We start from the raw sequence: 461,373 nt of genomic DNA on the forward strand, positions 1-461,373 counted from the left end.
ATCCTGTATTTGGCCTATCGCAACCGCGATTAGCGCCGTATTGAGTTCGGCTGGTCAAAGCCTGTGGGGAAAACCACCGGGGCAGCCGCAGGCCGGGCGGTTTTGTCGTACCTTCGCGCCGCGTTTTTTTAGATAACGCCGCGAATTTTTTGATTGTATGGAGAGAGAAGTACGGGTGCGTTTTGCCCCCAGCCCTACCGGTCCGCTGCACATCGGCGGCGTGCGTACTGCGCTGTATAACTACCTGCTGGCCCGCAAGCTGGGCGGCAAAATGCTGTTGCGCATTGAAGATACCGACCAGAACCGCTTTGTGCCCGGCGCCGAAGACTACATTCGGGAGTCGTTGGCGTGGTGCGGCATCGAACTCGACGAAAGCCCTTGGCATGGCGGCCCGCACGCTCCCTATCGCCAGAGCGAGCGCAAGCCCATGTACATGCAGTACGCGATGCAGCTCATCGAGAGCGGCCACGCCTATTATGCCTTCGACACACCCGAGGAACTCGACGCGATGCGCGCGCGCCTTACGGCGGCCAAAGTGCCTAATCCGCAGTACAACTCCATCACGCGCAGCCAGATGCGCAACTCCATCACGCTGCCCGAAGACGAGGTAAAGCAGATGCTCGACAGCGGCGCACCTTACGTGATCCGCCTGAAAGTACCTCGCAAAGAGGAAGTTAGGTTCAACGACCTGATTCGTGGCTGGGTGGTGGTGCATTCCTCGTCTATCGACGACAAGGTGCTGATGAAGTCCGATGGCATGCCGACCTACCATTTGGCCAACATCGTAGACGACCATCTGATGGAGATCACGCACGTCATTCGGGGCGAAGAGTGGTTGCCTTCGGCGCCGCTGCACGTGTTGCTGTACCGCTATTTTGGCTGGGAAAGCACCATGCCGCAGTTTGCGCATTTGCCCCTGCTGCTCAAGCCCGACGGCACTGGCAAGCTCTCGAAGCGCGACGGCGACCGCCTTGGCTTCCCGGTGTTTCCACTCGAATGGCACGGCACCGACGCTGAAACCGGCCAACCAACCGTCAGCAGCGGCTACCGCGAAAGTGGCTATTTGCCCGAGGCGTTCATCAACTTCTTGGCCTTTTTGGGCTGGAACCCCGGCACGCAGCAAGAGATTTTCTCCATGGATGAGCTGATCGAAGCCTTTAGCATCGATCGCGTAAGCAAGTCGCCGGCCCGCTTCGACCAGAACAAGGTTCGGTGGTACAACGAGCAATACCTGCGGGCCAAACCCGATTCGGAACTGGCTCAGTATCTGTTAGATGCCTTGAAAGAGCACAACATCGAATGCTCCGAGGAAAAAGCCGTGCAGATTGCCAGCGTGATGAAAGAGCGCGTAACGTTCCCGAACGATTTCTGGCGTGAGGCACAGTATTTCTTCCAGGCCCCTGAATCGTACGATGAGCAGGTAGCGACGAAAAAGTGGAATGCGAGCACTGCTGCCGCGCTCGCCGCGTTTGCGCAGGAATTGCCAGCCCACCCCGACTCGTCGCCGGACGGCATCCGGGCCTTGCTTACCGCCGTGCTGGAGCGCCAGGGAATCAAGATCGGTCAGGTTTTGCAAGCCTTGCGCATGGTGGTGACGGGTGTCGCGGCCGGCCCTGACTTAATGGCGATTATGAGCATTATTGGCACGCAAGAAACCGCTCAGCGGATTCAAGTAGCCGTTGAGCGCTTGGCACAGTACGCTCAATAAGCCCTTCGGCTTTCGTTATTTTAGGCATCCATCGCCGGGGCCGCTCCGTACTGCTAGGCACGGAGCGGCCTTTGCGTTTGGGGCGGGTCGCGGCCGGCCCTAACCGCAAAACGGACGACGTCATGGCCAAGAAACCTGTTAATAAGAAGAAAAAGAACGATCCAGAGAAGAAAGCCCGCGTGCACAAGGAGCTGGAAGGCTTCGAGATAAAAGTGAATCCGCTGGGTGAAATCACTTCCAATTATTCCATCGAAGAGATTAATAAGTTTTTGGGCCGCCACGTGCGCGACAAGAAACTGGTGAACCGCGATGGGCAGTTCGGCGAGAAACTCGAGGACGACGAGGATTTCCCGATTGAAGAAGGGGCGCAGGAACCAGAAGAGTCGGATGAGGAATTTATGCGCCGTACCAGCAAGGAAGCTAAAAAAACCGGCCGCAAAGGCGAACCCAACGCGGCTTCCGAAGCCGATGAAACACGCGCTGAATTACCCGCCGACGAGTAGCGAACGCTTTTGATCGATTGTGCGGATGAGCACCCCAGCCGCGGTCATGTATTTGGCTTGTGCCATAACAGCTGTGTTAGCAGCGTAGAAAAATTGTTGAATTAGAGACTTTAACGCTGCCACTAGGGCACCGGTGAGGCAAGTACATGCGGGTGATAGCAGGCGTTTTGCTATACTTGAATATCGTTTTTCTCTAATTCTATTTTTCTTTGCTATGAACTCGCACGACGTCGATTACCGCATTTTAGGCAATGATATCCAAGTGCTGGAAGTGGAGCTTGACCCCAACGAAACCGTCATTGCCGAGGCCGGGGCGATGGTGTACATGGAGGAAAGCATCGCCTTCGAAACCAAAATGGGCGATGGTTCGGAGCCCGATCAGGGCCTGATGGGCAAGTTGTTTTCCGCCGGTACGCGGCTGATAACGGGTGAGTCGTTGTTCATGACGCATTTCACGCACCGAGGCGGCTATGGCAAAAGCCGAGTAGCCTTTTCAGCGCCGTATCCGGGCACGATTATCCCCGTCAACCTAGGGGATATGCCTAATGGATTGATTGTGCAAAAAGACGGCTTCTTGGCGGCGGCACGCGGCACTAAGATCAGCATCCACTTCAACCAGCGCCTAGGCGCAGGCTTTTTCGCCGGCGAAGGTTTCATTCTGCAAAAGCTAACCGGCGATGGCAAAGCATTCATCCACGCGGGCGGCACCATCATCGAGAAACGGCTCAACAACGAACTGCTGCGCGTCGATACGGGCTGCGTTGTAGCCTTCGAGCCGGGCATCGACTTCAGCATAGCCCGTGCCGGTGGCCTCAAATCCATGATTTTCGGAGGCGAAGGCTTGCTGCTGGCAACGCTACGGGGAACCGGACGTGTATGGTTGCAATCAATGCCGGTCAAGAAGCTGATACAGGCGCTGGCCCCTTCAGGCGGCAATGCGAGCAAAGAAAGCGGCAGCGTTTTGGGCAAACTAGTCGGCGGGATACTGGACGAATAGCCAGTTTCTATAAACCGCTCACCGTCAGCTAGTTAGCACATGCACTAACTAGCTGGCGGTGAGGCCAAAAGCGATAACTCCCAAACTAATTATTAGTGCCATCACCAAAAGGCCCAAAAGGCCTAGTATAGATCTTTTGCCGAGCAATGGGGTGGGCTCAGACAGGCGGCGACGTTTGCGGCGCGAAACATACGGCCGTTGAGAGGAAACAGTAGCAGTAGGCACAGGCGGGAGAGAAAATGCAGGCACCAATTTATATATTTTTTTATATAAACTAAAAATTTTTACAAGCTTATGGTGAGCCGTGCATTTTCCATTAAATTGTTTCTATAAGTACTTGTTTAGTAACTATTTCTGCCGATTATTCAAACAGCAGGTTGAGTTGCAGAGGCCGCGAATATAGCAAACGCCCTACTTCGTAAGTTTCTACTTTCGCAGCCTTACCGTCGGCGGCATATACCATCCAGTTGCCAAACCAGTAGAAACGCAGACCATCAGACTCGTTGACGTAACGCGCCCGCCCACGACGCGCAATTTGTCCATTGGGATGGTAGTAGGTGATCGTGACAAAGCCAGGCCTTAGTTTGTGGAAACGCTCCACTTGCTCCAGCCCCGCGCCGGGTGTGAAGTAGCGCCAGCGGCCTACCATGCGGCCGTGCTTAAAGCGCCCTTTCGAGGTTAATAGCTGGTTGTTAGTATCGTAATAGCTGTACCACGGCCCATGGCGCTCGCCTGCTCGGTCGTGCCGGTTGCGCGACCAGGAACCGATTTTGCCATGCGTCGCGGAACAGGCTGTAAGCATCCCTAGCATCACGGTCAACAAGATTGTTTTTGGACCCATTATCACTCTTATAAAAGCCAAAAAGCCGCCCCCAATTCATTTGGGAGCGGCTTTTAAGATGTAACTAAGTTTTTAGTTATACTACTGCTTTCTCTACCTCCTGCAGGACTTCTTCAACAATTTCGCGTGAGTTGCTCAAGCGCGGCACTTTGTGCTGGCCTCCCAATTTGCCTTTGCCAGCCAGCCAGCGCTCAAATGTTCCGGGGGCCGCGACCGTGACTACGGGCGGAGCCAAGGCAATGTCGCGGTGGCGCTTGGCATCGTAATCGGAGTTGAGTCGGCGCAGCGTTTGATCCAACACTTCGGCGAAGCGTGTTTGGTCAGTGGGGGCTTTGGTGAACTCGATAATCCATTGATGGCCCCCGCGTGAGGCATCGGAATTGTCGAAATAGATGGGGGCTGCGGTGAAGTCGCGGACGGTCGTGCTGGTGGCGCTACAAGCGGCTGCAATAGCAGCATCGGCGTTTTCGATGACCACTTCTTCGCCGAAAGCATTCAAAAAATGCTTGGTGCGGCCGCTGATACGAATGCGGTACGGTGCCAAACTGGTAAACCGCACTGTATCGCCGATTTTATAGCGCCACAACCCGGCATTAGTACTCAGCACCAGCGCGTAGTTTTTGCCCAGCTCGACTTCTTCCAGCTGCAACGTCTGCGGCTGTTCGGCGTCGAACTGGTCGGCCGGGATGAACTCGTAGTAGATGCCGTGGTTGAGCAGCAGCAGCAAGTCTTCGCTATTGGGCTGGTCCTGCACGGCCAAGTAGCCTTCGGAAGCATTGTAAATCTCGAGGTACTGCATGTGCTCGCTCGGAACGAGCTGCCGGAACAGGTCGCGGTATGGCCCGAAAGCTACGGCGCCGTGCAGAAACAGGCGCAGGTTCGGCCATACCTCTGTAATATTCTCAGCACCAACCAGTTCTGTAACGCGCCGCAGCAGCACGATCATCCAGGTGGGTACGCCGGCCAGCACGGCAACATCTATGTGCTGCACATGGCGGGCGATCCGTTCGATTTTCTCTTCCCACTCGTCGAGCAAAGCCAACTCCAGCGGCGGCGTGCGCAGGTATTCGGCCCAGGCGGGCAGATTTTGCATAATCAGGGCCGACACGTCGCCGACCCGCGACTCGGCGTCGTCGAGGCGGAACGGGTTAGGCGCGTGCGTACCGCCCAGCGAAAGCGTTTTGCCGGACAGGATGCGCGCTTCCGGATACAACGACGTGGCCAGAGCCGTCATGTCGCGGCCGGCGCGGTAGTGGCAGTCATGCAATGATTCGCGCGTAACCGGAATGAATTTGCTGCGCGCATTGGTGGTGCCGCTGGACTTGGCAAACCACGTCACGCGGCCGGGCCACAGTACGTCTTGCTCACCGCGCAGCACCCGCTCAAATTCTGGGTACAGCTCTTCGTAGCTGCTCACCGGCACCCGCTGCGCAAATTCCCGCGCGCTGAACCCGTCGCCAAACCCGTAGCGCACGCCCCAATCTGTGCCGCGCGCCGTGCTTAGCAGCCCCTGCAACACTTGCTGCTGCACCTCGTGGGGGTGATTGCGGAAGTGCTCGATGCTGGTTAAGCGCCGCTGAACGGCCCAGGTTAGTATTTCATTTATCATGTACCGAGTACCAAGTAACCCCTCTGCTGTGGCTAAATACGGGAAAACGACGGTCGCGTATGGTTTTTGCGCTTTATTTTGCCGGCCCCGTGCTTACATATAAGTGCTTGACAATCAATTGATTATATTTTACGCTTATATTCAAAGTGTTTCCCTAAGTACACGCGGCGCACCGTTTCGTCGGCGGCTAGCTCCTCGGCGGTGCCGGCCTTCAGCAGTTTACCTTCAAAAAGCAAGTAAGCACGATCCACGATCGAGAGCGTTTCGTTCACGTTGTGGTCGGTGATAAGGATGCCGATGTTCTTGTGCTTGAGCTTGGCTACAATGCCCTGAATTTCTTCTACCGCAATGGGGTCGACGCCGGCAAAGGGCTCATCAAGCAGCACAAATTTCGGATCGACGGCCAGGGCACGGGCGATTTCGGTGCGTCGCCGCTCGCCGCCGCTGAGCACGCGGCCCAAGTTTTTTCGCACGTGGGTGAGGCTGAACTCGTGTAGCAGTTCCTCAACCTTATCGCGCTGGGCCTGCCTAGGCAAGTTGGTCATTTCCAGCACCGACAGAATGTTTTCCTCTACCGTCAGGTCGCGAAATACGGATGCTTCCTGCGCCAGATAGCCCACGCCGCGCTGCGCTCGCTGAAACATAGGCAAGCCGGTAATGTCTTCTTGGTCGAGAAAAATATGGCCTTCGTTAGGCTTTACCATGCCCACGATCATGTAAAAGCAGGTGGTTTTGCCCGCGCCGTTGGGCCCCAGCAACCCCACGATTTCCCCTTGCTCCACGGTCACCGACATGTCGTTGACGACGGTACGGGCCTTGTATTTTTTGATTAAATGCTCAGCTTTCAGAATCATCGCGGGCAAAGGTAATGGGTTATAAGAAGTGCGTCATCCCGGCGCGGAAGCGGTCTCTACGGGCGCTACTTACGCACCGCAGAGTCTGTTCCGGCGCCGGGATGACGCAACTTGATTTTTGAGTTGTTAGGCAAGCGGCTTCAGCACCTGATCGTGCAGGGCTTGCTGAGCAGGCGTAGGTGTGGGCGCGGTTTCCACCACGTTTTTCAGCTCTACCTCAAACTCCTGGGGCGTGGCCTGCCGCTCTTGGGGCACGGCTTTGGCACCGGATTGAAACCGGAGCTTCACCGCGGCCCGCGTCGTGGGCTCGACCAGCGGCCGGAGCAGCTTTTCGGCGTTGGCCATGCTCAGGCTGGTGCCGTTCACGGCTAATACGGCATCGCCTTCTTTCAGGCCGAAAGCATTTTGCTCGGGAGTCGTTTCCAGCACTTTAAACTGTTGCTTTTCAGCGTCGTACCCAAAGCCCAAACGCCCAAACGCCAGTATTTTGTCAGGCGCAACGGCGGCGTAATTCCATCCAATTTTGCTTAAATACTCGGCGTATGGAAGTGGTTGATTACCAATTACATACTGATCGAAGAATTGTTGAATCGCCGGGTTGGTCAAGGCTACAATCTCCGGGATGAGCTCGCTGTCTTCAAAGGAACGGTTGGGACCGTACTTCTCGCGCAGGGCCAAGAGCACGTCGCGCAGGCTCTGACGGCCCTGGCTAAGTTCCTGAATGCGAATGTCGAGCAGCAGGCCGATGAGCGCACCTTTTTCGTACACGTTCTGGTACATGTCTTTGTAGGGGGGCACCAGAATGTTGCGGCTCATCTCGGTGAAAGACACGGTCTTGTACTTCTCCGAATTGTCGATTTTGTCCTTCATCCGCTTCCGGAATTCTTCGGGCGTAATCAGGCCGCCGCGCACTTGCACCAGCTGGGCGATGTACTCCGTGACGCCTTCGTAGAGCCATAAATGCTGCGACATTTTGGGGTTGCGGAAGTCAAACTCCCCTATTTCGCGGCTGTGGATGTTGAGCGGCGCCAGCATGTGCAGAAACTCGTGCGAGGCCACTTCCTGCACCATGCTTTGCAAGCGGTCGGCATCGGGCATTTCGGGCAGGAAATACACCGACGAATACGAGTGTTCCATGGCACCGTAACCGCCGTTTTTGCTTGCCAACGGCGAACCGATGCCCGGGAAATACATGATGAAATGATATTCGGGCACGGGCATTTTGCCGAAAAACTTGGTCAGCGCTTCCGCCATCGGCCGCATTACCTCTTTGATCTGCGCGGCCTTCACCAGTCCGTTTTCCGACATCACCGATACCGAAATACGGGCGCCGCCCGTCGCGAAGCTTGCCGTGTCGGGGCGGCTGTAGAGGATGGGCGCATCGGCTAGCGTTACGTAGCTCGACGCGGTGAATACATCCTGCGTAGGCGACTTACGTTCGGTCGCCAGCGAGGTAGCGCCGTAGAGTTCCGCGGGTTTGGCCACGGTCACTTGGTAGGGCTGCATTTTGTAGCCTTCGAGGTAACCGTAGAAGCCGTAGTGATTGAGCATGAAGCTCTTACCCGAGTCGATGTTGGTGCCGCCAGGTTGGAAAATAAACTCATCGTCTTGCTTGGCATCCCAGGTATCGTCGACGAGGTATTCGATGCGGGCCAGTTTATCGGCTTTGTCAATCACGAACAGGTCCGGGCCGTCTTGCTTGACTTTCAGGGATTTGCCCTTTTTATCCAGTGCTTTAAAATTGGTCACGAAGCGGCCGTAATCTTTCTTGGAGTACGATCCCGGCACGACGGATGGCATCACGTAGATGGCTTGTGCTTCCTTAATCGGCGGCGTGTCGATGGTGACGCGCACCTGATCGTTGGTAACGTGCTGTAAATCAAGAGTAATTTGATAACCCGCAGCCGGTGATTGAGCGTGTGCAGAACCAGCGGCGGCTAGTCCCAGCCCAAGGGCCAGATAAAGCGTTTTCATCATGAAAAAAGGATAGGAAGAGAGCTTTAAAACGAATGACCAAGGTACACATTGCCCGCAAGCTTACCCTAACACGCAGGTGGGGCCGGCTGGTTCTGTTACCTTGTTGCTTTGCATATTCTGACTGGTCCGATGGCGCGTTTGAAATCCTTGGGTTTGTATGTATTGGCGATAGTGTTTGTGGGCGCGGGCTTGTTGCATTTTCTGATGCCCGAGCCATACCTACGTATCATGCCGCCGTATCTGCCCGCCCATTTGCTGTTGGTATACGCAAGTGGCGCTGCCGAAATTGGGTTAGGGTTTCTGCTGTTGCCTAAGCGCACGCGCCGTTGGGGCGCCTGGGGGTTGGTAGCGCTGCTAATTGCCGTATTTCCCGCCAACCTGTACATGGCCCAGCATAATGAGGCGCTGTTTCAGCTGCCTGCGTGGGCCGTTTGGGGACGTTTGCCGTTACAAGGCGTCCTGATTTGGTGGGCGTGGCAGTATACCCGCTTGTAGGCAATGGGCTGTTTGGTTTTATAGGCGTGCGCTCTATATTCGCCGCTATTTTAACCTCAACAGTAATGCTTATTCGGTTTATTTCAACGGCTGCTTTTCTGCTGACTGCTTCGCTCACAGCCCAGGCACAACTGGCCAGCGATCCAGCGCGCTTTGCGCAAGGCTACGCCGCTCTTCAGCACGATGCCGCCGCTGTCCGTAATCACATCGACTCGCTCTCTACCGCCTTCACAGCCAGCCCTAAGCTGAGCAAGCGCAGCACCAATAAGTTGCGCAGCTATGTGCTCAACGGTGCCAGCCAAAAAGTCCGCGCCAAAGAATACTTCAGCAAGATTTTTCGGCGGGGTGGCGAAGTAACTCTCGTTCGGTATTATGACCCCGTTGGCCGCTTGGTGTTAGCCGAGCGCTACAACAACGGCCAACTGATTCGATTGGAGCTAAACGAATACAACAGATGGGCTCTGAGGCCAAACAAACCTTACCGCACCAGCCTCTTTGTGCGCGGCGACTATATTTCGCGAGTAATCAAACAGGCGCCTCCAGCAGGTAACGCGACCGAAACCCAGCCCGTCAAACAATATTTTTACAAGAATATCTACCAGCAATAGCGCCCTGGCGTCACTCTAAATAAAGAATAGCTATATCATAAGCTATTGATTATCAATATATTATGATATAGCTATTCTTCCCAACGAATATCTTTTACCCGCAGCTGCAGTGATTTCACACCGCGGTATTCGTTGATTTCGATGGTGTAGCACACGTTGAAGGGCAGGCCTTTGGCAATGCGCTCGTGGTATTCGGCTAGGCCAAACCCGATGGCGTCGACGGTATGGTGGCCGTCTTGCGTCAGGGTGAGCTTCAGGTGGGAGTTGCCCACGATTCGGGCCGAATCCGGCGAGGCGTACACGCACTCCGACTCGAAGACCGGGTTAGCGTTGCCAGGCCCAAAAGGCTCCATCTGACGAAGTAGCTTGTAGAAACTGTCGGTGATCTCGTTGAGCCGCAGCAAGCTATCGATTTCGACAGGCGGAATGAGCTGCTCGGGGCGAATCCGGCCGGCCACAATGCGCTCAAATTTTTCGCGGAAAGCCGGCACATTTTCTACGGGCAGCGTCAGGCCGGCGGCGTACATGTGTCCGCCATACTGGTCCAGCAGATCGGCGCATTCGCTGATGGCTTCGTGCACGTCGAAGCCCACCACGGAGCGGGCCGAGCCAGTGGCTTTACCGTTGCTTTCGGTCAGGATGATGGTAGGGCGGTAATACTTATCCAAGCAACGCGAGGCCACAATGCCAACCACTCCCTTGTGCCAGGTTTCTTTGTAGAGCACCGTGGTACTGGCGTTGCGCAGCAGCAGATCGTCCTCGATCATTTGCAGCGCCTCCTTGGTGATGCTGGTATCGAAGCCGCGGCGCTCCTGGTTGGTTTTGTCGACGACGCTGGCTTTGTCGAAAGCTTCTTCCTTGGTTTGGGCCAGCAGCATCGCTACCGAACGCTTAGCATCGCCCATACGGCCGGCCGCGTTGATGCGAGGCGAAAAGCCAAACACTAAGCTACTGATGTTCAATTCGCTGTGTAGGCCCGCCAGGTCGCGCAGGGCGTCGAGACCGGGGCGCTGCGGACGAGCCGGATCGTTGAGCAGGCGCAGTCCGTGATAGGCCAGCGTGCGGTTTTCGCCCGTAATAGGTACAATATCGGCGGCAATGCTAACTACCACTAAGTCAAGTAGTTCGTAAAGCGGCGCATCATCCAGACCCAGATGCTGACTGAACGCCTGCATCAGCTTGAAGCCCACGCCGCACCCCGAAAGCTCCTTGAACGGATACTCGCAATCGGCGCGCTTGGGGTCGAGCACAGCCACCGCTTGTGGCAATGTCGAACCCGGCAAGTGGTGATCGCAAATGATAAAATCGACATTGCGCTCATTGGCGTACGCAATCATCTCAACGGCTTTCACGCCGCAGTCGAGCGCGATGATGAGCGCGTAGCCTTGCTCGGCAGCATAGTCAATGCCGGCCACCGAAATGCCGTAGCCTTCCTTGTAGCGATCCGGAATGTAGTAGTCGATGCGCTCAGGGCCGAAGAAGCGCAACAGGTACGAATACACCACCGCCACCGAAGTAGTACCATCGACGTCGTAGTCGCCATAGACCAGCACCCGCTCGCCTTCGTGCAGGGCATGTTGCAGACGATCTACGGCGCGATCCATGTCACGCATGCGCAGCGGATCGGGTAACTCGCTGAGTACGGGGCGGAAGTAAGCGCGGGCTTCTTCGAAGTCACACACGTTGCGTTGGCAGAGCAAAGAAATAATAGTCTCGTTGACGCGCAGGGCGTCGGCCAGATGCCGGACTTTGACTGCGTCAGGCGCGGGCTTGCGAATCCATCTTTTTTCCATACTCGGCGGGTACCCGTAGCGGGCGATACCTTCAAAAGTAAGAAGAAAACCGCGCCTGACCCACTCCGGTCCCATCGAAGCGCTCGCAAAAACGTATTTTTACCGGCTCTTTCAGCCTTTCGGTGTCATGAAGAAACTCCGCGCTTTTTACGACAAATACAAGCAATACATCCTTACGGATGCGCTTATGTATTTGGCTTTTATCCTGGCGTTGGCGCTGATGTTTCTCTTTTTCGGATAGAAATAAAAGCTGAACGGTACCATTCCGTTCTATAGCGAGTTAGTTGAGCACATCGCCGCGCAGCTTGCGGAAGCGCTTGCGGGCTTCGGCTACGTAAATGCTACCAGGATATTTTACTAACAGATTGTTATACAATTCTTTAGCTTTCTCACGATCCTGTAGGTTTTCTTCCAGAATGCTGGCCGTGAGAAACAGGGCGTCGTCGCTGAGTACGTCGTACTTGGGGTTGCTGGTAATGCGCGCCAACGTGGTGATGGCACCGTTGTAGTCGCCAGTGCGGCGCTGTAGCTGGCCTTTCAGGTACCAAGCTTCGTCGGTGAGGGCGTGGCCGGGGTACTTTTGCAGCAGATTATCCAAACCCTTTATCGCCTCCGGTAGCTTGTTTTGAAAGACCAATAGCTCAACGGCAGCGTAGTCGCGCAGGGCCACGCCGGCCGTATCCATGGCCGTATTGTCGGAGATGAGCAGGCTAAGCTGCATGGCATCGTTGGCGATTTCGCGGCTGGTGGCTTGCTTCAGAATATCGAGGTGACTCTGAGCCAGCTTAAAATCGCCGGCAAAGTAGCTGAGGCGCGCGTTGCGAAGCTTGGCCTCGTATCCTACCGGCGAGTCCTTGTGCGACTTCTCTACTTGCGAATACAGCAGCGTAGCTTCCCAAGGCTCGCCGCGCAGCAGGTAGATATCCGCGAGGTTGATCTTGGCATCGTCGACCACATCGAGGCTGGCCCGGGGCATGTCGATTACTTCTTGTAGCAGCGCCATCGCTTTGTCTTTCTCATCGAGTTGAAAAGCATAAAGCGCGGCCATATTGCGCAGTACTGACGCCGTTTCGGGCTTTTTCCCTAGCTCCGTCAGTACCTGCTGGTACTCCCCAATCAGGCCCCGGATTTTGGCCGGGTCGACGGGATATGTGTTGCGCACCTGCTCTTCGCGGGTCTGGACCAGCCGCTGCCGCGCCAACCCGTAAAACGGCCCCGTTCGGTATTCCCGAATGACATACTCGTAGCCCGCGATGGCACTTTCATAATCATTGTTCTGCTGCGCGATGGCGGCCAAATCCATTACCCGGCTGCCTTGGGCGCGCGCACGGCGGTCGAGGGCTTTGGCTTGCACCAATGCGCCCGTGAAATCGTGGCGTTGTAACTGTAGCCACAGCAGCAACTCGCTATAGACCTCCTGCTCCGGATACTTCTGTACGTTGCTGAGCAGTTGTTTTTCCAGCGCGTCGAAGTCCTTTTCTTCGTGCAGGCTGTTTTGGAGCATGTTGCGCACGAAAGGAAGTTGCTGGTTGTCGGTTTGCACGAGGCGCAGCGTTTCGGCCATTAGGTTTTCGTTCTGGCCCGTGCGGGTATAGAGTTGAATGAGTTGCGGAGAAAATTCGGTGTCGTTCTTGGCCAGCTCGCGGCCTTTCAGAAACACTTTTTCCGCCAACTCAGGCTGGTTGCGCTTCATAAACTCGGTAGCCACTGGCACCACTTGCGCCGGTTTCAACTGGCTAATCACCCGCTCATATTGCTTGGTCATGGCCGCTTGGTCGCCGGCCGCAGCATACACGCCCCCGAGTGCTACGCCGTACGAGGCTTCTTCCGGAAACTGCCGCATCCCTTTCTTGACCAGCTTCTCAGCGTCCTTGAATTGCTTCAAGCCCAACAGCGAACTCAGGTAATCAGGCAAAATATTGGGCGCCAGTTGTTCGTCGGGGCGTAAGCGACTGAAGAGGAAAGCGGCTTTTTCGTTTTCGCCTTTGCGAGCATATTCCTTGGCCAGCGCAATGTCGCCGCCTTCGTTTTGGGCCTGAAGCGGACAGCTCGCACCCAGCCATAAACTAAACAGCAGGAATAAGAACACACAACGATTGCGCGGGGAGGGCTTGAGTAACGGACGCATAGCAAAGAGAATCCGGTGAGGGTAGCTTTCGATAAACCGGCGGCGGAGCAGTTTCATTTCATCTTACACGAAAAACCTTGGCTCCTCTTCTGCTTCTACAGACGGGTAAAAAGCAAAAGGGCCGCACCCTAAGGTACGGCCCTTTTGCAAGGATCAGGACGGGGCGGTTAGAAGAACTTCGTGCGCTCGTCTTTGATGTTGGCTTTGTCTTTCACGGCCTCGTAAATGGCACCATCGAGGCGCGCGCTACGCTGGGTGGTGAGTTGCTTGCGCACAGCGGCAACGTCGGTTTTGGCAGCAGACTTCTGCACGCTTACCGGCTCGACGATCAGCACGCCTTGCTCGCCCTGGAACGGCGCAGATTTCTGCCCTGGCTTCAGGCCGAACGCTTTGCCTACTGCCACTGGCTCGGCACCTAAGCCCTGAATTACGCCAGAGCCAAGTGTTACGTTCTCAGCTGTTTTCACTTGAGCAGTAGGACCGTAAGCAGCAGCGATTTGCTCCAGCGTGCCCTTCTTGCTCTGCAGCTTATCAATTATCTGCTTGGCTTTCAGCTCGTTACGAACCAATGCTGTGAGTTCCGGCTTAATGCTGGCTACATCGGCAAAGCCCTTCTCGCGCTGGCCGGTAAGCACGGCAATTACGTATTGGTCGCCAATTTCGAATACTTCCGATACGTCGCCCACTTCGGTTTTCTTACCGCCTTGACCAGCTCCGTAAGTCCAACGCACCAATTCGCGAGCGTTTTGTAGGTTGTTTACAGCGCGGTCGCCGCGGCCGAGGCCTTTGGCTTCTTGCTTCTGCAAAGACTTGTCCTTCGCAACGGCCTTGCGGAATGAATCGAGATCTGTGGCTTCGCCTTTCAGCTCCTGCGCCTTCTGGTAAGCGGCTTCGCGGGTAGCATCCGTGGGCGTAATCTTCTTCTGCACGGCAGCTATCTGATACGTCTGGGTGGTTTTAGGAGCCGTTACCTTGATGATGTGGTAGCCAAACGAAGTCTCAACGGGGTTGGGCAACAAGCCAGCCGAAGTGGCGGCGAATACCGCCTTCTCAAACTCCGGCACCATGCGGCCTTGCGTAAACCAGCCCAAGTCGCCGCCGGTGGCGGTGGTGCCGTCGGTACCGTATTGGCGTGCCATAGCAGCAAAATCAGCCCCGCCTTTGATCTTCGCCAGAATATCTTTGGCTTTGGCCAGGGCCGCGGCTTTCGCTTCGGGCGTAGTGCCTTCCGGCTTGATGAGGATATGGCTGGCCCGAGCAGCAGGCTGCGTACCGGCCTTCTGACCTGTTACTTTGAAGATGGAATACACGCCGTTTTCGGCATAAGGGCCATACACTTTGCCTACTTGCAGTGGCAATTGCTGGCGGAGCTTCTCCGGCATGTCGGCCGGCGAGAGGTAAGCCGGGTTGTAAGGAAAATCCGGATCGGAGTTCAGCTTGGCAAACAGCGAATCGTTGGGAGCCGTGCTGAATTGGGTAGTCAGTACATCGATGTCTTTGCGAACCGCAGCGCTATCGCTGTTGGAAGCCGTTACCGGAACAACCACGTACTCTATGTTGCGGCCTTCTTCTACTTTATAACGGCTTTTGTGCGCGTCGAGGTAGGCTTGCAACTGCTCGTCGGTCACTTTCACGGCCGAGTCCGAAACAGAGAAGTACGGCACGATCAGGTAGCGCAGGTTCGCTTGCGAAGTCTGCGCTTCGTCGTAGCGCTTGGCTTCCGCTGTCGTCACGTAGGTCGACAGCTTGATGAGGTTGTTGTACTTGTTCGACAAGCGCTCTGGTCCGAGGTTGTTCTCGAAGTTCATGAACGCGTCACGAGCTTGTGGCGGCAGCTTGTCGAGGTTTTGCAGATAGCTCAGCAGCTTGTTACGGTCTAGCTGACCCGTTTTTGGATCGCTGAACGCCTGGCGGATGCTGGGGTTGATGTTTTTGCCCTGCACCATATCCGTTAGCTCGTCGTCGGTTACTTTCAGGCCTAGCTTATCGAATTCTTTTTTGAAGGCGATGCGATAAATGCTCAGGTTCCAGGCTTGGTCGCGCAGGTACCCCATCGTGGCCTCGTCGGGCTGACGGCCTTGCTGGGCGATGAAAGCCTGCTTAGTTTGCTCCAGCGTATTCTGGAAATCATTGTAGTCCACCTTCTCGCCGGCGACTTCGCCTACCGAGTTATCATTGCGGTTGAACAGGCGGTTTTTGCCCCCGATCAGATCGCCGCCTACCATGAAGAGCAGCAGTCCGATTACGATGGCGCCGACGGCCCAGCCCGATTTTTCCCGAATCGTGTTGATTAATGCCATTTACTTGAAAAAAAGCGCAGTAAGAAAAGTGGAAAGAGGCGCAAAATAACCAGAATCCGCCGGACATTCAAAGTTGCCCGCAGATTCACTGGCTTTGACGGATATTGCTGATTGGCAGAAGGTAGGACAAGTTTGCCCGATACTCACGCAGGGCGGCTCCGGGCTCTAGCGTTGTTTGTTGCGAGGCACAGCCTTACCCGGTTTGGTAGTAGCTGTGCGCTTGCCGGAAGCGGCTGGTTTGGGTTTGACAACTGGCAGCGGTGCTTTATCCTCGTCGCGACCGAGGTAACGGAACACCATCATGCAGACGAACGAGATCATGAACAGCCAATAGTTGTCCATTACCGCGTTCTTATCGCCTTGCAACACAGTTTGGTACACACCGATAACCAGCGCCACCACCGCCAGCGAAAACAAAATAGTGCGCCACAAGGCTCTATCGAAACGCATTGATAATCAATTACTTATTTTTTAGCAGCTCGGGCCGAATCTGAAGCTGGCTGTTGTACTGTAAACACGCCCGTCGGGTGGAAAATTCGGTAGTTAGAAAAATCCTGATTGGCCCGTAACCCGTTGCCCGTCAGCGTTTCGGTCGGCGTTTCGACGCGTACTGCTGTGGTGCTGTCGGTGTAGATGATGGCTTTCTGCTGATCAAAAAAGACTTCTTCCGTGAACATCTTCTGATCTTTCTCTAGGTTGTGCACCCGCACGTCGCCCCGCACGATGTACAGGTTCTTGAGCTTGTCGTACTTGCCATAGTTTCCGCGTAACGTATTGACTACCTTACGGTTACCAGCAGCACTGTCGCCTTGTCCATAAAAGGTAACCATCACGTTTTTCGGCCAGATCTGGTCACCGCTTTCAAACTGTTGCTGCACGGGCGCCGTCAGCTTAATCTGGAGCTTGGCCGAGTCGCTCACGAGCATCACTACGTTGCTCGTTTCGATGGTCGGGCCTGTATACACGATTTTTTTCTTGACCTCGGTGGCTTTGTCTTTACAACCAAGCCCGAGGCTGGCGGCGACAAAAGTGGCGGCCAGCAGCCACGACCAACTTGTTGGTTTCGTGTCTTTCACGTTGGTAGCTTATTCAATTCGGCGCTTGATAAACCAGCGGTTGTTCAGCGTTACGCCCAGTTGCATACGCACGTAATCCTCCTTAACATTGCCGTTGGGGCTTTCAGCCGTACGTTTGGTATTGCCACGCTGCCCGTAGGTGAAGGCCAGGTTGATGGTCGTGTTGTCTAAGACCGTAGCTGTAGGCAGCGGGAACGCAAAGCCCCAGCTCACCGAACGGTCGTAGAGGCGCTCGCCAGCGGGGCGATAAGGCAGCTCAGCTACCGAAATGCCCGCCCGGTACGTAACCCGCTTGAAGTAGCTGCTCACCGACGAAGGATCAGGGGCAAATTCGCCGCCCAAGCCTGCCCGAAACGTGTTACTAAGCGGAATGCCAACGGTACCGCCTTGCAAGCCAAAAGCCCGGAACTTCGACCATTCCTGGCGCGACAAGTCGAAGTTGATGCTCCAGTTTTTGTTGTTGTCGAAGCCAATGCCAAACTGCTCCATTGCCGGCACCGTTGCTTCGCCTTTCTGGTTGGTGAGCAACGTGGTATTTTCCGTTTGCAGGCCAGCCGCATCTTCGCGCTCAAGCGACGTATCGCGCTTGCCGTTCAGGTTGGACTGAAAGCTGTACACACCGGCCAGATTGTAGTTGAGCTTGCTGTTGACTTTGCCGCGGTAGTGGGCACCCGTCCGAAAGGTGAAATCCGAATAACGCACGCGCTCTCGGATGATGACTTTGCTAAGACCCGCCGCTGAGGTAGCGTCGGCCGGTGCTACGCTGGTTCCGGTTGTCAGGTCAATATTGCCAAACACATACGAAGCCGTAACCCCCAGGCTCAAGCCTTTGGCAACCTGGAACGCCTGCACTATGTAGGCTTCCGACAAACCGCCTTCGCCTTTGTACTCTTTATAGGACAAGCCACCGTTGGGGTCGTTGGGCACTGGTTCCCGCACGGTGCTGAGGTAATTGACAGAGCTGTACGGCTTCAAACCAGCGGCACCAGCCCAACGCTTCGAGATCGGAACGGAGAAAGCCAAGTAACTTAATGAGCCGTTGCCGTCGCGCTGCGAATTGACCTGATTGCGGATCGTCTTGAACTCGCCATTAACGCCGACTTCATAGGTCGTGCGTGAGGTATAGTACACCAACGCCGGGTTGAGCTCATTCACGTTGATGCCGTTAGGAGCAGCCAAACCGACGCCTCCCATCCCCTGCTGACGAACGCCGCCCGTATTAGGGTTGAAATCGCCTAACCCCAAGCGCGAATACGGCGAGTTGCCGAGGCCTTGGCCTTGGCTATATGGTGCGGCCATCAGGCCAAGTAGCGTCAACCCAAACAGGCTGGCAAATTTAGATTTCAACATTATGCACCAGTATGCGGTAAAGCCCGATCAGAACGAGTTCAGGAACAACAAAGATAGGGCCTTTAAGCCGTGGTTGAAAAAAGCCAGCATCGCCTCCGGCCAACAGGGTGCCCAAGTTGGGGCTTTGCTGCCGGTAGCTGTCAATCAGGCCGTTAACCTCCGCCACAGCGCCGTTGAGTACGCCGCTCCGAATCGCCGATGACGTATCGGTACCGGTCAGGGGAATATCGACGGGGGCAGCGACGGGTAATTCTACCAACGGCAGACGGCCGGTAAACATGTGCAAGGCTTGGAAACGCATTCGCAGGCCTGGCGCTATACTTCCGCCCCGGAAGGTATGTCCACCTTCGAGCCAGTCGCATTTAAGGGCAGTGCCGGCATCCACAATTAGCGTATCCTGACCCGGACGCAGCCAGGCAGCCCCGACGGCAGCGGCCAAGCGGTCGGCGCCCAACGTAGTCGGCGTAGCATAAGCATTGGTGATCGGCAAGGGTGTGGTAGCAGAAGCAAACTCCAATACCTTTCCGCCAACCTCCCGGCGCAAAGCTTCCGCCCAGATAGCCGTTGGCTCCACCACCGAAGAAACTACCGCATGCTCCGGTAACAAACGTTGCACAAGTTCTAGCAACGCATTGTCAAGCAGCACTTTACCTGCTTCGCGCAGCTCGTTGTTTTCGAAATAGCCATACTTGGCTGCTGTATTGCCAACATCGAAAACCAAAGCACGCATATACAAGTAATTGATTATAAGATATTTACAATTCCACGTAAGAAGTAGTCAGCCAAATGAAGGCCACTTCTTGCGTGGAATTGTAAAGCTTATTTTCTAACAGGAGCCTTTGAAGAGGCTGCGGGTTGCTTCCTACAAGAAATACTTCAAGCGAATCACCTCGCGCTCAGTCAGGAAGCGCCACTTGCCGCGCGGAAGGTCCTTTTTCGTCAGGCCGGCGTACTGTACGCGGTCAAGCGCCACAACCTCGTAGCCCAAATGCTCGAAAATGCGGCGGACGATGCGATTACGACCGATGTGCAACTCAATGCCCACGAAATGCGGGTTGCCCGCTACTACGGCTACATCATCAATCTCGGCCTTGCCATCTTCCAGTTCCAGCCCTTCGCTGATCTGGCGCAGGTGGTCTTCGGAAAGCGGCTGGCTGAGTTCGGCCTGGTATATTTTCTTGTTTTTATGCGATGGGTGCGAAAGCTTTTGGGCCACTTCGCCATCGTTGGTGAACAGCAGCAAACCCGTAGTATTGCGGTCGAGACGACCTACTGGGAAGATGCGTTCTTTTGAAGCGGTAGCCACCAAGTCCATCACCGTTTTGCGACCCTCTGGGTCTTCGGTGGTAGTGATAAAATCTTTGGGCTTGTTGAGCAGCACGTACACCAGCTTTTCCCGCTTCAGGTTGGTCTTGCCATACTGCACGGTATCGGTTGGCTGCACTTGGTAACCCATCTCCGTTACCACTTCGCCGTTGACTTTAATTTCACCAGCCGCAATCAGTGCATCGGCTTCCCGACGCGAGCAGATGCCGGCGTTAGCGATGTAGCGGTTCAAACGAACTTCGTCGTTGCCTTCTTCCTCGTTCCGACGGCGTTTGTTGCCCCGGGTTTTGTCCTGATCGTAGAATTGCAAATTGCTATATGCCGGCGCTTCACCAGGTATTTCACCACGTTTGGGCTTATCAGCGCGATTCGAAAGCGGATCGCGGGTCGGGCGCTTGTCGGCTCCGGCGCGCGGCTCCCGCTTATCGCCAAAACGCGATTCGCGCTTGTCACCAAAATCACGTGGCCCGCTGTTGCGGTTACCCGACGCGCCACGCTCACCAGCCCCTGGGCGGTTGCCAAAGCTAGGCCGCTCGCCGAAACTGCGGTTCCCGAAACCACTCTCCCGGCGCTCACCGCGTTCCGGGCGTTCGGGCGCGTTGCGTTGCTCATCCCGGCCATAGCCGCTGGGCGCACTACGGTAGTCAAAGGGACGCGCAGGCCGGATTTCCCGGTCTGGACCGGCTTCTTCTCGCCGCTCATCGTGCCGTGGAGCTTCTTCTCGCGGTGCTGGCGTACGGTCCGTCGGGGTGTCTTGTTCGAAAGGGCTTACCTTTTTAAACTTTCGGTTACGCTCTCCTGCCGTACCGCGTGGCACCGCTGGTTTGCCTTCCTGCCGGTAAGGCTGGCCGGGCCAGTTGGCTTTGGGCTCATACGGCCGAGCAGGTCTCTCGTCTCGGCGGTCACTGTCATAGCCGGAGGAAGCACGACGGTCATCGTTGCGGTTGTCGAAGCGCCGAGGGGCATCCCGATCAAATGAACGGCTAGGGCGGTTGTCGTTGTCGCGATTCATCGGCCGACGATCGGCATTATCGCGATTGAACGGGCGACGATCGCCAGCATCCTGCCGCGGGGCAAAGTTTCGTTGGGAGCCAAAGCTGTTGGAGCCTTCGCCGCGACCAAAACGCTTGTCGCCGCCAAAGCTGCCTCCCGATGATGGACGGCCGCCACCTGGGCGACCAAAAGTAGGGCGCGAGGGAAAATCACGGCCTCTGCCGGCTTCATCGCCCGAACGGTTGCTTGAACCGCCTTCGTTTGGGCGCGCAGAGAATTTGCGGAAGCCGCTGCTCCCACCAGCATTGCCAGTGGAGCGATCGTTGGAGCGTCCACGCCGGCCTGGCGTGTCGTCGTTGTGTTTTTTGCCCATGAGTGTAGGGTGCTTACCGTATCGCTACGGGATGGTAAAATACAAGGTTGGGAGACTGAACCCCAGGAACAGACTCTCTTAGAAAACAGTGCCCGGACTAGCAGCACGGCGCCATAAAAGCAGCCAGCCGAAAGCCCGGGCACGTAGTTGAAGACGACGGTCGCGGTTAATCACGACGCGCCATTTTGGCTTCAATAGAATGTTGGGTGTGTGGTACTGCGCGCAAACGCTCTTTCGGAATCAGTTTACCAGTGCCAATGCAGACACCGTATGTACCGTTTTTGATGCGGGTGTACGCATTTTCCAGCTGCTGGATAAACTTCATCTGGCGTGAAGCCAACTGATTCAGGCTTTCCTTTTCAGCTGTGTCGGCACCGTCTTCCAGTACTTTCGACGACGAGGCTGTGTTGTCGGTACCCGAATCGTTACGACGGCTCAGAGTTTCTTTGATGAACGTTACTTCTTTGCGGGCTGCTACAAGTTTCTCCTGGATGATTTGTTCGAACTCAGCCAGTTCTTCCCTTGAATAGCGCAGGGGTGCTTCACTCATGTCGGTTCAGGAAAAATAATGTATTGAAAATGAGACCGTTATCCGGTGATTTCTAGAGATAAATTGCGATAGTACGTTGCTTTAACAACAGCTTTTCCAAATAAGTTTATTACAGACCAACTGGCCAAAGTCATACTTACCGCTATCGGTTTCCTATCTAACCCGGTTATTTGGCCGCAAAGTTAATGTTTTGCCTGACAATTATCCATTACTAACCAAAGACTCAGTAAGTAAGCTCCACTAGTCTTAATCTCTAGAATCCTAGCATATGGATAGCGGCTACCGCAGCTTCTACTCCTTTGTTGCCGTGCTTGCCTCCTGCCCGATCCCAAGCTTGTTCAAGTGTGTTGGTCGTGACCAACCCAAATATCACGGGCTTATTGAATTTCAGGCCGACGTTCGTAATGCCGTGGGCCACGGCATGGCAGATGTAATCATCGTGTTTGGTCTCGCCCTGAATTACTACTCCCAAACAGATCACGGCATCGATTTCTTCGTGCTGGGCCAGCAATTGGGCTCCTAATGTCAGTTCGAAGCTCCCCGGCACTGTATTGCGGAAGATGTTTTCTTCTTTAGCCCCGTGCTTCAGCAATGTTTCGTAGGCTCCTGTGCTCAACACGTCTGTAATCTCCCGATTCCATTCTGCCACCACCAAGCCAAAACGCTTGTTCGTGATGTCAACAAAATTATCGGAAGTGTATTCGCTCAGATTTTTCAAGGAGGTAGCCATAGGATTTGGGTCTAGATGCTGCTTTGGGTTGAAGTAAGCGCTGTTATAAAAACAAAACTGCGCTTCTCCTTTCGGAAAAGCGCAGTTGTCAGTTGCTGACTGATTTCTTATTTGCCTGCCAAACCTTCAACGCGTGCCTTATACTGGCGGGCCTCGTTGACTTCTGGCGCATTCTGGTAGTCGTTGATGATTTTGTCGTACGCCTTGATGGCACCGTCATAATCTTTAGCCAGTTCTCTTGCTGTTGCCTCCTTCATAAGATAGCCAGGTGAGAAATACTCGTTGGCATTATGAGTAGCTGCTTTTTCGTACAGGTCGGCAGCTTCTTTGCTTTTGCCAAGCTCTAAGTTAGCATCGCCTAGCAGAGCGTAAGCCCGCGCTTGCACCAACAAATCATCCGAACTAAATCCTTCCAGATAATCGATGGCGGCTTGATAACGGCCTTCCTTCAAGGCACCTACGCCAGCGTAGAAGTTAGCCAAGTTGCCAGCCGGTGTATTTCCGTATTCCGAAGCAACGGATTCCAAACCGTCGTATTGACCGTCGCCTTTCATTGCTTTTTTCAATGAATCGGCTTCCCAATAGTTAACTGCCTGATACATAGCCACTTGACCTTTCTCGTCCTGGGAATTGCGCCATGTATACCAGCCGAAAGCTCCAACTACTGCCAGCACTACCAGTGCCAGCACACTCAGTAGAATAGTCTTGTTACGACGCAGAAAATCTTCTGAATGGGCCAAGCGAGCCGCTAGTTCATCCGGATCTTCCAGCAATGGATGTTCAGGGTGCAGTGCGCCTACTGGCTGATTAGGATCGGCCGGCACTTGAGTCTGCTTCTGTTGAGCCAGCGGACTGTTGCGCGTATAAGGAATCTTTGACATTCGTAATTCAGAAATTCGGCTGTGAAGCCGGGTCAGAATCCGCTGAGTTAGTCGCGGATGTAAGGATAGTCTTGCTGCACGTACACATCGTGGTACAGCTCTTCGGCGGCAGGATACGGAGACGTTTCTGCGAACTCTACTGACTCCGCAACTTGGGCCTTGATCTTTTCGTCGATGGCGGCCAGTTCCTCTTCGGTCGCCATACTGTGGGTCAGAATCGTGTGGCGAACCGATTCGATAGAATCGCGCGAACGATAATCTTCTACTTCTTCCTTCGTCCGATACTTAGCAGGGTCACTCATAGAGTGGCCTTTGTAGCGATACGTTTTGAACTCCAAGAATGTAGGGCCTTCACCAGCACGTGCCCGTTCGGCTGCTTTGGCAACTGCGTTGTGAATGTCCTCTACATTCATACCGTTTACGGGCTCGGAGGGCATATCATATGCTTCTCCTAGTGTGTAGAGTTCCGTAACATTGGAGGTCCGTTGAACAGAAGTACCCATGGCATAGCCATTGTTCTCCACAACGAAGATCACGGGCAGCTTCCACAACATAGCCATGTTGAAAGCTTCGTGCAAAGCTCCTTGCCGCACTGCGCCGTCACCCATGTAGCAAATGCATAGGTTGCCAGTTTTGTTATACTTCTCGGCAAACGCGATCCCGGCACCGAGTGGAACTTGCCCACCAACAATGCCATGCCCCCCGATGAAGTTCACGTTCTTATCGAACATGTGCATCGAGCCGCCTTTGCCTTTTGAACATCCTGTCACTTTCGCAAACAGTTCAGCCATGATGGCGTTGGGCGACGTACCAAGAGCCAGCGGATGAGCATGGTCACGATAGGCCGTTATCCATTTATCATCTTTGGTCAACGCGCTGACTGCACCCGCTACACAGGCTTCTTGGCCAATGTAGAGGTGACAGAAACCTTTGATCTTCTGCTGGCCGTATAGCTGTCCTGCTTTCTCCTCGAACTTACGCATGAGCTGCATCTGCTCATACCACTGCAAATAAGTTTCTTTCGGAAAAACAGGCTCGCTGGGTGTCGTTGCCCGCGGCTCATCCGTAGAAGATTTTACTTTCTCGTTTGTAGGTGGCATCATCTGATCCGGCGGCGTAACTGTATCGACAGCTGCGGTCGGGTTAGTTTCTTTCTTAGTTTCCGCCGACGATTTTTTCGCCGAATTGGAAGCTTTTGGGGTAGCCTTTACTTTCGTCTCCGCCATCGTGCTTTCAGTTATTCGCGTTTGGGATGCGAAAGTACGTAAAAGGATTGCAATTCCGAACTGAATGACTCTTGAAACATTACACCTCTTGTTCTTTAAAAACTACGATGAAGCTACGCTGCAGCTATCGCCTCACATCAATTGTTTTATAGGCGACAATGGGAGTGGCAAGACCAATCTATTGGATGCAATTCATTATTTGTCTTTGACCAAAAGCGCATTTACTACTTCTGATATTCAAAGCATTAAACAAGGCGAAGAGTTCTTTTCTATTCGGGGAAAGTTTTCTACTCCCGAAGCCGAAGACACTGTTCAATGTAGTTTTCGCCTTGGCCAAAAAAAGCTTGTCACACGCAACAAGCATCCGTATGAACGGCTTTCTGATCACATTGGCCGTTACCCTGTTGTCTTGATATCGCCCTATGATACCGATTTGATCCGCCAGGGTAGCGAAGAACGTCGCAAGTATTTTGATAGTCTTATTTCTCAGCTCGATCACGAATATCTCGAGTTGCTCATCTCTTACGCTTATCTACTTCGGCAACGCAATTCGCTGCTTAAGCTAGCAGCTGACCGGCAGAGTTATGATCGTGATTACCTTTTGGTCTTAGACGAACAATTAGCCCCACTAGGCAAACGGATTGCTCAGATTAGACAAGTGTTTTTGGCTGACTTCGTTCCTGTTTTCCAGCGCCACTATTACCAACTCGCAAATGACCGGGAAGCAGTCAATATTGACTATAAGAGCCAGCTACCCGACGCCGACTTCGCTCAACTTCTTCGCACACACGAGCGAAAAGACCTGGCCCTTCAGCGCACTACTGTTGGCCCTCATAAAGATGACTTTCTATTTCTGATGAATGAATTACCCGTCAAGGGATATGGATCGCAAGGCCAGCAGAAATCATTTGTTATCGCAGTGAAGCTAGCCCATTTCGAAATTGCTGCAAGCCGGAAGAAACATAAGCCTCTTCTCCTTCTAGACGACATTTTCGATAGGCTCGACGAAACGCGCATAACTCGTTTGATGCAGCTTGTCGCAAACCAGACTTTTGGCCAAGTATTTCTAACAGACACTCACCTCGACCGCACGGATCGAATTCTATCTAATTTATCCGAACAGATCTTGCGCTTTAGAATCGAAAGCGGCAAAGTAATTCCCCTTTAAATTTTAATGGGGCGTACCTTTATGCTTATGGCCTTCCCTCTTTTATAAAGGCTTTCGCGCGCGTTAATAAACGTCTCAATTGTGAAAAAGCATAAGCTTTCCGAAAATTCTAGACAAGCCGATACCCTGCCTTTAAAGGATGGTATAAAGGCGTTGTTGAAAGCTTACCGCCTTCAAGGGAAGCTTAACGAAGTGTTTGTTGTTTCTAGCTGGGAGCGTATAATGGGTCGGTCAGTTGCTCTCAAAACCCAGGAGATATATATCAGCCATGGCAAGCTGTTTGTCCGCCTTTCTTCTGCGCCATTGAAGCACGAATTAGTCATGGCCAAAACTCAGGTTATGGAAATGATTAATTCTGAAGTCGGTGAACCTGTTATCCAAGAGGTAGTTTTCCTCTAGCAGTATCATGAGCAAACTTATTTATGCTAATAGGCATTGCTGGTTTCTCTCTGGTCTTAGTTCTGAGGTTTTGTTGACTCTGTTGGGTAGGGCGAAAAGTGGTTACCTCCCGAACGAGCTTTTGTGTTGTTTCGTCTTAAGGCAAGACCACTATAAGGCATGGTGCTTTAACAGCACGCCTGTTACTGGACTATATTTTCTTCTATAGGGTAACCTGATCCTGGCCCCATATTCTAAAGACAACGGCATCCTTTTATTAAAGCGCTGGATTAAAACACCTGCTGTCTTTGCTCGTCAGGTGTTATACAGCATAGATGAATACGCTGTACGTTCCTGCCTCTGACTCTACCTTCTGCATTAGCGGTCCTTTTCTAGTGACTGAGTCCGAGCTTAACGGATTCACCTTCTATAAAAGTATATCGTTGGCTTGACGTTATGCTGCTTGCACTCGGTCGAGTTGTGCTTGCTTATGATCGCAGTATGATACCGGCTGAGCTTTTAAGTTCTATTATCTAAGCTCACATCACGGCATCTAGTGCTGATGTTGCTGCTGTTAAAGAGCGCTTATCCTATACCATTATTACTCACTCTACTCTTACTTAAGAGGCATGATAAGACGCATATATATTGGCTGCAATAGCAAGCACTTCCTCTCTGCCAGAGCAGCATTTTCACTTTATTACTTTGGGACTTTGGCGAAGCTTTAAAAATATCAACAGCCAGAATACTCGGTGCATCCTCAATCACTTTCATGCTATTTTGGAGCAAAGCTTTACTCGCTTCAATTTCTCGTTTGATCCTACCCAAGAAGCCAGTAGGGCTCGGCTAGAACCTGCACTTTATGATGTGAGATTTTATCTTCCCGACCGGATCACCGACACACTTAATTTTTAAACTTAGGCGACAAACAGTACCTTCTTACTTCATTCGTTTAGGTGACTGACCGTTGAATGGCATTACACTAGAAACGGCCCTAAATGACAAAAATGTTTCACGTGGAACATTTTTGTCATTTAGGGCCGTACACTTTCAACAGAAGCTCATTATAGGCTTCCAGAAGGGCTATATACTTAGTTTGTAGAGCAAGTAGCTGCTTAACTGGATCGTTATCTACCGGTTGTAACAAGTCGGGCTTAGGCGTAACACCCGAGGAAACAAACCTTGTTACATTATTTGATACAAATGGCAACGAGGATTGTTGTGGTTGTGTAATCTCAGAAGAGAAGTCATGTCCGATTATATCACCTATTCGCTTTACAAATCCGTAATCAAGTGTCTCTTCTTTAAATTTACGATATATAGTAGGACGTGTAATACCTAGTTCATCAACTATACGCGTAATAGAAATACCGCTGTTTTTGATAGCATCTTGAAGGATTTCGCCTTGGTGTGGCATGCTTGGGTAGGGTGGAATAGTTAAAGTGTAAAGATGACAAATCTGTATCAAAATACAAGAACCAATATGTAATAAACATAAAATGTTACATGTGTAACAGAAACATGCCTTTGTATACTGTAACATTAAATTTGTTACACGTTACAAATAATACACGATACACATGTAACACAAACACATATTACACCACTGTAATAAAAGCATAAACCCCTTCCTGTTGGCCAAAAGGAAGGGGTTTATGCTTTACAACCCGACTAAGACAATGGAGGAGACGCAGAACTATTCAGTCTTTATGGGTACCGCTCGTTTAACAACTGGACAGCCTTATCTGGATAATCAGTTGTAATGCCATCAACCTCTAAGGTGATGAGGTGGAGCATATCGAAAACATCGTTTACAGTCCAGGGAACAACAGCGATAGCGTGCTCATGCAGGTAGTCAATATCCTGCTCTGACAGTAGGGTAAACTCAGGGCCATAAACCGTGGGCATGAAACCTAGTTCGAGTAAATGGCTCTCTGTGTCATGCTCATCCTCTACTAACAAAGACAGTGAAAATCTCTTATCAAGCTGGTGGAAGTGCTGAAGGATTCGCTTGTCGAAGGAGAGAAAAGTAGTACGATTCAGAACGCCACAAGCGCGCACAACCTGTAATACTAGCGTTGCAAAAGCAGCAGGCTCAGGATGAAAAATTCCGTCACCTGCAGGGCTGGATTTTATCTCAATACTGTAGAGCACTTGTCTCCTGCCTAAGTGAAGACAATGCCTCTCGATAGCTTGAATTGCTTCCTGTAAAAGCGGCTTATAAACAGCCAAGACCTGCTGATTGGGGAAGCGCTCGGGTTGAGATAATCCGCAGTTATACGCTCGAATAATACTGTAGGGAAGTTGAAATAAGTTGAGTGATTTCTCTTGCGATGGATCGATGTGATTGCCTTTGGGATCAAGGCACAGAGCGGCTGACATCCAAGGTTCGTGCGATACCACTACTTGACCATCCTGAGAGATCACGACGTCGAGCTCAATAGCATCTACGCCAATCTCTAGAGCGAGCAAAAAGGCAGGAATAGTATTCTCGGGAAGCAGGCCCCTACACCCTCTATGGCCGTGAATCTGGGTCCTGTGATGGTGAGCAGAAGTGGATTGAGTAGGCATACGTTCTATACGATGCTTGCTGTAAACCCGATAACGCTAGCTATTGCGCAGGCACCTCGTCCATTCACATCATAGACTTACAGTACTCTAACACGCTAAAGAGGTATGCGCTTATGAACGAAAAGCAGAAATCTTCGCGTTAGGAGCATATTTGCCCATTCCTTTGCTTACTACATGAAAAAACTGCTGTTAATATTTCTTTTTCTGACGCTAATCGGAGGTGGATATTGGTTGTACGACCGGCTGACAGTGGGTCCCGAGCGGTCGTTGTACCAAGCATTTCAGGCTACGCAACAACACGATATGATAGCCTTCGAACGCTATGTTGATGTCGAGAGTGTTACTAGTGATCTTGTTGATCAGGTGGCCGCACAAGGAGATGTGCTGGGTCCGCTCAAAATAAGTGGACTAGGGCTGCAACAAGCCGTGCAACTGCTGAAGCCTCAGCTCGTGGCAGCCGCGCGTGAGGAGGCCCAAGAATATGTACAAACCGGTTCTCTGAAAGCTACCCAGACTGCGCCGCGCGGAGGGTTGGGCAATCTCTCCGTATTGGGATTTGCGGGCAAAATTGTGAGGGCAGACAGCAAGCTCAAAGGGGTGAAATACGTGAAGCGCCAAGGCAAAGAAGCGTTGGTAGGCATTGAGTTTACACAGCCTCACTTTGACACGACGATGGTACTGGAGCTTAAAATGCTTGACCAAGGGGACCATTGGCAGGTCAAGCAGATCACCAACACAGGGCAGTTGCTAAAGCAAGTTATGCAGCGAGAAAAGCAGGCCGTGATAGCAGAATAGAAAGCTGACCAAACACGATTTGCGAAATCAAAGCCAACAAAAAAGCCCGACACGTTTAGTGCCGGGCTTTTTGTTAAAGCTGATATGTGTTAGAACCTACAGGTTGGATTTGCCCCGGCCTGAGATCAGGTAATAGAGAATTAACCCCAGGAAAGGCATGAACCATATGATGGCAAGCCAAAGGATTTTTTTGCCTGTCGTCCACGGTTGACGAAAGACATCGATGAGTGCCAGCACATCGAGAACCAACAGGATGATTCCCCACAGAGACAAGCTACCGCTGTCGCTGAAACGGCTACAACCAGTGGCTACAAGGGTGAGAAGTAAGAACGAAGCAGCAACCGACAACCGGGTTGCAATAGGAGCAAATCTGTTCATGAGACCGAGGATTGAGTTGGAGAGAGCGGTTTTGGCAGTTTCTACGCACACTCTTCAGATAAGATATATACGAACCTACAGATTTATGTATAAGTAATTGATAGTCAAGCACTTATAAAAAGTATTGTTGAATTTTATCCACGAAATACGGTCCGACCTGCGGAATTAAGGCCAGCGTGAGAAGCAGGCCGTAGAGTGCGCCGTAAAAGTGGGCGTCGTGGTTGATGTGGTCGCCCATGCGTCGGCCTTGGTAGTAAGAGTAAGCCAAGTATAGCAAGCCCCAAATAAAACCCGGAATCGGGATGGGCAACGGAAACATAATGATGCCCGCCGTTGGCTGAAAAAGAACACCGGCAAAAATGATGGCTGCCACCCCACCCGAGGCACCTAGGCTCCGGTAATCGGGGTCGTTGCGGTGCTTGAAATAGGTTGGGATATCAGAGATGATAATACCCCCCAAGTAGAGTAGCAGAAAGCGAAGCACCCCGCCGCCTGGGCCAAATTGCTGCACAAACACTGATTGCACAACCTGCCCAAAAGAATAGAAGGCGAGCATGTTGAAGATGAGGTGCATCCAGTCGGCGTGCAGAAAACCCGAAGTCAGCAGGCGATACCACTGGTTTTGCCGGGCCACGATGAAGGGCGAAAAGATCCAGCTCTGCATAAAGCCCGGATTTGACCAAGCATACATGGAAATGCCGGCAGTCAAAACCAGCAGAATTATAGAAGCATCCAGCGTAAGCATGAGATGAAAAGTAAAAAGATGATAATACTGCCCTCAAATCGCTCAAAAGGTTTTGATCGAGCGCTTCACAGATCAAAAGCTGTGCGTCGCCTGAGGGGCAAGAAAAGAGCGTAAAACGGCAGCTTAGCTTTCTCGGTCCATGAGTTGCAGTGCTAGGTGGCGCAGCAACTCCTTGCGCTCACCGGGTGCCTGCACCCGATCGAGGTGCTGGAGCGCGTCGAGGAAGAAGTCGTTAATGCGGGCTTCCGTTTGGGCACGCACATTAAGCTGATCGTAAATAGCCGTGATAGCCTCAACCTTTTCCGGCGCGTCAAGCACTGGTTGGCCGATGTACTGCGCTAGTTTGGCTTGTTGAGGTTCGTTGGCCTGGGCAAGCGCAGTGAGCAGCAAAAAGGTCTTCTTATCAGAAACGATATCGCCGCCTACGCGTTTGCCGAAAGTGGCGGCGTCGCCGTACACATCCAACAAGTCGTCGCGGAGCTGAAAGGCGATGCCGATGTCGGTGCCGAATTGCCGCAGGTGATTCGCATCGTCGGTGGAAGCGCCCCCAAGTAGGGCACCAAGCTCAAGACTGAAGCCTAGCAACACAGCCGTCTTTAGCCGAATCATGTCGAGGTATTGCTCCAATGACACGCGTTCGAGCGTCTCAAAATTCATGTCCCACTGCTGGCCTTCGCACACCGCGGCGGCCGTCTGGCTAAACTTGCGCAGCACGTCCGGCAGCAAAGTAGGGTTCACATCCAAGAACAGCTCGTACGCCCGCACCAGCATCACGTCGCCGCTCAGAATGGCGACATTCGGATTCCATTTTTCGTGTACCGTAGGCTTGCCCCGACGCAGCGGAGCCTGGTCCATGATGTCGTCGTGGAGCAACGTAAAGTTGTGAAACACCTCGGTAGCCAGCGCCGGCTTCAGCACCGGCTCGAGGTCATCGGTAAAGAGGTGCGCGCCAAGCAGCGTGAGCAACGGCCGAATGCGTTTCCCACCCAAGGCCATGATGTAGCGAATGGGCTCATAAAGCGCTTCTGGTTCGTTGCCGTAGCGCAGCTGGGCCAAGCCAGCGGTTATTTTGTCCGAGAAAAAAGAGAGGTCCACAGGGGCAAATAAGGGTTGCAGGAAGAAAGGTACGGACTAAACCGCTGGACAGTCGGTTTGTGAAGACGAGGCTTAAAGTCACTTGCCTTACCACAAGGATAGCCCTTCAACGCGGCAAGCCCTTTTCACCCGCACTTATTGGGCAGGTGAAAAGGGCTTGTTACCTCTTGCAGTGAAAGAGCTGCGGGCTACCGTCGGCGGCTACCGCCTTTTCCGCTGCGCTCTCGCTCAGGGCGGTTGCTGCCGCCGCTACGGCGACTGCCGCCCCGGCTACTCCGCTCGTCCTGTTCGCGGCGCTTCACAAAGTCCGGCCGATTATCGACCAGTTCGAAATCAATGGTTCGGTCGAGCAGGTTGGCAGCTTTCACGGTCACCAGCATCTCGTCGCCGAACTGAATGATGCGCTTGGTCCGCTGGCCCACGACGCGGTAGTTGTCTTTGTCGAGCTCAAAAAAGTCGCCGGGAATCTCACTGAGTCGAATCATGCCTTCGCACTTGTTCTCTTCAATCTCGACGTACATCCCCCATTCGGTAAGGCCCGATACGACGCCTTTGAACTGCTCGCCGATGACTTCCGACATGAATTCCACCTGCTTGTATTTGATGCTGGCGCGCTCGGCGCTGGCCGCAATTTTCTCGCGCTCCGACGAGTGTTTGCACTCTTCCTCTACGGGTTCTACCTCCACGTTTTTGCCGCCTTCCAGGTAATGCTGAAGCAGGCGGTGAGCCATCATGTCGGGGTAGCGACGGATGGGCGACGTGAAGTGCGAATAGTGATCGAAGGCCAGGCCAAAGTGGCCCAGTGGCTCGGTAGTGTATTTGGCTTTCGACATGGTACGGACGGCTAGCGTCTGGATGACGTTTTGCTCGGGGCGGCCCATCACTTCGTTCGACAGATCGTTTAGCTCGTTGCTGAGCTTCTTAGGGTTCGTCAGGTCGAGATCGTGCCCAAACTTCTTCGCGAAGAGCGCAAAGTTTTGCAAACGGTCTGGATCGGGAGCATCGTGCGTACGGTACACCATCGTCATCCGCGGCTTACGGTTCTTGAGCTTAAACACAAACTCGGCCACCTTGCGGTTGGCGAGCAGCATAAACTCCTCGATCATTTTGTGCGCGTCCTTCCGCTCCTTCACGTACACGCCCTGCGGCTTGCCGTTTTCGTCGAGACGGAACTTCACTTCCTGCGTTTCGAAGCTGATGGCGCCTTGTTTGAAGCGTGCCGCACAGATCTTCTTGGCCATGTCGTTGAGGACGTTAATTTCCTCCGCGTAGTCGCCTTCCTTACTTTCAATACGCTCCTGCGCCTCTTCGTAGGAGAAGCGACGGTCGGAGTGAATGATGGTTTTGCCAAACCACGAATCGTAGAGCTTGCCGGTTGAATCGAGTTCAAACACAGCCGAGAAGGTCAGCTTATCTTCCTCAGGGCGCAGCGAGCACAACCCGTTCGACAAACGCTCGGGTAGCATTGGAATAACCCGGTCGACGAGGTAAACCGAAGTAGCCCGGTGCTTAGCTTCGCGCTCCAATTCAGAAGTGGCTTTCACATAATGCGTTACATCAGCGATGTGCACACCCACTTCCCAATGGCCGTTTTCGAGTTTGCGCAATGACAAGGCATCGTCAAAATCCTTGGCATCGGCCGGGTCGATGGTGAAGGTGGTGATGTCGCGAAAGTCGCGGCGCCGCGCGATTTCGGCCACCGGAATTATGTCGGGAATTGCTTCCGATTCGGCCTCTACCTCGATAGGGAACTCAAAGGGCAGCCCAAACTCCGCCATGATCGCGTTGATCTCGGCTTCATTTTGCCCCGCCGGTCCGAAGCTCCGTACCACCTCACCCATCGGCGAGCGGCCAAAGTCATTCTCCGGAAACTCCGTGATGCGCACCAGCACTTTTTCGCCGTTGCGGGCATCGTGCAGGTTTTCGAAAGGCACAAACACGTCGAAGTACATCTTGCGATTATCGGGCTTCACAAACCCGATGCCGCCTTGCACCTGCAAGCGCCCCACTACCTCGGGACGCACCCGCTTAAGCACTTCCACCACGTCGCCCACCGGACGGCCGTCGCGGGAGCCCCGCAACCGTACCCGAACCGTATCGCCGTGCATGGCAAACTTTAAGCGATCGGTGAAAACCCGCACGTCGGACTCGCTTTCCTCGCTGATGACAAATGCATACTTGTCGGTGGCCAAGGCTACGGTGCCGGTAATCGTATCGGTGGTTTCTTCTCGCTCGGGACGCCGGCGCCGTTCGGGGCGCTCGGTATCCGGAAAGTCGAAGCCGGCTTCGCGGCGGCGGTGCACCACCGGATCCTGGCCAAACTCGGTTTCTACATCCAGCGGTTGGCTGTTTGCTACCGGCACGATCGGCTCGGCGCTGCGGCGGTTTCGGCGGCTGCTAGCGGGCTCCGTAGCGGCTTGCTGCGCAGCGGGGTCGGTTAAGCGATAGTCGTCGTTTTGGATTAGGGTAAGCTGCCCTGCCGAGCGCAACGCTTTGAGGTGCGCAAAAATCTGTTCCCGCTCCTCTTTGGTCGTAACGCCAAGGCGGCGGGAGATCTGCCGGTAAGAGATGACTTTCCCAGGATTGTCAGCAAAAATTCGGTAGACCAGTTGTTTGGATACCGCGAGGGGTGCGTCTTTGGGGGCGCGAGCGGCTTTCGCGGAAGCGCGGGGAGCCGCTGATTCGTCTTTTCTTTTCATTAGAAAAAGGGTGCCGCCAGTTATTGCGTTTTCTCAGGCGGCCCAAGGAATTGATAGGTGAAAGCAGCTTCTGATAGGTGCTTTCGGTAATACGTAAGAACAGCAAAACTGCTTCAGACAGCAGTTTGGTCGCGCAAGGGCAGACGGCTACTCTAGCTGAGCAGCGAATGAATATAGCTTCTACGCAATTATTAAACTAATAACTGATTTACCGGCAGCAAAGCGCGTTATCAAACGGTTACTGCAAGGTCTATGGCACCAATTTATCATTGGCAGAGTCTTGCCGGCTGTGGTAGCAAATCAGTCAACAAGCGCGAGCGGCAGAACGTTCTATTCGGCCGTTACCTGACGGCGGGCTACGGCAGCGCGGATATCCGCTGGCTCATCCTTCGGAATGGCATTCAGCAGGGTGCGCGTGTAGTCGTGCTGCGGATGGGCATACACTTCGGCAGCCGGTCCGCTTTCCACAATCTTGCCTTGGTTCATGACCAGCAACCGATCCGACATAAAGCGCGCCACCGACAGGTCGTGGGTAATGAACAGGTAGGTAATGCCAAAGTCGCGTTTCAACTGGTTGAGCAGGTTGAGCACTTGCGCCTGCACCGATACGTCGAGCGCCGACACCGACTCGTCGCACACGATGCACTTGGGCCGCAAAGCCAGTGCTCGGGCAATGCAGATGCGCTGCCGCTGCCCGCCCGAAAACTCGTGTGGGTAGCGCAAATAATGCTCCTCACGCAACCCAACGGTACGCAGCAGCTCTAACACCCGCTCCTTCTGTTGTTGGCGCGTGCCGCCCACTTTGTGCACCTGCATGGGCTCCTGAATGGCTTCGCCTACGGTCATTATGGGGTTGAGAGCCGCGTACGGATCCTGAAAGACCATTTGGAACTCCCGCCGCCGCCGCCGTAGCTCCCCGGTAGGCAACGTGGCCAAGTCGGTGCCTTCAAACAAGATGCTGCCCGACGTGGGCTCTACCAAGCGCAGCAGCGTACGGCCCAAGGTAGTTTTGCCGCAGCCCGACTCCCCCACGAGCCCAATGGTTTCGCCGGGATAAATATCGAAGCTTACACCATCCACGGCGCGCACTACTTCCTTGGTGCGGTTGAAGAAGCCTTTGCGAATGGGAAAATGCACGTTCAGGTCGCGAACCTGAAGCAACGGCTGCGCGGCTAACTTCGGGGTTGCTGGTTCTGCGGTACGAGCTTCTAGCGATGGCGAAGGTTCATCACTAGCAATGAAAGCGCCGGTTTCTGCCCCGGCCGCCACGTCCGAAACGACTCCTGCATCGGGAATAATCTGACCACTTTCCAGGAACGGAGCCGTTTCGAAACCGGTGAAAGTATCCGTTGAAACCGGCGCAGAATGTTCCACGGGGAACGTTTTGGTGGTTTCACCTGAATTCCGTAACTGTTGGGCAGCAATCTCAGGAACGCCTCCAGAAACACTTAACTGGCCATGATCTGAAAGTGCAATTAATTGTCCATCAGCCTCTTCTCGCATGAAGTCAGCTACTACGGGCAGCCGCGTTTTACCCACCGACAACTTAGGCCGACAAGCCAGCAAACCCTTGGTGTAAGGGTGCTGAGGGTTGGTAAAGAGGTCTAATACCCCACCTTGTTCCACAACTCGGCCACGGTACATCACCAAAATGCGGTCGGCGATTTCGGCCACCACGCCTAGGTCGTGGGTGATGAAAAGCACGGCCGTGTTGTGCTCGCGCCGCAGGTCGTCGATGAGTTGGAGCATGCGTGCCTGCACCGTTACGTCGAGGGCCGTGGTGGGCTCGTCGGCAATCAGGATGGCAGGGTTACAGGCCATCGCCATCGCAATCATGACACGTTGCTTTTGGCCGCCGCTGATCTCGTGCGGATAGGCGCGCAGAATTTTTTCGGGGCGCGGCAGCTGGGCCATGGCAAACAACTCTATTGTACGCGCTTCGGCCTCTTTTTCAGAAAGCCGAGTGTGTAGCCGCAACGCTTCCACTACCTGACTCCCGCACGTATACACCGGGTTTAGGGAAGTCATGGGCTCCTGAAAGATCATTGAGATTTCGTTGCCGCGCACTTGGCGTAGCTGCTCGTCGGGGAGCGTAAGCAAATCAACCTCCCCAAACTGCGACGACTGAAAAGTGGTCTTCCCTCCTGCTATCTGGCCGGGCGGCATCGGAATCAAGCCCATCAAGGCCAGCGAAGTCACCGATTTGCCCGATCCCGATTCGCCTACGATTGCTACCGTTTCGCCGCGGTGCAACTGAAACGATACTTCATTCACCGCCCGCACATCGCCGCGGTGCGACTTAAAATCGATGGTCAAGTTGGAGACTTCCAGCAGCGGGGTTTGGGGCATTTTCAGCAAAACAGAGGAGAATTCAAGATCTAAATTTACCGCAAATGTTCCAGAGTAAGTTGGCAGCTTGAAACGTTGTTCGCGAACAATAAGATTGTAAAAGGCGGTCATGCAGAGCGTAAGCGAAGCATCTCTCCCGCAGTACTTACTCTAGTAGAAACAACGAAACAGTAGAGATGCTTCGCTTACGCTCTGCATGACGTTCTGTGGTAATAGGTGAAGTTTTCAAGCAACGTATTTCGGCTTTCTGACACAGACAAAAAGCAGCGGTGCGCCTCCACTGCCGCAAGTTAGGACTAGCAAAGACGCACCGCTTATTTTCTGTAACTATCTTATAATCAATCAATTATGCTTGTTGAACCGATTCGATGGAAGGCGCCTCATTGTTGTGCTCAGTCAGGTGGGCATCGTTGGCGTGCTCGTGGTTAAAAAACCGGTTCTGGTTGAGCAGAATCAGCACCACGCCGACGAAAATGGCCGAGTCGGCGATGTTGAAAATGGGCCAGAGCGACAGGTGCGTCCCGCCGATCAGGGGCCAATTGGCTGGCAAAAAGCCCTCGTAGATATCGGCATACAGCATGTCGATCACTTGGCCGTGAAACCACGGCGTAGGCGCTCCAAACGGGGCATTGTTGTAGATGATCCCGTAGAAAATGCTGTCAATTAGATTGCCGATGGCGCCGCCCAAAATGAGTGCAACACACCAAATCAGGCCGTTAGAGGCTTTGCGTTGCCACAGCTTGAAGATGTAGTAGCTGATCCCGAACATCGCCAGCAAACGGAAGCCCGTCAGCAGGATTTTGCCGTACGGCGGCGGTAGTTCCACGCCGAAAGCCATGCCCGGATTGAGCGTGTAATGCAGCTTGAACCAGTTGCCGAAAACCGGAATTTCGCCGGGCATGCCGGGCAGCATGTAGGTGTGCACAGCCCACTTGGACACCTGATCGATGACAATGACCAGCAACGCCAGCAGATAATATTTCCAGTACTTCATTCTTGTGCTAATGGTACAAGCTTTGGCGGGCGTTTTGTGCCCTTTTGAGCCTGATTTGCGGGATTTTGAACGGTTATGAACGCTCCGAAAAGTGGTTTGTGCGCTGTTGTGCTTACGGCTTTTCGGAGCTGTTCTTAATCAACTATCAATCAGTTAGTTACAACTTCCAGCCGAACCGGCACGCTGTAGTCGTCAAACTCCAGCACGGCGCCGTCTTTCAGGTCGCCGGCAAGAGTCAGGGCAAGGGCCTGGGTTTCGGTGCGGATATAGTCGCCGAACGACTGCACGGCGGCCACCAGCTCCGGCTGATCGGCGCCGAGCGTGACCCGGATTTTGTCCTGCACTTCGAGGCCGCTGTCTTTGCGTAGGTTCTGCAAGCGATTTACCAGCTCCCGCGCCACGCCTTCCTGACGCAGCTCGTCGGTAAGCGTCACGTCGAGGGCCACTGTGAGCGGACCGTCCGAAGCCACGAGCCAACCCGGAATGTCTTCCGAGCGGATTTCCACGTCGTCCAGAGCCAGTGTAACCGGCTGACCTTCAACTTCTACGGCCAGCGAACCAGCTTTTTCGAGTTGGTTGATCTCGTCGGGCGTCATCTGCTGGATGCGAGCCGCTACCGTTTTCAGGCGCGCGCCGTATTGCTGGCCGAGGCGCTTGAAGTTGGGCTTCACTGATTTCACCAGCACGCCGCTCGTATCGTCCAAGAATTCAACGTGTTTCACGTTTACCTCGGCGCAGATCAGGTCTTCGACCTTTCCTACTTGCTCGCGGGTGTTTTCCGTGAGTACCGGCACTAAGATGCGCTGCAATGGCTGCCGCACTTTCAGCACCGACTTCTTGCGAAGCGAGTGCGTAAGTGAGCTGATGCGCTGGGCCAATTCCATGCGCTCTTCCAGGGCTTTGTCAATGCGCTGTGTATCAGCCTCTACCAAAATCGTCAGGTGCACCGATTCGGGAGCCAGCGGCGTGTTTTTGGCCACGGCTTCGGCACGCATGCCGTCCGTCATGTTGCGGTAGAGCCACTCGGCGAAGAAAGGCGCGATGGGCGCCATCAGCTGCGAAACGACCACAAGGCACTCTTGCAATGTTTCGAAAGCCGCACGCTTATCGGTCGTCAGCTCGCCTTTCCAGAAACGGCGGCGCGACAGGCGCACGTACCAGTTGGAGAGCTGATCGGTAACGAAATCCTGGATGGCGCGAGCCGCTTTCGTGGGGTCGTAGTTGTCCAAATGACCCCGTACTTCCAGGATCAGCGACTGTAGTTTCGACAGAATCCAACGATCCAGCTCGCTCAACTCCGAGAGCGGCACGCGGTCGAATTCGCTGGTCTGAAACTCATCCAAGTTCGCGTAAAGCGCATAGAAGGAGTACGTATTGAACAGCGTACCGAAGAAGCGGCGCTGCACTTCTGTCACGCCGGCCGGGTCGAACTTGAGGTTGTCCCACGGTGGCGCGTTCACGATCATGTACCAGCGCGTTGCGTCGGGCCCGAACTGGCCAATGGTGGCAAACGGGTCTACGGCGTTGCCGAGGCGCTTGCTCATTTTGTTGCCATTCTTGTCCAGCACTAACCCGTTGGCAATCACATTCTTAAAGGCCACCGAATCTTCCAGCATCACGCCCAAGGCATGCAGCGTAAAGAACCAGCCGCGGGTTTGATCGACGCCTTCGGCGATGAAATCAGCGGGGAAATTTTTGTGGAATTTCTCGGCGTTTTCCAGCGGGTAATGCCACTGCGCATACGGCATCGCGCCCGAATCAAACCACACGTCAATGAGATCCGTCTCGCGGTACATGGGTTGGCCGCTGGGCGACACCAGGAAAATATCGTCCACGTAGGGCCGGTGCAGGTCGATTTTCTCGCCTTCCGCCAGCGGGTTGTGGGTCATGATTTCGGCGGCTACGGCCTTGTCAATCTCCGCCCGCAGCTGCGCAATGGAGCCAATGCAGATTTCCTCCGAGCCATCTTGGGTACGCCAGATGGGCAGCGGCGTACCCCAGTAGCGCGAGCGCGACAGGTTCCAGTCGACCAGGTTTTCGAGCCAGTTACCGAAGCGGCCGGTGCCAGTGCTTTCGGGCTTCCAGTTGATGGTTTTATTAAGCTCGATGAGCCGATCTTTTACCGCTGTCGTCTTGATAAACCACGAATCCAAAGGATAATAGAGCACGGGCTTATCGGTGCGCCAGCAGTGCGGGTAGGTGTGTTCATAGCGCTCCACTTTGAAGGCTGTACCGTCGCCTTTCATCTTGATGGCAATGCTCTCGTCCAGGGTTTTATAGTCGGCGCCGGAGTCGTCATGGCCGTCGTAGTTCTTCACCCAACGGCCGCCAAACTCGCCCATTTGCGGCACATAACGGCCCGTCCGGTCCACGATGGGGCCGAGCTTGCCTTCTGCATCGGGCACGAGCAGCGCTGGGATGTCATTTTGCTGCGCCACGCGAAAGTCATCGGCACCGAACGTGGGCGAGATGTGCACAATACCGGTGCCGTCTTCGGTGGTTACGAAGTCGCCGGGGATGACGCGAAAAGCTCGTTCTTCACCTTCAAACGGCGTAAAATCAAACAGCCGCTCGTAACGGATACCAACGAGATCAGCGCCTGAAAATTCATTTATAATCTTCCAATTCTGGAGTTTACCCTTGTTAGTGTTGCCTCTGTCAGCACCATTACTAACTAGCTGTCTAGTGCCTATTTCAAAGGTGGTTTTCGAATCTAATTCGTTTGAGAAATATTTATTAAAAAGCTCCTTCGCCAATACAACCCGTATCTCTTTATGAGTGTATTGATTGAAGGTTTGTACCAGAAGGTATTTAATACCGCGACCTACAGCTAATGCAGTGTTTGCGGGCAACGTCCAAGGCGTCGTAGTCCAAGCGAGAATGAAGGTCTCAATTGGTGCGTTTTCTGCACCACTTTGGTGCTCGGCAACAGGGGAGTGTGCATCGATTAAGCGCAGTGATTCCGCACCCGCAAACAGCTTCTCAGAAACTGCATCTCGCTTCACTTTAAACTGCGCCACCACCGTCGTATCCTTCACGTCGCGGTAGGTGCCGGGCTGGTTCAGCTCGTGCGACGACAGGCCCGTACCGGCCGCTGGCGAATACGGTTGGATAGTGTAACCTTTGTACAGCAACCCCTTGTCGTACAGCTTCTTAAGTAGTGCCCAGCAGCTTTCGATGTATTCCGGCTCGAAGGTGATGTACGGGTCGTTGAGGTCAACCCAATAGCCCATTTTCTCGGTCAAGTCGTCCCACTGCGCCTTGAAGCGCATCACCGTTTCGCGGCAGCGTTGGTTGTAGTCTTCGATCGAGATCTTCTTGCCGATGTCCTCTTTGGTGATGCCCAGCTCCTTTTCCACCTGCAACTCGATGGGCAGGCCGTGGGTATCCCAGCCGCCTTTGCGCGAAACTTGCTTGCCCAGTAGCGTTTGGTAACGGCAGAAAATGTCCTTCACCGTGCGGGCCATCACGTGGTGGATGCCGGGCGCACCGTTGGCCGAAGGCGGACCTTCGTAAAACACATAGGTCGGCTGGCCCTCGCGGGTGCTGACGCTCTTCTCAAAAATGCCGTTTTCTTTCCACCATTGCAGGATGTCGGTGCCTACCTGGGCGTAATTGAGCGGCTGTTTGTACTCAGGATATTTCATGTTCGGGGCGTAACTATATCAAAATCAGAACGTCATCCTGAGCACAGCGAAGGATCTCTACACGGAGGGTATTCCGCACGGTAGAGATTCCTCGTGCCTCGGAATGACACGATATTGGGCTTCTTATGATTCCAAACGGCGCTGCACAGTCATGCGGTCGAGGTTGAGTTCGGTGTCGTCGTCTTCTTCGTGGTACGAGTCGTCGTAATGCTGAAGCATGGATTTGTCGATGGTTTCGTCTTTGCCGTGTTCAAACGTAACGAGCAAAGAAGGCAGCAGAATCAGGTTGGAAAAGTTGGTAATCAGCAGCGAAGCCGACATCAGCAAACCCAGCGCTTTGGTACCGCCGAACTCGCTGAAGGCGAAGACGCTAAAGCCCAAAAACAAGGTAATGCTTGTGTAAATCATACTAGTTCCCGCCTCGCTCAGCGTGGTAGTTATAGCAGCTTTCACGCGGCGACCGTTTACGGCCAGTTCCTGCCGGAATTTGGCCAGCAAATGGATCGAGTTGTCACCGTCAATGCCGAGCGCAATGCTGAAAATAAGCGCCGTGCTGGGCTTCAACGGGATGCCGAAATAGCCCATCAGGCCGCCCGTCAGAATGAGGGTAACCAGGTTAGGTATCAGCGTGAAAAACACCGACTTCACCGACCGAAACAGCAACAACACCACCAAACCCACCAAGGCGAAGGCAATTATCAGGCTCTCTTTCAGGGAGTTAATCAGATATTCGTTGCCCTTGGTAAACAGGATCGTGGTGCCCGTGAGCTTTACGTCCATGCCTGTGCCGTTGAAGATCTCCCGGATTTGGGGCTGAATCTGGCGGGAGAGCAACGTATCGAGGTTGCGGGAGCCGATGTCCGCGATTTTCAATGAGATACGCGCCCGCTGGCCCGTCGAGTCGACGAAGGAGCGCAGCAGCTTGTCGTTGCCGCTACCCTTCGACTGGGCCTTGGTTAAGTAGCTGAGTACAAAGTTCTTCTCCGAATTATCGGGCAGGCGATAGTACTCGGGGCTGTCGTTATAAAATGCTTGGGTTGAAGCTTTTAGGAATGTAACGATGCTGACTGGCGTGGTCAGGACGGGCTGGGTGCGCAGAAACTTCTCGAAACGGTCGATGCGCTCCAGGTTTTTGAGCTTGAAAATGCCGCGTTTCTTGCCCGTGTCAATCACGATTTCCAGCGGCATCACGCCGTTGAAGTGCTGCTCAAAGAACTTCAGATCGCTGTTCACGGAGCTTTCCTTCGGCAAATCATCGACCATGTACGACACCGATCGTACCCGCGAAATACCCAGCAAGGAGATCGCTACCATCACCGCTGCCAAAGCGTACACCGTGCCACGCCGATCGAGTACCAAATGCTCGAAAAATTCGAGCAGCTTAGTAAGTGGCTTAGCATCAAGGTGTTCTAGCTGCTTCGGGGTAGGCGGCGGCAGGTACGTGAATACGGCCGGAATCAGGATAAACGAGATGATGAACGCCACGAAAATGTTGATCGTGGCCACCAACCCGAACTGGTAGAGAATGGCAATGTTGGTGAAGCAAAACACCACAAACCCGATGGCCGTGGTGGTGTTGTTCATGAGCGTCACGAGGCCGATTTTGCGAATCACGCGCGTCATGGCCAGCACTTGATTGCCCGATTTGCGGTAATCGTAGTGATAGCGCGACAGCAGATAGGTGCAGTTCGGAATTCCGATTACGATCAAGATACTGGGAATCAGGCCCGTAAGCAGGTTGATTTTGTAGCCCAGCAGCACCATCGAGCCCACGCACCAGATCACGACAACCAGCACCACCAGTATCGGGAAGACGACCGCGGCCCAGGTGCGGAAGAACATGAACAGCGTGACGGCCATCACAAGCACTGTCAGCATCACGAAGAATTTCATCTCGCCGGCCACTTTGCTGGTCATCGTGGAGCGCACGTACGGCAGGCCCGCGTAGTGCAGTCGGATGCCGGTTTTCTTTGTGAACCGCTCGGCGTGGCCCAAAATGTCATTCATCACCGCCTGGCGCCGCGACGAATTAAGGTATTTCGGGTCCATGGTCAGGGCCAGTAGCGTGGCGCCGGTGGTGGGACTGATAAGCTGGCCTTTGTAAAACTCCACCTGGTTGACCACCCGCATCAAACTATCGAGCTGACGCTGGTTTTCGGGAAACTTCTCGAAGATCGGCTTCACGGTAAACTGCTGATTAGCAGTGTCTTTGCGAAGCGCAATGAGCTTCGTTACCGATAGCACACCACTGACGCCTTCGACGCGCGAGAGCGTATCGGTAAGGGCACGCAGCTCGCTAAAGTTGCCGATGCGGTAGATGCTGCTGTCCTGAAGGCCCAGCACGAGCACGTTGCCATCCTCGCCAAAGGTCTTCTTAAACTGCTGGAAATAAACCATTTCCGGATCGTCCGGACTTACCACTTGGGCAAAGTCGTAGGTCATCTCCACGTCCTTGGCTTTCCAGGCCATGAACACAGTGATGACAGCCAGCAGCAGGATGAGCAGGCGCCGGTTCTTGATAACGAAAAGAGCGAGTTTACTCCACATAGACCGCTAAAATGGAGCAAAGGTACGCAATGCGCCGCAGCTAGCCGGTGAAGCGCCGGCAAGTATATCGAGTTGGATTAAACCTACTTACGAAACGGTTTGTTAAGCTAGCAAAATAATGTCTGGAATATAGGCAACTTCCTATGCCGCTATTCCCGTAAAGGCAGCCATACCAAGCAGTTGCATTGTCGGTTTTTTGGACTTAGCAACGAATCGATTTTCCGTTTTTTCACTAATGACTTTGTATCAAACGCCGGAAGCGGTGCTCACCTATCTTCCTGGCACTGAAACACTTTGGCTGAGCTATAGCGCCACGAACGTGTCGGCGGCTTTCCAACTGGCCTTCGAGCAGACGGTAGCAGTAATGCGCAGCCAGAAGGTGGGCAAGCTGGTGTTGGACCTGAAGGATAGTGCTTCGCTGCCCTCCGACGACGAGCAAAACGTGCTGGATCCCATCGTCCGGAAGCTGCCTATCGAGTTTGACCAACCCACGTTTATTGCGGCGGTGCTTTCCGTGCAGCAATACCAGTCGCAAGTAGGCAGCTACTCGCCGGCTTCCGCGCAGCTGGTGCCGCTGGGTCCGGTCGAGTTCAACTACTTTACTTCCCGCCGCGACGCCATCGCTTGGCTCAGTGATAATTAACCGTTTACTACGCCCCACCCAATTCTATTCACCCACCCAAACAGAAAGGCCCCGGAAGCATCTTCCGGGGCTTTTTTTCTTGTACACATAAGTATTTTATAATCAAATACTTATAGGTTTTCTAAAATTCGCTTGAAGCTCACGGCATCGCCGATGTAGCGGCCCAGCTCCGAGATCGGCATGCGGGTTTGCTCGCGCGAGTCGCGGTGCCGCACCGTGACGGTGTCGTCTTCCAGCGTCTGGTGATCGACGGCGATGCAGAAGGGCGTCCCGATCAGGTCCTGGCGGGTGTAGCGCTTGCCGATGGCGTCGCGGTCTTCGTACACGAGGCGGAAATCATGGCGCAGGTCGTTGAAGATGGCCTCTGCTTTTTCGGGCAAGCCATCCTTGCGCACCAGCGGGAAAATAGCCGCTTTGATGGGCGCCAGCGCCGGATGTAGCTTCAGGAAGGTGCGGGTTTTGGTTTGCTCTTTCTCCCCTTCGCCTTCCGTGATGGTTTCTTCGGTATAAGCCTGACACAACGCTGCCAGGAACAGCCGGTCGGCGCCCACGGAGGTTTCCACCACGTAGGGCACGTAGTTGCCGTAGGGTTTGCCGGTGGCCTCGTCGAGGTCGTTGTCGAAGTACTGCTGCTTTTTGCGGCTCAGGGCTTGGTGCTGCGACAGGTCGAAGTCGGTGCGCGAGTGAATGCCTTCGATTTCCTTGAAGCCAAACGGGAATTCGTACTCGATGTCCACGGCCGCGTTGGCGTAGTGGGCCAGCTTGTCGTGGTCGTGAAAGCGCAGCTTATCGGCGGGCAAGCCGAGGGCTTCGTGCCAGCGGCGGCGCGTTTCCTTCCACTTGTTGTACCACTCCATCTCGGTGCCAGGCCGAATGAAGAATTGCATCTCCATCTGCTCAAACTCCCGCATTCGGAAGATGAACTGCCGGGCCACAATCTCGTTGCGGAAGGCCTTGCCGATCTGAGCGATGCCAAACGGCACCTTCATGCGCGCCGATTTCTGCACGTTCAGGAAGTTGACGAAAATGCCCTGCGCCGTTTCGGGCCGCAGGTAAATCAACGTCGAATCGCCTTCCACCGAGCCCACCTGCGTCGAAAACATCAGGTTGAACTGGCGCACTTCGGTCCAGTTGGCGGTGCCCGATACGGGGCATTTAATCTTCTCATCCACAATGAGTTGCCGAACCCCAGCTAAGTCGTTATCTGTCAATAGCTTACCCATTTCAGCCAATAAGGCGTCGGCGCGGGGCTTGTCGCCGGCGTTTTCGTACTCGGCGGCTTTGTCTTCGAGCAGCACGTCGGCGCGGTAGCGCTTCTTGCTGTCGAGGTTATCGATCATGGGATCGGAGAAGCCATCGACGTGGCCCGACGCTTTCCAGGTGAGCGGGTGCATAAAAATCGCCGCGTCGATGCCCACCACGTTGGGGTTGAGCTGCGTCATGGCGCGCCACCAGAGTTGCTTGAGGTTGTTCTTCAGCTCGACGCCGTTGGGGCCGTAGTCGTACACCGCCTGCAAGCCGTCGTAGATTTCGGACGAGGGGAATACGAAGCCGTATTCCTTGGCGTGGGCCACAATGTCCTTGAGTTGGGTATTTTCTAAAGTAGGTTTCGGATTTGGGTTGCTCATGGGGCAAAGATAGTAGCGCGAAGGTCAGTCGGCGGCGCCTGCTCCGCTGTAGAAGGCAGGCGTCGTAGCGGTTGTAAAGAAAACAGTCTGCGCGGAGCAGGCCGCAACCCCACCCCTACTTATTGAACTTTCTCCACGATTTTCGGTACAATGCCTATTCAATTTTTCGGAATTTCGTCGCAGCCGTAACAATTTCATAATCTTGCCCCGCCCAAAGGCCCTCCTACCTTTGGTTGCCCGTATCGTTTTTTCACCAATTCCCCCCCTATGTTTGGCTTAGAGCCTCATGTGTTGCTGCTGCTGCTTGCGTGCCTTGTTGCAGCCTGCGCCTTCGAATTTGTTAACGGTTTTCACGACACGGCTAACGCCGTTGCCACGGTCATCTACACCAATACGCTACGCCCCTGGGTAGCCGTGGTGTGGTCGGCCTTCTGGAATTTCATCGGCGTATTTGCCGGTGGCATTGGCGTGGCCATGGGCATTGTGTACCTGCTGCCCGTCGAAAGCCTGGTCGATCAGAACGTTTATCATGGCATTGCCATGGTGGGCGCACTCATTCTTTCGGCCATCATCTGGAACGTCGGAACGTGGTATTACGGCCTGCCTTCGTCGAGCTCTCACGCGCTGATCGGCTCGATTCTGGGCGTCGGTATTGCCTTCACCTTCCTGCCCGACACGGCCAGCGCGGCCGTCAACTGGGCCAAGGCCGGCGAAACCATGCTGGCCCTGATCATCAGCCCGATCTTCGGCTTTTCGCTGACCATCATCATGATGTTTCTGCTCAAGCGCTTTGTCCGCAGCAAGGCCATCTTTAAGGAGCCTCACAAGCGCAAGCCACCGCCCCTCTGGATTCGCCTGATCCTGATCACGACCTGTACGCTGGTGAGCTTCTTCCACGGCTCCAACGACGGCCAGAAAGGTGTAGGACTTATCATGCTGATACTCATTGGCATAGTTCCGACCTTCTTCGCGCTGAACCAAGACCTGAACCCGCTGGACATGCGCGATTCGCTGGTGAAGATTGAGCAAGTATTGCAGAAAGTAAATCCGCAGGATCTGGATGCCGACGACCGACAGCTGCTCGCCGAAGCGCGAACCCAAACCAATGATCTAGACCGGATTTTTGCCAGCAAGACGTCTGTTGATCAGTTGCCGCGCAACACGCGTTTCGAGATTCGCCGCGATATTCTATTGCTGAACAACCGCGCGGCCAAGCTCATGGGCAGCAAGCGCATCAGCATCAGTACCGCCGATCGCACGATGTACGAAGGGGCCATCAAAGAGATGAAATCCTTCACCGACTACGCGCCTTCGTGGGTGCTGCTGATCGTGTCGCTGTCGTTGGGGCTAGGCACCATGATTGGCTGGCAGCGCATCGTAAAGACCATCGGCGAACGCATTGGCAAAGAGCACCTTACGTATGCCCAAGGTGCTTCATCAGAATTAGTTGCGGCCCTCATGATTGGCGTCAGTACCAACTATGGCTTGCCTACCAGCACCACGCACGTTCTGTCGTCGGCCATTGCCGGCTCGATGGTAGCCAACCGCGGCGTCAAGAACCTGAACCCCCAGATGGTGCGCAACATTGCCCTGGCCTGGGTACTCACGCTGCCTGTCACGATGTTTTTGGCGGGCGGTTTATTCTTGCTCTTCCGCGCTGTTTTATAGCGAAACTGCTATTCTTTGAAACACACAAAAAAGCCGCTCCAATTAGGAGCGGCTTTTTTGTTGAGTTACCAGCCAGTAAACATTGAGTTTTCCACAGGCTAGTCAGACGAACCGGAATCAAAAAGCACCTAACTACCTAAGCTATTAGGCACTTATCCACTTTTCCACACCTAAAATTGGTGTTTTTGTGGATAACTACTTGCCTAAGAGGGCCATTGCACTTCGAGATCGTCGTTTATAAACACCCCGAAGTTGACGAACTGAAGCTGATCTTCATCAAAGTAAAGGTCAATCATTTCCTTCTCGTAGGAGAGACGGGTTTCGCCAGTATCCATCTTCTCGACCTCGGGCGTTTCGAGGCCGTTGCGGCTCATCAGCTCCTGTACTTCCTGCACGCTTTTGCCATGCACAGACTCGCCGAAAAGGCGCATGCCCGGATGGTCGGTTTCGATGCAGCTGAGGCGGTAATCGTCTTCGCGATCGAAGTAAAGCGAATAGCCTTCTTCGAGGTAGTTCCAAGCCTGGTGTTCAAACTCGTCGTCGTCTTCGGCTTCTTCGATTTCTTCGGGCTCTCCCATCAGGGTGCGCACTTCGTCCATGGAAGCGCCGAATTTCAGCGGCCCCATGCCCGTGCCGAGGATGATTTCGTGTTCTTCTGTGCTGGAGGATTGTGGTGATTGGGGAGTGTTCATAGCGGTGGCCTCTGGTGAAAATTGGGGTTAAAGGTAGAAGTTCTTATTTGCCGTAGCGCTGCTCAAAGTCGAGGCGCTGGCGTATGTAGTCGGGGTGCTGCCGCGCCTGATCCCATTTTTCTTTGAAAATAGAGGCCGCCACGGCCTTGTCGGCGTCTTCGGGTGAGCGGGGTAGCTCTGCACGGCCGTGCGCTCCGCTCTGCCCCTTTTTGTCGGCGGGCACCGGACCGGCGTATTTCTTGCCGCCGCGGTGGTTGGCGTAGCGGCGGGCGCGGGTGTAGCCCATCTGCAAAAACTTGCGGGCCATGTCGGCACCCACAAAATCCTGGGCTTTGAGGTAGTCGAGAAACAAGGCGTAAATCTGCTCCGACGATTCGCGGGCGATTTCTGGGGTGCGAAAGCGCCAATGCGGCAGGATTTCGCCCTTGTAAGGCTCCACCAACAATACCCCCTGCTCGCCTTTGCCGACGCGGTAAAGCTCTGGGTGCCGCCGAAAATCGGTTTGGTGAAAATCGAGGGTGTAGTCGAAGGGCATACGGCAGGTGCAAGCGGTTTTGGTGCGGGTATACGCAAAACCAGCGCCCAGTAGCCGAACTATCCACTTTTCCACACGGCATACCGTGGAAAAGTGGATAGTCGCCGATTTTTCGCGCCCGGTGGCTTTTGTTTCCGGGCCGCATTGCTTTTCCCTGTGCTCCCGGCCGACTGGCCCGGGCTCAACTTTTCAAACCGAGCCGGCCCACGAGCTTTTCCACATGGTTAATAACTTTTGAAATAAATTTTTTAAAAAATATCTCTTTGTCCCCAGTCGTTAGGGCTGTGCATAAGTGGATAAGCGAAAAAGGTTATTAACAGGGCTGATAACTTGTGTACAAGTCCTCGTTTATGCACCGGCTATCAACAGGGTATGTTGATTATAAATGATTGATTATAAGATGTTTTATATCAATTATTCACAATCCACAGCGTTATCCACGAATCCACAATTCACACCTTTTCCCCATTGTGAATTGTGGAGTTTTCGGTGCAAAGTTATCCACCCTTATCCACGCCTCTGTTGGCCTGTAGCGGGAGTGAGATGTGCAAAAAACGTTATCCGCTTTTTGTCCACCGCTTATCCCCATGTTTCCCCAGTGTTATCCACAGATTTCCCCATTGTGATGGCGCTACGTGGATAAACCTGTGGAATGCGTGTGGAAAAAGGGCGAAAAAGCCCCTCAGTAACTTGAATCGCAGGTCAGGGGTGTGGATACTTCAGCTTGGGAGCCAAAAAACAGGTCAAATACCGTTCTTCCGGCCCCGCAGCAGGCGGCCAAAAAACAGTAACTAAAGGACGAAAAGAGGCGAAAACCAGCCCATAACTGCGAGCATGGCGGCGGCGAACAGCCTAAAAGGTTAGCTTGATGGCCTCTTCTTCCCAGCCAGCGCGTACTTGCTTGGTCTGGGGATAGATATAAACGGGCTCAGCGGGGAGCAGCAGTTTGGGATCGCCGCCGCGCCAGGAGCCGTTGGCGTCGGCATCGATGAGCACCCGAATGCGGTAAGTGCCCGGTGTCAGGAAGTCGAACCGAAACGTATTGCGCGGGCTATCCAGCGACTGCACCAGTTGATACGTGTTGTCGAGCAGTTGCAGCGTGTAGCGCTTGTACTTGGTTTGGATGGTGCCGCTGAGCGTTCCGAACGGAGATTGCTCGGTGAGGCGCAACGGAATCGGACGAAAACCCAGCCGTGACCCCGTCACCGAAGTGATCGCGGTGCTGTCGAGCACCAAGGAGATCTTGTTTTTAGCTTTTGTATTCAGATTGATAATCAACTGGTTGCGCTCGGGATTGAGCGAGCCATCCTGAGGGGCGCGCAACGGCCGACGCGAGGTAGAGTCTTCGACCAGCGTACCAAAAGGCTTATTCGCTGCCAGGCGAACCGGTTCGTTGAACTGAATGCGCAGCTGGCCCTGCCGATATACTTCCCGGCCGCCGCCCTCAAGGGAATAGGCCGGGCCGCGACGGGCGGGAGCAGTACCCTGAAAGCGCACGTTGAGGGTATCGCGGCCGGTGTTGCCCACGCTGTCGGTAGTAGCCAGAATATAGCGGCCTTCGGGGAGGACAGGCGTTTTGTAGAGAATGACCGACCGGCCTTTTTCTGCCATTTGCACCGCTTCGGTGAGCTCGGGCGTCGTGGCCGAAGCGTTCAGCGGTGTGAGCGAGGCTTGCTGGATACCTTCGTTCAGGCCGATTTTGTAGTTGTTGAACCCAGGCTGCTGGGAAGTAATCAGCGCTTTGCGAGCATCCGGGCGCACCAGCTCGAAGCGCAGGCTATCGACGCCGGGCCGAACTGTGAGCAAATCGGGTAGGTAAGCAATCTTCTCCCCTTCTTCGTAGCGACCGCTCTGGTTTTTGTCGGCCAAAGCATACATGCGGTACTTGCCTTCTTTGAGGTTGCGCAAGGCAAAATTTCCGGTCTTATCAGTACGCGCCAAGTAATACGGCTTGCCGCGGCGCACACCCAAAGTATCGGCTTCCGGATACAGAATTACCGAGGCTTCGTTGGCCGGTTGGCCTGTAAGCAGGTCGTGTACAACGCCTCGCACCGAGCCCGAATCCAGCTGAGGGCCGGTGCTGAAGCTGAATAGTACATCTTTGGCCGGCGTGCTTTCGGTGATATCCGAAACGGCATCGCCAAAGTTGAAGGAGTACGTGGTATTCGCGTCAAAAGGCTTCTCAAACGTGAGGCTGATGGCGTTGCGCTCCTCCCGCACTTTGTAGTGGTTGGCGTCCGGAATGACGGGTGCCACAATCAACTTCTTCTGCAAGTCCTTTACCTGCACCGACTCCGAAAACACCAGCCGCACCGTTTGTTCCTTCACGTTGCGCGCCCCATTGGCGGGCGTCGTACTCACCAGCTTGGGCGCCACCGTGTCGCGGGGGCCACCTTCGGGAGAACTGACGGCCGCGCAGCCACCGAGCAAAGAACTAACAGACAGAAGAAGCAGCAGATCAGCGCGAACGAACATCGGCGGGCGAAGGCAGTGGAAAAGTAGAAAATCAGCGTTTGCTAGCTACGTAAATCAGGCTAGAATATTGCCCGTTGTGTTGCGCGGCGTATTTATTGGACTGAAAACCAGTCTTTAGCACCGTAAGCAAACCACCGCCGCGCTCGGCCCGGTGCTTTTCACTGAGCATGCTCACATAGTAAGCATCCAGCTCCATCGGCAGCGTTTCGCGCACGATCATCTTGTGCTTTTTGAGCAGTTGCGTCATCGTTTTGGGCGCGAAATGGTACAAGTGCCGGGGCACATCGTACGCCGCCCAATCTTGGCGATAGTGCTGAGCATCAAGGCTATCGACGTTGGGTACAGCAATGATCAGCACGCCGTCGGGCTTGAGCAGGCCGATGAGCTGACGCAGGGTTTCGTTGAGCGTGTGTACGTGTTCGAGCACGTGCCAGAGCGTAACGGCATCGAAAGTGCCGGCCTCCAACGAATCGAGACTGCCGGAGCCGATGGGCTGGCCCACGCGTCGTGCCGCTTCTTCGCGTGCCCGCGCATTGGGCTCAATACCCACTATTTGCCAATGGCTCGCTTTGCAGGCGGCTAAAAAATGGCCCGTGCCGCATCCGTAATCCAATATTTTGCCTTTGCGCGGCGCGTGCTTGTTCAGTAAGCTCACCTTGCGGCGCATCGTGAAAAAGCGTGCGATGCGGTAGGCTTGGTTGATGACGCCCGCCGCGGCACTGTTGTGCGACACGTAGTCGTCGGACTCGTAATAGCGCCCGATCTGGTCCGCGTTGGGCCGCGGATTGGTAAACTGAAAACTGCACGCCTCGCACTGCACAATGGCGAAGCTTTCCTTACTCACCGACTTGTCTTCGACTACCAGCTTGTTGCGAAAGTCGCTTTTCCCACACACCGGGCATTTATCCAAACGTTCGTAGGACACGGATTGAAATTATGGAGGCAAAACTCTGAGTGCGGAAGCCCATCAGGAGAACCAATACGGTACCCCAATTTGCCTCCGCACTCAAAATTCAACATTACTTACCCAAGTACACCATCAGGACCGAAATATCGGCTGGCGACACTCCGCTGATGCGCGAGGCTTGACCAATGGTTTCGGGTTGTACGCGCAGGAGCTTTTCGCGGGCTTCGTGCGAAAGGGCAGGCATTTGCTTGTAATCCAAGCGGCCCTGAATCACGAAGTTTTCCAGCTCCAAGAAGCGTGCAGCCTGCTGGTATTCCTTCTCGATGTACGTTTCGTACTTGATATTGATAATGGCTTGCTCTAAGCTATATTCTTGATATACAGATAGTTGTAAAGCAAGCGCCGGAAGCACGCTGATCAAGTGAGCCAGCTCCACGTTCGGCCGACGCAGCAAGTTGATCGCGCGCGTCTTTTCCGTGATGGGCGCCGAGCCAATCGATTCCAGCAACCCATTGACTTCGGCGGCCTCCACGGGCATATTCTTCAGCAGCTCAAGCACTTCCGTGGTCTGGCGAAGCTTTTCTTCCACGCGCCGCATGCGTTCTTCCGATGCTAAGCCAAGCTTGTGGCCAAGCGGCGTGAGGCGGATATCGGCATTGTCTTGGCGGAGCAAGATGCGGTGTTCGGCCCGCGACGTAAACATGCGGTAGGGCTCGTCGGTGCCTTTGTTTACCAAGTCGTCGATGAGGACGCCGATGTAGGCTTCGCTCCTTTTCAGGATGAAAGGCTCTTTGCCGTGCACGCGATTATGGGCGTTGATACCGGCCATAAGGCCTTGGCAAGCAGCCTCTTCGTAGCCCGTAGTACCGTTGATCTGGCCGGCGAAGTAGAGGTTTTTGATGCGCTTGGTTTCCAGCGTCAGGTTGAGCTGGGTCGGCGGGAAGAAATCGTACTCGATGGCATAACCCGGCCGGAACATCTTGGCGTTCTCGAAGCCCACAATCTTGCGCAAGGCGCGGTATTGCACGTCTTCCGGCAACGACGAGCTAAAGCCATTCACGTACACTTCCACCGTGCTCCAGCCTTCGGGCTCCACAAAAATCTGGTGGCGGTCCTTGTCGGCGAAGCGGTTGATTTTGTCCTCCACCGACGGGCAATAGCGCGGTCCTAAGCCCTTGATGCGACCCTGAAACATGGGCGACTTCTCGAAGCCCTCGCGCAGAATGTTGTGCACCTCAGAATTGGTGTAGGTGATGTAGCACGGGCGCTGGGTGGTCAGGCGAGGCGTGTCGAGGTAGGAGAATTTACTCGGCTCCTCGTCGCCGGGCTGCACTTCCATTTTGCTGTAGTCCAGCGAGCGGCCATCGACGCGGGGTGGCGTACCGGTTTTCATGCGGCCGGCTTCGAAACCCAGCTCTTTCAGCTGCTCCGTAATGCCCGTGCTACCGCGTTCGGCGGCGCGTCCGCCGCCAAAATTTTTCTCCCCAATGTGGATCAGGCCGTTGAGAAACGTACCGTTGGTCAGCACCACGCTTTTTGCCCGAAACTCAATGCCAAGCTGGGTGCGCACGCCGACCACCGTATCATTTTCGACCACCAAGCCCATTACAGCTTCCTGCCAAAAATCTACGTTGGGCGTTTGCTCGAGGGTCATGCGCCACTCTTCGGCAAAACGCATGCGGTCGCTTTGCGCGCGCGGGCTCCACATGGCGGGGCCTTTCGAGCGGTTTAGCATCCGGAACTGGATCATGGTTTTGTCGGTCACAATGCCCGATTGCCCGCCCAGCGCGTCAATTTCCCGCACGATCTGGCCTTTGGCCACGCCGCCCATCGCGGGGTTGCACGACATCTGCGCAATCGTGTTCATGTTCATGGTCACGAGCAGCACCTTCGAGCCGAGGTTGGCTGCCGCGGCCGCCGCTTCGCAGCCGGCATGGCCCGCTCCTACTACAATGACATCGTATTCCTGCTCAGTGAACATAATCGGGGGTGTTATTTGGGAACTGCTGGGGAGAACAGCGGAGAAGTAAGTTTTGTGCCAGATCTAAAAACTAGTTCCTGTTTCTGGTTCAGGAAGAGTCAGTTGTCCGGTAGCATGCCCTAGAAAACCAAAAACCGCCCCCGTTTCGGTCGAAACGGTTGGCGGTTTTGAGGTGGTTACCAGAAAGTACCTAACGCAACGCGCTCAGAACGTGCGCAAAGATAGGCAGTCGTCTTCTTTTTTGCGCATCGCCGTCTGGCTCAGCAAGTCTTTGTCGGCGTAGCCAAGCAGGTGCAACACTCCATGAATCATGACGCGGTGCAGCTCATCGCGAAACGCGACGCCGAGTTGCTGGGCATTGTCCCGCACCCGTTCTACGCTGATGAACACGTCGCCTTCGATGATGTCGGCGTCGTCGGCGTTGTCGAAGGTGATCACGTCCGTGTAGGTATCGTGTTCGAGGTATTCGACATTGACTTGGTGCAGGTACTCATCGGAGCAGAAAATGTAGGTCAGGTGCACGATTTCGTGTTCGTGTACTTCGGCTACGCGTTCTATCCAAGAGGTAAGTTCCTCAGCATCAGTTAGTTCGAAATCAACATCTTCTACCAAGAACTCAATGCCATGAACCTCATACGGTTCATCCATCGGCTCTTCGTCGTGGTCGGGGGGCAACGAGGTCATGCCGCAGTCTGGTCGGAAGAAGTGGTAGCAGCCGATTCGTCGGCCGTGTCGGGGCTGAGCATAAAAGTGAGCTGCACGTTGCGGCCGTCCTTGTTAAACTCCACTTCGTCGGCCAAATGGCGAATCAGGAAGATGCCGCGACCGCCGGGGTTTTCGAGATTTTCGGGAGCCGTAGGGTCGATCAGGTTGGTGTAATCAAACCCGTTGCCTTCGTCTTCCACTTCAAACTTCACCCGGTCTTTATCGACGTACAGCGACAAATAGACGTTTTTGTCCTTGTCGAACTTGTTGCCGTGGCGAATTGCGTTGTTTACCGCCTCCGTGACGGCCACCATGATATTGCCGTAAATATCGTCTTCAATGTGGAAGGTATCTTTCGAGTTATCGATGAAACTTTCTACCACGCGGATGTTCTCAACGAGCGAAGGAATCTGAATTTTGACCTGCTTCATAAGGGAGGGTAAGGGGGCAGCGGCGGTAAAAATAGCGAGGTGCTACTTCATTTTCTGAAAATATTCACTCACCTCGCGCTGGTAGTACGGCGTGAGGGCTGGTGGCACGGTGCGGAGCAACTCGGTTTGCCGGTCTTTCTGGCGTTTGTATTTGTCAAAAGCAGGCGGAAAAACAGGTGGTCGATTTTGGGCCGTCTGCGCTTCGCGCTTGTCATCCTGGTCCCGCTCGCGGGCCGATTTCTCGGCTTCCAGCAAACGAGTCAGGATTTGGCGCTGGCGCATAATGGTCTGCTCCGTCAGCCGCTTATTTACGAGGTCGGTCTCGGTTTGTTCCATCATTTTTTTGATGTCGCCGGTTCCGCCCGCACCCTCCTGGCCTTTGCCATCTTTTGCATTTGGGCCACCGGGCTTGCCCTGCTGCTGCATTTTTTCCAGGTCGCCCATGGCCTGCCGCAGCATTTGCTGTTGAGCTGCGAGCTTGGCTAATTCCTCCGACATAGCCCGACCCGATTTGCCGCTTTGCTGAAGCTGCTGAATCTGCTGGTTGAGTTGTTGCTGCATGCGCCCCATCTGGCCTTCGCCGGCGGCACTGCCCTTCTTTTTTTTGCGGCCCGATTTGCCGCCGCCTTGCTGCTGTTGCTGCTGTCCTTGGCGCTGTTCTTCCTGCATTTGCTGCAAAGCCGCGTCCAGCATAAGCGCCAGGTTGTTCATCGACGTCATGGCCAATTGCTGGCTGCTGGTAGCGCGGCTTACGTTACGCTGCCGAATCTGGTCGAGCGATTCGTCCATGCGGCCGTTCATCTCCCCTACTTCGCGGGTTACAAATGACTGAATCTGAGCCGCCTTTTTGGCCAGTGCGTACAGCGAATCCTGAATCACGGCTGCGTCGTCTTTGAGCTTGCGCTGCTGCTGGCTCAGCTGCACAAAGCGCGGGTCGGTCTGGTCGACTTGCCGAAACTCCTTCATCACGCCTTCCTGGTCAAATGAGAGCTTGAGCAGGTTTTCCAAGATGTCGCGCAGGTCGTCGATGTTTTCCTGCTGCTGATCGCTTTCTTCCTCGCTCTGCTGGTCCTTCATTTTCTGAGCCATCTGCTGCATTTTCTGCGCGGCGTCTTTTTGGCTCTGGCTGGCTTTCTGGTTCTGGTTTTTGCCTAGCTCCTGCTGGCTTTCTTCCATTTCCTGCTCCACCTGCTGCTGCTCCTGTTTCATCTCGTCGGCGCCGTTCTCATTTTCGAGCTGCTCGTCGATTTTCTTCAGGTCCTGCAGGTCTTTCTTGACGTCTTCAAATTGCTGCTGCATCTGGGCTTGCTGCTGCTTTAGCTCCTGCTGCTTTTGTTGCTGCTGTTGCTTGTCGCCTTGCTGGTTAGCTTTGTCGTTTTTCTGGGTTTCGTCGGCCAGCTTCTGCTGCTCTTTGGCTAGCTCATCGAGCTTGTTGGTCGCCGATTCCATCTTCTGCTCGTATTGCAGCTGCTTGAACATCTCCAGAGCCCGCTCCAACTCTTTCTGCAACGTATTCTCCTTGTTTTCAAGCTGTTGCAAAAGCTTCTGCATTTCGGGCTGTACCATGTCCTGCTGCTGTTCCAAAAGCTTTTGCAGCTGCTCGTAAAGCTTCTTGGTTTCGGGGTCGAGCAGGGTTTCCATGAGCTTCTTCAGTTCTTCGGCCTTCTCTTTTAGCTGCTCGCTTTTGGGGTCAAACTGGTCCTGCTTCTGGTTCATCTCCTCGAACATCTTCTTGACCTCGGCCATCTGCTGGTCCATCTGCTGCTTCTGGTTCAGCATCTCTTCCAGCTGCTTGCGGTCCTGAAAGTTGAGGTCGCGCTTGGTCTTGAGCTTGTCACCGGCCTTGGCCAGTTCGCGCTCCAGCTTCTTCGACTGCTGCGCGCTCTGGCTTAGCTGGTTTTGCATGGACTGGGCCTGCTCGTTCAGCTGTTTTTGCAACTCGGCGCGGGCCGGCAGCTTGAACTCAGCTTGGCGCGTCCGGGCGCTTTTGGGGCCGTGCACGCCGTCGTTGTCCCATACCTGCACGAAGTATTCGAGGCGGTCGCCGGGCTTCATGTTGAGCGGCTGCAAATCCCATTGGTAAGCATACGTCTGAGCCGAGCCGCTTTGCAACGGCAGCGCCCGCGCTTTGTAGCCCGTATTTGGGTTCTGAGCCGACGTAACGCGGTAATGTAACTGCAAACGCGTCAGGCCATAATCGTCTCGCACTGAGCCACCTAGGGCCAAGTAGCGCAGCGAGGTCGTGTCGGCGAAGCTCTCTACCGTCACCTCCGGCACTTGATCCTGAATGGCCGTAATCTGATACTGAATGGGGTCGCGGTTGAGGCTGATGGCATTTTGCAAGCGCACCGCGTACTCCTGCGAGCGCATCACCCGATGCGTGACAACAAATTGATTATCAGCCTCTTCTGCAATTACCGTTTCGTCCGGATTTTTGAATTGCAATTGCAGCTTATCGGTGGCGGCGGTAGCAAATTCCCAGCGCACGGTGCTGCCTTCGGGCACGGTCAGGTTGCCGCTGTTGCGGATGGTTTCGGCCGGCTTGCCGATGTAGGCCGGGTAGGTTACCTGCATGGAGAAGTCGCGGAGGTTGGGCCGCTCACGCACCAGCAGGTTGTAGTCATCGGAAGTGAAGCCCGCGGCGGCTAGCTGAAACGCCACGTCTTTTTGCAACTGCTTGAATTCGAAGCTGTAGTGGTTGCCTTGCTCTTTGGTCAGACGCCGTTCGCGGCCGCCGTACACGATGTTGATTTCGTTGGGCAGTACTTCGCCTTCTATGCGCACGTTCAGCTTATAATCTTCGTTGCGAAAGGCCCGTAAGTCCTTGTTTTCCAGAACAAACTGAAACGGTGCAGGTGGCGAATACGCTTGACGGTAGTGCAAAATGCGCTCCGTACCCTGCACAAACAGGCTTGGGTACACCAGCAGCACCAGCACAATGATGCCCGCCGGAATGGCCACGTATTTCCATAGCGGCCGCGTCTGCGTTTGGATGTTGATGCCATCGGCAAATTCCAGACCTGTAAACTGCGCCGCCCGCTGCTCTAGGCTCGCCGCGATAAGGGCGTTTTCCTGAGCTTTGCCTTGTAACTGCAAGGCATTCAATAGCTTATCCTGTACTTGCGGAAACAGGTCGCCGACGCGTTGAGCGGCTTGCTCATCGGTGAGCAGGCGGCGCAAATTGGTAAGGGCCGCCAGCGGCTGCCAGATCCAGTGCACAAACGCGTACACCACCAACCCCAAAAAGCCAAACAGCAGCCCGCCCCGTACCCACGTGGGCAGGTAGAGGAAGTATTCGAGCAGGTTGAAAACGACAAACAGCGTTAGCAACAGGCCGCCGGCCACCAGCGCACCGCGCACCAGCAGGCTTAGGTAAAACTTGCGCTTAAAAGCATCCAGTTGCGTGAGCACCTGTTGCAGAGCCGGCAAGTGGGCAGTTGAAGGGAGCGTAGCTTTTTCCACGGACATAAACACAGACCAAATCGGGCTCAGACAAGATACAGCTTAAACGGCAGCTCCGACCAGAAAAGTGCCGCGCAAGCAAGCCTCGCCCTTATAACTCCACAAACGCCGGGCAGTGATCCGAGTGCACCACATCGGGCAAAAGACCAGCGTTTTGGATGCGCGGTTGCAACTGCTCATCGACCAGCACATGGTCTAAGCGCCAGCCCACGTTGCGGGCCCGGGCGCCGGCTCGGTACGTCCACCAGGAGTAGTGGCCCACCGCATCGCCGTGGTGGTGACGAAACGAGTCGGTGAAGCCGTCGGCGAGGAAATCGGCGAACCACGCCCGCTCCTCTGGCGTGAAACCAGGGCTGTTTTGGTTGGCCTTGGGGCTGTGCAGATCGATGTCGCGCTGGCAGCAATTGAAGTCGCCAACAATGACGAGCGGCGGCACCGTGGCCCGCAACTCATGCACGTACTTGCGGAAAAAATGCAGCCACTCAACTTTGAACGCCTGCCGCTCCGGTCCGCTTGTGCCCGAAGGCATGTAGGTATTGATCACCGAAAACCCATCGAAGTCTAGGCGCAGCACGCGGCCCTCGCTGTCGTAACAATCAGTACCACAACCGATTACAACATTGTTGGGTTTTTGCTTCGAAAAGGTAGCTACGCCGCTGTAACCCGGCTTTTCTGCCGGATGCAAACAAGCGTGATACCCAAGGGCCTCAAGACCAGAGATATCCAGTGCCTCACGGCCTGCTTTAATTTCCTGCAAGCACAGGACGTCTGGCGCCGCGTTTTCAACCCAGCTCAGCAGGCCTTTGCTCAACGCCGAGCGCAACCCGTTGACGTTATATGTGATGATTTTCAAAAGGAAAACTTCGGTGATAAATAGTTGAAAACCCAAATCAACCGTCCTCCCAAGCGAAAGCAAAGGACCTCTTCCGCACTAGTTTTTACTACTTGTGCAGAGGCCCTTTGCTTTCGCTTGGGAGGACTGGCAGGTGGGAAAACGCCAACCAGAAACAGTTGGAAAGCTTTGGTTATTCCTCGTCTTCCTGTTGCTGAAAATACTCGAGCATATGCCATTTGAGCATACGCTCTTGCTCTTTGAGGCTGGCAAAAGGCACTGGCCGCAACAGTTTGTAATGCGGCCAGCCATCTTCATCGATGCGCTCTAGCTCGTAGTACCCGCTGATGCTGAAGAGCTTACACGTAGCAATGTGCATCAGGTCCTGTTTTTGTTCTTTGGTAAACGGACCTGCGCCCTGCCCAAGCTCCTGCACGCCGATAAGCAGCAGCAGAGCATTGAGGTCTGGTTTTTTGCCGAAGCGCTCGCGCATTTGGTTCATCAGCTCCCACCAGCGCTGCTCAAACTGCGCTTCGGTTTCTTCCGGATTCAGCATGATTAGGCGCTGTGTTCGGCGTGCGGCGGAGCCGGCACGGCCCCCTCCTCTTTCAGGACTTCCCAGTACTCCACGGCGCGGCGGAAATGCGGAATCACGATGCTGCCGCCGATGATGTTGGCAATCGCAAATACCTCGTACAGTTGCTCTTGCGTGACGCCTTCCTCGTAGCATTTGCCGACGTGGTACTTGATGCAATCGTCGCAGCGTAGCACCATGGAACAGGCCAGCCCCAGCATTTCCTTGGTTTTTACATCCAACGCGCCTTCCTGATAGGTATTGGTGTCGAGGTTGAAAAAGCGCTTAATGACCTTGTTATCAGCCGCCATGATCTTTTCGTTCATGCGCTGGCGGTAGTCGTTGAATTCGGTGACGAGGCTCATAAATGGGAAGTAAGAATGATAAGCTAGTGGCTAGCGCTGAAGCGTTCTTGCGCTTGCGAAGCGATGGCCCCCAACGGAGATGGAAATTTAGAACACGAAAGTAGGCACAAATGATCCAGCGGTTTGGGCAAACCGCCGTCCGGCGCTACCTTCAAGCTGCGGTTTTTTCGCTTCCCGATACCTACGCCCAACCCAACCGTTTTGTGAACATACAAACCGCCTTTGCCGATTTTGTATCGCTCATTTTTCCGCGGGTATGCCTGGCGTGTGAAGAGGCCTTGCGCCGTGGCGAGCAGCATATTTGCACCAACTGCCGCGTCGAGCTGCCCTACACCGGTTACCATACGCTTGCGCCGGCTCAGAACCCGTTGGCACGTCGGTTCTGGGGCAAAGTGCCGTTGCGCTACACGCTGAGCTACCTGAAGTTTCTGCGCCGCGGCCGGGTGCAGCATCTGTTGCACCAGTTGAAGTACAAGGGGCAGCAGGAAGTTGGCCAAGTGTTGGGTCAGTGGTACGGGGCCGAGCTAGCTGCTCAGGGCTTCGCCGCCGAATTTGACCTTATTGTACCCGTGCCTCTGCACCCCCGCAAGCTAGCCCAGCGCGGCTACAACCAAGCCGACAGCTTCGCCGAAGGATTGGCCTCTGCCCTATCGGCGCCTTGGAGTGCGCATGCATTGCGCCGCACAGCTCACACTAAGTCGCAGACCCAGAAAAACAGAGTAGAGCGCTGGCAAAACGTAGCGAACGTTTTTGAAGTAACCGAATCCTCAGCCATTGCAGGAAAGCGCATTCTGGTAGTGGACGACGTGCTTACCACCGGTGCTACCCTGGAAGCTTGTGCTGCTGTGCTGTTGGCGGCCGGTGCGCAGGAGGTGAGCATTGCGACCATTGCCAGCGCAGAACTAGCTTGACCTGAATAACAAGGAGTATTTTACAGGTTATTGATTGTCAAAGAGTTATAAGTTGGTATAAGCAAACAAAAAGCCCTTGCAAACTGCAAGGGCTTTTTGTTTGATAGGTTAAAAAGTAAGCTTACTTGTTCGAGCCAGCGTTGATCATAGCGCAACGGAAACCGATGGTAGCGGTAGCCGAATCTTCAGCCATGAAGCGACGTGTGCCAGGCGAGAGCCAGTAAGCTACGTCGCGCCACGAACCGCCTTTGTACACGCGCACGTGGTCGTCGATGAGCGACTGGTAGCCTTTCTTGTCGTACTTCTCAGCAGGGTCGAGGAAGCCGTTCCGACGGAAGGGGTTCAGGTCTTCTACGTCTTCGAACGACAGCGGACGGTAAATGTCCTGTACCCATTCATTTACGTTGCCAGCCATGTTGTAGAGGCCGTAATCGTTCGGAGGGTAGTTGTAGATGTACTCCGTGATCATGGCGCCGTCGTTCAGGCTACCGGCGATACCAGCGTAGTCACCACGGCCACGCTTGAAGTTGGCCAGGAAGCTACCCATGTTCTTGCCGTATGGGTTACGAACCTGACGACCATCCCAAGGATAGATGCGCTTGTTTTCTTGGTTTTCGTTGCCGGTTTCCTGCGTTCCGATCAAAGCTTGCGCGGCGTATTCCCATTCAGCCTCAGTAGGCAGGCGGTAATTAGGCAGCGTGTTGCCGTTCTCAATCGAAATTTTGGGTTTGCCGTCGCCGGTGTCAGCGCCTTCGGCTGCATCAGCAGTTGCCTTCTTTTTGCGCTTAAACAAGCCGCCGCCACCGCCGCTTGAGCCGCTACCTTCGTCAACACCAGCAAGGTGCTCGTTGACTTTGGCTGTGCGCCACGTGCAGTAGTCGTTAGCCTGCAACCAGCTTACGCCCACCACTGGGAAGTAGCGGAAGCCGGGGTAACGCAGGTAGTAATCCACATAAGGGTCGTTGAACGACAACTCGCGCGCCCACACTGCCGTGTCGGGCAGCGCCGACTGATAGAATTCCTCCGACGAGTCTTTGCGTACGAAGTGCAGGTATTCGAGCCAGTGAATGTTGGCTACCTCGGCTTCGTCCATATAGAACGAGGCGATGGTCACGGTGCGCTCCACGTTGTCGCGCGTCATGGCCACATCTTCCTCGGCTGAACCCAGCACGGTACGACCGCCTTCAATAAATACCAATCCGGGTCCTTCAGGGATGCCCTTATAATCGGCCACCTTCATGCCCTCTTCGGTGTTGTACTCGATGCCCGTTGTCGAGCTGTACTTACCGGGTTTCGTAGCGGTAGGCGGACCACCCTTACAAGAAGCCAGTGCACAGGCTCCAACAATGGTGTAACGCAGGTACTTGGAGAAATTCATGATTGAGTTGAAACTACCTGTGATTAAAGGTTTTAGAGAAGGCAATTTGGATGCAATAATACAAAAAGTTAGAAGGCCGGACAAGGAATCGCCGGGTAATTCCGACGTTTTAATCGGCGCCATGCTGCTTCCAGTGCATCGAACTGCCGGATGGATAGTGAAAGTTCATGCGCTCCTCCCAAATCTGCACTGAATTGACTCAGACTCACATCATAACTGTATCCCAAGCGAAAAGCCCCTACGTTGACCCCGGCAATTGCCGTCAGAATTTGCTGCGGATGCAGCGACCCTGGTAGGGGTACTCCCCGGTACACGGCCCCCAAGGTAATGGGGGTCACAGTACCGTATAATCCAACTTCTGCCCGCTGCGAACCACCCTGATAAGTATAATTGATGGTAGGTGTAAGGCTGATTTCGCGAAGCTCTTTGTTAACGGTGGTCTGCGCGAAATAGTATTTGTAACCCGCATTAATATTCAGACGCAGAGGTAGTTTGCTCTGCGTCATGAAGCCTAAGTCGGGTTGATTGAGATGATGCGCGGCCACCCCCAACCACGCCTGCTTGGTATACAGGATAACGCCTGTACCAATGCTGAAATAGTTAACGGGCTTATAATCAAGTGGTTCTGCAGAAGGCCCGGTGATCGTTCCGTCGTCGGAAAGCTGGTCGCCGAACACAAGATTGCCGTAGCTGATGCGTTGGTGTCCGTAGCTGGCTTTCACGCCGCCGCTTAGGCTTAGGTCTTCCGTCAGGCGGGTGTGGTAAGCGTAGACGCCACCGATTTCGTAGCGCGTGTAGCCAATGGAGCCCGTGCGGTCGAGGTTCATCAGCAGGCCTACCGCGCTGCGCTGGTCGCGAAACCGATAATCGGCGGCCAGCTGGCTCGTCTGGAATGTGCCCGCCAACGTTGGGAACTGGTTGCGGTAGCTAAAGGTGATGCTGTAATCATCAAGCAAGCCCGCAAACGCCGGGTTGGTGTGCAGCCGTGTAGCGTAGGGCTGCGCATAATAAAGGTCTTGGGCGTGCACAGCTCCCGGTTGAAAACCCGCCATAGCAACGGCAAACCCAATACCAAACAGCTTTTGACGTTTCTGTGACCTGAAAGTAGACGAAACCAATCGGAACAATCCTGATATGCGCATATGCAACCCCTCTAGCGTTTGTCGGCTCCTACTTTGACGCGCCGTAGCACAAACGTGGGAACTAAAATGCCAATTTCCTTCATCTTTACCAGTAGTGCCGAGGCAATTAGTGGCGTTCGAAATTTGCTATGTCCCTAATGTAAGTGCAAAAGTAGCTACAACGCGGCCTTACTTTTGCCAACTCAGAGTGTGTAGTACACTTTTTGGCGGCCTCCACTCCTGCTGTTCTTATCTCGCTGATCTTCCCTAAGTTTTCCTGCATATGCGCAAGTTGTTTTTAGGAATATTGATTTTTCTGGTGGTGTTGGTGGCTGCTGTCGCCTTGGCCCCTGTCCTGTTTAAAGACAAGCTCAAACAGGCCCTCGACAAGCAGTTGGCCCAACGTGTACGGGCCAAAGTTGAGTACGACCCCGACAAAGTCAGCTTAAGCTTGTTCCGCACGTTTCCGGATCTGGCCCTGAGCATCGACGGCTTGCGCGTGATCGGCCAGGATTCTTTTGCCCGCGATACGCTGGCTTACCTGCCCACGTTCCGGGCCGGCCTGGATTTGATGAGCGTAGTGCGTGGCGATCAAATCAAGATCAAAACCATCGAGTTCGATCAGCCCAATATCAACCTGAAAGTATTGAAGAGCGGGCGCGCCAACTGGGACGTATTTATTTCCGATTCGGCCGCGGCCAAAGCCGGACAGGATACGACGCAGGTAAACGTAGCCATTAAAGGGTGGGAGATCAACAACGGCAAGCTGCGCTACGAAGACCGCAGCATTCCGTTCGCGATGAGCGCCACCAACGTGAACCACACCGGCTCCGGCGACTTCGAGCGCAACGTGTTCGATATGGTATCAAAAACGACAGCCGACAACTTCACCATGAACTACGCCGGCGTCGATTACCTGTCGAAAGCCAAGCTCGATGCCGACGTGACGATGGCCATGGACTTGGGCAAGATGCTGTTTACGTTTAAGGATAACAACGTCAAGGTCAACAACTTCCCGGCGAGCTTTGCCGGGACTATTGCCATGCCAGCCAAGGACATGGACTTCGATCTGAAGTTTAAGGCGCTGGAAACCGACTTTAAAAACATACTGAGCGTGGTACCGGGCATGTTTACGGAGCAGTTCAAAAACATCCAGACGGAAGGCCGGATGGCATTCGATGGTTACCTGAAAGGCACTTATAACGATCTGAAAATGCCTGGCTACGGCGTGAACCTGCAAGTGAAAAACGGCATGTTTAAGTACCCCGATCTGCCGCAAGCCGCCCGCAACATCAACGTGGATATGGCCGTGGATAACCCGTCGGGCTTCACCAACAACGTGAAAGTCAACGTGAAGCAATTCCATCTGGACCTCGGCAAGAACCCCGTCGATGGCAACGTAATCGTGGACGGACTGGAGCCGATGAAAGTCGACGGGCGCGTGAAAGCCAACGTCGATCTGGCCGAAATGATGAAGGTGTACCCGGTGCAGGACCTGATTTTGCGCGGACAGCTTTTCGTGGATGGCACGGCGAAGGGCGTTTACTCTAAAACGCAAATGCCAGTGGTACAAGCCGTTATGCGTATGACCAACGGCTACGTGAAATCGAAGCAGTTTCCGGCGCCAATCGAGAATCTGGCGTTTAACGGTACTGTCGTCAACACCACCGGGCAGCCCAACGACACGCGCATCAACATTCCGCAATTTCGGATGCTGCTCGACGGCGAACCACTGGAAGGCCGCGTGGCGGCGCAAAACATCGACAAGCCCATTTTCGATGCCGACGTGAAAGGCGTAGTCGACCTGACCAAGCTTACCAAAATCTTCCCGCTGGAAGGCATGACCGTAACGGGTCGCCTCAACGGCAACGTGGCTGCTAAAGGCAAAATGGCTGATATTGAGGCTGGTAGATACCAGAGCGTGGTGGCTTCGGGCACTGTAAATGCGCAAAACATCACCTACAAAAGCACCGATCTGCCGCAGGGTATGCGCGTGACGCGGGCCACAGCCACGTTCAACAACGACCAGATTGTGCTCAAAGACATGACTGGTTTTGTGGGCTCGTCGGATATTGCCGCCAACGGTGTGATTTCCAATTACATGGGCTATCTGTTTACGCCGGGTCAGCCGCTGCGTGGCAACCTGACCGTGAATAGCAACCGCTTCAACGTGAACGAGTGGATGGTGGACGAGGTGAGCTCAACGCCTACCGCTGGGGCCAAAGCTGCCACCAAAGCGCCCGCCACCGCTACTAAAGCCGATGGCGTACTGCAAATTCCGAAGTACTTCGACCTGACGCTGAACAGCAACGCGGACCAGGTAGTGTACGACAACCTCAAGCTCTCCGACGTGAAAGGTACCGTGGTGGTGCGCGACGAAACAGTTAAGCTTAACGGGCTGACATTTAACACGTTGGGCGGGTCGTTTGCTACAACAGGTAGCTACAGTAGCAAGGATCTGCAACACCCCAAGTTCGACTTTGGCCTGAACGTCAAGAACTTGAATTTCCAGAATGCTTTTAACGCATTTAATTCCATCAAGACGTTGGTGCCGCTGGCCTCGCAGGTGGAAGGTATCTTCTCGACTAACTTCAACGTGAGCGGCGAAATGGGGCCCGACATGATGCCCAACTACAGCACGCTTACGGGCAAAGGAGTATTTGATATTGTACGGGCCGCAGTGCTTAACTCGCCCGTAATGAACAAGATAAGCTCGCTGACGCAGTTTGACGAACTGAAGAAATTTGCGGTGGAAAACAAGGACGTGGCCGCTGAGATCCTCAACGGCAACTTCATCGTGAAGCCGTTTGACGTGAACATTGGTCAAATCAAAATGACGGTGGGCGGCTCTAATAACGTGAACGGCAACCTCGAATATGTGACGGCCCTGAATGTGCCCACCGGCAAGCTTGGCAACCAACTCAACAACCAACTCACGCGCCTGACAGGCGTGCAAAACCTGCAAGGCACCGACCGCGTGACGCTGGGCCTGAACATCGGCGGAACCGTTTCCAACCCGCAGGTGAAGCTCACGACCGGCAGCGTAAAGTCGCAGGCTAAGGACTTGGTTACCAACATTGTGCAATCGAAAGTCAACGATGCTAAGTCGCAGCTTCAGGCCCGCGCCAAAGTAGCCCAAGACAGTTTGCAGAACGATTTGCAGCGCAAGCAGCAGGAACTAGCCTCGAAAGCCCAGCAGGAAATTGAGAAGCGGCGCCTGGAAACCGAAGCCAAGCTGAAGCAGAAGGCAACGCAGGGCCTAAACAACATTCTGTTTGGCAAACCTAAGAAAGCTCCGGCCCAAACGGCACCGGTTGAGGAAACGCCAACAGCAGATAGTACGAAAACCAGATAATAGAATTATTTTTTGTTCGTTCGGGCAGCAGTTGGCTAACTTGTTGCAGGCAACGGAGCAGGTCGTGCCGTATTAGCGGACGATCTGCTCCGTTTTTTTCATCCCTTCCCACCGTTCATTTCTTATGAAATCAGTACGCTTTATCAGTTCAATAGCCGCAGTTGGCTTGTTGGCGCTCATTGGATGCAGCAAAGACAACGAATCGTCCGGTAGCATGTCGAAAATGGAGGTGCGCCTCATCGATGGTCCCGGCGATTACAAGGCCGTTAACCTCGATGTGCAGAGCGTGCAGGTGCACGTAAAAGATGGCGACGACGAGAAAGGCTGGGAAAACTTCGCCCTGATTAATCCGCGTTCTTATAACGTGATGGAGTACGTAAACGGCAACTCCGCCCTGCTGGCCAGCGCTGATTTTCCGGCCGGTCGCATCTCCCAGATTCGCTTGGTATTAGGGCCAAACAACACCGTTACGCTCAAAAATGGCCAAGTAAAACCTCTGACCACGCCCAGCGGCCAAACCTCGGGCTTGAAGCTGAAAATCGACGCCGACATCACGCGCGATGTGACTTACCAACTGGTGCTCGACTTCGACGTGGCAAAGTCCATTGTGGCGCGCGGCAACGGCGAATACAACCTGAAACCCGTAATCCGAACCTTTACCACGGCCATTGCGGGGGGCATCAAGGGCAAAGTCTCGCCCGTGTCGCAGCCTCAGATTCTGGTGATTCGCAACGCGGCGCCCATCGACACGTTCAGCACGTCGCCCAACGCGGAAGGTGGCTTCCTGGTGCGGGGTTTGGCAGCCGGTTCGTACCGGGTAGAGTTCTGGAACAACAATGCTCTTTATTCCAACTCCACGAAGCAAGCCACGGTCACAAACGAACAAATCGCGGACCTGGGAACTGTTGAATTAAAATAAGTACTTGATAATCATTATCTTATAAAAAGTAGAACTAGCCTGCTATTTTCATAGCCCCCGACTTGGGTTGGCTATGCTTAGGTTAACTTCTGCACAAGCTGCAACAGCTCCTGCTGGGTCGAGCGGGTTTTGTCTTTGCCATACCAGCCGTGGATTTTTTCGGCGTATTCTTCATGGGTAGCGCCTTCGGCTTTCAGGCTTAGAAACAGTGCCTGTGCTACCGCCGGTCGAGGGCCCCAATGAGTAATTTCGGCAAGGGTATCAGCTTGTAAAACAACGAGTTTGGGGATGGAGCGACTGCCGTTGGTGAGATACTGGTCCATGAGGTCCAGGTTTTCGTCGCGCAGCAAGTAGCGGGAAGTCAGCTTGCCTGCCGAAGCCTGCACCACGGCCTCCAACACAGGTACAATTTGGGCCGCATCGCCGCACCAGCCTTCTGTGATTACTAGCCAGACGTAACGACCGGCCAAGTTGGCCACCGCTTCGCGCAGCTCCGGCAACAGCACGAGCGTTTTGTCGATGCGGCTCATGCGCTGCACGTTAAGCTGGGTGTAGTTCGTCAGCGCTTCCGACTGGTTAGGGCCGGTAGTGCGCTGTTGCTCCAGCAACTCGTCGATGAGCTGGCGGTAGGAAGTGTAGGAATAGCCCGCAGCCAAGCGTTCGGGAGTCAGGACGGGAGCCAGAGAAATATCCATGTGAGAATGAATCAGTTAGATAGATCCTTATAACAAATAAAAGCCCTCCTGTTTTAGAAGCAGAAGGGCTTTTTTCGAAATCAAGCGCCGAGTTTACAGGCTCACCGTTTCCTTGCCGGCGGCCGTCAGCTCGCGGCAATACGTGATAAAGTCTGTGTTGATGGGTTCCAGGTCGTGTTCGCGCAGGCGCGTAGCCACTTGGCCGCGGTGGTAGTTGGCGTGCACGTGCACATGCGTCAGAATATCAGACACTTGGCTTACATACGAATCGCCAACCGAATTGCTGTACGAAATGGTCCGGTGCAGCTCGGCATCGTCGGCGGCCTGCGCCATCTGATGCAGGCGCTCAGAGGTTTGCTCGTGCAGTTGGTGCAGTACCTCCAGCGTGTGCTCCTGCCACACTTTCACGGGGCTTTGTGTGCCGGTGAGGCGGGCAATCCAGATGTGTTGGGCGTTGAGTACGTGGCTGAACAAGCGCAGGCACACGGCCGGAATTTCCTGGCCCGAACGGGCTATTTCATCGAGGCGGCCGAGCAGCGTATTGTTGGCCCACACGTTGTAAGCCGCCAATTTTTCAATGGTATTGATCATGGGAAAAGAAAAAGAGAAGGAACACTACTGCCTTGGATCTTGCCAAACCAGCTTTTCTTCGGTTTTGTTCTTGTTAAAGTTGGGGCAGTTGCCATCGCCCTTGCCCGTGATGCCGCCGTCGGGTTGGCACATCACTTGGCCTTTGGCGTTGTAAAGCGTCGAAAACTGGTCGCAGCAGGCAGCGCTTTCGTAGTAAACTACTTGATTATCATAGCGATAACGAAATATCTGTGTGGGTGGGTTTTGCTTTTTCTGCGCCATTAGCTTTTGAATGCGGGCGTTGAGCCACGCGGGCCGGGCCGTGGTATCGAATGCCGCTTCGGGGCCGCGGTTCAGGTCGACGGTGTTGGTGCTGGTAGGCGCCGGGGTGGTGTTGCCGTTCACGTTGCCCGAAGTGGGGGCGTCGGTAGGCGTCGTGACGTTGACGTTGCGCTGGCAGGCGGCGGTCAGCAACACAGAGGCAAAAAGTAAAGACAGGCGCATAACAAAAGGGCTTGAAGGGGCGCGAAAGTACACACTGTGGCCAGTGGTGCAGGTGGGCAGCTTACAAAAAGCAACTCCAGAGGATCAGCGATTTCTTACGCCGAGCTTCCGTAATAGTTTATCTTTCAGAACATATGGGCCAGGCGTGGGCCAAATATGAGCGCGCCCACTACTACAGCCCCCAATGCCGCTACCAGTACGGCGCCGGCTGCCACGTCTTTGGCCTTGCCGGCCAACGGGTGATACTCCGGTGATACCAAGTCAGTTAGGGCTTCGATGGCCGTGTTGGCCAGCTCGGCACTCCAAACGGTGCCCACGGCCAGCGCGACCAAGGCCCACTCGGTGCTGCTGATCGTAAAATAAAATCCCAGCCCGATTACCACCACGGTGGCGGCGGCATGAAACTGCAAATGCACTTCCGAGCGCAGCGCGGCCGTCACCCCGCGAAACGCGTGGCCAAAGCTAGCGGCACGGCGACGGAGCAGGCTTGGCCGGGCCGGGTTGGGAGTTGGGTTATCCACGGGCGTCAAATTCACGAAATACCGTTTGCCGCAGGTTTTCCCATTCGGGGCGTAAAATGCTGAAATACACCGAGTCGCGGCGTACGCCGCCCTGCGTAAACATATGGCTGCGCAACGTGCCTTCTTCCGTTGCGCCCATCCGGCGCATGGCCTCCCGCGACTGCCAGTTGCGGGCATCCGTTTTGAGTTCGACACGCTCGCAGCCGAGTTCGCCAAAGGCGTATTTGAGCAGTAAGTGCTTGGCTGCCCGGTTGATACCCGTGCGCTGAAACTCCTTGCCCACCCACGTCCAGCCAATTTCGAGGCGCTTTTCTGGGATCGCGAAACTCCCGTAGCTGGTGCTACCCGCCAACCGGCCCGTCTCTAAATCAATGATGGCGAAGGGATACCGAATGTTTCGGGCCCGGTCACGCAGGGCCTGCGACAAATACGTCACTAATCCTACCGCATCCTTGGGGTTTGGCGTGGTGGTATAGCGCCAGATTTCGTCGTCGAAAATGATGTGCTTAAGCGCTTCAAAATCACCCACTTCGAGTGGTCGAAGGCGGACGCGGGAATTTTCAAGGGTGATACAGCGGGAGCAATCCATGGGGGCGGGAGTTGGGCAGGCAAAGATGCCCCGAAAAAATAAAAGCTGCCACCTTAACCATCACGCATCAAAGCCCAAGCCGCGCAGCAGCAGCTGGTATTCGGCGGCGGGCAAATGCCCCCCGCTGGCCTGCGGATGGCCGTGCGCAAAATTGGCGGGTGGCGTAGCGCCAATGCGAGCGAAGGCCTCGCGTAAAATATTGGGAATGTGTAGGTTACTGCTAGCGGCTCGGCCCGCCACGGCCACTGCCCCGTCGGGCAGGTAGCCCAGGTTGGCACAGAGCACCACCCGGTCGGGCAGGCGCTGAATCCACTGCTGGGCAATGAGGGGGTGAATTTGGCAGGGCGAATTAATGGTGATCACCGCCACGGGCGAAGCATCGGGGCCTTTTGGTGGAAATTTGGGCGGTAGCTTCCGGGCGACGTTGAGGGCAGCGCTCACTTCGGCGCGGTAGCCGGCAAGCTTTGGGTCTTGGGCAAGGCCCCGCGGATTGTCGTCGTGGAGCAGGTAGTGAAGGGGCAGTGCCAAGTCAAACTCACCGGCGCGGCGGGCGGCGTTGCACATGGCCACGGCTTCTTTCAACCACTTGGCCGTGTACTGCTTTTTGACTTCGGGAAGCAACGCCCAACGCGCTTGATCGCCCAAGTCGGAAATAACGCCAATGGCCGCAATCCATTGTAAATCAATTGCATTTGTTTCAGTGGCTATCAGCTCGTACGCCAGCCACGCCGAACAAGGCACTGGGTCGAGGCCGTAGCCGGTGAGCACCGTGCTGCCCGCCGGCGGATAGCCTTCCGGAATGTGGTGATCGACGTAGAGCACGGGAATGCCATCGGCTTCGAGCGTGCCGCTTTTGTGGACGCCTAAGTCGGTAACGATCAGTGCGTCAGGCTGAAATGCGAGCAGCTTTTCCCGCACACCAGGCGTGAGAAACGCATTCTCGCCTTTGCCCGACGGCACCACTACGACTTCCCAATCGGGCCCGATCTTTTGCATTCCGCGCCCAAATACGGCTCCGGCGCCCAAGCCATCGGCATCGAAATGGCAGTACACCACCACGCGCCCACGGGCCGGAATTTGGTTGAGAAACTGACGAAAAGGCGCGACGAACTGCGGGAAGGCTGGAGCCATACACAAAAGGGCAGCCGGCCTAAGCGCCAACTGCCCTTTTGTTCGTAAAGCACAACGAGAAGGTTGTACCGAAAAGCTACTTGATCTCGCCGACCATGTCCTCCGGCTTCAGCCATTCGTTGAACTGCTCCTCGGTTAGGTAGCCGAGTTTCAGTGCGGTTTCTTTCAGTGTACTGCCCTCACGGTGAGCCGTTTGGGCAATTTCGGCAGCTTTGTAGTAGCCAATGTGCGGGTTGAGCGCCGTGACCAGCATCAGCGACGAGTTAACGTGCTTGTCGATGTTGGCTTTGATGGGCTCGATTCCTTCCGCACAGCGGTCGTTGAACGACACGCATACGTCGCCTATCAGGCGGGCCGAATGCAGGAAGTTATAGATCATCAGGGGCTTGAACACGTTCAGCTCGAAGTGACCGGTGGCGCCGCCAATGTTGATAGCTACGTCATTACCAAGTACTTGTGCCGCCACCATCGTCATGGCTTCGCTCTGCGTGGGGTTTACTTTGCCGGGCATGATCGAAGAGCCGGGCTCGTTGTCGGGAATGTGGATTTCGCCGATGCCCGCCCGCGGACCCGACGACAGCATCCGGATGTCGTTGCCGATTTTCATCAGGCTGACCGCTACCGTTTTCAAAGCGCCGTGGGCTTCCACAATGGCGTCGTGAGCAGCTAGTGCTTCAAACTTGTTTTCGGCAGTTACGAAAGGCAAGCCCGTCAGGTCCGCGATGTGCTTGGCTACGTTTTCCGAGTAGTTCGGCGGCGTGTTAATACCCGTGCCGACGGCCGTTCCGCCCAGCGCCAGCTCCGAAAGGTGAGCCAAGGTGTTCTTGATCGCACGCAGGCCATGGTCGAGCTGCGACACATAGCCTGAGAACTCCTGGCCCAGCGTGAGCGGCGTGGCGTCCATGAAGTGCGTGCGGCCGATCTTAACGATGTGCATGAATTCCTGCGACTTACGCTTCAGCGTATCGCGCAGCTTCTCGATGCCGGGGATGGTCACTTCCACCAGAATCTTGTAGGCGGCAATGTGCATGGCCGTCGGGAAGGTGTCGTTCGACGATTGCGATTTGTTCACGTCGTCGTTGGGGGCCAACACTTTCTTTTCGTCGGTGAGCTGGCCGCCTTGCAGCACGTGACCGCGGTAAGCTACCACCTCGTTCACGTTCATGTTCGACTGCGTGCCAGAGCCCGTTTGCCACACCACCAGCGGAAACGCTTGGTCGAGCTTGCCTTCCAGAATCTCGTCGCATACCCGACCGATGAGCTCGGCTTTTTCGGCTGGCAACACGCCCGCATCGCGGTTGGTGAGGGCCGCCGCCTTCTTCAGATAGGCGAATGCCCGGATGATCTCCTTGGGCATCTTGTTGATATCCTGCGCGATCTGAAAGTTCTCGATCGAGCGTTGGGTTTGGGCGCCCCAGTAGGCGTCGGCGGGCACCTGTACGGGGCCCATGGTGTCTTTCTCGGTGCGGAATGGCATGTAGCTGATTGAGCTAGGGTGATGAATCCGGTGTTGGTAGCGGTAAAAGTACGGAACCCGTAGCGGGGGGCAAAGTTGGCAAAAGTCGTGGGCTGGCAGCCATTCACGGCCGGGCTGCGTACAAACTTGCCCGGCCCAACAAGTCGTGATTCCGCCTCTTTTCCACTTCCAAACCCCTTTCTACGTTATGAGTACGATCAAAAAAGTAATCGAGGTGTTAGCCTCCTCCGATAAAAGCTTTGAAGATGCTCTGCAACGGGCTCTTACCGAGGCCAGTACGACCGTAAAGGGCATTAAGTCGATTTACATCAAGGACCAAAGCTGCCGCGTGCGCGACAACAGAATTGTGGAGTACCGTATCACGGCCAAAATCAGCTTCGAGGTGATGCACAAATGGGACCCCAGCGGCATCAACACCGCTCCCGAAGAGCTACAGCAGCCCACCGCCGACGACGCCCCCGCCAGAAGCATCGACGGTGGCGGCACGCCCGATTACAGCCACGTCGAAGTCAAAACCGAACCTGATTTGCCCCGCGAAGTACAGCCCGGCGGCAGCGCCACCGAACCTGAAAGCGGCGGCGGTTACAGCGGCTAGAAGTTCGTTGGTTGAACATAAGTTACTGACAGTTAATGCGTTGTGAATACATCGTTTTCTGTCACCCCTATCTGTCATCCTGAGCAATGCGAAGGACCTTGTCACGTTTGCAGACGCCTGTAGTTCTGGCGTGATAAGGTCCTTCGCGTTGCTCAGGATGACATATTTTTTATAACTACTTACAGACCAAAGCGTTAGTCGATCCTAAATGACACGGTTACTTTCACCGTGCGGGCGGCCCGGCGGCCGTTGGCGGTGCCGGGGAGCCAGGTAGGGCCTTCCTGCACCAGTCGAATGGCTTCTTGGTCGCATTCGGGGCTGAGGCTGTCGAGCACTTTCACGTCTTCGATGGTGCCGGCAGCCGTAACCGTAAACTTCAGCTTGACGCTGCCTTCCAGATGCTGCTCCAAGGCTTTGTCGGGATATTTTAGCTCGCGCTTCAGGTACTCGTGGTAGGCCGTGAAGCCGCCTACCGGCGCGGGCGCAACAGGTGGCGGCGCGGGCATCCGGCTATTGGGTACCGCTGTTACTACTACTTCGTTAAGCGCCTTATTGTCAGCAGATAACGCCAATGCGAAAGTGCTGTCGCGATTAAGTTTGTGCTCTTGGGTTTCGTAGCCGATGGAGCTAACCGTGAGCTTGTCCTCCCCTTTTGGCACAGCAATGGAAAAGGAACCGTCGGCCGCCGTACTGGCCCCGATGGAAGTGCCTTTCACCTGTATTGTGGCACCGGGCAAGCCCGCTCCGTTTTGCTTGTCGATAATGCGGCCGCTAATGCGACGCGTATTACCCGTAAAGCCCTGAGAATTAGCAGTTGGGTTGCTCATCTGAGTCCGGAAAGCCGCGCTGGATTTTGCTTTCATAGGCGCCGCCGCAAGGCCCCCGATGGCAGCTGAGTCGGGGGCAGCGACCGCAACAGGTGCCTCTTTGGCCTCCATAGAGGCGCTGGCCACGGCATCGGCTAACCCCGTGGCTTCTCCGGTTGGAGTAGCTGCATCGGCCGCGTTTTTGCGCCGGCTCAAAGGCCGCGGTGCGCGTATGGGCGAGGACTGAGTAGAGCTTAGTGCTTCAAGATCAGCTTCTTGCGTTGGCGGTGCTGCGGCATATTCCGGCGCTGCTTTTTTGGTTGCCAACGGTGCGCTGGCCTTCGGCACCGCCCGGGGCCGTACGACCGCCGCCGTTTCCGCAGAACGGGAATTCATCGGCTGACGAAGGCCCAGCCACAGCAACGCGCCCGCTACTACCAGTAACGCTACCACTGCTGCCAGGCGTTGCCAAGCCCCTGCGGTGCGTTGGGGCGCTTCCTGCGCCAAACGAGCTTTCAGGCGCGTATGTAGCTGACTGATTGCGTGTTCCGTGGTTTCGGCGTCACTTACCGAAAGTCCTTCCAACACGTCGGCACAGCGTTCGCAGTCGAGGGTGTGTGCTTCTACGCGGTGCTGCTCGGTGGGAGGCAGCGTGCCCGCCACATACTGCCGCAGCAGCGCCAGCGGCAGGTGGCCGCCGGGCTCAGCCGGGAAGGAGGAAGGGGGTTGCTGATTAGCGGGCCGCATCGGGAGAAGGATCGAGAGAGCGTTTGAGGTTGCGTTTGCCGTTTTGCAGATGGCTTTTTACCAGCCCAAGATCATAGCCGGTGGCGTCGGCGATCTCGCGGTAGCATTTCTTTTCGAGGTAAAACAATTCGAGGCAGCGGCGTTGCGGCTCCGGCAGTCCGGCCAGTGCAAGTTCCAAGGCTTGCAGGCGCTCCTCGTTGGCCACTTCGTCGTCGGGGTTATCTCCTAACAGATGCGCGACCCCCGCAGATTCCACATCGGCGGCATCCGGAAAATGAATCACTACCGGTCCGCTTTCCGGGCCGGCGCGCTGGCGTGCCCGCAGCTGCATCAGGCAATGGTTGCGGGCTGTGGTATGCAGCCACGCCGGAAAATTGCTGACCTCGTGCTGCCGTAAGCTGACAACGAGTTTTTCAAATAGCTGCATGACAGCATCTTGCGCGTCTTCATCGGGCCGCAGGTAGCGCCTGCAAATGGCAAACACCGTCGGCATGTGCCGCTCATACAGCACTCCCAAGTCGGCTACCTCGCCTGTGCGGCGGTAGCGCGAAAGCAGCTCCTCATCGGAGAGCTCGGTGGGCGGTTGTGGGCGACGCTTGAAAAACATGCAGCCGCAGATTATGCAGATTTTCTCAAAACGACATTATGAAGCTAGTAATCCAGTTCCCTTCCTTTTTCAAATTCCGCGCATCAAGCGGCGAGGGGGTGCCCGCAGGACGGGGTGGTAACGGCGTTGTTTACAGGGGCAACTAAACAACCTCCGCACGCGGGCCAACTACCCCAGCGGCAGCTTCGCTGCCGCGTCCCCTCCTCAGCTGAGGAGGGGAGTGGAAAATTTCTGTGCTTGCTATATGGAATTCGGTAGAGTGGTGCATCAGGTTAGTGAACCTTCACCTCTAATGCCTGATGCCATGAAAATCCTACTCTTTCTGCTGACTATTTGCCTCGGTAGCATCATAATGCAACCGTCTGTCGCACAGACAGTTGTAAACAAGCCCTCAGCGGCCACAGCTGACACCGTTACGGTACGGGGCCGGGTTACCGATGCCCAAACTAAACAAGGTCTTCCGGGCGTAACGGTGCTAGTAAAGGGCACTGCTCTTGGTGTTTCCACTGATACTAATGGCTTCTATAAGTTAGTGGTGCCAAGTATTCGGGCCGTTTTGACGTTCAACTCAGTGGGCTACGCTACGGTCGAACGAAAACTGGATGCAAAAGCGACTGGTGCGCGTGTTGTCAATGTGGCCCTACACCCAGATACCAAGGCGCTACAAGAAGTGGTAGTAACGGGCGGTTCTCCCTCGCAAGCGTTGATGGGCAGTGTGAGCGGAGTACAGAGCCAAGCGGCCCACGACCGGAAGCAGAAGCGCGGGGGTGTTTCGGTTCAAATTCAGGGCATAAGCTCGATGCCGCGTGCGCCGTGGTATGGCCGCAGCGAGAGCTACGCCACTATTCAGGAAAACAGCTTCCATACAGCTCGGAAAGAGCCGCTTAGCACCTTTTCCATCGACGTAGATGCGGCCAGCTATTCGAATGTGCGCCGCTTCCTCAACGACGGCCAGCGCCCGCCCCGCGACGCGGTGCGCATCGAGGAAATGATCAACTACTTCACCTACGACTACCCACAACCGGCTGCTAATGAGCCCTTTTCGGTGACAACCGAACTGGCTACCTGCCCTTGGAACCCCAAGCACCAGTTGTTGCAAGTAGGCCTGCAAGGCAAAAAGGTAGAAACTAGCAACTTGCCAGCCGCCAACTTGGTGTTTCTGGTCGATGTGTCGGGCTCGATGAGCGGGCCTGACCGGCTGCCGCTGGTGCAATCGGCGTTGCGGCTGCTGGTGAAAGTTTTGCGGCCTCAAGATCGGGTGTCGCTGGTGGTGTATGCCGGGGCGGCCGGGGTGGTGCTGGAGCCCACGCCCGGCACCCGTCGCGCCGACATTCTCGACGCCATCGACCGCCTGCAAGCCGGTGGCTCCACGGCGGGCGGCGAGGGCTTGCGCCTGGCTTACAGTACAGCCCGCAAGTACTTCAATAAAGAAGGCAACAACCGCGTAATCTTGGCCACCGATGGCGATTTCAACGTGGGCGAGCAAAGCGATGCCGCTATGGAACGCCTCATCACCGAGGAGCGCGAATCGGGCGTCTTCCTGACGGTGCTGGGCGTAGGCGAAGGCAATCTGCAGGACAAAAAAATGGAGTTGCTGGCCGACAAAGGCAACGGCAACTACGCCTACCTCGACAACCTCGACGAAGCCCGTCGGGTACTGGTGCGGCAGTTTGGCGGTACGCTGTTTACCATCGCCAAGGACGTGAAGCTGCAACTCGAATTCAACCCGGCCCGCGTGCAGCAATACCGCCTCATCGGCTACGAAAACCGCGCCCTGGCCGACGAAGATTTCAACAACGACCGCAAGGATGCCGGCGAGCTTGGGGCGGGCCACACCGTCACGGCGCTCTACGAAATTGTGCCCGTTGGGGCGCCGCCCGTCGTCGATCCGCTTAAGTACCAGGCCAACCCAGCGGTAGCGCCCGCGTCCGCCACGGCCGATGTGATGACCGTGAAGCTGCGTTACAAGGAGCCCCAGGGCAGCACAAGTCGCCTGCTGGAACGGGCGCTGCGGGGTACAGCAACGCCCATTGTGCAAGCGTCTGAAAATCTGAGGTTTGCGGCGGCTGTTGCCCAATTCGGTATGCTGCTCCGTCAGTCCGACTACCGCGGGTCGGCAACTTTCGAAACCACCGCTAAGCTTGCCGAAGGTGCCCGCGGCAAAGACGCCGAAGGCTATCGGGCCGAGTTTGTGCGCTTGGTAAAAACAGCCGAAGCCGCCCGGCGGCCCACGGAAGACCCCGAGAGCTACGGCGTCCGCTAAAACAGAAAGGTCCTGCAACGTAAAGCTGCAGGACCTTCTTGGGTGAACGGTGGAGAGAAAGGGCTTAGGACGTAGACAGTAAGCAAAAAGAGTGCCCTACTGAGTATAAGTATGTGAGCGGCGTCAAAACTTTTTTCGTTGCGGCCGCCGGCCTCTAGAACGAGAAGTTCAACGAGGCTTTGACCACGCGGTTTTTGGCGTCGAAGTTGTTGTTTTTGTCGAGCGAGGTAAGGCCGTAATCGTAACCGGCGCTCAGGCCGAAGCCGCTTTCGAACTGATAGCCAATGCCGCCGGTCGCGGAAAAGTCGACGGGGCGGAACTGGTTTTTCACGTCGAAATCCTGCTTGAAGGCCGAAAAGCCGAGGGCGCTGGCGTTTACACGCACCTTGTTGCTGACCAAAAACGAAGCCTGCGGACCAGCATAGATGTACAGGCCGGGCGTGAGGTACGCTTTCGCTACCAACGGCACGTCAATGTAGGTCATGCGCGAGGTTGCCGTAACCTTAGCATTCAGGAAATCAAACTGTTGGAGCGGAATACGGCCCGAAAGCTCGGTGCCTTTCTCCGAGTACAGCACGCCGGGCTCAATGGCAAAATGCGGCCCCAGGGGCAACGTAGCGTACACGCCGGCATGAAAACCGGGTTTGGTCTGCTTCGTGACGGCGCCGTTGGTGTATTCGGTTACGTTCATCACGCTCTGCACGGCGTCGCCCGACCAGTCGGCCACGTTCACGCCGGCCCGAATGCCGAATTGCACGCCGTTAGCAGTGCCTATAGAAGACTGACTAACAGGCCGTTGGTACGTAGCCCGCGATTCGTACTGCGGGCCGTTGTAAGCGGGTACGCGGTGTTTCTGAACTTGAGCCTGCGCGGCGGTAATCGAAACAAAAGACAATAGGGTAGCGGCGGCCAAGCGGCCGAATTTTGAAATCGTGTTCATGGCTATTAGTAAGGGAGGTCGGGAAAGACAGACTTCGCGGGTCGCCGCATTGCGCGTTTGCGGCTGTGACCTAGCTTCGGAAGGGTATATCAAAAAACCGTGCCAAACCTTGATTAAGCCAAGCGAGTAGTATGGTAACTAATTCATAGTCAATAAATTATAACAATAACTTTCCGGCTGTTCTATTTCTTCAATCGCAGAAAAACTCTGAATAATCTTGCTTTAGTGCCGAGCTGCATTCACGGTTTATCGAAGAAAAATAGTCCCCGGAGGGTATTTTCGGTAGTCCGTCTTCGGGGGTAGAACCAGCCAGATATCCACTCTCGTTTTGGGCATTTCAGGAGAGGAATGCACAATATGAACTTGCCCTACGGCTGCTGGAGCAATTCGAAGAACTGCTGCTGTTTGTTGGTCGAGCACATGTCCGTTAAGCGCAAAGGCGAGTGGCCCATGCAGGCCGAGCTGGCGACCCAATTGACGGAACGACTTGCTACGAATATGCTTGGATGTGGTAATATCGATTACCCCAATGCCCAGGTTTTGCAACTGAGGCGCTGCCTCCTGAGCAGCAGGAGCATCTGAGCCTTTGTACACCGTGACTTTCTTAATCTCTTGGGGATCAAAGTCTGATAAGACCCCATTGATGATAACGGTAGAATTGAGCACGTATACTGGATCCGGAATGGCTATCTGAGGCCGGCTGTAGGAAGCCGTTTCTTGGGCGTAACTCCCGACGGGATAACTGCACACCCCTAGTAGGCATAGCATGCGAAGCCAGCAATAACGCATAGAGTAGGTTTGGGGAGGACGGGTAGTAAAGTGCAAAGGCTAAAACTAGGCACCTGTAGCTGATTTATCCTCACAATTGCTAGATTCCTGCTGAATGCTAAGTTTCACAAACTGCTAACTATGAAGCGCTTCTGCAAAATACCTTTTGTCAGGTCGCTTGCTTTCTGAGAAACAGAGATTGAAGTAATCTCTGTTTCTCAGAAAGCAAGCCAATTTGAGAACGCCGTAAGGACCTGAGGCGGGGTGCACATCCTCCCGCCTAACCCTACTCTCTTATTTAGGAATTAAGGTTAGGTTAGCGATCTTATTACCCAGCTCTTTGGACATTTCTACGGAAACGGCCTGAGTAGTCGGGTAGTGCAAGCCCGCGTAGACCCTGGAATATGAGGCCTCTTCCCGCATGGCCGTAATGGAAGCATAGTGCCGCGGAGCTAACCCTCTCCAGGAGTACGCGTTGTCGGTTACCGGGATGTCGCCGCATTCTCTTATTAACACCTGCATAATGGGACCGACTATCCCGACAAGGCCGGAAGGATACTCAGGGTAAGCTGGCGTAGGCAAATACGGCAGCCAGGCCGGATCAATCTTCCGTTGGATATAAGTCACTGGGCGAATAAGGTTATATTGATATTTGGCTCTGAACGTAACAACAGGACCGTCCTTCATCGCAATGCCGGTTTTGGCGTACAATTGCGTCGCCTCTCCTAGCTTAGCCTGCTTGTTTTCCAGGATCCCGGTTATGATCGAAAGCATATGGTAAGGAGCCGGAACCCCTACGCCCGCCCCGCCCGCATCTGCCCACCAATCGGCGATTGCTTTTTGCTCCGGGGTTAGTGCTTTGCCTATGTCATATACTGCTTTTGCTTCTTTTATAGAATTGTGATGCCGGATCTTCTGAATACGGAACGGGCAACGGAGGCGCTGTAGCTGTTAGGTTTGAGGACAGAAAAGGCCTTGAATCCTTTAAAAAAGGTCCTACCGGGGCAGCAAAAGCTGGTGGGGTAAGCACCCATGACCCTGGAAACACAGGCGGCACATATCCTTGGCTGCCTAGGTTGAAATTATCGGTTGTGGACCAGTTGTAAATAGCCGCCGCAACGGCTCGCCCATAGGCTTGCGAACGGGTAATAGCTTCCTGAGAGGCGCTTGCTTTAAACCGGATGTTGTAGGCATTTTCCAGTGAGTCAATACGAGCTTTGTCCGCGTCCGTCAGCCCAACTAAAAACTGCTTGAACAAGCTGGCCAGAGCAGCATTGGCACTGGCGCCCCACAGATACTCCCGGCCTTGTTCCGGGGCTGGCATAGTAGGCATTTGATATAGCTGGGAAGCCAAACTCACCGCGCCTTTTGTGCTGGGACGCACGGCTTCATAAAGGCCCACCCCGATGTACCCAAAGTTTCGGTAGTTGGAGATAATAACCGGTTGCGGACTAGTGCGCAGCTGCGTTTTTGCAATGAGCTTGTACCAGTCGTACACGACGGTGGCGCTTTCCTGTTGGGGTTTGGGCGGCTGGTGAAATAGTTGCTCAACGAAGTCGTCGCAGCTGTAGAAGAGCAAACCGGAAAGGAACAGCATAACCAGAGGAACCACTTTCCGACGGTTGGGCAGAGATAGGTGCTTCATAGTAAAAGAAGGGATTGGTGAAAGAATCGAGAATGAGGGAACAGGTGCAGCCCTCAGGGCAAGCTTCCTGCTGAGGAGCAGCGGCTCCGTCCAAACCAACAAAGCGGTGAAAGGCCGTCAGCTGGCAAGGGCCAGCACAGCAGGAGGCATCCAATAAGAGTTGGAAAAAGAATTGGGATGCCTCGGATGGCAGAAGAGTTACTCTTCGCCGGATCGAAAAAGCTTAACGCTTACACCAGAACCGTCGCCAAGACGGTGCCCATGAACCAACGAACCCCTACCGGGAAGCTCGTTACCGGATCCACTCCACTAGGATAAATATGCTATGTAATATATATAAATTAACTAGTATATCCCGGTCTCACGACCAGATTGCCTAACCCCGGTTTTCAAGTCCCCGATCCATTGTGCACGCCGCAATTAGGTAAGCATCAGTGGCTAATCTCAAGCCGGCGATCCGTGTAAGCGCGCGAAAAGATTTTGCTTTTGTAAAATCCTTTTCTGACTTTTAGCCCGTCAGCACCGCAAACTCATGCTACCTCAACAGGCCCGCTTCTTTTTTAGCTATTACTTCTACTACGCTCAGGCGTAGCAGCGAGGCCTTTTTGTAGCTAACCCATACAAAAACTTAAAAGCCTCCTGCACCCCAGGGGGCTTTTTTAATGACCCGCCTTTTCAACATATGAACCCCACGGCTCCTTTTTTTTACGGCTATTATTACTTCTTCTTCTGGAAGAAGCGGGGCCTCGTTTGCACATCCTAACCAAGGAGAACCAAAGGGCCCCGCACAGCGGAGGCCCTTTTTTATTTCGTCAGCAGCATACGCTTTATGAACCATACCATCGCCATTCAAGGCTTCGAAGGCAGCTTCCACCAGATTGCCGCCCAGCACTATTTCGGCCCCGCCCTCACGCTGGCGCCGTGCGCCACGTTCACGGAAGTGGTGCGGCAGGTAACGTGCGGCGAAGCGCATCGGGGTGTAATGGCCATCGAAAATTCCATTGCGGGCAGTATCTTGCCGAATTATAACTTATTGCAACAGAACGAGTTGCAAATAAGTGGCGAAGTGTACCTCACCATTGGACAACACCTGATGGCGTTGCCCGGCCAGTCCTTGGCCGATATTCGGGAGGTGCATTCGCACCCGATGGCTCTCCTGCAATGCGCCGATTTTCTGAGCCAGTATCCGCACCTGCGGCTGGTCGAAACCGAAGATACTGCCCTGAGTGCCAAGCGCATCCGCGACAACCAGCTGGCAGGTGTGGCGGCCGTAGCAGGCCGGCTGGCCGCCGACTTGTTCGAGATGGACATCCTGGCCGCCGACATTCAGTCGGCCAAGGAAAACTACACGCGCTTTCTGGTAGTCGAGCGGCCGGAAGACGCCCAATCGCCTGCGAGCCCTAATAAAGCGTCGCTGTATTTCCACACCGTCAACACACCAGGCAGCCTCGTGAAAGTGCTGAGCTGCATTGCCGACCACAATATCAACCTCTCCAAGCTGCAATCCATTCCGCATCCGGGCCGCATCTGGGAGTACTTCATTCTGGCCGATCTGGAATTTGATCGCCCCGAGCAGTTTCAGGCCGCCCTGCATGCCGTGGAACAAGTCGCCGAAGGCCTGCGGGTACTGGGCGTGTATCAAAAAGGAATAACGTATTGATTTTATATAATTAATTGATTATCAGATAATTATTTCTGATCACGTACTTCACTTCTCGCCTCTCATGCCTCTTCACATAAGCACCGCCCAGCGCCTGGCCCACACCGGGGAGTACTACTTCTCCCGGAAGCTCCGCGAAATCGACGCCCTGAACAAAGCCGGCGCCAACGTCATCAACTTAGGCATTGGCAGCCCCGACATGCCGCCGCATCCCTCGGTGATTGCCGAGCTAAACCAACAGGCCCAACTGCCCAACACCCACGCCTACCAGAATTACAAAGGCATTCCGGCGCTCCGCAGCGCCATGGCCGACTGGTACGCCCGCTTCTACGGCGTTTCCCTCGACTCAGAAGGGGAAGTGATGCCGCTGCTGGGCTCGAAGGAAGGCATTATGCACATCTGCATGACCTTTTTGCAAGAAGGCGACGAAGCCCTAATCCCGAACCCCGGGTACCCGACTTACCGCGCCGCCGTACAGCTCAGCAGCGCCACGCCCGTCGACTACGACCTCACGGCCGACAACCACTGGCTGCCCGACCTGAAGGCGCTCGCCCAACAGGATTTGAGCCGGGCAAAGCTGATGTTTGTCAATTACCCGCACATGCCCACCGGCGCCCGCGCCGACGCGGCTTTTTTCGCGGAGCTGGTGGCCTTTGCCCAAGCGCACAACATTCTGCTGGTGCACGACAATCCGTATAGCTTTATCCTCAACGATCAGCCTGCCAGCTTATTAGCCACGCCGGGCGCGCGGGAAGTAGCCTTGGAGCTAAACTCCCTGAGCAAGTCGCACAACATGGCCGGTTGGCGCGTGGGCATGCTGGTTGGCCGAGCCGATCTGTTGCAGGAAGTGCTGCGCTTCAAGAGCAACATGGATTCGGGCATGTTTCTGCCCGTGCAGCGCGCCGCCGTAGTGGCGCTGGGGCTGGGCGAGGAATGGTACGCCGAGCTCAACGCCCATTACCGCGCCCGACGCGAGCTGGTGTTCGATTTGTTGCGTGCCATTGGTTGTACTTTCGATGCGCAGCAGACCGGCCTGTTTGTGTGGGCCGCCATTCCGGCTGGCTTCGCCGACGGTTACGCGCTGAGCGACAGAATACTGGATGCGGCACGGGTGTTTATCACGCCGGGCGGCATTTTTGGCACCAACGGCGACCAGTTCATCCGGGTGAGCCTGTGCCAGCCCGAAGCCGTGCTACGCGCCTCATTGGATCGAATTGTAAGTGCCCTGCACACTAGCCCGGCCAACGCCTAAGAACATGGTTGTCACGATAATAGGAGTGGGGTTGATTGGCGGCTCGCTGGCCTTAAGCCTGAAAGCGCACGGCGTGGCCGGCAGCGTGATCGGGGTCGATCAGAGTGCCGAAAACCTGCGCAAAGCCTTGGAGTTGAACCTCATTGATGAAGGCACCACCGACTTGGCCGCGGCCGTACGCCGCTCGAGCTTGGTGGTGGTGGCCGTGCCCATGGACGCCATGCTGACGGTGCTGCCGCAGGTATTGGATGTGGTTGATCAGCAAGTAGTTATTGACGTCGGCTCGACGAAAGAAAAGCTGCTGACCGCCGTTGCCGACCACCCGCACCGCGACCGTTTTGTGGCGGTGCACCCCATGGCCGGTACCGAATATTCAGGGCCGGAAGCGGCGGTGCCTCACCTGTTTGAAGACAAAACGCTCGTAATCTGCGATGCCGAGCATAGTCATCCGGCTGCCGTGGCACTGGTAGAAAAGGTGTTTCAGCAGCTGCAAATGCGCCTCGTGTACCTCGATGCAGCCTCCCACGACGTGCACACGGCCTACGTGTCGCACATTTCCCACATTACTTCTTTCGCGCTGGCGCTCACGGTGTTAGAGAAAGAGAAAGAAGAACAGCGCATCTTTGAGCTGGCCAGCGGCGGCTTCGAATCGACGGTGCGCTTGGCCAAAAGCTCCTCGGCGATGTGGGTGCCCATTTTCCGCCAAAACCGCCTGAATGTGCTCGACGTGCTCGACGAGCACCTGCGCCAGCTTCAGCACATGCGCGATATTTTGCAACAAGAAGACTATCAGGCGTTTACCAACCTGATTGAACAAGCCAACGTCATTCGTAAAATCTTAAAATAATGGATCAGTCATCTCCCCTGGCCGCCCTCGGCAAGCCTTCCATTCACAAAAAGCCGCTCATCATCTCGGGCCCGTGCAGCGCCGAAACCGAGCAGCAGACCATCGAAACCTGCACGCGTCTCGCGGCTACCGGCAAAGTCGATATGCTGCGCGCCGGCATCTGGAAGCCGCGCACCAAGCCCGGCCTGTTCGAAGGCATCGGCACGAAAGGCTTGCCGTGGATGAAAAAGGCCAAAGACCTTACAGGCCTGCCGATTACGGTGGAAGTAGCCACGGCCAAGCACGTGGAGGACTGCCTCGCCTTCGATGTGGACGTGCTCTGGATCGGTGCCCGCACGACCGTAAACCCCTTTTCGGTGCAGGAAGTGGCCGATGCCCTGCGCGGCGTGAACATTCCGGTGCTGATCAAAAACCCAATCAACCCCGACATCGAGCTGTGGACGGGCGCCGTGGAGCGCATTGCCAAAGCCGGTATTAAAGATATTGGTCTGATTCACAGAGGATTCTCTAGCTACGGCAACACCGATTTTCGCAATGCCCCGATGTGGCACCTGCCCATCGAGATGAAGCTGCGCCTGCCCGAATTGCCGCTTATCTGCGACCCAAGCCACATTGGTGGTCGCCGCGATGTGCTGCAAAGCATCGCCCAAAAGGCCATCGACCTCGACTACGACGGCCTGATGATCGAATCGCACATCGACCCCGACAATGCCTGGAGCGACGCCAAGCAGCAAGTGACGCCGGAGCGCCTGGGCGAGCTGATTGATAGCCTCATCTGGCGCGCCGAAACCACTGACAAACAAGAGTTTCTGACCGCGTTGGAGCGCCTGCGTCAGCAGATTAACCACATCGACGACGAGATCATGCAGCTCATCAGCAACCGCATGGCCATTGCCGAGCAAATCGGGGTGTACAAAAAGGAGAATAACATCACCATTCTGCAGCCCAGCCGCTGGGGCGAAATTTTGGAGCGCGGCGTAAAGAAAGGCGCCAAGCTAGGCCTAACGGAAGACTTCATTCATAAGTACCTGGATGCCATCCACATCGAGTCTATCAACCGCCAGAACAACGTGATGAATAAGTAGGAGCGAAGCATTTTCATTTCTCCTAATGCTAAACCCCGCCTGTCATCCTTTGCTTAGGATGGCAGGCGGGGTTTTTGTTGGCCAATGGCGTACAACTTATTGATAATTAATAAGTTGTGTAGAGAGTTAATTCGGCTTAGCTTCGGCTGGCTTAGCTTCGGCTGGCTTGGCATCGGCGGGCGTTGCTTCGGCAGATTTTGCCTCAGCAGCCTTCGTTTCTGCGGGTTTCGGCTCCGGCGTCGCGGTGTTCTTGGCGGGCGTCGCTTTAGCGGTTGCGGGCTTTTTTGTTTTGGAGGTCTTCTTGCCAGTCTTTTTTGCGGCCAGCAGCTCCTTTTGGGTTTTGATTCGCTCCTCGATCTTGCTAAGCAGGAAGCTGGCGTCGGACTTGTGGGCCTCGTCAGGAAACTGATCTACAGCCAGTTGCGCTTCGGTGCGGGCTTTCTCGTACTGCTTCAGCTCCAGGTACACAAAGGCAAGGTTGAGGTGGGCCGTGGGGAAGTCCTTTTTCAGTTCGATGGAGTGCAGAAAGTACGGCACGCTCTGCTTAAACTGGCCGAGGCGCTGCTTGGCGTAGCCTACTACAAAATACGATTTGTAGTCGCCGTAAGCGTGTTTGTGGGCTTCCTCATAATGCTTGATCATGAGCGGAAACAGCTCATCCTCAGTCTTTTTCTTCTCAGCGCAGTCGCATTGCTGCACGGCGTAGTAGTAGTCGCCGAGGCCGCGGTCGAGCTTGTAGTTGTCGGGGTACTTTTGCTTGAGGGAGTCCAGCACGGCCCTCACCCGGAAGCGGTAGCGCGTACCCGGGGCTTCGTGCTCTTGGTTTTCCTCCAACGACTCCAGTGTGCTTAAGTCCTTGAAAGTGAAGCTTCTATAGTTGCTGCTGGCGATACTGTAGTTCAGCACGATCTCCTCTTTTTTGAGGGCCACGGCGGGCTGGGCATTTTTGGGGTCGTAGTCGTTGAGGAGCTTAAAGGCCGACTCGTACTTTTTCTCCGCCACCAGGTCATCGGCTTTCCGCAGAACTGCCATGTTGGTTTGGCCCCATACCGTGTTGGCCATCAACAACAAACCCGCACTTAGACTTACAAAACAACGCATACTTGTTGGGCACTAAAAAATAGGTGCGACGGACTTTTTATGGGTCGCGGGTCAAACATACAGCCACTCGCGCGGCCTAAGAACGACGACGCAGCGGCCAGCGTACGCCGCTTCCAGCAGGTACTTAAGATAAGCAAAGCCAGGAAGCTAAAGATTCTCAGCTTCAGCCTTTTCGCTGTGGCGCTGCGGGGCAAAGGATCTCAGGTCAGGCTGAACTAGCCGAAAGATACTGGTTCGGCGGTAGTTGGCAGCAAACCCACGGCCGGCGCGGCGTGCTGCTTTGGCCGTTTGCAAAGTTCGAGCGTACTTGGTGGCATGCTCTTTTATACCGTTATGAAGCCCTTGGTGCAGGTGGCGCTGCGGGTATTTTTTCGCCGGCTCGAAATCCGGCACCCCGAGCGACTACAGGAGCCTGGTCCGTTGTTAATCGTTGGTAATCACCCCAATACGCTTATGGACCCGCTGGTGGTAGCCGTCAACCGCCGCGACCCGATTGCGTTTCTAGCCAAGAGCACCTTCTTTCAAAACCCCATTCTGCGCCGGATCATGGAGTCGGGTAATTCTATCCCGATTTATCGGCGGCAGGATGCTGAAACCGGCGTGGGGGGGGCTTCGCCCGAAGAACTGGCGGCCCGCAACGAAGCCGCCTTCAGCCGCTGCTACGACTACCTCGATCGGCGCGGCACCATCATGATCTTTCCGGAGGGCACCAGCATTTCGGAGCGCCGCCTGCGGCCCCTCAAAACGGGCGCGGCCCGCATTGCGCTGGGAGCCGAAGCGCGCCACAACTTCCAACTGGGGCTGCGGGTGTTGCCCTTGGGTATCAATTACTTCGATCCCACGCGGTTTCGGTCGGATGTGTTTGTCAACGTTGGCCAGCCTATCCGGGTAGCCGACTATGCCGACCGCTACCGCCAAGACCCCGAGGGCGCTGCCGATGCGCTCACCGAAGAAATCAGGGTGCGGCTGGAGGGCCGCCTCGTGATTACCCGCGACGCTGCCGACGACGAGTTGGTGATGCAGGTGGAACGCACGTTTACCGATCATTTTATCGACGACAAAGAAACCCTCTACGACAACTACCTCCTGAGCCGCAACCTGTTAGAAGGCATTGCTTACTTCGAAAAGCACGATCCGGTGCGGCTCAACGAAGTGCGCGAACGCCTGAAAACGTACCTGCAAGACCTGCGTCGGGTGCACCTCACCGACGAGTCGCTGGAATCGTCGCGGGGGCAAGGCAAGCGCTGGAGCCGAGGGGCAGTGGCCGGCGTGAAACTGCTGCTGGGGTTTCCGGTGTACCTGTATGGGGTTGTCAATAATTACGTGCCCTACATTCTGCCCTCGGTGGTGGCACGCCGGGCAACCAAAGACGTAGAGTTTGTGGCCCCCATAATGCTGGTTGTGGGCATGCTCACCTTTACGGTCTGTTATATTTCACAAATTGCTCTGATAGAGCACTTTGTACAGGATTGGCGCCTCACGACTGCCTACGCCCTGAGCCTGCCACTGACGGGTTTTTATGCCCTGAGCTATTGGAATAGCTTGGCGGCCCGCCTGCGCCGTTTGCGGGCGGTGCGGCTGTTTCGGCAACACCGCCCGGTTATCGAAGGCTTGTTGCGGCAACGTGCCGGTATTTTGCGCCTGCTCAGCGAAGCGCGGGAAGCCTACTTGGCCGGATCAGGATTCCGTTGAATAGCTCAGTTGCTGCTACACTACAGGCAAAAGGGCCCGCTTCGGCGGGCCCTTTTGTTTATTGCCAGGTTCATAATAGGCTGCTTACTAAGAGGTTATACATTGCATTTTTTATTTTAGCTCCTCCATAATAGTTCGCATAAAAACCATCGGAGTGCTTTAAGAAGGAAGCTTCTTTTGTAATGTAAAGAGTAATTTATAGAAGTTTTTTGTTCGAATCTTGCTTAAGTCTAACAATCTCAAAAAAACGTAAATATAGATTTTAAAAATATTTTATTGTATAATTATCACATCTATTCACCGAAAAGTATTCCAATTAATTCCACCCATGAAACACCTCAAACTACTAACAGCGTCTGCGGTTCTTTCATTTTCCTTGCTGACCAGCTGTCAAAAGGAGAATGATGCATTGGTAAGTGCTCCCTCCACTACCAGCTCAAGCCAGCTTGCCACATTGCCAGCCGGCTCGGAAGATCTTAAAGCAAATTCGGGGCTACTGGCCAAAGCCGACCCGCAGTACCGGGATATGGTACGCCGCGCGACGGCCATTCAGCCGACGCCCTGCGATAGCAATACCCCCTTGAACCTGTGGCTGGATCAGCAGCTAAAAGACTGGACCAGCCTGTCTTTTGCGAAGGTGAACAGCACGGCCATGCTGGACTTGCCAACGTACGATGCCCTGCTTTTTGAGAACAGCTCGGCAAACCAATACTTTGGCCAGAAGGGCGAATACACGCAGCGCTTAACCAAGACGTTCAAGGACTTGCAGCGTTTCTGGAATATTCAGTCGCAGGACATTGTGCTGGCCGCCATGCACGGCAACATGCTGCAAGACCGCACCAAACTGATCCGGACCTACAAAGCCGCCTTCGGCTTGTCCGATGCCAGCGCCGCATTCTATGCTGACCGGGTATTAACCTTTTTGAAGGCCTCGCCGGAGATGAGAAATGGTACCCACCCCATCTTCACGTTCAACGCGTTTGCTCAGGAAGGCTTCGACTTTCCTCCGTATGGCACCATCCCCTCTAAGATCATTATGGGCGACGGCATCATGGAAGCGTACACTGCCCTCGGCTACGATGATGTAGCGCCGCAAGCCATTCTGGCTCACGAGTTTGGCCACCAAGTACAGTTCCAACTGGGCTTGTTCACGAATGAGAATACGCCAGAAGCTACTCGCCGTACTGAGTTGATGGCCGACGCCTATTCGGCTTACTATCTCTCGCACGCCCGCGGCGCTTCGATGCAGTGGAAACGCGTAAGACAGTTCTTGCAGGTGTTTTTCAACATCGGCGACTGCCAATTCTCTAGCACGGGCCACCACGGTACGCCCACCCAACGCATTGCCGCTGCCGAATTTGGCTACAATACGGCAAACGATGCCCAAAAGCAAGGCCATATCCTGACTGCTCAGGAGTTTACCAAGCTATTTGAAGCGCAACTGCCTGCTATTGTTAAGTTGTAGACAACGCATTCGATAAGGAAAAAGGGGAGCAGCAATGTTCCCCTTTTTTTATGGCTACGCTTCTCGTTTAGGCCTTACCAACCGTTTTTCACCCCCAACCCTAAGGTCAGGATTTCGGGAATGCGGAGCGTTTTGTTGGTCAGGGCGCTTACCAGGTGCAAGTCGTTGGTACTCAGTTCGGAGTAAAATGAAGTGCGGCGGGGCCAACCGTGCAGATTGGGCTCGGTGGAATGATGCGTGAGGCGCAGCCCGGCAAAAGCCCCAAGGCGCACCGCCGACGACCACCAGTAGTACCCTTTGGGGTAGCGACCAGCCGAGTCGTTAGTCAGGAAGAATTGTTTGCCGGTGGTGTAGTTCAGGAAGCCGCCCACCGATACGGGGTTGAGGCGCCAGTCGCCGCGCCCACCGAGTTTGGGCTCGAAAGGCGTGTACGTCGTTTTGAAAGTGAAAACGGCCATGCGGCTGCCGCCAATGGAGCGCGGCACGTAGCCCACGAGCACCTCCGGCTCCAGCCGCCGGTCGGCCAGCCAGTAGCCACCGCCCACCGCCACCACGCCCTGCCCGCCCGCTAACTGCACCGTCAGGAAGAACGGCCCTGACCGGCGTACATCGGCCTCGGCTTGCGCGTGCGCGAAGCAGGGGATAAAGCTAAGTATCAGTATAGCAAGTAGTTGTATTTCAGTTCTGCGACGCATACTGAACGGTTTCAAGGCGAAACTGGCGCCGCCCCCATACCGACACAATATGGTAGCGGCCCTTCTCGAAGTTGTACGTGGTCAGGTAGGTGATGCCGTCGCGGAAGGGCTGGCCGGCCGTGTAACGGTGGATGTGCCCGGCCAAGTGCAACACCAGCTGCGGATTGCTGCGCACGGTGCGGGCATACGGCTGCACCAGCTGCGGATCGAAGTCGGCGTCGGTGGGCGGCACGTGGCACACCACAACGGCGCGTTGCGTGCCGGCCGTGTCGGCGAGCTGCTGCGTGAGCCAACTTACGTCGGGCACCTGGCCCTGGAAGCCGTATTCACGGCCGTTGGTATCGACGCAGATAAACTTCGTGCCGCCGCGCACAAACGAGTAATTCAGAGGCCCGAACACCGTTTGGTAGGCGTTGCGGCCGTTGCCCACCTGGTCGTGGTTGCCGATGACGGTGAGGTAAGGCACGCGCAGACGTTGCAGGCGGCGGTGCATCCAGCGCATTTCCCGCACCAGGCCAAAGTCGGAAATGTCGCCCGCAAGCATCACGAAATCAATGTCTTGTTGCTCATTGACGCTAGCCACAAAGTCGTCGGCCTCGTCGTAAAATCGCTGCGAGTCGCCGATAAACACGAAGCGCAGCGTGTCGGTGGGCGAAAGCGGCTGTTGTTGGAGCCGGCGCAGATTCTGAGCCGTAAGGTGGCGTTCGGCGGCGGGTACGTAAGCCTGATTGGGGCTGTATTCCAATAAGTTACAGCCACTCGCCGCTAGCACCACTGCCATAGAAAGCAAAAATAGGCGTGTAGAGAAAAGACGCATAAAAACACTGGCATAAACCGGAGAATAGTTCTCCTTAATGGTGTAGTAACAGGCTGATAACTAGATAGTTGTTGTAAGTATCAAAAACAAAATGTTGGCTTCAGCCGCCGGCGGCGCTTATAGCCCGCTACAGGCTAGAACAACACATAAGCAGGCCTTTGAGTTATTGCCGAATTGTCGAAATGAGGGAGCGGTCCGAATGCGCACTTCTATGGGCGGCGGGCGCTGTTAGGGCATTTTACTTCTATATTAACGGCTTGTCAGAAGAAGTTGGTTTTCTTGGGAAAATGCTGGCTTTCAGGCAACACTAGCGTCCTTGTTATATGCTTATGAATAAAGTATTTACCACGTTTGCGGCCCTGGTTTTTCTACTGTGCACAGGCGCCGCTAAGGGGCAAATAGCTGAGCCCGTAGAGTTGGTAAACCCACTGATGGGTACCGACTCGAAGCCTAGTCTTTCGAACGGAAATACCTATCCGGCCATCGCGTTGCCGTGGGGCATGAACTTCTGGATGCCGCAAACCGGCAAAATGGGCAGCGGCTGGGCCTACCAATACAGCGCCGACAAGATCCGCGGGTTCAAACAAACGCACCAGCCTTCGCCCTGGATGAACGATTACGGGCAGTTTGCCCTGATGCCCATCACGGGCAGGCTGCGCTTCGAGGAAGACGACCGCGCCAGTTGGTTTTCGCACAAAGCCGAAGTCGCCAAGCCGTATTATTATCAAGTGTATCTGGCTGACCACGATGTGGTTACGGAAATTGCGCCCACCGAGCGTGCGGCGAGTTTCCGGTTCACCTTTCCCCGCACCGACAGCGCCTACGTCGTGCTCGATGCCCTCGACAAAGGCTCGTACGTGAAGCTGCTGCCGCAGGAAAACAAGATTGTGGGCTACACCACCCGCAACAGCGGCGGCGTGCCTGAGAACTTCAGGAATTACTTCGTGCTGCAATTCGATAAGCCGTTTGCCAGCACGAACATATATAAGGATAAAGAACTAGTTACTAACGTATTAGAGTTTCAAGGAAATCACGCGGGTGCGGTCGTGGGCTTCAAGACGCGCAAGGACGAGCAGGTGAACGTGCGGGTGGCCTCGTCGTTCATTAGCCCGGAGCAGGCTGAATTGAATCTGAAAGAGATCGGCAACGACGACTTCGAGGCGGTGAAGCAAAAGGCCAAAACGGCCTGGAACAAAGAACTCAGCCGCATTCAAATTGAGGGCGGCACCCCCGATCAGCAGCGGACGTTTTACTCGTGTCTGTACCGCTCGCTGCTGTTTCCGCGCAAGTTTTATGAGCTGGATGCCGCCGGCAACGTGGTGCATTACAGTCCCTACAACGGCCAAGTGCTGTCCGGCTACCTCTACACCGACACGGGGTTCTGGGACACGTTTCGCTCGCTGTTTCCCTTCCTGAATTTGATGTACCCGAGCGTTAATGCCCAAATGCAGGCGGGGTTGGTAAATGCTTATAAGGAAGGCGGTTGGCTACCGGAATGGGCCAGCCCCGGCTACCGCAACGTGATGGTGGGCAACAACTCGGCCTCCGTGGTGGCCGATGCCTACCTGAAGGGTGGGCGCGGCTACGACATCAATACCCTTTACGAAGCACTAGTGCACGGGGCCAACAACGCTGGCCCGTTGGAAGCCGTGGGCCGCGCGGGCGTGCAGTATTACAACAAGCTGGGCTACGTGCCCTACGACGTAAAGCTCAACGAGAACGCCGCCCGCACCCTCGAATACGCCTACGATGACTTTGCTATCTATCAGTTAGGCAAAGCGTTACACAAGCCCGCCAAGGAGGTGAATCTCTACGCCAAGCGCAGCCAGAACTACCGCAACCTCTTCGACAAACAAACCGGCCTGATGCGCGGCAAAAACCAGGACGGCAAGTTTCAGGCGCCCTTCAACCCCTTTAAGTGGGGCGATGCCTTCACCGAAGGCAACAGTTGGCACTACACGTGGTCGGTGTTTCACGACGTGCAGGGCCTGATGAACCTGATGGGCGGGCCCAAGCCGTTTGTGGCGGCACTGGACACCGTATTTACCCTCGCGCCGGTGTTCGACGCTTCGTATTACGGCTCCGTGATCCACGAGATCCGGGAGATGCAGATTGCCCACACGGGCAACTATGCCCACGGCAACCAGCCCATTCAGCACATGATTTACCTCTACAACTACGCTGGCCAGCCGTGGAAAACGCAGTATTGGGTGCGCGAAACGATGAACCGCCTCTACCTGCCCACCCCCGACGGCTATTGCGGCGACGAAGACAACGGCCAGACCTCGGCGTGGTACGTGTTTTCGGCCCTGGGCTTCTACCCCGTCTGCCCCGCCACCGACCAGTTGTTGGGTGCGCCGCTGTTCAAGAAAGCCACGCTGCGGCTGGAAAACGGCAAAGAGGTCGTACTCAACGCCCCGGCTAATAGCGAGGCCAATCGCTATATCCGTAGCGTAATAGTCAACGGCCAGTCGTACGCGCATAACTGGCTTAGCAACAATGAATTGCAAAAAGGTGCAACGGTAGATTTTGATATGGCTGCCACGCCCAATACGAGCCGCGGCACGAAGGCAGAAGATGCGCCGTACTCGTTTTCGAAGGCGAAAAAGTGAGCCATACCACAACCTAGAGGTATTGCAAAGCCTTGTCTAGGAGACTTCTGTGCTTAGTAGGGCAATGCCAAAACACATTCTTAGTATACTACCTTGCCAGCTTCAACCTCCTTCCTGAAGCTGATGAAACTCCTGCCTTTTGCCACGCTGCTCTTTGCGTCTTTGCCGGCCTTCGCCCAGAAGCCGAAACCCACCGAAAATCTCGTGCAGTATGCCCACCCCATCGTGGGTACGCAGAAGATGGGGCACACCTTTCCGGGCGCGACGGTGCCTTTCGGGATGGTGCAGCTCTCGCCCGATACCGACACGCTGAGCTACGAGCAGAACGGGAAGTACAACCCCGACGTGTACAAGTATTGTGCTGGCTATCAATACGATGATAAAACCATCGTGGGCTTCAGCCACACGCATTTCAGCGGCACCGGTCATTCCGATCTGGGTGATTTCCTGGTGATGCCCACCACCGGCCCGCTGCAGCTCAACCCCGGCACCGCCGACAAACCCCAGAGCGGTTACCGCTCGGCGTATTCCCACCAAAACGAAGTAGCCGAGCCCGCTTACTACCGGGTAAAGCTCGACGACCACAACATCCTGGCCGAGCTGACCGCCACCAACCGCGTCGGGTTTCACCAGTACACGTTCCCGAAAGCCGACGACGCGCACATCATTCTGGATTTGATGGCGGGCATTTACAACTATCCTGATAAGAACGTCTGGACGTTTGTACGGGTCGAAAACGACTCATTGGTAACCGGTTACCGGCATACCAACGGCTGGGGCCGCACCCGCACAGTGTACTTTGCCATGCAGTTTTCGAAGCCGTTCCGGGGATACGGCAGCCGCAACTACTCCAAAAAGGAGGTGTACCGCGGCTTCTGGGGGCGCTTCAACCAAACGAAAAACTTCCCCGACCTAGCTGGCCAGCAGTTGCGCTTGTACTTCGACTTTAAGACCGCCGCCAACGAGAAGATTAAGCTCAAGTTTGCGCTCTCGCCGGTGAGCACAGCGGGGGCACTCCAGAATCTGCGGACCGAAGCGCCGGGCTGGGATTTCGACCAGATCAAGCGCCAAGGCCAGCAGCAGTGGCAGCAGGAACTGAGCAAAGTGGTGATTCAGGCAGCTAAGCGCGAGGACAAGGACAACTTCTACACGGCTATGTACCACGCCTTCCTCAGCCCGACTACCTATATGGACGCCGATGGACAGTACAAGGGCCTCGACCAAAATGTGCACCGCGCCGATGGGTTTACCAATTACACAACGTTCTCATTATGGGATACTTATCGCGCTCTGCATCCGCTCTTTAACCTGCTCCAGCCCAAGCGCAACGCCGACATGGTGCAGTCGATGCTGGCGCACTACAGCCAGAGCGTGGAGCACATGTTGCCGGTGTGGTCGCACTACGCCAATGAAAACTGGTGCATGATCGGCTACCACAGCGTGCCCGTCATTGCCGACGCCATTGTAAAAGGCAACGCGCCCTTCGACGCCAACAAAGCCCTGGATGCCTGCGTGATCACGGCCCGCCAGCAGTGGTACGACGGCATCGGGCTATACCTGCAACTGGGCTACGTGCCAGAAGACAAAAGTGGCTCGTCGGTGTCCAAAACGCTCGAATACGCCTACGACGACTGGTGCATCGCGCAGGCCGCCCAAAAGCTCGGCCGCCAGGATATTTACCAGGAGTTCAGCAAGCGCGCCGGCAACTGGCAGAACGTATATGATGCCCGCATCGGCTTCATGCGGCCCAAGCTCAGCGACGGAACGTTCCGCAAAGAGTTTGATGTGTTAAGTACCAATAATCAAGGGTTTATTGAGGGAAATGCCTGGAACTACAGCCTCTATGTGCCCCAAGACCCTGCCGCGCTCATCAAGCTGATGGGCGGCAACCAGCGCTTCGTGCCGCACCTCGATTCGCTGTTCACGATGCACCTGCCCGACAAGTTCTTCGCCGAAACCGAGGACATCACCCGCGACGGCATCATCGGCAACTATGTGCACGGCAACGAGCCCGCCCACCACGCCGCCTACCTCTACAACTGGACCAACCAACCCTACAAAACCCAGGAGCGCGTGCGCATGATCCTCAAGCGCATGTACCACCCTACGCCCGGTGGCCTCGGCGGCAACGACGACTGCGGCCAGATGAGCGCTTGGTACATCTTCAGTGCCTTAAGCTTCTACCCCGTCGCGCCCGGCTCTAATGAATACGCCCTGGGTAGCCCCGCCGTAAATGGCGCTACGTTGCACCTTGAAAACGGTAAGACCTTCACTATCAACGTGAAAAACCAGAGCGATAAGAACGTGTATGTAAAAGAAGCGCGGCTAAATGGCCAAAAGCTGACGCGTCCGTTTCTGGCGCATCAGGATATTATGAACGGCGGCGAGCTGACGTTTTTGATGGCAGCGCGACCGTGAAGCCAGCTTCCGGTGTATTTTGAAAAGCTGTACGAATCTTCAATAATCAACAATGCTGGATTCAATAGATGATATTGATTTTGTATTAAGACTTCATTCTGAAGGATGGAGTACCTGTATTATTTATATTGAAAATAAGTCTTATGAATTAATTATTACCCATGTTTTTGGTGACCCTTATTACAACTTTATGCATTCTCTTATGGGTTTAATAAATGGGCTGCAGAGTGCAAATTTCTTTTGGTACAACGAACCGGGAGGGGCGAGGATAGAAATAACAAAACTAAAGGCTGGTAAAGATATAGTTCTAGTGAACATTCAAAGTTTTAAAGAAGCGTTTGGAAACGAAATAAAAGTATACGAAGAAAACATTTGTTTTGAGATTAAGCTCAAGTCACTATTGATATTATCGTACATGCAACTGAAGAAAATATTTTTGTTGTTAAAAGAAAGAGATTTTGCGCAGCATAGAAGCGATGGTTTCCCGTTTCGAAAATTTGTTGAATTTGAAAAGGCTGTTAAAGATTTTGTTAGAATCTAGCCTTTTTGATAGCGTTAGTTCCGCCCCGTACCTCCTGCTCACCGATCTCTGACCCGCATGTTATACACACGAGACAGAGCCCCACGCTATCTGACAGGCATTTTATAATGTGTTCATTATCAAATGCCTGTATAAAAACTCGTAACGCATTCCAACCCGGCAATCACCCACAAAAAAGCCCCACCCCAAGCTGTAAAAGTCTAGAGGTGGGGCTTTTGCGCGCCGGGCGGGTAGCCTAGCGGTTAGGATCGAAGGTGGGGGCGCTGGCGTTTCTGTTTTTGGAGCGGTTGTACAGGTAAGCAGCGCCGGCAGCTAGCAAGGCTCCGCTTACCAGTTTGCGGCCTATGCCACTTGAGTTTCTGGTGGCGCTATCTACGCTGCCGGAGGCAACGTTGCCAGCAGACCTACCCCCAAACAGGCCCGAAAGCAGGCCTCCCATTGTACCGCTATGGCGGTCAGAACCAAATATGCTCATGATTGACAAGGGAAATGGTGTGGCTAATCTAACGTATGCAAGGCCTGATTGGTTGACCTAAGCTATCCCCTAAACTGCCGCGAGTTTAGCGCGACGTAACTCGCGCTGGCTAAAGCTTAAATATTCAATCCCTTGTTAATTAAGTAGTTACTCATCCAAATATTGGTGCACGAACTTAATGGCCATAGAGCCTTCGCCCACGGCAGAAGCCACGCGCGCCATCGCACCCGCACGGCTATCGCCGGCGGCGAAAATGCCGGGCACGCAGGTTTCGAGTAGGTAGGGCTCACGCTCGCGTTTCCACAGGGAGCCGTAGCGCGGATCGGTGACGAGATCGCGGCCGGTGAGCAGGAAGCCTTTGCTGTCGCAAGCTACTGTCTCACAGACCCATTCGGTGCTGGGTTTGGCCCCGATGAACACGAATAACGCTTGGGCGGGCCGCTCTTCCAACTGGCCGTTATTGTTGAGCACGACTTGTTCGAGGTGATCGTCGCCGCGCACTTCCACGACCTGTGCAAAAGGCAAAATCTGAATGTTGGGCGTGCGGCCGATCTGCTCGATCAGGTACGCCGACATAGACGCGGCAAGCGATTCGCCCCGAATTACGATGTGCACTTTGCGGGCGTACGTGGCCAAATACATGGCCGCTTGCCCCGCCGAGTTGCCGCCGCCCACGATGTAGACGTCGCGTTGGTCGCAGGAGCGAGCCTCGGTGCGGGCCGCGCCGTAATACACACCGGCACCGGTAAGTTTGTCAATGCCAGGTACTTCCAAGGTGCGGTAGCTGACGCCGGTAGTCAGGACAACGGCCCGCGTACTGATCTCGCTGCCGTCGCTCAGGGTCAAGACTTTGTAGCCGTCCTGCACGCACAGGCCGGTAACCTCCTGGGCCAGAAACTCGGCTCCTAGCCGCACCGCCTGCGACCATGCCCGGTGCGCCAGCTCGGCGCCGCTCAGGCCGGTCGGGAAGCCCAGGTAATTTTCGATGCGGGAGCTGGTGCCCGCCTGCCCGCCCGGCGACTGGCGCTCCACGATCAGCGTCTTCAAGCCTTCCGACGCTCCGTAAACGGCTGCTGCTAAGCCCGATGGCCCGGCCCCGATCACGACCACATCGTATAGCTGCGACGATGCTTTTAGCGCCAACCCGATTTTGCTGGCAATGGCTGTGCGGTCGGGGCGCGATTCGGCAGTGCCGTCTTCGAATACGACGACGGGCAAATCGGCGGCGGTGAGGCCAGTGGTGTCGAGCAGTTCCTTGGCTTCCGGATTGGTTTCAAAATCCAGCCATTGGAAGGCCACCATGTAGCCGGCCAGAAAATCCTTGAGTTCGTGCGAGAGCGGCGACCACTGAAACCCGATCAAGCGAAGTCCCTGAAAACGAGGCTTGTACTTGGCCTGCCACGCCGTAAGCAGATCGTGCAGGGTGGGATACAGGAGCTCCTGGGGCGGATTCCAGGGCTTCATCAAATAGTAGTCGAGGTGGGCGTTGTTGATGGCCCGGATGGCTGCTTCCGTGTCGGCGTAGGCCGTAAGCAGCACGCGCTTGGCATCGGGAAACAGCACGCGGGTTTTCTCCAGCAATTCCACACCTTCCATCTGGGGCATGCGCTGGTCGGCCAGCACGAGGGCCAGCGGCTCGGCGCGGGCTTTGAGTTCCTGCAACGTAGTGAGGGCCTCCTCGCCGGAGGCAGCGCGCAGAATGCGGTAGTCTTTGCGGAATTCGCTGCGCAAGTCCCGGTCTATGGCATTCAACACCTGCGGATCATCGTCCACGGCCAATACGATCGGTTTTTTCATGACAAGGCGTTGTTTGGTAATGTATTGATTATCAAATATTTACATAAATCCTGTCAGCCTGAGCGCCAGCGAAGGACAAAGAAATAGCGGGCATGTGCCAGCGAAATACCTTACTCCACCGGCAGCCACGCGCAAAACTCAGTGTGGCCAGGCTTTGACTGCACTTCCAGCCGTCCACCGTGGTTGCGAATGATGCGCTGGGCGATATCGAGGCCCAGGCCTGTGCCTTCGCCCGCTTGTTTGGTGGTGTAAAAGGGCTCGAAGATGTGCGGCAGCACGTCAGGCGCAATGCCGGGGCCGTTGTCGATGATGAACACGCGAACGAAGTCGCCGCCAAAGGTGGTGCGCAGGGTGATTTGGCCCCCCGGCGGCAAGGCATCGATTGCGTTGTCGAGCAGGTTGGTCCAGACTTGGTTGAGGCTGCTGACCTGGCCGCGCACGGCAGGCAAGCCGTGGGCGTAGTCGCGAATGACGCGGATGTTTTTCTGCCGCAGCGGGTAACCCAGGATATTGAGAGTGCTTTCGAGGCCGGCCTGCACATCGAGAGGGGCGTAGTCGGCCGAGCGATCCATGTGCGAATACGTTTTCACGTTGTTCACCAAGGTGCTGATGCGCGCGCTGGCCTCCTGCAAGTCCCGGATCAGGCGGAGGGTCGTCAACTGGCCTTCCAGCCACGTAAACGCCGCTGCCCGCGCTGTTTCCGGCAATTTTTCCGAAACCGGAGCCAGCTCCTCTACGCCAATGCCTGCTTCCAGCAACCCCGACGCCAGGCGATAGCCATCGGACACGCCTTGCTCTTCCAGCCAGTCGGAGACTTCATCCTCGCGGTCAGCGCATTCGAGAGCCGTGAACTTCGGCACCTCCGTCACGTCTTTGGTGGCCAAAGCCGTAAGGGCCGCAAGCGCTTCGGGGGTGGGGCAGGAGGCGACAAGTGCTCGCAGCTGAGATGGCTTGGCCGCCACGAGCTGCGTCAGGGCTTCTGCGGCGCGGGCGATGGCCGCGGCTGGGTTGTTGAGCTCGTGCGCCAGGCCCGCCGACAGTTTGCCTAAGGCCCGCAGCTTCTCGTCGCGCTCTTGTCCGCGCGCTTCTTCGCGGGCGCGGTCGCTCATCAGGGCCACAAGTCGCTGCACCAGCTCCGGGCTGGCTTGCTCCAGCTCCGGAAACTTGTCGCGGTGCAGCGCATAAATGACGGTCGGCCCGACCGCCAGGGCCAAGCCTTTAAAAGTCCGCAGTCGCGAATACGGCAATACCCCGCTTACCTGGCCAGCCTCAATGCGGAAGATTGGCTCCCGGTTGCCGTTGTTGACAGCGAAGAATTGCAGGCCGCCGGAAAGAATCGCGGTCATGAATTCGGCCGCTTCACCGGGCTGTACTATGGTATCGCCGCTGGCGTATTCGCGGCGTTCGCCGTGCTCCACCAGCCACGTAAGCGTTTCGGGTGGTAAGTCGGCGAAGGTCGGCACAACAGTCAACTCAGCCGGAGTCAGGGCAGTAGGCATTGGCGACAAAATTAGGGAGAGTGAATATACTTAATATAAAACCTGCTAGAGTAGGCCCGAGTTTGACCCAGCCCAAAACTCAGCGCTAAGCAGGGCCAAACCAGCCGGAAAAGCCGTTCTTGCCAAACTTTTTCGGGCTGGTAAGCATTATATCTTTTTCCCTACGACCATCAAATGGCCAAACTTAAGACTCTCTATTTCTGTCAAAACTGCGGGGCACAATCGGCCAAATGGATCGGCCGCTGCCCTTCCTGCGGCGAGTGGAATACCTACGTGGAGGAAGTAGTACAGAAGGAAAATACGCAGGCCACGGGCTCCTGGAAGCCGCCTACCTCTTCGCCCGGCACCAAAACAGTGGCCAAGCCCCGGGCCATCGGCGAAATCCATTTTGAAGAAGAAGCCCGCATCAATACCCAGGATGCCGAGCTCAACCGCGTGTTGGGCGGGGGCTTAGTGCTTGGCTCTCTGGTGCTTATCGGTGGCGAACCCGGCATAGGCAAAAGCACGCTAATGCTCCAGATTGCCATGAACCTGCGCCAACTGAAGGTGCTATATGTATCGGGTGAGGAAAGCGAGCAGCAGATCAAGATGCGCGCCGAACGCCTGGGTCCGCAACACCCTGATTGTTATATACTTACCGAAACTAATACCCAGAACATTTTCAAGCAGATCGATCAGCTTCAGCCCAACGTAGTCGTGATCGACTCGATCCAGACGCTGCATTCGGGGTTGGTGGAGTCGGGGGCGGGCTCGGTGTCGCAGGTGCGCGAATGCACCGCTGAGTTGCTTAAGTATGCCAAGGAAACGGGCGTGCCGGTGCTCATCATCGGTCACATCACGAAGGACGGCTCCATTGCCGGCCCCAAAATCCTGGAGCACATGGTCGATACGGTGTTGCAGTTCGAGGGCGACCGCCACTTGAGCTACCGCATCCTGCGTACCACCAAAAACCGCTTTGGCTCGACCTCCGAACTGGGCATCTACGAAATGCAAGGCACGGGCCTGCGGCAAGTATCCAATCCCTCGGAAATCCTGCTCTCGCAACGCACTGATAATCTGAGTGGTATGGCGATCGGCGCTACGCTCGAAGGCAACCGCCCGCTGCTTGTGGAAGTACAGGCCCTCGTGACGCCCGCCACCTATGGCACGCCCCAGCGCAGCAGTACGGGCTTCGACGCCAAACGCCTGAACATGCTGCTGGCGGTGCTCGAAAAGCGCTCGGGGTTGCGCTTGGGTCAGCACGACGTGTTCCTGAACATTGCCGGCGGCCTGCGCCTCGACGACCCGGCGCTCGACGTAGCCGTGTGCGCTGCGGTGGTATCGTCGCTTAATGATATCCCGATTCCGGGCGAAGTCTGTCTGGCTTCCGAAGTCGGGTTGAGCGGAGAAATTCGGGCGGTGAGCCGCCTGGACCAGCGGTTGTCGGAAGCCGAAAAACTGGGGTTTCAAGAGATGTACATTTCCCAGTTCAACGCCAAAGGATTGGACTTAGGCCGGTACGGCATTCGGGTACACCCAGTGGGACGATTAGACGAAGTTTTGAGCGGCTTATTTGGCTAAAACCAACAAAACTTTGGCGTTAGGCGAACGTTACGAAAAAAGTAACGTTAGGGATTGGACTTTGTTAATTGTAATGCACTATCTTCGGGTAATAAATTGTCTTTTACCGTGAAAATACTGTTTGTGTAGTTATTCTGAGTGTTATGGACAATAGACATTTTCAAGCTTAGGGACCGAACATTTTTCTGATGGCATTTTCTATCCGACTTTTCGCTGGGCTCTTGTTCGCTTCGCTTTGCACCGCTTCTATTACCTCGGTGCACGCCCAAGGAACAGTGGTCATAACGGGTAAGGTCAATGGTAAAACAGCGGACACGGTAGCCGTATCGGTGCGTGAAAATCCGCTGGATCCGAAAGAGCAGATTACCTACGCTCGCCTCGACGACAAAGGCGAGTTTCGCATGGCGATCAAGATCTCCGGCCCGTCGCGTGCCGATCTGGTATATGCCGACGACGTCACGGACCTCTTTCTAGAGCCGGGCAACGCCCTGGAAGTCCGCTTCAAAGGCAATAGCTTGTCGACATCGGTGCGCTACAAGGGCAAAGGCGCCGAGGCCAATACCTACTTAGCTGAGGTAGACGAGCATTTTGTGGAAAACGATGGCTTTCAGGTACTTCCGGAAAACATCATGCTCTACGAACCGGGCTTTTTGTCGTTTCTGGATTACCGCCGCAAGGAGGAACGCAAGTTTTTCGAAAACTACGCCCAGGACAATCAGCTTTCGCCTGCTTTCAAGCAGTACGCGCAGGCCGAAATCGACTATAGCTACGCCAACGACCGCCTCACGTTCCAGGATTTGCGCGAGCAGGTAGTAGCCACCGAAGGCCGTCTGAAGATGACGCCCACGTACTACGACTTCCTCAACGACAAGAGCCTGTTCAGCAACGCCACGGCCGTGCAGAGCGAGATGTACCAAGAGTTCCTGCTCAACTACATCCACTACCTCGCCACCAACGACAAGCACCTGCGCTCCGACCCCGATTTTTACCAGGTGTGCTACGAGCTGGCCAAGAGCCAATTGTCGGGCGACGTGCGGCCCATCATCATGGGGCGGGTGTTGCAGGAGTCGTTTCGGTTTGGCCACGTAAAGCAATCGGAAACGATGCTCGCCGATTTCCGGAGCTCCGACCCCAAGAACATGTATTATCCGCTGTTGCAGAGCGACTTCGAAACGCACAAAGCGTTTGCTATCGGCTCGCCGGCCCCTAATTTCCGGTTGATTTCGGTGAAGGGCGACACGGTATCGCTGAGCAGCTTTGCCGGCAAGGTAGTGTACCTCAACTTTTGGCGCACGACCAGCGGCCTGGCGCTGCGCGATTTGCCTTACGCACAGGACTTAGCGCGCAAGTTTGAAGGCAAAAACATCGTGTTCGTCAACATTGCCCTCGATGAAAACGAGCCGGCCTGGAAACAGCTGGTAACCAGCAAGAAGCTTCCGGGCGTACAGCTCCGTGCTGCGGGCGGCATGCGTTCGGGAGTGGCCCGCGCCTACGCGTTGCAAGACGTGCCCGCTTACTTCCTGCTGGCCGAAGACGGTACCTTCCTCAATACCAAGCCCAAGCGCCTGAGTAGCCGCGCCGCCGTCGACGAGATCAAGGAAGCATTTGGTAAAGCCTCAACCTATACCAGTGCCTTGCCTATCACTCCTAAGTAACTGATTGCACATCAATTGGTTGTGTAAAAGGCCGTCTGTGAGTAACAGGCGGCCTTTTGTTTTTGAGTTCGGCAAGCACCATTTGCGCAGGGAGCTTTAACTTGGCGGCGAAAACAATCTTTGTGCGCCCGGTGGGCAATTTTTCGTTGGCCCGTTTCTGATGCTATCCTCCTCCGCAGCCCTTCCGCGCTGGCTCCACCGGGCTGGGTTACTCTTGTTGCTGGCTGCGATCCTCTTTCCCCTGGTGTTCGACGTCTTCCGGGCCCCCATTCAGACGTGGGACGAGTCGCGGCTGGCCGCGAACGCCATCGAGATTTATTGGTCGCACAACTGGCTGGTAACCACTTACCAGCACCAGCCCGACCTGTGGAATACCAAGCCGCCGCTCTTGATTTGGCTACAGGTACTGCTGCTGGGTTTGGGGCTGCGTGGGGAGGTTGCCATGCGGCTGCCTACAGTGCTGGCCTGCGTAGCGACGGTGCTGGCGCTCTACCGCTTTGCGTCTCGCACACTACGCAACGCGGGTGCAGGTCTGCTGGCGGGTTTCATCCTGGTAACGAGCCCTGGCTACGTGCGCGAGCACGTCAGCCGGACCGGCGACTACGATGCACTGCTCATCCTGTGGATTACGCTGGAGTTGCTGGCCTTTTACCTCTATCTCGAAACCAACCGCCGTCGGTATCTGGTGCTTTGGGCTATCGCCTTGAGTGCGAGCATACTGACGAAAGGCGTGGCGGGACTGCTGGGCAGTCCGGCATTGGTTCTGTACGCCCTGAGCCAGCGTAAACTCCTGCCTTTGTTACGTCAGCCGGCTGTATGGCTGGCACTGATTAGCGCCTTTGCCGTGCCGGCGCTGTATTATCTGGCACGCGAACGGGCGCTGCCAGGCTATTGGCACGCGGTGCAACTCAATGAGCTAGGCGGCCGCTTCCAAAATGCACTCGAAAGCCACGATGGGCCCTGGTATTACTACTTTCGCAACGCGGCAACGCGCTTTTTTGTGAGCTGGCTGCCGTTGTTGCCCCCCTCCCTATTGATTTTGGCCTTCGAGCGCGACGCGGCTACGCGCCGCTTGATTTGGCTGCTGGCCTTGTTTGTTGGCTGTTGGCTGCTGGTCATCAGCGCTGCCGCAACAAAGCTGGAGTGGTACGAAGCGCCGCTCTACCCAATCCTGGCCCTGCTGATCGCTTTGGCCCTGACAACGCTATTTCAGCGGTGGCAGCAAAGCTCGTCAATGAGCCCACGTTGGCAAGTGATAACGGGCACACTCGCGCTGCTGGCGCTGGTGTGGCTGCCCTACAAACAGATTATTGATCTGATCATCACCAATCGCCAAAACGACATAACCTGGGGCCCGGAAGTGCGCTACGGTTACTATCTAGGCCGCTATGTGCGCCAACATCCTGAAGACAAGACCATTGACGTATACCACCCCGGCACGCTTTACGGAAGCAGCTTCTGGTTTTACCGGCAGGCCTTGGCCCGCGAAAGTGTAAAAGTGCAGCCTCATTCGAGTCGGGAACCGCTGAACTTGGTAACGGGTGCGCATGTAATCGTCTGTACGCCTGAGGAGCAGCAAGTCCTCGCCGATCGCTACCAAGTGACCAAGCTTGAGGAGGAAGGGCCTTGTGCCACTTTTGAAGTGTGGGCTAAGAAATAATATAACTAATTGATTAGTAATCATTTGTAATTTGTTGTGTTAAGCTGTTTGTTATCGGATAATTGAATCACCTTTTCCAGTGCTTTGTATGTTTTGGCTTCTTGTTGTAGTAATCATTTTGGTGGGCGGCGTGCTTTACTTTCTGCGGCAGCCGCCTTTCGGGGCGGCTCCGAGTGGCGCACGGCTGGCGCGCATTGCCCAGTCGCCCAACTACCGAAATGGTAAGTTTCAGAATCTCTCCCCCACCCCCGACCTAGCCGAAGGGGTAAGTTACGCGAGGGTGATGCGGCAGTTTTTCTTCGAAAAAAGCGCTCGCAGCGCCCCCGCCGCCTTGTTGCCTTCGCGCAAAACCGATTTGCGTCAGCTTTCTTCCGCGGAAAACGTGATTGTGTGGCTGGGGCATTCTTCCTATTTCCTACAGCTCGACGGCAAGCGCATCCTCGTCGATCCGGTGCTGAGCGGCAGTGCTTCCCCGCTGCCCTTTGGCACCCGCAGCTTCGCGGGCAGCGATGTGTACACCGTCGCCGACCTGCCCCCAATCGACTACCTCTTCATCTCTCACGATCATTGGGATCACCTGGATTACGCGACTGTCAAGCAGCTGCAACCGTCTGTCAAGCAGGCGATTACGGGGCTGGGTACGGGTGCGCACCTAGAGCGCTGGGGCTATAACCCGAAGCAGGTAGTGGAGTTGGACTGGTACGAAACCCATGTGCTCGCCGCCGGCTTTGTGGTGCGCGCCACCCCGGCCCGCCACTTTTCCGGCCGTAGCCTGAGTCGCAACCGGGCGCTCTGGATTTCTTTTGTGCTGCAAACCCCAAGCCAGCGAATCTACTTGGGTGGCGACTCTGGCTATGATACTCATTTTAAGGCTATTGGCGACGCATACGGCCCGTTCGATCTGGCCATTCTGGAGTGTGGGCAATACAACCAAAGCTGGAAATACATCCATATGATGCCCGAAGAAGTGGTGCAGGCCGCCTTCGACCTCCGAGCCCGCGTCCTGTTGCCGGTGCACTGGGCCAAGTTTACGCTCGCCCTGCACGCCTGGGACGAGCCCATCCAGCGCGTGACCGCCGAAGCCACCCGCCTCCACCTCCCCGTGCTGCACCCGCTGATTGGTGAAGCAGTAAAGCTGCAAGAAGCAGCACCACCCGTCGCATGGTGGAATGGGCTGTAAATGCTTGTACATTAAGAAATTATAGGAGCGTTGCTAGGGCTAAAAACTAGCTCCCCTCCTTTTTTAAGGAGGGGTTGGGGGTGGTAAACCACGTTGAACAACAACTAGCTCTAATTTCTAACTCTAGCCGAACCACCCCCAGCCCCTCCTTAAAAAAAGGAGGGGAGCTAGCTGTTTAGCTCTAAGTTCTCGCCTTAGATTTTTCCAAAACTTCTCGGGGCTGGATGGTTTGTAGGTACGCTTCAACGCGTATTCCCGACCTTTACTCTTACATGGCATCACTTCTCACCGACGGCTTAAACTTCATTTCCAAGCTCACGCCGCGCCGGGCGCTTAATGCGGCGCAGGTGGTCGGGAGCTACGCCCTGAGCAAAGCCACCGGCAAAGCGCGGCATTGGGGCTTGCCGCTGGCCTTGTCCTTTGAGCCGACTACGAGCTGCAATCTGCGGTGCCCAGAATGCCCCAGCGGCCTGCGCTCCTTCACGCGCCCGACGGGAATGCTGCCCGATGAGCTGTTCAAAAAGACCATCGACGAAGTGCATAAACGGCTGTGGTACTTGATCTTCTACTTCCAGGGTGAGCCTTACCTGCACCCCAATTTTCTGGACTTGGTGAAGTATGCCGCCGACAAAGGCATTTATACCGCCACCAGCACCAACGCCCATTACCTCAACGACAAAAACGCCCGGCGGACCGTCGAATCCGGCCTCGATCGGCTTATTATTTCCCTCGACGGCACTACGCAGGAGGTGTATCAGCAGTACCGTGTGGGTGGCAAGCTCGACAAGGTGCTGGAAGGCACGCGCAACATCATTCGGTGGCGTAAAGAGTTGAAATCCAGTACGCCTCGGGTGGTGTTTCAGTTTTTGGTGGTGCGGCCCAACGAGCACCAGATCGAAGACGCCAAGCGCATGGCCAAGGACATGGGCGTGGACGATGTGTGGTTCAAAACCGCCCAGATCTACGATTACCAGCACGGCTCACCCCTCATCCCGACCATCGACTATTACTCGCGCTACGAGAACAACAACGGTACGTGGAGCATCAAAAATCGCCTGCTCAACCACTGCTGGAAGATGTGGCACTCTTGCGTCATCACCTGGGATGGCCTCGTGGTACCCTGCTGTTTCGACAAAGACGCCGAATATCGCCTCGGCGACTTACAGCAACAGAGCTTTCGTGCGTTGTGGCAAGGGACTAAGTACCAGAAGTTTAGAGAATCCTTGTTGAGAGGTCGCGACCAGATCGAAATGTGTCGCAACTGCACCGAAGGCACCAAAGTCTGGGGGTAAGCAAAGCCGCTATTTCCCCGGCTAGCTGCTGGCGCAGTAAGAACGACCAACTCCCCTCCTCGGCTGAGGAGGGGAGTTGCGGCAATAGCTCCCGTTCCTTAAAACTCTTCGCTGCCGATGGGTGGGCCGGCGGGCATGGGCAAGGCCGGCGCGGGCTGAAACTTGTCAGGGTTGGCCTCAAACTGCTTGATCGTGTTCAGGCCAGCCAGCAACGTGCCTTTCTGCTCGTCGCGCTTGGCCGATTTTGCCTGTTTGCTCATCCAGTCTTTCAGTTCCTCAATCTTCAGGGTAGCAAGGGCTTTCACGTTGGCCGGAGACTGCGAAGAGGCAGCTAAGCCAAGCAAGCTATTCAGGGTCAAGGTCTTGACCCGATTCTGGATTTCGCCGCGGTAGCCATCTTCCGGCTTGCTTTTCCAGGTTTGGTCGAGCAGCTTATCGATTATTTGCCCCAAGCCGGGCTGTTGGTTGTCGCGGGCATGGTACTCGACCAAGCGGGCAGCCCGCTGCGGATTGAGCAGAAAATCGAGGGTGGTAGCCGCCGCCGATTCGGCCGCGCCGGTAGGGTCGAAGGTAAGGCCCGTGCGCGAGGTAAACGTCTCGCGGCTAGACGGATAGCCGACCGGGCGCGGCGGAATTTTCTGCAACAACTGCTCTGACAAAGCCAGTTCGGCGGGCGAAATGGTGCGCATCAACGCCGCAAACGCCTTCCATTGGTCTTCGGGGGCCACAAATTTCGTGGTGGTCTGGCCGTCGCCTTTTACGGCGTATGTGTAGTACAGCCCGCCAATGGCCTTAGAAGCCGCCTCTACTTGGTAGCGCTGCAACAGATAAATCGGGACTAAAGCTTCTTCTATCGTGGCCATGGGCCGGCCGTCGGCGATGGCTTTTTCCGAAAAATTGGCCAGGATTTTCTGCCGGACGTCCATGAGGCGGTTGAGCTCGTCGGCGGCGTTCTGGCCGTCGTCCCAGAGATGTGCATAAGGGTGCGCGCTGCCGACTGGCCGCGAGTCTTCATCGGCAATGAAAACGTACCCGTCTTTAAGGGTCTGATTGATAATATTTTGTAGCTCTTGTTCTTCCTGTTTGCCTTTCGGAAAATCTTGGTAGCCATATAGAATGGCCCGCTTGTCCCAGCCGCCAATGCCGACGGCGTAGGCTTGGCTAAGGTCGACGGTGCCATCGGGGCGGAGCAGAATGCGCGGCATCGGGTAGTCCATCACCGAGGAGCGGTCGAGGGTACTGGCCGCGTAATTGTGGTACAGTCCCAGGGTATGGCCCACTTCGTGTGCGGCCAACTGTCGGAGCCGCGACACGGCCATTTTCATCATTTCCGGGTTGGTCGGTTTGCCGGTTTCATGAGGCTGCAACAAGCCCTCCGCAATCAGATAGTCTTGGCGCACGCGCAACGAACCCAGCGACACCTGCCCTTTGATGATCTCGCCGGTGCGCGGATCGGTGATGGAAGCACCGTAGGACCAACCGCGCGTAGAACGGTGTATCCACTGAATGAGGTTGTAGCGAACGTCCATGGGATCAGCCCCTTCCGGCAGCAACTGCACCTGAAAAGCGTTCTTGTAGCCCGCTGCCTCAAACGCCTGGTTCCACCACGAAGCGCCCTCAAGCAAGGCCGAGCGAACCGGTTCGGGCGCCCCGCGATCGAGGTAATACACGATGGGCTCAACGGCCTCGCTCACTGCCGCCGTAGGGTCTTTCTTTTGCAGCCGGTGCCGATTGATCAGGCGCTTGACAATTGGCTGATCGATGGGCGTGGCGTAATCCATGTAATCGGTGCCGAAGAAGCCCGCCCGCGGATCGAACCGACGGGGCTGGTAATTGGCATCGGGCAGCTCGATGAACGAGTGATGCATGTGCACCGTCAGCGCGTCCGGGTCGGGCGTTACCGATCTGATTTCCTGGCCTTTGGCATCGCCGGTGAGCGTAATGATGGCCTCAAACTCCGAGTTCTTCGGAAAATTGCGCGTGTTAGGCAGAAACATCGCCGAGCGGCTTTCGTCGGCCTTGTACGCGCCTTGGTTCATGGCCGCCAGCCGCTTGGCCAGCTGGTGGCTATCGCGCAGCAAAAAAGGCGTGAGGTCGAGCAGCACGCGGCTACCTTCTTGGGCTTCTACCTTGAAACCCCAGATCACGGACTGCGCAAACGCCTGCTCCACCGACTTGCGTTCGTCGGCGTTGTCGCTGACGGCGCGGAAGTCGTAGTTGGGCTGGAGCAGCAGCACTTTGGGGCCGCTCCGGATAAATTTTACAATGCGGGTTTGCCCAATCTGGCCGCGGTCGAAGCCCAAGTCGTTGGAGCCCACGCCGTTTGGCAACGAGCTGACGTACAGCACTTCCTGATCGAGCCGCGAAACCTCCAGCAAAACGGTGCCGGTTTTTTCGTCCCAATAAAACGGAAAGAACCCATCAAATTTTTGATAGCCTTTGGTGCGGGCCGCGATGGTTTTGGCGCTCTCGGCGGCGGGTGCTGGCTTGCTGGTTTTGGCGGTCGCAGGGCCCTGCGCATGGGCCGCGAGCTGACCCGACAACACGAAGCCAAGCGCAAGGTAGAGGTAAGTGTTTCTCATGCAGGAAAGGGTTTGCTGGGCATAATGTACGCCCGCATTCCGTTCCGGCCCGATATTGCTCAGTAATAATTTGGGTTTTCTCTTTCGCTATCTCAGCTTGTGCACGTTTACTTTTCTGCTAGTGCTCCTAATAGTGTTTTAGGTAAATAATTGATAATTAATTAGTTATACCAAAACGCTATTCCGTCCATGGGTACAAGTCCGGGGGCATGTGTTCGTCGGCGTGGGTAGGCAAGGGATGAAGCGCGCGAGTTTTGTCGATGAACATAAACGCATCGTAACGCTCGAGCATGACAGACGGCACGTAACTGCCAAAGCGCTCAAATTCAGGCCGGTATACTACCCCGATGGCCCGATGACCTACTGGTTGCTGCAAATCGGGGTGTTGGCGCAACTCGTTGGAAAACAGCAGACCATTTTCGCCCTGAAGCTGGCTATGCAGCATCTCTTCCCAAGTGCCGCGCGGTGCCTGCGGCACGGGCATTACTTCGTAAGGAGCGCCCCATTTCTTTCCGGCAATCACGGAGCCCTCGTACGAGCCAAAGCCGACGGCGAACACGTTGTCGGGGCCATACGCCTCGCGGGCCAGCTGCCCGACATTTACCAGGCCTTCGCGGGCCATATTGGTGTAGCGCGCGTCGCCGATGTGGGTGTTGTGCTCCCACACAAGGGCCTTACTGTCAGGGCCATGCAAATCAAGAAGGCGCGTGAGGGTTTCCATCATGTGGCGGTCGCGCACGTTCCAAGAGGCCGAGCCACCCCGGATCATGGCGCGGTAATAGCGCTCGGCGTTCACGGCTACCAAGGCGTTTTGCTCCGCTGTGAACTCAGCTTCTCGGCTCAGCAGGCCGTCGGCGTGGCTGCTTGCTACTTGTTGCCGCAAGGCGCGCAGCATATCGGTTACTTCATCCTCGCAATCCTTTGATACAAAGGCTACTGCCTCGGCGTATTCCTGTGGGTCGTTGCCGTACGGCTCGAAGCAGCGAAAGGCACGGTGCGCGGCCTTCACGGCACCATCGCCCTGCTTTTCTACATAGTGCAGAATTTCCTGCAACGACTCCCAGAGGCTGTACACGTCCAGCCCATAAAAGCCAGCGCGGTGCTCGGGCGCCTGCTGGCGGTTGTGCAGATGCAGCCATTCTATTAGGGCCGCAATTTCCCAATTGCCCCACATCCAAGTGGGCCAGCGGTTGAACGTCTGGAGCAGGCGCGAAGGGGAGTCGTAGTTTTTGTGGTCCTGCTTGATGGCGGCATTTACCTCAAAGCAATCGGGCCAGTCGCCTTCCACAGCGATAAACTGGAAGCCCTTTTCCTGAATCAACCGCCGGGACAAGGCCGTGCGCCAAGTGTAGTACTCGGAAGTGCCGTGCGAAGCCTCGCCCAGCAGCACCACCCGGGCGTCGCCGATGGCAGCCAGTACCGGATCGAGGTCGGCGGCCGTGCGCAGCGGATGGGTAGGAAGCAGCATGGTCACGGTTGAGTTAGGGTGGTGCCCAAACAGAGAAGTGCGTCGCAACTAGGTCGCAACGCACTTCCAATCAAGGTAGTAAAGCCTATTTGTGGCCTTTTACCAGATTTTTGCCGAGGTCTTCTACTTTCTTCAGAAACTCGTCGGTTTCTGTATCAGCATATACGCCGTAAGCGGTTGATATAGTGCCTTTTACGCCGTCCGATGCTTCAATGGCGTACAGAATAGACATGTCATCGGGATCGCTTTCGCCTTCGAAGCGGTAAAAATCGACAATGGTCACGTCTTCGGGGCCGTAGGTTGTGGTGTTGGCGTCGTCGCCAATAGTGTGCAAACGACCGTCTACGACGTTGAAATCTGCGGTAAAGCCGTCTTTCGTGAGCTTATTTTCGACGTTCACGAGGGAGCGTTCTTCTTCTTTGTCTTGCATCGTAGTAGGGTTTTGTCGGTTGGTGAGAAGGGGCGGAAGGGCGCAAAAAAACAAGCCCCCGCCCAGCTATACGCAGCCGGGACGGGGGTAGGTTGTCTGAATTCAAAAGCCGCGACGCGGCCGGTTATTTTGCGTTGGCCTGAACAGCCGCCTTTTCAATGGTGCGTTGCAGCCGATCGACGTCGATGGCCCCGCAGGCGCCGCCACAGCCTTTTGGACAGGCGCCCTCGCTCTTGCCAAAAAACGACCGCCAGAAGATGCGGCCGACGTAAAACGCCGCGGCCGTAAATAGCACAGCGATAATGAAATACTGAATTTCGGCGGAGGTGAGGGTCAGGAGCATGACAAAAGCAAAACTACGGCGAGCCGGGAAAAGTTTAAGCCTACCAGTACTTCCGAATCGTGTCCTGCAACTGATTGTGTAGCAGGGTGTTACTAGCCACTACTTCGCGGCCGAAAATTGGGTCGCCGTCCTCGGTAAACTGCGTAACGCGGCCCCCAGCTTCCAGCACCAGCAGTATGCCGGCGGCCACGTCGTAGGAGTTGATGTTGAACTCGAAATAGGCGTCGAAGCGGCCTGCGGCCACATAGGCCAGGTCGAGCGCGGCCGAACCCACCCGGCGAATGCCTTGCGTGTTCTGCATGAAAGAACTCAGAATCTGTAGGTAGCCGTCGAGCTTATCGAATTTGTAGTACGGGAAACCCGTGGCAATCAGTGAGTCATGCAAATCGTCGGTGGCCGAAACCCGGATGGGCTTCTCGTTGCAGAACGCACCCGCGCCGCGCGCCGCGCGGAAGCATTCGTCTTGGTTGATTTCGTACACCACCCCGATCACCAGCTCCTGCCGTTGCATCAGCGCCACGCTCACGCAGTATGCCGGCTGGCCGTGGATGAAATTGGTGGTGCCGTCGAGTGGGTCAATGATCCAGTTGAGGTCTTCGGCGCGCACGGCGCCTTCGGTGCCTTCTTCGGTGATGAAGCCTGCTTCGGGCAGCAACTGCCGCAGCGCATCGACCAGCATTTTCTCGCTTTGCTTGTCGACGTACGAAACCATGTCGTGCAAGCCTTTCGACTGCACGCGGCTGAGGTCAAAATTGGCCGCCTCCTGGCGAATAAACTGACCCGCCTGGCGGGCAATATCAGCTACCTGAAAACTGAGGTGGTTGAAATCCATGAAGTTATGTTAGAGTTCGCGTCCTTCGGCTGGGCTTAGCAGCACAGGCTTGAATTAAGTTTGTGTGTTTTAGGCAACCTTAACAAACCGGCGCACGAGCGTAAACGCCAGCAGCAACACGGCCAGCACTTGCATTGCGGGGCCGATCAGCTCGCCGTGGCGGGCGTAAAAGGTGAGTTCGGTGTTGAGGTGTACCGGGTAGCGGCGGGCCGTCTGAATCCACCAGCCAGTCTGGGTGATGATGTGGCCGGTTTGATCGATGAAGCCCGAAATGCCGGTGTTGGCCGAGCGGGCAATGTCGCGGCGGGTTTCGATGGCGCGCAAGGTGGCGTATTGCAAGTGCTGCAAGTGCCCCGGCGAATCGCTCCACCAGCCGTCGTTGGTGATGATGCCGATAAGCGTGGCACCGTTGCGCACGTATTCGGCCACAAAATCAGAATACACTGACTCATAGCAGATTACGGGTGCCACGCGCAAGTCCGGAGTCTTGGTATTAAACACCGTCCGTTCCGCTTGGCTGCCGTAGCTGCCAACTGTGCCGCCCAGGTCGATGTTGGCGATGAGCTTGGTCAGGGCCACCGGTACTTTTTCGACGCCTGGTACCAGCCGCGATTTGTGGTAGAAAACCGGCGGTCCTACCGGGCCCGGCAAGAAGGCCGCCGTATTGAACACGTCATAATACCCCAAGTCGTCGCGGAAGCGAGCCGTGGGCGACGCGGTTTCTTTGCTAGGATAGCTCTGCAAACTCGTAACCCCAGTAATAAGCTCTAAGCCAGCGTGTTGCTGCAAGAAATTGCGAACGCGCTGCACCTTGGGGTTGCTGTCGAAGATGTTCTCCCAATAAGGTTCGTCGAGAGCCGTTTCGGGCCACATGACGAGCTTGGTCTGGGGCGTGAGGTTTTTCTCAGTGATCTGAATCAGACGCGAAAGCTGCTCGTCGTAGGGAATGAAGTTGGCTTTGCCCTCAAACTTCTCTTGGTACGGGTCGATATTCGGCTGAATGACAAGCACTTCAGCCGTTTTGCCTTTCTCCTGATAGTTTGCCCCGATGCTTTTGGAAAGCATAACAGGCAACAGAATCGCCAAGAAGGGCAGCCACCTCAGGCGCATTATCTGCACCCGGCTTAGCTCTGGCGCGGAAGGCTGCTTGGTGGCTAAGTATTTTGTCAAAGAATTGAAAACCAGCAAATTAACTACCCATATCCAGAGCGAGCCGCCCAGAAAGCCGGTGTATTCGTACCACTGCACCCATTGGTTGGCTTGGGCAAAACCGTTGCCGAGCGTGAGCCAGGGCCAGGTCAGGTCCCAGTGCAGGTGAAGCTGCTCAAACGCGATCCAGTACACCGGCAACGACAGGTAGCCGATCGTGGGCCCGGCCAGGCGTTTGGTGTGGTAGAAGGCCATTATGGGCAGGCACATCAGCAGGGCGTTGAGCACCACGGCGGCGATGCCGCCGCCTACCGTGCTGTAGCTTACCCACCACGTCGTGAAGGCATTCCAGAGCACGAGCATGAGGTAGGTGTAGCGAAACACCTTCCAGCCACTAGCACCGCGACTGACAAGTAGCTGTTCCATACGCAGATACGGAACGAAAGCAACCAGCAGGAGCAAGGCAAATAAGGCCGAGTGTACGGGCCAGCCCAGCCAGAGCAACCCCGCGCTCAGTAGCGCGAGCAGGCTGGGCGTCCAGTAGGCGAGGCGGGAAGCGGGGGCGATGGGGGGCGCGTCGACAACGACGGCGCTACTCCTGGTTTCCTTGAACGACGACAACGATTTCTCCTTTAATAGACGTACGGGCCGCAAACTGCGCCGCCAACTCGGCCAGCGTGCCGTTCACGGTTTCTTCGAATAGTTTGGTTAGCTCCCGGCTCACCGATGCCAACCGGTCGGGGCCCAGGGCCTCGGCCAGCTGCTCCAGCGTCTTGACGATGCGGTGCGGGGATTCGTAAAAAATCAACGTGCGGGTTTCGGTTGCGAGTTCGCGCAAGCGGGTTTGGCGGCCTTTTTTTACGGGCAGAAAACCCTCAAACACAAACCGTTCGGCCCCGAACCCCGACTTTAGCAAGGCCGGCACAAAAGCCGTCGCGCCCGGCAGACATTCTACGCCCAAGCCGCGGCCGAGGCACTCGCGCACCAGCAAAAAGCCCGGATCGGAAATGCCCGGCGTGCCCGCGTCCGATACCAGCGCCATGCGTTCGCCTTTTTCGAGGCGGTCGAGGACGCGGGCTACGGTTTGGTGCTCATTGTGAAGGTGATAGCTCAGCATCGGCTTCTTGAGGCCGAGGTGTTGCATCAGCCGGCCGCTGGTGCGGGTGTCCTCGGCCAGCACCGTATCGACCTCGCCCAGAATGCGAATGGCCCGTAAGGTGATATCTTCCAGGTTGCCGATGGGCGTAGGCACGAGGTACAGTACAGTATCAGGCATAGAGCAAAGGTAGCGGGCGCCGCCCGGACTTACAGCCGCTATCCAACGTGGTGCAGGGCTGCTACCCGGTCGATGGCTTCGGCGAGGCGATGATCGCGCTTGGTTACGGTATTGCCGGCATCATGGGTGCGCAGGCGGAACTCGACAAAGCCGTATTCGTTGGCCCACCACGGATGATGATCGAGGCGCTCGGCCTCCGCGGCCACGTCGGTCATGAAGGCAAAAGCCGTTTTGAAATCCGGAAAGCGGAAGCTGCGGGTAAGTGCATTGTCTTGCTGGGTCCACATGATGATTTGGTAATCAAATTGTTATGAAAGTTAGAATAAAATGCAGACGTTGAGATCGCCTCGCGGCGCTCTTAGTGAGGAGTATAGGGCGAGGTTGCTGCGGTAGAACAACCCAAATCCCCAAACCACAGTACACTTCTATACGACCCACCTAACTCCTTCTAAACGAGTCTTTCTAATGGCTATCGATCCTAATAACCGCCCTGTTCGCGTCATCAACGACGATACGACGAGCGAAGAATTTCAAGCCGGACACATCATTCCCGGCGCTAGTCCGCCCACTAACGAAGACGCCCGCGGCGGCTTCGGCAACCGCGACGGCAAGCAAGGCTACGGCACCGACAGCAGCGACGGCATCTCGGCCGTATCGGTGAACGAAGACGCCGACAAATCCGAACACCCGGCCGACAACATGCGCACCGCCGACGAAGGTGCCGACCAGCGCCCCAATCAGGACTTGCCCGCCGACGATGACATCGACGCCCGCCGCGTCGCGCCTATTATCGACGAACTGGAAGCCGATGACTTGCGGCCAACCGACGAAATGTCGGACCCCGATTCGCGGGTAGGTATGGGTCAGATGGAACAGCCGCAACCCAACGCTATCGACGTGGGTGCCACCCCCGAAACCAATGCCGATCTGCTGGACCGCAACGCGCAGGAATCCGGCATTGAGGTGTAAGTGATTAATTGTCAATTAGTTGTATTTTAACTTTAATTGCCACAGCCATGCCCTACAAGAGCAATAACACCAACCAGCAATCAAAGGAAAATCACGGCAGCCCCTCGCAGTCGGAGCAACCGAAAGGCGCCGGCAACCTGCCCGTCAACGATTTGGACGAACAAACCGAAGACCGGCTCGAACAGGAAGCCGCCGACGCACCGCAGCGGCACCCCAATCGCAATCTCGACAAGCCCGATATCGACAAGCCTACCTACTCTTAAGTAGCTGGCGCTGATCGTCAAAAAGCACCTGCCTTCAAATGCAGGTGCTTTTTGGTTTATAACGATTTTGCTTGCTGCCTGCTTTTTCGCTCCGCCCTGAATTTGGGTACTGCACGACGCAGTACGCTGCCCGCCCGCCGCTTTTCCACACCTTCCTTGCCATGGCCCGCTACGTCACTACCGATTTGCATGGGTGCTTGCTTTCCTTTCAGTGCGTGCTGGAAGAAGTACTTGCGCTAAAGCCCTCCGATGAGCTATATGTGCTCGGCGACTACGTCAACAAAGGGCCCGACAGCCGCGGCGTGCTCGACTACCTAATGCAACTGCCCGGCCGCGGCTTTCGGGTGCAGTGCCTGCGGGGCAACCACGATCAGGAGCTGCTGGACGCGGCTCGCGGGCGAGACAAGCTTACCTGGGCTTCGGCCGCCGATCGAAGGCTGACATTGCAGAGCTTCGGGGTGGAAGACGCCATTCAAATTCCGGAGCGCTACCTGCACTGGCTCGATGCGCTACCCTACCAGCTTGACTTACCGGATTTTGTGCTGGTGCACGCCGGCTTCAACTTTCGGCTGCCACCCGATAAGATGCGCACGGATTATCATACCATGCTCAACATCAAGGAGTTCGTGTTTGATGCTTCGCGTCTGCAAGGCAAGCGGCTTCTGCACGGACACGTACCGACGCCCACCGCCGAGGTGCAGCGCAGCGTGCGCACGAAGCAAGGTGCCATCAGCCTCGATACGGGCTGCGTATACCGCCACAACCCCGAGCTATCGCACCTGGCGATTCTCGAACTGGATGAATTTGCGTTGACATTGCAGCCCAACATCGAGCCACCTTACGAAATCGCAAGGCGTTGATCAATAAGGTGTTGTGGTGTTAATCGGCGTGGAATATCGGATCTTTCAGCAGGTGCTGCGCCGCCCGCCGATACGGATTGACGGAGTCGGAGGCCACGTTGCGGAGCATGCGCGAGGCTTCTTCTACCCGTTCTTCCTTCCAGGAGGCCATGCCCAAGTGGTAGCGAGCCCGCCCCGCCAACGGCGACTCGGACTGTTGGCTGACGCGCCGTAAAAATGGACGAGCCGCCGCCGCCTGGTTTTCGCGCAACAGAAAAATACCGTTGTAATACAGCAGCGTGTCCTGGCCAATGTTGTCGGTGGGGACGCGGCGCAGCGTGCCCAGCGCCGTAGAAAAATGTCCTTCGCGGTATTGGCGCATGGCTTCGGCCAGCAGCGGCCGCCGGTCGCCCTGCACAGTTACCTCGGGTAGGCCGGGGTCGGGCACGTAGTAGCGCGTCCAGGGGTCGTTGCCGCGGATGCCGGGGCGCGTCATCAGCCACACGCCCGCGATCAGCAACAAGGCACCGGCGGCAAGGATGCCCCAACGCTTCTGGGTGCTGCGTTTTCGGCGGCGCATTCGGGTTACGGCGCTTTGGCGCTGGTCGAGGCGTTGGTCGAGGGCCAGTAAGCGCTGCCGGAGTGTGGCGTGGCCTGCTACCCAACGCAGATCGGCGGTGAGTTGCTCGTAGATTTCGTAGGCGTGGCGCAGGTCAGCATCGTGACTCAGGCGTTCTTCGAAAGCCGCCTGCTCATCGTTCGACATCTGACCGTCGGCAAAGCGCTCTAGTTCTTCTATATAAGGGCGCAAATCAGCAGGCGGTATCATACGCGAAGGCCTAAGCACGGGGTAAAAACTTACCTGGTTACTCGTTCGGCGGTGAGGAGGGTGGCAAATTACGCAGAAACCACGGGTCGCTCACACCGAAGCCACTGCATCGGAGCGTGACAGCAGTTCGTAGAGCTTGCGCAGACAGTTGTTTTTCTGGATTCGCGCCACGTTGGCATTGGCATAACCCATTTTTCCCGCCATGGTTACAAAATTGTAGCCTCGGTAATAAAAAAACAGAAGCACTTGCTGCGAGTCGGCGCTGAGCTGCATAAAGGCTTGGAGCAGTTTCTGCCGCCGTTGCGCTTCGGCCTTGGGCAACACTTGCGCCTGCTGGATCACAAACGTCGTCGAGACCTGCTGGCGGGCCATGCCGTAGATGTAGGCGCGCAAATCAAGCGGCAACCGCGTGATCCGGCCATCCACTACCTGATCGTAGAAGTCGAGCAGCACTTCGCGAAGCAACTCGTGGGCGGCCGGCGACTGCAGGTTGTGGTGCTGACGGGCCCACCGCGCAAAGTGGTTGCGGTGCTGCTGGTAAAAGGTCAGGAGCAGCGATTGATCGCCCACTCGTAACTGGGTAAGGCTCTCGGCAAGTGGCTGATTCATAATTACTTAGCAATTAGCAATAAGCTGTGGCTGGCGAGGATGCGGACCGGAATAAAGAGCAATGTATTAAGAAGCACAAAGTAAATGGCAAAGGCTCAGGCAACCTACGAGCAAAAGGTAGGAAGGGGATGCAGCTTCTTAAGTTCATAAATGTTAATTGAACTACCTTTGGGATATGGAAACGAGCACCGCAACTCTCACGCAGGACACCGTCCTGTTCGATCTTATTCGCCAGGAAAACGAGCGTCAGACCCACGGCATCGAGCTGATTGCTTCCGAGAACTACGTCTCGGAGCAAGTCATGCGTGCCCAGGGTTCGGTGCTCACCAACAAATACGCCGAGGGGCTTCCGGGCAAGCGCTATTACGGGGGCTGCGAGATTGTAGACCAAGTCGAACAACTCGCCATCAACCGTGCCAAAGAACTCTTCGGGGTGGAATGGGTAAATGTGCAGCCGCACTCCGGTGCCCAGGCCAACGCAGCCGTGATGCTGGCCATTTTGCAGCCCGGCGACAAGATTTTGGGCTTTGACCTCTCGCATGGCGGCCACCTGACGCACGGCTCGCCGGTCAACTTTTCGGGCAAGCTCTACAAGCCTTCGTTTTATGGCGTGGAGCCCGAAACCGGCCTGATCGACTGGCAAAAAGTAAAAGAAACCGCCCGTCGTGAGCAGCCCAAGCTCATCATCTGCGGCGCCTCGGCCTACTCCCGCGACTGGGATTACAAAGCCCTACGCGAAGCCGCCGACGAAGTAGGGGCTTTGCTTCTGGCCGATATTTCGCACCCTGCAGGTCTGATTGCCAAAGGATTGCTGAACGATCCGTTTGCACACTGCCACATCGTGACGACCACTACCCACAAGACCCTGCGCGGACCGCGCGGCGGCCTGATCATGCTGGGCAAAGACTTCGACAATCCCTTCGGCCTCAAAACTCCGAAAGGCGAGCTACGCCCCATGTCGGCCCTGCTCGACTCGGGCGTGTTTCCGGGTACGCAGGGCGGCCCCCTGGAGCATGTGATTGCGGCAAAAGCGGTTGCGTTTGGCGAAGCCCTCAGCGACACGTACGCCGAGTACACGCAGCAAATCATCCGCAATGCGCAGGCGCTGGCCAAAGGCTTCACCGACCGCGGCTACCAGATTATTTCGGGCGGCACCGATAACCATTTGATGCTCATTGACTTGCGCAGCAAGGGCCTAACGGGCAAATTGGCTGAGAACACGCTGATCAAAGCCGACATCACCATCAACAAGAATATGGTGCCCTTCGACGATAAGTCGCCGTTCGTGACCTCGGGCATGCGCATCGGGTCGGCAGCCGTTACGACCCGCGGCCTGCGCGAAGCCGACATGGAGCGCATCGTCAGCTTCATCGACGACGTACTGATGCACCACGACGACGAAACTCACATCGGGCAGGTACGCCGGCAAGTGAACGAATGGATGCAGCAATATCCGTTGTTTAAAGGAGCCGAATAGTCAGGCACGGGGCAGGGCCACAACGCACCCTAGCGCACACACCGGCAACATCCGGGGATCGCTGGTTTACGTTTGTTCTCTAACTCCCTTCGACGCGGCTATCTGGCTCGTTACCTATTACTCAAGTAAACCTCTGTGGATCAGGCTCATATAGAACCCGAGCAGGCGCTCGGTGAAGCGCATGAAATGACGTTCATCGACCATCTGGAGGCCTTGCGGTGGCACATCATCCGCGCGGCCGTCTCGATTGTCGTGTTCACAACCGGGGCATTTTTTGCCAAGGACTTTCTTTTTCACGACCTCATTCTGGGGCCGTCGCGGCCCGATTTCTGGACTTATCGTATGTTCTGCAAGTTCGGTAACTGGATTGGCGCGCCCGACCTGTGCATGGATAAGATCGGGTTCGTGATCCAGAACCGCGAGATGAGCGGCCAGCTGACCATGCACATCAGCACGTCGTTTATGGTGGGCATCGTGCTGGCGTTTCCGTACACGTTCTGGGAACTCTGGCGCTTTGTGAAACCGGGCCTGTACCCGCACGAGCGGCAAAACTCGCAAGGGGCCGTGTTCTTTGTGTCGGTGCTGTTTATCCTGGGTTTGCTGTTTGGGTATTACATCGCGGCACCGCTGAGTATCAACTTCTTAGCCTCCTACACCGTCGATCCGACCATCGAGAACCAGATCGACATGCAGAGCTACATCAGCACGCTCACCACCATGTCGCTTTCGTGCGCTTTCGTGTTTGAGTTGCCCATGATCGTGTTCTTCCTGGCCAAAGCCGGCCTGATTACGCCCGAAATCATGCGCCTCTACCGCAAGCATGCCATCGTGGTTATTCTGGTGCTAGCTGCCATCATTACGCCGCCTGACGTTTCGGCCCAGATCATCGTGACCATCCCGATTCTGCTGCTTTACGAGTTGAGTATCAACATTGCTCGCATCGTAACGCGCAACAATCTGCAACGCCTCAACGCCGAGTTGGCGGCCAATAAAGGGCGTGCGTAGGGCACTCACTCCGATAACTAACGCATAAACCAAGCGGCCCTCCGGTGATTGATACGGCAGGGTCGCTTATTTTTGAGCCTAAACCTGACCATGATGAGCAACTCCCTCGCTATCGGTTCCGACCACGCCGGTTTCAAATACAAGGAAATGCTAGCCCAGTGGCTACGCGACAACGGCTACGAAGTGCAGGACTTTGGCACGTATTCCGCTGATTCTGTGGACTATCCTGATTTTGTACATCCGCTGGCCAACTCCATTACCGGGGGGCAGTTTGAGCGCGGTATTTTGGTTTGCGGTTCGGCCAATGGCGTGTGCATCACCGCCAACAAGCACAAGGGCATTCGGGCGGCTATCGCGTGGGCGCCCGAGTTGGCCACGCTGGCCCGCCAGCACAACGACGCCAACATCGTCTGTATTCCCGAGCGCTTCGTGAGCGAAGAAGCCGCCCGCGCCATCGTCAGCCAGTTTCTGAATACGCCCTTCGAAGGCGGCCGCCATCAAACCAGAGTCAGCAAGATTGATGGTTGATTAAATATATAATATGTTGATTGTCAAGAGATTATCTATTTAATCAACTGATAGACTTTTTCGTTGGCTGTCGGCTTATAGCGCCCGAAGATGCTGGGCACTTTGTACTGAAGTTCCGGCAGCAGACCCGCTTCGTCGATGAGGTAGTCGGGCGGATTGGGCGCGAAGTTGTAGGCCAGCCGAAATACCGCGGCATACTCATTCAGGTGCCCAAAATCCTTCTGGGCCAGCTGCCAGTCGAGGTATGGCGACGCCAGCCGGTTCTGCACGTAAGGCCGCCGGTCGGGCCCCAGCACAAGCAGCCGTTGTCCTTGCAGGGTAGCATAAATCGGGTTGGGCTGAATGGCGTAGTTGCGCTCGGAGGGCAGCTGCAACACCCCGTCGAGGTGCAGCACGTCGCGGTATCGGATCATGACCACAGTGCCCACCAGCACCAGCAACATTACCTCGGGTACCCATGCCCGCCGGGCTTTTTGCCAGAGAAATAGGCTGAAATATGTAAGCGGCGGCAGAAACAGCACGAGAGTGCCGGGGGCTGCTCCGCGGCCAGCCGCCGCCATCGCGAAGGCCACCAGCAGCCATACTAGCATGAGTTGCAAGAACTTAACCTGGAAAACCAGCCCCAGCGACGTAGTAAACGTGCGTCCCAACGCGAGCAAGAGCACCACGCCTGGCACGATCAGGAGCCGCAGCTGCAAGAACAGCGGCAAGCCATCGGCCCCCGCCACCACACCGCGCAGCACAGGCTGCAAGTGAAACTGCACAAAGCTGGGCAAGGCCTCGGCGTAAAGAAACAGCGTGGCCGCCACAGCGTACGGAAACAAAAAACCACATACCAGCAGCAAAAAGCTTCGGAAAGAATTGGCTGCGAAGATGATAACGGCAAACAATCCCACCAGCAGAAACAGCGCCAACGGCAAATAACAAAGCGCCGCCACCCCAATCAGAAAGCCCGCCCGAAACAGGCGCCGGTTGTCGTAGCCTTCGCGGGTGGTGGGCAGTAAAGCACTGAGCGACAAAATGATAAACGTATGGCCAATCAGGAGCGGCGACAAGATATCGAGGTCGAAGGTGAGGCTGGCCAGCAACAAGTAAGTGAGCGCGCCCACGAAGCCGCGCTCAGGATGCACGTCGGCGCGGTTGAGTACCACGTTTAGGCGCAGGGCTTGCAGAGCCAGAATGCCCAGCGCCAGCAGGCGATACAGCAGTAGCGGTCGGCTGGCAATCACATCGAGGGCACCAAACAGCACCGAGGCCAGCGGGGCGGTGCTGTCGTAGAGGTCGCGGTAGGGCAGGGCGCCTTCGTGCAGCCGCTCGCCCACGAGCAATGCGTGTAGCTCGGCGGGCATCAGGGGCACGCCCAACCACAGCAGCGGCAACCGCAGGGCCAGCAGCAGCAATACCAGCAAAATAAGGCGGGAAGGAAGCGGGCTTTTGAAAAAACGAAGCAAAGCGGGAAGGCTTAGGAACGTAACAAGTCGGGAGACTGGCTTCGGCGGATGAAGTCGCGCGAGCAGCAAAGGTAGCAGCCTGTTACTGGAGCCAATACGTCTCGACCTGATGCCGCAGGCTGGTCGACTGATATTGTTGCAGCAGTGTAGGGGAAGGGTAGCATGGCGGCTCAATGACCTTCTGCTGGCGCCTCAGCACCACTCGCATGCCTGCGGCGTCGGGTCGGAAACCGTCAGTCTTGCGCCCAAGCTGCACGAAGTCGGTAAGTTCCCAAGTCCCTAAGCCCCCAACTGCTATCTTTGCCAATTCATATGGAAAGCAAACGACAGCAAAAAGTTGCCAGCCTCCTGCAGCAGGAACTGGCCGCCGTCTTTCAACGCGACTTGCCCCACCTGTTTCCGGGGCTGGCGCCCGGCATCAGCACGGTACGGGTGTCGCCGGATTTGGGCGTGGCCCGCGTGTACCTGAGCCTGCTCATTGCCGGCAATGCCGAAGGCATGCTGGCCGAGGTGCGCGACAACGCCAAAACCATTCGACTCGCCTTGGCCAAGCGGGTGCGGCAGCAGCTGCGCATTGTGCCGGACTTGGCCTTCTACCTCGACGACAGTGCGGCTTATGCCGCCCGCATGGATCAGGTGTTCAGCGGCTTAAACATCCCACCGTCGCAGCCGGAAGACCCCGACAAGGACCAGCCTGACTCGAAGCGCCCCAAACTTTTTGCCGACGAAGATGAGGAATAAGTGAATTGCCTTTTCGTGTGCAAATAATTGATTATCAATGTTTTACACACAGGGTCAATTCGCGATTCGTCCTTCATAACTCAACGTTTCCCTTTGTATTACGATCCGATTAAAAAGTCGCTGGGTGAGGTGTTTAACCGCACGCCGTGGCTGCGCCGCACGTTTTACGTGTTGCTCGATTTGTTGCTGTTGCGTACCTGGCACGTACACCGTGAGCTGCGGCAATGGGCCGCGGGGCGTACCAACGAGGCGCTCAACATCCTGGACGCCGGTTCTGGCTACGGCCAGTACACATACTGGCTGTCGGGGCTGAGCAAGAAATGGAACATCTTGGCCGTGGACGTGAAGGACGAGCAGATTGCCGACTCCAACCGCTTCTTCCGCCAGATCGGCCGCACCAACGTGCAGTTTGCCGTGCAGGACTTGGTGCTGTACCAAGAGCCCAACTCTTTCGACCTAGCCCTGTCGGTGGACGTGATGGAACATATTCTGGAAGACGTAGAGGTGTTTCGCAACATCCATGCTTCGCTGAAAGACGGCGGTATGTTGCTGATTTCCACCCCTTCCGACCAAGGTGGCTCCGATGTGCACGCCGACGGCGAAACCTCATTTATCGAAGAGCATGTGCGCGACGGCTACAACATCCACGAGATTCAGCAGAAGCTGCGCACGGCCGGTTTCGAGCGCATCGAAGCCCGCTATAGCTACGGCGAGCCCGGCCAGATTTCGTGGCGCCTAAGCATGAAATACCCGATTCTGATGCTGGGAGCCTCGAAGTGGTTTTTCGTGCTGCTGCCGTTTTATTACCTCGTGACGTTTCCGTTCTGCTTGATTCTGAACACATTGGATGCGCGCATGAAGCACGATTCCGGTACGGGCCTGATTGTAAAAGCCTGGAAATAGACCTTTCACGCTTAGCGGCGTATCTTGCTCTTGTGCTTCATTGGTGCATTCCCACAGTTTTTACTATGGTTGATTCAACACTTAAAATAGAAGTTCGAGGGCGAAAGGTGCTCATTCCGGTTGCGCAGGAAGCGCGCCTGACCGGCTTTCCTATTTACGCGTAATCTGACATAAGTATATGATTGTCAGATATTTACCTAATAAGTTGCTCTTTATCCTCGCGCGTTGAACGTCCCTCTGCTCATTGCCCGGCGTTACTTTTCGTCGAAGAAGAAGCGCAACATCATCAGCATCATCTCCAACATCTCCATGATCGGGGTGGCGGTGGGCACGATGTCGCTGATTATCGTGCTGTCGGTCTTTAACGGGCTGGAAGATCTGGTGCGCTCGCTCTACGGCAAGTCGGACCCCGACCTGCTTATTTCGGCTGTCCAGGGCAAGGCGTTTCCCGTGTCGCCGGCGCTGCTAACTCGGCTCAGCGCCACGCCCGGTGTGGGCCTCGTGACGGAAGTAATCGAAGACAATGCCCTGCTGCAATACCACGACCGCCAGATGGTGGTCAAGATGAAGGGCGTCAGCAATAACTACTTCGCCCAGAGCAACATAGATTCGGCTATTGTGGAAGGTGACCACCGCCTCAATCGCAACGGCGAACACTACGCGCTGCTCGGTGCCGGCGTGCAGCACGAACTCAGTATTGCCCTCGACAACCGCTTTTCGCCCTTGCGCTTGCTCTACCCGCGTAACAGCGGCAAGAAATCCTTTTCCATAACTGACCTCGACAACGCTTTTACCCAGCAGAATATCTTGGCTGGGGGCGTATTCCTGATCGAGCAACACATCGACGATAGCTACATTTTTGTGCCGCTCGATTTTGCCCAAAGCCTATTGCAGTACGGCAACAAGCGCACGGCGCTGGAAGTAAAAGTAAAAAACGACGAACCCGTCGACGACGTGAAGGCGCGGCTGCGGAAGGTGCTCGGCAAACAGTTTAAAGTGCTGGACTCCGATGAGCAGCACGTAAGTCTGCTGAAAGCCATTAAGGTGGAGAAGATGTTTGTGTTCATCACATTCGCCTTCATCCTGCTGATTGCTTCGCTCAACATCTTCTTTTCGCTGTCGATGCTCGTGATCGACAAACGCAAGGACGTCGCCATCCTAATGGCCATGGGCGCGACTTCGCACATTGTGCGCAACATCTTCCTGCTCGAAGGCGCCATTGTGGCCATGGTCGGAGCCCTAACGGGACTCATCCTGGGCGTCACGATTTGCTGGGCACAGCAAACCTTTAAGATCGTATCGATGGGCATGGCTACCAGCGTGGTAGATGCCTACCCGGTGAAGATGCAGCTGGTCGATATCGTGCTCACCGGCTTGGCGATTGTGGTGATCACCATTACGGTATCAATCCGCCCGGCCCTGGCCGCTTCGCGCCTCGACGTGCGAGAAAACCTTTAGCAAATTCCTGTACAAAAGGGTAATTCGTCTACTGAGGAGTACGCTTCAGTGGTAAGAAAACCATTTTCTGCCTTGTCAATGTAACTATTTATAGATTTAATTTTACTTTTTAATAGAAATTACGCTATTTAGCATTTGTTACTACTTTCGATGTTGCATATCTGTCGTTGATTATGAAGGTTTCAACTTCACAGCCGTTTCAAATTGTTTATTCTTTGCTTGAACACGAGTACTTAGGGTACTTGTTCGAGTCATATGTAGTACAACGCAATTCGAGAGGGCAACTCACGCTTCAACATCAAACGGTTTCGGCCAAGAACGCCTCCGAATTTGCTGATGGACTGGATGCTACGGATTTCGAGCTCGTAGCCCTGACCGACCAGATTCAGCAGGATGCCGTCATCAAAGAATTCTGGTCGAAAAAGACCACTCCGGCCGATTTCTTCCTCAAAATTTACGATCCGGAGAAAGGCGACAAAGGTTTGCAGGACGCCATCTGCCGCTACGTGCAGGAGCGCATGGGGCAGATACTAGAACGTTTGAAGGGGAAGTGCGTCTTCATCATGGGCAAGGACGGTGAGCCAACCTGGCGCGAAATCCAGGTAGCGCCCGAACCGGCATCGGTGCTGTTTCATTTCCGCCGCAACGACGACAGCACGCATTACTTCCCAACCATTCAGTACAAAGGCCAAAAGCTTGATTTTCAGTTTAAAGGTGCCGTTATCGTGGCCGCTCAGCCCGCCTGGATGCTTGTGGACGACACGCTGCACAACTTTCAGAATGACGTCGACGGCAAGAAGCTGCAGCCGTTCCTGAATAAGAAATTCATCGTTATTCCGCGCCAGGTCGAGGATAGTTATTTCCACCGGTTCGTGGCGCCGCTGGTTGAGTCATTCGACGTGCATGCCCGTGGGTTCGATATTCGCTCGGAGCGCTACGTGGCCCGGCCCCAGCTTACCTTCACCGATTCGCCTAGCGCAACGGTGGTGCAGGACGAACGCAGCCGCACCAGCGGCCGTCGCACGGCGGAAGTGGTAACTAATTCTGTAGCAGATACTTCCGAGCAGATTCATTTTGATCTGTCGTTCCGCTACGGCGATCATACCGTGCACAACGGCTACGACAAGCGGGTGTGCGTGAAGCTGGAAAAAAACGAGGGTTCATATATATTCCACCGCCTCATTCGCAACCTCGACCGCGAGCACGAAATCATTCGCGAGCTGAAAGACCGTGCCTTGGAGGTGCGCAACGGGCGGGCAGTGCTCGAAAAAGCCACGGCCTTCCGGTGGCTGCACAGCAACGCCGAAGAGTTGGCACGGCTAGGCTTTACGGTGCAGCAGGCCGCCACGTCGGGCAAAGACTACTTTATCGGGGCTGTGACGGTTCAGGTAGGCATCACCGAAACCAACGACTGGTTTGATGTGCACGGCACCGTGCGCTTCGGAGAGTTTGAAATTCCGTTCGTCAAGCTGCGGCCCTACATTCTCAACAAGCGTCACGAATACCGGCTGCCCAACGGTCAGATCGCTATCATCCCCGAGGAGTGGTTTACGCAGTACTTGGAGCTGTTTGCGTTTTCTGAAGAGCACCACCACAGCCTCACGCTGCGCAAACACCACTTGGCCTTAGTGGCTGATTTACAGAACGGTAACCTCGCCAACGTGGTAATGAGCCGCAAGCTGGAAAAGCTGCGCGAGTTCGAAGCCGTGGAAGACAAAGCATTGCCCGCTGGCTTTAAGGGAACGCTCCGGCCGTACCAAAAGGCGGGTTATAACTGGCTGCATTTTGTAAAAGACTATCGCTTTGGCGGTTGCCTGGCCGATGACATGGGTTTGGGTAAGACGGTGCAAACGTTAGCGCTGCTGTTGGATCGCAAGGAAAGCGGCGAATCGGACGGGGCAGCATCGCTACTAGTAATGCCTACTTCTCTGGTATACAACTGGTTAAGCGAAGCGCAAAAGTTCACGCCGGGTCTGCGCATCCTGACCTACACGGGCACTTACCGCGACAAAAACGTGGAGCAGTTTCAGGACTACGACGTGGTGCTGACCAGCTACGGCATCGTGCGCCTTGATACGGAACTGCTGAAAAGCTACGCCTTCGATTACGTGATCTTAGACGAGTCGCAGGCCATCAAAAACCCCAGCTCGACCACTTCGCAGGCCGTGCGCGGGTTGCGCTCGCGCCACCGCCTCATCCTGACGGGTACGCCGGTGGAAAACAGCACGATGGACCTGTGGTCGCAGATGTCGTTTATCAATCCGGGGTTGCTGGGTTCGCAGGCGTTTTTCCGCAAGGAGTTTCTGAAGCCCATCGAGAAAGGCAAAGACGAAGTGCAAACGCGCCGGTTACACGCCCTTATCAAGCCGTTTATCCTGCGTCGTCATAAAGCCCAGGTAGCCACTGAGTTACCCGATAAAATTGAGCATCTGAGCTATTGCCCCATGACTGAGGAGCAGGCGCACTGCTACGAGGAAACCAAGAGCTACTACCGCAACAAGATTCTCAAAAACATCGAGGAGCACGGCACGGCCAGCACGCAGTTTATGCTGTTGCAAGGCCTGACGAAGCTGCGCCAGATTGCCAACCACCCGCGCATGGCCGACGAAGGCTACGAAGACGAATCGGGCAAGCTGCGTGAGGTGATCCGGATGATCAAGAGCATCGTTTCGGAAGGTCATAAGGTGTTGGTATTCAGTCAGTTCGTAAAGCACTTGGACATTGTGCGGGCGTCGCTCGACGAGCGGCAGATCGAATATGCTTACCTCGACGGCAACACCCGCGAGCGGCACAAAGAGGTGAATCGCTTCCAGGAAACCGAGGAGTTGCGCGTGTTCCTGATCTCGCTGAAGGCCGGTGGCGTAGGGCTCAACCTCACCGCCGCCGACTACGTGTTCATCCTCGACCCGTGGTGGAACCCGGCCGTAGAAGCGCAAGCCGTGGACCGCGCCCACCGCATCGGCCAGCTCAAGACCGTGTTTACCTATAAGTTCATCACCAAGAACACGGTGGAAGAGAAGATTCTGGCGTTGCAGAACAAGAAAATCCAGCTGGTAACCGACCTGATTACGACGGACGAAGCCATTATCAAGTCCTTGACCAAAGAGGATATTGAGGAATTGCTAGGGTAAGCCTTCGGTAATTCTCAACGAAAACGGGGTTCGGAGCTAGGCTTCGCGCCCCGTTTTCGTTGAGTCAAGAAGTGGTTGACGCAAACTCCGTCACGAGTTCTGCGACTCGCGCCACATCGGCCGACGTATGCAAGGCGCTGAGCACTATGCGCGTGATGCAGGGGTCGGTAGGCGACGGATACGGAAAGCTGGAAATCCAGACGCCGCGCTTTAACATAAAATTATATATCTGATTATCAGATATATACGAAACAGGAAACCTGTTGAAAGATTGGAGCATGCCGGTCGGCTGCACGGCTTCGGCTAGTTGCTGCACGTTGGCCGCCAGTTGCGCGCGAGCTTCGCGGTAGATTTCGCCAGCGCGCACAAAAGCGTGTAAATAAGCGGGAACGACCGGCGAGCTGGCGGCAAAAAACGCACTTTGCCGCAACTGCCCGATAAATGCTTGCGAGCCTAGCACTACGCCGCCCGGAATGCCGCAGGCCTTTCCTAATGAGCTGACCACCACCACGTTTATTCCTTCGGGGACGCGCAACTCCGAGATAATACCAGCGCCCGCAACCCCCGTGACGCCAAAGCCGTGCGAATCGTCGATAAGTAAGGTAATAGGGCGATCGCGGGGCAACTGGCTGACCCAACTGAAATCGTAGCGCTGCACCCGCAACGGATCGAGGGAGTTACTGATAATCACCACTGGCTCAGCCGGTTCGGCGGCAAGCCGTGTGAGAAGCGCCGAGGCCCAGTCAGGGTAGGATAAGGCAGGCGCCGCGGGCAGATCGGTCGTTAGCCACGCGGCTGGGTGCGTACCGGGCGCGTACTCGAAGCGGCCGGCGTGGGCTAGTGCCTTCACGGCCATCTGCCCGGCCAGGTAGCCCGAAGAAACGGTGAGCGCAGCTTCGGCGCCGGTATAGCGGGCGAGGTGGTGCTCGGCTTCGTCGTAGATGCGCAACTGCAAATTGGAGATGCGCGAGCTCGAATAATTGGTCCCGTAATGCTGCATTCCTTCGAGCAGCAGCGCCTGAAACTGTGCATTGCGCGCCATACCCAAATAGCTGGTGCCGCTGCAAAAGAGGTATTCCCGGCCATCAGCAAGGATGGTGCGGCCGGGGAGCTGATCTATCTGTAACACAGGCAGTACGAAAACAGGATGGAGAGCGCCGGAAAGATAGAACCTTGAGCTGCTCAGTGGCGCCGCCCACAAACAAAATCTGCCGGGAAGGCGTTTGTGCACTAATGCACCTTCAGCTCCGCACGCCCGTTTACCAACAGCCTTTGCAAGTTTTCATGGGGTTTACGCGCGATTTATTTCTGCGCCTCGCCCCGCCTTTCCCGACGATGCGGCTGTTGCGCTTTGATGGCTGCACGCCCGGCGACCGCGTGGAAATAGAGCTTCTGGTTGGTCCTGCACGCTTCCGCTGGACCAGCCTGATTACCGAAGCCGGGCAGCTGCCCGATGGCTCTATGTATTTTATCGACGAAGGGCAGGAGCTGCCGCGCCCGTTGCGGTATTGGCGACACCGGCATCTTATTGAGAATGATTCAGTTAAGAGCGGCAGTGTCATCGTCGACGACATTACCTATCGCACTTCTTCGCGGTTGCTCGACCTGCTGATTTACCCGTTGATGTGGGCACAATTTGCGTATCGCAAGCCCATTTACCGCCGCACTTTCGCGCGTTTATAAGTCCAACACCATCCGGATGTCGGCGCGCTGGTATTCGGAGGCCGGCAACGGCGCTTCTACGAACCCTAGCTTCCGATACAGGGCCAGCGCCGGGCTCAGGCGGCGGTTCGACAACAACTCCAGCTGCCGGATGCCCAAGGCTCGCGCTTTCGCAATGGCTGCTTCGCCTAACAGCCGCCCGATGCCAAGTCCTTGTGCACTAGGCGTAACGGCCATTTTGGCCAACTCAAATACCGCATCGGTTTCGCGCAGCAGTGCGCACGTCCCGACGAGCTGCCCTTGGTACGAAGCCATAAAAATATGGCCGCCTTGGTCCAGAATATAGCCTTGCGGATCGTCGAGCATGCGGTTGTCGGGTTCTTCGAGCTGAAAATAACGGGTTATCCACTCGTGGTTGAGGGCCCGGAAAGCAGGCTGATGCTCAGGGCGATAGAGAATAATTTTGGGCAAAGACTCAGCCATAAGATCAGGGGAATAGGCATACAAAGGCGCAAGCGGCGTCGCTGCGCGACGGGTGCAAAATTACCGGTTGGCTGCGGTAGTTGCGCCTGCGGGCTTTGGCGTACTTTTGTGTTTCTCTTTTGCTTTTCATTGCCTCACTTCGCTGCCATGCCCGCTACCATCACCCTCAAACCCGGTAAAGACCATTCGCTTCGTCGCTTTCACCCTTGGGTGTTTTCGGGCGCTATTGCCCGCATGCAGGGCGAAGCCGTTGAGGGTGAAGTAGTTACCGTGCAGGCTTCCAACGGTGAATTGCTGGGCATGGGCCATTACGCCCCCGGCTCTATCGCCGTACGCATGCTGGCATTTGGAGCCGACGCGCCGCAGCCCGATGCAGCTTTTTGGGAAGACCGGCTTCGCAATGCCTACGAGCTTCGGCAGCGCCTGGGCCTGACGGGCACAGGGAACACCAACGTGTTTCGCCTCGTGCACGCCGAAGGCGACGGCTTGCCCGGCCTCATTATTGATGTGTATGGCGATGTGGCTGTGATACAAGCACATAGCGCGGGCATGTACCGCACGCGCCCACAGATTGCCGCGGCGTTGCAGGCGGTGTTGGGCACACATCTCAGGGCCATCTACGACAAGAGCGCCGAAACCGTGCCGGCCAAAGCGGCCCCCGAGGCGAAGAATAATTATCTGCTCGGCGAAAGCACTGGTAACGAGCATATTGTCGAGGAAAACGGGCATCGGTTTGCTGTTGATTGGGAGACGGGCCAGAAAACCGGCTTCTTCATCGACCAGCGTGACAACCGGGCGTTGCTGGCTCGCTACGCGCCCGGCCGGCGCGTCCTGAACACCTTTTGCTACACCGGCGGATTTTCGGTGTACGCGTTGGAAGCGGGAGCCGAGTTGGTGCATTCTGTCGACAGCTCCAAGCGTGCCATCGAGCTTACTGATCGCAATGCGGCCCTCACCGCCCACGCCGACCGCCACGAAGCCTACGCTCAGGATGTGTTTAGCTTCTTGAAAGAGCGCCACAACCAATACGACCTCATCGTGCTCGATCCGCCGGCGTTTGCCAAGCATTTGTCGGCGCGCCACAATGCGCTCATGGGCTATAAGCGCCTGAATGTAGCCGGCATCAAGCAGATTGCTCCCGGTGGCATCTTGTTCACGTTCAGCTGCTCACAGGTCGTCAGCATGGAACTGTTTGAAGGCGCCATCATGGCGGCCGCCATCGAAGCCGGTCGGCCCGCCCGCATTCTGCACCGCCTCACGCAGCCTGCCGACCATCCGGTAAGCCTGTTTCACCCCGAAGGCGAATATCTGAAGGGTTTGGTGCTGGCCGTGGAGTAAACAATTGCCATCGGTTGGTTGTGTAGCAATGTGCTGCCGCGCAAGTTGGTTGTGATACGGCACGCAGTTGACAACCAACCCAAACCCCACACTTGGCGCGAACGAGGAATACCCGGTAGCGCGTTTCTGCCCTTCCGTAGTTATGGCTGTCCGCTCCAGATCTTCCTCCAAGCCTCCCGTTGCCATCATCGGAGCCGGCATTGCCGGCATTGCTGCTGCCGTGCGGCTGGCCGCGCGCGGGCACGCCGTAACGGTATTTGAGGCGGCCGCTTCGTTTGGAGGCAAGATGCACCAGTTTGAGCTGCCCGGCGGCTACCGGTTTGATGCCGGTCCGTCGTTGTTTACGCTGCCGGAACTGGTGGACGAGCTGTTTCGGCTGTGCGGCCGCGATCCGCAGGAGTATTTTCGCTACCAGCGCCTCGACCCGATTACGCAGTATTTCTTTGCCGACGGCACGCGCCTCACCGCCTGGGCCGATGAAGAAAAGTTTGCGGCCGAAATCGAAGCGAAGCTGCAAGTGCCCGCCGTAACGGTGCAGCGTTTCTTGCGGCGCAGTGCCAAAGCATACGGGGCTACAGCTAATACTTTCTTACACAAGTCGTTACACAAAGCCAAAACCTACCTTGCGCCCGAGGTGCTGCATGCGGTCGCGGCGCTGCCCCAACTGGGCCTGACGGCCACCATGCACCAGCGCCACGCCAAGACTTTCGCTGACCCGCGCCTTGTGCAGCTCTTCGACCGCTTCGCCACTTACAACGGTTCCGATCCGTACCAAGCGCCGGCCACGCTCAGCATGATTCCGCATTTGGAGCACGGCATTGGCGCGTTTTACCCCGAAGGCGGCATTTACAGCATTGCCCAGAGCTTGGTGTCATTGGCCGAAGAGTTGGGTGCTACGTTCCGTTACAACGAGCCGGTAGAAGAAATTCTGACGGCCGATGGCCTCGTGACCGGCGTGCGCACGCCGCAAGACGTCTATGATTTTGGGCTGGTAATCAGCAACATGGACGTTGTGCCTACCTACCGGCGCTTGCTACCGCATGCTCCGGCGCCCGAGCGCACACTGCGGCAGCCGCGGTCGTCGTCGGCCCTGATTTTTTACTGGGGCATCGAGCACGAGTTTCCGGAACTGGGGCTGCACAATATCTTCTTTTCGCAAGATTACAAGCGCGAATTCGACGCCATCTTTCAGGATAAAACGGTGGCCGCCGACCCCACGGTGTACGTCAACATCACGTCCAAATGCTCGCCTGCCGATGCGCCCGCCGGCCACGAGAACTGGTTTGTAATGGTGAATGTGCCCCACGACGAAGGCCAGGACTGGGCAGCGCTTACCGCGCATACGCGCCAAGCCGTGCTGAAACGGGTAGGTAAGGCGCTGGGCCGCGACATCGAACCGCTCATCCGAAGCGAGCGCGTCTGGACGCCGCCGGGCATTGCCGCGGATACCTCGTCGTTTGGCGGTGCCCTGTACGGCAGCAGTTCCAATAATATGCTGGCGGCATTTCTCCGCCATCCCAATTTTTCGCGTAAACTAGAAGGTCTCTACTTTTGCGGCGGCTCCGTGCATCCGGGCGGCGGCATTCCGCTGTGCCTGCTCTCCGCCAAAATTGTCGCGGGCCTAATCTCTACCCGATAAAGGTGGAGTGAAAAACGCGACATAACAACGTATTTTCATAAATGATTGATTATCAATTATTTATGAAAATACGTTCAATATTCAGAACTCAACATTCAAAATTTCAACCAAGCGTGCCCTTTACGGACCCAACTCAACAGCCGCCTGCCGCTACTGCCGTAGCTCTCGAAGCGCGTCAGCGCCGCCTGCGCATGGCGCAGGGGGTACTTCTTCTTTTTCACGTAACGGGCTTTCTGGGCCTGGGCTTTTCCAAAGATCCGAGCTTCTACCTGCAATTCGTGCCGCTCAACCTGCTGCTGACGGCGGTGTTGCTGCTGGCTTTTCAGCCCGACCGGAGCGCCACGTTTGCCTGGTTTTGCTTCACCGTAATGGCGGTGGGCTTTTTTGTGGAAGTGGCCGGCATCCGCACCGGAATCATTTTTGGCCATTACCAATACGGCGACGTGCTGGGTTTGAAATGGCTGAACGTGCCGCTGCTCATTGGGCTTAACTGGCTGATGCTAACCTACATGACGGGCGTGTTGGCGCGTTACCTGCCGGGGCCCGGCTTCGTGCGGGCTGTGGTAGCTACTCTGCTTATGGTGGGTATGGACGTGTGCATCGAGCCAGTGGCCGTGCGCTACGGCTTCTGGACCTGGGATTTCAACGTGATCCCGCTTCAGAATTTCAAGGCGTGGTTTTGCGTAGCGCTTATCTTGCAGGTGTATTTCAACCGCAACAATTTCGTCAAGCGCAACGCGCTGGTGCCCTTCGTCTACTTGTTGCAGCTCCTGTTCTTTTTCGGGTTGGGATTGGTAGGCTAAGGGAATTGCAATTTTTGTAGGAGAGCCTGCTTTTTTTTTGCTTTTTGAGTGCCGCTTTCCACCCCTCTATGCAACCAAATTTAAAGTCAACGCTACTGGACGAGGTTCAGCAGCTATTTCATCGGCATGGTGTGCGTGCGCTCTCCGAAGACCAGATCATCACTTCATTGAGCATCTCGCCGGCCACGTTCTACGAGATGTTTCAGGACAAAAACGACCTCGTAGACCAAGCGGCCCGGCACGATCTGGAGCGGCAGAAGCGGGAGCATGCGGCCATGTTTGCCAAGGCGGGCAGTCCCGTCGAGCGCATTTTGCTACTGCTGCAACACGGCATCAAAGAGCTACGGAACATTCCCGGCACCTTGTATTCCGAAATCCAGCAAGATCACCCCCAGACGTGGGCGATGATGCTGGACCATTTGGCCACGTATTCGTATCCGCAGATTCATAACCTGTTGAATGACGGGATCTTGCAGAAGCAATTTCGCAGCGACATCAACATCGAGCTGGTCACCAAAATCATTCTGGAGCAAGTAAATCTGCTGCTCAACGCCGATATATTTCCGCCCTCGCGCTACAATTTATCGGAGGTATTTCGCAGCATCTACCTCTATTACATTCGCGGCATCTGCACCGATGAAGGCTTTAAGCTCGTGGCTGCGCACTTCTCCAAGGCGTAATTACTTGAACTTCGTGACCAAAAATGGCCGCTGCAACTTAGGTTACAGCGGCCATTTGGCTTTTGGGCAAGGCCGGTTTAGTTGAGCGAAACGCGCACCTTTTTGGTGAACTCGCGCATGGCATCCTTAAACTCGGAGCCATTGTCCTGCATGTGGTTCAGGATGAAGATGGCGGCAAACACGTGCGTGAGCTTTTCGCCTTCGTCTTCGCCTTCTACTTCAAAAGAGGGTTCGCGCTCCTCGAGCAGCGCTTCTTCGGCGGCTACCAGCACGGGCAGCGGTTGCGTCTCGACGAGGCGCTTGATGGCGGGCATTTTCATAACCTCTTGATTTAGTTGAGGTTAGAAATAAGGCTTACAACGGCCTCTTCCTTGCTGGCCGAAACGGTTTCTACCAGCTCGCCTTGTTTGAAGATGGCAAAGAAGGGCAGCGTCGTGACGCTGGCCAGCTTGCGGGCCTCGGGGCTCGTTTCGGCGTTCACGTCGAGGAAGGCGATGTTCTGAAACTGCTCGGTTTCGGAGAGACGCTTGAATTTGGGCGAGAATAGGCGGCAGTTGCCGCACCAATCGGCGTAGTATTTCACAACTACTTTCTCGTTGTCGGCGAGAAGCTGGCGGAAGTCTGCGTCGGTTGCTTTTGTAACAGGCATAAAACTTTGAAAACGTGAAGAAGCTGGTAAAAGGGCAGGCAGATGAGAATAGTTCTTACCTGGCGACAAAGCTAAAGCCTTTTCGGGTGAAAAAGGTTGTGAAAAATACCAAGTAAGCTGTGCGTCCAACTTCCCCTGCGGCCTCACGTTTGTAGCAACTACCGGTTCCGGGCGGCTTTTCTACAGGGCAGATGAGGGCGTTGCGACCTCGCCGTCAGTGCTGTAAATAAGCTGTGTGCCTGGGTTAACTGGCTCTATAAATTGCTCATATGCAGAATATTATCTTTTTTGGCGACAGCCTTACGGCCGGATATGGCTTGCCTGCCAGCGCGGCTTTCCCAACGTTGCTCCAGCAGCGCATCGACTCCCTAGAGCTTCCGTACAAAGCCATCAACTACGGCGTGAGTGGAGAAACCACAGCCGGCGGCCGGCAGCGCATTGCCAGTGTGTTGCAGCGCCAGCCCGTCGATGTGTTTGTACTGGAGCTGGGTGCCAACGACGGCTTGCGGGGCATCCCAGTCCGCGAAACCATCCAAAATCTGCAGGCCATCCTCGATCAGGTGCAGCTAAAATATCCGGCCGCGCAGATTGTGCTGGTTGGGTTGGAGTTCCCGTTCGACCTCAGCGCTTTCGGCAGCCATCAATATGGCCGGTATGCTGCCGAATTCAAGGCGCTTTTTCGCACGCTCGCCGAAAAGAATCAAGTGGCGTTTGTGCCTTTTCTGCTGCAAAGCGTACTCGGCCGCCGCGACCTAAACCTTCCCGACGGCGTGCATCCCAACGCCGAAGGCTATAAGATCGTGGCCAACAACGTGTGGGCGGTGCTGGAGCCTCTCTTACAAGCCAGTAGCTCGTTTTCTGGGTAGCAAAGCCAAAGGTGCCGCATGCGCATAGCCCTCAAGCGCTTTTCTATCACTTGGGGATATGTGCTTCTTAATGAATGGATTGCGAATCCTGCTCGGTTACCTCGTGCGGCAAGGCCTGTAACACTTGCTCGATGTGCGCAATGAGGCTTAGCACGATAGCGCGCAACTGTTCGGCTTCGGCCGGGTTAGGGTTACTGGCCTGCCGCAAGCGCTCTAGCTGCTGAAGCGGCTCTTCCGCGCCGGCTATTCCCAACGACAGCAGGTTGGGCTTGATGTGATGCAGCAGCTCCGCCGCTTTGGGCCACAAGCCGGCTTCTGCTGCCACGCGCAATTCTTCGAGGCTCACCGGAATATTGGTGAGAAACGAGCGGATAATCTTGGCCACAAACGCCTCCCGCCCGCGCGACAACTCGCGCAAATGCGTTAGGTCGTATAGCGGGGCGGGCGGCGGGGTATTTAGTAGGGCCTCTAGCTTTTGGAACAGGTCTTCTTCCTCGAAAGGTTTGGCCAGGCAATCGTTCATGCCGGCCGCTAGATATTGCTCATTATCAGACCGAAAGGCATTGGCGGTAAGAGCCAGAATGGGCGTGGCGGCCCGGCGCGGGTCGGGGTGGCGGCGTAGGTGGGCCGTGGTTTCCAACCCATTCATGCCGGGCATCTGAATGTCCATGAGCACCACGTCGTAGGTATAATGCTTGAACAACGCCACGGCCAAGTTGCCATCGGCCGCCTCGTCTACCTGAACGCCCCAGTCTTCCAGAAATAAGCGGGCCACATCGCGGTTAATTTCGTTGTCTTCCACCAGCAACACGCGCTTGCCCGCCAACCGAGTGGTATCGGTGTTTTTCGGGCGTTCTACGGGCACCGACAGCGGTGCGCGCGGCAGGCTAAGTGTAAACGCAAACGTGCTGCCCTTGCCTAGTTCGCTTTCCAGATGCAGCGTGCCGCCCATTTGGGCCACCAGCGCCCGGCTGATGCTCAGTCCTAGGCCCGTGCCGCCGTAGTTGCGGGTGGTATCGGTGTAGGCTTGGGTGAAATCTTCGAAAATGTGAGCTTTTTTGTCTTCCGGGATGCCGATGCCGGTATCGGCCACGCTAAACTGTACGGTCAGCTGCGAATCGGTCTCGGCCAGCAACAGTCCTTTCACGGTGATGCTGCCCTGTTTCGTGAACTTGACTGCGTTCGCGACCAAGTTTATAAGTATCTGATTGATACGGTATTGGTCGCCGACCACCCACGGCAGCGGGCAGCTTAGGCGTAGTGGCGTTGCGTAGAAGGCCAAGCCTTTTTCGGCAGCTTGTAGCGCCAGCGGCTGCACGGCTTGTCCCATCGAATCGCAGAGGTTGAAGGCCGTTTGATCCAATTCCAGCTTGCCCGACGTGATCTTGGCCATGTCGAGCACATCGTTGAGCACGGCCAGCAAGTGCTGCCCCGACGAGCGAATAACGTTTAGCTGCTGTTGCTGTATTGGGCTTAACTGACTCTTGGCTAGCAAGTTGGCATAGCCCAAAATGCCGTTCATAGGCGTCCGGATTTCGTGGCTCATGTTGGCCAGAAAGTTTTCGCGGGCGCGGGCGGTGGCTTCGGCTTCGTAGCGGGCGCGCTTCATTTCTTTCTCGGCCAAAATGCGCTCCGTGATGTCGTGGGCGTGGGAAAGGACGTACGGCGCGTGATTGGTTTCCTGAACGAGGTAGTTGCGATAGTGCACGTACCGAAGTTCAGTGCTGCCATCGGGCAGGATGCGCTGGAGTCCGGTAACCTCTTGGTTAGTAATGATTTGCTGTAGATATTCCGCGAAGCCGTCTTGGTCTTCTGCGGGCATGGTGGCCGCCAAGCTACGCCCGACAATTGCCTCGGCCGGCCGGTTGAGCAACGTAGCCAACGCCGGATTGACGGAGAGCACGTTGCCGTTGAGATCGTGCGTACAGATCAGGGCCTGCGCGTAGTGCATCAGGTCGCGGTACTGCTTTTCGCTGCGTTGCAGGGTTTCCTGAATCCGCTTCAGAGCGGTGATATTCGTGCTCACCGCCAACACTTCCACCGACCCGTCCGGGCGCTCGATGGGACGTCTAACGGTTTGAAAATAAAGCACTTCGCCCGAGGGCAGCGTGAACGGATCTTCCGATACAATTTCTTCGCGCGTGTCGCGTACGTACGACTCGGCCGCGGCATAAATCTGTCGTTCCTGCGCCTGTATCGATGCTTGCGGGTAGCTCTGGTCGTAATCCTCCAGCCGCTCGCCCAGTGCGCGCAGCTGCTTCATGCCGCGGTTCTGGAAGGTGAAGCGGCCCGTGGCGTCCCGCACGTAGATCATGCTGGGATTGGTATCCAGTACCTGATTTGCAAACTCTTGCTGTTCAAGTAGTTGCAGCTCGCTTTGACGGAGCTTTTCTTCGGCTAAATAGCGCTCTGTTACGTCGAGGCCGTAGCCCAGCATCATCCGGAGCGAGCCATCGGCGTGAAGGATTACCTTGAAGTTGCGCTGGTGGTAGCGGGCGCCATCCTCGGAAGGGGTTTCTTCAATCCAGGAAATAGACTGCTGATTGCCCAGAGCCTGCGTAAATTTTGCCTGTCGCTGCTCGGCGTATGCAAGTGGGTGTCCGTACTGTGTGCAGTAGTCGGTGAGGGTGTGGCCGAGTAACCATTGCCGGGCAGCCGGGTCGGCTACGGCGTGCGGATTGGCGTAGAGGTAGCGCTGCGCCTCGTCGAGAACGACTATCTCGACGGGCAGTTCGGCCAGAATAGTTTCGTAGAAGCTGCGCTGCTCCGCCAGCTGGGCATCGGTGCCAGCCGACGCGCTTGTCTGTGCTGCCGGGGCTTGTGCCAGCGCCGATTCCAGCTGTTGAATGCGGTTCTCAGCCTGAATTAAAGCGGCAAGAAGGTCCTCCTTAGAGGCCGAAAGAGAGAGGGAAGCGGACATAAAATAAAGGCAAGCGGATACGTAAGATAGTTTGGCCACCGCTATGTGCTGCTGTCGGTCTGTCTGAACACCGCCAAATTCTGTGCGAACGGTGCGCGATTGTGGCCGAACGAAACGAGGCTGCCGCTTAACTCGCTGAGTCGATACGAAGCCCAGGTCAAGAAGGGTGCTTTTGCATTCGTTTTGCTCAAAAGCACACAAGCCGGAAACCTGCTGTGTAGCTAGTTTCCGGCTTGTGAAATTAAAACTCGGCTTTATTACATAAATACTTTATTGTCAAGTATTTATGTAATAAAGCCGAGCGCTATTATTTAAGCGTTGTACATTCTTTCGTAGTATTCCGTCGCCATGCGGTGCGACTCGAATTCGGGCTCGACTTCGAGCATGCCGGTTTTGGCAATTTCCAGGAAATCCTGGGGCTGGCTGTAGTAAAGTGGCAGAATTTCCTGCTCTAGCACGTCGAGTACACCGGTGGCTTCGATGTCATCTTTCACTGGTTCGGGCTCGTTCACGTTGGCTAATGGGATCAGAAAGCCGTTTTCACCGTGGCGCACAAACTCCGGTACCCAACCATCGGCGATGCTCAGGCTGACGCAGCCGTTCATGGCGGCCGTCATGCCACTGGTGCCGGACGCTTCGCGCGGGAAGCGTGGCGTGTTCAGCCAGATGTCCGCCCCCTTCTTCATGGCCGCCGACAACCCCAACTCGTAGCCCGTGAGCACGGCGCAGTTCTTAAACGGCTTGGTTTTGCGGATGATGTCGTTGAAGAGAGCAATGGCGCCGTAGTCCTTGGGGTACGGTTTGCCAGCCCAGATGACCTGCACCGGCCGGTCGGCGTTGTTGATGAGTTCTTGAAAACGCTGGAAGTGTCTCAGAATCAGATCAGCGCGCTTGTAGCCAGCAAAGCGCCGCGCCCAAACTACGGTCAGCACTTCCGGATCGAACAAGTTGCCGGTCTGGTCGGCCACGATCTTGAACAGCTCCTGCTTGAGCTCGCGCTTGCGGGCTTTCAGGGCGGTGTCGTCGTTGGCGGCTAGGGCTTCGTGCAGCTTTCGGTCGCGCCAGTAAGTGCCGTTTTGCGAGTTGGTGATGGCGATGATGGGGCAAATGCCGTTGTAGTGGCCCCACATTTCGTTGGCCACTTCGCCGTGCACTTTCGATACGCCGTTGGAGATGTGCGAGAAGCGTAGCGCCGTGAGCGTGTAGTTGAGCGTGTTGTTCTCGACCTGGGCCACCCGACGGATTTCTTCTTCCGGAACAGGGCCGAAAAACGACATGTCCGTCAGGAGCTTCATCGGATGTTCTTCATTACCAGCAAGTTCGGGGGTGTGGGTCGTGAATACCAACCGCTTCTTTACTTCCTCCAGGTTCCGGCCGTGCTTGTCGTAGAGGAAGAACGCCAGCGGCAGGCCGTGGCCTTCGTTGAGGTGGTAGACATCCACCTTGCGCTCCAGCAGATCGAGCAGCTTGCCGCCGCCTACGCCCAGCAGAATGGACTGTGCCACGCGCGCTGCGGTATCCGGGTCGTAGAGGTGGTGGGAAATGGTGCGGGAGATGTAGTCGTTTTCCGGAATGTCGGTGGTCAGGAAAAACATCGGGGCCGTGCCGAACGTGTCGGGGGCCAGGTACATCGCCTTCACCAGCACCGGCGCATCATGGATGATGATGGGGAACGTCAGGCCGGTATCCTGCAGGAAGGAGTACGATTTGAGGCGAAAATCGGCCCGCATCGTCTGGTCTTCGTTGCGGCCCTGGTCGTAATAGCCATACGACCACAGAATGCCGATGCCCACCAGGTTCTGCTTTAGCTCGTAAGCCGACCGCATGTGCGAGCCGGCCAGAAAGCCCAGGCCGCCGGAGTAGGTCTTAAGCGCCTGATCCAGCGCAAATTCCATTGAAAAATAAGCCGCCGAGGTCTTGAATTTCTCGGCAACAGGGTACATGTTCAGGTCAAATGCCATGTAGGGGATAAAAGTCGAAGTTGAAAAATCAGGCTGTAGCAGAGTCCGCTACGGCTCGTCAATGTCCGCACATTCTGAGCGAAAAAAAAGCGGAGGTCAAACCTAAGGTTCAGCCTCCGCTTCAAGGACGAGAACTGGCCTTTTTTGTTACGCGCCGCTCTTCATTGCTTTTAACTTGCTGTAGGTCTGCTGCGAAATCTGGTATTGGCGCTCCACAGCTTGGCGGGCCGGGCCCGTCAGATCCGAGTCGGCGAGCGCTTCCTGGTAAGCTTTCAGGGCCCATTCTTCGCCGTAGATATTGGATTCGAGCACGGCCACTTCGTCGCGGCCCGTCACGAGGGCCTTGGCACCCATCCAGCCCCGGTACAGCTTGCCTTTGGTCGTGGTGCCGGTCTGGCCGTCGCTGCCGGCACTGCGGGCAAAGCCGTTTAGCTCGTTGGCAAATTGCTGGCTTTGGTTGGCTAGTTCTTGGTAATAGGCTTTGTGCTGCGGATCAGTGCTTTCGGTAGCCGCGTGCTTGTAGCCTTCGATGCGGTCGTTTACGAAAAGGGTAAGCTCGTTGAGCGTGTCCGCAGTTTTGGAATCAGTAGCCATAACAGGCAGAAAGTGAAGTGAATACAGAAATAATATTCCTGACAAACGGCCCGCGTAGGCAAAGGGTTAGGCTAAAACATAAGAGTCAGATTTACAGATAAATAGCCAAAATCTTGTAGCGTACTAAATGCGGCTGATTTGGTAATAAAATGATAAAATTGGACTGTGCAAAGGCGCAGTCGTCACCCGTTACTTTTGCTTGCGTACACTGAACTCCATTCCTTCCTCACCAACCAAACCAATTTATGCGTACTTCTTTTCGCTGGCTAGCGGCCTCGTTGCTAAGCCTTTCCGTGTTGTCCTGCGCCAAGCAGGAAATGGTTTCGCCCACCCCGACGGCCGTGTCGGCCTCCGCCGATGTAAGCGCTACCGGCTTCCCCGAAACGTTTGAGTCGGGCACCAAAACGGCGTACACCGCGGGCAGCGTGACGCTCGGCTCCGGCTCCTGGACCCTCGACGACGCCCTGCTCGGTAATACCACTGCCGACCACAAAACGGGTACGCAATCGGCCCGCGTCCGCAACCTCGGCACGCTGACCATGAACTTTAACACCACGGCCGGCGTGGGCGTCGTGACGGTGCAACACGCCGTGTACGGCACCGACGGGAGCAGCCAATGGGAACTGTGGGCTTCCACCAACAGCGGCAGCTCTTACGCCAAAGTTGGCTCCACCATTACCAGCTCCAGCACTACGCTCCAGACGGCTTCCTTTACCGTGAACTTGGCCGGCAGCGTGCGGCTGCAAATTCGCAAAACGTCGGGGGGCACCAACCGCATCAACCTCGACAACATCACCGTCGAGCAGTACGGCGGTACCACGCCGCCACCTACCGGCACGGGCAAGAAATTTTTGTTTGACGCCACCCACGCCGAAACCGCCGGCAATGCCGATTGGGTGCTCGACGTAGACAACGGCGTGGTACCACGCTACCCCACGCCGGCTGCTTCGGGCATCACCAGCACCACCCCCGAAACCTACTGGACGGGCGCGCTGTCCTCGTGGGGCGTGGCGTTGGTAAAGCAAGGGCATCAGGTTGAGAATCTGCCGGTTGGCACGGCCATTACGTATGGCAATACTTCTAATCCGCAGGATTTGGCCAACTACAATGTGTTCGTGATCGACGAGCCCAATACCTTGTTTACGTCGGCTGAAAAAACAGCCATCCTGAGTTTTGTGCGCAACGGCGGCGGCTTGTTTATGATCTCGGACCACGACGTTTCGGACCGCAACAACGACGGCTACGATTCGCCCGCCATCTGGAACGACCTAATGAACTCCAACTCGGTACAAGCCAATCCTTTCGGTTTCAGCATTGATAAGAACAACATCGTCGAGACGTCCAGCAACGTGCGCACCGGCACCAACGCCATCCTGAATGGTTCGCAAGGCACCGTGACGCAGATCAAATACAGCAACGGCGCTACCATCACCGTCAATTCCACGGTGGCCACGCCGCTGATCTGGCGCTCGACTTCCACGCAGGGCAATGCCAACGTGCTATGTGCCAGCAGCACCTTCGGTACCGGCCGCGTGGTGGTAGTCGGCGATAGCTCCCCCGCTGACGACGGCACCGGCAGCCCCGGCAACACCGTTTACCCCGGCTGGACGGAAATCGCTAGCCACGCCAAGCTGCACATGAATGCTTCGTTGTGGTTGGCGAAGTTGCAGTAGGTCAAGTATTTGAAACTATATTATAAAAAGCCCGCTTCCCTAACAGGAAGCGGGCTTTTTGTGTTTTCTGCGTTAAGGCTAGTGCTAAGCCCCCCTCCTTTTTTAAGGAGGGGTTGGGGGTGGTAAAAGCCGTTGAACGGCAACTAGCTCTAGTTTTTACTTCTAGTCTTTACCACCCCCAACCCCTCCTTAAAAAAGGAGGGGAGCTAGTTTTTAGCTCTTGGGCTTCTCCAGCCCTTTTTGCATGTCCTTGCCAACAGCCCTACCTTTCCTCCTTGTTTTCACGCTCTGATTTCTGATCATGAAGTTCTTCCCCGCCTTCGCCTTGGGGCTGTCGTCGTTGCTGGCGGCGGCTCACGCCGAACCGGTTGCCGCCCAAATAACCCAAGTGGCCGGCCTCGCAGCCAACGCTGCCCGCGTGGCTGCCGCAAACAAAGCCGCCGGCATCAGCCGCATCGACCCGACATTTTGGTGGGTCGGCATGAAAAACCCCAAGCTACAACTCTTGGTACACGGCCCCGGCATTGGCGCCAGTCAGGTAAGCCTCAACTATGCCGGCGTAACCTTAGAAGGTACCCAGAAGCTGGACAATCCCAACTATCTGGTTATCAACTTAAATGTTAGCGCCGCCACTAAGCCCGGCAAGCTCGCGCTGACCTTCAGCGGGCCCAAAAAGACGACTTACCAATACGAATTGCGTGCCCGCAGTACCGACAAAAACCGGGTGCAGGGCATCAATAGCAGCGACTTCATCTACTTCCTGATGCCGGACCGCTTCTCCAATGGTGACCCGAAGAACGACGTAGTAAAAGGCACCCGCGTCAACCACATTGCCCGCGACTCGATGTATGCCCGCCATGGCGGCGACCTGAAGGGCATTGAGAATCACTTCGATTACCTGAAATCGATGGGCGTAACGGCCATCTGGCCCACGCCGGTGGTCGAGAACGATATGCCCAAGGCTAGCTACCACGGCTACGCCCTCACCGACTACTACGCCGTTGACCCACGCTACGGCTCCAACGAAGAGTATGTGCAATTTGTGCAACATGCTCACCAACAAGGACTTAAAGTAATCCATGATGTGGTGCTCAACCACATGGGTAGCTATAACTACCTACAACTCGACCCACCGACCAAAGACTGGGTGCACCAGTGGCCCACCTTCACGCGCAGCAACTACAACTCGCAGGCCCTCAACGATCCTTACCGCGCGCAATACGACAGCAAGCTCTACAATGACGGCTGGTTTGACACCACCATGCCCGACCTTAACCAGTCGAATCCGCTGGTGGCCAACTACATCATCCAGAACTTCATCTGGTGGATAGAATACACGGGCCTCGACGGCTACCGCATCGATACGTACCCGTACTCCGACACGAAGTTTCTGATGGACTGGAACACGGCACTGCTCAATGAGTATCCGCAGTTGCATATGTTTGGCGAAGCTTGGGTTGGGAGCACGGCCCAGCAAGCCTTCTTTGCCCGCAACATTTTCCAGCCGGTCAATGGTTACAAGTCCAACCTGCCGGGCGTGCTCGATTTTCAGTCTAACGCCGCCATTCAAGATGCACTCCGGAAAGAAAACCCGAATGTGAGCAGGCTTTATGACGCCTTGCAGGGCGACTGGATGTACGAGGACGCCACGCGCAACGTGGTATTTATGGATAATCACGACATGAGCCGCATTTATTCGGTGATTGGCGAAGACCTGGACCGCCTGAAGATGGGCTTTGCCTGGCTGCTGACCACTCGCGGCATCCCGCAGCTTTACTACGGCACCGAGATTCTGATGAAAAATTTCTCAAACCCCGACGGCCTGGTGCGCGCCGACTTCCCCGGCGGCTTCTCCGGCGACAAGAGCAACAAGTTCACGGCTGCCGGCCGCAACGCCCAAGAAAATGAGGCATTTACCTACGTCAGCAAGCTCGGCACCTACCGCAAGTCGCACCCGGTGCTGCAAACCGGCAAACTCATGCAGTTCATCCCTAACGACGGGGTGTACACCTATTTCCGCTACAACGACCAGGGCCAAACCGTGATGGTAATGATGAACTCCAACAAGCAGGAAAAGACCATCGATGGTGCCCGGTTTGCCGAGCGCACCAACGGGTTCACTTCGGCGCAAGAGGTCGTGACCGGCGCAACGGTTTCCAGCCTGAAGTCCTTTAAGATTCCGGGTCAGACGGCTTGGGTATTGGAATTGCATAAGTAGCTATTTGTAAGTAACTTGTAAAAAAACGGCCGTTGCTAAGTATTCAAGCTTAGCAACGGCCGTTTTGGCGAATAGTCTGTTTTGTGTCGTTGTCGAAGCTGAGAAAATGCTGCGGATAAATACGGGAATTTGAGTCCTTAAAACCCATCAGTTGCGTATTTTAGGGAAACGACTCCTTGCCATGACAGACATCACCGATCAAGTTGCCATCGTTACCGGGGCGAGCCGCGGCATTGGGCGGGCTACGGCATTGTTGCTGGCCATGCAAGGCGCCAAAGTGGTGTGCGTAGCCCGCTCCGCCGACGAGCTGGAAGAAGTAGCCCACAAAACCCACGGCTTGGCCGTGCCCGCCGACGTAGCCGACGAAGTCGATGCCCAAAACGTAGTCGATGAAGCGCTACTTCACTTCGGTCGCCTCGATATTCTGGTGTGCAACGCGGGGGTGGGCAGCTTCGACACGCTGGAAAACGTGCTGGCCACCGAATGGGACCGTATTTTCGACGTGAACGTGAAGGGCACTTTTCTGATGTGCAAAGCCGTAGTGCCGCACCTGAAATTGCAAGGCAGCGGCCATATTATAGGCATCACGTCGGATGTGGCCCGGCGTACTTTCGCTCATGGCTCGGTGTATGGTTCGAGCAAATATGCGCAGGACGCCCTGCTGAGCGCCCTGCGCAAGGAAGTGCGGTCGTTCGGCGTGAAAGTTAGCAGCATCTATCCGGGTCTGGTCGATACGCATTTCAATGATGCTCAGCCCGGTAGCCCCGAGGCCGAAAAAACCCATCTCAAACCCTCCGACATTGCCCAGGCCGTCCGCTATGTACTCGAAGCGCCCCCGCACGTAGTGATCGACGAGCTGATGATTCACCCGCTGACGCAGGACTATTGAGGCCCGAAACGGGAAGAAACGCCGCTGCCCAGTTTCGGATTCACTGCGCCAATCATCGCAAATAGGCTCCTTGCAATCGGTAACCTGTTATCTTACCGGTCGATATGAAGAAAGTCCTACTGCCGTTGGCTGCCTTGGCGCTTGCTTTGGCTGCATTTAGAATTCCTTTTTCTTCCCCCAATTCCGCGCCTGTGGCCGAGCCAATTTCCCTTGCGGACCCTAATACGACCGAGGAAGTGCCTCAAGATAATAAGCTGATTATCTATCAGTTAATGACGCGCCTGTTTGGCAACAAAGCCACTACCAACAAGCACTACGGCACCCTCGCCGAAAACGGTGTAGGCAAGTTTAACGACATCACCGATACGGCCTTGCTCGCGATCAAGAAGCTGGGCGCGTCGCATGTGTGGTTTACGGGCGTCATCGAGCACGCCACCATGACCGACTATACCAAGCACGGCATTGCCCTCGACGACGCCGATGTGGTGAAAGGCCGCGCCGGGTCGCCCTACGCCATCAAGGATTATTACGACGTGGCCCCCGACTTGGCCGTGAACGTGCCCAACCGCATGGCCGAGTTTGAGGCCTTGGTCAAGCGCACCCACAGCCACGGCCTGAAGGTCATTATCGACTTCATTCCCAACCACGTAGCCCGCACCTATAAATCGGATGCCAAGCCCGCGGGCGTGGTAGACTTGGGCGAGAAAGACGACAAAACCAAGGCCTTCGCGCCCAACAACAACTTCTACTACCTGCCCGGCCAAGCCTTCGTGGTGCCCAAGGAGTACAACCCCCTCGGGCTGGGCGCAGGGCCACGGGAAGACCATAAGTTCCAGGAGATGCCTGCCAAGGCAACCGGCAACGACGTGTTTTCGGCGGCTCCTTCGGTCGACGACTGGTTCGAGACCATCAAGCTCAACTATGGTGTCGACTACCAGAACAACAGGCAATTGCACCTCACGCCCGTGCCCGATACGTGGAAGAAGATGCGCGACATTCTGGTGTTTTGGGCCAACAAAAACGTCGATGGGTTCCGTTGCGACATGGCCGAGATGGTGCCCGTCGAGTTCTGGACCTGGGTAATTCCGGAGGTGAAAAAGGTGAAGCCCGACCTCATTTTCCTGGGCGAAGCCTACAACCCCAAGGAGTACAAGCGCTACCTCACCGAGGGCAAATTTGATTTTCTCTACGACAAAGTCGGCCTCTACGACGGCCTGCGTCGCCTCATGCACGGCGAAGGCAACACCGACGACATCACAAAAGTCTGGAGCCAGGAAAGCCGCGGGTTTGGCTCGCGGATGCTGCGCTTTCTGGAAAACCACGACGAGCAACGCATTGCCTCTAAGGACTTTGCGGGCGACCCGCGGGCGGCCATTCCGGCCATGACGGTGTCGGCTACCCTGGGCTCAGGGCCGGTGATGCTGTACTTTGGGCAGGAAGTGGGCGAGCCGGCGCACGGCAGCGAAGGCTTCAGCAGCGAAGACGGCCGCACCACCATTTTCGATTATTGGGGCGTGCCCGAACACCAGAAATGGATGAACGGTGGCAAATTCGACGGCGGCCGCCTGAGCGCCGAGCAAAAGCAGCTGCGCGACTTCTACAGCCGCCTACTCAACCTCACGGCTACCAGCGACGCCATCCGGCGCGGCCGTTTCTACGAGCTTCAGGATGCCAATAACCTCGGCCAGCAATACGATCAACGGCACGTATACAGCTACCTGCGCTTCACCGACAAGCAGAAACTGCTGATCGTAGCCAATTTCAGCCGCGACAAAACGTCAAAACCCACCTTGGTCATTTCCAAGGAAGCGATGCAGGCCGCCGGGCTCAACCCCGATAAAGTGTACACCTACACCGATCTGCTCAACAATGCCCCCGCCACCCAGGGCCTCACCCTGACCTTGGCCCCGCAGAGCGCCTACGTCTTCGAGATCAATCTGAAGCAGTAACTTTTCTTATCTTTAAGTGTCTTCCGGCTACTGATAATTAGTGCTCATAACTATTTGATAATCAATTAGTTATTTTGGTAATTTGTCCGTATTCGGTGGCTCTTTCGTCCTGTTCTTTACCCCAAAATTCCCCCGATGGCAACCAGTGTAGCGGCTCCTACTGATACCCGCCCCAAACCCCGCCTGAGTTTCTGGCAAATCTGGAACATGAGCTTCGGCTTCCTGGGCATCCAGTTCGGCTTTGCCCTGCAAAATGCCAACGTGAGCCGCATCTTCGAAACGTTGGGCGCCAAGCCCGATGAACTGGCGTTCTTTTGGCTCGCGGCTCCGCTCACGGGTTTGCTGGTACAACCTATCATTGGCTACCTTTCTGACCGCACCTGGAGCCCGCGGTTCGGACGGCGGCGTCCCTTCTTTACGGTTGGTGCCATTCTGGCTTCCCTGGCGCTGCTGTTGATGCCCAACGCCTCCGCCCTCTGGATGGCCGTGGGTACGCTGTGGCTCATGGATTCCAGCATCAACATTTCGATGGAGCCTTTTCGAGCTTTGGTCGGTGACCTTTTGCCCGATGAGCAGCGCACGATGGGTTTCGCTGCCCAGACCTTTTTTATTGGCGTCGGTGCCGTGGTGGCCTCCATGCTGCCCTACATTTTCACCAATTACCTGAACGTGCCCAACACGGCCGGGCCGGGCGAAATTCCTCCGTCGGTGCGCTACGCGTTCTATATGGGCGGTGCGGCTTTTTTCGGGGCTGTGCTCTGGACGGTACTGCGCACCCGAGAATATCCGCCCGAAGACCTAGCCGCTTTTGAAGAGGAAAAACGCCGGACTGCCGGCTTTGTCAACGGGCTGCGCGAGTCGTTTATGGGAATCTTCCAGATGCCCCAAACGATGCGCCAACTGGCTGTGGTGCAGTTCTTTTCGTGGCTGGCGCTGTTCTCGCTCTGGATATACACTACGCAGGCCGTTACGGCGCACGTGTACCATACTTCCGACACGACTTCCAAGCTCTACAACGAAGGCGCCGACTGGGTGGGCGTTTGCTTCGCTGTATATAATGGCGTTTCGGCGGTGTTTGCGCTGTTGCTGCCCTTCATTGCTCGGGCCACCAGCCGCCGGTTCACGCACATGCTTTGCCTGATAGCCGGTGGGTTGGGCCTGATTTCCATCTATCTTATTCAGAATCCCAATTTCCTGTTGCTATCGATGGTGGGAGTGGGCATTGCTTGGGCCAGCATTCTTTCGGTGCCTTATGCTATGCTGGCTGGGTCGCTGCCCGCCAACAAGATGGGCTATTACATGGGTGTGTTCAACTTCTTCATCGTAATTCCGCAGGTGGTCGCCGGTCTGATTTTGGGCTGGGTTACCAAGCACCTATTCCACGATCAATCAGTGTACACGCTCGTGTTTGGGGGCTGCTCAATGATCTTATCGGGGCTGCTCACTCTGCGCGTTTCCGACGAAGGTGATGCGCGCCTGCCCATCGGTCCGCCGCCCTTGCCCGAACCCGGCTACGACGCACCTCTGCAAACGGACCCACGTCTGTAAATCGTCTTGGCTTACTGCCAAAAAGCCCAACTGCGCTCTGCGGTTGGGCTTTTTTGTGGTCGTTTGTAATTAATTGATAATTAATCACTTATGATAGTTAGTGTTTTTGGCGCCCGGCCGCTCTACGTATCCTTACTGATATTTCGCATTTATACGCAGGCGCAATTGCTTGTAAATCAGCATTTAACCCGGTAGCTCGAGCGGTCTTTCCTGCGTATGCCTTGGGAACATTGGCGCCTTCGTTGCAGCAACGCGGCGCCTAGTTATCCACGGGTGCCTATGCTAGTAGCTTTTATCTTTTTCGGGTTCTTTTTTAGTGTTTGCGCGCTGATGCTGTGGTGGTTAGTTCGCGCGAAGCCGGTCATCGTCGCATCGTCAGATTGCCCGCGGGTGAGCATTCTGGTGGCGGCCCGCAACGAAGAAGCCGTAATCGAGCGGTGCCTGGCATCGTTGACGCAGCTGCGCTATCCCACTGATAAACTGGAGATACTCATCGCCGACGATGCCTCTACCGATAACACCGCCGGCGTCGTGCGGCGCTTCATTGCCGATAAGCCGCAGTTTCGGTTGCTCACGGTCAGGCACCGGCTGGGCACGGCTCGCGGCAAAAGCAACGCCCTAGCCCACCTGTGTCGCGCCGCCACAGCCGATTATTTCTTCATCACCGACGCCGACATGGCCCTGCCGCCCGACTGGATTCAGACCATGCTGGGCGCGGCTCCCGATGGCGTAGGCGTAGTAACCGGCGTCACGACCTGCAACACTACGTTGTTTGGACGCTTGCAAGGGCTGGACTGGCTGTTTGGCCTGAGCGTGATTCGCCTGCTCACCGACCACGGCTTGCCCGTAACGGCTGTCGGCAATAACATGCTCGTAACGCGCGCCGCTTACGAATCCATCGGCGGCTACGAGGCCATGGCCTTCACCGTCACAGAAGATTTGCAGCTGTTTTCGCTGATTGTCGCGCAGGGGTGGGGCTACCGCAACCTCCTCGATCCGCGGGTGCTGGGCGTATCGGTGCCGCAGCCTACGGTGCGGTGCCTGTTGCAGCAGCGCAAGCGCTGGATGAAGGGGGCCGTGCGGCTGCCGTGGCAACTGTCGGCGCTGTTTGGCCTGTACGCGCTGTTTTACGTGGCCGTGTTCTGGCCGGGCTTGTTATCGCTCGGCAGCATCGCCGTGCTGTTCAGTGCTAAAGTGCTGTGTCAGATGGTGTTTTTGAAAATCACGCTGCGGCAGGCCGGGCGCCGCGAATCGTGGGCGGTGCTGCTAGGCTATGAGCTTTACCTGTGCCTGATGTCGGGGGCGGTGCTGGTGTATACCGTGGTGCCGGGTCCTATTCAGTGGAAAGAGCGCCGCTATCGGTGGGCGGAGGGGTAAGCGCGCCGGCAGAAACGTTCTGCAAGACCGGATCGCTCAACCACTGCTGAGCGCTCTGCTCGCCCGTAAAGGTCTTAAAATGAACCTGTTGTAATTGGGATTGTTCCGGAGCGGCTTCTGCTTTTTGCAGCCGTTCGTTGAGCAGCTCCAGGTGGTACGGCGCCACCAGATAGGCGATGCGCGCAGGCCGTCCGCCCAAACTCGCCAACAGATCAGCCCGAAACGTGGTGAGCACCCACTCAAAATCTTCGGCCGAGGCCAGGCCGCGGCTGCGCAAATCAATTTGCCAGCGCATGACCCCGGTGGTCTTGGCCAACTCCAGGGCTGCGTGGTAGCCTGCCCGGTGCTCTTCGGAACCAACCGGCTGCGTCCAGCGCACAAATAATACCTCCAAATCGGGACGGTAGTTGAGGCGGACGTAGGTAAGGTCAATCGAATGCATAGGGGCGAACAACGTACAGAGGTAGGCAACGGCTGACCGGTTATTTAAGTTTAAACACGACTGTAATCTTATTAAACCGGCCCGACTAGCTTCAAGCTAATGTGTTCATACACTGAAAGATAGCTCAGGCAGATGAAAGTTGTATGAGCCCAAAAACAAATAAAAACCGCGCTTGCAGCCAGCAAGCGCGGTTTTAGTTCATCACAAGACTAGCAACTGCTCAGACGCCGCCCAAGCTTTTCTCCCGAATGGCTTTAAACTCCGAGCCAGTTTTCCACTTCGGAAAGGTAGTTTCGCCGGCCAGGCGCTGCCCCACCCGAAACAACAGGCGGGCATCTTGTTCCACGCCGCCCAAATCCCATTTCGGATCGTATTCGTCGGCGGGCTGGTGATAGCGGTGTGCTTCGTAGTCTTCGCTGCGCTCTTTGGTGAAGGCGCGGCCGTTGGCGCGGCTCTCAAACCGCCCGTTGGCGTCCAGGGCGGGCACGCCTACGTGGGCAAAGCTGAAGTGGTCGGAGCGGAAGAAGCTGCCTTTCTCCGGCGTTTGATCGGGCAGAATGTAGCGGCCTTGCTCTTTGGCCGCGGCGCGGGCGTAGTCGTCCAGCTCCGACTGGCCGTAGCCGATCACCGTCAGGTCTTTCATGGGGCCGTTTACCGAAAGCGCATCCATGTTCAGGTCGGCCACGGTTTTGGCCAGCGGGTAGAGCGGATGCGCTGCGTAATAAGCCGAGCCCAGCAAACCCTGCTCTTCGCCGGTCACGGCCAGAAACACAATGGTGCGGCCGGGTTTCGTCTTGGCCTGCGTGAAGGCTTTGGCGATGTCGAGCAGAGCCGCGCAACCGCTGGCGTTATCAACGGCGCCGTTATAAATCGAGTCGCCGTTTACGGCTGGCCCGATGCCCAAGTGGTCCCAGTGTGCGGTATACACAATGTATTCGTCGGCGCGGGTAGTACCCGGCAACACTGCCACCACGTTTTTAGAAGCCGTCCGCCGGATTTTGTTACGTATTGACGTACTGACCGTTAGGTTTAAAGGCCGCGGCTTAAAGCCCTTCTTATTGGCGGCGGCGTAGGCTTCCTCGTAGTTCTGGCCGGCGGCGGCAAACAGGCGCTTAGCCGCGTCCAGCGTGACCCAGCCTTCCAGGGCACACTTGCTGGCGCCTTTATCCGGCGTTTGGGGGTAGAGCTTCGCGCCCGACCAGCTGCTTTGCACTACCGACCAAGGATAGGCCGCGGGCTTGGTGTCGTGGACGATGAGCAGGCCGGCGGCGCCGTGGCGGGCGGCCTCCTCGTACTTGTAGGTCCAGCGGCCGTAGTAGGTCATGGCCTGGCCTTTGAACACGGTCGAGTCCGCGCCCGCGTTGCCCGGGTCGTTGACCAGCACGACCACGGTTTTGCCCCGCACGTCCCGCCCGGCGTAGTCGTCCCAGCCGTACTCGGGCGCCACCACCCCGTAGCCGGCAAACACCAGGGGCGAATTTTGCACCGCCACCACCGGCTTCTCTTGCTCGGTGAAGGCCACGTAATCCGTTTTGTAGTTCAGCGTTAGGCTTTTGCCCTGCCCGGCGACGGTCATGGTCGGGGCGGGCATACCCGTGATTTCTACCAGCGGTACATCCTGAAAGTAGCTGCCGTTGGGGCCGGGCTTCAGGCCAAGCTTTTTGAATTCATCAGCCAGATACGCCGTGGTTTTCGCCTCGCCCGGCGTAAAGGGTTTGCGGCCCTGGAACTCATTGGACGACAATACTTTGATGTGCTCGGCAATGCTGGCGGCGGTAATGCCATCCGGGGGCGCAGCAATCGCGATTGAATCGGTGGCCGCGTCAGTGTCGTCGGTGGTGGTCGCGGTAGAGGACGATTTGCTTTGGCATCCCGCTAATAGGCTCAACAGCAAAGCGTTACCAAATAGCAAAGAATAGGGTAGTCTCATGGGCGGCAGAACGAGAGTGAGAAAGAGAAAGGCAGTGAGCGAGCAAAAAGCTGATCAACAGCTCAAGGTGTGGAAAATGCGGCACACTGAAAATTCCGGTAAATGAATATCTTAGGGGCCGCGAACAGATATAGTATCTTCAGGAGAAAAAATATAACGTTGCCGTAACCATAGTCGCCTCAACTATTACCGAATTTTGCCGTTCCATCCCAAACTCTCACCTATATAACTCTTCCGTTATGATCAAATTCTCCCCAACGGCAGTCGCAAGTTGCCTGTTCGCTACCGCAGCCTTGCTGGCCGGCTGCAAAAAGGATGGTCCGGTTATGCATGGCCCCGACAAGATGCCCACGCACGTTTCGTCGTTGCGGTTCATCGGCGAAAAGATTGTGCCTTTCAAGCAGGACTACAACAATACCACGATAGGTGGGCTTTCGAGCATCGACTACCGCCCCGATAAGGACAAATACTACATCATGTGCGATGATGCAAGTGCTTTCCAACCAGTGCGTTACTACACTGCTGACATAGATTTTGACCAGACGCAGTTTACGAACGTGAATTTTACGGGCGTCACCACCTTCAAGCGGCCCGACGGCAGCCTTTACCCCAATACAGCCGCTGATCGCTACAGCGCTATCGACCCCGAGGGCCTTGCCTACGACCCCGCTACGTCGCACCTCATCTGGTCGAGCGAAGGCATTCGTAATGTGACGGTTACGCCGGCAGTGCTCACCGATCCTTTTCTGTACGAGGCCAACCTCGACGGCACCTTTGTCGCCTCCTTTGCACTGCCTTCTCTGTTTAAAATACAGTCTACCGAAAACGGCACGCGTTCCAACGGCTCGTTTGAAGGTGTCTCAGTCGTGCCCAATAGCCGCTATGTCTTTACGGCCAATGAAGAGCCTGTGTATGAGGACGGGCCGCGCGCCGATTTCGGCGTGGCCGGTTCGCCCATCCGCCTGATCAAGTACGACAAAATGACGCATCAGCCGGTAGCGCAGTATGCCTACAAGCTGGATGCCGTGCACGCGGCCCCCATTCCCGCCGATCAGTTCCGGCTGAACGGAGTGGTAGAAATGGTAGCCATGTCGGAAACGAAAATGCTGGTCATGGAGCGTTCTTTCGCCGTGGGAGCGACGCCGGATTACGTGGTTAAAATCTACGAAGTTGATCTGGACGGGGCCACCGATATATCGCGTGTAAACAGCTTAAAAACAGCTATTTACACGCCAGTAAGCAAGCGCCTCGTGCTGGACGTGGCCTCCACCGGCATCAAGCGCGTCGACAACCTCGAAGGCATGACTTTCGGCCCGAAATTGGGCAACGGCCACTACTCGCTGGTGCTGGTTTCCGACGACAATTTCGGCAGCTCCCAGATTACGCAATTCCTGGCGTTTGAAGTAATTCCATAACCAACCGGTTACTAAATTTTTAAAAGTGCAACTGCCTTATTATTAGGTGGTTGCACTTTTTTATTTTCCGCTATCTCCAGAAGCAAATTGCAGAAAGCAAAAAAATAACGGGCGGCGTGCGTCCGTAGGGGAATGCATCCGTCTATTGGCGATGTTGTGCGGTACGTTACGACCGAATCACATCTTCATCTTTTGCTTTTCGTGTATTTATGACGCAAAAACGACTCTGGCTGTTGGGCCTGGGCCTCTCGCTCTCGCTGCACCCAATGCTGGCGCAGCAAAAAACCACTGCTGCCAAGACCAAACCCAAAACCGTAATCGTACCCGCCAAAGCTACCGCCGGCGGTGCGCGCTTAGTGGAAAAAGTAACCCGCAAGGGTTCGGAGCTGGTTATTCCGTACGAAAAATACGTGTTGCCCAACGGCCTGACGGTCGTTGTAACCGAAGACCACAGCGACCCGCTGGTGCACGTCGACGTGACCTACCACGTGGGCTCGGCGCGGGAGCAAATCGGTAAGTCGGGTTTCGCTCACTTCTTCGAGCACATGATGTTCCAGGGCTCCGACCACGTAGCCGATGAGCAGCATTTCAAGCTGGTTACGGCCGCCGGCGGCACTTTGAACGGCTCGACCAACCGCGACCGCACCAACTACTACGAAACCGTACCGGCCAACCAGCTCGAAACAGCCTTGTGGCTGGAAGCCGACCGCATGGGCTTTCTGCTCGATGCCGTTACCCAGCAAAAATTTGAAGTTCAGCGCTCTACCGTCAAAAACGAGCGCGGCCAGAACTACGACAACCGTCCCTACGGCCTGGCCGGCGAGAACGTATCGAAAGCGTTGTATCCGTACGGCCACCCGTATTCGTGGATGACCATCGGCTATCTGGAAGATTTGGACCGCTCGAACGTGGACGATCTGAAGAACTTCTTCCTGCGCTGGTATGGCCCCAACAACGCCACCCTGACCGTCGGCGGCGACGTGAAACCGGCTGATGTAGTACGCCTAGCAGAGAAATACTTCGGCCCGATCAATCGGGGCCCGGCCGTGCAGAACATGAAGCTGCCCGCGCCCAAGCTGGCCTCGGATCGTTATGTGAGCTACCAAGACAACATCCGCTTCCCGATGTTGCAACTGGTGTTCCCGTCGGTGCCGCAAAACCACCCCGATGAAGTAGCCCTCGACGCGTTGGCCGAAATTATTGGCTCGGGACGTAACTCATTGCTATACAAGAACTTAGTAAAGAACCAGAAAGCCGTTCTGGCGCAGGCCTACAACCAGACTACCGAGTTGGCTGGCCAGTTTACCATCACAGCCCGCAGCTTCCCCGGCAAAGGCCTCGACAGCACCGAAGTGCTCGTGCGCAAATCGCTGGCGGAGTTTGAGCGTACCGGCGTTTCCGACGATGCCTTGGCGCGCTTCAAAGCCAGCCGCGAAGCCGACTTGGTCAACAGCCTGTCGAGCGTGAGTGGCAAGGTTTCGCAATTGGCTGCTAATCAGACGTTCACTGGTAATCCTAATCGCTTGCCTATCGACGTGCAGCAGTTGGGTTCGCTGACCAAAGCCGATGTGCAACGTGTTTACAATCAATATATTAAAGGCAAGCACGCCGTGATCCTGAGCGTGGTGCCCAAAAATGCTCCCACGCTGGTTGCCCACGCCGACAACTACCAAGTGTCGAAGGATGGCTACCAGGCACCGAAAGACGAGTACGCCGGCCTGACTTATGTGAAGGCCAAGGACACGTTCGACCGCGGCACGCAGCCCAAAGCCGGTACCAACCCAGTGGTGCAGGTGCCCGCTGTGTGGCAGGACCAGTTTGAGAACAAGCTGCGCATTATGGGCACGCGCAACGCGGAAATCCCGACGGTTACCATGCTGCTGACCATTCGTGGTGGCCACCGCCTCGAGCAAAACGACCGCGACAAGGCGGGCATCGCTGCGCTCACGGCGGCCATGCTCAACGAAGGCTCGCAGAAATACACCAGCGAACAATTTAGCGCCGCCCTCGACAAGCTGGGCAGTGCCATTCAGGTGAGCGCCGGCAACGAAAACACAACGGTGTACGTGCAAACGCTGACCAAAAACCTGCCGGCTACGATGGCGTTGTTGCAGGAGCGCTTGCTGCACCCACGCTTCGACCAGGCTGATTTTGACCGCCTTAAGAAGCAAACCTTGGAAGGCATTGCCAACCAGGTGACGCAGCCGGTAGTCATTGCCGACAATACGTATTCGCGTTTGCTCTACGGCGGCCTCGACATCATGAGCACGCCGGTAAGCGGCACCAGCGCCAGCGTGCGCAGCATCACGCTCGACGACGTGAAGAAGTTTTATCAGCAGAACTACGCCCCCAACGTGAGCTACCTGACGGTGGTCGGTGACGTCGATCAGAAGACGGCGGAAGCGCAGATGGGCTTCCTGAAAGGCTGGCTGCAACAAGGCGTAAACCTGCCCGCCAGCCCCAAAACCCAGCAGCCGGACAAAACGCGGATCTACTTCGTGAACAAGGACGGGGCGGCGCAGTCGGAAATCCGCGTCGGCTACCTGGCCCTGCCTTATGACGCGACTGGAGATTATTACCGCGCTTACCTCGCCAACTATATCCTGGGCGGTGCTTTCAACTCGCGCATCAACCTCAACCTGCGCGAAGACAAAGGCTATACCTACGGCGCTCGCTCGGGCTATTCGGGCTCGCGTTTTGTGGGGCCTTTCACGGCCTCGGCCGGCGTGCGCGCCGATGCTACGGCGGCTTCGGTAAAGGAGTTCATGAAGGAGATCGAGAACTACCGCAACGGCATCACTGACGAAGAACTACAATTCCTGCAAGCCTCTGTGGGTCAGAGTGATGCGTTGCGTTACGAAACGGGCCAGCAGAAAGCTGCCTTCCTGGCGCGCCTGCTCGAGTACGACCTCGACAAGAACTACGTGCAACAGCAGAGCACCATCTTGAAAAACCTGACGAAGGAAGATGTCAAAACGTCGGCGCAGAAATACCTGCCCGCCGACCATATGTACATTGTAGTGGTTGGCGACAAAAAGTATTTGCCTGAAGTGCAACAGCTTGGCTACGAAGTAGTTGAGTTGGATGCTGACGGCAACCGCCTGACGCCTGCCGTAGCCGCTGCTCCGGCCGCCGCTGCCGAACCTGCGCCTGCGCCCGTCGAAACCAAAAAGTCGAAGCGCAAAGCCAAGACAGAAGACGGTAAGAAAATCAAGGTGAAGGAAAAGGCTGGCGAAGCCAAATAGCGGTCTGCTACTTCCTCATTGCAAAGGCCCGTCTCCAGTTGGAGGCGGGCCTTTTTGTTTATAACTACTTGTATATGAGTTATTTGTGTGGCTTGAGTTGGTGGGTATAAATTGTCTTTTGCCCTCTGAAGTAAATAGTATCTAAATAATATACTACTCGCACAAAGCACGTGTGTTTGTATCCTGTACCTTAACGTAGGAATTAGACACAACTACCCTTTTTATGATCTGCAAGCCCTTTATTTTGCTCGGACTTGGCTCGGCTTTGGCCTTGTCGCCAGCCGCCCAAGCCCAGCAAAAAGCCCCGGCCAAACCGGCCATGGCCACCACCAATTCTACCGGCGGCACTCGTCTGGTGGAAAAAGTAACCCGCAAAGGTTCGGAGCTGGTGATCCCGTACGAGAAGTACGTGCTGCCCAACGGCCTGACGCTGCTCGTGGCCGAAGACCACAGCGACCCGTTGGTGCACGTCGACGTGACCTACCACGTTGGCTCGGCGCGCGAAACAATTGGCAAATCCGGTTTTGCCCACTTTTTTGAGCACATGATGTTTCAGGGCTCGGATCACGTGAAAAGTGGTGAACACCCCAAGATTATCAGCGCCGCGGGTGGTAGCATGAACGGTTCGACGAACCGCGACCGCACCAACTATTTTGAAACCCTGCCCAGCAACCAGCTCGAAACTGCCTTGTGGCTGGAAGCCGACCGCATGGGCTTCTTGCTCGACGCCGTTACCCAGCAAAAATTTGAGATTCAGCGCGCTACGGTAAAGAACGAACGCGGCCAGAGCGTGGACAACCGCCCGTATGGCTTGGCCGACGAACTCAAGGATCGGGCGCTGTACCCGTATGCGCATCCGTACTCGTGGTCGGTGATTGGCTCGTTGGAAGACCTGGATCGCTCGAACGTGGACGATCTGAAGAACTTCTTCCTGCGCTGGTACGGCCCCAACAACGCCACCTTGACCGTCGGCGGCGACGTGAAGCCGGCCGAGGTGGTGAAACTGGTGGAGAAGTACTTCGGCTCCATCAAGCGCGGTCCGGCTGTAGCGGACATGAAAGTAGCGGAGCCCAAGCTGGCTTCGGACCGTTACGTGAGCTACCAAGACAACATCCGCTTCCCGATGCTGCAACTGGTGTTCCCGACCGTGCCACAGTACCACCCCGACGAAGTCGCTCTGGATGCGTTGGCTGACATCATTGGGCGCGGCAAAACGTCGTTGTTGTATAAGAACCTGATTAAGAACCAAAAAGCCGTGCAGGCTTCGGCCAGCCACCCGACCTCGGAACTGGGCGGCGAATTCACAATTTCGACTTTCAACGTACCCGGTCAGCAGCTTGATAGCACCGAAGCCGTAATTCGGAAGACGTTCGTAGAGCTGGAAAAACGCGGCATCACCGACGACGATGTACAGCGCTTCAAAGCCAGCCGCGAGGCCAGTATGATTAACCGGCTGGCCAGTGTAAGCGGTAAAGCTTCGCAACTGGCAGAATTTCAAGCGTTTACGGGCAACCCCAACCGTCTGCCGGAAGAGATGCGCAAGTTACAAGCCCTGACCAAGGCCGATGTGCAACGCGTTTATAATCAATATATTAAAGGCAAGCATGCGGTAATCGTAAGCGTGGTGCCTAAGGCCGGTACGCCCGTTGCCGCGGCGCATCCCAACAACTTTGAGGTATCGAAAGCAGGCTTTAAAGCGCCTGCCGACGAGTACAAAGGCCTAACCTATGTGAAGGCCAAGGACAACTTCGACCGTACCCAGCGGCCTAAGTCGGGTGCTAATCCGGTGGTGAAAGTGCCAGCTTACTGGCAAGAGGAACTGCCTAACGGTCTGAAGGTTATCGGGGCCCGCAACAGCGAAATCCCATCCGTAACCCTGTTGCTGAGCATGGGCGGCGGGCATCGGCTGGAGCAGCAAAACCCTGCAAAAGTCGGCGTCGCGGCCCTTGCGGCTTCTATGCTCAACGAGAGCTCACAGAAATACACGGGCGAGGAGTTTACGGCCGCGCTTAACAAGCTGGGCAGCACCATTCAGGTGAGCTTGGGCAACGATAACACGACGGTGTATGTGCAGTCGTTGACCAAAAATCTCGACAAGACCATGGCGCTGCTGCAGGAGCGCCTGTTGCATCCGCGCTTCGACGAGGCTGATTTTGCTCGCCTCAAAAAGCAAACGCTGGAAGGCATTGCGGCGCAAAACACTCAGCCAGTGACGGTTGCCAATAAAACTTACGCCCGCTTGCTCTACGGCGCCAACGACATCATGAGCGTGCCCACGAGCGGCACTGCAGCGTCGGTGCAAAGCATCACGCTTGACGACGTAAAGCAATTTTACCAGCAGAATTACGCGCCCAACGTGTCGTATCTGGTGGTAGTGGGCGACGTCGAGCAGAAGGACGTAATGCCCAAGCTGACCTTCCTGAAAAGCTGGGAGAAAAAATCGGTGGCACTGCCCACAGTGAATCCGGCCGTTCAGCCAGACAAAACGCGGATCTACTTCGTGAACAAGGATGGAGCCGCGCAGTCGGAAATCCGCGTCGGCTACCTAGCCCTGCCTTATGACGCGACCGGCGAATACTACCGTGCGTATTTGGCGAACTACATGCTGGGCGGCGACTTTAACAGCCACATCAACCTCAACCTGCGCGAGCAAAAAGGCTATTCGTACGGCGCCTACTCATACTTCGGTGGTACGCGCTACGTGGGACCCTTCACGGCGCAAGCCGGCGTGCGCGCCGATGCTACGGCACCCGCGGTAAAGGAGTTCATGACCGAAATTCAGAACTACCCGAATGGGGTTACGGACGAAGAGGTTGCTTTTCTGAAAACCGCTGTGGGTCAGAGCGATGCCTTGAAATACGAGACCGGCCAACAGAAGGCGAACTTCTTGGGTCGCATCGTAGAATACAACCTGCCCCGGGATTTTGTGCAACAGCAGCAAACCATCCTGCAAAACCTGACGAAGGAAGATGTCAAAACGTCGGCGCAGAAGTACTTGCCTGCCAACAGCATGTACATCGTCGTGGTCGGCGACCGGGCGAAAGCTTTCCCCGGCCTCGGCGAGTTGGGCTATGAGGTAGTCGAAATGGATGCCGATGGAAATCGGGTGGCTGCTCCAGCCCCAGCGGCCGCTGCTACTCCTGCCGCTCCCGCTGCCGCCGCTGCGGATGCTGCCGAATTGGGCGACAAAAAGATGAAGCGCAAGGCCAAAGACGAGGATGGCAAAAAGATTAAGATCAAGCACAAAGAAGGCAGCGACGCGAAATAATCGCGCTCAGCCGAATAGTAAAAAAGCCAGCCTTCGTATCGAGGGCTGGCTTTTATGTTTAAGATCTGTTGCGGCTAACGCAGTGGCTTATGTTGCCCTCACTAAACACGACGATCATGCAGAAATTAAGCAGCGCAGTCGCCTTGCATTTCCCAGCCTCACTCAGCATGGGCACGGGGGCGAAGTGTATCAGAAGCAGGTTTGGCCACCTAACCAGCAAGGAGCATTTCCGCCACTTCGCGCCCGGTGGCTAAGGCTGCGTTTTGCGAAGGATAAGCCGTGTGATCGCCACAGCGGTAGAGAGTATCGGTGAGGCGAAGCGGCTGACGCACGGGCTGTCCTGCCGAATATACAGGCAGGGCATAAGGAAGATGGTACGTACGAAGATGTTGCCACTGAGTTGCTTGCGGCCCAAACCAGTCCGTAAGCTCTTGCTGCAAACGTGCCGTCAGGGTTCGCTCGTCGAGGCCATGCTCGCCGTGGGTGCTAACGGAAACAAGCGTGCGGCCCGCAGGCGCGTAGGCCGGTGCCACATCGCTGGGAAAGCTCACATTGTGCGCCAGCGCATTGGGCTTCGCATTCAGGCGCAGCAACCGATCGCCCTGACCTGGCGAGCTTTCGGCAGCAAAATATGTGCAGGTGGTGCGCCGCCACGCCAGCGCTTCGGCGTGGGCTAAGGGTGGCAAAAGCTGACGGGCAGCTTCCCCATCGACAGCAACTACCACGGCGGAGGCTTCCAGGGTTTCGCCAGTTGCTAGCTGCACTGTGTTGGCTTCAATGGCCTCGGCTGCCGTATTCAGCCGCACCGAGCCGGCAGGTAATCGCTGGGCCAATTGCTCCGGAATCTGCTGCATACCCAGCGCCGGAATCACAGCTTCGCCTTGCAGAAATTGCTGAAAGACAAACTCGAAGAAATTGCTAGCCGTACCCAACGACCGATCCAGAAACACTCCGCCAAAAAAGGGCCGGAAGAACGAATCAATGATCTGCTCGCTCCAGCCGTAGCGCCGCAAAAAGGTGAGCGTGTCGGTCGCCTCGCGGTTGAGCAATTGTTCGGGCGTGTACTTGCTTACGTGCTGTACTAGGCTGAGAATCCGCAACTTATCAGCGAGCGTACCAATGCGCGAGGCGAGCGCCGTAAACGCGGCCGTGGGCCGTTGCAGTGGGTTTTGCAGGGTGGTTTGCTGCCCATCGGCCAATTGAATGACCGCCCCGGAGCGAAAAGCCCGCAGGTCGGCGGCGCCATAATCGAGCAGGCGCTGCACCTCCGGGTAGCGCGTCAGCAGCACCTGAAAGCCGCGGTCAAGGCGAAAGCCCTCCGGTGTAACGTCGGTGCGAACGCGTCCGCCTACTGCGTCGGCCGCATCCAAAACGAGCACCGGCCGGCCGGCGCGGTGTAGGTAGGTGGCGCAGGCCAAGCCCGCCAAACCAGCACCAATGATCACAACGGGAGCAGAAGAAACAAGAGTATCACTCATGTGATGCCAAACCGATAATGCCGCTCCAAGGTTACGGGTTAATGGGTCTTGGTTGTAAAGCGCTTATAATAAGGTGCTTATGCGAGGATGCTCGTCCTGCATACTGTCTTCCGCGCTTACCCTCAAAACAGCTTATGCGGCTTGGGTACTTTGCGCGTTTTCATGGTGTAAAACTCCGCCACACCGTTGCGGGCAAAGCGCACTTGCCACGCACCCATCACCGCACCTCGCTGATAGCCAATGGCTTGGTCGGCCGGATAGGCTTTCTTGATGAGCGCGTAATCGGCATCGGCAATGTCTTTGCCAACCTCACCGTGGCAGCGCAGGCAAAGTGCATCGTCCAGCACAATGGGCCGCTGGTAGGTGAATACCTCAGCCGATGGACGAGCAATATTGCGCATGGTATCATTTTGACTAGCAACAAGTTGCGTTGCCGGCTGGTGTTGCGGATTGCGCGGTTTGTTGCTAACGCGCTGGGCAGTAGCCTTCAGAACATGCGCCAGCGAATCGGTGGACGCGTACGTTTCGGGGCGGCAGTAGGGTAGAGCAGCCGCTACGCCGCCGTGCGCAAGCCGCTCGGCAAGCAGTCGGTGCAGTTCGCGGTCGGCCGAAAGGGTCAGGGAGTCGCCGGCCCAGCGGGTGGCGTGCAGCAAATCGGCGGGCATAATGCGTTTGACCACCCAGTTTTCGGCCTCAATGCCAATGCGTTTGCTGTCTTTCAGATGCTGAATCTGATCAGGACGACAGGCCGGCAACGCGGCTAAGAAAAAGGCCGCGACCCCGGCGGCACAAACAAGACGACGCATACAAACTGAAGGGTTACGACCGAATCCGGTTGCCTAACAACGCTCGAAGGTATACGGTTACGGCGGGACGCGCTGCGAGTACTTTGTGCCTCTGGCTATCTGCTTACTAGATAGTCTTTTAACGTAGTATAGTCGGCTTGCATTACATGGCTTTTCTTGGGCTTGGGCAGGAGTTCAGCCACGGCCGGAGGCAACGGTATTTTGCCTTGGATAAGGGGCTCTACCACGTCGTAAAACTTCACCGGATGAGCCGTTTCCAAGAAAATCCCCCGCTCGTTGGGGTGTTGCGCTAGGTACTGCTGCAAGGCCTGATAGGCCACCGCCCCGTGCGGGTCAAGCAGGTAACCGTGCCCGGCGTGTACCTGCCGGATGGTATCGGCAGTGGTGTCGTCGCTGATGGTATAGCCCGTGATGCTACTCTTAACGTGCTCATAATCACGTTGGAACAACTCCAGAATGCGCGTGAAATTACTGGGATTGCCCACGTCCATGGCATTGGAAATGGTGGCGATTGCGGCTTTGGGGGCAAACGTGCCGCTCAACAGATAAGCGGGCACCGCATCGTTGGCATTGCAGGCGGCCACAAAATGGCGGATCGGCAAGCCCGACACGTACGCCAGCAACCCCGCGCAGAGGTTGCCGAAGTTGCCGCTTGGTACCGCCACCACCGGCGGCTCGGCGTGCGACCATTGCTGCAAGGCGTAGCCGTAATAAAACTGCTGCGGCAGCCACCGCGCCACGTTGATGGAGTTGGCTGAGGTAAGAAATAGCCGGCTGGTAAGTTCTTGATCAGCAAAGGCTTGCTTAACCATGCGTTGGCAGTCGTCGAAGGTGCCCTGCACTTCCAGCGCCGTGATGTTCTGGCCCAGCGTCGTTAGTTGCAGCTCCTGCACTGAGCTGACTTTGCCCGACGGATACAGGATCACAACATCCACGCCTTCGACTCCCAAAAACCCGTTGGCGACCGCTCCGCCGGTATCGCCGGAAGTGGCGACCAGCACCGTAACGTGGCGGCTGCCGTGCCGCGAAAAGTAGCCCAGGCAGCGGCTCATAAAGCGGGCGCCCACGTCCTTAAACGCCAGCGTCGGGCCGTGAAACAGCTCCAGCACCGTACTGCGCTCACCGACGGGCACCAGCGGAAAGTCGAAGTTTACCGCTTCCGTGCAGATGGCGTGCAAGGCTTCCTCCGGAATGGCGGCCCCAACATAAGGCCGGATCATGTCAAAAGCCAAGGTGGCTTTGTCCTTCTCTTTCAGGGTGTTAAGAAACGAAGCCGAGAATTTCGGAATGGCTTCCGGGAAATACAGACCACCATCGGGCGCCTGCCCGGCAATCGTAGCTTCCCGAAAATCGACGACCGGCGCTTGGTGATTAAGACTGTAATAAAGCATGGAAAGGCAAAAGAAGAGAAGTGAAATTAAGATAGTTGTGATTTATAATATATTGATTATCAAGTAATTATGTAGGGATGTTAATTTCTGTTTCCACGGGCATTACGCGCACCCCTTCGAGGTTGATGGTGCTCACGTACGTATGAAAATCAATGCCGAGCCCGTGGTAAACGCTTTGCATGACGGCTTCTACTTGGCGGGCGGTGGTTTCGTGCTGGCTGAGCATGAAAATGGAAGGACCCGAACCCGAAATGCCGCCGCCAAGCGCGCCGGCTTCCTGACTAGCCCGTTTTACTTCGGCAAAGCCCGGAATGAGAATGCTGCGCACCGGCTCGATGATCACGTCTTCCAACGATCGCCCGATAAGCGCGTAATCGCCTTTCATCAGACCCGCAATCAGGCCCCCTACGTTGCCCCACTGCCGGATGGCATCCTTGAGCGGCACTTGCTTTTTCAGAATTTCGCGAGCATCGGACGTTTTTACTTCGATTTGGGGGTGCACCACGGTCACGTACAACGGCGGGGCGGGAATGGGAATAATGTCGAGCGGCTCCGTGGAGCGAATCAGGGTAACGCCGCCGTAAATGCAAGGCGCAATGTTGTCGGCGTGCCGCACGCCCGAGGCTACCTCTTCGCCGTACGTGGCAAACTCTACCAGCTCGGCTTGGGTGAACCGATTGTCCAGCAAGGCATTAGCGCCTACTACGGCGCCGGCCGCACTCGCCGCGCTCGACCCGATGCCGCTGCCGGGTTTGATGGCTTTCGCGATTTCAACCTCAAACCCAATGGGCTCGGACACCGCCCGCAACAACGCCAACAGCGCCGCCCCGGCCACGTTGCGCCGGGGTTCGGTGGGCAGGTTGTAGTCGTCTTTGTTGATGATGACGACGCCCGGTTGCGAGGTAAGGCGCAGGGTCATGGTGTCGTAGGGCGCGCCCAGCGCAAAGCCCAGCACATCGAAGCCGCACACTACGTTGGCAACGGTAGCAGGCGCAAGAACGGTTACTGAATTCATATATGCTTGATGTAGAATCAGTTATGGATTGCAGGCGGACTTGGTAATTACACCCGCGCCGCCCGAATCATATCGGCAAATACCCCCGACGCCGTAACGTCGGCCCCGGCGCCGGCCCCTTTCACCACCAGCGGCTGCTCAACGTAGCGGTTGGTGTAGAAAAGCACCACGTTGTCTTTGCCCTGCAAGGTGAAAAAGTCGTGCTCCGGCCCCACCTGCTGCAAGCCCACGGCCGCTTTGTCGTTTTCGTAGCGAGCCACAAACTTGAGCTTTTTGCCCGCCGCCGCTGCCTGCTCGTAGAGTTGGCGGAAGTGCGCTTCGTGCACGGCCAGCTGCTCGTAAAAGGCCGCTACGTCGCCTTCCATGCACGACGCGGGCAGAAAAGAATCGTTCGTGATGTCGTCCATCTCCATCACTACGCCCGCTTCACGGGCCAGAATCAGAATTTTTCGCATCACATCGGTGCCGCTCAGGTCGAGGCGCGGATCGGGTTCGGTATAGCCTTCATCCTGAGCCCGTTGCACCACGGAAGCAAAGGAGCTGGTGCCGTCGTAATGGTTGAATACGTAGTTGAGCGTCCCCGACAGCACCGCCTGAATGCGGTTCACTACGTCGCCGCTGCGTAGCAAGTCGTTGAGCGTTCCGATGATGGGCAAACCCGCGCCCACGTTGGTCTCGAAGAGGAAATTAGCGTTGAATTCGCGCGCTAACGACTTGAGATTCGCATAGTTGGCGTACGCCGACGAACAGGCTACCTTGTTGCATGCCACTACCGAAATACTCTTTTCCAGCAAAGCCGCGTAGCACTCGGCCACTTGGGCGCTGGCCGTAATGTCCACAAACACAGCATTGCGAAGGTTGCGGGCCTGGATGTTGGCCACAAGCTGCGTCAGCTCCATGGGTTCGCCTTCCTGCAATTCTTCTTGCCAAGTATTGAGGTCGAGGCCTTCGTCGTTGATGACGTACTTTTTGCTGTTGGCAACGGCGATCACCCGCAGCTGCAAGCGCAGTTTTTCCAAGAGATAGTCTTGCTGCTGAGCTAGTTGGCCTAATAGCTTGCTGCCCACGTTGCCCGCGCCCACGATAAAGAGGTTGACCTGCTTGTACTCGGTTTGGAAGAAGGCCTCGTGCAGTACGTTGATGGCTTTGCGAACGTCGTGCGACTGGATAACTGTGGAAATGTTCTTCTCCGATGATCCCTGGGCTATTGCTCTGATATTCACGCCGTTATGACCGAGCGCGCCAAACATCCGCCCGCTGACGCCGGGATGGTCCTTCATGTTCTCGCCTACAAGCGCGACAATGGCTAGGCCGGTTTCCAGTCGAAGCGGCTCGACTTTATTGCTCGCAATCTCATAGGCAAACTCCTCATCCACAGCGGTTTTGGCGCGTGGCGCGTCGGTGCTGCTGACGGCCACCGAAATGGAATGTTCCGACGAGCTTTGGGTGATCAGAATCACGTTGATGCGCTCCTGCGCCAGCGCGCCAAACAGCCGCTTCGAAAAACCCGGAATGCCCACCATGCCGCTGCCCTCGAGGTTGAGTAGGGCGATGCTGCCAATGCTCGAAATGCCGCGCACAATGGTATGGTTGGGCGGTGAGTCTACCTCGATCAGGGTGCCGTGGTCGGCGGGGGCGAAGGTATTCTTGATCCACAATGGAATGCCCAGCTGCATAACCGGCTGAATAGTAGGCGGATATAAGACCTTTGCCCCGAAGTGCGACAGCTCCATCGCTTCTTTGTAGGAGATGTGCGGGATGGCTTTGGCGCTGGTTACCAGGCGCGGATCGGCCGTCATCATGCCGCTCACATCCGTCCAGATTTCCAGCACGTCGGCATGCACGGCCCCGGCGAAAATGGCGGCACTGTAGTCGGAGCCGCCGCGGCCTAGGGTAGTAGTGGCACCTTGCGCGTCGGCCGCAATAAAGCCCGGTACCAAGTACACCTGCTGCTCTGACTCCGTGATTAAGTTCTTGATTTGCTGGTTGGTAACGGCAAAGTCGACTTCCGCCGCCCCAAATCTTGAGTTGGTGCGGATCAGCTCGCGGGAATCTAGCCACTGGCAGCGCAACGAAGCTGCCTGCACGCGGGCGGCCACCATCTGCGACGACATCAGCTCGCCAAAGCTCATCACGCGATCTTGGGTGCGCGGCGAGAGTTCGCCCAAGGCAAATACGCTGTCGCAGATAGCATCCAGCTCGTTGCAGCGCCGTTTTATGGCACTCAGCACCGCACTTTGGTTGGCCACCGGAACGAGGGCCTTCACCGTGTCGAGGTGGCGTTGTTCAATGGCTTGCAGGTGTTCTCGGTAAGTTTCGTCGCCGGCCGCGGCCCGTTGGCTGGCCTCAATCAGAGCATCGGTGACGCCGCCTAGCGCCGAGACGATTACAATGGTCGGCCCACGCTGGGCAGCGGTTGCGATGATGTCGATTGCTTTGTTGATGTTCTCTGCGTTGGCTACCGAGGTGCCGCCGAATTTCAAAACCTGCATACAAGTGAAGTGAGTAGAACACATAAAGGCCCGCTCGCTCAGTAAAAATCCAGTATCGGATTTTACCGGTGAGGGGCTGCAAACTCTGGGGTTGAAAAAGGAGAAGGTGGAGTGGGCAGCCCTGTTACCGGGTAATGACCATCCATGTGACTGTTGTAATGACAGTCAGAGCGCGGGTGAAATAGCGAATAGCAAGCTGCTGAGGCATATACGCGCGGGCTAGATGCTGCAAAGTAGTAAAACTTTCGAGGCATCCTAGCAGCCAAGTCAAATAAGCTGCCCTGCAAACGAGGCAATCGGGAACGCAGAGCCTTCTCGGACGTGTTTGTTTTCAGTACCTTTGCACCAGCAAATACAATTTCCCACAGGCAAGATGCTAGACAAACTGGAGGCCATTAGCCAGCGCTACGAGGACGTGAGTCAACAACTCATGCAGCCCGAAGCTATGAGCGATATGAAACGCTACAAGGCCCTCAACAAAGAATATAAGGACCTCGGCAAAATCGTGACGGAGTACCGCAACTATCAGCAGGTGCTCTCCAACATTGAGAACGCTCGGGAAGTCATCTCAACGGAGAAAGACGAAGATTTCCGCGAAATGGCGAAGGCGGAGCTCGATGAGCTTCTGCCCGAGCAAGATCGCTTGGAAAGCGTGATCAAAGACTTGCTCATCCCGAAAGATCCGAATGACTCGAAGGACGTGATCATGGAAATCCGGGCGGGCGCTGGCGGCGACGAGGCGGCGATTTTTGCTGGCGACTTGCAGCGTATGTACATGCGCTACGCCGAAAAGCAGGGCCTGCGCATGGACCTGATCGACGCCACGGAAGGCACCTCGGGTGGCTACAAAGAAATCGTGCTCTCGCTGAAAGGCGAAGACGTGTACGGCAAGCTCAAATTCGAATCGGGTGTGCACCGTGTGCAGCGCGTACCGGCTACCGAAACGCAGGGCCGCATTCACACTTCGGTGGCTTCTATTGTGGTAATGCCAGAGGCAGAAGAACTCGACATCGAGCTGGATATGAACGACATCCGAAAGGACCTATTCATGTCATCGGGCCCTGGTGGTCAGTCCGTTAACACGACGTATTCGGCCGTGCGCCTTACCCACATCCCAACCGGCCTCGTTGCTCAGTGCCAGGACCAGAAATCGCAGCTCAAAAACTTCGACAAGGCCCTGCAGGTACTGCGCTCGCGCATTTACGAGATTGAGTTGGCCAAGAAAAACGAAGCCGAAGGCGCTGCTCGCAAGAGCATGATCGGCGGCGGCGACCGTTCTGATAAGATCCGTACGTACAACTACCCCCAAGGCCGCGTAACGGACCACCGCATCGGCCTGACCGTCTACAACTTATCCAGCGTAATGGACGGCAACATCGACGAGTTTGTTGAGCAGCTCCGCATCGCCGAAAGCGCCGAAAAGCTGAAAGAAGGCGTTGTGTAAGTATTTGAAAGTTAATAGGTTATAGAAACCTGTCTCATGCGTCTGTCATCCTTCCTTCATTAGGATGACAGACGTTTTTTATGAATCCTATGCGCTTGCTGCTGCCCGTTCTGTCTATTTTTCTGTGCATCAGCTCGTTGTTAGTGGGCTGCGAGCCGAAGGAAGATGTCATCACGACGAGCGCATCGGCCAAGCTGGAGTTTTCCTCCGACACCGTGAAGTTCGATACGGTGTTTGTGCAAAAGGGCACGGTCACGAAACGGTTGTGGGTGTATAACCGCAATGCCCGCGCCGTGAAGGTGGAGCAGATTTCGCTGGGCACGCCGGCCAATTCGCCTTATACTTTGACCCTCAACGGTGAAGCCGGAGTTGGAGCCAGCAACGTTGAGATCCGGGGCAAGGACAGCGTATTGGTATTGGTGCGGGCCGCTATCGATCCTACTGCCGGCGACGGCAAGCCTTTTCTGATCGAAGATCAGGTACGGTTTCGCACGAACGGTAACGAGCAGAGTGTCAGGTTGATAGCTTATGGGCAGAACGCATATTTTCACGACGGTGAGACTTTGCCTTGCGATGCCGTATGGCGCAACGACAAGCCCCACGTCATTTACAACAGTGTGCTGGTCGGCCCCAATTGTACGCTGACCATTGAGCCGGGCACCCGCGTTTATTCGCACGCCAACTCCGCGATTGTGGTGCAGGGACGGTTGCTGGTAAATGCCAATTTCAACCCCGGTACAGCTACGGTGAAGGCGACCGACCGGAACATCGTGCGCTTCGCAGCCGACCGTCTAGAGCCATTTTACAACGAGATTCCGGGTCAATGGCGCGGAATCCAGTTCGACGCCAGCAGCCACGACAACGTGGTGCGGTATGCCGAAATCAAAAATGCGTCTTTCGGACTCTTGGTATACAACCCCCAAAACCTGCAACCGCGGCCCCGCGTGACGGTCGAAAATACGGTCATTAAAAACATATCGGGGGCAGCGCTTACGTTTGCCAGCGGCGGCCAGAACTTCACGGGCGGCGGCATCCTGAGCTTTTCCGGCGACTTTAGCTTAACTAATTGTCTAATAACGAATTGTGGGGAGTACGCGGTACTCAGTATTGGCAGTGGCTTGTTTGGTATGAATTTCTGCACCGTAGCCAATTTCACGCCCTCGTTTAAGCGCGACTCGCCTTCCATGGCCTTCACCGATGATTTTGCCACGCCGCAAGCGGCTAGGCAGCCCACTGTCGTGGACATTCGCAACTCTATTGTCTGGGGCAATACGTTTGCGAACGGCTTGCTCCTGAAGGACGAACTTTTATTTAAATTTAAACCAGGAAATATTCAACGAAATCTTGTTAATAATCTAATTAGGACGGATCTTTATAAAGAATATCAACTGCCCAATCAGTCCAATAACGAAAGCAACTATCCGAAATTTAAACGCCCGGCCGGTGTAGGTTACTCAGATAAATTTGATTATCAGTTAGATACCCTTTCACCTGCCAGCAATAAGAGATACGCTACTCCTTTTGTGTCGCGCGACCTGCTCAATGTAGCGCGCGATCCTTCTTCTCCCGACCTCGGCGCTTACGAGCGACTGAACCCCTAATTGCGAACCATGATCTGGGTTCAACGACGTTTGCGCTTACCGGCTGTGCGCCGCGGCTTTCACTTGGTTACTGATCTGTTAACGGCTGAGCTGCCCGAGCTAGAGCAAGTAAAAGTGGGTACTGTCCACTTTTTCATTCAGCATACGTCGGCCAGCTTGAGCATCAACGAAAACGCCGATCCTACTGTACGTCACGACTTTGAAAAATACTTTAACCGCGTAGCTCCCGAAAACGCTCCGTACTTTCGTCATACCCAAGAAGGCCCCGATGACATGCCCGCACATCTGAAAGCGGCATTGCTGGGGACTTCCGTCACCATTCCGGTGAGCAATGGGCAGTTGGCACTGGGGACTTGGCAGGGAATTTATTTGGGAGAGCACCGCAATCATGCCTCGCGCCGCTGGGTGATGGCCACGCTGATGGGCCAATCGTGAATCACTGCTTAACTACCTCCGGACATTGAAAAAATTATACTTGCGGAGGTGGCGAAATGAAAAATTTACCGTAAGAGGCAGAAAATACTCTCGTTGAGAGTCTCCCTATGTTAGCCTTTGTTCTCTTTTCGTCTTCCAAGTTGACCACGGCGGCTGCATTGTGTGCAGGGTTGATGGCCGCGGTGAGTTCCGACGAAAAGCCGGCTCACAGTACAAAACCAAGCCCGAGGCCAATCCAGCATCACTTGGCACCCGCCGTGCCGGTGCCGCTGGCCAACCGAAGCATCTGTGTGATTACCGACGACTCGTTGGCCGGACAGCCTTTCGGCGCCGAGCCGACGATTGACGAGTTGCTGCAAGCGGGCGCTATCATTGTGGTGCGCAAGCCGTTTGCCAACGTGCACGAGCGGGGCCAGGTCGACACCATTATTGTGCTGCGGCACCAAGGCAACCGGTTCGAGTATTACCGAGCCCCCGACAAGGACCTGTTACGCCACGCCTTTATTACCAATTTTCAGCCGACCTACGGCCGGCACTTGCAGAGCGGGATTACAGTAGTATCGCGCAGGAAGTCAACGAGTTGCCAGAACCTGCGCATCGGCGACACCGAACGCACCAACTACATCTCCGTGACCTACAGCGGCAGCAAAATCAGCACGGTAAAGGTGGAGCCTTACGTAGACTAGGCTCTAAAAGGTGCTGGTCCATCAGAAATATAAGATCATCAAGTAACTATTTGACAATCAAATAGTTACTTGATGATGTGCATCGCAGCTGAGTAGCGGAGCGTATCGAACATTACCAGCTTTTGCAAGCCTTCGACGCGGTAGTCGCTGAGGACGCCATTGGTGGTGTGCAAATACAGCTTCTTCTCCGAATAGAACAGCGGGTTGTTTTGAACAAGCCGCGCTGTGAGCTCGCGTACTTGATCGCCATCGGCGGTAACTGTCAGATTTTCAACGGTATTCTCAATCCCCGGCTTGCGGACGTAAGCGCGTTGGCCATTCGTGGGGGCTGATTCGATGGCGTACGCACCGCGCAGAGCCGGCTTGTTGATGTCGGCCTGGTAGAAGATTTGCAACTCCTTAGTCCAGTCTACGTGGGGCACGCGAGTGGTTTCCAGCTTTCCGTCGCGTAGATTTACCTTCTTCTCCACAGCCGGATTTTGCCGGTTCAGCAGCTGCGCTTGGGCATCAAGAAAGCCTTTGACGTCGAAATATTGCGTGCTGTGCGCCGCGGTTTGCTGAGGTTGCGCTTGCTCATCGGAACCGCACGCGGTGATTAGCAGCCCCCAGCCTGCTACCAGCCAAAAGCTACGCATTCGCAACGGGACTCGGAACAGCTTGCTCGGTGGGCTGCAACAGCGAATTTCCCGTCATATCGGCCGGTTGCGGAATGCCCATGAGCGCCAACACGGTCGGGGCAATGTCGCCCAGCTTTCCATCCGACAACGTGCCGTGGTAGTTGTTGTCAGCTAAAATGCAGGGAACCAAGTTAGTAGTGTGTGCTGTGTTGGGCGTGCCATCCGGGTTGATCATCATGTCGGCGTTGCCGTGGTCGGCGATGACGATGCAGGCATAATCGCTGGCTAGGGCGGCCTCTACTACATCTTTGGCGCAAGCGTCCACGGTTTCCACGGCCTTTACTACAGCCTCGAATACACCGGTATGGCCTACCATATCCGGGTTGGCAAAGTTGAGCACGACGAAGTCGGCCGACTTGGCTTGCAACTCCGGCACAAGCGCGTCGCGGAGGTCTTTCGCGCTCATTTCGGGCTGCAAATCGTAAGTTGCCACCTTAGGCGAAGGCCGCATGATGCGGGTTTCACCGTCAAATTCCACTTCACGGCCACCGGAGAAGAAGAACGTAACGTGTGGGTACTTCTCGGTTTCGGCGATGCGGATCTGCTTTTTGTGGTTGGCCTCCAGTATCTGCCCCAGCGTGTTATCGAGGTTATCCTTGTCGAAAATCGGGGTGACGCCCGTAAAAGTGGCGTCGTAATTGGTCATGGTGAGGTAATGCAGGTTCAGCCGGTGCATGTTGAAGGCGTGAAAATCCTGCTGCGTGAGGGCCTGCGTGATTTCGCGGCCGCGGTCGGTGCGGAAGTTAAAGCAGATCACCACGTCGCCCTCCTGAATAGTCGCCAAAGGCTGTCCGTCGGCACCCACTTTCACGATGGGCTTCAGGAATTCGTCCGTTACACCCTCCTTGTACGAGTCGAGCATCGACTGAATCAGGTTTTGCGAGGGCGTGCCTTTGCCATTCACCAGCAGGTCGTAGGCGATTTTCACCCGTTCCCAGCGGTTGTCGCGGTCCATGGCGTAATAACGGCCCACAATGGAAGCGATTTTGCCCCCAGCGCGCTCCAGGTGCTGCTCCAAGTCGTTGACGTAGTTGACACCGGCCTTGGGATCGGTATCGCGACCGTCGGTGAAGGCATGAATAAACACCTTGTGCACGTCGGCATCGTGCGCCAAGGTGCACAGGGCTTTCAGGTGTTCGATGTGCGAATGCACGCCGCCATCCGATAGTAGCCCTATGAAATGCAGGTTTTTAGCGTTTGTGCGGGCGTATTCGAAGGCATTGGCCAAGGCGGGAATGCCGCCTAGTTTGCGCTCGCGAATGGCTTTGTTGATGCGCACCAAATCCTGGTACACCACGCGGCCGGCCCCAATGTTCATGTGGCCAACCTCAGAATTGCCCATCTGGCCTTCCGGCAACCCCACGGCTTCGCCCGAAGCTTGCAACTTGCTGTGCGGGAAGCGCTGAAACAGCGAGTTAACGAAGGGGGTTTGGGCTTTGTCAATGGCGGAGACCTCTTTGTTCTGCGCCAAGCCCCATCCGTCCAGAATCACTAACAATACCTGTTTATTCATACCACAAAGATAAGGGCAGGGCGCGTAACGTGTCTATTTTCTTATCTTGGTCTGATCAGGGCCAACGCAGGAGATATTTTATACGTAGTGCCCTGTTGGCATAGTTTTAGCGTATTGCATGATGCATTCTTTACTCTAGTATGAAACGCAACTTATATCGGGCCTTGGTCATTACCTGTCTGGCGCTGCTCTCCATCGCTGGCTACGCGCAGGGTGAGGCCTTCGGACCCGTTCGCGACGCTATTCGCACCGGCTCTTCGCATGAGCTGGCCCAATTCTTCAGCGCCACCGTGGAGCTGGGCTTTGATGGTGACAAGCAAAGCTACAGTCCTACGCAGGCCGAGTTCGTGATGAAGGATTTCTTCGCCAAGAACGCTCCCAACGGGTTTGAATACATCCACCAAGGGGCCAGCAACGGGGGCATCCCCTACGCCATCGGAAAGTATAACGGCAAGAGCGGTTCTTACCGCGTGTTCGTCAAGATGAAATCGGAAAGCGGCACCTTCAAGATCGACAACATCGAGTTTACCAAGGAGTGACCCGCCACTTCGTTAGCGAATACTAAAAAGGCCCCGGCGCATGTCGGGGCCTTTTTCTATTTTTGTACCGTGCAAAACGCCCCTTACCTCACTCCGGAAGCTCTTTCAACGTTTATCCGCACGGCGCTGACCGAAGATGTGGGCGACGGCGACCATTCTTCGCTGGCTGCCATCCCGGCCAACGCCCGAAATCGCGCCAAATTATTGGTCAAAGGCGAGGGTATTCTGGCCGGTGTGCAGTTGGCTCGCCTCATCTTTCGGGAAGTGGATCCGGCGTTGCGTATGGAGCTGCTGCTGACCGATGGTGCTCCCGTCAAACACGGCGACGTAGCCTTCATTGTGGAAGGACCTGCCCGCAGCATTCTGACGGCCGAGCGCTTGGTACTCAACTGCATGCAACGGATGAGCGGCATTGCCACTTACACTGCCTATCTGACAACTTTGCTGGCCGGTACCAAAGCCAAACTGCTCGACACCCGCAAAACGACGCCCAATTTTCGGTTGTGCGAAAAGTGGGCCGTGGTGATCGGCGGCGGCGTCAACCATCGCTACGGGCTCTTTGACATGATCATGCTCAAAGACAATCATGTGGATTATGCCGGCGGCATTCGGCAGGCCATTGAAGCCACGCATGCGTACCTGAAGCGCACCGGCCGCGATCTGCCCATTGAGGTAGAAACCCGCTCGCTGGCCGAAGTGCAGCAAGTGCTGGAAACCGGCGGCGTGTACCGCATCATGCTCGACAACATGCGGCCCGCGCAAATGCGGGAAGCCGTCAGGCTCATTGGTGGTCGCTACCAAACCGAGGCTTCCGGCGGAATTACGGAGCAGACCATCGCCGAAGTAGCCGCTACCGGCGTAGACTTCATTTCCGTAGGCGCCCTCACGCACTCCGCCACTATTCTAGACATCAGCCTTAAAGCATATTAACTCGTTGAATGCGAATGCAATTCGTTGATTATTAGATAGTTGAAAAACTGCTGATAGATTAGCTACTTCGTCATTTGAGCATTTGACACTACCGCAACATGAATCAACCCAATCAACGTGGTTTCCGTCAGGCGCAAGGGGCTTCGCCACTTGCCATCCGGACCAAAAAAAGCCAGCTCGACACCAACACCTACACCAAGTTGGCCATGGCCCAGGTGTGGCGCAAGGAATGGTGGTACGCTCTGATTCCGTTTGCCATCGGGCTGTTGCCCGCCGTAATTTGGCATTCGTGGTGGTGGCTGGCCTTAGCGGCCCTGCTGACGCTGCTTTACGTGCTGTTGCGCTCGGCCCAGATCACGGGCGTGACGCAGATGGAGCAAAGCAAGGCGCTGTTTGAACGCTTTAGCTATGAGATTGATGCTAAGCAAATTGTGATGCGCCTCAACGAGCGCGAAGGCCGTGCCCTGCCCTGGAACATGATCGGTAAAGCCAAGCGCGACGCCGAAGGCTACCTGCTGTGGTTGCAAGCCCCCGAAATGCCGGCCGAGCTCAAAGGCTGGCGTTTGTGGGTGGCGCGTACCTTTGAGACGCCGATGTTTTTGCAGCTGCCCCTCAAGATCTTCAACTCGCCTAACGACATCAAGCTGTTCGACTCCATGCTGCGGCGCAAAAACCTGCTGCCCGCCGCGACCGGGCTCGGCAACGGCCCCGCTTCGGCGTAACCCTTGGTCGGCCGAACCGGTATTCATTTACTCCTGCTTCTTTTTTCTTCGCTTTATATGAATAAAAATCTTTTGTTCTCTGCGCTGGCGGTAGCCGCTCTTGCGCTGAATGCATGCAGCGCTGAACCTTCGGATTGGCGTCCGGAAAACAAAGTATCCGTAGATCAGGTAGCGCCGGGTACGCGTTCGAGCGACAACTTCGACCAGCACACCGAAGCCGCGCCGAATCAAGCCAAGGGCGGTGCCATTGCCGAGCCCATCAGCTCCCACGCAACCCTCGAAAAGCAAGCCTTACCCACGGCCGATCAGGCCCGTACTGCTAACGAGCAGGAGGCCAGCAAGAACGCTAAGCCAAGCCAGGAGGACACCACCGCCAGCGGCCACGAAGTTCAGCGTTAAGCACCTCGCGCAGCCGTGATGTTGGCAAACTGTAAACCGGCCGTCGCGGGCGTATTGCTGGCGGCGGCTACTGCTTTGGCGGGGTGCAACAACCAACCGCTTGCCGAGAAGACCAGCGTTTCGTCTGCTGCCAAGCAGGAGGCGAGCCAGCCCGTCGCGAAGCCCGTGTTGGCTTACGTGTGCCCCATGGGGTGCGAGGGCAGCGAAAGCAACAAGCCCGGCAAGTGCCCTGTCTGTGAGATGGAACTCGTACGCAACCCTGCTTACAAGCCAAGTACCTCCTCCGACTCGCTCTGAAGGTGGCGAGAAGGTAACCGTAAAGTCGCAGGTAACGCTTTGACTATCAAGGTTTAACAGCAAAGGGCGCTCACAGCGCCCTTTGCTGTTAGCAGAAGTATGTTACTTATAATCAATTATTTACAAGTGAGGTGCCTGCCCGCTTAAGATATACAACTCCTATGTGGCTTTCTGTGCTGATGCTGTTTTCCACGGTGCTGGGTGCGGGCTGGCTGACCCGGCTTGTGCCCACAGCGCGCACCACCTGGATGAAGCCGCTGCTTGCGTTTAGCGGAGCGTATCTTTTCACGCTGACCATCACGCATTTGCTGCCCGAAGCCCTTACCCTGACGCCACACAACACGCATCGGGTAGGCTATTTTGTGTTGGCGGGCTTTTTCGGGCAGCTGCTGCTGGAGGTGTTCTCCCAAGGAGTTGAGCACGGCCACATTCACCACCAAACCCATCACGCTGGCCGCGTGCCCTACCTGCTGCTGTCGGCGCTCGTGATTCACTCTTTTTTTGAGGGCAGCATCTTGGTGCGCAACCCCGAAACGGAAGGCGTCGGGCAGAATTTCTACGCCATCACGGCCGGTATAGCGCTGCACCACATCCCGGCCGCTTTTGCGCTTATGGCCGCGTTGCTGATGCGGCTCAACAGCTTCTGGCGGGCCTTGCCGTATTTGGTGCTGTTTGCGCTGGCGGCGCCCGCCGGCATCATCGTGAGCAACTACGTAGTACTGGACGAGCTGCTCAGCAACGGTTGGTACGCGGCGTTGCTGGGTTTGGTAGCCGGCAACTTCCTGCACGTTTCCACCACCATTCTCTTCGAAACCAGCCCCGACCACCACCTCAACGTGCGCAAGCTAGTGGCCACTCTCATCGGTGCCCTGCTGGCCCTGGCTGTAGATTGGGTGTAATGTTCAATAAATCAACTAGTTGCTAAATCCAGTCGTCGGCATCGAAGATTGGCCCCATGCCTCGGAGCACACGCTCCAGTTGTAGCGCACGGGCGCGTTGCCGCATCAATTCTTCCTGCAAGTCCAGTAGGCGCTGGCGCATCGACAGAATCACGTCAATGCCTTCTTTATTAATGCTTAGGTCCTGATGCAAGCGTACCAGCCGGGCTAGGTGTTCAGGCTCAACTTGCAGTGTATCAGGCGCTTCGGCTTGGTGTAGCAATCCGAGCTCTACAAACTCGCGCAAGTCGTGCTCACTCAGGCCGTAGGTGGCGGCGCAATCGCGGAAGGAAATGGTGAGGATGTGCGTTTCCATAGCGGTAGGAAAATAACAGCAGATACAAAAGCAGTCAGTTTTATATAACTATTTAAGATTCAAGTGTTTCGCCACGGAGCTTGGCTAGTTGCCGAAACAGCTCTTTCTCCTGGTCGGTGAGGTGTTGCGGCAGCGTCGGAACCAGGCGCAGGTATAGATCGCCAAACTGCCCCGCCTGCCGATACAGCGGAAACCCTTTGCCGCGCAGCCGCAGCCGGGTGCCGTTTTGGGTTTCGGGCTTGATCTTGATTTTGACCGACCCCGACAGCGTTTCCACCACCTGTTCGCCGCCCAAAAGGGCTTTGTAAATGCTGATGGGCACTTCCATGGTCAGGTCGTTGCCGGTGCGGGTGTAGCGCGGATCGGGCAGCACCCGAAACGTAAGGTACAACGACCCATTGGGGCCACCGTTGCGGCCCGGTGCGCCCTGGTCGCGCAGCCGAATGACCTGTCCGTCTTCTACGCCGGGCTGAATGGTGATGCGCAGGCTCTTGCCGTTGACGTTGATCGTGCGCGGCCCGCCGCGGTAGGCGTCTTCCAGCGAAAGCTCCATCTCGGCTTGGTAGTCGTGGCCCGCGCCGGGCCGCGGGCTGCCCCCTTGCCGGCCGCCCATGCCGCCAAAAATAGAGCTGAAAAAGTCGGAGAAATCGGCGCCGCCAAACGGGTCTTCGGGTCCACTGCCGCCTCCAAATCCGCCAAAACTACCGCCTTGCCCTTGGGTATACTGCGACCAATCGAAGCCACCGCCACCGCTGCCACGGCCCGCACCCGCCTGCTGATAGCGCTGCCAATCGGCGCCGAGCTGGTCGTACTTGCGGCGTTTTTCTTCGTCGCTTAGCACTTCGTTGGCCTCGTTCAGCTCCTTGAACTTGCGCTCGGCTTCGGGGTCGTTTGGGTTTACGTCGGGGTGGTGCTGCCGCGCCAGCTTGCGGTATGCCTTTTTAATCTGGTCGGTAGTCGCGTTTTTCTCAACGCCCAGGATCTTATAATAATCTTTGTAGTCCACGGCTAGTCAGGAATGAAGAATTGGGAACGAAAAATGAGAAATAAAGCACGAGAAAAGCAGGTCCTGCTTCTTTCTTCATTCCTCGTCTTTTATTCCTTCTTATTTTTCAGGGGATCGTGGCCCCAGTTCATGAGCGAGTAGCGCCACCGCGAATTCTCGATATCTTCTTGATGGTGAGGGCCTTGCTTGAGGTGGCGGCTGATGTACGAATGTACTTTGTGCATGTGCGCCTCGTCGGCGGCGGTAAGCTCCGCTTTCTTTTTGCGCAAAATCTCGATGATGTGCTCGCCGGACTTATGCCCAATGCTTTCGCCGTCGCCGCTGTCTTGGCCCACCGATTTCGACTCGTCGGTCTTTAGCCATTTCTCTATTTCGCCGGCCGTCATATTGACCTGCTGTTTAAAATCGGTGTAGATGTCTTCGGAATCCTTCGAATCGCGCATGGTGAATGGGTGGTTGGGGTGAAACAAAAGCGTTCGGTTAGGGGGGCGTGGCCGCCTTTTCCAAACGCACCGGCTCCGGCGCGGGTTGCCTGCTCGACGCTAAGATTTTGGCCGGTAATTTGTATTTTAGGAGTTCTCGTTACTTCTACATCTTTCACTTACTTCTCATCCCACCCATGAAGATTCGTGTTTTCCTGCCCATTGCTTTGCTGGTGAGCCTGAGTGCTTTAGCAGCGCAAGCCCAAACCAAGTTACCACCCCGCAAGCCCGTTGCACCCCGCGGCCGTGTCGCGCCGACGGGCATTACACTAAAGGACGGCGCCATGATGAAAGAAGGCAAAGTCATGATGACGCAGAACGGCCACACCGACCCGCTGAGCCAAGACGTAACCCTGGTCAACGGTACCAAGATTGCGGTCAATGGGACTGTCACGGCGCCCGATGGCACCACAACCATGCTCAAGGAAGGCGACTACGTTTCGCTGACCGGCCGCGTCACGTCCGCGTCGATGAAAGCCCAACAAGACAGCCTCATGATGGCGGCCAAAGACGGGGGCAAGGACAAAACCAAAATGAAGCGCAAAAACAAGTAGCTTATAGTCAGGTTATTATCTTGCAATTAAAAGCGAAGCGGGCCGACTGGAAGTACTTCCAGTCGGCCCGCTTCTGTCTGGGTAAAGGCGAGTCGCATTCGCCCGAACTACGCTTGGGTGTAGTCCTGAAAAATAAGGGCTGCTTCGGCTTCGTCCTTCGCGCTCACGATCTCGTCCATCACGTACTGAATTTCCGCCTCGGTCCAGCCTTGGGCTTCTGCTGCCTTCACGAAAGCTCCCAGCGCCACAAACCGATCGGCCTTGGCTGCGATATCCCATTTGACTTTCTTGCGAATATTCATTCGAAAAATGGCGTAAGTATCTGGTTGGTAGGCTGATTTAGCGGGCGGCGTGCACCACTTTGAGCTTCACCGGCGCGACGCCCTGGCCCATGATGCCGATTTTGCGGGCCGCCTTCCGCGACAAGTCGATGATGCGGCCTTTGGCGTGCGGCCCGCGGTCCGTGACGGTCACTTTCACCGAGCGATTATTGCGCGGGTTGGTCACCCGCACGACCGTGCCGAAGGGCAAGGTGTTGTGTGCGGCCGTCAGGCGGCCAGGGCGGTACACGGTGCCGCTGGCCGTTTCGCGGCCGTTGAACTTATCGGCGTAGTACGACGCCTGGCCGCTTTGGGTGAAGGTACTGCTGCTCGCGCAGGCACCCAAGAACCAGGGCAGCACTAAAAGCAGCAGCGAAGCAAAACGAAGGCGAAAGTCAGGCATTGGCAAAAACAGAAAGTGAAGCCGGCAAGTAAGCGTTACGAAACAGGCGATGCTTGTGTTGAATATGAATATAGTATGTTGATTATTAATCGGTTGATTTTGATAATGAATCGTTGGCTTCTTTAGATGGCGTCGGAATACGCAGCGAAAGCAGGCTGTTGAAGCTGCCTTGGTATACGTTGAAATCGACGGTGCCCCGGATGCCGGGCACGTACGCTTCGTCGGAATGTTGCCAGATAATCCACTTTTCGCGGGGCAGCGACGGGCTATCCACTTCGTAGTGCGCCAGCCACAGCGGGTACTTGTCGAAGTGGCCGGCAAGGTGGCGTTTGTAGAAGCTGTAGTTGGAATACAGAATGGGACGGACGCCGTAATGGCGCTCTACCAAACGCAACCAAGTATCTATGTTTCTGCGCATTATAGAAACATCGTGAAACTCGGGGGCTTCCACGTCCAGCACCGGCGGCAGGTCGCCGGGCGCGAGCGGCACAGTGCGCACGAAGAGATTGGCCTGCCGGGCGCCGTCGTAGTTGGGCTGGAAAAAATGGTAGGCCCCACGATAGATGCCGGCCGCCCGGGCGCCCCGCCAGTTACCCGCAAAACGCGGGTCGCGCAGCGTCACGCCTTCCGTGGCTTTGATGAACGCAAACCGCACATCGTGGCTCGCGACCAGCTTCCAATCGATGCGGCCCTGATACGCCGAAACGTCGATGCCATGCACCGAATAGCCTGATAGTAAGGGGGTTCGCTCCAGCCCCGTCAGATTTTTACTGATAAACGTAGCATAGGTGCGGCGGGCGTAGCGATTGATTGGTCGCCGGTAATGCACGTAAAAAGCCAGCAGCCCGACCAGCAGTGCCAGAGCGGCCCAGCCCAAGTACCGGCGCGACGCAGCGGCGCGGGAAGAAGCAGGTCGTCGGGGTCGATTCATTAGCGTTGCCATCTCAAAGGTAACGTATCAGGATATAGGGCTGGTACCCGGCCCGCGCAAAAATGCCGATACCGGCGTAGATTTGCGTACAAGCCAGCGGTGCTGGCTCTATCGCCTACTTTCGCTAGCAGAAGAACAACGCAATGGCCACTTCCGATTTCTCCGACGCCCGCGACGAAGCCGGTCACCTCATCCGGGAGTTGCACGGCGTGACGCTGGCCCAGATTCTGGAGTATCTGGTGGCGCGCTACGGTTGGCCCGAGCTCGACCGCCGCATTCGCATCAATTGCTTCGCCGTCAATCCGAGCATCAAGTCCAGCCTTACGTTTTTGCGCCGCACGCCTTGGGCCCGGGCTAAGGTCGAGGAACTCTACATCCGAACCCGCTCAGAAGAAATTCTGAAGTCTAAAGGATAAAAGCCGAACTTATTTACATAAGTTATTGATTGTAAATAACTTATATCGAGATTCAATATTCAGTATCTGAAATTCAACATTCCCTCATGGCCGATGTTTCCCAAAAATCTGGTCCGCTGGCGCTGCTGGGAGGCTTCGTGTGCTTTGTCGGGTTTGAAGCGCTCGCGTATTATGCCTTGCGCTTTGCCACCTCCGGTCTGGGCATGAGCAACCAGATGCAGCCCGAAAACACGATCGTGAGCAATTGGGTGAAAACGGTGGTGTTTCTGCTGCTGCACCTGGCCTTGGTGGTAGTGGCCGTGCTGCTGCTCAGCAACCGGCTGCCGCGCCGCTACCGCGGGCAGGTGATGGGCTGGTTTTACCTGTCGCTGTTCACCGGCTTCCTGCTGCTGATTCCGTTGTTTGCGTAAAAGAATAACTGCTTCGCCGGCATCGTCAGGGTTAAAAATAGGGCTCAGCCGGCCCGCGAGATAAAGCCAAACAGGGCCGCCAACTTTGGCGGCCCTGTTTGCTTAAGTATGTGATATAGAATTGCTTACAGATGCCCAATTGGGTCGGCTTTGCCGTCGGGATCTCCCTTTACGTAGCCGCTGATCGTGAATGACTTGCCCTTCACAAGCAGCACGCCCGCCATGTGCGGCGTGGCCATGGAAGTACCGCTGATTGTGTTGTAGCCGCCGTTCAGCCACGTCGATTTGATGCTCACGCCGGGCATGCAATAGTCCACGGGCGGGTTGCCGAAGTTGGAGAAATACGCCCACGTGTCGGTGTTGTCCATGGCCGAAACCGTGTAGATGTTCGGGCCATTGACGCGGGCCGGCGAGTGGTTGGTTGCGCTGTCGGATTCGTTGCCGGCGGCCAGTGCAAACAGTACGCCGCCCGCAGAGGCGTTCAGCACCGCATTGTCGAGGGTCGTAGATACGCTGCCGCCTAGGCTCATATTGGCCACATCACCAGCTTTGCCCTTCGAACCCACATAATCGACTCCTGCTATGACGCCGGAAGTGGAGCCGCTGCCGCGGGCGTCGAGCACACGTACCGCGACTACCGTCGCCCCCGACGCTACTCCCACCACGCCAATGGAGTTGTCGATAGCTGCGATGGTACCCGATACGTGGGTGCCGTGGCCGTTGCCATCGTCGGGCGAGGCGTAGTTGGCGCCGCTAGTCAGAAACGACTTGCTGCGCGCGACGTCAACATGCAGATCGGGGTGATCGAGGTCGATGCCGGTATCAATGATCCAGGCCGTTTTGCCGGTTACGGTGGTATGGCCCACACGTGCAATGCCGTAGGGTATCGTTTGAGCCGGTTGGGTGGTACCACCGCCGGAGGTAGGCTTGCCCAACGTGATCACCCTGTCTTGCTCAATGTAAGCCACGCGGTCGTCTTGTCGGAGTTGCGCCACCTCGCCGGGCGTCAGGCTGGCTGAGAACCCCTTGAGTACGTGGCCATACGCATGACCAACTGCTTCTGCCCGCAGACCTTTGCCTTTCAAAAGTCCTTGCGCTGAGGCTTTTACCTTCGCCACTTTCTCCTCATAAGGGGCCGAAGGGCTTACGTCGACAGAACCGTCTTTGAACACGACGATGTACTGCCCGGGAATGAGGTCGCCTGCATTCTGGCCGTTATTCCCTTGCGCATCGTTGCTGGTAGCTGCCGCAGTTGGGTCGGTAGGCTCCACGCCCCCGTCCGAACACCCCACAAAGGTGGCCGTTGCCGCAAGTAAGGAAGCACCCAATAACCAAGGCGTAAACCGGATATTTAGTTGTTGTTTCTGCATGCTGTTGGCAAGTGAAGGGTGGAACAAAAAGGCCTCAGCGGGCAGCTTAGCGCCGTGCTTAGGCAGCGCGGGTACCTATCGCCACGTGCGGAAGCCAAATGTATATTAAGCTCTTAGGCGCTCATTAGCAAGTGCTTGAGTTGCTATCTGCTTCGCTAAACTCGTGCTGCAACGGCTAGTGAGGCTAAAAAAGCTGTTTACAGACTAATGAAGCTGATTTTGCTCGGAAAGCAAAAAATTATGATATTATAAATAATGAATATTATTTTATTAAGTCTGCTGAAGTAGCAAGCTGTTATAAGATCTGTGATATAAGTTACTTATAGTCAAATCCTTGTGAAAAATACTGCAAAATAAAAAAGCCACTGCGGAAGCAGTGGCTCAACAATGGAACAAATGCCGGTCGGTCCCGACGTTATAAAAGGAGCAGCAAGAGCAGATCTTAGCGCTGCTTGATTTCGATTTCGCGTTGGCGGGCTGCTGGGTCCTGGAACGGAATGCGAACGCGCAACTCGTTCTCTTCGTGCACCGCATCGATGCGGCTCAGGTCGAGGTTGGCGGGCAGGTCCAGGGTTTGGGCAAACAGCGGAGCGGCAAGCTTATCGTCGGGCTGGTGGCGGTATTCGCAGTACACCGTAAGCTTGTTGTTGTTGAGTAATACGTGGAAGTTTTCGGGGCTTACCGTAGGGGCCGCCACCCGAATCACCACGCCTTTGTCGCGCTTATCTACGCGCATCACGGCTTGCGCAGTGCCGCCGCCCAACGTATTGAGCAGGTCCAGTTGCGGAGCGATGTTGCGGATAAATTCTTTGCTGATCAGGTTCATGGTTTGGTTTTCCTCTCTTAGTACGAGCTCCTTAAATCAAATCTTGTACCAGCAACTAGGAAGGGCTTCTGTCACGCTTTCTGCGTCATCTTGGCGGGCTGAAAGGACTCGCTATTAGCTGTTTGTGGTCATAATGGCAGGGCAAGGGACACCGATTTATCTGCAAAACAACCAGAAATAGTGGCTCATCCCGCCTCGAAGCCCAGCTTGCGTATATAGGGGTAAAGCGTCCTCACGATACTCAGCACCTTGCTTATGCAGCCTGCTACTTTTGCCACCACGCGCACCGCCCGCTATTATAGCCTCGGCCCGGCCGGCCCCGATGTGCGCCATATTTGGTTTTGCCTGCACGGCGAAGGCCAGCCCGTTGCCGAACAAGCTGCGCAGCTGGAGAAACTCGACACGCCCGAACGCCTGCTGATTTTGCCCGAGGCCCTGTCGCGCTACGCCCTGCCACCCGACGAAGACGGCCAGCGCCGCGTGGGGGCTGCGTGGTTTGCGGCCGGCGATCTGCTCCCCGACTTCACCGACCTCACCACGTACCTCGATGCCTTGGCCGACGAAGTGCTGGCTACGTGTCCGCCCGATACGCCCGTAACGGTGCTTGGCTATGGTCACGGGGCCGCCGCCGCGTGCCGCTGGCTGGCCGGCAACCGCCTCGCCTACGAGCGCCTGATTCTGTACGCAGCTGTGTTTCCGCCCGAAATTGATCGGCGTGCGACCCTCGTTGGCCTGCCCGAACGCCCGGTGACGGTGGTAGCCACTACAGCCGATGCGTATACGCCCGAAGCGGCAGGCGAGGGGCTGGTGCAGGATTTGTTGGAAGCGGGCCTCAGCGCGCAGCTCCTCATCGTTGATGAAGGCCCCCTGACGTTGGCTGCGCTGGGCGCGGGCGGCGAAACCGTGGTAGAACCGGCTCCCGATCCAAATCCCACCGAATAAAAAAAGGTGCCTCTTGCGAGGTACCTTTTTGATTTGTATTGGTACTGTCTGATTATCAAGAGCCTACGCCCCGGCGGTCCAGGTCGTTGTTGGCTCCTTGTCCGTTGCCGACTTCCTGGCCTTGTTTGCTGCTTGAGGCACTGCTCTTGTCTTTAGAGGAACGGCCTTTGGACTGGTCGCCCGACTCACTGCTTTGCACCGGAATATCGGTGGCTTGCTGGCCCATGCGCTCCGACATCTGGCCGCTGCCCGAAGCGCTCTGGCCGCCCTTGACTTGGATCTGATGGCGCATGGTTTTCTGTTCGTCTTTGGGCACGTGCACCCGCAGCACGCCGTCTTCAAACGAGGCTTCTATCTGGCCAGGGTTCACGGTATCAGGGAGTTGGAAGGAACGTTGGAACGACCCGTAAGAGCTTTCCACAATGTGGTAGCGGCGGTCGTTCTGCTCGTTCTTAAACTGCCGCTCGCCCGAGATCGTGAGCCGGCCCTGATGAAAGTCGACTTTAATGTCTTCGCGCTTCAGGCCGGGCAGCGAAGCTTCGATTTCGTAGCCCTTCTCGGTTTCAAAAGCGTCTACCTGCGGCGAGAAGTTGGAAACACGTCCGCGCGAGGCCATCGAGTCGTTGAAGAAGCGGTCGAGCATGGACGAAAAGTTCGTCGGCATCATGTCCGAAAATGAGTCTTGATACTTCTGAATAGCCATGGTAGTAAGTCTTTAAAGAGTGAATTACTAATCTTGACGACGCGTATTTTACGTAGGCTAATTTCGGCTAGGTTTCACCAAATGGCAGAAAATTTTCGCTGTTTTTATCGTGTTGAGGCTGGTTTTTGGTTTTTAACAGGGTATTGCCATCTACGGCCCAGCTCCCGAACTGGCCGCTCCACAAAACGCCACGAAAAGGCAGCTACTGCCACCAAAATTGCCAGCATCGGGAGCACCTGCCACCCCGACTTTCCCCAGTCCATGAGGGCCTGGTAATACGCCCCACCGGCGAGGCTCGTGCCCACGCGGTGCAATACTCGGTACAGCAGCACAGGCAACATAAGGTGATAGAGATACACCCCGTAGCTGATGCGCCCCAAAAACACAAAAGCCGGCCATGTAAGCAGCCGGCGTGCCCTCGGGGCCGTGGTGCTGAGTGCGGCCGCCAGTAGCCCCGCCGCTGCCCCGGCTTGCAGTGTTGGCCCCAAGATAAGCCGTCCCGCGCCACCCAGTTTTTCCAGAAAAAGATAGGCCACCAGCAACGCCACGCCCACGCCCGTCCACCGCACCGCCGGCCAGCTAACTTGCTCAAGCACAAGGCCCAGCAGCCCGCCTATAGCAAACAAATCGAGGCAGGCCGGAGGCAGAATCAGGGCGAAAGAGGTGCCTGTAGCGTACAGCAACGCCCAGCGTACCAGCGGCCCCAGCACGGCCAACAGCCCCAACAACGTACGAAAATGCGGCACCGGTACCAGCAATACCAGCAAGGGCCAGACAAGGTAGAACTGTTCCTCTACGGCCAGCGACCACAGATGGCCCGTACCTTCACCCCAAGACAACTGCCTGAAAAACAGAAGGTTAGCGCCGTGCAGCGCAAACCACGGCAGATGCTCGCGAACAAAACTCAGCCGCAATACCCACGAAATCCCGACGACTAAGTAATAAGCCGGCAAAATGCGCAACGCCCGGCGCACATAGAAGGGACTTAGCACTTGCCAGCGCCCCGCGCCCGCAGCGGACCGCGCCCGGCGCAGAATTCCGGTAATGAGTAGGCCGCTCAGCACGAAAAAGCCCGTAACCCCCAGTCCACCCGTATCGAAGGGCACCCAACTGCTTGGCAGCCAATGCTCCCAGATGACCAGCAATACTGCCGCCGCCCGAAACGTATCGAGTTCGGGCCGGTGAGTAGCAGTAGAAGTTACAGGGCGCGCAGGCAAAGCCAAGGACATGCAAAGAAGCCCGGCCGACGGCCGGGCAAAAGTTGGGAGCCCGAAGTAAACGGTTTTGCGCCGACCGACGGCTTACGAACTGTGAATCTCTTCGGTATGCACGTCTGGGGCTTTTTCGGCGCCCAAGGCCCAGTCAATTGCTTCCTCCTTGTGCTCCAGCGGAAAATGCCGGATCTCGGCCGAGCTGACCAATGTACCGAGCGCGGCAGCGGCTTTGAGCAGGTTGCTGTCGTCGCTGGTGATGGCTACGCGATGAAAGTCGTTCCAATGCTTGACGTCCTGTTTGATGTCTTCCCAAAGGGCGCTGGCCGTGATATAATCGAAGCTCCGCACATCCAGGTACAGATTGAGCTTGCCCCACTGTTCTATTTTCTGATCAATCAGGGGTACAAAACTATCGTAGTCTGCTTTGCTGAGTGTGCCCGAAATGGTCAGGGCCAGTAGGTTGCGGTTGGGGTAATCGACGACGTCAAACATAACGGGAGCAGTAGGCAACAGGTAAGAATGTTGCTCCTTAATACGACGCCTAGCCAAGAGGGTTAAGCCGCCCCTCTGAAAAGAAGCCAAGCAACAGCGAAGCAATTTTATTGTTGCATAAAAAATTGACTATCAATATGTTGTACAGATTTGCGCTCATCTCCGATCGGTGCTTCATGCACAGCACAGGTCCCCGTGGCAATTTGTGGCGGACCATGAATATGGCTGTCTTACAGCACCTTATGGGGGCCAGCCGCGTTATTCTTTCTTCCGGCGCGTCCACTTTTCGTCAGCGGCGTTTAAGTAGGTAGCCAGCAATACGCAGGAAATGCCATAGCCCTGAGCTATGTGTTTGATAATGAAACGTTTATAATTTAAATAAGTCGTTCGGCAAAAATGATTGTACCTGATTCCAGAATCCCCATTGCTACTTCCTTAGTGCCTGCTTTGGAAGCCGAAAACATCCATCCCAAACGCGTTCGCGACAAGCAGCGCTTGCTTCGAATATCGGCGTTGGCCGTCGCGATTGCCTTCGTGATCAGCTTTGTCGCCAAGGGATTGGTGTATTTAATCAACTGGGTCTCGAATCTGGCGTTTTACGGCGAGTCGTCGGTGCAATACCACAGCCCGGCCGGCAATCATTTGGGCGCTTTCGTGATTGTGTTGCCCGCTATCGGGGGCATCATTGTGGGCCTGATGGCGCTGTATGGGTCCAAGGCGATTCGGGGGCACGGCATCCCGGAGGCAATGGAGCAAGTCCTGACCAATAAGAGCCGCATCAAGCCTATCGTGATGTTTCTGAAGCCGTTATCAGCGGCCATTTCTATCGGCACGGGTGGCCCGTTTGGTGCCGAAGGACCCATTATTGCCACGGGCGGCGCCTTTGGCTCATCCATTGGGCAAGCGCTGAAAATTACGCACACCGAACGCAAAATTCTGCTGGCGGCGGGCGCTACGGCGGGCATGTCGGCCATTTTCGGGACGCCCATCGCCGCGATTTTCCTGGCCATTGAGCTGCTGCTGTTTGAGTTTTCGCCCCGGTCTATTTTGCCGGTGGCGCTGGCCTGTATAACCGGCGCGGCGGGCCATCACCTGCTGTTTGAGTCCGGCCCGGCATTCGGGATGCCCTTGCTCGACACCCCGAGTAATATTGCTTTGGCTACTTACAGCTTTATTGGCTTAGTCGTCGGCTTGGCTTCGGTAGCGGTTACCAAGTTGGTGTATTTCATTGAGGATCAGTTCGAACACCTGCCTATCCATTGGATGTGGTGGCCGGCATTGGGCGGCTTGGCCGTGGGAGTGGTCGGCTATTTTGCCCCCCGCACCTTGGGCGTGGGCTACGAAAACATCACCGACCTGCTCTCCGGCAACCTCACGCTGCAAGTGGTGCTGTCGTTGTGTTTCCTGAAGTTTGTGTCGTGGGCCATTTCCTTGGGCAGCGGCACGTCGGGTGGTACGCTGGCGCCGCTGCTGACCATTGGCGGCGCTACCGGTGCCTTGCTGGGCGGCGTGATTCTGCGTTTTTTCCCCGGCTCCGAAATTGTGGTGCCGATGGCCGCGCTGGTGGGCATGGCCGCCATGTTTGCGGGGGCCTCGCGGGCTTTGCTTACGTCGATCGTGTTTGCCGTGGAAGCTACTGGCCAGTCGCACGCGCTGCTGCCGCTGCTGGGCGCTTGCACGGGCTCATATTTCGTGTCGTTTTTCCTGATGGACAATACCATCATGACTGAAAAAATTGCTCGCCGCGGCGTCAAAACGCCCGATTCGTATGAGCCCGACATGCTCGAAAAAATCCGGGTAGGGCAAGTGTTGCGCGAAGGCAGCCTGACAATTAGCGCCGACAATACAATAGAGGAAGTGTGCCAGTGGCTCGAGCAAGAACCAACCCGCGCCGACAATTACTTTGTGATCGTCGACAACGAAGGCGAGTTCAAAGGCATTGTCAGTTTCGCCGATCTCTACGGAAAAGTGCAGGACCGGCAAGCACCCATCCACACGCTGATTAGCCACAAGCCGACTTCGGTGCTCGACACTGATTCGCTGCGGACGGCCGTGGCCACCATGGCCCGCGCCAACGTGGATGTGCTGCCGGTGGTAGTGGCCGAAAACCGGAAAAAGGTAGCTGGCGTGCTGTCCTACAAAGACATCATTGCCTCCTACAAATACCGCCTCGACGAAGACGAGTTGGCGCAGGCCGATATTTCTGTTAAGCGCCGCAGTATCAAGATTTTACTGCGCGGCCAGAAATTACTGAAAGTAACGAAAGGGCGCAGCTAACAGGCTGTGGCACAGATGCCTTAGCGACGTATCTTGCCAAAGACTTAAGCCTTCTGCGTATGCGTTTGCATAAAACATTGGTGGTAAGCACCTTAGCTTTGGCTGGGTGCTTATCAGCGTCGCGCCTTGGTACGCCTGCTACTCACGTCGGAAAAGCTGTGCTACCGGGCCCAGTGGCCGGCACTGCGCAAACGCTGCTGCCCAACGGCTGGAAGCTTTCGCCGGCCGGCACCCAAACGCCGCTCGGCGACTTGCCACTCAACCTGGTTGTGGCGCCCAGCGGCAAACTGGCCGCCGTCACCAACAACGGCTACGGTCCCAACTCTATTCAGCTGCTGGAAACGCCGTCGGGGAAAGTGCTCGATCAGAAGGTCGTCCCTGCTGCCTGGTTGGGCTTGGCCTTTGGGCCGCAGGAAAAGACCTTATACGCCTCAGGCGGCGAGCAGAACCTGATTCACTGCTTTCGGATTGAAAACAACAGGTTGCTTCCCGACAGCGCCATCGTACTCGGGCCTCCGTGGCGAGACCGGCCGCAGCCCGGCAAGCCCAACATCGGCATTACGGGCCTCGCCGTCGATGCGCGCCGGCAATTGCTCTACGCCGTCACCCGCGAGGATAGTGCCCTCTACACCATCGACTTGCGCACCCGCGCTGTGGCCGGGCGCACCAAGCTGGGCAGCGAGGCCTACACGGTAGTGCTCGCGCCGCGCGGCGATGAACTGTACATCTCGCAATGGGGCGGCAGCAGCGTTACAGTGTATAGTGCTGAACAAAAGCGCATTACAGCTACTATCCCGGTGGAAAGTCACCCCAATGATATGGTGCTGAGCCGTGATGGACGGCGGCTGTTTGTGGCCAATGCCAACAGCAACTCCGTGTCGGTAATCGATACGCGTACCCAGCGCGTAACCGAAACCCTTTCGGCGGCACTTTTCCCCAACGCCCCCACCGGCAGCACCACCAACAGCGTGGCGCTTTCGGCCGACGAAGAGCGGCTGTTCATTGCCAACGCGGATAACAACTGCGTGGCCGTATTCGACGTGGAAACGCTCGGCGCGAGCCGGTCTCTGGGCTTCATCCCGACAGGCTGGTACCCCACGGCCGTGCGAACCGTCGGCAAAACGCTGCTCGTCACCAACGGCAAAGGCACGGCTTCCCTGCCCAATAATCAAGACGGCCCTGATCCCATGCACCAGATTGGCGAAGGCAAGGCCCCGCAATATATTGGCGGCTTGCTAAAAGGCTCATTATCAGCAATCCCCATTCCTGATGAAGCAGCTCTGACGCGCTATTCGGCGCAGGTGTACGCCAACACGCCCTACACCAAAGCCCGCGAACAGCAGCCCGATGTACCCGCCGGCAACCCGGTGCCGCGCCGGGTGGGAGAGCCTTCGCCGATCAAGTACGTGTTCTACATCATCAAGGAAAACCGTACCTACGACCAAGTGCTCGGCGATATGCCCGAGGGCAACGGCGACAAGCGGCTGTGCCTGTTTGGCGAAGATGTGACGCCCAACCACCACGCGTTGGCCCGCGAGTTTGTGCTGCTCGATAACTTCTACGCCGACGCCGAAGTGAGCGCCGACGGCCACAACTGGAGCATGGCCGCCTACGCCACCGACTACGTGGAAAAAACCTGGCCCAGCAACTACAGCGACCGCGGCGGCAACTACGATTACGAGGGTGGCCGTGGGGCGGTGGCTGAACCCAAAGACGGGTTTTTGTGGAATTACTGCGAGCGGGCCGGCGTGAGCTTCCGTAGCTACGGCGAGTTTGTGTTTGGCGGCAAAGCCAGCAAGTCGCTGCGCGGGCGCTATGCACCTGAGTATCCGGGGTTTGATATGAAAATCCGGGATGTGGATCGGGAGAAGGTGTGGGAGCGGGAGTTCGACCAGTTTGTGGCGGCCGGTACGGTGCCGCGCCTCCAGATTCTGCGTCTGCCCAGCGACCATACCGCCGGGGCCAAGCAGGGCGCCTGGACGCCCCTTGCTTACGCCGCCGACAATGATTTGGCCTTGGGCCGTATCATCGAGCACTTGGCGAAGAGCCCGATCTGGAAAGAATCGGTGGTGATGGTGCTGGAAGACGACGCCCAAAATGGCCCCGACCACGTCGATGCCCACCGCTCGACTGCTTATCTGGCCGGGCCTTTGGTGAAGCGCAACGCCGTGATTCACACCATGTTCTCGACCTCGGGGATGTTGCGCACGCTAGAACTGATTTTGGGGCTGCCGCCCATGAGTCAGTATGATGCAGCCGCTACGCCTCTATGGGAATGCTTTACGGATACTCCCGACGCCCGCCCTTACGTGCTCAAGCCCGCCCGCATCGATCTCGACGCCCGCAACACTGCCTTCAACAAAAGCTCGCGCGAGGCACAGAAATACGACTTCTCCCGGGAAGACGCTGTCCCGGATGTGCCCTTCAACGAAAACATCTGGCACGCCGTGCGCGGCGAGGACAGCCCCATGCCAGTGCCGCGCCACAGCGCTTTCGTGCGCTGCAAGCCCGAAAAGGACGATAAGTAGCAAAGCCCGCGCCGCCGTGCAGGGCAATTGCAACTTTTTAAGTCAAAACCCCTCCAAAATCGGTTCGGCACGTATATAACAAACGCAACAGGAAGGTAGAAATACTTCCAAAAAATCTGTCATTTGTTATAGAATACTACTCGCCGCTAATGTCGTTGACATCCGAAGCAAGCTTTATGCCCCGCAAGCTGTACGCGACTTGGGCAAAGGTGCTACAGGCGCTTAAACGCGCTTATGGAGGGGCTAATGTGTACGATGAAGCTGCGTTGGCCAACTGCACCGTAAATCCCGTATTCAACAATGCCGTGTTGTACAAAAAGCCAGACGTGCTCTGCAAAGTGCTGGCGGCTGCTAGTAGCGGAACTGATAATCACATACTTGTGCAGGTGCACAGGCTGACAGGCGCAATAAGGATTTTGCTTGTCAGCCTGCGCACCTGTCCTACATTCCTTTTGCCTATGAATAGATGAACCTGCAAACGTTTCCGGCCCAACCCCAATTCCTGCCTGTCGCTCGGCATAATGCCTCTTTTCCGGTGCAGTTGGCACGCAAACGGAATCTTACCGCTGTAGTGAATGCTCACTAAAAATCCCCTAATCCGTATGACCTCGTTTCTACAACACCCACGTTTCTTGCTGTGCCTCAGACGACTAGCGTTGTTGCAGGTGCTGTGCCTTGCCCTCTTTACGGGCGTGGCCGCCGCACATCCTTCCCATCCCAATCAGCGCGTGCTGGAGCTGCACATTACGCTGCAAGCCAAGGAAGAGAAAGTGAAAGCCGTTCTCGAAAGAATTGAGAGCCAAGCCAATATCCATTTTCAATACAGCCCCCAGCTAATTAGCGCCAGCCGCCGGGTTTCGGTGAATGCCGTGGCCCAACCGCTGGCCGTGGTGCTGCGCGACATGCTCACGCCGCTGCAAATCAACTACGAGCTGTTCAACGACGGCATCATCCTTAAGCCAGCCGATGCAACTGCCGACGCAACGGTGACCGGCCGCGTGGTTGATGAAAAAGGCGCGGGCCTGCCCGGCGTAAACGTGGTGGTGAAAGGCACTTCCAACGGCGCTCAAACCGACCCTGATGGCAAATACACACTCACGGTGCCCGAAGGCGCCACCCTGGTATTTTCCTTCATTGGGTATACTACCCAGGAGGTACCCGTGGGCGGTCGCACTACCATAGATGTCGCGCTAGCTCCTGATACTAAGACCCTTAACGAAGTGGTGGTTGTTGGCTACGGTACGCAGGCCAAGCGCGACCTGACCGGCGCCGTGGCCCGCGTAGAGGGCTCCGAAATCGTGAATCAGCCCGTGCAGACGCCCACCCAAGCCCTGCAAGGCAAAATCGCTGGCGTGCAGATCACCAACAACGGCTCGCCCAACTCGCAGCCCGTGGTGCGGATTCGGGGTACGGGTACGCTGCTGGCCGGCGCTAACCCGCTGTACGTGGTAGATGGGGTGCAAACTACCGACATCCGCAACCTGAGCAACGCCGACATTGCCTCCATTGACGTACTCAAAGATGCCTCAGCAGCAGCCATTTACGGGGTGCGCGGCGCCAACGGCGTAATCATTATCACCACGAAGCAAGGCAAGCTGGGCAAGCCGGTGCTGAGCTACAGCGGAACCGGCGGCTTCAAGCAGGCGGCCCACCTCGTAGACATGGCCAGCGCTGACCAGTATGCCAGCTACATCAAAGACACCTCGCCTTCGACCGTGCTCCCAACGTATAAGGGCACGACCAACTGGTACAAAGAGATCCTGCGCCGCAGCACGTATCAGAACCACAACCTGGCAGTGTCGGGAGCGAGTGAGAACGTAAAGTATTATTTCTCAGGCAATTTGCTCCAAGACGATGGCATTGTCATCAACAATAAGTTCTCGCGGCTGACGGTGCGTTCCAACACGGCCTTTACGCTGTCCGACAAGGTTACCATCAACTCGCAGGCATCCTTTAGCCACGCCGACGCCCGCGAGGTAAACATCGGGTCGGCCTACGGCAATGCTTACCGCGCGGCGCCCATCATCCCCTCGAAGGTGGACGGACGCTATGGCAACACCTCGGCTTTCGGCAACGTGGGCAACCCGATTCTGGATATCGAAAAAAACAATAACAAGCTGCTGGAGAATCGTTTACAGGGCAACGTCGGCATCGACGTAAAGCCGGTAACTTGGCTCACGCTGCGCTCGGCCATTAACGTGGACCTGATCGCGAGCAACCGCCGCGTTTACGATTATCAGTATATCAACGATGAAGCGACGTTCCTGACCGCCGGCGGCAACCAGCGCAACCCGCTCAGTAACCTGGCCATCACCAAGACCGATTCGTACCGCTACCTCTGGGAAAACACGGCTACCTTCCAGAAGACCTTCAACGACCAGCATAACCTGACGGTGCTGTTTGGTACGGTGACGGAAGAAGGGCAAACGACGCCGTTTTCGGCTTCCCGCAAGAGCGTGCCCGCCGACCCCAACCAGTGGTACCTGAACACGGGCGACCCGAACACGTCGGTAAACAACTTCGTCGATGCGACCAACCCCGATCCGTATTTGCCTTCCAAAGACCGGCGCATTTCGTTTCTGGGTCGTATCAACTACGCCTTCAAGGACCGCTACCTGTTCACGACCAACCTGCGCCACGACGCCACCTCGAAGTTTGCCAGCAATCGCCGCAACGGCTTCTTCCCTTCGCTGGGCCTGGGCTGGGTAGTGTCGGATGAGGACTTCCTGAAGGACAACAGCATGGTCAACTTCCTGAAGCTGCGCGCCAGCTACGGCCAGCTCGGCAACGACCAGATTCCGGCCAACTCCTACATTCTGACGGCCAATTCCAACATTCCGTACGTCTTTAATGGCACGCCTACGCTGGGCGCCACCATTACCCAGCTCAAAGACAACAGCGTACGTTGGGAAACCACCACCGAGTACGACGCCGCTGTGGAGTTTGGTCTGATGGACAACCGCCTGACCGGTGAGGTAACCTACTACAGCAAGCGCACCACCGACGCCCTGATCCCAATCAATATTCCGGGTATTTTGGGAGACCCTGATAATCAGCTGATTACAAACGCTGCTGATATCACCAACAAAGGCGTAGAAGCGGGCCTGAACTGGCGCGCCAACATCGGCGACGGCAACGACTTCAGCTACAACTTCGGGGTGAACGCTACCTTCAACAAAAACCGCATCGCCAACCTCAACGGTGGCCAGGCGTTGTTTGGGGGCACCAACCTCGTGACGCGTTCCGACAACGGCGTCGCGGCCGGTAGCTTCTACCTGCTCAAGGCCATTGGGGTGTACCAGACGGCCGACGAAATTGCCAGCTCCCCCAAATCTACTTTCGGCACGCCCCAAATCGGGGATCTGAAGTACGCCGACACCAACGGCGACGGCACCATCGACCTGAAGGACCGCTCGTACTTTGGCTCGTACCAGCCGCCGATCTACTACGGCATCAACGGCGGGCTGAACGTGCGGAACGTGGACTTCTCCTTTGTGTTTTCGGGCAACCTGAAGAACAAGGTGTACAACGCCAAAAAGCAGCTTCGCACCACCAACACGGACAACGTAGAAGCCAGCTTCGCCAGCGACCGCTGGACGCCTAGCAACCCCTCAAACTCCCAGCCGCGCGCCCTGATGAGCAGCATGCCCAACTCGACGTACTTCCTGGAGAAAGGCGATTTCCTGCGGCTGACCAACGTGGTGCTCGGCTACACAGTTCCGGGTACGTCGCTGGAGCGCTTGCATCTGGCTTCCGTGCGCGTGTTTGCGGCGGCCCAGAACGTGTTTACGATTACGAAGTACAGCGGCTTTACGCCCGAGCTGTCGGGTGGCCCGCTGGATTCGGGCATCGAAGCCAGCACTTATCCCATTAGCCGCACCCTCACGCTGGGGCTGAACGTCAACTTTAAATAAGCTACGCCGATGTCTCCTATCATCCCCTCTACCTTACTGCGCCGCACCGGCACGGCCGCTCTTGCCCTGACCCTGGCCCTGACCAGCGGTTGCAAAGATTTTCTGGAAGTCGCGCCGCAGGGCCAGCTCAGCGAAGACGCCATTCGCACCGACCCCACGGCCGCCCAAAAGCTCGTTGATGGCGTGTACAACGTCATGTACCTGGGTGGGTTTGGCCCCGATGTGCATGGCCTTCAGTATATTATCCTGACGGACATTGCTTCCGACGACGCCGACAAAGGCAGTACGCCCACCGACTATGCCGACGCCATTGGCGTGGACAACTTCACGCTGACCTCGACCAACGGCACCATCAACAATAGCTGGAACGGCTACTTCCAAGCCATATCGCGTGCCAACCAGGCCCTCGACAAAATCCCGCTGAGCCCGGCCCCGGAGGCAACCAAAAACCGACTGCTCGGGGAAGTGCGCTTCTTGCGGGGTTACTTCTACTTCAATTTGGTGCGCTTGTTCGGCGGCGTTCCGAAGCTCGACCGGGTACCGGCTACCTCGGAAATCAATAGCCCCGAGTTTCAGAAACGCGCTACCGCTGCTGATATCTATCAGTTCATTGTCAGTGACTTACAATTTGCTGTTGACAACCTGCCGCTGAAAGGGGCCACTCAAACCGGCCGGGTTACGAAAGCGGCTGCGCAGGGAATGCTGGCCAAGGTATACCTCTATCAGAAGAACTACCAGAAAGCCTACGAGCTGACCAACGAAATCATTACGGGTAAGTCGGGGGCATATGCTTTGTACCCAAACTACGCCGACATCTGGCGGACGCCGGGGGCCAACAGTTCCGAGTCGGTGTTTGAAGTCCAAACGGGCGTCAATGCTTCCTGCAACAACTCGGCTGTGGAGCTATACGTGGTCTGCCAAGGACCGCGCTCGGGCGGCAAAGGTGGTTGGGCCGACTTAGGGTTTGGCTTCAACACGCCGACTACAGCCCTGGTGAATGCCTACGAGCCCAACGACCTGCGCAAAGCTGGCTCCATCATTTTCATCAACCCAACGGCCCCGGCCGGGCAGCGCTCGACGGGCACGGTGCTTTGGGACGGCTTCCGCGTGCCAAGCCAAGATTCCGTGCAAGGCTCGCGGTACAGCTACAAAGCCTACCACAGCCGCACCAAAGAGCCTAACTGCGGCAATAATGACTACCTACCCAAGAACATCCGGGTGTTGCGCTACGCCGAGGTGCTGCTCATCAACGCCGAGGCCGCGCTGCAAATCGGCAACGCCAGCACGGCCGCTACCAACCTGAATCTGGTGCGTGCCCGCGCCGGCTTGGCGCCCATTGCGGCCCCTACGCTCCAGCAAATCTGGCAGGAGCGCCGCGTAGAATTGGCTCTGGAGCACGATCGCTTCTTTGACTTGGTGCGCCAGGAAAGCGTACAGCCCGGTCGCATCGTCCCGATTTTCGCGGCCCAGGGCAAAACGTTCACAAAGGGTAAGAACGAACTCTTCCCCATCCCGCAAGCGCAAATTGACCTCAGCGGCGGTCAGCTGACGCAAAACCCTGGTTATTAAGAAGATAGCAAATAGCCAAAACTAGATTAGAAAGTTCCCCTCCTTTTTTCAAGGAGGGGTGGCTAGAGGCCGGGGTGGTTAGCTGAAGTTAGAAAGCTAGAACTAGTCTTCGTTCAAAGACTTTACCACCCCGCCCTTCGGGCACCCCTCCTTGAAAAAAGCAGGGGAATTGCTAGCTCTAGCCTTAGTTTTTAGTCCTGCTCATGCAGTCGCCTGCACCCGTGTATGAAAGCAAAAATCTTAGTCCTCTTGTGTCTGCTGCTGCCGGGGTTTGGGCATAGCCAGCAAAAGCCCGCTTCTTCAAAAGCGCCTGTCGCCGCTAAGTTTGATGCCACCAAACGGCCCCGTAACCTCACCGACGAGCAGTTGCTGGACCTCGTGCAGCGCCAGACGTTTCGGTATTTCTGGGACTTTGGCCACCCGGTCAGCGGTATGGCCCGCGAGCGCAGCAACGTTGCCTATGATTATGGTAATGAAGTAGTTACCACAGGTGGTACGGGCTTCGGCATCATGGCCATTATAGTGGCGGCTGACCGCAAATGGATCACCCGTGAACAGGCCGCGCAGCGTATCTATAAGATTGTCAGGTTCTTAGAAAAAGCCGATTCGTTTCACGGGGTGTTTCCGCACTGGTATAATGGCGCCACGGGCAAAGTAATCCGCTTTGGGCAGAAAGACGACGGCGCCGACATCGTGGAAACGTCCTTTCTGTTTGAAGGGCTGATCTGTGCCCGTCAGTACTTTACGGGCGAAAGCACCCTCGAAAAAGACTTGCGCAACCACATTCTGTGGATGTGGGAAAACGTCGAGTGGAACTGGCACACGCAAGGCGGGCAGAACGTGCTGTATTGGCACTGGAGCCCCAACAACGGCTGGAGCATGAACCACCAGATTCACGGTTGGAACGAGTGCCTCATTACCTACGTGCTGGCGGCCTCGTCGCCCAAATACGCCATCGATAAGAAAGTGTATGACCAGGGCTGGGCCACCGGCAACGAGTTTCGCAACGGCAAAGAGTACTACAACATTAAGCTGCCGCTCGGACCGGACTTTGGCGGGCCGCTGTTTTTTACGCACTACTCGTTTTTGGGCCTGAACCCGCACGGCCTGAAAGACCAGTATGCCGACTACTGGCAGCAGAACCAGAACCACACGCTCATCAACTACACCTACTGCGTCGAGAACCCCAAGAAATACAAGGGCTACGGCAAAAACAGCTGGGGCCTGACCGCCTCCGACAGCTACCAGGGCTACGCCGCCCACAATCCTAAAGAGGACTTAGGCGTGATTTCGCCCACGGCAGCGCTTTCGGCCATGCCCTACGCACCGGAGCAGTCGATGCTGGCCCTCAAGCACTTCTACAACGACTTGGGCGACAAGATCTGGAGTGAATACGGCTTCGTGGACGGCTTTAGCGAGCAACACAACTGGTACGCCAAGTCGCATCTGGCCATCGACCAGGGCCCGATTGTGGGCATGATCGAGAACTACCGGACAGGCCTGCTGTGGAAGCTGTTTATGAGCTCGCCGGATGTGCAGCGCGGCCTGAAAACCCTGGGTTTTGAAAGCCCACAGATCAGTAAGTAGGTTCACATATGGCTGCTAAACTTCACCTCTCACTTACAAATCTGTCATCCTGAGCTTGCGAAGGACCTTATCCCGTTTGCAAACCCGCTTTGTTTTAGCGTGATAAGGTCCTTCGCAAGCTCAAGATGACAGGCGATGTGGTAACGCTTGTCTATGAAACGACTTTGTTGTTTTCTGCTGCTTATCATCTGTTTGCAAATAATTGATTATCAATTATTTGCACAGGGTATGTTGAATAAGAAGCAGTTGACGTATTGCAACCCGCTCAACCTGGACTACGGCTACACGCCCATCCCCAACTTCGCCGAAGCCGGCAGGCACCGCGCCACTGCCGACCCGGTAATTACCTTATACAAAGGCGATTACTACCTGTTCTCAACCAATCAATGGGGCTACTGGTGGAGCCACGATCTGTACAACTGGAAGTTCGTGTCGAAGTCGTTTTTGGAGCCGCAGCACAAAGTATACGACGACTTGTGCGCGCCCGCGGTGTTTGTGCTTGGCGATACGCTGCTGGTCTACGGTTCGACGCAGGAGAAGAACTTCCCGATTTGGATGAGCACCAACCCGAAGGCCAACGAGTGGAAGAAAGCCGTCGACCCGTTTCAGATTGGTGCCTGGGACCCGGACTTTTTCCTCGATACCGACGGCAAGCTCTACCTCTACTGGGGAAGCTCCAATGTGTATCCGCTTTACGGTCAGCAGATTAGCCGCAAAACCTTCGCGCCCATCGGCGAGCGCCGCGAAATGTTTAAGCTCAACGACGCGCAGTTTGGCTGGCAACGCTTCGGCGAATACCTCGACAATACCTTTCTCGACCCGTTTATGGAAGGGGCTTGGATGACCAAGTACAACGGCAAGTATTACCTCCAATACGGCGCGCCCGGCACCGAATTCAGCGGCTATGCCGACGGCGTGCAAGTCAGCGACAAACCGCTGGGGCCGTTCCGGCCGCAGCCTCACAACCCCTTTGCGTACAAGCCGGGTGGTTTTGCCCGCGGGGCAGGCCACGGCAATACGTTTCAGGATGTGTGGGGCAATTGGTGGCACCTGTCCACGATGGTGATTGCGGTGAAGAACAACTTCGAGCGCCGCCTCGGCCTCTGGCCCGCCGGCTTTGATAAAGACGGCACGCTCTACAGCAACACGACCTTCGGCGACTATCCGCATTATTTGCCCACTGGCCCCCAAGACCACTTGAAGAGCCGCTTTACCGGCTGGATGCTGCTCAACTACAACAAGCCGGTGCAGGTCTCGTCGACGCTCGGCGGCTACCTGCCCAATTACGCCGTCGACGAGAGCATCAAAACGTACTGGAGCGCGGCCACCGGCAACAAAGGTGAGTACCTCCAAACCGACCTCGGCAGCGTCAGCACGGTGCACGCCATCCAAATCAATTATGCCGATCAGGATGCCGAATTCCTTGGCAAACAGCAAGGTACGTATCACCAATACAAGCTCTACTACTCGCAGGATGGCAAAAAGTGGACGGTGCTGGTTGACAAAAGCCAGAACAAAACCGACGTGCCACACGACTACATCGAGCTGCCCGAGCCCGTCCGGACGCGCTATTTAAAATTGGAAAACCTGCACATGCCCACCGGCAAGTTTGCGATCAGCGGGTTGCGCGTATTTGGGCAAGGTGCTGGTACTAAGCCCGATATGGTAAAAGGCCTGGTAGTGTTGCGCACCGAAAAAGACAAACGCAGCGCCTGGCTAAAATGGACGCCCTCCGACAAAGCTTATGCTTACAACATCTACACCGGTATCGCGCCAGACAAGCTTTATACTTGCATTATGGTACACGGTCAGAACGACTACTATTTCAAAGGCATGGACAAAGACTTGCCCTATTATTTTTCCATGGAAGCCGTCAACGAAAATGGGGTGTCGCAACGTACGCCCGTGATGGAATCGAAATGACCGGTCCCAACGGAACCCCGTTCTGTCGGTAACCTACGCCGTGCTCTGCACGGCCTTACAAGTGCCCCTAGCCCTACTTTTTATAATTCCCACTTTACCCCATGAAACGAATTTTCCGTACTGCCCTGCTGCTGTCGCTGGGGCTGGTGAGCCCGCAAGTGCAGGCGCAGAAACCAGGTGCAAGCGCCACGGCCAGCGATCAGAAAATGAATCAGTTCGTTGCTGATCTGATGAAGAAGATGACGCTGGAAGAAAAGATCGGTCAACTCAACCTCGTGTCCGTTGGGTTCGACGTCACCGGACCCGTCGTCAGCAAGGATGTAGACGCAAACATTCGCAAGGGCTTGGTCGGGGCTGTGCTCAACACCTACACGCCCGTGGCGGCGCGCAAGCTCCAGCAAATGGCCGTGAAGGAGTCGCGCCTGCACATTCCGCTGATCTTTGGCTACGACGTCATCCACGGGCACCGCACCATTTTCCCGATTCCCTTGGGGCTTTCGGCTAGCTGGGACCTGCAAGCCATCGAGCGCAGCGCCCGCATTGCAGCCGAGGAAGCCTCAGCCGACGGCCTGAACTGGGTGTATTCGCCCATGGTGGATATTGCCCGCGACCCGCGTTGGGGCCGCATTGCCGAGGGCGGCGGCGAAGACCCGTACCTGGGCTCCCTGATCGCGCGCGCCATGGTGCACGGCTACCAAGGCGACGACTTGAGCAAGAACAACACCGTGATGGCCTGCCTCAAGCACTTTGCCCTCTACGGTGCCGCCGAAGCCGGCCGCGACTACAACACCACCGACATGAGCTTGCAGCGCATGTACAACGAGTACCTGCCGCCCTACAAAGCCGCCATCGACGCGGGCGTAGGCTCGGTGATGAGTTCGTTTAACGACGTCAACGGCATTCCGGCTACGGGCAATAAATGGCTGCTAAACACCTTGTTACGCGATGAGTGGGGCTTCAAAGGCTTCGTGGCCACCGACTACACGGCCATCAATGAGATGATGGCGCACGGCATGGGCGACGAAAAGCAGGTATCGGCGCTGGCCCTGAATGCGGGCGTAGACCAAGATATGGTGGGAGAGGTGTTTCTGAAGAATCTGGCCCAAAACCTGAAGGAAGGTACCGTCAAGCAGGAGCAGATTGACGTGGCCTGTCAGCGCATTCTGGAAGCCAAGTACAAGCTCGGCCTGTTTCAGGATCCGTACCGCTACGCCAACGACAAGCGCGCCGCTAAAACCCTGATGAGCAAAGAGTTCGTTGAGGCATCGCGCGACATTGCGCGCAAGTGCATGGTGCTGCTCAAAAACGACAAGAACGCCTTGCCGCTGAAGAAGTCGGGCACCATTGCCTTGATTGGCCCCTTGGCCAACCGGCAGCGCGACATGATTGGCAACTGGAGCGGCGCCGGCGACTGGAAGCAGGCGGTTTCGGTGGAGCAAGGCATCAAAAACGTAGCCGGCAACGCCGTAAAAGTCGTGTATGCCCAAGGCGCCAACATCGCCGACGACCAGCAGATGATCGACCGCCTGAATGCCCACGGCGGCGAGCTCAACATCGACAAGCGCGCCCCCGAAGCCATGATTCAGGAGGCCGTGCAAGTGGCGCAGGGAGCCGATGTGGTCGTGGCCGTGGTAGGCGAGTCGCAAGGCATGACCGGCGAAGCCGCCAGCCGCGCCGACATTGGCTTGCCGGGCCAGCAGCTGGAGCTACTGAAAGCGCTAAAGAAAACCGGTAAGCCGCTGGTAATCGTGCTGATGAGCGGCCGCCCGCTCACGTTGCCATGGGAAGATAAGAATGCCGACGCCATCCTCGAAACGTGGTTTGCAGGTACCCAGGCCGGCAACGCCATTGCCGACGTGCTGTTTGGCAGCTACAACCCCTCGGGCAAAATCACGGCTACCTTCCCGCAGACGGTCGGGCAGATTCCGTTGTACTACAACCACAAAAACACGGGCCGCCCCTTTGCCGGCGTGGCGCTGGATAAGTATAAGTCTCGTTATCTGGACGTTACGAACGATCCCTTGTATCCCTTTGGCTATGGCCTGAGCTACACTACGTTCACTTACTCCAAGCCGGAGCTTAGCAAAGCCACGATAAAGCCTTCGGAAGCCCTGGAAGTCAAAGTCAACCTGAAGAACACCGGCAACTACGACGGCGAGGAAGTGGCCCAGCTCTACATCCGCGACATGGTAGGCTCCAGCAGCCGCCCCGTGAAAGAGCTGAAAGGCTTTCAGAAGGTTTTCCTGAAAAAGGGCGAGAGCAAAACCCTCACCTTTCGCCTAACGGCCGAAGACCTGAAGTTTTACAACAACGATCTGAAGTTTGTCGCCGAACCTGGTGATTTTCAGGTATTTGTAGGTGGCAACTCCCGCGATGTGCAGGAGGCTAGCTTTAAGCTGGAGCAATAAAGAACATCAACTGCATCACGGCTGGCATTACACGCAGGCTGTGGCGCGGACAGGCAATCAGGGTCGGGAGGCGGCTACGTCTTCCGGCCCTGATGGCTTATTTCAGAGGTATACTTGCCTTTCACTATCATTCATTCCATTGACTTTTACTTCCATTCCCCGTCATTATTTTTCTAACGCTTTAGGGACAATTGCTTATGTGCCTGATGCTTACGTATGCTTGCGCTGGTCTGGGCAACCCTTGAACAGTTCCGAACTCCGTGCCCTTTACATTCACACTCGCAACCTGATGGAGCACCAGCATCTATGCTGCCTGCTGGCGGACCATCGGGCCATGCTAGCTGCCCTGGACTCGGCAGACCAAGAATGGCTGCTGACCCAATGGGTGCCCGAAACGGTGTCGCGCACCTGCTATACTCACTACGCTGTGTTGCCGGCACTCGAGCCGGCCCATCGGCTGCACACGGATCCGGTGGTGCACGATTTGCGTCGTCGCCTTTCCGTTGCCCTCTTCGAGAATCCTGATCAAGCCGTTCGCTGGCTCCAGACCGCCTAATTATGAAAAGCCGCGCATGAACTTCACGCTCTTGCCTTGGCTGCGTCAGCGCTTCGACCTGGCCCACGACATGGCCGAGCCGGCCGACATTGTTGCGGATGTGGACGAGGGCATGCGTTTCCGGGGTACCAACCTCTGGGTACTAATCTTTGCTATCCTAGTTGCGTCGGTTGGGCTCAACGTCAATTCTACGGCGGTCATTATTGGCGCCATGCTCATCTCGCCGCTTATGGGCCCGATTGTGGGCATTGGCTTTGGGGCGGCTACCCTGGAGCTCGGTTTAATTCAGCGCGGACTTAAGAACCTGTTTATTGCGGCTGGCCTGAGTCTGTTGGTATCGGCGCTGTACTTTCGCCTCACGCCCCTCACCGACGCTGGCTCCGAGCTACTAGCCCGCACCACACCTACCACTTGGGACGTCCTCATTGCCCTATTTGGCGGGGCGGCAGGAGCAGTGGGGCTCACCCGCCGCGAGCGGGGCAACGTCGTGCCGGGGGTGGCCATTGCTACGGCTCTCATGCCGCCGCTGTGCACGGCGGGCTATGGGCTGGCTACGGCACACTGGGCGTTTTTGCTGGGCGCGCTGTATCTTTTCTCCATCAATTGTGTGTTTATCAGCTTGGCTACCTTTCTGGTAACCCGGCTACTGCCTTTGCCACGTCATGCCTTCGTCAGCCGCCAGCGGGCCCGGCGGGTGCAGTTCGGCATATGGGCCGCGGCATTGCTTACAGGGGTGCCGAGTGTGTACTTGGCCTCGGGAATTGTGCAACGAACGGTTTTTTCGCACAACGCGCAGCGATTCGTGGACGAACAGCTTAACCTGCCAGGTACGTACGTGGTCACGCGTCGCATTGCGGCGGATACGCGCTCCATCAACGTACTGTTGGCTGGCAAGCGCCTTTCATCGGACCAACTGCAAACGGCCCGGCTGGCGTTGCGCCGCTACCGCCTCCCGAGTGCCCAGCTCACCGTGCGCCAAGGCTTGGCGAAGCTTGATTCGGCCGATGCGCAGACCATGCGCAATAGCTTGCTCGAAGATCTGCGCAGCCGTAACGAACAAACCTTGGCCGGCTACGAAGCCCGTTTGGCGCAGCTGCAGCAAGTGCTCACCCAAACCGATGCCTCTGCGGTAACGGGGCTTCCTGCGGCTCCGGCGTTGCTACGCGAAGTGCAGGTCGAGCATCCTGCCGTACGCCAGCTTGGCCTGAGCCGCCTTGTGCAGCCCGCCACCGATTCGCTCCATGCCGATACGACTGTCGTGGTAGCCGTAGGGGTAAAGCGCCCGCTGCCGACTGCCGAGCAACAGCGCCTGCGCCAGTGGCTGACTTTGCGTGCGGGTGGCAAGTACACAGTGGAGGTATTGATAAAAACCGGTGTTGCTAAGTAGCTTGTGGTGAAGCATTTGTAAGGCATCCGTGCTGTTGTACTGGCTAGGCGGCAATGCTTCTTGATGCGGTCGCGATTTACTTCTCTGCTGGCTGGGCAGAGGGGCGCAGGGCCGGGGACGGCGCCGGTTGCGCCAATGTTTCGCGCAGAAAACCGGTTTTTAAGTGTTCATACAGGGAGTGTGGATCGACTAGAGAGGCTACGGCCTGCGCCATCATGCCGCTGAGCAACAACTGAAAAATGGCCGAGTGGCGGTCTGTCATTTCCAATACCAAAATGGCCGCCGTAAACGGAGAGCGCACCACTCCCGTCAAAAAACTCACCATGCTCACCAAGATCAGCAGGTTGCGGTCTTCTAGCGGCACTCCACCTACCCGACTCAATAAGTCGCCTAGCACCGCCCCGGCACTCAGAGAGGTGGCAAAGATGCCGCCCGCTCCGCCCCCGCAATAACTTAGGGCCATGCCGGTAAAGCGCACCAGAAACAGATACCAGGGGGTGTGGCTGTCGTTTTCAAACAAGAGCCGGTTGATGATGGGCTTGCCCGTACCTACCCCTTCTGCGCCTACCAAGTACGCCAGCACTGCTAGCAACAGGCCGCAGCCTACTACCCACCCTACCTGCTGAGCAGTGGTTGCGAAGCGGCGGCGGTAATTGCCGAGCCATAGCAGGGTTTTGGCAAACAGTGCGCCCGCCAGCCCGCAGAGCACGGCTACCAAGGTTACCGTAATCAAAAACCAACCGGCATGCGCTGTGACTTTTGGAAAACCCAAGTACAGATAAGGGCCCTGCAGGGCTTGTGCCGTGAGGCCAGCCACGATCACTGCCGAAAATACGGCCATGCGGAAGCGGGCCATGTGCATCTGGGTGAGTTCTTCTACTACAAACACAATGCCTCCTAACGGCGTGTTGAATGCCGCCGCCAGCCCCGCGGCACCGCCTGTTACGAGCGCAATCTGCCGGGAAAGTTGGGGCCAGCCTGCGGGTTGTAGTCGGTTGATGGCCCGGAAAATCGCGGCGGCTATCTGAATGGTGGGGCCTTCACGTCCGATAACGCCGCCGCCCAGCAGCAGCGCCACGCTGCTCAGTATTTTAACGAAGGCCACGCGCAAGCTTAGCAGGTACCCTATGCGGGTGTGGTGGGCCGGCGTTGACAGTTCTATGCCTGCCATAACCTGCGGAATGCCACTGCCACGGGCCCCCGGAGCCCACCGTTGCACTACCGCCCACGACACGAGAAAGGCGACTGGCGTCAAAATAAAAGCCAATAAAGGTTCGTGGCGTAGCCAAGCGAAGCTCGTTTGCTCAGCCCACACGAATAGCTTCTCATAGCCGACGGCCACTATCCCTGTTACAACGGAGGCAAACCAAAAGGGAAAGCTTTGCAGAATCAACCGGCGCACGCGGTCGGTGTAGAGCCGGCGCAGCAGGTGTTGATCCAACCAAGCCAGCACGCGTGCGTAGCGGGTCAGAGAAGTAGGCATGAGGCGAAAAAAGGGGGTGTCGCCCCTTAATACTCCACAACGGATTATTTCGATATCTAAAGAATAAGTATAATTTTCTTCTTAATTGTAAAATACTGATTGCTAATTACTTATATAGAATATAAAATGTTTTCTTCAGACCAAACTAAGGATTTGAGCTGTGCTATGATTGTGAACTGGGATGCTATTGCTAAAACCCAAAACGGAGCTCGCCTATTGCGCGTACCTCACCAGAAAACCGCTCCGCCATATGAAAACTCCCGCTGCCTACAACCTGCTCAAGGTTTCGTCCCGTGCCCCGCATAATGTTCACAAAGAAGAAGTTGAGCGGGAGCTCCGGCGCATTCGCCAAGACTTAGTGGAGTTGCAGGAGCGGCTATACGCCGAAAACCGCCGTAGTGTGCTCGTGGTGCTGCAAGGCATGGATGCCAGCGGCAAAGACGGTCTGATTCGGCGCGTGTTCAGCGGCATCAACCCGCAGGGTGTGCGCGTAGATGCCTTCAAAGAACCCACGGACGAAGAGCTGTCCCACGATTTTCTGTGGCGCATTCACCGCAAAACGCCCGGCCACGGCATGATTCAGGTGTTCAACCGCTCGCATTACGAAGACGTGCTCGTGACCCGGGTTGATAATATCATCGATGACGAGGAAGCCCAGCGTCGTTTTGAGGCCATCAACGCTTTCGAAACCCTGTTGCAGCAAGCCGGCACGACCATTCTGAAGTTCTACCTGCACGTTTCGGAAAAGGAGCAACGCGAGCGTCTCGACGAACGCATCAACGATCCGTCCAAGCAGTGGAAATACGATGCCAGTGACCAGGGCAAAGCTTCGCAATGGCCACAGTACCGCGCCATGTATGAAGATGTGTTTGCGCACTGCAACCCGCCCACTTGCCCTTGGATTCTGGTTCCTTCCGACCAAAACTGGTACAAAGCCTACGTGGTGGCCAGCACGCTACGCCATGCCCTGCTGGAAATGAATCCGCAGTATCCCAAAGCTAAAACAGAAAGACCTAAATAATTGATGATCAATTATTTAGGTCTTTCTGTTTTGATTCGATGCTCATTTGCTACTCTATCGTGCCGATGCCCTCCGGCGCTGGCTGCACTGGCTGCGCCTGCCGCGGCAAGTGCAACGACGATTCGCGGATCAGCAGTTCGGGCTTCAGAATAATATGCGGCGGGGTGTACTCCGGGCCGCGCTTGAGCAACTGGAGCAACAAGCGCACGGCCGTTTCGCCCATCTGCTCGGCTCGCTGATCGACGGCGGTGAGGCGGGGGCGGGTCATGTTGGTGAAGGGGTCGTTGCTGAAGCACGCTATTGCCACATCCTGCGGCACCCGGAGCGACTTTTCTTCCAGTACTTCCAAAGCCCCAATGGTCGGGATGGCATAGGCCGCAAACACGCCGTCGGGCCGCGTGGGCAGGCGCAGCAGCTGCTCCATGCCTGCCCGTCCCGATTCGTTGTTCAGGGCCGGCAGTGAATACACAAGTTCTTCTTCCACAGGCATTCCGTGCGCCTGCAACGCCTCGGCGTAGCCTCGATATCGGTTACGGCTAGTGTTAAGGTGTTGAGGGCCAGCTAGATGGGCAATGCGCGTGCAGCCTTGCTCGATCAAATGTGTAACGGCGCGGTACGCCCCCTGAAAGTCATCCAGGATGACGGCTGTGCTGTTGGGCCAATCGGGTACGCGGTCGAAGAACACAAGGGGCGTACCGGAGTGACGTGCCTGCTCGAAGTGTTGAAGCTGGTCCTCGGTGGTGGCCGAAAGCGACACCAAAATGCCTTCGACCTGCGCGGCCAGCAGTGTTTCGATGTTGCGCTGTTCGCGTTGCAGGTCTTCGTTAGACTGGCACAACACCACGTTGAAACCCGCTTGGCTGGCTACTTTCTCAATGCCGTTCATCACGGCCGGGAAGAAATAGCCTTTGATGTGCGGTACGATTACGCCCAAGGTCTTGCTATGGCCTTTGCGCAGCGCCGCCGCCATGTGATTAGGCAAATAATTGAGTTCCTGCGCCAATTGCCGGACGCGCACTTTGGTGGCTTCGCTGATGTCTTTGTGGCCAGCCAATGCCCGCGAAACCGTAGACACGGATAAGCCCAACTGCCGGGCAATGTCAACTATGGATACACGCTTCTGTGGATTAGCCATACGGGAAGTCGGTAAGGTAAAAGAGGTAAAAGCAATGCAACGAACACGCTACCTGTAAAGAAGAAAAGCCTACGTGCAAGCTGTGTATATGCGTATGGTTATTTTAAAAAACTGGGGTATTTACAACAAAAGACCCCCAATCGATATGGCAATATCGGAATTATTGACCTTTTTGTTGCAAGCTCCCCTTAAATCCATTGGTTAAGGAAGCTACTTATTCTTTCTTACTACAGTTGCGCAAACAACATCGAAAAACCAGGGCCATAGTAGCCTTGGCTTACTGCTTAACGCTTACCGCCCGAAGGTTTGGTATGGATGGGGAAAGATGTAAAATTCAGTGAATGTTAAAATAATTATACTGTGGTTTCACACCGCGTCTTTTGTAATCTGAGTGGTATTGCTATCCTGCACTTGGGTTTAGAATATATTTTTCTTTGATATTTGTATTATTCTTGTGGATATCTACATTTATGCCAAGATCATAGCTATTGTTTCGGCTACTTAAAATCTCAAGTGCTATTTAAACTAATTGTGTCTTATTTATAAGTTATTGACTCGTAGTATGTCGAAATACAAAAACAGCTGTAGCTGTACTACAGCCCAACCTCCACGGGTTGCAAAAGAAGGCTTGCTTCTGAGGCTGTGCACGCATGGGTGTGGCTGCTTGATTCTGCTCCTATTGCTCTCCACAGCCGCGCTTGCCCAAAGCGAAAAGCGGGCACCCATCAAAGAAGGCGTCAAGTCAAAGCTCGCCGACCAAGCCCCAGTGAAAGAGAAGGAAGCGGCGCCGCTTCCGCCGAAAAAGCTGGAAGAAGCGTTGCGGCTGCTGCTGTCTGTCGCCTCCAAAGATTCGGCCCAAAATGCCCAGCGCCGTTTTCGGCCGACCGAAATTGAGGGATTAGTTATTGATCAGACTGTCAGTAAGATAGGCCACGATTTTTACGATGTGTTTTTTGGCCAGTGGGACCCGCCTAGCGACTTAGGCGACTTTACGGTGGTGGTGCGCGAAAAGCCCGGCCGCGGCAATAACACCTTGGTTTCGGTCGAAGTAAACGAGAGCGAACTGCTGGAATTGCCCTTGCCACCGCGCTATGAAGACATCGAAGCGGCCGCCCTCTACAGCATGAGTGTCGCCGTGGATTTTTTGGTCAACTCACGCAACATCAGCCAGCAGCTCGAGCAGACTGCCGATAATCCCGGCACTGAAGTTTTTTAACTGACGGCCGCCTTTCTTCTCTCAACCTTCCTGTTTCTATTATTAATGAAAGCAAATCTACTTCATGGGGCGTTGGTAATGAGTGTGTTAGCGATAAGCGCGCATAGCGCCGCCGCTCAGGACTTCACGTACAAAGCCAAAAATCCGGCTTTTGGCGGTGATACGTTCAACTACCAATGGCTGCAAAGCTCGGCCCAAGCCCAGAACTCCACAAAAGACCCGGCGGCGGCCAGCGCCACCGCGGGCTTTCAGCAGGACCCACTGAAGCAGTTTCAGGACAACCTGAACCAGCAACTGCTGGGACAATTGGCGCAAAAGCTGGTCGGTAATCAGTTTGGCGCAGGCAACGAGCCCCTCAAGGCTGGCAATTACAACGTGGGCAGCTATCAGATCGGCGTCACGCCCAATGGCGGCGGCTTTTCGATCCGGATAACGGACACTAGCACAGGCAACCAGACAACTATCACAATACCAGCTATATAACTTTTATACTGCCTCGTTTGCGCATCATGCTCCGCCCCACCCACCGTTACTTATTGCTGCCGTTATTGCTTTTGCTGAGCGTCGGTGGCTGCGCTCCTTATCTGCACCAGCGCCTCACCGAAAGCCGGGCCCGGATTGGAGCCGAGATCGAATCTAGCGCGGTGCTGCGGCAATTGCCCGAGCCCAGCGAGCGAATCGTAGTGGCTGTATACAAATTCCGCGACCAGACGGGCCAGTACAAGCCGACCGAAAACGGTGCCAGCTTTTCGACTGCCGTCACGCAGGGTGCGACCAGCATTTTGCTGCGCGCCTTAGAAGACTCGCGTTGGTTTAACCCCATCGAGCGTGAAAACCTAGGTAACCTGCTCAACGAGCGTAAAATCATTCGTTCCAGCCGCGCCGAATATTCGCAGATGACTGGCAAGCCGGAACCCGCTCTGCCTTCGCTGCTGTTTGCGGGCGTCATTCTAGAAGGGGGTATTATCTCATACGACGCCAACATCATGACCGGCGGGGCGGGCCTGCGTTATTTTGGTGCCGGAGCTTCGGGCCAGTATCGCCAAGACCGAGTGACGGTGTATCTGAGGGCCATCAGCACCAGTACCGGCGAGATCCTCAAGACGGTTTACACGACCAAAACCATTCTGTCGCAGCAAGTTGACGCGAGCTTGTTTCGGTTTGTAAAGTTTCAGCGCCTGCTGGAAGCCGAAACCGGCTTTACCTACAACGAGCCCACCGAAATGGCTGTGAAAGATGCCATTGAGAAATCGGTGCAGGCACTTGTGTTCGAGGGGATTCAGGAAAAGCTATGGGCGCCGCGCACGCCCGGCGATGCCACACAAAATGCTCTGAATCAATATTTTAAGGAAAAGAACGAAAACCAGCAGATTGATGCGCTGGGCCGCACGCAGCACGACCGACGGGGCCGCTTCGGGGTGGGCATCAGCGGCGCCACCGTCCGGTACACCGGTGATCTGAGCGCGCCCCGGTTTCGGGCCGGAGCCGAGCTTTCCCTGCACTACCTGGGTGCGCCCGGCAGCCCTTGGTCGGCCAGCGTGACTCTAGGCCGGTTTCAGTTGGGAGCCGGTGACTTTTACCGCGAAACCTTTAACTACGCCGAACTGACCGGGCAATACCGTTTGTACCCGCGCGATCGGGTTACGCCATACTTGCTGGCCGGCGCTGGCGCTACGGCACGTACCCAAGCCAGCACGAGTTCCCGAGTACTGCCGCATGTCGTAGCCGGGGCCGGCCTTGAAGTGCTGGCTACCGACCGGCTGGCTTTCGGACTGGGCATTGATAATCACTATTATCTATCCGACAAGCTGGATCGCGTGAAGCGGGGCAAGTACAATGATTTTTACTGGAGTGGCCGCGCCAGCCTTACCTTTTACTTAGGGCGCCCAGCGGTCAAAAAGCCGCTTAAATAAGGCCGGCCTGTGAAAAAGCACCTGTTTCGCGGAAGTTAAAAATAGGGTAAGTAGCTGATTGTTATAGGATTAACATCTATATAATTTATTTTATAAAAAATTTAACAATTTTATACATTAACGGCTTTGTATTTAAATATTCACATATATATTTGCATCATTCCTCCGGAGGGAATAACTATTTATTAGTTAAGTGCCACAAGATGCAGGTGCATCTGAAGGTTAGTGCCTTCTTCAAAACCCCTTTATTATCCCACCACACGTTCCATGAAAAAAGTTACATTCTTCGCCGCTGCATTATTTGTGACCGGCGCCTCTTATGCACAGAGCAACACCCAAAGCTCGTCGTCTTATGGTAATAACAACCGCGTGACCGTCAGCCAGGTAGGCAGCGGCAACACGGCTACGGCCCGGCAAAACGGCTTCGCCGCCCCCGGCAGTGCTACCGGTGACTACAACCAAGTTGACCAGACTCAGTCGGGCACCAATGGGTCGGTATCGGTAGAGCAGCAAAACGGCAGCCAGACTTCGGTGCAGATGCAAAGCGGCAACCGAAACACCGCTTCCATCCGGCAGGGCGACAATATCTCGGCCAACGACGCTACTACCAACAACTACAACAAGGCTTACCAGTACCAGACGGGCGGTGAGCGCAACAGCGCCTCCTCGCGCCAGCTGAGCGGTAGCAACACGTCCACCCAAACCCAAACCGGCGGCGAGCGCAACGTGGCCGACGTAGAGCAAAGCTGGGATCAGGGCAACAAGGCCACCCAAACCCAAGTTGGGGGCGGCGGCAGCGTATTCGGCTCTAGCCTAGGCAACGAAGCCCGCATTTTGCAGAACGGCGCGCGCAACACGGCCACGCAAACCCAAAACCAAGGCCTGCTCAACAAAGCCAGCATTACGCAGGATGGTCTTGCCCATGACAATACTGCCACCCAGACGCAGAATGGAAGCATCAGCAATACTGCTACCATCAAGCAACTGGCCAACTCTTACAGCAACACGGCTACGCAAACGCAAGGCGGACTTGGTGGTAATACTGCTTTGATTACGCAAGAAGCTGGTGCTCACAACAATACGGCTACGCAAACGCAGAACGGTAGCAATAGCTCTGTGACGATCACCCAGGCAGCCGGCGTATCGGGCAACAAAGCCACGCAAACCCAGGAGTCGTTCTTCTCGTCCGCTACCATCAACCAGCGCAGCAACAACAACACTGCTACGCAGACCCAGTCTGGGATTAGTGTTGGTTCTAAGGCCATCATCAACCAAGAAGCAGGCTCGGGCTATGGCCAAGCTACGCAGACCCAAGGTGGTCTGGGCGGCGGCAACTCGGCTTACATCGTGCAGCAGAGCACGGGCAGCAGCGCTTCCAATTACAACATGGCCAGCCAAGCGCAAACTGGTTCGCTCAACCTAGCTGAGACCGCACAATTCCTAACCGGCAACTCCAGCACGGTGCTGCAATCGGGTGTTGGCAACACAACTACCGTACGCCAAAACGCGCCGGCTGGCTTTGTGTTCCCTTCAGGCCACTAGTAGAGCGTTTAGCCGCTAACGGCTTAAAATAGATAGCACCTCACACATCGCCGGATTTGTGGGGTGCTATTGCCGTTAGGGAGAATAAAATACCTGTGATGGCACATATTTGCGTAAAAAATGCCTTATTTTTAGACGTAAATAGTAATAATCCGATACGGGTACTAGCAGTATTACACTCATCAGGCTTTATTCTGCCGATATGAAAACACGATTGTATGGGTTACTTACGATAGCCGGATTAGCGGTGGGTCTGCATCAAGCACATGCCCAAGCCTCCCCAGAGCGGGAGGGCATCAGCGCCGGCCAGCAACTCGTCGAAAAGATAGGGAATACGGCCCCGCTCCTGACGCCCAGCGTTACAGTGCCCACCAACCCGCTCAACCAAGCCCTGCTGCTGCAGCAAGGCACCGGAAATACGGGTTCTATCTCGCAGACGGGTAACAACTTGCGCACCACCATCACGCAGATTGGGGCTGGCAATGTCGCCGTGAGCAACGTTACGGGCCGCGGCACTACTTCGGAGATCGTTCAGAATGGTTATAATAACTCTGTAGAACAGCAACTGGCTGTGGATCAGCGCAATTACTCGGTTCAGCAGCTCGGCAACAACAACCAGCTGAAGCAGGTGGAAACGGGCACCAACACGAGCTTCCCAACCGGCTACGGCGTCAAAATGGAAGGCAACGGCATCAAGATGAATATTCAACAAGGCAATATTTATCGTCAGCCGTAACCCGTTTTTGTGAGATACTTAAGGCTTCGGGTAGGAAACTGCTGCCCGGAGCCTTATTTCAAGTTAGTTGTATGTAATTGATAATAAGATACTTATGAAACATCTATTGTTCTCAATAATTCCTTTCTTGGCCGCTTTTGCGCAGAAGGCAGAAGGCCCCGCCAGTTGCAAGGCCCAACTGGAAACTCACCTAACCGGCGACAACCTAACCATCGTAGGGCACTGCCAGAACCAATCGGCGCAAACCGTAACTCTGCGCTACGAGCTGCTCACCGATAAGCGCGGGCAATCTGGCACGTCGCATAATACGCAGTCGGGGGCGGTGGCGGTGGCTTCTCAGCAAAGCGCTGTGCTCTCCCAAACCACAATCAACGTGGCCCCCACCGATTTTTACAAAGTAAAGCTGCGGCTGCTCGACGCTCAAGGGACGGTAGTGGCTGAAGATTCTTTGGTGCATCACCCTGTAGCTTCCCGGCCTTAAATACACTTTCCGCATGCCGCCCCAGCGGTTTGTTTTCCTTCCTACCCCGTCCCTGTTCCCTCCCCACCGTAGTATGTTTATTTTATTTCGCACCCTTGCCCGCCTGTGCGTGCTGGTGCTGGTATGCCTCGCTATAACCTCCTGCGAAGACAATACAATTGAACCCTCCCGTTACGGCGCCCTGGAAGGCGTAGTGCTCGACAGCCGCACCAACGCACCCTTGGCCAGCGTGGTCATTACGACCAGCCCGGCTACTTCTTCGTTCACCACCGATGCGCAAGGCAAATTCTCGCTGCCTAACCTCGCCACCGGCAAATACACTGTAACGGCCCGCAAAACCGACTACACCGCCGAAAACGCCAACGTAACGGTGGAAGAAGGCACGCCTACTTCGGTGACTATTGTGCTGGACAAAGCTTCTGGCTCCAACCGTCGTCCTAATAACCCTTTTAGCCCTACGCCGGCCGACAAAAGCACCGGGCAGGTAGCCGCTAATCTACAGTTGAAATGGCGCGTTTCGGACCCCGATGGGAAAAGCGACTCGTTGCGCAATGACGTGATTCTCTACGAAAGCAACTCGACTGATCGGCGCTTGGTGCTGTCCAACTCGCGCGATACGACCGTCGCCGTGACCGATCTGAAGTATAACACTACCTACTACTGGCAAGTAACGGTGCGCGACAAAGCCGGCGAAGTAGTACGCGGCGACATCTGGAGCTTCCAGACCAGCGCTTTACCTGACAATCGCTTCCTGTATGTGCGGGAAGTCAACGGCAACACCGACATCTATTCTTCCGATAATGCGGGTGGGGCGTTGCAGCGCCTTACCTCCTCGGCCTTCATCGAAACGGCCCCGCAACTGAGCCCCAATCGCGACCGCATTGCGTATACTTCCAACGTGACAGGCCAGTTTCAGCTCTACACCATGAACCGCGACGGGTCGGATGCGCGCCGGGTTTCGGTGCTGTCCGTGGATGGCTACAACAATGCTGGCTTGGGCTACCACTGGTCGCCCGATGGCTCGCAGCTTATTTACGCGCATTACAACGAGCTCTACCGCATCAACCGCGACGGCACAGGCCTAACCCTACTGGCCACCGCGCCGGAAGGGCGTCACTTCCGCGAGTGCGACTGGACGGCCCAAGGCAACCGCATCGTGGTTCAGACGGTGGGCACCAACATCTATGATTCGGAGCTGTACCTGATGAACGCCGACGGCTCCAACCGCACCTTGGTGCAGGGCAATGCGCCCGGCCGCCTCGATTCGCCTACCTTCAGCATTGATGGTCGCCAGCTCCTGTACACCCGCGACGTGGCCGGCTTTGATAACGCCACCGGCCGCCAGCTCAACGCGCATGTCTTCCTCCAAAACCTCGACGGCTCCGGCCTGACCGACTTATCCGCTGCCAGCACCAGCAATGCGTCTACGACCTCGGGCAAACCGGCCGGCACCAATGACTTATTTGCTCGCTTTTCGCCGGATGGCAGCAAAGTTATTTTCGTCAACTCAATTAACGACAACCTCAGCGCGCCCGAAGTCTGGACCATGGACCTGGACGGCCGCAACCGCACGCGCCTGTTCCAGAACGCCACACTCCCTGATTGGCGGTAGGTTTATAAGTATTTGATTTTTAAGTAGTTGATAGGGATTATTTCCGTCCTTCTGCTGGGTTGCAGCACTGCTAGCCCGCAGAAATAACCCAAACGCCCCCGCCACTTTCCGAAAGTGCGGGGGCGTTTGGGTTAGCAGAAACAGGGTTTAAAATCCGGTTGCCTAGCGGTTCTGCCGGACCACGTTAACGTTGTCTTTTCCCTGTTGAATAACAGCGCTGGCGTTACCTGTAGCCCCTTGGTAGGTTTGAACATTGTTCATCGAACCCGTCTGAAATTGGTGCGCGTAATTAGCATCCCCAATCTGACTGATGTATCCTATATTATCGTATCCAATGCCAGACTGCTGGAAGGCGGTATTATTACTGCCAAACTGCTCAACAGTGGCGTAATCGCTACCTACCTGTTCTTGAGTGCTACTGTTATAATTACCCGTTTGAGTGGCGCTGGCTTCGCGCCCGCTTATTTGAGCTTGTGTTGCTCTATTGTAGCTGCCCATTTGAATAACGGTAGCACGAACTGACGAACCGGAGTTCTGTGTTTGCATGCTAGTGTTGTAGCTGCCAGCTTGCAGCGCATAAGCGCTTCCTCCCAAGCCAAAGTCCTTAGTTTGAATTTGCGTGTTAGCATTATGGTCGCCAGTTTGGGAAAGAAAAACTGAAGAGTAATTGCCTTCTTGTGTCTGCGTGTTGATATTGTGGTTTCCCGTTTGGTTAGTTGAAGCCACATTTGTCGAGCTAATTTGCGACTGAATGCTGGCGTTGTAGTTTCCTGCTTGGTCCAAGAAGGCTCGGTCACGGAAGCCTATTTGGGTCTGAATAGCTATGTTGTAATCCCCACTTTGAGAAGCGTTTACGCCGGTAAAATTGCCTGATTCGACCTGCGCGATTTTATTGCTCGCGCCCTTTTGAGTAGCTTTAGCTTCAGCATACCCTGAATTGCTTTGGGTTTGGGTGATTTGATTGAGTGTTCCATTTTGCGTTGCAAAAGCACTACCGTTTCTTCCTGCAAAGCCACCAGTGCTAATGCTGTTCGTTAGTGTGTTTTGTATTTGCGTGATTTCGTTTAGCGATCCCACTTGCGTAGCTCCGGCCGAAGCTTCTCCAGCCTGCATAACGGTCACTTTGTTAGCCGTACCGATCGAGGAAGAATGTTGCTCGTTATTTTGGGCGTACGTTGCCGTAGCTACCAAAGAGGCAGCTAATAAAATGGATAGGTGTTTCATGAAAATTTAATGGGCTTGAATTTTAACTATAAATTTTGTTCTCTTTTATAGAGGTAAACAATATATAGTAGAATGATTATAAGTCAATAAACTTCAAGAATAAGATAACCCAGCTAGTCAAAATCTTTTAAAGACGCTGGGGGTGCGAGTAGCGGCTGAACTTGGTAAGTACACGGTGTATTATTGCCGTCAAAGGCAGTGTAGCTGCGTAAGCAGGACTGGCTTGGCCCTTTATTTCCTTTCTATTTTGTTTCTTGCCATGCTTATTGTTCGTCGCGCTTCCACCTCCGATCTGCCGGCTATTCTCGACATCATTCGAAGGGTAGTGCCGCTAATGCAGGCCGTGGGTAATTTTCAGTGGGAAAGCAGCTATCCCAACGAGACGGTTTTTCGGCAAGATATTGAGCAGCAACAGCTTTGGGTAGCCGAGCTAGATGAAAAAGTTGTGGGCGTCGCGGCCCTTACCACCGACCAAGACGCAGAATACGCGCAAGCCGATTGGGATGCCACGGCGCCGGCAGTCGTTACGCACCGGCTGGCCGTTGCGCCCGATGCTCATGGGCGCGGCGTAGCAGCTGCCTTGCTTGCACAGGCCGAAAAGCTGGCCGTGGAGTGGGACTTGCACCGGCTGCGCGTCGATACCAATTCCGAAAACCAAGCTACCCAGCGTTTATTCCCGAAGTTGGGCTATCGTTTTGCGGGTGAAATTTCCCTGGGCTTCCGACCTGGTTTACGGTTTTTTTGCTACGAAAAACAGCTTGCTAAATAGCTCATCAATAAGCTATTATACTTACATGATTTGGAGTGCTTCTGTGAGTGGTTTACTGCCTTCTGGAAAACGTTGAGCGGCGTCATAACAGATAGGAGGTAGGCATCGTACCTTTCGGGCTTGACCACTTTTCCTATGAACAAATCGCTGCCCGGATTTCTGCAAATAACCTATCGCGACGATTTGGACGTGATGGTGGTGCGCTGGCTGCGGCAGGCCGAAGTGCCGGAGCTACGCCAAGGCTACCTAGCCATCTTGGAGGCTGCTACTGCAGTGGGCTGTCGGTATTGGCTGCTGGATGCCCGCCGTCGCCGCAACACCGACCAAGTGGCGCAGCGCTGGATGCTAGAGGAGTTTCTGCCGGCCAGCACGGCCCAACTCCATGGCCGCCTCTACATCTGCTACCTACTGGCTCCCGTATCGTTGCGCGATGCGGAAGCGGACGGCGCCTTTCCGCCCGCTATCTTTTTCGCCGATAAACCCTACATGGGCGAGCGCTTCATCGATGAAGGCGAAGCCATCGGCTGGCTGCGTCAGTGCCAGCAACAAGAGTTGTTAGTAAAATAAGTAAGTGATTATTAATCACTTATACGCCAGTAAATTTCCGCAGAATTTCGCGTAAGCGAGTCAGGTAGTGCGTAGGGGGTGGGGCAACGCTGGTTTCGAGCACAGGCTCAGCCGGGCGCGGGGCTGCTGGCGCGGGCTTGTGCACTGGGGTTTTGGAGGAGAACCGGGTAGCAACAGTTTTTCGGATGCTGGTGCGGGCTGGTTTGGCGGCTACTACCTTCGGCACGGCGAGGCGCAACGAAAGCGTCGGGTTGCCGTCGAGGCTATAAACAGGCTGATTATCAGTTGATTCGTTCTGATAATACTCAATTACGCGGGCGTAGTACGTCTTGCCCGGGGTAAGATGGCTAACGGTAGTCGAAGCGCCAGCGGCATCGGCCACCACAAAGTTGCCCCGGCCGAGTGTGTCGCCACTACTAAAGCTGCCTTTGGCCGTGTAGGCCACGCCGTCGAGCGGAAAAGCATCTACGGGGCTGCCTTCTTTCATCACAACCAAGCGGCGGGTGCCGCTGCCGCTGGCCCAGGTGAGCGTTACTGCCTGTGGCCCTGCGGGCACTGCGGCAAGGCGCGTGGCGTTTAGCTCGGGAGCAAACAAATCGTGCGTCGGCCAGGCGTTGGAGCCGTTGATGCAATCCCAGCCAAGGTCTTCGAGGTCGTTCCAGAAGCGGTTGGAAGGCCCGCGGCCGTTCAGCAGAATGGCCCATGTGTAGCCCGCCGACGTGCGCACCACGCAGCTAGCTGTGCCGTCGAGGCTGCCGGTGTGCCACCACGTGTTGTTTTTGTTGACCATCCAGCCCTTCGCATAATGTCGTTGGGCGGCGGAGGCTTGCGTCATGGTGTCGATGGTACCCGGGCCCAGCAAATCGGGGCGCGTAGGCGAGCCATCGACGGCCAGTACAAAACGCACCAGATCGCGGGCCGAAAACACCCAGCCGCCGTGCGCATTCATGGCCTCCAGGTTGCAGCCGCCGTAGGGCGTCTGCACGTCTTTGCGGGTGCCGTAGCAAGAGCGGCTACGCGTTTCGCTGAAGTATTCGCTTTCGCGCTCTAGCTTGTCCGCCAGTAAGTTATGGCCCAAGTGAGCTTCCTGCACGCCGCTGGGTGTCAGTAAGTTACTGCGTACCCAGGCTTCGTAGTGCTGGCCCGTTACGGACTCTATAATCTTGCCCAGCACGAGGTAGCCAATGTTGGAGTAAGCAAACCGCGCCCCCGGCGTGAAGTTGAGGCCCTTGGCCAGCAGAAAGCGCACGAGCGTCGAGTCGCCTACGGGGTTTGGGACGTGCAGCACTTTGGCCACGTGCAACGGAAAATCGATGGGGTCGGAGCTGCCGTAGCCATCGCAGGCCACTTCGCGGTTCCAGCCGGCGGAATGCTCCAGCAGATTCCGCACCGTAATATTATAAATGCGCTTGTCGGTGATGACGCTGCTGTAATACGGGCTGTTGAGGTAGCCATTGGGCCCGAACGCTTTGTGATCGAGGCTGATCTGGCCACTTTCCACCAGCTTCATGATGGCTACCGCCGTGACGGGCTTCGAGATGCTGGCTACCCGCAAAAGGTTATAGGGCTGCATCGGCACGGTGCGCTGGAGGTCGGCGTAACCGAAAGAGCGGGCATACACCAGCTTGCCTTGCCGGGCAATGGCAACCGATGCCCCCGGAATTTTCCAGCGTTGCATGAAGGCTTGAACGGTAGCATCGCAATTGGCTAATTGCGGGACGGGTATCCCTGTTTGCGCAACTGCCTTGACAGTTAGCAGGCCCAGGAATAAGGCCAATATCTTCTTCACAATGCTTACCTGGCAAAGAGTTCTAACACAATGCTTTCTGCCCCCGAATAGCTACCGGCGGCACAGCAAGTTTATTATATTATTTCTATAGTTTGGTAATGAAATTGCAACAATAAATATGAATTATTGATGAATTTTTCTCTTTCTAAAAGACGCTTTGCTACCTATCTTCAACATAGTGACTGCTAGAAGATTAGATGTGGATATTTTGGCTGGAAAACGTAACCAAAAAACTACTGATAAAAAGAGGGCGGCTTTATATCAAATATGATTTATCTAATGTAAGGCTGCCTTTGGGGCACATGCACTTATTCACCTCCGTCGCGGTAGCAAAAAGCGGTCATACGAAGCGAGGACTGCTATAACTCTTTGAATTTCAGGTCTAAGCAAATCGCTTGGATGGCTTCTGCGCCGGTAGCTGCAATCAGGTATAGGAAGTCTTCGAAGCCACCGTACATAGCGCCGGTTTCGTCCATAAACAACAAGAGTTGGTTGTTGTAGGCCTGCCCCACCACGCAAAGCTGGTGCTGAGGAAGCCGGGGCGCATACTTTTCGGGCACCCAAAATGCGTCGTCGGAACCCAGGGCCCGCAGGGCGTGGAAATGCGCCGAGGTCAGGCTGCCGTCGTGGCGTACGAAATGAAGCAGCAGGCCGCCAAACTCACTCAAGAAGCCGTGCACTGCCCGATTCCACGGAAGTCCTTCTCTTTCAATTACTTCCTGATACTGAGAAATGTCGGTGCTTCGGCCCTGATACCAACCCGCTTCTTGCAGCGCCTGCTCCACATCTTCAGCAAAAGCAATCATGCTCGTCTCGGTTTGAGGACTTTTGTCTAAAAGGTAAGCCCTTGCTTACAGTGCAAGTGTACAGGGTAATACAGACAAAGCTCAACTGTTGCCGAAAAAATGCACAATCTGTTTCGGACCTACACCGCGCTGGGTTATGGAGGCGTATCGGTAAGACAGGTGTGCTGATTTCAAAAGAATATTGGATGTAATGAATTGGTAATGAGATTTTTATGAATTAGCGCGTAGCAGGCAGCTCAGGTGTTGACCAACAAAAAAAGAGCGGAATCCGGGCCGCGCTGTGGCCTGAATCCCGCTCTTTTTCGGATGAAAGCACGCTGCCGCCAAGGCCGCTAGCCCTGCCACTGGCCAAATTTCCCGGCTCGGTATTCCTGGTAAGCCTGCTCGATTTCAGCTTCCGTGTTCATTACAAAAGGACCGTAGGCCACGATGGGCTCCCGGAAAGGGTGGGCGTGACCAAGCAGCAGCACGGCATCTTCCAGCGCCTCGATGTGCAGGTCGTCGCCGTCGTAGTTGAACTCGGTCAGGCGACGCGCTTCGGTTTCCTGGCCGTTGACGCGCAGCTTGCCCCGAATGGTGTAAAAGAAGATCGTATGGTCGGGCGGAATGGTCAGGTCGAGTTTGCCGCCTGCCCGGAAGTCGATGGTTGCCAAGCTCATATCGGTGAGCGGCTGTACAGCACCCGCGGTGCCTTCCCAATTGCCCGATACGGCATGAATGGTTACGCGGCCGTCGTCGAGCGTGGTACTCGGAATCTCTGGCTGCTGCAACCCGATGTAGCGCGGTGCTACCAGCTTGTCTTTGGCGGGCAGGTTTACCCAGAGCTGCAAAATCTCCAGCGGGCCGCCCGTCTGCTTAAACGCCGGTGACGATATTTCGGCATGAATCAGGCCGCTGCCTGCCGTCATCCACTGAATGCCGCCCGCCCGGATAATGCTTTCGTGCCCGCCCGTATCTTGGTGCATGATGTCGCCTTCCAAGATGAAGGTCACGGTCTCGAAACCACGGTGCGGATGCGGTCCAAATGGAAGTCCTTGGTTATTAGGGCGATATGTTTGGGGCCCGTGATGATTCAGAAACAGAAACGGATCGAGGTGCTCCACCGACTGTGTGGGCAAAGCACGGTAGGTAACCAGATCGGCGATGGGGGCGCTCACGGCGCGGTGTTGTTGTTTGATGGTGCGCATACACTTGGATGTAACGAGTTGGGGCAACTCGGGTAAATACGCTTGCCGTCCCGACAAGTCGCGGCGGACCTGCATTTTTCCGTCGGCGGCGAGCGTGTCCGCTGCTAACAAGCAAAGCAGGCATTGGTTGGCCCTCGCGCTGCCGGTTGAGCGCTTCTGTCTTCTATTAAATAGAAAAGCAAAACGCGCCGCTCGTAAAGCACGAGCGGCGCGTTAGGTTGCCGATGACTTTTTATGGGCGCGGGTCAGCCGAGGCTAGCTGCGGTCGCGACTGCCAAAGTCGCGGTGGTTATCGGTGCGGCGCGAGCCCTGACCTGGGCGGCTCATTTGGCGCATGCGATCCTGGCGTTTGGCCTCAAACTGAGCGTATTGCTTTTTCGAGAGCACATCCTTGAGCTTTTTGTCGGTGCTTTCGTGGATGCGCTTGGCTTCGGCCATCGTCTGGCTGCGGTCGCGGCCCGAGCGGCTGTGCAAGGCCTGCATCTGCTGGTGTTGGTCCTGGAAGATCTTCTCCAGCTTGCTCTTTTGCTTGTTGCTGAGGTCGAGTTCCTTAGCGAGTTTGTCAGAGCGCTCTTTGCTCCGGTCCTGGTTTTTGTCGTGGTCCCGGTGCTGCTCTTGGCCAGCAAGAGGACGCAGCTCAGCGGCAAATGAGTTGCCAGCAAACGACGTAGAAAGGCTTAGGAGCAGGGCGAGGCCAAAAAGTTGCTTTTTCATGATAGCGTGTGAAGTTGAGTGGGGAATCAGTGGTTATCAGAACGTTGTGTTCTGCCAGACTTTATTCAAACCCAGTGCCCAAACGCCTCCTGCCTACCCTGCATTCTCCCAATTGCCCGCAAACGCCGACGAGTTGGCGCTTTTACTCGGCTGAAAGTGCAGGCAGAACCAGCGCCGTATCAGGCCCGCAGCAACTGCCGCTCATAAAGCCAGTCAAAAATCACCTGATCGACGGCCGACACGGCAGGGCGGTCGCGGTAGGTTAGCCATACTACCTCCTCGATTTCGGCGGCGGGCTGCAACGTGCCCTCGTAGCGGGCACTGTAGCAGGTCATCATTACCAAGATGCCCTCGGCGTGGCCGTGGGCTTGGGCCCGAAAAGTACCCTCGTAGCAAAGGCTGCCCGTGGTGAGCTCGACCGTGAGCTCCTCCCGAATTTCCCGTCGCAACGTCTGCTCGTCCGATTCGCCAGCTTCGCGCTTGCCACCCGGAATGTAGTACCGATCCTTGCCGCGGCTGCGGGTGCTCAGGAGCTTGCCGTCGTGCAGATGCAACCACGCTATTTTATCAATTATCTGCATATGTATTTGATAATCAATATATTATAAAAATAGTTATTCCAGCCGGAAAGTGATGGGCATGGTAAAGGCCACATTTACGGGAATGTGGTTTTGGTAGCCCGGAATAAAGCGTGGCAATAGATGCAGCACGCGCTCGGTTTCTTCGTCGGTGCCGCTGCCCAGGCCTTTCACAATGCGGATGTCGCGCACCCAACCCGCCTTATCAACCACAAACGACACAAATACTTTGCCCTGCACGCCCTGGTGCAGCGCCTGAGGTGGGTACTCAATCTGGGCGTTGATGTACTTGAGCAACCCCCGCGTACCCCCCGGAAAACGGGGCATCACCTCGGCGGCGGTGTAGGTATTGTTGGGGAGGGTAGTATCGGCGGGCAGGGCCGGCTCTAGCTGGTACGAGATGGCCTCGTACGGTTCCTGCATCAGCTGCTCGGTAAGGGGCGTACGCAGCAGCAGAAAGCCTGCCACCAGCAACACAATGCCAATGGCTATATAACTGATTATCTGAATCTTGTGGCTTTTGGCCAATTGCTTGTTCGCGTGCTGAAGCTTGTGCGTGGTATGCCGCAGTTGCTTTTCCAATTCGCTGAGGCGGGCGCGTAGGGCCTGTTCGGCATTCCGGTCAATCAGCGCCGACGGAATGGCACCGGGGCGCAGGGAAATGTCGTGGCTACGGCGCCGTATCGGGTCGGTGAGCACCTCATAAGCCTCCTGCACTTCCCGAAACCGCTCGGTGAAGAAAGGTGTATTATGATGGCGATCTGGATGTAAGTGCTTGGCGTAGAGACGATAAGCTTGCTTTATCTGCTCCGCGCTTGCTGACGTCGGCACGCCAAGTACCTGATAATAATTAGGCATCAATAATTCAGCACTAGTGAATAGAACCGCAAACGTAAATATAAATAAAACAAGGAAGGCGAAAGACCCGTGCTCCAAAATTAGGGGCACGGGCCTTTCGCCTTCGCGGAAGTAAGGAGTACGATTACCGGCTAATCGGCACTGGAAAACAGCACGTTAGGAACCGTGGCAGGCGCCGAAGCAAGCGTAGCCACCGCGGAGCCGATAACCAGATAATCGCCGGCCACGACCGTTTTGTCGGTGATGAAGCCCTCCTTGGGGGCGGCTACATACACAAAGCCCAACTGCGGCGTAAGTTGTTGGAGGCGCTGCTTTACCTCTTGCAGGCGAAGCTGAACGGAATCGAGGCGGGCTTTCGAGGCGGAGCTTGGGTGCTGCAAATGGCTGGCACTTAGGCTATTGTATTGCTGTTGGCGTTGCTGATAAAGGGCCTGTAGGTGTTGGCGGGCGGGGTTGGGCAAGGGCACGGCCAGCTTCAGCAGTACCTGATCTTTCTGAACGTGGTCGCCGCTGGCAAAGAATACTTCCCACACCCGACCCGCAACTTTCGAGCGCACGGCTTCGTCGGCAGCCAGAATAGGGGCTTTTGAGGTTGAGACCAGTGTCGGTATGGACGAAGCCACCGTAGCAGCCGCGTTTTCTGTAGGCTTGTCGGTACAGCCGACGAGCAGCGCTCCGCTACTTACCGCAAAAAGCGAGGGCAGGAGCAGGGTAATAAGTTTTTTCATGGAAAATAAAGTAACTGAGTCAGTTACATTTAAAGGCAAATAAAAAGCGGTTAGCGCACCGCATCGGAGCCGCCACAATCTTTGGGCAGGCGCTCCCGGAGTTGGCCAATGACTTGCTGGAGCGATACGGCGGCCAGCGCGTTGCGCATGGCTTGTTCGGCGCTGCCAAACAGATCTTCAAGGGTTTGCTGCATCACGCGGCCCAAGTTGCAGCGTTCGTTGGGTTTGGTATTATTGACAGAAAACAAATCGGGCTCGGGTTCCTGCATGGCTTCAAACACATCCAGCAGCGATACGTCCGCCACCGGCCGGGCCAACAGCGCGCCGCCGCCCGCGCCCAGCTGCGTACGCACCAATCCAGCCGCCCGCAATGCTCCAATCAGGCGCCGCACCACCACCGGGTGCGTTCCGACGCTGCCCGCAATCACCTCCGACGACACTGGCTGCCCATCGGCATGGGCCAGATACGCCAAAATATGTGTGGCAACAGCAAACCGAGTATTCATGTTGAATTAATGTAACTTATGTGGTTACAAATATACGATCTTATTTTCTAATGCCCACACGCTTGTCTTTTTACGACCACTGACCGGGCGAATATCTGTAGTGAAAAGCAACCCAGTCTCCAACGTTTTGTCTGGCAAAAGCTTCTCACGAGGATATAGGTGGCTTTTCACTATAGATGAGCTCCAGAAAAGTGCTCCTTATAAGATCGCGCGCTTCGCCTATCTTTCGGCAAAGAATCCTAACTGCCTCGTTTATGAGCGACCCAATCGCCGTTGTTTCTTCTTACTTCAAACTAATCCAAGGCCTCGACAACGACGCATCAGCTTTCGCCGCAGTGTTGCACCCGGAGGTAGAGCAAACGGAATATCCCAATCTGCTTTCCCGAAACCTCGTCCGTCGTTCTTACGAGGAAATTTTGTCTACCCTCCGCAACGGGCGTGAAGTGCTGGTTGATTCACGGTTTGAGATGGATCGCATCCATAGCTGCACCGATGGCAGTGTGGTTGCAGAAGGCCAGTGGCGTGCCCAAGCCATCATCGATTTGGGGCCGGTAGTGCGCGGGCAGCTTTTGGTTGCCCAACTCTGCATGGTCTTCGAATTCAAGGATGGCAAGATTTACCGCCAGCGCAGCTTTCACAACTTCGAGACGGTGTAATACTTGGCTGTAAGTGTCTGGTTTTTAAGTAATTATAGTTGAAGGCGCTTTTTATTAACGAGGCTTGACAGGATACTTTGCGAAGAGGGCCTGCATGGCCTCGTCAATTCTTTTTCCCATCCGCTCCTGATCTTTAGTCAGGATGCCGACGGCCGCCCCGGTCCAGATGCGCTCGTTGCGGGCCGCGTCCACCAGCTCGACGGTAGCGGTGCCTTGTTTGTAGGTATTCACCACTACTTCCTCGCTCTGCCAGTGGTAGTTACGCTGCCCAATGTAGCGAGGCGCGTCACGGATGTTGGTTTCGCGGGTCTGAACCTGATCTTCGACCACTACGCCAATGTTGACCCACAGATCGGGCCGGTCGGCTGGCTGGTAACCGCGCCGCGCTAGTTCGGCGGCAATGGCGCGCTTCAGTTCCTGCACCCCAATGCCCATACCCAGGGCCTCGGAGCTGGCCTCGTTGCGCGCCGATACGTCCATAAAATTGTAGGTTTTGTAGGCCGTAAAGTCCACGCCCGGCTTCTGAGAGGTGGAGGCAATGCGCACGGGCGCGCAGGCTGAAAAAGCCAGGAGGAGCAAAATCAACAGGTTTTTCATAGCAATAGGACGGGTATACGGTAGCGCATCACAGCGGATAAACTGCGTAGTCTAACGAATTGGCTGGCGCTTGGGGTGCGGTTGAGGTTGCCCGCAGCCGCAGGAACCGCTACTCTTTTTTGACCTTCACCGTGCCGTCGTCGGCATCCTGCTTCGTGACGTTGCCCTGTGCATCTTTGACTTTGATGTCGCCATCGGCTTGCTTCTTGATCTTGCTGCCATCGGCGCCTTTCACGGTGGTGCCAGCGGGCAGCTCGTTTGCCTTTTCCATCGACGATTTGTTTTCGGAGCACGAAGCCAGCAAAGCGGCGCAGGACAGAACGAGAGCTATTTTTTTCATTATCAGGGAGTAATTCGCAAATCGATGAGAACAAGCGTTTTACGCACGGAGAAGCTTGTTGTTGTATGATCCGCTTGTCAGCACCCGAAACGACGCCAAGCTGAGGCAAGTAAAGTCCACATACGTAGCAAAGTTTTGTCCATCAAAAGGTTATAATATGATATTTCTAATAATTATTGAATATTTCTGAGATAATAGCGTAGTTTAGCAGGGTGTTGCGAGAGGCGGGCACGAACCTTGTCTGGATATTTGACCGAGCATACTTTCTTTAAACTTCTTATGTACAAATTACTACTGTTGTTCTTCTGTGTCTTCCTGCTGTTGCTGGAGGCCCAACCAGCGCAAGCGGCAGCAAGCGAAGGAGCCAGCATTGAGGCAGAAAGCCTGCTCCGGCCGCGCGTCCCGCGCCCCAACTACAAAAGATATCGCGGCAACAGCCGTAGCAAACACCGCCACCTGGGGCTGTTCCGCCGCTGGCGCGCCCGCCGCAAGGCCCAGCGCAAGGCCAAGGCTCCGAAAGGCGTAATTAAGGTAGACGCCCCAACGGGCACTATGCCGCCCCGGCCCTAAGCGCCCCAAGGTTTAAGCAGGTGAATCAGCCGCATTTTCCGCCCGGAGAATGCGGCTGATTCATTTTCGGGTCATCAGTTTTTGCCGAATTCGCGTACGAAGGGTCTGCCTGTTTTTCGTTTCGGCTGTTAACAGAGCGTAAGATTTTCGGCCTTTTCTCATGATCCCTTCCAGTACCCTCAGCCCGGACGCGAAGCCTACGCTGTGGACTCCATTTACCTTCTCCGTTTTCCGGGCCATCTGGATTGCTTCCGTCGTGTCCAATATTGGCACCTGGATGCAGAATGTGGCCGGTGTGTGGTTGGTTACTACCCTCACTACCAGTGCGTTGCTGGTGGCCTTGATGCAAACGGCCACCAGCCTCCCCGCTTTCCTGCTGAGCATGCCGGCCGGCGCCATGGGCGACCTAATTGATCGGCGGAAGCTGCTGCTGCTCACGCAGGGCTTCATGGCCGTGGTGGCGGTGCTGCTGGGCGCCCTGACGCTGCTAGGAGAAGTTTCGGCGCTGGGCGTGCTGGGATTTACTTTCCTGCTGGGCATTGGCGCCGCCCTTAACGCGCCGATCTGGCAAACCGTTACCGTCGAGCTGGTACCGCGGTCGGTATTGCCGTTTGCCATCACCCTCAACGGCGTCAGCAACAACATTGCGCGGGCAGTGGGGCCAGCCATTGGGGGCGTCATCATTGCGTATTACTCGCCGGGCTGGGTGTTTCTGCTAAACGGGGTTTCTTTCGTGGGCACTTGGTTTGTGGTGTACAATTGGAAGCGTACCGTCGAAGCTGCTACCGGCCCTGCCGAGAACTTTATGGGCGCATTGCGGGCCGGCATGCGCTACGTGCAATATTCGCCGGCCATTTATGCAGTGCTGGTGCGCACGTTCGCGTTTTCGTTTGGGGCCAGCGCAATGTGGGCCTTGCTGTCGGTGGTGGTGGCGCGGCGCCTGCACCTAAACTCGGGCAGTTACGGCGTGTTGCTTTCGTGGCTAGGGGCGGGTGCCGTCACGGGTGCTTTCCTGATGGGCCGCGCGGGCCAGCGGCTCAACTACAACCAGCGCGTGCTGCTGGGAACGCTGGTTTTTGTCGGCACCAACCTGTGCTTGGCGCTGGTGCCGTCGGTATATTGGCTATACCCCGTGATGTTTTTGTCGGGCATCGCCTGGCTCATGACCATGACCAGCTTTAGTACTACCGTGCAGCTGCACGTACCCAAATGGGTGCAGGCGCGCGTCGTGAGCATGTATATGCTGGTGTTTCAGGCGGGCTTGTCGCTGGGCAGCGTGGCGTGGGGTGAGCTGGCCGACCGCGTAAGCCTGGAGCTGGCCTTGATAGCGGCCGCGGGTTGGATGCTGGTGGGCATGGCCTTGGCCTTGCCATTTCCGATGCGCCAGGCCGAAGGGCTGAACCTGGAACCCGCCGAGCATTGGCCCGACCCCATCGTGGAAGGCGGCGACATCGACCCCGACGACGGCCCGGTAGTGGTAATGATTGAGTATCAAGTAGATCCTGCGGACTGGGCGGCTTTCCGTCAAGCCGCTTCGCAACTTACCCGGCTGCGGCTGCGCGACGGCGCGTTGCGGGCCGGGGTGTTTTCGGACGTGGCTAATCCGCAGAAAATCACGGAGTTCTTTTACGTGGCTACCTGGGGCGAGCACGAGCGCCAGCACCACCGTTTCACCAAGGAAGACTTGGCCGTGGAAACCCGCGTACAGCAGTTTCACATGGGGCCGGAGCCGCCGCGGGTGACGCATTTTCTTTCGTTCCCACGCACGACCAACGTAGAAGTAGCCGCCCCTTACGAAACCCTGGAGGGCCAGCGGTAGAAGAATATTTGCCTTTGAGGGCAGGGCGCTGCAGGAGACCTAAGTTCGTTTGGCGCAATACCTTACAGCTCTCTACCTTCACGACCACTTCCACCGACATTCCTTATGAAGCATCACGTGCTGACGCCGCTGGTTTTACTGCTAGGGGCTTTACTACTTTTTTCCTGTTCGAAAACCATGACGCCAACTACCGCAACTACCGACTGGACTCCGCAAAGCGCCCAAAAATGGGTGAAAGGCGGCACCTGGAAAAAAGGCCTCAAGCTGGACGTGTACCCCGACGTTGACGCGGTGGAGTTCGCCAAACAATACCACGCCAACCAAGCTATTTGGGACAAGGCCTTTGCCTACATGCGCGAAAACGACTTGGCCGCGCTGCCCAACGGCTCGTCGAAACTTGACGGCGACCTGCTGACGCTCTCGGTGACCGAGCCCACCTCGAAAGAGTTCGACAAAACCCAGTGGGAGTCGCACCGCAAGTACATTGACCTCCAATACATTGTGCGCGGTAAGGAGAAAATGGGCGTGCAGCCGTTGTCCAATCTCACCGTAACCGAACCCTACAACGAGGCCAAAGACGTAGCACACTACAGCGGCGACGGTGGCAAATACTACGACGCCGACCCCAGCACCATCTACCTGTTCTTCCCACAAGATGGGCACCGGCCCTCCATCAAGGTTGAGGGCTACGACGTGGTGAAAAAGGTAGTCTTCAAAATCCGGGTAGCGGGCATGTAGTCAGCTCATTATTACCAAAACAAAAAGGCCGAGCACCCTATGCTCGGCCTTTTTGTTGTTTTATAACATATTGATTGGCAACGTATTACCAAGAGCCGCTGTTGTCGCTATTGTCGTCGAAGCCACCGCCTCCTGTGTCATCCGAAGACAGGTCATCGTAGGAAGAGTTGTCGTCTGAGGAGAAATAATCCGCGTTGCCGTCGGTGCCGGCGTCATCCGAGGAGAAGTAATCGGGCGGCGTGTTGTCGACTGCGTCGTTGCCTTCGAGGGCCGGAAAGCCGCCCGACGAAGTACCGCCGACGTTGGCCGAATTAGGATCGAGCGAGTGCGGGGTGTCGTTGCCGAGCCCTGCGCCTGCTAGGCTGCTGCCTGAGGTGTCGTGGCCCGAGGCCATGCGGTTGCCGAGGTAAGCACCAGCCGCCGCGGCTGCACCGGTGGCCAACATCCCGCCGATGCCGCTGCCACCGCCTCCGCCCATGCCCGAGCGATTGGAGTAGAAATCAGGCGCTTGCCCTTGCGGACCTACCGGACCGCGGTTGTAATTCCCATTGCCAGGATTGCCGCCCGCTGGGCTGTTGGGCCGGTTTGAGTAAAAGTCGGGGGCGTTGCCCGGCGCTCCAGCAGCGGGCGTCCGGCGGCGGAACATCCGCACCAAAAACCAGATTACGCCACCCACCGCAAGCGCCCCGATCACAAGCGTGCCCATGCCGGGCCCGGAAGGTGCGGGCTCGGGCGTGGTCGCAGCGGAAGGCGAAAACGGTGCCGAAGCCGGCTCCGTAGCCGCGGCCGAAGTGTTTAAGTCGTTGGTATTCAGGTCGGAAGCCGCTGATCCAGCTGCGGGGCTCGTGGCTGTGGCCGGAGAAGTTGTAGGCTGCGGCTGATTTTTGCGCGGATCCGAGTCGGGGTTGGCGGCCAGCATCAGGGAGTTCAGCCCCGTGCGTAAGCCAGAAAAATAACGGCCTTGCTTGAAGCTAGGCGTCATGTCTTGGTTGATGACGCGCGCCGTGAGTTCGGGCGTGATCTGCGCCCGCAGCCCCGAGCCGGCCTGAATCGTGACTTTGTGCTCTTGTCCTGCCAGCAACAGCACAATGCCGTTGTTTTTGTCGCGCTGCCCAATACCCCACGACTCGCCCAAGGCCCGGCCGTAGTCGGCTACGTCGCGTCCGCCCAGCGTGGGCACCGTCACGACTACAATCTGGGTGCCGGTGTTGTCGGCGTAGCGGCGCAGGCCGCTTTCCAGCTTCTTGGCGTCCGCCGGGCTCAGCAGAGAAGCTTGGTCGTTCACAAAGCGGAAGGGCGAGGGGCGCGGCGGCAGGCCTTCGGCGGAGCCCTGCGCTCCTGCGGTCGGCGCACCTAAGCCGGCCGACACCAAAAACAGTATGAGAAACAAAAAGCGATGCATGGCGCAGAAAATGAAGTGAGAGGTAAAACCAGTTTCGCCTCCCTTCTACGGGGCTCTCCGTCAAGTGGCTACGCGTTGACGGTCAATGAGCTGCAACAGCCGCGCCTTCGCCTCCGACCGTGGTGAGTGCATGTTAAAATTCGTCCGTGGTTTCTGCTGCGTCACTTCAAACAAGCAGCACCATTGTAAAGAAGGCTCTGCATGATTTAATTCATTGATATTCAATAAGTTGAAATTAAAGATGCGTCTTGATAAGTCAGGTGGCTAATAGCATTTACAGTGTTCTTTATAACTATTCGGGGTATCACTGGAATTTTTTGAATATTTTTTGCAGCTTAATCCATCCGACAGCACTACTCCAAACGTAAGTAGGGCTCCGTGAGCAGAGTCTAGAACGCGGGTGCCGCGGCATTATAGGTAGGCAGCAGATTGCTGCCATATTAGGTAGTAAGAGACTAGGGAACAGAAGATTACAGTGCTTCTGGGGATGGTAGTGAAGCAAGAAAAGTAGTTGATACGGGTTACACGTTGCTTACCAGATGGTTGGCTTTTTACAAGCGATCGCTCGTTGCCACAGCTATCATTCGCGCTCGCCCTGACGCGAACGCTTGCTGCCCTGCCATGCCCGGTGCAAAGCATGGCTCAGCCAGGATAGACCTTATTGGGTCGCTAGTTATTTCATAAAATATTGTAAATAAACCATTTATGTTTAAAAAACTAACTGTTGCAATCCTGCTGACCACTACGGCGCTGGCCTTTACTGCCTGCGACGATCTGCTGGAGCAACTGCACATCAAGCCAACGACGCCGGCGCCTAGCACCAAAGTAGTGCTGACGGCCACCCTCAATGCCTCCCAAGAAGTACCCCCAACGGCTTCCACCGCCACGGGTACCTTTGATGGCGTGTACGATAAAGCTACCCACGTCCTGACGTATACCGTTACGTACCAAGGGCTTACGCCCGTGGCGGGCCACTTGCACCGGGGCGCTCCGGGCACCAACGGACCGGTAGTGTATCCTTTCTCCAGCCTGACTTCGCCCGTTACAGGCACGGCGACCTTCACGCAGGCTGACGAAGATTTGTTGTTGGGCGGCGCGTTCTACGCGAACTTCCACTCGACGCAGTATCCGGGCGGCGAGATCCGCGGCAACATTGTGAAAAAGTAGCGCATACCCATTCACCGAAAACCGGGTCGGGCTTGGAAAGTGCTCTGTACAAAGAGCTGTTTTCTGTGCCCGATCCGGTTTTGATTTCGTTTCTGGTGAACGGAGAAGGCCAGCGGCGCCGATGTGCCGACGGCTCGTCGCCGGCAGTGTTTGATCCGATGTGAATATATTTGCCTGATACTATGCCAGTTACTGGCTCCAGCTAATGCTACTTAAGCTATTGTTTACCTCCGCGGTCCTTGAGGCGCATTACGACGAAGACACTGCGTGGCTGTATTTGGATTGGAAAGGCCGTCAGGATTTGGCGCAGGTGCAGGCTGTGGGTTCGCGGATATTGGCCGTCATTGAGCAAACCGGTGTGCGCAAAGTGCTCAACGACAACACCCACATTACGCATACCAGCTGGGAGCTGGTCGAATGGGTTTCCAAGGAGTATTTGCCGCAGGTGGGTCGCGCCGGCATCGAGTATGTGGCGTGGGTGCAAAGCCCGTTGCTGGCCAGCCGCAGCAACATCGACCGCATGGCTCGCTCCGTCGAGCAGAAGCCGCTGGTGGCCATTTTTGGCGATGTGGCTTCGGCCTACACGTGGCTGAGCAGCGTTACCGTACCGGTCGGTTGATCTTGTAGGCGCTTACGGCAGCCCAAACAAGGCGTCAGGAGGCGGGCGCTTTCGGTTCTAGGCGCACCCGGATGTACTGCTGCAGCCACATCGGGTACAGGTTGTAGCCTACATTCAGGAGGGTCAGCAACAGCGCCCACCGCCAATAGCCCTGCGCGACGGCATAAAAGCTGGTCAGCAAGAAAAACACAAACAGCACCAAGTGAAACCGCTCCTGGTGGTAGGTCGTGCGCACCAGCGCGGCCACCGCTGAGCGTGCCCGCAGGCGCCGGTACTGCGGGTATGTGCGCCGAATCAGCCAGTTGACCAAGCCGCCGTGCTGGGTAAAGCGGTTGATAGCCACTACTCCTAACTTGCGGTAAATTAAGGGGTTACGGCTGATTTGCAAATGCTTGAACCGTGAAGCCGGAAGCGCATATAACAGCAAGCTGACGAACAATAGCCCGTACAGCCACCGGCGCTCGATGTGTTGGTAGCAGAAGATGCTGAGAGGCGTCAGGCTCAGTGCTGACCAGAAGACGTTGGGCACGGCATTGTACCAGGCCAGCAAAGCCGAGGAGGGAGCAGCGGGTCGGTTTCCGGTCGAGGGCATGGACAGGGAAAGGGAGGACTGCGATAGCCCTCTCGTTTAAAGTACAAAAAGCCAGGGGCTTGTGTGATGCTTAGTGAGTAAATTTACTTGTATGTGTCTGATTATAAGATAGTTGTAAGTATATATAGTAATTGCAAAGTCAATTCTAAACAGAATAATTGCTTTCACGGTTATAGGGCCGCATTTCCGAACAGCAGCAGTAGCAAATCCGCAGCCTCTTGCTGTATCTTGCGAGTCTGAACCGACCTGATTACCCTCTTGCAGCTATGGACAAACACCTCGACGTTCTGAATACCTATTACCGTCTTGTTGAAGCCTTTAACAGTGACCCCACTGCCTATCGGGAGGTGCTGCATCCGGAGGTCGAGCAGATCGAATACCCTAATCTGATTCACAAAACCATTCAGCACCGCTCGTTTGACGACATCCTCGACAACCTCCGGGCCGGGCGGGAGCTGTTGCGCGATCCCGAATTCATTGTGCACAGCACACACGTCGTCGCCGACGGTACGATTATCGTGGAGGGGCGTTGGCAAGGCACCGTCACCACCGACATTCACGGGTGGGTTCGGGGGCAGGTCATGTCGTCGGAGCTGTGCCTGGTTTTTGAGTTCAAGGACGGCAAGATTTACCGGCAGCGTCGCTACCCCTGCTACAACCAAGTATAGCAACGCAGCAGAGGGTGGCGTTGCAGTGCCTTCCTCCTAAATAGGGCCGAATAGAAACAGCATTTAGGTGCTGCATGAAGCAAACAACAGCGCTTACCCTTTATTTTGAAAACTCTGCGGGGCAGCTATTGGAGCATCCTGCGGGGTTTTTGCGCGCCACGTGGTCGGAGCGGCCGCGCCAACTCGCCGACACGCGGGCGCTGTTCACGCATATGCTCCGGGCCTTGCTCCAGCGCGGCTGGAGCCGCATTCTGATTGATCAGAGGGTAATGCTGCCTTTCTCAAGCGAAGAACAAACCTGGATCGCGCAGGAATGGCTGCCGCGGGCAGTGCAGGAAGGCGGTTACCGCGCCGGGGCCGTGGTCGTGTCCGCCGACGTTATGACGCGCCTCGCCACGGCCTTCGTCACGACGCAAATCCAGAACCGGGCGCTGGTGTATCGCTCCTTCGAAACCGAAGCCGAAGCAACGGAGTGGCTTCTCCAACAGCCCGCTTCTCCGCGAGGCGAATAAGTGTTTTTGTATCCATTTGACAGTCAAATAGATATGAAGGGATGTCCTTCTGGCTTCTTAGCGGGCTTTCGCTTCGTAGCGCAGCCACAGAATCCCCTCAGAGCGCTGCTCGACGCTGAGTAGCGCAAACGGCTGAGCGGGTCCTGGCGACGAGCCTTGCTCGAAAAGGGTAGGGGAAGTTGCGGCGCCATCTACTACGGGGTAATGCAGCAGGCTCAGTTCTTCGACTAATCCGGCCCGGAGCAGGGAGCCATTCAGGTGGCCGCCGCCTTCCAGCAGCAGCGTCCGAATGGGGAATAAGTCGCCCAGCTTGTCTAGCACCAAGGCAAAATCCAGCGCTGCAGCTCCGCCGAACAAGTAAGACACGCCTTTCTCCCGCAAGTAAGCCAGGTACTCGTCGCTCACTTGCTCGGTAAGCACGGCAATGATGTGGTCCTCATCAATAAAGGCCGACTCCCAGCCCAGCTTGCCGTGGGCATCTACGGCCACGGCAAATGACTCGGCGTGGTGCTCGGCCACGAAATCGGCGCGGTCGAGGGGCGTGCCGACGGGCTTTAGGTCAGGCTCTAGGCCTTTGGTGAAGTCCTTTTCCATGGTCACGCGCCCGCACATCCAGGCTTCGGCTTTGAAGGTTGCGGCCGTGGTTTCGTATTCCTTGGTGTTGGGCGCGTCGCCCCAGCGTTTGGTGATGATGCGCCCGTCTAGGGAGCTCATCATATGGCAGATTACTCGGGGTTTCATAGGAAGAGATCGGGTGAGGTTAGCAGCGCGATATCCGCACCGAGTACCTATACGACTGTAGGGCGTAGCTCGGCCCCAGATTTTAGGAAGAACGGAAGGGCAGAGCCACAGCAGCTTCTGCAACTAGGATATTTCCTCTATTTTGGCGCCATATTTGCCTCTGTCATTGCACTGAAATAGGTTCGCTGGTTTTGATGCTTGCATTTTCTTCCCAACTCTCCCATATGATGCTTAAATCTTTTCTCGCGGCGGCTAGCCTCACGGTGGCTGCTTTAGCGCTGAGCCCCACCTCGGCGCACGCTCAGGTCACCATCAACATTGGCCGGCCCGCTCCACAGTACGTGGTAGTGCGCGAAGCCCATCCCGTGAAGAAATACAAATACAAGGCGCCTAAGCATGGGTACTACCGCCCCGCTGGCCCGGTGATGCTCTTGCCGGCCCGCCCCGTGTACTATGCTCCCTCCGGACATGGACATGGCCACGGTAAAGGAAAAGGGCGCCACTAAGTAGCAGCTGTTTCAAGCACAAAAAAGGCTTCCACGGGTTGTGGAAGCCTTTTTTGTGTGGTTGCGAGTGGCCTAGCGGGCCGGCTATTGTACCGGCCTCACAGGTACATTGGTGAAGGTGCCCGTAACCGTAATGTCGCAGCGGCGCTTGGGGAAGGTGCTGTAGGCCACGTGGGGGTCACTGGCGCCGGTTAGGGTGGCGGTGTAGGTGCCGCTCAGCAGCTGCCGCTTGGCATCGTAGCTACTGATGGTGAAGCTGCCCGTTACGTGCTGCATGCTGCTGGGGTAGATGACGGTGCCGCCGCCCAGGCTTTCGGGCAGGTCGTAGTAGTAGCTCACGTCCGCATCAAGGGTACGGTCGCGGAGGGTTTTGAGGGTGTAGGTGCCGGTGAGCGTGGCAGAAAGTTTCGTGCGGTCCAGCTCGAAGCCGATGCCCTCGGTGTTGGTGGTCGGCTCTACCCCTACGGCTAAGCGCTCAGCAGTCTGCGTGACAAACCCCTTTAGTTGCGGCGCCTGAAAGGTAGTATCCCGGTGCTGGCCGTTGTCCTGATACACAATGGAGCGGCTATAGGTAACGGCGGGCTCCGGCAGTGGCTCGGGCGTTTCCTGGTCATCTTTATTACAGCCAGCGGTAAAGGCCAGCGTCAGGCCCAGTAATAGCGAGAGAGTAGTGTTCTGCCTCATAACGGATAGAATAGTGTAAAAAATCTATATAGATAATTGTGCCAAGTGGGTGGGAAGCTGCCTAACGTGGCACGGAAATGTTCACTGGCATGGCAGAGGCAAAAGGGCGCCGCGAAGTTAACAGCCGTTTTAAATAAAGAAGGCTTCCACAAACCGTGAAAGCCTCCTTCATACTTAAATGCGGTGTAGATGGCCTACAGCCTTCAAAGCTTTTAAACTTTCGCAATGGTTTCAACCGAGGGTTAAACTAAAACTTGTTCAATAAGTGACTATATGAATAAGTCTACTGAGTGAGGCACGTTCATGCTTTTCTCTATGGAGTAATCCTCTAAAGCCAAAGTTTCTAAAATAGAATCTTGGTAAGAGAAAAAATCATCCATGCTTATCATGTTTTTAAGCAAAGGTTTTGGTTTGCAGTCTGAGAAAAAATCAACACACTTGCTTAAGACAAATGTTAAGTAATACCTTAGGTTAATGTATATGTTGTCTATATTATATGAAGTCCTTGCATCATGTACAATCTCATTCCTTATTCTGTACATTCTTGTTAGATGTCTTTCTAAATTTTTTTTATGCTTATTAATATATTTTTTCTTTTGGCCTACATCATTAAAAATCATGCTCTTTAAATATCTTCCACGGAATGCAATTAATGGGAATTTATCTTCTAAGCCTATTATCTGATCGTATGTTTCTTTGGATTTTAAATAGCATAAATCAGTTTCGTTATAGTGGGATATTTGTTTTCTAATTGGGCTTTTGGTAAGCATTTTGTGAAAACTGTGTAAATTTCTTTTTGTATAACTTACCAAATGAGCATTTACTAAATTTGTCTTTATTCTCCTGAAAGTACTTGAATCTATGTTATAGTTAGCAAATATGTTTTCAAGACCTATCCAGCAATTGAGAAACTTTTGTTCAGGGCTATTAGATTCATTAGCTAAACGTAGATGTTTTATACATGAATAAAGTTTGTCTGAAACTTCGTCAATAACACAGGGGTTGTCTTTTATTGCAACAAGTTTGTTTATTAATTCAATGTAATTTTCTGGTTCACTTTGAGATGAATCATTTCTTGATTGCAACTTGTTTGTGTAAACGTCTTTAGTATTTTTAGTATTTAATACAAGAACTGTGCTGCTAATTGTTTGGCTTTCAGAATATTTAATCAAATGAAAGACGTCTAAAATAATTTCAACGTCTTTTCGTGCATTCGATATAGCTTGATATCTATCAAGGGCCAAAGTTTCTATAAGAATGAGTTTCTCTCTCTCATTAACTTGTAGAAAGCCTAATGCTCTTTCATTATCTATATTGTATTTTGTGATTATTTCGCTCGATTCTGTATAAATATTTTTAATATTTTCTTTTAAAGCAATGCCTGTATTTGATGATAACTTAAAAACAACTGCAAAAGTTATTTTAGTCTCATAAGAAAAAGTCGTCTTGAATTCATGAAATCTCTTAGTGAAATTACTTGGATTTGTCTTCCAAAAATTCGAGTCAAAATATTGTCTTATAAATGCCCTGGAAAATCCATTGTTGATCAGGTCTGATATTAGATAACTGCAGGTTTTATGTAATACATACTGTGTTTTTACAAACTCATTCTCGTCCTCATATGTTGAGGTAATTATTTCTTGAATTTTATTGATTAAATTTATGTGATAGTGTTCATTTATTATTAATAAATAATACAAGTTATATTCTATTTTTTGAATTAAATCGTTAATTATTAATTTATCTATTTCTACTGGTTTAGTGTTATCATTAGACTTTGCTGATTTATTTAAGTCATTTAATTTATTCAAAAGCGAAATGATAAACTTTTTTGATGTCTTTCCATACACTATATAATCATCAGTTTCTAGTAGTTCTAATACTTCGTTTTTTAGTTCAATAACTGTATCTGCTGTCTTAATTTTCTTGTCCTTCCAATCTTGTAAAACTTGATATAGCTCTGCAAGAATAGACTTAGGACTCGCCGATTTAGCTCGATAGCTATCAAGCGTTGCATTGCTACATAGTTCTTGGAAAAATTCAATAAATAATCGTTCAAGGACAAAGTTTTTGTTGAAATTTATTTGCATATCGAATCTTCGCGTGTACTTTTGCGTTTACTATCACGGAGCCGAAAGAGCTTCGAACATCTGAAAGTCCGCTGGGGATGAGCTGTGCCGGTTTGTTGACATGTGTCACACGGCATCTGTAACCATTCCCAACTTATAAAAGAGTGTGAAGGAAACTTCACACTCTTTTTTTATTAAAAACAAAAAGGGAGCTGCTTATGAAGCAGCTCCCTTTTTGTTTACGAACCGCAAGCCTCGCAAGCGTCCGGGTTATCCAGCGAACACGCCATATCGGACTGATTCTGCGCCGCTACATTCAGCGGCTCCAGCGTCTCGGCGGCTTGCTTCTGCACCGTGAACTTGATGGCATCGGCGGCGGCTTTGGTGCGCAGGTAGTACATGCCGGTTTTCAGGCCCTTTTTCCACGAGTGGAAGTGCATGCTGGTGAGCTTGCCGAAGTTCACGTTCAGCACGTGCAGGTTCAGGCTCTGGCTCTGGCAGATGTACGCGCCCCGGTCGGCCGACATGTCGATGATGCGGCGCTGCGAGATCTCCCACACCGTCTTATACAAGTCCTTGATATGCTGCGGGATAGCCGCAATGCCCTGCACCGAGCCGTTGGCGGCGATGATTTCGTTTTTCATCTGCTCGTTCCACAGGCCCAGCTTCACTAGGTCTTTGAGCAGGTGCTTGTTCACCACCATAAACTCGCCGCTCAGCACGCGCCGCACGTAGATGTTGGAGGTGTAAGGCTCAAACGACTCGTTGTTACCCAAGATCTGGGCGGTGCTGGCGGTCGGCATAGGAGCTACCAGCAGCGAGTTGCGCACACCGTGCTCTACTACTTCTGCGCGCAGCGTTTCCCAATCCCAGCGGCCCGACTCTGGCGTTACGCCCCACAAATCGAACTGGAACTGGCCCTTGCTGAGCGGCGAGCCGGGGAAGGTCTCGTAGGCGCCGTCCTTGATGGCGAGGTCCTTAGAGGCCGTCATGGCCGCGAAATAGATGGTCTCGAAGATGTCCTTGTTCAGGCCCGTGGCTTCGTCGCTCTCAAATGGCATGCGCAGCGCAATGAACGTGTCGGCCAAACCTTGCACGCCCAGCCCGATGGGGCGGTGGCGGCGGTTCGACTTCTCGGCTTCGGGCACCGGGTAGTAGTTGATGTCGATCACCTTGTTCAAGTTCAAGGTGGCGTGGTAGGTCACCTCGTACAGCTTCTGGTGGTCGAAGATGAGGCCGTTCGGTCCTTCCTTCACGAAGCGCGGCAGCGCCAGTGAAGCCAAGTTGCACACCGCAACTTCATCACGGTCAGTGTATTCCATGATCTCGGTGCACAAGTTCGACGACTTGATGGTACCGAGGTTTTGCTGGTTGCTCTTGCGGTTGGCGGCGTCTTTGAACAGCATGTAGGGCGTGCCGGTCTCGGTCTGGCTTTCCAGAATGGCAAACCACAGCTCCTGCGCCTTGATGGTTTTGCGGCCGCGACCTTCGCGCTCGTACTTCATGTAGAGGCGCTCAAACTCCTCGCCCCAGGTTTCGCCTAGGCCGGGGCATTCGTTGGGGCACATCAGTGTCCAGTCGCCGTTGGCTTCCACGCGCTTCATAAACAAGTCGGGCGTCCAGAGGGCGTAGAACAAGTCGCGGGCGCGGTTCTCTTCTTTGCCGTGGTTTTTCTTCAGATCCAAGAAGTCGAAGATATCGGCGTGCCAGGGCTCGATGTAAATCGCGAAGGCACCTTTGCGCTTGCCGCCGCCCTGGTCTACGTAGCGAGCCGTGTCGTTGAATACCTTCAGCATCGGGATGATGCCGTTGGAGGTGCCGTTGGTGCCCTTGATGTAAGAGCCCGTAGCGCGCACGTTGTGAATGCTCAAACCAATACCGCCGGCCGACTGCGAAATCTGGGCGCAGCTGCGGAGCGTGTCGTAGATGCCCGTAATGGAGTCGTCCTTCATCGTGAGCAGGAAGCACGAGGAAAGCTGCGGCTTCGGCGAGCCCGCGTTGAAGAGGGTAGGCGTTGCGTGCGTAAACCACCGCTCCGACATCAGGTTGTAAGTCTCGATGGCCGCCTCGATGTCGTGCTTATGAATGCCCACCGCCACGCGCATGATCATGTGCTGGGGCCGCTCCACCACTTTGCCATCCAAGCGCAGCAAGTACGAGCGCTCCAGCGTCTTGAAGCCAAAGTAGTCGTAGGAGTAGTCGCGGTCGTAGATGATGGCCGAGTCCAGCGTATTGGCGTGATTATGAATCACTTCCCATACGTCCTTGGCAAGGAGCGACGCGTTTTCGCCTGTCTTCGGGTCCTCGTAGGTATACAACCGCTTCATCGTCGAGGAGAACGACTTGGAAGTCACCTTGTGCAGGTTGCTCACCGCAATCCGCGCCGCCAGGATGGCGTAGTCGGGGTGCTTAGTGGTGAGCGACGCGGCGGTTTCGGCCGCCAGGTTGTCGAGCTCAATGGTCGTCACGCCGTCGTAAATCCCGTCGATGACCTTCTTGGCCACCTCAATGGGCGAGACGTAAATCATGTTGAGCCCGTAACAGAGCTTTTCGATGCGCGCCGTGACTTTATCAAATTTCACGGATTCGCGCCGGCCGTCGCGTTTAATTACCAACATAAGCGTTGCGGTTGTGTAGTTATGATATGGGTTCACCTGCCCCACACACGGAGCCGATGGTATTAGCAGGGATTTGGGTGAGTTGCTAGCGAAGCCACTCATTGATACCGGAAGATATTCCTATCTGTCGGGTACGACAAAAGATAAGGCAGGAAGTTTTCCACATCCTGCAAAAGCGCAGTGTATGAGCCGCTTTTATATGGTAGCGGGGTATAGGGATCCTGTAATTTTCGCGACCGAAATAAGGTTGCGCCGATGGCCAAAAATTGGTATTCAAGAAGCGTCGAAGGCAGTTGTAGGCTGCTTTACTTGCTACACAGGTTAGCTAAAATCGGGAGCGGAGGGGCAGTGCAGTTAGGGGCTGCTTTCCTGCCTTAGTTGGTGCGGGAAACCGGTTGCAAATCGTAAGCCTAAGAAAACAAAAATCCCGGAATATATTCCGGGATTTTTATATAAAATATTGATTGCCAATAAATTAAAAATCCTCGTCGAGTGAGAATGCATTTTCGGTGCGCTCACTCATGACGCCTGCTTTCTGGTACTCAGCCACGCGCTTCTCGAAGAAGTTGGTTTTGCCTTGCAGCGAGATCATCTCCATGAAGTCGAAAGGGTTGGAGGCGTTGTAGATCTTGTTGTAGCCCAGCGACACCAGCAAGCGGTCGGCCACAAACTCGATGTACTCCGACATCGACTTGGCGTTCATCCCGATCAGATTTACGGGCAAGGCGTCGGTCACAAATTCCTGTTCGATGGTCACCGCGTCGCGGATGATGCTGTGCACGCGCTCCTCGGTGAGCTTATTTTGGAGGTAGCTGTAGAGCAGGCAAGCGAAGTCGCAATGCAAGCCTTCATCTCTAGAGATCAGCTCATTAGAGAAAGTCAGGCCGGGCATCAAGCCGCGCTTCTTCAGCCAGAAGATCGAGCAGAACGAACCCGAGAAGAAGATGCCTTCCACAGCCGCAAAAGCAATAATGCGCTCGGCGAAGTCTTCGGAGTTAATCCACTTCAAAGCCCACTCACCTTTCTTCTTCACGCACGGTACCGTTTCCAGGGCGTTGAAGAGCCGATCTTTTTCCTGCGGGTTTTTGATGTAGGTGTCGATCAGCAGGGAGTACGTTTCCGAGTGGATGTTCTCCATCATGATCTGGAAACCATAGAAGCACCGAGCCTCGGGCATCTGCACTTCCTGCATAAAGTTGACGGCCAGGTTTTCGTTCACGATGCCATCGGAGGCCGCGAAGAAGGCCAGCACGTGCGAAATGAAGTGCTTCTCGTTGTCGTTGAGGTTTTCCCAGTCTTTCTGGTCTTGCGACAGGTCGATTTCCTCGGCAGTCCAGAAGGAAGCTTCCGCCTTCTTGTACATCTGCCAGACATCGTTGTTCTGGATGGGGAAAAGGACAAAGCGATTGGGGTTCTCGACAAGCAGAGGTTCCATAGCAGGGCAAATTTGAAGGACTGACTACAAACTGAACACACGAAAGTGTGGTTTCCCAACCCTAGAGTAGCACCGAATGTTTGGGCTATCCGACAGCAGATTTCAGCGGGTAGGTGCACCAAATATAACCCCGACCTCCGGGAACAGCAGGGTCGAAAATCATTTTTTGTGTGTTAATTTTTGCGTATGACCCCTATCCAAAGGCAGCAACAGCCGTCTTCGATAATGCAATAAATTCTTGTAAAAAGCCCGTTTTTCGCAAGGTTATCCACATTGTTGCTGTGGACAATTGTAGTTATCCACAAAAATTGCTATTCGCGTGCTCTGTGCACGTGCTTTAGAGTAAAATACAGCTGGTCTCGAAGTCATCGGTAACCCACACATTTACCACCCGACTAGATGATGATTAGTAAGTTAGGTTTGGTTTTGTCGAATGGTACTCGTACTTTTGCCTTCCATTTTTCAGAAACCGCGAGAAGCCCGATGTACGCAATCGTCAACATAGCTGGCAAGCAGACCAAGGTCGAAGCCAATAAATTCGTCTACGCTCACAAACTGGCTGGCAATGTCGGCGACTCAGTAGAACTGGGCAACGCATTGCTGACCGACGACAACGGCACGATTAACATCGGCTCGCCGGCGTTGGACGTGAAGGTAACCGGCACCATCCTGGCTCACGTAAAAGGTGACAAGGTATTGGTGTTCAAGAAGAAGCGTCGGAAGGGCTACAAGAAGCTCAACGGCCACCGTCAGCAGTTTACCAAAGTAATGATCAACAGCATTGGATAGAAGTGTTTAGGCGTTGAACGGGAGCGAGGCTCCCACATTCGACCCTTGACATTTAAGCTCCAAAATTTCTAAATAACATGGCACACAAGAAAGGCGTAGGCTCTTCCAACAACGGCCGCGAGTCGCATTCTAAGCGTCTGGGCGTGAAAATCTTCGGTGGTCAAGGCATCATCGCTGGCAACATCATCGTGCGTCAGCGCGGCACCAAGCACCACCCCGGTCAGAACGTAGGTATTGGCAAAGACCACACCCTGTTCGCAATGATCGACGGCACCGTGCAATTCCGTAAAGGCCGTAAAGACCGTTCGTTTGTATCGGTTGTTCCGGTGGGCGTAGAAGCCAGCGAAGTAAGCGCTCCGGCTACCGCCGAGTAAGTTAAGTTTCGGCTCTCACGGGCCGTTGCGCAAGTATAGAGGGACAGCTCGCAAGGGCTGTCCCTTGTTGCATTATGAGCAGGGGTATATGTTTCAGACCAGCTTATACAACACCGGCTTGCTCGGACTAGCATCGAGTTCCAGACTAGTTACCTGGAGGTTGAGCAAGTATATTCCGTCCTCGATCTCATCGGGTACGAAGATCAGTTCGGTGATGGTAGCCGTCTGGCGTATGTGCTCGGGGTACTGCCAAAAGGCGTGATGAGCCAACAAAGCACCGGCATCTTCCTCTCTATCAACGCTGGGAAGGTCAAGCAGCAAATGTTCTATGTGATTGTCCGCCAAATACTTAGCTAGTTCAGGCTCCAGGTACGTCGGATTAGTACCTGAGTATTGGCGGGTCCGCTTGGCTTTGTGGTTGGGCAAAGTGCGCAGAACAATAGCTTCCGGCAGCACCCCGGAGTCGGGCCAAAGTGGCCTTAGCTCCCGCTCCATATCCGCTAGCATCACTACTTGATCCCTGTTAGTCTGTTGACGAGGCTCGACGGAGATGAGCTTAGCCACAAACAAAAAGCGACGCAGACATCGGTTGAGGGTAGCTTCGGGATCCGGGGAAATATGGCCGTAGCATTCGGTGTGGGTGCCGTTGCCGTGGGGGGTGACATGCACTCGCTTGTAGTTGGTGCTGCCCCCCTCGGCTACGCTGCCCACGAAGTTGCCGACCCTGATTACGTCAAACTCCACGGGCTCTGCCCAGAAGCAGTTCACCTGGTTTTTGCCGGGGCCCAGTGGCAGCGAAATGTCCAGCGGCGCGGCTGGGTCGAAAGAGAATGTGTGGCCGTGGTACGGGTAAGTTGCGAGCATGCTGAGTCGGATAAGCAAACTGGACCAAAGGATTTTAATCCCAATGCACGTTGGGTACGGCCTTCGGATCGCGAGCTAGTTCATTGATAATCTGGCTGATCTCTTCAGCATGACTTAAAACCATGAAGTGCCCGCCGCCTTGAATTAGGTAATCGACTGGAGCCGGGCCGGGTGGAAAGACGCGGTCTTCGGTGCCCAAAATCTGGAGGCACCGCCCCACGCCTTCGCTGTCCCAGTGCAGCAGCCGATCAATAGCCCAGCGAGTGTACACCGGCTCCATATCCCGAAGGATTTCCTTGAACACCTGGTATTCTCTGCCATTCTTCACGCCGAAATACCATTGCCCGGCTCGCGGAAACAGCTTGAGCAGAGGTGGCGGTACAAGCTTATAGATATTGGTAGTGCGAATAAGGCGCAAGAGCAGTGGCAACGAGTCAGCGTCGGGGATGCTCGAAATTAGTATGGCTCGCGCTTGCGGGCGCGTCCGACAGATTTCTAAGGCAATGGTGCCGCCAAACGAAACGCCCACTACCCAACATTCCTGATCTAGCGGAATGCGCGCCGCCATACGCTGTGCGTAGTGGTCAATCGATTCGTCGTGCTCAGGGGTAAGCCACTGTAAAACAATGGTTTGTCCTAAAAGACGCGGTTGCAGGTTCTGGAAGACGCGCTCGTCGGCGCCCAAGCCCGGAATGAGATAGAAAATAGGAGTAGGCACGGTGGCGGGCAAAGGTTAAGGCTCGATACGCAAGTACACTCCTTCAAGGTAGAAGATGTTATGCGGCACCGCATCTTCGTCATCTTCATCTGTATCAGCCGGATAGGTGCAGGAGAGCTTTAGCGATACGCCATCGAGTGGCACCGGAGGCTCTTCTTCACTGGTGTATTCAAGCAGGCAGGGCCACTCGGTTACGGTAGCTAGCGCCTCGGCGACCTCCTCCTGCAGCGCCTCTGCCCGCGAGCCGGCTAGGCGCAGCAGCAGGTCGAGGTATTGAAACTGCAAGCCGAGGTGAAAAAAATGTAGTTCTTCGTCGAAATAGGTCGTGGCCCATACCGTTACATCGTTCGTGTTGTCGAACACAATAGCGGTGATCTGGACGTGCTCAACGAAAAAATCGGCATCGTCCGCAAGGGCATCAATTAAGCGTTTCATTGCCTGAACATACGCAAAAGCGCCACGCCAAAGGCAGATTTACGCCAGCCTTTATTGCTCCAAAAACAGTTCCAGCGTAATGTGATCGGCCAGGAGCTTGCCGCGATCGGTGAGGGCGAGGGTTTCGTTCTGCACGGTAGCCCAACCGTTGTTTTGCAGATGCTGCAAATACTCAGCGCGTTGGGTGCGCAAGTCGACCCCGAGGCCTTGGTGCAGGTAGGCGAGGTCGCAGCCGCGTGCAGTGCGCAGGCTGGTCATCAGGTATTCGTTGGCGCGGTCGGTCGGCGTGAGCTGTTCGTAGGTTGCTGGCACTTCGTTGTGCTCAAGTATGGCCGTTACATACTGCGGGTTGTTGGCGACGGTATATTGGCGGCTGGCACCGTCGTAGGAGTGCGCGCTGGGGCCAAGGCCGAGATACGGCACACCGCGCCAGTAATTGGAGTTGTGGCGTGACTCGCGGCCGGGCCGGCAGAAATTCGATATCTCGTATTGCTCGTAGCCGTGCGCCCGCATTTGGGAGAGCAACATTTCAAACTGCGCCGCAACAAAATCATCGGGCGGGGCTTTGAAGGTGCCTTTTTTCAATTGACGCCCGAACACGGTATCCGGCTCAATAGTAAGGGCATAGCAGGATAGGTGCGGCACCTGCAAAGCAAAAGCTTCCTCCATGTCGCGTTTCCAGATGCGGTGGTCAGGAGCTGGCACGCCATAGATCAAATCCACGGAAATGTTCTCAAAACCAGCGGCTTGTGCCATGTGCACGCACTGCCGCGACTCCTGCGCCGAGTGGGCCCGGTTCATCAGGCGCAGGTGCGGTTCGTAAAAGCTTTGCAGGCCGATGCTCAGCCGGTTGACGGGCGAGGCCGCCAGCGAACGCAGTTTGGTCGCCGTTAGGTCGTCGGGGTTGGCTTCGAGTGTAATTTCGGCCTGTGGCGAAACCGCAAAGTGCTGGTGAATAGCTTCAAAGATTATATCTAGCTCATTATCAGTAAGTAACGAAGGGGTGCCGCCGCCGAAATAAATGGTTTGCAGCGTGGTATCGTCACCTAGGTAGCGGGCCCGCAACTCCAGTTCGCGCACCAAAGCTTCCACAAAACGACTTTTCAAGGCCATGGACGTGCTGAAGTGAAAGTCGCAGTAGTGGCAGGCTTGCTTGCAGAAGGGAATGTGGAGGTAAAGACCGGGCATAAAACAAGGGCGCGCCGGACGCGCCCGACGTAGAAAAGTAAGCGTAGGATGGTTAGTAACAGGCTATTGGGCCGTAATCGTTCAGCGCCGGGCCCAGGCAACGCGCCCCTCCGTACTTTCGGGAAATTAAAAGCGCCGTTTTGCGTTTCTGTTCCCAAATGTACGCTCGCGCCTTCTTTCTTCTGATGATGCTACTGGTGCTGATCGCTTGGTCCGCGAGCGCATGGGCGCAGATCCCGCCACCGCTGCCCAACCAGCCGTCGTTGCAGTCGCCACCGGTTCCGCCTGCTGCGCCGCGCCCCGACTCGACGGCACGGGCGGTGAAGCGCCTAAGCCGACCCAAAGTGTTGCAGCTAGAACTGGAAGACGCCGATCAGGCGGTAGTGCAGCGCTATCGGTACCGGACCCTACTGCCCGATTCGCTGGCGGCCCTGCGTGAAGTGCGCGATTTGGTATTGTCCTTACAGACAGATGCTTACCTCACGGCTTCAGCCGATGCCATGAGCTGGAGCCGCGATTCGCTGCACGTGCGCCTGTACGTAGGCGAACAGTTTCGGTGGGCGCATCTGCGCAACGGCAACCTCGGCGACGCCTTGCTGATTCGGGCGGGGTACCGCGAGAAATTTTACGCCAACAAACCCTTTTTGCCCGCCGACTGGACGCGCCTACAGCAACGCATCATTGCCGAAGCCGAAAACCAAGGCTTCCCATTTGCCTCGGTCCGCATGGATTCGGTGCAGCTGCGCGGGGCGGCTATCGAAGGGCGGGTAGTGCTAGACCGTGGCCCTGCCATCGTGTTCGATTCCTTGCAAATTGTAGGCAATACTAAAACGCGTAAGCAGTTCTTAACCAAATACTTGCAAATACTTCCTAACCAGCCTTACAGCCAGCAACGGGTGGAGGCAGCGGCTCGTCTGCTGCGGCAGCTTCCTTACTTGCAACTCAAGGCCGAGCCGGAAGTACGCTTTTCAAAAGGGCGGGCGCGGGTGTATCTGCTCCTCGACGACCGCTCGGCCAACCAGTTCGATGCCATCGTGGGCGTGTTGCCCAATCCCAATCCCGGCATCGGGCAGAAGCGCGTGCAACTTACTGGCGACGTGACGCTTAACTTGCGCAACCTGCGCGGTGGCGGCAAGCAGATTGGGTTGCAGTGGCGCAAGGTAGACGTGGCCTCGCAGCAACTCGACGCGCAGTACGTGCACCCTAGTTTCTTCGGCACCCCGCTGGAGGTGGCGGGCACATTCAATCTCTACAAGCAGTCCAGCGCGTTCGTCACGCTGCGGCCGCGGTTGCAGGTGACTTACCCCACGGCCCGGGCCGGGCGCATTACGTTTTTCACTGAGCGGCGCAGCTCCCGCCTGCTCACCGACCCAACTTTCAAGACGCGTACTACCCTGCCCGATACCATCGATTCCGAGTTCAATTCCTACGGCCTCGAGTACAGCTGGAATGCCCTTGACGACATGTATTTCCCGCGGCGTGGCCTGCTGGCTTCGCTTCAGGCGTCGGTGGGCAATAAGCGTATCTTCAAAAACGCCGATCTGAACGCCGCACTTTACAACAGCGTGCCCTTGCGCTCGACGCAGGAAGCACTGGGCGTGCGGGTTGAGTATTATTATAATGTCGGGCGTAACGGGGTATTGCTGACGCGCTTACGTGGCGAGGCGCTAATTAATAAGCGGCTGTTTCTGAACGACTTATTCCGTTTGGGCGGGCTAGCTACGCTGCGTGGCTTCAACGAATTTGCCTTCTACGCCAGCCAGTATGCCGTGAGTACCGTCGAGTTTCGGCAGTTTACGGGGGCGGATGCGTACGTATTTCTGTTCGCCGACCAAGGAATTCTGCAGCGCGGTTTGGTCAACGACAAAGCCTGGGATGCGCCTACCGGACTCGGCGCTGGCCTCAGCTTTCGCACGCCCGCCGGCATGTTTCAGTTCGTGTATTCCATTGGTCGCTCTAACAATCAGAAGTTCAGCTTCAATTCCTCCAAAATCCACTTCGGCATTACCAGTCGCTTCTAAACAAAAAGCCCGCTTCCAGTTAGGAAGCGGGCTTTTATAAACAATTAATAATCAATTACTTGTTTAAAGCGGCTTTTAGGTCACTGGCGGCGAGGTCTTCGGCCTCGCGGGCTTGCGGCACTACTGCCCCCATCCCAAAGAATTCGTGGGTAACGTTGTCGTAGAGCTTGTAGTTGACGGGAACCCCGGCGGCTTGCAACTTGTCGGCGTAAGTTTTGCCTTCGCTCATGAGCGGGTCAATACCGGCACCAATTACCGTAGCGGGGGCCAAGCCTTTCAGATTAGGCGCATGTACTAAGTCAATCAGCGGGTTTTTGCCATCGGCTGGAGTGCGCAGGTAGTGCTGAAAGAACCACGCCATAAATGGCTTGTTCAACGGTTTCGACTTGGTATGCGCTAGGTAAGAAGGCGTGTTTAGGTTGTAGCCGGCAATAGGATACACAAGCAACTGGTATTTAGGCTGCATCACGCCCTTGTCGCGCGCCATCATGCACACGGCCGCTGCCAAGTTACCACCTGCGCTTTCCCCGGCCACGGCCACGCGCTTAGGGTCGCCTTTGATGGAAGCGGCATTTTTGAGCACCCATTGATACGCCGCAAACGAATCATTATGAGCCGTTGGGAACTTGTGCTCCGGACCCTGCCGATACGCCACCGAAACGAAAATGGCGTTGGTTTTTTCGGCCAGCGCCCGCACCGACGGATCGTACGTGTCGAGATTGGCAATGACCCAGCCTCCGCCGTGGTAATACACAACTACGGGCAAAGGGCCTTGGGCACCACGCGGCGTATAAATGCGTGCCTTCACCCCCGGTGCTACTTCTTTGCTCATCGTGTCGAGGGGCGAAGGAGGGGAGGGGATGCCAAAGTCCTTCATCACCGCCATTGTAGCATCGGTTGGGGAAGGGGCTTTCCGAACCTGGGCGGGCGTCTGCTCTTCAGGTGGTGTGGGGCCGCTCAAGCTGGTCAGCTTTTCGATCACAGTTTGCATTTCAGGGGCCATGTTTGGGGCCCAAGCCGGCGCAGCGCCGGCTGGCTTCACAGGCTTGCTGCCGGTAGAGGCAGTACTTGTATCGGCCGCAGCGGTAGCAGTTGAATCTTGGGTTGAAGTAGCAGTTTGCTCCGTTGAGGTTTTGTTTTCGCCACAAGAAGAGAATAGCAAACTCGTAGTAAGCGCTGGAGCAATAAGCCAGATAGCACGATTAATAAAAGGGCGGAACGGACGTTCTGATTTCATTTAGGTTGGTTTTGATGCATTAAGAAGGGACTAGGCTCACGTATAATTTGGATAGCTCGACCATATCATGCGTAATGGTCTGAAACGTTCTTTTTCAGCAGAAGGTTAATGGTAAAAGATAAAAAATAGGCCTGATACTCAGCGCGAAAGGTGCTTGCAGTATGTTTTTGCAACCTTTTAGTACTGATATCCGAAAAAGCCTCTTACATTTGCATCACCAAACAGTGCGGGGTGGAGCAGTTGGTAGCTCGTTGGGCTCATAACCCAAAGGTCACAGGTTCGAGTCCTGTCCCCGCTACCTAAAAGGGCGTTTCCAATATGGAAACGCCCTTTTTGTTTATCCGTAGGACGGTATTTAGGACAAATTCTGTGTATTACTCAAGTTATAACAGGTGTATTGCAGCTTATTTGAATTTGTCGTTTTCTTCACTGATAGGTTTATAGCAACTGCGTAAACGCATTTTGCTGATAAGGCTACCTCATATTCTAGGTTCAGGTAGTTAATTGCGTAACCGAGCACGCCAACTACTTAATTATTTGAAAAATGTCCCAAGCTATAAACCCATTTACTGACGAACCCATAGACAACCAAAGTATTGTAAGTCACATAAAACCTCGGGAAGATCTTACGGATACCACTGTTGCAGTAAGGATATCCCAGCATAACAACCCAGATGATGGTTCTGGAGTTAAATTTATCGAGTGGGATTTTCTTCATAATAACGCGCAGGATAGTGAATACCAAGCAATCAAGCCATTGATTCAGGGGCTTTGGCAAAATGGCTATCCTTTAGTAGACCGGCGAGAGGTAATCAGTTTACAATTGCTTCAAGCCAAATTAGCTAGTGCCTCTTTCCCCCGTACCCCTAAGGAGAAGTTGGACAACCTACTCTTATTTATTGTAAGTCAACAATCAGAAGATGGCTCCTCAGTGTCGTTTTCTCCAACTTCATTATACAAGAGGTTGTATTTTAAAAGCGTTGCTGAGTTGGCATTTTATGCTACAGCGTTGCGGGATGATGGTCTAGTAAACTTTAATCCCAACAATTACGACTATTACTATCTATCGCTTACCCATAAAGGGCTTTTGTATGCTGCTTCCCTTGAGCAAGCAACAGCCAAATCTGTCTTATGCTTCGTTGCGATGTCTTTCGACAAAGCAGTAAACTACCTCTATACCGATGCCATAAAACCCGCATTAGAAGCTACAGGGTTCAATGCTTTTCGTGTAGATGAACACCATCCTGACGCTGAGCAGACGATTAACGATGCCATTATTGCCGGTATCAAGCGTAGTCGCTTTTGTATTGCTGACTTTACCCAGCACAAAAAAGGAGTATATTTCGAGGCTGGCTATGCCTTAGGGCGCGGGATGAAAGTGATTTATACCTGCCATAGCGATGAGTTTAAAGATTCACACTTCGACACAAACCACTATCCCCATATAATTTACGATACGTCTGAAGAATTACGTACGCGTTTAATTGCCAAAATTGAGGCGTGGATAAAGAAATGAACGGTCTCAACTGCACGCACTTTGTCATAGCGAGCTATAGCCAGCCTTCGTTCTAAAATTGAGTCATCACTCACACTTTTAGCTATTCTACTTATCTTCACAACATCCTTTCGGTATGTAGTTGCCAGCTCTACCTATGGCAAAAGCCCCGCGTTCCTCACTCGAGGGCGCGGGGCTTTTCTTTTGTTTCATTTTTGCGTTATTGCCTTTGTTTTTTATCTGCTTAAAAAACAAAGGCAGCAGATTCTGATATCATGGCAAAATTCATTGAATATTCCTGCCCTAACTGTAAAGCGAGCCTTTCGAATGGTTACCGCAGAACTGTTCTCAAAGCAGGAATGGGCATTCCCTTTACAAAATGCTTAAATTGCTTATATCTAATTCGCACAGGGTGGAAGCCTTTTTCTCAGCTTAGTTTAGCGAGTAAGATATTATACTGGCTTGGCGCTTTATTCACGTCGTTAATATATGGTACTATGATAGGTTTTATTTTGACATCCCTTTTATATTTAGCTATTGACCGTTGGATATTCAAGATTAACGATGAAAACACATTGTGGTGGCTCTTTTTGCCATTGCCTATACTGTTCGTTGCTTGGCAATTATATACTTTTTATGCTAACATCGGCATTGTAGAAGACCACTACAATAGGGAAGATTGGTCACTTGAAATGTAAGGCAAAGCGGGTCATTCAATGAGAAAGCTCCGCGTTCCTCAAACGAGGGCGCGGAGCTTTTCACAGTGCGCGGGAGCTATTCGTTGTTTGCGTTCCTGTTCAAGCTAGCCCGAGCTGCTGCATCATAGGAACTAGATTAAGCCTGCCTCTCGCTTTTGCTTATAAAACTCGCTGCTAAAGCTTCAAGCTAACTGCGGCGGCTAACTCACTCTGAGTCCAGCAGGGCGAGAAACCAGAAACAAGAACAATTAGGAACCGGGGTACTCGATCGATCCTACCCGGTTCTTGGGGTTCGGTTTTGGAAAACGTGCTTAGGGGGTAAGGCTAATGCTGTGTGGTAGCTCAGTGTAGCCTGCACGTTTCGTAGCCTTTTATGGGAACAGGAACCCATTAGTAGCACGGCATACAATAGTCACCCAATCGTCTACTATCCGTTTGCCTTTCGTGGTGAGGCAGAGCATGTGTACACGGAAAGGGCCGCGCTTTCGCGTTAGACAGCTCGATTGGCTCAAGGTACGCAGTTGGGCACGTAGTCTTGTTTGGGCCAATAGTTTAGTGGCGTACAGTTCCCGCACAGTAATAGAGTTGGCGTACTTACCCATCAGGGCGGAGACAGCCAGCAAAACGCGGATTTCAGTTGCCGTAAGCCCGTATTTCTCGCCCGTTATACGCTGGGCTGCTGGCGCGGTGAGTGCGGTGCCAATCAGACGTGAAGCATTCTCTCTCAGCATTTTATATAGGGTCATGCCTCATATAGTGGCGGTAACGGCAAAGCAAGAAGGAGCAGAAATGCCTATTGCTTGTGTGTAGCTGACTTGCTGTATCTTTCGCCGGCTCCATTTTGCGCTGACGGCATAGAGCGAGTATTCCAGCGGCGGGCGGCTTCGGTCAGTGTAGCACAAGGGCCGACGAAAGCTAGGCTTACTGGGCATGTTACAGCCTCATTGGCGCAGTTGATGAAATACTCGGAGGGCACCTTCGGGAAGGTCAGCGCGTGCTGGTTGGTTTCCACGGCGGCTGGGCCACCGCACCACGGGCAGGGTAACAAACGGACGGTTTCCATCTTCAGGCGGCTACGGCTAACGATTGACCCTCTGAGCTAGATGGGATGAAGTCGTAACCCTCAGCCCGCTTCTTACCGCCCTTGCACCAACGCTGAATCCTTTTCTCGTAAGTGCCCATTGCCTCAGCGGCGGCCCTAGTGGATGGGAATGTTCCGGCTGGCACCTGATACCAACCACTGAACTTAGGGTGCTTCTCGCCCATCTTCTGGGCTGACATCTTGGCTCTAGTTTCTTCCCCAACATTGTGGCTCTTACCGTAGAGATGATGCTCAGGGCCTCTCTTAACATTCATTAACCCAGTAGCAAAGGCATGGCGGGTATTCTCGCTTTTAGTCACCCACTCAAGATTTTCTATACTGTTGTTGGCCTTGTTGCCGTCGATATGGTTGACGTCGGGCTTATTATCCGGGTTGGCAATAAAGCGTAAAGCCACCAATCGGTGCATGCTACAAAGCTTCCTTCTTTTAACACCCTCGAAAAGGATTGCCACTCTTATATATCCTATTCGGCAGGGTTTAGCGGAAAGTAGCCGGTCTGCTATGGAAGAGTACACGCGACCACATGAGCTGACATAGGCAGTCGGTGCATTCTCTATCTGGTGGAAGGTGCGGCCCTCATGGGTGATGGTGGGAACATTGGGAATTACGTACATAAAAGGCATGGTTGAGCCAGGGTGCCCGTTTTGGGCTCCGGCAAGTGGGACAATAAATCAGGGGGTGAGCTGAAGCGTGTAGGCTATAGCGTGGACTACACAACGTCAGCAGTGTCAGCAAGCCTCGACGCTGCGCTATGCGCCAATCCTCGCTACGTTCCGGTTGGCAGACACACTTTTGAGGGTTGTTACACGGACACTAGATGGGCTTCAGGAAAGAGGGTGATTCTAACAGATACCTAAGTGGGGAAGACCCCTCACATTTGGGCATTGGTTACCCGCCCGATGCTACCATTAGGGCAAGGGCAAACTGCTCGTCGTACTCATCGGTGAAGCTTTGCTTTTTGAGTAGGCGTAAAGCTTTCGTTCTGTTTCGCTCGCAGGTGCTACGAGGTTGGGTCGCCTTCATGCGCCGCCAGAACTCCTGGTCTTGGGCAGTATGCAGTAATGCTGCATCGGCCATACACAGTTTTGTGTAATCCATCGGGCGTTTGCGTTGTATCTGGTGCCAATGCTCTTGAAGATGGGATGCTAAGGCTAACAGTACAGGCCGCTGGGCTAAATCAGCTAGCGTCACACTTGATAAGCCTGTGACGCGGCTTAGGTTTCTGGGCTTGGTTATAGCTATTTCGTACCTGAGTAGGTTCGGAGTGGGTATAGGAAGTGGCCCATTGCCTCGGGAGCGGGCGTAGGCACCTTTGTTGTAAACCTTCACCTTGTACCCATCGTGGCTCGCCGTGAACTCATGTGGGTGTGTTTGCTTCCCATCGGGCTGTATAGCAAGGAAAGGGCGGCGTCCGTGAGAAATAAGGCTGTGCAGAAAAGGCTGGGGTGAATCGCTCATTGGTAGATTCACGCCCACCTCCAGCTTCTTAACCGTCAACCAATCGGGAGGTAGGTTCATCCAAGCTGCTAAGTCATCCACCGTTCCCGGTACTTCCGCAGTCGTAAATAGCCCTAGGTTGTGGCCCTTTGCAAAGGTGTGCAAGGAGCCCATCATCGCTCCTACCCCATCGTCCGGTCGAACCCATACGCGTACTCCCCGCTGCCCATTACTGCACAAGAATCCATAGGCGTTTATATCTCCAGTGGCTCCTTCAAAAGCGGGCGAGTAGGCCAATCTTTTCAGCGCCTCAGGGTGCGTGAAGGCTAGTTTGCTACCGTCCAACATGGCTGGGAGCTTGTGCAGACTTTCGAGCGGGCTTCTCTGTGCGCTGGTGGGCTTTCAGCGCGTTCAATAAATCAGCGCGCTTTAGATAAGTACGACCGCCCATCTTGTGGTACGGTAATACACCCCGCCGCTTCCAGTCGTGTACTGTCTGCTGGCATACGTCCAGCAGTTTGGCGGCCTCACGTATCGTTAGCAATGTCTCCGTGTCGGCCGTAGAGGCTGGAGCTTCTGCGCGCTTATTAAGCTCAAAAAGGATTCTAGGCCATAGTTTGTCCAGTACTACGGCTTCCAGTTGATCTGGCGTTGTGACAATTACCATTTGCATTATCACTCTGGGGAAAGGCTATCCGGTCCATCCGGTAAGCGTGTCCAGTAATGACGACGCAATTAGGCTTTACCCAATGGGTCAAAACGGGCGGCCTAAAAAGACCCGGCTCGACCTGCTTGCCTATCCGTTGATGACGTTTGAACGGATTGCATTGTTGGCTCTCCCAATAAGTCATATATGCGCGCTACGGCTGATCCATGTGTTGCTATACTATTTATTTGGTCGACGTCTTCACGGCCTATATCTGTGATTCTCGTCTTGCTCACGCACGCGCCAAACGTACTTTTAAGCAGCTTTGCTCCCTTCTCAGCTGATAAGCCCCTAGGCAACAAACCACGAAGTTTTAACGCCCAATACAGGCTAGCCCAATCACCCGGTTGTGCAGCCGGCATAAGCTCTTTTTTTACAGAGTCATACATAGCTAGATATTGATTACTCAGTAGCAGATTTAACTGCTCGAAATTAAGTTTTCCTTCAACAGCCTCATAAAAGCTCGAGTAACTAGGCTTTTCGCTAGGCTTAGGCTGAGCAACAGTAGGTGAGGGCAGGGCTTCAGGGACATATTGGGATTTAGTTATTGTCGTCTCATCCCTTCTGCTTAGCCAACTACGGATAGTTGCTAAACCCTGCCTCAGCCTCACAGAATCAAATAGAGGCGATCCATTGATGCCTTTATTTTGTGCTTCCATATTCACTAAAACCCACTTTTGTCTATCTGTGAACTTTGCAGTGTGATTAAAGAAGTCGTACACAAATACATTTATTTTTCCATACCCATCGACAAACTGAAGCGCTTTTGGATTTTCTGCAATTGTGTGTTCAACGTCAGAAATAAGGCCGGATACGTAATCTGAGTCTACTTCGTCCGTCTTATCAAATAGAGCCTCAAGAGTGGGTATGAGATCAATAGCCCTTCCATTAAGTATCTCGCAGAAACGATACAAGAACTTTGGGCTGAAGGGTAAGGGTTTAGGAGATTTTAGAGATTTGTAGGGCACCCCCTCGATCCTATCAATAAGGTCCAAAGGGTTATATAGTAGGGCTGTGCTATGCTCTATGTTTGGATCGGGGGTAGCTGGGTTCGCTAGAAAATTAGAGTATTCCCTTATTGCTAATGATTCCCATGTTGTACAATCATATGCTATCTCACCATATCTATTATACATAGCATTGTCAAAAATCTCGGCGCTATTCTGCCGCCTTGATAATCTTTCTGAATATGTACTCATCAGTTAATCTTTACGGGTATAGGCATATCATGAAACTTAGCAAATTCCTCTGCCACTCGCTGGGGTGTAAGGTTCACATACCTCTGGAATGATTTGTACGAAGTATGGCCGGTGAGCTTCATCACAAACTCGGCGCTCATACCCTTGCCTAAATTCAGGGTTACGAACGTGCGGCGGGCCGTGTGTACCGTCAGCTTCTCATACTTGGGGCACGTTGTCACATCAGCTACCCCTCCCCGGTAGCGGATAACTTCTACCGGCGAATCAATTCCGGCCAGTTGGCCTAGCTCTTTCAAAAAGCGGTTTAATACCGGGTTGGTGATGGGCTGACTTTTCAGGGTATCTAATTCGCCCGCCAGCAGTCGGTTTACGATTGTCAGGGCGGCGGCACTTAGGGGCACATTCACCACGGCGCGGGTTTTCTTTGCAGTCAAGCGCAAGTGGGCCGGTAGCTTCTCAGTAGCAGGCCGTAAGTGCTGGGGCCGGATGCTCACTAAGTCGGAGTAGCGTAGGCCGGTATAGCAGGCCAGTAGGAACCAAGCGCGGCCCTTTTCCAGTCGGGAGCCAACGGGCAGCGGCAAGGTTTCCAAAGCAGCCAGCTCGGCTGCACTCAGGGCCATTACGTCCGGCTCCCTACGCGCCCAGCTTACCCGGTCAAGCGCGGTACTTTCGGTATAGCCCCGCTTCCCAGCCCACTTCATAAAGGCTTTGAGCCGCCCCAAGTGCTTGTTGATAGTGTTATCCGTCAGGCGGGCTACGTTCAGCAGGTAGGCGGCCCAACGGTCACCCATTGTCGGGGTGAGGGTATCAAAGTCGATAGCGAACCCATTAGCCTCGGCAAACTCCCGAAGGTGGCGGCCCGCCGTGGCGTGCGCTTGTGCCGTGCGCACGGTGCCAGCGGCGCGGGTGTAGTTCACCCACTCGTCGTACTGCTGCCAGAACTTCTGTGCTGTATTGGCTACCAGCGCGGGTTCCTCTGCTTCCTCCGTTTCGGCAAGTGCCCGCAACTCTGCTGCCGTGGGCACGGTGCCAGCGGCGGCGTGGGCATCGTAGCAGGTAGTAAGCCGATTGGTCAGTAATTCAAGCCAATCATTTATTGCCCCGTTGCGTGGATAGCCCCGAGTCAGGGCGCGGCGTTCCTTCGCGTCCCATTGCTTCGGGTGGATAGAGCGGTTGGCGTACACCTTCACCCGTCGCCCGTTGAAGCTGAGGAAACAGAAGATGGGTGTAGGCTTTTCAGCACCAGGAGCAGAGAGTAGGAACGATATTTTAGCCATATTGAAGCGGCTTTATTGCCACTCCTAATGTATGGAAAGTTGTCCCATGTAGGACAGTATCTAGGACAATAATTCCGATTAAATCAGATTTTGTCCTACGTAACCCGATTGCTTAAACTCTTAAAACAGTCTTTATGGCTACTCACGGGTATTTTTTGTCTGTTTATATGTGGCCCCGAATTGTAGGTTGCAATCCTGTCCCCGCTACCTAAAAAAGGCCGGTTTCCATTATGGAAACCGGCCTTTTTGTTTTGTCTGTGGTGGTGTGGCTGCTCTATGGAGTCACGCCCGTTTGTAGCTGTGCTGTTGCACCCTTTAGGCCTTTGCCTGTGGCTTTCAATTGTATAGTGCCCGCTTTGTCGGAAGCTTGCACGATGGCTACTAACTTGCCGCTAAACGCCTTCATCTGAGGTAAGTGAAACATTTCCAGGCTAGTAGGGTCGCCGTTGCCGACGGCGCGGAACTGTCCTTGCCCGCTCACGGCGAAATGGAGTTCATTGGTGGCCTCAGGGCAAAGGTTGCCTTGGGCGTCTTCAACGCGAGCCGTTACGAAGGCTAAGTCGTTGCCGTCGGCGGCGAGGTGGGTGCGATCGGCGATCAGGGCGATGTGGTGGGGTTTGCCGGCGGTTTTTACTTCTTCTTCCGCGACGGCTTTGCCCTGCTGATCGTAGGCGACGACCTTGATGCTGCCCGGCTCGTACTTCACGTCGTTCCACATCAGACGGTAACGCGACTGGTTGCTGGCGTTGCTTTTGGTCTGGCGGCCTTGGCTTTTGCCGTTTACAAACAGCTCCGCCGACGGATAATTGGTGTAGCAGAACACGGGCGTCGTCTGGCCTTCGCGGCCGGGCCAGGTCCAGTGCGGCAGCAAATGCAGGGTGGGCTGCGATGGGTTCCAGCGGGCGCGGTAAAGGTAGAAACGGTCTTTTGGGATGCCCGCCAAGTCCAGAATGCCGAACATGGAACTGTGCGAAGGCCATTTTTCATCGTAGGGCGTGGGCTCGCCGAGGTAGTCAAAACCCGTCCAGACAAACTCGCCGATCACATAGGGCAGGTCGTCCTGCTTCGCAAACTCTTCGTCGGGCGTCTGCGACCAGTTGCACACTTCCAGATCATAAGACGACGACTGGTTGTCGGGGTACTTCTGGTCTTTGGCCATTACCACCGGAAACTTGTACACGCCGCGCGAACTGACCGTAGAGGCGGTTTCGGAGCCCAGCAAAAAGCCCTGCGGCAGTTTGCCGTAGGCTTCCGCATAGCGGTGGGGCTTGTAGTTGAACCCCGGAATGTCGAGTATCGAGGCAAAGTTGTTCTGGATGTCGGCGTCGAAGCGGTCCATGCCCGATGCGACGGGGCGGGTAGGGTCTTCGCGGTGGCAGATGTCCTGGAGGCGCTTGGCGATCTTGTTGCCACCAGGTGTGCTCTGGTCAGGCACCTCGTTGCCGATGCTCCACATGATCACCGACGGATTGTTGCGGTCGCGACGCACCATATTGACGATGTCTTTTTCCGACCATTCGTCGAAATATTGGCTGTAGCCGTTCTTCACTTTCGGCGATTTCCATTCGTCGAAGGCCTCCACCATCAGCATAAAGCCCATTTCATCGCAGAGGCTGACCAGCTCGGGGGTGGGCATATTGTGCGAAGTACGGATGGCGTCGCAGCCCATCTCTTTGAGCAACGTCAGTTGCCGGCGCAGAGCCGCTGTGTTAACGGCCGTGCCCAAAGGCCCCAAGTCGTGGTGGTTGCACACGCCCTTGAACTTGCGAACCTTGCCGTTGAGCGAGAAGCCTTTGTCGGCTTCAAACGTGAAAGAGCGAATGCCAAACCGCGTGCTGTACTCGTCTTTCAGGACGTCGCCGGCGTAGAGCTTGGAAACGGCGGTATAGAGCGTCGGGCTTTCCGGCGACCACAAGCGCGGGGCTTTTATAATCAGGTTTTGAGTAAATTCTTGATTATCACTTTGTTCTAAAGTAGCGGTAGAAGTACTCACGACCTGGCCCGCCGCGTCGCGGATTTCGGTTTGCAGGCGTAGCGGCTGAAAAGTCCCACCGGCCGTCTCGACTTTGGTCCGGAGCTTGACCTTGGCCAGTTCCGGCGTGATTTCGGGGGTGGTGAGGTAAGTGCCCCACACCGGAATGTGCACGTCGTCGGTGACGATGAGGTGGACGTTGCGGTAAAGCCCCGCGCCCGGATACCAGCGCGACGACTCCGGAAAGTTTTGCAGCCGCACGGCCAAGGTGTTTTCCCCGTTAGCTTGCAGGAAAGGCGTTACGTCCACCGAAAACGAGTTGTAGCCATAGGGCCAGAACGCGGCTTCCTTGCCGTTGACATACACGCGGGCGTTGCTCATGGCCCCGTCGAAGAGCAGCACGGCGCGCTTGCCCGGCCCGAACTGTGGCACCACCAACCGCCGCCGGTACCAGCCCGTCCCGACAAACGGCAAGCCGCCGGTGCGACCCGCCTTGAGGGTGGCTTTCTGCTCGTTGTTCTGCTCGATTTTTACCTCCTGCAAATCATTGTTGCCGCTGAAAGGCCCGTAGATGGCCCAGTCGTGCGGAATCCGCACGGTCTGCCATTTGGCGTCTTTGAAGTCGGGGCGCGCGGCTTCTGGTACGTCGCCTTTCGCGAATTTCCAGTCGGTTTGCAGCAGGTATTCTTTCCGTGACTGCGCAGTGGCCGGCAGCGTAGCGGCCAGCAGCAACAGCGCAGCAAAGCATCGGGAGAGGCGCATAGCGTAGGTAGTAGGCTGGTTAGGATATTAGGGTAATCAAGGCGAAGTTAAGAGACGAAGCGAGCTTGTCTCCCTGTTTTCTCGCCCCTGGCGGAATTAGGGGCCATTTGGCGGCGGGGTGCGCCCTATTCGCTGACTGCTCCGCACGTATTCAGAGCGCGATCGAAAAAATATTTCGGGCCGGCTGTAACCTCGCCCAACTCGCGCAGTTTCCACGCTCACAATCACCATCCAACCTCACTCTAGCTGCTTGAACTCCCTGACGGACAATGCGCTCATGCTCCAGGTAAAGGCCGGTCAAGTAGACAAGATGGGTCTGCTGTTCGAACGGTACCATCGGCCACTCTACGGGTTTTTCTATCGCCTGCAAGGCCAGCCGGCGACCTGCGAAGACCTGGTGCAGAACGTGTTTCTGCGCCTGCTCAAGTACCGCCACACCTTCACCGGTGAGGGCGAGTTTCGGACCTGGATGTACCACGTGGCCCGCAACGTGCTGGCCGATGCGGCGAAGAAAAATAAAGCTTCGGCGCACCACTACGACGTGGCAGACTGGTCGGAGAAAATCGGGGGCGGCGTTGCTGCCGACGAAGACTTGCAGAAGGCGCAGGAGGTAGCCCAACTCCATCGGGCCCTGAACAAGCTGAGTGCCGAAAGCCGCGAGGTGCTGGTGCTGAGCCGCTTTCAGGAGTTGAAGTACGAACAGATTGCGCAAGTACTCCAGACCACGGAAGGAGCCATAAAGGTGCGCGTGCACCGGGCGCTTAACCAACTGAAGGAGATTTTTTAAAAATGGAAAACGGAAACAAAGTACATGGACTGTGAAGGCGCAAAAGATCGATTACTGGACCTGCTCAGCGATGAGCTGCCTGCGGCCGAACGGTCGGCGGTAGAAATGCACCTGGCCCAGTGCCCGGCGTGCCAGCAAGAGTTGGCCGCCACCCGGCAGCTTTGGCAGACTTTGGGCAAGGTATCCGTGCCCGAGCCCAGCGAACACCTGCGGCCCCGCTTCTACGCAGCTTTGGCCGAATACCAAGCTGCCGAGCAGGCTAAGCAACAAGGCGTATGGAGTGGTATCATTCAGTGGTTCAAAGAGTTACAGGATGCTGCTCTGGGTCTGCGGTTAGCGTATAGCGTAGTATTGGTAGCATTGGGCTTGGCCGTAGGGTACGGAATAAGCCTAACTGGCCGCAGCTCATCGGCCCCCGCCGACCAGCAGCAAGTGGCCGCGCTTTCGTCGCAGGTCGCCGAAATGCGGCAGGCGCTGATGCTCTCGCTGCTCGAAAACCCCTCGGCCACCGAGCGGCTGCGGGCCGTGAGCTACACCAAAGACATTCCGCAGGCCAACAACGACCGCGTGGTAGAAGCCTTGCTAAGCACGCTTAACAACGACCCCAACGTGAACGTGCGCCTCGCCACTCTGGAGGCACTGGCGGGGATGGGCACCGACCCAGCCGTGCGGCAGGGCTTGGTACGTTCGCTTCCCAAGCAGGAATCGCCGCTGGTGCAGTCGGCCATGGCCGACGTGATGGTGCAGCTGCAAGTGCGCCGCTCGGTAAAGCCGCTGCGCCAGCTGCTCCGGCAAGACAACCTGAACGAGGCAGTGAAAAGCAAAATCGAACACAGCATTGAGTTTTTGTCCAACGGCCGGCCCTCCGGTCATTCCTCCCCCAAACCCTACGATGAAACCCGTCACCAGCCTCTGCCTGATTCTATTGCTTTTGTGGTTGCCTAGCTGCCAGGCCTGGGCTCAGGTGCCCGTTCATAAAGAGCAGATTACCAAAGAGTTCACGCTGACGTCCGATGCTGGCCACAGCACCTTGGTGCTATACAACATCTTCGGCAACGTGACCGTGCAAGGCTATTCGGGCAATAAAGTAGTGGTGGAAGTGACCAAGACCATCACGGCCAAAGACGCCGCTACGCTGGAGCAAGGCAAGAAGGAAGCGCAAATCGGTTTCGAGCAGCGCAACGATACGGTCGTGGTGTATAACCAAGGCCCGCACGACTCGCGACCCAACCGCGGCCGCCGCAACAACGACTGGGACAACCGCCGCATCGAGTACGAGTACACCTTTGACTTTACGGTGAAAGTGCCGACTCAGATGAAGGTGCACGTCTCCACCGTCAACAACGGCAAAGTGGTGATTCAGGACGTGACGGGCGCGCTGCAAGCCTACAACGTCAACGGCGCCATTGCCATCAAAAACGCCAAGGGCGCTACCACGGCCCGCACCGTCAACGGCAACGTGGATGCTTCTTACCTGAGCAGCCCCGCGGGCAATTCTTCCTACAACACCATCAACGGCCAGATTACGGTGGTGTGCCCCAAAGATCTCTCCGCTGATTTGCACTTCAAAAGCTTTCACGGCGAGCTCTTTACTGACTTTCCCAAAGCGGAAATCCTGCCGGCGCAGGTTACTCAGAACAAGCAGCAGGAAGGCGCCGGCACCAAATACAAACTCACCAAAGACACGGCGGTCCGGCTGGGCAAAGGCGGCACCAACTTGCGCTTTGAAACCCTCAACGGCGACGTGACCGTCAAACAACAACCGTAATGAAAACCACTTTTTTGTCGACCCTTACTCGCCCGGCCGCTTGCGCCGGCCTCCTATTGCTCGCGCTCGGAACGGCCCAACCGCTTCAAGCCCAAACTCCCGGCAAGGAGCAACTGGTAGTGGCGCTCAGCGCCCCCAACAAGCCCGGCACCTTGCATGTGAAACTAGTCGGCGGCGCCATCCATGTGATTGGCTATGCTGGCAAGGATGTCCTCATCGACGCCGCGCCACGCGCTTCCAAAGCCCGGGCCAGCAACTCCTCGGACGGGGCCAACTCGCAGGGCATGAAACGGATTTCGCGCGCCGAGGGCCTGGACCTTACGGCCCGCGAAGAAAACAACCGCGTGACCATCTCCACCGAATCGTGGCGCACGCCTATTGACCTGACCATCAAGGTGCCACAACAGTTTTCGCTGCAAATTGGCACAGTGCAGAGCGGCGACATCGTGGTGGAAAACGTGACCGGCGAATTGGAAGTCAGCAACGTAAACGGCGGCATTCAGCTTACGCAAGTGGGCGGTTCGGCCGTGGCCAATACGGTCAATGGGCCAGTCACGGCCACCTTCAAATCGGTGACGCCGAACGCGCCCATGGCGTTTTCCAGCGTCAACGGCCGCATCGACGTGACGTTTCCGAGCAACGTGAAAACGAACGTGAAGCTGAAGTCGGACCAAGGCGAAATTTACAGCGACTTCGACTTGGCCGTCGACAAAACCACCCCCAAAGTAAACCGCACCAGCCAAGGCAACATGCAGCGCGTGAGCGTGGATGAATGGACCTTCGGCAAGCTCAACGGCGGCGGCGCCGAGGTGATGATGAAAACCCTGAACGGCAACATTTATATCCGCAAAGCCAAATAACCTGCGGCTTTGCCAACTCAAGCCCTCAAATAAAAGCCTGAGTATACAGAAATCTCCTAATCATAACTAATTGTATGTCAATTAGTTATGATTAGGAGATTTCTGATTTTACTTGACGGGAATGGTCAGGGTGAGGGTGGTGCTGCGGCCGGGGGCGGTGCACAGTTCCAGCTGGCCGCCCAGGGCCCGGGCCCGGGCCCGCATGTTGGCCAGCCCGTGGCCCCCGCCCTGGGCCGGGGCCTGCGGGTCGAAGCCCACCCCGTCGTCCTGCACGGTCAAGACCAGGCGGTGGGCGGCGGGCCGGGCCAGCGTGACGGTGGCCTGCCGGCAGCGGGCGTACTTGGCCAGGTTGTGGACGGCTTCTTTGAACAAAAGAAAAAACTCGCGCCGCGCCGGCATGGCCAGGGCCAGGCCCCGCACCTCGGGGGCCACGCGGAAGGCCAGGGCGATGCCGCGCGCCTCCAGGGCCTCGGAGGCGAAGGCCCGCATGCGGGCCGTGACGTCCTCCACCGCGTCGTGGGCCGGGTTGATGGCCCAGACGATGTCGTCCATGGCGTCGAGCATGCGCCGCGAGCTCTCCCCGATCTGCTCCAAGACGGCCGCCGCCTGCGCCGGGCGCTGCTGCTGCTGGTGGGTGCGCGCCACCTGGCTCAAAATGGAGATGCTGCTCAAGGTCGAGCCCATGTCGTCGTGCAGGTCGCGGGCGATGCCGTGGCGCACCTGCTCCAGGGCCAGCAGCTGGCGCACGCGCAGGCGGTAGAGGCCGAACAAGAGGGCGAAGGCCGCCCAGCTGGCGGCCAGGCGCAGCCACCAGGTCTGGTACCAGGCCGGGGCCACGACCACCGTCAGGGCCGCCCCGCGCCGGTTCCACAGGCCGTCGTTGTTGGCCGCCCGCACCCGCAGCGTGTAGGTGCCCGGCGGCAGGTTCGTGTACGTGGCCTCGTGCCGGCCCCCCGCCTGCACCCACGACGGATCAAAACCGGATAACTTAAATGCATAGCGGTTTTTGTCGGGTTGGCGGAAATTCAACGCCGCGAATTCAACGGTAAAATAGTAGTCCTCGGGCGCCAGCCGGAGGACGCGGCGCTCGGTGATGCTCGTGTCCAGCTCCACGGCTTGGTTGAACTTGCGCAAATTCGTGAACACCACCGGCGGCGGCACTTGGTTGGTGCGCACCGCCGCCGACCGAAACATTACCACGCCGTTGGCACCGCCGAAGTACAGCTGCCCGCTGCGCCCGTGGTGGTAAGCGCCCACGTTGAATTCGTTTTGCGGCAGCCCGTCGCGGCTGTCGAAGGTGTGCATTTCGCCGGTGGCCGGCGTAAAGCGCACTAGCCCTTTGTTGGAAGAAAGCCACAATTGGTGCTGTTCGTCTTCCAGAATGCCAAAAACAACATCTTCGGGCAGCCCCTGTGCCTCCCGATACACGGTAAACACCCCGCGAGGCACATTGTCGAGCCGGCACAGGCCGCCGCCCTCCGTCCCGACCCACAACTGGCCGGCGTGGTCTTCGGCAATCGTGCGCACAAAGTCGGCGCTGATGGAGCGGGGCACCCGTTCGTTGGCCCGGTACGCCCGAAAGCGCTCCGTAACCGGGTCAAACAAGCACAGCCCGCCGCCGCCGGTGCCCAACCACATCCGGCCCAAGTGATCCTGGAAAATCTTGTGCACGAAGTTGTTGCTCAGGCTGGACGGATTAGCAGGATCGTGTTGGTATGCGGTAAAGAGCCCCGTTTTGAAATCGTAGCGGTTGAGGCCGCCCTCGGTACCTATCCACAAGTGCCCTTCCGTGTCTTCGCAGATGGACCGTATCGCATTGTCGCTGATGGTGTTGCGCTTGGTAGGGTCGTGGCGATAGTGCACAAAGCGCGTAGCGCCCGGCAGCAAGCAGTCGAGCCCTTGGCTTTGCGTGCCCACCCAAATACAGTCCTTGCGATCGACGTACACCACCCGGACGTAATCGGCGCTAAGGCTGCCGGCGTCGTTGTCATCGTGGCGAAACTGGCGGCGCTGCCCGGTTTTGGGGTCGTAGCAGATCAGGCCTTCGTCGCCGGTGCCCACCCAGGCCCGCCCCGCCGCGTCTTCGCCCACGGCCCACACGGGGGTTGCGCCCTTGGTGCTCACGGGCAACGTGGTAAAGCTGCTGGGCTGCGCCTCGAAGCTGCTGACGCCGTTTTCGGTGCACACCCACAGCAAGCCGGTGCGGTCTTGGCCCAGGGCGTGCACATTGTTGTTGGGTAAGCTATGCATCTGCCCCGGTTGGTGGCGGTAGCTGGTGAAAGTACCCGTGGCGCGCTCGTAATAGCCCAGGCCGTTGGTGGTACCCACCCACAGGTTTTGTTTCTGATCGAGGAGCAGCGCCCGCACTTTGTCGTCGGGCAGGCTGCCGGGACGGTCGCTTTCGCGAAATACCCGCACCGACTCGGTACCGGGGCCTAAGTAGCGCAGGCCATCGGCTTCGGTGCCCACCCAAAAGCCGCCGCGCCGGTCGGCGCACAGTGCCGTAATGGCGCTGGTGGGTTGCCAGCGGGCTTCGGGCTCCAGCAGGCCTGCGTGCTCGTTGAGCCAGCACAGGCGCCCTTCGCCGGTACCCACCCAGAGGGCGCCGGCGGGCGTTTGGGCGATGGTGCGCACGGCGTTGCGGCGGGCGTTGGCGGGCAAGGCGGAAGCCTGTCGGAAGAGGCGAAACCGGTTGGTGGAAGGCTCGTACAGGCTCAGCCCTTCTTCCGTGCCCACCCAAATGCGGCCCGCACGGTCGCAGAAAACCACCTGAATGAAGTTGCTTACCAAGCTGCCCACCGTCGGGCTCGCCTGAAACCGCTGAAACTGATTCGTTAGGGGATTGTAGCGGCAAAGGCCCTTGCTGCCCGTGGCCACCCACAGCTGGCCCGAGTGGTCTTCGGCCAGCGAGATCACAAAGTTGCGGCTGAGCGAAGTCGGTCGTTTGGGGTCGTTGCGAAAGACCCACACATTGCTGCCGTCGTAGCGGTTGAGGCCATCGCGCGAACCCAGCCACAGAAAGCCGCGGCGGTCCTGCAACACGGTATACACGCTGTTCTCGGCCAAGCCGTCGGTGGTGGTCAGCGTGCGGAAGGTCAGGGTCGGGGTAGGCTGCGCCAGGGCCGCCGGACTACTCCAGCCCGCCAGTAATGTACCAAGCCACAACAGCCTGAGCAAGAGGGTAAACGAATGGTTAATAGCGTCGGAAATAAGGGTGGAACGGTCAGATCGGCGGGCACTAAATCTGTATGAAGAGCGGGCGCGGCAAGCAGCCTAGTGCCGTGGTTACTTTCCGCCGTTGGCGAACTGAAAGCGCTGCTGTGCTCGAAAGCAGATCAGTCCAGCCACTGCGTGATCATAGTTATAACGCTTTGATTGTCAGTGGTTTGCATGGGGTGTATTTTCCTCACGCGCAGCGAGCTGATTTCGTCGTTGTAGCCAACCCCAAACAGGGCCAGGTTGGCCACATCGTGACGCGACTGGTAGCTTGGGGCCGTGATTAGGGGCTTGCCCAAAAAGTTGCTGTCCCTGAAGAACTCAACCTGGTAGCCGTCTTTAATATGGAAGGAACTGAGCTTGTCGTTGAAGTCTACGAAATTACCGTAGATGTCCTGCACGTGTTCCAGTTCGTTCAGGCCCCCGGCATCCCGAATGGCTACCACAATACCAGTCGTATCGGCCGCGACGGGACCGTGGTTATAGCGCTCGTGCTCATACAGAACCACAGCATATTGATCCAGCGCAGCGGTCGTCGCACGGGCCCCGGCGGCCGAGTTAGCCTTTTCGGCCTCGCCCGCCGGGGCCCGTGCCGCGCCGCCCAAGGCGGCTGCTTGCTCGCCCGAGTTGGCGACGCAAGCACTCACGCCGAAGCAAGCCACGGCATAAGTCAAAACTAAAAATGATCTCATAGCTGAAAGGCACAAGTACAATTGGGCATAATTCGACCAAAGTGAAATCAAATTGGTTTTATTATAAAAACCCTGATAATCAGCTACATAATAGTTTTTTTCTCTCCCAAAAGCAAGCTGGTCGCCAACTAGCGGCCGCGTTCGCTGTCGACGGCGTGGGTCGGGATCGAGAGGGTTTGAAGCAGTTCGCCCGTTGAGGAAATCCGGGCGCCCGTCAGGGTGCGGCCGTACACCGCGGCCGTATCAATATTGAGCGCGTTAGCTTCCGGGTCAAACAGGGGTTCACCGTCGAGGGTGGGAGTGTGGCCGATTACTTGCAGCTTACCGACGTTGCGCAACGGGCCGCGCCGCCAGAGCACGCCGTCGGCATTGGCTTCGCTCAGGGGGTTGGGCGTGTCGGCAAAGCCCGCGTGGCTGACCACCACATGGTCGTTTTGCCAGACAAGCGGGCGCTCCTGGATCCAGGCCAGATGCGGACCGAGCAGCTCAGGCTGTTTTTCGTACTGCTGCACAGTCAGGTTGCCGCCCCAGTTGAGCCACGTCGTCGGCCCGCCGATTTTGGTGTAGTGGCGAAGCATGCCCAGCTCGTGGTTGCCCTTCAGAAACACCGCTTGCTCCGGATGGTCGGCCGCCAGTTGCATGGCCAGCGCCACCGTTTCGGGCGAAAAGTTGCCCCGATCCATCAGGTCGCCGAGCTGGATCAGGAGTTCTTGCTGCGGCTGCCAGTGCTGCAACAGTTCCTGAAACGTGTGGTAACAGCCGTGTACATCCCCGATTACGAACAGATTCATGGCAGCAAGTGAAGTCAGCTCAAATGAAAAGGAATACTATTAATTAATTGATATTCAAATGGATACAATAATACTCTTTAGATGGTCAGCGTAAACTGCGAGCCTTTGCCTTTCAACGAAGATTGCCGAATCACTAGATCGCCTGAGATTACGAACGTTCGCGGCTGGAAATCTTCCTTCATGCGCACCTGCTCCAGAAACAAGCGCGCGGCCTGCTGCCCGATGCGGTAGGGGTGGAGGTTGACGGTCGTAAGCCCCGGCTCGATCATGCCGGCCAGAAATTCATCGCCGAAACCCACCACCGCAATTTCGTCGGGGATGCGGATGTGGCGCTGCTTCAGGGCCTGAATCAGGTCGAAGGCGTTGGTGTAGTTGATGGCGAAAATCGCGTCGGGCGGCTCGGGCAACGACAGCCACGTATCGAGTGCTGCCACCGCCGACTCGGTGCGGAAGTTGATGTGGATGCGCCACTCGTCCCGAATCGGCAGGCCGTATTTCTGGAGGGCGCTGCGGTAGCCCGCAATGCGCTGACGGCTGATTAGCAGCGATTCGGGACCAGCCAGCACGGCAATGCGGCGGCAGCCTTCCTGAATCAGGTGCTCGGTCACGGCAAAGGCCCCGTCCCAGTCGTCGAGTATCACTTTGGCGCTGTTGAGCTCGTTGCAAACTCGGTCGAAGTGCACCACCGGAATACCTCGGCACGCCTCGGGCCGCACGTGGTCGAAGTTTTCGGTTTCGCGCGAGTGGCAGATCAGCAGCCCATCGACGCGGCTGGCCACCAACGCCTGCACGTTGCTGACCTCCATCTGATACGATTCCTTTGACTGACAGATCATTACGCGGTACCCCGATTCGGCGGCCACCTGCTGAATGCCGCTTACTGCCGTCGCGAAAAAGGGCCGCTCAATGTCGGGGATGAGTACACCAATGGTGTACGTTTCGCTGCTCTTGAGGCTCTGGGCCAACAAGTTAGGCTGGTAATCAAGCTGCCGGGCCACGTCCAGAATAACCTGCCGCGTGTTGGGGCTGATGTCGGAGTGCCCGTTCAGCGCCCGCGACACCGTCGACGAGGCCACGCCCACCGCCTTGGCCACATCACCGATGGTGGTTTGGTGACGTTTGCGCTCGGTGGTACGCTCGGTTTTTTCTTCCGTGAAATGATAATCACAGGCTTTGCAGAAGAAGCGTTGCCGACCCCGAATGAAGCCCGCCCGCATCACATCATCGGCCAAGCCACACTTTACACACTTGATCATAATAAAATAGTATTTTTTGTCCAAAAAGCGTTTCCGGCCTGTAAATGCCCCCTTTAGCTTCATTACATTATTCGAAGATAATGTACTAAAAATTTTTTATGGGTTGCCAAAGCAAATTTACCTATCGGGAACGATTCCGGAAACGTTTCCGATCTTTTTGTTTCGAAAACAGCCTATTTACCCACTTTGCAAATAGTTTTTGATCGATTTAGTTGTTTTATATTCGAGAGTAAGTCAGCCGAACGCCCTGCTTTTTGATTTCGAGGCGCGTGAAGCACCCCACCCTCTTAGACTTGCAAAAAATTGTACTTTTTCGTTGCGTAGATATGTTGTACACGATGCGCTGGTTCGGCCCCCACGACCCGGTTTCACTCTTCGACATTCGCCAAGCCGGCTGCTCCGGCGTTGTTACGGCCTTGCACCAGCTTCCGGTCGGGGCGGTGTGGTCGGTAGACGAGATTAAGACTCGCCAGCAACTCATCGAAGCCGACAACGAAAAGTACGCGCCTTTGCACTGGGCCGTGGTCGAGAGCCTGCCCGTGCACGAAGACATTAAGAAAGGCCTGCCCGCGCGCGCTACTTATATAGAGAACTACAAGCAGTCGCTGCGCAACCTGGCCGCCTGCGGCATCCAGACGGTGTGCTACAATTTCATGCCCGTGCTCGACTGGTCGCGTACTAACCTTAGCTACGAGATGCCCGACGGTTCGCGGGCGTTGCGGTTTGTGTGGCAGGACTTTGCGCTGTTTGACCTGTTCATTCTGAAGCGCCCCAATGCCGCTGCCGACTACGAAGCAGACGTGATTGAGGCCGCCCGGCAGCAGTTCGCCGCCATGACCGCCGAGCAAGTGGCCCAGCTTACCAACACCGTATTACTTGGCTTGCCGGGCTCGGAAGAGGCTTTTGAACTGTCTGGCTTTCAAGGACTTCTGGATCAGTACGCAGCCATCGATAGCCAAGAACTACGACAGAATCTGTATCACTTTATGCGGGAAGTAGGGCCGGTGGCTCAGGAAGTAGGCGTGAATCTGTGCATTCACCCCGACGATCCGCCCTATCCGCTGCTCGGGCTGCCCCGTGTGGTGAGCACCGAAGCCGACTTAGTAGAATTAATGGAGACCTACGATGCGCCGGCCAACGGGATTACGTTTTGCACCGGATCGTTGGGGGTACGATCCGACAATGACTTGCCGGGCATGGTCCGGCGCCTGGGCCAGCGCATCCACTTCATCCACTTGCGGGCTACCAAGCGCGAAGCCAACCCCCGCAACTTCCACGAAGCCGACCACCTCGCCGGCGACGTAGACATGTATGCCGTGGTGCGCGAAATCGTGCAGGAAGAGCAACGCCGAGCCCAAGCGGGCTCCGGTGTAAGCCAACTACCAATGCGGCCCGATCACGGCCACCAGATGCTCGACGACCTCCACAAGAAAACCTATCCGGGTTATTCGGCCATCGGCCGGTTGCGCGGCTTAGCCGAATTGCGCGGGCTGGAATATGGCATCCGTGGTGCCTTGGCTGATGCTCGGCAACGCCTTGATAATCAAGCAGTTGTAAATAAAGAATCATTGACCTCGTGAATTCAACTTTCCGCATAAAACCGCTTCGGTATGTACTGGTGATGCTGCTTCTGCTGGTGGCGGCACACCACAGCATGGCCGACGACGGCTACCGGTTGTGGCTGAAGTACGACCTGATTCAGGACGCTGCCCAGCGCAAAGCCTACCTAAACGCCGCGAAATTCATCGCCGTGTCGGGCAATGGCCCCGTGCTGCAATCGGCGGCGCGCGAGTTGCAGCAGGGCCTCAAGGGGTTGCTGGGGCAAGCCGTACCGATGGCCAGCGCTCAGGGAAAAAGCGGCGGAATTATTCTAAGCGTTGAACCTACCGCAAACGATAGCGGTGGAGCTTTGGGTAAGGAAGGTTACCGGATCTCGACGGACAAGAACAACATCAAAATCACGGGCAAAACCGAGGCAGGCGTCTTGTATGGCGCGTTTGCTCTGCTGCGCCAGCTCCAGACTCGCCAGCCGCTCGAGAAGATTGCGCTGGCGAGCACGCCCAAGATTGAGTATCGCATGCTCAACCACTGGGATAATCCCGATGGCACCGTCGAAAGAGGGTATGCCGGTTCGTCGATCTGGAAGTGGTACGAGCTGCCCGAACGCGTTGATCCGCGCTACCGTGACTACGCCCGTGCCAACGCCTCCATTGGTATTAACGGTGTGGTAATCAACAATGTAAACGCCAGCGCCCGCTACCTCACGGCCGAGTATTTGCAAAAAGTAGCTGCCGTCGCCAACGTCATGCGGCCTTATGGCATTCGGGTGTACATGTCGGTGCTGTGGGCGGCGCCCAAAACCATCGGCGGCCTGACCACTTCCGACCCGCTCGACCCCAAAGTGCGCCAGTGGTGGACCGACCGTACCAACGACATCTACAAAGCCATTCCGGATTTTGGCGGCTTCCTGGTGAAGGCCAACTCCGAAGGCGAACCCGGCCCGCAAGATTACGGCCGCAACCACGCCGACGGCGCCAACATGCTGGCCGAAGCCCTCGGCTCGCACGACGGCATCGTGATGTGGCGCGCCTTCGTATACAAGGCCAATTCCAACGGCGACCGTTTCAAGGAGGCCTACGAAGAGTTCAAGCCACTGGACGGCAAGTTTGCCCCGAAGGTGCTGGTGCAGGTCAAGAACGGCCCGATTGATTTTCAGTCGCGCGAGCCGTTTCACCCGCTGTTTGGGGCCATGCCCAAGACGCCGTTGGTGCTCGAAGTACAAATCACGCAGGAGTACCTGGGCTTTGCCACTCACCTCGTATACGAAGCCCCGCTTTTCAAAGAGTGCTTAGATTCAGATACTTACTCCAAGGGAAAAGGCTCAACTGTTGCCAAAGTTGTCGATGGTACCGTCGATCAGCACCGCATCAGCGGCATTGCGGGCGTGGCCAACATTGGCTCCGACCGCAACTGGACGGGCCACCCCATGGGCCAGGCCAACTGGTACGCCTTCGGGCGCTTGGCTTGGGATCACGAGCTATCGTCGCAGGCCATCGCTGAGGAGTGGACCCGGATGACCATCACGACGGAGCCCAAATCGGTGCGCACCATCGCCGACCTGATGGTGAAGTCGCGCGACATTTATGTGCGCTACACCACGCCGCTGGGCCTGCACCACATCATGGGCGAAAGCGTGCATTACGGACCACAGCCGTGGCTGGCCAAAGCCGGTCGCCCCGACTGGACGGCCGTCTATTACCACAAAGCCGATGCGCAAGGCCTTGGCTTCGACCGGACCGCAACCGGCAGCAACGCCCTCAGCTTATACGCCCCGGAAGTGCAGAAGCAATGGGGCAATCCGCAAACGTGTGCACTTGACTACCTGCTGTGGTTTCATCACGTGGGCTGGAAACAGCCGCTGAGCACGGGCCGCACCCTCTGGGACGAGCTGTGCTACCGCTACTACACCGGCACCGACTCGGTGACGTGGATGCAAAAACAATGGGCGCAGGTGAAGCCCAACGTCGATCCGGAGCTCTTCGCCAACGTGGAGGGCCGCTTGCAAAAGCAATACAAAGAAGCCGTGTGGTGGCGCGATGCCTGCGTGCTGTACTTCCAGACGCTGGCCCAGCAGCCCATCCCCAAGCCTTTCAGCCCGCCCACGCGCTCGCTGGACGAGGTGAAAAGTTTGGTAGAAATCTATCAGTTGCGTAAGTAATTGATAATCAAGTAATTATATAATACCCAAAAGTCATGAAGCACTTGCATACCCTCAAGAGCCATACCGATACCCTGGCCCAGAACGTGTTTTCGCTGGAAGGTCGGTTGGCGCTGATTACCGGCGGCGGGAGCGGCATTGGGCTGGAAATTGCCCGCTGCATGGCGCAGGCCGGCGCCCGCGTCATCATCACGGGCCGCCGCGAAGCCGTGCTGCAGGAAGCCGTAGCCGGGCTGGGCGAGTCGGTCGATTACGTGGTGAACGACATCACTGACTTGGCCTCCACCGATGACTTGGTGGAGCAGATCGAGCTGGCTCACGGCCCGCTGGACATCGTGGTGAACAACGCCGGCATCAACATGAAGAAGCCCGCCTTGGAGGTCACCGACGAAGAGTTTAACCGCATCATTCACACCAACCTCAACTCGGTGTTTTCGCTGACGCGGGCCTGCGCCAAGCGCATGGTTAAGCGCCAGCACGGCGTGATCTTGATGATCTCGTCGATGGCGGCCTACTACGGCATCGACCGCGTGGTGGCCTACGCCGCCTCGAAGTCGGCGGTGGAAGGCATGGTTAAGGTGCTGGCCTCGGAGTTTTCGGCCGACGGTGTGCGGGTGAATGCCATTGCACCCGGCTTCATCGAAACCGAGATGAGCCGTACGGCCATGAACAACGACCCCGAACGCCGCGACCGGGCCATGCGCCGCACGCCCATGGGCAAGTTCGGCCAGCCCGAAGACATCGGCCACGCCGCGGTATTTCTTGCTTCCGACGCTGCCCGCTACATCACGGGCGCTTCGCTGCCGGTCGACGGCGGCAACTCAATTGGTTTTTAAGTATTAACACACCCAAATCCCCCACCAATTATCATGAAAATACCTTTATGTGCTGCCATGCTGCGCCTAGGGCGACCAATGGCTCAAGGCGCAGTCGTTCTCTCGCTGCTTGGCCTCACGCCAAGCATTGTGCTCGCCCAAACGGGGCGCACCGTAACAGGCACCGTTACCGCTGATAATGGCGAAGGCCTGCCCGGCGTAACCGTAGTAATCAAAGGCACTACCGTTGGCACCGGCACCGACGCCAACGGTAAGTTCAGCCTGAGCGTGCCCAGCGACAATACCGTTCTGGTTATCAGCTCGATTGGCTACGCGCGGCAGGAAGTGACCGTGGGCAACCGCGCGACGCTCAACGTGAAGCTGGCCACCGAAACCACCGCCCTCAACGAGGTGCAGGTAGTAGGTTACGGTGTCCAGAAGAAAAGCCAGGTAACGGGCGCTATTTCGTCCGTGACCGAAGAGCAGCTGCGCGACGTGCCGGTGGCCAACGTAGGCCAGGCACTGCAAGGCCGTGCGCCGGGCGTTACCATCTCCAGCACCAGCACAACACCCGGTCAGAGCCCGGTTATCCGTATCCGGGGCAACCGCTCCATCTCGGGCAGCAACGATCCGTTGCTGGTCGTTGACGGCATCCCGTTCGACGGCAGCCTCAACGACCTGAATCCCGACGACATCACCTCGCTGGAAGTGCTGAAAGACGCTTCTTCGACGGCCATCTACGGTGCTCGGGGCGCCAACGGCGTTATCCTGATTACCACGCGCCGTGGTAAGTCGGGTGCTCCGCGGGCTACCTACAGCGGCTACTACGGCTCGAAAAACCCTTATGGGTACTACGACTTGCAGAACGGGCAGGAGTACTACAACTACCGCCTCGAAGCCTATCGTGCCCAGAACCCAAACTACGACCCAAACACGGCTAGCACGTTCCTGACGAATGACGAACGGGCCAACTACGCCGCTGGTAAAACGACCGACTACCAGAAGCTGCTGTTCCAGAACGGCCACATCCAAAACCACGTCTTGGGCGTGTCGGGTGGTACGGACCAAACGCAGTATTCGACTTCGCTGGGCTTCTACGATGAAACGGGTATTATCCCCGTGCAGCGTTTTCAGCGCTATTCGCTGCGGGGTACGCTCGACCAGCAAATTGGCAAACGGGTAAAAGTTGGGGTGAATACGTTGAACACGTACAACACCTCGAGTGACGCGAACATCAACATCCTGAACCAGATTCTGACCACGAGCCCGCTCGCTTCGGCCTACGACCCCAACGGCCTGCCTGTGCTCTATCCGAACAACGACACTGCTGGTTCTAACCCGCTGACCTTGTACACGACCGATGCGCACAAAGACCAGAACCGCCGGGTACGCACTTTCAACAGCCTGTACGGGCAGGTAAACATCCTGAAAGGGCTGGATTATCGCTTGAACCTAGGCCTGGATGTACGCTCCGAGAACAACGGCACCTTCTTCGCTTCGATCACGCCCCAGAACGGCGGCGGCCAGAGCACGGCTTCGCGTTCGGCTAGCTTCGCGTTCAACCTGCTGACCGAAAACATCCTGACTTACAACCGGAGCTTCGGGAAGCACGATTTGAATTTCACAGGCTTATACAGCTGGCAGGGCTTTCGCTTCGACAACTCCAGCGTTGGCGCCCGCAACCTTTTGGCTAACTATCAGGGATACAACAACTTAGGCGCTGGTACGCCTAGTTCGGCCAGCAGCAGTCAGCAGCGGTGGGACATTATTTCCTACATGGGCCGCGTCAACTATGCTTACGACAACCGCTACTCGGCTACCCTAACCATGCGGGTTGATGGCTCGTCGCGCTTGGCTCCGGGCAACAAGTACAAAGCTTTCCCCTCAGCGGCCGTGGCGTGGAACATCGCCAACGAGTCGTTCCTGCAAGATCAAACGTGGGTTAGCAACCTGAAGCTCCGCGCCAGCCTGGGCCGCGTGGGTAGCACCGCCGTCAATCCTTACCAGACGCTGGGATCGCTGGGTTCCGGCATCGGCAACGGCTACTACAACTATGGTGCAACCGGGGCAGTAGGCGTGGTGCCCAACAGCATTCCGAACGCCAACCTGGGTTGGGAATATACCACGACCGCCAACTTCGGGGTGGATTATGGCTTCTTCAACAACCGTGTTACGGGTTCGGTAGAAGTGTATCAGCAGCGTACCAGCGACCTCTTGCTGCCCGACGCGCTACCCGCAGCTAGTGGTTATACTTCTTACGTTCGCAACGTGGGTCAGACCCAGAACCGCGGCGTCGAGGTAGCGCTCTCCACGGTAAACGTGCGCACGGGCGGTGGCTTTGAATGGTCAACCGACTGGAACTTCACCGTGAACCGGGAGAAGGTACTGGACTTGGGCTTGAGCGATGCTAACGGCAACAAAACCAGCGACATCGGTAACCAGCGCTTCGTCAACCAGCCGTTGTATGTGTTCTATGACTACAAGAACCTAGGCATCTGGCAGACTTCGGAGGCGGACGCCGCCAAGAAATACAACTCGAAGCCTGGCCAGATCAAGGTGGCCGACGTGAACAACGACGGCGTGATCAACTCCAGCGACCGGGTGATTGTGGGAAGTCGCCAGCCGAAGTTTGAGGCCGGCCTGACCAACCGCTTCAAGTACAAAGGCTTTGACCTGACGCTCGTTGCGCTTACCCGCGTAGGTGCTACCGTGGTAGATCCAACATTGTTCGGCCCAAACTACTTCACAACTAACACCGGTCGTCGCAACCAGGTTAACCTCGACTACTGGACGCCTACGAATCCGTCGAACAAGTACCCACAGCCGGACCAGTCCTCGCGTTCAACGGAATGGCCGACCTACGGGCAGACGCTTGCTTACCTGAATGGCACCTTCATCAAAGTGCGCAGCATTGATTTAGGCTATGCGCTTCCAACTGCTTGGGCGACGAAGGCGAAGATGAGCACAGCGCGCATTTATGTGCAAGTGCAAAACCCGCTTATCTGGGCGAAGGAGCAATACTTCCGCGATAATAAGGCCATCGACCCCGATGCTTTGTCTTATTCGACTCGCCTCGACGCAAGCCAGCCCGGCGGCATCGCATTTACGGGCGGTAACCCCAACAACACGACCGGTGGTACGTCCGGCGGTAACGGGGTAAACTACCCTGTTACGCGCGCCTTCATTGTAGGCGTCAACCTAGGTTTCTAAAAGTGACGAAGTGGCTGAGTAGCCACATAGTATAATTTGTACATTCGGTATTTGGCTACCCCGCCGCTTCGTACTCCCATCACTTAGTCAACGATTTAACCTTGCTTTTCAGCGCGCCGCGCTACTTGTATATGAAAAAGATAGTATTAGCTGCGTTAGGAACCTCCTTGCTCTTCGCCACTGCGGGTTGCAAAAAGGACATCCTGGACGAAAAACCACAATCAGTAACAACCCCCGACTTTTTGGGTACGCCGCAGGGGATTGAAGCCGGCGTAACGGGCGTGTACTCGGGCCTGCGCCTGCTCCACGGCAACGACGCGGCCTTCTTCTCCACGGAAGCCGGAACGGACCTTTGGACAAACGGCATTTCGTCGAGTAGCGGCCTGAACGACTACAACCCGAATGACCTTACTGCCGCCAACGCGAGTTCTACTTCCTTCATCTGGAGCGCATCCTACCAGATGATCAACGACGCCAACGGCGTGTTGAAGTACTCGGCTACGGTGCAGGGCATGGACCCGGCCCGTCTCAAGCAACTAATAGCAGAAACGAAGCTGCTGCGGGCGCACTACTACTTCGTGCTGGTGCGCCACTTCGGCGACGTACCGCTGATGCAGACCTTCATCGACGCGCCCACCAAGGACATCAGCCGTGTGCCTCAGGCCCAGGTGTACAATGCCATCATTGCGGACCTCACGGACGCCATGAACAACATCGCCGACAAGCCTGCCCAGCCGGGCCGCGCAACGCGCGCCACGGCCCTGCACATGCTGGCGAAGGTATATCTGGAACGGGCTACCTCGACGGCCAAGCAAAGCGACGACTATGCTAACGCCGCCAAGTACGCCAAGGAACTCATCGACAACCAAAGCCGCTACGGCTTGGGCCTGGAAGCCGACCCAGCTACCGTGTTTGCGGAAGGCAACGAAAACGGGAAGGAAGTACTCTTCAACGCGCAGTTCAACGGCGACGCTAGCTTCTCCCGCATCGACGGCTTCACCTTTGGTGGGGAAAACGTAGCTGGCTTCAACTTCCGCAGCCGCTACGACCTGATTCCTAACATGACCCGCGACACGAACTATGGCCGTCCTTTTGCGCGCCATAGCACGACTCACTTCTTGGAGGATTCTTATATCCTGCGCGATGCCAGTGGCAATGCCCTGGAAACAGGCGCCCAGTTGCGTTCGACGGACTCTCGCTACAGCAAGTGGTTCACCACGGTTTATAGGGTTAATTCGCCCGGCTCCAATGGTGGCAGCGCCAGTGCTGTAGTCGGTGACACATCGCTTTGGTATCCGGGTCGTGAGTTGCCGGCTGCCGTACTAGCGCGCATCGCGGCCCGCAAGCCAGTTGCTTACCGGGTTATTCAGCCCAGCCAGTATACCACGGAATACTTCCCGACCCTCAACAAGTTTGATTCGCGGAACCGCACGTCGTTCCAGGGTTTCTCGACTCGGCCGAACATCATCTACCGCTTGGCCGAAACGTATCTGATTGCGGCCGAAGCCAATTTTTACCTGGGCAACACGTCGCAGGCCCGCGATTACATCAACGTAGTGCGTCGGCGGGCAGCTGCAACGGGTAAGACTACCCAAATGGAAATTGCTGCCAGCCAGGTGAATATCGACTTCATCCTCGATGAGCGCGCCCGCGAGCTTTGCGGCGAGATGCTGCGTTGGTACGACCTGAAGCGCACCGGTAAGTTGCTGGAGCGGGTGAAGCTATACAACCCACCCATCACGCGCCTCGCGACGGGTATCTACGGGTCTAACGCTGCCCTCAACATCAAGGATTACCATGTGTTGCGGCCTATTCCGCAGACCGAAATCGATCGTACCGGTGGTAAGATCACCCAGAACCCTGGGTACTAAGTCAAGCATATTTCTTAAGGAACGGCCAGTTATGCTGGCCGTTCCGCTTTTGCTACTCTACGGCCGTAGCGCACTCGTTCTTCCAAATTTTGCCGTGATTTGTTTTCATAAGTCATTGTATATCAATGAAATACAAATATATGTTGGTGTGGCTGTTTTGTGTGAGCCTAGTTACGGCGAAAGCACAATCGAATGCCACTAACGGCATGCCCCGCCTTGTCAAAACCGGGCAAAGCACCCAACTGCTGGTCGACAACAAGCCCTTCTTTGTGTTGGGTGGGGAGCTTGGCAACTCCACGGCTTCCAACACGGCCTACATGCAGCTCTTCTGGCCCAAGCTGAAGGCCATGAACCTGAACACGGTCATTGCGCCGGTGTATTGGGAGCTGATGGAGCCCACGGAAGGCAAGTTTGACTTTACACTGGTGGACGACCTGCTGCGCGACGCCCGCAAAAACCAGATGAAGCTGGTGCTGCTGTGGTTCGGGGCCTGGAAAAACAGCATGTCGTGCTACGCCCCGGCCTGGGTGAAAACCGATCTGAAGCGCTTTCCGCGGGTGGAAGACGACAAGGGCGTGCCCCAGGAAATCATGACGCCCTTCGAGCCGCGCAACCTCGAAGCCGACCGCAAGGCCTTCGTGCAGCTTATGCAGCATTTGAAAGAGGTGGACGGCAAGCAGCATACCGTCGTGACGGTGCAGGTGGAAAACGAGATCGGCATGTTGCCCACAGCCCGCAGCTACGACGCCCGCGCCAATGCTGCCTTCAAGCAGCCGGTGCCCGCCCAATTGCTCACCTATTTGCAGCGCGAGCGCAAGACCCTGAAGCCGGAATTTGCGGCTATCTGGCAGCGCCAGGGCGCCAAAACCAAAGGCACCTGGGAAGAAGTATTCGGCAAAAGCCTGGCGACCGACGAGATGTTCATGGCCTGGTACTTCGCCACCTATACCAATGCGGTGGCCGCTGCCGGCAAAGCCGCTTACCCGTTGCCGATGTACGTGAACGCCGCCCTGAACCGACCAGGCGTAGTGCCGGGCAAATACCCCAGCGCCGGCCCATTGCCGCACCTAATGGACATCTGGCTAGCCGGCGCCCCCGATATCGACATCCTGGCCCCCGACTTCTACAATCCCAACTTTGAGCACTGGTGCGACCTGTACACGCGCGGCGGCAACCCGCTGTTCATCCCCGAGCATCGCTTCGAGGACGGCGTGGCGGCCAAAGCTTTCTTCGCCTTCGGCAACTACAACTGCCTCTCGTTTTCGCCTTTCGCCATTGAAGGCAGCGACACGCTGAAAGGCGCGCCCATCAGCAAAGCCTACGAGCTGTTGCAGCAAGTGAGCTTTCTGCTGGGCAAGCACCAGCCGCAAAACCAGGTGCGCGGCTTTCTGGTGGAAAAGGACTCAGCCGCCCGCACCGCCACGCTCGGCGACTACCGCTTCACGGCCAAGCACGAGTACACGCTGGGCTGGTCGTTGGGCGCGAAAAAGGCCGAGTGGACGCCGGGTGGTGGCCTGATCATCGCCGTAGCACCCGACGAATTTTACGTGGTCGGGACGGGCATCGTCCTTACCTGCGAGCCAACGGCCAAAGGCAAGCGCGCGGGCTATGTCAGCGTCGACGAAGGCCATTTTGAAGGAGAAAAATGGATAGACGGCCGCCGCATGAACGGCGACCAGGACCACCAGGGGCGCCACGTGCGGGTGCCAGGCGACGAATACAGCATTCAGCGGGTTAAACTCTATACCTATTAACGCGCTAACACAGAGTTATTTATGGATTACAAAGGCACCAAAGAGCCAACCACTACGGGCTACTTCTTACGGCATACGGGCTTGCTCTTGCTCGCCACAACTTGTAGCCTGTTGCTGCCCTCGCCGCAGGCCGCAGCGCAAATACGCTTGCCTAAGTTGATCAGCGACGGCATGATTTTGCAGCGCGACGCCAAAGTGAACATCTGGGGTTGGGCGGCGGCCGGCGAGGCCGTTACCGTGAAGTTCAGCGGCCAAACCTACCGCGCCACCACCGGCCACGACGGCAAATGGACCATTGCCTTGCCCGCCCTGAAAGCAGGCGGCCCGTACGAAATGAACCTTGATGCCAGTAATCATTTGATTATCAAAGATATACTGGTGGGTAATGTGTGGGTGTGCTCGGGTCAATCGAACATGGAAACGCCCATGTCGAGGGTGCGCGACCGGTACCCCGATGCCGTTGCCCAGGCGAACAACCCCATGATTCGGCAGTTCAATGTGGATCTGCGCTATGCCTTCAACGGCCCGAAAGCCGACCTGGCCGGCGGCCGGTGGGTAACGACCACGCCCCAGAATGTGCTGGCCTTCAGCGCCGTGGGCTATTTCTTCGCCAAAACGTTGTTCGAGAAATACCACGTTCCCATCGGCATCATCAAATCGGCGGTGGGTGGCTCACCGGCCGAAGCCTGGTTGAGCGCCGATGCTCTGAAGGCGTTCCCAGCTTACCAGCAGGCGGCCGAAAAAGTAAAAGACAGCACCTACGTAGCCCGCACGATTGCGCAGGATCAGGCCGCTTCCCGCATGTGGTACACCAACTTGCGGCAACAGGATCAAGGTGAGGGGAAGGGCACAACGCCCTGGTACGCAACATCTTACAACGCCGCAGACTGGAAAACGATGAAGATTCCCGGTTACTGGGCCGACCAAGGCTTAGGGCCCGTGAACGGCGTGGTGTGGTTTCGCAAAGAAGTAGAGGTGCCGGCCAGCATGGTGGGCAAGCCCGCCCGCCTGGAGCTGGGCACCATCGTGGACAGCGATTCGGTGTACATCAACGGGCAGTTTGCCGGCACCACCGGCTACCAGTACCCGCCGCGCAAGTACGACCTGCCGGCCACCTTGCTCAAGCCCGGCCGCAACCTGATTGTGGTGCGCGTCATCAACAACTCGGGCAAAGGCGGCTTTACGCTCGACAAACAATACCGCCTCACGGCCGACGGCCAGACCCTGGATCTACGCGGCGATTGGCAGTATAAGCTCGGCGCGACGGCCCAACCCGCACCGGGCTCCACCACTTTTCAGTACCAGCCCGGCGGCCTGTTCAATGGCATGATTGCGCCGTTGCTGCCTTACTCGATTAAAGGCATATTGTGGTACCAGGGCGAATCCAACACCAGCAAGCCCGAAGAATACCAGCAGTTGCTCACGGCTCTTATTGCCGACTGGCGCACGCACTGGAAGCAACCCAAACTGCCGTTTATCTATGCGCAACTCCCCAATTTTATGGCCGTCAAAGAGCAGCCCAGCGAAAGCGAATGGGCCCGACTGCGCGAGTCGCAGCGCCGCACGTTGGCCGTGCCGAACACCGCCATGTCGGTCAACATCGACTTGGGGGAATGGAATGATATTCACCCCCTTGCCAAAGAAGACGTGGCCAAGCGGCTGGCTTTGGCCGCCGAGAAAGTAGCCTACGGCGAGAGCAAAATTGTGTCTTCGGGTCCGTTGTACCAGAGCATGCAGGTGGCCGGCAATAAGGCTACGCTCACGTTCACGAACACCGGCAGCGGGCTGGTGGCCAAAGGCGGCGGACCGCTAAAGCGATTTGCCGTAGCCGGCGCCGACAACAAATTTGTGTGGGCCAACGCCCGCATCGAAGGCAACAAGGTGGTCGTCTGGAGCGAGCAAGTTGCTACGCCGGTGACCGTGCGCTACGCTTGGGCCGACAACCCGGAAGGAGCCAACCTCTATAACAAAGAGGGCCTGCCAGCTTCTCCTTTTACGACTGCAAAGTAGGTTTCATAACGATTTGTAAATCTGATGATTATGCAAGGAGGAAGGAAAATCAAGAGCAGCCTGCTTCTCTCAGTGGCGGTAGCGGCGCTGGGCATGCAGCAGCTACAGGCCCAACAGAAAGCAGTATATCTCGATCCGGCGCAGCCGCTGAATGCCCGCGTCAACGATCTGATTTCCAAGCTCACGCTGGAGGAAAAAGTGGCCCAAATGCTGGACCAGAGCGCGCCCGTGCAACGGCTGAACATTCCGGCCTACAGCTGGTGGAACGAGGCTCTACACGGCGTCGGCCGTTCTGGGCCGGCCACGGTGTTTCCGCAAGCTATTGGCCTGGCCGCCACCTTCGACGACGACTTGGCGCAGCGCGAGGCCACCGCAATTTCCGACGAAGCCCGCGCCATGTACAACGCGGCCATCGCCCAAAATCACTACGTCAAGTACGGAGGTCTCACGTTCTGGACGCCCAACATCAACATCTTCCGCGACCCGCGCTGGGGCCGCGGCCAGGAAACCTACGGCGAAGACCCCTACCTGACTTCGCGCATGGGCGTGGCCTTCGTGAAAGGCTTGCAGGGTAACGACCCCAAGTATCTGAAAGTGGCCGCCTGCGCCAAGCACTACGCCGTGCACAGCGGCCCCGAGAAGCTGCGCCACGAGTTTAACGCCGAAGCTAGCCCCCAGGACCTGCGCGAAACCTACCTGCCCGCCTTTCACGCGCTGGTGAATGCGAAAGTGGAGGCCGTGATGTGCGCCTACAACAGTACCAACGGCGAGCCCTGCTGCGGCAATACCTTCCTGCTTCAGGATGTGCTGCGCAAAGAGTGGGGCTTCCGCGGCCACGTCGTCTCGGATTGCGGCGCGCTGGATGATCTGTACCAGGGCCACAAAGTGGTGAAAACCAAGACCGAAGCCGCGGTGCTGGCCTTGCAGCGGGGCGTCAACCTCAACTGCGGCGACACCTACACCGAGTTGACGGGAGCCGTGAAGCAGGGCATGTTGAAGGAAGCGCAGCTCGACAGCTCGCTGGCCGTGCTGCTGCGCACCCGCTTCAAGCTGGGGCTGTTTGACCCCAAAGGCATGACGCCTTACGACCAGATTCCGACGTCCGTTATCAACAGCGCCGAACACCGGCAACTAGCTAAGGAAGTGGCACTTAAGTCGGTGGTGTTGCTCAAAAACAACGGCGTGCTGCCGCTACGCAATGATTTGGGTAAGTACTTCGTGACCGGCCCCAACGCCACCAGCGTTGATGCCTTGTTGGGTAATTATTACGGCGTCAATGGCCAGATGACCACGATTCTGGAAGGCTTGGTGGCCGGCGTGCGACCGGGCAGCCAAATCGAATACAAGCAAGGTATGCTGCTGGACCGGCCCAACGTAAATCCCATCGACTGGACCACCGGCGAAGCCAAGCTTACCGATGCTACCATCGTGGTGATGGGCATCACGGGCTTGCTGGAAGGCGAGGAGGGAGAGTCGATTGCCTCGTCGCATGCCGGCGACCGCCTCGACTACAACCTGCCCCAAAACCAGATCGACTTTCTGAAAAAGCTCCGCAAAGACAACAAGCACCCCCTCATCGCCGTCGTGACGGGAGGCAGCCCCATGAACCTGGCCGAAGTACACGAACTCTGCGACGCGGTGCTGCTGACGTGGTACCCCGGCGAAGAAGGGGGCAGTGCCGTTGCAGATATCATCTTCGGGAAAGCCTCGCCTTCGGGCAAACTACCCGTGACCTTCCCGAAATCCTTGGATCAGTTGCCGGCCTACGAAAGCTACGGCATGAAAGGCCGCACCTACCGCTACATGGACGCCGAGCCACTCTACCCGTTTGGCTACGGGCTGAGCTACGCCAAATTTGAATACGGTGGCATAAAGCTGTCCAGCAAGAAACTCGCTAAGGGTAAGCCAGTTGAGGTAGAGGCCACTGTAAAAAACACCGGCACGATGGCGGGTGAAGAAGTGGTGCAGCTCTACCTGACTCATACGGCCCGCAAAGGCAGCCAGACGCCTTTGTACTCGCTGAAAAGCTTCAAGCGTGTGAGTCTCCAGCCTGGCGCCAGCACTACCGTCCGGTTTACGCTCACTCCCGATATGCTGGCTCTGATCAATGAAAAAGGCTTGGCGGTGGCACCTACTGGCCCGGTAAAAGTCTGGGTAGCAGGCTCCTTGCCCTCACAGCGCAGTCAGGAGCTTGGCGCTGCCAAAGCCGCTATGGCCACCTTGGCGGCCAAGTAAGATCTTTCCATAATGCATAAGATTCACTACCCACTGTAGAAGGAAATGAAGTCCATTGGCTGGCCTTTTCTGCGAATTGAATTATTCGCGGGGATACTTAGCTGAACCGTTAGCTTTACTGCAGCTCGCCATTTGATTATTTGAAGATATTCTGGGAAAATATTTTCATTCCTGATCCTGTAAAAACTACCTATCGAAACCGTTTCCGGAATCGGTTTCGATCTTTTTGTTTGCAAATTAGCCTTCTAGAGGCCCTTCGGTGTTGACGCCGATCGTTTTTGTTGTAGTATATTCGATGGCAAGTTGGTCGTAAATCTCGGCTATTGCTTTGTCAACTCATAAGGCAAACGGGCGGCACCAAAGAACATAAAATTGTACTTTCCCGTTTTAGAAACGATTGCGGGATTCCGTTATTTATCCATTTTTGTCAGCGCTTTTCTGAATCAGTAACAACATGAAATACCTCTTAGGGTACGACATTGGGAGTTCATCGGTAAAAGCTTCCTTGCTCCGCATCGACACGGGCAAGTGCGTGGCCGCGGCTACCTCGCCCAAGCAAGAAATGGAGATTACCGCCGTCACTGCCGGTTGGGCCGAACAGCGCCCCGAGCGGTGGTGGCAGGAAATCATCAACGCGACGCACAAGCTCAAGGAATCGTACGGCTTCGATGCTTCGCTGGTGGCTGGCATTGGCATTACTTACCAAATGCACGGCCTCGTGCTCATCGACCGCGAGGGGAAAGTATTGCGCGACGCCATCATTTGGTGCGACAGCCGCGCCGTGGACATTGGCAATCAGGCTTTTGCGGATTTGGGCGAAGGGTTTTGCCTGAGTAATTTTCTCAACTCACCCGGCAACTTCACGGCTTCCAAACTGAAGTGGGTGAAGGACAACGAGCCCGAAGTCTTCGAGCAGATTCACAAAATCCAGCTTCCCGGCGACTACATCGCTTTTCAACTAACCGGCAACCTCCAAACCACGGTTTCGGGCTTGTCGGAAGGTGTGTTCTGGAATTTCAAGGAGCAGCGCATCGCGGAGGAACTGCTTGACTACTACGGTATTAGTCAAGATTTGCTGCCGGAAATAGTCGATACGTTCTCGGTGCAGGGCCAGCTTACGCAGGCCGCGGCCACGGAGTTGGGGCTGCACGCGGGCACGCCCATCAGCTACCGCGCCGGCGATCAGCCCAATAACGCCTTCTCACTCAATGTGTTACAAGCGGGCGAGATTGCTGCCACGGCGGGCACGTCGGGTGTGGTCTACGGCATCAACGAAACGATGACCGCCGATTCTAAGTCGCGGGTTAACACGTTTGTGCACGTCAACAACACCGCCACTAAGCCTAAAAATGGGGTTTTGCTGTGCGTCAACGGTACGGGCATCCTGAACAGTTGGCTGCGCAAGCTGGTAGGCGAAATGCCTTACGACCAAATGAATCAGCTGGCCGCGCAAGCCTCGATTGGCTCCGAAGGCTTGGTGTTTCTGCCGTTTGGCAACGGCGCCGAGCGCATCCTTGAAAACCGCCCCACCGACGCTCAGCTTTCGGGCTTGAGCTTTAATATTCATGCACAGGCCCATGTGCTGCGGGCGGCGCAGGAAGGAATCGTGTTTGCCCTCAACTACGGCATGGACATCATGCGCGAGTCGGGGGTGCAGGTGCGCAAAGTGCGGGCCGGCAACGCCAATATGTTTCTAAGTCCGGTGTTTCGGGATGCCTTTGTAAACAGCGGCAACGTAGAACTAGAACTCTACAACACCGACGCCTCGCAGGGCGCGGCGCGCGGGGCTGGCGTGGGCGTGGGCATCTACCACTCCCCCGACGAAGCCTTCGTTGGACTGGAAAAAATACTGACCGTGGAGCCCACTGCTGCGGCGCAACAGCAATACCAAGCAGCCTACGCCCGCTGGCTGAACACGCTGCACCAAAAGCTGGAGCTGGAAGAGCGCAAAACGCCCCTTTTCAACTAAAGCAGGCGTGTTTTTGCAAGTAATTGATTGTCAAAGATTTACATATTAACCCACAACCGTATGTCAACCCTCACCCTAAGCAGAACGGAGTTTTTTAAAGGCATCGACAAAGTCCGGTTTGAAGGCCGCGAGTCGGATAACCCGCTGGCGTTCAAATGGTACGACGAAAACAAACTGATCGCCGGCAAAACGATGAAGGAGCACCTGCGCTTCGCCATCTCGTACTGGCACACCTTCACCGGCACTGGCGGCGACCCCTTCGGCCCCGGCACCAAGCACTTTCCGTGGGATGCCCAGGGCGAAATCATTGGGCGCGCCAAAGACAAAATGGACGCCGCCTTTGAGTTTTTCACCAAGATCGGGGCGCCGTATTACTGCTTCCACGACATCGACTTGGTCGACGAAGGCGCGTCGCTGCAAGAGTACGAGCGCAACCTAGCCACCATCGTCGATTACGCCAAGGAGCACCAGGCCGAAAGCGGCATCAAGCTGCTGTGGGGCACGGCCAACGTGTTTTCGAACCCGCGCTACATGAACGGCGCCAGCACCAACCCCGAGTTTGCGGCCTTGGCCTTCGCCGGCACGCAGGTTAAAAATGCGCTGGACGCAACCATTGCTCTGAACGGCGAAAACTACGTGTTCTGGGGTGGCCGCGAAGGCTACATGACGCTGCTCAACACCAACATGAAGCGCGAGCAGGAGCACATGGGCCGCTTCCTGACCATGGCCCGCGACTACGCCCGCAAGCAGGGGTTCACCGGCAAGTTCTTCATCGAGCCCAAGCCAGCCGAGCCGACCAAGCACCAGTACGACTTCGACGCGGCGACCGTGATCGGCTTCCTTAAGGAGCACGGCCTGGACAACGACTTCATGCTGAACCTGGAAGTAAACCACGCCACGTTGGCCGGCCATACCTTCCAGCACGAGCTGCAAGTAGCGGCCGACGCCAACATGCTCGGCTCGATGGACGCCAACCGCGGCGACTACCAAAACGGCTGGGACACCGACCAGTTTCCCAACAACATCAACGAGCTGACCGAGTCGATGCTCATCATCTTGGAGCACGGCGGCATCTCGCCCGGCGGCATCAACTTCGACGCCAAAACGCGCCGCAACTCGACGGATTTGGAGGACATTTTCATCGCCCACATCGCGGGCATGGACACGTTTGCCCGCGCTTTGGTGGTAGCCGACAACATTTTGCAAAAATCGCCTTACAAGAAGTTCCGCCAAGAGCGCTACGCTTCGTTTGACTCCGGCCAGGGCGCGGCTTTCGAGAAGGGCCAGCTCACATTGGAAGACTTGCGCACGTTCGCACTCGGCCACGGCGAGCCCGAGCAAAAGAGTGGAAAACAGGAGTGGCTGGAAAGCATTATCAACCAGTACATCTAAGCTCCGTACTTGTGGGTTGGTACCCGCGCGACTGCAAATCTGAAGCAATTACATATCTTATTGGCTATCAAATAGATAGAAAATAAGCATTTGACTGCCTTCTGATAATTGCCGCGCGTGGGTGCCGCCCACCATGTATTTTTTCACCCCCTTCTGTTTCTGAGCTATGACTGACAAGCAAGTGTCTTTGGACGAACTAAGCGTAAACACGATCCGGCTGCTGTCGGTGGACATGGTGCAGGCTGCCAACTCCGGCCATCCTGGCTTGCCGCTGGGGGCTGCCCCCATGGCCTATGTGTTGTGGTCGCGCATTCTGCGCTTCAACCCGCAAGACCCAAAGTGGCCCAACCGCGACCGCTTTGTTCTTTCGGCCGGACACGGCTCGGCGCTGCTCTACAGCTTGTTGCACCTCTACGGCTACGACCTGTCGCTAGACGACGTGAAAGCATTTCGGCAGCTCCACTCCAAAACGCCCGGCCACCCGGAGTCGAACCTGACGCCGGGCATTGAGGTAACTACCGGTCCGCTGGGACAAGGCTTCGCCAACGGCGTGGGCATGGCCATGGCCGAAGCTCACTTGGCGGCGGTGTATAACAAACCCGGCCACGAAGTTGTCGACCACTACACCTACGCCATCGTCAGCGACGGCGACCTGATGGAAGGCATCGCGTCGGAAGCCGCCTCGCTGGCCGGTCACCTGCGTTTGGGCAAGCTCATTTATCTCTACGACGACAACGACATCTCGCTCGACGGGCCCACCCGGTTGGCCTATACCGAAGATGCTTTGGCCCGCTTCGAAGCCTACGGCTGGCACACCCAGCGCGTGCAGGACGGCAACGACCTCGACGGCATCGAGCAGGCCATCAAAGCAGCGCAGGCCGAAACCGGCCGTCCTTCGATTATTTCCGTCAAAACCATCATCGGCTACGGCAGCCCGGGCGAAGGCACAAGCAAAGTGCACGGCTCGCCGCTGGGCGTAGAAAATCTGAAAAGAGCCAAAGCCTTCTTCGGATTCGATCCCGAGCAAAGCTTTGTAGTGCCCGACGAAGTGCGCACGCACTTGGCCGAAGCCGGCCAGCAGGGCGCCCGCCTTCAGGATGAATGGAACCAGAAATTTGAAGCCTACAGCCAGGAGTTCGCGGCCGAAGGCGAACTGTTCCGCGTTTCCTTCGCCGGCGATCTGCCCAACAACTGGGACGCCGACTTACCCGTGTTTACGCCCGCCGACGGCGATATGGCTACCCGCCAAGCCTCGGGGAAAGCGCTGACTGCCTTGAAGAAAAGCGTACCGTTTCTGTTCGGCGGCTCGGCCGACTTGGCCAGCTCCAACGAAATGCCCACCAGCGGCGACATCAGCTTCCAGCCGGGGCACTATGACAACCCCAATATCTGGTTTGGCGTCCGTGAGCACGCCATGGGCGGCGCCATGAACGGGATGGCCCACCACGGCGGCGTGCGCCCCTACGGCGGCACGTTCCTTACCTTCTCCGACTACATGCGCGGCGCCATCCGCCTAACGGCGCTGGCCGAATCGTCGGCGACGTTCGTGTTTACCCACGACAGCATTGGCTTGGGCGAAGACGGCCCGACTCACCAACCTGTCGAGCAGGTAGTTGCGCTGCGCACCATCCCAAACATCATCGTACTGCGCCCCGCCGACGCCAACGAAACCGTGGAGTCGTGGCGCCTCGCCTTGACCAAGCCCAAGTCGCCGGTTGTGCTGATTTTGTCGCGGCAAAAGCTCCCTACGCTCGACCAGTCGAAATACGGTTCGGCGCGCGAAGGCGTCGCCAAAGGCGCGTACATCCTGAGCGACTCGGCCGAAACCCCACAGCTGATTCTGATCGCGACGGGCTCGGAAGTTTCGCTGGCCATGAAAGCCCAAGCCGAACTGACGAAAGAAGGTACGCAGGTGCGCGTGGTAAGCATGCCGTCGTGGGAACTGTTTGAGCAGCAAGACGAAGCGTATCGCCACCAAGTGCTGCCGCCCTCGGTGCGCAAGCGCATTTCCATCGAGGCGGGCTCCCCGATCGGGTGGCACAAATACGTCACCGACGAAGGCACCGTGATTGGCATGAACAGCTTCGGCGCGTCGGGTCCGGGCGAGGAAGTAATGGAGTTTTTCGGCTTTACGGTCGAAAACGTGCTGCAAAAGGCAAAAGCTTTGTTGCAAGATAAAGCCGTGGGTATCGAGCCCAAAGAGGTACTTTCCTAACTTTCGGCTTCGACATCAACCGCACTCCTATGAACCCACTAGTTGAAATCCGCCAGTTCGACCAAAGCATTTGGCTGGACTTTATCCGTCGTAAAATCCTCATTAACGGCGAGTTACAGAAGCTCATCCGCGAAGACTCGTTGCGGGGGGTAACTTCTAACCCCGCCATTTTTGAGAAAGCCATTGGCGGTAGCGACGACTACGACGCTGCGATTCGCTCGCTGGCCCTGCAAAACAAGACGACCGAAGAGATTTACACCTCCTTGGCCATCGCCGACGTGCAGCAGGCCTGCGATCTGTTTCGCCCGCTCTACGACAGCACCGACAACTCCGGCGACGGCTACGTGAGCCTCGAGGTAGGCCCCGGCCTGATCAACGACACGGAAGGCACCATCGAAGAAGGCATGCGCTTCTGGAAAGCCGTCGACCGTCCGAACGTGATGATTAAGGTGCCGGCCACGTTGGAAGGCCTGCCGGCCATCCGGCGCCTCATCTCGGAAGGCATCAACGTAAACGTAACGCTGATTTTTGGTCTGGAACGCTATAAGCTTGTCGCTGAGGCGTTTATCGCCGGCATGGAAGACCGCGTAAAGGCCGGCCAGCCGATCGATAAAATCGCTTCCGTCGCTAGCTTCTTCCTCAGCCGCATCGACGTGCTGATTGATCCGAAGATAGAAAAGATCATTGCCGAAGGCGGCGAGAAAGCCGAAACGGCCAAATCGGTGCTGGGCGAAGTGGCCATTGCCAGTGCCAAGAAAGCCTATCAGATTTACAAAGAGATCTTTACGGGTCCGCGTTGGGAAGCGCTGAAAGCCAAAGGCGCCAACACGCAGCGTTTGCTGTGGGCCAGCACGGGCAACAAAAACCCTAAGTACGACGACCTGAAATACGTGGAGTCGCTGATCGGGCCGCATACGGTAAATACCATTCCGGTGGAAACGCTGGATATTTTCCGGGCCAAAGGCAAGCCTGCCGTGCGCCTCGAAGACGACCTCGAAAAGTCGGAGGAAGTGCTGCGTCGCCTGCCAGAACTCGGGTTAGACTTAGATGCGCTAACCAACCAACTCGAACTGGAAGGGGCCCAGAAATTCTCGGAGCCTTTCGCCAAGCTGATGGACTCGTTGGAGAAAAAGCGCCAGATCGCGTTTGGCGAAACAGTGATTCCGGCAGCAATGCAACTTGGTCAATATCAGGAAGATATAGAAGCTAAGCTGCAAGAGCTGAACCACAAGAACTTCACCCAGGGCTTCTGGCAAAAAGACGCCCCGTTGTGGACGCAAGATGCCGAAGCGCAACAAAGCATTCGCAGCTTTATGGGCTGGCTGCGCGTGGCCGAAACCATGGTGGAAGCCGTGCCTGCACTCGAGCAATTTGCCAACGACATCAAGGCCGCCGGCTTTAAGCATGTGGTAGTGATGGGCATGGGCGGCAGTACCATGGCCCCGATTGTGTTCGACAAGTCGTTCCAGCAAGGCGAAAACGGTCTGCCCATGTCCATTCTGGACACGACCGACCCCGGTACCGTACGCCAGATCGAAGAGTCGGTGCCGCTGGCCGACACGCTGTTCATTGTGGCCAGCAAATCGGGCACGACGGCCGAGCCGCTGGCGTTCGGCGACTATTTCTACGCCAAACTCAAGGAGTTGAAAGGCGATAAAGCCGGCGAGAACTTCGTGGCTATCACCGATCCGGGCTCCAAATTCGTGACTTCGGCCACGGAGCAAGGCTACCGACACATTTTCCTCAACTTCCCCGAAGTGGGCGGTCGTTTCTCGGCCCTGACGTACTTCGGCCTTGTGCCGGCCGCCCTGCTGGGCATCAACGTAGGCGAACTCCTGGAGCGCGCCATCCGGATGATGCGCGCCTGCGGTGCGTACGGTCCTGTTGACCAAAACCCCGGCGTAGAGCTAGGCGTAGCGCTTGGCGTGTTAGCCACGAAGGGCCGCGATAAGCTGACCTTCGTGGTGCCAGATTCGCTGAAAGACCTAGGCCTCTGGATGGAGCAGCTTTTGGCCGAAAGCACAGGCAAAGAAGGCAAAGGCATTCTGCCCGTAGCCGGCGAGCCGCTGGCCGATCTGAGCCTGTACGGCGACGACCGCGTGTTTGCGTACATCGGGTATAAGAACGAGCCTGATACGCCTAACTTGGAAAAGCTGAAGGTTTTGGCCGATGCGGGGCACCCGGTCATCACCATTTTGATGGACGAGCCGCTGGACTTAGGCGCCGAGTTTTTCCGTTGGGAAGTAGCTACGGCGGTGGTAGGCGCGGTGCTTGGCATCAATCCTTTCGACCAGCCCAACGTGCAGGCCGCCAAAACGGCGACTGACCGCCTGATGAAAACGGTAGAACAGGAAGGCAAGCTGCCCCAGCCGCAAGCGGCGCTTTCCGAAAACGGGGTTGATTTCTATACGACTTCCACCGGCGACACAGCCGCCGGCCTGCTCGACGCTTTCTTCGCCCAGGCCAAGCCCGGCGATTACGTGTCTATTCAGGCTTATCTGACGGAAACGCCGGAGCTCAACGAGGCCATCGATCAGCTGCGGGCGGTGCTGCAACGTCGTCTGCACGTGGCTACTACGTTTGGGTACGGCCCGCGCTTCCTGCACTCGACTGGCCAGTACCACAAGGGCGGTCCCAACACGGGCTTGTTCCTGCAATTCACCGACGATAACGTAACCGACCTGCCACTGCCCGGCCGTTCCTACACCTTCGGGACCTTCCAAAACGCTCAGGCTCAGGGTGATCTGGAAGCGCTCCAGAGCAACGACCGCCGCACTTTGCACGTGCATTTGGGCCATGACGTCAAGAAGGGACTCAAAACGATCTTGTCAGCCTTGCAGGCGCCCCAGATGGCGTAGATTTTAAGTAGAAACTAGTGTTCTTCCGGCCCTTTGGGACGATGTTTTCCGAGGGCCGGAAGAACCTGTTTTCGCCGCGATAAGCGGTGGCAACTTGCCGTGCGAGCATAATCGAAAGCATACGAAGCCTCTTGGTATGTGCTCGTACCTGTCTTTTATATAAAACATAAGTAATTGATAATCAAATATTTATGTTTTAGATGAGATGAAAACTTAAGGTTGCAATGCTCCGAATACCGTTCTGAATTTGTTGAGTACGACGCGATTTCACCCGCCCCTTTTTCCACAACCCAACACCCCAATATCCCGACTAAACCTACCCAAAATGAATTCTAGGAAATCCTTGATCGGTGCCTGCATGGCCGCTTTGAGTCTAGGCTTTGTGCAGAAGTCCGAGCCTGCGCTGAAGGATGTGTTTAAAGGCGATTTCTACGTGGGCGCGGCGCTGAACAACGCCCAGATCAGTGGCCGCGATCCGCAGGCTACCGCCCTGATTAAGAAGCAGTTCAATACCATTAGCCCCGAAAACCTGCTCAAGTGGGAGGCAGTGCACCCGGGTCCTACGACCTACAACTTCAAGCCTGCCGACGATTACGTAGCATTCGGGCAGCAGAACAAGATGTTCATCGTGGGCCACACGCTGATGTGGCACCAACAGACGCCCAAGTGGGTGTTTGAAGACGAAACCGGCAAGCCCGCCAGCCGCGAAGTGCTGCTCAAGCGCCTCGAAGAGCACATCAACACGGTTGTGGGTCGCTACAAAGGCAAAATCAACGGCTGGGACGTAGTCAACGAGGCCATCGACGACCAGCAGGGTGGCCTGCGCAAAACCAAATGGCTGGAGATTCTGGGCGAAGATTTCGCGGCCAAAGCCTTCGAGTTTGCCCACAAAGCCGACCCGAAAGCCGAGCTCTATTACAACGACTACAGCCTCTATCGCCCCGAAAAGCGCGAAGGCGTAATCAAGCTGGTTAAAAGCTTGCAGGCCAAAGGCGTGAAGGTCACGGCCATCGGCATGCAGGGCCATTACGGCCTGACGCGCCCCACCATCGAGCAAGTGGAGGCCAGTATCGTGGCGTTTGCGAAGCTGGGCGTGCACGTAAACTTCACGGAGCTGGACATCGACGTGCTGCCCAACCCCAGCAAACGACAGGGTGCCGATATCGCCGACACCTTCGCCGCCGACGAGAAATACAACGTCTACACCACCGGCCTGCCCGATTCGGTGCAGCAAAAGCTGACGCAGCGCTACGCCGACCTGTTTGCCCTGTTCCACAAGCACCGCGATGTCATCGACCGCATCACGCTCTGGGGCGTCACCGACGCCAACTCCTGGCTGAACGATTGGCCCATCACAGGCCGGACAAGCTATCCGCTGCTCTTCGACCGCAGCTACCAGCCAAAGCCTGCTTTCGAGGCGGTGATTAGGGCTGCGAAAAAGGATAAAATCTAAACTCTGAACCCCACCCACATGGTTTTGCTACGCGTCCGCCGGCTGTTGCACCGGTCATATCTTCTGCCTTTTCTTTTTGTTATGTGCTTGACTGTGAGCTCATTGCAGTCGGCTTGGGCAGTTGATGGCACTTCATACGTCTCGACAAAGCAGCAGAAAGGCAGCTTTGCCTTGGCGGCTGCGGGCAAGGTGGCGCCGCTCTACGCCAGCGCCGCCGATTGGCCGGGCGTGTTGCGGGCCGCGAAGGATTTGCAAGCCGATGTGAATCGCGTAACCAAACTCACGCCCACCTTCTCGACCGACAAAGCGCCGACGGGCAAGGAAGTGGTGCTGATCGGAACCATCGGCAAAAGCCCACTGATCGACCAGTTGATCCGCACCAAAAAGCTTGACGTATCGGGCGTGACGGGTAAGTGGGAAGTATTTGTAAATCAGGTAGTTGAAAAACCGCTGCCCGGTGTAGAGCGGGCGTTGGTAATTGCCGGTAGCGACAAGCGCGGCACCATCTATGGCATTTATGACCTGTCGCAGCAGATGGGCGTTTCGCCGTGGTATTGGTGGGCCGATGTGCCGGTGCCGCCACAAAAGTCGCTGTACGTGACCGCGGGGCGACACACACAGGGCGAACCGGCGGTAAAGTACCGCGGCATCTTCATCAACGACGAAGCACCGGCGCTCTCGGGCTGGTCCAAGGAGAAATTCGGTGGCGTCAATTCGAAGATGTACGTGCACATGTTCGAGCTGATTTTGCGCCTCAAAGGCAATTACTTGTGGCCGGCCATGTGGGGCAATGCTTTCAGCGACGACGACCCGCAAAACCCGGCGCTGGCCGATGAGTATGGCATCGTGATGGGCACCTCGCACCACGAGCCACTCACGCGGGCCCACGACGAGTGGCGCCGCTACGGCAAAGGGGGCGCCTGGAACTACCAGACCAACGCCGCTGCCTTGCAGGAATTTTGGCGCGGGGGCATGCAGCGCATGGGCACCCGGGAGAACGTGGTGAGCATCGGCATGCGCGGCGACGGTGACGAGCCCATGAGCCAAGAAAGCAACATTGCGCTACTGGAAAAAATCGTAGCCGATCAGCGCCAGATCATTGCCGAGACTACCGGCAAGCCCGCCGACCAAACGCCCCAAATGTGGGCGCTCTACAAAGAGGTGCAGGACTACTACGACAAGGGCATGCGCGTGCCCGACGACGTGACGCTGCTGCTCTGCGACGACAACTGGGGCAATATCCGCAAGCTGCCCAAGCTCGGCGACAAACCCCGGAGCGGCGGCTACGGCATTTATTACCACTTCGACTACGTGGGTGGGCCGCGTAACTACAAATGGCTCAATACCAATCCGTTGCCGCGCATCTGGGAGCAAATGCACTTGGCCTATGAATATGGCGTCAAGCAAATTTGGGTGGTGAACGTGGGCGACCTGAAGCCCATGGAATTACCGATCAGCTTCTTCCTCGACTACGCCTGGGATCCCAACAAAATCGGGGCGGATCAGGTGGCTGCCTACACCCGGCAATGGGCCGCCCAGCAGTTTGGCGAAAAGCACGCCGCCGCTATTGCCGATATTCTGGCCAAGTACGCCAAGTACAACGCCCGCCGCAAGCCCGAATTGCTCGACGCCGATACGTACAGCTTGGCTACTGGCGAGTGGGCCACCGTTGTAGGCGAGTACCAACAGTTGCTCGCGCGCGCCGAAGCCATCAACCAGCAGCTACCCGCCGCCAGCCGGGATGCCTATTTCGAGCTGGTGCTGCACCCGGTGCGGGCTTGTGCCAACCTGAACGAGTTGTACTACACCGTCGCCCGCAATCGCGAGGCCGCTAAAGCCGGATCTTCTACGGCCAATGGGTTTGCCGATAAAGCCAAGGCATTGTTTGAAAAGGACGCGGACATCTCGCGCCAATACAACACACTGCTTGGCGGCAAATGGAACCACATGATGGACCAGATGCACATCGGGTACACCACTTGGCACGACGAGCCCGCCAACAAAATGCCGGCTGTGGTGACCCTGTCACCAGACAAAATCACGGCCGCTAGGGAGCCCTCTACTTCGGCGCCAACCGCCAATAATCGGTTCGTTTCCATTGAGGCAGAGCACTATACCCAAGCGGTGAACACCAGTGCCATCACTTGGCAGCGCCTGCCCGACTTGGGCCGCACGGCGGGCGCCGTCACGACGTTCCCGGTCACGGCGGCCCCAACGGCGGCCCCAAGCGGCACGAGTCCGCACCTCGAATACCGTCTTAAGCTTGCACAAGCTGGGCCCGTAACCGTGCAGGCTTATCTGGCCCCGACGCTAGACTTCACCAACGGCCAAGGGTTGCGGTATGCCGTATCGTTTGATGACGAAGCGCCGCAAATTATCAACCTGCATACTGGTATGGTAGCCGACAACGGCAACCGACCGTGGGAAAAGGCGGTCGCGGACAACATCATCCTGCGCACCTCGCAGCACACGTTGGCCAAATCCGGCGAACACGTGCTGAAGTTCTGGCGCGTGGATGCCGGCGTGGTGCTGGAGAAACTTGTAGTCGACCAAGGTGGCGTGAAACCAAGCTATCTAGGCCCGCCCGAAAATTTTCCCAAAGCGGCCGGTACCAAGGCTTCCACAACCGAGCCGAAGGGCAGCGTTGGAAAGCGGTAACTTGTAATAGCTTGAATTACAATGTGATGTAAAGGCCGGAAAAAAGTAGAAAGCCGGTATTTCGGAGTGTGGAACGAGCCGAACTACCCGGCTTTTTTCTCCGGCACAACCGCAAGGTGCTGTCGCGGTAACGATAAAAGACGCTGCGAAGGGCAACTACCGCTGCGAGGTGTACCAAACAGGCTACGGCTCAAACAATGCCTATACGGCACATTTGCGCCTGCACCGACCGGCTTATTTGTTGCCTAAGCAAGTGCCTGATTTAGAAATACTTACCAAAGACAAGCCAGTTATTAGCAAAACGGTGGCCATCGGTCCGGCGGTTTTAGCGAAAAATTCAACGTTCGTGAGAACGATGTGTTTTTGGTAAAGCTCAAAAAGATAACTTGAGCACTTCAAACGTTTGCGCTGGCTCCCTGCCTTAGGCAGACGCCCGTGATTCGATTCTGAAAATGGCAAACCACCGCGCCTCCATCACTGACATTGCCAAGGTTCTGGGCCTTTCGGTTTCCACCATTTCGCGGGCCTTGGCCGATCACCGCGACGTCAGCGAGGATACGAAGGCGCGGGTACGGCAGGTAGCTAAAGACCTGAATTACAGACCCAATCATTTGGCTGCCGCCTTGCGCAAAGGGCGTAGCAATACGCTGGGCGTGCTGGTGCCCTACATCACCGGCAACTTTTTTTCGGTAGTCGTCAACGGCATTGAAACGGCCGCTACCAAGGCGGGCCTGAACGTGATGATCTGCCAGTCGAATGAGAACGTGCTGCACGAGAAGCGCAATCTTGAAACCTTGCTCAACGCGCAAGTTGATGGTTTTCTGGTGTCGCTGGCCCGGACTACGCACAACCTCGACCATTTTGCCGGCATTCAGGAGTTGAATATCCCGCTGGTGTTTTTCGATCGTATTCTGGAAGGTTCTGACGTGAGTGCCATCGTAGTCGATGACCGCTTGGGGGCGTATCAGGTAGTCAGGCATTTGATTGAACAAGGGAGCCGCCGAATCGCGCATTTTGCTGGTCCACAGCATCTTAACGTCTGGAAAAATCGCTTTCAAGGTTACTTAGATGCCCTCCGGGATTTTGGACTGCCCTTCGACGATAGTTTGGTTTACCATTGCGACATGACCGAGCAGTCGGGGGTAGCAGGCACAAGAAAGTTCTTGCAAATGAGTCCTTTACCCGATGCCATCTTCGCCGCCGTCGATATAGTAGCCGTCGAAGCGATGCAAGTGTTGAAAGAGCACCGTATTCGCATTCCGGAGGAGATTGCGTTGGCCGGCTTTAGCAACGAAGCGTTCACGATGTTTACCGAGCCCCGCCTGACTTCCGTCGATCAGTGCGGTGAACAGATGGGCCAGCAGGCCGTACAGATGATGCAGGAGATGCTGGCTAGCCACAGCGGCCACTTCATACCGCGCCGGGTAGTGCTGAGTCCTAAGCTCAAAATCCGGGATTCTACCCTGCGGCACTCGTCGTTGTTAATTGATTGAGTGTACAAGAGTTAGCTTTACTAAGCGGCAAAGTTCAATCAGTGCTTGTTGCCTAGAGTTGAACCCGACACAAGTGCTTACTGTTGTCAAGCACAACAATAGATAAAGGCGCTGCGTTGGCATTGTTCAATTTAGAGCCTTGCCTACATAGGGCAGAAGCGAGTATAAAATGCGTTGGCTATTAATAATATTTTAATAAAATAATATAAAATAAGCATTTGATATATAGATAATTATGTGTATTAATAATGGTACTTTACTAGTATTGTCTTTTTAGTCAGGCTATTGATATTATGCCAAGAAATTACAATCATCTATATTAGCTGCGTTCTATTGCCCTGCCACCGTCCTATTGCCTCTGCTCTACATCTTCTCACCAATGCAACTGCATGCCCTTATTGAAACAAACGGGATTTCCATCGCATATGACCAAGTTAACGATTGGATATACGCCGACTGGAAGGGGGAACACGACCAAGAATCTTCGCAAATCGCCTGTGAGCTGATGCTGCAGTGCCTTCGCACGAAGCCTTGTTCGAAAATCCTCAACGATAATTCGAGCATCACTATTACGCACGCTCACACCACGCCTTGGGGGCCCGACTGGCTGGATGCCATGCTAAAGTCGGGCTTAGAGTTTCTGGCGTGGGTGTACCCGCTCGAATATGGTGCTCGTGAAGAAACGGAGCTAGCCCTGCGCTTTGTCACGCGTCCCACCATTGCCACATTCGATGACATTGCCTCAGCATGCATCTGGCTGGAAAAACGCAAGCCATTTGTGCCGGAACAGCATTTCGTCGACCACGACTTTATGCCGCCCGTCGTCCGTAAAGGACCCGCCCTGCGAAATAAGTTTACGCATCGGGGTTCGGATCAGTCCTGATTATGCAGTTGCTTATTAATGGCTAGTCGAAACGGGTTTCTTAAATTATTGTCCGGCAAATGCTTTGCCTACCCCGCCGTGTTGCGCAAAGAAATTGAGTACATGTAGCTGCAACTGCTGAAAGTCGTTGGTAGCCAGTTCCACGACAATTTCTTCCTGAAAACGAATGTTTTGGGTTGTGGTCAGCATGTAGCCTGATTCTTCCAGCCAGGCATACACGTACAAAGGCGTACCGTCGGCGGCGGTGCAGGAATGGCGGTAGCGCACATCTTCACTGGGTACATAAGCCCAGCGTTGTGGAAAAGCGAGTGCGTCCAATGGTTTTGTGGGCTGCACAGGGCTGAACCCCAAGGATTTGAGGTAACTATCTTTTAAGGCCGGGAAAAGAGCATAAGCCCTTCTCGGCGCCGCAACGGGGGCTGACGGGGTGGCAACCATATAGGGGACTGTCAAGAGTGGACGGGGCCTTCCGCTTCTATTGCCCTGTCAGGTCATAGCGCGTTGGGTAAAGCAATACTATTCATTATCTAAGCTGCCAACAAGGTGTAAGTCGTTGATTGTGTGACTGCTTATCAATGGATTGGGTTTATGGGAATATATTTATAAATGATTGATATACAGTAAATTGTCAATATAAATTTACTTCTGGGAAATGTGTTTCTGTGACTTGTTGTGCCTTCTGTTTTTAGCATTGTAAAGGCGAAAAATTATAAAAATCCCGGCCTCAAACGTGATGAATTTTTCTTTCGACCTTTGGTGGCCTGCCCCTAGTCACGAGCTACCTAAACAGAAGTGTCTCAAGCGAGAAAGGAGAATGCATTAAGGGCATAAAAGGCCACTTTTATGCCCTTAACACCACTTTTTATGCAATGTATTTGCTTGTAGCTGTGTTGTAGCTTAACCAACATGGAAGCCCGAATCACTAGACGGATCCCTTTGGCTTGGCCGCCGTACGGGCAGGATATTCTGCGCAGGTACGCACCCTCTTTATTTCGATTTCCCTTTACTTTTTAACTCTTCTCCCGCCATGTTAGAAATGATGGTGACCAAGAAAATTGGTCGTAAAAGTTATCACATCAATGCCACCGGTACGGACTTGCATGAACTCCTGACGGAACACGAAAAATTGAGCTTTCAGGACGTGCTGGCCTGTGGCCTATGTGGTTCCGACAACCTCACGCTGACCAGTCGCACGGCCCAGAACAAGTTTAAATACTGCGACGTGAAGTGCCTCGATTGCCGGGGCTCGGTTACGTTCGGCAAGCGCCAGGACGATGACAAAACCTACTTCCTGCGCAAAAAGGAGGGCGGCAAACCAGGGGAGTTGGATTGGCAAGCCTTCAATCCGAACGCGACCCAAGAATAGATTACCGTCATTTAACGTACCGCCCGGCTTTAAGTCGGGTGGTTTTCGTTAGCGGTTTCGCTGCTTAAAAAGCTGCCGCAGATTCGGGGCAATAAAGCGCAGCGTCCAGCAAGGAGGGCACTATGGGCGGGCTGAATCCCGAGCCGTTTTCTTGCATATATTGGCGCACTGCTTCGTTGGCATGGCACAGCACCATCGTAATATTCAGCTCCTGAAACGTATCGAAGTACGTCAGCAGCACTTCGCAGACCTCGTCGGGCAGCATCTCAACTAGGCTGCAATCCACCCAAACGCACTTCTTCCCGCTCAGGCTGGCGCCGTGCAGAGCGCGCCTTATTTCTTCAGCGTGGTTGGCTCGCTTGTCGGGTACGAGCACCAACAAATAGCTGTCGGGAAGAACGTCGTGGCAGACGGAAAACATGAAGTTGCAACAAATGATAGAGAGGTCGGGGCAAAATCAATTGCTTGATTTTAGCTAGGAGCGTTTCATAACGCTGGAAAGCAAAATGTACGAGGCCGGAGCTAGCCCCTCATCTACGTAGTAGGGAGCAAAGCGGACTTCCGGTTTTGCTTTTTATTGAAAAAACCATAAGGCCTTGTAAATTAGCAATTTACAAGGCCTTATGGTTTTGGGAATCTGTAAAACGCCGGAGAGCTAGGCCAAACGGAAAGTCGTGACTTTCTGCTGGGCCATGCGTTGGTCAATCAAGTCGTTGCTGGCTAAGTAGATAGTGGCGTATCCTTGGGGTACTTCGGCGTAGCGCATGGTTACCTGCTTGCCGTGCCACCATTCATTTTTGGTTTGCTTGGGCTGTTTGCCAGGGCCGTATTGGCTGGTAAGCAAATCATGGATGGCTTTGCAATTTTCGTCGCCCATCGCCCGTAACTGAATGTAGCACAGCTTGTTCTTGTAGAAACCGTAGCTGATCCCTGTGAGTTTGAGGTTGCCGATGCGCAGGTTATCGGTAGTGCGGCTGTAATACTGCGTTTCGCTTTCGGCATCGGCACTTTCGGGCCGCAGGTTGCGAAACGTGCTGATGTCGGCGCCAAAAGTTGCATCTCCGAAGCCGTTTTTGCGGTCGAGGGCCTGCACCGAAGCCGTAGCGCCTTGCGCGGGATGGGGGCCACTTCCTATTTTCGCTTGGCTCGCCTGCATCGACAAAGCAAGCAGTGCAAGAAGTGCAACTAGATTTTTCATCGGAATAGAATAGTGTGGAAAACTACTCATAGTTGCTGAAAAAACCTGATGTAAAGTCGGTTTTGTTCACAGCAGGATCGACATTATGTAAACGCTAAAAGCTTGGTTTAGTATGTAGTTAGCGCTTTTTAATGTGGCCGCTGTTTATCGGATGTTTTTCCTGTGCTATTTACTGGCAACGGCCTCCATCGTCCCAACGCCATAGACGATGGTTGTTTGGTACGTTTCGAGCTTTAGGCCAAGCTGCTCCTGATAAGCAGCCGTCATTTTTTCCACAAACTGATCCACCTGATCCACGGCGACCAAATTGATGGTGCAGCCGCCAAAACCGCCGCCCATCATGCGTGCTCCGTACACGCCGGGCAAGCTGCGGGCAGCTTCTACCAATATGTCCAACTCGCGGCAGCTAACTTGGTACTGATCACGCAAGCCGGCATGGGAGGCGTACATCTGCTGGCCAAAGTTAGCCAAATCACCAGCAAGCAGAGCCCGACAGGCAACGTCTACGCGCTCGTTTTCCTGTACCACGTACAAGCAGCGCTGGTACACGACATCACCCATTTCAGCTTGGTGGGCCTGTAGCTGTGCGGGCGTGGCATCGCGTAGGCTTTGCACCTGCGGATAATGCTTTTGCAGCACCGCCACGCCGTGTTCGCACTCTTGGCGGCGCGTGTTGTATTCGGAGCTGGCCAGCGAGTGCTTTACGCCCGAGTTGCACAACACAATGCGCGTGGTGGAAGTGTCGAAAGGGAAATACTCGTACTCCAAGGAGCGGCAGTCGAGGCGCACAACTTGCCCGGCGCGGCCAAACAAACTAGCGAACTGGTCCATTAGGCCCGACTTTACGCCCGCGTATTCGTGTTCGGCCTTTTGCCCCATGTGGGCCAGTGTCATGCGATCCAAGTTGGTGTGCATCAGATGGTTCAGTGCGAAAGCCAAGCCGCATTCTACCGCTGCCGACGATGACATGCCTGCCCCAATGGGTACCGTGCCGCCAAACACGCAGTCGAAACCCGGTACTGTAAGGCCGCGCTGCTGAAACTGCGCCACGACCCCCAGCAAGTAATTGGCCCACTGCGTATCCGTGCGGTGCACATCCGCAGCGGGCAACGACAGGGCCTCCTGTAAATCGCTGGAATACAAATTGATATCGGTGGTGTTGTTGAGGGCCACCGCAAAATAGATCTCTTTATCGACCGCCGCTGGCAGCACAAAACCTTGATTATAGTCGGTGTGCTCGCCGATTAAGTTAACCCGGCCGGGTGCGCGCACCACCAAAGGAGTTGAGCCAAAGTGTTGGCGGAAAGTAGCGGCAACGGCTTGGGATAACATGCTGATTATGTGGTATTTGTGAAAAAAGCAAGAAAGCCAATAGTAAATCGCCTTGGGCAGCGACCGACAAATATGGCTTTTTACTCATCGGTTTCTAGCGTTTTGCCCGCATTTTCACTTGCCAATCCTACACAGTTGAGCTACAGCCTAAGGCCTATAGAAAAGCACGACACAGAAAATGTAAAGAATGCAACGCTCCCTCTTTTATAAAATTTATAAGAGAAGTACTACAAAGTAGGCTAACAGCTTTCCCGCAAGTCTGGCATGATCTTGGCGCAAAACTACATACGAGGAAAGAAGAGGCTGTACATATAAAGTTCGCATAACCTGTGGGTTAGCAAAGGTGTGGTACTTTGTAAGTATATATTCTTACTTTTCTTAGGATCGCTTGCAAGGGCTTGTAAACGTGATTTGCAAGCGTTTACCTTTGTAAAAAAGTTATACTTCGCAACGGATCATTTGTGCGGCGAAGTAGTAGATTTAAACAATAAGACTAGGAAGCTTACCCGCCCCGCCTCTGTTTCGCCTTTTGTTTTTCACTCTACCTTAAGTCAGGGATTCTGCTTCTCACTTAAGTTGATTGCTTCCATCACGTTATCGGCTTGCCAAGCTGCCCTTACGGCTTTGGTTGGCTGATTTGAGGGAATGAAGCTGGCCAGTTCGGCCGCTTACTCGCTCGGCTCGTTTCGGAATTCCCTCCTCGCATTCGCCCATTCCCACCCGTATTCAACTGCTGTGTCCTTCGACTTAGAACCCGGAGCCTTTTCGGCTTTCAGCACGGATTTACTGGCTGATTGCCAAGGCCAAACACCCAGCGATACCGCTGCGGTTGCTAACATCGCCCCACCTGTGTCGGCGCAACCGGTCACGACGTACGCCAACATTGTGCTGCCCGGCGACTTTCCCGACCCGACCGTTACCAAAATCGGGGATACGTATTGGGCCAGCGCCACTTCGGCGGAGTGGGGCTCGATTTTCCCTCTGTTCAAATCAACTAACCTCGTTACGTGGGAGTTAGTAGGCCACGTTTTCCCGGATAGCATGCCGGGGTGGGCCGAAGCCAGCTTCTGGGCTCCCGAAATCAGCCACGAAAACGGCAAAACCTACATCTGCTACACGGCCCGCCAAAAAAATGGCCCGCTGTGCGTAGCTATCGCCAGCGCCGACGATCCGGCCGGGCCTTACACCGACCACGGCCCGCTGATTGGCCAATGCAACGGCTCCATCGACGGGTTTCCGGTGCGCGACGAACACGGCGAGCTGTACATGGTCTGGAAAGAAGACGGTAATGCCTACGGCGAGCCTACGCCCATCTGGGCCCAGCGCCTGAACGAAGAGCGCACGGCTTTGCTGGGTGAGCAAGTAGAACTGTTTCGCAACGACGCCAGGTGGGAAGGCAACCTGGTAGAGGGATCGGCCATTGTGCGCCACGAGGGCTATTTCTACATGTTCTACGCGGGCAATGGCTGCTGCGGCAGCGGCTGCACGTATGCTACCGGCGTGGCCCGCTCGCGTAGCCTGCTCGGCCCGTGGGAGAAAAATGAGCAGAACCCGATCCTGACCAAAAACAAAACCTGGAACTGTCCTGGGCACGGCACCGTAGCCGAATACAACGGCCGGTGGTTTTTGCTGCACCACGCGTATCATGCTAGTAGTCATGAGTTTGTGGGGCGGCAGGGGATTCTGAGCGAATTTACCTGGAATGAGCAGGGCTGGCCCGAATTTGAAGGAATCAGCCCGCAGGCCGCGCCGCTGCAAAACGTGGGCGTGTTGAATGTGACCGACAACTTCACCGGCAACAAACTAGCTGGTACGTGGCAATGGCCCATCTGCAAGCAGCCGGTAGCCAGCGTAAGCGACGGTCAACTACTGCTGAATGCTTGCCCCGAAAATCTGGGCGCCATGGTAGCGCAGCGGACGTACGCTGCAACGTACAAAACCACGGCTACCCTCGATTTTGGTACCTTGCCGGCCCGTACCTTTGCCGGTCTCGCCGCCGTCGGCGATCCTCAAAATGCCTTGGCTCTGATGGCCGGCGACGGCATGCTACAGCTGTGGTCGGTAAAAGCAGGCCAAACCCAATGCTTAATCAAGGTATCGGTGGAAGAGTGCGAAAGCCTGGGTTTGCGGTTTGAGGCTTGGGGCGGACAGCGCTACCGGTTTTCGTACTGCACCAACGGCGTCACGTGGCAAGCCATGCCCATGAACAGCTTCGCCCTCAACGGCACTTACCTACCGCCCTGGGATCGGGGCATTCGGGTCGGCTTGTTGGCCCAAGGTCCGGAAACGGCTACGGTGGCCTTCAATGATTTTACGATTCGCAACCAACGCTAGCTTAGTTTACCGCCTTCAGCCACAAGCCCCCGGCAACTTCCTGTTTGCCGGGAGCTTGTAGTTTTTGCTTCGGGCTGCCTTGGCCATTGGGAGGCACAGCCGAGTTTGGGCCAGTAACGTATGAGGAGTTTCCCGCCGCCCATGAAGACCCTACCCACCCTCGTATTTTCTCTCGGGCTGTTTCTGCAACAGCCAAGTTCCTTGTCCGCTGCACCAGTTCGCGCTGCATTTGCCTGGCAAACCAGCGCCGCCGAAACAGCCTACACCCAACTCGGCAATGACGCGGCCGCGGTAGTGCAGCGCGCCTTGGGCCAGACCAATGACGCAGCCGCCATCGCCATACTGATAGGCGAGGGCGCCAAGCTACAGCAACGCGCCCAGCAATTGAAGCCCTCATACACTCAGTGGATTAGTACCCTCAAACCTTCTCAAGCCGAAGGTGTACGGCGACGGGTGCTGAGTGCTGGTTTCACTCGGTATTTCGGAACGCTGGACACGGACCCGCAGCTTAACAACCGCATTAAGCAAAACCCCGACCTAAACAAGGCCATTCAGAACGTGATGAATACCCTGGGGATGGCGATGTAGTTTTAGGTAAGTAATTGATAATAAGATATTTGCGTTTTTTGATGCACCGTCCATGCTGGCGCCTACGCGTATCCAAAGCAGCCTCGACTCAGCGCGAGAAGTGCTTGCCGGTTGTCGAGGCTGGACCTTTCGAAGAACTTATAGTTTGAACTGCAAACTTAGCTTAACTCCAAAATTGCGGGCGCCAGGCACGTTGCGGTAAGTCAGCCGGTGCAGGAAGTCGATGCGCACCACCTTGAAAATGTTCTCAATACCGTACCCCGCTTCGGCATAGGGTGTGCGGCCCAATGACTGGAATGTCGGTAGCGGCGTGCCCGTGGCATCGAAAGGCGGATTGATGGCCCGATTGGCGTCGCTCACGCTGCCGTAAAGGACATTACCACTGGCGATCAGGCGCCAGTTCAGCCGCTTGATTGCCGGCACACTGTTGAGCAGGAAGCCCTCGAAGTGATTTTCAAAACGGAAAGAAACGTAGCGGTCACTGACGTATTCGAAGTAACGCATCAGGTTGAACGCGGCCCCGTTGTAAAACGGCGACTCATTGCCCAAGTGCGTCTTGAGTACCGGGTACGGGACGGTGCTCGGAATATAGCCGCCATCGAGGACGTAATCGGTGCGACCAAGCTGGCCGATCTTCACGCTTTGTGTGACTAACAGGTTGAATTTGTGATACTTAAAATCGCTGCCCAGCACGTTGTCAAAACCGGCGGTGTAGCGGAAGGTCAGCACAGGCCACTTCATCAGGCCGATGGCGTAGCGGCGGTTCTGGTTCTGGATCAGGACTTCATCGCGGGCGTAGCGTGATTCCAGCACCAGTTCGGTGAGGGCATAATCGTCCTTGGTGGGCGCCCCGGGCTGGCGCACATCCGTATTGTAATAAGCAAAGTTGTAAAGTGGATTGAACCGCTGGTAGCGCAGGCTGACCTTCTGGGTAAAGCCCCGAAACAGATCGGTTTGGAGCGTCAGGGTGTTGAGGTCGCGCATGAGCGGCCGGCCGTTGGAGATGTTGCCCATGCGCGCCGACATTTCATAGAGTGGGTTTTCGAGGGCGTAATCGTTGTCGAGCAGCGCTACTTGGTCGATGTCGTGGCGGCGCTCCACGGTGGCCACCGTCCAGGTGCGGCGGTTGAGGATGCGGCTCACGCGCACGCCGTATTTGAAGCGGCCGTCGCGGGTACCATAAGCGAGGTAAGCCCGCGTCAGCCAGTCGGCGCTGATTTCCGGCGTGGTGCGGAAGCCCACCCGAAAGCGGTTTCCCTCGATGCTGTTGAAGGAATACGTATTGATCACCGGACCTAAATCCCAGTTGCCCACGCGTTTGTAGCCGTTCACGACGATGTCGGCCAGTTCCAGCGTCGAGTGCACGGAAGGGAGCTTCCGTACCGAGTCCAGCACCGCAAACGTGCGCTGCTCATCGAGCGACAGCGAGTCGGGCCGGTTTTTCTCCCAGTAGTCAGCCGTCAGCGGAGCGTACGCATCCGGCATGGTTTCTACGGGTAATGCATAGAAAACCAGAGGCTTAGGGTGATTGACGTCGAAATTGGAATTGATGGTGGTAAAATCAGCCAGAAAGCCCGTGCTGCCTTTGGTCGGCTTCAACCCGATCACGACATGGGTTCGTTTGGGCAGCCACTGACTGGCCGCCTCGGAAGGCACCAATTCCTGCTGCACCTTAACCTGGTCAACGAAGTTGAGGTTAGCTTTGGGCGCTACCGTCAAATCGACGCGGCGCAGGGCGTAACTGTCGGCCGTGATCCAGATGGTGCCCGTGAAAGCCAAGTCACCGGCCCGCCGCGGCGCCACGCCCAATTGGTAGCACCAGTCCTTGCCCACGTACACCGAATCCTGTAGGTCGTATTCGTAGGTAAACTTCCAGCCGTCGGCAATGGGCGAGATAAAGTCCTTACCCAGAAGCTGTTGCCAATTGGGGTAAAAATCCCAGTCCTGAAACGACGACCCCAGAATCTGCGAGAGCACCGAGCCGTCGCGCGGAGCTACCCCGCGCATCTGGGTGCGCCGGATCTCTTCCCGCTTGCGCAACGGATCGTGGCGAACATACAACCGCGATAGTACTTCCGAAGCAAAAATGGGCAGTAGGGGCTTGCCATCGGGGCCAAGCGGCTGGCCCTTGCTGTCGGCCACGGCCATCATGTCCTTGAAGACGCTGCGGTTGCTAATCTTGGCCGGCAGGTTGGAAATGGAAACGGCGACGCGGTTGTAGCTGTCGAATTCGAAGGCTTGCAACTCGCGCTTGTTGTTTTGCGGCTTGTGGGCCTGCACCTGGCGCATAATTGCGTACGCCGGGTTTTCGTGGGGGCGCACGGTTACCTCGCCCAGCGTCACGGCGCCGCCCCTGAGGGTAAAGTTGATGGTCTGGGTAGCGTCGGTAGTAAGATGCTTTTTCTGGGGCGCAAAGCCCAGCGCCGAAGCGGCAATCGTATCAGCGGGTTGCGGGAGCGTGAGCTGGTAGCGGCCTTGCTCGTCGGCGGTAGTGCCGTTGCTGGTACCTGGTACAAATACCGAGGCAAACGGCACCGGATGTCCGTTGCCGGCCTCCGTAATCTGCCCCGAGCACAAAATGCGTTGCGCCGTCGCGGGCGCAACACCCGCCAGCAGCAATAGCCAAAATAGCAGCAGCGCAGCGTTCTTCATAGAGTATTTCGGGGCAAACTAGGCTTCCTTCTACTAAGGCCAACCCCGTCAAGTTACGCAAACGCACCAAGCAAAAGCAGGAAATTTAAAAGGCCACCTCAGAACGGGGTGGCCTTTTGAAAGATTCATTAAGTGGTTGTTGCCCTGAAGCTTTAATCCATCATATCGGCCGAGCGGGGCGGCTCGTGCACAAAATCCGGGTTCCAGCTCATCGGGTATTTCTCGTCGAGGTACTGCAACGCCACGTCGGTGAGGTAAAGCGGCCGGAACGTGTCCACCATCACGGCCAGCTCGCGGGTTTCGGTTTTGCCGATGCTCGCTTCCACAGTGCCCGGGTGTGGCCCGTGCGGAATGCCGCTGGGATGCACCGTGAAGGAGGCCAGGTCAATGCCCTTGCGCGACATAAAATTTCCCGCCACATAATACAGCACCTCGTCGGAGTCGACGTTGGAGTGGTTGTAAGGTGCCGGAATGCTAAGAGGGTGATAATCAAAGAGTCGCGGCACAAACGAGCAGATCACAAAGTTGTGCGCCTCAAATGTCTGGTGCACGGGCGGCGGCTGGTGAATGCGGCCCGTAATGGGCTCAAAGTCATGAATGCTAAAGGCATACGGGTAGAAATAGCCATCCCAACCCACCACGTCAAACGGCGAGTGCGCGTAAGTAAGCTGATGCAGAAAACCTTCTTTCTTGATCTGGACGAGGTACTCGCCGGGTTCCGTCTGGATAATCAGTTCGTGAGGCGGTCGCATGTCGCGCTCACAATAGGGCGCGTGCTCCAGCAGCTGCCCGAAATGATTGCGGTAGCGCCGGCACGTTTCGATGGGGCTAAACGACTCGATGATAAACAGCCGAACCGGACCTTCCTCAAAGTGGAGCTGATGAATGATGGTGCGCGGAACTACCACATAATCACCGGGTTCGAAAGCTACCTTGCCCAGTTGGCTCCACAATTCGCCGCGGCCTTCGTGCACAAAGATTACTTCATCGGCTAGCGCGTTTTTGTAGTAATACTGCATCCGGCGCTCGGTCGGGTTGCAGATGCTGAGCGTCACGTCGGCGTTGCCAAGCAGCGTTTGACGCGCCTGCAAGTAGTCGCCGCCGGTGGTAGTCTGCGCTAGGGTGCGTAAGTGACTGGGCTGTAATGGTCTTTCCTTTAGGTATTTAGCGCCGTAGGGTACAGGCGCACCTACTTCTTTAATTTGGGTGGGTGGGTGAATGTGGTAGAGCAACGACGAAACACCATGAAACCCAAGCGTGCCTACCAACTGCTCGGAATAAAGTGAGCCATCGGGTTGTCGGAATTGGGTGTGGCGCTTGTGCGGGATCTGGCCAACGCGGTGATAATAAGCCATGTGGGTGGGGGTGGAGGGTGAGCGGGAAAGCCTTCCTAAAGATACGCAGCCCAGGGCTTTCTGATGACGAAGGGCAGGCAGTGCCCACTACGCGCTGGCAGCGCTTTTAATAAATAACTTATTGTTAATCAAGACAATGTAGTGAGTCAAGTCGGAAGTCTTAAATGCTTTGTTGTTTTATAAAATGTTGATTATTAATGTGTTATGGTAGAATTGGATGCGCGGTAAAGAGTCTTATATAGGCGCTACCTTTGCAGTAAGGTTATCGAAGCCAAAAAATACGCGGGCGCCCCCAACCCTTGCGCTCCGAAGTGAGTTGTCAAGGTGCTGTTGGTTGCTTGTTCGCTACTCTAAGTTCTGTCTGTGAAAATCCTTTCTACCTCCCTACGCCGCGTACGCACGTGGAGCGTCGCGCTGCTGCTAACTACTTCCGGTGCGCTGGCGGTCACGGCTTACGCACCCAAAAGCACTTCGGCTACGGCGTTGCGGAGCCGCGCTTTCCGCTTTGAATACCAGGCTACGGTGCGCGATATCCCGACGGGGGCCAAGCAAGTCGATCTGTGGCTGCCGGTTCCGCACTCCGATAAGTCGCAGAATATCAATGATTTGCAAGTTGATTCGCCGTATCCTTACGAAGTGGTGACGTCGCAATACGGCAATCACATCCTGCATCTGAATCTGCTGAACCCGAAAGAAATTGCTTTCACGGTGACGATGCATTTTGATGCGTTGCGCCGGGAGCACATCAACCCAACTCTCGTGCCCACCGCCAGCCGCAAAGCCCCCACCGAGCCTGCCGATCCCGACATGCAGCGTTGGCTTCAGCCCGATAAACTGGTGCCCCTCGACAACCAGATCAAAACCTGGGCTACGGAAGTCGTGGCGAAAGCCAACGCCAAAACGGATTTGGAAAAAGCCCGCGCTATTTACGAGCACGTCGTCTCGACAGTGAAGTACGACAAGTCGGGGCAGGGCTGGGGCCGCGGCGACATTTATTACGCCTGTGATGCCCGGCGCGGCAATTGCACCGACTTCCACGCAGTGTTTATTGGCTACTGCCGGGCCGTCGGCATTCCGGCGCGTTTCAGCATCGGCTTCCCGCTTCCTGCCGATCGTGGCGAAGGCCAAGTGCAAGGCTACCATTGCTGGGCCGAGTTCTACACCAAGGAAACAGGCTGGGTGCCCGTCGATGCCTCCGAAGCGGCCAAAGACCCATCACGCCGCACATATTTCTTCGGTGCCCACGACGAAAATCGCGTCGAGTTTACCCGGGGCCGCGATCTGGCGCTGGCTCCGCCGCAGCACAACGGGCCGCTCAATTTCTTCATCTACCCCTATGCGGAAGTAGACGGCAAACCTTTCACCAGCATCGATAAGAAGTTCTCTTACCACGATGCCGCACCAGCCCCTGCTTCTAAATAGTAGTAGCTGGGGTAAGGTATATATAATTGATTAGTAAAGGTTTATCCGCTAGCTTTCGGGTTAAGTTAAGCTCGTTGTACCATTACTGTAGCCACATCCCGGACGTATTCGCTGGGGTCGTTGAGCAGGGGCTTGATGACTTCTACCGGCAGGTTTTGCCGGGCCGCCTGCAACGCCAGCACGCTCGACAGCCGAATGTATTCGTCCTCATCCGCCAGACGCTCTAAGGCGTAGGGTACGGCTTGCGCCGGATGCAAATCGGATAGGGAATTGAGAGCATACCGGATGACCAATTTGTGGTCGTCGTGGCAAATCAAAAACTCTAGCAGCGCGCTGCGGTCCGGCACGTTGTATTGCGCCACGTGCTCGGCCATGAGATAACGCGTGTGGTGCAGCGGCGAAAGCATGCCCCGCGTCATGAGCAGCGTGCGGCAGTTTACGCGCAAGTGCTCCAGGCAATCGTACAGCACTTCTTCGTGCAGATAATCGGCCGTAATGGCTTCCAGCAGCAGGTCAATGCCTGCTACGTCGCCTTTGCCCCAATTTTGCAACTCGATTTCGTGGGCTACCGCTTGCAGCAGGTTGTTGCGCAGTGCGCGGCGCTCGGGCGTATCCTGGTCGTCGTCCCAAAAATCAACTTTTACTTCTTCCACCGAGGTAGCCCCCTGATGGTGTGCTACATACTTCCAAAACAGATCCAGCGCATTTCGCAGATTTGTATTCACGTCGCTCATCCGTTCTTCAGTTAAAAATTACGGGTTGTTCCACTGCACTCATACAAGCGTTACTTTAAAGGGAGTTTACTTCAAACTATTGATAATCAATATTTTGTAATTTTGGGCTGGGGAGGAAGGTACTAGGTTGGGAAAGGGATGTGGTCGAAAGCCAGAAGTGCTGGGCAGGGGCTATTTCATCGTCAGGCCTTGGGCCAGTAGGGTTACTCCGTCGCCTACAGCGTGTAAAGCTTGCTGCATCTCAGGGTCACGGTCGTGCAGCACTTGGAAGTAAGCCGTTTTGCCATAGGCGCTGCGGGCGATGTAGGCCTTCAGCTGGTTGCGCAACAGGGGCGAGCAGCGGCGCAGACAAGTTGCATTCGTTGCAATGCCTTCGTTCGCTGCCCGAGCTGCTAGGCTTTGTAATTGAGTATCAGAGATTTGGAAAGTGCTTTTGAACTGCTCGAAACGCATACCTTCCAGCTCCGTCTTGTGATCTTGGTAGAAATTGAGCGCAAACTCCCGCAGCATATTGCGGCCCTGCAAGCGCGTGAAGTACGACGAAGCCGCCATCGTGTCGCGGGGCACAAACAAATCGGGCATGATGCCGCCGCCGCCATACACTGTCCGCCCGTGGTCGGTGCGGAAGCGCAGCGAATCGGCAAAGTGGATGCTGTCGGCGTGGAAATACTCGCCGTGACGCGCCCGCTCCGTCAAATCCTTTTCGTAGGCGGCCAACCCGTTGCGGTACGACTTCTGAATCGAGCGACCAGATGGCGTGTAGTAACGGGCAATGGTGAGGCGCAATTCCGAACCATCGGCTAGGGTAATGGGCTGCTGGACAAGGCCTTTGCCAAACGTGCGGCGGCCCACAATCAGAGCACGGTCATGGTCCTGCAAGGCACCGGCGACTACTTCGGCCGCCGAAGCGCTGCCTTCGTCAACGAGCACTACCAACGGGCCTTCCTCAAACTCGCCCAGTACGCGCGAGTAGGTTTGGGTGTCGTACTGATCGCCTTTGCCATCGGTGTAGACCAGCTTGCGAGTACCGCTGATAAACTCGTCGGCTAGTTTGGTGGCGCGATCGAGGTACCCACCTGGGTTGCCGCGCAAATCCAGCACCAACCGGCTCAGTCCTTGGCGCTTTAGGTCGCCAAGAGCTTGTTTGAAATCATCGTAAGTGCCCGATGCAAAGCGCGTTATCTTGATGTAGCCAGTCTGGTTATCGACCATGTACGCAACTTCCACCGAGCTATTGGGAATGCGGCTCCGCGTTACGGATACAGTCATTGGCCGGCTTTGGTGGCGGCGCAGTACTTGTAGCTGCACATTGCTGCCGCGCGGACCGCGCAGCAGGCCAAACATCTGATCCATAGTTACATGGGTGCCCGTGACGCGCGTGCCGTTGACGGCCAAAATCCGGTCGCCGGGCTGGAGGCCGGCTTGCTCCGCCGGGCCACCGTTTAGGGGGGCAATCACGGTGGCTGTATCGCGGAACAGGTTGAATTCCACGCCTACGCCATCAAAGTCGTTTTGCAGGAAAGCAGACACCTTTTGTTCCTCCTGAGCCGGGATGTACACCGAGTGCGGATCGAGGCGCTCCAGCATCCGGCTGATGGCATAGTCCGAAAGCTGTTCGGCATCTACCGTATCGACGTAATCGCGGTCGACGTAGCTCAGAATCTCCTTGAACTTCAGGTAGCCGCGCGACGTGGCGTCGGGGTTTTGGCTGGATGGCCGAAACGGGTTGGCTCCTAGCAACACTCCGCACGCCAACGCCACGGCCAACAGCAGCGGCTGCCGCATTGGCCGCCTCGAAGTGCGAGGCTTGGGGTCCGGCGTAGTTCCCGACTTAGGCGTCGGCTCCGCGTTCGGCTCGGCGTTCATAAACGACAGAGAATGTAGAGGTTGGAGCGATAAAAAAGTGCTATAAATCAGAGGCAAGGATTCAAATCTATTGAAACTTTTCCTAGAAAATCAAGGTCAGTAGCAGTCACTCTGAAATTTCCAATAACAGTGCAATTTTTTATATTATAAGAACTATATAGGCTTAAAATAGAGCAATATGCAGGTACAAAATGGACTGACTAGGTTCTTGTGTTAGTTGTCTGAAGTGTTTAAATAATATAACTATTTTAATTTAAAGCGGATTGACTTTTTCAAAGCTCAGCAGATGGAGTTATCCAGCATTTGCCATTTGGAGTTGCGGATAACTTACCGACGCTTCGTTTGCCTGTCGTATCTTTGTGCTGCTGTCGGTCGTTGCTGCTGCTTTTCCTTTTCCACCTCATTCTCAACTCGTCATGGGCCGCATTCTTGCTATCGACTACGGCAACAAACGTGTGGGATTGGCGGTAACCGACCCGCTCCAGATTATCGCTACGCCCCTGGAAACCATACACAGCCAAGACCTTTTGGCCTACCTCAAAGCGTACCACCAACGAGAGCCGCTGGAGGCGCTAGTCGTGGGCATGCCCCGCACCCTGCTCAACGAACCAACGGACGTAACGAGTGCCGTAATTGGGCTAGTGCGTCGGTTGCGGCGCGATATGCCAGAAGTGCCTGTGTATGAGGTAGATGAACGGTTTACCTCGCGTATGGCGCATCAAGCGATGCTGGCCGGCGGACTATCCAAGAAAGACCGGCGCGACAAAGCCACCGTCGACCGCGTGAGCGCCACCCTGATTTTGCAATCTTTTTTAGCTTCCCGATGATTTACCCTATTGTTGCCTTTGGCGATCCGGTACTGAAAGCCCGTGCCAAAGACATCCCCGCTGAGTTCGAAGCCGCTGAGCTTAAGCAGCTTATCGCTGATATGTTTGATACCATGTACCACGCTCACGGCGTAGGCTTGGCTGCCCCGCAGATCGGCAAGAGTATCCGCCTGTTCGTGATTGACTCGACCCCGATGGTGGAAGAGGAAGACGAGGACGGCCAGCCCGTTGAACCTTCCGAACCCCCCGTGAAGCGGGCGTTTATTAACCCCACAATGGTTAGCGAAACCGGCGACGAATGGGGTTTTGAAGAAGGCTGCCTGAGCATTCCTGGCGTGCGCGAGATGGTGTATCGACACGAAACCATCGTGATTCGCTACCATGACGAGAACCTGGTGCAGCACGAAGACACGTTTTCCGGCATGACGGCCCGCGTCATTCAGCACGAATACGACCACTTGGAAGGCGTCCTGTTTACGGACAAGATTTCGGGCTTTAAAAAGCAGCTTATTAAGGGCAAACTCACCCGCATCAGCAAAGGCGATGTAAAAGCCGACTACCGGATGCGCTTTGCAGGGGCTGGGCGCAAGTAATTAGCTATAAGAGAGTTATGTAAAACGCGGCATGCTAAGAGAAGTCGAAGCATGCTGCGTTTGGGATTTGGTATAACTATTTGATATACTGATAGTTACGTAATATCTATTTTTATCCATTGTGAAAAAGCAATTGTCGCTACTGCTATTGGCTGTGCTTTGCCTGATTCCGCGGCAGCCGCAGGCCTGGGGCTTCTTTGGGCATCGGTTGATTAACCGCTTGGCAGTCTTTACGTTACCGCGTGAGATGATTGGTTTTTACAAAGCCAACATCGAGTACATGACCACGTATGCCACCCGCCCCGATCAGCGCCGGATGGTAGTTCCCGGTGAGGCCGCTCGGCATTTCCTCGACGTGGATGCCTACGGCGACAGCGCCATTTTTAAGCTGCCCCGCAGTTACGCCGACGCCGTGGCCCGTTACGGCGAAGACTCGCTATTGCGGCACGGAATTGTGCCGTGGCACATCGGGGCCATGAAAGCGCAACTGACCGAAGCCTTTCGCACGCACGACACCGACCGAATCCTGCGGCTGTCCGCCGATATGGGCCATTACGTTGCCGATGCCTGCGTGCCCCTGCACACCACCCGCAACTACAACGGCCAGCGTACCAACCAGCGCGGCATTCATAGCCTGTGGGAAAGCCGGCTACCGGAAGTGCTCAGCGGCAATTACGATTTCTTTGTAGGGCCGGCTCCTTACCTCGACAATCCCTCCAAGGCGATCTGGGCGGCGGTTGGGCGAGCGCACACGGCCGTCGATTCGGTGCTGCGCATGGAGCAGGAACTCACCGCCCGTTTTCCGGCCGATCGTAAGTACGGCTACGAAGCCCGTGGTACCCAGACGCAACGCGTGTATTCTCAAGACTTTACCCGCGCTTACCATGCCTCGCTGCACGGGCAGGTAGAACGGCAGATGCGCCAAGCCGTGCAGCTTGTAGGCGCGCTGTGGTACACAAGTTGGGTCGATGCCGGCCAACCCGATTTGAGCAAATTGCCCAAAACCCCATCCGAAAAAGAGCAGCAACAGCTGGCTCAGGAAGCGGCGCTTGCGCCCGTACTGCCAGCCGGCGCCGGCCACGAAGACTGAGGTGCTTCGGGCACCACAACGACCGCTTTGGAAAGGTCGGTTTAGCTCATTTCAAGATTCTTAACTCTCTGAAATCAGTGTAGGAGCCTCGTCCGTACAAGGCTTCACGCTAAGCTTATTGCCCATGAAAAGCCTGTACACCGTTCTGCTCCTAACCATTTCCAACCTGTTCATGACCTTCGCCTGGTACGGCCATCTGCAATTCAAGAAATATGCGTGGTTCAGTACTTTGGGCATTGTAGGTATCATATTGATTAGCTGGGGATTAGCTTTCTTTGAATACGTGTTTCAAGTGCCTGCCAACCGCATCGGTTTTGACGAAAACGGCGGCCCGTTCAACCTGTTTCAGCTGAAAGTAATCCAGGAAGTAGTGTCGCTGACGGTATTCACGCTGTGCGCGGTGTACGTGTTCAAAACCGATAAGCTCGGCTGGAACCACTTGGTAGGATTTGCGCTGTTGGTGGCGGCAGTTTACTTCATTTTTAAGAAGTAAGGCGCTTGGGGCGTCGCCTTTGAGGTTCAGGTTGGATTCCCTATTTTTCCGGCTTATACCTCACCTACTTATTTACATGGAACAAAATTACCCTTCGCCTACGGGCATGCCACCAGTTGGAGGTCCGCCGCCCAAAAACTGGTTGGTCGAGTCTATTCTAGTGACGATTTTTTGCTGTTTGCCGTTTGGCATCGCCGGTATTGTAAACGCGGCCAACGTCAATTCGCGGTACAGTCTGGGCGACTACGCCGGCGCGGTGCGGGCCTCGGAGCAGGCAGCCAAATGGACCAAAATCGGGTTTTTCATTTGGCTGGCAGGCACCGTCATCTGGATTGTTATGATGATGCTGGGCTTCGGCGGAGCCATGTTAAGCGGGTTCGGTGACGGATTCAACAACCGGTAAGGGCCGCTGGGCCTTCACGCTTCCCCAACGGGCGGCTGGCGTCGTTGCTCTGGGCCTGCTGGCCGGGCTCGCGCTGGCCGCCCTTTATTTTCGGCTGGATCCGGCGCGCTATCCTTTTCCGCGTTGCCCATTTTACCTGCTCACCGGATTGTATTGCCCCGGGTGCGGCACGCAGCGGGCCCTGCATGCCCTGTTGCACGGAAGGCTATGCCAAGCAGCCAGCCTAAATTTGCTGGCTGTACTCTACGCACCGGTGCTGGTATTTGGCGCCGCCGACGGGGTGCGGGCGCTGGCCACGGGGCAAGTGCGCCGCACTTCCTTTTTGTATCATCCGGGGTTTGGCTGGCTAATCGTTATTACAACCGTTTTGTTTGCGGTGTTGCGCAACCTGCCGAGCGCATTAGGCACGTGGCTTGCGCCCTGATGCAGGGGTTCGGGATGAGCTAAGAGCTAGATAATGAGGATATTATGCTGATACGGCAAAGTCGTGGCAGCAGCCGCGTGTTACCTGAGTGGCACAGAAAACAGGGTTTCAGGCGCGCCCTATACTCTCACTGCTTAGTCTGGTGCTTCTTAAGCTCAACGGTGAGGCTTGCTACTATTTGTCTATATTCAAGACAACTACTGCCATGTGACTGCGTAGGGAAAGCCGCTGCCTGTCAGGCAGTTTTCATTGTTTGAGAAATGCGAAAATTGTACCGCTGGCTTCCGTTGTTTTTGCTGGTCTTACTGGTTCAGGGTCCGGTTCGGGCTCAGCGTGTGGGAGTAGTGCTGAGCGGAGGCGGGGCAAAAGGCTTGGCGCACGTAGGTGTGCTTAAAGTGCTGGAAAAGAACCACATACCCATCGACTATATCATCGGTACCAGCATGGGCTCGGTGGTAGGAGCGATGTATGCGGCGGGGTATTCGCCCACCGAAATTGAGAAAATCGTGGCCGACCCGCAGTTTCAGTATTGGGTGTCGGGCAAGCAGTTGGAAGATAAGGCGTTCAACTACCTCAGCGCCGATCCGTCGCCGGGGTCGTTGCACGTTGGGGTGGCCATCGATTCGGCCTTCCGAACACGCGTTACGCCTAACTTGGTAAACGACGTAAATCTTAACTTCGTGCTAGCCAAGTTGTTAGCTCCGTCGGCCGCTGTGGCCGACTACAACTTCGATCAACTGTTTGTGCCCTTTCGGTGTTTGGCAGCGGAGGTGTTTACGCGCAAGCAGGTGATTCAGCGCGAGGGTTCGCTCGCCGATGCGGTGCGCAACTCCATGGCGGTGCCGTTGGTATTTCGCCCCATTCGCAACCCCGACGGCCGCTATCTGTTCGACGGTGGCATCTACAACAACTTCCCCACCGATGTGATGCGCGCCGAGTTCAAGCCCGACATCATCATTGGGGTGAACGTGGGCGACGTGGCCTATAAGCAATACCCATTTAAGAAGGACGACGAGCTGCTGGCCAGTACGCTGGTTTTTCTGGGCGCCAACGTAGCCGATACTACGGCCGTCGGCCCCAATGGCATCTTCATTCAGCCTGATTTAGAAGGCTTTGGCGCAACGGACTTCGACAAAGTGCGGGAGTTGATCGAGCGCGGTACCAAATCGGCGCAGGACAAGCTGCCGCTGATGCTCAGCCGCATTCAGCGCCGTTCCGACACGGTGGAACTGGCTCAGCGCCGCTCCGAATTTCAGAATCGGGCGCCCAAGCCGGTGTTCAAAAGCGTGACGGTGCAGGGTCTGAAGGCCAACCAGAATGCCTACGTTCGGCGCTTTTTTCAGCGGGAAGGCCGGAGCTACACCATCGACGACATCGAGGAAGGGTATTACCGCCTGGCCGCCGACGATTTTTTCCGCAACATCTATCCGCGCATTCGCTACGACAAGGCCCAGGAAGGCTACAATTTCAGCCTAGATGCACGCCAGAACAACAATCTGTCGGCCGAAATCGGTTTCCTGCTTAGCACGCGCCCCATCGACAACATTTACGTCGGGCTGGAATATCGCTTCCTGAAAAGCCTGCTGTACTCGACGGCGGTTAACGTGAGCTTAGGGCGTTTTTACAATGCCGGACAGGGCCGTTTTCGGATGAGCGTGCCCGCCAAGCTGCCCTACTACATCGAGCCCAGCATCACCTACAACAACTGGAGCTACCAGCGTACCGGCGGCCTGCTGGGCCGCGACGTGCAGAACACGCTCATCGAGCAAAGCGACTTGTCGGCGGGCGTGCAGCTTGGCATTAGCCCCAACTTCCGGAGCCGCGTGACGCTGGAAGGCGCCTACTTCGGCAATCAGGATAATTACGCTAACCGCAAGGAAGTCTCGTCGAGCGATATTCTGGACCGCACCAGCTTTCGAGGCGTAACTTCTTCGCTGCGCTTTACCCGCAACTCCCTGAATCGTAAGCAATACCCCACGGCCGGCCGCCGCGCCCTCATCAGCGTGCGTGGGGTGCGCGGCACGGAAAGCTACCGCCCGGGCTCAACTTCGGTGCTCACCGATAAGCGCACGCAGGACCACCAATGGCTGCAATTTTCGGGCACCTACGAAAACTATTACCCCCTGAAAGACAAGAAAAGCAACTGGGGCTATTTCGGCGAAATCATGGTCAGCACGCAAGGACGGTTCGTGAATTACCGCTCGTCGCTGACGACTTCGCCCTCGTTTACGCCGCTCGTTGATTCGCGCACGCTGTTTCTGGACAACTACCGCTCGGCGCGGTACGTGGCGGCGGGCTTGCGGTATTCGCGCAGCATCCTGGGCAAAATCGAATGGCGTACCGAAGCGTTTACGCACCTGCGCTACCAGCCCGTGGAGGCCAGCGACGATCCGCTCAACCAGCGCGGCATTCTCAAGCACGGCTTCGATCGCCCGCGTCTGACGACCAGTACAGGCTTTATCTACCAGCTCAACCCCATCGGCCCGTTGGCCGTGCACCTCATTCACTACGACGATTCGTCGCGACGCTGGGCTGTGTTTGCCCACATTGGCTATTTGCTATTCCATGCCAAGTCTTTGGAGTAATGCATAAATAATTGATTATCAATTGGTTGCCTATTATCCTTTCCCGCTGGCATCCGGGTAGTGCGGCGGCTCGGCCGTGGCAGGGCCTGCGTCAGCGTACAACGGCGTGTTGGCGGCAGCCTCGCAGCCCGCCAGCACGGCGCAGGCCAGCGAAGTTCGTCCGTAAACCATCTGGAAAGTGCTGGTGGCGAGCCACATTGCCAGAACTGGGGCGGCCCAGTAGATCCAGAGGCCAGTGTAGCTGTTGGCGGCTACGGCCGCGCCCAAAGTACGGGCCGGATTGAGGCTCATGCCGGAAAAAGGCGTTTCGAAAAGGATAAACAAAGCCAGCAGCAGCCCTACCAGCCAGCCCGTCCATTTCTTAAGTTGGCGCGAATGCAATGCCACCAACATGCTCATCATCAGGATAAAGCTGATGATGAATTCGCCCAAAAACGCTTGCCCCGAGCCACCCGGTTTGGGTTGGGTAGTAACGTAGTGCACAGCCGGATGCGCGTAGAAACTGCCCAGCACGAGCTTCATCAGTTGGCCAGCCCCGATGGCTCCTGCCACCTGCGCCACGATGTACCAGGCCGCGTCTGCCGTCCGGATTTTGCCTAAATGCCAGAAAGCCACCGTCACGGCCGGGTTGATGTGGGCCCCGGATCGTTTGCCCCACGGGCTGTACACAATCAGCACGATAACCAGCGCCATGGCCACCGCCATCAGCGCGGTACGGAAGGTTGGGTGCTGACTTAGCGCTTGGTAGCCCGGCGAGGCCGGGTGCTCCAGAAGCACCGTGAGCAAGCTGGCCGAACTCAGAAAGAAAGCAATGCCGGCTGCTTCGGCTACGTAATGCTGCCAATGCCGCTGCCAAGCCGAACGCAACTTCGAAACAAACGCCATTTGCCGGGTTCCCAGCGCTTCGGGGGAGAGCGCCGAAGCGTGTGGGTACAAACGGGCGGACTATGATCAGAGTTATGGTTGGGCTACGGTTGAACCAGCAACAGAGCCGTGGTAGCGGGCATAATCAACGGATGGCCTTCGGCTTGGCTGAGTTTCTCAAGGCCCTGCGGATTGATCTGAGCGCCGCGCAACACCACGGAATACGTGCCGGCGGGTATGCTCACGGCCGTAGCCGTGCGGTTGCCGTTGAACAGCACCACAATGGTATTCCAGCGGTCGCCGCCAGCGTGGTCGTGGAGGCGATAGCCGATGGTGCCTGCCGGCATTGTCGGTAGAAATTCTAAGTGCTTCTGTATCAGTTCGGTAGTGGCGAGGCGAAACGCCGGATGTGCGCGTCGCAGCTCGATCAGTTGGCGGTAAAACTCGTGTACGCTGACGTACTGGGCTTTGCGGGCCCAGTCGAGTTGGTTGACGTTGTCGGGCAGGTTGTAAGAGTTGTTAGAGCCGCCTTTGGTCCGCAAAAAGTCATCGCCGACGGCCAGAAACGGGACGCCCTGCGAGGTAAAAACGATGGTGCCGCACAGCAAATCCATCCGGATCAGCTCGGCTTCCGAAACGCCGGGGTTGGCCACCACTAGCTTGTCCCAGAGGGTGCGGTCGTCGTGGCAGGCCACATAGTTGATGCTCTGCGAAGGAGAACCAGCCCACGGCACTTTCGAATAATTAACCTTCTGATAATCAAGCTGTGGGTGCTCGGTAGCGGCCACAATGCCGAACTTCACGCTTTCCTCCAGCCCCGGTTGGCCGCTGGCAAAGCCGGGCTCGGTCTGGCGCGATACGTGGCCTTTTACCCCGTCGCGCAGCTCGTCGCCGAAGGCCGCGATGCGGTCGAGGCGCTGCATATTGGCTTTCACGGCCCGCTGGCTTTCCGGCACCGGACTAGCCCCCGCCGTCCAGCCTTCGCCGTAAATGAAAATGGAGTGATCGATCTGATCGAGGGCTACCCGCACGGCGCGCATGGTTTCTAGGTCCAGCACGCCCATCAGGTCAAAGCGGAAGCCATCGACGTGGTATTCGCGGGCCCAATACGCCACCGATTCTACGATGAGCTTGCGCACCATCGGGCGCTCCGAGGCTATTTCGTTGCCACAGGCCGTGGCGTTGGAGTAGTTGCCGTCGGCCGTCTGGCGGTAGTAGTAGCCCGGCACCAGCTGGTCGAAGCTGCCGCGGTTGGCTTGCAAGGTATGGTTGTAGACTACATCAAGCACCAAACGTAAATCGTTGTCATGCAATGACTTAACCATTTGCTTGAATTCTCGGATTCGCACGGCCGGATCGACGGCATCGGTAGCGTAAGAGCCTTCGGGCACTGTAAAGTGCTGGGGTTCGTAGCCCCAGTTATAGCGGTTTTCTTCCGGCTTGCTTTCGTCGATGGAGGCAAAATCGTTGGTGGGCAGCAGGTGTACGTGCGTGATGCCGAGGTCTTTCAGATGGTCGAGGCCCGTGCTGACGTCGCCGGGGCCACGCGTGCCGGTTTCCGTGAGGCCCAGGTATTTGCCTTTGTGCTGAATCCCCGACTGTGGGTGCATCGACAGATCACGAAGGTGCAGCTCCCCCAAGATGACGTTGCCGGGCCGCGCTAGTCGGGGGCGTAAGTCGTCTTGCCAGCCGGTAGGGTTTGCCGTAGCGGGGTCGAGCAACGCTCCGCGCTGCCCGTTCAGGCCTACTGCATGTACATAAGGATCAGGTACTTCGGCCATCTGTCGGCTGCCGATGGTTGCCTGCACTACATAAAACAGCCCGGCGGGTTGCGGCGGCAACGTATAAAGCCAGGTGCCTCCCTCCGCTTTTTGCATGGCATACTCCACGACCGGCGTCCCACCATTGCCCGTAGCGTAGAGCTTCAGGCGTAGCGCCTCGGCAGTCGGAGCCCATACGCGCAGCTTGGCCCGGCCACCCGTGAACGTAAGGCCCAGATCTGGGCCGGTATAGGTTGGGTATTTGGTGTAATCGGGGTCGACGAGCTTTGCCGCCGGGCGCAAACAAGAAGCAACAGTAAGCAATAGAAGCAGGAAACGGGCGATTCGCATGTTGGAAATCAGAGCAAACTTGCTCCAGAAAATTCGGGTCGTGGCGGGCATTGTTTCTTCACTTCCTCGCCATAACAGCATTACTTGTGTTTTATATAAATAATTGATAATTAAACCTTTGTAATAAATGATCGGATTAGTTCCGCAACTTCTGCGGGCGCTTCCAAGGGCAGCAAGTGCCCGGCGCCCGGAATAATTTCCAGGTGCGTATTCGGAGCCAGATAGGGCAGCGTTTCCAAGCCTTGTACCGAAGGCGAAAGCACCGGATCGGAGTCGCCGGTGAGGATGATGGCTGGCACCTGCACGAGGCTCATCAAGGCGGAGATGTTTTCGCGACTGCCGTGCAACATCCATTCGTCCCAGGCACGGCGCGAAGTCCGCAGGTTGTCCGCGATTACCTGCTGGCGAGTGGCCGGGCTTAGCGGACGAGCCGTGATGTGGTCGAATGTGCTGGCCGCCGCCACGTCAATGCCATAGGCGCGCAGGTTGGCTAGGCGGCCTTCGTCGGTCATGGGTTCGGGGGTGGGCGGGGAGGGCGTCACCAACACCAAGCCGCGCAGGCCTGAAGGCTGCTGAGTTGCCAGATACATGGCAAATTTCCCGCCCATCGAGTGGCCCACCAGCACGTAGTTGGTAAGGTGGCGTTCGGCAATCAGGGCTGCCACATCGGCTGCGTAATCGGCTACGGCATAGCCTGTTTCGGGCGCGGGCGCGGCGCCAAACCCGCGCAAGTCGGGGGCCAGGCAGTGATAGGCAGGAGCCAGCAACTCCATCACCGGCTGCCACTCCAGGCCGGAGCCCGCCCAGTAGTGTAAAAACACGAGCGAAACCGGGCCTTGGCCGAGTTCTAGCACCGGAAGAACAACGGGCGTTGCAGGCATGTGTAGCAGAGAAAATGAGGAAATCTGCATACGCAAACTCCGCTCTGGGGTGCCGTTATTTCCACCGAATCTTCTGCCCCGACTGGCCCGCATGCAGCCGCTCGGGCACGTGTCGAAGCAGCAATTCGCGCAGACTGTCCAGCAGACCCGTGCGCACAAAGCCGTGGTGCGTCACTAGGCTTACTTCGCGCACCGGTTCGGGCGCGTCGAAGCGCTTGATCATGAGGTTGTTATCCATCTCGTTGAGCACCGATAGCTCCGGCACCAGCGTAAAGCCCTGGTTGCGGCGCACCATTTCCTTGAGCGTTTCGATGGAGCCACTTTCGTACACGAAACGCCGTGGCTGGTTGAGATTGGCGGGCGCACAAATGTTAAGTACCTGATGGCGAAAGCAATGCCCTTGCTGCAACAGCCATAAATCCGGAAAGCTCAGGTCGGAAGGCTTCACGGTGGCTTGCCCGTACAGCGCATGCCCTTCCGATACGTACGCCAGAAACGGTTCTTCCAGTACGGGCACTTCGCGCAGGCTGCGGTCGTCGAGGGGCGTGACGAGCAGGCCGATGTCCAGTTGGTTTTCTTTGAGGCGCTGCACGATTTGGTCGGTGGGCATTTCCTCCACCTGCACGCGCAGCCGCGGGTATTTCTCCACCAGTTCCAGCAGAAAAAGCGGCACCAGATACGGCGCCAGCGTCGGGATGATGCCGATGCGTAGGGCGCCCACCATTTCGCCTTTTTCCTGTTGCACCACGTCGCGGAGTTGGTAGGCTTCGCGCAGCACCAACCGAGCCTGTTGCACCACTTTCGCCCCGACCGCCGTGGGTTCTACTTTCTTCTTTTTACGATCGAACAGTAGCACGCCCAATTCTTCCTCCAGCTTCTGAATTTGCATGCTGAGAGTAGGTTGGGTCACAAAGCACTTCTCCGCCGCCAGCACAAACTGCCGGTGCGTATCGAGCGCTACTACATATTCAAGCTGCTGAATCGTCATCCAGCGAAGGTATAGTTTTTGTCTATGAGTTCTAAAATGAAATTAATATTATCGATAGATAAGGCGCTGTGTTATACAGGTTTCTTGAGAAAAGCAGTAGTAATTAAGAACATACTGACAAATGAATAAACCTTTATAATTTAAAAATTACAATAAGTATTCATTGCGCTAAATTATGACTTCGCCAAGACTGCGATTATAACTTACATTTCGTTAAGCGACTTTTTTGAGGATTCTCACTGCTTCACCCGCCTTCTACACACTCGAAAAATTCTACTTAACTAGCACCGCTCTGGTTGGGCTCAAAATTTCTGGCCCGTGCTTGTGTGTTTATTCGACCCCTACTCCGCATGAAGATTCGACGCCCTTCGCGTCTTGTGCTCGTTGTCGCCGCCGTCTGCTTCATCGCGCTGTGGAACGTAGCCGCGCACTTCTACGTGCAGCGGTTTCACCAGCGCGTCCACGCCCGCCCACGCCGGTATTGTTACGAAACCTTTTTGGGGCCGCTCAACCCGGTCATGATCATCACGGATGAGGCCTACAAAGCCGAACTCGTGTCCTACTACACGCGCATGCTGCAAGGCGAGGAGAGTCCAGTCTTTCGCTTTCCGCTCCGCAGCGTGCTATTTATCAAGCCGGTGTACGTGCTGGAGCAAGATTCGCAGGTGGCCAAAATCCTGTACTACTATACCGCGCAAGAGCAGGGCAACTACCTGGAAGGCTACGTGGACCGGCGGACCTTACACACCCTCCCGCCAGCGGACAGTTTGGTGCAAGCCAAGGAAAAAGTAGACTACAGCCAATAAAACCTGTACTAGCAGGACAGCCCAACCGAACGAAACAAGCCGTAGCAAGGCAGTGTCAAGGGCTTTTGCCCGAGCAGTTGAGAGGCGCTATGAGGCGTGGAGAATTGACGGCTGTCAGTCGTATAAGTCCGATTATGTAAAGTAACGAAAGTGCTACTGCATGACAGCTTCTTGAACCGCTGCGTCAATCAAAGCTATTGGCTCAGCGCATTAATGTAAGTGCGCGGGAGTAGTAAGGGCACCCAAAATGAAAAGAGCCTGATAATTGTATCAGGCTCTTTGTCAAGTATATACAAAGTGAGTGTTACAGTGCCTTCTTCCGGCTTTGCTGGAATTTCTTGAGCTGCGGATCAATCACTTTTTTGTCGCCCACGGCGATGATGGTCAGCTAGATAACGTGGGGTTTTGCCCCGCGTCCTCAAAAGCTGCTTTCTGGAGGATGGAACCAATATAATCAGGTAAGCGTAATTACATTGTACGTACATTTGCTTCATGAACACGCGCATAATACGAGTAGGCAATTCGCAAGGAATTGTGCTGCCCAAGAAGCTACTGCAACAGTATCACCTCGTCGGCGAGGTCGACTTACAGCCCACGGTTGAAGGCCTGCTCATCAAGCCAGTGGCAAAGCCCCGCCGCGAAGGGTGGGACGAGCGCTTTCAACACGCGATTGCCCAGGGCCAGACCCCAGAGGGCGAACTGCTGGAGGGCTTTTCTGATGACGCCTTTGAGGAAACCGAATGGCAGTGGTAGCGGTGCAACGCTTCGAGGTGTGGCTCGTCAACCTCGACCCCACCCAAGGCAGCGAAATCAACAAGACCCGTCCGTGCGTAGTGCTTTCGCCCGACGAGATGAACCGCTACCTGCGCACGGTCACCATTGCGGCGCTGACCAGCACCCGGCGCGATTATCCCTCCCGCATCGATTGCACCTTCCAGGGCAAGGAAGGGCAGGTAGCCCTAGATCATATTCGGTCGGTTGATAAAACCCGCTTGGTGCGTCGTTTGGGCATGCTGCCCAAAGCCACTGCACAAGAGATATGCGACCGGTTGCAAGAGATCTTTCAATATTAACGGCCGCTCCTAGCGCACCTCAGATCGTGCAGGGATTTGCCCTATGTACCGCCATCAAGTCACGGTATGCGGTCCCAGACTTGACCGTTGATGCTTTCCAAGCGCACCAAGCCCGCTTGTTGATCGTAGTAGAGCTTGCGGAGCGTCGCCTTCGTTCTGAGGCCGTAGGTAGGACACGCTCCACCCGTAACCGGCGTGGCTAAGACCACCACATGCGGGTATACCTGCCCGCCGACGGTCAGCGCCTGCCCCGGCGACATTGCTACATCGACCGGCAAGTTGAGCGTATAGCATATGGCCCCGCCTTGGGACGCCGGCGGACCCAAGTATTCGTTCCACATGCCCGCGACCACAAACGCGCCGCCGACGGTAGTACCGCTACCCGCCTGCGGGGTCGTGTGCCGAAACGAAAAGTAGCCGGCTTCATAGACCGAATCGACGCGATCCACGATGACTACCCTGCACCCTACGCGGTCACTTTCAACCAGAAGCGTTGAACGTTCTTCGGTTGGCTCGGTATTGCGCGAAGTGTTTCAGTGTAGCTGATTGAGCCAGTCTTGAAACCACTCTTTGGGCAACCTGACTTGATTCAAGTCTATGGCCTGTAGTTCTTCAATTTTATATGTATTCACCAAGTACAAATCCCATTGCGCATCCACATCATTTAACACTTCATAAGTGGCCTCGTCGATTCCGGCCGCTTCTAATTCCAAGTCATTTACCACGATATTCCCGAAGTGTTTGCTGCACCAATTCGCGAAGTCTTGATGACTGTAGGTTGCGTTGCCCTCTACCAGATTCGCTAACAGACTTATGAGATTCTCTTTCGAAAGCGGCAAGGAAATATCTTTTGCCCCCGTTTCTTCTAGAGCACCTCCTTTCTTGAACCGGTATGGCATGGGAGTTCTTTGTGTAGGGTAAAGTTTGTGCTGACGGCCAGCACGCACACTTCGTTTATGCTTAATAAAGAGCCTGGTACAACAATCAGGCTCTTTGTTAAGCATATACAAAGTGTGCGTTACAGTGCCTTCTTCCGGCTTTGCTGGAATTTCTTGAGCTGCGGATCGATCACTTTTTTGTCGCCCACGGCGATGATGGTCATTTCTTCGGGGCGGATGTATTTCTTCGTCGTTTCGGTGACTTGCTGCGGCGTGATCTGGTAGATGTTCTTTACCTGGTTGGTGAGGTAGCTGTCGGGTAGGCCGTGGAGGTCAAGCTGGTAGAGCTGCCCGATGATGCCTTCCGGCGTAGAGTTGCGCAGCACAAACAAGCCCGCTTCGTAATTCTGAATGCCTTTCAGCTCATCAGCCGACGGCGGCTCCTGGCGCAGGCGGTCTACTTCGTTCATGATCTCCTTCAGCGAATTGCCTGTCTCACTGGTGGTTACGTCGGCAGTTTCGGCCCAGTCGGCGGCGCGGTAATGGGTGCTTACAGAGCTATACGGCGAATACGTGTAGCCCTTGTCCTCGCGGATGTTGCGGGTGATGCGCGAGCCAAACGATCCGCCCAGCAGCGAATTAGCAATGCGCAGGCGCAGGTAGTCAGGGTTAGACGGATCGACTACGGGCAGGCCAATAACCAACGTCGATTGCGGCGCGCCGGGGCGGTCCTGCACCATCAGGTCGCCTTTGGTAGTGGGCTTGGCAATGTCGATGTGGCGCTCTGGGCCTTTGGTCCAGTCGCTGAGCGAAGCGGTAATGGCCTTTTGCAGGGCCGCTGCGTCGAACTTGCCGGCCGCGTACAGGTTGGTGCGCTGGGCGCCGTATTGCTTCTGGTAAAACGCATTGACCTGCTCCAACGTGAAACCGTCGATCATGGCGTCAGTGGGTAAGCCGCGGCCGTAGGGGTGACCTTTATAGAGCGCCGACGAAAACTTGATGCGCGCCTGGGTACCGGGCCGCGAACGGGCCAGGTTCATTTCGCGCTTGAAGTCGTTTTTGATGCGCGTCAGCTCCGAAGCCGGGAACGACGGGTGCTGCACCAAATCGGCCATTAGGGCCACGAGGTCGGAGCCGTATTCCGAGAGCACCGAGCCCGAAATCGTGGTCTGGTCGGCGCCCACCGACACGTCGATCGAGCCGCCCATGCGCGCGACTTTCTCCGATATCTGGTTGGCCGACAGCGTGGTGGTGCCTTCGCGCATCAGCCGGCCCACGATGTCGGCGAGGCCGTTTTCGTTTTCCGCTTCGTGCACGTTGCCGGCCTGCACAATCAGGCTCACCGATACTTTCGGGATTTCGCCGAAGGGCACCAGCGTCGCCTGCAAGCCGTTGGGCAACGTGAATTCCTGCTTGGCGGGCAACGAAAAGTCGCGGGGTGTGCCGCCGGGCGGGGGTGTTTGTTTTTGGGCCAACACGGCCGAAGAGCTAAAAGCCAGCGCCGCGCTGCACAAGCCGAGGAAGAGGAGGTTTTTCATGCGTCGGTTTAACTTTTAGCCAATGGATTGATAATCAATACGGTACGATTGGTGGGCCGCAGATACTCTTTGATGGTTTTCTGCATCACGGCGGGCGTCACTTTCCGAAACTCCTTTTCGAGGTTGTTGATGCGGCCGGGGTCGTTGTCGAACAGGGCAAACGTGGCCAGCAAATCGGCCTTGCCGAAGCCGTAGAGGCTGCTGAGCTGGTCGTAGAGACTGGAGCGCATCTTTACCATCGCCAAATCGAGCGTGGCCTGATCGACGCCGTTTTTGTCGAGCTTCTCGATTTCCTGGGTGAGCACCGCCACCACCGAGTCGGCTGATACGGTGGGATCGTAGGTCAGGCTGCCGCCCCAGTGCATCGGGCCGTTGTAGTCGAACATGTTGCCCAAATCGTTGATGCCACCGCTGACCGAGCCCGCGTAGCCGCGCTTCTGCACCAGCGCCTGATAGAGCCGGCTGTCGTTGCCCTGCAACAAAATCTGGTCGAGCAGGCCCATGGCGTAGTATTCAGGCGTGTTCTTGTCGGGCATGTGGTAGGCAAACGCCAGCGCCGGCTTGGTGGCCAGCTTGTCGTCTTTGGTGAAGCGCTGCTCCTTTTCCTGCCGGGGCTCCGTGAGGTCTACCTTAGGCGGCTGCGGCGCCGACGGAATGCCGCCAAAATATTGCTGCACCCACTTTTTGGCCTCCGCCGTGTCGAAATCCCCGACTACTACCAGCGAGGCATTGTTGGGCGCGTAGTACGTCTTGAAAAACGACTGCACATCCGTCAGGTTCGCCGCGTCAAGGTCTTTCAGATCGCCGTAGAAGTTGTGGGCGTTGTGCCAGTTCTTATTGGCGTACTGTGGCATGTCGAGCCACGGAAACCCGCCGTAGGGCTGGTTGAGCACGTTTACGCGCACCTCGTTTTTCACCACGCCTTGCTGGTTGGTGAGGTTGCTCTGGTTGATGGCCAAGCCGCGCATGCGGTCGGCTTCGGCCCACAGCATGGTTTCGAGCTTGTGCGCCGGCACGATCTCGAAGTAATTGGTGAAATCAAAGCGCGTGGAGCCGTTCAGAATGCCCCCGTTTTTCTGGATCAGCGAGATAAATTCGGCCTTGCCCAAGTTCTGCGAGCCCTGAAACATCATGTGCTCAAACAAGTGCGCAAAACCGGTGCGGTCGCGCGGCTCGATGCGGAAGCCGATGTTGTAATAAACGGCAATGGTGGTAATGGGCGCCGTTTTGTCGGGCGAGAGCACCACCTTCAGGCCGTTGTCGAGGGTAAAATACTCCACGGGCACCTGGTACGACGCAACAGCGGCTTCTTCAGCCTTCGGGGCGGGGGCGGTGGTGGTCACGCCCGTACTTGTTTTCTGACTACACGAACCCAAGAGCAGCAGTCCGCTCAGGCCCAGAGTCAGGAGTGGAAATCCGATTTTGTCTAGACGCTTCATGTGCATACAAGCTTAAAACATGGTTTTATCGGCAAAATAGTTAAATATTCCATGGTACATAGGCGAAATTATATCTAATTATTTTCGCCCAAAATCAGGGAGGCCAAACCGGCTTTTGTGTGCGCTACTTTCTTGTTTGTGCTCGAAAGACAGCACGTAAAACCGCAAGGATGCACCTTGTATGTTATTATCAGACAGTGGTTTATGTGATTTTTGTACTTTGCCCCCAAGCCGCCTGTCATCCGGAGCTTTGCAAAAGACCTCTATTGCCTCGCCAACCCTCGCGTCTGTCATCCAGAGCGCAGCGAAGGATCTTTACACGAGTAGTAATTTATATAGCATGGCAACGAAGCAGTAAAGATCCTTCGCTGCGCTCTGGATGACAGACGCTTAAGAACAACGTTGCATTCACAATCTAAAAGGCCTTCAGGCCTTAAATCTCTACTTTGAGGGTAGCCGGCTGCTTGGTCACTTCAAACAGCTCGCCGTGGGGCACGATGGTAATCTGGCCGTACTCCTGCAACAGCATGCGATACGCTTCGGCCACGGGGCGGGGCTTGCGGTCGAGGTCGTAGAGGCCGCAGGGGTTGACCTTGCCGACTTTCTGGGCCAGCGCAATGTCCCAATCGATCTGATCGATAAGCGAATACCACGTAAAGCCGAGCACCGGTACGCCTTCCTTGCGCATGCGCAGAATATTGACCCACTGCTTCCAGAGCCACGTCGGGGCTTCGTGGGCGTCGAACACGTTGGTTTCGGTGTGCATCACGGGCTTGAGGTAGCGCTGGTAGTACTCGTGCGTGATGTTATACCATCCCAGCACGTCCATGCTGGTGCAGATCTCGCCGTTGGGCAGCACAATGCGTTCGTTGCGGCCGTAGTAGTCGTTGCCCATGATCTGGTAGCCGGGCGGCTCGCCGGCCATAAACCAGTCGTATTCCTTGCGCGTCAGACCGTTGTCGAGCAAATAAGTAAGTACTTCAGCATCAGGATGATGTGCGTACAATAAATCTAGCGACAAAAACCGCAATTTGTTCTCGATCTGAATAGAAGGTGTGCGTACCGCGCGCAGCTCGTGGGTAAATTCCGCCGATTCGCTTTGCACGATGATGCAGTCGGGACGCACTTTGGCAATCTGCTGGGTGGCCATGATGCTGGCGGCCGTCAGGTGTTTCAGGGCCGTAATAAAGCCTTTGTCGGTGCGGAGCTGCTCGTTCCAGACGCCGTCTTTAGCGCTGATGCGGGCCGACACATAAATCTCGTTGACGGGCGTGTAGTACCGCACCCACGGATAGCGCCGGGCCACGGCCGCGGCGTATTCGGCAAAATGCACCGGCAGCTCGGGGTTCTGGAAATTACCGATCCAGTCGGGCACGCCGAAGTGCAGCAAATCCAGAATCGGCGTGATGCCCAAGCGCTGCATCTCGGCCATCACCTGGTCGGCAAATTCCCAGTCGTAATGGCCCGGCGCGCGGTGAATAGTGTAATACGGTAGTCCGTAGCGTAATACCTTCAACCCCAGGTCTTTCACCAGCTGCAAATCTTCCTGCCAACGGTCGTAGTGCCCACACTCAGCCAGCAAATCGCGGCGCGTGCGGCCGTGATCGATGGTGGGGTAGGAGCACTCGATGCCCGTCGCAAACATAAAGTTGCCCGCCGCACCCGACGGCAGTCCGCTGCCATCGCGCCCACCCGCGCCGCCAAATTCGTCGCCCTCGTAGTGGCCATCGCCGAATTTCTCTTTTATGTGGGTCAGAAAGCCTTTGGGCATGAGCGTTGGAAATGAATAGGTTAGAATTTATAGAGCTAGAAAGCTAAGCTCCCCTCCTTTTTCAAGCAGGGGAGCTTAGCTTTCTAGCTCTAGTTCAGGCGTCGCGCCGTCTTTCTTTTTCCAGAAATTTATCGGCGGTGCGTAGGCTTAAGGCCATAATGGTAAGAGCCGGATTGACACTCAAAGCACTGGGAAATAACGAGTTATCACAGATATACAAGTTCGGAACGTCGAAGGCGCGGCCGTTGGCGTCCACCACGGCATCGTCGCCGCTGAGGCCCATGCGGGCCGTGCCAATGACGTGCGCATTGCGCGGAAAGGCCCACACGTCGCGGGCCCCAGCGGCCTCCCAAATGCGGCGCATCACTTGCTCGGCGTGGCGCGTCATGCGGGTTTCGTTTTCCTGGTTAGTGAAGTGGATTCGGGGCTTGGCGATGCCGCGGGCGTCTTTTTCGTCGGCTAGTTCCAGATAGTTATCGGCGTGCGGCAGGCAATCGCCCAGGATGTTGATGCCAGCGATGTGGTTGTATTGCTGCATATAGTTGCGCAGCGCCGGACCCCACAGCTTGCGCGCCCGCACCACTTGGCCCGCAAACGTAACGGGCATAACGCCAATGCTTTGCAATAAGTAGCCGCCCGCAAAGTCGGCGTCCTGGGGGCGGTGGGTATCTTCAGAAATCAGCGAGCCGGGAATGCCTTTATAGGGCCGAATATCCTCGTCGAAGGTGCCCCACACCTGTATGCCGGTATGGGCCATGAAGTTGCGGCCTACTTGCCCGCTGGTGAGTGCCAACTCGTTGAGCAGCAAGATTCTTGGTGTTTCGATGGCCCCCGCACACAGAAACACGTTGCGACACGCCTGCCGGTGTGGCTGGCCGTTTTGGAGGTACACTACGGCGGTAATGTGGCCTTTTGTATCGCGCTCAATTTCAGTTACATAGCTATTGGGGCGAATGTCGGCGCCGTGGGCTACGGCCAGCGGAATAAACGTGACGTCCATGCTGGCTTTGGCGCCGGTGCTACAACCGGCCTGGCAGAAGCCGCGGTTGGTGCAGGCCTCGCGCCAGCCCACGCCCTCTTGGTAGTAGCGTGCCGATAGCGCCGCGTTGGCGGCCGGCGAAGTCCGTAAGCCAAGCTGTTCGCAGCCACGCTGCATAAGTTGCGCAGCCCCGTTGAGCGGCAACGGCGCCAACGGATATCCCCGCTTGCGGGCTGGTCCCCACGGGTAGGGCGTCGGCCCCGAAATACCCAGAAAGTGCTCAAGCTCATCGTAATACGGTGCAAGCTCGTCGTAGCCGAAAGGCCAGTCGACGCCCACGCCGAAATCGCGGTTTAGGTGCAGATCGTCGGGCTGGGCGCGGGGGGTGTAAGCAGTGTAGTGTAGCGTAGAGCCGCCCACGCCGGTGCCGGAGTTGTTCTTGCCAAAAGCCACGGGGTCTTGGCCCGCCGACAGCCGCTCGTCGTTCCAAAACAGGAAATTCTGTGCGTGCTCGTCGGTGGCAAAATCGCGCTGGGGGTTGTGCCACGGCCCGGCTTCGAGCGCCACCACTTTCAAGCCCGCCATAGCCAGTCGAGCCAGTAGGGGCGCGCCGCCCGCTCCGGTGCCAATCACCACACAATCAACCTCTTCTGTGGGAAGCTCCAGCTCAAGTGGTTCGGGCGCGGGCTCCAAAACGGTTTTTTCCTGCATCAGCTGTTTCAGCAACGGATCCTGAATTTCGGGCTGCACAGGGTTCAGCACGCCTTCTTCGGCTACTTCTTCGTCGGGCATAAAGAAAAGGTAAGAATATAATAAGTTATATAAGGATTTGATTGTCAAATACTTATATAATATTTAAGTTGGCTCTATCGGTTGATTTCGGCATTCTTTTCCGGCTCGCGGGGCTCCAGCTCGCCAAGCTCGATGCGCGACCAGCCGGGCACATCGGCCATGCCGACGTAGCCAATTTCTTCCTGAGCCAGCGGATGCGCGTAGTAGAGTTCGGTCATTTCGGCCAGCATTTCCTCGAAGAACCTTCCGGCTGGCAGCGTCTCCCAAATGGCGCCCGGCGCCCGCGCCTCCTGTATTGCCTGGATTACAGCATCTTTCTGCTGGTCAGAGAGTTGCGTGAAGTCCTGCTGATACATTGCTTGAGCGCTTTCCTGAATGCCACCCAGCCCGAGGCGGTACGTCTCGCGGTCGGGCGGGAGAGCGTCGTAGCGCCAACCGTCGCTGCGGCCTTCCAGCAGGCGTTTGTCAATGGCAATGGCCAACTCGATGGGTTCCTCGCGGTCGGGCTGCGGGAAGATGCGGGCGCACACGGTCCGTAGCAGCTCGTAGGTAGCGGCATCGAAATACGCTGGCTCGTGCACCACCGGCTCCAGGCGGGCAAGCAGGGCCGCACGGGTAGCCTCAGTCACGAGTTCCGTGGCCAGCAGGGCACGCACAGTGCCTTCGGGATAGGGCGAAGCAGACATAAACAGGTAGATTCAGGCAGCAGCAGTGGGCCACTGTCGAGGTGTAAACTGCTTACGGACAAAATCTTCCCGCGGCGAACCGATAAATTTTTAGAGCCTGCCTGCTTTGGTCACGCTTTACTTGAGCCGCATGATCGCCGCCATGGTTTCGAGGCCGTCCCAGAGGTTGCCGAGGCGCAGGTTCTCGTTCTCGGCGTGTTGATTATTGTCGTAATTGGCCACGGGCACCGTGATGGTAGTCGCGTTGAGCTGTTCTTTAAACGCGTACAACGGCAAGCTGCCGCCGGAAGTCGGCAGCGCCACAACCGGCTGATTCGTAGTGGATTGTACGGCCGCCACAATGCTGCGCGCAATGGGCAGATCCATGGGGGTGCGCTGGGCGTTGTAGCCGGCTTTGGGCACCAAGCGCACAATGCGCGGGTAGCGCAGGCGTTCGGCGTCGGTGGGCTCGTTGGCAGTCACGAAGAAGCCCTGCCGCTGCATGTGGCGCACCACTTTCTGAATTTGCTTTTGGTAATCATTGCCCAGCACGAGGCGCAGATCCAGCACCGCCGTGGCGGTGGTCGGGATGACGTTAGCGGCCTGCGCGCCCACGTTGGCGCTCTGCAACCCGTTGATATTCAGCGAGGGCTGGTTGATTAGCTCGTTCAATGTCTGGCCGCCCCCGTCGGGCCGGACGAAGCCCAGCTCTTCCCGAATGGTCGTGTCGAGGTTGGGCACGTTGCGCACGGCCTGCTGCTCGGCGGCCGTTAGCGGCACCACGTCGTCGTAGAAACCCGCCACGGTGACGCGGCCGGTGCTGTCTTTCATGGAGGCCAAGAGCTGAGCAAGTGTCATGGCTGGGTTGGGCGCCCAGTTGCCGTAGTGGCCGCTATGCAACGGGCGTTTGGGGCCGTACACGGTCAGCTCCACGTTCACGTCGCCGCGGGCGCCAAACACCACCTGCTTGCGGCCCGACTGGTGCACCGGCCCGTCGCAAATCACCCACAGATCGGACTGAAGCAGGCTTTTGTTGTTGCCCAGAATTTCGCTTAGGTGCGGCGAACCGGCTTCTTCTTCGCCCTCAAAAAAGAACTTAAGGTTGACCGTGGGCTTGAGCTTACTGGCTTGCAAAGCCTGATATGCCGACAAAATCGACATCACGCCGGCTTTGTCGTCGGAGCTGCCGCGGGCGTAGAGGCGCCACTCGGGGTTGAGGGCGGTACCGGGCTGAGGCGCGGGCAACAGCTGGCCGCCTTTGGCAAGCGAGGCGCTGGCCAGCGTCGGCTGAAAAGGGCTCAGACCCGCAGCCCACTGCTTCGGGTTAACGGGCTGGCCGTCGTAGTGGGCATAGAAAATCAGGGTGCGCTTGGCGCCGGGCGTACGCACTTCGCCGTACACGGCGGGCGCAACGCCCGCAGTAGGCGCGCGCAACAACTGCACGCCGCTAATGCCGCGCCGGCGCATCATGTCGGCGATGAAGTTGGCGGTTTGGCGCAGATTGGCTGTGTCCACCGCAACGTTCGGGATGACCAGCAGCTGCATGTACTCGGCAAGTAGCTGATTTTCATGCGATTGCCGGAACTGCCGTACTTTCTGCAAAGCCGAATCAGGCGCGGCAAAACCAGCCAAGAGCAATAGGCTGCCGAGCAGCCCCATACCGTATGCTTTTCTCATGCGGTGAAGTAAAGGCTTCACCCTCAGAAAGCAAGCCGCCGATGCACTTCCGTTACTGGTCGCTGCTGAGTTTGCCGCCCGTTACGTGCACCAGGCTTCCCGTCATAAACGAGCCGTCCTGCGAAGCCAGCAGCACGTAAGCTGGGGCCAATTCTTCGGGTTGGCCGGGCCGCTTGAGCGCCACCTCGTACCCAAACTTGGCGATTTCTTCGGCCGGCATTGTACCCGGAATGTTGGGCGTCCAGACGGGGCCGGGTACTACGCAATTCACGCGTATGTTCTTCTCTCCCAAGTAGGTAGCCAGCGATTTGGTCAGGGCATGAATCGCCGATTTGGTGCAGGTATAATCAATCAGTATTGGGTTGCCGGTGAGCCCCACAATGCTGCCCGTATTGATGATGCAGTCGCCGGCCTGCAGGTGCGGAATGGCTGCCTGTGCCATCCAGATATAGCCCAGAATGTTGGTGTCGAAGGTGCGGCGAATCTGCTCTTCCGGGATTTCCTCAAATTTTTCCTGCGCCATCTGAAAAGCGGCGTTGTTGACCAGTATGTTCAGGCCGCCGTAGTGGGCCAAGGTCTGGCGCACGGCTTGCTTGCATTGCTCGGGGTCGCGCACGTCGAGCTTGAGCAACAGGCACTTGCGTTTGCGTTTTTCTACCTGGCGCTTGGTTTCGTTGGCATCTACGTCGTTTTCGTTGTAGAGCACAGCCACGTCGGCGCCTTCCAAGGCAAAGGCTATGGCCACGGCCCGCCCAATGCCCGAGTCGGCCCCGGTGATGAGCGCAATTTTCCCCTGTAACTTATTGGCTGCCTTGTAATTAACAAAGTCCGTGTCGGGCTGCTGCTTCATGTCGGCTTGTTTGGCCGGATAGGGCTGCTTTTCGGCCTTCATGTCCTTGGCCATCAGGCGTTTCTCGGGTTTGGCAGGCGCCGCTTTCGGGGCAGTCGGAGTCTTTTTGGCAGCCATTGCTAAGGGAGGGATTGGTGAAGTACTTGCGCTTACGCAAAATCAAGTTCGGCAGTCGATGTACGCACCGGATTAGACGCTCCGTAGACAATAGCAGCAACGAGTACCAACAAAAAAACTCCTGCCCGGCATACGCCGAGCAGGAGTTTTGATAAAATATAACTAACTGACTATGAACTAGTTATTGTAGTGGCCGTTGGCTTCCTCCGTTTGGGGCTGCTCTTCCAGCGAAGGATAATCAATGAAACCCTTGTCGCCGGGCACGTAGAACGTGCTGAAATCAGGCGAGTTGAGGGCGGCCCCAACGCGGAAGCGCTCGGGCAGATCGGGGTTGGCGATGAAGGGTACACCGAAGGCAATCACATCAGCCTCGTTGTTGGCAATGGCCTGATCTGCAGTTTCTTGCGTGTAGCCCCCGTTCAGGATGAAAGTACCGTTGAAGATCTGACGCAGGTGCGCGGCTACGACCGGTACGCCTGCCGCGGCCGCCATCGGATGGCCTGGGCGCGCCTCGATTACGTGCAGGTAAGCGAGGTTAAACTTATTGAGTTGCTCGGTTATGTAGCTAAACGTTTTCACGCGGTCAGAGTCCTGGATGCTGGCGCTGCCTTGGGGTGAGAAACGAATGCCCACGCGGTCGGCGCCCAACTCATCTGCCACTGCTTCAACCACTTCCAATACAAAGCGCGCCCGGTTTTCGAGGCTGCCGCCGTACTCGTCGGTGCGCTGGTTGGAGCCATCTTGCAGAAACTGGTCGAGCAAATAACCGTTGGCCCCGTGGATTTCGGCGCCGTCGAAACCGGCAAGCTTGGCGTTGCGGGCCGCCAAGCGGAATTGCTCTACCACGCCCGGAATCTCGCTGAGTTCGAGCGCACGCGGCGTCGGAACTTCTTCAAATCCTTGGCCCGTAAAGGCTTTCACGCCTTCCGGCTTGATGGCCGACGGAGCTACGGGCAACTCGCCATTGTGGAAAAACGGGTGCGAAACGCGACCCACGTGCCACAGCTGAATAAAAATACGACCGCCCGCGGCGTGCACAGCGTCCGTAACTTTCTTCCAGCCAGCTACTTGCTCATCTGAGTAAATGCCGGGCGTGTTTATGTAGCCCACACCCTGTAGCGAAACCTGCGAACCTTCCGTGATGATCAGGCCGGCCGAAGCGCGCTGCACGTAATATTCGATGATGGAATCAGTCGGGACGTTGCCTGGGTTGGTGGCCCGGCTGCGCGTCATGGGCGCCATTGCCAGGCGATTAGGGAGCGTAAGGGCGCCCACTTGAATGGGCGTAAATAGATTTGGAACTTGGCTCATGATCGTAGAATGAAGGGGAGCAGGTGCTCAAAAATTGGTTTTGTTCGATTTGATTTTATGCAACTGATAAGGTGTGCAAAAGGTTTTGGCGAGCCTTCCCCGTAGTTTGTTACCACGGCAACGGCTGGCCTTTGTGAAAAAAGCCGCCCGTAGGACCATCGCTGGGCAGCGTCGCCAGCTCAACGGCCGTGCGTGCACCTTCTTCGATGCTGAGTGGCGCGCCTTCGCCGCCAAGCTCCGTTTTTACCCAGCCGGGATGCGCCGAATTTACTTTGACGGTGGTGTCTTTTAACTCTCTGGCTGTAAGCACCGTGAGCATGTTCAGCGCCGCTTTCGACGACATGTAGGCCGGCATCAAAAAAGGGCTGTTGCTCATGGCCGTAAGCGAACCCAGGCGACTGCTGTGGTTGACGATGCGGCCCGCCGGACTTTGCTTAAGCAGCGGCAGCAGTGCCTCCGTCACGGCAAAAACCGCGAACACATTGATCTCGAACGTGCTCCGAAACAGCGCCACCGTAGCGTTGCCAGTAGGGTCTTCCTGCACCCCGGCGTTGTTGACAAGAATATCAAGCCGGCCAAAACGTTGCTGAAAGAAAGCGGGCAGCGCGGCCACCTCCTCGGCGTTGGTTACGTCGAGCTGCACGGCGTGCGCATCGAGGCCTTCCTGACACAATTGGTTGGCGGCTGCGTTGCCGCGAGCCTCGTCGCGAGCGCCAATCACTACCGTAATGCCTTGCTGGCCTAGTTGACGGGCTATTTCCAAGCCAATGCCTTTGTTGCCGCCCGTAACCAGGGCTACTCTCTTTGCCGGTTCGCTCATGTGTTGCCGCGCTAATCAGTTGCGGCGTATAGAAGCGCTGGCGTGGGCAAAAGGTTACAGCAACTACTTGCTACTCCGGATAATGATTAAAATTAATATTTAGTAATTAATTGATTATCAATACATTGCATTAAAGCCTGTCGGCAAGCTTCCGGCAGTGCCGCATCATTGTAACTGCCTACTGCACAACCACTTCTACCCGACGGTTGCGCGGCCGTTGTTTGGGGTCTTGGTTGTCGGCGACGGGGCGCATGCCGCCGTAGCCGCGGGCCGTAAGCCGCACCGAATCAATGCCTTGCTGCACCAGATACTGCCGCACCACACGGGCGCGCTGCTCCGAAAGCCGGAGATTTAGCGCGGCTTCGCCTACATTGTCGGTGTGGCCGGCTATTTCCATGCGCAGTGCGGGCTGCTCGCGTAGAGTGCGAGCCAAGGCATTGAGCACAGGGCGCGAAGTCGGCAGCAGGGTGGCAGTGCTTTGGGTAAAATACAGGTTGGGCAGCGTCACGACGTCGCCTTTGCCCAATGCCGACATATCGGGCAAGGATGCCGCTTCGTCGGTGACAGGCTCGGGCGCAGACGCTACCTTGGGCTGTGCTGCAATTGCCCGCGGCCGACGGCCTGTTGGTAACGCCGCTTTTAAAGGCGTAAGTATTGATTTTCTGGGAGGTGTTGTCGGGGCGGCGGCTACTACAGGTGTATTGTTTGCTGTCGTTGAGCGGGCTGCAACGGCGGGCTGAGGCCGAGCTGATTTAGGCAGAATAGGTACGGCAGAGGTTGGCATAGCCGAATACAGATTGGTAGTCGGGATGGGCTGGGGCGCTTCGGTGGAGTTGGGTAGCTGCCAAGCCAGCAGCGCCCGCGTGTCCTTTTCAACCTGATAATAGTCTACCTGCAGCGAGTAGTACCGGCCTGCCGTTAGCCGTTGGTGGGCCGTATAAACGGCGGCAGCCTGGTTTTGCCAAGAGTTTAAGATTTTCCGGCCGCCTACCCGTACGCGCATGCCGTCATCGGTCGTGATTTGAAAAGTGTAAACCCCTGTTACTGGGGCATATAGGTACCCCGTCCAGTGCACCGAAAACTGCTCGCCGGGTACGTTCGGCCCGGGCGATATCCACCGGCCTTCCCCTCGGGGGCCGATGGTCCAGTTAAAATCGATCGTTTTGTCGATGCGGGTTAAGGCCAGCTTCTCGAAATTCTTGCCGTCGAAATAGTCGCCTTTCAAACCGTCGCCGGCGGCAACCTGCGCCATGCTCACCTGCGCTACACCGAGCAGCATCAACGACAGCAACCGCACCAATGCTTTCATGCGCAACCTCTGCTAAGTAAATGATCCACACCGTTGTTGGGCTAACGCGGCAGCTTTTCTTGTTAGTATATAGAAAATAAAATATTTGCGAATGCGCATCCGGAGAACAGATAATCGGGCGGTAAACCAAGCCCGCGGCAAGTCCGTTTATTTTTCGGTGTTTAGGATGTACCTTTGTTGTGATACTTATCCAGAAAGACCGAGGGATTGGGCCCTACGACGTCTTGGCAACCTGACCGCGAAGCAAGGTGCCAACTCCCATTTCGCCCTCTTGGAGGAAACGAAAGAAGATAAGTACGGAACCTGCACCCGCAGTTTTCTCTTTCTGGATAGGTTTTTTGTACCTGCCGTTTTGAAAGAGAATCTATGAAGACGCACTGTTCCGACTCGCCCCTCTACTCCATCCTGCAACAACGCATCCTGGTGCTCGACGGCGCCATGGGCACGATGATTCAGCGCTACACGCTGGACGAGGAGGATTTTCGGGGGCCGCGCTTTGCCAATCATCCCAAGCCCTTGCGCGGCAACAACGACCTGCTCTCGCTCACGCGCCCCGATATTATTCGCAACATCCACGCGGAATATTTCGCTGCCGGGGCCGACATGGTGGAGACCAATACCTTCAGCGGTACCTCTATCGCGCAGGCCGACTACGGATTGGAACACGTTGTGTATGAGCTCAATTACGAATCGGCGCGGCTGGCCCGCGAAGTAGCCGATGAGTTTACGGCCCAAGACCCCAGCAAGCCGCGCTTTGTAGCCGGTGCCATTGGGCCAACCAACCGCACGGCCTCGCTTTCGCCCGACGTAAACCGCCCCGGCTACCGTGCTACCACGTTCGACGAGTTGGCCACGGCTTACCACGAGCAGGTGCGCGGCCTCATCGACGGCGGCTCCGACGCGCTGCTGATCGAAACCATTTTTGACACGCTCAACGCCAAAGCGGCGCTCTATGCCGTGCAGCGCTTCTTCGACGAAGGTGGCAAAGTTGTGCCGATCATGATTTCGGGCACGATCACCGACGCTTCCGGCCGCACGTTGTCGGGGCAGACGGTGGAAGCCTTTTGGAACTCGATTCATCACTTGCCACTCTTGAGCGTGGGCCTGAATTGTGCCCTGGGCGCTAAGCAGCTCAAGCAGTACATTCAGGAACTGAGTCGCATTGCCAACGTGCACATTTCGGCGTACCCGAATGCGGGCTTGCCCAACGCGTTCGGCGGCTACGACGAGTCGGCGCAGGAGTTTGCCGAAGTGGTGGAAGATTACCTCCGCGATGGCCTGCTGAACGTGGTCGGTGGCTGCTGCGGCACCACGCCCCAGCACATCGGCGAGCTAGCCAAGTTGGCACCCCAATTTGCGCCACGCCCCTTGCCTACGGTGCCGCAGGCGACGCGCCTCAGCGGCCTCGAACCCTTTGGTATTTACGAAGATAGCCTCTTTGTCAACGTTGGAGAGCGCTGCAACGTGACGGGTTCGCGGGCGTTTGCGCGCCTCGTCCGGACCGGGGCGTACGAGCAGGCGTTGGCTGTGGCGCGCGAGCAGGTAGAAGGCGGCGCGCAGGTGCTCGACATCAACATGGACGAAGGCATGCTTGACTCGGAGCAAGCCATGACCACGTTTCTCAACCTCATTGCCTCCGAGCCCGACATTGCCCGCCTGCCCATCATGATCGACTCGTCGAAGTGGAGCGTGTTGGAAGCCGGTCTCAAGTGCGTGCAGGGCAAAAGCATCGTCAACTCCATCTCGCTAAAAGAAGGCGAGGAGGTTTTCAAGCAGCGCGCCCGCACCGTGCGCCAGTACGGTGCCGCTGTCATCGTGATGGCCTTCGACGAAGACGGCCAAGCCGACTCGTTGGAGCGCCGCAAAGAGATTTGCCAGCGCTCCTACGACATTCTGGTCAACGAGCTGGATTTTCCGGCCGAGGACATCATCTTCGACCCCAATATCCTGACCGTGGGCACCGGCATGGAGGAGCACCGCAACTACGCCCTCGACTTCATTGAGGCCGTGCGGTGGATCAAGCAGAACCTGCCCGGCGCCCGCACCAGCGGCGGCGTGAGCAACATCTCATTCTCGTACCGCGGCAACGACGTGGTGCGCGAGGCCATGAACTCGGCTTTCCTCTACCACGCCATTCGGGCAGGGTTGGATATGGGCATCGTAAACCCCAGTCAATTAGCGGTTTACGACGAAATTCCGCCGGACTTGCTGGAGATGGTGGAAGACGTGCTGCTCAACCGTCGCCCCGATGCTACCGAGCGACTCGTCGATTTTGCCGAGACCGTCAAGCAAAAAGACAAGGTGGAAGTGGTGGCCGACGCGTGGCGCAGCCTGCCCGTCGCCGAGCGCCTGCAACACGCCCTGGTGCGCGGCATCACCGATTTCATTGAGCAGGATACCGAGGAAGTGCGGCAGCAAGTTGGTCGGCCGTTGGAAGTGATCGAAGGCCCCCTGATGGCCGGCATGAACGTCGTGGGCGACCTGTTTGGTGCCGGCAAAATGTTCCTGCCGCAAGTCGTAAAATCGGCGCGCGTAATGAAGAAAGCGGTGGCTTATCTGGAGCCCTACCTGCTGGCCGACAAGCGCGGACAGGAGCGCCAAACCGCGGGCAAGATTCTGCTGGCCACGGTGAAGGGCGACGTGCACGACATCGGCAAGAACATCGTGGGCGTGGTGCTGGCCTGCAACAACTTCGACATCGTGGACTTGGGCGTCATGGTGCCGCTAGAGAAGATTTTAGAAGAGGCTGTTAATCAACAAGTTGACATTGTGGGCCTGAGCGGCTTGATTACGCCTTCGCTAGACGAAATGACGTACGTGGCCGCCGAGATGGAAAAGCGCGGTATGAAAATTCCGTTGCTCATCGGCGGGGCTACTACCTCGCGCCTGCACACAGCTGTCAAGATTGCGCCGGCATATTCCGGCCCCGTGGTGCATGTGCACGATGCCTCGCGCTCGGTGGGCGTGGCGGCGGGCCTGCTCGGCTCCAGCGAAGCGGCTTATGCGCAGACGGTTGCCGATGATTACCGCCAGCTACGCGAAGACCACGCCGGCCGGCAGCGCGACAAGCACTACCTGAGCATTGAAGCGGCACGCCAAAATCAGTTTAAAGCCGATTGGCAAACGACGCCTATCACCAAGCCTACCTTCCTCGGTACCAAGGTGTTAGAAGATTACCCGCTGGCGGAACTGGCTGAGTACATCGACTGGACGCCGTTCTTTCATACTTGGGAGCTGAAAGGCCGCTACCCGCGCATTCTGGAAGACGAAACGCTGGGCGAAGCAGCCCGCAAGCTGTTTGCCGACGCGCAGACGATGTTGCAGGAACTAATTGATAATAAATCAATTACGGCTAGTGCGGTGCTGGGCTTCTGGCCTGCCAATACTGTTGGCTACGATACCATCGAAGTGTACGCCGACGATACGCGCGAGCAAGTCACCACGGAGTTTTTCACGTTGCGGCAGCAAGGCGAGAAGGGGCCGAAAATCCCGAACCTGGCTTTCTCCGACTTTGTGGCGCCCAAGGAAACGGGCCGACAGGACTACATCGGTGGGTTTGCCGTGACGGCGGGCATTGGCATCGAAAAGCTGATCGAGAAATACGAAGCCGACCACGACGACTACTCCAGCATCATGGTGAAAGCCTTGGCCGACCGCCTCGCCGAAGCCTTTGCCGAGCGCCTGCACCAGCGCGTGCGCGAAGAATTCTGGGGCTATTCGGCCGACGAGAAGCTGACGAAGGAGGAGCTGATTCAGGAGAAATACCGCGGCGTGCGGCCCGCGCCCGGCTACCCCGGCTGCCCCGACCATACCGAGAAAATTACCCTGTTCAAGCTGCTCGACGCGGAGCAAAAAACAGGCATCACCCTCACTGAAAACCTAGCCATGTACCCGGCCTCGTCGGTGAGCGGCTTGTACTACGCGCACCCTGATTCCCGCTACTTCGGCTTGGGCCGCATCGGCCGCGACCAGGTGGAGGACATCGCCCAGCGCAAAAACATGCCGGTCGAGGAACTGCAACGTTGGCTCGCCCCCAACCTCAACTACGACCCGACCAGCATTCCCGTGACGGCGCTATAACGGCACGATTCCCCTACTTTTTCAAGGAGGGGTGCCCGAAGGGCGGGGTGGTAAAGTCGTTGCTTGGTTGAACGCAAAACTCCTGTAAACAACGCCCTTTACCACCCCCAACTCGCGCCGCTTGATGCGCGGAATTTAAAAAGGAAGCTTAGCTTATCATTACAACGACTCTCCAATTGAAAATTGGAGCTGCCCTATGAAAGTAACCGAACATTTAGAGCGCGCCAACGGCAAAACGCTATTCTCCTTTGAAGTGCTGCCGCCGCGTAAGGGTGAGAATATCAAGAACTTATTCTCGAATATCGAGCCTTTGATGGAATTTAAGCCGCCGTTTATCGACGTCACCTATCACCGTGAAGAATACGCGTATCGCAAGCGGCCCGGCGGGCTGCTGGAGAAGGTGACCGTGCGCAAACGGCCCGGGACGGTCGGCATTTGCGCGGCCATCAAAAACCGTTTCGACGTGGACACCGTGCCGCACCTGATTTGCGGGGGCTTTTCTAAGGAGGAAACCGAGAACGCGCTGATTGACTTGCACTTCCTGGGCATCGACAACGTGCTAGCCCTGCGTGGCGACCCCATCAAAACGGAATCTCATTTCGTGCCCGACCCCAACGGCCATGCTTACGCTTCGGACCTGATTGCGCAGGTAGCCTGCATGAACAAGGGCCACTACCTCGACGAAGAGCAGGAAGACTCGTTTGCGACCGACTTCTGCATCGGCACGGCCGGCTACCCCGAAAAGCACTTCGAGGCGCCCAACTATGGCGCCGACATGCGCTACCTGAAGCAGAAGGTGGAGCGCGGTGCCAATTACATCGTGACGCAGATGTTCTTCGACAACGAGCAGTTTTTTGCCTTCGAAAAGAAGTGTCGGGCGGCGGGCATCAACGTGCCCATTATTCCGGGCCTGAAGCCCATGACCACCAAAAGCCAGCTGACCATGCTGCCGCGCACGTTTTACCTCAACATTCCGGAGGCGTTGGCCGAAGCCGTGCACGACGCTCCCGACAACGCGGCGGCCCGCGACATCGGTATCGAGTGGTGCATCAACCAATCGAAGGAGCTGATGGCGCACGGTGTGCCCTGTCTGCACTATTACTCTATGGGCAAGGCCGAATCCATTCGTCGGGTGGCGGCGGCCTTGTTTTAACTGTCATGTTATGAGATACTTATAAAAGCGTCTCTGAAATATATTATCACTGGAAAGACCGCTCGATGTAGCGGTCTTTCTTTATTTGGCGTATATCTGTCCGACGTAAGGGCAAATCGTTTCTTCGCAATCCGCATCCCCATGGACCGTCAGCAGCAACTCGACGACTTATTTGCGCAACTGCGCAACGCTGCCGCGCCCGCTGAGATGGAAGCGTTGCAAAACGGCATCTGGCAGCTGTGGCTCGATACCGGCGATCAGCTCCTGAACAAGAAGCTTGAAACCGGTATGCGGCTGCTGGCAGCCGGCGACTACACCACGGCCATTGCCAGTTTCACAACGCTGATCGAGCAGAAACCCGATTGGGCCGAAGGCTGGAACAAGCGGGCAACGGCGCACTACCTGCGCGGCGAGTACCGGGCCTCCTTGCTCGACGTGGCCGAAACGCTGCGGCGCGAACCCCGTCATTTTGGGGCGCTGGCCGGATGGGCTACCATGTTGCGCATGCTCGGCGACGACCGCGGCGCCCTGCATGTGTTGCAGCGCCTCTCGAAAATATGCCCTCAGCTGCCGGGACTACAAGACCAGATTCATGATCTGCGCGACCGTCTCGACGATGCTCATGGTTAGCTAAGTTACTATTGCACAACTAAAAGGATACTTGTATATTTCCGGTGTGAAGGTATTGGGGTTTGGCCCCACCCAAGACTCAATACAGGCTTAAAGTTCTCAAAAAGCCACTTCATTGGACCTTTTATTTATTTCCCACCCGCCCGTCGTTTGGCTGTAATAGAACGAAACTAAGAATGAATTAGTCTGGTTGAGCGCCTTTTTGAGGTGGCTGGCAGCGCGTTTCTTCTGGTTTAGCATTTCTACGCACCCTTATGAAAAAACACGTACTCATTTTTTTACTGTTTCTGTTGCCCGCCTTGTGCTGGGCCCAACGCGTCCGCAAAACCGAATGGGAAAGTGGCACCCTTGAAAAAGGCGACAAAGTAGGCGTCTGGGAATACTATGGCTACACCCGCGACGGCAGCCAGGTTATTTTGCAGAAGTACGACCACACCACCAAAAAGCTCCTGTTCTTCCGGCCCATCGAAGACATTTTCTACGACGTAGAATTGCAACCCGGCCAATGGACCAAAAGCCGCGTCGATCAGCCGCCGATGTTCATTGGCAGTGATCCGGCCCTGGCCACTTACACGGCCAAACTTAATTACCCCTTGGCTGCCCAGGATCGGAAGCTGCAAGGCAAAGTCATTGTGTCGTTTGCCATCGACACCCTGGGTCAGATATCGAACCACAAAGTGGTGGCCGGCGTGGGCGGCGGTTGCGACGAAGAGGCCCTGCGCGTGAGCCGCACCATTCCGAACCAATGGATTCCGGCCCGCAAAAACGGGCGTGCAGTCCCCGTTGTTTACGAGATGCCGTTTGTGTTCCGGCTCAAGTAGCATCCTGGGGGCGGGCCTTTGCGTATGAAACGCCCATGAACTCCCTCACGCCCCGCTTTTCGCTTTTTGCCACCGGCTTACTAGTCGGAAGTGCCACCTTTTTGCTCACCGCCTGCGACTCAACGCCCCGCGAGCGGCAGGAGGTCGTGCGCAATGAAGCCCGCAAACTGGATACTCTCGCCGACCGCGCAGGCGACAAGCTCAAAACTGCTGGCCGGCGGGCGGCGCGCTACGACTCAGCGGCTCGGGTGCGCGCGCGCCAGCCACTCGACGCAGCAGCTTCGGCTACTTTCACGCAGGAATTGCTGGGCACGTATTCCAATATCGATGGCCTGACCGCCGAAACCATCGATCCGGCCTACACCCAGTTCATGCGCCAAGTTCGGGAGCGCCGCCACCAATGGACGCAACGTGACTGGGACTATGCTACGGCGGTGTACAGACGCCTGAATGCCCGCCTCCGCGACGTGCGCCTCGACGTGCGCGCCCGCAATGAAGTGCACATCCGCGCCTTGCAAACCGAATTCCTAGGTTTGGAAAATGGGCGCGATGTAAAGGACTTGAGAGAAGCAATGAAAGATAAATAATTGATAATCAATTATTTATATATGAACTAGATCAGAGCTAAACAGCTAGCTCCCCTCCTTTTTTAAGGAGGGGTTGGGGGTGGTAAAAAGCGTTGAACGGCAACTAGCTCTAGTTTTCTAATTCTAACCAACCACCCCCAACCCCTCCTTGAAAAAAGGAGGGGAGCTTTAGCTTCTAGGCTTAGTTATAAAAGTCTGATATAAAGCATTTTAAATCACCGAAATTGCGCCACTTTCTTCTTTGGTTTGTACTGGTGGCGATAGGCATGGAGGTCCATGCTCAAACCCCGCTGATCGAAAGTGCCGAAACGGTGCCGGCGGCCAGCCAGTGGCTACAGCCCGGCGATCGGTTGCAGGTGCGACTCAAAGGGCAGCCCGGCAGCAAAGTTACGTTTTTGGGTAATCAGCCCATGACGGAGCTGGATGCCGCGCTGACGAAGGGCCAGCGTGGTATTTACCAAGGCACGTACGTAGTGCAACCCGGCGACACGCTGCACAATCGCCTGATTATCTTTCAGTTACTAACACCTGATAGCCTGCAAGCTACGGCACAGAGTAAGGCGCAAATCCGGTTTCTGAACCCCAACGAACTGCAACTTGCCGTTACCAAAGGCGCGCTGCCGTACCTGAATTACGGTTTGGGGGAAGACCGACTGGGCGGCGCCAAAATTGGCTACCTCGATTCGTTGGTGCAGCTGCACATCACGGGCCGTGTGGGCAACCTATATCGGGTGCAACTGGCTGAAAACCAAACGGCTTGGGTGCCGCAGGAAGTTGTGCGCCTGCTGCCGCCCGGCGGCTTTGTACCGACCTCGCTGACCGGATCGTGGAGCGTATACGGCGATTCGCTCTACGACTACGTGCAGGTGCCGCTTGAGGCCCGCCTACCGTACCGCTCTCAGCTTCTGACCGAACCCACACGCCTGGTGGTGGATGTATTTGGAGCCACTTCCAATACCAATTGGATCACGCAGCGCGACGGTCTGCAAGAGCTAGGCGACGTTCATTACGAGCAGCCCCAGCCTAATGTGTTCCGCTTGGTGCTTAACCTAAAGCATATCCAGAGTTGGGGCTATTCTATTGGTTATCGCAATAATACCTTGGTAATCAAGGTGAAACGTCCGCCGCAAAAATTGCAGCTGCGCGGCCTCACCGTCGCGGTAGATGCCGGGCACGGCGGCACCAACGTGGGCGCTACCGGGGCCAGCGGCGCCCGCGAAAAAGACCTGACGCTATCCATTGCCCAAAAACTACGGCACGAGCTGGAACAAGCCGGCGCCCGCGTCATCATGACGCGCGAAGCCGACGTTACCGTCGAAAACGTCGATCGGGTATTGTTGCTGCGCAAGGCCAACCCGGATTTGCTGGTCAGCGTGCACGTCAATTCGGCGGGGGGCGGGGCGAGCCAAGGCACCAGCACCTATTATCGCTACGTGGCGTTCCAGCCGTTGTCGGTGGCACTCTACGACGAGATGCGCAAAACCGGCCTGCAGGGTGCCGGCAACGTCGGGAGCTTCAACTTTGGCCTCAACGGACCCACCGACTACCCCAATGCGCTGGTGGAAACGGCCTTCATTTCGAACCCCGAAGATGAGAAGCGCTTGATTGACCCGGCGTTTCAACAGCAGATGGCTGAGCACATGGTGGCAGGGCTAAAAAACTTTCTGCGCAACACGCGGGCAAAAGGGCTGCGGGGCTGGTTGCAACACGAGCCCGCCGAGCAGTAAGCGGGGCTTTTTGGACGTGCTACAACCCGCAACTGCCAGCTATAGTTTTTTAGCAAAAAATATCCATTGCTTCTCGCAGATCGGTTTGGAAAGATTCTACCTTGTTGAAATTCAACACGTATAGTAACCGCCTGCTGGTCGGGCCGAGGAGCTATCGGTATCTATTTTCCCCACCAAATCCCATCATCTCATGGCAACCGCTTCCATTCTGGACCGCAGCCGCACCATTGCGGGCCCAGGCTTCAACCGCTGGCTGATTCCGCCGGCGGCGTTGGCCATTCACCTTGCTATTGGGCAGGCCTATGCCTTCAGCGTGTTCAAAAATCCGCTGGGCTCGCTCATCAGCCACGACGTCGCCAAGCCCGCCCCGGAAGACTGGACGGCCGGCCAGATTGGTTGGATCTTCTCGATCGCTATTGTGCTGCTGGGGCTTTCGGCCGCGGTTTTTGGCAAATGGCTGGAACGCGTCGGGCCCCGCAAAGCCATGCTGGCGTCGGCGCTGTGCTTTGCGGGCGGCTTTTTTATTGGGTCGCTGGGCGTACACCTGCACTCGCTGCCGCTGCTGTATTTCGGTTACGGCTTCGTGGGCGGCATCGGGCTGGGCATCGGCTACATTTCGCCGGTCAGCACCCTGATTAAGTGGTTTCCCGACCGGCCGGGCGTGGCTACAGGCATGGCCATCATGGGTTTTGGCGGCGGCGCCATGATCGCTTCGCCGCTGTCGGTAGCGCTCATGGACCGTTTCAAATCGCCAACCGACAACGGCGTAGCCGCAACCTTTATCGTGCTTGGGCTTATCTATTTGGTATTCATGCAGTTAGGCGTCTGGACCATTCGGGTGCCCGCCGATGACTGGAAGCCCGAAGGCTACGTGCCCAACGCCCAGCACAGCGCCCTCATCACCACCGGCAACGTACTGGCCGACGAGGCCATCAAAACGCCCCAATTCTGGATGCTGTGGATTGTGTTGTGCATGAACGTGACGGCCGGCATCGGCATCTTGGAAACCGCCTCGCCGATGATTCAGGAGATTTTTTCTGACAAATTTATGGGCACCGGCAAAGGGGTGACGGCTGCCGCGGCGGCGGGTTTCGTGGGCTTGCTGAGCTTGTTCAACCTGCTCGGCCGCTTCTTCTGGTCGTCGGCCTCCGACAAATTCGGCCGCAAAACCAACTACATGATCTATTTCGGCTTAGGCATTGTGCTGTATGCGCTACTGCCGACGCTGGGGCGTAATGTTTCGCTAACGTTCTTTGTGATAGCCTGTTGCGTAATTCTGAGTATGTATGGCGGCGGGTTTGCTACGCTCCCTGCGTACCTGAGCGACTTGTTCGGGAAAAAGCAGGTGGGTGCCATCCACGGCCGTGTGCTCACGGCGTGGTCAACGGCAGGTATCTTGGGGCCAACGCTGGTTAACTACCTGCACGACAATGCGAAAGCCAAAGGCCTGACCGGTGCCGCTTCGTTTCAGTCGTTGTTTTACACCATGGCGGGCCTGCTTGTGATTGGCTTTCTGGCCAACTTGGCCATAACGGCCGTCAACGAAAAGTATTTTGTGCATGAAGAAGCCGCCCGCAAAGTCCCTGCTTAATTTTCTTCTCTTTGTAACTGACTGACAATCATATGGAACCGAAAGTAGATCCCGTTGTGTCGGAGGAGCCAACCTCAGGGCTGGCGCTGGCCATTTCGTGGCTGTTTGTGGGCGTGCCGTTGCTGTGGGGCGTGTCGCAAACGTTTATAAAAGCCTTGGCGCTGTTCCAATAGAGCACGAGCTTTTACCTGCAAAAAGCCCTCAATGTAGCATTGAGGGCTTTTTTATGCATTGCAAGTCAGTGATTTAAGCCCGAAAGCGCCACACCGGAAAGACACTGCCCGCGGTGAATAGCTCCGGTTCGGGTGGCAACTCCAAAAATCCATCGCATTGCAGCAAGCCGGCCAAATCACCGGAGCCGCCGGCCCGTTGCGGATGAGCCATTAGGCGGCCATCCGGTGCGGCTTCGAGGCGCACATTGAGAAAATGGGTAATGTGCGGCTTGAACGTGAAGTCGGCAGCCAAAACAGCATACGATAAAGCAGTAGGTTGTAAATCAGGGCGTTGGCTACACTGTAGCCACGGCTGCACGTAGCGGTAGTAATTGACGAAGGTTGAAACCGGATTGCCGGGCAAGGCGAATACCACGGCGCCCCCGGCCTGCTGCCCAAACCAGAACGGCTTGCCCGGCCGCTGCTGCACCTCGTGGAAAATCTGTTCGACGCCCAATTCGCGCAGCGTAGCCGGCAGAAAGTCGGCCTGCCCTTTCGAGACGCCGCCGCTCAGAATTACGGCATCAAAACCGCGCAACAGCCCCGGTAGGCCCTGGCGCAGCGCTGCTGGGTCGTCGTTGAAATGAAAAGCCTCAGCCGTGGCACCCGTCGCCGACAAAGCGGCCTGTAGCATGTAGGTGTTCGAGCGCCTAATCTGGTGAGCAAGAGGTGTTTCGGTGATGTCTACTAGCTCATCGCCAGTGCTGACCACCGCCAAACGCGGCAGACGCGTGACCGGCAAAGTAGCCGCGCCAACCGTGGCCGCCACCGCTATTTCGGCCGGCCCAAGACGCGTACCCGCGGGCACCAATACATCGCCCTGACGGCGGTCGGCAGCACGGGCATGCACGTTGTGGCCCGCATGCGGCGGGGCCACGACGACGGTGGCAATTCGCTGGCCGTTGGGGGCGGTGTCGATGGTAAGGTCTTCGTATCGGACCACCGTATCAGTGCCGGGCGGCAGCACAGCGCCCGTCATGATCTCGACGGCAGCTTGCGGGCTTTGCAGGGGCTTGGGAGCCTGTCCGGCAAACTGGGTGTGTTCAATTGGAAACTCAAGAACGTTGTTTTGTATTGCGCTGAAATTCAAAGCGATACCATCCATTGCAACGCGGTCGAAGGGCGGGAAATCACGATCGGCGCGCAGGTCGGTGCGCAAGGTGCGGCCCGTGGCCTCGGCAAGCATGACAGTTTCGGCAGGCAAAAGCCGAGCAGTGGTGAGCACGCGGCGGGTGGCTTCTTCGACGGAGAGCATAGAAAGAAATTTAGCGTCAGCTTTGTGGGGGTGGTTGCGTAACGTCTGTACGAAATTGTTGTTTAGGTGAGTAGCGCAACGCCCTGCTGCAAGGCGCTTTCGTACAACGATTGTGCAAGCTCTCAAGCCCACTCAAAGCCCACAAAGCTGACGCTAAATTTCATGTCTGATACTTCTCCTAATTCTAAGCTTACCCATCTCAATGCCGCCGGTCAGCCCAGCATGGTCGATGTCGGTCAGAAAGCCGTAACGCGCCGCGTGGCCAAAGCCCGCAGCCGCGTTGTGCTAGGCGCCGAAATCCTGAAGTTGGTGCAGGCCGGCGACCTGCCTTCGCACAAAGGGCCGGTGTTCCAGACTGCGATTCTGGCCGGCGTGATGGCAGCCAAGAAAACGGCCGACCTCATCCCGTTGTGTCACCCGCTCGGCCTCGACGACTGCCAAGTGCGCATCGAAGTGACTTCCCACGACACCATTACCATCGAATGCACGGCCACAGTAACGGGCAAAACTGGGGTCGAAATGGAAGCCTTAACGGGGGCCTCGGTAGCTGCACTTACCGTATACGATATGTGTAAGGCCTTGTCGCACAATATTTTAATTCAGGAAACCCGCCTCATCGAAAAAACGGGCGGCAAACGCGATTTTCATCATGTCGACGAATAATTCCGGCCCCGCCGGTCATGCCAAGCACGCGGTACTGGTGCGTCCCGAAATAGGCGAGTTCAACCGGCACGAACTAGCGATTTTGGGCGCGCCGTGTGGCAAAATCAAGGAGTTGGTGGCGCGTCTGTTGCCGCACCTTACGCCTGCGTTGCAGGTCGCATACGTGGACGCCGACCACGCTGCGGGCGGCTCCGGCTTGCAATACGGGGCAGGCGGTGCCAGCGCCGTATTGCAAGCCGGAGCCGCCGCCGAGCTGACCGACAAAATTCATTTTCGGCGCCTCGACGTACGCAGGGAGCTGGACAAGTTTTCGCAGCAAGAATGGCTGGGCGCGCAGAGCTTGGTGCTGGTCAACGGCAATCACTTCCGGGCCAAGCAACAAATCATCATCATTGACCCCGCCAAGCCCCTCGACCGCAAGCTCGACCGCCTGACCGCTGTGCAACTCGTGCTTCTGAGCGAAGGCGTAACGGAAGTGCCAGCCTATCTGCAAGGGCATATGGTTGATAATCAGCCTGTCATGCGATTGGCTGATACAGAAAATATTGCAGCTTATATCCGCGAGTGGTGGCAGCAAAGCTTACCGCCTTTGCGCGGCTTGGTATTGGCTGGTGGCAAAAGTCAGCGCATGCAAACCGATAAAGGTCGTCTGCGCTACCACGAGCTAGAGCAGCGCGAATACGCCGCCCAATTGCTTGCGGCCGTGTGCCAAGACGTGCACGTTTCCTGCCGCCCCGATCAGCTTGTCGATCTGCTGCCCGGGCTTACGCCGCTGCCGGATCGCTTCCTGGATCTGGGGCCGATGAGTGGGCTACTCAGCGCCATGCAACTCGACCCAAATGCCGCGTGGCTAGTTGTGGCCTGCGACCTGCCGTTCCTCTCTGAGGCGACGTTGCGGCACCTCGTCGGGCACCGCAACGCGGGCAAAGTGGCCACCGCCTTCCGAAGTCCGGACAATGAGTTTCCGGAGCCACTGATCACGATTTGGGAGCCGCGGAGTTACGCCGTGTTGCTGCGGTTTTTGGGCTTGGGGTATTCGTGCCCGCGCAAAGTGCTAATCAACAGCGACATAGAATTGCTTGCTGCGCCTGCGCCCCAAGAGTTGCGCAACGTAAACACACCCGAAGAGCGCAAGGCTGCGCAGCAGGAACTAAGTGGTAAGAGCATGTAGACCGGCGAAAACCGGCGCTTACGGGTGCGCCGCCACCCAAACCTGCCCGTCTTCGTAAAACTCTTTCTTCCAGATGGTTACTACCTGCTTAATCGTGTCGATGATGTACTGGCAGGCGGCAAACGACTCGGCACGGTGCGGCGTAGAAACGGCCACGATCACGGCCACGTCGCCGATGTAAAGCGTGCCTTTGCGATGAATCACGGCTATTTGTTGCAGCATCGGCCAGCGTTCCTGGGCTTGTTCGGCTACTTTGCGCATCTGGTGCACGGCCATGCTGTCGTAGGCTTCGTACTCGAGCCGCACCACGGACCGGCCGGTCGATTGGTTGCGCACCGTGCCGATAAAGGCATTGACGGCGCCCGCGCCATCGGCCTGCACAGCGGCCAAGGCCGCGGCGACATCAATCGGCTGATCGGTTAATTCAATAAGCATACAAACCTTCTTGAGCTCAGAATCTCTACTTGCTTATCTTTGCAAGTAATTGTTAATTAAATGGTTACGAATACTGCCCTTATCCGCCGCTGACCGGCGGAATCAGCGCAATTTCGTCGCGTTCGTGCAGGCGGTAGTCGGTGGCAGCGTACTCGTTGTTCACGGCCACGGCAAAGCTGGTGAGCTGGCGCAGGCCGGGGTAGGTACTTTGCAGCTGTTGCATGAGTTGCTCAACCGACTGGCCTTCGGGTGCGGTAAGCTCTAGCTGCGATTGGCCCACAATTTCTTTTGTGATGCCGAACAAGGCAATTCGTAAGTTCATTGGTTATACAACAATATTGGGTCACCTTACGTGTGAAAGGGCTGAACCGAAAAGCCGCTCAAACGTTTTTTGTTCGATTGGCGTTTTCATCTCATTGCTTCTACTTGCTTTATGGCCGTTGCCTCGCCTGTGCTATACGATAACCACGGCCGTCCGCTCGAATACGTGCGGCTGGCCGTTACCGACCGCTGCAATCTGCGCTGTTTTTATTGCATGCCGGCCGAAGGTATTCAGTATCTGCCAAAACGCGAGTTGCTGACCTACGAAGAAATGGAGCGCGTAGTCGCCATTTTGGCCGGCTTGGGCGTGCGCAAAGTGCGCCTGACCGGCGGCGAACCTTTCGTGCGCCGCGACTTGGTGCCGTTTATCGAGCGCCTCAGTCAGATCGAGGGCATTCATGATATCAGCCTGACTACCAATGGGGTACTCACGGCACCCCACATTCCGGAACTGATGCGCTTGGGGATTCGCACCGTTAACCTGAGCCTCGATACGCTCGATCGTACCCGCTTTGCGCGCATTACCCGCCGCGATGAGCTGCCCGCCGTGATGGATACGTTTTTTGCGCTCTTGTCGGCTGGTATTCGGGTGAAAATCAACGCCGTCGTGATGGATGGCCAAAACACTGAAGACTTAGTGCCATTGGCCGAGCTTACCCGCGAACTTCCTGTGGATGTGCGCTTTATCGAGGAAATGCCCTTCAACGGCGGCAGCCACGATGCTGTACTGCTGCCCTGGAATCATGTGCGCATCCGCGAACACCTGAGCCAGCATTTTCCGGGCTTGCACGCCATCCCAACGGACGCGAGCGCCACAGCCACCGAATATGCCATTCCGGGTCACATGGGTACGGTGGGCATCATTGCGGCGTATTCGCGTACGTTTTGCGGCACCTGCAACCGCATCCGCCTGACGGCCGAAGGTGGCCTGAAAACGTGTCTCTACGACCAAGGCGTGCTCGACGTGCGGGCTTTATTGCGCAATGGCTCAACGGATTCCGAGATTCGGGAGGCGCTTGTTTCTGCGTTCCAGCACCGCGCTGCCAACGGCTTCGAGGCCGAGCAGCGCCGCCCGTTGCACCAGCTCAGCTTCGAGTCCATGTCCACGATCGGGGGATAGTTTTACGACTTAGCTATAGGTTTTTTATTGCCAAAACACCCGGGATAAATTATTGATAATCAATAATTTATCCCGGGTGTTTTGGTGTTCCGCGATCCGAATGCTGCTTGCCTTACTTGTATTGCAGTGGCGTAGCCGACGGTTGAGCCGCAACGCCGAGGGCGGGCTCCGACGCGTCCTGAGGAAGCGCGAGGGTAACGGGTGCAGTGGCCGGCGTGGATGCCGCCGGGGCCGTCGACGAACGACCTTTCAGCCGCAGGAAGGGCTGCTCAAACAGACGGTAGCTCAGCCACGCGACCGCACCACTCACCGGCAGCGACAGGCCCGAATACAGCAACACAAAGCTGACGTTAACGGGCCCGGTCCAGTAATGCCGTACCACCAGCAGCACGGCCTGAATGCAGATAAAGTGGAGGCAGTAAAAGCCGTAAGTATAAGTACCCCAATAGCTTAGAAAACGATTGTTGCTAATTTTCCAGAGGGATCGGGTGGTGTAGCTCTGCTCCAGAATCACGAATACAAAGAAAAACGCCAGCAGCACCCGCTGCACCACAACAAAGGGCGTGATGGTCCATTCCTGCGGAATCACGATCAGCACCAAGCCAATGCCGTAGCCGATGGCCACGCTCTTGCGCGACCAGTTTTGCACCCAGTTACGGAACCCCTCGTAGTTGAAGCACAACCACGCCGTGGCTCCGCCCATCACCAAGTCCGACATGACGGAGAACGTATGCTGGTAGAGTATCAAGAACTCATGGGCGTGCACGTAGCGAAATGCCATCGACGCCGCAATCAGTAACAGAAAGACAGCCAAGCGGTTGCGCCGAAAGATGAGCAGGAGTAGCGGCCACACCAGATAAAATTGCTCCTCGATGGCCACCGACCACAGCACGTTCAGGTTCACCGCCGATGCTTCTGCATTGTTGAAGATGGCGTCGAAGTTGGCCAGGAACGTGACGAACAGCATAGGATCGGCTGGCTCATGCCAAGGCTGGCCCGAATGCGTTTTGGCCCACCGCATTACCACAAAGCCAAAAAACACGCATGCGTAATACAGCGGCCAGATGCGAAAGATGCGTCGCCGGTAGAACGCCCCGATGGCGTAGCGCCCGTTCTGGCGCTCCTCTTCGAGCAGCAGATACGTGATCAGGAAGCCCGAAAGCACGAAAAAGAAGTTAACGCCTAAGTTGCCGTTTTTAAAAACGTTTAGGCCGTAGCGGTACACCCACGATTCTAAGACGCCCTCTCTGGTAACGGCAAAAAAGCTGTGGCAGCAGAACACTGCTAAGCACGCTATAGTACGCAAACCGTCCAGGTTGGGAAAGTAAGTACGAGTAGACAAAGCGGTACTGGTTAAAATTTGTTCATAAAAATATGCTAATAAGCTGAGAGCCAATCCTTCAGCGAATCAACCGTTTTCAAGAGCGTCATAAATTGTGCCCTAATAACGTAAGGTCTTAAAATAAAGTTAAAATTTCACTTTTCTGTGCTATAATAGTGTAATTTACAGTTGAGCTTGCATATGAGTTCTGTTATAAAAATCTCACCAGCCCACATAGACAGTTAAATATTGAGTGCAACCAATTGATATACTGATGGTTGCGGGTATTTATTGATTTTCTATAAACTCTTCTAAGCCGTTATCCTTGAAAGAAAATGATTTTGCTAGGTTTGCTATCTGCGGTTTCAGTCCAAGAAATTCCTGATTAAGCTTTTCCTAAGCCAGTGGCACGAATGCCTGTTTATGAAGTTTGCTGAAATGCCTCGTTCGTTGCCTGTGGTGGGCAGCCGTCTGCCGGTATTGTTTGCCGTGGTAAAGTTTGCGACGGGCTTTCTGTCGATCAACCCGGCGTACGAGCTGCACCGCGACGAATACCTGTACCTCAACTACGGCCGCCATCTGGCCTGGGGGTATCTGGAAGTGCCGCCGCTGCTGGCTGCTCAAAGCTGGGTTACGCTCGCGCTGGGCGGTGGCTACTTTTGGGTGAAATTCTGGCCTTTGCTGTGGGGTAGCCTGACAGTGTACGTGGTCGTGCGGCTTGCCCAACGGCTGGGTGGCAATACCTGGGCGCAACTGCTGGCTGGGTGCTGCTTCTTGTTCTCGGCCTTTAGCCGTTTGCACCTGCTGTATCAGCCCAATGCCTTCGAGGTATTTGGCTTTACCTTAACTACTTACCTGCTCGTGCGTCTGGTGCAGCCCGATGCTCGGCCGCGCCACCTGTACGCGCTGGGCATCACGCTGGGGCTGGCAGTGCTGAACAAATACACTACGTTTTTCTTTGTGGCGGCTTTGCTGCCTGCACTGTTCCTGACGCCGCTGCGCCGCTTGCTCACAACGCGGTCCTTCTGGCTGGCGGCAGGGCTGGGGCTACTGGTTTGCGGTCCCAACCTGTGGTGGCAGGTAAGCCACGGACTGCCGTTTCGGCACCACATGGCGCTGTTGCGTGAAAGCCAGCTGGTGCACGTTTCGCTCGCCGATTTCTGGAAAGATCAGCTCCTGATGTGCTTTCCGGCCCTTATTGTGTGGGTGCCCGGCTTGTGGGCGGCGCTGCGGGGCCGGCCGGCGCCGGAAGCACGCTGCGTGGGCATTCTCTACGTAGCAGGGCTGCTGATCCTGAGCGTGTTACACGGCAAAAGCTATTACGCGCTGGGTTACTATCCGGCCTTATTTTCGGTGGGTGCCGTATGGTGGCAGGCCACGCTGGCCCGACGGCCGCGCCTGGAATGGATGCTGCGGCCCGTACTGCTGGCGATCCCTTTTCTGCTATTGCTGCCGGGGTTCCCGTACTTCTTGCCCGCGTTTTCTCCTAGCGAAATGGAGCGGCTCGGGCACGTGCCGTTTTACCAGAAATCGGGGGCAACGCGCTGGGAAGACGGCCAACTGCACCCCCTGCCGCAAGACTACGCCGACATGCTGGGCTGGCAGGAACTAGCCGATAAGGCGTGGCTGGCCTACCAAGCCCTACCCGATTCGACGCGCGCAGCAACTCTAATCAAATGTGATAACTACGGCCAGGCAGGAGCCATTAACTACTACAACCGCCATCGGGCGATGCCAGCGGCCACCAGCTTCAACGGCAGCTACGCTACTTGGTTTCCGGACCCGCCCGCCCGGCCTTACCGGCACTTGTTGCTGGTTGGCGAAGGCTACCCCCATGACTTAATCCCTTATTTTCAGTCCTTTCGGAAAGTAGGCGAAATCACCAATCCGTACGCCCGCGAGAAGGGCACGACCATCTACTTAGGCACCAGCCCTTCGGCGGCCTTGCTGGACCGCGTTCAAAGAGAGCGTCAGCAAGCGTTGGCCGCTTGGCAAGGTGGGTTTGGTAAGTAATTGATAATAAGATAGTTGAAAAGGGTTACTTTCCGATGCCTACCCAGCCGCGGCGCATGGCGTAGTAAATAGTGGTACCCACTACCAAGCCTACCAAGTAGCCATACGGCAAGCCGGCGCACAGCAGGCCCACGAGCAGCGCCACCAGCAAATCGGCGCGGGTGCCGGCGATGTCGCGCAGCAGAGCTGCCAGCGTCAGGGCTTCGAACAACAGCAGTACCCCCAACACCGGCAGCGGAAATATCTGGACGACCTGCGCGAAGCCTTGGCTGAAAAACAGGCCCAGCACCAAAAACAAGCCGCCGTACAACACCACCGAGCCGCCCGTGCGGGCCCCAAACGCGTAGTGCCCCGCCAAGCCTCCCGACCCATGGCACACCGGAAACCCGCCCAGGAAGGGATTCACCAAATTCATGAGGGCGTAGGTGAAGCTGATCTGCCGCACCGTAATGTGGCGCTCCGGAAAGTGGTCGTGCAGTACCTGTTTGGTGGCCAAAATGGAGTTGCCCAACGACAGCGGAATCTGGGGTAAGGCCAGCAGCACGGCCCCCGTCAGGATGTCGGCGCGGGAAGGCGTATGCCAGCTGGGCCCATGAAACGCAAAGGCTTTCTGGGCGGTGGCCAAGTCCAGCTTAAAGATCAGTGCGTAGATAACTCCCAGAGCAATAACAACTAACGCGGCCGGCCAACGCCGATTGCCCAGCAGCGCAACCGTCGCGGTGAAAGCCGCCGCGGCCAGCGCATAGCCTCCTAGTCCGTCGGCGGGCACGTAGTCTTTTAGAGCCAGCGTAGCGAGCTGTAAGGCCAGGCCAAACTGAATCCCACGAATTACCGGCTTTGGTACTAGGCGCGCCAGTGCATCAATAAGACCCGTAGCGGCCAGCACCAACATGCTGACGCCAATGGCCAAGCCGCCGCCATAGATGACGCGTCCCGGAATTTTTTGGGCGATTACCAGCGCCGCAAACGCCTTGAGCGGCTGCACCGGCATGGGCAAGCCGTACCACAGCCCCGAAAACACCTGCATCAACCCAAACATGACCAAGACGCTGGCGCTGTCCATGCCCGAGGCCGCGATCACGCCGATAATCAACGGCAAGTCCGTGCCCAGGTCGCCGAAAGCCCCGGCCAGCTCGTTGCGGTCGAAGCGAATGAGGCGGCGTAATGGGGGAGAAGCAGTAAGCGGCATGCTGTATTAGGTGTGCTTGTAACTGATTAGTAGATAGGTAATTATGATTCAGATGTCTCAGGCTTCGCTCAATCCGAATTTTCTCAATACTGCGGCATCGTTGGGTCTACTTCAGTAGCCCAGGCATGAATACCGCCCGTAAGGTTGGTTAGGTTATTGAAGCCTAACGTGCTGTGTAGTAACTGAATAGCTTTGGCGCTGCGGCCGCCGTGATGGCAGTACACGACCACCGGATGATGGCGCGGCAGTCGGGCGGCCATTTCCGCGAGCTTTTGCAAAGGTACCAACGTGGCGCCGGCCAAATGCACCAGCGCATACTCATCGGCCTCGCGCACGTCGAGCAGAAACGGCGGCGTGGCCGAGGCCAACTGCGCTTGCAGCTCCCGCGCCGTGATGGCGGCGAATACCGGCTGACACAGCTCGGCGTAATCAGCTTGGTCGGCCGTATCGAGGTTGACGAGCGCGCGCTCGGGGTGGCGCGGAAAACGCAATGCCCGCGTCTGAAAGGTCAGCGCATCGAACACCCAAAGCCTGCCGCTGAGGACTTCGCCCAGGTTTAGGATAACCTTCAGGGTTTCAGTGGCTTGGGCGCAGCCAATGATGCCCGGTAACACGCCCAGCACACCGGTCGCGTCGCAGTTGGGCGCTTCGGCGGCCGAAGGCGGCTGCGGAAACAGGCATCGGTATGTGGGGCCGCCCTGGTAATTAAACACCGAAACCTGGCCTTCGAATTTGTAAATGGCGCCCGAGATCAGCGGCTTGCCCAGGCTGACGCAGGCGTCGTTGAGCAGGTAGCGGGTCGGGAAGTTGTCGGTGCCGTCGACTACCACGTCGTACTTGGCTACCAGCTCGCGCACCGTTGCCCGATCGACGCGGTACGGGTAGGCTTCATGGCGCACCAGCGGATTGAGGCGATGAACTACTTCGGCCGCCGCTTCGGCTTTGGAGCGGCCCACGTCGGCGGCGCCGTACAGGATCTGGCGCTGTAAGTTGCTGATTTCCACGTGGTCGGCGTCGGCAATGCCGAGCGTGCCCACGCCGGCCGCGGCCAGGTATTGCAGCACCGGGCAGCCCAAGCCGCCCGCGCCCACCACCAGCACCCGCGCGGCTTGCAGGGCCAGTTGCCCGGTCTCCCCGATTTCGGGAAGCTGCAAATGGCGGCGGTAGCGTTGCTGTTCGAGGGAAGTAAGCACCATCAGGCTAGTTAAAGAGAGAGAAGTAGGCGGCGTTTATCTGAATATATAAATAATTGATAGTCAAAACCTTGCAAAACTATAGCAAAAAAACGCCGTTGATAGGAAAAAGCAGCTGCAAGGTCGGTTGCTGCTACAAACTTCTAACGCGCCAGAAGGTTAGAGAGGCAGCGGCTTGCAAACGCTCCTCGGCTGCTCCTTCAACGCTTAAAACGTCCTACCCGTGCTGCCTGTTTTCCTACCTGCCACCAGTTACGAATACGCTACCGTGCAAAAAGTAGCGGGCGATCACTTCGTAACGGAATCGGATGTGGTGGCGGCCGAAGAACCTTTGGAAATTCGGGTGGGCTTTGGGCCGACGGGTGCGCGGGAGCACCGCACGCTGGCCATCACGATGCGCACACCCGGCCACGACTTCGAGCTGACGGCGGGCTTTCTGCTCACCGAAGGCCTCATCCAGAGCCGCCACGATCTGACCGGCGTGATCTATTGCCCGGATGTGGAAAAAGAAGAGGAGCGCGAAAACGTGGTGCGCGCCGAGCTCGCGCCGCACGTTGTGGCCGATATGCCGCGCCTCGAACGCCACTTCTACACGTCGTCGAGCTGCGGCGTCTGCGGCAAAACCAGCATCGACGCGGTGCATGCGTCTTCCTGCCCCGTGCTGCCTACGGCGGGTCCGTACGTGGCGGCCCGCGTTATTCATGAATTGCCAGCCCGCCAACGCGAAGCCCAGGCGCTGTTTGAACAAACCGGTGGCCTGCACGCAGCAGCGCTGTTTTCGGCTACGGGCGAACTGCTGTTGCTGCGCGAAGACGTAGGCCGGCACAACGCCCTGGATAAGGTGATTGGAGCTGCTTTGCTTAATGAGCAACTGCCTCTGCATGAGCACATTGTGCTGGTGAGTGGGCGGGCCAGCTTTGAGCTGGTGCAGAAAGCAGCCGTGGCGGGCATTCCGGTGCTGGCCGCTGTGGGCGCGCCGAGCAGCCTGGCGGTGCAAGCCGCCGCCGACTTCGGCATGACCTTGTTGGGCTTTGTGCGGCAGCAGCGCTATAACATTTATACCGGTGCGTGGCGTATTCAGGCGGAAACCCCCGCCGATCCTTCCACTCATCACGCCACCCATTCTGCATGAAGCTCCGCATCGAAGACAACTCTGTGCGCCTGCGCCTGTCCGACGACGAGGTGCAGCACTTCGGCCGTACCGGCCGCGTCTCGTCCAGCGTCCGGCTTGGTCCGCACCCCGACGATCAGCTGGAATACTCGCTAGAACGTCTGCCCGAAGGCGACCCCAGCGACACCGTTCGCATACTCTACGCTAGCGGTTCGATGGCCGTGCGCGTGCCCGCCGCCCTGGCCCAACAATGGGTTACGGGCTCCGACATTGGCTTTTCAGAGAAGCTGCATGTGACTGAAACCCAGGAATTACGTATTCTAGTTGAGAAGGACCTCGATTGTCGGCACTGATCTGGTTTTCCGGATTTTATAGCTGATTCCACCCCGAAATTACCTCGCAGCCCCCATGGAAAAATCACCCGCCGAAGACCCCAGCAAAGCCGGCAAAACCGAAGAGCAGCACGCCGAAACCAACGTTCCGAAGAGTGGCGAGCGCCCCGACCAAGGCGCTGCCCCTACCAACGATCATTACCGGCCCGACCCCCAAGGAGATCGTGATGAGAGCCGCATTCCGGCCCCGGAAGTAGCATTTGCCAAGTACGTTCATCCGGTGTTGGCGCAGCCCGTGGACAAGCTGACGGGCCTCAAGCTGGAAGCCCGCGCGAAGGTGGCCGCCGGCATTACGGCCGTGGTGAAGTCGATGGAGTTTAGCTGGACGGAAGGCGGCCTTACCCGCGGCACCAAGGGGCTGCTCAACATGAACCAAAAGGACGGCTTCGACTGCTCGAGCTGCGCCTGGCCCGACCCCGACGATCATCGCTCTATCGCTGAGTTTTGCGAAAACGGCGCCAAAGCCACCGCTTCCGATGCCGACGACAAAGCCGCGGGTCCGGAGTTTTTTGCCCGGCACAGCCTGGCTGAGCTTTCGCGCATGAGCGACCGCGACCAAAACAACGCGGGTCGCCTGACGCATCCTATGGTGAAGCGCCCCGGCGACAACCATTACTCGCCCATTGCCTGGTCGGATGCTTTCCAACTCGTCGCCGACAACCTGAACGCGCTGGATTCGCCCCACGAGGCCGTGTTTTATACCTCGGGCAAAGTACCCAACGAGCCGGCATTCCTGTTTCAGTTGTTTGCTAAGATGTTCGGGACCAATAACTTACCCGATTGCTCCAACATGTGCCATGAGAGCAGCGGCGCGGCCCTCAGCCCTACGCTGGGCTTGGGCAAAGGGTCGGTTACGCTCAACGACATTTACGATGCCGAGGTCATTCTCATCATCGGGCAGAACCCCGGCACCAACCATCCGCGCATGCTCACGGCTTTGCAGAAGGCCAAGCGCAACGGTGCTAAAATCATCAGCGTCAATCCGTTGCTGGAGGCAGGACTCAACCACTTCCGCAATCCGCAGGATTTCATGAATCCGCTGCGGGCGCTGGGCGCTCTGATGGGCGACGGCACGCCGATCACCGATGTGTTTTTGCAAGTGCGCGTAGACGGCGACATGGCCCTGCTACGCGGCATCATGAAGCACCTCTTCGAAGCCGAAGACCTGAACCCCGGCCACGTAATCGATCAGGTGTTTATCAAAGAGTTCACGACGGGCTTTGAGTCGTTTGAGCAGAACATCCGCAATACGTCTTGGGAAGACATTGAAGAGCTCAGCGGCATTACGCGGGCGCAGTTGCTGGAAGCTGCTAACCTGATCGCGACCAAGCAAAAGATCATTACCTGCTGGGCCATGGGCGTGACCCAGCAGCGCCAAGGCGTACAGACGATCCAAGAGATTGTGAATCTGCACCTTATGAAGGGCGCCATCGGCAAGCCCGGTGCGGGTACCTGCCCCGTGCGCGGTCACTCCAACGTGCAGGGCGACCGCACGATGGGCGTGTGGGAGCAGCCTACCAAAGAATTTCAGGATGCCTTGGCCAAGGAGTTTCACTTCACGCCGCCCTACGAGCACGGCCTGGATACAGTCGAGGCCATCAAGGCCATGTACAAGGGCAAAACCAAGGTCTTCTTTAGCCTCGGTGGCAACCTGCTGGCCGCCGGCCCCGATACCGAAGTCATTGCCGAAGGCATGCGCAAGCAGAAGCTGACCGTGTTTGTGGGCACCAAGCTTAACCGCGGCCACCTCACCACGGGCGAAACCAGTCTGCTCTTGCCCTGCTTTACGCACGCCGACATCGACATGCAAAAGTCAGGACACCAGATGACGTCCTGCGAGAACTCGATGGGCGTCGTGAGCCAGAACAAAGGCGTGCTGGTGCCGTTGGCCGGCCAGATGATGAGCGAAGTGGCCATCATCAGCGGCGTGGCCATTGCTACGTTGGGCGAACGGACGAATATCGCCGACTGGGTAGCCATGACGGAAAACTACGACGTCATCCGCGACCACATCAGCCGCGTGATTCCGGGCTTCGACAACTTCAACGAGAAGCTGCGCAAGCCCGGCGGCTTCTACCTGCCCAACGGTCCGCGCGAACGCAAGTTCACCACCAAAAACGGTATGGCAAACTTCACCACCACCGAGCTAGAAAAGTACAAGCTTGAGCCCGATCAGCTCGTGCTGATGACCGTCCGCAGCCACGACCAGTTCAACACGACCATTTACGAGTACAACGACCGCTACCGCGGCATCCACGGCGAGCGCCGCGTGCTGTTCATGAATGAGCAGGACATGGCTGCGCGCGGCATCAAGAGCCGGGACCTGATCGACATCACCAGCCACTTCGAAGGCGATCAGCGCACCGTGCTCAAGTTTGTGGCCGTACCCTACGACATCCCGAAGGGCAACGTGGCAGCCTACTTCCCCGAGGCCAACCCGCTCGTGCCCGTGGCCAGCGTGGCCAAAACCAGCAACACGCCCACCTCGAAGTATGTGGTCGTGACGGTGGTGCCCACGCGAGCCGCTACCGCCGAAGCCGAAGCCAAACGCCGAGGCTTGGCTGTTGAAGCATAAGTGCTTGACAATAAATAATTTACGTAAAAGCCCGTCTGTGTACAACAGACGGGCTTTTACGTGCTTGCGTGTTAAGGAGTGCAGACTAGCGTTTGACGTTTAAGAGGCTTACAGCCAACGTCTTGTGGTGTGTTTGTAATCCCGGTACTGTTGGCCGAACGCTTGTTCCAAGTAATGCTCCTCGTGTTTGATAACGAACTCCTGCACGATGAGGATTAGGAGGGGCAACAAAATCAAGTGCCACCACCCACCCACCAGGCAGGCCAGGCCTGCATACAGCAGCAGCAGGGCGAGATACATCGGGTTGCGCGTCAGATGATACACGCCGGTAGTCTGAAGGGAGTTGGCGCGGTGTACGGTTACGACTGTGTTATGGGTTCGCTGGAACTGCGTAACAGCCGAGACGAGTAGCGCAAAGGCAGCAATACAAAAGGCCCCGCCCAGCACCTTCACCGACATGTGCTGCCACAGGGCATCATCGAGCGGCAGCAGCCAGCGCTGGAGCAGAAAGGCCGCCAAAAAGATCAGGACGTACAGGAAGGGCGGCGGCACCACTACTCCCGGACTGTCCTTGTGGATGAAACTGGATTTCATGGGTGAAGTGTTTAGGAGTGACCGGAAACGTACAGGATGTTTGTTGGTGTAATGTGTTGATTATAATATAGTTAAATACAACTCCAGATGCAAGCCTGAGCCGGATTTTGGCGCTGGAATAGTCTGTCTGTCTCAGGATAATGGGGTAAAGCAAAGCTGGTCTGCAAGCGCCAGAAGTGGGTTCCCACGGAGTTGGATTTCGTCGGTGGGTGGCAACCGGAGCAAAAAGAAGAATTAGGAAGTAGTTTTCTCCGTCATTACCTTACCTATGCGGAAAGTAACGTGCTATCCGTCAGTACTCTACCTAACCCTCCCTTTCCACTGTCTCATGAAAAAAACTCTGCTTTTCCTGCTGACCAGCGCCTTGCTGGCCACTTCGGCTACGGCCCAGAAAAAGCCCATGGTAAAATCCGTTGGCGCTATTGACGCCCGCTCCCAGGCGGCCACCTACAAGCTTCAGCCTCAGCTAAGCACGCTGGGCTGGGTGGGCAAAAAGGTAACCGGCCAGCACACCGGCACCATGCAGTTCAAGGAGGGCAGTGTGCTGGTAAAAGGCAATCAGGTGACGGGCGGCACGTTTGTGGTGGATATGACCACGGTGAAAGACGAAGACCTCACCGACGCCGGCATGAATGCCAAACTGGTGGGCCACCTCAAGTCCGACGATTTCTTCAGCGTGGAAAAGAATCCGACCTCTACATTCAAAATCACCAGCATCGCCCCGATTGCAGGAGCCGCGGCCGACGCCAACAACATGACCGTGACCGGCGATCTGACCATCAAAGGCATTACCAATAGCATCACGTTTCCGGCGAAGGTGGGCGTGAAAAACGGCATTGCGGCTGCCAGCGGCACCGCCACTGTCGATCGCACCAAATACGACATCAAGTTCCGCTCCACATCGTTCTTCGAAAGCCTCGGCGACAAGGCCATCGACAATGATTTTACGCTGAATTTCAACGTGATTGCTAAGCAGGACGCAGTAGCAAAGCAATAGCCGATCGGCCCAAAATCAGGATAAACGAAAGCCCCGGCACTTACCAGTGTCGGGGCTTTTGCTTGGTGGCGCGGGGCGTAGCAGCCTAGAAGGGATACCCGATCGCGATGTTGAGCTTAATGACTTTGTAGCCCGTCTTGTTGGCCGAGTAGATGATCGACGGGTCGCCGGGATTGGTGCCGGGGACTTCCAGTGACTCGTTGCTGTACGGATACACCAGCGGGTAGGCCGCGTCGAGGCGAATGACGAAGAACTGCACGTCGATGCGGATGCCCGCGCCGGCCCCGATGGCCAACTGTTTCAGGAACGTATTGAATCGGAACTGGCCATCCTGAAAATCGCGGACGGGCTGGCCGTTTTCGCCTTTCACGTAGGTAGCCCGGCTGGGGTCGGCGTTGACCAGCCAGATGTTGCCCGCGTCCACAAACAAGGCGCCCTTCACGTACGGAAACAGGTCTTGGCGGTATTCGGCGTTGGCCTCCAACCGGATGTCGCCTACTTGGTCGTAGAAGCCGTTTTGCTGGCTATCGGGCGTGCGGTAGGTGCCGGGGCCAATGCCGCGGGCGTTGAAGGCCCGCACACTGTTGGGTCCGCCGATGCCGTACTGTTTCAGGTAGGGCAGCACGTTGGAGTTCTGGTAGGGCAAGCCCACGCCCACCAGCAGGCGCGTGGCGATCTTGTTGCCGCTGGTTGGGTTGACCGAAGTGCGGTAATAGTTGCGGAACTCCAGATCGAACTTCGTGTACTGCGAGTACTCCTGCCCAAAGAGCGCGTAGGCTCCGGTATCGGTCTTTTTGGCGCCGCTCAGGCTTTGCAAGGCGTGGGCCACGTTGCCCGACAACGACACGCCGCCGCTGAAGTACATCTGGTTGCGGCGCTGCTCCAGCACTTGCTGGTTGTAGGTGTAGGTATAGCTGCTGCCCAGAATGAACTGCTGTCGGAAGCTGTTGGCTAGAAACGGCCGCGCCGCCAACAAATCCTTAAATACCTTTTCCTGGTTGCTTAGTCTAAGATATTGTAAGTCAATGGGTTGCAATTGCTGCTCATTGGTGAGCTTGGTCTTCCAGCTGTAGCCGTAGCCCAGGTTGAAGATGTCTTCCTGAAAGTATTTGGTGCGCAGCACGTACTTGTAGCCCGCATTGAAAAACGTCCGCGGCTGGAAGTCGGAGTTAACCAGCCGGATGTCGAAAGGCGGAGTAATGAGCCGCGGTACAAGCAATTGACCGTCAATGCCATACTGCGTCGAGGTAACGCCCGATAGCGCGCCTTTGCCGGTTTCCAGCGAAGCGTTGGCGTTGATCAGCAACTGCTCGGCTCCGCGCAGCGCCGAGCGGTTGCGAAATTGCACCACAAAGGCCGGCCCCGTGAAGATGTTGGACGTATTCATCTGCAACTCGGCCCGCAGCGACTTCTTGGGCACCTGCGTCATGCGCACGGTGGCGTTGAGGTGCCCGTAACCCGCCGAGTCGGGGAGATTGCGGGCCGGGCGGAAGCGGGTGTCCACAAACTTGAACGTGCCCAGGCTCATCAGACGGCTCAGCGTCTGGTCGGCGCGGCGGCGGCGGTAGAGGCTGTCGGGGTAGATGAAAACGGCGTTGGTAATGGCCCGCGCCCGAAACACCTGCTCGTCAGGCACATAGCGATAGCCCCGAAACATAACCGGACGAGTTGTTTCGGTGGTGTCCGAGAGCGAATATTGCGTGTTGAGCGTCACGCGGTTGAGCACGTAAGGCTTCGCCGCCCGCGGCGGAATGGTTTCTTTTACCTTCAGATACACATTGGCTTCGTTGTCGAGCGTGCTATCTACTTGAAACAGAAGGTAATCGGGCGAGAAATAATAATAGCCTTGGTTTTTGAGTGCCGCATCGATGCGAACGCGCTCATTTACAAAGGTTTGCAGATTATAGGGGTCGCCCACCTTCAGCAACGAGCCCGACTCGGTGGCCTTGATGGCCCGCGCCAGCAAGCCCGTCGAATCCGGAAAATGGATTTCCTTGATGGTGTAGGGCTTATGTACTGTAGCCGTGTAGTCGACGGACGCGGTGTTAGCCTTCACTTTTACCTCGCTGCTAACTTTCGGATGGAAGTACCCGCTGTTGTTCAGCCGGTTAGCCATCAAATCCTGAACTTTCGCCGTGTCTACTTTGCTGAGCAACACTGGCGCTTCGCCGTATTTATCGGCCAGCAAGTGGCCCAACCCTTTGGTTTTGCCCTCGCCCATGTGCCAGAAATACAGCTTCGGCCGCATCCCCAAAATCGAGCTGTTGGGCTTGGGCGTAATTACCGCTTCCAGGGTAGCCGTCAGCACCGACTCGTTCGGGATCGAGCTCTGCGACTTGACTTTTACGGCGCCGCCGGTGTAGAGCTTATCGCCTTCCGGAATAAACTTGGTACCGCTGCAACTTCCTGCTAATAAAGCGATTGTGAGGCCAACTCCGCGAAGCAGCCAAGCGGAGCTATACAACGACTTGCCCCAGAGCATCTCGCTCCTCGGGGCCTCGCGGCGCGGAGCGAGAGGGGTGAGGTCCAGGCGTCGGAATCGTAACATATTAGGTAACTAAGTGGTTGTCAATTATTTATCTAAAGCCTGCGTATTTGCTCTTAGCGCCCCGAAGTGGTGGGGCGGCGTGCTACGCGGGTCGAGTCGCGGCGGGGCGCTTCGGTCACGGTTTTGACGGAATCTTGGGCGGCTTGCTTGTCCTGCTTGTCGCGCTGCTTGCCCTCTTTGCGCTCGGTTTTCAGGTTTTTGTCGATGCCCTTAAACAAGTCGGCTAGGTTCTGGTAATCGCGCTGGAAAATGAGCGATGCCCCGTTGCGTACGTACTGCCCGTCGATGTCGCCGTAAGCGTTGTTGCGGTAGGCGCGCAGGCGCAGGCGGCCGTTGGCCAGAATGTCGTATTCCACGCTCACGTCGCCGGCAAAGCTGCTGATGCTTTGCTGCCCGCTGGAGGCTTGGTTGCCGCCGGCCAGCGGTACGTCGGTGCCCAGGCGCACGGTGACGCGGTCGTTGAACAGCTGCCGCCGCACGGCCACATTCAGGTCGGTCCGCGTTTTTTCGGAGCCAGAGGAGAAGTCAGCCTGCGAATTCACGCCCAGTTCCACGCCCAGGTTGGAAAGGTAACTGCCCGTGAGCTTATTAAGCTGACTGGTAAGCACTTGGCTAGCGCTGCCGCGAAGCTGCTCGTTTACAATGCTGCCGCCGCTCGACTCGAATGGGTTTTCAGCCAGGAATCGGTTCAGCACCAGCAGCGAGAACACTTGCTTGTTGAGGGCATCGACTTGGCTGGGCTCGCGTAGCTGCGCCAGGCGGGCCTCGATCTGGTTGCGCACGTTAGAACGGGCTTCTTCCGGCAACCGGATGTCGAAGCTAATCAGGGGTTTGAGCAGATCACCATCCACGTTCAGGTACACCTGGAAAGGCAGCGTATTGCGCACCGTGGGGTCGTCGATGGTAGTGCCCTGGCCCGACAGCAGCTCAGCCGGCGCCGCGCGCACCTTGTAAATAGCCGATACGTCGACCTGGGCATTGTAGGGGTCGCCGGACCACGTAATGGTGCTACCCTTGGCAATGTCGAAATCACGCTCAGTCAGGTCGTAGAGTGACATGTGGTAGTGGCCCTGCTCCACGGCAAGGCGGCCGCTGAGCGTAATAGAGCCCGCCTGATCGATGCTGGTGCTCAGCGTGCCGTTGGCCTGCACCTTCAGGTTATCGCCCGACGTCTGATCGACAATGATGGTGAACGGCGTCGCGTCCGTGACCGTTATGGTCGCGCTTACATTATAGCCGCTGGCCGCCTGGGCAGTCAGCTTGGTTTTGCGCGCCAACATGGTATCGAGCGGCGCGCTCATATCCACAAACTCCACGATACCGGTGCTTTCCACGCGGCCCACATCGTCGTTGGGTACTACCACCGTCAGGTCTGAAGGCTTCACCACGGTGGCCGTCGTGCGGATCACGGGCAAGTTGAGCGTACCCGAAATGCGGGTATCGGAATCGACCACCAACTTGCCGTAGTACAAGGGGTTATCGCGCGCGGTGCTCTGCACGGCAATGAAATCTTTGGTAATGGCCCGCAGCTGGAAGCGGTAGTCGTCGATGTAGTTTTTGGTGTAGACGTAGCCATTTACAATAGCCTTGTTTTGCAGCGAATCCAGAATCGTAAAGTCCCGGAACGCAATGCCTTGCTCGTCAAACGTCAGGCTTTCGTTGGGTAGGGTAAAGGGCGCGCCGAGCTGCGTGAGCGTGAAGCCCGCGTCGTTGGTTTGTATGCTGCCCCGGATCTGGGGAGCCGCAGTCGTGCCGCGCACCGTAAGCGCACCGCTTAGGTAACCCTTGGTTTGCTGAAGCTGGCCGGCCGAGAAGGGTTCGGCCGTGCTCAGGTTAAAGCGGTTCAGATTCACGACCATGTCGAGGGCGCCGCTAGCCAAATACGAGCCGGTCGCCCGCACATCGTTGTTGTTGGGGCCGCCAGTCAGGCGTGCATCCACGAGGTAGCGGTCGGCAGAAGGGTTGGTGGCTTTGAGCGCTACATCGCCGATGACCGATTTGTTGTAGGCTAAGTTGCTCAGCATCAGATCGGAAGTAAAGGCCATGCGCGGCTGCCCGATGGCCCGCACCACGGCCTGCCCGTTGAGCGTACCGCCATACAAGGAATCTTGCTGACCCGCGGCGGTGGCCAGCATGTTGAGGTCGAGGTTGCCGAGGCGGGCTTGCAAGGGGTAATCGGCGCCGGGCAAGGTTTGCAGTTCGATAAACTGACTGCCTTGGCTCAAGCGCACGTTCTGCGCCCGAATCGCTCCGGTTGGCAGGGTGTAGGCGATCTGGTTGCCGGGCGCTACCGTCCAGTTCATGTTGTTGACTACCAGCTTCGGATCGAAGCTGAACGCATATGTATTGCCCTGATTCAGAACCTGTAACACGCCCGCCAGGTCAAGCTTCGTGGCGCTGTCCGACTCGGCAATGCGCAGGTGCGTGCCCACGCGGTTATTCTGAATATTGCCCGTCAGACTTGGGTTGGGCAGGCGTAGCGTCGTGTCCTGCGAAGCTTGCCGCAGCCGCACAGCATACTCCAGCTTCTGCGGATCGGAGTCGACGTTGAGGCGCAGCGAATCGAGGCGGTAGCCGGTGTACACAATCAGCGGCACCCGCGATTGCACCGTAAGGTTGGCCGCGCGGCTGTCGAAGCTGCCATTCAGGACGAAAGGCGAAAGCTCCGTGAGGCCCGGAACGAGTTTTGTAATAGTTTGTGTATTAAGTACTTGCGCGTCGAAGGTAAAGTTGCGCGCGGGCCCACCCGGTTGGTAGCGCACGCCGGGCAGGTCGAAGTAGCGATCGATGTGTTGTTGCAATACGGTGGCCACGTCGCCCAGCGGCGTATTGCCGGCAAGGTTGGCTTTCACCAGATTGGAGTTGAACACCAGTTCCGTACGGCCCGGTCGCTGCACAATGCTGCCCTGCACCGAGTCGATGGCAATGGGCTGGTTATCACGCACAATCACGAGCTTATTGCCCGAAAAAGTACCGTTTATAGAGTTGGCGTCGGCCCCGCTCAGGTCGGCTACGAGGTTACCCTGTACCCGCAAGTCGCCGCCGGTATAGAAGCCCAGCTTGGTTAGGTTAGCGCCCTGCAAATTCACGTTGAACGCGTACGCCGGTACATTGGCATTGCGCAGATTCACGGTGCCATCGAGGTTGAAGGCTAGGTTCGGATCGTTCTGGCTGCGCGCTACGATGTCGTATTTGTTGCGGTCGATGTCAACCGTCGCGTTGATATCCTGATAGGTATATCCTTGGTAGCGAGCGCTTTGCACAGTAGCCACCAGGCGCCCCTGCATTGTGGCTGGGTCGAGACCGCGGGCATTGAGCGTGCCGCTGGTCGTGATGCGGCCGATGGTGGGGTCGCGCAACACCTTGCCCACATCGAAACCCTGCACGTTGAAGCGGGCCGTAACGGGCTCCCGACCGGCCGGACCGGGCTGCATGTTCACCACAGCCGTAGCGTTGCCGAAGCTGGTATTCACCTTCAGGTTGGTGTCAAACACCATCGCCGTTGGCCGGCCACGGAACGTGCCGGAAGCCGCGATGCGGGGCGGTAGGCTGTAACCCGCCGGAATCGTGCCCTTCGGCACCAAGCTGCGAATGTCGGCTTCGGAAGTCGTGAACTGAGCGATGTTCAGGTCGGTGTATAAGCGGCGATCCACTTCGGGCAAGCCCTGAATGCGACCGCTGGCGCGCAATGTAGTATTGCGAAAGCCCACAAAATCAAGGTTTTGCACTCGGAGGTCACCCACGCGGCCGTTCACCCGCCCGCTTACCAGCACCGATTGGTTAGGCCCCGTAGTAAAGGGTGGGGTAGAGGCCAAATCGGGTGCTAAGTACAGAATGTCGCGGAAGCCCAGGCGCACGTCGCGCAGGTCGCCTTCGATGCGCAGATTAGGCAGCTTTTTCACGTCGGCCAAGGCATCGAGGCTTTCGTAGCCCATGGCCAGCGTGCGGCGGATGCGCGTGTGCGGCGTAATCAGGTCGAGGTTGTCGAGGCGGGTTTGCACCGAATCGAACACGACATCCGCCTCGGTGTGGTCAATTTGAAAGCCGCTCTGCTCCTTGCCGGCCAGCTCGTTGATGCGGCCGGTAGTGCGATTTTCGGAGTAAAATAGATTATCAGTGTTGAGTTTTAAATCACTAAAATTTAAGTGATTATAGTCCATGCCGGGCACGCGGGTGCGCTGCTTGGGCTCGTTGAAGTTGTCGAAAACAACGCCCAGCCCGCTCACGTCGGATTTCTTCAGCGTCACGACCCAACTCGTGGGCTGGCCCGTAGCTTTTTCTACCGATTCATTCAGATTGCGTACCGCTTCGGCCGGGTTGACCACGCGCTGCTCGGTGGGCACGTTCTCGTTTTGGGCGTAGGCAAGGCTGCTGTTGCGCAAACGCAACGTATTAAGGTCAATGCGCGAACGGATCAGGTCGATGTTGTCGGCGGTAGCTTCCGCTTGCCCGATGCGGGCGTTGATGTACTGCGCCGACGGGTTGTTGCGGTAAGTCAGGCTCACGGTATCAAGCGTAGCCTTGTTCAGGCCAAACGTGAGCGTAAGCGGCTCAGAGGGCGTGTCCGGCGGCACTTTGGTCTGCGTAATGTTGAAGCCCGAGCGGCGCAGTAACGCATTGTCTATCTTATAGATAGACTTATCCACGTTCACTTCGTCCATGGTCACGGCCAGCTCACCGACGCGGCTTCGCACGTTCATGCCATCGACTTGGTCATTGTAGGTGAGGAAAATATTGGTCAGGCGCAGATCGCCAATGTCGTATTTGAAACCGCCGGTTGTGTCGGCGGGCGTAGAGGTCGTGGTGGCGCCGGCCGTGAAGGCGTTAATGATGTAATCGAAGTTGTAAACGCTGTCGGGCTCGGTGCGCTTGATGTGCACGGTGCCTTCGTTGAGTTCGAGCGAGCTGACGTTGATCTGCGATTTGGTCAGGGCCCATAGGTCGATGTTGACGCCTAAATGACCCACCGACAACAACGTATCGCGCTGCTGGTCTTCGATATAAACGCCATCCAGAGAAATGGCATGCCGGAAGTCGGAACGAAATTTTCCGATGCGAACCTCCGTCCCTATTTTTTTCTGCAAGTATTCTGCTGCTTTGCGAGCGGCAAAATCCTGCGTGGCCGGAAACTGCAAAGCCACTACCACCCCAATGACGAGGAGGAGCACAAAGGCCAGCAAGCCCAGCACGATATAAAGAGTGCGGCGAACGTACGTAGGCAAGGGTATGGGATAAATGGGTTAGCGGGTTCTCTGGAAACCAACGGAAAAACGCGACCTGGGGTTGGATTTGCTGGCAGGGTATTGATAATCAGATGCATAGCAAACGCCTTGATACAGGCGGTATTGCGGCCCCGCGGAAATAGGCGGTAAACTCTGCCGGAAGCTGTGCGTAGGGTGCAGAGGATTGTGGTGCGGTTATTCAGGCAGCAGCGGCTTTGCGGGCGCTGCAAAACGGATTGAGCCGTAGCCGGCTGGCCGGGCTTTCTGCTATCTTTCGTCTCCAATCCGATTGCATTCCCATGATTCTTCGTTTTTCCCTTCCCTTCCGCACCACCTGGGGGCAGCGCCTCGTGGTGTGCGGTTCAGCGGCCAGTTTGGGCTCCTGGAACCTCGACCACGCGCTCAGTCTGCACTACGATTCCGACACGGGCGTCTGGAGTCAGGAAATTACCCTGCCCGACGACGCGCCTGGCACCGTGGACTATAAGTACGTGCTGCTCAACGAGCAAACCGGCAACCAAGACTGGGAGTGGGGCCCCAACCGCACCATCGCCTACGACAGCCGACAGTTTTCGCGGCTGCTGACGGAAGACTTCTGGCGTGCCCCGGCCCAACCCGACAACGAACTTCACACTGCCGCTTTCACGCAGGCCCTGATGGCGCGCCCCACCACGGAAACATCCGTCGCGGCCGTTTCCGACCGTCCGGCGGCGCGCCTGGCCGACTCGGTGGTGCGCTTTCAGCTGGTTGCGCCGCGCGTCGATACCAATCACCAGATTTGCGTGCTCGGCTCCGACCCCGCCTTGGGCGCCTGGGATGCTCGCAAAGCCGTTTTGCTATCCGACAACAACTACCCCACCTGGCAGGCAGACGTGGCGCTGGAGCAGCCCGAGCAATACGTGCAATACAAATACGGTCTCTGGGATCCGCAGGAAAAGCAGATTGTGCAGCTGGAAGGCGGCGACGACCGTTTTATTGCCCCTTCGCAGGAGCCGCACACGCTGCGCATCAAAGCCGACGAAGGCTTCCGCTACACCACCGGCAACTGGCGCGGCGCCGGCGTAGCCTTGCCCGTGTTTTCGCTGCGGAGCCAGCGCGGCCTGGGTGTAGGCGAGTTTCCGGACCTTAAGTTACTGGTTGACTGGGCCGTAAGCACAGGGCTTAAAATGGTGCAAATTCTGCCCATCAACGACACGACCGCCACGCATACCTGGGTCGATTCGTACCCGTACGCGGCCATTTCGGTGTTTGCCCTGCATCCGCTGTACCTCAACCTCGACGCCGTAGCTCAGTTGGCCGAGCCCACCGATCAGGCGGAACTCGAACGGCTGCGCCAGGAGCTCAACGACCGCGACTTCGTGGACTACGAGCCGGTAATGAATGCTAAGTGGTTGTTTATTAAGAAGTTATATAAACAAGAAAAACAAGCGTTTCTGGCCGATCCGGAGTTTAAGCAGTTTCTTAATGAGCAGGGACAGTGGCTGGTGCCGTACGCCGCCTTCTCGGCGTTGCGCGACCGCTTCGGGACGGCCGACTTTCAGCAGTGGCCGCTGGAGTTTCGGGCACCGCGTGGTTTGGAGCAACTCACGGCGCAGGATGGTCCTGATTTTGATGAATTTGGCATCCACTTTTTCACCCAGTTTCACCTCGACAAGCAGCTGCGCGAAGCCGTGGACTACGGCCGGCGCCGGGGCGTAGTGATGAAAGGAGACTTGCCCATCGGCATCTACCGGCACTCCGTCGATGCCTGGACGCAGCCCGAACTTTACCACATGGACCGCCAGGCCGGCGCGCCACCGGATGATTTTTCGACCACCGGCCAGAACTGGCGCTTCCCGACCTACAACTGGGAGCGCATGGCCCAAGACAACTACCAGTGGTGGCGCAACCGCCTGAGCCACTTGGCCCGCTACTTCGACGCCCTGCGCATCGACCATATCCTAGGTTTCTTCCGGATTTGGGAAATCAACGGCGACTCGGTAGAAGGCTTGCTGGCGCACTTCGCGCCCGACCTGCCGCTACACCGCCACGAGATCGAGCAGCGCATCGGCTGGTTCGACTACGACCGCCTGTGCGAGCCCTACATCCGCTGGCATTTGCTGCACGATATTTTTCAGGGCCAAGCCTCGGCCGTGCGCGACGAGTTTCTGGAAGAGCATGACCACGGCGTACTGCGCCTGAAGGACTACGTGCGCTCGCAGCGGCAAATTGAGGAAGTGATAGAACAGAAAATTGCCGCCGATCCCAGCAACGCCGACCATTTTCGGTGGCTGCGGACGGGCTTGTTTAAGCTGGTCAACGAGGTGCTGTTTTTGCCCGCCGGCAACGATTTCTACCATCCGCGCATCACCCTCGACAAGACCTATTCTTTCCGCGAACTCGACGACTCCACGCGGCACCGCCTCCACGAGCTTTACATTGATTTCTTCTACCGCCGCCACGAGGAATTCTGGCGCGAGCAAGGCATGATCAAGCTGCCGGCCATTCGCTACGCCACCAACATGCTCATCTGCGGCGAAGATTTGGGCATGGTGCCCGAATCGGTGCCGGGCGTAATGAAAGCCCTTGGTATTCTGGGGCTTAACATTCAGCGCATGCCCTCCGACCCAAAGGTAGAATTCGGCAACCCGGCCACGGCGCCGTATCTGTCGGTGGTGAGCCCCGGCAGCCACGACATGAGCACGGTGCGCGGCTGGTGGGAAGAAGACCGCGTAAAAACCCAGCGCTACTTCGAGCATCTGCTGGGCCACTGGGGCGAAACCGCACCTTATTACTGCGAGCCGTGGGTGGCCCGCGAAATCACGGCGCAACACCTGTACTCGCCGGCCATGTGGGCCATTTTCCCGCTCCAAGATTTGCTGGCGATGGACGAAACCTTGCGGCGCCCCAACCCGCAGGACGAGCAAATCAACGTGCCGGCCAACCCGCAGCACTTCTGGAAATACCGATTCCACCTGAACCTGGAAGCGCTGATCGGCGAGGCCGGCTTCGGCGGTCAGTTGCGGCAACTCGTCGATAGCAGCGGCCGCAACAAAACGTACTAATTCAACCCTACATAAATGCTTGCGGAATAAGCTCCACCTGGTAGCTTGTTCATACTTAAATCTCAGAAAACGCTCCGGCCCTTTGGTCGGAGCGTTTTTGTTTCAGTGAGTAGGAGAAAGATCGGGCTGGATGAAATCTGACCTTTACTACCGCAAGGTCATTAAGTCGCGGCGATACGATTAGCTGGCGTATCTGCTTGTTCTTTGAAATGTATACTGAACGCTTTGATAGTCGTTACCCGCCCCGCAAGCGGATGGCGGACCTTTGTCTTGTCATTAGCTAGCTGGTGGCGCCAGCGCCAACGGCTTACTGAGGTTATTATTAACTATCGTCGTATAACTAATTGATTAATAATTAGTTATAATCTAATGCCGAATGTTGGGTAAGCACTTCTTATGCTAACTACCGTATCTCTTTCTTATGAGCAACTCTACCAACATCCCCCAGACCCCGGCCAGTACGAAGCGCGCCGCGGCGGAAAACTTCATCGGCACGGCCTGGGTCACGATGCTGGCCGGCGCAAACCTCACTGACTGCACCGTCGGCGACGTGACGTTTGAGCCGGGCGCGCGCAACAACTGGCATTCGCACCCGGCCGGCCAGATTTTGGTCGTGACGGCAGGCGTGGGCTACTACCAAGAGAAAGGCCAGCCGGCCCAGCGGTTGCGCGTCGGCGACGCAGTGACCATCGCGCCCGGCGTGGTACACTGGCATGGTGCGGCCTCCGACAGCCTCTTTACCCACTTGGCCATCAACCCCAACGTCAGCCAAGGGGTAGCCAACTGGCTGGAACCCGTCACGGACGAAGAATACCAAGCCGCGCACGGCTAACAGACGCTCACCTCTGCTGCTGGTCATCTTTTGTGCTTACTCACCTTGGCTTTATGAGGCGTACCCTTCTTCGGGCAGTAGCTTTCACCGCCGTCGAGCCGATGCTATAGGGGCATATAGGCATGGGCCTGCACATCAGGCTGACGGAGGCGCAGCTTCGGCAGATCGTGGCGCTGGACGAGGCAGGCGTCGGGAAGAAGGAGGCGGACGCAGCCTGCGCCGTGCTGGCGAAGGCACCGGATACAGGAAGAAAGTAGTCGTAAATATTTGTGTATGAACAACTTGTGTTATGATTCCTGGCGCTCGCGTATAGGTTTCAATAAGAAGCGGACTGGCCTCGCCATAGTCCGCAGCATCCGCGGTGGCATAGTACTGCTGATTGGCGCAGTTGTGTTAACCCTTTTAGCGCCCGCACCCGCGGCGGCCCAGACCAATGGCCAAGTTGTGCGGCTGGCAAAACTCGACATCTATCCGGCGCAGCTCGAACGCTACAAAGCCGCTTTGCGGGAAGGCATCACCACGGCGTTGCGCGTCGAGCCGGGCGTATTGACACTGTATGCGGTGGTTGAGAAAGACCATCCTACCCGCATCACAATTCTGGAAATATACGCGAGCGAAGAGGCGTACCGAGCGCATGTGCAAACGCCCCACTTTCTCAAGTATAAAACCAGCACCCAGAGCATGATCAAATCCCTGGAGCTCATCGATACCGTTCCCTTGATGCCGGGCGTGAAGGTAAAGTAGCGCTGCTTCCGCTGTCTGCCCGCAATGTACTGTGCCACCAAGCATGCGGTGCGCGTCATCTCCGGAGACCTGCGCCAGCATGAGGGCGTGGACTTCAACGAAATCCTGTGCTGCCCTACCGGTCAGGTCCTGTAAAGCGACCCTTCTACAATTCAGTAAAAGTATTCATGGAGCCTCAACCCAGAACCATATTTGAGCGGGAATTGGCCGGCGAAGTCATTTCACTCGACGACCCGGACTACCCGCAGATTTACGCCATCATCCGCAAGGCTATTCGCATCACTTCGGAGCTGAACGCCATGCGGGTGGACGACAACGAGCAGGTGAACCGCGTGTTCAGCGAGCTGATCAACAAGCCCGTCGACGACACGTTTTTCATGATTCCGCCCTTTTACACCGACTTCGGCCACAACATCCACATCGGCAAGAACGTGTTCGTGAACCACGCTTGCACCTTTATGGATCGGGGTGGTATCGTATTGGAAGACAATGTGTTAGTGGGGCCAAAGGTGAATCTCATCACGTCCAATCACCCTACTGAGCCCGGGCAGCGCCGCAGCACCATCTCTAAGCCCATCATCGTGAAGCGGGGCGCGTGGCTGGGGGCCAACGCAACGGTGATGCCCGGGGTCACCATTGGGGAAAATGCCATCGTGGGAGCTGGCGCGGTCGTGACCAAAGACGTACCCGCCAACAGCATTGTGGCGGGCGTACCGGCGCGGGTAGTGAAACACCTATAGTTCTGGGCAAGTCTCCTTATGAGAGTGTAATTGCTTAACTTTCAAATACTTGTCATGACGCGCTTCGCTCTGCTTACCGCTACGCTAGCCGTTGGAGTTGGCTTGCCCAGCTTTGCCCAAACTATTCCGACAGCATCGCCTGTTGCTAAAACAACTCCGGCGCCAGGCGTCGTCTTTCCGAAGGGTGACCGGGCCCCGGCCCAGAATTTTACCGGCGAGGTGTACGTCTACTTGTTGGTGAAGGACGATCCGGCCTTCAACTGCGTGAGTGGCAACGTGACGTTTGCACCGGGGGCGCGCTCAAACTGGCATACCCACGCAGCCGGCCAGATCCTGATGGTGACGGAGGGCCTGGGCTATTACCAAGAAAAAGGCCAACCCATCCGGCTGCTGCGCAAGGGCGATGTGGTGAAAGCGTTGCCCGGCGTGGAGCATTGGCACGGTGCCTCGCCCAAGCAAGGCATGACGCACATCTCGCTCAACGTCAACACTGAGAAGGGCATTGTGACCTGGGGCCGGCCCGTGACCGACCAAGAATACAACAGTTATAAGTGACTGCCTGCCCCCAACAAACGACCGATGGAAGCAGCGAAACCTTACACAGTCCATTCGCCTCTATGTCTGCAACAAAACTCCGGCTCCCCGCGTCTGTTATAGGCTTACGGCAGCGCCGCCTCTTGGCCAAAGCGCTGAGCAACCCGATGACTAACTCACGTGCTTTTTCCCAGCCGGCCACGGACTTTCCCAGCGGAGACGTCGAAGTGATGACCATGCTGGAAGCCCGGTGCGGCATGGGCAACTTCGACCGCCGCGACCTGTTCAAGGTGGTGCTGGTAGTGGAAGGGGCCAATGAGTTGCACTACACCACCCGCAGCTACGCCGTCAACCAGCCCGCGTTGGTGTTCACCAACCGCCTGATTCCTTACGCGTGGGAAGTAGTTGAGGGCTCCGGCGAACAGCAAGGGTACCTGTGCTGCTTTTCCGAGTCGTTTCTGCACTCGGCTATGCGGGGCGTCAGCCTGAAAGATACGGTGCTCTACAAGGTAGAAGGCAACCCCGTGTACTTCCTTGACCCGGAGCAGGTCCGCTACTTCACCGACGCCTTCACCCGGATGCGGCGGGATTTGGAGTCGGATTACGCCCACAAGGACGATTTGCTGCGCAACCAGCTTTCCATCATCATCCACGAAGCCGCCCGCCTGCAGCCGGCTTCGGCCCAACACGCGCCCGCTAACGCGGCCGAGCGCATCACGTCGTTGTTTCTGAACTTGCTGGAGGTGCAGTTTCCCGTCACGGCGCAGCTACGGGAGCCCGTGCTGAAATCGGCGAGCGACTACGCCGACCGCATGGCTATCCATGTCAACCACCTGAATGCCATGGTGAAAGAAATAACCGGCAAGTCTACCACGGCCCACATCAACGAGCGACTGGTGACGGAAGCCAAGCTGCTGCTAGCTCACACCGACTGGAGTGTAGGCGAAGTGGCCTACAGCTTGGGGTTTGAGTATCCCACGTATTTCAACAACTTCTTCAAGAAGCACACCGGCACTACGCCGCTAACCTTCCGCCGCGCGCATGTAGCGGTCGCATAGCGAGTTAGGAGGAAGGTAACGGTGAGCATAACGGCTGCTTAGCAAGCAGGCCAGCAACTGTCGTCGTCATGGTCAAGCCCGTAAGCAGACCAAACCACACTTGATGGATAATCTCCTTTGCCAAAAGCGCTACCCAAGTGAGTAGCGCTTTTTATTTTAAAGGAAGTTGAACAAAAGCAAGCTTGATAAGGAGAGCTTTATATATCTCATATTATCACTTTGTTAACATAGATTATTCGTATAATCGCTATCACCATTGCCGAAAATCTCATAGCATTCAGTGTAGCGAGGGCTTTTGTCGTTTGGCAGAAGCTGTCGTTCGGCTAGTAATAATTATAGTTTAGACAGAACCTGGAAACCGGGTTTTCTTCGTGCGGTAAGTTTGAAGCATAGTTGAGCTAGGGTATAGTTCAAACTATCCTTTTCAGCACATACTTCACGACACACTTAGTACATGAGAACACGCTTACGATTAGCAAGCTTCTTGCTGGTTTGGTTGGCAGTCGGAACGGCGACTGTGCACGCCGCAACGGCCCCAGCGATTATTACGCCTACTATTACCAACCCCAACCTGCCCGGCAATAACGGCATCACGTTGCTGGTTTCGTCCGTCACGGCTACGCTGTTTAACGATGCCGATGGCAACACAAGCCTATCATCTTATCGTTTTACCACTTTGCCTACGGCAGGGATATTGTATGCTTACAACATCTCAAGTGGCGAAAAGGTAGCCGTTACGTCTACTGCTCAGACGTTCAGCCCTTTTCAGTATCCCAGCATCGCCTACGACCCAGCGACAGTAGCCGCCACTACGACCTATTCCTTTCAGTATCAGGCAACTGACGAAACGGGGCTGACCTCGGCCACGGGCACGTACAACATTCCGGTAACTACCGCGGCACGCGTCAACCAGGTGCCCGCAACCCGCGAGGTGACCAACCAAGTGGTAGCCAAAGGCTTCGGCGCCAGCACTTTGGCGCCGGGCCTGTCTGGCGTGGATACAGACGGCAGCGTTGATACCTACCTGATCACTGCAGTGCCGAATGCTGCCACCGTTGGCGTGCTTCGCATTGGTGCCACCGGAACGCAGCTTGCGGCCAACGCAACGGTTACCGCTGCCGAAGCGGCCCAGCTTACTTTCGATCCGGTGGCTTCGTTCTTTGGTACGGCTATCATTCAATACAAAGCAGTCGACAACAACGGGATCGCGGATGCTACTGCGGCTAACTATGCTATTCCGGTATCCAACGTAGGAAGTACCTTCGGCTCCGTGCTGGATTTCACTACCCGGCCGATAATGGAAGACTGGAGCAGTACTTTGCAGTCGCTCGTGGTCAATGGCACCACCGTTTCGATCAGCAACTACACAGGCAGCGGCCCCGAAACTAACCTGCACATCGAAGACAACCCGACCATGCCCGGCCGGGCGCTCACTTGGACCGCTGACTACATCAACGGCAAAGCTGCAGCGGCGCAAACGGCTAGCGTTACTTTCTCTTTCAGCAAAGCCGTCAGTGGGTTCAGCGCCAGTTTCGGCGATATCGACTTGAGCGCCGGCGCCTGGACCGACCAGCTCATCGTGACCGGGAAGCGGGCCGACGGAACAACCGTGGCTCTTACCGCTGCCAACTTCGCCTTGGGTACGGTGGTTACGTTCAGTGGCAACAATACCCTGACCGGCAATGCGGGCTCTTCGACGGCCGATGACAACACTGTGGTTACGTTTCCCGAGCCAATTGTCAGCGTAACCTTTGCATATGCCAACATTGCGGGAGCGGCCAATCCGGCTCAGCAGCTGATGACTTTTGAGTCATTTGCCTGGTATACGCCAGACGTAGTAACGACGCTTACGGGTCCCGCGCGCGTAAATCCTAACACCGCAGTAACGTACGTTGCCAGCGTCAACAACAACGGCCCTTACACCGCCACCAGCGTCGCCCCAACGGTCCAGCTTATCGCGGGACTGACCAACGTGACCGTCAACGGTGCGGCCGCAGGCGCAAGTTATAGCTCGGCCAGTGGCCTCCTGACGCTGCCTGTCTCGGCTAATATTGCCAGTGGTGCCACCGTCACCTACAACGTAGGTTTCACGATCGGCACGAGTACCGTAACCGGTATTGCCCGTAGCACAGCGACCTCCTCGGACGAAGTGCCAAGCAATAACAACGGCACGCAAAGCGACGCGCAAGTAACCACGGTGGTCAATCAAGTGCCCGTAGCGCAGAATGTTACGGCCCCCACGATGAGCAATACCAATAATGCTACTGCTATTCCGGCGCTGGTTGCTTCTGACCCCGACGGCGACAACACGATTGCCAGCTTTCTGCTGACCAACCTGCCCGCGACCACCCAAGGTGTAGTCACCTACACGCGGGCTGGCGCCACCATAACGCTCGCTGCCGGCAACACTTCCTCCGTTACCAACCGGACGCTGACGCCCGCGGAAATGGCGACTCTGCAATTTGACCCGGCTGCCACCGCCGTAGCAGGCAGCACCCCGTCATTCAACTACGCTGCTACGGATGATCTGGGCTTGTCCTCTGCGGCTGCTACCTACAAGCTTCCGATTGCGGCTACGGGTCTTACGGCTACAGATCTATTTGTTACACAGCAAGTTAACTTAGGACCCTACCAGGTTGGCGATCAAGTGACCTTCACCGTTACGGTCGGCAACACGGGCGTCGCGGCTACGGGGGTGCAAGTAACTGATGCGTTGCCCGCCGGCCTGACCTTCGTGAGCGCTACCCCGTCCACGGGCACCTACGATAACACCACCGGCATCTGGACGATTGTGTCGGGCGTCAACACCTTTGCTAGCGGCAGCAGTGCTACGCTTAGCATTACGGCCACGATCGTGAAGGAAGGCACGTTTACCAACGTTTCGACCATCACGGCAAGCAACCCCGACTCCAACCCTCTTAACAACGAGGCAAGCCAGAAGGTAAACCCCGGCACGGCTGCTTATGCACAGGACTTTGAAGGCCGCACCGCCACGGATTATTGCGAAATCTATACGGGCATGAGCCTGTCGAACACCAGCGTCCTGAGTGACAATAACTCCTTGATCACCAACGCGGTACTTAGCACAACGGCCGCTGGTTACGCCACGCCCCTCCTGCGGATGAGCGGTTCGACTACGGTGACTTTTCTGGCCCGCGTAACTGCTACCACCAACACTGCACGCTACCGCCTCGCGCTGCTAGATGCGGCGGGTACCCGCACGGTACTCACGGCTTTTACCGCTTTTGGCAACACAGCTGCTACGAGCATCACGGCTACCATCAGCCAAGTAGGCGTGTACCGGGTAGAAATTTCTTTTGATGCTCAAACCAACGGCGGAAGCAACGGCACGGCCATTTTAGACGATGTGGCTGTCAGCAATGCTACGGTAGCCACGCAGTCGAAAAACGGCTCGGACTGCACCGCCAACACGTTGCCCGTCGCAAATGATGTGACGTTTCGCATCGCCAACGGCGCCGCTGCCACCACCATCCCTTCACTTGCCGGCACGGATACTGCCCCCGGCGTAATCGACTCATACGTATTCGAGTCGGTACTGGACCCCAACACGCAAGGCTCGCTGACGCTGAATGGTGTGCTGGTGAAAATTGGCCAGATCGTAACGGTTGCCGAAGCAGCTGCGCTAAAGTTTGATCCGGTAGCTGGCTATGTGGGTTCGGCTGCCTTCCAGTTCAGCGCCCTCGACAACAGCAACGAACAGAGCGCCGCTCCGGCCACCTACACCATTTCGGTGGAAAACAGCACAACTATTGCCGGACGCGTGTATGATGACGTAAACTATGGCGGCGGCGCAGGGCGTGATTACGCTACCGCCAATGCCGCGGCTACCGGCTCTGGCTTTACGGCCAACGCCATCAGCCGGAGTGGAGCAGTGCTCGAACTCTATGACCTTGACTCGGGTAAGCTCATCAACACCGTGGCTACCGGCACCGACGGGACCTATACTTTCCCACTTGTAGTAAGCGGCAATTACGACGTTCGTGTCGTCAACTCTACGGTAACTTCTGTGCGCAGCGCCACTGCTGCTGGAGTAGTGCCGGTGCAGACGTATGTAAACGGCGACGTCAACCGGATTGGCGGGGAAAATCCTTTGCTAATCGATGCAGCCCAGAACACCGGAACGCAACTGCTGCCCGCTCTGACCTTGGGCAATCGCACGCCTCAATCGCTTGCCGGTGTTACCATATCCTCGGCGCTCGTTGCCGCCACCAACGTTGATTTCGGCTTTAACTTCGATGCAGTGGTCAATACCAACGACGCGGGCCAGGGATCTCTGCGACAGTTTATTGTCAACGCTAACGCATTGCCTAACAATAACTTAAACCAAGTGGCTTTCAACGGCACCGCGGCGAGTGGCACCACGGCCATCGACCCGGCCGCCGGCGTAGAAACGGCGATCTTCATGCTAAACGATAACCGCACCACGGGCGTCCCAGCAGGCTTGCGCACCGGCGTCACTGCCGCGGGCTATAGCGCCACCACGAAACAGTTTACCATCACCCTGGCTTCGGCTTTGCCAACCCTGATCGATGCCAGTACGGCCATTGACGGCAAGGAGCAAACGGTCGTGACCGGCAACAACGTAGCCGCTGGCGCGGAAACTACTACCGGTCCGGAAGTAGTTATTGACTTCAATTCTTTCAAAGGCCTGGAGATCACGGGCGCTTCTACTCGCATTGCGTCGCTGGGTTTGACAAATGCCAAAGGTGACGGCAGTGTCACGCAAGGTGCGGCCGTGTACGTAAACGGCGCCGCCACGTCGGTAATCACCGACGTGACGGCCACGGGCAACGACACCGGAGGCATTCGCCTGAATGCGGCTACCACTGCTTCGGTGACCAACAATGTCATCTTGGGTACCACCACGCAGAACGTTAGCGCCGACGGCATTCAAGTGTTGGGCGGCACAACTGGGGCCTCCATCACCGGCAATACCCTGAGCAGCAACCGCGGCTACGGCCTCGAATTTATTAGCGGTGCCAACACCAGCAACACGGTGAGCGGCAACATTATCCGAAGCAACGGCGCGGGCATTGCCATCGCAGCAGGCAACGGTAATACGTTCAGCACTAACACGATAGCCGGAAATGCCGGCGACGGCATCGTGGCCCTGAACGGAACTTCCAACAACGTTTTCTCGCAAAATGCGATCAGCACCAACGGGGACTTGGGCATTGACTTATCCGCCACAACCACCGCAACCGGCGACGGCGTGAGCAAGAATGCCGACAGCAAAACGACGACCAGCGGCGCCAACAGCCTGCTCAACTTCCCGATAGTTACGCAAGCCGTAACGAACGCTACCAATCTGGAAATCGCGGGGTATGCCCCGGCCGGCTCGACCATCGAGCTTTTCGTTGCCTCTGCGGATGCTTCTAACTTTGGGGAAGGCTTCACATTTATTACGTCTCAAATCGAGGGCAGCACCAGCGACGGCGCTAAGAACGCCCGCTCGTACAGCGGCCTGATCAACGGCATCGACCAAGGTTCGGAAACCAACGCCAGCGCGTTCTATTTCGTCATTCCCCTGAGCACTCTCTCGGCAGCCCAGCGCGCCGCCCTAACCACAGGCAGCCCCAAAGTGACGGCCACGGCCACGAAATCCGGCACGGGTACTTCCGAATTCTCGGGGCTGACTACCGTCGGCGTAAACAAGCCTCTGCCCGTGGAACTGGCTCTGTTTGAGGTGAAAGCCGCTCGTTTCGACGCCCAGCTAAAGTGGCAAACCGCCACCGAGAAGAACAACGACCACTTCGAGGTAGAGCGCTCTTTCGACGGCATTATGTTTGAAAAAGTAGCCAACGTACGCGGCAACGGTACCACTTCGGAGGTCAGCACCTACGCCTTCACCGATGCCAACGTGGCCCAGAAGCACTTGGGCACGGTGTACTACCGCCTCAAGCAGGTAGAGGCCAGCGGTAGCGCGCAATACAGCCTCGTGCGTACAACCGCCTTCACGCAGCAGCCAGCAGCTTCGGCCGAATTATACCCTAACCCGGCTACTACCACCTCCACGCTTGACTTGGCCTTTTTGCCTGCCGGTACTTACCAGGTAGTGCTCGTCGACATGACTGGCCGCACCGTTAGCAGCAACTCAACGACTGCGGGCCTGCCTTATATCCTCAACGTGCAAGCGTTGCCCAAAGGCACGTACATGGTTATCATCCGCGGCGGGGCCATCAACCTCACCAAACGTCTGGTTAAAGAATAATACCGGATGCGCTTGCTCAAAAAGCCTCTTTCTGACGAAAGAGGCTTTTTGCGTTTAGTAGCAAACTGCCTTTTTATAACACGTTTATAATCAAATGATTGTAAAGTGATGGTCTTTTGATCTATTAAGAGCATGTGCTTGTAGTAAAGCTCACCAGTAACCCATCACGAGCCTAGTTGGGGGCGAGGCCTCCAGATTTAATTCAACCAGCTACGGCTTTTGGCGTTATAGAGAGGCTTACGCTGATTTACTTGCTTGCATGGCTTCTTCTACTTCCCGCCACCGTCCTCAAGACCAACCACTTACCGATTACGATGTGCTGATTGTGGGCGCCGGCAGCGCCGGCCTGAGCGCCGCGCTTACGTTGGGCCGTTGCCTGCGCCGGGTGCTGGTCTGCGACGGCGGCGACCCGCGCAATGCTCCTTCGCCCGCCGTGCACGGCTTCCTGAGCCGCGATGGCATCAAGCCGGCCGAACTGCTGCGCCTCGGCCGCGAGCAATTAGCGCCCTATCCTAGTGTGGAGCTGCGCACGGCGCGCGTGCTGGAAATCAAGCCGTTGGCTTACGGGTTTGAGATAACGGCCGAAACCGAAAACAGTCGCTCCTTTACCATTACTGCCCGTAAAGTGCTGCTGAGCACGGGCGTAGAAGACGAGTTGCCGCCCCTCGATGGCATGCGCGAACTGTGGGGCGTAGGCGTGTTGCATTGCCCGTACTGCCACGGCTGGGAAGTGCGCGACCAGCCGCTGGCCGTGTACGGTCGGGGCAAGGGCGTAACCGGACTGGCCTTGCTCGTCAGTCGGTGGTCGCCGGATGTGGTGGTGTGCACCGACGGCCCCGGTGGCCTCACCGACCACGCCCGGCAACGCTTGGCCCGGCAAAAAATCCAGGTGCGGGAAGAGGTGGTCAAGTGCTTGGAAGGCACCAAAAAGGGTGAGCTTCGGCACATTGTCTTTGAAACAGGCGAGCCGCTGGCCCGCCACGCCTTGTTTGTGCATCCGCACCAACACCAGCGCACGCAGTTTGCCGAGCATCTGGGCTGCCGCATCACGGGCAAGGGTGCCATCTGGATCGATAAGAAGCAGCAAACCAGCCTGCCCGGTCTGTATGCCGCCGGCGATAATACTTCGGGGCTGCAACAAGCACTTTTGGCCGCCGCCGAAGGCTCCAAAGCCGCCATCAACATCAACGAAACCCTCACCCGCGAGGAGTGCCCTAAGTAGTACCAAGAAGATAAAGGGCTACTGCTGGCGAAGTTGCGGGAAGTATTAATCTGGTTTGGATGGGAGTTCGTATTTTGCAGTAAAATTCAACCCCATGAAAAAAATCCTGTTTTTAGCCTCGCTGCTGGCTCTGTTCTGCACCGTTGCGTGCGACAAAATCGACAAGCTGCTAACCTTTTACCTCGAAGACAGCCAAAGCATTAAAGTCGGGGCCAACTTCCCGGTCGGGCAGATGCCGGCTTTCCTCATCGACGTGCCCACGCGCTCCGACGAAACCTTCAGCAACAACCACACCCGCGCCGACTTGGTGAAGAACGTGACGCTGAATAAGTTAACGATCGACATCGCGGACCCGAAAGAAGAGAACTTCGATTTTCTCAAGTCCATTGAGATCTACATCAGCACCAACTCCAATGATCAGGTACTGTTGGCGGCCCTCGACAACGTGCCAACCGGCGTCAGCAGCATCGAGCTGAAACCCAGTGGCCAACAGCTGGACAGCTATATCAAAGCGGAAAAATACACGCTCACCACGAAAGCCGTCATCCGCAAAGTCATCTCCCGCGACATCACCATGACGGCCAAGTCCCGTTTCAAAGTAACCGCCGACCCTTTGTAGTAACTAATTGGCTGTTAAAGAATTACAAAAAGCCCGCGTTCGAGATCGAACGCGGGCTTTTTTGTTTGTTGCTAATCTACAAATGATGAAAAAAGGCGGTCATGCAGAGCGGAAGCGAAGCATCTCTCCCGCTTCAATGAATTACTAACCAGTAGAGATGCTTCGCTTCCGCTCTGCATGACGGGAGGACACATTTCAGCTATTGCAACATCTCGTGCAGCACTGTTTGCATCGAAAACACACGGTTGCCGGCTTCCTGCACCACCAGCGAGTTAGGCGAATCGAGCACGGCATCTGCTACTTCCACGTTGCGACGCACCGGCAGGCAATGGATGAATTTGCCGTTGTTGGTCAGGGCCATGTGCTGCGTATCCACCATCCAGCTAGGGTCTTGCGTGATTACCTGGCCGTAGTCGCGGTAGCTGCTCCAGTTTTTGGCGTACACAAAGTCAGCCCCTTCTAGGGCTTTCTTCTGTTCGTACTCGATGCGGGCGCCTTTGGTAAACCGCTCGGCCAGTTCGTAGCCCTCGGGGTGCGTAATGACAAAATCCACCCAATCGATTTCCGAGAACCAGTCGGCAAAGGAGTTGGGCACGCACTGCGGCAAGGCGCGTACGTGTGGTGCCCACGTCAGCACCACTTTTACGCGCTCGGTTTGCTTGGTCTCGGCCACCGTAATCAGGTCGGCGAAGGACTGCAACGGGTGCAGCGTCGCACTTTCCAGGCTAATAACCGGCACGGTAGCGTACTTCAAGATCTTATTGAATACCACCTCGTTGTAATCCTCATCGCGGTCTTTCAGGCCGGGAAAGGTACGTACGCCCAGCACATCGCAGTACTGGCTCATCACGGCAATGGCCTCCTTGATGTGCTCCTGCGTCGAGCCGTTCATCACGGCGCCGTCGTTCATTTCCAGCGTCCACGAGTCAGCACCGGCATTCAGCACCCAGGCCTGTGCGCCGAGGTTGTAGGCCGCCTTAATGGAACTCAGGCGGGTACGTAGGCTAGGGTTGAAGAAAATCAGCCCGACGGTCTTGTTCTTGCCTAGGTGCTGGTAGCCAAACGGATTGGCTTTGATCTCTAAAGCCTTGTTAAGCAGTACTTTGTAATCAGGTACGTCGGCGAAAGAGGTGAATTTGTTCATGTTTGGATTCTTCTGAGTTTCAGAACGTCATACCTAGTGAAGCGGGAGAGAGGCTTCGACTTCGCTCAGCATGATGTTCTTTCGACCACCAGTTTATTGCGCCTTGTACTCGTTCCAGCTTTTAATCTTCAAGTCCTTCATTTCCAGCGTGCAGAACGCATGAATGAATGCCTTGGCCAGACGCGCGTTCGTGATCAGCGGAATGTTGAAATCGACGGCAGTGCGGCGGATCTTGTAGTCGTTGTCCAGCTCGCCTTTGGTCAGGTTTTTCGGGATGTTGATGACCAAATCGATTTTTTTCTCGCGTAAGTAAGTCAGGGCGTTAGGCTCTTGGTGGTCGTCGGGCCAGAAGAGCAGGGAGCTGGGCACGTTGTTTTCGGCGAAGAAACGGTGCGTGCCCTGCGTAGCGTAGATGGTGTAGCCCTTCAGTACCAGCTGGCGCGCTGCGTCCAGCAACGTCACTTTGGACGTAATCGGCCCACCCGAAATCAATATCGTTTTTTGTGGTATTCTATAACCAACTGATAATAAAGACTTTAGTAAGGCCTCTTCGGACGTGTCACCCAGACAGCCTACTTCGCCGGTCGAGGTCATATCGACGCGCAGCACGGGGTCGGCCCCTTGTAGGCGGGTGAAGGAAAACTGCGAAGCCTTCACGCCCACGAAGGTTGAGTCGTACACCAGTTCGCTTGCATCACGCTCTACGTGCAGGCCAAGCAGCACTTTCGTGGCCTTCTTGATCAGATTATGGCCCGATACTTTCGACACAAACGGGAAGCTACGCGAAGCCCGCAGGTTGCACTCGATCACGCGGATTTCGCGGTTCTTTTCCAGAAACTGAATGTTGAACGGCCCGCTGATCTCGAAGCGTTTGGCAATCTTCTCGGCAATCACTTTAAGCTTGCGCACGGTGCCCACGTACACCCGCTGGGGCGGATAGTACATGGTAGCGTCGCCGGAGTGCACGCCAGCAAATTCTACGTGCTCCGAAATGGCGTACGACACGATTTCGCCCTTGTCGGCTACCGCATCCAGCTCAATTTCCTTGGCTTCCTGAATAAACTCCGACACTACCACTGGGTATTCGGCGCTCACTTCCGAAGCCAGTTTCAGGTACTCCTCCAGTTCCTCGTGGTTGGAGACCACATTCATTGCGGCGCCGGAGAGTACATAAGAAGGCCGAATCAAGACCGGGAACCCAACTTCCTGCACAAATTCCAGGATGGCATTCATGGTCGTGAGCTCGTTCCAGCGCGGTTGCGCAATGCCCAGCTCGTCCATGATGCTGGAGAACTTGTGGCGGTTTTCGGCCTCGTCGATGCGGGCCGCGGCAGTACCCAAAATGGGCGCCTGGGCCTCGGCCAAACGGGTAGCAAGGTTGTTCGGAATCTGGCCGCCAGTGGACAAGATCACACCATCGGGCTGCTCAAAATCCAGAATGTCCATCACCCGCTCGTACGACAGCTCCTCGAAATACAGCCGGTCGCTGACGTCGTAGTCGGTCGAGACGGTTTCGGGGTTGTAGTTGATAATGATGGACTTATAACCTTCTTCGGCCACGGTTTGCACCGCGTTCACGCCGCACCAGTCAAACTCAACGGAGCTACCGATGCGATACACACCCGAGCCCAGCACCACAATGGATTTGTCGGTTTCGGGGGCTAGGTCGTTTTCGGTGCCGTGGTAAGTGGTGTAGAGGTAGTTGGTTTTGGCCGGAAATTCGGCGGCCAACGTGTCGATCTGCTTCACTACGGGCAGCACACCCAAGGCCTTGCGGCGGGCACGGATGAGTAGCTCATCGGCTTTCACATCGCCTTCGCCCAGCAGCTTTACGGCCAGTTGTTGGTCGGAAAAGCCGGCTTTTTTGGCGTCGCGCAGCAGCTCGGTTTCCAGGGCATCGACGCCGGCACCGCGACGCTCGGCGATCTTGTTGCTCAGCTCATAAATGCTGTAGAGGCGCTGCAAAAACCACCGGTCGATCTTGGTTAGGTCGTGCACCCGCTCGATGTCGTAGCCAGACTCGAAGGCTAGGTTGATGGCGAAGATGCGCTCCTCGTTGGGTTCGCTCAGAAGTTTGTCAAGTGTTTGATTGTCAAAATGTTCTGGGGTGTTGGCCACGAAGCCGCGCTTGCCGGTATCCAGCATGCGCAGACCTTTCTGAATGGCTTCCTCGAATGATTTGCCAATGCTCATCACCTCGCCTACGCTCTTCATGGCGCTGCCAATCTGCCGCTGTACGCCCGAAAATTTGCCCAAGTCCCAGCGCGGAAGCTTGCACACCACGTAATCCAGGGCCGGCTCAAAGAAGGCCGAAGTCGTCTGCGTTACGCTGTTTTTCAGCTCCGACAGCGAATAGCCCAAGCTCAGCTTGGCCGCCACAAACGCCAGCGGGTAGCCCGTAGCCTTAGAAGCCAGCGCCGAGGAACGTGACAAACGCGCATTCACCTCAATGACGCGGTAGTCCTCCGAAACGGGATCGAGGGCATACTGAATGTTGCACTCGCCCACGATGCCCAAGTGGCGAATGGTTTTGATGCCAATGCTGCGCAGCTTGTGGTACTCGCGGTTGCTCAAGGTCTGCGAAGGCGCCACCACGATGCTCTCCCCGGTGTGGATGCCGATGGGGTCGAAGTTCTCCATGTTGCAGACTGTGATGCAGTTATCGTACTGGTCGCGCACCACTTCGTACTCCACTTCCTTCCAGCCCTTCAGCGACTCCTCCACCAAGATTTGGTCGGAAGTTGTAAAGGCTTTCTGGGCCAAGGCTCGCAGCTCGTCCATGTTGTTGGCGAAACCGCTGCCCAAACCACCCAGCGCAAACGCTGCCCGCACGATAATCGGGAACCCAATTCTCTCCGCGGCTTTCAGGGCCTCCTCGATGCTGGTCACGGCCTCGCTGCGGGCCGAGAGCACGCCAATCTGGTCGAGCTTCTCCTTGAAAATATCGCGGTCCTCGGTGTCGATAATGGATTGCACCGGCGTTCCCAGCACCTTAACGTTGTACTTCTCGAACACGCCGCCGCGGAACAAAGCCACGGCGCAGTTCAAAGCCGTTTGGCCGCCAAACGCCACCAGAATGCCATCGGGCTGCTCTTTCTTAATGACTTCCTCCACGAAAAAGGGCGTCACGGGCAGGAAATACACATCGTCGGCAATGTTGTCCGACGTCTGCACGGTGGCAATGTTGGGGTTGATGAGGATGGTGCGGATGCCTTCCTCTTTCAGCGCCTTAAGGGCCTGCGAGCCGGAGTAATCGAACTCACCGGCCTCCCCAATTTTGAGCGCGCCGGAACCAAGGATGAGAACTTTGTTGGGTTTTTCCATTCTAAGGGTTGAGGTAACAGGCCGCTAGTGCGGTCATGTTAAAAGGCAGTCGTACAAAGCTGGCCACAGCCGATTGCTTACGTGGGCAGGGTAGTTTTTTACTTGGAGTAGAGGGTGTCGCTTTTCACTATCTGCCATTCGCCCGACGGCCGCCGGGCCATTCGGAGGTGGATAGTTGCGTCAGCACGTTCGCCATCCAAGAAGAATCGAAAAGTGAGAGAATCTTTCTTCGCGTTAAGTCTCTCTACCTTAAAGTTTTTGGCGGATATCCTTCCCGTTCTACGGGTTATTCTGGGAGACACTCTGGCCGAACCCATGGCTTTCGCAATCAGATCGGCCGGTGCACCTAGCACTGCTTTCATGATCGTTCGTTGGCCCATGTTCTTGATGAAATAGAACCCGGCGAAAGCTAGAGCGCCCAATAACACATATCCCCAATTCGGAAAACCTCTACTTTTTTCTTGCATGAGAGTAGTGCGTGACAGGAGGTGATGGATGTCTTAGCGGTAGAGATGCTTCGGCAAGCTCAGCATGACGGGCGAGGGCATTTACCATTCAGTGACTTTATAGGAGGTAACGACAGAATCTGTCCCTAATGTCAGGTCGAGCGTTTTGCCATGTTCCGGGTCAATATCTGATCCAAAGCCCTCAAAGATTAGGTACCGAATTGTGCCGTCGGGCTCACCGTAGTTTGATGGCTCACCAAGCGAATCAAGAAGTTGCGTGTAAGTAAGCCCCTTTAGTTGATGATGCTTGGCCAAGTCACCAAGCATTTGCTCACGATATGGGAAACTTCCTAAGTCACCTACAACAGCCCATTGATGCCTGTCAAATTTCGTTTCCTGCTTACTACAACCATTGACTACGCTCCAAAGAAAAAGGAGCAACATGAATGATAGTAAGCGAAACTTCCGACTCATAGCTACTTGGCGGCTTTGTACTCGGCCACCACCTTCAAAAAATCATCAAACAGAAACTCCGTATCCTGCGGGCCGCCGGCAGCTTCGGGGTGGAACTGGGTGGAGAAGAAAGGCTTGGTCTTGTGCTTGATGCCTTCGCAGGTGCCGTCGTTCAGGTTCTCGAACAACATGGTCCACTCGGCGGGCAGCGTGTCGGTGTCTACCGCGAAGCCGTGGTTTTGGCTGGTGATGTAGCTGCGCTGGGTACCCGTGAGCTTTACCGGCTGGTTGTGGCTGCGGTGGCCGTACTTCAGCTTGAACGTGTCGCCGCCCGCGGCCAGGCCCATAAGCTGGCTGCCCAGACAAATGCCGAAAATAGGCTTGTCTTGCTGCAACGCCGTTTGGAGGTGACCGATAGTTGCGGTGCACATCTTTGGGTCGCCGGGGCCGTTGCTCAGGAACAGGCCGTCGTAGTCGAGTGTGGTGAAGTCATAGTCCCAAGGCACCCGGATGAGCTCAACATCGCGCTCCAAGAAGCAGCGGATAATGTTGGTTTTGGTGCCGCAGTCGACGAGCACGATTCTGTGCTGACCCGTGCCGTAGTGCTGCACGCCGGGCTGGCTAACCTGGGCTACTAGGTTGTCCAGGTTGGGGTCGTGGAGGGGCACATCTTCTTCGGCCACGATTTTGCCCAGCATGGCGCCTTTTTCCCGCAGCTTTTTAGTTAGCATGCGCGTATCCACGTCGAAGATGCCGGGGATGTTGTACTCCGAAAGCCAGTCGCCGAGGCTTTTGGTCGCATTCCAGTGGCTATGCTCCTCCGAATAGTAGTTGACCACCAAGCCGGCAATGTGAATCTTGTCCGACTCGAAAATCTGGGAAATCGACTCGTATAGCTCCTCGCCGGGCACACCGTAGTTGCCCACCATCGGGTAGGTGAGCACCAGAATCTGGCCGGCGAAAGAGGGGTCGGTGAGGTTCTCGGGGTAGCCGGTCATGGCCGTGCTGAACACTACTTCGCCCGCAGCAGAAGTAAACGCCCCGAAGGACTTGCCCACGATTTCGGTGCCGTCTTCCAGCACCAGTTTTACTTGCTTCAATTCACTCATTTCTCGACGAGGCTATCCTTCGTGATGGTATAAAGCGCCTGTAAAAACTGATCGACTTCTTCCTGCTTGATGCTCAGGGGCGGCAGCAAGCGCAGCACGGTTGGGTCGGAGGCGTTGCCCACAAAAATATGATGTTCCATGAGCAACTGGTCGCGAATGTCTTTGATGGGGAAATCGTATTTCACCCCAATCATCAGGCCGCGACCCCGTATTTCCTGCGCGCCAGCGTTGGCCAGCAAAGCAGTCCGGAGGTAATCGCCCATTTGGTGGGCATGTTCTATAAGTGCTTCCTGCTCAATTACTTCCAAAACGGCCAATGCCGCAGCGCAAGCCAAGTGGTTGCCGCCGAAGGTGGTGCCCAGCAACCCATAAGAAGCCTGAAACTCCGGCGAAATCAGGATGCCGCCAATGGGGAAGCCGTTGCCCATGCCCTTGGCCACCGAAATAACACCCGGCCGAATGCCCGCGTGCTGGTGGGCGAAAAACTTGCCGCTGCGTCCATAGCCGCTCTGCACTTCGTCGGCTATCAGCACCACGCCGTGCGCGCGGCACAATTCGTCCAACCCTTGCAGGAATTCGTCGGAGGGCATAATGATGCCGCCCACGCCCTGAATCGGTTCGATAATGACCGCGCAAGTCGGTTTTTCCTGCAACACGCGCTCCACTTCCGCCAAATCGTAAGGCAGAAAGGAGATGGAGTGATTAGCGTTAAACGGCGCTACGATCTTCGCATTGTCGGTAGCGGCAACTGCGCCGGACGTGCGGCCGTGAAATGCACCTTTAAACGCAATGACGTGGTTTTTGCCGGTGTGAAACGACGCCAGCTTTAGCGCGTTTTCGTTGGCCTCGGCACCCGAGTTGCACAGAAACAGCGTGTAGTCGGGATAGCCCGACACGTCGCCCAGTTTCTGCGCCAACTCGCGCTGAATCGGGATGTGCACCGAGTTAGAATAGAAACCAATTTTCTGCACCTGCTCCGTGATGCGCTGCACGTAACGCGGGTGGCTGTGGCCAATGGAAATCACGGCGTGGCCGCCGTAAAAGTCCAGATACTGCTGGCCGTTTTCGTCCCACAGCTGCGCGCCCAAGGCCCGAACCGGCGTGATGTCGTTGAGCGGATAAACGTTGAAAAGCTCCATTACCAAAGCACAGATTTAAGGTTCAGCCCTTCCTGCTCGGGCCGCCCGAACAGCAGGTTCATGTTTTGGATCGCTTGTCCCGAAGCGCCTTTTACCAGGTTATCAATGGCCGATGTTATAAGCAGTTGATTATCAAGCTTTTGCACATGCAGGAGGCATTTGTTGGTATTCACCACCTGCTTCAAGTGGATCTCCTTGTCCGATACCGTGGTGAACGGCGCGGCGGCATAGAACTCCCGAAAGAGTTGCCGGGCTTCGTCCTGCGTCAGATCCGACTTGGTGTAGACGCTGGCGAAGATACCGCGGGCAAAATTTCCGCGGTACGGGATGAAGTTAATGTCGCTGCTGAACCCTGCTTGCAACTGCTTTAAGCTCTCTCCGATTTCGCCTAAGTGCTGGTGTTTGAAGGGCTTGTAGATGGAAAGGTTGCCGGTGCGCCACGTAAAACCGGTCGTTTCCGTCAGCTCGCGGCCCGCGCCGGTCGAGCCGGTAACAGCCGACACGTGCACGTCGTTGGTGAGCCTTCCCGCAGCGGCTAGCGGCAAGAGCGCCAACTGAATGGCGGTGGCAAAACAGCCGGGATTCGCTACGTTTTGCGCCTGCTGGATTGCGGCTTTGTTCAGTTCGGGCAGGCCGTACACGAAGGCGCGGCCGTCGAGCTGCTTGTCGGCGGTGAGGCGAAAATCATTGCTTAAGTCAATGATTTTGACCGAAGTAGGCAAATCGGTTTTCTCCAGAAATGCCTTCGAGTTGCCGTGGCCCAAACACAGGAATACTACGTCTTCCGTGCCGCTCAACGCCGTGCTGAACGCCAGATCGGTGTCGCCCACCAAATCATCGTGCACCTGATACACCGGGTTGCCGGCGTTTGAGGAACTGACAACGGACGTGAGTTCGGCGCTCGGATGGTGCAGCAAAATGCGAATCAGCTCGCCGGCCGTGTAGCCCGCGCCGCCGACGATGCCGACTTTAATTTTGTCCATCGAAGCTGCTGTGAATCCGAAGCTGGTTGCTGAAGATCTTGATGAAGCCCTTGGCATCGCGCGAATCCCAAGCGTTGTTCTCCTCACCGTACGTTGCGACTTTCGACTGCATCATATCGTATTGAGATTCAATGCCTTGTAACTCAAACTGGTAGGGCTTCAGGGTCACGTACACGGTGCCCGACACGCGCTCCTGCGACGACTTCAGGAAGGCTTCCATGTCGCGCATCACCGGGTCGAGGTACTGGGCTTCGTGCAGCAAGGTGCCGTACCAGTTGGCGATGTAGTCTTTGTGCAGCAGCTGCCAGCGCGAAGACGTGTGCTTCTCGAGCAAGTGATGGCCTTTGATCAGAATCAGCGGCGCGGGCGCTTCGAAACCCACGCGGCCTTTAATGCCCAAAATCGTGTCGCCGACGTGTGTATCGCGGCCGATGGCGTATTTGCCGGCAATCTCGTTGAGCGTCTGAATCAGGTGCACAGGCGCCATTTTCTCGCCGTTTAAAGCCACTGGCTCACCCTTTTCGAAGGTGATAGAAATGTCGCGTGGCTCGGTTTCCTGAAGTTGCGTAGGCCAAGCCGTTTCCGGCAGGCCTTGGCGCGAAGTCAGTGTTTCGACGCCACCTACGCTGGTGCCCCAAATGCCCTTGTTAATCGAGTATTTGGCTTTTTCCCAGCTCATTTCCACGCCGTTCTGTTGGAGGTATTCAATCTCGGCCTGGCGCGAAAGGCTTAGGTCGCGAATGGGCGTAATGATCTCTGTATTAGGGGAAATCACCGAGAAAGCCACATCAAATCGCACTTGGTCGTTGCCAGCGCCGGTACTGCCGTGGGCAATGTAGTCGGCTTGGTTTTCGCGCGCATATTCGGCCAGAGCCAGCGACTGAAACATGCGCTCCGCGCTGACGCTCAGCGGGTAAGTGTCGTTTTTCAGAATGTTGCCGGCCAGCAGGTAGCGTAAGCACTCCTGGTAGAATCGCTCCGTCACGTCGATGACTTCGTGGCGCGTGGAGCCCAGCTCGTAGGCGCGCTTTTCGATGGAAGCAAGCTCTTCTGGCGAAAAGCCGCCCGAATTGACGATGACCGTATGGACTTCCAGGCCCAGTTCTTTCGTCAGATACACGACGCAGTAGGACGTATCCAAGCCGCCGCTATAGGCGAGAACTACCTTTTTCATTAGTGCTTTTGGGGTTCTTCGATGAAGTTGATGGTTTCTTGGGGATGCTGCTGGCTGTACTGATCGTTGAGCGTGTCGTACACCATGCCGGTGCACAGGCACATCTTGCGCTGATTTTCCATCAGGATGCCATAGTTTTTGCAGCTGCTACAGCCTTTCCAGAAGTCGTCGCTGCTGGTTAACTCCGTGAAGGTCACGGGTTTGTAGCCGAGCTCCGTGTTGATCTTCATGACCGCCAAACTGGTGGTAATGCCAAAGATCTTGGCCTCGGGGTATTTGGTGCGCGACAGCTTAAACACCTCGTGCTTGATGGCGCGGCCCAGGCCTTCCTTGCGCAGCTCGGTGTTGACGATCAGGCCGGAGTTGACGACAAACTTGTTGTCTTCAAAGGTTTCGATGTAGCAGAAACCGGCCAACTGATCGTCGACGAAAGCGATGATGGAATCGCCCCGTTCCATCTTCTTTTTCAGATAGTTGGGGTCGCGCTTGGCAATGCCGACGCCACGGGTTTTGGCGGATTCGGCGTACCATTGACAAAGGGTTTCCACATACTGCACATCGGCAGCATTGGCGACTCGTAAAATCATGGTCAAAGCTCGGTTGGTTGCCCTGTATACGGCAACAGACTCGGGAAGACGAATGGAAGCAAGAGAATCGTAGTCTGCGAATGAGGCTACGCAAGTACCGGGGTGGGAGCCGGAAGCCGGAAGAAAACCAGGAAGAAAGGCTTTTGCCGGGCGGGTTGCCAAACGTGGGTAGTTCGGCAATAGGTACACTAGGGCTTACACTCGTGTCAGTCAGTTATTCGTAAAATTTCTCTTCAGGCGGGGCTTTTCAGGAAGTCCCTTTGCCGGTTTTCAGCGCGCTAAAAACGCAGGCAGATATTGCAGCCAGCTTTTAAGCTGGCATTGTTCGCAGGGCCGACGCGGGCCGCTGTACAAGTGCAATGGAAGAGAAAAGAATCATGACTACTACCGCCAAGCGGAATGAGGTTTCTGCGGTTTAAATCATTTAGACCGCTAAATCGTTGCAAAACTAGATGTTTTTTTTTGGAAACTTTGACGGCCCGTCCGTAAAAATCCGCCGGGCCCGACTGGCTTCCGGCTGCTGAGCGCCAGGCCAACCACAGATTCCGGCCTTTTCTGAACTAGAGCGCCGCATTTTTACTTCGTACCCGAATGAGCGACGTACTGAAAATTTTTAAGATTGGGGGCGGCATCATCGACGATGCAAGCCAGCTGGGCTTGTTCCTGACCGAGCTAGCCCGCGTGGCGGGCCCAAAAATCTTGGTGCACGGCGGTGGCAAAGGCGCCAGTCAGATGTTGCAGGACTTGGGTATTGAGCCCAACATGGTGCAGGGCCGCCGCATCACCGACGCCGCCACCCTGGACATCGTGACCATGTTTTACGCCGGCAAAACCAACAAGCAGATCGTGGCTTTGCTCCAGCAGCGCGGCGTAAACGCGCTGGGCCTGAGCGGCGCCGACGGCAACGTCATCCGGGCCACCAAGCGTCCGGTGAAAGACATTGACTACGGCTTTGTAGGAGACCTTAATGCGGAAAGTGTTAATAGTGAATTAGTTGTGCAATTGCTGCGCGCGAACGTAACGCCTGTGTTTTGCGCCATCACGCACGACGGCCAGGGCCAGTTGCTCAATACCAACGCCGATACCATCGCCAGTGTCTTAGCTTGCGCCTTGACCAGCGCCTACCGCGTAGAACTGCACTTTTGCTTCGAAAAAGACGGAGTTCTTTCAGATATCTCTGACGATCAATCGGTTATAAAAAACATCGTGCCAAAGCAATATCAGCAGCTGAAAGCTGCCGGAGTCATTGCCGCCGGCATGGTGCCCAAGCTCGACAACGCCTTTGCAGCTCTGGCCGCCGGGGTCGATAAAGTGGTGATTGAGAACGCGTTGAAGATCAACGAGCCCGTTAAAACGGTATTATGCCGGAGCTAATCGAACGCCTCACCGCGGCGGCCATTGACTTGCTGATAGCGCTGATCAAAACGCCTTCGTTTTCGCGGGAAGAAGACCGTACCGCCACCCTGATTTTTGATTTTCTAGCGGCCCACGGCGCCCAGCCGCAGCGCGCGCAAAACAACGTGTGGGCCGTCGGCAGGCATTACGACGCACAAAAGCCCACCATCCTGCTCAACTCGCACCACGACACCGTAAAGGCCGGCAGCACCTGGACGCACGATCCGTTTGGCGCGGTGCTGGAAGGCGATAAGCTCATCGGCTTGGGCAGCAACGACGCAGGCGCTTCGGCGGTGAGCTTGCTGGCAACGTTTCTATATTTCCATGAATCGGAGCTGCCCTATAACCTCATTTGCGCCATCACAGCCGAGGAAGAAATTTCGGGCGCCAACGGCATACGCAGCATTCTGCCGGAGCTAGGCCGCCTCGACCTCGGCATCGTCGGCGAACCGACTCAGATGGACATGGCCATCGCCGAAAAAGGCCTTGTGGTGCTCGACTGCGTGGCGCACGGCAAAACCGGCCATGCCGCCCGCGACGAAGGCGAAAATGCTCTGTATAAAGCAGTTGCCGATATTCAGTGGTTCCAGAACTACCGCTTCCCCGACGTGTCGCCGCTGCTCGGGCCAGTAAAGATGACCGTGACGCAGGTGCAGGCCGGCTCGCAGCACAACGTGGTGCCCGACCGCTGCCATTTTGTGGTGGATGTACGCACCAACGAGCTTTACTCCAACCAAGAGGTGGTACAAGTGGTACAGCAACACGTTGGGGCAGAGGTAACTGCGCGTTCGGTTTACCTCAATTCTTCTCGCATCGAGTTGCAGCATCCTTTTGTGCAGCGAGGGCTGTCGTTGGGGCGCAAAGCGTTCGGTTCCGCTACCCTTTCCGATCAGGCCGTTATGAACTTTAACACGGTAAAAATCGGTCCCGGTGACTCGGCCCGTTCTCACACTCCCGACGAATTCATCTACTTGAGCGAGATTCGGGCTGGCATCAACACTTACATCCAACTACTGGAAGGCTTTCGCTTTGACTAAGATTAGAACTAGAAATCTAGCTCCCCTTCTTTTTTAAGGAGGGGTTGGGGGTGGTAAAAGCCGTTGAACAACTAGTTCTAGCTTTCTAATTCTAGCCGAACCACCCCGGCCTTTGGCCACCCCTCCTTGAAAAAAAGGAGGGGAGCTACCTTTCCAGTTCTAGCAACCATTCGCAACGACGACGACACAACAACATGAAAATCTGGGAGAAAGGCATTGCAGTTGATCAAAAGATCGAACGGTTTACCGTCGGAAAAGATCGGGAACTGGATCTGTATCTGGCTCATTTTGACGTGCTTGCCTCCAAAGCGCAGGCCAACATGCTGGCCAAGGTGGGCCTGCTGACCGAAGCTGAGAATCAGCAATTGCAACAAGGCCTCTCGGAACTAGCGGCCGCCATCGAAGCCGGCGACTTCACCATTGAAGAAGAGTTCGAGGACGTGCACTCCAAGATCGAGTATTACCTCACCAACAAGTTTGGCGATGCCGGCAAGAAAATCCATACGGCTCGCTCGCGCAACGACCAGGTACTCACGGCGATACAGTTATTCCTAAAGGATTACACAGAAAGAGCAGCGGCCAAAACCATGGAACTCGTGCAGGTACTACTGCAAAAAGCTCAGGCCCACCAAGCCGATCTGATGCCGGGCTACACGCATTTTCAGGCGGCCATGCCGAGCAGTTTTGGGCTGTGGTTTTCGGCGTATGCCGAGCATCTGCTGCTCGATTTGGCCTTGTTTGAAGCTGCTCACACCGTTGCCGACCAAAACCCGCTGGGCTCAGGCGCGGGGTTTGGCAGTAGCTTCCCGGTAGATAGGGTGCAGACTACCAACGAGTTAGGTTTTGGCGCGTTGGCTGTTAGTTCGGTAGGAGCCCAAATGCTGCGCGGCAAAACTGAGAAAACGGTGGCTTTCGCACTGGCCGGCATGGCCGCCACGCTCGCCAAGATGGCCTACGATCTGGTGCTGTACAACAGCCAAGATCTGGCTTTTGTGGAACTCCCGGCGGCCTTCACCACGGGGTCGAGCATCATGCCGCACAAAAAGAACCCCGATGTGTTTGAATTGATTCGCGCGCGCTGCAATGCCCTGCAAGCCTTGCCCAATACAATCATCTTGACCATCAGTAACTTGCCCAGCGGCTACCACCGCGATTTTCAGATACTGAAAGAGTTGCTGTTCGAGCCGATGACGCAGTTTATGGACATCTTGGACATTGTGCTGTTTGCGCTGCCCCAACTGAAAATCAAGCCCAATCTATTGGCCCAAGACAAATACGACGGCGTATTTTCGGTCGAAAACATCAACCAACTCATCCAAACGGGCACGCCGTTTCGTGAGGCCTATCAGCAGGTTGGGCGCGCGGTAAACGAAGGTAATTATGTGCCTCACAAGCAGTTCCAGACTACGCACTTGGGGAGCGTGCACAACCTGGGGCTGGAAGAAATAGCAGCGAAAGTGGCACGTATGCAATCTGAAAGCCGGGTGCTGGGCAAGAAAAAGTAGCGCTTTGGCTAGCGGCTGGCCTGGGCGGGTTTGGTAATCGGCACTATCAACCGCACATCCACAGGATCGCCGTGCTGTATACCAGGCTGAAAATCACCAATCTGCTCAAAAACACGCGTGAGCTTTTGTTCGAAGCTGGTGGGCACGGTTACGCTTTCTGAAAAAAATTCCGGGTTTCGGGCCTTGCCATACTTGTCGACCACAAACGACACTGCCAGCGAAGTGCTGCCCGCTAGCGGCAAATCCTGAAAATTCTTGTTCAGAAAAGCCCGTAAGCCAGCCCTTCCACCGTTTTTGTACACGGGCATTCGCTCCACATACGTATACAGAGCCCGACCGTCGATGGCTTGGCTGAGCGGTTTTTTAGGGCGAACGGCCGCCTGGTTTTCATCCGTAAGCGCTGCGATTGACTTCTGTGCCTGTACGGGCATAAGGCACAGCGTCAATCTACCGATGAGTATAAGCAGTAGGTAGAGCGGTTTCATAGGTAATGGGTGTATAGCGCTGATTGTTAGATAATTATAAGATAACAAAAAACGGGCTGTTATCCTGCTCATTTGCAAGACAACAGCCCGTTTTCGAGTGTTTGCGTTTTCTACCGGTTGCGGCCGTATTGCTCGTGGCTGCTCACCCAGTCGGAGGAGGAGATGGCCGAGGCTAGGCTTAATTCGCCGGCCAGCACCACGCCCGCCACGATTTCGGCGAACTTGTTCACGGTGCCGCGCCCAACGCAGCCCAGCATGCGCAGGCATTCGTTTTGGGTGGCAAGGCCCGTGCCGCCGCCATGGGTTGCCACAATCAGCGACGGGATGGTCATGCTCAGATACAGATCACGCTCGGCGGTTACTTCCGAATAAATCACGCCCGCCGACGATTCCGACACGTTGGCCACGTCCTGACCAGTGGCAATGAACATGGCCGTGATGCCGTTGGCTGAGTGCGCACCGTTGTTGTTAGCGCCTGACAGAAAGGCACCTACGTTGCTCACCTGTCCATGATAGGCAAGCTGTTCGGGCGTCACGCGCATGCGTTGCTGCAATACGTCGCGCTTAATCACGGCCTCGGCTACCACGCGCTTGCCGCGGGTGCGCATCACGTTAATCTGAGAGGCTTTTTTATCGGTAGCGAAGTTCGATTCGAGGTAGAAATGCCGAACCGGCGCGCCTTTGTAATTCTCTAATATCCAAGAACATGCGGCAAAAGTAGCCCGGCCTACCATGTTCTGGCCCGCCGCGTCGCCGGTGCTGTAGTTGAAGCGCAGATACGCAAATTTGTTGGCCAGATACGTGTCGATGTATTGCAGCTTGGCAATGCGCGAAGTGCTCTCGGCCTCTGCCCCAATGGCGGCTTTCTCGGCTTCCACCCACTTGGCAAAATCGCGGGCGCCGCGGGCATCGTCAAACACAAACACAGGTGCCCGTTGCATGGCATCGCCGATTACGGTGCATTTGACGCCGCCACACAGGTTAAGTGCTTGAATTCCACGGTTATAGCTTGCTACTAAAGTACCTTCGGTAGTCGCCAGCGGGATCAGGAAGTCGCCCTGCGCGTGCTCGCCATTGACGCGCAACGGGCCGGCCAAGCCAATCGGGATTTGGGCCACGCCGGTAAAATGCTCGCAGTTGCCTTGCAGAGTGTGTGCGTCGAAGGAGTATTGCTTTAAGTGCTTGAATTCCTGGCCGGTAAACTGTTCGGCGAAGCGCTGCCGCGCTTGAATAGCAGCCTCGGAATAATCGTCCTGGTCTTGGCGCGGAATCCGGGGCCGGTCGTCGGGCAAGTTGACGATGGAGTCTTCCACTTCCACGCTCAACTCGCCGAAGGGTTCGGCGGCAAACTGCACCTGCACGGCGTGAATCCCCTCGGGCAGCGCTGGGGTCGTGAGGTGAAACATGATGCTGTGGCCCACCGGAAACTCCAGCCCATCGGGGGCGCTGCCCAGCACTTCCGGCGCCGGCCGCACCTCGCCGTTGCCAAAATCGAGGCCAATGTGCTCAGGCGTAATGCGTTGCTCCCCAATCTGCACAAAGTCGAGGCGCGTAATTCGCACTGTATCAAGTCGGTTCTTGAGGCTGAAAGCAACGCCGGTGGGCGTATTGTGCAGGCTGCCGCGCGTATAGAGCAGCTTCAGCAGCATGGGGCTGGGCGTGAAGATCATAGTGGGAAGGGCAGGAGCGGTTGAGATTTGTACTTAATGTGCGAATTTTTCGGCAAGAAGCCCCCTGAGAGGCCGGGCATTCTTAAGGCTATTTACCAGTAAAAGTGACTGGAACCATAAATTCCATATCCACGGGGGCGGACGCGATGATGGGCAATAAGCAGGCTTCTGAGCCAGTGCTTCCCAAGCAGCACACTAGTAGCACTAAGGCTTTGGAGTACATTCCTGATTTACAGATACTTACTTAGCGCTTTTGTCAAACGCCACAGGCACCGTCAAGGCAACATCAACTGACCGGCCGTTTTGTCTGCCCGGGGTGAAATCGGCCAGACTGCTTACTACACGGGCGGCTTCGGCATCTAGCAGTGGCTCGAGGCCTTTCTGGATCTTCACATTTCCAACCTTGCCCAAGCTATTGACGATGAAGCTTACATATACTTTCCCCGATTGGGTGGCACCTTCGGGATAATGCGTGTTTTGCTGGAGGTCATTCAGCAACTTGTTCATGCTGCCTTCTTTGGGAACGGGCATTTGCTCAACGTAGGTGTAAATAGGGCTTTGCTTTGTTGGAGAACCGGTTTTGTTCGGCGTTTGAGCCAGCGCCGCTTGCTTTGCCACTCCGAACCCGCACACTACAACCAAGGCTACGAAGAACCGAAGCAGTTGTGAGCGCAACTGCCGTTGCGCAGCGAGCAGCGCTTGGCAGTGGCGGCCTTGCGCCTGAGGCGTCATCAGCCGCCAGTTTTCCTGGAAAGGTTGTAGGCGAACGTTGAGAACTGGAATGTAGATCATAATTTATTGTATATGAGTTAATTATGAATCGAGGCAAATTCGTTAAGGCGTAAGTGTAATTGCCTGAATATAGAAAAATTGCGCTAGTAGACGCGTCACGAGCCGTGGCTTGCGAAAGCTACTGGGCCGGCTGATTAGTCCTCAAAAAACTCCGTGCCGTGGGCGTCGATGTAGCCGACCTTACCGGCCAGCGTTACGACGCGGGCCGCATTGCCGACGAACGGCTCGGCCGCGCGATATTGCGGCTCGACCAGCAGACCACCTTTCTCGTCGAGGTAGCCAAAGAGGCCGTCGCGCGCCACGACGGGCAGCAGAAAGCCGGTTTTTTCATCGGCCCGGATGGCGTCGAACGTGAGGGGCTGCACCACCTTGCCTTTGCTGTTAATAACGCCCCACTTCGCGCCTTGCCGCACGAAGAGCAGGCCGCTGTAATTTTCTCTGATCTCGTCGTATTCAGCTGGTATAGAGGCCGTTCCGACGGTAAAGCGAAAGCCGACTTTGCCGTTGCGGCGTACCACATCGCCTTGCGACAGGTAATCTTCGTCGGGGGCAGCGGGCGCGGGCTCAGTGAGGCGCACGCCGCTGGTCGAGATGTCGAATGTTTCGCTGTTGAGCGTGACGGTTGCGCGTTCGCCCTGAAAAGTAGAGGCTTGCGTGTACTGCACCGGCGTGAGGGCATGGCCGCTGCCGTCGATGTAGCCGTAGCGGTCGCCTTGACGCACCCAGGCTACCTCGCCTACAAACGGGCCGGCCTCGTCGTATTGGAGCGGCAACACCAAGTGCCGGCTCCGGTCGGCGTACCCCCATTTGTCGCCGCGCCGAAACGGAATCAGCCGCGAGGCTGCCGTTTGGGCATACGATAACTCGCTGATTAGCAGCAATACGCTAAGCAAAAAAGCAGTTACTTGGCCAAACGGAAAGGCGAATCGGAACCCAGGCATTGAGGCCAAGTTACGCAACTCTCAAAACACGCAGCACGGTCTGGCGGTTGATTCACGCGTTCTTCACCAGGTGGCAGCAAAACTTGCTTTTTGCAAGGCCAATCGGATCGATTTGTGCAGGGATAGTATCCGGTGGGGTAGCTTGCTTATCTTTGCCCGCCGCTTGGATAGGCGTTTACGAGAGTTCTATCATGTCATCACTCCAGCAATATCCGCGCTTTACGTTAGGCAATAGCTTGACTCCCGAGCAATTGGCCTTCTTTAATCAATACGGTTTTCTACACTTCCGGGCTTTTATCTCCCCCGAAACGGTGCAGCAACTGCTGCGCGCCTCCCAGGAAGTGCAACAGCAGTGGTTGGCACAAGGTGTAGTGAAAGTCAACGGCGTGCCCATCAAATACGGAAAAGATGTCGATGGCGCGCGCATCGTACAGCGCTTCGCTTTTGCCTCGCACTACAGCCCCGTGCTGCACGAATTTTTGCAAGACCCGCGCTTCCAATCGTTGTTTCCGCTGCTCGAAGCCCCCGGCGGTCGGGTAGGTGAAAACGAAAAAGACGGCCTCGTCATCAATCACTACGTGAACGTAACGGGCAGCGAGTTTTCACAGATGGGCTGGCACACCGATTCGCTGCGCGACGTGTTTTACGGCAAGCGCATCGGGCCGATGCTCAACGTAGGCGTGCACCTCGACGGCACTCCGGCCACCAACGGCGGCTTGCGCCTGCTGGCCGGCACGCACCACCAAAGCCTGCGCGACCTGCTCTTCCGCAAGAAGTATTACAAAGACGTGGGTTCCGACCCCAACGAAGTTGCCGTCGAAACCGAGCCCGGCGACCTGACCGTGCACGACGGCCGGATGTGGCACCGCGTGGCCCGGTCGCCGCTAGTAGGCGAAGCGTCGCGCCGCCGCGTGATGTACGTGCCCATCATCGCGGGCAAGTACGAGCCCAAAACCCAGGACAGCCCCACGCCTTTTTACCTGCGCTTTCTGCACTTAGTGAAATAAGGTGGCCTAGCTACAATCTTGAATGCTTGATTATCAATTATTATAAATAATTGATAATCAAGCATTTGTATTAATATCTTTTCAAGCATTCAACGTTCAAATCTCGACATGGCATATGCTCTTGTAACCGGTGCTTCTCGCGGAATTGGGCAGGCCATTGCTACCGAGCTGGCGCGGCGCGGCTACAACCTGTTGCTCACAGCCCGCTCCGAAGATGCCCTGGAGAAAGTAGCGGCCCAGCTGCGCCAACAGCACGGCGTGCAAGCGCACGTACTAGCCCTGGACCTCGCTGCGCCGGACGTTGCTGCGCGCCTTGCCGCTTGGGCTAGCTCGCAAGCCCAGGATCTGGCGGTGTTGGTGAACAATGCCGGGTATGGCTTGTGGGGCCGTTTTGAGGAGCTGTCGTTGGAAGAGCAGCAGAACATGCTGCAAATCAACATGATGGTGCCCGTAGCCCTGACGCATGCTTTGTTGCCGAGCCTGCGCCGTCAGCCTAAGGCATATGTCTTGAACGTGGCCAGCACGGCCGCCTACCAAGCCGTGCCCACCCTAACGCTGTATGCGGCCAGCAAGGCATTTCTGTTGTCCTTCACCCGCGGGCTGCGCTACGAGCTGCGCGATTCGCCGGTGTCGGTTACGTGCCTGAGCCCCGGCGCTACCACCACCGATTTTGCCAACCGGGCCGGCATGAGCGCTAGCTTGCAGGAAGTCTCAAACAAAGTATCCATGACGCCGGAGCAAGTGGCCAAAGCCGCTGTAACGGCCCTGTTTGCCGGCGAAGCGGAGCTGATACCGGGGGCTTTGAACAAGATATCGGCCACGCTCACCGGCTTCGTCCCGAAAGCCGTTACCGAGAAAATTGCGGCCGGCATTTACGAGAAGCACCTGAAGTAGATGTTTTTGAGCATCAACTGGTAAGCTTTCCGGCCAGCCAAAAGCTGAACCAAGTAAACGGCACCGCCGCCAGCACATCGTAGGTGTAATGCACGTGCTGCACCAAGATCAAAAAGCCCACGGCCACCGTGGCAAGCAGCAGCCAGCGTTGCAACGACCGCTGCCGCACGCCTAGGGTCAGCAGCACTGCGGTGGCCGTGTGACCCGAGAAAAACAAATCTTTGGTAATCGGCGCGGGCGAGGAATAAAAAAAGTAATCTACCAACGGATCGTGGAGCAGCACCAGGCCTGTAGGTGGGTCGAGGGGAAGCAGCCAGAGCATGCCGATGCGGATCAAGTGCAGCAGCAGGTAAGCCCACATCACCCGTAGCAAAGCCTGCGGGCGCGTAATCAGATGGGCAAGGCCGGCCGTGATGCTCAAGTAAATCACGGCAAAGGTCACTTCCGATACATCGTGGGCAGGCAGCCGGGCCAGCACCGGATCGGGGAGCACTACGCCCGGCCGTGCTTGGATCAAAGCAAAGAAATAGGGGATGGTAACGGCCAGCACCACCAGCAGCACGGAAACCACAAGGAAACGAACCCGAAAGTCAGGCCGGGCCCAAGCCTGGGTCCAGGCCGCCGAAGAAGAAACCGATTGAGTGGAAGTGGGCATGTAGTGGTAATCCGGGCCGAAAAGTAAGCCGCCCTGCAAAAGTAGGACGCTAATTTCGGGTTGTGGTCAAATGCGTCCGTCATTGTACCTTGCCCGTTGCCTCAACGCTCTCCAGACCTTATGAAACCATTCTCTATTGCTGTGGCCACCACTTTGCTGGCCAGCACGTTAGCACCCCAGGCGCACGCCCAAAATGCCGCCCTCGACGCCCGTATTGCCAAGCTGGCTACGCAGGAAGAAGCCAAAGTAATCGGGTGGCGCCGCGATATTCACGAGCATCCGGAGCTGGGTAACCAGGAAACTCGCACGGCCGGCATCATTGCGGCCCACCTCAAAAGCCTAGGCTTCGAAGTGCAAACCGGCGTGGCACGCACGGGGGTGATCGGCATTCTGAAGGGCGGCAAGCCCGGCCCCGTGGTGGCCCTGCGCGCCGACATGGACGGCCTGCCGGTCAAAGAAAGCGCCGCGCTGCCGTTCGCCTCCAAGGTGATGACCACTTACAACGGGCAGCAAGTAGGCGTGATGCACGCCTGCGGCCATGACACGCACGTAGCCATGCTCATGGGCGCGGCCGAAGTGCTCAACCAAGTGAAGAAGGATTTGCCGGGCACGGTTAAGTTTATTTTTCAGCCGGCCGAAGAAGGCTCGCTGCCCGGAGTAGAAGGCGGCGCCCGCCTGATGACCAAGGAAGGTGCGCTGGACAACCCCAAAGTTGACGCCATTTTTGGGGTGCACATCAACGCTCAAACGGAGGTCGGGACGCTGAAATATCGGTCCGGAGGCGAAATGGCCAGCTCCGATGTCTTTAACATTACGGTGAAAGGCAAATCGGCTCACGGCGCGTACCCCTGGCTGAGCGTGGACCCTGTGGTAACTGCAGCCCAGATCATCATGGGCCTGCAAACCATCGTCAGCCGCCAGACCGAACTTACGCAGGATGCGGCCGTCATCACGGTGGGCATGGTGCACGGCGGTGTGCGCAACAACATCATTCCGGAGCAGGTGGAGCTGACTGGCACCATCCGAACGCTGAGCAAGGATATGCAGCAGAAAATCTGGGCCAACATCCGCCGCACGGCCACCAACATTGCCGAAAGTGCCGGTGCCACGGCCGAAGTCAGCATTGAAAACTACGCCCCCGTTACCTACAACGATCCGCGCCTGATGGAGCGCATGCTGCCTACGCTGCGCACCGTGGCCGGCGCCGAACACGTAGTGGAGCAGAAAGCCGTCACCGGCGCCGAGGACTTTGCCTTCTTTCAGGAGAAAGTACCGGGCTTGTTTGTGTTTGTAGGCGGCATGACCAAAGGAAAAAATCCGACGGAAACAGCGCCACACCACACCGCCGGTTTCTTCATTGACGAAAGCGGCCTGACGCTGGGCGTCAAAACGCTGGCAACTATGGCGGCTGATTATTTGGCGCTCAAAAAATAACCCTTATGCAACTATCTGCAGATCTGATGTTTATGAAAATTTCGATAAGCATCAGATACACAGATAGTTAGTCATTGCATTTTCAACTCAGTTGCCAACCGTGAACTTCGCTTTAGTTACCTACGAACCCATAACGCTTTACACCGCTGCCCACGTCGAGGACGAAGACGCGCTGCTGGCCGATTTTCTGCGGGCCAAAGGCCACGCGGTAACCTTTGAGATCTGGACGGACGCGGCCGTTGACTGGCGCCGCTACGACGCGGTGGTGCTCAAGTCGCCGTGGGATTATTTCGATCGGGTGCAGGAATTTTACGCCTGGCTCGATAAGTTGCGGCACTTGGGCGTGCAGTTGCTCAACCCCGTAGAGGTCGTGCGCTGGAATTCCGACAAGAAGTATCTGCTTGATTTAGAACGCGCTGGCGTCCGCATTGTGCCTACGCGTTGGCTGGAGCGAGGTACTTCCTTCGAGCCCGATACCTTGTTCAACACCTTCCAAACCGAGCAGCTGATCGTAAAGCCTGCCGTGAGCGGCGGCTCCAAAAACACGTTCGCCTTCAACCCCGAAGAAGCCGCCGATCAAGCCGCGCACATCACGGCGCTGCTGGCCGCCGAGGACTTTTTGGCGCAGCCGTTTCTGCCCGAAATTCAGAGCGAAGGCGAATGGTCGTTTATTTATTTGGGCGGCCGGTATAGCCATTGTGTACTCAAAACGCCCAAATCCGGCGATTTTCGAGTGCAGCACTATTTGGGCGGTGGCATTGAGCCGCAGGAGGCGCCGGAATCCTTGCGCCGCGTGGCCGACGACATTGTGGCGCGTTTCGCTCTAGGCTGCCTCTACGCCCGCGTCGATGGCGTACAAGCCGGTGGAGAGTTTTTCCTGATGGAGCTGGAGCTTATCGAACCTTTCCTCTACCTCGATTCTGCCAAAGGTGCCTTGGAGCGATACGAAGCTGGATTGTTAGAGCTTGTGAGTTAATTTGTTGATAATCAAAGTATTATAAAAACCGCTGCGTCATCACTTCTGGTAAAGGAGTGATGCCGCAGCGGTTTTTCTTGCATAGAGGCAGATCAGAACGGGCCGGGGTGAAACCCGTTGACCGTAAAGCCGCCGTCGATGCTCAGGTTTTGGCCGGTGATGTAGCTGGCAGCGGGCAGGCACAAAAATGCCACGGCGGCGGCTACTTCTTCGGGTTCGCCTACGCGGTTGAGCGGGGTACGATCGAGTACGCTTTGTAGAAATTCGGGGTTTTTCAGCACGCTTTCGGCCAGCGGCGTACGGATGTACCAAGGAGCAATCGTGTTGACGCGAATGCCATCCGGAGCCCATTCCACGGCTAGGTTGCGGGTGAGCTGCAACATGGCAGCTTTGGTCATGCCATAAATAGCGCCGGTGCGCACGTGCTGCAACCCAGCCACCGAGGCAATATTGACAATGCTGCTGCTGCCAGCGGCCTTCAGCAACGAATGCGCGTCTTGGCACAGCGCGAAAGCCGATTCCAGGTTAGTGGCCATTAGCATCCGGTATTCGTCGGGGCTGTAATCGGTGGTGCGCTTGCGGACGTTGGTGCCCACGTTGTTGATGAGTATATGCAAGTGCGGCCAGCGGCTGCGCACAAATGCCATCAACTCCCTACGAGCTTCTGCTTGGCTTACGTCGGCTGCAAACGAATGAGCATCAAGGCCTTGTGCTTGCCATTGAGCTACTTGCGTATTCAGAGCTTCCGGCGTGCGAGCGACGGCCACCACCGTGGCCCCGAAATGCAGTAATTCCTCGGCAACGGCCGCCCCAATGCCCTTAGAAGCGCCAGTTACAAGAGCCACTTGGCCTTGCAAGCTCCAGCGTTTGTTCAAAAATTCAGAAAATGCCATGTATGGGACGTTCTAAGTATTGTATAAAATTTTGTCCGTTTTTTACTGCTGTATGTACAGCGTTTATTGAAGGAAACGCAGAATAAGTAGATATATGCGTTGATAATGAGCAATATATAATAACATATTTTCTATATATAATTTTCGGTATTCACAGTTATCAGGACTTTATATTGAAAAATTTGCAATCGAAAAGCTTTGCAGATTAAAAAATTATTAATTTGGTCACCCCCGGAGCGATCTGGGTTCCGTACCATCCCTTTCCAAAACCAAACCAATCCGTATGACAAAAAAGTACTCTGCCGTAGCTTTATTGATGCTCGGTGGTCTGGCCCAATTTGGGGCACAGGCACAAAACGCCAAACACGCGGCCCAACGCGAGCTGGCCGAAGATGGATCGCTCGTATTGGTGCAGTATCGCGGCGACACGAATCCCTATAAGCAAAGTGAAGGTAAAAAAGCCCTGACCGACGAGCTGGAACTCTCCGCGGACGACCAGATGCTGCAAGCCAAAACGGAAACCGACGATCTGGGTTTCGTTCATGAGAAATACAACCAATATTATCGGGGCATCAAGGTCGAACACGCGGCCTACTCGGTACATGCCCGCAAAGGAACTGTAGAAGGGCTGAGCGGCAAGTACGAGCGCATCAAAAAGCTCGACACTACGCCTTCGCTCGATCAGGCCGCGGCGCTCCAACGGGCGCTGAGCTTTGTAGGCGCGAAAAAGTATATGTGGCAGGATGCCGCCGAAGAAGCCGGCCTGAAAGAGCAGGAAAACAACCCTTCCGCGACCTACAAGCCCCAGGGTGAACTAGTGATTGTGCGCAGCCAAGCCGCCAAAAACGGCAAGGACAAAGGCGAGGCAGTGCTGGCCTGGAAATTTAACATCTACGCACAGCAGCCCGTGAGCCGCGCCTACATTTACGTAGATGCCCACACCGGCGAAGTAGTGATGCAAGATGATATCATCAAGCATACCGCCGCAACCGCCACATTTGCAACGGCTTACAGCGGCACTCGTTCGCTGGCCAACGAAACTACCACCGGGGGCTACCGCTTGCGCGAATACACCCGTGGCCTGGGCGTAGAAACCTACAACTGCAAGAAGGGCAGCAGCTACACTTCCGCAACCGACTTCATCGACGCCGACAACAGTTGGACTGAATACAACAACGCCAACTACGACAACGTGGCCGGCGACGCGCACTTTGGTGCCCAAGCAACCTATGATTATTGGAAGGACGTATTTGCCCGCAACAGCTACGACAACGCCGGCGCTAAAATCAAGAGCTATGTGCACTTCGACGACACGCCCGGCGACGGTAAAGGCTACGAAAACGCGTACTGGAACGGCTCGGTAATGACCTACGGCGACGGAGCTGCTACCTTCAAGCCGCTGACAGCATTGGACGTGTGCGGTCACGAAATCGGCCACGCGGTGTGCGAAAAAACAGCTAACCTGACCTATGCCAACGAGTCGGGGGCGCTGAACGAAGGCTTCTCGGATATCTGGGGTGCCTGCGTCGAGCAGTACAATGCCGCTCGCTACGGCCTTACCAAGAGCACTTGGCTCATCGGCGAAGACATCATGAAAGCCGGTGGCGCGTTGCGCTCCATGAGCGATCCGAAGTCGGAAGGACAACCAGCTTACTACAAAGGGCAGTACTGGGCACCGCTGGCGACTACGCCATCCAACGCCAACGACCAGGGGGGCGTGCACACCAACAGCGGCGTACTCAATCACTGGTTCTACATTCTGGCGGTAGGTAAAAGCGGTACCAACGAAGGCGGCGGCACCTACAGCGTAACCGGCCAAGGCATCACCGATGCCGCTAAAATCGCGTTCCGCGCTGAAAGTGTATACCTCACAGCATCAAGCAATTATGCTTCGGCTCGCACGTATACCATTCAGGCCGCTACCGACTTGTTTGGTGCAGGCTCGGCGCAAGTAATCGCTACTACCAATGCCTGGTATGCCGTTGGGGTAGGGGCTGCTTACAGCAGTGGCGGCACCACACCTCCGCCTACTGTTACGTATTGCACCTCGAAAGGCAACAGCACGGCCTACGAATGGATCGACTATGTGAAGCTGGGTACCATTGCCCGCACCTCGGGGGCTGATGCCGGCTACTACAACGGCACGGCCACCAGCACTTCGGTAGCCGCTGGCTCTTCGCAGACCATCAACTTCAGCGCTGGCTTTGCTTCTACGGCCTACACCGAATACTGGAAAGTGTACATCGACTACAACCAAAACGGCCTCTTCACCGACTCGGGTGAACTGGTGGTGTCGGGTTCATCGTCGAGCAGCGGTACATTGTCGGCAACCTTCACCGTTCCTACCACGGCCAAAACCGGCAATACCCGCATGCGCATCATCATGAGCGATGCCTCGGCTACTGCGAGCTGCAACGCCTACAGCTACGGCGAAACGGAAGACTACACGCTCGCCATCACGGGCGGTGCAGCTCTTGCTGGCAACGTGGCTGCCGTGCGCGTTACGAGCGACGCGCAATTGAGCAACGAAATCGCCAAATCGCTGGAAGTGTATCCGAACCCCGCCACCGACCAACTGTACCTGACGCTGCCCAACAACGGCGCGGCCGTATCGGTGCAGGTAACCGACGTGCGCGGTGCCAAAGCCGCCGGCTTCAGCTACGATGGCAAAGGCAGCCTGAACATCTCGGGTCTGGCAAAAGGCTTGTACACGCTCACCGTCAGCGACGGACAGAAGGTGTTCCACCAGCGCTTCGTAAAACAATAACACCCACCCTTCCTCCCTTCCACCCACGAAAAAGGCCCGTCGTATGACGGGCCTTTTTTATTATAGATAAGTATTTAATAATCAAAAACTTATGAAAGCAGAGTGCTTTTGCTGCTTAGCTTAATGCCAGGGCGCGTATTCCAGCTTCACCTGCAAGAGGCCATAGCCGTCCTTGTGCTTGGAATAGCCTTCCGTTTTTGAGCTAACGTCGTCGAGGAAGTCCGTTGAGGTAAAGTAGTAAGTGGCTTCTGGCGTGATGTTTATCTTGGGCGAAACCCGGAACGCGATGCCAAAGCCCACGGGCACAACCCAGGCCGTGGCCGGATAATCGTTGCGCTCCGGCGAGCGGAAGTTGGTGTTTGCGTCGGCTCGCTTCGGCCCGATGTACGACTTAGGGTCGTAAAAGATGAAGCCGCCGCCGGCCGTTACGTACGGTTTTATGAGCGAAATAGGAGAGCGCGGCGAAGCGTACTCACCCTCGTCGCGGAACAGCTCGTAGCGCAGGAAGCCCACGGCTGAGCCGTTCTTGCTTGTAAAAGCCAAGTTGCGCTCCGTTGCTTTATCCTTGGAGCCAAGCTTGAAATAAGAAAATTCGCCGCCTACTGCCAGTTGCGGACGAATCAGGTACAAGCCGCCCAACGAAACGGCCGGGCCGGGGAAGCTATAGCTCGGGCCGCCTAAATCGCCGTTGTACAGCCCCACGCCACCCCCGAGGGTGATGCGGAACGGACCACGGTGGTAGGGCCGACCAGAGTTGCTGAAATAGCGCTTGCGGCGCTCAGGACTAGTTTGGGCAGAGGCAGAATAAGAAACCAGCAGACTCACAAAGAGCAAAGCCGGAAGGAGATGACGTCTGATCACAGGTAGAAGCATTAGGTGGAAGCCTAAGAATACGCCTGTTAAGGCGCAGCTGTTACCAAACGTTCACTTCGCGATTTTTATTTGAAAGTGCCCTGCGGATCGGGTTGCTTGGCCAGCAACTCCCCGATAAACGCAAAATCGATGCTGCTCATGCTCAGGTTCTGGCCTTTGTGCACGGCTTCCCAGGCCTTGGCATAATCCTCTTGCAAGTAGTAGCCCCGCGCCAATTGTTGCCAGCTCAGGGCGTTGGATGGGTCGGCAGCCAACGACTTTTGCAGAAATTCCACTCCAGTAGTCAGGTCCTTTTTCTTCTTGGTTTGTTCAAAGCGAATGAGGTAGCTGGCGCCCAAATCGCCGAGCAAAGCCGCATCGTTGGGAGCCAGCGCCAGCCCCTGGGTCAGCAGGGCAATGGACTGGTCGGGCGTGGTGCCACGGCTCGCCACAATGCCCAAGCCGCGGTACGCCGCCGCGTTTTTCTGATCGAGCAGCCACGCGAGGTTAAAACGATACGCCGCCGTATCTATCTTTCCCTCAGCGAGATACTCAAAGCCTTTGTCGGCAAAGAACTTGCTGGCTTCGGGGCGGGAAGCAAAGCTGCGCTCGATGTCGGCCAAGAAAGCCGTCCCGACGAGTTGTTCGGCCTGCGCTACGGTGGCCCCGCCAAACAAGGGTTGCAGGCGGCTGGCCGCCTCCAGAGTGGCGCCCGACTTGACTTTTACTTTGCTTTTGCGTTGGGCGTGAGCCGGAGGTGCCAGCAGCAGTAGGCAAGCCAGAAAGGGGAGCAGCAACAGTTTTTTCATGGAGCAATAAGCGGAAGAGAGACCAATAAAAGAGGGCTGAGCAAACAAGAGAAAGCGTCCTAAGCAAAGATAGGGCGTGCAAGGCAACTCCGGCGAACCCCACCCGTTCTGGGCAAACGTTGTGGCAAGGAGCAACGCAATCCGTTTGCCCATTCTGCCAGTATATCCCATGTCGTTCGCTTCGGGCGCTGCCTTTTACACAAGTTGCTAATGTTTTCTTTCCGCTTTTTGGTTCTGTCGGTGGCTTCGGTGCTCGGGGTATTTCTGCTGCTTGCCTCTGGTGAATATGCCACTGCGCGGCCTAGCCGCCGCACCCGCGACATCGCGTACCTCGCCACCACTGCATCCGAGTTCGATGCCGAGCGCCACCGGCTCGATGTGTACGCTCCGCGCAAGTCGGCGGCGCCCCGTCCGGTGGTCGTGTTTATTCACGGCGGCAGCTGGAACAGCGGCGACAAAAACACGTATTCTTTCATTGGACGACGCTTAGCCAAGCAAGGCGTGGTAGCAGTGATCATCAATTATCGGCTGGCCCCAACTGTTGAAGTGCCGGCTATGGCCGCCGACTGCGCCCACGCGGTGCAATGGACGCGGCAGCACATCGGCGAATACGGCGGCGACCCAAGCCGCTTGTTTGTGATGGGCCATTCGGCGGGTGCCGGCTTGGCGGCATTGCTGGCTACTGACAATGAGCTATTTGCCAAGCTAGGGCTGGCAACAAACCCCGTCCGCGGCGCCATTCTCGACGACCCAGCGGGCCTGAACATGTACACGTATCTTCAGAAAATGGAATACCCCGGCGACGCGCAATACCTCGTCCCCTTCGGCCACAACCAGCAGGTATGGCGCTCGGTATCACCGTATTATCATCTGACTGCCAGTAGCCCACCGTTTCTGATGTTCGTGGGCGGCGACACGTATCCGTCTATTAAAAACAGCAGCGCCGAGTTCCGCAAACGCCTACAGGAGTTGGGGTTTCAACCGGGCTTTACGGTGCTGCCCGGCAAAAAGCACATTCCGATGGTGTTGCAGTTGTATTGGCAGAACAATGTGATCTACAAGCAATTACTGCCTTTTGTCGGGGCTGCCAGCCAGTAGAGATCAGAACAACTGGCCCTGTATCGGCGGGTTTTCCAGATCGAGCAGCCAGCGCTTGCGCGCCAAGCCACCGGCATACCCCGTAAGCTGGCCGTTGGCGCCTACCACCCGATGGCAAGGCAGTACAATCGCCAGCGGATTCTGGCCGTTGGCCGCCCCCACCGCGCGCACAGCCGCCGGATTGCCCAGCAGTTTGGCCACGTCCAGATAAGATGCCGTGTGCCCATACCCAATGCCTGGCAGCGCAGCCCACACGCGGCGCTGAAAATCAGTACCTTGTAGGAGGTCGTAAGTCAGTTGGAAGTCGCGCAGTTCACGTCCGAAGTAGGCCTGCAACTGGCGGGCCACCTCCCGCAAGCACGTGGGTAAGTCACGGTCGGGCGTGACAGCAGCATGGCCTTCCTCCCGAAACAGCACCGCCGACAAGCCTGCTTCGGAGCCCCGCAGTTCCAGCAGCCCAACCGGCGAAGACAGAAATGCAGTAGCGAGCGAAGTCATAGTGAAGCTATTTAGTAATTCGCTAGGACGTCCTGAGTAACTTTTGAGTTTATGAATTAGATATAACATAAGTGATTGATTATTAGATAATTATATTATATCTGATTCGTTGCTGCCTTCATAATCGGCCATGCTTTCCCACAGGCGGGCAAATTCGCTGGCGTAGCGTTGCACAATGGCAGAGTCATCGGTGATGAGCATGTTTTCCTGGTTGACGGCCGCCGCCGAGCGCGTCCAGTTGTAGCTGCCCGTCAGGATAGAGCGGTTGTCGGCTACTGCAAATTTGTGGTGCATGTGATTGTCAGTCCGGTCGATGCGCACCGTAATCCCGGCCGCCTGTAATTGCTGCACATCGGAGCCGCGGTCGTGCAGCTTATCATTGTCGGTGAGCAGGCGCAGGGCCACACCGCGCCGGTGTGCGCTGCGCAGTGCGTCGGTGATGCGGTCGTCGGAAATGGTAAACACGCACACATCTAGCCGGTGCGCCGCCTGTTCAATAAACCGTTGAATAGCTTCCACGCACGCCGTGCCGGGACTGAAATAGACTTCAGAATGAGCAGGTTGCGGTGGGCTCGAAGGCAAAAGCAGCGCACTGGCTGCCTCCAACCATTCAATCACGGCTTTGTCCTGAAACGTATTGAAGCGGTCGCGGGCCAACCGGAATACTTGGTGCCGCAGCTCCGCCGGATCGGTGCCTTGCTGGCCGTGCGCTGCCAACCGCTGCCGAAGATCTTGGGCTTCGGCAGCGGTTAGGGTGCTATCGGCAAAAGCCTGCTGAAACCGACGAAGAAGATCGTCGGCAAGGGAAACGGCCGGAAGCTTGCTCATGCGACCTAAGATACGGAAAGCGGACGCTTCGACGGCCGGTCGCGGCGAGTGGCCGCCTCCAATGCCGCCGCCATTTGCTGTTGCCCCAGCAGCAAGGCCTCGGCGTAGGGCTGATGCAGCACGCGGTGGGGCGGTCCGTCGGGCCGCAACTCAGCGTCCCACAGGCCCGAACGATGCCAGTTATCCAGAAAATCCCAGTCGGGGCGGTCGATGATGGGGTAGAGGCACACGCCTTGCAACGGCACGCCTTGCTGCACCGCCGCCGCGCATTCTTGCACCACGTAATTGAGCCACTTGGGCCGGTCGACGCCGGGGTGGCTGGTCTCCGACAACACAATGGGGCTGCTGTAGCGCTGGTGCGCCATCAGGAGCAGTTGGCGCAAGGGCTTCCATTGTGGGTGAGCAGGCTGATCGGCCCACCCGATTCGCTCGTAGGGGTCGAGCATCCACTGGTTGTCGTAATAGAAGTTAAAGCCCAGAATATCAATGTATTCCAACTTGCCGCCTAATTCAGGGCAAAGCCGTCCGGCCAAGATATCGATCGACTGAAACTGGTGGTCGGTGTACTCGGCCATGCGCTGCCGGGTAGTGCGGCTGGCACCGGGCCGGGCCGCGATGTGGATGAGCGGCTCGGTGGTCATGATGCGAATGCTGGGATCGGCTTCGCGCAACGCGGCCACCCCTTCGATGTAGGCGCGCATCAGGCCGTACTTCACTTCCCAGCCTTGGCCCACGCAGTACGGCGAGGTGCCGCGCACGTCACCGCCAAGCCATGACATAAAGCTGACTTCGTTGATGGGCGTCACAATGAGCACATCGTCAGGCCGTTGCGAGCGGTAAAAATCGACGAAAGCCCGGCACAATGCGCCAAAGCGACGGGCAAACATGGGGTGCAGCGGCGTCAGGTCGTCGGGGTAGCCAAAATGGCACAGGTCCCAAACTTGCTGAACGCCAAGGGCTTGCCCGGCGTCAAGTAGGGTTTGTACGGTACTCCAGTCGTACTGATACGGCTGCTTTTCTACTTGGCTCCAGCGAATGCCTTCGCGTACCGTACGGATGTGAAACTGGTTGAGGCGCTGGTAGTCTTCGTGCAACAGTTGCAGGTGGCCGGTAAGCGTCAGAAAATCAACGCGATTGCCAAAAGCATTTAGTTGGTCGGTGCATTCAAAACCGGCCATCCAGAACGAATGAAAAGGGCTTTGATGCGTAGTCAGATTTGCCATAGGGAAATAACATTTGGGAGGCCCAACAACTACCCCACGGTTGTAGCTCCGGCGCGCTCCTTTTGTGATAAGGCCTTGGCCTCTATGAAGATACGTTTAAACTCGGGGTAACGGGCCCGGATGGCATCCTGTAAGTCGTCGACGGCTTTTTCCACCTCCTGCGCCGAAAGGTTGCGGCGGAACTGCACATCGAGGGCGAGCACGACGTCTTTCGGGCCCAAATAGGAAGTAAGCGGGGGGCGAACTTGCTCTACAGCGGGCTGCGCATGCGCAATCGCCTGCAGGGCCTTGAGCGTTTCTTCGTCCACACCTTCCCCAATCAACAAGGCTTTTGTCTTGTAAATCAGAAAGATAGCTACTGCTACCAACAATACGCCGATGCAGATGGAAGCGCCACCGTCGAAGTAAGGGTTGTTGAGCAAGTGCCCAAAAAACACGCCGGCCAGCGCAATGACCAAGCCCAGGAGAGCGGCCAGATCTTCCATCAGGATGGCAAATACCGAAGGGTCTTTGCTGCGGCCCAAGGTTTCCCAGAAGCCCGCGTCGCCGCGGTCTTGATTGAAGGCCTTGAACGCCAGAAAACACGAAATGCCTTCAAACACCATTGACAGGCCCAGTACTACGTAATTCCAGGTGGGATCGGTGATGGGAGCGGGGTGACGTAAGTGTTCGATGCCTTCGTAAAAGGACATGCCGCCGCCCACCGAAAACACCAGGATGGCCACTATCAACGACCAGAAATACAACTCTTTGCTGCGGCCGAAGGGGTGGCGCGTGTCGGCGGGTTTTTCGCTTTGGTTGACACCCAACAGGATCAGCAAGCCGTTTCCGCTGTCGACCAACGAGTGAATGCCTTCGGAAAGCATTGCCGAACTGCCCGTAATGAACGCTGCCACAAATTTGGAAATTGCGATTGCCACATTGGCTCCGATGGCCCCGTAAATGGCAAGTTTTGATGAGTGTTCTCCAGCCATAACTTCTTTGATCCAACGTTTCCGTACGCAGCCACGCGGCCAGGGGTTGGAACTGCCGAGCTTTTGCCGTCCTTTCGCTGGGTTTCTCGATCGAACAATTGCGGGGCAGGCGCGCTTTAAGCACCTCAGCCCGACTAGGTCGGGAGTTTTGTTCTTTTGCCTTTCTGCTGCGTTACCTTTCATCGCCTATGACCGACCTCAACGCCTCGTCACCCCCAACCTTACGCCGCAACCTGGGCCTGGTGCAGGCCACGGCCCTCAACATGATCGATATGGTGGGCATTGGGCCCTTCGTGACCCTGCCGTTGGTGATGGGATTTATGGGACCTTATTTTCTGCTGGCGTGGCTGGTAGGCGCCGGCCTTTCCATCGTCGACGGCCTGATCTGGTCGGAGTTGGGGGCGGCATATCCCGAAGCCGGTGGCAGCTACCGCTTTCTGAAGCTGGCCTACGGTGAGCATAAATGGGGCCGGCTGATGTCGTTTCTGTATGTGTGGCAAACGCTGGTGCAGGCACCGCTGGTGGTGGCCTCCGGGGCCATTGGCTTTGCCCAATACTTCGGCTACCTCGTGCCGCTTACCCAATGGTGGCAGCCCAAGCTGGTTTCGGGGGGGGTGGTGCTGTCGCTGATTGCGCTGCTCTACCGCCGCATCGAGGCCATCGGGCGCCTTGGGGTGATGCTGTGGCTGGGGGTGCTGGGCCTGATGGGCTGGCTGATCGTGGGCGGCGTCACCTATGCAACGCATCCGGTGGCGTGGCTGCCGGCGGGCGGCTTTTCGGCGCTACCCGGCGTGTTGCTCTCCGCTGCGATGGGGCAAGCGGCAGTCAAAACCATCTACAGTTATCTGGGCTACTACAATGTGTGTCACTTGGGTGCAGAAGTGCGTGATCCTCAGAGACTTATTCCGCGCAGTATTTTGCTGAGCATCCTGGGGATAATGACCTTGTATCTGTTGCTCAATTGGAGCGTGGGCAGCGTTATTCCGTGGCAGGAAGCCATGCACTCAAAGTTTATCGTCAGCACGTTTGTAGAGCGGCTTTATGGCGCTACCGCGGCCAAAGTGGCCACCGGCTTAGTACTGTGGGTGGCATTTGCCTCCTTGTTTGCGGTGTTGCTGGGATATTCGCGCATCCCGTATGCCGCGGCCGCCGACGGCGAGTTTCTGCCGATTTTTGCTAAAGTGCACCCCACCAAGCAGTTTCCGCACGTGTCGTTGCTGATTTTGGGCGGCATTGGCTTTGTCTTCAGCCTGCTGTTCAAGCTCTCGGAAGTGATCAGCGCCATCTTGGCTATGCGCATCTTAGTCCAGTTTGTGGGCCAAGCAGTTGGGCTGCTGTTGCTACGCCGCCGACTAGGAGCGGCCCAATTACCCTTCCGAATGCCGCTCTACCCGGCGCCGGTGCTCATTGCCATTACCGTCTGGCTGCTGATTTTCTGGAGCACGGGATTGCAATTTATGGCATCGGGGCTCGTGGTGATTGCCTTCGGGGTGCTGGCTTTTCTTTTGTGGAGCCGTAGCCGGCGCCAGTGGCCGTTTTAGGGCTCTTGGTATTAATAATTATAAAATTCCAAGTGTTATTTTGTTCTTTTGCCAGACTATGCCGTGGTTTTACCCTGTACCGCGCACCTGCAATTGTAACGTGAATGATTAACGCTTTTGATCGCGAGATCTTACTCTTTCTTAACCGCTTTGTAGAACCCCTCGGAGAATTTAACAAAACCCTAGACTTTATCATGTATTGCAAACCTCTGAAGGGCGGGGTGCTGATGGTGTTGGTCTGGTGGTTGTGGTTTCGCCGGAATGAAGTGAGCAAGGTGCGGGTGCGCCAGGTATTGCTGGCCACGTTGGTGGGCAGCCTGCTGGCCATGTTCTCTACGCGCGTACTTGTCAACGTAATGCCCGAGCGCCAGCGGCCTATCTACAATACGGAGTTGAATATGAAAATTCATCCGTCTTTGTATAATCCTGGCTTTAAAGATGTTACCTCTTTCCCCAGCGATCATGCCACCCTTTTTCTGGCCTTGAGCACTGGGTTTTTCTTCTTATCGCGACGGCTGGGGTTTGCCGTGCTCGCTTACGTACTGATTGTAATTTGCCTGCCGCGCATGTATTTCGGGCTGCACTATCCCAGCGATATTGTAGTGGGCGGGCTCATTGGGGCCTCTGCCGTTACGATTGCAAATCTGGCGTGGGTGCGGCGCCACCTTTTTCAGCCCTTGTTGCAGTGGAGCGAGCCCCGCCCCGAGTTTCTCTACTCAGTCTTATTCCTTCTGACTTACCAGGTTACGGATATGTTCGAAAGTACTCGCTCTATCCTGAGCTTCTTGTTTCATCGGCACTGAGCACATCCTGCTGCCCGGCCCTCCTTTTAGCAGCCGATTTTCGCCATTTAAATGGACGAAGATCGGCTGTTTTGCATTGAGCGTCAAGGTTATAGAACTCTGATCAAGAAGTAGTTAGTTTGGAGCGCTGCACATTAGTTTTATGCAAAAGGATAGAGACTTCCGTAATCATATCGAGTATTAAATTAATGTTAATTGCTTGTGTAAAAATGTGAATATAATTGTATAGATTTGGTCTTTTACAATACAACATGCGCTTATCTCCATGGTTAATGCCTTTGACCGCGAAATCATTCTGGGGGTGAACCGGCTGGTAAATCAGTCGAAGCACCTTGATGAATTTATAAATTTCCTTAGCTACTCCGATTTGGTCAAGGGCGGTGTGCTTATGGCCTTGGTGTGGTGGGTGTGGTTCCAGTGCAAAGACGCTGCTGCGGGCTGCGCGCCTGCGCAGCGCGTACTATTAGCTACCTTGACGGGATGCCTGCTGGGTATGGCCGTCACGCGTACCATCACACACGTAGCGCCTTACCGCGACCGGCCCTTGCACGTGGCCGAACTCCACCTGAAAACGGTACGCGGTGAGATTCCTGCCGATTCCAACGACACCAATTCCTTTCCCAGCGACCATGCCACGCTGTTTTGGGCGCTGGCAACGGGTTTTTTCTTTATTTCCCGTCGCTTGGGCTGGGCAGTCGCGGCGTATGTGCTACTGTTCATTAGCTTCCCTCGCCTGTACCTAGGCGTGCACTTTCCCTCTGATTTGCTGGTGGGCGGCCTAATTGGGGTGGTGGCTGTGTGGATCACCAACCGTCCTTGGCTGCACGAACACGTATTTGCGCGCGTGCTGGTATGGGGCGAGCGTTACCCGAGCCCGTTTTACATGGGTTTGTTCCTGTTTACCTACCAAGTGGGGGCCATGTTTAACGACGTGCGCGTGCTGCTACATGCTGTGTTCGGTACCCATTAGTTTTTCTTTTACGATCCGCGACGCACTTGCCTATGCTACCACTTTTTACGTTTGATAGAGTTATTCTGGAATCGGTTAACACATTGGTTCACAAATCATTAAAGTTTGATTCTTTTGTAGCCTTTCTGAGCGGCAGTCATCTGCTGAAGGGAGGCGTGCTAGCTTTCTTTATGTGGTGGCTATGGTTTCGGCCTCAGCCGGATGTTGCCCGCACCCGCAACGTGATCGTGGCGCTGCTGGTCGGCTGTCTGCTGTCGATGGCCGTTACCAAGGTGTTGATTCGGGTGTTTCCGGGCCGCCCGCGCCCCATGGACAACACCGAGATGCATCTGGTCACCCCCTACACCGTCGACAGAAAAACCACTTCTAACGACGCCAGTTCCTTCCCAAGCGACCACGCGACCATGTTTTTTGCGCTGGTAGCAGGTTTCTGGGCGATTTCGCGGCGCTACGGGCTGCTGGCGCTGCTCTATGTGCTGGTAGTGGTGTGCTTGCCGCGCCTGTTTATGTCACTGCATTATCCTTCCGATATGTTGGCGGGCGGTATAGTAGGTATCGGAGTGACCAGCCTGGTAGTTTGGCTGACCCTGCACAAGCACCTGCTCGACCCGCTCCTGCGCTGGGGACAACGTTATCCGGGGCCGTTTTACGCCGGCATTTTCCTGCTTACCTACCAGCTCGGCGAAACATTCGATGGAATAAAAAGTATTCTGTCATACGTTCTTCACGGAAATTAAAAATAGGTAATTACTTGATAATTAGATTGCTACAAAAAGCCCCACCTGCTACAGCAACTGTAGCAGGTGGGGCTTTTTTGTAAACTGTTTCTTAGCCGCGCCGCAATACCTGTGCGGCTTCCTTCGCGAAATAGGTTAAGATGGCGTCGGCGCCGGCGCGCTTGATGCTCATGAGCACCTCCATCATTGTGCGTTCGCCATCAACCCAACCGTTGAGAGCGGCTGCTTTCACCATTGCATACTCCCCCGATACGTTGTAGGCCGTCACGGGTAAGGTGGTGTTATCGCGCACTTCCCGAATGATATCCAAATAGCTTAGGGCAGGCTTAATCATCACCATATCAGCACCTTCTGCCTCGTCGAGGCGTAGCTCACGCAGGGCTTCGCGGCGGTTGGCGGGGTTCATCTGGTAGGTTTTCTTGTCGCCTTTCTTGGGGGCCGAGCCCAGCGCATCGCGGAAAGGACCATAGAATGCCGAGGCGTATTTGGCCGTGTAACTCATGATGCTCACATGCGAAAACGCGTTGCGGTCGAGCACATCACGAATCCAGGCGACGCGGCCGTCCATCATGTCGGATGGCGCAATTACGTCGGCGCCGGCGCGGGCCTGCGCCAGGGCCATTTGGCCCAGCACTTCCAGCGACGCATCGTTCAGAATTTCACCGCTTTCTGCATCCACTACGCCGTCGTGGCCGTCGGAACTATAGGGATCCATGGCCACATCAGTCATGAGCACCACTTCCGGAAAGTGACGCTTGATCTCCGAGACCGTGCGCAAATACAAGCCGTCGGGGTTGGCGCTTTCGCGGGCCAGCCGGTCTTTTAATTCGTCGTTGATCTGGGGAAATGGTGCAAAAGACTTGACCCCCAGCTCTACGCAGGCTCCCACTTCGTCAATGATGCGGTCGAGCGAGTAGCGGAAAATGCCCGGCATCGACTTCACTTCTACCAGTTGATTCTGGCCTTCGGTGACAAAAATGGGGTAAATAAAATCGTGCACGGTGAGGTTCGTTTCCTGCACCATGTTGCGAATAACTTCAGACTTACGATTGCGCCGGGGGCGATGGGTTGGAATAATGGACATCAGCTATCTCAAAAATGGACCGGAAAGAACAACGGAGGCAAAGATAAAGTTGCGGCCGTGCCAAGGTTGAATTCCGACCAGCAAGCCGCCGGAATCACGGAGTCAGTGAGGTTAGAGGTTGAAAATTTCCTGAAATATTTCCTGCCACGCGTGCGATCCGCCAAACGCAAGACCCAGAAAGTAATACCCCAGCCCCACAATCAGCACCCCCACAACCAAACCTGCCCAGCCTCCGAGCAACAACCCGAGTACAATTCCGGCCGCCGTCAGTCCTAAGCCTAGCAGCAGGTGAAGCTTCTCATGTTTGGCAGCGCTAGCAGCACTGTGGTGCCCTGTGGCCGCGGAGTATTTGCGGGGAAGACTAGGAGCGGTGATGAAAGTAAGCGCGAATCTTTTTTGCGAAACGCGAGTTGGCAAATTTCTGATTATTAATGTTTTATGTCCTGATCTGGCTACATTGTTTCTGGTAGTAAGGTGCGACTTAGCGTCTGCCGCCGCCTCTGGCAAGGCCGGCGGCAGACGTTTTAGAGCTATCGGTACGTGGGCCACCGCGCCCGCTTGCGGAAGCGGCTGCCGGAAAAAGAAGGCTGATTTTTCGCTTCGGCAGCCAGTCAGCAGTAGCACCAGTAGTGTTCCGCATAAGCGCCAGTGTAGCAAGCTCATAGACTGAAATTCAAAAAAGAAGCGGACCGCCCAATCTTGGGGAATCCGCTTCTTATAAAGCTTAAAAAGAGAGGTTAGAACTCCAAGATGATTTGCTCGATAATGTCGCACGCATCGTGCAATTGCTCTTCGGTGATGACCAGCGGCGGGGCAAACCGAATGATGTCGCCGTGGGTGGGCTTGGCCAGTACCCCGCGTTCCATCAGGGTCACGCATACGTCCCAAGCCGTCCGCCCATCATCCGAAGGCCTGATAACCACGGCGTTGAGCAAGCCTTTGCCGCGTACTAGGTCTACGGTTTTGGGACATTTTTCCTGCACCCGGCGCATTCGTTCGCGGAATACCTCGCCGAGGATACGGGCATTTTCGGCCAAATGCTCTTCCTGCAACACATCGAGCGCAGCGCGCATTACGGCGCAAGCCAGCGGGTTGCCGCCGAAAGTAGAGCCGTGCTGACCGGGCTGAATGGTCAGCATCACTTCGTCGCGGGCTAGCACTGCCGACACCGGCATCACGCCACCCGACAGCGCTTTGCCCAATACCAAAATATCGGCGTGAACGCCCTCGTAACAAGACGCCAGTAGCTGCCCCGTCCGCCCAAGGCCCGTCTGGATTTCATCGACGATGAGCAATACTTTATGCGCCTTGCAAAGTGCCTGCGCTTTAGCTAGATACCCTTCCGAAGGCACCACCACGCCTGCTTCCCCCTGAATGGGCTCGACCAAGAAGGCACAGATGTGCGGGTCGAGCAAGGCTTCTTCCAATGCTTTTAAATCGTCGTAAGGAACTACTTGGTAACCAGGTGAATAGGGCCCGAAGCCGCCGGTGCTGTCGGGGTCGGTGCTGAACGAAATGATACCCGTGGTCCGGCCGTGAAAATTGTGCTCGGCGACCACAATGCGCGCTTGGTTTGGCGCAATACCTTTCTCCTGGTATCCCCATTTGCGGGCCAGCTTAAGCGCCGTTTCGACCGCTTCGGCCCCGGAGTTCATCAGCAGAGCTTTGTCGTAATTGAATAACTCACACAAATATTTTTCGGCCTCGCCCAGTTGGTCATTGAAGAAAGCCCGTGAAGTAAGCGTGAGTCGCTGCGCCTGCTCAGTCATGGCAGCGATTATGCGCGGATGGCAATGGCCCTGATTAACAGCCGAATAGGCCGAGAGAAAATCAAAATAATGCTTGCCTTCCACGTCCCATACGTGTACACCCTCGCCGCGGCTTAGCACCACCGGCAATGGGTGGTAATTGTGAGCGCCATAGCGCTCTTCTAGTGCCATCAGTTCTTGGCTGCGGCGGGCGGTGGCAGAGGTAGCTTCCATATGCGGCGGGTGGATTAAGGGGAAAAGACGGAGGGTACGGCCAGATTCAAAACTACGTAAAAAGGCTGGGAAGCAGTTACAAACACACGCTACGAATGAGCGCGCCGAGTACGGAAAATCTTACGAAATAAGTTTTGAATAATTGATTGATTATTAATGCTTTATATTTTTAAGTTTCAGCAGTTTCGTTAGTGCGAGAGGGAAAGAACCTATCTTCGCCGCCAATGGAAACCTTGCACCACGAACAAGCACCTAAGGCCGTTGGGCCTTATGCTCAGGCTATTGTCGCCGGCAATCTGGTCTTTTGCTCCGGCCAAACCCCGCTGAATCCGGCAACAATGCAGATTGAAGCCACCACAATCGAAGACCAGACTAGGCAAGTGTTGCATAACCTCGGTATTGTATTGTCTATCAAAGGTTTATCGCTGCAGAATGTAGTGAAGACTACGGTTTTCCTGAAAAATTTCGCCGATTTCGCCCGGATGAATGCGGTGTATGCTGACGTGTTTGGCACTCATCGCCCTGCCCGGACTACCGTGGAAGTATCGCGGTTGCCACTCGATGCCTTGGTGGAGATTGAATGTATTGCCGCGTTGCAGGGTTGAGGGCAACATGAGTGTTGATACTCCCCAAACACTCCGTCCCGGCGATTATTACTTTACCCCCGAAGGCCTAATGGTGTTCACTGAGCAATACCATCGGCGGCGTGGCTCGTGCTGCAAAAATGCCTGCCGCCATTGCCCGTGGGGTTTCGGTAGTAAGAAGAAAACTGCATCACAAGGCTTGAAAACAAGCTAATGCGCTATTTTTCAAGCGCCCGGTTTGTTACTACCGAACTTATACCGATATTTGCGTCCCTTTTTCTAGCACTGAAACCCATAAGTCCCTCGATATCATGGCACGAGTTTGTGATCTGACCGGCAAGCGTACCCGCGTAGGCAACAACGTTTCGCACGCCAACAACAAAACCAAGCGTAAATTCTACCCCAACTTGCAGAAGAAGCGCTTCTACATTCCGGAGGAAGATGCTTGGGTAACGCTGAAAGTGGCTGCCTCCACGATCCGCACTATCAATAAGAACGGCATCATGTCGGTGCTGAAGAAAGCCAAAGAGCAAGGCTTCATCGTTTACTAGAGCAACCTGAGTTCAGGTATCTCCTGCAAGTTCAGGAATGAGCGATCGGTAAACGGTTGGGCTTGGCTTGTTGCTCGCTATTTTGCCTATGCTATAGCTCAGGTACACTAGTTGGCATCTTGATTCGATGCTTTTGTTCAGCATCTGTTTGCAGGTTTTCCGAGTTCTGATTTGAATAGCAGAGAGCGCGCCCCAGTATCGCAAGAAGGGGGCGCGCTCTCTGCGTTTTTTGTTGCGTAGAGGTCAGTTACTGCTTGAAGGGTTGTTGTTGGCTCCGAAATGTCTGTCAGCCTCGGTAATCACTCGGTTGTCAATACGGTAACTTATTAACCAGCACTGCTCTAAATTGAGGAAGCAGGCAGAATGCCAAGCAACGTTTACAACACTTTCTGCAACTGAGTGTTTGGCATTTTCGAAAACCCTCGTACCTTTGCAGTCCTTAATCCAAAAACCCAAGTCGAGATGGCTAAGAAAGGAAACCGGGTGCAGGTAATCCTCGAGTGCACTGAGCACAAGAACTCGGGTCAGCCGGGCACCTCGCGCTACATTACCACCAAGAATCGCAAAAATACTCCTGAGCGCATTGAGTTGAAAAAATACAACTCTGTTCTCAAGAAAATGACCGTCCACAAGGAAATCAAGTAATTGAGAGATGGCTAAGAAAGTAGTAGCAACCCTGAAAACAACAGGCGGTAAAGACTGGGCTAAGGTCATCCGCGCTGTCAAGTCTGAAAAAACCGGTGCTTATACCTTCCGTGAGGAAATGGTGCCAGTTGACAAAGTGCAAGATTACTTGGCTACCGGCGTCAAGTAATTTCGGCCTTTCGTGGCAACCCAAACGAAGTGAAGAAGTCCCGCCAGCGTGGGACTTTTTTGCGTTGATAGGGCAAGCTTACCGTCCGTCGTTGAACAAGAACTGCTTAGGCTTCTGAATCTGGTTGGCTTCAACGATTACCGTTCAATGGCGGGTGGGAATAAGCCCCACCCCTATATCCTTACCCACCATGGGACTTTTCGATTTCTTCAAGAAGGACAAAGAGAGCAAAGAGCAGCAGGAGTCGTTGGACAAGGGTCTGGAAAAGACCAAAACCAGCTTTTTCGATCAACTCAGCAAAGCGGTAGTCGGTAAGTCAAAGGTCGACGAAGAAGTACTCGACGACTTGGAAAGTCTGCTTGTGCATGCCGATGTGGGCATTGACACGACCGTAAAAGTCATCGACCGCATTGAGAAGCGTGTAGCCCGCGACAAATACGTGGGCACCGGTGATCTTGACCGCATTCTGCGCGAGGAAATTGCGGCGCTTCTGGAAGAAAATAATACGGGCAGCGCCATTCTCGACCGTCCCGACAACGGCGAGTACACCGGACCCTTTGTGGTGATGGTAGTGGGCGTAAACGGGGTTGGCAAAACGACAACCATCGGCAAGTTGGCGCATCGCTTCCATTCGGCTGGTAAAAAAGTAGTATTGGGCGCGGCTGATACGTTCCGCGCGGCGGCCGTCGATCAACTCATTGTTTGGGGGCAGCGCGTGGGCGTGCAGGTTATTTCGCACGGCATGAACACCGACCCTGCTTCGGTAGCTTACGATGCCGTGAAACGGGGCGTGGAAATGCAAGCCGACGTAGTAATTATCGATACGGCCGGCCGCTTGCATAACAAGGTGAACCTGATGAACGAGCTGACCAAGATCAAGCGCGTGATGCAGAAGGTAATCCCGGATGCACCGCACGAAGTCCTTTTGGTGCTCGACGGCAGCACCGGCCAAAATGCGTTCCTGCAGGCCAAAGAATTTACCAAAGCCACTGAAGTGTCGGCTCTGGCCATTACTAAGCTCGACGGCACAGCCAAGGGCGGCGTGGTAATCGGCATTTCCGATCAATTTAACATTCCGGTGCGCTACATCGGGGTGGGAGAGAAGATGACCGACTTGCAGTTATTTGATCGGCATACTTACGTTAACTCGCTCTTTTCGAAGTAGATCTACGTTTTACTTCGCCTGGTAGCGTTGCTTGAACTTTACCGGCGGCGATTGCCGTTCAACGATTCGCGAGCTACAACCTCGCGGCACAATACAGTATGAAAGTCAGAAACCAGCAGGCCAACAAAGTCAACGTCATTACGCTCGGGTGCTCCAAAAACGTGGTTGACTCCGAAGTGCTGATGGGCCAGCTCAAAGCCAATAACTTCGACGTTACACACGAAGCCGAGAAGTCCGATGCAAACATCGTCATCATCAATACCTGCGGCTTCATCGACAACGCCAAGCAAGAAAGTATTGATACCATCCTGCGCTATGCCGACGAGAAGGAAGCAGGCAAGTTAAACAAGCTTTATGTAACCGGTTGTTTATCACAGCGTTATAAAGACGACTTGGAGGCAGAGATTCCGCAGGTTGATGCGTATTTCGGAACGCTTGAGTTGCCACAGCTACTCAAGACGCTCGAAGCCGACTACATGCACGAGCTGGTTGGCGAGCGCATCCTGACTACGCCAAAGCATTTCGCTTATTTCAAAATTGCCGAGGGCTGCAACCGGCCCTGCTCCTTTTGCGCCATACCGCTGATGCGCGGCAAGCACATCGACCGGCCAATTGAGGACCTTGTGAAAGAAGCCAAGCGTCTGGCATCGATGGGTACGAAAGAGTTGATTCTGATTGCGCAAGACCTGACGTATTACGGTTTGCAACACTACGGCGAGCGCAAGTTGGCCGATCTGCTCCGCAACTTGTCGGATGTGAATGGCATCGACTGGATTCGGCTGCAATATGCCTATCCGTCGCAGTTTCCATTGGAAGCCTTGGACGTGATGGCTGAGCGCTCGAATATCTGCAACTACTTGGACATGCCGTTGCAGCATATTTCGGATAACATGCTGAAAACCATGCGCCGCGGCATCACGAAGCGCCGCACGGTAGAGTTGGTTGATACCATCCGGCAACGTGTGCCCGACATTGCGTTGCGCACTACGCTCATCGCGGGACACCCCGGCGAAACGCAGCAGGATTTCGAAGACCTCTACGAATTTGTCGAGCAGACGCGCTTTGATCGCTTGGGCATTTTCACGTATTCGCACGAAGAGAATACGCATTCGTATTCGCTAGCCGACGACGTGCCCGCCGAAGTGAAGCAAGACCGCGCCGACCAGATCATGGAGTTGCAACAAGGCATTTCGCTGGAACTCAACGAGCAGAAAATCGGCAACGTGTACAAAGTGCTTTTCGACCGCAAGGAAAGCGGGTACTTCGTGGGCCGTACCGAGTTCGATTCGCCTGAAGTGGATAACGAAGTGCTGGTATCCGCCACCCCCGATACGTTCGTCCGGCTCGGCGACTTCGCTACCGTGCAGATCAACGACGCTTCCGACTTCGACTTGTACGGCAAGCTAGTGCAATAGCCCGCTTGTGTCTTACCAAATACGATTTGCGCAGCGGCGGCCCCAATGGGCCGCCGCTGCTGTTAAAAGCGTTTTATAGGCATCAACAAGTATTTGATCGTCAATTAATTAACTTATTCATCCTGTTGTGGTCGCCCTATTTAAGGATGCGCCGTAAAAACTTGTACCGAACCTGCGGGTTGTGCTGAGAACCTGCGCGTGAGCAGGCTTGGGCGCAGGTCGGCTTTTTTATGAACTTGCGCCCGCAAATCCCACAGACTCATCATGCCCCTGCATACGCTTTCTTACGCCGCCACCGGCGCGTTTTCCCCGCTGCTAACCGATTATTTGGCCCAAAAACCAGCTGTAAAGCAGTTTTATCATCGCTTTCCGGTGCTGGAAGAGTTTGGGGCTCAGATAGAAGAGAAACGGGCGGCTTACTCGCCCGAAGCCCGGCAACGGCTGGTGAAGTCGCTTCAAACGCAATACGCTCGGCTGGGCGATGTGCGCCCGGAAGTGCGCGCCAACCTGAATCTTCTGGCCAAGGACACTACCTTCACTGTCGTCACGGGGCACCAGCTTAATCTTTTTACCGGGCCCCTGTACTTTTTGTATAAGGTGGTGACTACCATTAAGTTGTGTAGGCAGTTGAAAGAAGCTTACCCGCAATATGACTTCGTGCCGGTGTATTGGATGGCAACCGAAGACCACGATTTTGCCGAGATCAACCACTTCAATCTTTTTGGAAAGCGTTACGAATGGCAGTCGGGGCAAGTAGGTGGGCCGGTAGGCCGGCTTGCGCTCGATGGCTTAGCCGATCAGGTGCTGGATCAGCTGCCCGCCGAGGTGCCTGCATCTTTTCAGGCTGCTTACCGCGAATCAGGTACGCTGGCTGAGGCCATGCAACGCCTTGTGTATGAGTTGTTTGGTGAATATGGATTAGTGAGCCTAGATGCCGACGACCCGGATTTAAAGCAGACCTTGGTGCCGGTGCTGGAGCGCGAAATCACGGAGCAGGTTTCCAACCGGGCTGTGCAAGCCGCCAGCGAGCAGCTTGCCGCCGCGGGCTACAAGCCGCAAGTGTACTCTCGGCCGCTCAACCTGTTTTTCCTAACGGACGACGGTCGCCGCGAGCGCCTTGAGTTTGATGCGGAACTGGATTGCGTACAAGTCCGGATTCGGAATACCAGCCGCTGCCATAGCCAACAAGAACTGCTGGAGCTGGCGCGCCAGCATCCCGAATATTTTAGCCCAAATGTGGTCTTAAGGCCTCTGTATCAAGAGCTTCTGCTGCCAAACCTGTGTTACGTGGGTGGTGGCGCTGAAGTAGCGTATTGGTTTCAGTTCAAAAAAGTATTCGACGAGTTTCAGGTGCCGTTTCCTATCCTGTTGCCGCGCAATTCGGCCTTATACTTGGGCAAAGCGAACGCAGGCAAACTACGCAAGTTGGGGGTGACACCAACCGAGGTTTTCAAGCCGTTGCCGGAGCTTAAGAAACAAGTAGGCGCCTTGCTGGGGCAGGAAGAAGTGAGCTTGTCAGAACAGCAAAAAGCGCTGGCCGAGACATTTAAGCAAATAACAGAGCTGGCTCAGCGCCTCGACCCGACCTTGGTAAAAACCGTCGCCGCCGAAGCCCAAAAAACAGCCGGCAGCTTGGCCGGCCTAGAAAAGCGCCTGAGCAAAGCTGCCGAATCGAAACACGAAACAGCGTATTCGCAGCTGACGGCACTGAAGGACAAGCTTTTCCCCGGCGGCGAGCTCCAGGAGCGCGTTGACAACATGCTGTCGATCCTGATTAATAACCCGCAGTTTATCAAACAGTTGCTCGAGGCTTTCGATCCGCTGGCGTTGGACTTTGTAATTGTAGAAGAAGAGTAAGCGAGCCGCCGCACCCCAGCTTCCTATGGTAAAAGCTGAACTTCGACGCCAAATGCTGGCCCGTCGCCGGGCGCTGGCTAAGTCCGAGCTGGAAGACCGCAGCAATCGGCTAAGCGAGCACTTATTCCGGGAGTTTGCAATAACCAAGTGGCGGTGGTTGCACGTATTTCTGCCGGCCGTCGGCCAACATGAGCCCGATACCTGGAAGATTATCTCTCGGATCTGGGCTGAGAAGCTACGTTTGCAAATTGCGGTACCCGTTGTGCAACCGGATGGCAAAACCCTGCGCCATTACCATCTCACCCCCACGACGCAACTGGCCGAGAGCCACTGGCATATTCCTGAGCCTCAGGGGGCTACTGAAGTGGCTCCTGCAGCCTTCGATGCAGTATTGGTGCCGCTTTTAGCCTTTGACAAAGCAGGGCATCGGGTGGGCTACGGCAAAGGCTTCTACGACCGATTTTTGCAGGAATGCCGGCCGGACGCGCTGCGAATTGGGCTGAGCTTGGAGCCGCCTGTGGAGCGCATCAGTGATGCTTGGGAAGGCGACATGCCGCTACACGCTTGCCTGACACCAGAGCAAGTGTATTGGTTTGAAGAGTAATAGAGTCGCTGGTAAAAAATCGGGTACCGAGACTAGGCATTATTATAAAAGGCAATAAACCAATTACTTACTTTATCACCTGTGCTTCGGTGATTCGGGCTTGGCCCCAGGGGGCGATGCTGATGTGCACGAGCATGGGGTGACGGGTGGCTTGCTTTTCGAGTTGCTTGCCAACGCCCTCTGGTACATAATATTTCTCTAGGCCATAGCGCAGGCGCAGGCCGCGCCGCCAGTTATCAGCCACCCAGCCGCGCAAGACTACTTGCTCGGCAGGCACGGCTGGCTCTTTCGCAACTACCCGCACGGCTTCATACGCCTCCCCGACCGGCCGCAACACAACATACACCGGCGTGCCTCGGCGGGGCCTAGTAGGTTCGCTCCAGAGGTTGAGGGGGAGTCGGCTGATGGTATAGTTCAGCACCAAATGATCGCCGTACATCAAGTCACGCGGATCGACGGGCGTGGTGCGCAAGGTAATGGTGCGGCCGTAGGCCATAGTGGCATAGCCAGCGCCAGCAACGGCCACAATGAACAGGACTTGCGCCAGAAGCGTCAGCAACAGCCAGCGTTGGCGATGAGGAAGCGGTTGCGGTTCGGGCATGAGTAAATGCTTGATTTACTGATTCTTATCTGTGGGAAATGCTTGGGCGTTGCGACGACGCAAATACCAGCTCAGCCCTAGCAACAGTACGCCCCCAATCAGGAAAAACAACGATTTATCCATAAACTCCCAGGTCAGCTTGAAGTAAGCAACCATGGTGGTCAGGATGAACAGGGCGGTTCCGAGGGTAACGCGTTCCTCGTTTTGCTCGCGGTGCGCCCGCCACAGCATCGAACCGGTATAAGCATAGAGCACCACCAAGGCCGCTACTGCCAGCGGCAACCCACCCGGTAGATAAAATCCCGGCAGTAGCAACAGCCAGTCGGTAGCACTTTCGAGCCGGCCGCGGGCGCGTTTGCCCGCCAACGAAATCAACAAGACTACCACTAAGGCCGCTAAATATGCCAGCAGCGGTGGCCGGAGCAGATTGGTATAGCTGCCCGCTTCTCCGTACAGAGCCAACCCCAGCATAAACAGAAACGCTGCCGCCAGGGGCGGACCCTGCATGGCCCGGCCCGCGGGGCGGTCAGATTGCCAGTCACCGAAGGCATAGATCAGCATGGCCGGCACGAAAAACCAGGTGATTTTGATGTGTAAGAAGTTAATTAGTAAGCCCGTCTGCCAGAGCAAGCCCGCCGCAAAAACGCCGCCTAGCAGCGAATCGGGGTGGCGCCACCAATAATACCCTAGCCCCAGGGCCGTAAGACCGGCCGTGGCGTAGCTGAAAGCCCCCAGCGCGCCAGTATTGTAGCCCTGCACGATGCCGCCGATGCACACAGTCAGCACGAACAGAAAGCGGCTACCGTACAGATACGTCAGTGCCGTGCCGGCAACGGCCCACGCCACCAGGCCCGTCACGTCGTAGCCGATGAGCTGGTACATCTGGCTGGTCAGGATAATGGCCGCGCCAAACAATAGCAGTCCCAGCCCTACCAACCCGATGCCCACTGACTGGTTGCCGCGTCGGAGGAAATATTCGCCTGTACTATAAGCCGCCAGCAACGCGCTGATTAGCAGAGTCATACGAATAAACTCCGGAAGGCCTTGCCAATTGGCAGCCACCAAGCTTAGGGCGCTCAGTCCCACCAGCAGGCTGCCCAGCAAAGGCAGCAAGCCGATGGCCTTCGCATCCGGCGGGTACAGCTTCAGCAATTGCTGCTGCTGCTCGGCGCTGATGATGCCCTGCTCCACCCATTTGGGGCTTTCGGTTTCGAGAAAATTACGACTCATAGCTTCTGCAACTTACGCAGAATGCGGCAGGGCGATGGGCCACAACGCCCGCAAGCTGGTTGGCATCGGGTGCCTGTTTCCTCATGCTTCCGTAGCCACCTGCCGGCCGCTATTCGACCATTCGCTCCAAGAGCCTACGTATAATTTGGGCACTTCGAAGCCCGCGTGCGCCATCGCCAGCAGCGTATGGCACGCCGTAACGCCTGAGCCGCAATGCACGATCACGTCGGTCGGCTGGCGGTCGGTGAGGGCTTGGTCGTATTGGGCCTTAAGCAGCGCCGGCGATAGAAAGAAACCCTCGGCATCGAGGTTGCTGCTGAACGGAATGTTTACAGTCCCCGGAATGTGCCCGGCGATCAGGTCGATGGGCTCTTGCTCACCGCGATAACGGAAGGCATCGCGCACGTCAATCACCAGTTCGCTTTCGTGCTGCACGGCGCGTTCTACATCTTGCACAGTTGCGGTTGGCAAGCTCCACGTATGCTGCGGATAAGGCGCGCCACCGGGCCGCTTAGGCGCGGTCGCGCTGGTCGGGAAACCGGATGCCAGAGCCGCGTTCAGGCCGCCATCCAGCACTTGCACGGCGCGGTGGCCCAAGGCCGAAAGCATCCACCAGAAGCGGGCCGCGGCGTTAGCGCCACTTTTGTCGTCGTACACAACCACGTGGGAAGCTGGCGTGATACCAAGCTGGCCCAGCAACTCACTGAAGGCCTGAGCAGTAGGCAGCGGGTGGCGTCCGCCATCTGCCGGGTTAGCAGTTTTGTGTGCCAGCTCCTGCTCCAGATCTACCCAAAAGGCGCCTGCCAAATGCTGTGCTTCGTACCGCGCCTGTGCGTCGGCACCCGCTCGTGCGTCGATCAGCACTAGCTCAGGGGCATCCTTGAGTTTAACCAACTCCTGCGGACGAATGATTGGGGCGAAATGCTCGGCTTCTTTTTCAGAATTGCTCATATTGTGTATTTGTAATGCATTGGTTATGTGATATTTATGAGATAGGCTCTGCCGACTTTCGGGCTCGCGTCATCTCGCGCTTGCCGGGCGGACCGGGCAGCTTTTCAATCAGCCAGCCTGCTGCTTTCAGGCTGCGCCGGAAGCTGCCTTTGGCGCAGTAGCTGGTAAGCAGTGCGCCGGGAGCCGCTGCTGCATACAGTTGCTCAAACACGGCTTCGGTCCACATATCGGGCTGTTTTTCGGGCGCAAAGGCGTCAAAATAAATAACATCATAAGAAACCGCTGGCAAAGCAAAATCCTGGAGCTCGGCGTGCAGCTTGCGTACCGTAAAATGCGGCGTGAGTGCCACGGCTTCGTTCCAGGGTGCGGCGTGCAGCTGCTCATGAAACTCTAGCAATTCCGGATTAAGCACGTACCGCTCAATGCCTAAGCTGCGGATGATAGTCGGCGGCAGCGGATATTTTTCCAGCGTGTCGTACGCAATAGGCTGGGCGGCTGTGAGGCTGCGCTGAAGTGTCAGCAGGGCATTCAGGCCCGTGCCAAAGCCGATTTCCAGCACCCGCACCGGGCCGGTTGTAGCGGCCAGCGCCGGTTCGAGCGCGGCACCTAAGTACACGTGCAATGCCTCCTGCACCGCGCCGTGCGTAGAATGATAATGCTCATCCAGCGCGGGCACGTACAGCGTACTCGACCCATCTTCCGTTACCCTAACTTCTACCTGCATTGCTCCGCTAGTTGTATTTTTTCGTTAGTACCCGTAAAGTCCATTTGCAACTGCTTTCCGAAACTACTTCCCCGGCAACCGATACCGCACGCCATGGCCCGCATAAAAGTAAATCTGCCCGCTAAGTTTTCCTTTGCCGTCCAGATTCCCATTCGCATTACCGATCTCAACTACGGCGCGCACCTCGGCAACGATGCCTTGCTGAGCATTCTGCACGAAGCCCGCGTGCAGTTTTTGCAGCATTGCGGGCTGGTCGAGTTCGACCCCGGCACACATTCCGGCTTTATCATGGCGGATGTGGCGGTCGAATACAAAGGCGAAGGTTTCCACGGCGACGTGCTCCAGATTGAGATGGCAGCTACCGACCTGCATCCGTACGGCTTTGATGTGGTGTATTGGGTGAAAAATCAACTCGACCGCGAAATCGCGCGGGCCAAAACCGGCATGCTGCGCTTCGACTACACCGTCCGAAAACTACAGCACCTCACCCCGGAGGTGCTAGCGCATCTTCAGGCGATGCATCAGTAGCTGAGAAAGTTGCGAAAGTTGGTAACGCGTACATATTCAACTACTTACATCGGCATGAAAAGTCTGCGTTGGTTGCTGTTCTGTTTGCTGGCTTCTTGCTCGGTTTCCAATCAGGAAGAAGCCGAGGAGCAGCAATCCGCGGCTACCGATACCGTGGCTTGGGCCGAACGGCCTGAGCTTCCGAAAGAGCGGGTAATCAAGAAGATAACCCGCACGCATTTTTTCTCCAATCGGATTTCGCCCGACTTGTTTCGCCTGCAACTCGTCGGCGATTCGGTGTTGTCGGGCACGTTTCATCTGTCCATCGTGTCGGCGGCTGGTACCCGACTCTGGGACGACGAATTTCCTGCGGCGGCGTTCCTCGATGATAAGCTATCGGCGGCCACCGCCGAACCGCCGACCGTGGCGCAGCGCGAGGCATATATTCTGCGCCGGATGAGCAAAGTGTTTGATAAACAGCATTTTAAAGACCCAGGTGTTCGGAAGCACGATACCTTTGAGCCTGGCCTCGACAGCAACGAAGCCGTTTGGCTGGAAGTCCAGAGTCAGCACCTGATCAGCTTCACATATTGCCAGTACGCCGAGGTGTGCAAAACCATTGCCTACATACCCCAGCGGCGCAAAGTGATGCTATTTGAAGCGTGCTGCGAATAAGACGGTAGAGGTGCTTTCTTTCCCAATCGGTTGGCAGCCAGAGCGTAGCGCAGGACGGCGGCGGGTGAACGTGAAGCGAGCCGGCGAGCGACTTACTCACTGGGCAGCCTTGCCGAAAATAGGCGTTCTGGTACTTTTCAGGAACCCAACCGCCTGCTACTTTGTATCTTTGCGGTTATGATAGCCCTGCCCGTAGTCACCAAGCGCGACATTCGCAAACTCACCCTCGACGAGCTCAAAGCCTTTATGGTAGAGCACGGCGAAAAACCCTTCCGCGCCAAACAGGTGATGGAGTGGCTGTGGAAAAATACTGCTTCGTCGTTTGAGGAGATGAACAATATCTCACTGGCTACCAGGGAGTTGCTGGCGCAGTATTTTGCCATCAACGGCGTGAAGGTGCAAAACCAGCAGCTCAGCAACGACGGCACCATCAAGTCGGCTTTCCGGTTGTTCGACGGCAACATTGTGGAAGGCGTGCTCATCCCGCACGACACCCGCATGACGGCCTGCATCTCGTCGCAGGTGGGCTGCTCGCTGACGTGTAAGTTTTGCGCTACCGGCTACATGGAACGCAAGCGCAACCTCGACGCGGCCGAGATCTACGATCAGGTGGTGCGCATCAAGGAACAGTGTGAGTCTCAGTACGGTACGCCGCTTACCAACATTGTGTACATGGGCATGGGCGAGCCGCTTCTCAACTATGCCAACGTGGTAAAAAGCGTGGAGCGCATTACCGCCCCCGATGGCCTGAACATGGCCCCGCGCCGCATAACCATTAGCACGGCCGGCATCGCCAAGATGATCAAGAAGCTGGCTGACGACGACGTGAAGGCCAACCTAGCGCTCTCGTTGCACGCGCCCAACGACACGAAGCGCAACGAGATCATGCCCATCAACGAGGCTAACTCCTTGGCGTCGCTGAAGGAAGCGTTGCAGTATTACCACAAGCTTACGGGGCGCAAAGTCACCTACGAATACATTGTGTTCGAGAACTTTAACGACACCTTGCAGGATGCCGAGGAGCTGTTCCAGATCACGAAATGGCTGCCCTGCAAAGTCAACCTGATCGAGTACAACCCCATCGAAAACGCCGATTACCGCAACACCGGCGAAGACAAGCTGCTCACTTTTATGAAGTATCTCGCCGACCGCGGCGTGCAAACCAACCTGCGTCGTTCGCGCGGCAAAGACATTGACGCAGCTTGCGGGCAGTTGGCAGTAAAAGAAAAGCCTGTAGAGGCTTGATTATCAAGTGATTGTGAAGATTGATAAAATAGAAAGCCCCGGCTACTTTTTAGTAGCCGGGGCTTTTGCTGTGCGGTAATCAGTCGCCACAACCTACTATTCGACCTTGCCAAACCGGTAAGCGACTTCCAAATAAGCCGGGTAAATTCCGCCAACTCCGGTGCCGTACACAATGCCCAAGCTGCCACTCAGGCGCGAAGCCGCTACCCGTACGCCGGCCAGTCCGCCAAAGCCGCCGTCAAAAATATACGTTTCGTTGAGCAGCGAGAGGCGACGGGCCACGCGGGTGGCACCCCCCCACCAAGATCACTGGGCTGCTCTCAATATCGCCTTCAGCGAACAGGTAGCCGACGCCCAGCGTAGCGTTGCTGTCGGCGGTGCCGTAGGTGCCCACGCCGTAGGCAATGCCGCCAGAGCCCCCAAAGCCGCTGGCAAACAAGACGCCCGCCGCGGCCTTCACCTTATCGGTAACAGAAAAGCCCACCTTGGGCGTCAGGGCAAAAACATTCAGGCCTACTCCCGGCACCACGGGTACCAGCGCCCCGATGCTGATGTTGTCGGTGATGCCGTAGTTGGCACCCAGAAAAATGATGTCGATATCCTGCACGTAGCCTTCGCCCTTGCGCAATGAGCGGGCCGTAGGGGCGAAAAAAATGCGCGTACCGTTGCCAACGGGCTCCCAACCTTTGCCGGCCTGCCCGGATGTCAGCGGCTGCATGCTCTTGATGTTGGCCTTCTGTACCGTAACCCGCCCCAGATCCTTGGTCTGAAAATCGAGTTCTGTAAGCCGCCTCGTGATTAGCATGCCGATAAAGGAAGTGCCTGTATACAGCTCCACTGAATACGTTTGGCCAAGTGAATCAGCCAAGGTAACGCCTTGATTCAAAGCTGTTTGCTTTGTATTCAGAAGTTGCTGGCGATCGGCAATGCTGGCGCGGACGGCCTGAAACTCGGCGGCGGTAAATGGCCGCTGCTTGGTGCTGCCATCGCGGAAGCTCGTCTGCAATGTGATGGTGCTATCGGGCGTGAGGCTTTGCACGAAGCGTGCTTCCCGAAAGTCGTTGGCCCCATAGTACGGAAACAGCCCGTACGTAGCCTTTTCCTTAGCATCGATGGTTTCGCCTACCACCGGGCTGACTACTAAGACTTTGACAGGGTTGCTGCTAACTGCCGGCTGCCTTTGGGCGACAGAAACCACCGACACAGAAAGAAGGCCTAGGAGCAGAGTAACTGCATACAGGAAGTGCATCTTATTGGTATATAGCTCGTTGCCATTGTGGGGTTGCCATGGCTTAACCGCTTGTTAGACCAAGGATAAAGCTATATAGAATAAGCTGTATTTACAGACTCATTTTTAGCTGCGCCACCGACCCGTGGCGCGCGGTCGGCCGGTCGAGAGCTCTTCTTTGGTTTCGCCTTCGGGTACTTCGCGGGTTTGAATGCGGACGGCGTGTGCTTTGGGCTGCACTTTCTGGCCGAAAGCGTCGGCAAACTCCTGGGTAAACTCGGCCCCGAAAAAGATGATGAGCGACGAGTAGTTGACCCAGAGCAACAGCAGAATTGCCGATCCGGCGGCTCCAAAGGCCGATCCTGGGTTGGAATATGCGATGTAGGCGGCAATCAGATACTTGCCGATGATAAACAGCACGGCCGTAATGAAAGCCCCAATGCCCACGTCGCGCCACCGGATGACGGCGTCGGGCAGGAACCGGTAGATCAGTGCAAAGAGCAGGGACGTAACGCTCAAGGACAGAATGAAATCCACCGCCCGGATCACGATCACTCCAATTTCGGGAAACCATTGTTCGAGCTTGCCCGTGAAGGCGCTGAGCACCGCGCTTACCACAAAGGAAATCAGCAGCAGCAGGGCCACGCTCAGGATGAGGCCGAAGGAGAGCAGGCGGTCTTTTACGAAGGCCCAGAGGCCGTTGCGGGGCTTTGCTTTCAGGTTCCAGATGTCGTTGATGCTTTCCTGAAGCGTGACGAAAAACGTGGTAGCCGCAAAAATCAGCGTGGCCACGCCGATAGCGCCTGCCAAGCCACCCTTCTGCTGCTTGGTGAACTGAGCGATGGAATCTTGCAGGAACTTGGCCGTATCGGAGCCAACAAACCCTTTGAGCTGCCCGTAAATGCTGCCCGTGACCGCTTCTTGCCCATAAACCGCACTGGCTGTGGTAATTACGATGAGCAGCAGCGGCGGCAGCGAAAAAACCGTGTAATACGACAGAGCCGCCGCGTGACGGAACGAGTTATTGGCCATGAATTCACCGGCCGACGACTTCAGAATGGTCCAAATATTAGAAAGCGAATAGTGCGAGGCCATAGCCGAAGGAAATCAGGTGTGGAAGTGTACTTGCCAAATAGTACGGCGAGGTTGCGGCTCACGTTCCGAATGCGTACTATCACTGAGCAATTTGCCCGGGTTAGTGTGGCGCTTGCCAGCAAGCCCCAACTGCCCACCAGGAGCCCGCCTACCTCAGTTTTCACCTCACCATTTCTCGCGTCGTCATGCCACACTTTTTATTTTCGCTCCGCCCGCTGAGTGCGGTTTGCCTGCTCGTGTTCGCCGTAGCGTGCGAGGCCCCGAAAAAGGAGAAAGCCGCAACCGCTGCTCCTGACAACAGCGCGTATCCGGCGGCCGAAGGTTTTAACAAGGCCGGTTCCGATGCCAAAGCCATTGCCATCGCCGACCGCGTGATGGAGAAAATGGGCGGCTACCCAAACTGGCAGAAAGCGCACTTTCTGGGGTGGAGCTTTTTCGGCGGGCAATACCAGATCTGGGACAAATACACCGGCGATTTTCACTGGCAAAAAGACGACCTAGTAGCCAACTACAACCTCAACAAAAAAACGGGCCACGCCTACAAAGCCGGGCAGGATATCTCGAATACCGAAGAAGGCAAACAGCTGCTGGACAAGATGTACCCCACGTGGGTCAACAATTCGTGGTGGCTCGTGATGCCCTTTAAGCTGAAGGATTCGGGTGTGACGCTCAAATACAAAGGCCCCGCCAAAACGCGGCAGGGCGCCGACGCCGACATGCTGGAAATGACCTTTCAGAACGTGGGCGTCACGCCCGACAACCGCTACGAGGTGCTCGTAAACAAATCAACCGGCCTCGTGGATGAGTGGGCGTATTTTCCGAAAGCTACTGATGCCAACCCCGCTTTTCGCCGCCGCTGGAGCGACTACAGCCGCCACGATGACATCATGCTCGCCGCCGACCGCAGCGACTCCACCAAAACTACCCGCCTCGACGACATCGCCGCCGTTCAGACCCTGCCCGCAGGCGTCATGACTAGCCCGACGCCCGTTACGAAGATTAAATAGAAAAAGGCAGCTATATAAGTAATTGACAATCAATTACTTATATAGCTGCCAACGCAACGTTTCTACCGGCGCTTCGCGTAGCGCGGCGGCAAGCTCTTCGTCGTCGCGGAATTGCAACTGCCGCAACGTGCGCGCTTCAATACTGACTTCCACCTGCTTGGCTGCAAACGGCCACGGTGTTACCTGCACCTGCGCGGGGTCGCGGGGCGCGACTACTTCGTAACGCTGGCCGTCGGGACCCTTGCTGATTTCCAGCGTGCGGCCCATATCGGGTATCTCCTGCCGACACAAAATCAGCGAGAGACGGTCGCACCATTGCATAAGGTCGTAGGCTTGTTGAGCTTCTTTCTTGTTGACTTTCAGGTTTTTACGCCATAGCTTTTGCTGGCTGAGTTGCTCATCCAGAAACGCATCGATTTCCTTTTTCTTGCCCCGCAGGCTTTCGTAGAGGAAGCTCATGTGCATGCTAGTAAGCAAGCTGCGCCACTGCCCCTGAAACCGCGCCGCCCGCATCACGCCCGTGGCCTGCTCCAACGAAAACTCCTGGAGCGTAAAATTGGCCGGCGCCCCAGCCGGCGTCAGACTGTAGTGCCCGTCCCAGCGCTGCTGTTCGTCGTCGTGTTGGGCCACGGCCGCAATCAGGCCTACCCAGCGGTCGGTGGGCCCAAAAGGGTGCCAATGCCACGCCAGCTGCGCCGCCAACAGCGCATGCGACTGCTGGTAAATAATCTGCCAGCCGTCGGCAGTGTAGTTCACAATCATCGGGGTGCGAGCGTTGGGTTCCCGCAGAAGTACGCGAAGGTTGCGCGGAGGTTTGCAGAGGCTCTTTCAGCTTCCGCGAGAAGACTAGGCCCGCGCCGGTTCAGGCTGCAAATGCAACAGCATGTCGTCGGTCATCTTATCCAAGTTGTACTGTGGCTGCCAACCCCAATCGCGCTCGGCTTGCGAGTCGTCGATGCTTTTGGGCCAAGAGTCGGCAATCTGTTGGCGCGAATCGGGCCGGTATGTGACCTCAAAATCGGGGAAATGCCGCTGAATCGAAGCCGTGATTTCGGCCGGCGAAAAGCTCATCGCACCCAAGTTATACGACGAGCGTACTTTTATTTGATCTGCCGGGGCGTGCATCAGATCGATGGTCGCTTTGAGGGCGTCGGGCATGTACATCATCGGCAGGTAAGTATCTTCCTTCAGGAAGCATTCGTACGACTGGCCCGCGATGGCTTTGTGGTAAATGTCTACGGCATAGTCAGTTGTGCCTCCGCCGGGCAACGACTTGTAGCCAATCAGGCCGGGATAGCGTAGTGAGCGCACGTCGAGGCCGTACTTCTTGTGGTACCACTCGCACCACTGTTCACCAGCCAGTTTGCTGATGCCATACACCGTGTTGGGATTCATGATGGTCAGTTGCGGCGTGTGGTCGCGGGGCGTATCAGGGCCGAACACGGCGATGGAGCTGGGCCAGTACACCTGCGCCACCTTGTACTCCACAGCGGCATCTAGCACGTTGAGGAGGCCGTCCATGTTGAGCTTCCACCCAAACTTCGGATCCTTTTCGGCGGTAGCCGACAGCAGTGCCGCGAGGTGATAAATCTGTTTCGGGCGGTACTGTTGCACCAAGGCGTAGAGGCGGTCGCGGTCGAGCACGTCGAGCAGCTCAAACGGGCCTTCCTGCTGAAGCTCAGCTTGTTTGGGCGGGCGCACGTCGGCGGCAATCACGTTGGCAGGGCCGTAAAGCTGGCGTAGTTCGTGGGTGAGTTCGAAGCCAAGCTGGCCGCAAGCGCCAATGACAAGCACGGTGCCGGTTGTGTCGCTGGGGGTGGTTTGCATATGGATAAAGCAAAGTTGGGTGGTAACGAGGGCTACAAAGATACCGGGTAGGGGTGATTATCTTTGGCGCAACTCAACAAAGGAACTACGGAAGCGGTGAGCCGGCGGTCCGGTTATGTGCAATTTCCGTGCTTATCGTGTATGCGTCAGGTTGTGCTTGTACTCGCAATGCTTCTGTGGCTAATCGTACCCGGCAGGGGGCAAGTTCGGCCTCCCGGAAAGTATCGCAACCTTGTGCTGGAAGGCGGGGGGATTCGCGGCATCGCGTATGGCGGGGCGCTGCAAGAACTTGAGCAGCAAGGGGTTTTGGCGGAGATTCAGCGAGTGGGCGGCACTTCGGCAGGCGCAATTCAGGCGGCATTGCTGGCCGTAGGCTATTCGCCCCAGGAGATTATTGAGATCATCGATCGCACGCCGGTGCAGCGCCTCAACGATGGCCGCCTGATCTTTTTTGGCGGCAGCACGCGCCTACTCAAACAATATGGCTGGTACCGCGGCGATCAGTTTACGAAGTACATGAGCGAGCTGGTGGGGCGCCGCACCGGCAACGCCAACCTGACACTGGCCCAGCTCCACGAACGCGCCCAGCAGGGCCAGGCCCGCGACCTCTACGTGACCGGCACCAACCTTACTACCCAGCGCACGCAGGTGTTTAGCTACGAAACTAGCCCCAACCTGCGCGTCGCCGATGCCGTCCGGATTTCCATGAGCATTCCGCTGTATTTTCGGGCGGTGCTGCTCGATGAAGCCAGCAACGTGATAGTGAAACCGAAGAAAGATCAGAAAGTCAATGTGTTAGTAGATGGCGGCTTGCTAGCAAACTACCCGATCTGGCTGTTTGACGATGCCAGGTATTTGCTTGATAGTCAAAGTGTTATAAATAATGCTTCTAAACCATTTTCCAACCCCGAAACGCTGGGCCTGCGCTTAGATCGGGCGGAGCAGATTGCCTACGATACGTTGAGCAACGGGCGGCAACAATTAGCGCCGTACGATATTCAGAACTTCGGCAGCTACGTGGGCGCGCTCTACACCCTGGCCATTGAAAACCTGAATCCTGCCCAACCCACCGATTGGAAACGAACGATAAGCATCAGCACATTAGGGTTCAACCCCAAAATCAAACGTGTTTCCGCGCAGCAAAAACAGGCGCTTATGACTAGCGGGCGAGAGGGAGTGCGCGCATTTATGACGCGCCGAGGTTTATAGCGTAAGAGTGGTAGGGAGCCCGCGCCAAATGCCAGCATTCCCGCCGATCCCGTAGCTTTGGTTATTCCCACGGCCCTGCCGAAAGCCCGATTCAGAATCCATTATTCAGCATTTCAAGAAGATGTACACCACCCTCCAGCCCGACCTCGAAAAACAACTGGCCGAAATCAAAGAAAACGGCCTGTTTAAGAAAGAACGCATTATCACGTCGCCTCAGGGCGCCGAAATCGAAACCGACGAAGCCGGCGAGGTGCTGAACTTCTGCGCCAATAATTACTTGGGCTTATCCTCTCATCCTGAGGTAATTAAAGCGGCCAAGGAAGCCATCGATACGCACGGCTACGGCATGTCGTCGGTGCGCTTCATCTGCGGCACGCAGTACATACATAAGGAGTTGGAGCGCAAGCTGGCCGAGTTTCTGGGCACCGAGGATACCATTCTGTACGCGGCGGCTTTCGATGCCAACGGTGGCGTATTTGAGCCGCTGTTCAACGAGCAGGATGCCATCATTTCCGACGCGCTCAACCACGCCAGCATCATCGACGGCGTGCGTTTGTGCAAAGCCCAGCGCTACCGCTACGCCCACAACGACATGGCGGACCTGGAAAAGCAGCTCCAGGATGCCGTAGCCAAAGGCACGCGCCATCGCATCGTCGTGACCGATGGTTCATTTTCCATGGACGGTACGATTGCCCAACTCGACAAAATCTGTGATCTAGCCGAACAGTACGAGGCGCTGGTCATGATTGATGAGTGCCACTCGATGGGCTTTCTGGGCAAAACCGGCCGCGGCACCCACGAGTACCGCAACGTAATGGGCCGCGTTGATATCATCACGGGCACCTTGGGCAAAGCGCTTGGCGGCGCGATGGGCGGCTTCACTTCGGGCCGTAAGGAAATCATTGAGATGTTGCGCCAGCGCTCGCGTCCGTATCTGTTTTCCAACACGTTAGCGCCCGCCATTGTGGGGGCCAGCATCCGCGTGCTCGACCTGCTCACGGAAAGCACCGAACTCCGCGACCGCTTGGAAGAAAATACGAAGTACTTCCGCCAGCAGATGACCGAAGCCGGTTTCGACATCAAGCCGGGCGAGCACCCTATTGTGCCGGTGATGTTGTACGACGCGAAACTCAGCCAGGAATTTGCGGCGAAAATGCTGGAGAAAGGCATCTACGTGATCGGGTTCTATTTCCCGGTAGTGCCTAAGGGTCAGGCTCGTATTCGCGTGCAAATGTCGGCGGCCCATACCCGCGCCCATCTGGACAAGGCCATTCAGGCGTTCATCGAAGTAGGCAAGGAACTAGGGACGCTCAAAGACCGCTCATCTGCCCAGCCCGAAGCGGGTCAAGTGGTGACGAACACGCCGTAAAAAGTGAGTTTATAGTGCAACTCCCCTCCTTGAAAAAAGGAGGGGAGTTTTCTAGCCTAGTTCTGCTTATAGATTTAAGCTGCCACTTCCGTAGCCGCCGAAGATGTGGCCGCGCCTTTTGGCTGCATATCGAACAAGAACTCGTTGAGCCGGGACCGCAAGTCCGCTGATGACAAGTTGCGGAATACTTCGCCGCCGCGTACCAGCGAGATTTGGCCGGTTTCTTCGCTTACCACAAGTACCACGCTATCAGTTACTTCTGTAAGGCCGATGGCGGCGCGGTGTCGTAGGCCCATTGAAGCGGGCACGTCGGGGTTTTCGCTGACGGGCAGAATGCAGCGCGCCGCTTTGATGCGGTTGCTGGCGATGATGACCGCGCCGTCGTGCAAGGGACTGGTTTTATTGAAAATGCTCATGAGCAGGCGTTTGCTCACGGTGGCATCAATCAAATCGCCGGATTCGGCGTAGAATTTCAGCTCCGACGACATCGTAAAGGC

The 461,373-nt window shown here is 56.1% G+C and carries 389 protein-coding genes, 1 tRNA gene and 1 riboswitch (2 of these 391 running past the window's edge); of the genes, 191 read left to right on the forward strand and 199 right to left on the reverse strand.

Annotated features, from left to right (window positions below):
• The 4 genes from FHG12_RS07980 to FHG12_RS07995 all read left to right on the forward strand — a co-directional run.
• A protein-coding gene (locus tag FHG12_RS07980) for a hypothetical protein (protein WP_139515229.1) crosses the window boundary here: on the forward strand, positions 1-33 show its 3' portion. It extends 153 nt beyond the left edge of the window; the window shows 33 of its 186 coding nt (coding positions 154-186); its start codon lies beyond the left edge, outside the window; it ends in the stop codon at positions 31-33.
• 124 nt (positions 34-157) lie between these two features.
• On the forward strand, positions 158-1,708 hold the full coding sequence (gene gltX, locus FHG12_RS07985) for a glutamate--tRNA ligase (RefSeq protein WP_139515230.1): 1,551 nt from the start codon (positions 158-160) through the stop codon (positions 1,706-1,708).
• A 122-nt stretch (positions 1,709-1,830) separates the two neighbouring features.
• A complete protein-coding gene (locus FHG12_RS21055) occupies positions 1,831-2,211 on the forward strand; it encodes a hypothetical protein (RefSeq protein WP_174805792.1) in 381 nt (126 codons plus the stop codon).
• Between the two features lie 214 nt (positions 2,212-2,425).
• Positions 2,426-3,208: a TIGR00266 family protein gene (locus tag FHG12_RS07995; RefSeq protein ID WP_139515231.1), complete on the forward strand. Its 783-nt coding sequence runs from the start codon at positions 2,426-2,428 to the stop codon at positions 3,206-3,208.
• 361 nt (positions 3,209-3,569) lie between these two features.
• Here FHG12_RS07995 and FHG12_RS08000 read toward each other — a convergent pair whose 3' ends face one another.
• From FHG12_RS08000 to FHG12_RS08015, 4 genes are all read right to left on the reverse strand, one after another.
• The gene (locus tag FHG12_RS08000) at positions 3,570-4,049 is read right to left on the reverse strand and encodes a toxin-antitoxin system YwqK family antitoxin (RefSeq protein WP_230471324.1); all 480 of its coding nucleotides are present in this window, start codon (positions 4,047-4,049) and stop codon (positions 3,570-3,572) included.
• 76 nt (positions 4,050-4,125) lie between these two features.
• Positions 4,126-5,658 (reverse strand): GH3 auxin-responsive promoter family protein, encoded by a 1,533-nt coding sequence (locus FHG12_RS08005; protein ID WP_139515233.1) that lies wholly within the window; start codon positions 5,656-5,658, stop codon positions 4,126-4,128.
• A gap of 122 nt (positions 5,659-5,780) precedes the next feature.
• Positions 5,781-6,512, reverse strand: coding sequence for an LPS export ABC transporter ATP-binding protein (gene lptB, locus FHG12_RS08010; protein ID WP_139515234.1), 732 nt, complete (start codon positions 6,510-6,512; stop codon positions 5,781-5,783).
• A gap of 126 nt (positions 6,513-6,638) precedes the next feature.
• On the reverse strand, positions 6,639-8,489 hold the full coding sequence (locus tag FHG12_RS08015; protein ID WP_139515235.1) for a M61 family metallopeptidase: 1,851 nt from the start codon (positions 8,487-8,489) through the stop codon (positions 6,639-6,641).
• A gap of 108 nt (positions 8,490-8,597) precedes the next feature.
• Here FHG12_RS08015 and FHG12_RS08020 point away from each other — a divergent pair, with 108 nt between their 5' ends.
• Both FHG12_RS08020 and FHG12_RS08025 read left to right on the forward strand, forming a co-directional pair.
• Positions 8,598-8,984, forward strand: coding sequence for a DoxX family protein (locus FHG12_RS08020; RefSeq protein ID WP_317129710.1), 387 nt, complete (start codon positions 8,598-8,600; stop codon positions 8,982-8,984).
• Positions 8,985-9,049: 65 nt separating this feature from the next.
• Positions 9,050-9,592: a hypothetical protein gene (locus FHG12_RS08025; RefSeq protein WP_139515236.1), complete on the forward strand. Its 543-nt coding sequence runs from the start codon at positions 9,050-9,052 to the stop codon at positions 9,590-9,592.
• A gap of 71 nt (positions 9,593-9,663) precedes the next feature.
• On the opposite strand, the gene recJ is transcribed toward FHG12_RS08025, so the two are convergent.
• The 12 genes from recJ to pdhA all read right to left on the reverse strand — a co-directional run bounded on the left by recJ (position 9,664) and on the right by pdhA (position 24,192).
• Positions 9,664-11,385 (reverse strand): single-stranded-DNA-specific exonuclease RecJ, encoded by a 1,722-nt coding sequence (recJ, locus tag FHG12_RS08030; protein ID WP_139515237.1) that lies wholly within the window; start codon positions 11,383-11,385, stop codon positions 9,664-9,666.
• Between the two features lie 280 nt (positions 11,386-11,665).
• On the reverse strand, positions 11,666-13,513 hold the full coding sequence (locus FHG12_RS08035) for a tetratricopeptide repeat protein (protein WP_139515238.1): 1,848 nt from the start codon (positions 13,511-13,513) through the stop codon (positions 11,666-11,668).
• A 167-nt stretch (positions 13,514-13,680) separates the two neighbouring features.
• Positions 13,681-15,813, reverse strand: coding sequence for a peptidylprolyl isomerase (locus FHG12_RS08040; RefSeq protein ID WP_139515239.1), 2,133 nt, complete (start codon positions 15,811-15,813; stop codon positions 13,681-13,683).
• Between the two features lie 165 nt (positions 15,814-15,978).
• Positions 15,979-16,263 carry a hypothetical protein gene (locus FHG12_RS08045; RefSeq protein ID WP_139515240.1) on the reverse strand — a complete coding sequence of 95 codons (285 nt, stop codon included), beginning with the start codon at positions 16,261-16,263 and terminating at the stop codon, positions 15,979-15,981.
• Positions 16,264-16,277: 14 nt separating this feature from the next.
• The gene (gene lptC, locus FHG12_RS08050; RefSeq protein WP_139515241.1) at positions 16,278-16,889 is read right to left on the reverse strand and encodes an LPS export ABC transporter periplasmic protein LptC; all 612 of its coding nucleotides are present in this window, start codon (positions 16,887-16,889) and stop codon (positions 16,278-16,280) included.
• 9 nt (positions 16,890-16,898) lie between these two features.
• On the reverse strand, positions 16,899-18,239 hold the full coding sequence (locus FHG12_RS08055; protein ID WP_139515242.1) for an OmpP1/FadL family transporter: 1,341 nt from the start codon (positions 18,237-18,239) through the stop codon (positions 16,899-16,901).
• Complete coding sequence (locus tag FHG12_RS08060; RefSeq protein WP_139515243.1) at positions 18,226-18,969, reverse strand: type III pantothenate kinase; 744 nt, start codon at positions 18,967-18,969, stop codon at positions 18,226-18,228. The genes FHG12_RS08055 and FHG12_RS08060 overlap by 14 nt, the downstream gene beginning before the upstream one ends.
• Before the next feature lie 132 nt (positions 18,970-19,101).
• A complete protein-coding gene (locus FHG12_RS08065) occupies positions 19,102-20,931 on the reverse strand; it encodes a pseudouridine synthase (protein ID WP_230471325.1) in 1,830 nt (609 codons plus the stop codon).
• A gap of 166 nt (positions 20,932-21,097) precedes the next feature.
• Complete coding sequence (locus FHG12_RS08070; protein WP_139515244.1) at positions 21,098-21,481, reverse strand: TraR/DksA family transcriptional regulator; 384 nt, start codon at positions 21,479-21,481, stop codon at positions 21,098-21,100.
• Positions 21,482-21,734: 253 nt separating this feature from the next.
• Positions 21,735-22,211, reverse strand: a complete 477-nt coding sequence (ribH, locus tag FHG12_RS08075) for a 6,7-dimethyl-8-ribityllumazine synthase (protein ID WP_139515245.1) — start codon at positions 22,209-22,211, stop codon at positions 21,735-21,737.
• Positions 22,212-22,318: 107 nt separating this feature from the next.
• Complete coding sequence (locus FHG12_RS08080; protein WP_139515246.1) at positions 22,319-23,092, reverse strand: tetratricopeptide repeat protein; 774 nt, start codon at positions 23,090-23,092, stop codon at positions 22,319-22,321.
• Between the two features lie 47 nt (positions 23,093-23,139).
• On the reverse strand, positions 23,140-24,192 hold the full coding sequence (gene pdhA / locus FHG12_RS08085) for a pyruvate dehydrogenase (acetyl-transferring) E1 component subunit alpha (protein ID WP_139517728.1): 1,053 nt from the start codon (positions 24,190-24,192) through the stop codon (positions 23,140-23,142).
• 190 nt (positions 24,193-24,382) lie between these two features.
• On the opposite strand from pdhA, the gene recF reads away from it, so the two are divergent.
• Both recF and FHG12_RS08095 read left to right on the forward strand, forming a co-directional pair.
• A complete protein-coding gene (recF, locus tag FHG12_RS08090) occupies positions 24,383-25,486 on the forward strand; it encodes a DNA replication/repair protein RecF (protein WP_139515247.1) in 1,104 nt (367 codons plus the stop codon).
• Between the two features lie 81 nt (positions 25,487-25,567).
• Positions 25,568-25,885, forward strand: coding sequence for a DUF721 domain-containing protein (locus tag FHG12_RS08095; protein WP_230471326.1), 318 nt, complete (start codon positions 25,568-25,570; stop codon positions 25,883-25,885).
• A gap of 1,009 nt (positions 25,886-26,894) precedes the next feature.
• Here the strand turns inward: FHG12_RS08095 and FHG12_RS08100 are convergent.
• Entirely contained in the window at positions 26,895-27,281 is a 387-nt protein-coding gene (locus tag FHG12_RS08100) for a helix-turn-helix domain-containing protein (protein WP_165699340.1), read from the reverse strand.
• Positions 27,282-27,571: 290 nt separating this feature from the next.
• Positions 27,572-28,336 (reverse strand): glycerophosphodiester phosphodiesterase family protein, encoded by a 765-nt coding sequence (locus tag FHG12_RS08105; RefSeq protein WP_230471327.1) that lies wholly within the window; start codon positions 28,334-28,336, stop codon positions 27,572-27,574.
• Positions 28,337-28,609: 273 nt separating this feature from the next.
• Between FHG12_RS08105 and FHG12_RS08110 the strand changes: the two genes are divergently transcribed.
• Entirely contained in the window at positions 28,610-29,230 is a 621-nt protein-coding gene (locus tag FHG12_RS08110; RefSeq protein ID WP_139515251.1) for a hypothetical protein, read from the forward strand.
• A 96-nt stretch (positions 29,231-29,326) separates the two neighbouring features.
• Here FHG12_RS08110 and FHG12_RS08115 read toward each other — a convergent pair whose 3' ends face one another.
• The 8 genes from FHG12_RS08115 to FHG12_RS08150 form a co-directional block, all read right to left on the reverse strand.
• Positions 29,327-29,608 carry a PLD nuclease N-terminal domain-containing protein gene (locus tag FHG12_RS08115; RefSeq protein ID WP_139515252.1) on the reverse strand — a complete coding sequence of 94 codons (282 nt, stop codon included), beginning with the start codon at positions 29,606-29,608 and terminating at the stop codon, positions 29,327-29,329.
• A 112-nt stretch (positions 29,609-29,720) separates the two neighbouring features.
• Complete coding sequence (locus tag FHG12_RS08120) at positions 29,721-30,353, reverse strand: rhomboid family intramembrane serine protease (protein WP_316248054.1); 633 nt, start codon at positions 30,351-30,353, stop codon at positions 29,721-29,723.
• Between the two features lie 123 nt (positions 30,354-30,476).
• Entirely contained in the window at positions 30,477-31,448 is a 972-nt protein-coding gene (locus FHG12_RS08125) for a polyprenyl synthetase family protein (RefSeq protein ID WP_139515253.1), read from the reverse strand.
• A gap of 188 nt (positions 31,449-31,636) precedes the next feature.
• Complete coding sequence (rnr, locus tag FHG12_RS08130) at positions 31,637-34,147, reverse strand: ribonuclease R (RefSeq protein WP_139515254.1); 2,511 nt, start codon at positions 34,145-34,147, stop codon at positions 31,637-31,639.
• Positions 34,148-34,477: 330 nt separating this feature from the next.
• A complete protein-coding gene (locus tag FHG12_RS08135) occupies positions 34,478-36,496 on the reverse strand; it encodes an ABC transporter ATP-binding protein (protein ID WP_139515255.1) in 2,019 nt (672 codons plus the stop codon).
• A 346-nt stretch (positions 36,497-36,842) separates the two neighbouring features.
• Positions 36,843-37,490, reverse strand: a complete 648-nt coding sequence (locus FHG12_RS08140) for a lipoprotein signal peptidase (protein WP_139515256.1) — start codon at positions 37,488-37,490, stop codon at positions 36,843-36,845.
• Positions 37,491-37,639: 149 nt separating this feature from the next.
• Positions 37,640-41,137 carry an isoleucine--tRNA ligase gene (gene ileS / locus FHG12_RS08145; RefSeq protein WP_139515257.1) on the reverse strand — a complete coding sequence of 1,166 codons (3,498 nt, stop codon included), beginning with the start codon at positions 41,135-41,137 and terminating at the stop codon, positions 37,640-37,642.
• Between the two features lie 123 nt (positions 41,138-41,260).
• Positions 41,261-43,684, reverse strand: a complete 2,424-nt coding sequence (locus tag FHG12_RS08150; protein WP_139515258.1) for an efflux RND transporter permease subunit — start codon at positions 43,682-43,684, stop codon at positions 41,261-41,263.
• Positions 43,685-43,919: 235 nt separating this feature from the next.
• On the opposite strand from FHG12_RS08150, the gene FHG12_RS08155 reads away from it, so the two are divergent.
• Positions 43,920-44,327, forward strand: a complete 408-nt coding sequence (locus FHG12_RS08155) for a hypothetical protein (RefSeq protein ID WP_139515259.1) — start codon at positions 43,920-43,922, stop codon at positions 44,325-44,327.
• A gap of 110 nt (positions 44,328-44,437) precedes the next feature.
• Here FHG12_RS08155 and FHG12_RS08160 read toward each other — a convergent pair whose 3' ends face one another.
• Positions 44,438-45,955 (reverse strand): glycine--tRNA ligase, encoded by a 1,518-nt coding sequence (locus tag FHG12_RS08160; RefSeq protein WP_139515260.1) that lies wholly within the window; start codon positions 45,953-45,955, stop codon positions 44,438-44,440.
• 267 nt (positions 45,956-46,222) lie between these two features.
• Between FHG12_RS08160 and FHG12_RS08165 the strand changes: the two genes are divergently transcribed.
• Positions 46,223-47,623 carry an inorganic phosphate transporter gene (locus tag FHG12_RS08165; RefSeq protein ID WP_139515261.1) on the forward strand — a complete coding sequence of 467 codons (1,401 nt, stop codon included), beginning with the start codon at positions 46,223-46,225 and terminating at the stop codon, positions 47,621-47,623.
• A 203-nt stretch (positions 47,624-47,826) separates the two neighbouring features.
• On the opposite strand, the gene FHG12_RS08170 is transcribed toward FHG12_RS08165, so the two are convergent.
• The 11 genes from FHG12_RS08170 to FHG12_RS08220 form a co-directional block, all read right to left on the reverse strand.
• Positions 47,827-48,315, reverse strand: a complete 489-nt coding sequence (locus FHG12_RS08170) for a hypothetical protein (RefSeq protein ID WP_139515262.1) — start codon at positions 48,313-48,315, stop codon at positions 47,827-47,829.
• Positions 48,316-48,358: 43 nt separating this feature from the next.
• Positions 48,359-48,850: a DUF4385 domain-containing protein gene (locus FHG12_RS08175; protein ID WP_139517730.1), complete on the reverse strand. Its 492-nt coding sequence runs from the start codon at positions 48,848-48,850 to the stop codon at positions 48,359-48,361.
• A gap of 852 nt (positions 48,851-49,702) precedes the next feature.
• Positions 49,703-51,325 carry an Ig-like domain-containing domain gene (locus FHG12_RS08180; RefSeq protein WP_139515263.1) on the reverse strand — a complete coding sequence of 541 codons (1,623 nt, stop codon included), beginning with the start codon at positions 51,323-51,325 and terminating at the stop codon, positions 49,703-49,705.
• 31 nt (positions 51,326-51,356) lie between these two features.
• On the reverse strand, positions 51,357-52,250 hold the full coding sequence (locus FHG12_RS08185) for a class I SAM-dependent methyltransferase (protein WP_139515264.1): 894 nt from the start codon (positions 52,248-52,250) through the stop codon (positions 51,357-51,359).
• Positions 52,251-52,344: 94 nt separating this feature from the next.
• The gene (mnmG, locus tag FHG12_RS08190) at positions 52,345-54,213 is read right to left on the reverse strand and encodes a tRNA uridine-5-carboxymethylaminomethyl(34) synthesis enzyme MnmG (protein ID WP_139515265.1); all 1,869 of its coding nucleotides are present in this window, start codon (positions 54,211-54,213) and stop codon (positions 52,345-52,347) included.
• A gap of 204 nt (positions 54,214-54,417) precedes the next feature.
• On the reverse strand, positions 54,418-54,897 hold the full coding sequence (ybeY, locus tag FHG12_RS08195; RefSeq protein ID WP_139515266.1) for an rRNA maturation RNase YbeY: 480 nt from the start codon (positions 54,895-54,897) through the stop codon (positions 54,418-54,420).
• Entirely contained in the window at positions 54,894-55,349 is a 456-nt protein-coding gene (locus tag FHG12_RS08200; protein WP_139515267.1) for an ATP-binding protein, read from the reverse strand. The genes ybeY and FHG12_RS08200 overlap by 4 nt, the downstream gene beginning before the upstream one ends.
• A gap of 42 nt (positions 55,350-55,391) precedes the next feature.
• The gene (locus FHG12_RS08205) at positions 55,392-58,817 is read right to left on the reverse strand and encodes a DUF4175 family protein (protein ID WP_139515268.1); all 3,426 of its coding nucleotides are present in this window, start codon (positions 58,815-58,817) and stop codon (positions 55,392-55,394) included.
• Positions 58,818-58,902: 85 nt separating this feature from the next.
• A complete protein-coding gene (locus FHG12_RS08210) occupies positions 58,903-59,664 on the reverse strand; it encodes an exodeoxyribonuclease III (RefSeq protein WP_139515269.1) in 762 nt (253 codons plus the stop codon).
• A gap of 172 nt (positions 59,665-59,836) precedes the next feature.
• Positions 59,837-60,199, reverse strand: coding sequence for a hypothetical protein (locus FHG12_RS08215; RefSeq protein ID WP_139515270.1), 363 nt, complete (start codon positions 60,197-60,199; stop codon positions 59,837-59,839).
• Positions 60,200-60,201: 2 nt separating this feature from the next.
• Positions 60,202-60,582, reverse strand: a complete 381-nt coding sequence (locus FHG12_RS08220) for a carboxymuconolactone decarboxylase family protein (RefSeq protein WP_139515271.1) — start codon at positions 60,580-60,582, stop codon at positions 60,202-60,204.
• A 110-nt stretch (positions 60,583-60,692) separates the two neighbouring features.
• Between FHG12_RS08220 and FHG12_RS08225 the strand changes: the two genes are divergently transcribed.
• Positions 60,693-61,493: a ComF family protein gene (locus FHG12_RS08225; protein ID WP_139515272.1), complete on the forward strand. Its 801-nt coding sequence runs from the start codon at positions 60,693-60,695 to the stop codon at positions 61,491-61,493.
• A gap of 121 nt (positions 61,494-61,614) precedes the next feature.
• Here FHG12_RS08225 and FHG12_RS08230 read toward each other — a convergent pair whose 3' ends face one another.
• Positions 61,615-62,871 (reverse strand): SUMF1/EgtB/PvdO family nonheme iron enzyme, encoded by a 1,257-nt coding sequence (locus FHG12_RS08230; RefSeq protein ID WP_174805793.1) that lies wholly within the window; start codon positions 62,869-62,871, stop codon positions 61,615-61,617.
• A gap of 68 nt (positions 62,872-62,939) precedes the next feature.
• Positions 62,940-63,923, reverse strand: coding sequence for a PorP/SprF family type IX secretion system membrane protein (locus tag FHG12_RS08235; RefSeq protein ID WP_165699341.1), 984 nt, complete (start codon positions 63,921-63,923; stop codon positions 62,940-62,942).
• A 352-nt stretch (positions 63,924-64,275) separates the two neighbouring features.
• On the opposite strand from FHG12_RS08235, the gene FHG12_RS08240 reads away from it, so the two are divergent.
• The gene (locus FHG12_RS08240) at positions 64,276-67,347 is read left to right on the forward strand and encodes an AsmA family protein (protein ID WP_139515274.1); all 3,072 of its coding nucleotides are present in this window, start codon (positions 64,276-64,278) and stop codon (positions 67,345-67,347) included.
• Between the two features lie 124 nt (positions 67,348-67,471).
• Positions 67,472-68,266 (forward strand): DUF4382 domain-containing protein, encoded by a 795-nt coding sequence (locus tag FHG12_RS08245; RefSeq protein WP_139515275.1) that lies wholly within the window; start codon positions 67,472-67,474, stop codon positions 68,264-68,266.
• A 77-nt stretch (positions 68,267-68,343) separates the two neighbouring features.
• Here the strand turns inward: FHG12_RS08245 and FHG12_RS08250 are convergent, their stop codons facing one another.
• The 7 genes from FHG12_RS08250 to fumC all read right to left on the reverse strand — a co-directional run bounded on the left by FHG12_RS08250 (position 68,344) and on the right by fumC (position 73,753).
• A complete protein-coding gene (locus FHG12_RS08250) occupies positions 68,344-68,961 on the reverse strand; it encodes a thioredoxin family protein (RefSeq protein ID WP_139515276.1) in 618 nt (205 codons plus the stop codon).
• Between the two features lie 93 nt (positions 68,962-69,054).
• A complete protein-coding gene (locus tag FHG12_RS08255; protein WP_139515277.1) occupies positions 69,055-69,552 on the reverse strand; it encodes a DinB family protein in 498 nt (165 codons plus the stop codon).
• Between the two features lie 24 nt (positions 69,553-69,576).
• Positions 69,577-70,035, reverse strand: coding sequence for a DUF6970 domain-containing protein (locus tag FHG12_RS08260; RefSeq protein ID WP_139515278.1), 459 nt, complete (start codon positions 70,033-70,035; stop codon positions 69,577-69,579).
• Positions 70,036-70,160: 125 nt separating this feature from the next.
• Positions 70,161-70,571: a diacylglycerol kinase family protein gene (locus tag FHG12_RS08265; RefSeq protein ID WP_230471328.1), complete on the reverse strand. Its 411-nt coding sequence runs from the start codon at positions 70,569-70,571 to the stop codon at positions 70,161-70,163.
• Positions 70,549-71,145 (reverse strand): GNAT family N-acetyltransferase, encoded by a 597-nt coding sequence (locus FHG12_RS08270; RefSeq protein WP_139515279.1) that lies wholly within the window; start codon positions 71,143-71,145, stop codon positions 70,549-70,551. The genes FHG12_RS08265 and FHG12_RS08270 overlap by 23 nt, the downstream gene beginning before the upstream one ends.
• A 60-nt stretch (positions 71,146-71,205) precedes the next feature.
• Entirely contained in the window at positions 71,206-72,276 is a 1,071-nt protein-coding gene (locus FHG12_RS08275) for a DHH family phosphoesterase (RefSeq protein WP_139515280.1), read from the reverse strand.
• Positions 72,277-72,352: 76 nt separating this feature from the next.
• Complete coding sequence (gene fumC, locus FHG12_RS08280) at positions 72,353-73,753, reverse strand: class II fumarate hydratase (RefSeq protein ID WP_139515281.1); 1,401 nt, start codon at positions 73,751-73,753, stop codon at positions 72,353-72,355.
• 187 nt (positions 73,754-73,940) lie between these two features.
• On the opposite strand from fumC, the gene FHG12_RS08285 reads away from it, so the two are divergent.
• A complete protein-coding gene (locus tag FHG12_RS08285) occupies positions 73,941-74,348 on the forward strand; it encodes a dodecin family protein (RefSeq protein ID WP_139515282.1) in 408 nt (135 codons plus the stop codon).
• 194 nt (positions 74,349-74,542) lie between these two features.
• Here FHG12_RS08285 and FHG12_RS08290 read toward each other — a convergent pair whose 3' ends face one another.
• Both FHG12_RS08290 and FHG12_RS08295 read right to left on the reverse strand, forming a co-directional pair.
• Positions 74,543-75,901 carry a TonB family protein gene (locus FHG12_RS08290; RefSeq protein ID WP_139515283.1) on the reverse strand — a complete coding sequence of 453 codons (1,359 nt, stop codon included), beginning with the start codon at positions 75,899-75,901 and terminating at the stop codon, positions 74,543-74,545.
• Positions 75,888-76,508, reverse strand: coding sequence for an RNA polymerase sigma factor (locus tag FHG12_RS08295; protein ID WP_139515284.1), 621 nt, complete (start codon positions 76,506-76,508; stop codon positions 75,888-75,890). Before FHG12_RS08295 ends, FHG12_RS08290 begins: the two co-directional genes overlap by 14 nt.
• 352 nt (positions 76,509-76,860) lie before the next feature.
• Here FHG12_RS08295 and FHG12_RS08300 point away from each other — a divergent pair, with 352 nt between their 5' ends.
• On the forward strand, positions 76,861-78,771 hold the full coding sequence (locus tag FHG12_RS08300) for a YfbK domain-containing protein (protein WP_230471329.1): 1,911 nt from the start codon (positions 76,861-76,863) through the stop codon (positions 78,769-78,771).
• 154 nt (positions 78,772-78,925) lie between these two features.
• Here the strand turns inward: FHG12_RS08300 and FHG12_RS08305 are convergent, their stop codons facing one another.
• The 4 genes from FHG12_RS08305 to FHG12_RS08320 all read right to left on the reverse strand — a co-directional run bounded on the left by FHG12_RS08305 (position 78,926) and on the right by FHG12_RS08320 (position 82,124).
• Positions 78,926-79,711, reverse strand: coding sequence for a porin family protein (locus FHG12_RS08305; protein ID WP_139515286.1), 786 nt, complete (start codon positions 79,709-79,711; stop codon positions 78,926-78,928).
• 246 nt (positions 79,712-79,957) lie between these two features.
• The gene (locus FHG12_RS08310; RefSeq protein WP_139515287.1) at positions 79,958-80,377 is read right to left on the reverse strand and encodes a hypothetical protein; all 420 of its coding nucleotides are present in this window, start codon (positions 80,375-80,377) and stop codon (positions 79,958-79,960) included.
• A gap of 396 nt (positions 80,378-80,773) precedes the next feature.
• A complete protein-coding gene (locus FHG12_RS08315; RefSeq protein ID WP_139515288.1) occupies positions 80,774-81,253 on the reverse strand; it encodes a phosphatase PAP2 family protein in 480 nt (159 codons plus the stop codon).
• Positions 81,254-81,347: 94 nt separating this feature from the next.
• Positions 81,348-82,124 (reverse strand): hypothetical protein, encoded by a 777-nt coding sequence (locus FHG12_RS08320; RefSeq protein ID WP_139515289.1) that lies wholly within the window; start codon positions 82,122-82,124, stop codon positions 81,348-81,350.
• Between the two features lie 829 nt (positions 82,125-82,953).
• Between FHG12_RS08320 and FHG12_RS08325 the strand changes: the two genes are divergently transcribed.
• The 4 genes from FHG12_RS08325 (at position 82,954) to FHG12_RS08340 (ending at position 86,968) form a co-directional block, all read left to right on the forward strand.
• A complete protein-coding gene (locus tag FHG12_RS08325; protein WP_139515290.1) occupies positions 82,954-83,784 on the forward strand; it encodes a prephenate dehydratase in 831 nt (276 codons plus the stop codon).
• Between the two features lie 64 nt (positions 83,785-83,848).
• Positions 83,849-85,036: a pyridoxal phosphate-dependent aminotransferase gene (locus FHG12_RS08330; RefSeq protein ID WP_139515291.1), complete on the forward strand. Its 1,188-nt coding sequence runs from the start codon at positions 83,849-83,851 to the stop codon at positions 85,034-85,036.
• A 4-nt stretch (positions 85,037-85,040) separates the two neighbouring features.
• Positions 85,041-85,883 carry a prephenate dehydrogenase gene (locus tag FHG12_RS08335; RefSeq protein ID WP_139515292.1) on the forward strand — a complete coding sequence of 281 codons (843 nt, stop codon included), beginning with the start codon at positions 85,041-85,043 and terminating at the stop codon, positions 85,881-85,883.
• Positions 85,883-86,968 carry a chorismate mutase gene (locus FHG12_RS08340; RefSeq protein WP_139515293.1) on the forward strand — a complete coding sequence of 362 codons (1,086 nt, stop codon included), beginning with the start codon at positions 85,883-85,885 and terminating at the stop codon, positions 86,966-86,968. The genes FHG12_RS08335 and FHG12_RS08340 overlap by 1 nt, the downstream gene beginning before the upstream one ends.
• 126 nt (positions 86,969-87,094) lie before the next feature.
• On the opposite strand, the gene FHG12_RS08345 is transcribed toward FHG12_RS08340, so the two are convergent.
• Positions 87,095-88,069, reverse strand: a complete 975-nt coding sequence (locus tag FHG12_RS08345; protein ID WP_139515294.1) for a tetratricopeptide repeat protein — start codon at positions 88,067-88,069, stop codon at positions 87,095-87,097.
• Positions 88,070-88,384: 315 nt separating this feature from the next.
• Between FHG12_RS08345 and FHG12_RS08350 the strand changes: the two genes are divergently transcribed.
• Positions 88,385-89,761 (forward strand): lysophospholipid acyltransferase family protein, encoded by a 1,377-nt coding sequence (locus tag FHG12_RS08350; protein WP_139515295.1) that lies wholly within the window; start codon positions 88,385-88,387, stop codon positions 89,759-89,761.
• Between the two features lie 328 nt (positions 89,762-90,089).
• The gene (locus FHG12_RS08355) at positions 90,090-91,226 is read left to right on the forward strand and encodes a neutral zinc metallopeptidase (protein ID WP_139515296.1); all 1,137 of its coding nucleotides are present in this window, start codon (positions 90,090-90,092) and stop codon (positions 91,224-91,226) included.
• Positions 91,227-91,300: 74 nt separating this feature from the next.
• Here FHG12_RS08355 and FHG12_RS08360 read toward each other — a convergent pair whose 3' ends face one another.
• Complete coding sequence (locus FHG12_RS08360) at positions 91,301-91,921, reverse strand: hypothetical protein (RefSeq protein WP_139515297.1); 621 nt, start codon at positions 91,919-91,921, stop codon at positions 91,301-91,303.
• Positions 91,905-92,738: a metallophosphoesterase family protein gene (locus FHG12_RS08365; RefSeq protein ID WP_139515298.1), complete on the reverse strand. Its 834-nt coding sequence runs from the start codon at positions 92,736-92,738 to the stop codon at positions 91,905-91,907. The genes FHG12_RS08360 and FHG12_RS08365 overlap by 17 nt, the downstream gene beginning before the upstream one ends.
• A 329-nt stretch (positions 92,739-93,067) precedes the next feature.
• Here FHG12_RS08365 and FHG12_RS08370 point away from each other — a divergent pair, with 329 nt between their 5' ends.
• From FHG12_RS08370 to FHG12_RS08380, 3 genes are all read left to right on the forward strand, one after another.
• Positions 93,068-95,350, forward strand: coding sequence for a GH92 family glycosyl hydrolase (locus FHG12_RS08370; RefSeq protein ID WP_139515299.1), 2,283 nt, complete (start codon positions 93,068-93,070; stop codon positions 95,348-95,350).
• Between the two features lie 123 nt (positions 95,351-95,473).
• Entirely contained in the window at positions 95,474-97,768 is a 2,295-nt protein-coding gene (locus FHG12_RS08375; RefSeq protein WP_139515300.1) for a GH92 family glycosyl hydrolase, read from the forward strand.
• Positions 97,769-97,820: 52 nt separating this feature from the next.
• Positions 97,821-98,309: a hypothetical protein gene (locus FHG12_RS08380; RefSeq protein ID WP_139515301.1), complete on the forward strand. Its 489-nt coding sequence runs from the start codon at positions 97,821-97,823 to the stop codon at positions 98,307-98,309.
• Between the two features lie 235 nt (positions 98,310-98,544).
• Here the strand turns inward: FHG12_RS08380 and FHG12_RS08385 are convergent, their stop codons facing one another.
• From FHG12_RS08385 to FHG12_RS08395, 3 genes are all read right to left on the reverse strand, one after another.
• Entirely contained in the window at positions 98,545-98,784 is a 240-nt protein-coding gene (locus tag FHG12_RS08385; RefSeq protein WP_139515302.1) for a hypothetical protein, read from the reverse strand.
• A 147-nt stretch (positions 98,785-98,931) separates the two neighbouring features.
• The gene (locus tag FHG12_RS08390; RefSeq protein WP_139515303.1) at positions 98,932-100,581 is read right to left on the reverse strand and encodes an FAD-dependent oxidoreductase; all 1,650 of its coding nucleotides are present in this window, start codon (positions 100,579-100,581) and stop codon (positions 98,932-98,934) included.
• Positions 100,582-100,691: 110 nt separating this feature from the next.
• Positions 100,692-102,080: a sensor histidine kinase gene (locus tag FHG12_RS08395; protein WP_139515304.1), complete on the reverse strand. Its 1,389-nt coding sequence runs from the start codon at positions 102,078-102,080 to the stop codon at positions 100,692-100,694.
• Between the two features lie 174 nt (positions 102,081-102,254).
• Between FHG12_RS08395 and radA the strand changes: the two genes are divergently transcribed.
• The 5 genes from radA to FHG12_RS08420 all read left to right on the forward strand — a co-directional run bounded on the left by radA (position 102,255) and on the right by FHG12_RS08420 (position 109,427).
• Entirely contained in the window at positions 102,255-103,640 is a 1,386-nt protein-coding gene (gene radA / locus FHG12_RS08400) for a DNA repair protein RadA (RefSeq protein ID WP_139515305.1), read from the forward strand.
• Between the two features lie 221 nt (positions 103,641-103,861).
• Positions 103,862-105,295: a TlpA family protein disulfide reductase gene (locus FHG12_RS08405; RefSeq protein WP_165699343.1), complete on the forward strand. Its 1,434-nt coding sequence runs from the start codon at positions 103,862-103,864 to the stop codon at positions 105,293-105,295.
• Positions 105,296-105,455: 160 nt separating this feature from the next.
• Positions 105,456-106,955: an ArnT family glycosyltransferase gene (locus FHG12_RS08410; RefSeq protein ID WP_139515307.1), complete on the forward strand. Its 1,500-nt coding sequence runs from the start codon at positions 105,456-105,458 to the stop codon at positions 106,953-106,955.
• 88 nt (positions 106,956-107,043) lie between these two features.
• The gene (locus FHG12_RS08415; protein ID WP_139515308.1) at positions 107,044-108,135 is read left to right on the forward strand and encodes an MBL fold metallo-hydrolase; all 1,092 of its coding nucleotides are present in this window, start codon (positions 107,044-107,046) and stop codon (positions 108,133-108,135) included.
• A 272-nt stretch (positions 108,136-108,407) separates the two neighbouring features.
• Positions 108,408-109,427 carry an SPASM domain-containing protein gene (locus tag FHG12_RS08420; protein WP_139515309.1) on the forward strand — a complete coding sequence of 340 codons (1,020 nt, stop codon included), beginning with the start codon at positions 108,408-108,410 and terminating at the stop codon, positions 109,425-109,427.
• A gap of 98 nt (positions 109,428-109,525) precedes the next feature.
• Here the strand turns inward: FHG12_RS08420 and FHG12_RS08425 are convergent, their stop codons facing one another.
• The 8 genes from FHG12_RS08425 to FHG12_RS08460 form a co-directional block, all read right to left on the reverse strand.
• The gene (locus tag FHG12_RS08425; protein WP_139515310.1) at positions 109,526-112,009 is read right to left on the reverse strand and encodes a zinc-dependent metalloprotease; all 2,484 of its coding nucleotides are present in this window, start codon (positions 112,007-112,009) and stop codon (positions 109,526-109,528) included.
• A gap of 178 nt (positions 112,010-112,187) precedes the next feature.
• A complete protein-coding gene (locus tag FHG12_RS08430; protein WP_139515311.1) occupies positions 112,188-113,477 on the reverse strand; it encodes an erythromycin esterase family protein in 1,290 nt (429 codons plus the stop codon).
• 85 nt (positions 113,478-113,562) lie between these two features.
• Complete coding sequence (locus tag FHG12_RS08435) at positions 113,563-113,907, reverse strand: hypothetical protein (protein ID WP_139515312.1); 345 nt, start codon at positions 113,905-113,907, stop codon at positions 113,563-113,565.
• Positions 113,908-114,031: 124 nt separating this feature from the next.
• Positions 114,032-114,250: a FeoB-associated Cys-rich membrane protein gene (locus FHG12_RS08440; RefSeq protein ID WP_139515313.1), complete on the reverse strand. Its 219-nt coding sequence runs from the start codon at positions 114,248-114,250 to the stop codon at positions 114,032-114,034.
• 40 nt (positions 114,251-114,290) lie between these two features.
• Complete coding sequence (locus tag FHG12_RS08445; RefSeq protein WP_139515314.1) at positions 114,291-115,082, reverse strand: inositol monophosphatase family protein; 792 nt, start codon at positions 115,080-115,082, stop codon at positions 114,291-114,293.
• A gap of 69 nt (positions 115,083-115,151) precedes the next feature.
• The gene (gene lnt, locus FHG12_RS08450) at positions 115,152-116,885 is read right to left on the reverse strand and encodes an apolipoprotein N-acyltransferase (protein WP_230471330.1); all 1,734 of its coding nucleotides are present in this window, start codon (positions 116,883-116,885) and stop codon (positions 115,152-115,154) included.
• Positions 116,824-117,507 (reverse strand): 16S rRNA (cytidine(1402)-2'-O)-methyltransferase, encoded by a 684-nt coding sequence (gene rsmI, locus FHG12_RS08455; protein WP_139515315.1) that lies wholly within the window; start codon positions 117,505-117,507, stop codon positions 116,824-116,826. The genes lnt and rsmI overlap by 62 nt, the downstream gene beginning before the upstream one ends.
• Positions 117,508-117,545: 38 nt before the next feature.
• A complete protein-coding gene (locus tag FHG12_RS08460) occupies positions 117,546-117,794 on the reverse strand; it encodes a 4a-hydroxytetrahydrobiopterin dehydratase (protein WP_139515316.1) in 249 nt (82 codons plus the stop codon).
• A 178-nt stretch (positions 117,795-117,972) separates the two neighbouring features.
• Here FHG12_RS08460 and FHG12_RS08465 point away from each other — a divergent pair, with 178 nt between their 5' ends.
• From FHG12_RS08465 to FHG12_RS08475, 3 genes are all read left to right on the forward strand, one after another.
• A complete protein-coding gene (locus tag FHG12_RS08465) occupies positions 117,973-118,476 on the forward strand; it encodes a hypothetical protein (RefSeq protein ID WP_139515317.1) in 504 nt (167 codons plus the stop codon).
• Between the two features lie 47 nt (positions 118,477-118,523).
• On the forward strand, positions 118,524-118,739 hold the full coding sequence (locus FHG12_RS08470; RefSeq protein ID WP_139515318.1) for a hypothetical protein: 216 nt from the start codon (positions 118,524-118,526) through the stop codon (positions 118,737-118,739).
• A gap of 71 nt (positions 118,740-118,810) precedes the next feature.
• Positions 118,811-119,599 carry a metallophosphoesterase family protein gene (locus tag FHG12_RS08475; protein ID WP_139515319.1) on the forward strand — a complete coding sequence of 263 codons (789 nt, stop codon included), beginning with the start codon at positions 118,811-118,813 and terminating at the stop codon, positions 119,597-119,599.
• Positions 119,600-119,618: 19 nt separating this feature from the next.
• On the opposite strand, the gene FHG12_RS08480 is transcribed toward FHG12_RS08475, so the two are convergent.
• Both FHG12_RS08480 and FHG12_RS08485 read right to left on the reverse strand, forming a co-directional pair.
• Positions 119,619-120,407, reverse strand: a complete 789-nt coding sequence (locus tag FHG12_RS08480) for a hypothetical protein (protein WP_139515320.1) — start codon at positions 120,405-120,407, stop codon at positions 119,619-119,621.
• A gap of 90 nt (positions 120,408-120,497) precedes the next feature.
• Positions 120,498-121,016, reverse strand: coding sequence for an RNA polymerase sigma factor (locus tag FHG12_RS08485; RefSeq protein WP_139515321.1), 519 nt, complete (start codon positions 121,014-121,016; stop codon positions 120,498-120,500).
• Positions 121,017-121,191: 175 nt separating this feature from the next.
• On the opposite strand from FHG12_RS08485, the gene FHG12_RS08490 reads away from it, so the two are divergent.
• From FHG12_RS08490 to rpiB, 3 genes are all read left to right on the forward strand, one after another.
• Positions 121,192-122,493 carry a serine hydroxymethyltransferase gene (locus tag FHG12_RS08490; RefSeq protein WP_139515322.1) on the forward strand — a complete coding sequence of 434 codons (1,302 nt, stop codon included), beginning with the start codon at positions 121,192-121,194 and terminating at the stop codon, positions 122,491-122,493.
• A 135-nt stretch (positions 122,494-122,628) separates the two neighbouring features.
• Positions 122,629-123,498 (forward strand): twin-arginine translocase subunit TatC, encoded by an 870-nt coding sequence (tatC, locus tag FHG12_RS08495; RefSeq protein ID WP_230471331.1) that lies wholly within the window; start codon positions 122,629-122,631, stop codon positions 123,496-123,498.
• A 93-nt stretch (positions 123,499-123,591) separates the two neighbouring features.
• On the forward strand, positions 123,592-124,026 hold the full coding sequence (gene rpiB, locus FHG12_RS08500; RefSeq protein WP_139517735.1) for a ribose 5-phosphate isomerase B: 435 nt from the start codon (positions 123,592-123,594) through the stop codon (positions 124,024-124,026).
• A gap of 35 nt (positions 124,027-124,061) precedes the next feature.
• Here the strand turns inward: rpiB and FHG12_RS08505 are convergent, their stop codons facing one another.
• Both FHG12_RS08505 and FHG12_RS08510 read right to left on the reverse strand, forming a co-directional pair.
• Positions 124,062-125,477, reverse strand: coding sequence for a hypothetical protein (locus tag FHG12_RS08505; RefSeq protein WP_139515323.1), 1,416 nt, complete (start codon positions 125,475-125,477; stop codon positions 124,062-124,064).
• Positions 125,478-125,559: 82 nt separating this feature from the next.
• The gene (locus FHG12_RS08510) at positions 125,560-125,784 is read right to left on the reverse strand and encodes a hypothetical protein (protein WP_139515324.1); all 225 of its coding nucleotides are present in this window, start codon (positions 125,782-125,784) and stop codon (positions 125,560-125,562) included.
• Positions 125,785-125,789: 5 nt separating this feature from the next.
• Between FHG12_RS08510 and FHG12_RS08515 the strand changes: the two genes are divergently transcribed.
• From FHG12_RS08515 to FHG12_RS08530, 4 genes are all read left to right on the forward strand, one after another.
• Positions 125,790-126,218, forward strand: coding sequence for a ribosome-binding factor A (locus FHG12_RS08515; RefSeq protein WP_139515325.1), 429 nt, complete (start codon positions 125,790-125,792; stop codon positions 126,216-126,218).
• Between the two features lie 93 nt (positions 126,219-126,311).
• A complete protein-coding gene (locus FHG12_RS08520; RefSeq protein ID WP_139515326.1) occupies positions 126,312-127,121 on the forward strand; it encodes a class I SAM-dependent methyltransferase in 810 nt (269 codons plus the stop codon).
• 225 nt (positions 127,122-127,346) lie between these two features.
• Complete coding sequence (locus tag FHG12_RS08525; protein ID WP_139515327.1) at positions 127,347-128,579, forward strand: FtsX-like permease family protein; 1,233 nt, start codon at positions 127,347-127,349, stop codon at positions 128,577-128,579.
• 215 nt (positions 128,580-128,794) lie between these two features.
• Complete coding sequence (locus tag FHG12_RS08530) at positions 128,795-131,710, forward strand: DEAD/DEAH box helicase (RefSeq protein WP_317129711.1); 2,916 nt, start codon at positions 128,795-128,797, stop codon at positions 131,708-131,710.
• Positions 131,711-131,774: 64 nt separating this feature from the next.
• Here FHG12_RS08530 and FHG12_RS08535 read toward each other — a convergent pair whose 3' ends face one another.
• Positions 131,775-132,839 carry an aminotransferase class I/II-fold pyridoxal phosphate-dependent enzyme gene (locus FHG12_RS08535; RefSeq protein WP_139515329.1) on the reverse strand — a complete coding sequence of 355 codons (1,065 nt, stop codon included), beginning with the start codon at positions 132,837-132,839 and terminating at the stop codon, positions 131,775-131,777.
• A gap of 104 nt (positions 132,840-132,943) precedes the next feature.
• Between FHG12_RS08535 and FHG12_RS08540 the strand changes: the two genes are divergently transcribed.
• Positions 132,944-133,393, forward strand: a complete 450-nt coding sequence (locus tag FHG12_RS08540) for an SRPBCC family protein (RefSeq protein ID WP_139515330.1) — start codon at positions 132,944-132,946, stop codon at positions 133,391-133,393.
• Here the strand turns inward: FHG12_RS08540 and FHG12_RS08545 are convergent.
• A complete protein-coding gene (locus tag FHG12_RS08545) occupies positions 133,388-133,855 on the reverse strand; it encodes a GNAT family N-acetyltransferase (RefSeq protein ID WP_139515331.1) in 468 nt (155 codons plus the stop codon). The two genes, FHG12_RS08540 and FHG12_RS08545, sit on opposite strands and share 6 nt — an antisense overlap.
• A 147-nt stretch (positions 133,856-134,002) precedes the next feature.
• On the opposite strand from FHG12_RS08545, the gene FHG12_RS08550 reads away from it, so the two are divergent.
• From FHG12_RS08550 to FHG12_RS08565, 4 genes are all read left to right on the forward strand, one after another.
• On the forward strand, positions 134,003-135,193 hold the full coding sequence (locus tag FHG12_RS08550; protein WP_139515332.1) for a class I SAM-dependent rRNA methyltransferase: 1,191 nt from the start codon (positions 134,003-134,005) through the stop codon (positions 135,191-135,193).
• A gap of 142 nt (positions 135,194-135,335) precedes the next feature.
• Positions 135,336-136,832, forward strand: coding sequence for a 1-hydroxycarotenoid 3,4-desaturase CrtD (gene crtD, locus FHG12_RS08555; protein ID WP_139515333.1), 1,497 nt, complete (start codon positions 135,336-135,338; stop codon positions 136,830-136,832).
• Positions 136,833-136,945: 113 nt separating this feature from the next.
• Positions 136,946-137,635 (forward strand): carotenoid biosynthesis protein, encoded by a 690-nt coding sequence (locus FHG12_RS08560; protein WP_165699344.1) that lies wholly within the window; start codon positions 136,946-136,948, stop codon positions 137,633-137,635.
• A 68-nt stretch (positions 137,636-137,703) separates the two neighbouring features.
• On the forward strand, positions 137,704-138,315 hold the full coding sequence (locus FHG12_RS08565; protein ID WP_139515335.1) for a TetR/AcrR family transcriptional regulator: 612 nt from the start codon (positions 137,704-137,706) through the stop codon (positions 138,313-138,315).
• A 77-nt stretch (positions 138,316-138,392) separates the two neighbouring features.
• On the opposite strand, the gene FHG12_RS08570 is transcribed toward FHG12_RS08565, so the two are convergent.
• Positions 138,393-138,635, reverse strand: coding sequence for a DUF6952 family protein (locus FHG12_RS08570; RefSeq protein ID WP_139515336.1), 243 nt, complete (start codon positions 138,633-138,635; stop codon positions 138,393-138,395).
• Positions 138,636-138,646: 11 nt separating this feature from the next.
• Positions 138,647-138,964 carry a thioredoxin family protein gene (locus tag FHG12_RS08575; RefSeq protein ID WP_139515337.1) on the reverse strand — a complete coding sequence of 106 codons (318 nt, stop codon included), beginning with the start codon at positions 138,962-138,964 and terminating at the stop codon, positions 138,647-138,649.
• Positions 138,965-139,233: 269 nt separating this feature from the next.
• Here FHG12_RS08575 and FHG12_RS08580 point away from each other — a divergent pair, with 269 nt between their 5' ends.
• Entirely contained in the window at positions 139,234-139,830 is a 597-nt protein-coding gene (locus tag FHG12_RS08580; RefSeq protein WP_139515338.1) for an arylesterase, read from the forward strand.
• A 67-nt stretch (positions 139,831-139,897) separates the two neighbouring features.
• Here the strand turns inward: FHG12_RS08580 and FHG12_RS08585 are convergent, their stop codons facing one another.
• The 3 genes from FHG12_RS08585 to FHG12_RS08595 form a co-directional block, all read right to left on the reverse strand.
• The gene (locus FHG12_RS08585; RefSeq protein ID WP_139515339.1) at positions 139,898-142,750 is read right to left on the reverse strand and encodes a response regulator; all 2,853 of its coding nucleotides are present in this window, start codon (positions 142,748-142,750) and stop codon (positions 139,898-139,900) included.
• Between the two features lie 311 nt (positions 142,751-143,061).
• The gene (glgP, locus tag FHG12_RS08590) at positions 143,062-144,711 is read right to left on the reverse strand and encodes an alpha-glucan family phosphorylase (RefSeq protein ID WP_139515340.1); all 1,650 of its coding nucleotides are present in this window, start codon (positions 144,709-144,711) and stop codon (positions 143,062-143,064) included.
• A gap of 147 nt (positions 144,712-144,858) precedes the next feature.
• The gene (locus FHG12_RS08595; protein WP_139515341.1) at positions 144,859-145,305 is read right to left on the reverse strand and encodes a ferritin-like domain-containing protein; all 447 of its coding nucleotides are present in this window, start codon (positions 145,303-145,305) and stop codon (positions 144,859-144,861) included.
• Between the two features lie 245 nt (positions 145,306-145,550).
• On the opposite strand from FHG12_RS08595, the gene FHG12_RS08600 reads away from it, so the two are divergent.
• The 6 genes from FHG12_RS08600 (at position 145,551) to FHG12_RS08625 (ending at position 154,959) form a co-directional block, all read left to right on the forward strand.
• The gene (locus FHG12_RS08600; RefSeq protein ID WP_139515342.1) at positions 145,551-146,978 is read left to right on the forward strand and encodes a hydrolase; all 1,428 of its coding nucleotides are present in this window, start codon (positions 145,551-145,553) and stop codon (positions 146,976-146,978) included.
• A gap of 301 nt (positions 146,979-147,279) precedes the next feature.
• Positions 147,280-149,196, forward strand: a complete 1,917-nt coding sequence (locus FHG12_RS08605) for a glycoside hydrolase family 13 protein (protein ID WP_139515343.1) — start codon at positions 147,280-147,282, stop codon at positions 149,194-149,196.
• Between the two features lie 181 nt (positions 149,197-149,377).
• Positions 149,378-150,085 (forward strand): SDR family oxidoreductase, encoded by a 708-nt coding sequence (locus FHG12_RS08610; protein WP_139515344.1) that lies wholly within the window; start codon positions 149,378-149,380, stop codon positions 150,083-150,085.
• A gap of 104 nt (positions 150,086-150,189) precedes the next feature.
• On the forward strand, positions 150,190-152,034 hold the full coding sequence (locus FHG12_RS08615) for an alpha-amylase family glycosyl hydrolase (RefSeq protein ID WP_139515345.1): 1,845 nt from the start codon (positions 150,190-150,192) through the stop codon (positions 152,032-152,034).
• A 135-nt stretch (positions 152,035-152,169) separates the two neighbouring features.
• Positions 152,170-153,582, forward strand: a complete 1,413-nt coding sequence (locus tag FHG12_RS08620; protein WP_230471332.1) for an MFS transporter — start codon at positions 152,170-152,172, stop codon at positions 153,580-153,582.
• Between the two features lie 279 nt (positions 153,583-153,861).
• Positions 153,862-154,959: a glycosyltransferase gene (locus FHG12_RS08625; RefSeq protein WP_165699345.1), complete on the forward strand. Its 1,098-nt coding sequence runs from the start codon at positions 153,862-153,864 to the stop codon at positions 154,957-154,959.
• On the opposite strand, the gene FHG12_RS08630 is transcribed toward FHG12_RS08625, so the two are convergent.
• Positions 154,916-155,401, reverse strand: a complete 486-nt coding sequence (locus tag FHG12_RS08630) for a hypothetical protein (protein WP_139515347.1) — start codon at positions 155,399-155,401, stop codon at positions 154,916-154,918. The genes FHG12_RS08625 and FHG12_RS08630 overlap by 44 nt on opposite strands.
• A gap of 220 nt (positions 155,402-155,621) precedes the next feature.
• Positions 155,622-157,331, reverse strand: coding sequence for a M28 family metallopeptidase (locus FHG12_RS08635; protein WP_139515348.1), 1,710 nt, complete (start codon positions 157,329-157,331; stop codon positions 155,622-155,624).
• A 239-nt stretch (positions 157,332-157,570) separates the two neighbouring features.
• Here FHG12_RS08635 and FHG12_RS08640 point away from each other — a divergent pair, with 239 nt between their 5' ends.
• The 3 genes from FHG12_RS08640 to FHG12_RS08650 all read left to right on the forward strand — a co-directional run bounded on the left by FHG12_RS08640 (position 157,571) and on the right by FHG12_RS08650 (position 165,259).
• Complete coding sequence (locus FHG12_RS08640) at positions 157,571-158,746, forward strand: esterase-like activity of phytase family protein (protein ID WP_139515349.1); 1,176 nt, start codon at positions 157,571-157,573, stop codon at positions 158,744-158,746.
• 209 nt (positions 158,747-158,955) lie between these two features.
• Positions 158,956-161,991: a M16 family metallopeptidase gene (locus tag FHG12_RS08645; protein WP_139515350.1), complete on the forward strand. Its 3,036-nt coding sequence runs from the start codon at positions 158,956-158,958 to the stop codon at positions 161,989-161,991.
• 223 nt (positions 161,992-162,214) lie between these two features.
• Complete coding sequence (locus FHG12_RS08650; protein ID WP_230471333.1) at positions 162,215-165,259, forward strand: M16 family metallopeptidase; 3,045 nt, start codon at positions 162,215-162,217, stop codon at positions 165,257-165,259.
• A 209-nt stretch (positions 165,260-165,468) separates the two neighbouring features.
• Here FHG12_RS08650 and FHG12_RS08655 read toward each other — a convergent pair whose 3' ends face one another.
• The 5 genes from FHG12_RS08655 to thrA all read right to left on the reverse strand — a co-directional run bounded on the left by FHG12_RS08655 (position 165,469) and on the right by thrA (position 172,441).
• Positions 165,469-166,737: a protoporphyrinogen/coproporphyrinogen oxidase gene (locus FHG12_RS08655; RefSeq protein WP_139515351.1), complete on the reverse strand. Its 1,269-nt coding sequence runs from the start codon at positions 166,735-166,737 to the stop codon at positions 165,469-165,471.
• 122 nt (positions 166,738-166,859) lie between these two features.
• A complete protein-coding gene (locus FHG12_RS08660; protein ID WP_139515352.1) occupies positions 166,860-167,543 on the reverse strand; it encodes a c-type heme family protein in 684 nt (227 codons plus the stop codon).
• A 95-nt stretch (positions 167,544-167,638) separates the two neighbouring features.
• Positions 167,639-168,934 carry a threonine synthase gene (gene thrC / locus FHG12_RS08665; protein WP_139515353.1) on the reverse strand — a complete coding sequence of 432 codons (1,296 nt, stop codon included), beginning with the start codon at positions 168,932-168,934 and terminating at the stop codon, positions 167,639-167,641.
• Positions 168,935-169,001: 67 nt separating this feature from the next.
• Positions 169,002-169,949: a homoserine kinase gene (locus FHG12_RS08670; RefSeq protein ID WP_139515354.1), complete on the reverse strand. Its 948-nt coding sequence runs from the start codon at positions 169,947-169,949 to the stop codon at positions 169,002-169,004.
• 47 nt (positions 169,950-169,996) lie between these two features.
• Positions 169,997-172,441: a bifunctional aspartate kinase/homoserine dehydrogenase I gene (gene thrA, locus FHG12_RS08675; RefSeq protein ID WP_139515355.1), complete on the reverse strand. Its 2,445-nt coding sequence runs from the start codon at positions 172,439-172,441 to the stop codon at positions 169,997-169,999.
• Between the two features lie 373 nt (positions 172,442-172,814).
• Here thrA and prfA point away from each other — a divergent pair, with 373 nt between their 5' ends.
• The 4 genes from prfA (at position 172,815) to FHG12_RS08695 (ending at position 176,607) form a co-directional block, all read left to right on the forward strand.
• On the forward strand, positions 172,815-173,885 hold the full coding sequence (prfA, locus tag FHG12_RS08680; protein WP_139515356.1) for a peptide chain release factor 1: 1,071 nt from the start codon (positions 172,815-172,817) through the stop codon (positions 173,883-173,885).
• A gap of 80 nt (positions 173,886-173,965) precedes the next feature.
• Complete coding sequence (locus FHG12_RS08685; RefSeq protein ID WP_139515357.1) at positions 173,966-175,486, forward strand: hypothetical protein; 1,521 nt, start codon at positions 173,966-173,968, stop codon at positions 175,484-175,486.
• 9 nt (positions 175,487-175,495) lie between these two features.
• On the forward strand, positions 175,496-175,921 hold the full coding sequence (locus FHG12_RS08690) for a secondary thiamine-phosphate synthase enzyme YjbQ (RefSeq protein ID WP_230471334.1): 426 nt from the start codon (positions 175,496-175,498) through the stop codon (positions 175,919-175,921).
• Between the two features lie 245 nt (positions 175,922-176,166).
• The gene (locus FHG12_RS08695) at positions 176,167-176,607 is read left to right on the forward strand and encodes a hypothetical protein (protein WP_165699346.1); all 441 of its coding nucleotides are present in this window, start codon (positions 176,167-176,169) and stop codon (positions 176,605-176,607) included.
• A gap of 65 nt (positions 176,608-176,672) precedes the next feature.
• On the opposite strand, the gene FHG12_RS08700 is transcribed toward FHG12_RS08695, so the two are convergent.
• Together FHG12_RS08700 and gpmI are read right to left on the reverse strand one after the other, a co-directional pair.
• Complete coding sequence (locus tag FHG12_RS08700; protein ID WP_139515359.1) at positions 176,673-177,242, reverse strand: hypothetical protein; 570 nt, start codon at positions 177,240-177,242, stop codon at positions 176,673-176,675.
• Complete coding sequence (gene gpmI / locus FHG12_RS08705) at positions 177,235-178,797, reverse strand: 2,3-bisphosphoglycerate-independent phosphoglycerate mutase (protein WP_139515360.1); 1,563 nt, start codon at positions 178,795-178,797, stop codon at positions 177,235-177,237. The genes FHG12_RS08700 and gpmI overlap by 8 nt, the downstream gene beginning before the upstream one ends.
• Positions 178,798-178,937: 140 nt before the next feature.
• Between gpmI and FHG12_RS08710 the strand changes: the two genes are divergently transcribed.
• From FHG12_RS08710 to FHG12_RS08735, 6 genes are all read left to right on the forward strand, one after another.
• Positions 178,938-179,336: a DUF4783 domain-containing protein gene (locus FHG12_RS08710; protein WP_139515361.1), complete on the forward strand. Its 399-nt coding sequence runs from the start codon at positions 178,938-178,940 to the stop codon at positions 179,334-179,336.
• A 69-nt stretch (positions 179,337-179,405) separates the two neighbouring features.
• A complete protein-coding gene (nadC, locus tag FHG12_RS08715; RefSeq protein WP_139515362.1) occupies positions 179,406-180,266 on the forward strand; it encodes a carboxylating nicotinate-nucleotide diphosphorylase in 861 nt (286 codons plus the stop codon).
• Positions 180,267-180,364: 98 nt separating this feature from the next.
• Positions 180,365-180,988, forward strand: a complete 624-nt coding sequence (locus FHG12_RS08720) for a hypothetical protein (protein WP_139515363.1) — start codon at positions 180,365-180,367, stop codon at positions 180,986-180,988.
• A gap of 57 nt (positions 180,989-181,045) precedes the next feature.
• Positions 181,046-181,387, forward strand: a complete 342-nt coding sequence (locus FHG12_RS08725; protein WP_139515364.1) for a hypothetical protein — start codon at positions 181,046-181,048, stop codon at positions 181,385-181,387.
• A gap of 18 nt (positions 181,388-181,405) precedes the next feature.
• Positions 181,406-181,684 (forward strand): heavy metal-binding domain-containing protein, encoded by a 279-nt coding sequence (locus FHG12_RS08730; RefSeq protein ID WP_139515365.1) that lies wholly within the window; start codon positions 181,406-181,408, stop codon positions 181,682-181,684.
• Between the two features lie 161 nt (positions 181,685-181,845).
• A complete protein-coding gene (locus FHG12_RS08735) occupies positions 181,846-182,583 on the forward strand; it encodes a ZIP family metal transporter (protein ID WP_139515366.1) in 738 nt (245 codons plus the stop codon).
• Positions 182,584-182,605: 22 nt separating this feature from the next.
• On the opposite strand, the gene FHG12_RS08740 is transcribed toward FHG12_RS08735, so the two are convergent.
• The 3 genes from FHG12_RS08740 to FHG12_RS08750 all read right to left on the reverse strand — a co-directional run bounded on the left by FHG12_RS08740 (position 182,606) and on the right by FHG12_RS08750 (position 184,414).
• Entirely contained in the window at positions 182,606-182,938 is a 333-nt protein-coding gene (locus FHG12_RS08740; RefSeq protein WP_139515367.1) for a chaperone modulator CbpM, read from the reverse strand.
• Between the two features lie 52 nt (positions 182,939-182,990).
• On the reverse strand, positions 182,991-183,944 hold the full coding sequence (locus FHG12_RS08745; RefSeq protein ID WP_139515368.1) for a DnaJ C-terminal domain-containing protein: 954 nt from the start codon (positions 183,942-183,944) through the stop codon (positions 182,991-182,993).
• Between the two features lie 89 nt (positions 183,945-184,033).
• Positions 184,034-184,414 carry a DUF3140 domain-containing protein gene (locus FHG12_RS08750; protein WP_230471335.1) on the reverse strand — a complete coding sequence of 127 codons (381 nt, stop codon included), beginning with the start codon at positions 184,412-184,414 and terminating at the stop codon, positions 184,034-184,036.
• Positions 184,415-184,563: 149 nt separating this feature from the next.
• On the opposite strand from FHG12_RS08750, the gene FHG12_RS08755 reads away from it, so the two are divergent.
• A complete protein-coding gene (locus tag FHG12_RS08755) occupies positions 184,564-184,980 on the forward strand; it encodes a DUF6799 domain-containing protein (RefSeq protein WP_139515370.1) in 417 nt (138 codons plus the stop codon).
• A 107-nt stretch (positions 184,981-185,087) separates the two neighbouring features.
• Here the strand turns inward: FHG12_RS08755 and FHG12_RS08760 are convergent, their stop codons facing one another.
• From FHG12_RS08760 to FHG12_RS08770, 3 genes are all read right to left on the reverse strand, one after another.
• Complete coding sequence (locus FHG12_RS08760) at positions 185,088-185,282, reverse strand: hypothetical protein (RefSeq protein WP_139515371.1); 195 nt, start codon at positions 185,280-185,282, stop codon at positions 185,088-185,090.
• 37 nt (positions 185,283-185,319) lie between these two features.
• Positions 185,320-185,703, reverse strand: coding sequence for a septal ring lytic transglycosylase RlpA family protein (locus FHG12_RS08765; RefSeq protein WP_139515372.1), 384 nt, complete (start codon positions 185,701-185,703; stop codon positions 185,320-185,322).
• A gap of 85 nt (positions 185,704-185,788) precedes the next feature.
• Entirely contained in the window at positions 185,789-186,634 is an 846-nt protein-coding gene (locus FHG12_RS08770; RefSeq protein ID WP_165699347.1) for a glycoside hydrolase family 25 protein, read from the reverse strand.
• 143 nt (positions 186,635-186,777) lie between these two features.
• On the opposite strand from FHG12_RS08770, the gene FHG12_RS08775 reads away from it, so the two are divergent.
• Both FHG12_RS08775 and FHG12_RS08780 read left to right on the forward strand, forming a co-directional pair.
• A complete protein-coding gene (locus FHG12_RS08775) occupies positions 186,778-187,050 on the forward strand; it encodes a VF530 family protein (protein WP_139515374.1) in 273 nt (90 codons plus the stop codon).
• Positions 187,051-187,136: 86 nt separating this feature from the next.
• Positions 187,137-187,460, forward strand: a complete 324-nt coding sequence (locus FHG12_RS08780) for a hypothetical protein (protein WP_139515375.1) — start codon at positions 187,137-187,139, stop codon at positions 187,458-187,460.
• A gap of 125 nt (positions 187,461-187,585) precedes the next feature.
• Here the strand turns inward: FHG12_RS08780 and FHG12_RS08785 are convergent, their stop codons facing one another.
• Both FHG12_RS08785 and FHG12_RS08790 read right to left on the reverse strand, forming a co-directional pair.
• Positions 187,586-188,830 (reverse strand): S8 family serine peptidase, encoded by a 1,245-nt coding sequence (locus tag FHG12_RS08785; protein ID WP_139515376.1) that lies wholly within the window; start codon positions 188,828-188,830, stop codon positions 187,586-187,588.
• 442 nt (positions 188,831-189,272) lie between these two features.
• Positions 189,273-189,656, reverse strand: coding sequence for an Hsp20/alpha crystallin family protein (locus tag FHG12_RS08790; RefSeq protein ID WP_139515377.1), 384 nt, complete (start codon positions 189,654-189,656; stop codon positions 189,273-189,275).
• Between the two features lie 255 nt (positions 189,657-189,911).
• Here FHG12_RS08790 and FHG12_RS08795 point away from each other — a divergent pair, with 255 nt between their 5' ends.
• Positions 189,912-190,598 (forward strand): alpha/beta hydrolase, encoded by a 687-nt coding sequence (locus FHG12_RS08795; RefSeq protein ID WP_139515378.1) that lies wholly within the window; start codon positions 189,912-189,914, stop codon positions 190,596-190,598.
• Positions 190,599-190,653: 55 nt separating this feature from the next.
• On the opposite strand, the gene FHG12_RS08800 is transcribed toward FHG12_RS08795, so the two are convergent.
• The 3 genes from FHG12_RS08800 to FHG12_RS08810 all read right to left on the reverse strand — a co-directional run bounded on the left by FHG12_RS08800 (position 190,654) and on the right by FHG12_RS08810 (position 193,007).
• On the reverse strand, positions 190,654-191,301 hold the full coding sequence (locus FHG12_RS08800) for an Hsp20/alpha crystallin family protein (RefSeq protein ID WP_139515379.1): 648 nt from the start codon (positions 191,299-191,301) through the stop codon (positions 190,654-190,656).
• Between the two features lie 104 nt (positions 191,302-191,405).
• Positions 191,406-192,518 carry an acyltransferase family protein gene (locus FHG12_RS08805; RefSeq protein WP_165699348.1) on the reverse strand — a complete coding sequence of 371 codons (1,113 nt, stop codon included), beginning with the start codon at positions 192,516-192,518 and terminating at the stop codon, positions 191,406-191,408.
• A gap of 84 nt (positions 192,519-192,602) precedes the next feature.
• Positions 192,603-193,007: a SpoIIAA family protein gene (locus tag FHG12_RS08810; RefSeq protein ID WP_139515381.1), complete on the reverse strand. Its 405-nt coding sequence runs from the start codon at positions 193,005-193,007 to the stop codon at positions 192,603-192,605.
• Between the two features lie 396 nt (positions 193,008-193,403).
• On the opposite strand from FHG12_RS08810, the gene FHG12_RS08815 reads away from it, so the two are divergent.
• The 9 genes from FHG12_RS08815 (at position 193,404) to FHG12_RS08855 (ending at position 211,156) form a co-directional block, all read left to right on the forward strand.
• The gene (locus tag FHG12_RS08815; protein ID WP_139515382.1) at positions 193,404-195,284 is read left to right on the forward strand and encodes a chloride channel protein; all 1,881 of its coding nucleotides are present in this window, start codon (positions 193,404-193,406) and stop codon (positions 195,282-195,284) included.
• Between the two features lie 59 nt (positions 195,285-195,343).
• A complete protein-coding gene (locus FHG12_RS08820) occupies positions 195,344-197,812 on the forward strand; it encodes a bifunctional YncE family protein/alkaline phosphatase family protein (protein WP_139515383.1) in 2,469 nt (822 codons plus the stop codon).
• 602 nt (positions 197,813-198,414) lie between these two features.
• The gene (locus FHG12_RS08825) at positions 198,415-201,726 is read left to right on the forward strand and encodes a SusC/RagA family TonB-linked outer membrane protein (RefSeq protein ID WP_165699349.1); all 3,312 of its coding nucleotides are present in this window, start codon (positions 198,415-198,417) and stop codon (positions 201,724-201,726) included.
• Positions 201,727-201,735: 9 nt separating this feature from the next.
• Positions 201,736-203,295, forward strand: a complete 1,560-nt coding sequence (locus tag FHG12_RS08830) for a RagB/SusD family nutrient uptake outer membrane protein (protein WP_139515385.1) — start codon at positions 201,736-201,738, stop codon at positions 203,293-203,295.
• A gap of 225 nt (positions 203,296-203,520) precedes the next feature.
• Positions 203,521-204,882 carry a glucoamylase family protein gene (locus tag FHG12_RS08835; RefSeq protein WP_139515386.1) on the forward strand — a complete coding sequence of 454 codons (1,362 nt, stop codon included), beginning with the start codon at positions 203,521-203,523 and terminating at the stop codon, positions 204,880-204,882.
• Between the two features lie 228 nt (positions 204,883-205,110).
• Positions 205,111-206,805 carry a family 43 glycosylhydrolase gene (locus FHG12_RS08840; RefSeq protein WP_230471336.1) on the forward strand — a complete coding sequence of 565 codons (1,695 nt, stop codon included), beginning with the start codon at positions 205,111-205,113 and terminating at the stop codon, positions 206,803-206,805.
• A 101-nt stretch (positions 206,806-206,906) separates the two neighbouring features.
• Complete coding sequence (bglX, locus tag FHG12_RS08845; protein ID WP_139515388.1) at positions 206,907-209,213, forward strand: beta-glucosidase BglX; 2,307 nt, start codon at positions 206,907-206,909, stop codon at positions 209,211-209,213.
• A 241-nt stretch (positions 209,214-209,454) separates the two neighbouring features.
• Positions 209,455-209,769, forward strand: coding sequence for a hypothetical protein (locus tag FHG12_RS08850; protein WP_139515389.1), 315 nt, complete (start codon positions 209,455-209,457; stop codon positions 209,767-209,769).
• A gap of 16 nt (positions 209,770-209,785) precedes the next feature.
• The gene (locus FHG12_RS08855) at positions 209,786-211,156 is read left to right on the forward strand and encodes a DUF389 domain-containing protein (RefSeq protein WP_139515390.1); all 1,371 of its coding nucleotides are present in this window, start codon (positions 209,786-209,788) and stop codon (positions 211,154-211,156) included.
• 76 nt (positions 211,157-211,232) lie between these two features.
• Here FHG12_RS08855 and FHG12_RS08860 read toward each other — a convergent pair whose 3' ends face one another.
• Positions 211,233-212,639 carry a chloride channel protein gene (locus tag FHG12_RS08860; RefSeq protein WP_139515391.1) on the reverse strand — a complete coding sequence of 469 codons (1,407 nt, stop codon included), beginning with the start codon at positions 212,637-212,639 and terminating at the stop codon, positions 211,233-211,235.
• Between the two features lie 250 nt (positions 212,640-212,889).
• Between FHG12_RS08860 and FHG12_RS08865 the strand changes: the two genes are divergently transcribed.
• Positions 212,890-213,660, forward strand: a complete 771-nt coding sequence (locus FHG12_RS08865; protein WP_139515392.1) for a PPK2 family polyphosphate kinase — start codon at positions 212,890-212,892, stop codon at positions 213,658-213,660.
• Between the two features lie 49 nt (positions 213,661-213,709).
• Here FHG12_RS08865 and FHG12_RS08870 read toward each other — a convergent pair whose 3' ends face one another.
• Positions 213,710-214,795 carry a LacI family DNA-binding transcriptional regulator gene (locus FHG12_RS08870; protein ID WP_139515393.1) on the reverse strand — a complete coding sequence of 362 codons (1,086 nt, stop codon included), beginning with the start codon at positions 214,793-214,795 and terminating at the stop codon, positions 213,710-213,712.
• Between the two features lie 664 nt (positions 214,796-215,459).
• On the opposite strand from FHG12_RS08870, the gene FHG12_RS08875 reads away from it, so the two are divergent.
• The 7 genes from FHG12_RS08875 (at position 215,460) to FHG12_RS08905 (ending at position 222,295) form a co-directional block, all read left to right on the forward strand.
• Complete coding sequence (locus tag FHG12_RS08875) at positions 215,460-216,011, forward strand: CsgE family curli-type amyloid fiber assembly protein (protein WP_165699350.1); 552 nt, start codon at positions 215,460-215,462, stop codon at positions 216,009-216,011.
• A gap of 45 nt (positions 216,012-216,056) precedes the next feature.
• Positions 216,057-216,494 carry a curli production assembly/transport component CsgF gene (locus tag FHG12_RS08880; protein ID WP_139515395.1) on the forward strand — a complete coding sequence of 146 codons (438 nt, stop codon included), beginning with the start codon at positions 216,057-216,059 and terminating at the stop codon, positions 216,492-216,494.
• A 26-nt stretch (positions 216,495-216,520) separates the two neighbouring features.
• Entirely contained in the window at positions 216,521-217,924 is a 1,404-nt protein-coding gene (locus FHG12_RS08885; protein ID WP_139515396.1) for a CsgG/HfaB family protein, read from the forward strand.
• Between the two features lie 267 nt (positions 217,925-218,191).
• Positions 218,192-219,466, forward strand: a complete 1,275-nt coding sequence (locus tag FHG12_RS08890; RefSeq protein WP_139515397.1) for a hypothetical protein — start codon at positions 218,192-218,194, stop codon at positions 219,464-219,466.
• A gap of 202 nt (positions 219,467-219,668) precedes the next feature.
• Positions 219,669-220,202: a curlin repeat-containing protein gene (locus FHG12_RS08895; protein WP_139515398.1), complete on the forward strand. Its 534-nt coding sequence runs from the start codon at positions 219,669-219,671 to the stop codon at positions 220,200-220,202.
• A 94-nt stretch (positions 220,203-220,296) separates the two neighbouring features.
• On the forward strand, positions 220,297-220,683 hold the full coding sequence (csgH, locus tag FHG12_RS08900) for a curli-like amyloid fiber formation chaperone CsgH (RefSeq protein ID WP_139515399.1): 387 nt from the start codon (positions 220,297-220,299) through the stop codon (positions 220,681-220,683).
• 73 nt (positions 220,684-220,756) lie between these two features.
• Positions 220,757-222,295, forward strand: a complete 1,539-nt coding sequence (locus FHG12_RS08905; RefSeq protein ID WP_165699351.1) for a carboxypeptidase regulatory-like domain-containing protein — start codon at positions 220,757-220,759, stop codon at positions 222,293-222,295.
• 162 nt (positions 222,296-222,457) lie between these two features.
• Here the strand turns inward: FHG12_RS08905 and FHG12_RS08910 are convergent, their stop codons facing one another.
• Positions 222,458-223,519 carry a hypothetical protein gene (locus FHG12_RS08910; protein ID WP_139515401.1) on the reverse strand — a complete coding sequence of 354 codons (1,062 nt, stop codon included), beginning with the start codon at positions 223,517-223,519 and terminating at the stop codon, positions 222,458-222,460.
• A gap of 259 nt (positions 223,520-223,778) precedes the next feature.
• On the opposite strand from FHG12_RS08910, the gene FHG12_RS08915 reads away from it, so the two are divergent.
• Together FHG12_RS08915 and FHG12_RS08920 are read left to right on the forward strand one after the other, a co-directional pair.
• Complete coding sequence (locus tag FHG12_RS08915; RefSeq protein ID WP_139515402.1) at positions 223,779-224,288, forward strand: GNAT family N-acetyltransferase; 510 nt, start codon at positions 223,779-223,781, stop codon at positions 224,286-224,288.
• Positions 224,289-224,423: 135 nt separating this feature from the next.
• Positions 224,424-224,855 carry a hypothetical protein gene (locus FHG12_RS08920; RefSeq protein ID WP_139515403.1) on the forward strand — a complete coding sequence of 144 codons (432 nt, stop codon included), beginning with the start codon at positions 224,424-224,426 and terminating at the stop codon, positions 224,853-224,855.
• Positions 224,856-224,874: 19 nt separating this feature from the next.
• Here FHG12_RS08920 and FHG12_RS08925 read toward each other — a convergent pair whose 3' ends face one another.
• The 8 genes from FHG12_RS08925 to FHG12_RS08960 form a co-directional block, all read right to left on the reverse strand.
• Positions 224,875-226,533: a serine hydrolase domain-containing protein gene (locus FHG12_RS08925; RefSeq protein ID WP_139515404.1), complete on the reverse strand. Its 1,659-nt coding sequence runs from the start codon at positions 226,531-226,533 to the stop codon at positions 224,875-224,877.
• A gap of 470 nt (positions 226,534-227,003) precedes the next feature.
• A complete protein-coding gene (locus FHG12_RS08930) occupies positions 227,004-227,450 on the reverse strand; it encodes an SUKH-3 domain-containing protein (protein ID WP_139515405.1) in 447 nt (148 codons plus the stop codon).
• A 332-nt stretch (positions 227,451-227,782) separates the two neighbouring features.
• The gene (locus tag FHG12_RS08935; protein ID WP_139517739.1) at positions 227,783-228,637 is read right to left on the reverse strand and encodes a pirin family protein; all 855 of its coding nucleotides are present in this window, start codon (positions 228,635-228,637) and stop codon (positions 227,783-227,785) included.
• 255 nt (positions 228,638-228,892) lie between these two features.
• Positions 228,893-229,351 (reverse strand): hypothetical protein, encoded by a 459-nt coding sequence (locus FHG12_RS08940; RefSeq protein ID WP_139515406.1) that lies wholly within the window; start codon positions 229,349-229,351, stop codon positions 228,893-228,895.
• 179 nt (positions 229,352-229,530) lie between these two features.
• Positions 229,531-229,932 (reverse strand): NUDIX hydrolase, encoded by a 402-nt coding sequence (locus FHG12_RS08945; RefSeq protein WP_139515407.1) that lies wholly within the window; start codon positions 229,930-229,932, stop codon positions 229,531-229,533.
• A 33-nt stretch (positions 229,933-229,965) separates the two neighbouring features.
• A complete protein-coding gene (locus tag FHG12_RS08950; protein ID WP_139515408.1) occupies positions 229,966-230,787 on the reverse strand; it encodes a TonB family protein in 822 nt (273 codons plus the stop codon).
• A gap of 131 nt (positions 230,788-230,918) precedes the next feature.
• Positions 230,919-231,515 carry an efflux RND transporter periplasmic adaptor subunit gene (locus FHG12_RS08955; protein WP_139515409.1) on the reverse strand — a complete coding sequence of 199 codons (597 nt, stop codon included), beginning with the start codon at positions 231,513-231,515 and terminating at the stop codon, positions 230,919-230,921.
• 50 nt (positions 231,516-231,565) lie between these two features.
• On the reverse strand, positions 231,566-232,021 hold the full coding sequence (locus FHG12_RS08960) for an Rrf2 family transcriptional regulator (protein WP_139515410.1): 456 nt from the start codon (positions 232,019-232,021) through the stop codon (positions 231,566-231,568).
• A 254-nt stretch (positions 232,022-232,275) separates the two neighbouring features.
• On the opposite strand from FHG12_RS08960, the gene FHG12_RS08965 reads away from it, so the two are divergent.
• Positions 232,276-232,677: a nuclear transport factor 2 family protein gene (locus FHG12_RS08965; RefSeq protein ID WP_165699352.1), complete on the forward strand. Its 402-nt coding sequence runs from the start codon at positions 232,276-232,278 to the stop codon at positions 232,675-232,677.
• A 54-nt stretch (positions 232,678-232,731) separates the two neighbouring features.
• On the opposite strand, the gene FHG12_RS08970 is transcribed toward FHG12_RS08965, so the two are convergent.
• Together FHG12_RS08970 and FHG12_RS08975 are read right to left on the reverse strand one after the other, a co-directional pair.
• Positions 232,732-233,274: a DUF4136 domain-containing protein gene (locus FHG12_RS08970; protein WP_139515412.1), complete on the reverse strand. Its 543-nt coding sequence runs from the start codon at positions 233,272-233,274 to the stop codon at positions 232,732-232,734.
• A 109-nt stretch (positions 233,275-233,383) separates the two neighbouring features.
• Entirely contained in the window at positions 233,384-233,614 is a 231-nt protein-coding gene (locus tag FHG12_RS08975) for a hypothetical protein (protein ID WP_139515413.1), read from the reverse strand.
• A gap of 279 nt (positions 233,615-233,893) precedes the next feature.
• Here FHG12_RS08975 and FHG12_RS08980 point away from each other — a divergent pair, with 279 nt between their 5' ends.
• The 3 genes from FHG12_RS08980 (at position 233,894) to FHG12_RS08990 (ending at position 236,741) form a co-directional block, all read left to right on the forward strand.
• A complete protein-coding gene (locus FHG12_RS08980) occupies positions 233,894-234,184 on the forward strand; it encodes a hypothetical protein (protein ID WP_139515414.1) in 291 nt (96 codons plus the stop codon).
• A 160-nt stretch (positions 234,185-234,344) separates the two neighbouring features.
• Positions 234,345-236,003 carry an MFS transporter gene (locus FHG12_RS08985; RefSeq protein ID WP_139515415.1) on the forward strand — a complete coding sequence of 553 codons (1,659 nt, stop codon included), beginning with the start codon at positions 234,345-234,347 and terminating at the stop codon, positions 236,001-236,003.
• Positions 236,004-236,180: 177 nt separating this feature from the next.
• The gene (locus tag FHG12_RS08990; protein WP_165699353.1) at positions 236,181-236,741 is read left to right on the forward strand and encodes a YhcH/YjgK/YiaL family protein; all 561 of its coding nucleotides are present in this window, start codon (positions 236,181-236,183) and stop codon (positions 236,739-236,741) included.
• 85 nt (positions 236,742-236,826) lie between these two features.
• On the opposite strand, the gene FHG12_RS08995 is transcribed toward FHG12_RS08990, so the two are convergent.
• Complete coding sequence (locus FHG12_RS08995; protein WP_139515417.1) at positions 236,827-238,143, reverse strand: TPM domain-containing protein; 1,317 nt, start codon at positions 238,141-238,143, stop codon at positions 236,827-236,829.
• A gap of 705 nt (positions 238,144-238,848) precedes the next feature.
• Between FHG12_RS08995 and FHG12_RS09000 the strand changes: the two genes are divergently transcribed.
• From FHG12_RS09000 to FHG12_RS09005, 3 genes are read left to right on the forward strand one after another with little or no spacing between them, the layout of a single operon-like run.
• Positions 238,849-239,310 carry a CHRD domain-containing protein gene (locus FHG12_RS09000; RefSeq protein ID WP_139515418.1) on the forward strand — a complete coding sequence of 154 codons (462 nt, stop codon included), beginning with the start codon at positions 238,849-238,851 and terminating at the stop codon, positions 239,308-239,310.
• Between the two features lie 32 nt (positions 239,311-239,342).
• Positions 239,343-239,474: a hypothetical protein gene (locus tag FHG12_RS21270; RefSeq protein WP_262711454.1), complete on the forward strand. Its 132-nt coding sequence runs from the start codon at positions 239,343-239,345 to the stop codon at positions 239,472-239,474.
• 41 nt (positions 239,475-239,515) lie between these two features.
• On the forward strand, positions 239,516-239,929 hold the full coding sequence (locus FHG12_RS09005) for a hypothetical protein (RefSeq protein WP_139515419.1): 414 nt from the start codon (positions 239,516-239,518) through the stop codon (positions 239,927-239,929).
• 34 nt (positions 239,930-239,963) lie between these two features.
• Here FHG12_RS09005 and FHG12_RS09010 read toward each other — a convergent pair whose 3' ends face one another.
• The gene (locus tag FHG12_RS09010; protein ID WP_139515420.1) at positions 239,964-240,521 is read right to left on the reverse strand and encodes a glycosyl-4,4'-diaponeurosporenoate acyltransferase CrtO family protein; all 558 of its coding nucleotides are present in this window, start codon (positions 240,519-240,521) and stop codon (positions 239,964-239,966) included.
• A gap of 266 nt (positions 240,522-240,787) precedes the next feature.
• Between FHG12_RS09010 and FHG12_RS09015 the strand changes: the two genes are divergently transcribed.
• Together FHG12_RS09015 and FHG12_RS09020 are read left to right on the forward strand one after the other, a co-directional pair.
• On the forward strand, positions 240,788-241,189 hold the full coding sequence (locus FHG12_RS09015) for a nuclear transport factor 2 family protein (protein WP_139515421.1): 402 nt from the start codon (positions 240,788-240,790) through the stop codon (positions 241,187-241,189).
• A 74-nt stretch (positions 241,190-241,263) separates the two neighbouring features.
• Positions 241,264-241,701 (forward strand): STAS/SEC14 domain-containing protein, encoded by a 438-nt coding sequence (locus FHG12_RS09020; RefSeq protein WP_139515422.1) that lies wholly within the window; start codon positions 241,264-241,266, stop codon positions 241,699-241,701.
• Positions 241,702-241,758: 57 nt separating this feature from the next.
• Here FHG12_RS09020 and FHG12_RS09025 read toward each other — a convergent pair whose 3' ends face one another.
• Complete coding sequence (locus tag FHG12_RS09025) at positions 241,759-242,418, reverse strand: RibD family protein (RefSeq protein WP_230471337.1); 660 nt, start codon at positions 242,416-242,418, stop codon at positions 241,759-241,761.
• A 248-nt stretch (positions 242,419-242,666) separates the two neighbouring features.
• On the opposite strand from FHG12_RS09025, the gene FHG12_RS09030 reads away from it, so the two are divergent.
• Complete coding sequence (locus FHG12_RS09030) at positions 242,667-242,948, forward strand: hypothetical protein (protein ID WP_139515424.1); 282 nt, start codon at positions 242,667-242,669, stop codon at positions 242,946-242,948.
• An 84-nt stretch (positions 242,949-243,032) separates the two neighbouring features.
• Here the strand turns inward: FHG12_RS09030 and FHG12_RS09035 are convergent, their stop codons facing one another.
• The 4 genes from FHG12_RS09035 to FHG12_RS09050 form a co-directional block, all read right to left on the reverse strand.
• Complete coding sequence (locus FHG12_RS09035; protein WP_139515425.1) at positions 243,033-243,632, reverse strand: hypothetical protein; 600 nt, start codon at positions 243,630-243,632, stop codon at positions 243,033-243,035.
• 269 nt (positions 243,633-243,901) lie between these two features.
• Positions 243,902-245,722: a hypothetical protein gene (locus FHG12_RS09040; protein WP_139515426.1), complete on the reverse strand. Its 1,821-nt coding sequence runs from the start codon at positions 245,720-245,722 to the stop codon at positions 243,902-243,904.
• Positions 245,723-245,940: 218 nt separating this feature from the next.
• A complete protein-coding gene (locus FHG12_RS09045; RefSeq protein ID WP_139515427.1) occupies positions 245,941-248,319 on the reverse strand; it encodes a ribonucleoside-diphosphate reductase subunit alpha in 2,379 nt (792 codons plus the stop codon).
• A 475-nt stretch (positions 248,320-248,794) separates the two neighbouring features.
• Entirely contained in the window at positions 248,795-249,754 is a 960-nt protein-coding gene (locus tag FHG12_RS09050) for a ribonucleoside-diphosphate reductase small subunit (protein WP_139515428.1), read from the reverse strand.
• Positions 249,755-250,237: 483 nt separating this feature from the next.
• On the opposite strand from FHG12_RS09050, the gene rplU reads away from it, so the two are divergent.
• Complete coding sequence (gene rplU / locus FHG12_RS09055) at positions 250,238-250,543, forward strand: 50S ribosomal protein L21 (protein WP_139515429.1); 306 nt, start codon at positions 250,238-250,240, stop codon at positions 250,541-250,543.
• A gap of 77 nt (positions 250,544-250,620) precedes the next feature.
• Positions 250,621-250,917, forward strand: a complete 297-nt coding sequence (gene rpmA / locus FHG12_RS09060; RefSeq protein WP_139515430.1) for a 50S ribosomal protein L27 — start codon at positions 250,621-250,623, stop codon at positions 250,915-250,917.
• Between the two features lie 93 nt (positions 250,918-251,010).
• On the opposite strand, the gene FHG12_RS09065 is transcribed toward rpmA, so the two are convergent.
• The 4 genes from FHG12_RS09065 to hemW are packed head-to-tail and all read right to left on the reverse strand — an operon-like array spanning position 251,011 to position 254,122.
• Complete coding sequence (locus tag FHG12_RS09065) at positions 251,011-251,781, reverse strand: cyclase family protein (RefSeq protein WP_139515431.1); 771 nt, start codon at positions 251,779-251,781, stop codon at positions 251,011-251,013.
• A 34-nt stretch (positions 251,782-251,815) separates the two neighbouring features.
• Entirely contained in the window at positions 251,816-252,499 is a 684-nt protein-coding gene (locus FHG12_RS09070; protein ID WP_165699354.1) for an alpha/beta fold hydrolase, read from the reverse strand.
• 15 nt (positions 252,500-252,514) lie between these two features.
• Positions 252,515-252,934 carry a hypothetical protein gene (locus FHG12_RS09075; protein WP_139515433.1) on the reverse strand — a complete coding sequence of 140 codons (420 nt, stop codon included), beginning with the start codon at positions 252,932-252,934 and terminating at the stop codon, positions 252,515-252,517.
• A gap of 51 nt (positions 252,935-252,985) precedes the next feature.
• The gene (hemW, locus tag FHG12_RS09080) at positions 252,986-254,122 is read right to left on the reverse strand and encodes a radical SAM family heme chaperone HemW (RefSeq protein WP_139515434.1); all 1,137 of its coding nucleotides are present in this window, start codon (positions 254,120-254,122) and stop codon (positions 252,986-252,988) included.
• A gap of 158 nt (positions 254,123-254,280) precedes the next feature.
• Here hemW and FHG12_RS09085 point away from each other — a divergent pair, with 158 nt between their 5' ends.
• Entirely contained in the window at positions 254,281-256,143 is a 1,863-nt protein-coding gene (locus tag FHG12_RS09085) for a BamA/TamA family outer membrane protein (RefSeq protein ID WP_139515435.1), read from the forward strand.
• A 55-nt stretch (positions 256,144-256,198) separates the two neighbouring features.
• Here the strand turns inward: FHG12_RS09085 and FHG12_RS09090 are convergent, their stop codons facing one another.
• Entirely contained in the window at positions 256,199-257,305 is a 1,107-nt protein-coding gene (locus FHG12_RS09090; RefSeq protein WP_230471338.1) for an alpha/beta hydrolase, read from the reverse strand.
• A gap of 300 nt (positions 257,306-257,605) precedes the next feature.
• Between FHG12_RS09090 and FHG12_RS09095 the strand changes: the two genes are divergently transcribed.
• The 3 genes from FHG12_RS09095 (at position 257,606) to FHG12_RS09105 (ending at position 259,573) form a co-directional block, all read left to right on the forward strand.
• Positions 257,606-257,678 (forward strand) — tRNA-Met (locus tag FHG12_RS09095).
• A gap of 246 nt (positions 257,679-257,924) precedes the next feature.
• On the forward strand, positions 257,925-258,896 hold the full coding sequence (locus FHG12_RS09100) for a hypothetical protein (protein WP_139515437.1): 972 nt from the start codon (positions 257,925-257,927) through the stop codon (positions 258,894-258,896).
• Between the two features lie 254 nt (positions 258,897-259,150).
• Positions 259,151-259,573, forward strand: coding sequence for a hypothetical protein (locus FHG12_RS09105; RefSeq protein WP_139515438.1), 423 nt, complete (start codon positions 259,151-259,153; stop codon positions 259,571-259,573).
• 1,065 nt (positions 259,574-260,638) lie between these two features.
• Here the strand turns inward: FHG12_RS09105 and FHG12_RS09110 are convergent.
• The 6 genes from FHG12_RS09110 to galB form a co-directional block, all read right to left on the reverse strand.
• The gene (locus tag FHG12_RS09110) at positions 260,639-261,289 is read right to left on the reverse strand and encodes an HNH endonuclease (RefSeq protein ID WP_139515439.1); all 651 of its coding nucleotides are present in this window, start codon (positions 261,287-261,289) and stop codon (positions 260,639-260,641) included.
• A gap of 274 nt (positions 261,290-261,563) precedes the next feature.
• Positions 261,564-261,773, reverse strand: coding sequence for a hypothetical protein (locus FHG12_RS09115; RefSeq protein WP_139515440.1), 210 nt, complete (start codon positions 261,771-261,773; stop codon positions 261,564-261,566).
• A 673-nt stretch (positions 261,774-262,446) separates the two neighbouring features.
• Positions 262,447-262,785 (reverse strand): helix-turn-helix domain-containing protein, encoded by a 339-nt coding sequence (locus tag FHG12_RS21410; protein WP_139515441.1) that lies wholly within the window; start codon positions 262,783-262,785, stop codon positions 262,447-262,449.
• A 95-nt stretch (positions 262,786-262,880) separates the two neighbouring features.
• Entirely contained in the window at positions 262,881-264,017 is a 1,137-nt protein-coding gene (locus FHG12_RS09125; RefSeq protein ID WP_139515442.1) for a hypothetical protein, read from the reverse strand.
• Entirely contained in the window at positions 264,017-265,294 is a 1,278-nt protein-coding gene (locus FHG12_RS09130) for a site-specific integrase (RefSeq protein WP_139515443.1), read from the reverse strand. Before FHG12_RS09130 ends, FHG12_RS09125 begins: the two co-directional genes overlap by 1 nt.
• Before the next feature lie 274 nt (positions 265,295-265,568).
• Positions 265,569-268,028: a beta-galactosidase GalB gene (gene galB / locus FHG12_RS09135; protein WP_139515444.1), complete on the reverse strand. Its 2,460-nt coding sequence runs from the start codon at positions 268,026-268,028 to the stop codon at positions 265,569-265,571.
• A gap of 250 nt (positions 268,029-268,278) precedes the next feature.
• Here galB and FHG12_RS09140 point away from each other — a divergent pair, with 250 nt between their 5' ends.
• The 4 genes from FHG12_RS09140 to FHG12_RS09155 are packed head-to-tail and all read left to right on the forward strand — an operon-like array spanning position 268,279 to position 271,443.
• The gene (locus tag FHG12_RS09140) at positions 268,279-268,815 is read left to right on the forward strand and encodes an RNA polymerase sigma factor (RefSeq protein ID WP_394348451.1); all 537 of its coding nucleotides are present in this window, start codon (positions 268,279-268,281) and stop codon (positions 268,813-268,815) included.
• Positions 268,816-268,839: 24 nt separating this feature from the next.
• A complete protein-coding gene (locus FHG12_RS09145) occupies positions 268,840-269,760 on the forward strand; it encodes a HEAT repeat domain-containing protein (protein WP_139515445.1) in 921 nt (306 codons plus the stop codon).
• Positions 269,708-270,583 (forward strand): DUF4097 family beta strand repeat-containing protein, encoded by an 876-nt coding sequence (locus FHG12_RS09150; protein ID WP_139515446.1) that lies wholly within the window; start codon positions 269,708-269,710, stop codon positions 270,581-270,583. Before FHG12_RS09145 ends, FHG12_RS09150 begins: the two co-directional genes overlap by 53 nt.
• Positions 270,583-271,443: a DUF4097 family beta strand repeat-containing protein gene (locus tag FHG12_RS09155; protein WP_139515447.1), complete on the forward strand. Its 861-nt coding sequence runs from the start codon at positions 270,583-270,585 to the stop codon at positions 271,441-271,443. The genes FHG12_RS09150 and FHG12_RS09155 overlap by 1 nt, the downstream gene beginning before the upstream one ends.
• A gap of 108 nt (positions 271,444-271,551) precedes the next feature.
• On the opposite strand, the gene FHG12_RS09160 is transcribed toward FHG12_RS09155, so the two are convergent.
• From FHG12_RS09160 to FHG12_RS09175, 4 genes are all read right to left on the reverse strand, one after another.
• Positions 271,552-274,620, reverse strand: coding sequence for a sensor histidine kinase (locus FHG12_RS09160; RefSeq protein ID WP_139515448.1), 3,069 nt, complete (start codon positions 274,618-274,620; stop codon positions 271,552-271,554).
• A 158-nt stretch (positions 274,621-274,778) separates the two neighbouring features.
• Complete coding sequence (locus FHG12_RS09165; RefSeq protein WP_139515449.1) at positions 274,779-275,351, reverse strand: hypothetical protein; 573 nt, start codon at positions 275,349-275,351, stop codon at positions 274,779-274,781.
• A gap of 128 nt (positions 275,352-275,479) precedes the next feature.
• The gene (locus FHG12_RS09170; RefSeq protein ID WP_139515450.1) at positions 275,480-276,142 is read right to left on the reverse strand and encodes a metallophosphoesterase family protein; all 663 of its coding nucleotides are present in this window, start codon (positions 276,140-276,142) and stop codon (positions 275,480-275,482) included.
• 77 nt (positions 276,143-276,219) lie between these two features.
• A complete protein-coding gene (locus FHG12_RS09175) occupies positions 276,220-277,398 on the reverse strand; it encodes a LacI family DNA-binding transcriptional regulator (RefSeq protein ID WP_139515451.1) in 1,179 nt (392 codons plus the stop codon).
• Between the two features lie 326 nt (positions 277,399-277,724).
• Between FHG12_RS09175 and uxuA the strand changes: the two genes are divergently transcribed.
• From uxuA to FHG12_RS09255, 16 genes are all read left to right on the forward strand, one after another.
• Positions 277,725-278,978, forward strand: coding sequence for a mannonate dehydratase (gene uxuA, locus FHG12_RS09180; protein WP_230471339.1), 1,254 nt, complete (start codon positions 277,725-277,727; stop codon positions 278,976-278,978).
• A 41-nt stretch (positions 278,979-279,019) separates the two neighbouring features.
• A complete protein-coding gene (locus FHG12_RS09185; protein ID WP_139517742.1) occupies positions 279,020-281,116 on the forward strand; it encodes an alpha-glucuronidase family glycosyl hydrolase in 2,097 nt (698 codons plus the stop codon).
• Positions 281,117-281,151: 35 nt separating this feature from the next.
• On the forward strand, positions 281,152-281,952 hold the full coding sequence (locus FHG12_RS09190) for an SDR family NAD(P)-dependent oxidoreductase (protein WP_139515452.1): 801 nt from the start codon (positions 281,152-281,154) through the stop codon (positions 281,950-281,952).
• Between the two features lie 33 nt (positions 281,953-281,985).
• A complete protein-coding gene (locus FHG12_RS09195) occupies positions 281,986-285,141 on the forward strand; it encodes a SusC/RagA family TonB-linked outer membrane protein (RefSeq protein WP_139515453.1) in 3,156 nt (1,051 codons plus the stop codon).
• Between the two features lie 131 nt (positions 285,142-285,272).
• Positions 285,273-287,012: a RagB/SusD family nutrient uptake outer membrane protein gene (locus FHG12_RS09200; protein WP_139515454.1), complete on the forward strand. Its 1,740-nt coding sequence runs from the start codon at positions 285,273-285,275 to the stop codon at positions 287,010-287,012.
• A 125-nt stretch (positions 287,013-287,137) separates the two neighbouring features.
• Positions 287,138-288,766 (forward strand): GH35 family beta-galactosidase, encoded by a 1,629-nt coding sequence (locus tag FHG12_RS09205; protein WP_230471340.1) that lies wholly within the window; start codon positions 287,138-287,140, stop codon positions 288,764-288,766.
• Positions 288,767-288,787: 21 nt separating this feature from the next.
• Positions 288,788-290,776 carry a sialate O-acetylesterase gene (locus tag FHG12_RS09210; protein WP_139515455.1) on the forward strand — a complete coding sequence of 663 codons (1,989 nt, stop codon included), beginning with the start codon at positions 288,788-288,790 and terminating at the stop codon, positions 290,774-290,776.
• Positions 290,777-290,806: 30 nt separating this feature from the next.
• Positions 290,807-293,011, forward strand: a complete 2,205-nt coding sequence (locus FHG12_RS09215; protein ID WP_230471341.1) for a glycoside hydrolase family 3 N-terminal domain-containing protein — start codon at positions 290,807-290,809, stop codon at positions 293,009-293,011.
• A gap of 454 nt (positions 293,012-293,465) precedes the next feature.
• Positions 293,466-294,980 (forward strand): xylulokinase, encoded by a 1,515-nt coding sequence (locus tag FHG12_RS09220; RefSeq protein ID WP_139515456.1) that lies wholly within the window; start codon positions 293,466-293,468, stop codon positions 294,978-294,980.
• Between the two features lie 60 nt (positions 294,981-295,040).
• Entirely contained in the window at positions 295,041-296,372 is a 1,332-nt protein-coding gene (gene xylA, locus FHG12_RS09225) for a xylose isomerase (protein WP_139515457.1), read from the forward strand.
• A gap of 166 nt (positions 296,373-296,538) precedes the next feature.
• Positions 296,539-298,587 (forward strand): transketolase, encoded by a 2,049-nt coding sequence (gene tkt / locus FHG12_RS09230; RefSeq protein WP_139515458.1) that lies wholly within the window; start codon positions 296,539-296,541, stop codon positions 298,585-298,587.
• 29 nt (positions 298,588-298,616) lie between these two features.
• Positions 298,617-301,445, forward strand: coding sequence for a bifunctional transaldolase/phosoglucose isomerase (locus tag FHG12_RS09235; protein WP_139515459.1), 2,829 nt, complete (start codon positions 298,617-298,619; stop codon positions 301,443-301,445).
• Between the two features lie 325 nt (positions 301,446-301,770).
• Complete coding sequence (locus tag FHG12_RS09240) at positions 301,771-302,898, forward strand: endo-1,4-beta-xylanase (RefSeq protein WP_139515460.1); 1,128 nt, start codon at positions 301,771-301,773, stop codon at positions 302,896-302,898.
• Positions 302,899-302,916: 18 nt separating this feature from the next.
• Positions 302,917-305,556, forward strand: coding sequence for a glycosyl hydrolase 115 family protein (locus FHG12_RS09245; protein ID WP_139515461.1), 2,640 nt, complete (start codon positions 302,917-302,919; stop codon positions 305,554-305,556).
• Positions 305,557-306,008: 452 nt separating this feature from the next.
• Positions 306,009-307,049, forward strand: coding sequence for a LacI family DNA-binding transcriptional regulator (locus FHG12_RS09250; RefSeq protein WP_139515462.1), 1,041 nt, complete (start codon positions 306,009-306,011; stop codon positions 307,047-307,049).
• A gap of 505 nt (positions 307,050-307,554) precedes the next feature.
• Positions 307,555-307,932 carry a hypothetical protein gene (locus tag FHG12_RS09255; RefSeq protein WP_139515463.1) on the forward strand — a complete coding sequence of 126 codons (378 nt, stop codon included), beginning with the start codon at positions 307,555-307,557 and terminating at the stop codon, positions 307,930-307,932.
• 45 nt (positions 307,933-307,977) lie between these two features.
• Here the strand turns inward: FHG12_RS09255 and FHG12_RS09260 are convergent, their stop codons facing one another.
• Entirely contained in the window at positions 307,978-308,250 is a 273-nt protein-coding gene (locus FHG12_RS09260) for a hypothetical protein (RefSeq protein WP_139515464.1), read from the reverse strand.
• Between the two features lie 709 nt (positions 308,251-308,959).
• Here FHG12_RS09260 and FHG12_RS09265 point away from each other — a divergent pair.
• Positions 308,960-309,298: a hypothetical protein gene (locus tag FHG12_RS09265; RefSeq protein WP_139515465.1), complete on the forward strand. Its 339-nt coding sequence runs from the start codon at positions 308,960-308,962 to the stop codon at positions 309,296-309,298.
• 64 nt (positions 309,299-309,362) lie between these two features.
• Here FHG12_RS09265 and FHG12_RS09270 read toward each other — a convergent pair whose 3' ends face one another.
• The 3 genes from FHG12_RS09270 to galK form a co-directional block, all read right to left on the reverse strand.
• A complete protein-coding gene (locus FHG12_RS09270; RefSeq protein ID WP_139515466.1) occupies positions 309,363-309,719 on the reverse strand; it encodes a hypothetical protein in 357 nt (118 codons plus the stop codon).
• Positions 309,720-309,953: 234 nt separating this feature from the next.
• Entirely contained in the window at positions 309,954-310,496 is a 543-nt protein-coding gene (locus FHG12_RS09275) for a hypothetical protein (RefSeq protein WP_139515467.1), read from the reverse strand.
• 165 nt (positions 310,497-310,661) lie between these two features.
• Positions 310,662-311,828: a galactokinase gene (gene galK, locus FHG12_RS09280; protein WP_139515468.1), complete on the reverse strand. Its 1,167-nt coding sequence runs from the start codon at positions 311,826-311,828 to the stop codon at positions 310,662-310,664.
• A 735-nt stretch (positions 311,829-312,563) separates the two neighbouring features.
• Here galK and FHG12_RS09285 point away from each other — a divergent pair.
• Entirely contained in the window at positions 312,564-314,162 is a 1,599-nt protein-coding gene (locus FHG12_RS09285) for a family 43 glycosylhydrolase (protein WP_230471343.1), read from the forward strand.
• 141 nt (positions 314,163-314,303) lie between these two features.
• Positions 314,304-314,750 carry a hypothetical protein gene (locus tag FHG12_RS09290; protein ID WP_139515469.1) on the forward strand — a complete coding sequence of 149 codons (447 nt, stop codon included), beginning with the start codon at positions 314,304-314,306 and terminating at the stop codon, positions 314,748-314,750.
• Between the two features lie 138 nt (positions 314,751-314,888).
• Here the strand turns inward: FHG12_RS09290 and FHG12_RS09295 are convergent, their stop codons facing one another.
• Together FHG12_RS09295 and FHG12_RS09300 are read right to left on the reverse strand one after the other, a co-directional pair.
• Entirely contained in the window at positions 314,889-317,402 is a 2,514-nt protein-coding gene (locus tag FHG12_RS09295) for a DUF5686 and carboxypeptidase-like regulatory domain-containing protein (protein WP_139515470.1), read from the reverse strand.
• Positions 317,403-317,554: 152 nt separating this feature from the next.
• A complete protein-coding gene (locus tag FHG12_RS09300; RefSeq protein ID WP_139515471.1) occupies positions 317,555-318,757 on the reverse strand; it encodes a homogentisate 1,2-dioxygenase in 1,203 nt (400 codons plus the stop codon).
• A 363-nt stretch (positions 318,758-319,120) separates the two neighbouring features.
• On the opposite strand from FHG12_RS09300, the gene FHG12_RS09305 reads away from it, so the two are divergent.
• A complete protein-coding gene (locus FHG12_RS09305; protein WP_230471344.1) occupies positions 319,121-320,179 on the forward strand; it encodes a transglutaminase-like domain-containing protein in 1,059 nt (352 codons plus the stop codon).
• Between the two features lie 65 nt (positions 320,180-320,244).
• Here the strand turns inward: FHG12_RS09305 and FHG12_RS09310 are convergent, their stop codons facing one another.
• Together FHG12_RS09310 and FHG12_RS09315 are read right to left on the reverse strand one after the other, a co-directional pair.
• Complete coding sequence (locus FHG12_RS09310; protein WP_139515472.1) at positions 320,245-320,913, reverse strand: HEAT repeat domain-containing protein; 669 nt, start codon at positions 320,911-320,913, stop codon at positions 320,245-320,247.
• 171 nt (positions 320,914-321,084) lie between these two features.
• Positions 321,085-322,779: a S41 family peptidase gene (locus tag FHG12_RS09315; RefSeq protein ID WP_230471345.1), complete on the reverse strand. Its 1,695-nt coding sequence runs from the start codon at positions 322,777-322,779 to the stop codon at positions 321,085-321,087.
• A gap of 416 nt (positions 322,780-323,195) precedes the next feature.
• On the opposite strand from FHG12_RS09315, the gene ruvX reads away from it, so the two are divergent.
• From ruvX to FHG12_RS09350, 7 genes are all read left to right on the forward strand, one after another.
• Positions 323,196-323,606, forward strand: coding sequence for a Holliday junction resolvase RuvX (ruvX, locus tag FHG12_RS09320; protein ID WP_139515473.1), 411 nt, complete (start codon positions 323,196-323,198; stop codon positions 323,604-323,606).
• Positions 323,603-324,199 carry a peptide deformylase gene (gene def, locus FHG12_RS09325; protein WP_139515474.1) on the forward strand — a complete coding sequence of 199 codons (597 nt, stop codon included), beginning with the start codon at positions 323,603-323,605 and terminating at the stop codon, positions 324,197-324,199. The genes ruvX and def overlap by 4 nt, the downstream gene beginning before the upstream one ends.
• A 121-nt stretch (positions 324,200-324,320) precedes the next feature.
• Positions 324,321-325,289 carry a zinc dependent phospholipase C family protein gene (locus FHG12_RS09330; protein WP_139515475.1) on the forward strand — a complete coding sequence of 323 codons (969 nt, stop codon included), beginning with the start codon at positions 324,321-324,323 and terminating at the stop codon, positions 325,287-325,289.
• A gap of 124 nt (positions 325,290-325,413) precedes the next feature.
• Complete coding sequence (locus FHG12_RS09335) at positions 325,414-325,782, forward strand: DMT family protein (RefSeq protein ID WP_139515476.1); 369 nt, start codon at positions 325,414-325,416, stop codon at positions 325,780-325,782.
• A gap of 76 nt (positions 325,783-325,858) precedes the next feature.
• Positions 325,859-326,185: a CD225/dispanin family protein gene (locus FHG12_RS09340; protein ID WP_139515477.1), complete on the forward strand. Its 327-nt coding sequence runs from the start codon at positions 325,859-325,861 to the stop codon at positions 326,183-326,185.
• Positions 326,163-326,609 carry a DUF2752 domain-containing protein gene (locus FHG12_RS09345; protein WP_139515478.1) on the forward strand — a complete coding sequence of 149 codons (447 nt, stop codon included), beginning with the start codon at positions 326,163-326,165 and terminating at the stop codon, positions 326,607-326,609. The genes FHG12_RS09340 and FHG12_RS09345 overlap by 23 nt, the downstream gene beginning before the upstream one ends.
• 260 nt (positions 326,610-326,869) lie before the next feature.
• Positions 326,870-329,194, forward strand: coding sequence for a patatin-like phospholipase family protein (locus FHG12_RS09350; protein WP_139515479.1), 2,325 nt, complete (start codon positions 326,870-326,872; stop codon positions 329,192-329,194).
• A gap of 33 nt (positions 329,195-329,227) precedes the next feature.
• On the opposite strand, the gene FHG12_RS09355 is transcribed toward FHG12_RS09350, so the two are convergent.
• Genes FHG12_RS09355 through FHG12_RS09370 form a run of 4 tightly spaced genes read right to left on the reverse strand, consistent with a single transcriptional unit; the run spans position 329,228 to position 334,038 of the window.
• Positions 329,228-330,130, reverse strand: coding sequence for an MIP/aquaporin family protein (locus FHG12_RS09355; RefSeq protein ID WP_139515480.1), 903 nt, complete (start codon positions 330,128-330,130; stop codon positions 329,228-329,230).
• A gap of 32 nt (positions 330,131-330,162) precedes the next feature.
• On the reverse strand, positions 330,163-332,220 hold the full coding sequence (gene pulA, locus FHG12_RS09360) for a type I pullulanase (RefSeq protein ID WP_230471346.1): 2,058 nt from the start codon (positions 332,218-332,220) through the stop codon (positions 330,163-330,165).
• 59 nt (positions 332,221-332,279) lie between these two features.
• A complete protein-coding gene (locus tag FHG12_RS09365; RefSeq protein ID WP_139515481.1) occupies positions 332,280-333,050 on the reverse strand; it encodes an alpha/beta fold hydrolase in 771 nt (256 codons plus the stop codon).
• 55 nt (positions 333,051-333,105) lie between these two features.
• Positions 333,106-334,038 (reverse strand): LysR substrate-binding domain-containing protein, encoded by a 933-nt coding sequence (locus FHG12_RS09370; RefSeq protein WP_139515482.1) that lies wholly within the window; start codon positions 334,036-334,038, stop codon positions 333,106-333,108.
• 350 nt (positions 334,039-334,388) lie between these two features.
• On the opposite strand from FHG12_RS09370, the gene FHG12_RS09375 reads away from it, so the two are divergent.
• From FHG12_RS09375 to FHG12_RS09385, 3 genes are all read left to right on the forward strand, one after another.
• Positions 334,389-334,844, forward strand: coding sequence for a hypothetical protein (locus FHG12_RS09375; RefSeq protein WP_139515483.1), 456 nt, complete (start codon positions 334,389-334,391; stop codon positions 334,842-334,844).
• A 492-nt stretch (positions 334,845-335,336) separates the two neighbouring features.
• Complete coding sequence (locus FHG12_RS09380; protein WP_139515484.1) at positions 335,337-335,597, forward strand: AbrB/MazE/SpoVT family DNA-binding domain-containing protein; 261 nt, start codon at positions 335,337-335,339, stop codon at positions 335,595-335,597.
• The gene (locus FHG12_RS09385; protein WP_139515485.1) at positions 335,585-335,917 is read left to right on the forward strand and encodes a type II toxin-antitoxin system PemK/MazF family toxin; all 333 of its coding nucleotides are present in this window, start codon (positions 335,585-335,587) and stop codon (positions 335,915-335,917) included. Before FHG12_RS09380 ends, FHG12_RS09385 begins: the two co-directional genes overlap by 13 nt.
• A 59-nt stretch (positions 335,918-335,976) precedes the next feature.
• Here the strand turns inward: FHG12_RS09385 and FHG12_RS09390 are convergent, their stop codons facing one another.
• The 12 genes from FHG12_RS09390 to FHG12_RS09445 form a co-directional block, all read right to left on the reverse strand.
• On the reverse strand, positions 335,977-336,366 hold the full coding sequence (locus tag FHG12_RS09390) for a hypothetical protein (RefSeq protein ID WP_139515486.1): 390 nt from the start codon (positions 336,364-336,366) through the stop codon (positions 335,977-335,979).
• An 84-nt stretch (positions 336,367-336,450) separates the two neighbouring features.
• Positions 336,451-336,921, reverse strand: coding sequence for a hypothetical protein (locus tag FHG12_RS09395; protein ID WP_139515487.1), 471 nt, complete (start codon positions 336,919-336,921; stop codon positions 336,451-336,453).
• Between the two features lie 14 nt (positions 336,922-336,935).
• A complete protein-coding gene (locus tag FHG12_RS09400) occupies positions 336,936-338,333 on the reverse strand; it encodes a M16 family metallopeptidase (protein WP_139515488.1) in 1,398 nt (465 codons plus the stop codon).
• 8 nt (positions 338,334-338,341) lie between these two features.
• Positions 338,342-339,772: a M16 family metallopeptidase gene (locus tag FHG12_RS09405; RefSeq protein WP_139515489.1), complete on the reverse strand. Its 1,431-nt coding sequence runs from the start codon at positions 339,770-339,772 to the stop codon at positions 338,342-338,344.
• A 433-nt stretch (positions 339,773-340,205) separates the two neighbouring features.
• Entirely contained in the window at positions 340,206-341,543 is a 1,338-nt protein-coding gene (locus FHG12_RS09410) for a family 1 glycosylhydrolase (RefSeq protein ID WP_139515490.1), read from the reverse strand.
• A 94-nt stretch (positions 341,544-341,637) separates the two neighbouring features.
• Positions 341,638-343,314: a GMC family oxidoreductase gene (locus FHG12_RS09415; RefSeq protein ID WP_139515491.1), complete on the reverse strand. Its 1,677-nt coding sequence runs from the start codon at positions 343,312-343,314 to the stop codon at positions 341,638-341,640.
• A gap of 74 nt (positions 343,315-343,388) precedes the next feature.
• A complete protein-coding gene (locus tag FHG12_RS09420; RefSeq protein ID WP_139515492.1) occupies positions 343,389-344,000 on the reverse strand; it encodes a gluconate 2-dehydrogenase subunit 3 family protein in 612 nt (203 codons plus the stop codon).
• 117 nt (positions 344,001-344,117) lie between these two features.
• Positions 344,118-345,656 carry a M20/M25/M40 family metallo-hydrolase gene (locus FHG12_RS09425; protein ID WP_230471347.1) on the reverse strand — a complete coding sequence of 513 codons (1,539 nt, stop codon included), beginning with the start codon at positions 345,654-345,656 and terminating at the stop codon, positions 344,118-344,120.
• 52 nt (positions 345,657-345,708) lie between these two features.
• Complete coding sequence (locus FHG12_RS09430) at positions 345,709-346,560, reverse strand: SDR family oxidoreductase (protein ID WP_139517750.1); 852 nt, start codon at positions 346,558-346,560, stop codon at positions 345,709-345,711.
• Between the two features lie 240 nt (positions 346,561-346,800).
• The gene (locus tag FHG12_RS09435) at positions 346,801-347,934 is read right to left on the reverse strand and encodes an alkene reductase (RefSeq protein WP_139515493.1); all 1,134 of its coding nucleotides are present in this window, start codon (positions 347,932-347,934) and stop codon (positions 346,801-346,803) included.
• A gap of 109 nt (positions 347,935-348,043) precedes the next feature.
• Positions 348,044-348,754 (reverse strand): SDR family oxidoreductase, encoded by a 711-nt coding sequence (locus tag FHG12_RS09440; protein WP_139515494.1) that lies wholly within the window; start codon positions 348,752-348,754, stop codon positions 348,044-348,046.
• Positions 348,755-348,932: 178 nt separating this feature from the next.
• A complete protein-coding gene (locus FHG12_RS09445; protein ID WP_139515495.1) occupies positions 348,933-350,063 on the reverse strand; it encodes a PA14 domain-containing protein in 1,131 nt (376 codons plus the stop codon).
• Positions 350,064-350,246: 183 nt separating this feature from the next.
• Positions 350,247-350,360: riboswitch (SAM riboswitch) on the forward strand.
• A 69-nt stretch (positions 350,361-350,429) separates the two neighbouring features.
• Here FHG12_RS09445 and metH point away from each other — a divergent pair.
• From metH to FHG12_RS09485, 8 genes are all read left to right on the forward strand, one after another.
• Positions 350,430-354,143 (forward strand): methionine synthase, encoded by a 3,714-nt coding sequence (gene metH / locus FHG12_RS09450; protein ID WP_139515496.1) that lies wholly within the window; start codon positions 350,430-350,432, stop codon positions 354,141-354,143.
• A 196-nt stretch (positions 354,144-354,339) separates the two neighbouring features.
• Positions 354,340-355,296, forward strand: a complete 957-nt coding sequence (gene metF, locus FHG12_RS09455; protein ID WP_139515497.1) for a methylenetetrahydrofolate reductase [NAD(P)H] — start codon at positions 354,340-354,342, stop codon at positions 355,294-355,296.
• Between the two features lie 141 nt (positions 355,297-355,437).
• Positions 355,438-355,926, forward strand: coding sequence for a tetratricopeptide repeat protein (locus FHG12_RS09460; RefSeq protein ID WP_139515498.1), 489 nt, complete (start codon positions 355,438-355,440; stop codon positions 355,924-355,926).
• A 254-nt stretch (positions 355,927-356,180) separates the two neighbouring features.
• On the forward strand, positions 356,181-356,747 hold the full coding sequence (locus tag FHG12_RS09465) for an energy transducer TonB (RefSeq protein ID WP_139515499.1): 567 nt from the start codon (positions 356,181-356,183) through the stop codon (positions 356,745-356,747).
• A gap of 35 nt (positions 356,748-356,782) precedes the next feature.
• Positions 356,783-357,334, forward strand: coding sequence for a hypothetical protein (locus FHG12_RS09470; protein WP_139515500.1), 552 nt, complete (start codon positions 356,783-356,785; stop codon positions 357,332-357,334).
• A gap of 224 nt (positions 357,335-357,558) precedes the next feature.
• Complete coding sequence (locus FHG12_RS09475) at positions 357,559-359,061, forward strand: N-acetylmuramoyl-L-alanine amidase (protein WP_139515501.1); 1,503 nt, start codon at positions 357,559-357,561, stop codon at positions 359,059-359,061.
• A 190-nt stretch (positions 359,062-359,251) separates the two neighbouring features.
• On the forward strand, positions 359,252-360,652 hold the full coding sequence (locus tag FHG12_RS09480) for an L-lactate MFS transporter (protein ID WP_139515502.1): 1,401 nt from the start codon (positions 359,252-359,254) through the stop codon (positions 360,650-360,652).
• A 32-nt stretch (positions 360,653-360,684) separates the two neighbouring features.
• On the forward strand, positions 360,685-360,825 hold the full coding sequence (locus tag FHG12_RS09485; RefSeq protein ID WP_139515503.1) for an MFS transporter small subunit: 141 nt from the start codon (positions 360,685-360,687) through the stop codon (positions 360,823-360,825).
• A 73-nt stretch (positions 360,826-360,898) separates the two neighbouring features.
• Here FHG12_RS09485 and FHG12_RS09490 read toward each other — a convergent pair whose 3' ends face one another.
• A complete protein-coding gene (locus FHG12_RS09490) occupies positions 360,899-362,119 on the reverse strand; it encodes a molybdopterin molybdotransferase MoeA (RefSeq protein WP_139515504.1) in 1,221 nt (406 codons plus the stop codon).
• Between the two features lie 162 nt (positions 362,120-362,281).
• Between FHG12_RS09490 and moaC the strand changes: the two genes are divergently transcribed.
• Together moaC and FHG12_RS21130 are read left to right on the forward strand one after the other, a co-directional pair.
• Positions 362,282-362,782 (forward strand): cyclic pyranopterin monophosphate synthase MoaC, encoded by a 501-nt coding sequence (gene moaC, locus FHG12_RS09495; RefSeq protein WP_139515505.1) that lies wholly within the window; start codon positions 362,282-362,284, stop codon positions 362,780-362,782.
• A complete protein-coding gene (locus FHG12_RS21130; RefSeq protein WP_230471348.1) occupies positions 362,769-363,953 on the forward strand; it encodes an NTP transferase domain-containing protein in 1,185 nt (394 codons plus the stop codon). The genes moaC and FHG12_RS21130 overlap by 14 nt, the downstream gene beginning before the upstream one ends.
• 18 nt (positions 363,954-363,971) lie before the next feature.
• Here the strand turns inward: FHG12_RS21130 and FHG12_RS09505 are convergent, their stop codons facing one another.
• Both FHG12_RS09505 and FHG12_RS09510 read right to left on the reverse strand, forming a co-directional pair.
• Positions 363,972-364,388: a molybdenum cofactor biosynthesis protein MoaE gene (locus FHG12_RS09505; protein WP_139515506.1), complete on the reverse strand. Its 417-nt coding sequence runs from the start codon at positions 364,386-364,388 to the stop codon at positions 363,972-363,974.
• A 79-nt stretch (positions 364,389-364,467) separates the two neighbouring features.
• The gene (locus FHG12_RS09510) at positions 364,468-364,710 is read right to left on the reverse strand and encodes a MoaD/ThiS family protein (protein ID WP_139515507.1); all 243 of its coding nucleotides are present in this window, start codon (positions 364,708-364,710) and stop codon (positions 364,468-364,470) included.
• Between the two features lie 129 nt (positions 364,711-364,839).
• Here FHG12_RS09510 and moaA point away from each other — a divergent pair, with 129 nt between their 5' ends.
• Positions 364,840-365,829 (forward strand): GTP 3',8-cyclase MoaA, encoded by a 990-nt coding sequence (moaA, locus tag FHG12_RS09515; RefSeq protein WP_139517752.1) that lies wholly within the window; start codon positions 364,840-364,842, stop codon positions 365,827-365,829.
• 112 nt (positions 365,830-365,941) lie between these two features.
• Here the strand turns inward: moaA and FHG12_RS09520 are convergent, their stop codons facing one another.
• The gene (locus FHG12_RS09520) at positions 365,942-367,171 is read right to left on the reverse strand and encodes an acyltransferase family protein (RefSeq protein ID WP_165699356.1); all 1,230 of its coding nucleotides are present in this window, start codon (positions 367,169-367,171) and stop codon (positions 365,942-365,944) included.
• 417 nt (positions 367,172-367,588) lie between these two features.
• On the opposite strand from FHG12_RS09520, the gene FHG12_RS09525 reads away from it, so the two are divergent.
• Complete coding sequence (locus FHG12_RS09525; protein ID WP_165699357.1) at positions 367,589-369,163, forward strand: glycosyltransferase family 39 protein; 1,575 nt, start codon at positions 367,589-367,591, stop codon at positions 369,161-369,163.
• 25 nt (positions 369,164-369,188) lie between these two features.
• On the opposite strand, the gene FHG12_RS09530 is transcribed toward FHG12_RS09525, so the two are convergent.
• Entirely contained in the window at positions 369,189-370,352 is a 1,164-nt protein-coding gene (locus FHG12_RS09530) for a putative sulfate/molybdate transporter (RefSeq protein ID WP_139515510.1), read from the reverse strand.
• Between the two features lie 83 nt (positions 370,353-370,435).
• On the reverse strand, positions 370,436-371,548 hold the full coding sequence (moeB, locus tag FHG12_RS09535) for a molybdopterin-synthase adenylyltransferase MoeB (RefSeq protein ID WP_165699358.1): 1,113 nt from the start codon (positions 371,546-371,548) through the stop codon (positions 370,436-370,438).
• Between the two features lie 220 nt (positions 371,549-371,768).
• Here moeB and fdhD point away from each other — a divergent pair, with 220 nt between their 5' ends.
• From fdhD to FHG12_RS09550, 3 genes are read left to right on the forward strand one after another with little or no spacing between them, the layout of a single operon-like run.
• Entirely contained in the window at positions 371,769-372,677 is a 909-nt protein-coding gene (gene fdhD / locus FHG12_RS09540; RefSeq protein ID WP_317129714.1) for a formate dehydrogenase accessory sulfurtransferase FdhD, read from the forward strand.
• Complete coding sequence (locus FHG12_RS09545) at positions 372,674-373,009, forward strand: DUF7009 family protein (protein WP_139515511.1); 336 nt, start codon at positions 372,674-372,676, stop codon at positions 373,007-373,009. Before fdhD ends, FHG12_RS09545 begins: the two co-directional genes overlap by 4 nt.
• Positions 373,010-373,064: 55 nt before the next feature.
• Positions 373,065-375,623 carry an FdhF/YdeP family oxidoreductase gene (locus FHG12_RS09550; RefSeq protein WP_139515512.1) on the forward strand — a complete coding sequence of 853 codons (2,559 nt, stop codon included), beginning with the start codon at positions 373,065-373,067 and terminating at the stop codon, positions 375,621-375,623.
• Positions 375,624-375,731: 108 nt separating this feature from the next.
• Here the strand turns inward: FHG12_RS09550 and FHG12_RS09555 are convergent, their stop codons facing one another.
• Positions 375,732-376,217, reverse strand: a complete 486-nt coding sequence (locus tag FHG12_RS09555; protein ID WP_139515513.1) for a methyltransferase family protein — start codon at positions 376,215-376,217, stop codon at positions 375,732-375,734.
• 328 nt (positions 376,218-376,545) lie between these two features.
• Between FHG12_RS09555 and FHG12_RS09560 the strand changes: the two genes are divergently transcribed.
• Complete coding sequence (locus FHG12_RS09560) at positions 376,546-377,214, forward strand: YceI family protein (protein ID WP_139515514.1); 669 nt, start codon at positions 376,546-376,548, stop codon at positions 377,212-377,214.
• Between the two features lie 85 nt (positions 377,215-377,299).
• On the opposite strand, the gene tamL is transcribed toward FHG12_RS09560, so the two are convergent.
• Both tamL and FHG12_RS09570 read right to left on the reverse strand, forming a co-directional pair.
• Positions 377,300-379,762, reverse strand: a complete 2,463-nt coding sequence (tamL, locus tag FHG12_RS09565; RefSeq protein WP_139515515.1) for a translocation and assembly module lipoprotein TamL — start codon at positions 379,760-379,762, stop codon at positions 377,300-377,302.
• A 53-nt stretch (positions 379,763-379,815) separates the two neighbouring features.
• Positions 379,816-384,984 (reverse strand): translocation/assembly module TamB domain-containing protein, encoded by a 5,169-nt coding sequence (locus FHG12_RS09570; protein ID WP_139515516.1) that lies wholly within the window; start codon positions 384,982-384,984, stop codon positions 379,816-379,818.
• A 299-nt stretch (positions 384,985-385,283) separates the two neighbouring features.
• On the opposite strand from FHG12_RS09570, the gene FHG12_RS09575 reads away from it, so the two are divergent.
• The 9 genes from FHG12_RS09575 to FHG12_RS09615 all read left to right on the forward strand — a co-directional run bounded on the left by FHG12_RS09575 (position 385,284) and on the right by FHG12_RS09615 (position 400,009).
• Positions 385,284-388,028 carry a 4-alpha-glucanotransferase gene (locus tag FHG12_RS09575; protein ID WP_139515517.1) on the forward strand — a complete coding sequence of 915 codons (2,745 nt, stop codon included), beginning with the start codon at positions 385,284-385,286 and terminating at the stop codon, positions 388,026-388,028.
• A 421-nt stretch (positions 388,029-388,449) separates the two neighbouring features.
• Positions 388,450-388,860, forward strand: coding sequence for a (R)-mandelonitrile lyase (locus tag FHG12_RS09580; RefSeq protein ID WP_139515518.1), 411 nt, complete (start codon positions 388,450-388,452; stop codon positions 388,858-388,860).
• Positions 388,861-389,250: 390 nt separating this feature from the next.
• Positions 389,251-389,604, forward strand: a complete 354-nt coding sequence (locus FHG12_RS09585) for a putative quinol monooxygenase (RefSeq protein WP_230471349.1) — start codon at positions 389,251-389,253, stop codon at positions 389,602-389,604.
• A 167-nt stretch (positions 389,605-389,771) separates the two neighbouring features.
• Positions 389,772-390,344: a sugar O-acetyltransferase gene (locus FHG12_RS09590; RefSeq protein ID WP_139515520.1), complete on the forward strand. Its 573-nt coding sequence runs from the start codon at positions 389,772-389,774 to the stop codon at positions 390,342-390,344.
• 54 nt (positions 390,345-390,398) lie between these two features.
• Positions 390,399-390,899 carry a (R)-mandelonitrile lyase gene (locus FHG12_RS09595; RefSeq protein ID WP_139515521.1) on the forward strand — a complete coding sequence of 167 codons (501 nt, stop codon included), beginning with the start codon at positions 390,399-390,401 and terminating at the stop codon, positions 390,897-390,899.
• A 62-nt stretch (positions 390,900-390,961) separates the two neighbouring features.
• Positions 390,962-391,936, forward strand: a complete 975-nt coding sequence (locus FHG12_RS09600; protein WP_139515522.1) for a helix-turn-helix domain-containing protein — start codon at positions 390,962-390,964, stop codon at positions 391,934-391,936.
• A 454-nt stretch (positions 391,937-392,390) separates the two neighbouring features.
• Entirely contained in the window at positions 392,391-398,168 is a 5,778-nt protein-coding gene (locus tag FHG12_RS09605; protein ID WP_139515523.1) for a right-handed parallel beta-helix repeat-containing protein, read from the forward strand.
• A gap of 259 nt (positions 398,169-398,427) precedes the next feature.
• On the forward strand, positions 398,428-399,390 hold the full coding sequence (locus FHG12_RS09610) for an NAD(P)/FAD-dependent oxidoreductase (protein WP_139515524.1): 963 nt from the start codon (positions 398,428-398,430) through the stop codon (positions 399,388-399,390).
• A gap of 94 nt (positions 399,391-399,484) precedes the next feature.
• The gene (locus FHG12_RS09615; RefSeq protein ID WP_139515525.1) at positions 399,485-400,009 is read left to right on the forward strand and encodes a hypothetical protein; all 525 of its coding nucleotides are present in this window, start codon (positions 399,485-399,487) and stop codon (positions 400,007-400,009) included.
• 199 nt (positions 400,010-400,208) lie between these two features.
• On the opposite strand, the gene FHG12_RS09620 is transcribed toward FHG12_RS09615, so the two are convergent.
• The 8 genes from FHG12_RS09620 to FHG12_RS21060 all read right to left on the reverse strand — a co-directional run bounded on the left by FHG12_RS09620 (position 400,209) and on the right by FHG12_RS21060 (position 410,368).
• Positions 400,209-401,153, reverse strand: a complete 945-nt coding sequence (locus FHG12_RS09620) for an N-acetylornithine carbamoyltransferase (RefSeq protein ID WP_139515526.1) — start codon at positions 401,151-401,153, stop codon at positions 400,209-400,211.
• A gap of 93 nt (positions 401,154-401,246) precedes the next feature.
• On the reverse strand, positions 401,247-404,477 hold the full coding sequence (carB, locus tag FHG12_RS09625) for a carbamoyl-phosphate synthase (glutamine-hydrolyzing) large subunit (RefSeq protein ID WP_139515527.1): 3,231 nt from the start codon (positions 404,475-404,477) through the stop codon (positions 401,247-401,249).
• A 548-nt stretch (positions 404,478-405,025) separates the two neighbouring features.
• Positions 405,026-405,367, reverse strand: coding sequence for a hypothetical protein (locus tag FHG12_RS09630; RefSeq protein ID WP_139515528.1), 342 nt, complete (start codon positions 405,365-405,367; stop codon positions 405,026-405,028).
• 32 nt (positions 405,368-405,399) lie between these two features.
• Positions 405,400-406,485, reverse strand: a complete 1,086-nt coding sequence (gene carA / locus FHG12_RS09635) for a glutamine-hydrolyzing carbamoyl-phosphate synthase small subunit (protein WP_139515529.1) — start codon at positions 406,483-406,485, stop codon at positions 405,400-405,402.
• Entirely contained in the window at positions 406,482-407,624 is a 1,143-nt protein-coding gene (locus FHG12_RS09640) for an aspartate aminotransferase family protein (protein ID WP_139515530.1), read from the reverse strand. The genes carA and FHG12_RS09640 overlap by 4 nt, the downstream gene beginning before the upstream one ends.
• Complete coding sequence (argC, locus tag FHG12_RS09645; protein ID WP_139515531.1) at positions 407,624-408,607, reverse strand: N-acetyl-gamma-glutamyl-phosphate reductase; 984 nt, start codon at positions 408,605-408,607, stop codon at positions 407,624-407,626. The genes FHG12_RS09640 and argC overlap by 1 nt, the downstream gene beginning before the upstream one ends.
• A complete protein-coding gene (argG, locus tag FHG12_RS09650) occupies positions 408,594-409,781 on the reverse strand; it encodes an argininosuccinate synthase (protein WP_139515532.1) in 1,188 nt (395 codons plus the stop codon). The genes argC and argG overlap by 14 nt, the downstream gene beginning before the upstream one ends.
• On the reverse strand, positions 409,781-410,368 hold the full coding sequence (locus tag FHG12_RS21060; RefSeq protein ID WP_139515533.1) for a GNAT family N-acetyltransferase: 588 nt from the start codon (positions 410,366-410,368) through the stop codon (positions 409,781-409,783). Before FHG12_RS21060 ends, argG begins: the two co-directional genes overlap by 1 nt.
• A gap of 591 nt (positions 410,369-410,959) precedes the next feature.
• Here FHG12_RS21060 and argB point away from each other — a divergent pair.
• From argB to argH, 3 genes are all read left to right on the forward strand, one after another.
• A complete protein-coding gene (gene argB, locus FHG12_RS09660; RefSeq protein WP_139515534.1) occupies positions 410,960-411,742 on the forward strand; it encodes an acetylglutamate kinase in 783 nt (260 codons plus the stop codon).
• Positions 411,730-412,800 carry a M20 family metallo-hydrolase gene (locus FHG12_RS09665; RefSeq protein ID WP_139515535.1) on the forward strand — a complete coding sequence of 357 codons (1,071 nt, stop codon included), beginning with the start codon at positions 411,730-411,732 and terminating at the stop codon, positions 412,798-412,800. The genes argB and FHG12_RS09665 overlap by 13 nt, the downstream gene beginning before the upstream one ends.
• Positions 412,801-412,994: 194 nt before the next feature.
• The gene (gene argH / locus FHG12_RS09670; protein WP_139515536.1) at positions 412,995-414,305 is read left to right on the forward strand and encodes an argininosuccinate lyase; all 1,311 of its coding nucleotides are present in this window, start codon (positions 412,995-412,997) and stop codon (positions 414,303-414,305) included.
• Positions 414,306-414,313: 8 nt separating this feature from the next.
• Here the strand turns inward: argH and FHG12_RS09675 are convergent, their stop codons facing one another.
• From FHG12_RS09675 to FHG12_RS09690, 4 genes are all read right to left on the reverse strand, one after another.
• Positions 414,314-414,736, reverse strand: a complete 423-nt coding sequence (locus tag FHG12_RS09675) for a hypothetical protein (RefSeq protein ID WP_230471350.1) — start codon at positions 414,734-414,736, stop codon at positions 414,314-414,316.
• Positions 414,737-414,900: 164 nt separating this feature from the next.
• Positions 414,901-416,460 carry a hydroxymethylglutaryl-CoA reductase gene (locus FHG12_RS09680; RefSeq protein WP_174805794.1) on the reverse strand — a complete coding sequence of 520 codons (1,560 nt, stop codon included), beginning with the start codon at positions 416,458-416,460 and terminating at the stop codon, positions 414,901-414,903.
• Between the two features lie 240 nt (positions 416,461-416,700).
• Entirely contained in the window at positions 416,701-417,252 is a 552-nt protein-coding gene (locus FHG12_RS09685) for an energy transducer TonB (protein WP_139515538.1), read from the reverse strand.
• Positions 417,253-417,386: 134 nt separating this feature from the next.
• Positions 417,387-418,193, reverse strand: a complete 807-nt coding sequence (locus FHG12_RS09690) for a WG repeat-containing protein (protein ID WP_139515539.1) — start codon at positions 418,191-418,193, stop codon at positions 417,387-417,389.
• Between the two features lie 191 nt (positions 418,194-418,384).
• Here FHG12_RS09690 and FHG12_RS09695 point away from each other — a divergent pair, with 191 nt between their 5' ends.
• Both FHG12_RS09695 and FHG12_RS09700 read left to right on the forward strand, forming a co-directional pair.
• The gene (locus FHG12_RS09695) at positions 418,385-419,200 is read left to right on the forward strand and encodes a phytanoyl-CoA dioxygenase family protein (protein WP_139515540.1); all 816 of its coding nucleotides are present in this window, start codon (positions 418,385-418,387) and stop codon (positions 419,198-419,200) included.
• 108 nt (positions 419,201-419,308) lie between these two features.
• Complete coding sequence (locus FHG12_RS09700; protein WP_139515541.1) at positions 419,309-420,094, forward strand: SDR family NAD(P)-dependent oxidoreductase; 786 nt, start codon at positions 419,309-419,311, stop codon at positions 420,092-420,094.
• A 13-nt stretch (positions 420,095-420,107) separates the two neighbouring features.
• Here the strand turns inward: FHG12_RS09700 and FHG12_RS09705 are convergent, their stop codons facing one another.
• The gene (locus tag FHG12_RS09705) at positions 420,108-420,749 is read right to left on the reverse strand and encodes a phosphatase PAP2-related protein (protein ID WP_139515542.1); all 642 of its coding nucleotides are present in this window, start codon (positions 420,747-420,749) and stop codon (positions 420,108-420,110) included.
• Positions 420,750-420,869: 120 nt separating this feature from the next.
• Here FHG12_RS09705 and FHG12_RS09710 point away from each other — a divergent pair, with 120 nt between their 5' ends.
• Together FHG12_RS09710 and FHG12_RS09715 are read left to right on the forward strand one after the other, a co-directional pair.
• Complete coding sequence (locus tag FHG12_RS09710) at positions 420,870-422,183, forward strand: amidohydrolase (RefSeq protein WP_139515543.1); 1,314 nt, start codon at positions 420,870-420,872, stop codon at positions 422,181-422,183.
• Positions 422,184-422,283: 100 nt separating this feature from the next.
• Positions 422,284-423,159, forward strand: coding sequence for an ATP-grasp domain-containing protein (locus FHG12_RS09715; RefSeq protein ID WP_139515544.1), 876 nt, complete (start codon positions 422,284-422,286; stop codon positions 423,157-423,159).
• Between the two features lie 92 nt (positions 423,160-423,251).
• On the opposite strand, the gene FHG12_RS09720 is transcribed toward FHG12_RS09715, so the two are convergent.
• Complete coding sequence (locus FHG12_RS09720) at positions 423,252-424,052, reverse strand: SDR family oxidoreductase (RefSeq protein WP_139515545.1); 801 nt, start codon at positions 424,050-424,052, stop codon at positions 423,252-423,254.
• Positions 424,053-424,335: 283 nt separating this feature from the next.
• Here FHG12_RS09720 and FHG12_RS09725 point away from each other — a divergent pair, with 283 nt between their 5' ends.
• On the forward strand, positions 424,336-426,819 hold the full coding sequence (locus FHG12_RS09725) for a M4 family metallopeptidase (protein WP_139515546.1): 2,484 nt from the start codon (positions 424,336-424,338) through the stop codon (positions 426,817-426,819).
• 120 nt (positions 426,820-426,939) lie between these two features.
• Here the strand turns inward: FHG12_RS09725 and FHG12_RS09730 are convergent, their stop codons facing one another.
• Together FHG12_RS09730 and FHG12_RS09735 are read right to left on the reverse strand one after the other, a co-directional pair.
• Entirely contained in the window at positions 426,940-427,680 is a 741-nt protein-coding gene (locus FHG12_RS09730; protein WP_165699359.1) for a porin family protein, read from the reverse strand.
• Positions 427,681-427,757: 77 nt separating this feature from the next.
• Entirely contained in the window at positions 427,758-428,480 is a 723-nt protein-coding gene (locus tag FHG12_RS09735) for a tetratricopeptide repeat protein (protein WP_139515548.1), read from the reverse strand.
• Between the two features lie 210 nt (positions 428,481-428,690).
• On the opposite strand from FHG12_RS09735, the gene FHG12_RS09740 reads away from it, so the two are divergent.
• Positions 428,691-429,578 carry an alpha/beta hydrolase gene (locus tag FHG12_RS09740; RefSeq protein WP_139515549.1) on the forward strand — a complete coding sequence of 296 codons (888 nt, stop codon included), beginning with the start codon at positions 428,691-428,693 and terminating at the stop codon, positions 429,576-429,578.
• A gap of 3 nt (positions 429,579-429,581) precedes the next feature.
• Here FHG12_RS09740 and FHG12_RS09745 read toward each other — a convergent pair whose 3' ends face one another.
• The 4 genes from FHG12_RS09745 to FHG12_RS09760 form a co-directional block, all read right to left on the reverse strand.
• Positions 429,582-430,076, reverse strand: coding sequence for a methylated-DNA--[protein]-cysteine S-methyltransferase (locus FHG12_RS09745; protein WP_139515550.1), 495 nt, complete (start codon positions 430,074-430,076; stop codon positions 429,582-429,584).
• A gap of 90 nt (positions 430,077-430,166) precedes the next feature.
• On the reverse strand, positions 430,167-430,904 hold the full coding sequence (locus FHG12_RS09750; protein WP_139515551.1) for a phospholipase D-like domain-containing protein: 738 nt from the start codon (positions 430,902-430,904) through the stop codon (positions 430,167-430,169).
• A gap of 5 nt (positions 430,905-430,909) precedes the next feature.
• Positions 430,910-432,127, reverse strand: coding sequence for an amine oxidase (locus tag FHG12_RS09755; protein ID WP_139515552.1), 1,218 nt, complete (start codon positions 432,125-432,127; stop codon positions 430,910-430,912).
• Positions 432,128-432,156: 29 nt separating this feature from the next.
• Positions 432,157-433,023, reverse strand: coding sequence for a cation diffusion facilitator family transporter (locus FHG12_RS09760; RefSeq protein WP_230471351.1), 867 nt, complete (start codon positions 433,021-433,023; stop codon positions 432,157-432,159).
• Positions 433,024-433,289: 266 nt separating this feature from the next.
• On the opposite strand from FHG12_RS09760, the gene FHG12_RS09765 reads away from it, so the two are divergent.
• The 4 genes from FHG12_RS09765 (at position 433,290) to FHG12_RS09780 (ending at position 437,152) form a co-directional block, all read left to right on the forward strand.
• Positions 433,290-434,642, forward strand: a complete 1,353-nt coding sequence (locus FHG12_RS09765) for an APC family permease (protein ID WP_139515554.1) — start codon at positions 433,290-433,292, stop codon at positions 434,640-434,642.
• Between the two features lie 194 nt (positions 434,643-434,836).
• On the forward strand, positions 434,837-435,445 hold the full coding sequence (locus FHG12_RS09770; protein WP_230471352.1) for a phosphatase PAP2 family protein: 609 nt from the start codon (positions 434,837-434,839) through the stop codon (positions 435,443-435,445).
• 265 nt (positions 435,446-435,710) lie between these two features.
• On the forward strand, positions 435,711-436,415 hold the full coding sequence (locus FHG12_RS09775) for a phosphatase PAP2 family protein (RefSeq protein WP_139515556.1): 705 nt from the start codon (positions 435,711-435,713) through the stop codon (positions 436,413-436,415).
• 155 nt (positions 436,416-436,570) lie between these two features.
• Positions 436,571-437,152 (forward strand): phosphatase PAP2 family protein, encoded by a 582-nt coding sequence (locus FHG12_RS09780; RefSeq protein WP_165699360.1) that lies wholly within the window; start codon positions 436,571-436,573, stop codon positions 437,150-437,152.
• A 91-nt stretch (positions 437,153-437,243) separates the two neighbouring features.
• Here the strand turns inward: FHG12_RS09780 and hemB are convergent, their stop codons facing one another.
• The 3 genes from hemB to rocD form a co-directional block, all read right to left on the reverse strand.
• Positions 437,244-438,236 (reverse strand): porphobilinogen synthase, encoded by a 993-nt coding sequence (hemB, locus tag FHG12_RS09785; RefSeq protein ID WP_139515558.1) that lies wholly within the window; start codon positions 438,234-438,236, stop codon positions 437,244-437,246.
• 111 nt (positions 438,237-438,347) lie between these two features.
• Complete coding sequence (locus FHG12_RS09790) at positions 438,348-439,010, reverse strand: hypothetical protein (protein WP_139515559.1); 663 nt, start codon at positions 439,008-439,010, stop codon at positions 438,348-438,350.
• On the reverse strand, positions 438,974-440,218 hold the full coding sequence (gene rocD / locus FHG12_RS09795) for an ornithine--oxo-acid transaminase (RefSeq protein WP_139515560.1): 1,245 nt from the start codon (positions 440,216-440,218) through the stop codon (positions 438,974-438,976). Before rocD ends, FHG12_RS09790 begins: the two co-directional genes overlap by 37 nt.
• A gap of 224 nt (positions 440,219-440,442) precedes the next feature.
• Between rocD and FHG12_RS09800 the strand changes: the two genes are divergently transcribed.
• The 9 genes from FHG12_RS09800 (at position 440,443) to FHG12_RS09840 (ending at position 447,208) form a co-directional block, all read left to right on the forward strand.
• Complete coding sequence (locus tag FHG12_RS09800) at positions 440,443-440,823, forward strand: RidA family protein (RefSeq protein ID WP_139515561.1); 381 nt, start codon at positions 440,443-440,445, stop codon at positions 440,821-440,823.
• Positions 440,824-440,893: 70 nt separating this feature from the next.
• Complete coding sequence (locus FHG12_RS09805) at positions 440,894-441,016, forward strand: DUF5522 domain-containing protein (protein WP_317129716.1); 123 nt, start codon at positions 440,894-440,896, stop codon at positions 441,014-441,016.
• 97 nt (positions 441,017-441,113) lie between these two features.
• A complete protein-coding gene (gene rpmB / locus FHG12_RS09810; protein WP_045689230.1) occupies positions 441,114-441,353 on the forward strand; it encodes a 50S ribosomal protein L28 in 240 nt (79 codons plus the stop codon).
• A 462-nt stretch (positions 441,354-441,815) separates the two neighbouring features.
• Positions 441,816-441,998: a 50S ribosomal protein L33 gene (rpmG, locus tag FHG12_RS09815; protein ID WP_059068866.1), complete on the forward strand. Its 183-nt coding sequence runs from the start codon at positions 441,816-441,818 to the stop codon at positions 441,996-441,998.
• A 7-nt stretch (positions 441,999-442,005) separates the two neighbouring features.
• A complete protein-coding gene (locus FHG12_RS09820; RefSeq protein ID WP_139515563.1) occupies positions 442,006-442,167 on the forward strand; it encodes a DUF4295 domain-containing protein in 162 nt (53 codons plus the stop codon).
• 190 nt (positions 442,168-442,357) lie between these two features.
• A complete protein-coding gene (gene ftsY / locus FHG12_RS09825; protein ID WP_139515564.1) occupies positions 442,358-443,332 on the forward strand; it encodes a signal recognition particle-docking protein FtsY in 975 nt (324 codons plus the stop codon).
• 98 nt (positions 443,333-443,430) lie between these two features.
• Entirely contained in the window at positions 443,431-444,747 is a 1,317-nt protein-coding gene (rimO, locus tag FHG12_RS09830; RefSeq protein ID WP_139515565.1) for a 30S ribosomal protein S12 methylthiotransferase RimO, read from the forward strand.
• Positions 444,748-445,011: 264 nt separating this feature from the next.
• Positions 445,012-446,604: a bacillithiol biosynthesis cysteine-adding enzyme BshC gene (gene bshC / locus FHG12_RS09835; protein WP_139515566.1), complete on the forward strand. Its 1,593-nt coding sequence runs from the start codon at positions 445,012-445,014 to the stop codon at positions 446,602-446,604.
• 25 nt (positions 446,605-446,629) lie between these two features.
• A complete protein-coding gene (locus FHG12_RS09840) occupies positions 446,630-447,208 on the forward strand; it encodes a 5-formyltetrahydrofolate cyclo-ligase (RefSeq protein WP_139515567.1) in 579 nt (192 codons plus the stop codon).
• Between the two features lie 67 nt (positions 447,209-447,275).
• Here FHG12_RS09840 and FHG12_RS09845 read toward each other — a convergent pair whose 3' ends face one another.
• The 4 genes from FHG12_RS09845 to mnmD all read right to left on the reverse strand — a co-directional run bounded on the left by FHG12_RS09845 (position 447,276) and on the right by mnmD (position 450,714).
• Positions 447,276-447,809 carry a GDYXXLXY domain-containing protein gene (locus tag FHG12_RS09845; protein ID WP_139515568.1) on the reverse strand — a complete coding sequence of 178 codons (534 nt, stop codon included), beginning with the start codon at positions 447,807-447,809 and terminating at the stop codon, positions 447,276-447,278.
• A gap of 15 nt (positions 447,810-447,824) precedes the next feature.
• Positions 447,825-449,039, reverse strand: a complete 1,215-nt coding sequence (locus FHG12_RS09850; protein ID WP_139515569.1) for a DUF2157 domain-containing protein — start codon at positions 449,037-449,039, stop codon at positions 447,825-447,827.
• 81 nt (positions 449,040-449,120) lie between these two features.
• Positions 449,121-449,990, reverse strand: a complete 870-nt coding sequence (locus FHG12_RS09855; protein WP_139515570.1) for a sulfurtransferase — start codon at positions 449,988-449,990, stop codon at positions 449,121-449,123.
• A gap of 34 nt (positions 449,991-450,024) precedes the next feature.
• Positions 450,025-450,714 (reverse strand): tRNA (5-methylaminomethyl-2-thiouridine)(34)-methyltransferase MnmD, encoded by a 690-nt coding sequence (gene mnmD / locus FHG12_RS09860; protein ID WP_139515571.1) that lies wholly within the window; start codon positions 450,712-450,714, stop codon positions 450,025-450,027.
• A 93-nt stretch (positions 450,715-450,807) separates the two neighbouring features.
• Here mnmD and FHG12_RS09865 point away from each other — a divergent pair, with 93 nt between their 5' ends.
• The 3 genes from FHG12_RS09865 (at position 450,808) to rlmN (ending at position 453,141) form a co-directional block, all read left to right on the forward strand.
• Positions 450,808-451,242 carry an acyl-CoA thioesterase gene (locus tag FHG12_RS09865; protein WP_139515572.1) on the forward strand — a complete coding sequence of 145 codons (435 nt, stop codon included), beginning with the start codon at positions 450,808-450,810 and terminating at the stop codon, positions 451,240-451,242.
• A 54-nt stretch (positions 451,243-451,296) separates the two neighbouring features.
• Positions 451,297-451,896 (forward strand): hypothetical protein, encoded by a 600-nt coding sequence (locus FHG12_RS09870; RefSeq protein ID WP_139515573.1) that lies wholly within the window; start codon positions 451,297-451,299, stop codon positions 451,894-451,896.
• 177 nt (positions 451,897-452,073) lie between these two features.
• Positions 452,074-453,141 carry a 23S rRNA (adenine(2503)-C(2))-methyltransferase RlmN gene (rlmN, locus tag FHG12_RS09875; protein WP_139515574.1) on the forward strand — a complete coding sequence of 356 codons (1,068 nt, stop codon included), beginning with the start codon at positions 452,074-452,076 and terminating at the stop codon, positions 453,139-453,141.
• Positions 453,142-453,237: 96 nt separating this feature from the next.
• Here the strand turns inward: rlmN and FHG12_RS09880 are convergent, their stop codons facing one another.
• The 3 genes from FHG12_RS09880 to FHG12_RS09890 all read right to left on the reverse strand — a co-directional run bounded on the left by FHG12_RS09880 (position 453,238) and on the right by FHG12_RS09890 (position 455,464).
• Complete coding sequence (locus FHG12_RS09880; protein WP_139515575.1) at positions 453,238-453,423, reverse strand: hypothetical protein; 186 nt, start codon at positions 453,421-453,423, stop codon at positions 453,238-453,240.
• Positions 453,380-454,390 carry a hypothetical protein gene (locus tag FHG12_RS09885; protein ID WP_139515576.1) on the reverse strand — a complete coding sequence of 337 codons (1,011 nt, stop codon included), beginning with the start codon at positions 454,388-454,390 and terminating at the stop codon, positions 453,380-453,382. Before FHG12_RS09885 ends, FHG12_RS09880 begins: the two co-directional genes overlap by 44 nt.
• A gap of 105 nt (positions 454,391-454,495) precedes the next feature.
• Entirely contained in the window at positions 454,496-455,464 is a 969-nt protein-coding gene (locus FHG12_RS09890; protein WP_139515577.1) for a YihY/virulence factor BrkB family protein, read from the reverse strand.
• Positions 455,465-455,649: 185 nt separating this feature from the next.
• Here FHG12_RS09890 and FHG12_RS09895 point away from each other — a divergent pair, with 185 nt between their 5' ends.
• Positions 455,650-456,471, forward strand: a complete 822-nt coding sequence (locus tag FHG12_RS09895; RefSeq protein ID WP_139515578.1) for a hypothetical protein — start codon at positions 455,650-455,652, stop codon at positions 456,469-456,471.
• Between the two features lie 33 nt (positions 456,472-456,504).
• On the opposite strand, the gene FHG12_RS09900 is transcribed toward FHG12_RS09895, so the two are convergent.
• Both FHG12_RS09900 and FHG12_RS09905 read right to left on the reverse strand, forming a co-directional pair.
• Positions 456,505-457,227, reverse strand: a complete 723-nt coding sequence (locus FHG12_RS09900; RefSeq protein ID WP_230471353.1) for a DUF3891 family protein — start codon at positions 457,225-457,227, stop codon at positions 456,505-456,507.
• 90 nt (positions 457,228-457,317) lie between these two features.
• Positions 457,318-458,298, reverse strand: a complete 981-nt coding sequence (locus FHG12_RS09905; protein WP_139515580.1) for an NAD-dependent epimerase/dehydratase family protein — start codon at positions 458,296-458,298, stop codon at positions 457,318-457,320.
• A 168-nt stretch (positions 458,299-458,466) separates the two neighbouring features.
• Here FHG12_RS09905 and FHG12_RS09910 point away from each other — a divergent pair, with 168 nt between their 5' ends.
• Positions 458,467-459,507, forward strand: a complete 1,041-nt coding sequence (locus FHG12_RS09910; protein WP_165699361.1) for a patatin-like phospholipase family protein — start codon at positions 458,467-458,469, stop codon at positions 459,505-459,507.
• Positions 459,508-459,628: 121 nt separating this feature from the next.
• The gene (gene kbl / locus FHG12_RS09915) at positions 459,629-460,876 is read left to right on the forward strand and encodes a glycine C-acetyltransferase (protein ID WP_139515582.1); all 1,248 of its coding nucleotides are present in this window, start codon (positions 459,629-459,631) and stop codon (positions 460,874-460,876) included.
• A 74-nt stretch (positions 460,877-460,950) separates the two neighbouring features.
• Here kbl and cdaA read toward each other — a convergent pair whose 3' ends face one another.
• Positions 460,951-461,373, reverse strand: partial view of a diadenylate cyclase CdaA gene (cdaA, locus tag FHG12_RS09920; protein WP_139515583.1) — the 3' portion only. 414 nt of this gene lie beyond the right edge of the window; 423 of the gene's 837 nt are visible here — the last part of the coding sequence; its start codon lies beyond the right edge, outside the window; the stop codon is at positions 460,951-460,953.

Origin of the sequence: Hymenobacter jejuensis, from assembly GCF_006337165.1 — a bacterium.
Lineage (GTDB): Bacteria > Bacteroidota > Bacteroidia > Cytophagales > Hymenobacteraceae > Hymenobacter > Hymenobacter jejuensis.

Coding starts and splice junctions, on each gene's coding strand:
- gltX (WP_139515230.1), top strand. CDS start 158: ATGGAGAGAGAAGTACGGGTGCGTTTTGCCCCCAGCCCTACCGGTCCG.
- FHG12_RS21055 (WP_174805792.1), top strand. CDS start 1,831: ATGGCCAAGAAACCTGTTAATAAGAAGAAAAAGAACGATCCAGAGAAG.
- FHG12_RS07995 (WP_139515231.1), top strand. CDS start 2,426: ATGAACTCGCACGACGTCGATTACCGCATTTTAGGCAATGATATCCAA.
- FHG12_RS08000 (WP_230471324.1), bottom strand. CDS start 4,049: ATGGGTCCAAAAACAATCTTGTTGACCGTGATGCTAGGGATGCTTACA.
- FHG12_RS08005 (WP_139515233.1), bottom strand. CDS start 5,658: ATGATAAATGAAATACTAACCTGGGCCGTTCAGCGGCGCTTAACCAGC.
- lptB (WP_139515234.1), bottom strand. CDS start 6,512: ATGATTCTGAAAGCTGAGCATTTAATCAAAAAATACAAGGCCCGTACC.
- FHG12_RS08015 (WP_139515235.1), bottom strand. CDS start 8,489: ATGATGAAAACGCTTTATCTGGCCCTTGGGCTGGGACTAGCCGCCGCT.
- FHG12_RS08025 (WP_139515236.1), top strand. CDS start 9,050: ATGCTTATTCGGTTTATTTCAACGGCTGCTTTTCTGCTGACTGCTTCG.
- recJ (WP_139515237.1), bottom strand. CDS start 11,385: ATGGAAAAAAGATGGATTCGCAAGCCCGCGCCTGACGCAGTCAAAGTC.
- FHG12_RS08035 (WP_139515238.1), bottom strand. CDS start 13,513: ATGCGTCCGTTACTCAAGCCCTCCCCGCGCAATCGTTGTGTGTTCTTA.
- FHG12_RS08040 (WP_139515239.1), bottom strand. CDS start 15,813: ATGGCATTAATCAACACGATTCGGGAAAAATCGGGCTGGGCCGTCGGC.
- FHG12_RS08045 (WP_139515240.1), bottom strand. CDS start 16,263: ATGCGTTTCGATAGAGCCTTGTGGCGCACTATTTTGTTTTCGCTGGCG.
- FHG12_RS08055 (WP_139515242.1), bottom strand. CDS start 18,239: ATGTTGAAATCTAAATTTGCCAGCCTGTTTGGGTTGACGCTACTTGGC.
- FHG12_RS08060 (WP_139515243.1), bottom strand. CDS start 18,969: ATGCGTGCTTTGGTTTTCGATGTTGGCAATACAGCAGCCAAGTATGGC.
- FHG12_RS08065 (WP_230471325.1), bottom strand. CDS start 20,931: ATGGGCAAAAAACACAACGACGACACGCCAGGCCGGCGTGGACGCTCC.
- FHG12_RS08070 (WP_139515244.1), bottom strand. CDS start 21,481: ATGAGTGAAGCACCCCTGCGCTATTCAAGGGAAGAACTGGCTGAGTTC.
- ribH (WP_139515245.1), bottom strand. CDS start 22,211: ATGGCTACCTCCTTGAAAAATCTGAGCGAATACACTTCCGATAATTTT.
- FHG12_RS08080 (WP_139515246.1), bottom strand. CDS start 23,092: ATGTCAAAGATTCCTTATACGCGCAACAGTCCGCTGGCTCAACAGAAG.
- pdhA (WP_139517728.1), bottom strand. CDS start 24,192: ATGCCACCTACAAACGAGAAAGTAAAATCTTCTACGGATGAGCCGCGG.
- recF (WP_139515247.1), top strand. CDS start 24,383: ATGACTCTTGAAACATTACACCTCTTGTTCTTTAAAAACTACGATGAA.
- FHG12_RS08100 (WP_165699340.1), bottom strand. CDS start 27,281: ATGCCACACCAAGGCGAAATCCTTCAAGATGCTATCAAAAACAGCGGT.
- FHG12_RS08110 (WP_139515251.1), top strand. CDS start 28,610: ATGAAAAAACTGCTGTTAATATTTCTTTTTCTGACGCTAATCGGAGGT.
- FHG12_RS08115 (WP_139515252.1), bottom strand. CDS start 29,608: ATGAACAGATTTGCTCCTATTGCAACCCGGTTGTCGGTTGCTGCTTCG.
- FHG12_RS08120 (WP_316248054.1), bottom strand. CDS start 30,353: ATGCTTACGCTGGATGCTTCTATAATTCTGCTGGTTTTGACTGCCGGC.
- rnr (WP_139515254.1), bottom strand. CDS start 34,147: ATGAAAAGAAAAGACGAATCAGCGGCTCCCCGCGCTTCCGCGAAAGCC.
- FHG12_RS08135 (WP_139515255.1), bottom strand. CDS start 36,496: ATGCCCCAAACCCCGCTGCTGGAAGTCTCCAACTTGACCATCGATTTT.
- FHG12_RS08140 (WP_139515256.1), bottom strand. CDS start 37,490: ATGAAGTACTGGAAATATTATCTGCTGGCGTTGCTGGTCATTGTCATC.
- ileS (WP_139515257.1), bottom strand. CDS start 41,137: ATGAAATATCCTGAGTACAAACAGCCGCTCAATTACGCCCAGGTAGGC.
- FHG12_RS08150 (WP_139515258.1), bottom strand. CDS start 43,684: ATGTGGAGTAAACTCGCTCTTTTCGTTATCAAGAACCGGCGCCTGCTC.
- FHG12_RS08155 (WP_139515259.1), top strand. CDS start 43,920: ATGACTTTGTATCAAACGCCGGAAGCGGTGCTCACCTATCTTCCTGGC.
- FHG12_RS08160 (WP_139515260.1), bottom strand. CDS start 45,955: ATGAGCAACCCAAATCCGAAACCTACTTTAGAAAATACCCAACTCAAG.
- FHG12_RS08165 (WP_139515261.1), top strand. CDS start 46,223: ATGTTTGGCTTAGAGCCTCATGTGTTGCTGCTGCTGCTTGCGTGCCTT.
- FHG12_RS08170 (WP_139515262.1), bottom strand. CDS start 48,315: ATGAACACTCCCCAATCACCACAATCCTCCAGCACAGAAGAACACGAA.
- FHG12_RS08175 (WP_139517730.1), bottom strand. CDS start 48,850: ATGCCCTTCGACTACACCCTCGATTTTCACCAAACCGATTTTCGGCGG.
- FHG12_RS08180 (WP_139515263.1), bottom strand. CDS start 51,325: ATGTTCGTTCGCGCTGATCTGCTGCTTCTTCTGTCTGTTAGTTCTTTG.
- mnmG (WP_139515265.1), bottom strand. CDS start 54,213: ATGTTCACTGAGCAGGAATACGATGTCATTGTAGTAGGAGCGGGCCAT.
- ybeY (WP_139515266.1), bottom strand. CDS start 54,897: ATGACCTCGTTGCCCCCCGACCACGACGAAGAGCCGATGGATGAACCG.
- FHG12_RS08200 (WP_139515267.1), bottom strand. CDS start 55,349: ATGAAGCAGGTCAAAATTCAGATTCCTTCGCTCGTTGAGAACATCCGC.
- FHG12_RS08205 (WP_139515268.1), bottom strand. CDS start 58,817: ATGTCCGTGGAAAAAGCTACGCTCCCTTCAACTGCCCACTTGCCGGCT.
- FHG12_RS08215 (WP_139515270.1), bottom strand. CDS start 60,199: ATGCTGAATCCGGAAGAAACCGAAGCGCAGTTTGAGCAGCGCTGGTGG.
- FHG12_RS08220 (WP_139515271.1), bottom strand. CDS start 60,582: ATGAGCCTCGTCACCGAATTCAACGACTACCGCCAGCGCATGAACGAA.
- FHG12_RS08225 (WP_139515272.1), top strand. CDS start 60,693: ATGATCCAGCGGTTTGGGCAAACCGCCGTCCGGCGCTACCTTCAAGCT.
- FHG12_RS08230 (WP_174805793.1), bottom strand. CDS start 62,871: ATGAATTTCTCCAAGTACCTGCGTTACACCATTGTTGGAGCCTGTGCA.
- FHG12_RS08235 (WP_165699341.1), bottom strand. CDS start 63,923: ATGGCGGGTTTTCAACCGGGAGCTGTGCACGCCCAAGACCTTTATTAT.
- FHG12_RS08240 (WP_139515274.1), top strand. CDS start 64,276: ATGCGCAAGTTGTTTTTAGGAATATTGATTTTTCTGGTGGTGTTGGTG.
- FHG12_RS08245 (WP_139515275.1), top strand. CDS start 67,472: ATGAAATCAGTACGCTTTATCAGTTCAATAGCCGCAGTTGGCTTGTTG.
- FHG12_RS08250 (WP_139515276.1), bottom strand. CDS start 68,961: ATGGATATTTCTCTGGCTCCCGTCCTGACTCCCGAACGCTTGGCTGCG.
- FHG12_RS08255 (WP_139515277.1), bottom strand. CDS start 69,552: ATGATCAATACCATTGAAAAATTGGCGGCTTACAACGTGTGGGCCAAC.
- FHG12_RS08260 (WP_139515278.1), bottom strand. CDS start 70,035: ATGCGCCTGTCTTTACTTTTTGCCTCTGTGTTGCTGACCGCCGCCTGC.
- FHG12_RS08270 (WP_139515279.1), bottom strand. CDS start 71,145: ATGGATTGCTCCCGCTGTATCACCCTTGAAAATTCCCGCGTCCGCCTT.
- FHG12_RS08275 (WP_139515280.1), bottom strand. CDS start 72,276: ATGGCTCCAGCCTTCCCGCAGTTCGTCGCGCCTTTTCGTCAGTTTCTC.
- fumC (WP_139515281.1), bottom strand. CDS start 73,753: ATGCCATTCCGCACCGAGAAAGACACCATGGGCCCCGTACAGGTGCCC.
- FHG12_RS08285 (WP_139515282.1), top strand. CDS start 73,941: ATGAGTACGATCAAAAAAGTAATCGAGGTGTTAGCCTCCTCCGATAAA.
- FHG12_RS08290 (WP_139515283.1), bottom strand. CDS start 75,901: ATGCGGCCCGCTAATCAGCAACCCCCTTCCTCCTTCCCGGCTGAGCCC.
- FHG12_RS08295 (WP_139515284.1), bottom strand. CDS start 76,508: ATGTTTTTCAAGCGTCGCCCACAACCGCCCACCGAGCTCTCCGATGAG.
- FHG12_RS08300 (WP_230471329.1), top strand. CDS start 76,861: ATGCAACCGTCTGTCGCACAGACAGTTGTAAACAAGCCCTCAGCGGCC.
- FHG12_RS08305 (WP_139515286.1), bottom strand. CDS start 79,711: ATGAACACGATTTCAAAATTCGGCCGCTTGGCCGCCGCTACCCTATTG.
- FHG12_RS08315 (WP_139515288.1), bottom strand. CDS start 81,253: ATGCTTTCGATCATAACCGGGATCCTGGAAAACAAGCAGGCTAAGCTA.
- FHG12_RS08320 (WP_139515289.1), bottom strand. CDS start 82,124: ATGAAGCACCTATCTCTGCCCAACCGTCGGAAAGTGGTTCCTCTGGTT.
- FHG12_RS08325 (WP_139515290.1), top strand. CDS start 82,954: ATGAACCATACCATCGCCATTCAAGGCTTCGAAGGCAGCTTCCACCAG.
- FHG12_RS08330 (WP_139515291.1), top strand. CDS start 83,849: ATGCCTCTTCACATAAGCACCGCCCAGCGCCTGGCCCACACCGGGGAG.
- FHG12_RS08335 (WP_139515292.1), top strand. CDS start 85,041: ATGGTTGTCACGATAATAGGAGTGGGGTTGATTGGCGGCTCGCTGGCC.
- FHG12_RS08340 (WP_139515293.1), top strand. CDS start 85,883: ATGGATCAGTCATCTCCCCTGGCCGCCCTCGGCAAGCCTTCCATTCAC.
- FHG12_RS08345 (WP_139515294.1), bottom strand. CDS start 88,069: ATGCGTTGTTTTGTAAGTCTAAGTGCGGGTTTGTTGTTGATGGCCAAC.
- FHG12_RS08350 (WP_139515295.1), top strand. CDS start 88,385: ATGCTCTTTTATACCGTTATGAAGCCCTTGGTGCAGGTGGCGCTGCGG.
- FHG12_RS08355 (WP_139515296.1), top strand. CDS start 90,090: ATGAAACACCTCAAACTACTAACAGCGTCTGCGGTTCTTTCATTTTCC.
- FHG12_RS08360 (WP_139515297.1), bottom strand. CDS start 91,921: ATGCGTCGCAGAACTGAAATACAACTACTTGCTATACTGATACTTAGC.
- FHG12_RS08365 (WP_139515298.1), bottom strand. CDS start 92,738: ATGCGTCTTTTCTCTACACGCCTATTTTTGCTTTCTATGGCAGTGGTG.
- FHG12_RS08370 (WP_139515299.1), top strand. CDS start 93,068: ATGAATAAAGTATTTACCACGTTTGCGGCCCTGGTTTTTCTACTGTGC.
- FHG12_RS08375 (WP_139515300.1), top strand. CDS start 95,474: ATGAAACTCCTGCCTTTTGCCACGCTGCTCTTTGCGTCTTTGCCGGCC.
- FHG12_RS08380 (WP_139515301.1), top strand. CDS start 97,821: ATGCTGGATTCAATAGATGATATTGATTTTGTATTAAGACTTCATTCT.
- FHG12_RS08385 (WP_139515302.1), bottom strand. CDS start 98,784: ATGAGCATATTTGGTTCTGACCGCCATAGCGGTACAATGGGAGGCCTG.
- FHG12_RS08390 (WP_139515303.1), bottom strand. CDS start 100,581: ATGAAAAAACCGATCGTATTGGCCGTGGACGATGATCCGCAGGTGTTG.
- FHG12_RS08395 (WP_139515304.1), bottom strand. CDS start 102,080: ATGCCTACTGCCCTGACTCCGGCTGAGTTGACTGTTGTGCCGACCTTC.
- radA (WP_139515305.1), top strand. CDS start 102,255: ATGGCCAAACTTAAGACTCTCTATTTCTGTCAAAACTGCGGGGCACAA.
- FHG12_RS08410 (WP_139515307.1), top strand. CDS start 105,456: ATGCTATCCTCCTCCGCAGCCCTTCCGCGCTGGCTCCACCGGGCTGGG.
- FHG12_RS08415 (WP_139515308.1), top strand. CDS start 107,044: ATGTTTTGGCTTCTTGTTGTAGTAATCATTTTGGTGGGCGGCGTGCTT.
- FHG12_RS08420 (WP_139515309.1), top strand. CDS start 108,408: ATGGCATCACTTCTCACCGACGGCTTAAACTTCATTTCCAAGCTCACG.
- FHG12_RS08425 (WP_139515310.1), bottom strand. CDS start 112,009: ATGAGAAACACTTACCTCTACCTTGCGCTTGGCTTCGTGTTGTCGGGT.
- FHG12_RS08430 (WP_139515311.1), bottom strand. CDS start 113,477: ATGCTGCTTCCTACCCATCCGCTGCGCACGGCCGCCGACCTCGATCCG.
- FHG12_RS08435 (WP_139515312.1), bottom strand. CDS start 113,907: ATGCAAGACAAAGAAGAAGAACGCTCCCTCGTGAACGTCGAAAATAAG.
- FHG12_RS08440 (WP_139515313.1), bottom strand. CDS start 114,250: ATGCTCCTGACCCTCACCTCCGCCGAAATTCAGTATTTCATTATCGCT.
- FHG12_RS08445 (WP_139515314.1), bottom strand. CDS start 115,082: ATGGATTTCAACCACCTCAGTTTTCAGGTAGCTGATATTGCCCGCCAG.
- rsmI (WP_139515315.1), bottom strand. CDS start 117,507: ATGCCTGATACTGTACTGTACCTCGTGCCTACGCCCATCGGCAACCTG.
- FHG12_RS08460 (WP_139515316.1), bottom strand. CDS start 117,794: ATGTGGACCCAGCAAGACAATGCACTTACCCGCAGCTTCCGCTTTCCG.
- FHG12_RS08465 (WP_139515317.1), top strand. CDS start 117,973: ATGGCTATCGATCCTAATAACCGCCCTGTTCGCGTCATCAACGACGAT.
- FHG12_RS08470 (WP_139515318.1), top strand. CDS start 118,524: ATGCCCTACAAGAGCAATAACACCAACCAGCAATCAAAGGAAAATCAC.
- FHG12_RS08480 (WP_139515320.1), bottom strand. CDS start 120,407: ATGATACCGCCTGCTGATTTGCGCCCTTATATAGAAGAACTAGAGCGC.
- FHG12_RS08485 (WP_139515321.1), bottom strand. CDS start 121,016: ATGAATCAGCCACTTGCCGAGAGCCTTACCCAGTTACGAGTGGGCGAT.
- FHG12_RS08490 (WP_139515322.1), top strand. CDS start 121,192: ATGGAAACGAGCACCGCAACTCTCACGCAGGACACCGTCCTGTTCGAT.
- rpiB (WP_139517735.1), top strand. CDS start 123,592: ATGAGCAACTCCCTCGCTATCGGTTCCGACCACGCCGGTTTCAAATAC.
- FHG12_RS08515 (WP_139515325.1), top strand. CDS start 125,790: ATGGAAAGCAAACGACAGCAAAAAGTTGCCAGCCTCCTGCAGCAGGAA.
- FHG12_RS08540 (WP_139515330.1), top strand. CDS start 132,944: ATGCACCTTCAGCTCCGCACGCCCGTTTACCAACAGCCTTTGCAAGTT.
- FHG12_RS08545 (WP_139515331.1), bottom strand. CDS start 133,855: ATGGCTGAGTCTTTGCCCAAAATTATTCTCTATCGCCCTGAGCATCAG.
- FHG12_RS08550 (WP_139515332.1), top strand. CDS start 134,003: ATGCCCGCTACCATCACCCTCAAACCCGGTAAAGACCATTCGCTTCGT.
- crtD (WP_139515333.1), top strand. CDS start 135,336: ATGGCTGTCCGCTCCAGATCTTCCTCCAAGCCTCCCGTTGCCATCATC.
- FHG12_RS08565 (WP_139515335.1), top strand. CDS start 137,704: ATGCAACCAAATTTAAAGTCAACGCTACTGGACGAGGTTCAGCAGCTA.
- FHG12_RS08570 (WP_139515336.1), bottom strand. CDS start 138,635: ATGAAAATGCCCGCCATCAAGCGCCTCGTCGAGACGCAACCGCTGCCC.
- FHG12_RS08575 (WP_139515337.1), bottom strand. CDS start 138,964: ATGCCTGTTACAAAAGCAACCGACGCAGACTTCCGCCAGCTTCTCGCC.
- FHG12_RS08580 (WP_139515338.1), top strand. CDS start 139,234: ATGCAGAATATTATCTTTTTTGGCGACAGCCTTACGGCCGGATATGGC.
- FHG12_RS08585 (WP_139515339.1), bottom strand. CDS start 142,750: ATGTCCGCTTCCCTCTCTCTTTCGGCCTCTAAGGAGGACCTTCTTGCC.
- glgP (WP_139515340.1), bottom strand. CDS start 144,711: ATGGCATTTGACCTGAACATGTACCCTGTTGCCGAGAAATTCAAGACC.
- FHG12_RS08595 (WP_139515341.1), bottom strand. CDS start 145,305: ATGGCTACTGATTCCAAAACTGCGGACACGCTCAACGAGCTTACCCTT.
- FHG12_RS08600 (WP_139515342.1), top strand. CDS start 145,551: ATGCGTACTTCTTTTCGCTGGCTAGCGGCCTCGTTGCTAAGCCTTTCC.
- FHG12_RS08605 (WP_139515343.1), top strand. CDS start 147,280: ATGAAGTTCTTCCCCGCCTTCGCCTTGGGGCTGTCGTCGTTGCTGGCG.
- FHG12_RS08610 (WP_139515344.1), top strand. CDS start 149,378: ATGACAGACATCACCGATCAAGTTGCCATCGTTACCGGGGCGAGCCGC.
- FHG12_RS08615 (WP_139515345.1), top strand. CDS start 150,190: ATGAAGAAAGTCCTACTGCCGTTGGCTGCCTTGGCGCTTGCTTTGGCT.
- FHG12_RS08620 (WP_230471332.1), top strand. CDS start 152,170: ATGGCAACCAGTGTAGCGGCTCCTACTGATACCCGCCCCAAACCCCGC.
- FHG12_RS08625 (WP_165699345.1), top strand. CDS start 153,862: ATGCTAGTAGCTTTTATCTTTTTCGGGTTCTTTTTTAGTGTTTGCGCG.
- FHG12_RS08630 (WP_139515347.1), bottom strand. CDS start 155,401: ATGCATTCGATTGACCTTACCTACGTCCGCCTCAACTACCGTCCCGAT.
- FHG12_RS08635 (WP_139515348.1), bottom strand. CDS start 157,331: ATGAGACTACCCTATTCTTTGCTATTTGGTAACGCTTTGCTGTTGAGC.
- FHG12_RS08640 (WP_139515349.1), top strand. CDS start 157,571: ATGATCAAATTCTCCCCAACGGCAGTCGCAAGTTGCCTGTTCGCTACC.
- FHG12_RS08645 (WP_139515350.1), top strand. CDS start 158,956: ATGACGCAAAAACGACTCTGGCTGTTGGGCCTGGGCCTCTCGCTCTCG.
- FHG12_RS08650 (WP_230471333.1), top strand. CDS start 162,215: ATGATCTGCAAGCCCTTTATTTTGCTCGGACTTGGCTCGGCTTTGGCC.
- FHG12_RS08655 (WP_139515351.1), bottom strand. CDS start 166,737: ATGAGTGATACTCTTGTTTCTTCTGCTCCCGTTGTGATCATTGGTGCT.
- FHG12_RS08660 (WP_139515352.1), bottom strand. CDS start 167,543: ATGCGTCGTCTTGTTTGTGCCGCCGGGGTCGCGGCCTTTTTCTTAGCC.
- thrC (WP_139515353.1), bottom strand. CDS start 168,934: ATGCTTTATTACAGTCTTAATCACCAAGCGCCGGTCGTCGATTTTCGG.
- FHG12_RS08670 (WP_139515354.1), bottom strand. CDS start 169,949: ATGAATTCAGTAACCGTTCTTGCGCCTGCTACCGTTGCCAACGTAGTG.
- thrA (WP_139515355.1), bottom strand. CDS start 172,441: ATGCAGGTTTTGAAATTCGGCGGCACCTCGGTAGCCAACGCAGAGAAC.
- prfA (WP_139515356.1), top strand. CDS start 172,815: ATGCTAGACAAACTGGAGGCCATTAGCCAGCGCTACGAGGACGTGAGT.
- FHG12_RS08685 (WP_139515357.1), top strand. CDS start 173,966: ATGAATCCTATGCGCTTGCTGCTGCCCGTTCTGTCTATTTTTCTGTGC.
- FHG12_RS08690 (WP_230471334.1), top strand. CDS start 175,496: ATGATCTGGGTTCAACGACGTTTGCGCTTACCGGCTGTGCGCCGCGGC.
- FHG12_RS08700 (WP_139515359.1), bottom strand. CDS start 177,242: ATGCGTAGCTTTTGGCTGGTAGCAGGCTGGGGGCTGCTAATCACCGCG.
- gpmI (WP_139515360.1), bottom strand. CDS start 178,797: ATGAATAAACAGGTATTGTTAGTGATTCTGGACGGATGGGGCTTGGCG.
- FHG12_RS08710 (WP_139515361.1), top strand. CDS start 178,938: ATGAAACGCAACTTATATCGGGCCTTGGTCATTACCTGTCTGGCGCTG.
- FHG12_RS08720 (WP_139515363.1), top strand. CDS start 180,365: ATGAATCAACCCAATCAACGTGGTTTCCGTCAGGCGCAAGGGGCTTCG.
- FHG12_RS08725 (WP_139515364.1), top strand. CDS start 181,046: ATGAATAAAAATCTTTTGTTCTCTGCGCTGGCGGTAGCCGCTCTTGCG.
- FHG12_RS08730 (WP_139515365.1), top strand. CDS start 181,406: ATGTTGGCAAACTGTAAACCGGCCGTCGCGGGCGTATTGCTGGCGGCG.
- FHG12_RS08735 (WP_139515366.1), top strand. CDS start 181,846: ATGTGGCTTTCTGTGCTGATGCTGTTTTCCACGGTGCTGGGTGCGGGC.
- FHG12_RS08740 (WP_139515367.1), bottom strand. CDS start 182,938: ATGGAAACGCACATCCTCACCATTTCCTTCCGCGATTGCGCCGCCACC.
- FHG12_RS08755 (WP_139515370.1), top strand. CDS start 184,564: ATGAAGATTCGTGTTTTCCTGCCCATTGCTTTGCTGGTGAGCCTGAGT.
- FHG12_RS08760 (WP_139515371.1), bottom strand. CDS start 185,282: ATGAATATTCGCAAGAAAGTCAAATGGGATATCGCAGCCAAGGCCGAT.
- FHG12_RS08765 (WP_139515372.1), bottom strand. CDS start 185,703: ATGCCTGACTTTCGCCTTCGTTTTGCTTCGCTGCTGCTTTTAGTGCTG.
- FHG12_RS08770 (WP_165699347.1), bottom strand. CDS start 186,634: ATGAATCGACCCCGACGACCTGCTTCTTCCCGCGCCGCTGCGTCGCGC.
- FHG12_RS08775 (WP_139515374.1), top strand. CDS start 186,778: ATGGCCACTTCCGATTTCTCCGACGCCCGCGACGAAGCCGGTCACCTC.
- FHG12_RS08780 (WP_139515375.1), top strand. CDS start 187,137: ATGGCCGATGTTTCCCAAAAATCTGGTCCGCTGGCGCTGCTGGGAGGC.
- FHG12_RS08785 (WP_139515376.1), bottom strand. CDS start 188,830: ATGCAGAAACAACAACTAAATATCCGGTTTACGCCTTGGTTATTGGGT.
- FHG12_RS08790 (WP_139515377.1), bottom strand. CDS start 189,656: ATGAACCTGATCAGCAAAGAATTTATCCGCAACATCGCTCCGCAACTG.
- FHG12_RS08795 (WP_139515378.1), top strand. CDS start 189,912: ATGCAGCCTGCTACTTTTGCCACCACGCGCACCGCCCGCTATTATAGC.
- FHG12_RS08800 (WP_139515379.1), bottom strand. CDS start 191,301: ATGGCTATTCAGAAGTATCAAGACTCATTTTCGGACATGATGCCGACG.
- FHG12_RS08810 (WP_139515381.1), bottom strand. CDS start 193,007: ATGTTTGACGTCGTCGATTACCCCAACCGCAACCTACTGGCCCTGACC.
- FHG12_RS08815 (WP_139515382.1), top strand. CDS start 193,404: ATGATTGTACCTGATTCCAGAATCCCCATTGCTACTTCCTTAGTGCCT.
- FHG12_RS08820 (WP_139515383.1), top strand. CDS start 195,344: ATGCGTTTGCATAAAACATTGGTGGTAAGCACCTTAGCTTTGGCTGGG.
- FHG12_RS08825 (WP_165699349.1), top strand. CDS start 198,415: ATGACCTCGTTTCTACAACACCCACGTTTCTTGCTGTGCCTCAGACGA.
- FHG12_RS08830 (WP_139515385.1), top strand. CDS start 201,736: ATGTCTCCTATCATCCCCTCTACCTTACTGCGCCGCACCGGCACGGCC.
- FHG12_RS08835 (WP_139515386.1), top strand. CDS start 203,521: ATGAAAGCAAAAATCTTAGTCCTCTTGTGTCTGCTGCTGCCGGGGTTT.
- FHG12_RS08840 (WP_230471336.1), top strand. CDS start 205,111: ATGTTGAATAAGAAGCAGTTGACGTATTGCAACCCGCTCAACCTGGAC.
- bglX (WP_139515388.1), top strand. CDS start 206,907: ATGAAACGAATTTTCCGTACTGCCCTGCTGCTGTCGCTGGGGCTGGTG.
- FHG12_RS08855 (WP_139515390.1), top strand. CDS start 209,786: ATGAACTTCACGCTCTTGCCTTGGCTGCGTCAGCGCTTCGACCTGGCC.
- FHG12_RS08860 (WP_139515391.1), bottom strand. CDS start 212,639: ATGCCTACTTCTCTGACCCGCTACGCACGCGTGCTGGCTTGGTTGGAT.
- FHG12_RS08865 (WP_139515392.1), top strand. CDS start 212,890: ATGAAAACTCCCGCTGCCTACAACCTGCTCAAGGTTTCGTCCCGTGCC.
- FHG12_RS08870 (WP_139515393.1), bottom strand. CDS start 214,795: ATGGCTAATCCACAGAAGCGTGTATCCATAGTTGACATTGCCCGGCAG.
- FHG12_RS08880 (WP_139515395.1), top strand. CDS start 216,057: ATGAAAGCAAATCTACTTCATGGGGCGTTGGTAATGAGTGTGTTAGCG.
- FHG12_RS08885 (WP_139515396.1), top strand. CDS start 216,521: ATGCTCCGCCCCACCCACCGTTACTTATTGCTGCCGTTATTGCTTTTG.
- FHG12_RS08890 (WP_139515397.1), top strand. CDS start 218,192: ATGAAAAAAGTTACATTCTTCGCCGCTGCATTATTTGTGACCGGCGCC.
- FHG12_RS08895 (WP_139515398.1), top strand. CDS start 219,669: ATGAAAACACGATTGTATGGGTTACTTACGATAGCCGGATTAGCGGTG.
- csgH (WP_139515399.1), top strand. CDS start 220,297: ATGAAACATCTATTGTTCTCAATAATTCCTTTCTTGGCCGCTTTTGCG.
- FHG12_RS08905 (WP_165699351.1), top strand. CDS start 220,757: ATGTTTATTTTATTTCGCACCCTTGCCCGCCTGTGCGTGCTGGTGCTG.
- FHG12_RS08910 (WP_139515401.1), bottom strand. CDS start 223,519: ATGAAACACCTATCCATTTTATTAGCTGCCTCTTTGGTAGCTACGGCA.
- FHG12_RS08915 (WP_139515402.1), top strand. CDS start 223,779: ATGCTTATTGTTCGTCGCGCTTCCACCTCCGATCTGCCGGCTATTCTC.
- FHG12_RS08920 (WP_139515403.1), top strand. CDS start 224,424: ATGAACAAATCGCTGCCCGGATTTCTGCAAATAACCTATCGCGACGAT.
- FHG12_RS08925 (WP_139515404.1), bottom strand. CDS start 226,533: ATGCAACGCTGGAAAATTCCGGGGGCATCGGTTGCCATTGCCCGGCAA.
- FHG12_RS08930 (WP_139515405.1), bottom strand. CDS start 227,450: ATGATTGCTTTTGCTGAAGATGTGGAGCAGGCGCTGCAAGAAGCGGGT.
- FHG12_RS08935 (WP_139517739.1), bottom strand. CDS start 228,637: ATGCGCACCATCAAACAACAACACCGCGCCGTGAGCGCCCCCATCGCC.
- FHG12_RS08940 (WP_139515406.1), bottom strand. CDS start 229,351: ATGAAAAAGCAACTTTTTGGCCTCGCCCTGCTCCTAAGCCTTTCTACG.
- FHG12_RS08945 (WP_139515407.1), bottom strand. CDS start 229,932: ATGCAGATAATTGATAAAATAGCGTGGTTGCATCTGCACGACGGCAAG.
- FHG12_RS08950 (WP_139515408.1), bottom strand. CDS start 230,787: ATGCCTAATTATTATCAGGTACTTGGCGTGCCGACGTCAGCAAGCGCG.
- FHG12_RS08955 (WP_139515409.1), bottom strand. CDS start 231,515: ATGAAAAAACTTATTACCCTGCTCCTGCCCTCGCTTTTTGCGGTAAGT.
- FHG12_RS08960 (WP_139515410.1), bottom strand. CDS start 232,021: ATGAATACTCGGTTTGCTGTTGCCACACATATTTTGGCGTATCTGGCC.
- FHG12_RS08965 (WP_165699352.1), top strand. CDS start 232,276: ATGAGCGACCCAATCGCCGTTGTTTCTTCTTACTTCAAACTAATCCAA.
- FHG12_RS08970 (WP_139515412.1), bottom strand. CDS start 233,274: ATGAAAAACCTGTTGATTTTGCTCCTCCTGGCTTTTTCAGCCTGCGCG.
- FHG12_RS08975 (WP_139515413.1), bottom strand. CDS start 233,614: ATGAAAAAAATAGCTCTCGTTCTGTCCTGCGCCGCTTTGCTGGCTTCG.
- FHG12_RS08980 (WP_139515414.1), top strand. CDS start 233,894: ATGTACAAATTACTACTGTTGTTCTTCTGTGTCTTCCTGCTGTTGCTG.
- FHG12_RS08985 (WP_139515415.1), top strand. CDS start 234,345: ATGATCCCTTCCAGTACCCTCAGCCCGGACGCGAAGCCTACGCTGTGG.
- FHG12_RS08990 (WP_165699353.1), top strand. CDS start 236,181: ATGACGCCAACTACCGCAACTACCGACTGGACTCCGCAAAGCGCCCAA.
- FHG12_RS08995 (WP_139515417.1), bottom strand. CDS start 238,143: ATGCATCGCTTTTTGTTTCTCATACTGTTTTTGGTGTCGGCCGGCTTA.
- FHG12_RS09000 (WP_139515418.1), top strand. CDS start 238,849: ATGTTTAAAAAACTAACTGTTGCAATCCTGCTGACCACTACGGCGCTG.
- FHG12_RS09005 (WP_139515419.1), top strand. CDS start 239,516: ATGCTACTTAAGCTATTGTTTACCTCCGCGGTCCTTGAGGCGCATTAC.
- FHG12_RS09010 (WP_139515420.1), bottom strand. CDS start 240,521: ATGCCCTCGACCGGAAACCGACCCGCTGCTCCCTCCTCGGCTTTGCTG.
- FHG12_RS09015 (WP_139515421.1), top strand. CDS start 240,788: ATGGACAAACACCTCGACGTTCTGAATACCTATTACCGTCTTGTTGAA.
- FHG12_RS09020 (WP_139515422.1), top strand. CDS start 241,264: ATGAAGCAAACAACAGCGCTTACCCTTTATTTTGAAAACTCTGCGGGG.
- FHG12_RS09025 (WP_230471337.1), bottom strand. CDS start 242,418: ATGATGAGCTCCCTAGACGGGCGCATCATCACCAAACGCTGGGGCGAC.
- FHG12_RS09030 (WP_139515424.1), top strand. CDS start 242,667: ATGATGCTTAAATCTTTTCTCGCGGCGGCTAGCCTCACGGTGGCTGCT.
- FHG12_RS09035 (WP_139515425.1), bottom strand. CDS start 243,632: ATGAGGCAGAACACTACTCTCTCGCTATTACTGGGCCTGACGCTGGCC.
- FHG12_RS09040 (WP_139515426.1), bottom strand. CDS start 245,722: ATGCAAATAAATTTCAACAAAAACTTTGTCCTTGAACGATTATTTATT.
- FHG12_RS09045 (WP_139515427.1), bottom strand. CDS start 248,319: ATGTTGGTAATTAAACGCGACGGCCGGCGCGAATCCGTGAAATTTGAT.
- FHG12_RS09050 (WP_139515428.1), bottom strand. CDS start 249,754: ATGGAACCTCTGCTTGTCGAGAACCCCAATCGCTTTGTCCTTTTCCCC.
- rplU (WP_139515429.1), top strand. CDS start 250,238: ATGTACGCAATCGTCAACATAGCTGGCAAGCAGACCAAGGTCGAAGCC.
- rpmA (WP_139515430.1), top strand. CDS start 250,621: ATGGCACACAAGAAAGGCGTAGGCTCTTCCAACAACGGCCGCGAGTCG.
- FHG12_RS09065 (WP_139515431.1), bottom strand. CDS start 251,781: ATGCTCGCAACTTACCCGTACCACGGCCACACATTCTCTTTCGACCCA.
- FHG12_RS09075 (WP_139515433.1), bottom strand. CDS start 252,934: ATGAAACGCTTAATTGATGCCCTTGCGGACGATGCCGATTTTTTCGTT.
- hemW (WP_139515434.1), bottom strand. CDS start 254,122: ATGCCCGGTCTTTACCTCCACATTCCCTTCTGCAAGCAAGCCTGCCAC.
- FHG12_RS09085 (WP_139515435.1), top strand. CDS start 254,281: ATGTACGCTCGCGCCTTCTTTCTTCTGATGATGCTACTGGTGCTGATC.
- FHG12_RS09100 (WP_139515437.1), top strand. CDS start 257,925: ATGTCCCAAGCTATAAACCCATTTACTGACGAACCCATAGACAACCAA.
- FHG12_RS09105 (WP_139515438.1), top strand. CDS start 259,151: ATGGCAAAATTCATTGAATATTCCTGCCCTAACTGTAAAGCGAGCCTT.
- FHG12_RS09110 (WP_139515439.1), bottom strand. CDS start 261,289: ATGTACGTAATTCCCAATGTTCCCACCATCACCCATGAGGGCCGCACC.
- FHG12_RS09115 (WP_139515440.1), bottom strand. CDS start 261,773: ATGGATTACACAAAACTGTGTATGGCCGATGCAGCATTACTGCATACT.
- FHG12_RS21410 (WP_139515441.1), bottom strand. CDS start 262,785: ATGCAAATGGTAATTGTCACAACGCCAGATCAACTGGAAGCCGTAGTA.
- FHG12_RS09125 (WP_139515442.1), bottom strand. CDS start 264,017: ATGAGTACATATTCAGAAAGATTATCAAGGCGGCAGAATAGCGCCGAG.
- FHG12_RS09130 (WP_139515443.1), bottom strand. CDS start 265,294: ATGGCTAAAATATCGTTCCTACTCTCTGCTCCTGGTGCTGAAAAGCCT.
- galB (WP_139515444.1), bottom strand. CDS start 268,028: ATGCGCCTCTCCCGATGCTTTGCTGCGCTGTTGCTGCTGGCCGCTACG.
- FHG12_RS09145 (WP_139515445.1), top strand. CDS start 268,840: ATGGACTGTGAAGGCGCAAAAGATCGATTACTGGACCTGCTCAGCGAT.
- FHG12_RS09150 (WP_139515446.1), top strand. CDS start 269,708: ATGAAACCCGTCACCAGCCTCTGCCTGATTCTATTGCTTTTGTGGTTG.
- FHG12_RS09155 (WP_139515447.1), top strand. CDS start 270,583: ATGAAAACCACTTTTTTGTCGACCCTTACTCGCCCGGCCGCTTGCGCC.
- FHG12_RS09165 (WP_139515449.1), bottom strand. CDS start 275,351: ATGAGATCATTTTTAGTTTTGACTTATGCCGTGGCTTGCTTCGGCGTG.
- FHG12_RS09170 (WP_139515450.1), bottom strand. CDS start 276,142: ATGAATCTGTTCGTAATCGGGGATGTACACGGCTGTTACCACACGTTT.
- FHG12_RS09175 (WP_139515451.1), bottom strand. CDS start 277,398: ATGATCAAGTGTGTAAAGTGTGGCTTGGCCGATGATGTGATGCGGGCG.
- uxuA (WP_230471339.1), top strand. CDS start 277,725: ATGTTGTACACGATGCGCTGGTTCGGCCCCCACGACCCGGTTTCACTC.
- FHG12_RS09185 (WP_139517742.1), top strand. CDS start 279,020: ATGCTGCTTCTGCTGGTGGCGGCACACCACAGCATGGCCGACGACGGC.
- FHG12_RS09190 (WP_139515452.1), top strand. CDS start 281,152: ATGAAGCACTTGCATACCCTCAAGAGCCATACCGATACCCTGGCCCAG.
- FHG12_RS09195 (WP_139515453.1), top strand. CDS start 281,986: ATGAAAATACCTTTATGTGCTGCCATGCTGCGCCTAGGGCGACCAATG.
- FHG12_RS09200 (WP_139515454.1), top strand. CDS start 285,273: ATGAAAAAGATAGTATTAGCTGCGTTAGGAACCTCCTTGCTCTTCGCC.
- FHG12_RS09205 (WP_230471340.1), top strand. CDS start 287,138: ATGAAATACAAATATATGTTGGTGTGGCTGTTTTGTGTGAGCCTAGTT.
- FHG12_RS09210 (WP_139515455.1), top strand. CDS start 288,788: ATGGATTACAAAGGCACCAAAGAGCCAACCACTACGGGCTACTTCTTA.
- FHG12_RS09215 (WP_230471341.1), top strand. CDS start 290,807: ATGCAAGGAGGAAGGAAAATCAAGAGCAGCCTGCTTCTCTCAGTGGCG.
- FHG12_RS09220 (WP_139515456.1), top strand. CDS start 293,466: ATGAAATACCTCTTAGGGTACGACATTGGGAGTTCATCGGTAAAAGCT.
- xylA (WP_139515457.1), top strand. CDS start 295,041: ATGTCAACCCTCACCCTAAGCAGAACGGAGTTTTTTAAAGGCATCGAC.
- tkt (WP_139515458.1), top strand. CDS start 296,539: ATGACTGACAAGCAAGTGTCTTTGGACGAACTAAGCGTAAACACGATC.
- FHG12_RS09235 (WP_139515459.1), top strand. CDS start 298,617: ATGAACCCACTAGTTGAAATCCGCCAGTTCGACCAAAGCATTTGGCTG.
- FHG12_RS09240 (WP_139515460.1), top strand. CDS start 301,771: ATGAATTCTAGGAAATCCTTGATCGGTGCCTGCATGGCCGCTTTGAGT.
- FHG12_RS09245 (WP_139515461.1), top strand. CDS start 302,917: ATGGTTTTGCTACGCGTCCGCCGGCTGTTGCACCGGTCATATCTTCTG.
- FHG12_RS09250 (WP_139515462.1), top strand. CDS start 306,009: ATGGCAAACCACCGCGCCTCCATCACTGACATTGCCAAGGTTCTGGGC.
- FHG12_RS09255 (WP_139515463.1), top strand. CDS start 307,555: ATGCTGCAGTGCCTTCGCACGAAGCCTTGTTCGAAAATCCTCAACGAT.
- FHG12_RS09265 (WP_139515465.1), top strand. CDS start 308,960: ATGTTAGAAATGATGGTGACCAAGAAAATTGGTCGTAAAAGTTATCAC.
- FHG12_RS09270 (WP_139515466.1), bottom strand. CDS start 309,719: ATGTTTTCCGTCTGCCACGACGTTCTTCCCGACAGCTATTTGTTGGTG.
- FHG12_RS09275 (WP_139515467.1), bottom strand. CDS start 310,496: ATGAAAAATCTAGTTGCACTTCTTGCACTGCTTGCTTTGTCGATGCAG.
- galK (WP_139515468.1), bottom strand. CDS start 311,828: ATGTTATCCCAAGCCGTTGCCGCTACTTTCCGCCAACACTTTGGCTCA.
- FHG12_RS09290 (WP_139515469.1), top strand. CDS start 314,304: ATGAAGACCCTACCCACCCTCGTATTTTCTCTCGGGCTGTTTCTGCAA.
- FHG12_RS09295 (WP_139515470.1), bottom strand. CDS start 317,402: ATGAAGAACGCTGCGCTGCTGCTATTTTGGCTATTGCTGCTGGCGGGT.
- FHG12_RS09300 (WP_139515471.1), bottom strand. CDS start 318,757: ATGGCTTATTATCACCGCGTTGGCCAGATCCCGCACAAGCGCCACACC.
- FHG12_RS09310 (WP_139515472.1), bottom strand. CDS start 320,913: ATGAGCGACGTGAATACAAATCTGCGAAATGCGCTGGATCTGTTTTGG.
- FHG12_RS09315 (WP_230471345.1), bottom strand. CDS start 322,779: ATGAACGCCGAGCCGAACGCGGAGCCGACGCCTAAGTCGGGAACTACG.
- ruvX (WP_139515473.1), top strand. CDS start 323,196: ATGGGCCGCATTCTTGCTATCGACTACGGCAACAAACGTGTGGGATTG.
- def (WP_139515474.1), top strand. CDS start 323,603: ATGATTTACCCTATTGTTGCCTTTGGCGATCCGGTACTGAAAGCCCGT.
- FHG12_RS09335 (WP_139515476.1), top strand. CDS start 325,414: ATGAAAAGCCTGTACACCGTTCTGCTCCTAACCATTTCCAACCTGTTC.
- FHG12_RS09340 (WP_139515477.1), top strand. CDS start 325,859: ATGGAACAAAATTACCCTTCGCCTACGGGCATGCCACCAGTTGGAGGT.
- FHG12_RS09350 (WP_139515479.1), top strand. CDS start 326,870: ATGCGAAAATTGTACCGCTGGCTTCCGTTGTTTTTGCTGGTCTTACTG.
- pulA (WP_230471346.1), bottom strand. CDS start 332,220: ATGCCCGCCACGACCCGAATTTTCTGGAGCAAGTTTGCTCTGATTTCC.
- FHG12_RS09365 (WP_139515481.1), bottom strand. CDS start 333,050: ATGCCTGCAACGCCCGTTGTTCTTCCGGTGCTAGAACTCGGCCAAGGC.
- FHG12_RS09370 (WP_139515482.1), bottom strand. CDS start 334,038: ATGACGATTCAGCAGCTTGAATATGTAGTAGCGCTCGATACGCACCGG.
- FHG12_RS09375 (WP_139515483.1), top strand. CDS start 334,389: ATGAAGATTCGACGCCCTTCGCGTCTTGTGCTCGTTGTCGCCGCCGTC.
- FHG12_RS09380 (WP_139515484.1), top strand. CDS start 335,337: ATGAACACGCGCATAATACGAGTAGGCAATTCGCAAGGAATTGTGCTG.
- FHG12_RS09385 (WP_139515485.1), top strand. CDS start 335,585: ATGGCAGTGGTAGCGGTGCAACGCTTCGAGGTGTGGCTCGTCAACCTC.
- FHG12_RS09395 (WP_139515487.1), bottom strand. CDS start 336,921: ATGCTTAACAAAGAGCCTGATTGTTGTACCAGGCTCTTTATTAAGCAT.
- FHG12_RS09400 (WP_139515488.1), bottom strand. CDS start 338,333: ATGAAAAACCTCCTCTTCCTCGGCTTGTGCAGCGCGGCGCTGGCTTTT.
- FHG12_RS09405 (WP_139515489.1), bottom strand. CDS start 339,772: ATGAAGCGTCTAGACAAAATCGGATTTCCACTCCTGACTCTGGGCCTG.
- FHG12_RS09410 (WP_139515490.1), bottom strand. CDS start 341,543: ATGCCCAAAGGCTTTCTGACCCACATAAAAGAGAAATTCGGCGATGGC.
- FHG12_RS09415 (WP_139515491.1), bottom strand. CDS start 343,314: ATGCCCGACGAAGAAGTAGCCGAAGAAGGCGTGCTGAACCCTGTGCAG.
- FHG12_RS09420 (WP_139515492.1), bottom strand. CDS start 344,000: ATGTCTGCTTCGCCCTATCCCGAAGGCACTGTGCGTGCCCTGCTGGCC.
- FHG12_RS09425 (WP_230471347.1), bottom strand. CDS start 345,656: ATGAGAAAAGCATACGGTATGGGGCTGCTCGGCAGCCTATTGCTCTTG.
- FHG12_RS09430 (WP_139517750.1), bottom strand. CDS start 346,560: ATGGCCAAGGACATGAAGGCCGAAAAGCAGCCCTATCCGGCCAAACAA.
- FHG12_RS09435 (WP_139515493.1), bottom strand. CDS start 347,934: ATGAGCCAAGTTCCAAATCTATTTACGCCCATTCAAGTGGGCGCCCTT.
- FHG12_RS09440 (WP_139515494.1), bottom strand. CDS start 348,754: ATGAGCGAACCGGCAAAGAGAGTAGCCCTGGTTACGGGCGGCAACAAA.
- FHG12_RS09445 (WP_139515495.1), bottom strand. CDS start 350,063: ATGAAAGCATTGGTGCGGTTGCTGTCGTTGATGCTGCTCGGTGTAGCG.
- metH (WP_139515496.1), top strand. CDS start 350,430: ATGAAGACGCACTGTTCCGACTCGCCCCTCTACTCCATCCTGCAACAA.
- metF (WP_139515497.1), top strand. CDS start 354,340: ATGAAAGTAACCGAACATTTAGAGCGCGCCAACGGCAAAACGCTATTC.
- FHG12_RS09460 (WP_139515498.1), top strand. CDS start 355,438: ATGGACCGTCAGCAGCAACTCGACGACTTATTTGCGCAACTGCGCAAC.
- FHG12_RS09465 (WP_139515499.1), top strand. CDS start 356,181: ATGAAAAAACACGTACTCATTTTTTTACTGTTTCTGTTGCCCGCCTTG.
- FHG12_RS09470 (WP_139515500.1), top strand. CDS start 356,783: ATGAACTCCCTCACGCCCCGCTTTTCGCTTTTTGCCACCGGCTTACTA.
- FHG12_RS09480 (WP_139515502.1), top strand. CDS start 359,252: ATGGCAACCGCTTCCATTCTGGACCGCAGCCGCACCATTGCGGGCCCA.
- FHG12_RS09485 (WP_139515503.1), top strand. CDS start 360,685: ATGGAACCGAAAGTAGATCCCGTTGTGTCGGAGGAGCCAACCTCAGGG.
- FHG12_RS09490 (WP_139515504.1), bottom strand. CDS start 362,119: ATGCTCTCCGTCGAAGAAGCCACCCGCCGCGTGCTCACCACTGCTCGG.
- moaC (WP_139515505.1), top strand. CDS start 362,282: ATGTCTGATACTTCTCCTAATTCTAAGCTTACCCATCTCAATGCCGCC.
- FHG12_RS21130 (WP_230471348.1), top strand. CDS start 362,769: ATGTCGACGAATAATTCCGGCCCCGCCGGTCATGCCAAGCACGCGGTA.
- FHG12_RS09505 (WP_139515506.1), bottom strand. CDS start 364,388: ATGCTTATTGAATTAACCGATCAGCCGATTGATGTCGCCGCGGCCTTG.
- FHG12_RS09510 (WP_139515507.1), bottom strand. CDS start 364,710: ATGAACTTACGAATTGCCTTGTTCGGCATCACAAAAGAAATTGTGGGC.
- FHG12_RS09525 (WP_165699357.1), top strand. CDS start 367,589: ATGCCTCGTTCGTTGCCTGTGGTGGGCAGCCGTCTGCCGGTATTGTTT.
- FHG12_RS09530 (WP_139515510.1), bottom strand. CDS start 370,352: ATGCCGCTTACTGCTTCTCCCCCATTACGCCGCCTCATTCGCTTCGAC.
- moeB (WP_165699358.1), bottom strand. CDS start 371,548: ATGGTGCTTACTTCCCTCGAACAGCAACGCTACCGCCGCCATTTGCAG.
- FHG12_RS09545 (WP_139515511.1), top strand. CDS start 372,674: ATGAAGCTCCGCATCGAAGACAACTCTGTGCGCCTGCGCCTGTCCGAC.
- FHG12_RS09550 (WP_139515512.1), top strand. CDS start 373,065: ATGGAAAAATCACCCGCCGAAGACCCCAGCAAAGCCGGCAAAACCGAA.
- FHG12_RS09555 (WP_139515513.1), bottom strand. CDS start 376,217: ATGAAATCCAGTTTCATCCACAAGGACAGTCCGGGAGTAGTGGTGCCG.
- FHG12_RS09560 (WP_139515514.1), top strand. CDS start 376,546: ATGAAAAAAACTCTGCTTTTCCTGCTGACCAGCGCCTTGCTGGCCACT.
- tamL (WP_139515515.1), bottom strand. CDS start 379,762: ATGTTACGATTCCGACGCCTGGACCTCACCCCTCTCGCTCCGCGCCGC.
- FHG12_RS09575 (WP_139515517.1), top strand. CDS start 385,284: ATGATTCTTCGTTTTTCCCTTCCCTTCCGCACCACCTGGGGGCAGCGC.
- FHG12_RS09580 (WP_139515518.1), top strand. CDS start 388,450: ATGAGCAACTCTACCAACATCCCCCAGACCCCGGCCAGTACGAAGCGC.
- FHG12_RS09590 (WP_139515520.1), top strand. CDS start 389,772: ATGGAGCCTCAACCCAGAACCATATTTGAGCGGGAATTGGCCGGCGAA.
- FHG12_RS09595 (WP_139515521.1), top strand. CDS start 390,399: ATGACGCGCTTCGCTCTGCTTACCGCTACGCTAGCCGTTGGAGTTGGC.
- FHG12_RS09600 (WP_139515522.1), top strand. CDS start 390,962: ATGTCTGCAACAAAACTCCGGCTCCCCGCGTCTGTTATAGGCTTACGG.
- FHG12_RS09605 (WP_139515523.1), top strand. CDS start 392,391: ATGAGAACACGCTTACGATTAGCAAGCTTCTTGCTGGTTTGGTTGGCA.
- FHG12_RS09610 (WP_139515524.1), top strand. CDS start 398,428: ATGGCTTCTTCTACTTCCCGCCACCGTCCTCAAGACCAACCACTTACC.
- FHG12_RS09615 (WP_139515525.1), top strand. CDS start 399,485: ATGAAAAAAATCCTGTTTTTAGCCTCGCTGCTGGCTCTGTTCTGCACC.
- FHG12_RS09620 (WP_139515526.1), bottom strand. CDS start 401,153: ATGAACAAATTCACCTCTTTCGCCGACGTACCTGATTACAAAGTACTG.
- carB (WP_139515527.1), bottom strand. CDS start 404,477: ATGGAAAAACCCAACAAAGTTCTCATCCTTGGTTCCGGCGCGCTCAAA.
- FHG12_RS09630 (WP_139515528.1), bottom strand. CDS start 405,367: ATGTTGCTCCTTTTTCTTTGGAGCGTAGTCAATGGTTGTAGTAAGCAG.
- carA (WP_139515529.1), bottom strand. CDS start 406,485: ATGAGTGAATTGAAGCAAGTAAAACTGGTGCTGGAAGACGGCACCGAA.
- FHG12_RS09640 (WP_139515530.1), bottom strand. CDS start 407,624: ATGGAGCTTTTCAACGTTTATCCGCTCAACGACATCACGCCGGTTCGG.
- argC (WP_139515531.1), bottom strand. CDS start 408,607: ATGGACAAAATTAAAGTCGGCATCGTCGGCGGCGCGGGCTACACGGCC.
- argG (WP_139515532.1), bottom strand. CDS start 409,781: ATGAAAAAGGTAGTTCTCGCCTATAGCGGCGGCTTGGATACGTCCTAC.
- FHG12_RS21060 (WP_139515533.1), bottom strand. CDS start 410,368: ATGATTTTACGAGTCGCCAATGCTGCCGATGTGCAGTATGTGGAAACC.
- argB (WP_139515534.1), top strand. CDS start 410,960: ATGAGCGACGTACTGAAAATTTTTAAGATTGGGGGCGGCATCATCGAC.
- FHG12_RS09665 (WP_139515535.1), top strand. CDS start 411,730: ATGCCGGAGCTAATCGAACGCCTCACCGCGGCGGCCATTGACTTGCTG.
- argH (WP_139515536.1), top strand. CDS start 412,995: ATGAAAATCTGGGAGAAAGGCATTGCAGTTGATCAAAAGATCGAACGG.
- FHG12_RS09675 (WP_230471350.1), bottom strand. CDS start 414,736: ATGCCCGTACAGGCACAGAAGTCAATCGCAGCGCTTACGGATGAAAAC.
- FHG12_RS09680 (WP_174805794.1), bottom strand. CDS start 416,460: ATGATCTTCACGCCCAGCCCCATGCTGCTGAAGCTGCTCTATACGCGC.
- FHG12_RS09685 (WP_139515538.1), bottom strand. CDS start 417,252: ATGATCTACATTCCAGTTCTCAACGTTCGCCTACAACCTTTCCAGGAA.
- FHG12_RS09690 (WP_139515539.1), bottom strand. CDS start 418,193: ATGCCTGGGTTCCGATTCGCCTTTCCGTTTGGCCAAGTAACTGCTTTT.
- FHG12_RS09695 (WP_139515540.1), top strand. CDS start 418,385: ATGTCATCACTCCAGCAATATCCGCGCTTTACGTTAGGCAATAGCTTG.
- FHG12_RS09700 (WP_139515541.1), top strand. CDS start 419,309: ATGGCATATGCTCTTGTAACCGGTGCTTCTCGCGGAATTGGGCAGGCC.
- FHG12_RS09705 (WP_139515542.1), bottom strand. CDS start 420,749: ATGCCCACTTCCACTCAATCGGTTTCTTCTTCGGCGGCCTGGACCCAG.
- FHG12_RS09710 (WP_139515543.1), top strand. CDS start 420,870: ATGAAACCATTCTCTATTGCTGTGGCCACCACTTTGCTGGCCAGCACG.
- FHG12_RS09720 (WP_139515545.1), bottom strand. CDS start 424,052: ATGGCATTTTCTGAATTTTTGAACAAACGCTGGAGCTTGCAAGGCCAA.
- FHG12_RS09725 (WP_139515546.1), top strand. CDS start 424,336: ATGACAAAAAAGTACTCTGCCGTAGCTTTATTGATGCTCGGTGGTCTG.
- FHG12_RS09735 (WP_139515548.1), bottom strand. CDS start 428,480: ATGAAAAAACTGTTGCTGCTCCCCTTTCTGGCTTGCCTACTGCTGCTG.
- FHG12_RS09740 (WP_139515549.1), top strand. CDS start 428,691: ATGTTTTCTTTCCGCTTTTTGGTTCTGTCGGTGGCTTCGGTGCTCGGG.
- FHG12_RS09745 (WP_139515550.1), bottom strand. CDS start 430,076: ATGACTTCGCTCGCTACTGCATTTCTGTCTTCGCCGGTTGGGCTGCTG.
- FHG12_RS09750 (WP_139515551.1), bottom strand. CDS start 430,904: ATGAGCAAGCTTCCGGCCGTTTCCCTTGCCGACGATCTTCTTCGTCGG.
- FHG12_RS09755 (WP_139515552.1), bottom strand. CDS start 432,127: ATGGCAAATCTGACTACGCATCAAAGCCCTTTTCATTCGTTCTGGATG.
- FHG12_RS09765 (WP_139515554.1), top strand. CDS start 433,290: ATGACCGACCTCAACGCCTCGTCACCCCCAACCTTACGCCGCAACCTG.
- FHG12_RS09770 (WP_230471352.1), top strand. CDS start 434,837: ATGTATTGCAAACCTCTGAAGGGCGGGGTGCTGATGGTGTTGGTCTGG.
- FHG12_RS09775 (WP_139515556.1), top strand. CDS start 435,711: ATGGTTAATGCCTTTGACCGCGAAATCATTCTGGGGGTGAACCGGCTG.
- hemB (WP_139515558.1), bottom strand. CDS start 438,236: ATGTCCATTATTCCAACCCATCGCCCCCGGCGCAATCGTAAGTCTGAA.
- rocD (WP_139515560.1), bottom strand. CDS start 440,218: ATGGAAGCTACCTCTGCCACCGCCCGCCGCAGCCAAGAACTGATGGCA.
- FHG12_RS09800 (WP_139515561.1), top strand. CDS start 440,443: ATGGAAACCTTGCACCACGAACAAGCACCTAAGGCCGTTGGGCCTTAT.
- FHG12_RS09805 (WP_317129716.1), top strand. CDS start 440,894: ATGGTGTTCACTGAGCAATACCATCGGCGGCGTGGCTCGTGCTGCAAA.
- rpmB (WP_045689230.1), top strand. CDS start 441,114: ATGGCACGAGTTTGTGATCTGACCGGCAAGCGTACCCGCGTAGGCAAC.
- rpmG (WP_059068866.1), top strand. CDS start 441,816: ATGGCTAAGAAAGGAAACCGGGTGCAGGTAATCCTCGAGTGCACTGAG.
- FHG12_RS09820 (WP_139515563.1), top strand. CDS start 442,006: ATGGCTAAGAAAGTAGTAGCAACCCTGAAAACAACAGGCGGTAAAGAC.
- ftsY (WP_139515564.1), top strand. CDS start 442,358: ATGGGACTTTTCGATTTCTTCAAGAAGGACAAAGAGAGCAAAGAGCAG.
- rimO (WP_139515565.1), top strand. CDS start 443,431: ATGAAAGTCAGAAACCAGCAGGCCAACAAAGTCAACGTCATTACGCTC.
- bshC (WP_139515566.1), top strand. CDS start 445,012: ATGCCCCTGCATACGCTTTCTTACGCCGCCACCGGCGCGTTTTCCCCG.
- FHG12_RS09840 (WP_139515567.1), top strand. CDS start 446,630: ATGGTAAAAGCTGAACTTCGACGCCAAATGCTGGCCCGTCGCCGGGCG.
- FHG12_RS09845 (WP_139515568.1), bottom strand. CDS start 447,809: ATGCCCGAACCGCAACCGCTTCCTCATCGCCAACGCTGGCTGTTGCTG.
- FHG12_RS09850 (WP_139515569.1), bottom strand. CDS start 449,039: ATGAGTCGTAATTTTCTCGAAACCGAAAGCCCCAAATGGGTGGAGCAG.
- FHG12_RS09855 (WP_139515570.1), bottom strand. CDS start 449,990: ATGAGCAATTCTGAAAAAGAAGCCGAGCATTTCGCCCCAATCATTCGT.
- mnmD (WP_139515571.1), bottom strand. CDS start 450,714: ATGCAGGTAGAAGTTAGGGTAACGGAAGATGGGTCGAGTACGCTGTAC.
- FHG12_RS09865 (WP_139515572.1), top strand. CDS start 450,808: ATGGCCCGCATAAAAGTAAATCTGCCCGCTAAGTTTTCCTTTGCCGTC.
- FHG12_RS09870 (WP_139515573.1), top strand. CDS start 451,297: ATGAAAAGTCTGCGTTGGTTGCTGTTCTGTTTGCTGGCTTCTTGCTCG.
- rlmN (WP_139515574.1), top strand. CDS start 452,074: ATGATAGCCCTGCCCGTAGTCACCAAGCGCGACATTCGCAAACTCACC.
- FHG12_RS09885 (WP_139515576.1), bottom strand. CDS start 454,390: ATGCACTTCCTGTATGCAGTTACTCTGCTCCTAGGCCTTCTTTCTGTG.
- FHG12_RS09890 (WP_139515577.1), bottom strand. CDS start 455,464: ATGGCCTCGCACTATTCGCTTTCTAATATTTGGACCATTCTGAAGTCG.
- FHG12_RS09895 (WP_139515578.1), top strand. CDS start 455,650: ATGCCACACTTTTTATTTTCGCTCCGCCCGCTGAGTGCGGTTTGCCTG.
- FHG12_RS09905 (WP_139515580.1), bottom strand. CDS start 458,298: ATGCAAACCACCCCCAGCGACACAACCGGCACCGTGCTTGTCATTGGC.
- FHG12_RS09910 (WP_165699361.1), top strand. CDS start 458,467: ATGCTTCTGTGGCTAATCGTACCCGGCAGGGGGCAAGTTCGGCCTCCC.
- kbl (WP_139515582.1), top strand. CDS start 459,629: ATGTACACCACCCTCCAGCCCGACCTCGAAAAACAACTGGCCGAAATC.